Annotated in this window: 430 protein-coding genes and 1 other annotated feature (2 of these 431 only partly in view); of the genes, 200 read left to right on the top strand and 230 right to left on the bottom strand. The window is 59.0% G+C overall.

Features of this window, described 5'->3' with window-relative positions:
• Positions 1-60, top strand: partial view of a porin OmpA gene (gene ompA, locus J0X03_RS15015; protein ID WP_033644244.1) — the final stretch only. The gene continues 1,023 nt to the left of window position 1, outside the view; the window shows 60 of its 1,083 coding nt (coding positions 1,024-1,083); its start codon lies off the left edge, out of view; its stop codon occupies positions 58-60.
• A gap of 101 nt (positions 61-161) precedes the next feature.
• On the opposite strand, the gene matP is transcribed toward ompA, so the two are convergent.
• A complete protein-coding gene (gene matP, locus J0X03_RS15020) occupies positions 162-620 on the bottom strand; it encodes a macrodomain Ter protein MatP (RefSeq protein ID WP_033642591.1) in 459 nt (152 codons plus the stop codon).
• A 210-nt stretch (positions 621-830) separates the two neighbouring features.
• Here matP and J0X03_RS15025 point away from each other — a divergent pair, with 210 nt between their 5' ends.
• From J0X03_RS15025 to fabF, 4 genes are all read left to right on the top strand, one after another.
• On the top strand, positions 831-2,579 hold the full coding sequence (locus tag J0X03_RS15025; protein WP_160880176.1) for an AAA family ATPase: 1,749 nt from the start codon (positions 831-833) through the stop codon (positions 2,577-2,579).
• Between the two features lie 68 nt (positions 2,580-2,647).
• Positions 2,648-3,166 (top strand): bifunctional 3-hydroxydecanoyl-ACP dehydratase/trans-2-decenoyl-ACP isomerase, encoded by a 519-nt coding sequence (gene fabA, locus J0X03_RS15030; protein WP_004928144.1) that lies wholly within the window; start codon positions 2,648-2,650, stop codon positions 3,164-3,166.
• Positions 3,167-3,632: 466 nt separating this feature from the next.
• Positions 3,633-4,160 carry a winged helix-turn-helix transcriptional regulator gene (locus J0X03_RS15035; RefSeq protein WP_033642590.1) on the top strand — a complete coding sequence of 176 codons (528 nt, stop codon included), beginning with the start codon at positions 3,633-3,635 and terminating at the stop codon, positions 4,158-4,160.
• Positions 4,157-5,434, top strand: a complete 1,278-nt coding sequence (gene fabF / locus J0X03_RS15040; protein WP_033650690.1) for a beta-ketoacyl-ACP synthase II — start codon at positions 4,157-4,159, stop codon at positions 5,432-5,434. The genes J0X03_RS15035 and fabF overlap by 4 nt, the downstream gene beginning before the upstream one ends.
• Before the next feature lie 64 nt (positions 5,435-5,498).
• Here fabF and rmf read toward each other — a convergent pair whose 3' ends face one another.
• The 6 genes from rmf to rlmKL all read right to left on the bottom strand — a co-directional run bounded on the left by rmf (position 5,499) and on the right by rlmKL (position 13,556).
• Positions 5,499-5,669, bottom strand: coding sequence for a ribosome modulation factor (gene rmf / locus J0X03_RS15045; protein WP_004928150.1), 171 nt, complete (start codon positions 5,667-5,669; stop codon positions 5,499-5,501).
• A gap of 270 nt (positions 5,670-5,939) precedes the next feature.
• Entirely contained in the window at positions 5,940-6,500 is a 561-nt protein-coding gene (pqiC, locus tag J0X03_RS15050; protein WP_033642588.1) for a membrane integrity-associated transporter subunit PqiC, read from the bottom strand.
• Positions 6,497-8,143 (bottom strand): intermembrane transport protein PqiB, encoded by a 1,647-nt coding sequence (gene pqiB / locus J0X03_RS15055; protein WP_033642587.1) that lies wholly within the window; start codon positions 8,141-8,143, stop codon positions 6,497-6,499. The genes pqiC and pqiB overlap by 4 nt, the downstream gene beginning before the upstream one ends.
• A complete protein-coding gene (gene pqiA, locus J0X03_RS15060; protein WP_369825817.1) occupies positions 8,130-9,443 on the bottom strand; it encodes a membrane integrity-associated transporter subunit PqiA in 1,314 nt (437 codons plus the stop codon). Before pqiA ends, pqiB begins: the two co-directional genes overlap by 14 nt.
• A gap of 76 nt (positions 9,444-9,519) precedes the next feature.
• Positions 9,520-11,424 carry an ABC transporter ATP-binding protein gene (locus J0X03_RS15065; RefSeq protein WP_033642586.1) on the bottom strand — a complete coding sequence of 635 codons (1,905 nt, stop codon included), beginning with the start codon at positions 11,422-11,424 and terminating at the stop codon, positions 9,520-9,522.
• A gap of 5 nt (positions 11,425-11,429) precedes the next feature.
• Positions 11,430-13,556, bottom strand: a complete 2,127-nt coding sequence (rlmKL, locus tag J0X03_RS15070) for a bifunctional 23S rRNA (guanine(2069)-N(7))-methyltransferase RlmK/23S rRNA (guanine(2445)-N(2))-methyltransferase RlmL (protein ID WP_089192583.1) — start codon at positions 13,554-13,556, stop codon at positions 11,430-11,432.
• 103 nt (positions 13,557-13,659) lie between these two features.
• On the opposite strand from rlmKL, the gene J0X03_RS15075 reads away from it, so the two are divergent.
• A complete protein-coding gene (locus tag J0X03_RS15075) occupies positions 13,660-14,763 on the top strand; it encodes a YcbX family protein (protein WP_033642584.1) in 1,104 nt (367 codons plus the stop codon).
• Positions 14,764-14,769: 6 nt separating this feature from the next.
• Here J0X03_RS15075 and J0X03_RS15080 read toward each other — a convergent pair whose 3' ends face one another.
• Positions 14,770-15,318 (bottom strand): cell division protein ZapC, encoded by a 549-nt coding sequence (locus tag J0X03_RS15080; protein ID WP_004928171.1) that lies wholly within the window; start codon positions 15,316-15,318, stop codon positions 14,770-14,772.
• A gap of 176 nt (positions 15,319-15,494) precedes the next feature.
• Entirely contained in the window at positions 15,495-16,505 is a 1,011-nt protein-coding gene (gene pyrD / locus J0X03_RS15085; RefSeq protein ID WP_019454516.1) for a quinone-dependent dihydroorotate dehydrogenase, read from the bottom strand.
• Between the two features lie 258 nt (positions 16,506-16,763).
• Here pyrD and ssuE point away from each other — a divergent pair, with 258 nt between their 5' ends.
• From ssuE to ssuB, 5 genes are read left to right on the top strand one after another with little or no spacing between them, the layout of a single operon-like run.
• Complete coding sequence (ssuE, locus tag J0X03_RS15090) at positions 16,764-17,342, top strand: NADPH-dependent FMN reductase (protein WP_033642583.1); 579 nt, start codon at positions 16,764-16,766, stop codon at positions 17,340-17,342.
• Between the two features lie 24 nt (positions 17,343-17,366).
• Positions 17,367-18,332 carry a sulfonate ABC transporter substrate-binding protein gene (locus J0X03_RS15095; RefSeq protein ID WP_033642582.1) on the top strand — a complete coding sequence of 322 codons (966 nt, stop codon included), beginning with the start codon at positions 17,367-17,369 and terminating at the stop codon, positions 18,330-18,332.
• Positions 18,333-18,351: 19 nt separating this feature from the next.
• Positions 18,352-19,500 carry an FMNH2-dependent alkanesulfonate monooxygenase gene (ssuD, locus tag J0X03_RS15100; RefSeq protein ID WP_016928301.1) on the top strand — a complete coding sequence of 383 codons (1,149 nt, stop codon included), beginning with the start codon at positions 18,352-18,354 and terminating at the stop codon, positions 19,498-19,500.
• 11 nt (positions 19,501-19,511) lie between these two features.
• Entirely contained in the window at positions 19,512-20,306 is a 795-nt protein-coding gene (gene ssuC, locus J0X03_RS15105) for an aliphatic sulfonate ABC transporter permease SsuC (protein WP_160204157.1), read from the top strand.
• Positions 20,303-21,076, top strand: coding sequence for an aliphatic sulfonates ABC transporter ATP-binding protein (gene ssuB, locus J0X03_RS15110; protein WP_160204156.1), 774 nt, complete (start codon positions 20,303-20,305; stop codon positions 21,074-21,076). The genes ssuC and ssuB overlap by 4 nt, the downstream gene beginning before the upstream one ends.
• 52 nt (positions 21,077-21,128) lie before the next feature.
• Here ssuB and pepN read toward each other — a convergent pair whose 3' ends face one another.
• Positions 21,129-23,747, bottom strand: coding sequence for an aminopeptidase N (pepN, locus tag J0X03_RS15115; protein ID WP_046686784.1), 2,619 nt, complete (start codon positions 23,745-23,747; stop codon positions 21,129-21,131).
• A 336-nt stretch (positions 23,748-24,083) separates the two neighbouring features.
• Between pepN and J0X03_RS15120 the strand changes: the two genes are divergently transcribed.
• The 5 genes from J0X03_RS15120 to J0X03_RS15140 all read left to right on the top strand — a co-directional run bounded on the left by J0X03_RS15120 (position 24,084) and on the right by J0X03_RS15140 (position 31,725).
• Complete coding sequence (locus J0X03_RS15120; protein WP_033650680.1) at positions 24,084-25,784, top strand: GGDEF domain-containing protein; 1,701 nt, start codon at positions 24,084-24,086, stop codon at positions 25,782-25,784.
• A 255-nt stretch (positions 25,785-26,039) separates the two neighbouring features.
• Positions 26,040-27,245, top strand: a complete 1,206-nt coding sequence (gene pncB / locus J0X03_RS15125; protein WP_033642577.1) for a nicotinate phosphoribosyltransferase — start codon at positions 26,040-26,042, stop codon at positions 27,243-27,245.
• 217 nt (positions 27,246-27,462) lie between these two features.
• Positions 27,463-28,863: an asparagine--tRNA ligase gene (asnS, locus tag J0X03_RS15130; RefSeq protein ID WP_122016397.1), complete on the top strand. Its 1,401-nt coding sequence runs from the start codon at positions 27,463-27,465 to the stop codon at positions 28,861-28,863.
• Positions 28,864-29,164: 301 nt separating this feature from the next.
• Complete coding sequence (gene ompC, locus J0X03_RS15135; protein WP_046686781.1) at positions 29,165-30,289, top strand: porin OmpC; 1,125 nt, start codon at positions 29,165-29,167, stop codon at positions 30,287-30,289.
• A 245-nt stretch (positions 30,290-30,534) separates the two neighbouring features.
• Positions 30,535-31,725: an amino acid aminotransferase gene (locus J0X03_RS15140; protein WP_033642574.1), complete on the top strand. Its 1,191-nt coding sequence runs from the start codon at positions 30,535-30,537 to the stop codon at positions 31,723-31,725.
• Between the two features lie 74 nt (positions 31,726-31,799).
• Here J0X03_RS15140 and J0X03_RS15145 read toward each other — a convergent pair whose 3' ends face one another.
• The 7 genes from J0X03_RS15145 to cmoM all read right to left on the bottom strand — a co-directional run bounded on the left by J0X03_RS15145 (position 31,800) and on the right by cmoM (position 42,529).
• Positions 31,800-32,447: an MBL fold metallo-hydrolase gene (locus J0X03_RS15145; protein WP_033642573.1), complete on the bottom strand. Its 648-nt coding sequence runs from the start codon at positions 32,445-32,447 to the stop codon at positions 31,800-31,802.
• A 64-nt stretch (positions 32,448-32,511) separates the two neighbouring features.
• Complete coding sequence (mepK, locus tag J0X03_RS15150; RefSeq protein WP_004928217.1) at positions 32,512-33,060, bottom strand: peptidoglycan L,D-endopeptidase MepK; 549 nt, start codon at positions 33,058-33,060, stop codon at positions 32,512-32,514.
• 180 nt (positions 33,061-33,240) lie between these two features.
• Positions 33,241-35,049: a L,D-transpeptidase gene (gene ldtD, locus J0X03_RS15155; protein WP_071991639.1), complete on the bottom strand. Its 1,809-nt coding sequence runs from the start codon at positions 35,047-35,049 to the stop codon at positions 33,241-33,243.
• A 221-nt stretch (positions 35,050-35,270) separates the two neighbouring features.
• On the bottom strand, positions 35,271-39,719 hold the full coding sequence (gene mukB / locus J0X03_RS15160) for a chromosome partition protein MukB (RefSeq protein WP_160204154.1): 4,449 nt from the start codon (positions 39,717-39,719) through the stop codon (positions 35,271-35,273).
• Complete coding sequence (gene mukE, locus J0X03_RS15165; RefSeq protein WP_004928226.1) at positions 39,716-40,444, bottom strand: chromosome partition protein MukE; 729 nt, start codon at positions 40,442-40,444, stop codon at positions 39,716-39,718. The genes mukB and mukE overlap by 4 nt, the downstream gene beginning before the upstream one ends.
• Entirely contained in the window at positions 40,425-41,747 is a 1,323-nt protein-coding gene (mukF, locus tag J0X03_RS15170; protein ID WP_004928228.1) for a chromosome partition protein MukF, read from the bottom strand. The genes mukE and mukF overlap by 20 nt, the downstream gene beginning before the upstream one ends.
• Positions 41,744-42,529 (bottom strand): tRNA uridine 5-oxyacetic acid(34) methyltransferase CmoM, encoded by a 786-nt coding sequence (gene cmoM / locus J0X03_RS15175; protein WP_033642570.1) that lies wholly within the window; start codon positions 42,527-42,529, stop codon positions 41,744-41,746. Before cmoM ends, mukF begins: the two co-directional genes overlap by 4 nt.
• A 152-nt stretch (positions 42,530-42,681) precedes the next feature.
• Here cmoM and elyC point away from each other — a divergent pair, with 152 nt between their 5' ends.
• A complete protein-coding gene (elyC, locus tag J0X03_RS15180; protein WP_042784114.1) occupies positions 42,682-43,455 on the top strand; it encodes an envelope biogenesis factor ElyC in 774 nt (257 codons plus the stop codon).
• Positions 43,456-43,463: 8 nt separating this feature from the next.
• On the opposite strand, the gene J0X03_RS15185 is transcribed toward elyC, so the two are convergent.
• The 6 genes from J0X03_RS15185 to cspE form a co-directional block, all read right to left on the bottom strand.
• Complete coding sequence (locus tag J0X03_RS15185; protein ID WP_160204153.1) at positions 43,464-44,360, bottom strand: YcbJ family phosphotransferase; 897 nt, start codon at positions 44,358-44,360, stop codon at positions 43,464-43,466.
• Positions 44,361-44,511: 151 nt separating this feature from the next.
• Positions 44,512-45,261 (bottom strand): 3-deoxy-manno-octulosonate cytidylyltransferase, encoded by a 750-nt coding sequence (gene kdsB / locus J0X03_RS15190; protein WP_033642567.1) that lies wholly within the window; start codon positions 45,259-45,261, stop codon positions 44,512-44,514.
• The gene (locus tag J0X03_RS15195) at positions 45,258-45,440 is read right to left on the bottom strand and encodes a Trm112 family protein (RefSeq protein WP_004928237.1); all 183 of its coding nucleotides are present in this window, start codon (positions 45,438-45,440) and stop codon (positions 45,258-45,260) included. The genes kdsB and J0X03_RS15195 overlap by 4 nt, the downstream gene beginning before the upstream one ends.
• Positions 45,441-45,737: 297 nt before the next feature.
• A complete protein-coding gene (locus J0X03_RS15200; RefSeq protein WP_160204152.1) occupies positions 45,738-46,964 on the bottom strand; it encodes a winged helix-turn-helix domain-containing protein in 1,227 nt (408 codons plus the stop codon).
• A 113-nt stretch (positions 46,965-47,077) separates the two neighbouring features.
• Positions 47,078-47,299 carry a cold-shock protein gene (locus J0X03_RS15205; RefSeq protein ID WP_004928241.1) on the bottom strand — a complete coding sequence of 74 codons (222 nt, stop codon included), beginning with the start codon at positions 47,297-47,299 and terminating at the stop codon, positions 47,078-47,080.
• 222 nt (positions 47,300-47,521) lie between these two features.
• Complete coding sequence (gene cspE / locus J0X03_RS15210; protein ID WP_004928244.1) at positions 47,522-47,731, bottom strand: transcription antiterminator/RNA stability regulator CspE; 210 nt, start codon at positions 47,729-47,731, stop codon at positions 47,522-47,524.
• 525 nt (positions 47,732-48,256) lie between these two features.
• Between cspE and hglS the strand changes: the two genes are divergently transcribed.
• Complete coding sequence (gene hglS, locus J0X03_RS15215) at positions 48,257-49,663, top strand: 2-oxoadipate dioxygenase/decarboxylase HglS (RefSeq protein WP_033642565.1); 1,407 nt, start codon at positions 48,257-48,259, stop codon at positions 49,661-49,663.
• Positions 49,664-49,665: 2 nt separating this feature from the next.
• Here hglS and lpxK read toward each other — a convergent pair whose 3' ends face one another.
• The 9 genes from lpxK to ansB all read right to left on the bottom strand — a co-directional run bounded on the left by lpxK (position 49,666) and on the right by ansB (position 61,972).
• Positions 49,666-50,646, bottom strand: coding sequence for a tetraacyldisaccharide 4'-kinase (gene lpxK, locus J0X03_RS15220; protein ID WP_160204151.1), 981 nt, complete (start codon positions 50,644-50,646; stop codon positions 49,666-49,668).
• A complete protein-coding gene (gene msbA, locus J0X03_RS15225; RefSeq protein WP_033642563.1) occupies positions 50,646-52,394 on the bottom strand; it encodes a lipid A ABC transporter ATP-binding protein/permease MsbA in 1,749 nt (582 codons plus the stop codon). Before msbA ends, lpxK begins: the two co-directional genes overlap by 1 nt.
• A 35-nt stretch (positions 52,395-52,429) precedes the next feature.
• The gene (locus J0X03_RS15230) at positions 52,430-54,661 is read right to left on the bottom strand and encodes a ComEC family protein (protein WP_408987891.1); all 2,232 of its coding nucleotides are present in this window, start codon (positions 54,659-54,661) and stop codon (positions 52,430-52,432) included.
• A 314-nt stretch (positions 54,662-54,975) separates the two neighbouring features.
• Positions 54,976-55,260, bottom strand: coding sequence for an integration host factor subunit beta (gene ihfB, locus J0X03_RS15235; protein ID WP_004928264.1), 285 nt, complete (start codon positions 55,258-55,260; stop codon positions 54,976-54,978).
• Positions 55,261-55,322: 62 nt separating this feature from the next.
• Positions 55,323-56,996 carry a 30S ribosomal protein S1 gene (gene rpsA / locus J0X03_RS15240; protein WP_004928267.1) on the bottom strand — a complete coding sequence of 558 codons (1,674 nt, stop codon included), beginning with the start codon at positions 56,994-56,996 and terminating at the stop codon, positions 55,323-55,325.
• Positions 56,997-57,180: 184 nt separating this feature from the next.
• Positions 57,181-57,870 carry a (d)CMP kinase gene (gene cmk, locus J0X03_RS15245; RefSeq protein WP_004928270.1) on the bottom strand — a complete coding sequence of 230 codons (690 nt, stop codon included), beginning with the start codon at positions 57,868-57,870 and terminating at the stop codon, positions 57,181-57,183.
• A gap of 266 nt (positions 57,871-58,136) precedes the next feature.
• Positions 58,137-59,423: a 3-phosphoshikimate 1-carboxyvinyltransferase gene (gene aroA, locus J0X03_RS15250; protein ID WP_142109628.1), complete on the bottom strand. Its 1,287-nt coding sequence runs from the start codon at positions 59,421-59,423 to the stop codon at positions 58,137-58,139.
• Between the two features lie 113 nt (positions 59,424-59,536).
• Positions 59,537-60,622: a 3-phosphoserine/phosphohydroxythreonine transaminase gene (gene serC, locus J0X03_RS15255; protein WP_033637853.1), complete on the bottom strand. Its 1,086-nt coding sequence runs from the start codon at positions 60,620-60,622 to the stop codon at positions 59,537-59,539.
• A 303-nt stretch (positions 60,623-60,925) separates the two neighbouring features.
• A complete protein-coding gene (gene ansB / locus J0X03_RS15260) occupies positions 60,926-61,972 on the bottom strand; it encodes an L-asparaginase 2 (RefSeq protein WP_033642560.1) in 1,047 nt (348 codons plus the stop codon).
• 148 nt (positions 61,973-62,120) lie between these two features.
• Here ansB and ycaO point away from each other — a divergent pair, with 148 nt between their 5' ends.
• The 4 genes from ycaO (at position 62,121) to pflA (ending at position 68,563) form a co-directional block, all read left to right on the top strand.
• Positions 62,121-63,884, top strand: a complete 1,764-nt coding sequence (gene ycaO / locus J0X03_RS15265; protein ID WP_033642559.1) for a 30S ribosomal protein S12 methylthiotransferase accessory factor YcaO — start codon at positions 62,121-62,123, stop codon at positions 63,882-63,884.
• A gap of 460 nt (positions 63,885-64,344) precedes the next feature.
• On the top strand, positions 64,345-65,205 hold the full coding sequence (gene focA / locus J0X03_RS15270) for a formate transporter FocA (protein ID WP_019454548.1): 861 nt from the start codon (positions 64,345-64,347) through the stop codon (positions 65,203-65,205).
• A gap of 54 nt (positions 65,206-65,259) precedes the next feature.
• Positions 65,260-67,542: a formate C-acetyltransferase gene (gene pflB / locus J0X03_RS15275; protein ID WP_004928286.1), complete on the top strand. Its 2,283-nt coding sequence runs from the start codon at positions 65,260-65,262 to the stop codon at positions 67,540-67,542.
• 280 nt (positions 67,543-67,822) lie between these two features.
• Positions 67,823-68,563 (top strand): pyruvate formate lyase 1-activating protein, encoded by a 741-nt coding sequence (gene pflA / locus J0X03_RS15280; RefSeq protein WP_031299859.1) that lies wholly within the window; start codon positions 67,823-67,825, stop codon positions 68,561-68,563.
• A 51-nt stretch (positions 68,564-68,614) separates the two neighbouring features.
• On the opposite strand, the gene J0X03_RS15285 is transcribed toward pflA, so the two are convergent.
• Positions 68,615-69,766 carry an MFS transporter gene (locus tag J0X03_RS15285; RefSeq protein WP_160204150.1) on the bottom strand — a complete coding sequence of 384 codons (1,152 nt, stop codon included), beginning with the start codon at positions 69,764-69,766 and terminating at the stop codon, positions 68,615-68,617.
• Positions 69,767-69,929: 163 nt separating this feature from the next.
• Between J0X03_RS15285 and J0X03_RS15290 the strand changes: the two genes are divergently transcribed.
• The gene (locus J0X03_RS15290; RefSeq protein WP_160204149.1) at positions 69,930-70,295 is read left to right on the top strand and encodes a DUF1801 domain-containing protein; all 366 of its coding nucleotides are present in this window, start codon (positions 69,930-69,932) and stop codon (positions 70,293-70,295) included.
• 53 nt (positions 70,296-70,348) lie between these two features.
• Here the strand turns inward: J0X03_RS15290 and serS are convergent, their stop codons facing one another.
• From serS to lrp, 5 genes are all read right to left on the bottom strand, one after another.
• Positions 70,349-71,641 (bottom strand): serine--tRNA ligase, encoded by a 1,293-nt coding sequence (serS, locus tag J0X03_RS15295; protein WP_160204148.1) that lies wholly within the window; start codon positions 71,639-71,641, stop codon positions 70,349-70,351.
• A 109-nt stretch (positions 71,642-71,750) separates the two neighbouring features.
• The gene (locus tag J0X03_RS15300; RefSeq protein WP_046897122.1) at positions 71,751-73,037 is read right to left on the bottom strand and encodes a replication-associated recombination protein A; all 1,287 of its coding nucleotides are present in this window, start codon (positions 73,035-73,037) and stop codon (positions 71,751-71,753) included.
• 67 nt (positions 73,038-73,104) lie between these two features.
• Positions 73,105-73,716, bottom strand: a complete 612-nt coding sequence (gene lolA / locus J0X03_RS15305; protein WP_033642555.1) for an outer membrane lipoprotein periplasmic chaperone LolA — start codon at positions 73,714-73,716, stop codon at positions 73,105-73,107.
• Positions 73,717-73,914: 198 nt separating this feature from the next.
• Complete coding sequence (locus J0X03_RS15310; protein WP_160204147.1) at positions 73,915-77,535, bottom strand: DNA translocase FtsK 4TM domain-containing protein; 3,621 nt, start codon at positions 77,533-77,535, stop codon at positions 73,915-73,917.
• Between the two features lie 120 nt (positions 77,536-77,655).
• Entirely contained in the window at positions 77,656-78,150 is a 495-nt protein-coding gene (lrp, locus tag J0X03_RS15315; RefSeq protein WP_004928318.1) for a leucine-responsive transcriptional regulator Lrp, read from the bottom strand.
• Positions 78,151-78,205: 55 nt separating this feature from the next.
• Here lrp and J0X03_RS15320 point away from each other — a divergent pair, with 55 nt between their 5' ends.
• From J0X03_RS15320 to infA, 6 genes are all read left to right on the top strand, one after another.
• Positions 78,206-78,646 (top strand): hypothetical protein, encoded by a 441-nt coding sequence (locus tag J0X03_RS15320; RefSeq protein ID WP_129993320.1) that lies wholly within the window; start codon positions 78,206-78,208, stop codon positions 78,644-78,646.
• A gap of 158 nt (positions 78,647-78,804) precedes the next feature.
• Positions 78,805-79,776: a thioredoxin-disulfide reductase gene (gene trxB / locus J0X03_RS15325; protein ID WP_019454557.1), complete on the top strand. Its 972-nt coding sequence runs from the start codon at positions 78,805-78,807 to the stop codon at positions 79,774-79,776.
• A 240-nt stretch (positions 79,777-80,016) separates the two neighbouring features.
• Positions 80,017-81,783 (top strand): heme ABC transporter permease/ATP-binding protein CydD, encoded by a 1,767-nt coding sequence (gene cydD / locus J0X03_RS15330; RefSeq protein ID WP_089196844.1) that lies wholly within the window; start codon positions 80,017-80,019, stop codon positions 81,781-81,783.
• 2 nt (positions 81,784-81,785) lie between these two features.
• Entirely contained in the window at positions 81,786-83,525 is a 1,740-nt protein-coding gene (gene cydC, locus J0X03_RS15335) for a heme ABC transporter ATP-binding protein/permease CydC (RefSeq protein ID WP_160204146.1), read from the top strand.
• A gap of 29 nt (positions 83,526-83,554) precedes the next feature.
• The gene (aat, locus tag J0X03_RS15340; RefSeq protein WP_033642550.1) at positions 83,555-84,280 is read left to right on the top strand and encodes a leucyl/phenylalanyl-tRNA--protein transferase; all 726 of its coding nucleotides are present in this window, start codon (positions 83,555-83,557) and stop codon (positions 84,278-84,280) included.
• A 105-nt stretch (positions 84,281-84,385) separates the two neighbouring features.
• Positions 84,386-84,604, top strand: coding sequence for a translation initiation factor IF-1 (infA, locus tag J0X03_RS15345; protein ID WP_002211347.1), 219 nt, complete (start codon positions 84,386-84,388; stop codon positions 84,602-84,604).
• Between the two features lie 205 nt (positions 84,605-84,809).
• Here infA and clpA read toward each other — a convergent pair whose 3' ends face one another.
• Entirely contained in the window at positions 84,810-87,089 is a 2,280-nt protein-coding gene (gene clpA / locus J0X03_RS15350) for an ATP-dependent Clp protease ATP-binding subunit ClpA (RefSeq protein ID WP_025302261.1), read from the bottom strand.
• 27 nt (positions 87,090-87,116) lie between these two features.
• Complete coding sequence (gene clpS / locus J0X03_RS15355; protein WP_004928347.1) at positions 87,117-87,437, bottom strand: ATP-dependent Clp protease adapter ClpS; 321 nt, start codon at positions 87,435-87,437, stop codon at positions 87,117-87,119.
• 355 nt (positions 87,438-87,792) lie between these two features.
• On the opposite strand from clpS, the gene cspD reads away from it, so the two are divergent.
• Positions 87,793-88,014, top strand: coding sequence for a cold shock-like protein CspD (cspD, locus tag J0X03_RS15360; RefSeq protein WP_004928349.1), 222 nt, complete (start codon positions 87,793-87,795; stop codon positions 88,012-88,014).
• Between the two features lie 87 nt (positions 88,015-88,101).
• Here cspD and macB read toward each other — a convergent pair whose 3' ends face one another.
• A complete protein-coding gene (macB, locus tag J0X03_RS15365) occupies positions 88,102-90,048 on the bottom strand; it encodes a macrolide ABC transporter ATP-binding protein/permease MacB (protein WP_046686766.1) in 1,947 nt (648 codons plus the stop codon).
• Complete coding sequence (macA, locus tag J0X03_RS15370) at positions 90,048-91,163, bottom strand: macrolide transporter subunit MacA (RefSeq protein WP_033642548.1); 1,116 nt, start codon at positions 91,161-91,163, stop codon at positions 90,048-90,050. Before macA ends, macB begins: the two co-directional genes overlap by 1 nt.
• A 194-nt stretch (positions 91,164-91,357) precedes the next feature.
• On the opposite strand from macA, the gene J0X03_RS15375 reads away from it, so the two are divergent.
• Entirely contained in the window at positions 91,358-92,311 is a 954-nt protein-coding gene (locus tag J0X03_RS15375) for a VirK/YbjX family protein (RefSeq protein ID WP_033642547.1), read from the top strand.
• A gap of 14 nt (positions 92,312-92,325) precedes the next feature.
• Here the strand turns inward: J0X03_RS15375 and J0X03_RS15380 are convergent, their stop codons facing one another.
• Positions 92,326-93,984, bottom strand: a complete 1,659-nt coding sequence (locus J0X03_RS15380) for an ATP-dependent endonuclease (protein WP_033650660.1) — start codon at positions 93,982-93,984, stop codon at positions 92,326-92,328.
• Between the two features lie 187 nt (positions 93,985-94,171).
• Between J0X03_RS15380 and J0X03_RS15385 the strand changes: the two genes are divergently transcribed.
• From J0X03_RS15385 to ltaE, 5 genes are all read left to right on the top strand, one after another.
• Positions 94,172-95,068, top strand: coding sequence for a LysO family transporter (locus J0X03_RS15385; protein WP_033642544.1), 897 nt, complete (start codon positions 94,172-94,174; stop codon positions 95,066-95,068).
• Between the two features lie 181 nt (positions 95,069-95,249).
• Complete coding sequence (gene hcp, locus J0X03_RS15390; RefSeq protein WP_160204145.1) at positions 95,250-96,899, top strand: hydroxylamine reductase; 1,650 nt, start codon at positions 95,250-95,252, stop codon at positions 96,897-96,899.
• A 56-nt stretch (positions 96,900-96,955) separates the two neighbouring features.
• Positions 96,956-97,957 carry an NADH oxidoreductase gene (hcr, locus tag J0X03_RS15395; RefSeq protein WP_122016384.1) on the top strand — a complete coding sequence of 334 codons (1,002 nt, stop codon included), beginning with the start codon at positions 96,956-96,958 and terminating at the stop codon, positions 97,955-97,957.
• Positions 97,958-98,156: 199 nt separating this feature from the next.
• Positions 98,157-99,878: a ubiquinone-dependent pyruvate dehydrogenase gene (gene poxB / locus J0X03_RS15400; protein WP_046686762.1), complete on the top strand. Its 1,722-nt coding sequence runs from the start codon at positions 98,157-98,159 to the stop codon at positions 99,876-99,878.
• A gap of 75 nt (positions 99,879-99,953) precedes the next feature.
• Positions 99,954-100,970 carry a low-specificity L-threonine aldolase gene (gene ltaE / locus J0X03_RS15405; RefSeq protein ID WP_160204144.1) on the top strand — a complete coding sequence of 339 codons (1,017 nt, stop codon included), beginning with the start codon at positions 99,954-99,956 and terminating at the stop codon, positions 100,968-100,970.
• A 29-nt stretch (positions 100,971-100,999) separates the two neighbouring features.
• On the opposite strand, the gene J0X03_RS15410 is transcribed toward ltaE, so the two are convergent.
• On the bottom strand, positions 101,000-101,347 hold the full coding sequence (locus J0X03_RS15410; protein WP_033642539.1) for a DUF1294 domain-containing protein: 348 nt from the start codon (positions 101,345-101,347) through the stop codon (positions 101,000-101,002).
• A 150-nt stretch (positions 101,348-101,497) separates the two neighbouring features.
• Between J0X03_RS15410 and J0X03_RS15415 the strand changes: the two genes are divergently transcribed.
• The gene (locus J0X03_RS15415; RefSeq protein ID WP_160204143.1) at positions 101,498-102,937 is read left to right on the top strand and encodes a DUF2867 domain-containing protein; all 1,440 of its coding nucleotides are present in this window, start codon (positions 101,498-101,500) and stop codon (positions 102,935-102,937) included.
• Positions 102,938-103,095: 158 nt separating this feature from the next.
• Positions 103,096-104,106, top strand: coding sequence for an NAD-dependent epimerase/dehydratase family protein (locus J0X03_RS15420; protein ID WP_004928393.1), 1,011 nt, complete (start codon positions 103,096-103,098; stop codon positions 104,104-104,106).
• On the opposite strand, the gene J0X03_RS15425 is transcribed toward J0X03_RS15420, so the two are convergent.
• Entirely contained in the window at positions 104,107-104,943 is an 837-nt protein-coding gene (locus J0X03_RS15425) for an N-acetylmuramoyl-L-alanine amidase (RefSeq protein WP_033642537.1), read from the bottom strand. It lies immediately after the preceding gene.
• Between the two features lie 187 nt (positions 104,944-105,130).
• Between J0X03_RS15425 and J0X03_RS15430 the strand changes: the two genes are divergently transcribed.
• Positions 105,131-106,678: a DUF3300 domain-containing protein gene (locus J0X03_RS15430; RefSeq protein WP_046686758.1), complete on the top strand. Its 1,548-nt coding sequence runs from the start codon at positions 105,131-105,133 to the stop codon at positions 106,676-106,678.
• Positions 106,679-106,731: 53 nt separating this feature from the next.
• Here the strand turns inward: J0X03_RS15430 and J0X03_RS15435 are convergent, their stop codons facing one another.
• Positions 106,732-107,055 carry a heavy metal-binding domain-containing protein gene (locus tag J0X03_RS15435; protein WP_004928400.1) on the bottom strand — a complete coding sequence of 108 codons (324 nt, stop codon included), beginning with the start codon at positions 107,053-107,055 and terminating at the stop codon, positions 106,732-106,734.
• Between the two features lie 159 nt (positions 107,056-107,214).
• Between J0X03_RS15435 and J0X03_RS15440 the strand changes: the two genes are divergently transcribed.
• The 8 genes from J0X03_RS15440 to J0X03_RS15475 all read left to right on the top strand — a co-directional run bounded on the left by J0X03_RS15440 (position 107,215) and on the right by J0X03_RS15475 (position 112,468).
• On the top strand, positions 107,215-107,757 hold the full coding sequence (locus J0X03_RS15440) for a lipoprotein (protein WP_033642535.1): 543 nt from the start codon (positions 107,215-107,217) through the stop codon (positions 107,755-107,757).
• 264 nt (positions 107,758-108,021) lie between these two features.
• Positions 108,022-108,750: an arginine ABC transporter ATP-binding protein ArtP gene (gene artP / locus J0X03_RS15445; RefSeq protein ID WP_089192582.1), complete on the top strand. Its 729-nt coding sequence runs from the start codon at positions 108,022-108,024 to the stop codon at positions 108,748-108,750.
• Positions 108,751-108,782: 32 nt separating this feature from the next.
• On the top strand, positions 108,783-109,514 hold the full coding sequence (gene artJ, locus J0X03_RS15450; protein WP_033642533.1) for an arginine ABC transporter substrate-binding protein: 732 nt from the start codon (positions 108,783-108,785) through the stop codon (positions 109,512-109,514).
• Between the two features lie 9 nt (positions 109,515-109,523).
• Entirely contained in the window at positions 109,524-110,240 is a 717-nt protein-coding gene (gene artQ, locus J0X03_RS15455; RefSeq protein WP_025159684.1) for an arginine ABC transporter permease ArtQ, read from the top strand.
• Positions 110,240-110,908, top strand: a complete 669-nt coding sequence (artM, locus tag J0X03_RS15460) for an arginine ABC transporter permease ArtM (protein WP_099783622.1) — start codon at positions 110,240-110,242, stop codon at positions 110,906-110,908. The genes artQ and artM overlap by 1 nt, the downstream gene beginning before the upstream one ends.
• A 198-nt stretch (positions 110,909-111,106) precedes the next feature.
• Entirely contained in the window at positions 111,107-111,841 is a 735-nt protein-coding gene (gene artJ, locus J0X03_RS15465) for an arginine ABC transporter substrate-binding protein (protein WP_015377297.1), read from the top strand.
• Between the two features lie 101 nt (positions 111,842-111,942).
• Entirely contained in the window at positions 111,943-112,194 is a 252-nt protein-coding gene (locus J0X03_RS15470; RefSeq protein ID WP_004928423.1) for a type II toxin-antitoxin system Phd/YefM family antitoxin, read from the top strand.
• Positions 112,184-112,468, top strand: a complete 285-nt coding sequence (locus tag J0X03_RS15475; RefSeq protein ID WP_033633469.1) for a type II toxin-antitoxin system RelE family toxin — start codon at positions 112,184-112,186, stop codon at positions 112,466-112,468. The genes J0X03_RS15470 and J0X03_RS15475 overlap by 11 nt, the downstream gene beginning before the upstream one ends.
• On the opposite strand, the gene rlmC is transcribed toward J0X03_RS15475, so the two are convergent.
• The 9 genes from rlmC to J0X03_RS15520 form a co-directional block, all read right to left on the bottom strand.
• A complete protein-coding gene (gene rlmC / locus J0X03_RS15480; RefSeq protein WP_160204142.1) occupies positions 112,465-113,592 on the bottom strand; it encodes a 23S rRNA (uracil(747)-C(5))-methyltransferase RlmC in 1,128 nt (375 codons plus the stop codon). The two genes, J0X03_RS15475 and rlmC, sit on opposite strands and share 4 nt — an antisense overlap.
• Before the next feature lie 68 nt (positions 113,593-113,660).
• A complete protein-coding gene (locus J0X03_RS15485) occupies positions 113,661-114,140 on the bottom strand; it encodes a YbjO family protein (protein WP_047024958.1) in 480 nt (159 codons plus the stop codon).
• A gap of 161 nt (positions 114,141-114,301) precedes the next feature.
• Positions 114,302-115,147 (bottom strand): putrescine ABC transporter permease PotI, encoded by an 846-nt coding sequence (gene potI, locus J0X03_RS15490; protein ID WP_042784088.1) that lies wholly within the window; start codon positions 115,145-115,147, stop codon positions 114,302-114,304.
• Positions 115,144-116,106: a putrescine ABC transporter permease PotH gene (gene potH, locus J0X03_RS15495; RefSeq protein WP_042784087.1), complete on the bottom strand. Its 963-nt coding sequence runs from the start codon at positions 116,104-116,106 to the stop codon at positions 115,144-115,146. The genes potI and potH overlap by 4 nt, the downstream gene beginning before the upstream one ends.
• Positions 116,107-116,130: 24 nt before the next feature.
• Complete coding sequence (potG, locus tag J0X03_RS15500; RefSeq protein ID WP_160204141.1) at positions 116,131-117,264, bottom strand: putrescine ABC transporter ATP-binding subunit PotG; 1,134 nt, start codon at positions 117,262-117,264, stop codon at positions 116,131-116,133.
• Between the two features lie 120 nt (positions 117,265-117,384).
• Positions 117,385-118,494, bottom strand: a complete 1,110-nt coding sequence (potF, locus tag J0X03_RS15505; protein ID WP_033650647.1) for a spermidine/putrescine ABC transporter substrate-binding protein PotF — start codon at positions 118,492-118,494, stop codon at positions 117,385-117,387.
• A 406-nt stretch (positions 118,495-118,900) separates the two neighbouring features.
• A complete protein-coding gene (locus J0X03_RS15510) occupies positions 118,901-119,380 on the bottom strand; it encodes a type III secretion system chaperone family protein (protein ID WP_047572081.1) in 480 nt (159 codons plus the stop codon).
• Between the two features lie 136 nt (positions 119,381-119,516).
• Entirely contained in the window at positions 119,517-120,419 is a 903-nt protein-coding gene (rimK, locus tag J0X03_RS15515; RefSeq protein ID WP_033642523.1) for a 30S ribosomal protein S6--L-glutamate ligase, read from the bottom strand.
• A gap of 56 nt (positions 120,420-120,475) precedes the next feature.
• The gene (locus J0X03_RS15520) at positions 120,476-120,790 is read right to left on the bottom strand and encodes a YbjC family protein (RefSeq protein ID WP_042784084.1); all 315 of its coding nucleotides are present in this window, start codon (positions 120,788-120,790) and stop codon (positions 120,476-120,478) included.
• Between the two features lie 230 nt (positions 120,791-121,020).
• On the opposite strand from J0X03_RS15520, the gene J0X03_RS15525 reads away from it, so the two are divergent.
• Positions 121,021-121,284: a GrxA family glutaredoxin gene (locus J0X03_RS15525; RefSeq protein ID WP_004938676.1), complete on the top strand. Its 264-nt coding sequence runs from the start codon at positions 121,021-121,023 to the stop codon at positions 121,282-121,284.
• 40 nt (positions 121,285-121,324) lie between these two features.
• Here the strand turns inward: J0X03_RS15525 and J0X03_RS15530 are convergent, their stop codons facing one another.
• Complete coding sequence (locus J0X03_RS15530) at positions 121,325-121,714, bottom strand: inner membrane protein YbjM (RefSeq protein WP_033642521.1); 390 nt, start codon at positions 121,712-121,714, stop codon at positions 121,325-121,327.
• A 294-nt stretch (positions 121,715-122,008) separates the two neighbouring features.
• On the opposite strand from J0X03_RS15530, the gene J0X03_RS15535 reads away from it, so the two are divergent.
• Complete coding sequence (locus tag J0X03_RS15535; protein WP_004938680.1) at positions 122,009-123,697, top strand: aspartate:alanine antiporter; 1,689 nt, start codon at positions 122,009-122,011, stop codon at positions 123,695-123,697.
• A gap of 477 nt (positions 123,698-124,174) precedes the next feature.
• Here J0X03_RS15535 and J0X03_RS15540 read toward each other — a convergent pair whose 3' ends face one another.
• The 5 genes from J0X03_RS15540 to eco form a co-directional block, all read right to left on the bottom strand.
• Positions 124,175-124,918: an ankyrin repeat domain-containing protein gene (locus J0X03_RS15540; protein WP_096242099.1), complete on the bottom strand. Its 744-nt coding sequence runs from the start codon at positions 124,916-124,918 to the stop codon at positions 124,175-124,177.
• Between the two features lie 88 nt (positions 124,919-125,006).
• Positions 125,007-125,780: an ankyrin repeat domain-containing protein gene (locus J0X03_RS15545; protein WP_033642517.1), complete on the bottom strand. Its 774-nt coding sequence runs from the start codon at positions 125,778-125,780 to the stop codon at positions 125,007-125,009.
• Positions 125,781-125,868: 88 nt separating this feature from the next.
• Positions 125,869-126,642, bottom strand: a complete 774-nt coding sequence (locus J0X03_RS15550; RefSeq protein WP_046686750.1) for an ankyrin repeat domain-containing protein — start codon at positions 126,640-126,642, stop codon at positions 125,869-125,871.
• On the bottom strand, positions 126,639-128,120 hold the full coding sequence (locus tag J0X03_RS15555; RefSeq protein ID WP_089196838.1) for a Tle-like phospholipase domain-containing protein: 1,482 nt from the start codon (positions 128,118-128,120) through the stop codon (positions 126,639-126,641). The genes J0X03_RS15550 and J0X03_RS15555 overlap by 4 nt, the downstream gene beginning before the upstream one ends.
• Positions 128,121-128,535: 415 nt before the next feature.
• Entirely contained in the window at positions 128,536-129,048 is a 513-nt protein-coding gene (gene eco, locus J0X03_RS15560) for a serine protease inhibitor ecotin (protein ID WP_033642514.1), read from the bottom strand.
• A gap of 291 nt (positions 129,049-129,339) precedes the next feature.
• Here eco and J0X03_RS15565 point away from each other — a divergent pair, with 291 nt between their 5' ends.
• Both J0X03_RS15565 and ybjG read left to right on the top strand, forming a co-directional pair.
• The gene (locus J0X03_RS15565) at positions 129,340-130,074 is read left to right on the top strand and encodes a phosphatase PAP2 family protein (protein WP_033642513.1); all 735 of its coding nucleotides are present in this window, start codon (positions 129,340-129,342) and stop codon (positions 130,072-130,074) included.
• A 5-nt stretch (positions 130,075-130,079) separates the two neighbouring features.
• Positions 130,080-130,685, top strand: coding sequence for an undecaprenyl-diphosphate phosphatase (gene ybjG, locus J0X03_RS15570; protein WP_033642512.1), 606 nt, complete (start codon positions 130,080-130,082; stop codon positions 130,683-130,685).
• Positions 130,686-130,724: 39 nt separating this feature from the next.
• On the opposite strand, the gene J0X03_RS15575 is transcribed toward ybjG, so the two are convergent.
• Positions 130,725-131,558, bottom strand: coding sequence for an aldose epimerase family protein (locus tag J0X03_RS15575; protein ID WP_160204140.1), 834 nt, complete (start codon positions 131,556-131,558; stop codon positions 130,725-130,727).
• 217 nt (positions 131,559-131,775) lie between these two features.
• Here J0X03_RS15575 and deoC point away from each other — a divergent pair, with 217 nt between their 5' ends.
• From deoC to J0X03_RS15595, 4 genes are all read left to right on the top strand, one after another.
• Entirely contained in the window at positions 131,776-132,456 is a 681-nt protein-coding gene (deoC, locus tag J0X03_RS15580; RefSeq protein WP_033642510.1) for a deoxyribose-phosphate aldolase, read from the top strand.
• A gap of 153 nt (positions 132,457-132,609) precedes the next feature.
• Positions 132,610-133,374 carry a DNA-binding transcriptional repressor DeoR gene (gene deoR, locus J0X03_RS15585; protein WP_033642509.1) on the top strand — a complete coding sequence of 255 codons (765 nt, stop codon included), beginning with the start codon at positions 132,610-132,612 and terminating at the stop codon, positions 133,372-133,374.
• Between the two features lie 981 nt (positions 133,375-134,355).
• Positions 134,356-135,654, top strand: a complete 1,299-nt coding sequence (locus tag J0X03_RS15590) for an HAAAP family serine/threonine permease (RefSeq protein WP_033650641.1) — start codon at positions 134,356-134,358, stop codon at positions 135,652-135,654.
• A 93-nt stretch (positions 135,655-135,747) separates the two neighbouring features.
• Complete coding sequence (locus tag J0X03_RS15595) at positions 135,748-137,115, top strand: L-serine ammonia-lyase (protein ID WP_033642507.1); 1,368 nt, start codon at positions 135,748-135,750, stop codon at positions 137,113-137,115.
• A 54-nt stretch (positions 137,116-137,169) separates the two neighbouring features.
• Here J0X03_RS15595 and J0X03_RS15600 read toward each other — a convergent pair whose 3' ends face one another.
• The 9 genes from J0X03_RS15600 to J0X03_RS15640 form a co-directional block, all read right to left on the bottom strand.
• The gene (locus J0X03_RS15600) at positions 137,170-137,835 is read right to left on the bottom strand and encodes a response regulator transcription factor (RefSeq protein ID WP_033642506.1); all 666 of its coding nucleotides are present in this window, start codon (positions 137,833-137,835) and stop codon (positions 137,170-137,172) included.
• Positions 137,832-139,220: an FKBP-type peptidyl-prolyl cis-trans isomerase N-terminal domain-containing protein gene (locus tag J0X03_RS15605; protein ID WP_033642505.1), complete on the bottom strand. Its 1,389-nt coding sequence runs from the start codon at positions 139,218-139,220 to the stop codon at positions 137,832-137,834. Before J0X03_RS15605 ends, J0X03_RS15600 begins: the two co-directional genes overlap by 4 nt.
• Positions 139,217-139,639 carry a hypothetical protein gene (locus J0X03_RS15610; protein ID WP_046686746.1) on the bottom strand — a complete coding sequence of 141 codons (423 nt, stop codon included), beginning with the start codon at positions 139,637-139,639 and terminating at the stop codon, positions 139,217-139,219. The genes J0X03_RS15605 and J0X03_RS15610 overlap by 4 nt, the downstream gene beginning before the upstream one ends.
• A 24-nt stretch (positions 139,640-139,663) precedes the next feature.
• Positions 139,664-140,218: a fimbrial protein gene (locus J0X03_RS15615; RefSeq protein WP_160204139.1), complete on the bottom strand. Its 555-nt coding sequence runs from the start codon at positions 140,216-140,218 to the stop codon at positions 139,664-139,666.
• Positions 140,219-140,268: 50 nt separating this feature from the next.
• Positions 140,269-140,907 (bottom strand): fimbrial protein, encoded by a 639-nt coding sequence (locus J0X03_RS15620; protein ID WP_053088499.1) that lies wholly within the window; start codon positions 140,905-140,907, stop codon positions 140,269-140,271.
• 74 nt (positions 140,908-140,981) lie between these two features.
• Entirely contained in the window at positions 140,982-141,746 is a 765-nt protein-coding gene (locus J0X03_RS15625; RefSeq protein WP_103681969.1) for a fimbria/pilus periplasmic chaperone, read from the bottom strand.
• A gap of 79 nt (positions 141,747-141,825) precedes the next feature.
• Positions 141,826-144,360: an outer membrane usher protein gene (locus J0X03_RS15630; protein ID WP_080376437.1), complete on the bottom strand. Its 2,535-nt coding sequence runs from the start codon at positions 144,358-144,360 to the stop codon at positions 141,826-141,828.
• 47 nt (positions 144,361-144,407) lie between these two features.
• Complete coding sequence (locus tag J0X03_RS15635; RefSeq protein ID WP_033642500.1) at positions 144,408-144,944, bottom strand: fimbrial protein; 537 nt, start codon at positions 144,942-144,944, stop codon at positions 144,408-144,410.
• Positions 144,945-145,022: 78 nt separating this feature from the next.
• Positions 145,023-145,544, bottom strand: a complete 522-nt coding sequence (locus J0X03_RS15640) for a fimbrial protein (protein WP_025302212.1) — start codon at positions 145,542-145,544, stop codon at positions 145,023-145,025.
• 663 nt (positions 145,545-146,207) lie between these two features.
• Between J0X03_RS15640 and J0X03_RS15645 the strand changes: the two genes are divergently transcribed.
• The 3 genes from J0X03_RS15645 to J0X03_RS15655 all read left to right on the top strand — a co-directional run bounded on the left by J0X03_RS15645 (position 146,208) and on the right by J0X03_RS15655 (position 148,102).
• Complete coding sequence (locus J0X03_RS15645; protein WP_046686743.1) at positions 146,208-146,540, top strand: hypothetical protein; 333 nt, start codon at positions 146,208-146,210, stop codon at positions 146,538-146,540.
• Between the two features lie 232 nt (positions 146,541-146,772).
• Complete coding sequence (locus tag J0X03_RS15650; RefSeq protein WP_033633691.1) at positions 146,773-147,591, top strand: fimbrial protein; 819 nt, start codon at positions 146,773-146,775, stop codon at positions 147,589-147,591.
• Between the two features lie 19 nt (positions 147,592-147,610).
• A complete protein-coding gene (locus tag J0X03_RS15655; RefSeq protein WP_226772988.1) occupies positions 147,611-148,102 on the top strand; it encodes a fimbrial protein in 492 nt (163 codons plus the stop codon).
• A gap of 102 nt (positions 148,103-148,204) precedes the next feature.
• Here the strand turns inward: J0X03_RS15655 and J0X03_RS15660 are convergent, their stop codons facing one another.
• Positions 148,205-149,410, bottom strand: coding sequence for a serine hydrolase (locus J0X03_RS15660; RefSeq protein WP_033633487.1), 1,206 nt, complete (start codon positions 149,408-149,410; stop codon positions 148,205-148,207).
• Between the two features lie 466 nt (positions 149,411-149,876).
• Between J0X03_RS15660 and J0X03_RS15665 the strand changes: the two genes are divergently transcribed.
• Positions 149,877-151,244, top strand: a complete 1,368-nt coding sequence (locus J0X03_RS15665) for a pyridoxal-phosphate dependent enzyme (RefSeq protein ID WP_033642499.1) — start codon at positions 149,877-149,879, stop codon at positions 151,242-151,244.
• A 12-nt stretch (positions 151,245-151,256) separates the two neighbouring features.
• Positions 151,257-152,402 carry a trans-sulfuration enzyme family protein gene (locus J0X03_RS15670; protein WP_033642498.1) on the top strand — a complete coding sequence of 382 codons (1,146 nt, stop codon included), beginning with the start codon at positions 151,257-151,259 and terminating at the stop codon, positions 152,400-152,402.
• Positions 152,403-152,461: 59 nt separating this feature from the next.
• Here the strand turns inward: J0X03_RS15670 and J0X03_RS15675 are convergent, their stop codons facing one another.
• Together J0X03_RS15675 and J0X03_RS15680 are read right to left on the bottom strand one after the other, a co-directional pair.
• A complete protein-coding gene (locus J0X03_RS15675) occupies positions 152,462-153,484 on the bottom strand; it encodes an isopenicillin N synthase family dioxygenase (RefSeq protein WP_033644235.1) in 1,023 nt (340 codons plus the stop codon).
• A complete protein-coding gene (locus J0X03_RS15680; protein WP_142002179.1) occupies positions 153,429-153,665 on the bottom strand; it encodes a hypothetical protein in 237 nt (78 codons plus the stop codon). Before J0X03_RS15680 ends, J0X03_RS15675 begins: the two co-directional genes overlap by 56 nt.
• Before the next feature lie 107 nt (positions 153,666-153,772).
• Between J0X03_RS15680 and J0X03_RS15685 the strand changes: the two genes are divergently transcribed.
• Both J0X03_RS15685 and J0X03_RS15690 read left to right on the top strand, forming a co-directional pair.
• Positions 153,773-154,429 (top strand): HAD family hydrolase, encoded by a 657-nt coding sequence (locus tag J0X03_RS15685; protein WP_033642497.1) that lies wholly within the window; start codon positions 153,773-153,775, stop codon positions 154,427-154,429.
• Between the two features lie 91 nt (positions 154,430-154,520).
• Positions 154,521-155,141 carry a glutathione S-transferase family protein gene (locus J0X03_RS15690; protein WP_160204138.1) on the top strand — a complete coding sequence of 207 codons (621 nt, stop codon included), beginning with the start codon at positions 154,521-154,523 and terminating at the stop codon, positions 155,139-155,141.
• A gap of 13 nt (positions 155,142-155,154) precedes the next feature.
• Here the strand turns inward: J0X03_RS15690 and J0X03_RS15695 are convergent, their stop codons facing one another.
• Positions 155,155-156,255: a PQQ-dependent sugar dehydrogenase gene (locus J0X03_RS15695; protein ID WP_033642495.1), complete on the bottom strand. Its 1,101-nt coding sequence runs from the start codon at positions 156,253-156,255 to the stop codon at positions 155,155-155,157.
• Positions 156,256-156,386: 131 nt separating this feature from the next.
• On the opposite strand from J0X03_RS15695, the gene J0X03_RS15700 reads away from it, so the two are divergent.
• Both J0X03_RS15700 and J0X03_RS15705 read left to right on the top strand, forming a co-directional pair.
• The gene (locus tag J0X03_RS15700; protein WP_149543027.1) at positions 156,387-156,806 is read left to right on the top strand and encodes a GNAT family N-acetyltransferase; all 420 of its coding nucleotides are present in this window, start codon (positions 156,387-156,389) and stop codon (positions 156,804-156,806) included.
• An 11-nt stretch (positions 156,807-156,817) separates the two neighbouring features.
• Entirely contained in the window at positions 156,818-157,801 is a 984-nt protein-coding gene (locus J0X03_RS15705; RefSeq protein WP_033642493.1) for a magnesium and cobalt transport protein CorA, read from the top strand.
• 74 nt (positions 157,802-157,875) lie between these two features.
• On the opposite strand, the gene J0X03_RS15710 is transcribed toward J0X03_RS15705, so the two are convergent.
• The 4 genes from J0X03_RS15710 to speB all read right to left on the bottom strand — a co-directional run bounded on the left by J0X03_RS15710 (position 157,876) and on the right by speB (position 162,523).
• A complete protein-coding gene (locus tag J0X03_RS15710; protein ID WP_160204137.1) occupies positions 157,876-158,688 on the bottom strand; it encodes a nitrilase-related carbon-nitrogen hydrolase in 813 nt (270 codons plus the stop codon).
• Positions 158,685-160,112: a purine-cytosine permease family protein gene (locus J0X03_RS15715; RefSeq protein WP_206975661.1), complete on the bottom strand. Its 1,428-nt coding sequence runs from the start codon at positions 160,110-160,112 to the stop codon at positions 158,685-158,687. The genes J0X03_RS15710 and J0X03_RS15715 overlap by 4 nt, the downstream gene beginning before the upstream one ends.
• A 16-nt stretch (positions 160,113-160,128) precedes the next feature.
• Positions 160,129-161,514, bottom strand: coding sequence for a sodium:solute symporter family protein (locus J0X03_RS15720; protein ID WP_069100902.1), 1,386 nt, complete (start codon positions 161,512-161,514; stop codon positions 160,129-160,131).
• 76 nt (positions 161,515-161,590) lie between these two features.
• Complete coding sequence (speB, locus tag J0X03_RS15725) at positions 161,591-162,523, bottom strand: agmatinase (RefSeq protein WP_033642489.1); 933 nt, start codon at positions 162,521-162,523, stop codon at positions 161,591-161,593.
• Between the two features lie 250 nt (positions 162,524-162,773).
• Here speB and J0X03_RS15730 point away from each other — a divergent pair, with 250 nt between their 5' ends.
• Positions 162,774-163,688 carry a LysR family transcriptional regulator gene (locus J0X03_RS15730; protein ID WP_046686735.1) on the top strand — a complete coding sequence of 305 codons (915 nt, stop codon included), beginning with the start codon at positions 162,774-162,776 and terminating at the stop codon, positions 163,686-163,688.
• A gap of 6 nt (positions 163,689-163,694) precedes the next feature.
• Here the strand turns inward: J0X03_RS15730 and J0X03_RS15735 are convergent, their stop codons facing one another.
• A complete protein-coding gene (locus J0X03_RS15735) occupies positions 163,695-164,519 on the bottom strand; it encodes an SDR family oxidoreductase (protein WP_033642487.1) in 825 nt (274 codons plus the stop codon).
• A 229-nt stretch (positions 164,520-164,748) separates the two neighbouring features.
• Between J0X03_RS15735 and hisL the strand changes: the two genes are divergently transcribed.
• The 9 genes from hisL to hisIE all read left to right on the top strand — a co-directional run bounded on the left by hisL (position 164,749) and on the right by hisIE (position 172,035).
• Complete coding sequence (gene hisL / locus J0X03_RS15740; protein WP_100396937.1) at positions 164,749-164,796, top strand: his operon leader peptide; 48 nt, start codon at positions 164,749-164,751, stop codon at positions 164,794-164,796.
• Positions 164,772-164,898: a sequence feature (His leader region), on the top strand. Its footprint overlaps the gene before it by 25 nt.
• Positions 164,899-164,969: 71 nt before the next feature.
• Positions 164,970-165,869: an ATP phosphoribosyltransferase gene (hisG, locus tag J0X03_RS15745; protein ID WP_015377256.1), complete on the top strand. Its 900-nt coding sequence runs from the start codon at positions 164,970-164,972 to the stop codon at positions 165,867-165,869.
• Between the two features lie 4 nt (positions 165,870-165,873).
• A complete protein-coding gene (gene hisD, locus J0X03_RS15750; protein ID WP_033642486.1) occupies positions 165,874-167,181 on the top strand; it encodes a histidinol dehydrogenase in 1,308 nt (435 codons plus the stop codon).
• Complete coding sequence (gene hisC / locus J0X03_RS15755) at positions 167,178-168,266, top strand: histidinol-phosphate transaminase (protein ID WP_038881088.1); 1,089 nt, start codon at positions 167,178-167,180, stop codon at positions 168,264-168,266. The genes hisD and hisC overlap by 4 nt, the downstream gene beginning before the upstream one ends.
• The gene (hisB, locus tag J0X03_RS15760; protein ID WP_015377254.1) at positions 168,263-169,330 is read left to right on the top strand and encodes a bifunctional histidinol-phosphatase/imidazoleglycerol-phosphate dehydratase HisB; all 1,068 of its coding nucleotides are present in this window, start codon (positions 168,263-168,265) and stop codon (positions 169,328-169,330) included. Before hisC ends, hisB begins: the two co-directional genes overlap by 4 nt.
• Positions 169,330-169,920 (top strand): imidazole glycerol phosphate synthase subunit HisH, encoded by a 591-nt coding sequence (gene hisH / locus J0X03_RS15765; protein ID WP_021504315.1) that lies wholly within the window; start codon positions 169,330-169,332, stop codon positions 169,918-169,920. The genes hisB and hisH overlap by 1 nt, the downstream gene beginning before the upstream one ends.
• A gap of 5 nt (positions 169,921-169,925) precedes the next feature.
• Positions 169,926-170,663 (top strand): 1-(5-phosphoribosyl)-5-[(5-phosphoribosylamino)methylideneamino]imidazole-4-carboxamide isomerase, encoded by a 738-nt coding sequence (gene hisA, locus J0X03_RS15770; RefSeq protein WP_096242089.1) that lies wholly within the window; start codon positions 169,926-169,928, stop codon positions 170,661-170,663.
• The gene (gene hisF, locus J0X03_RS15775) at positions 170,645-171,421 is read left to right on the top strand and encodes an imidazole glycerol phosphate synthase subunit HisF (protein ID WP_033642483.1); all 777 of its coding nucleotides are present in this window, start codon (positions 170,645-170,647) and stop codon (positions 171,419-171,421) included. Before hisA ends, hisF begins: the two co-directional genes overlap by 19 nt.
• A complete protein-coding gene (hisIE, locus tag J0X03_RS15780; protein ID WP_015377251.1) occupies positions 171,415-172,035 on the top strand; it encodes a bifunctional phosphoribosyl-AMP cyclohydrolase/phosphoribosyl-ATP diphosphatase HisIE in 621 nt (206 codons plus the stop codon). Before hisF ends, hisIE begins: the two co-directional genes overlap by 7 nt.
• A 74-nt stretch (positions 172,036-172,109) precedes the next feature.
• Here the strand turns inward: hisIE and gndA are convergent, their stop codons facing one another.
• Entirely contained in the window at positions 172,110-173,516 is a 1,407-nt protein-coding gene (gene gndA, locus J0X03_RS15785; RefSeq protein WP_004938815.1) for an NADP-dependent phosphogluconate dehydrogenase, read from the bottom strand.
• A gap of 1,027 nt (positions 173,517-174,543) precedes the next feature.
• Here gndA and J0X03_RS15790 point away from each other — a divergent pair.
• From J0X03_RS15790 to J0X03_RS15820, 7 genes are all read left to right on the top strand, one after another.
• On the top strand, positions 174,544-175,371 hold the full coding sequence (locus J0X03_RS15790; protein ID WP_033642482.1) for an ABC transporter permease: 828 nt from the start codon (positions 174,544-174,546) through the stop codon (positions 175,369-175,371).
• Entirely contained in the window at positions 175,361-176,695 is a 1,335-nt protein-coding gene (locus J0X03_RS15795) for an ABC transporter ATP-binding protein (protein ID WP_033642481.1), read from the top strand. The genes J0X03_RS15790 and J0X03_RS15795 overlap by 11 nt, the downstream gene beginning before the upstream one ends.
• Entirely contained in the window at positions 176,688-179,453 is a 2,766-nt protein-coding gene (locus tag J0X03_RS15800; RefSeq protein ID WP_069100905.1) for a glycosyltransferase family 4 protein, read from the top strand. The genes J0X03_RS15795 and J0X03_RS15800 overlap by 8 nt, the downstream gene beginning before the upstream one ends.
• Positions 179,443-180,495 carry a glycosyltransferase family 4 protein gene (locus J0X03_RS15805; protein ID WP_149543333.1) on the top strand — a complete coding sequence of 351 codons (1,053 nt, stop codon included), beginning with the start codon at positions 179,443-179,445 and terminating at the stop codon, positions 180,493-180,495. Before J0X03_RS15800 ends, J0X03_RS15805 begins: the two co-directional genes overlap by 11 nt.
• 69 nt (positions 180,496-180,564) lie before the next feature.
• Positions 180,565-181,677: a non-hydrolyzing UDP-N-acetylglucosamine 2-epimerase gene (gene wecB / locus J0X03_RS15810; protein ID WP_033642479.1), complete on the top strand. Its 1,113-nt coding sequence runs from the start codon at positions 180,565-180,567 to the stop codon at positions 181,675-181,677.
• Complete coding sequence (locus J0X03_RS15815) at positions 181,674-182,759, top strand: glycosyltransferase family protein (protein ID WP_089194484.1); 1,086 nt, start codon at positions 181,674-181,676, stop codon at positions 182,757-182,759. Before wecB ends, J0X03_RS15815 begins: the two co-directional genes overlap by 4 nt.
• Positions 182,740-183,564: a glycosyltransferase gene (locus J0X03_RS15820; protein ID WP_160204135.1), complete on the top strand. Its 825-nt coding sequence runs from the start codon at positions 182,740-182,742 to the stop codon at positions 183,562-183,564. Before J0X03_RS15815 ends, J0X03_RS15820 begins: the two co-directional genes overlap by 20 nt.
• 88 nt (positions 183,565-183,652) lie before the next feature.
• On the opposite strand, the gene rfbD is transcribed toward J0X03_RS15820, so the two are convergent.
• The 24 genes from rfbD to galU form a co-directional block, all read right to left on the bottom strand.
• Entirely contained in the window at positions 183,653-184,531 is an 879-nt protein-coding gene (gene rfbD, locus J0X03_RS15825) for a dTDP-4-dehydrorhamnose reductase (RefSeq protein WP_033642477.1), read from the bottom strand.
• On the bottom strand, positions 184,531-185,064 hold the full coding sequence (gene rfbC, locus J0X03_RS15830) for a dTDP-4-dehydrorhamnose 3,5-epimerase (protein WP_033642476.1): 534 nt from the start codon (positions 185,062-185,064) through the stop codon (positions 184,531-184,533). Before rfbC ends, rfbD begins: the two co-directional genes overlap by 1 nt.
• Before the next feature lie 662 nt (positions 185,065-185,726).
• Positions 185,727-186,740: a UDP-glucose 4-epimerase GalE gene (gene galE, locus J0X03_RS15835; protein ID WP_033642475.1), complete on the bottom strand. Its 1,014-nt coding sequence runs from the start codon at positions 186,738-186,740 to the stop codon at positions 185,727-185,729.
• 190 nt (positions 186,741-186,930) lie between these two features.
• On the bottom strand, positions 186,931-188,304 hold the full coding sequence (gene cpsG, locus J0X03_RS15840) for a phosphomannomutase CpsG (protein ID WP_046686726.1): 1,374 nt from the start codon (positions 188,302-188,304) through the stop codon (positions 186,931-186,933).
• 14 nt (positions 188,305-188,318) lie between these two features.
• On the bottom strand, positions 188,319-189,743 hold the full coding sequence (locus J0X03_RS15845; protein ID WP_046686725.1) for a mannose-1-phosphate guanylyltransferase/mannose-6-phosphate isomerase: 1,425 nt from the start codon (positions 189,741-189,743) through the stop codon (positions 188,319-188,321).
• 274 nt (positions 189,744-190,017) lie between these two features.
• Positions 190,018-191,394, bottom strand: a complete 1,377-nt coding sequence (locus tag J0X03_RS15850; RefSeq protein WP_046686724.1) for a TolC family outer membrane protein — start codon at positions 191,392-191,394, stop codon at positions 190,018-190,020.
• Between the two features lie 2 nt (positions 191,395-191,396).
• Complete coding sequence (locus J0X03_RS15855; protein ID WP_033642471.1) at positions 191,397-192,728, bottom strand: HlyD family type I secretion periplasmic adaptor subunit; 1,332 nt, start codon at positions 192,726-192,728, stop codon at positions 191,397-191,399.
• A gap of 54 nt (positions 192,729-192,782) precedes the next feature.
• Positions 192,783-194,549 (bottom strand): type I secretion system permease/ATPase, encoded by a 1,767-nt coding sequence (locus J0X03_RS15860; protein WP_033642470.1) that lies wholly within the window; start codon positions 194,547-194,549, stop codon positions 192,783-192,785.
• A 380-nt stretch (positions 194,550-194,929) separates the two neighbouring features.
• On the bottom strand, positions 194,930-197,935 hold the full coding sequence (locus J0X03_RS15865; protein ID WP_047575273.1) for a DUF4214 domain-containing protein: 3,006 nt from the start codon (positions 197,933-197,935) through the stop codon (positions 194,930-194,932).
• 288 nt (positions 197,936-198,223) lie between these two features.
• Positions 198,224-199,312 (bottom strand): acyltransferase family protein, encoded by a 1,089-nt coding sequence (locus J0X03_RS15870; RefSeq protein ID WP_226772986.1) that lies wholly within the window; start codon positions 199,310-199,312, stop codon positions 198,224-198,226.
• Positions 199,313-199,355: 43 nt separating this feature from the next.
• Positions 199,356-201,341 (bottom strand): right-handed parallel beta-helix repeat-containing protein, encoded by a 1,986-nt coding sequence (locus J0X03_RS15875; protein WP_080301884.1) that lies wholly within the window; start codon positions 201,339-201,341, stop codon positions 199,356-199,358.
• Between the two features lie 21 nt (positions 201,342-201,362).
• Positions 201,363-202,793, bottom strand: coding sequence for an undecaprenyl-phosphate galactose phosphotransferase WbaP (wbaP, locus tag J0X03_RS15880; protein WP_047572113.1), 1,431 nt, complete (start codon positions 202,791-202,793; stop codon positions 201,363-201,365).
• Between the two features lie 85 nt (positions 202,794-202,878).
• Complete coding sequence (locus J0X03_RS15885) at positions 202,879-204,045, bottom strand: glycosyltransferase family 4 protein (RefSeq protein WP_047575279.1); 1,167 nt, start codon at positions 204,043-204,045, stop codon at positions 202,879-202,881.
• A 28-nt stretch (positions 204,046-204,073) separates the two neighbouring features.
• Positions 204,074-205,048, bottom strand: coding sequence for a glycosyltransferase family protein (locus J0X03_RS15890; protein WP_069100907.1), 975 nt, complete (start codon positions 205,046-205,048; stop codon positions 204,074-204,076).
• A gap of 18 nt (positions 205,049-205,066) precedes the next feature.
• Positions 205,067-205,873 carry a polysaccharide pyruvyl transferase family protein gene (locus J0X03_RS15895; RefSeq protein WP_103101096.1) on the bottom strand — a complete coding sequence of 269 codons (807 nt, stop codon included), beginning with the start codon at positions 205,871-205,873 and terminating at the stop codon, positions 205,067-205,069.
• Entirely contained in the window at positions 205,845-207,146 is a 1,302-nt protein-coding gene (locus tag J0X03_RS15900; RefSeq protein WP_069100908.1) for an oligosaccharide flippase family protein, read from the bottom strand. The genes J0X03_RS15895 and J0X03_RS15900 overlap by 29 nt, the downstream gene beginning before the upstream one ends.
• An 18-nt stretch (positions 207,147-207,164) precedes the next feature.
• Entirely contained in the window at positions 207,165-208,217 is a 1,053-nt protein-coding gene (locus J0X03_RS15905; RefSeq protein ID WP_072022479.1) for a glycosyltransferase family 4 protein, read from the bottom strand.
• 69 nt (positions 208,218-208,286) lie between these two features.
• On the bottom strand, positions 208,287-209,699 hold the full coding sequence (locus J0X03_RS15910; protein ID WP_047572118.1) for a hypothetical protein: 1,413 nt from the start codon (positions 209,697-209,699) through the stop codon (positions 208,287-208,289).
• A gap of 55 nt (positions 209,700-209,754) precedes the next feature.
• Positions 209,755-210,915 (bottom strand): glycosyltransferase family 4 protein, encoded by a 1,161-nt coding sequence (locus tag J0X03_RS15915; protein ID WP_226772984.1) that lies wholly within the window; start codon positions 210,913-210,915, stop codon positions 209,755-209,757.
• Between the two features lie 121 nt (positions 210,916-211,036).
• On the bottom strand, positions 211,037-213,202 hold the full coding sequence (gene wzc, locus J0X03_RS15920; protein WP_047572122.1) for a tyrosine-protein kinase Wzc: 2,166 nt from the start codon (positions 213,200-213,202) through the stop codon (positions 211,037-211,039).
• A gap of 12 nt (positions 213,203-213,214) precedes the next feature.
• Positions 213,215-213,649: an arsenate reductase/protein-tyrosine-phosphatase family protein gene (locus tag J0X03_RS15925; protein WP_072022480.1), complete on the bottom strand. Its 435-nt coding sequence runs from the start codon at positions 213,647-213,649 to the stop codon at positions 213,215-213,217.
• A gap of 10 nt (positions 213,650-213,659) precedes the next feature.
• Positions 213,660-214,796, bottom strand: a complete 1,137-nt coding sequence (locus tag J0X03_RS15930; RefSeq protein WP_072022481.1) for a polysaccharide export protein — start codon at positions 214,794-214,796, stop codon at positions 213,660-213,662.
• Positions 214,797-215,071: 275 nt separating this feature from the next.
• Complete coding sequence (locus J0X03_RS15935) at positions 215,072-215,965, bottom strand: sugar phosphate nucleotidyltransferase (protein WP_047572124.1); 894 nt, start codon at positions 215,963-215,965, stop codon at positions 215,072-215,074.
• Positions 215,966-216,020: 55 nt separating this feature from the next.
• Positions 216,021-216,917 carry a UTP--glucose-1-phosphate uridylyltransferase GalU gene (gene galU, locus J0X03_RS15940; protein ID WP_047575284.1) on the bottom strand — a complete coding sequence of 299 codons (897 nt, stop codon included), beginning with the start codon at positions 216,915-216,917 and terminating at the stop codon, positions 216,021-216,023.
• A gap of 609 nt (positions 216,918-217,526) precedes the next feature.
• Between galU and J0X03_RS15945 the strand changes: the two genes are divergently transcribed.
• The gene (locus tag J0X03_RS15945) at positions 217,527-219,110 is read left to right on the top strand and encodes a TerC family protein (RefSeq protein ID WP_046686711.1); all 1,584 of its coding nucleotides are present in this window, start codon (positions 217,527-217,529) and stop codon (positions 219,108-219,110) included.
• Positions 219,111-219,141: 31 nt separating this feature from the next.
• On the opposite strand, the gene dcuC is transcribed toward J0X03_RS15945, so the two are convergent.
• The 5 genes from dcuC to udk form a co-directional block, all read right to left on the bottom strand.
• A complete protein-coding gene (gene dcuC, locus J0X03_RS15950; RefSeq protein ID WP_033642456.1) occupies positions 219,142-220,494 on the bottom strand; it encodes an anaerobic C4-dicarboxylate transporter DcuC in 1,353 nt (450 codons plus the stop codon).
• 218 nt (positions 220,495-220,712) lie between these two features.
• Positions 220,713-221,819: an acyltransferase family protein gene (locus J0X03_RS15955; RefSeq protein WP_047572126.1), complete on the bottom strand. Its 1,107-nt coding sequence runs from the start codon at positions 221,817-221,819 to the stop codon at positions 220,713-220,715.
• Positions 221,820-222,182: 363 nt separating this feature from the next.
• The gene (asmA, locus tag J0X03_RS15960; RefSeq protein ID WP_046686709.1) at positions 222,183-224,015 is read right to left on the bottom strand and encodes an outer membrane assembly protein AsmA; all 1,833 of its coding nucleotides are present in this window, start codon (positions 224,013-224,015) and stop codon (positions 222,183-222,185) included.
• 44 nt (positions 224,016-224,059) lie between these two features.
• A complete protein-coding gene (dcd, locus tag J0X03_RS15965; protein WP_019454407.1) occupies positions 224,060-224,641 on the bottom strand; it encodes a dCTP deaminase in 582 nt (193 codons plus the stop codon).
• Positions 224,642-224,766: 125 nt separating this feature from the next.
• Positions 224,767-225,408 (bottom strand): uridine kinase, encoded by a 642-nt coding sequence (gene udk, locus J0X03_RS15970; RefSeq protein ID WP_033642454.1) that lies wholly within the window; start codon positions 225,406-225,408, stop codon positions 224,767-224,769.
• A gap of 232 nt (positions 225,409-225,640) precedes the next feature.
• On the opposite strand from udk, the gene J0X03_RS15975 reads away from it, so the two are divergent.
• The gene (locus J0X03_RS15975; RefSeq protein WP_033642453.1) at positions 225,641-226,270 is read left to right on the top strand and encodes a phosphatase PAP2 family protein; all 630 of its coding nucleotides are present in this window, start codon (positions 225,641-225,643) and stop codon (positions 226,268-226,270) included.
• 44 nt (positions 226,271-226,314) lie between these two features.
• On the opposite strand, the gene apbC is transcribed toward J0X03_RS15975, so the two are convergent.
• Positions 226,315-227,427, bottom strand: coding sequence for an iron-sulfur cluster carrier protein ApbC (apbC, locus tag J0X03_RS15980; RefSeq protein WP_069100909.1), 1,113 nt, complete (start codon positions 227,425-227,427; stop codon positions 226,315-226,317).
• Positions 227,428-227,586: 159 nt separating this feature from the next.
• Between apbC and metG the strand changes: the two genes are divergently transcribed.
• From metG to sanA, 8 genes are all read left to right on the top strand, one after another.
• Complete coding sequence (gene metG, locus J0X03_RS15985; RefSeq protein WP_033650601.1) at positions 227,587-229,614, top strand: methionine--tRNA ligase; 2,028 nt, start codon at positions 227,587-227,589, stop codon at positions 229,612-229,614.
• 224 nt (positions 229,615-229,838) lie between these two features.
• Positions 229,839-230,906 (top strand): sugar ABC transporter substrate-binding protein, encoded by a 1,068-nt coding sequence (locus J0X03_RS15990; protein ID WP_160204134.1) that lies wholly within the window; start codon positions 229,839-229,841, stop codon positions 230,904-230,906.
• A 131-nt stretch (positions 230,907-231,037) separates the two neighbouring features.
• Positions 231,038-232,252, top strand: coding sequence for an MFS transporter (locus J0X03_RS15995; protein WP_103681960.1), 1,215 nt, complete (start codon positions 231,038-231,040; stop codon positions 232,250-232,252).
• A 138-nt stretch (positions 232,253-232,390) separates the two neighbouring features.
• Positions 232,391-232,798: a CidA/LrgA family protein gene (locus J0X03_RS16000; RefSeq protein ID WP_033642448.1), complete on the top strand. Its 408-nt coding sequence runs from the start codon at positions 232,391-232,393 to the stop codon at positions 232,796-232,798.
• A complete protein-coding gene (locus J0X03_RS16005; protein WP_033642447.1) occupies positions 232,795-233,490 on the top strand; it encodes a CidB/LrgB family autolysis modulator in 696 nt (231 codons plus the stop codon). Before J0X03_RS16000 ends, J0X03_RS16005 begins: the two co-directional genes overlap by 4 nt.
• Positions 233,491-233,627: 137 nt before the next feature.
• Positions 233,628-234,512 (top strand): cytidine deaminase, encoded by an 885-nt coding sequence (gene cdd, locus J0X03_RS16010; protein ID WP_033650596.1) that lies wholly within the window; start codon positions 233,628-233,630, stop codon positions 234,510-234,512.
• A 221-nt stretch (positions 234,513-234,733) separates the two neighbouring features.
• The gene (locus J0X03_RS16015; RefSeq protein ID WP_004938945.1) at positions 234,734-236,431 is read left to right on the top strand and encodes an NAD-dependent malic enzyme; all 1,698 of its coding nucleotides are present in this window, start codon (positions 234,734-234,736) and stop codon (positions 236,429-236,431) included.
• 169 nt (positions 236,432-236,600) lie between these two features.
• On the top strand, positions 236,601-237,344 hold the full coding sequence (gene sanA / locus J0X03_RS16020) for an outer membrane permeability protein SanA (protein WP_004938948.1): 744 nt from the start codon (positions 236,601-236,603) through the stop codon (positions 237,342-237,344).
• 920 nt (positions 237,345-238,264) lie between these two features.
• On the opposite strand, the gene mglC is transcribed toward sanA, so the two are convergent.
• From mglC to J0X03_RS16055, 7 genes are all read right to left on the bottom strand, one after another.
• Positions 238,265-239,275 carry a galactose/methyl galactoside ABC transporter permease MglC gene (mglC, locus tag J0X03_RS16025; RefSeq protein ID WP_033650595.1) on the bottom strand — a complete coding sequence of 337 codons (1,011 nt, stop codon included), beginning with the start codon at positions 239,273-239,275 and terminating at the stop codon, positions 238,265-238,267.
• Positions 239,276-239,286: 11 nt separating this feature from the next.
• Positions 239,287-240,795 (bottom strand): galactose/methyl galactoside ABC transporter ATP-binding protein MglA, encoded by a 1,509-nt coding sequence (gene mglA / locus J0X03_RS16030; RefSeq protein WP_004938959.1) that lies wholly within the window; start codon positions 240,793-240,795, stop codon positions 239,287-239,289.
• 99 nt (positions 240,796-240,894) lie between these two features.
• A complete protein-coding gene (gene mglB / locus J0X03_RS16035; protein ID WP_033650594.1) occupies positions 240,895-241,887 on the bottom strand; it encodes a galactose/glucose ABC transporter substrate-binding protein MglB in 993 nt (330 codons plus the stop codon).
• Positions 241,888-242,152: 265 nt separating this feature from the next.
• On the bottom strand, positions 242,153-243,190 hold the full coding sequence (galS, locus tag J0X03_RS16040; protein ID WP_160204133.1) for an HTH-type transcriptional regulator GalS: 1,038 nt from the start codon (positions 243,188-243,190) through the stop codon (positions 242,153-242,155).
• 127 nt (positions 243,191-243,317) lie between these two features.
• On the bottom strand, positions 243,318-244,490 hold the full coding sequence (gene yeiB / locus J0X03_RS16045; protein ID WP_096242081.1) for a DUF418 domain-containing protein YeiB: 1,173 nt from the start codon (positions 244,488-244,490) through the stop codon (positions 243,318-243,320).
• 79 nt (positions 244,491-244,569) lie between these two features.
• A complete protein-coding gene (gene folE / locus J0X03_RS16050; protein WP_004938969.1) occupies positions 244,570-245,235 on the bottom strand; it encodes a GTP cyclohydrolase I FolE in 666 nt (221 codons plus the stop codon).
• Positions 245,236-245,479: 244 nt separating this feature from the next.
• Complete coding sequence (locus J0X03_RS16055) at positions 245,480-246,637, bottom strand: YbfB/YjiJ family MFS transporter (RefSeq protein WP_033650593.1); 1,158 nt, start codon at positions 246,635-246,637, stop codon at positions 245,480-245,482.
• Between the two features lie 105 nt (positions 246,638-246,742).
• Between J0X03_RS16055 and ptrR the strand changes: the two genes are divergently transcribed.
• From ptrR to fghA, 3 genes are read left to right on the top strand one after another with little or no spacing between them, the layout of a single operon-like run.
• Positions 246,743-247,663 (top strand): putrescine utilization regulator PtrR, encoded by a 921-nt coding sequence (ptrR, locus tag J0X03_RS16060; protein ID WP_160204132.1) that lies wholly within the window; start codon positions 246,743-246,745, stop codon positions 247,661-247,663.
• 30 nt (positions 247,664-247,693) lie between these two features.
• On the top strand, positions 247,694-248,818 hold the full coding sequence (locus tag J0X03_RS16065) for an S-(hydroxymethyl)glutathione dehydrogenase/class III alcohol dehydrogenase (protein ID WP_160880177.1): 1,125 nt from the start codon (positions 247,694-247,696) through the stop codon (positions 248,816-248,818).
• A 14-nt stretch (positions 248,819-248,832) separates the two neighbouring features.
• The gene (gene fghA, locus J0X03_RS16070) at positions 248,833-249,675 is read left to right on the top strand and encodes an S-formylglutathione hydrolase (RefSeq protein WP_015377214.1); all 843 of its coding nucleotides are present in this window, start codon (positions 248,833-248,835) and stop codon (positions 249,673-249,675) included.
• A gap of 142 nt (positions 249,676-249,817) precedes the next feature.
• Here fghA and gsiD read toward each other — a convergent pair whose 3' ends face one another.
• From gsiD to J0X03_RS16100, 6 genes are all read right to left on the bottom strand, one after another.
• A complete protein-coding gene (gene gsiD, locus J0X03_RS16075) occupies positions 249,818-250,726 on the bottom strand; it encodes a glutathione ABC transporter permease GsiD (RefSeq protein ID WP_197806685.1) in 909 nt (302 codons plus the stop codon).
• A 9-nt stretch (positions 250,727-250,735) separates the two neighbouring features.
• Positions 250,736-251,656 (bottom strand): glutathione ABC transporter permease GsiC, encoded by a 921-nt coding sequence (gene gsiC / locus J0X03_RS16080; protein WP_019454429.1) that lies wholly within the window; start codon positions 251,654-251,656, stop codon positions 250,736-250,738.
• Positions 251,657-251,708: 52 nt separating this feature from the next.
• The gene (gene gsiB / locus J0X03_RS16085; RefSeq protein WP_160204131.1) at positions 251,709-253,244 is read right to left on the bottom strand and encodes a glutathione ABC transporter substrate-binding protein GsiB; all 1,536 of its coding nucleotides are present in this window, start codon (positions 253,242-253,244) and stop codon (positions 251,709-251,711) included.
• A gap of 23 nt (positions 253,245-253,267) precedes the next feature.
• Positions 253,268-255,142: a dipeptide ABC transporter ATP-binding protein gene (locus J0X03_RS16090; protein WP_160204130.1), complete on the bottom strand. Its 1,875-nt coding sequence runs from the start codon at positions 255,140-255,142 to the stop codon at positions 253,268-253,270.
• 19 nt (positions 255,143-255,161) lie between these two features.
• Positions 255,162-256,118, bottom strand: coding sequence for an isoaspartyl peptidase/L-asparaginase family protein (locus J0X03_RS16095; protein WP_033642434.1), 957 nt, complete (start codon positions 256,116-256,118; stop codon positions 255,162-255,164).
• A gap of 358 nt (positions 256,119-256,476) precedes the next feature.
• On the bottom strand, positions 256,477-257,013 hold the full coding sequence (locus J0X03_RS16100) for a DUF924 family protein (protein ID WP_033650589.1): 537 nt from the start codon (positions 257,011-257,013) through the stop codon (positions 256,477-256,479).
• A 157-nt stretch (positions 257,014-257,170) separates the two neighbouring features.
• Here J0X03_RS16100 and moeA point away from each other — a divergent pair, with 157 nt between their 5' ends.
• Both moeA and moeB read left to right on the top strand, forming a co-directional pair.
• Entirely contained in the window at positions 257,171-258,409 is a 1,239-nt protein-coding gene (gene moeA / locus J0X03_RS16105; protein ID WP_089194461.1) for a molybdopterin molybdotransferase MoeA, read from the top strand.
• Positions 258,410-258,411: 2 nt separating this feature from the next.
• The gene (gene moeB, locus J0X03_RS16110; RefSeq protein ID WP_033650587.1) at positions 258,412-259,167 is read left to right on the top strand and encodes a molybdopterin-synthase adenylyltransferase MoeB; all 756 of its coding nucleotides are present in this window, start codon (positions 258,412-258,414) and stop codon (positions 259,165-259,167) included.
• 51 nt (positions 259,168-259,218) lie between these two features.
• Here moeB and J0X03_RS16115 read toward each other — a convergent pair whose 3' ends face one another.
• Positions 259,219-260,811: an ABC-F family ATPase gene (locus J0X03_RS16115; RefSeq protein ID WP_033642430.1), complete on the bottom strand. Its 1,593-nt coding sequence runs from the start codon at positions 260,809-260,811 to the stop codon at positions 259,219-259,221.
• A 139-nt stretch (positions 260,812-260,950) separates the two neighbouring features.
• Complete coding sequence (locus J0X03_RS16120) at positions 260,951-261,178, bottom strand: tautomerase family protein (RefSeq protein WP_033650586.1); 228 nt, start codon at positions 261,176-261,178, stop codon at positions 260,951-260,953.
• Between the two features lie 63 nt (positions 261,179-261,241).
• Between J0X03_RS16120 and J0X03_RS16125 the strand changes: the two genes are divergently transcribed.
• The gene (locus J0X03_RS16125) at positions 261,242-261,709 is read left to right on the top strand and encodes a winged helix-turn-helix transcriptional regulator (protein WP_033642428.1); all 468 of its coding nucleotides are present in this window, start codon (positions 261,242-261,244) and stop codon (positions 261,707-261,709) included.
• Between the two features lie 58 nt (positions 261,710-261,767).
• Positions 261,768-262,199 carry a hypothetical protein gene (locus tag J0X03_RS16130; protein ID WP_019454439.1) on the top strand — a complete coding sequence of 144 codons (432 nt, stop codon included), beginning with the start codon at positions 261,768-261,770 and terminating at the stop codon, positions 262,197-262,199.
• Here the strand turns inward: J0X03_RS16130 and cynR are convergent.
• Entirely contained in the window at positions 262,123-263,073 is a 951-nt protein-coding gene (gene cynR / locus J0X03_RS16135; protein ID WP_046686699.1) for a transcriptional regulator CynR, read from the bottom strand. The two genes, J0X03_RS16130 and cynR, sit on opposite strands and share 77 nt — an antisense overlap.
• A 111-nt stretch (positions 263,074-263,184) precedes the next feature.
• On the opposite strand from cynR, the gene J0X03_RS16140 reads away from it, so the two are divergent.
• From J0X03_RS16140 to J0X03_RS16155, 4 genes are all read left to right on the top strand, one after another.
• A complete protein-coding gene (locus tag J0X03_RS16140; RefSeq protein ID WP_033642426.1) occupies positions 263,185-263,838 on the top strand; it encodes a carbonic anhydrase in 654 nt (217 codons plus the stop codon).
• A gap of 19 nt (positions 263,839-263,857) precedes the next feature.
• Complete coding sequence (gene cynS, locus J0X03_RS16145; protein ID WP_160204129.1) at positions 263,858-264,328, top strand: cyanase; 471 nt, start codon at positions 263,858-263,860, stop codon at positions 264,326-264,328.
• 233 nt (positions 264,329-264,561) lie between these two features.
• Entirely contained in the window at positions 264,562-264,819 is a 258-nt protein-coding gene (locus J0X03_RS16150) for a YjhX family toxin (protein ID WP_004939031.1), read from the top strand.
• A 62-nt stretch (positions 264,820-264,881) separates the two neighbouring features.
• The gene (locus J0X03_RS16155; protein WP_089194458.1) at positions 264,882-265,388 is read left to right on the top strand and encodes a GNAT family N-acetyltransferase; all 507 of its coding nucleotides are present in this window, start codon (positions 264,882-264,884) and stop codon (positions 265,386-265,388) included.
• A gap of 32 nt (positions 265,389-265,420) precedes the next feature.
• On the opposite strand, the gene J0X03_RS16160 is transcribed toward J0X03_RS16155, so the two are convergent.
• Both J0X03_RS16160 and J0X03_RS16165 read right to left on the bottom strand, forming a co-directional pair.
• The gene (locus J0X03_RS16160; protein ID WP_033650581.1) at positions 265,421-265,918 is read right to left on the bottom strand and encodes a P-loop nucleotide/nucleoside kinase family protein; all 498 of its coding nucleotides are present in this window, start codon (positions 265,916-265,918) and stop codon (positions 265,421-265,423) included.
• Between the two features lie 170 nt (positions 265,919-266,088).
• Positions 266,089-266,985, bottom strand: coding sequence for a LysR family transcriptional regulator (locus J0X03_RS16165; protein ID WP_103101879.1), 897 nt, complete (start codon positions 266,983-266,985; stop codon positions 266,089-266,091).
• A 132-nt stretch (positions 266,986-267,117) separates the two neighbouring features.
• Between J0X03_RS16165 and J0X03_RS16170 the strand changes: the two genes are divergently transcribed.
• Positions 267,118-267,849, top strand: a complete 732-nt coding sequence (locus tag J0X03_RS16170; protein ID WP_033642419.1) for an isochorismatase family protein — start codon at positions 267,118-267,120, stop codon at positions 267,847-267,849.
• A gap of 35 nt (positions 267,850-267,884) precedes the next feature.
• On the opposite strand, the gene J0X03_RS16175 is transcribed toward J0X03_RS16170, so the two are convergent.
• Positions 267,885-268,232: an antibiotic biosynthesis monooxygenase family protein gene (locus J0X03_RS16175; protein ID WP_033642418.1), complete on the bottom strand. Its 348-nt coding sequence runs from the start codon at positions 268,230-268,232 to the stop codon at positions 267,885-267,887.
• Positions 268,233-268,407: 175 nt separating this feature from the next.
• Between J0X03_RS16175 and J0X03_RS16180 the strand changes: the two genes are divergently transcribed.
• The 5 genes from J0X03_RS16180 to J0X03_RS16200 all read left to right on the top strand — a co-directional run bounded on the left by J0X03_RS16180 (position 268,408) and on the right by J0X03_RS16200 (position 274,137).
• Entirely contained in the window at positions 268,408-269,091 is a 684-nt protein-coding gene (locus tag J0X03_RS16180; RefSeq protein WP_046686694.1) for an ArsR/SmtB family transcription factor, read from the top strand.
• Between the two features lie 74 nt (positions 269,092-269,165).
• Positions 269,166-269,873, top strand: coding sequence for a glutathione S-transferase N-terminal domain-containing protein (locus J0X03_RS16185; RefSeq protein ID WP_033642416.1), 708 nt, complete (start codon positions 269,166-269,168; stop codon positions 269,871-269,873).
• A gap of 131 nt (positions 269,874-270,004) precedes the next feature.
• Positions 270,005-271,432 (top strand): alkaline phosphatase, encoded by a 1,428-nt coding sequence (phoA, locus tag J0X03_RS16190; protein ID WP_046686693.1) that lies wholly within the window; start codon positions 270,005-270,007, stop codon positions 271,430-271,432.
• 460 nt (positions 271,433-271,892) lie between these two features.
• Complete coding sequence (locus tag J0X03_RS16195) at positions 271,893-273,473, top strand: malate:quinone oxidoreductase (protein ID WP_033642414.1); 1,581 nt, start codon at positions 271,893-271,895, stop codon at positions 273,471-273,473.
• Positions 273,474-273,678: 205 nt separating this feature from the next.
• Complete coding sequence (locus J0X03_RS16200) at positions 273,679-274,137, top strand: helix-turn-helix domain-containing protein (protein ID WP_033642413.1); 459 nt, start codon at positions 273,679-273,681, stop codon at positions 274,135-274,137.
• A 74-nt stretch (positions 274,138-274,211) separates the two neighbouring features.
• Here the strand turns inward: J0X03_RS16200 and J0X03_RS16205 are convergent, their stop codons facing one another.
• From J0X03_RS16205 to J0X03_RS16220, 4 genes are all read right to left on the bottom strand, one after another.
• Positions 274,212-275,252, bottom strand: a complete 1,041-nt coding sequence (locus J0X03_RS16205; RefSeq protein ID WP_033642412.1) for a fimbrial protein — start codon at positions 275,250-275,252, stop codon at positions 274,212-274,214.
• Between the two features lie 11 nt (positions 275,253-275,263).
• Positions 275,264-277,879: a fimbria/pilus outer membrane usher protein gene (locus J0X03_RS16210; protein WP_033642411.1), complete on the bottom strand. Its 2,616-nt coding sequence runs from the start codon at positions 277,877-277,879 to the stop codon at positions 275,264-275,266.
• Positions 277,880-277,906: 27 nt separating this feature from the next.
• Complete coding sequence (locus J0X03_RS16215) at positions 277,907-278,590, bottom strand: fimbrial biogenesis chaperone (RefSeq protein ID WP_033642410.1); 684 nt, start codon at positions 278,588-278,590, stop codon at positions 277,907-277,909.
• A gap of 66 nt (positions 278,591-278,656) precedes the next feature.
• Entirely contained in the window at positions 278,657-279,184 is a 528-nt protein-coding gene (locus tag J0X03_RS16220) for a fimbrial protein (RefSeq protein WP_004939088.1), read from the bottom strand.
• Positions 279,185-279,698: 514 nt separating this feature from the next.
• Between J0X03_RS16220 and J0X03_RS16225 the strand changes: the two genes are divergently transcribed.
• The 3 genes from J0X03_RS16225 to J0X03_RS16235 all read left to right on the top strand — a co-directional run bounded on the left by J0X03_RS16225 (position 279,699) and on the right by J0X03_RS16235 (position 282,837).
• Positions 279,699-280,415 (top strand): EAL domain-containing protein, encoded by a 717-nt coding sequence (locus tag J0X03_RS16225; protein WP_016928483.1) that lies wholly within the window; start codon positions 279,699-279,701, stop codon positions 280,413-280,415.
• A gap of 21 nt (positions 280,416-280,436) precedes the next feature.
• A complete protein-coding gene (locus J0X03_RS16230) occupies positions 280,437-281,027 on the top strand; it encodes a LuxR family transcriptional regulator (protein WP_004939094.1) in 591 nt (196 codons plus the stop codon).
• 184 nt (positions 281,028-281,211) lie between these two features.
• Positions 281,212-282,837, top strand: coding sequence for an FMN-binding glutamate synthase family protein (locus tag J0X03_RS16235; RefSeq protein ID WP_060659753.1), 1,626 nt, complete (start codon positions 281,212-281,214; stop codon positions 282,835-282,837).
• Positions 282,838-282,946: 109 nt separating this feature from the next.
• Here the strand turns inward: J0X03_RS16235 and betA are convergent, their stop codons facing one another.
• The 3 genes from betA to betI form a co-directional block, all read right to left on the bottom strand.
• Positions 282,947-284,614, bottom strand: coding sequence for a choline dehydrogenase (gene betA, locus J0X03_RS16240; RefSeq protein WP_160204128.1), 1,668 nt, complete (start codon positions 284,612-284,614; stop codon positions 282,947-282,949).
• A gap of 137 nt (positions 284,615-284,751) precedes the next feature.
• On the bottom strand, positions 284,752-286,224 hold the full coding sequence (betB, locus tag J0X03_RS16245) for a betaine-aldehyde dehydrogenase (protein WP_016928486.1): 1,473 nt from the start codon (positions 286,222-286,224) through the stop codon (positions 284,752-284,754).
• 14 nt (positions 286,225-286,238) lie between these two features.
• Positions 286,239-286,841, bottom strand: a complete 603-nt coding sequence (gene betI, locus J0X03_RS16250; RefSeq protein ID WP_033642409.1) for a transcriptional regulator BetI — start codon at positions 286,839-286,841, stop codon at positions 286,239-286,241.
• A gap of 400 nt (positions 286,842-287,241) precedes the next feature.
• On the opposite strand from betI, the gene J0X03_RS16255 reads away from it, so the two are divergent.
• Positions 287,242-289,281 (top strand): choline transporter, encoded by a 2,040-nt coding sequence (locus J0X03_RS16255; protein ID WP_004939112.1) that lies wholly within the window; start codon positions 287,242-287,244, stop codon positions 289,279-289,281.
• A 44-nt stretch (positions 289,282-289,325) separates the two neighbouring features.
• On the opposite strand, the gene J0X03_RS16260 is transcribed toward J0X03_RS16255, so the two are convergent.
• From J0X03_RS16260 to J0X03_RS16275, 4 genes are all read right to left on the bottom strand, one after another.
• Positions 289,326-289,796, bottom strand: a complete 471-nt coding sequence (locus J0X03_RS16260) for a YkgB family protein (protein ID WP_004939115.1) — start codon at positions 289,794-289,796, stop codon at positions 289,326-289,328.
• Between the two features lie 64 nt (positions 289,797-289,860).
• Positions 289,861-290,151: a pentapeptide MXKDX repeat protein gene (locus tag J0X03_RS16265; RefSeq protein ID WP_015377176.1), complete on the bottom strand. Its 291-nt coding sequence runs from the start codon at positions 290,149-290,151 to the stop codon at positions 289,861-289,863.
• 59 nt (positions 290,152-290,210) lie between these two features.
• Positions 290,211-290,987: a molybdopterin-dependent oxidoreductase gene (locus J0X03_RS16270; RefSeq protein ID WP_046686687.1), complete on the bottom strand. Its 777-nt coding sequence runs from the start codon at positions 290,985-290,987 to the stop codon at positions 290,211-290,213.
• Between the two features lie 10 nt (positions 290,988-290,997).
• Positions 290,998-291,609 carry a cytochrome b/b6 domain-containing protein gene (locus J0X03_RS16275; RefSeq protein ID WP_033650571.1) on the bottom strand — a complete coding sequence of 204 codons (612 nt, stop codon included), beginning with the start codon at positions 291,607-291,609 and terminating at the stop codon, positions 290,998-291,000.
• Between the two features lie 151 nt (positions 291,610-291,760).
• Here J0X03_RS16275 and J0X03_RS16280 point away from each other — a divergent pair, with 151 nt between their 5' ends.
• Together J0X03_RS16280 and J0X03_RS16285 are read left to right on the top strand one after the other, a co-directional pair.
• Positions 291,761-292,474: a response regulator transcription factor gene (locus tag J0X03_RS16280; protein WP_129993291.1), complete on the top strand. Its 714-nt coding sequence runs from the start codon at positions 291,761-291,763 to the stop codon at positions 292,472-292,474.
• Positions 292,475-292,477: 3 nt separating this feature from the next.
• Positions 292,478-293,944, top strand: coding sequence for a sensor histidine kinase (locus J0X03_RS16285; RefSeq protein ID WP_160204127.1), 1,467 nt, complete (start codon positions 292,478-292,480; stop codon positions 293,942-293,944).
• A 13-nt stretch (positions 293,945-293,957) separates the two neighbouring features.
• Here the strand turns inward: J0X03_RS16285 and J0X03_RS16290 are convergent, their stop codons facing one another.
• Complete coding sequence (locus J0X03_RS16290; protein WP_128868846.1) at positions 293,958-295,376, bottom strand: heavy metal sensor histidine kinase; 1,419 nt, start codon at positions 295,374-295,376, stop codon at positions 293,958-293,960.
• Entirely contained in the window at positions 295,373-296,044 is a 672-nt protein-coding gene (locus J0X03_RS16295; RefSeq protein WP_047025026.1) for a heavy metal response regulator transcription factor, read from the bottom strand. The genes J0X03_RS16290 and J0X03_RS16295 overlap by 4 nt, the downstream gene beginning before the upstream one ends.
• A gap of 140 nt (positions 296,045-296,184) precedes the next feature.
• On the opposite strand from J0X03_RS16295, the gene J0X03_RS16300 reads away from it, so the two are divergent.
• The 4 genes from J0X03_RS16300 to J0X03_RS16315 all read left to right on the top strand — a co-directional run bounded on the left by J0X03_RS16300 (position 296,185) and on the right by J0X03_RS16315 (position 298,888).
• On the top strand, positions 296,185-296,811 hold the full coding sequence (locus J0X03_RS16300) for a hypothetical protein (protein WP_160204126.1): 627 nt from the start codon (positions 296,185-296,187) through the stop codon (positions 296,809-296,811).
• Between the two features lie 13 nt (positions 296,812-296,824).
• Complete coding sequence (locus J0X03_RS16305; RefSeq protein WP_147880326.1) at positions 296,825-297,430, top strand: cytochrome b/b6 domain-containing protein; 606 nt, start codon at positions 296,825-296,827, stop codon at positions 297,428-297,430.
• Positions 297,423-298,190: a molybdopterin-dependent oxidoreductase gene (locus J0X03_RS16310; RefSeq protein ID WP_033650565.1), complete on the top strand. Its 768-nt coding sequence runs from the start codon at positions 297,423-297,425 to the stop codon at positions 298,188-298,190. Before J0X03_RS16305 ends, J0X03_RS16310 begins: the two co-directional genes overlap by 8 nt.
• A 122-nt stretch (positions 298,191-298,312) precedes the next feature.
• Positions 298,313-298,888, top strand: a complete 576-nt coding sequence (locus J0X03_RS16315) for a hypothetical protein (protein WP_160204125.1) — start codon at positions 298,313-298,315, stop codon at positions 298,886-298,888.
• Positions 298,889-298,989: 101 nt separating this feature from the next.
• Here J0X03_RS16315 and ygbI read toward each other — a convergent pair whose 3' ends face one another.
• Positions 298,990-299,766, bottom strand: a complete 777-nt coding sequence (gene ygbI / locus J0X03_RS16320) for a DNA-binding transcriptional repressor YgbI (protein WP_033642400.1) — start codon at positions 299,764-299,766, stop codon at positions 298,990-298,992.
• A 283-nt stretch (positions 299,767-300,049) separates the two neighbouring features.
• Here ygbI and ltnD point away from each other — a divergent pair, with 283 nt between their 5' ends.
• The 6 genes from ltnD to J0X03_RS16350 all read left to right on the top strand — a co-directional run bounded on the left by ltnD (position 300,050) and on the right by J0X03_RS16350 (position 305,703).
• Complete coding sequence (ltnD, locus tag J0X03_RS16325) at positions 300,050-300,964, top strand: L-threonate dehydrogenase (protein WP_033642399.1); 915 nt, start codon at positions 300,050-300,052, stop codon at positions 300,962-300,964.
• Positions 300,964-302,223, top strand: coding sequence for a 3-oxo-tetronate kinase (gene otnK / locus J0X03_RS16330; protein WP_160204124.1), 1,260 nt, complete (start codon positions 300,964-300,966; stop codon positions 302,221-302,223). The genes ltnD and otnK overlap by 1 nt, the downstream gene beginning before the upstream one ends.
• Positions 302,220-302,852 carry a 3-oxo-tetronate 4-phosphate decarboxylase gene (gene otnC, locus J0X03_RS16335; RefSeq protein ID WP_089194452.1) on the top strand — a complete coding sequence of 211 codons (633 nt, stop codon included), beginning with the start codon at positions 302,220-302,222 and terminating at the stop codon, positions 302,850-302,852. Before otnK ends, otnC begins: the two co-directional genes overlap by 4 nt.
• A 3-nt stretch (positions 302,853-302,855) precedes the next feature.
• Entirely contained in the window at positions 302,856-303,632 is a 777-nt protein-coding gene (gene otnI / locus J0X03_RS16340; RefSeq protein WP_069101075.1) for a 2-oxo-tetronate isomerase, read from the top strand.
• A 106-nt stretch (positions 303,633-303,738) separates the two neighbouring features.
• Entirely contained in the window at positions 303,739-305,109 is a 1,371-nt protein-coding gene (locus J0X03_RS16345) for a GntP family transporter (RefSeq protein ID WP_033642396.1), read from the top strand.
• 63 nt (positions 305,110-305,172) lie between these two features.
• Complete coding sequence (locus J0X03_RS16350) at positions 305,173-305,703, top strand: GNAT family N-acetyltransferase (RefSeq protein ID WP_033642395.1); 531 nt, start codon at positions 305,173-305,175, stop codon at positions 305,701-305,703.
• A gap of 4 nt (positions 305,704-305,707) precedes the next feature.
• Here the strand turns inward: J0X03_RS16350 and J0X03_RS16355 are convergent, their stop codons facing one another.
• Positions 305,708-306,580: a LysR family transcriptional regulator gene (locus tag J0X03_RS16355; protein ID WP_047572167.1), complete on the bottom strand. Its 873-nt coding sequence runs from the start codon at positions 306,578-306,580 to the stop codon at positions 305,708-305,710.
• Positions 306,581-306,671: 91 nt separating this feature from the next.
• Here J0X03_RS16355 and J0X03_RS16360 point away from each other — a divergent pair, with 91 nt between their 5' ends.
• Positions 306,672-307,655, top strand: coding sequence for a nitrilase family protein (locus J0X03_RS16360; protein ID WP_089196786.1), 984 nt, complete (start codon positions 306,672-306,674; stop codon positions 307,653-307,655).
• Positions 307,656-307,741: 86 nt separating this feature from the next.
• Here the strand turns inward: J0X03_RS16360 and ompX are convergent, their stop codons facing one another.
• On the bottom strand, positions 307,742-308,260 hold the full coding sequence (gene ompX, locus J0X03_RS16365; RefSeq protein ID WP_019454480.1) for an outer membrane protein OmpX: 519 nt from the start codon (positions 308,258-308,260) through the stop codon (positions 307,742-307,744).
• A 400-nt stretch (positions 308,261-308,660) separates the two neighbouring features.
• Between ompX and rhtA the strand changes: the two genes are divergently transcribed.
• Together rhtA and nanQ are read left to right on the top strand one after the other, a co-directional pair.
• The gene (gene rhtA / locus J0X03_RS16370) at positions 308,661-309,548 is read left to right on the top strand and encodes a threonine/homoserine exporter RhtA (RefSeq protein ID WP_033650558.1); all 888 of its coding nucleotides are present in this window, start codon (positions 308,661-308,663) and stop codon (positions 309,546-309,548) included.
• 132 nt (positions 309,549-309,680) lie between these two features.
• A complete protein-coding gene (gene nanQ, locus J0X03_RS16375; protein WP_033642391.1) occupies positions 309,681-310,148 on the top strand; it encodes an N-acetylneuraminate anomerase in 468 nt (155 codons plus the stop codon).
• On the opposite strand, the gene J0X03_RS16380 is transcribed toward nanQ, so the two are convergent.
• The gene (locus J0X03_RS16380) at positions 310,130-310,681 is read right to left on the bottom strand and encodes a shikimate kinase (protein WP_160204123.1); all 552 of its coding nucleotides are present in this window, start codon (positions 310,679-310,681) and stop codon (positions 310,130-310,132) included. The genes nanQ and J0X03_RS16380 overlap by 19 nt on opposite strands.
• Before the next feature lie 357 nt (positions 310,682-311,038).
• On the opposite strand from J0X03_RS16380, the gene dps reads away from it, so the two are divergent.
• From dps to ybiO, 6 genes are all read left to right on the top strand, one after another.
• Complete coding sequence (gene dps / locus J0X03_RS16385) at positions 311,039-311,542, top strand: DNA starvation/stationary phase protection protein Dps (RefSeq protein ID WP_016928514.1); 504 nt, start codon at positions 311,039-311,041, stop codon at positions 311,540-311,542.
• Positions 311,543-311,684: 142 nt separating this feature from the next.
• Positions 311,685-311,951 carry a DksA/TraR family C4-type zinc finger protein gene (locus tag J0X03_RS16390; RefSeq protein WP_033650555.1) on the top strand — a complete coding sequence of 89 codons (267 nt, stop codon included), beginning with the start codon at positions 311,685-311,687 and terminating at the stop codon, positions 311,949-311,951.
• A 339-nt stretch (positions 311,952-312,290) separates the two neighbouring features.
• Positions 312,291-313,034 carry a glutamine ABC transporter substrate-binding protein GlnH gene (glnH, locus tag J0X03_RS16395; RefSeq protein WP_016928516.1) on the top strand — a complete coding sequence of 248 codons (744 nt, stop codon included), beginning with the start codon at positions 312,291-312,293 and terminating at the stop codon, positions 313,032-313,034.
• Positions 313,035-313,137: 103 nt separating this feature from the next.
• Positions 313,138-313,797, top strand: a complete 660-nt coding sequence (gene glnP / locus J0X03_RS16400) for a glutamine ABC transporter permease GlnP (protein ID WP_004939229.1) — start codon at positions 313,138-313,140, stop codon at positions 313,795-313,797.
• Positions 313,794-314,516, top strand: a complete 723-nt coding sequence (gene glnQ / locus J0X03_RS16405) for a glutamine ABC transporter ATP-binding protein GlnQ (protein WP_004939230.1) — start codon at positions 313,794-313,796, stop codon at positions 314,514-314,516. The genes glnP and glnQ overlap by 4 nt, the downstream gene beginning before the upstream one ends.
• Positions 314,517-314,670: 154 nt before the next feature.
• The gene (ybiO, locus tag J0X03_RS16410; protein ID WP_160204122.1) at positions 314,671-316,890 is read left to right on the top strand and encodes a mechanosensitive channel protein; all 2,220 of its coding nucleotides are present in this window, start codon (positions 314,671-314,673) and stop codon (positions 316,888-316,890) included.
• Positions 316,891-316,892: 2 nt separating this feature from the next.
• Here ybiO and J0X03_RS16415 read toward each other — a convergent pair whose 3' ends face one another.
• The 5 genes from J0X03_RS16415 to rlmF form a co-directional block, all read right to left on the bottom strand.
• Complete coding sequence (locus tag J0X03_RS16415; RefSeq protein ID WP_122017036.1) at positions 316,893-317,903, bottom strand: alpha/beta hydrolase family protein; 1,011 nt, start codon at positions 317,901-317,903, stop codon at positions 316,893-316,895.
• Entirely contained in the window at positions 317,891-318,529 is a 639-nt protein-coding gene (locus J0X03_RS16420; protein ID WP_160204121.1) for a GNAT family N-acetyltransferase, read from the bottom strand. Before J0X03_RS16420 ends, J0X03_RS16415 begins: the two co-directional genes overlap by 13 nt.
• A gap of 11 nt (positions 318,530-318,540) precedes the next feature.
• On the bottom strand, positions 318,541-319,110 hold the full coding sequence (locus J0X03_RS16425) for a TetR/AcrR family transcriptional regulator (RefSeq protein ID WP_033642384.1): 570 nt from the start codon (positions 319,108-319,110) through the stop codon (positions 318,541-318,543).
• A gap of 182 nt (positions 319,111-319,292) precedes the next feature.
• The gene (locus tag J0X03_RS16430) at positions 319,293-320,597 is read right to left on the bottom strand and encodes a methyl-accepting chemotaxis protein (RefSeq protein WP_033642383.1); all 1,305 of its coding nucleotides are present in this window, start codon (positions 320,595-320,597) and stop codon (positions 319,293-319,295) included.
• A gap of 295 nt (positions 320,598-320,892) precedes the next feature.
• On the bottom strand, positions 320,893-321,858 hold the full coding sequence (gene rlmF / locus J0X03_RS16435; RefSeq protein ID WP_176588932.1) for a 23S rRNA (adenine(1618)-N(6))-methyltransferase RlmF: 966 nt from the start codon (positions 321,856-321,858) through the stop codon (positions 320,893-320,895).
• Between the two features lie 118 nt (positions 321,859-321,976).
• Here rlmF and J0X03_RS16440 point away from each other — a divergent pair, with 118 nt between their 5' ends.
• Positions 321,977-322,606, top strand: a complete 630-nt coding sequence (locus J0X03_RS16440) for a flavin reductase family protein (protein WP_033642382.1) — start codon at positions 321,977-321,979, stop codon at positions 322,604-322,606.
• 166 nt (positions 322,607-322,772) lie between these two features.
• Entirely contained in the window at positions 322,773-323,033 is a 261-nt protein-coding gene (bhsA, locus tag J0X03_RS16445) for a multiple stress resistance protein BhsA (RefSeq protein WP_015377148.1), read from the top strand.
• 67 nt (positions 323,034-323,100) lie between these two features.
• Here bhsA (J0X03_RS16445) and J0X03_RS16450 read toward each other — a convergent pair whose 3' ends face one another.
• A complete protein-coding gene (locus tag J0X03_RS16450) occupies positions 323,101-323,517 on the bottom strand; it encodes a putative T6SS immunity periplasmic lipoprotein (protein WP_123061493.1) in 417 nt (138 codons plus the stop codon).
• 264 nt (positions 323,518-323,781) lie between these two features.
• On the opposite strand from J0X03_RS16450, the gene J0X03_RS16455 reads away from it, so the two are divergent.
• Positions 323,782-324,417: a carbonic anhydrase gene (locus J0X03_RS16455; protein WP_004939270.1), complete on the top strand. Its 636-nt coding sequence runs from the start codon at positions 323,782-323,784 to the stop codon at positions 324,415-324,417.
• 62 nt (positions 324,418-324,479) lie between these two features.
• Here the strand turns inward: J0X03_RS16455 and J0X03_RS16460 are convergent, their stop codons facing one another.
• The 4 genes from J0X03_RS16460 to J0X03_RS16475 are packed head-to-tail and all read right to left on the bottom strand — an operon-like array spanning position 324,480 to position 329,492.
• Positions 324,480-326,336, bottom strand: coding sequence for a M3 family metallopeptidase (locus tag J0X03_RS16460; protein ID WP_160204120.1), 1,857 nt, complete (start codon positions 326,334-326,336; stop codon positions 324,480-324,482).
• A 46-nt stretch (positions 326,337-326,382) separates the two neighbouring features.
• Positions 326,383-327,342 carry a DNA-binding protein YbiB gene (gene ybiB / locus J0X03_RS16465; protein ID WP_047572182.1) on the bottom strand — a complete coding sequence of 320 codons (960 nt, stop codon included), beginning with the start codon at positions 327,340-327,342 and terminating at the stop codon, positions 326,383-326,385.
• A 38-nt stretch (positions 327,343-327,380) separates the two neighbouring features.
• A complete protein-coding gene (locus tag J0X03_RS16470) occupies positions 327,381-328,010 on the bottom strand; it encodes an FMN-binding negative transcriptional regulator (RefSeq protein ID WP_123061490.1) in 630 nt (209 codons plus the stop codon).
• Positions 328,011-328,067: 57 nt separating this feature from the next.
• Positions 328,068-329,492 (bottom strand): MFS transporter, encoded by a 1,425-nt coding sequence (locus J0X03_RS16475; protein ID WP_123061489.1) that lies wholly within the window; start codon positions 329,490-329,492, stop codon positions 328,068-328,070.
• 99 nt (positions 329,493-329,591) lie between these two features.
• Here J0X03_RS16475 and J0X03_RS16480 point away from each other — a divergent pair, with 99 nt between their 5' ends.
• The gene (locus J0X03_RS16480; RefSeq protein WP_160204119.1) at positions 329,592-330,431 is read left to right on the top strand and encodes a helix-turn-helix transcriptional regulator; all 840 of its coding nucleotides are present in this window, start codon (positions 329,592-329,594) and stop codon (positions 330,429-330,431) included.
• Here the strand turns inward: J0X03_RS16480 and J0X03_RS16485 are convergent.
• The 4 genes from J0X03_RS16485 to prpB form a co-directional block, all read right to left on the bottom strand.
• Positions 330,428-331,057: a LysE family translocator gene (locus J0X03_RS16485; RefSeq protein ID WP_047572190.1), complete on the bottom strand. Its 630-nt coding sequence runs from the start codon at positions 331,055-331,057 to the stop codon at positions 330,428-330,430. The genes J0X03_RS16480 and J0X03_RS16485 overlap by 4 nt on opposite strands.
• A 79-nt stretch (positions 331,058-331,136) precedes the next feature.
• Complete coding sequence (locus J0X03_RS16490) at positions 331,137-332,588, bottom strand: bifunctional 2-methylcitrate dehydratase/aconitate hydratase (RefSeq protein WP_160204706.1); 1,452 nt, start codon at positions 332,586-332,588, stop codon at positions 331,137-331,139.
• A gap of 50 nt (positions 332,589-332,638) precedes the next feature.
• Positions 332,639-333,802, bottom strand: a complete 1,164-nt coding sequence (gene prpC / locus J0X03_RS16495; RefSeq protein WP_160204118.1) for a bifunctional 2-methylcitrate synthase/citrate synthase — start codon at positions 333,800-333,802, stop codon at positions 332,639-332,641.
• Between the two features lie 33 nt (positions 333,803-333,835).
• Positions 333,836-334,726, bottom strand: coding sequence for a methylisocitrate lyase (prpB, locus tag J0X03_RS16500; protein WP_033642375.1), 891 nt, complete (start codon positions 334,724-334,726; stop codon positions 333,836-333,838).
• 244 nt (positions 334,727-334,970) lie between these two features.
• Here prpB and prpR point away from each other — a divergent pair, with 244 nt between their 5' ends.
• Positions 334,971-336,572 (top strand): propionate catabolism operon regulatory protein PrpR, encoded by a 1,602-nt coding sequence (gene prpR / locus J0X03_RS16505; RefSeq protein ID WP_160204117.1) that lies wholly within the window; start codon positions 334,971-334,973, stop codon positions 336,570-336,572.
• A 3-nt stretch (positions 336,573-336,575) separates the two neighbouring features.
• Here the strand turns inward: prpR and J0X03_RS16510 are convergent, their stop codons facing one another.
• On the bottom strand, positions 336,576-337,484 hold the full coding sequence (locus J0X03_RS16510; protein ID WP_160204116.1) for a DMT family transporter: 909 nt from the start codon (positions 337,482-337,484) through the stop codon (positions 336,576-336,578).
• 136 nt (positions 337,485-337,620) lie between these two features.
• Here J0X03_RS16510 and J0X03_RS16515 point away from each other — a divergent pair, with 136 nt between their 5' ends.
• Complete coding sequence (locus J0X03_RS16515; RefSeq protein ID WP_042783967.1) at positions 337,621-338,055, top strand: Lrp/AsnC family transcriptional regulator; 435 nt, start codon at positions 337,621-337,623, stop codon at positions 338,053-338,055.
• On the opposite strand, the gene dinG is transcribed toward J0X03_RS16515, so the two are convergent.
• The 4 genes from dinG to J0X03_RS16535 form a co-directional block, all read right to left on the bottom strand.
• A complete protein-coding gene (gene dinG / locus J0X03_RS16520) occupies positions 338,056-340,254 on the bottom strand; it encodes an ATP-dependent DNA helicase DinG (protein WP_159317800.1) in 2,199 nt (732 codons plus the stop codon).
• Between the two features lie 66 nt (positions 340,255-340,320).
• Positions 340,321-340,713, bottom strand: coding sequence for a tautomerase family protein (locus tag J0X03_RS16525; RefSeq protein WP_160204115.1), 393 nt, complete (start codon positions 340,711-340,713; stop codon positions 340,321-340,323).
• The gene (locus J0X03_RS16530; RefSeq protein ID WP_089194442.1) at positions 340,703-341,035 is read right to left on the bottom strand and encodes a carboxymuconolactone decarboxylase family protein; all 333 of its coding nucleotides are present in this window, start codon (positions 341,033-341,035) and stop codon (positions 340,703-340,705) included. Before J0X03_RS16530 ends, J0X03_RS16525 begins: the two co-directional genes overlap by 11 nt.
• A 124-nt stretch (positions 341,036-341,159) precedes the next feature.
• Positions 341,160-341,816, bottom strand: coding sequence for a glutathione S-transferase family protein (locus J0X03_RS16535; RefSeq protein ID WP_033640943.1), 657 nt, complete (start codon positions 341,814-341,816; stop codon positions 341,160-341,162).
• 241 nt (positions 341,817-342,057) lie between these two features.
• On the opposite strand from J0X03_RS16535, the gene ompC (J0X03_RS16540) reads away from it, so the two are divergent.
• The 3 genes from ompC (J0X03_RS16540) (at position 342,058) to J0X03_RS16550 (ending at position 345,029) form a co-directional block, all read left to right on the top strand.
• Positions 342,058-343,155, top strand: a complete 1,098-nt coding sequence (gene ompC, locus J0X03_RS16540; protein ID WP_004939326.1) for a porin OmpC — start codon at positions 342,058-342,060, stop codon at positions 343,153-343,155.
• Positions 343,156-343,334: 179 nt separating this feature from the next.
• Positions 343,335-344,183, top strand: coding sequence for a GNAT family N-acetyltransferase (locus J0X03_RS16545; protein WP_033650534.1), 849 nt, complete (start codon positions 343,335-343,337; stop codon positions 344,181-344,183).
• Positions 344,184-344,198: 15 nt separating this feature from the next.
• Positions 344,199-345,029 (top strand): 5'-nucleotidase, lipoprotein e(P4) family, encoded by an 831-nt coding sequence (locus tag J0X03_RS16550; RefSeq protein WP_160204114.1) that lies wholly within the window; start codon positions 344,199-344,201, stop codon positions 345,027-345,029.
• 3 nt (positions 345,030-345,032) lie between these two features.
• Here J0X03_RS16550 and J0X03_RS16555 read toward each other — a convergent pair whose 3' ends face one another.
• The 6 genes from J0X03_RS16555 to J0X03_RS16580 form a co-directional block, all read right to left on the bottom strand.
• Positions 345,033-345,551 carry a GNAT family N-acetyltransferase gene (locus J0X03_RS16555; RefSeq protein WP_089194439.1) on the bottom strand — a complete coding sequence of 173 codons (519 nt, stop codon included), beginning with the start codon at positions 345,549-345,551 and terminating at the stop codon, positions 345,033-345,035.
• 2 nt (positions 345,552-345,553) lie between these two features.
• Positions 345,554-346,123 (bottom strand): helix-turn-helix domain-containing protein, encoded by a 570-nt coding sequence (locus tag J0X03_RS16560; RefSeq protein ID WP_033642366.1) that lies wholly within the window; start codon positions 346,121-346,123, stop codon positions 345,554-345,556.
• 69 nt (positions 346,124-346,192) lie between these two features.
• Complete coding sequence (locus tag J0X03_RS16565) at positions 346,193-346,504, bottom strand: AzlD domain-containing protein (RefSeq protein ID WP_123061482.1); 312 nt, start codon at positions 346,502-346,504, stop codon at positions 346,193-346,195.
• Positions 346,501-347,211, bottom strand: coding sequence for an AzlC family ABC transporter permease (locus tag J0X03_RS16570; protein WP_087762164.1), 711 nt, complete (start codon positions 347,209-347,211; stop codon positions 346,501-346,503). Before J0X03_RS16570 ends, J0X03_RS16565 begins: the two co-directional genes overlap by 4 nt.
• Before the next feature lie 71 nt (positions 347,212-347,282).
• The gene (locus tag J0X03_RS16575) at positions 347,283-348,131 is read right to left on the bottom strand and encodes an AraC family transcriptional regulator (protein WP_049200955.1); all 849 of its coding nucleotides are present in this window, start codon (positions 348,129-348,131) and stop codon (positions 347,283-347,285) included.
• Between the two features lie 30 nt (positions 348,132-348,161).
• On the bottom strand, positions 348,162-349,616 hold the full coding sequence (locus J0X03_RS16580) for an MFS transporter (RefSeq protein WP_160204113.1): 1,455 nt from the start codon (positions 349,614-349,616) through the stop codon (positions 348,162-348,164).
• A gap of 103 nt (positions 349,617-349,719) precedes the next feature.
• Between J0X03_RS16580 and J0X03_RS16585 the strand changes: the two genes are divergently transcribed.
• From J0X03_RS16585 to J0X03_RS16600, 4 genes are all read left to right on the top strand, one after another.
• On the top strand, positions 349,720-350,373 hold the full coding sequence (locus tag J0X03_RS16585) for a helix-turn-helix transcriptional regulator (protein ID WP_033642364.1): 654 nt from the start codon (positions 349,720-349,722) through the stop codon (positions 350,371-350,373).
• 177 nt (positions 350,374-350,550) lie between these two features.
• Positions 350,551-351,045: a DUF2878 domain-containing protein gene (locus J0X03_RS16590; protein WP_046896911.1), complete on the top strand. Its 495-nt coding sequence runs from the start codon at positions 350,551-350,553 to the stop codon at positions 351,043-351,045.
• Between the two features lie 108 nt (positions 351,046-351,153).
• Positions 351,154-352,077, top strand: coding sequence for a drug/metabolite exporter YedA (yedA, locus tag J0X03_RS16595; RefSeq protein ID WP_122137158.1), 924 nt, complete (start codon positions 351,154-351,156; stop codon positions 352,075-352,077).
• A gap of 103 nt (positions 352,078-352,180) precedes the next feature.
• A complete protein-coding gene (locus tag J0X03_RS16600) occupies positions 352,181-352,357 on the top strand; it encodes a hypothetical protein (RefSeq protein ID WP_004939348.1) in 177 nt (58 codons plus the stop codon).
• Here J0X03_RS16600 and J0X03_RS16605 read toward each other — a convergent pair.
• A complete protein-coding gene (locus tag J0X03_RS16605) occupies positions 352,345-353,256 on the bottom strand; it encodes a LysR family transcriptional regulator (RefSeq protein WP_033642361.1) in 912 nt (303 codons plus the stop codon). The two genes, J0X03_RS16600 and J0X03_RS16605, sit on opposite strands and share 13 nt — an antisense overlap.
• 98 nt (positions 353,257-353,354) lie before the next feature.
• Here J0X03_RS16605 and J0X03_RS16610 point away from each other — a divergent pair, with 98 nt between their 5' ends.
• The 3 genes from J0X03_RS16610 (at position 353,355) to J0X03_RS16620 (ending at position 354,926) form a co-directional block, all read left to right on the top strand.
• Positions 353,355-353,720 (top strand): toxin-antitoxin system TumE family protein, encoded by a 366-nt coding sequence (locus tag J0X03_RS16610; RefSeq protein ID WP_160204112.1) that lies wholly within the window; start codon positions 353,355-353,357, stop codon positions 353,718-353,720.
• The gene (locus J0X03_RS16615) at positions 353,720-354,100 is read left to right on the top strand and encodes an HVO_A0114 family putative DNA-binding protein (RefSeq protein ID WP_004939357.1); all 381 of its coding nucleotides are present in this window, start codon (positions 353,720-353,722) and stop codon (positions 354,098-354,100) included. The genes J0X03_RS16610 and J0X03_RS16615 overlap by 1 nt, the downstream gene beginning before the upstream one ends.
• A 106-nt stretch (positions 354,101-354,206) precedes the next feature.
• The gene (locus tag J0X03_RS16620; RefSeq protein ID WP_033642360.1) at positions 354,207-354,926 is read left to right on the top strand and encodes an SDR family oxidoreductase; all 720 of its coding nucleotides are present in this window, start codon (positions 354,207-354,209) and stop codon (positions 354,924-354,926) included.
• Positions 354,927-354,932: 6 nt separating this feature from the next.
• On the opposite strand, the gene J0X03_RS16625 is transcribed toward J0X03_RS16620, so the two are convergent.
• The 8 genes from J0X03_RS16625 to J0X03_RS16660 form a co-directional block, all read right to left on the bottom strand.
• The gene (locus tag J0X03_RS16625; protein WP_080273377.1) at positions 354,933-355,694 is read right to left on the bottom strand and encodes a phosphate/phosphite/phosphonate ABC transporter substrate-binding protein; all 762 of its coding nucleotides are present in this window, start codon (positions 355,692-355,694) and stop codon (positions 354,933-354,935) included.
• A gap of 28 nt (positions 355,695-355,722) precedes the next feature.
• Positions 355,723-356,496, bottom strand: a complete 774-nt coding sequence (locus tag J0X03_RS16630; protein WP_046896907.1) for an ABC transporter permease — start codon at positions 356,494-356,496, stop codon at positions 355,723-355,725.
• Positions 356,493-357,428: an ABC transporter ATP-binding protein gene (locus J0X03_RS16635; protein WP_033650524.1), complete on the bottom strand. Its 936-nt coding sequence runs from the start codon at positions 357,426-357,428 to the stop codon at positions 356,493-356,495. Before J0X03_RS16635 ends, J0X03_RS16630 begins: the two co-directional genes overlap by 4 nt.
• Positions 357,425-358,585 (bottom strand): ABC transporter permease, encoded by a 1,161-nt coding sequence (locus J0X03_RS16640; protein ID WP_072628081.1) that lies wholly within the window; start codon positions 358,583-358,585, stop codon positions 357,425-357,427. Before J0X03_RS16640 ends, J0X03_RS16635 begins: the two co-directional genes overlap by 4 nt.
• A gap of 61 nt (positions 358,586-358,646) precedes the next feature.
• On the bottom strand, positions 358,647-359,576 hold the full coding sequence (gene osmF / locus J0X03_RS16645) for a glycine betaine ABC transporter substrate-binding protein OsmF (RefSeq protein WP_160204111.1): 930 nt from the start codon (positions 359,574-359,576) through the stop codon (positions 358,647-358,649).
• Between the two features lie 13 nt (positions 359,577-359,589).
• On the bottom strand, positions 359,590-360,648 hold the full coding sequence (locus J0X03_RS16650) for a fatty acid desaturase (RefSeq protein WP_160204110.1): 1,059 nt from the start codon (positions 360,646-360,648) through the stop codon (positions 359,590-359,592).
• 403 nt (positions 360,649-361,051) lie between these two features.
• The gene (locus J0X03_RS16655) at positions 361,052-361,426 is read right to left on the bottom strand and encodes a cell envelope integrity TolA C-terminal domain-containing protein (RefSeq protein ID WP_047572209.1); all 375 of its coding nucleotides are present in this window, start codon (positions 361,424-361,426) and stop codon (positions 361,052-361,054) included.
• 41 nt (positions 361,427-361,467) lie between these two features.
• Positions 361,468-362,379, bottom strand: a complete 912-nt coding sequence (locus J0X03_RS16660; protein WP_042783950.1) for a LysR substrate-binding domain-containing protein — start codon at positions 362,377-362,379, stop codon at positions 361,468-361,470.
• Between the two features lie 140 nt (positions 362,380-362,519).
• On the opposite strand from J0X03_RS16660, the gene J0X03_RS16665 reads away from it, so the two are divergent.
• The 3 genes from J0X03_RS16665 to J0X03_RS16675 are packed head-to-tail and all read left to right on the top strand — an operon-like array spanning position 362,520 to position 365,651.
• Entirely contained in the window at positions 362,520-363,164 is a 645-nt protein-coding gene (locus J0X03_RS16665) for a hydrolase (RefSeq protein ID WP_160204109.1), read from the top strand.
• 48 nt (positions 363,165-363,212) lie between these two features.
• Entirely contained in the window at positions 363,213-363,758 is a 546-nt protein-coding gene (locus tag J0X03_RS16670; protein ID WP_033652685.1) for an antibiotic biosynthesis monooxygenase, read from the top strand.
• Between the two features lie 21 nt (positions 363,759-363,779).
• Positions 363,780-365,651 carry an amidohydrolase gene (locus tag J0X03_RS16675; RefSeq protein ID WP_033652684.1) on the top strand — a complete coding sequence of 624 codons (1,872 nt, stop codon included), beginning with the start codon at positions 363,780-363,782 and terminating at the stop codon, positions 365,649-365,651.
• A gap of 101 nt (positions 365,652-365,752) precedes the next feature.
• On the opposite strand, the gene J0X03_RS16680 is transcribed toward J0X03_RS16675, so the two are convergent.
• The 3 genes from J0X03_RS16680 to J0X03_RS16690 all read right to left on the bottom strand — a co-directional run bounded on the left by J0X03_RS16680 (position 365,753) and on the right by J0X03_RS16690 (position 367,927).
• Positions 365,753-366,883: a Gfo/Idh/MocA family protein gene (locus tag J0X03_RS16680; RefSeq protein WP_033642347.1), complete on the bottom strand. Its 1,131-nt coding sequence runs from the start codon at positions 366,881-366,883 to the stop codon at positions 365,753-365,755.
• Positions 366,884-367,111: 228 nt separating this feature from the next.
• The gene (locus J0X03_RS16685) at positions 367,112-367,735 is read right to left on the bottom strand and encodes a glutathione S-transferase family protein (protein ID WP_047572213.1); all 624 of its coding nucleotides are present in this window, start codon (positions 367,733-367,735) and stop codon (positions 367,112-367,114) included.
• Between the two features lie 9 nt (positions 367,736-367,744).
• Positions 367,745-367,927 carry a DUF1127 domain-containing protein gene (locus J0X03_RS16690; protein ID WP_071845081.1) on the bottom strand — a complete coding sequence of 61 codons (183 nt, stop codon included), beginning with the start codon at positions 367,925-367,927 and terminating at the stop codon, positions 367,745-367,747.
• A gap of 180 nt (positions 367,928-368,107) precedes the next feature.
• Between J0X03_RS16690 and J0X03_RS16695 the strand changes: the two genes are divergently transcribed.
• From J0X03_RS16695 to J0X03_RS16705, 3 genes are all read left to right on the top strand, one after another.
• Positions 368,108-369,544 (top strand): aminotransferase-like domain-containing protein, encoded by a 1,437-nt coding sequence (locus J0X03_RS16695; protein ID WP_101453379.1) that lies wholly within the window; start codon positions 368,108-368,110, stop codon positions 369,542-369,544.
• Between the two features lie 81 nt (positions 369,545-369,625).
• Complete coding sequence (locus tag J0X03_RS16700) at positions 369,626-370,651, top strand: AraC family transcriptional regulator (protein WP_033642344.1); 1,026 nt, start codon at positions 369,626-369,628, stop codon at positions 370,649-370,651.
• Entirely contained in the window at positions 370,648-371,313 is a 666-nt protein-coding gene (locus tag J0X03_RS16705) for a Rossmann-fold NAD(P)-binding domain-containing protein (RefSeq protein ID WP_046686650.1), read from the top strand. The genes J0X03_RS16700 and J0X03_RS16705 overlap by 4 nt, the downstream gene beginning before the upstream one ends.
• A 10-nt stretch (positions 371,314-371,323) precedes the next feature.
• Here J0X03_RS16705 and J0X03_RS16710 read toward each other — a convergent pair whose 3' ends face one another.
• Positions 371,324-371,746, bottom strand: coding sequence for an NUDIX hydrolase (locus J0X03_RS16710; protein ID WP_033642342.1), 423 nt, complete (start codon positions 371,744-371,746; stop codon positions 371,324-371,326).
• Between the two features lie 107 nt (positions 371,747-371,853).
• Between J0X03_RS16710 and sseA the strand changes: the two genes are divergently transcribed.
• Entirely contained in the window at positions 371,854-372,699 is an 846-nt protein-coding gene (gene sseA, locus J0X03_RS16715) for a 3-mercaptopyruvate sulfurtransferase (protein ID WP_046686649.1), read from the top strand.
• On the opposite strand, the gene J0X03_RS16720 is transcribed toward sseA, so the two are convergent.
• The gene (locus J0X03_RS16720) at positions 372,696-373,565 is read right to left on the bottom strand and encodes a LysR substrate-binding domain-containing protein (protein WP_046686648.1); all 870 of its coding nucleotides are present in this window, start codon (positions 373,563-373,565) and stop codon (positions 372,696-372,698) included. The genes sseA and J0X03_RS16720 overlap by 4 nt on opposite strands.
• 280 nt (positions 373,566-373,845) lie before the next feature.
• On the opposite strand from J0X03_RS16720, the gene J0X03_RS16725 reads away from it, so the two are divergent.
• The 4 genes from J0X03_RS16725 (at position 373,846) to J0X03_RS16740 (ending at position 376,254) form a co-directional block, all read left to right on the top strand.
• A complete protein-coding gene (locus tag J0X03_RS16725; RefSeq protein WP_042783945.1) occupies positions 373,846-375,081 on the top strand; it encodes an FAD-dependent oxidoreductase in 1,236 nt (411 codons plus the stop codon).
• 68 nt (positions 375,082-375,149) lie between these two features.
• Complete coding sequence (locus J0X03_RS16730; protein ID WP_016928576.1) at positions 375,150-375,410, top strand: type II toxin-antitoxin system Phd/YefM family antitoxin; 261 nt, start codon at positions 375,150-375,152, stop codon at positions 375,408-375,410.
• Positions 375,370-375,717 carry a type II toxin-antitoxin system RelE/ParE family toxin gene (locus J0X03_RS16735; protein WP_080273376.1) on the top strand — a complete coding sequence of 116 codons (348 nt, stop codon included), beginning with the start codon at positions 375,370-375,372 and terminating at the stop codon, positions 375,715-375,717. The genes J0X03_RS16730 and J0X03_RS16735 overlap by 41 nt, the downstream gene beginning before the upstream one ends.
• Before the next feature lie 24 nt (positions 375,718-375,741).
• Entirely contained in the window at positions 375,742-376,254 is a 513-nt protein-coding gene (locus J0X03_RS16740; RefSeq protein ID WP_033642337.1) for a GNAT family N-acetyltransferase, read from the top strand.
• A gap of 22 nt (positions 376,255-376,276) precedes the next feature.
• On the opposite strand, the gene J0X03_RS16745 is transcribed toward J0X03_RS16740, so the two are convergent.
• On the bottom strand, positions 376,277-376,789 hold the full coding sequence (locus J0X03_RS16745) for a DUF2165 family protein (RefSeq protein ID WP_033642336.1): 513 nt from the start codon (positions 376,787-376,789) through the stop codon (positions 376,277-376,279).
• A gap of 134 nt (positions 376,790-376,923) precedes the next feature.
• On the opposite strand from J0X03_RS16745, the gene J0X03_RS16750 reads away from it, so the two are divergent.
• A complete protein-coding gene (locus J0X03_RS16750; RefSeq protein WP_004939442.1) occupies positions 376,924-377,187 on the top strand; it encodes a type II toxin-antitoxin system ParD family antitoxin in 264 nt (87 codons plus the stop codon).
• On the top strand, positions 377,172-377,471 hold the full coding sequence (locus J0X03_RS16755; RefSeq protein WP_033642335.1) for a type II toxin-antitoxin system RelE/ParE family toxin: 300 nt from the start codon (positions 377,172-377,174) through the stop codon (positions 377,469-377,471). Before J0X03_RS16750 ends, J0X03_RS16755 begins: the two co-directional genes overlap by 16 nt.
• Positions 377,472-377,478: 7 nt before the next feature.
• Here J0X03_RS16755 and urtE read toward each other — a convergent pair whose 3' ends face one another.
• The 15 genes from urtE to trpS all read right to left on the bottom strand — a co-directional run bounded on the left by urtE (position 377,479) and on the right by trpS (position 397,620).
• The gene (urtE, locus tag J0X03_RS16760; protein WP_033642334.1) at positions 377,479-378,177 is read right to left on the bottom strand and encodes an urea ABC transporter ATP-binding subunit UrtE; all 699 of its coding nucleotides are present in this window, start codon (positions 378,175-378,177) and stop codon (positions 377,479-377,481) included.
• A 12-nt stretch (positions 378,178-378,189) separates the two neighbouring features.
• Complete coding sequence (urtD, locus tag J0X03_RS16765) at positions 378,190-378,996, bottom strand: urea ABC transporter ATP-binding protein UrtD (RefSeq protein WP_015377102.1); 807 nt, start codon at positions 378,994-378,996, stop codon at positions 378,190-378,192.
• On the bottom strand, positions 378,993-380,069 hold the full coding sequence (gene urtC, locus J0X03_RS16770) for an urea ABC transporter permease subunit UrtC (RefSeq protein ID WP_033642333.1): 1,077 nt from the start codon (positions 380,067-380,069) through the stop codon (positions 378,993-378,995). Before urtC ends, urtD begins: the two co-directional genes overlap by 4 nt.
• Positions 380,069-381,649 carry an urea ABC transporter permease subunit UrtB gene (gene urtB, locus J0X03_RS16775; RefSeq protein ID WP_060659784.1) on the bottom strand — a complete coding sequence of 527 codons (1,581 nt, stop codon included), beginning with the start codon at positions 381,647-381,649 and terminating at the stop codon, positions 380,069-380,071. The genes urtC and urtB overlap by 1 nt, the downstream gene beginning before the upstream one ends.
• A gap of 56 nt (positions 381,650-381,705) precedes the next feature.
• Complete coding sequence (gene urtA / locus J0X03_RS16780) at positions 381,706-382,974, bottom strand: urea ABC transporter substrate-binding protein (RefSeq protein WP_025302020.1); 1,269 nt, start codon at positions 382,972-382,974, stop codon at positions 381,706-381,708.
• 35 nt (positions 382,975-383,009) lie between these two features.
• Entirely contained in the window at positions 383,010-383,720 is a 711-nt protein-coding gene (locus tag J0X03_RS16785) for a GntR family transcriptional regulator (RefSeq protein ID WP_033644224.1), read from the bottom strand.
• Positions 383,721-383,734: 14 nt separating this feature from the next.
• The gene (gene uca, locus J0X03_RS16790) at positions 383,735-387,355 is read right to left on the bottom strand and encodes an urea carboxylase (protein WP_160204108.1); all 3,621 of its coding nucleotides are present in this window, start codon (positions 387,353-387,355) and stop codon (positions 383,735-383,737) included.
• Between the two features lie 2 nt (positions 387,356-387,357).
• Positions 387,358-389,187 (bottom strand): allophanate hydrolase, encoded by a 1,830-nt coding sequence (gene atzF, locus J0X03_RS16795; protein WP_160204107.1) that lies wholly within the window; start codon positions 389,185-389,187, stop codon positions 387,358-387,360.
• Between the two features lie 222 nt (positions 389,188-389,409).
• Positions 389,410-391,977 (bottom strand): putative mucin/carbohydrate-binding domain-containing protein, encoded by a 2,568-nt coding sequence (locus tag J0X03_RS16800; protein WP_069100204.1) that lies wholly within the window; start codon positions 391,975-391,977, stop codon positions 389,410-389,412.
• Between the two features lie 176 nt (positions 391,978-392,153).
• A complete protein-coding gene (locus J0X03_RS16805; protein WP_004939471.1) occupies positions 392,154-392,618 on the bottom strand; it encodes a YehS family protein in 465 nt (154 codons plus the stop codon).
• Positions 392,619-392,849: 231 nt separating this feature from the next.
• Positions 392,850-393,749: a phosphonate ABC transporter, permease protein PhnE gene (gene phnE / locus J0X03_RS16810; RefSeq protein ID WP_033642327.1), complete on the bottom strand. Its 900-nt coding sequence runs from the start codon at positions 393,747-393,749 to the stop codon at positions 392,850-392,852.
• Positions 393,746-394,609: a phosphonate ABC transporter, permease protein PhnE gene (gene phnE, locus J0X03_RS16815; RefSeq protein WP_021503954.1), complete on the bottom strand. Its 864-nt coding sequence runs from the start codon at positions 394,607-394,609 to the stop codon at positions 393,746-393,748. The genes phnE (J0X03_RS16810) and phnE (J0X03_RS16815) overlap by 4 nt, the downstream gene beginning before the upstream one ends.
• Positions 394,610-394,687: 78 nt before the next feature.
• On the bottom strand, positions 394,688-395,620 hold the full coding sequence (gene phnD / locus J0X03_RS16820; protein WP_004939482.1) for a phosphonate ABC transporter substrate-binding protein: 933 nt from the start codon (positions 395,618-395,620) through the stop codon (positions 394,688-394,690).
• A 41-nt stretch (positions 395,621-395,661) separates the two neighbouring features.
• On the bottom strand, positions 395,662-396,495 hold the full coding sequence (gene phnC / locus J0X03_RS16825) for a phosphonate ABC transporter ATP-binding protein (RefSeq protein WP_069100206.1): 834 nt from the start codon (positions 396,493-396,495) through the stop codon (positions 395,662-395,664).
• A gap of 117 nt (positions 396,496-396,612) precedes the next feature.
• Positions 396,613-397,620: a tryptophan--tRNA ligase gene (gene trpS, locus J0X03_RS16830; RefSeq protein WP_047572225.1), complete on the bottom strand. Its 1,008-nt coding sequence runs from the start codon at positions 397,618-397,620 to the stop codon at positions 396,613-396,615.
• A 290-nt stretch (positions 397,621-397,910) separates the two neighbouring features.
• On the opposite strand from trpS, the gene J0X03_RS16835 reads away from it, so the two are divergent.
• Complete coding sequence (locus tag J0X03_RS16835; RefSeq protein WP_116287070.1) at positions 397,911-398,786, top strand: NAD(P)-dependent oxidoreductase; 876 nt, start codon at positions 397,911-397,913, stop codon at positions 398,784-398,786.
• Between the two features lie 32 nt (positions 398,787-398,818).
• Here J0X03_RS16835 and J0X03_RS16840 read toward each other — a convergent pair whose 3' ends face one another.
• From J0X03_RS16840 to J0X03_RS16850, 3 genes are all read right to left on the bottom strand, one after another.
• On the bottom strand, positions 398,819-399,346 hold the full coding sequence (locus J0X03_RS16840; RefSeq protein WP_033642321.1) for a cysteine hydrolase family protein: 528 nt from the start codon (positions 399,344-399,346) through the stop codon (positions 398,819-398,821).
• Between the two features lie 34 nt (positions 399,347-399,380).
• Positions 399,381-400,484: a suppressor of fused domain protein gene (locus J0X03_RS16845; protein WP_033652667.1), complete on the bottom strand. Its 1,104-nt coding sequence runs from the start codon at positions 400,482-400,484 to the stop codon at positions 399,381-399,383.
• A 163-nt stretch (positions 400,485-400,647) separates the two neighbouring features.
• On the bottom strand, positions 400,648-401,520 hold the full coding sequence (locus tag J0X03_RS16850) for an oxygenase MpaB family protein (protein WP_046686638.1): 873 nt from the start codon (positions 401,518-401,520) through the stop codon (positions 400,648-400,650).
• Positions 401,521-401,762: 242 nt separating this feature from the next.
• Between J0X03_RS16850 and J0X03_RS16855 the strand changes: the two genes are divergently transcribed.
• The 4 genes from J0X03_RS16855 to J0X03_RS16870 all read left to right on the top strand — a co-directional run bounded on the left by J0X03_RS16855 (position 401,763) and on the right by J0X03_RS16870 (position 404,997).
• Positions 401,763-402,206: an acetyltransferase gene (locus J0X03_RS16855; protein ID WP_033642318.1), complete on the top strand. Its 444-nt coding sequence runs from the start codon at positions 401,763-401,765 to the stop codon at positions 402,204-402,206.
• Positions 402,207-402,472: 266 nt separating this feature from the next.
• The gene (locus J0X03_RS16860) at positions 402,473-403,498 is read left to right on the top strand and encodes a methionine ABC transporter ATP-binding protein (protein ID WP_033642317.1); all 1,026 of its coding nucleotides are present in this window, start codon (positions 402,473-402,475) and stop codon (positions 403,496-403,498) included.
• The gene (locus J0X03_RS16865) at positions 403,491-404,159 is read left to right on the top strand and encodes a methionine ABC transporter permease (RefSeq protein WP_160204106.1); all 669 of its coding nucleotides are present in this window, start codon (positions 403,491-403,493) and stop codon (positions 404,157-404,159) included. The genes J0X03_RS16860 and J0X03_RS16865 overlap by 8 nt, the downstream gene beginning before the upstream one ends.
• A 19-nt stretch (positions 404,160-404,178) precedes the next feature.
• The gene (locus J0X03_RS16870) at positions 404,179-404,997 is read left to right on the top strand and encodes a MetQ/NlpA family ABC transporter substrate-binding protein (RefSeq protein WP_033652662.1); all 819 of its coding nucleotides are present in this window, start codon (positions 404,179-404,181) and stop codon (positions 404,995-404,997) included.
• 737 nt (positions 404,998-405,734) lie between these two features.
• Here the strand turns inward: J0X03_RS16870 and J0X03_RS16875 are convergent.
• Positions 405,735-406,379 carry a TetR/AcrR family transcriptional regulator gene (locus J0X03_RS16875; protein ID WP_033642313.1) on the bottom strand — a complete coding sequence of 215 codons (645 nt, stop codon included), beginning with the start codon at positions 406,377-406,379 and terminating at the stop codon, positions 405,735-405,737.
• 176 nt (positions 406,380-406,555) lie between these two features.
• On the opposite strand from J0X03_RS16875, the gene bhsA (J0X03_RS16880) reads away from it, so the two are divergent.
• The 3 genes from bhsA (J0X03_RS16880) to dapF all read left to right on the top strand — a co-directional run bounded on the left by bhsA (J0X03_RS16880) (position 406,556) and on the right by dapF (position 408,253).
• Positions 406,556-406,813, top strand: coding sequence for a multiple stress resistance protein BhsA (gene bhsA / locus J0X03_RS16880; protein WP_033642312.1), 258 nt, complete (start codon positions 406,556-406,558; stop codon positions 406,811-406,813).
• A 193-nt stretch (positions 406,814-407,006) separates the two neighbouring features.
• A complete protein-coding gene (gene bhsA / locus J0X03_RS16885; protein WP_089196759.1) occupies positions 407,007-407,264 on the top strand; it encodes a multiple stress resistance protein BhsA in 258 nt (85 codons plus the stop codon).
• Positions 407,265-407,377: 113 nt separating this feature from the next.
• On the top strand, positions 407,378-408,253 hold the full coding sequence (dapF, locus tag J0X03_RS16890) for a diaminopimelate epimerase (RefSeq protein WP_160204105.1): 876 nt from the start codon (positions 407,378-407,380) through the stop codon (positions 408,251-408,253).
• On the opposite strand, the gene J0X03_RS16895 is transcribed toward dapF, so the two are convergent.
• Together J0X03_RS16895 and J0X03_RS16900 are read right to left on the bottom strand one after the other, a co-directional pair.
• Complete coding sequence (locus J0X03_RS16895) at positions 408,228-409,526, bottom strand: SLC13 family permease (protein WP_122004577.1); 1,299 nt, start codon at positions 409,524-409,526, stop codon at positions 408,228-408,230. The two genes, dapF and J0X03_RS16895, sit on opposite strands and share 26 nt — an antisense overlap.
• Positions 409,527-409,611: 85 nt before the next feature.
• Positions 409,612-410,517 (bottom strand): bifunctional helix-turn-helix transcriptional regulator/GNAT family N-acetyltransferase, encoded by a 906-nt coding sequence (locus J0X03_RS16900; RefSeq protein WP_102948079.1) that lies wholly within the window; start codon positions 410,515-410,517, stop codon positions 409,612-409,614.
• Between the two features lie 481 nt (positions 410,518-410,998).
• On the opposite strand from J0X03_RS16900, the gene J0X03_RS16905 reads away from it, so the two are divergent.
• From J0X03_RS16905 to J0X03_RS16925, 5 genes are all read left to right on the top strand, one after another.
• A complete protein-coding gene (locus tag J0X03_RS16905; RefSeq protein ID WP_016928605.1) occupies positions 410,999-411,670 on the top strand; it encodes a CsgG/HfaB family protein in 672 nt (223 codons plus the stop codon).
• 18 nt (positions 411,671-411,688) lie between these two features.
• Positions 411,689-412,045 carry a DUF4810 domain-containing protein gene (locus J0X03_RS16910; protein WP_046686634.1) on the top strand — a complete coding sequence of 119 codons (357 nt, stop codon included), beginning with the start codon at positions 411,689-411,691 and terminating at the stop codon, positions 412,043-412,045.
• A complete protein-coding gene (locus J0X03_RS16915) occupies positions 412,042-412,698 on the top strand; it encodes a DUF799 domain-containing protein (protein WP_033642306.1) in 657 nt (218 codons plus the stop codon). The genes J0X03_RS16910 and J0X03_RS16915 overlap by 4 nt, the downstream gene beginning before the upstream one ends.
• A 112-nt stretch (positions 412,699-412,810) precedes the next feature.
• Entirely contained in the window at positions 412,811-414,301 is a 1,491-nt protein-coding gene (gene amyA / locus J0X03_RS16920; RefSeq protein ID WP_033642305.1) for an alpha-amylase, read from the top strand.
• Positions 414,302-414,421: 120 nt separating this feature from the next.
• The gene (locus J0X03_RS16925) at positions 414,422-415,270 is read left to right on the top strand and encodes a PA4780 family RIO1-like protein kinase (protein WP_033642304.1); all 849 of its coding nucleotides are present in this window, start codon (positions 414,422-414,424) and stop codon (positions 415,268-415,270) included.
• Between the two features lie 8 nt (positions 415,271-415,278).
• Here the strand turns inward: J0X03_RS16925 and J0X03_RS16930 are convergent, their stop codons facing one another.
• Entirely contained in the window at positions 415,279-415,497 is a 219-nt protein-coding gene (locus tag J0X03_RS16930) for a DUF7661 family protein (protein ID WP_033642303.1), read from the bottom strand.
• A gap of 69 nt (positions 415,498-415,566) precedes the next feature.
• Between J0X03_RS16930 and J0X03_RS16935 the strand changes: the two genes are divergently transcribed.
• Complete coding sequence (locus J0X03_RS16935; RefSeq protein ID WP_116286897.1) at positions 415,567-416,394, top strand: AraC family transcriptional regulator; 828 nt, start codon at positions 415,567-415,569, stop codon at positions 416,392-416,394.
• Here the strand turns inward: J0X03_RS16935 and J0X03_RS16940 are convergent.
• The 3 genes from J0X03_RS16940 to lsrG form a co-directional block, all read right to left on the bottom strand.
• Positions 416,370-416,963 (bottom strand): LysE family translocator, encoded by a 594-nt coding sequence (locus J0X03_RS16940; protein ID WP_046686632.1) that lies wholly within the window; start codon positions 416,961-416,963, stop codon positions 416,370-416,372. The genes J0X03_RS16935 and J0X03_RS16940 overlap by 25 nt on opposite strands.
• Positions 416,964-417,045: 82 nt before the next feature.
• On the bottom strand, positions 417,046-417,951 hold the full coding sequence (locus tag J0X03_RS16945; RefSeq protein WP_160204104.1) for an EamA family transporter: 906 nt from the start codon (positions 417,949-417,951) through the stop codon (positions 417,046-417,048).
• A gap of 87 nt (positions 417,952-418,038) precedes the next feature.
• Positions 418,039-418,332, bottom strand: coding sequence for a (4S)-4-hydroxy-5-phosphonooxypentane-2,3-dione isomerase (lsrG, locus tag J0X03_RS16950; RefSeq protein WP_033642299.1), 294 nt, complete (start codon positions 418,330-418,332; stop codon positions 418,039-418,041).
• A gap of 193 nt (positions 418,333-418,525) precedes the next feature.
• On the opposite strand from lsrG, the gene lsrK reads away from it, so the two are divergent.
• From lsrK to J0X03_RS16985, 7 genes are all read left to right on the top strand, one after another.
• Positions 418,526-420,091 (top strand): autoinducer-2 kinase, encoded by a 1,566-nt coding sequence (lsrK, locus tag J0X03_RS16955; protein ID WP_042783922.1) that lies wholly within the window; start codon positions 418,526-418,528, stop codon positions 420,089-420,091.
• Positions 420,092-420,310: 219 nt separating this feature from the next.
• Positions 420,311-421,495, top strand: a complete 1,185-nt coding sequence (locus J0X03_RS16960; protein WP_096242041.1) for an MFS transporter — start codon at positions 420,311-420,313, stop codon at positions 421,493-421,495.
• Between the two features lie 59 nt (positions 421,496-421,554).
• Positions 421,555-422,448 (top strand): LysR family transcriptional regulator, encoded by an 894-nt coding sequence (locus J0X03_RS16965; protein ID WP_033652403.1) that lies wholly within the window; start codon positions 421,555-421,557, stop codon positions 422,446-422,448.
• Between the two features lie 56 nt (positions 422,449-422,504).
• A complete protein-coding gene (locus tag J0X03_RS16970; protein ID WP_033652401.1) occupies positions 422,505-422,966 on the top strand; it encodes a GNAT family N-acetyltransferase in 462 nt (153 codons plus the stop codon).
• Positions 422,967-423,020: 54 nt separating this feature from the next.
• Entirely contained in the window at positions 423,021-423,362 is a 342-nt protein-coding gene (gene yajD, locus J0X03_RS16975; RefSeq protein ID WP_004939576.1) for an HNH nuclease YajD, read from the top strand.
• A gap of 271 nt (positions 423,363-423,633) precedes the next feature.
• On the top strand, positions 423,634-424,269 hold the full coding sequence (locus tag J0X03_RS16980; RefSeq protein ID WP_016928620.1) for a division plane positioning ATPase MipZ: 636 nt from the start codon (positions 423,634-423,636) through the stop codon (positions 424,267-424,269).
• Positions 424,266-424,568, top strand: coding sequence for a hypothetical protein (locus J0X03_RS16985; protein ID WP_033642294.1), 303 nt, complete (start codon positions 424,266-424,268; stop codon positions 424,566-424,568). Before J0X03_RS16980 ends, J0X03_RS16985 begins: the two co-directional genes overlap by 4 nt.
• A gap of 38 nt (positions 424,569-424,606) precedes the next feature.
• Here J0X03_RS16985 and J0X03_RS16990 read toward each other — a convergent pair whose 3' ends face one another.
• The 5 genes from J0X03_RS16990 to J0X03_RS17010 form a co-directional block, all read right to left on the bottom strand.
• Positions 424,607-426,850 (bottom strand): xanthine dehydrogenase family protein molybdopterin-binding subunit, encoded by a 2,244-nt coding sequence (locus tag J0X03_RS16990; RefSeq protein ID WP_160204103.1) that lies wholly within the window; start codon positions 426,848-426,850, stop codon positions 424,607-424,609.
• 2 nt (positions 426,851-426,852) lie between these two features.
• Positions 426,853-427,305, bottom strand: a complete 453-nt coding sequence (locus J0X03_RS16995; RefSeq protein ID WP_033642292.1) for a (2Fe-2S)-binding protein — start codon at positions 427,303-427,305, stop codon at positions 426,853-426,855.
• Between the two features lie 16 nt (positions 427,306-427,321).
• Positions 427,322-428,653: a c-type cytochrome gene (locus J0X03_RS17000; RefSeq protein ID WP_160204102.1), complete on the bottom strand. Its 1,332-nt coding sequence runs from the start codon at positions 428,651-428,653 to the stop codon at positions 427,322-427,324.
• On the bottom strand, positions 428,650-429,174 hold the full coding sequence (locus tag J0X03_RS17005; RefSeq protein WP_080273375.1) for a MarR family winged helix-turn-helix transcriptional regulator: 525 nt from the start codon (positions 429,172-429,174) through the stop codon (positions 428,650-428,652). The genes J0X03_RS17000 and J0X03_RS17005 overlap by 4 nt, the downstream gene beginning before the upstream one ends.
• Before the next feature lie 168 nt (positions 429,175-429,342).
• The gene (locus tag J0X03_RS17010; protein ID WP_033642291.1) at positions 429,343-430,098 is read right to left on the bottom strand and encodes a CDP-diacylglycerol diphosphatase; all 756 of its coding nucleotides are present in this window, start codon (positions 430,096-430,098) and stop codon (positions 429,343-429,345) included.
• A gap of 238 nt (positions 430,099-430,336) precedes the next feature.
• Between J0X03_RS17010 and J0X03_RS17015 the strand changes: the two genes are divergently transcribed.
• Positions 430,337-431,137 (top strand): alpha/beta fold hydrolase, encoded by an 801-nt coding sequence (locus tag J0X03_RS17015; RefSeq protein ID WP_080280887.1) that lies wholly within the window; start codon positions 430,337-430,339, stop codon positions 431,135-431,137.
• Between the two features lie 41 nt (positions 431,138-431,178).
• On the opposite strand, the gene J0X03_RS17020 is transcribed toward J0X03_RS17015, so the two are convergent.
• The 3 genes from J0X03_RS17020 to J0X03_RS17030 are packed head-to-tail and all read right to left on the bottom strand — an operon-like array spanning position 431,179 to position 433,253.
• Entirely contained in the window at positions 431,179-431,781 is a 603-nt protein-coding gene (locus J0X03_RS17020) for a helix-turn-helix transcriptional regulator (RefSeq protein WP_160204101.1), read from the bottom strand.
• Entirely contained in the window at positions 431,778-433,079 is a 1,302-nt protein-coding gene (locus tag J0X03_RS17025; protein ID WP_160204100.1) for an O-antigen ligase family protein, read from the bottom strand. The genes J0X03_RS17020 and J0X03_RS17025 overlap by 4 nt, the downstream gene beginning before the upstream one ends.
• 21 nt (positions 433,080-433,100) lie before the next feature.
• On the bottom strand, positions 433,101-433,253 hold the full coding sequence (locus J0X03_RS17030; protein ID WP_154582434.1) for a hypothetical protein: 153 nt from the start codon (positions 433,251-433,253) through the stop codon (positions 433,101-433,103).
• 363 nt (positions 433,254-433,616) lie between these two features.
• Between J0X03_RS17030 and J0X03_RS17035 the strand changes: the two genes are divergently transcribed.
• Together J0X03_RS17035 and J0X03_RS17040 are read left to right on the top strand one after the other, a co-directional pair.
• Entirely contained in the window at positions 433,617-434,420 is an 804-nt protein-coding gene (locus tag J0X03_RS17035) for a winged helix-turn-helix domain-containing protein (protein ID WP_160204099.1), read from the top strand.
• The gene (locus J0X03_RS17040; protein WP_089194415.1) at positions 434,417-434,932 is read left to right on the top strand and encodes a hypothetical protein; all 516 of its coding nucleotides are present in this window, start codon (positions 434,417-434,419) and stop codon (positions 434,930-434,932) included. Before J0X03_RS17035 ends, J0X03_RS17040 begins: the two co-directional genes overlap by 4 nt.
• Before the next feature lie 55 nt (positions 434,933-434,987).
• Here the strand turns inward: J0X03_RS17040 and J0X03_RS17045 are convergent, their stop codons facing one another.
• The 3 genes from J0X03_RS17045 to J0X03_RS17055 all read right to left on the bottom strand — a co-directional run bounded on the left by J0X03_RS17045 (position 434,988) and on the right by J0X03_RS17055 (position 439,317).
• Positions 434,988-435,911 carry a DUF7916 family protein gene (locus J0X03_RS17045; RefSeq protein WP_042783918.1) on the bottom strand — a complete coding sequence of 308 codons (924 nt, stop codon included), beginning with the start codon at positions 435,909-435,911 and terminating at the stop codon, positions 434,988-434,990.
• 75 nt (positions 435,912-435,986) lie between these two features.
• Complete coding sequence (bglX, locus tag J0X03_RS17050) at positions 435,987-438,284, bottom strand: beta-glucosidase BglX (protein WP_069100129.1); 2,298 nt, start codon at positions 438,282-438,284, stop codon at positions 435,987-435,989.
• Between the two features lie 112 nt (positions 438,285-438,396).
• Positions 438,397-439,317, bottom strand: a complete 921-nt coding sequence (locus J0X03_RS17055; RefSeq protein ID WP_101453393.1) for a LysR substrate-binding domain-containing protein — start codon at positions 439,315-439,317, stop codon at positions 438,397-438,399.
• Between the two features lie 118 nt (positions 439,318-439,435).
• Between J0X03_RS17055 and J0X03_RS17060 the strand changes: the two genes are divergently transcribed.
• Both J0X03_RS17060 and J0X03_RS17065 read left to right on the top strand, forming a co-directional pair.
• Positions 439,436-440,590, top strand: coding sequence for a methionine aminotransferase (locus tag J0X03_RS17060; RefSeq protein ID WP_021503974.1), 1,155 nt, complete (start codon positions 439,436-439,438; stop codon positions 440,588-440,590).
• Between the two features lie 34 nt (positions 440,591-440,624).
• Positions 440,625-441,404 carry an ABC transporter substrate-binding protein gene (locus tag J0X03_RS17065; protein ID WP_147837737.1) on the top strand — a complete coding sequence of 260 codons (780 nt, stop codon included), beginning with the start codon at positions 440,625-440,627 and terminating at the stop codon, positions 441,402-441,404.
• A gap of 34 nt (positions 441,405-441,438) precedes the next feature.
• Here J0X03_RS17065 and ddlA read toward each other — a convergent pair whose 3' ends face one another.
• The gene (ddlA, locus tag J0X03_RS17070) at positions 441,439-442,542 is read right to left on the bottom strand and encodes a D-alanine--D-alanine ligase (protein WP_015377061.1); all 1,104 of its coding nucleotides are present in this window, start codon (positions 442,540-442,542) and stop codon (positions 441,439-441,441) included.
• Between the two features lie 168 nt (positions 442,543-442,710).
• Between ddlA and J0X03_RS17075 the strand changes: the two genes are divergently transcribed.
• The 5 genes from J0X03_RS17075 to J0X03_RS17095 all read left to right on the top strand — a co-directional run bounded on the left by J0X03_RS17075 (position 442,711) and on the right by J0X03_RS17095 (position 447,710).
• The gene (locus tag J0X03_RS17075; protein ID WP_006324220.1) at positions 442,711-442,914 is read left to right on the top strand and encodes a ParD-like family protein; all 204 of its coding nucleotides are present in this window, start codon (positions 442,711-442,713) and stop codon (positions 442,912-442,914) included.
• Complete coding sequence (gene map / locus J0X03_RS17080) at positions 442,911-443,705, top strand: type I methionyl aminopeptidase (RefSeq protein WP_033642282.1); 795 nt, start codon at positions 442,911-442,913, stop codon at positions 443,703-443,705. Before J0X03_RS17075 ends, map begins: the two co-directional genes overlap by 4 nt.
• A 126-nt stretch (positions 443,706-443,831) precedes the next feature.
• A complete protein-coding gene (gene dld, locus J0X03_RS17085) occupies positions 443,832-445,538 on the top strand; it encodes a D-lactate dehydrogenase (protein WP_122004567.1) in 1,707 nt (568 codons plus the stop codon).
• A 217-nt stretch (positions 445,539-445,755) separates the two neighbouring features.
• Positions 445,756-446,181: a PAS domain-containing protein gene (locus J0X03_RS17090; protein WP_023447580.1), complete on the top strand. Its 426-nt coding sequence runs from the start codon at positions 445,756-445,758 to the stop codon at positions 446,179-446,181.
• Between the two features lie 5 nt (positions 446,182-446,186).
• A complete protein-coding gene (locus tag J0X03_RS17095) occupies positions 446,187-447,710 on the top strand; it encodes a flavodoxin domain-containing protein (RefSeq protein ID WP_142075163.1) in 1,524 nt (507 codons plus the stop codon).
• Between the two features lie 13 nt (positions 447,711-447,723).
• Here J0X03_RS17095 and J0X03_RS17100 read toward each other — a convergent pair whose 3' ends face one another.
• Genes J0X03_RS17100 through J0X03_RS17110 form a run of 3 tightly spaced genes read right to left on the bottom strand, consistent with a single transcriptional unit; the run spans position 447,724 to position 450,483 of the window.
• Positions 447,724-448,731: a FecCD family ABC transporter permease gene (locus J0X03_RS17100; RefSeq protein ID WP_033652390.1), complete on the bottom strand. Its 1,008-nt coding sequence runs from the start codon at positions 448,729-448,731 to the stop codon at positions 447,724-447,726.
• Positions 448,728-449,684 (bottom strand): ABC transporter substrate-binding protein, encoded by a 957-nt coding sequence (locus J0X03_RS17105; protein WP_047572261.1) that lies wholly within the window; start codon positions 449,682-449,684, stop codon positions 448,728-448,730. Before J0X03_RS17105 ends, J0X03_RS17100 begins: the two co-directional genes overlap by 4 nt.
• A 16-nt stretch (positions 449,685-449,700) precedes the next feature.
• Entirely contained in the window at positions 449,701-450,483 is a 783-nt protein-coding gene (locus J0X03_RS17110; RefSeq protein ID WP_180995579.1) for an ABC transporter ATP-binding protein, read from the bottom strand.
• A gap of 545 nt (positions 450,484-451,028) precedes the next feature.
• Between J0X03_RS17110 and J0X03_RS17115 the strand changes: the two genes are divergently transcribed.
• Positions 451,029-451,880: a DMT family transporter gene (locus J0X03_RS17115; RefSeq protein WP_033642276.1), complete on the top strand. Its 852-nt coding sequence runs from the start codon at positions 451,029-451,031 to the stop codon at positions 451,878-451,880.
• 62 nt (positions 451,881-451,942) lie between these two features.
• On the opposite strand, the gene J0X03_RS17120 is transcribed toward J0X03_RS17115, so the two are convergent.
• Positions 451,943-452,533, bottom strand: coding sequence for a Yip1 family protein (locus tag J0X03_RS17120; RefSeq protein ID WP_019453944.1), 591 nt, complete (start codon positions 452,531-452,533; stop codon positions 451,943-451,945).
• 204 nt (positions 452,534-452,737) lie between these two features.
• On the opposite strand from J0X03_RS17120, the gene J0X03_RS17125 reads away from it, so the two are divergent.
• The 6 genes from J0X03_RS17125 (at position 452,738) to J0X03_RS24370 (ending at position 456,530) form a co-directional block, all read left to right on the top strand.
• Positions 452,738-453,205, top strand: a complete 468-nt coding sequence (locus tag J0X03_RS17125; RefSeq protein WP_033642275.1) for an acyltransferase — start codon at positions 452,738-452,740, stop codon at positions 453,203-453,205.
• Positions 453,205-453,747 carry a GNAT family N-acetyltransferase gene (locus J0X03_RS17130; RefSeq protein WP_033652386.1) on the top strand — a complete coding sequence of 181 codons (543 nt, stop codon included), beginning with the start codon at positions 453,205-453,207 and terminating at the stop codon, positions 453,745-453,747. The genes J0X03_RS17125 and J0X03_RS17130 overlap by 1 nt, the downstream gene beginning before the upstream one ends.
• Before the next feature lie 104 nt (positions 453,748-453,851).
• A complete protein-coding gene (locus J0X03_RS17135; RefSeq protein ID WP_142002097.1) occupies positions 453,852-454,703 on the top strand; it encodes a DUF1460 domain-containing protein in 852 nt (283 codons plus the stop codon).
• A 130-nt stretch (positions 454,704-454,833) separates the two neighbouring features.
• Complete coding sequence (locus J0X03_RS17140) at positions 454,834-455,646, top strand: MetQ/NlpA family lipoprotein (protein ID WP_033642272.1); 813 nt, start codon at positions 454,834-454,836, stop codon at positions 455,644-455,646.
• Positions 455,647-455,854: 208 nt separating this feature from the next.
• On the top strand, positions 455,855-456,343 hold the full coding sequence (locus J0X03_RS17145; protein WP_228287464.1) for a GNAT family N-acetyltransferase: 489 nt from the start codon (positions 455,855-455,857) through the stop codon (positions 456,341-456,343).
• 103 nt (positions 456,344-456,446) lie between these two features.
• Positions 456,447-456,530: a small membrane protein YohP gene (locus tag J0X03_RS24370; protein WP_016928643.1), complete on the top strand. Its 84-nt coding sequence runs from the start codon at positions 456,447-456,449 to the stop codon at positions 456,528-456,530.
• A gap of 42 nt (positions 456,531-456,572) precedes the next feature.
• On the opposite strand, the gene J0X03_RS17150 is transcribed toward J0X03_RS24370, so the two are convergent.
• Together J0X03_RS17150 and J0X03_RS17155 are read right to left on the bottom strand one after the other, a co-directional pair.
• Entirely contained in the window at positions 456,573-457,493 is a 921-nt protein-coding gene (locus J0X03_RS17150) for a DUF808 domain-containing protein (RefSeq protein ID WP_046686615.1), read from the bottom strand.
• A gap of 120 nt (positions 457,494-457,613) precedes the next feature.
• A protein-coding gene (locus tag J0X03_RS17155; RefSeq protein WP_230358652.1) for an alpha/beta fold hydrolase crosses the window boundary here: on the bottom strand, positions 457,614-458,053 show its final stretch. Its footprint extends 490 nt past the window's final position; the window shows 440 of its 930 coding nt (coding positions 491-930); its start codon lies off the right edge, out of view — the gene reads right to left on this strand; the stop codon is at positions 457,614-457,616.

A 458,053-nucleotide genomic window follows, 5' to 3' on the forward strand; every position in this document is an offset into this window, starting at 1 on the left:
CGTCGCGTAGAGATCGAAGTTAAAGGTATCAAAGACGTTGTAACTCAGCCTCAGGGCTAAGTTTACTCGCCTAATAAAAAACCCCGCAATGCGGGGTTTTTTTTCGTCCTGTTTTTGTCAGAGCATTCAAGGCCTGGTGCAACGAAGGCGCTCTGCCCCGTTTATTTAGGTTCTTTGCCGAGAATCGCCTTCAGGTCTTCTTTCAACGACGACATCTGATTCGCATACTTCTCTTTGCGCTCAGCATCTTCGATAAGCTGCACGACGGTTTCCGACAGCGTCACGCCGCGACGACGCGCCAGGGCAGCCAAACGTTGCCAAACCAAAAACTCCAGATCGATAGATTTTTTACGCGTATGCTGGTGTTCTGCGTTAAAATGACGTTTGCGGCGGGCGCGGATCGTTTGTTTCATCCGGTTATCCAGATCCGGATTCATATGAGCGGCAATCCATGCAAGTACCTTTACCGGCTCATTTTCCAGCTTCAGCAGCTCGTTAACCGCTTCCTGAGCAGCGCTGTTTTCAATGTAGCGGGTAATGAGTTCCCCTTCCCGGTGCTTCTTCACCAGGTACTTCCATTTCCAACCGCTCTCCAGATTTTCCAGTTGCTGATATTTCATCTTGAGCTCTTCAGTGACCGCGTAACTTCAAATAAGCATAACAGCTTTACGCCGAATTTCCCCGGCAATTAAGCCGTCTTTTAGACTGTTTTTTGCACAGTCATCGCGCGATGTCAAACTCCCTGATGCCAACTGGCACTCCACATGTATCAAGCTGCCGTTATTCTTGTATAATCGCCCTTTCCCTTTTTAACGATTGCATCTAACACTTTGACCAATAACCGACTTGAATGGCAATCTTTATTGCCGGACGTAACGCCTTATCAGGCGATATTTGATACCGCCGCTCAGTTGGCACCCGTGCCCTTTTCCGCCATTCAGCCTCGGCTGGAAAATGCCCTGACGCTATTTTGTCACCCCCAATCGCCACCGCGATTCATGCTGTTGAAAGCGCAAGAAACGCGAGAATACCTGGAACTGATCGCTAACGCCGTCAAACCACTGCTGCCGCAAAACACGGCATGCCGCGGCAGCCACTACGTCATTCAGGATGGCAAGGTCAGCGTAGAGCCTGCCAGCCATGGCGATGAACCTTTCGCTGCCGGCGGTGCTTGCGTGTTCCAGGAGTGGATTGAACCGGAGCAGCTGTTTGGTTGCGTGCGGATCCACAATGGCGACATCACTCTGCAGCCCGGCCTGGTGCACCAGGCCAACGGCGGTATTCTGATCCTGTCAGCCCGGGCGCTGCTGGCCCAGCCGTTGCTATGGCTGCGGTTGAAGCAAATGATCGGCCAGCGTCAGTTCCATTGGGTTTCGCCTGACGAAACCCGCCCGCTGCCGGTCGCCATTCCGTCGATGCCGCTGGACCTGCGGCTGATTGTGGTCGGCGACCGCCACGGCCTGGCCGATTTCCACGATATCGAGCCAGAACTGAGTGAACAAGCGGTCTATGGCGAATATGAAGACGATCTGCAACTGACTGAAGTTGATGATATGGCGCAGTGGTGCGGCTACGTCAACGGTGTGATCGCCGAGCGGCAGTTACCGATGTTGGCGGCCGATGCCTGGCTGCCGCTGATCGTTCAGGCGGTGCGTTATAGTGGCGATCAGGGCATCCTGCCACTCTCGCCGGTTTGGCTTGGGCAGCAGTTGTCCGAAGCGGCACTATATGCCGAAGAAGACCGCATTACGGCCAAAGCGTTTGAAGCGGCATTGAATGCCCGCGAATGGCGTGAAAGCTATCTCGCCGAGCGTATGCAGGATGAGATCGAACTGGGTCAGATCCTGATCGAGACCGAGGGTGAAGTGGTTGGGCAAATCAACGGCCTGTCAGTCCTGGATTATCCCGGCCACCCACGCAGCTTCGGCGAACCGTCGCGCATCAGTTGCGTTGTGCATCTCGGCGACGGCGAATTTACCGACGTCGAACGCAAGGCCGAGCTGGGCGGCAACCTGCACGCTAAAGGTATGATGATCATGCAAGCGTTCGTGATCGCCGAACTGGACCTGGATCAGCAGCTGCCCTTCTCCGCCTCGATCGTCTTTGAACAATCTTACGGTGAAGTGGACGGCGACAGCGCCTCGCTGGCTGAACTGTGCGCCCTGATCAGCGCCCTGTCACAGCAGCCGATCACACAACAGATCGCCGTCACCGGCTCCGTTGACCAATTCGGCAACGTACAGCCGATAGGGGGCGTTAACGAAAAGGTCGAAGGTTTCTTCGAGGTTTGTTTACGCCGCGGCCTGACGGGCAAACAGGGCGTCATACTGCCCGTGACCAACGTGCGCCACCTGTGCCTGCGTCAGGATGTCGTTGACGCGGTGCGCGAGGGGCAATTCCACCTGTGGGCGGTAGAGAGCGCAGCGGAAGCCTTGCCTTTGCTCACCGGTTGCCTCTACTCTGACGAACAACAGCCGAATTTGTTGGCGGCCATTCAGGAACGGATTGCGCAGGTGAGCCTGCAGGAACGCCGCCGTCCATGGCCGCTACGCTGGCTCAACTGGTTCAACCACGGCTGATCGGACTTGTTCAGCGTACACGTGTTAGCTAACCTGCGTCCTTCATTAAAATAAGGCTTACTGAGAACATGGTAGATAAACGCGATTCCTATACGAAAGAAGACCTCGAAGCATCCGGCCGCGGCGAGCTGTTCGGCGCCGGTGGCCCGCCGTTGCCGGCGGGTAACATGTTGATGATGGACCGCGTGGTCAAAATGACCGAAGACGGCGGGACTCACAACAAAGGTTATGTGGAAGCGGAGCTGGATATTAATCCGGACCTATGGTTCTTCGGTTGCCACTTTATCGGCGATCCGGTCATGCCGGGCTGCCTGGGCCTGGATGCGATGTGGCAGCTGGTCGGTTTCTACCTCGGTTGGCTCGGTGGCGAAGGCAAAGGCCGCGCGCTGGGCGTCGGTGAAGTCAAGTTCACCGGCCAGGTGCTGCCGACCGCGAAAAAGGTAACCTATCGTATTAACTTCAAACGCGTCATCACCCGCAAGCTGATCATGGGCGTCGCCGATGGCGAAGTGCTGGTTGACGGTGAAGTGATCTATACCGCCACCGATCTGAAAGTGGGCCTGTTCAAAGACACCACCGCGTTCTAATCACGCTGACGAGAAGGCGGCCACTGCCTTCTCTCTAACGTTCTTCGCATGCCGTCATGTTCGACGTGATGGCATTTCTTTCTCTTATCCTTTCCCGGCCTTTCAAAGACTCCCGCCCCTCTTTTTAGCCGCCGTTAGCATCATCTTATTATTCAGTTCTCATCAAAGAGGGTTAGGGCCGATAGCAAAGATGCGCTATCGGGCGATATGAAATATCGCATCACGCTGGCATTGACGCTGGGTGCTCCTTATTTCATCGCCCGACACCGAAATGCCTTCCCCCACCGCTCTCTGCCCTATGCTTACCCGAAGCGGCCAAAGCAACAGGCAGCCTGAAAGGCGGCCTCCCTCAATACCCGCATCAGTGCGATAGCGGTTTTTTTGCATCCGGTTATTCTCTTGCCCCTCAAGATCCTCTAACATGACTATTATAGTAACTACAATTATTGTACTTATTGAGGAAGGTATGCAAAAAACCCGCTTTAGCGACGCGCCTTGCCCCGTAGCGCGTGCATTGGATCGCGTGGGGGAATGGTGGAGCATCCTGATCCTTCGCGATGCTTTTCAGGGGCTGTCCCGGTTCGACGAATTCCAACAAAGTCTGGGGATGTCACCCACGCTACTGGCGCGTCGCCTGAAGGATTTGGTGGCCCACGGCATTCTGTATAAAGAACGTTATCAAACGCGGCCGGTGCGCTATCACTACCTGCTTACTGAGCGCGGCAACGATTTTCTCCCGGTGTTGGCGGCGCTCTCACAATGGGGCAACAATCATCTGACCGACGGGGACGTCAGCGCCCTATTGGTCGACGGACGCAACGATCGGCCGATCCAAGTCCAGTTGGTCAATCGTGATACCCAACAGCCGGTGCCGCCGCAGTTCATTACGCTGGCGCCAGGGCCGGCGGCAAGCGACGGCATACATCAACGCGCCGAACTGATGCGGCAGCGGCGCCTCGCCGACTTACCCGAATTTACCAAGGAGCCATCATGAGCAATCGTCGTATCGTCATTACCGGCATGGGCGCCGTTTCACCGCTAGGGTGCGGTGTTGAAGCCATCTGGCAACGTTTGTTAAAAGGAGAATCCGGCATTCGAGCGTTGCCTGACGAGATCGTTGCAGATTTACCGGTAAAGGTCGGAGGACAGGTCCCGGCGCTGGCGCAGGATGCTGAAGCGGGCTTCAACCCCGACGCCTCCGTCGCCCCCAAGGACCAAAAGAAAATGGACCGCTTTATCCTGTTTGCTATGGCGGCGGCGGACGAAGCCATTCGTCAGGCCGGCTGGATAGCCGATACGGACGAAAAACAAGAGCGCACAGCCACCGTCATTGCCTCGGGTATTGGCGGTTTCCCGGCGATTGCCCAGGCGGTGCGCACAACCGACAGCCGCGGCGCCAAGCGGCTGTCGCCGTTCACCATCCCCTCATTCCTGGTCAATCTGGCGGCCGGCCACGTTTCAATCAAACACCACTTCAAAGGGCCGATTGGCGCGCCGGTCACCGCCTGTGCCGCCGGCGTGCAAGCCATTGGCGACGCAGTGCGTATGATCCGCAATGATGAAGCCGATATCGCCGTGTGCGGCGGTACCGAAGCCGCGATAGATACCGTCAGCCTGGGCGGGTTCGCCGCCGCGCGCGCCATGTCCACCGCTCCGGCCGAATTGGCGCAACAGGCCTCTCGGCCCTTCGACAGCGCCCGGGACGGATTTGTCATGGGGGAAGGCGCCGGCATGCTGGTCATTGAAACGCTGGAACACGCACTGGCGCGCGGCGCCACCCCGCTCGCGGAAATCGTCGGCTATGGCACCAGCGCCGACGCCTACCATATGACATCCGGCGCTGAAGACGGCAACGGCGCCTATCGGGCGATGAAAATCGCGTTGAAGCAGGCGAACGTCGTTCCCGAGGAGGTACAGCATTTAAATGCGCACGCGACGTCGACACCCGTAGGGGATTTGGGCGAAATCAACGCCATCAAACACCTGTTTGGCACGGCCGGGACTGTCGCCGTGACCTCAACAAAATCAGCGACGGGGCACCTGCTGGGCGCCGCCGGCGGGCTGGAAACCATCTTTACCGCCTTGGCTCTGCGCGATCAGATAGCCCCTGCCACGCTAAATCTGGATAACCCCGACCCGGCGGCGGCAGGTTTGCATCTGGTCGCGAAACAGGCGGAATCGATGAACATGACCTACGCCTTATCAAACGGCTTCGGCTTTGGCGGCGTGAATGCGAGTATTTTGTTGAAACGCTGGCGGGATGAATAAGCGCCTGAAACAAAAACCTCCGCCAAGGGGCGGAGGTTATTCCTTTTATTTGACAGGGAGCCGCTTAAGCGGTCACAGCCCTGTCTTCCATGGCTTCTCGCCAACCTCCCAGCCATTGAGACCGGGCGTCCACTGATGATTGGTAGGGACAATGTTCCCTGGAACGCCCTAAAATACCTGCCTGATACCCTCTCGAATGCGCCCTTTCCAGACGATCGCGTTTCTGTCTCTTCATGCCTCGTTTCCCTCATTTTGGTCTGGTGGAAAGAAAACAATGGCTGCTTTTTGCGCAGCCACGAGTAATCAATAGCGCTAAAAGAAGAGAAGATCAATGCGCAAAATTCACGCCAATGTCATATTTGTGAGCTACGCCCGAGGAAAATGCTAAGTGGCTGATCTGCAGAGGAAGGAGTTAACCAATTGAAATGAAATAGAAATCCCTGCCAGCGAGAAAAAACGACTTTTCACGCCGACAGGGATTAGACGATTTTAGACCAAATTATGACTAAATGCCGCCCATCTGTGCTGCGATAGCCTGGGCTTCCTGCTGCCACCCCTGCGCCAGCGTGCGCACCAGGGCATCATAGCCGTCTTCACCCTGTTTCAGCTCCAGGTTGAAAGGCCTTTTGATCAAACGCCCCTGGCGGTTCAGCACCCACTCGCCGCGAATGATCGCTTTCCCGTCAAAGCGGCCGTGGAAGCCGCTGATGGTCACGTTCAGCACATCCTGCTCGCTGCTCATCGGCTGCGAAGAGACCACCCACCCCGGCAGCGCGCTGCTGAGGTTGGTGACCAGCGTTTGCTGCAGCTGCTGATCGAGCGGGCTGGCCCACAGGTTGTTCTGGGCTATCACATACTGCACGTCGTTGGTCTGATACACCACGCCGCTCTGCGCCAGATAATCCGCCACGCTCACGTGCTCCAACCACAGCTGGCGCGTGGAGGCGGCGCTGCTGCCGGCCACGGCCGGCGCGCCCAGCGCCGGCAACTGATAGTAAGTCTTCTGTGGCGAACTGCTGCAGGCGCTGAGCAACAGCGCCAGGGCTACCGGGATCCATTTCATCATTTCGTGGCCTTCTTCGGCTGAGGGTCATTGCTGCCGGCGGCTTCAAACACCAGCGCGTTGCTCTTCTCATTTAGGGTGCGTAACACCGGTTGCAGCTCACGCAAGACCTGATCGAGGCGCTGCATGTCGCCCACCATCTTGTTGTAAGCCGGTGAACCAGGCTGGAACCCTTTCATGCTGCGGTTCAGCTCCAGCAGCGTTTTCTGCATGTCCTGCGGCAGCGCCTGCATCTCTTTGCTGGCGATGATGTCGTTCAACGACTTCATGGTCTGCTGCGTCGACTTCATGGTTTTCTGGCTTTCCGCCAGCGTCTTGGTCGCTTCGCTGATCATCGGATTGATCGGCATCGAATTAATCTTATCCAACGTCTGCATCAGCTTCTGCTGGATCTGCGCCAGACCGCCGCTGGTGGTCGGCATCAGCGGATAACCGAACAGCTCGCGCGGCCCTTTCCACGGTTTTTCCTGCGGATAGAAGTCGAGATCGATGTACAGCGAACCGGTCAGCAGGTTGGCGGACTTCATCGAGGCGCGCATGCCGCGGGATTCCGCATCTTTCAAGTGCCCTTCAATATCGAAGTTGCCGCCCAGCTGTTTCTGGAAGCGATCCGGCTCGATGCGGATCAGCACCGGAATGCGGTAGTCGTTATCCAGACGCTGCGCCATGCCGTCTTTATAGAACGGCACCTGCGCCACCGTCCCCAGACGGATGCCGCGGAACTCGACCGGCGCGCCCGGCTGCAGGCCGCGTACCGAATCGGAGAAGAACAGCAGGTAGTCTTTATGCACGGTATACAGCGAATCCTGCGTGCTACGCTGGTTGTCGAACAACCGGTACTCCGCCTTTTCTTTCGCCTGTTCGCCGCGATCCCAGCCGTCCGGCACATCGAAGCTGACGCCGCCGCTGAACAGCGTGGTCAACGAGCCCATCTCCACCCGCATGCCCTGTGCCGACATGTCAAACGCCACGCCGCTGTCTTTCCAGAAGCGCACGTTGGTGGTGACCAACTGATCGTAAGGCGCAGTGATGAACAGCTGATAGCGCATGGCGCGCTCTTTAGGATCGAAGTAGCTGGTTTCCACCGACCCGACGCGATAGCCGCGGAACAGCACCGGATCGCCGGCGTTGAGCTGGCCTGACTTCTCGCTGTCCAGCACGATGCGCAACCCTTTGGCGTCCGGGGAAGCCAGCGGCGGCGCATCGAGAAGCTGATAGTTGTCTTTGCCGTCTTTGCCTTTGTTGCCCGGCTGCAGTTCGATATAGGCGCCGGAGAGCAGCGTGCCCAGCCCGGAGACGCCTTCACGGCCGATCTGCGGCTTCACCACCCAGAAGGCGGAATCCTGGCGCAGCAATTTCTCCATGCCGGAATTGAGACGCGCCTGCACCATCACCTTGCTCAGGTCATCGCTCAACGTGACGGTTTCCACCACGCCGACGTCAACGCTGCGGCTTTTGATTTTGGTTTTACCCGCTTCCAGCCCTTCCGCCGTCGTGGTCACCAGCGTCACCACCGGCCCCTGATGGCTGAAGTGGTAAAACAGGATCCAGGCGCCGATCAGCGCGGTCACGATGGGAATGATCCACACCGGCGACCAGCGTTTGATCTTCTCGACGTCCGCGACGCTATGATTATTTTCCGTCACCTTGCGGCTCCTTGTTTATTGTTTCACTTGCGCGATCCCAGGTCAGCCGGGGATCAAATGTCATGGCGGCGAACATGGTGAGGATCACCACCAGCGCGAACAGCACGGCGCCCGTCGCGGGATAAATGCTCATCAACTGCCCCATTCGCACCAACGCCGACAACACGGCGATCACAAACACGTCGATCATTGACCAACGACCAACGAATTCGACCACTTCATAAATCAGATGCATACGCTCGCTGTCGGCGCGCGGTTTCTTCCTGCCGTTCGCATCCCAGCACAGCCAACCGATCGCCAACATTTTCAGCGACGGCACCATGATACTGGCGATGAAAATCACCATCGCTACCGGATAAGAGCCGTCCCCCCACAGCAGGATCACCCCCGCCATGATGGTGGAATTCATCTTGTTACCCAGCGCCTCGGTCACCATGATGGGCATCAGGTTGGCCGGAATATACAGCATGACAGAGGTCACCAGCAGCGCCAGCGTCCACTGCAGGCTGTGGCGGCGACGCACGTAGCCCTTGGTGTGGCAGCGCGGGCAGCGCACCTGATCGGCCGGCAGGATCGCCGTGCAGCACGCGCAGGAGCGCACGCCCTGGCGCATGCCGGTGCGCCCCACCGTCAGCGGGCGATTAAGCCGCGGCGCCGGTTCGATATCCTGCCACAGCCAGCGCCGATCCACGCACTGGAAAGCGCGCACCTGCAGCAGACAGAACAGGCAGTAAGGCACGAAGCTGCTGCCGATGCCGATGTCGCCGTAGGCCATCAGCTTGACGAAGCTGACCAGCACCCCGGCGAGGAAAATTTCCACCATGCACCAGGTCTTGAACTGGAACAGCACCCGGGCCATCCACTCTTTGAGACCCAGCGGCAAGCGCACCCTGGCGCACAGCAGGATGATCGCCACCATGCAAAACGCCGGGATCAGCTGCACGAACACCATAAACAAGGTGGCCATGCTGGCGTAGTCTTCCGCCACCATGACTTCCGGGATTTGGATCAGCCGGATTTCGTTGCCGAGGCCGGCGACGCGCATGTTGATAAACGGGAAAATGTTGGCCAGCACCAGCATGAACAAGGCGCTGAGCGCGTAACCGATCGGCCGCTTGCGCGGCTCGTCCCAGCGGGCGCTGAGCGTGGTTTTGCAGCGCGGGCATACCGCTTTGCTGCCATAGGCCAGCGGCGGCAGCGCCACCAGCATGTCGCACTGCGGGCACAGCATCAGGTTATCCTGCTGCGCCGCCGAGGGTGCGGAATGACTATGCTGCTGATGATTGTTGTGGGAACACACCATATTCCTCCTAAATAACGTTGCTCACCGGCACGTCGATACCGCCCGCAGCAGCGCGCGGGCGGTATCGCAACGGTCAGCCGTTTTTCATCGCTTCCAGCTCTTCCCAGCGGGCGAAGGCCTGCTCGAGCGCCTGCTCGGCGTTAGCCAACGCCGTCAGCACTTCTTGCGTTTCGCTGTGCGGCCGCGTGAAGAAGTCGGCATCGCTCATCTGCGCCTGCAGCGCTTCGATTTCCGCTTCCAGCTGTTCGAGCCGCTGCGGCAGCTGTTCCAGTTCGCGCAGCAGGTTGTAACTCAGCTTGGCCGTCGCTTTCTTCGGCTGTTCGGCCTTTTTCTCCGCCGCCGGTTTGCTCGCGCTCGGCGCCGCCTGACGAATCGGTTTCGCTGTCGCGCGCTGGTGATGCGCATCGTAGTAACCGCCGACGAAGGCGTTGATCACGCCATTGCCTTCGAAGATCCAGCACTCGGTCACCGAGTTGTCAACGAACTGACGATCGTGACTGACCAGCAACACAGTGCCCTGATAGCCGTCGATCAGCTCTTCCAGCAGCTCCAGCGTTTCGACGTCGAGATCGTTGGTTGGTTCATCGAGGATCAGCAGATTGCTCGGTTTCAGAAACAGCTTAGCCAACAGCAAGCGGTTACGCTCACCGCCCGACAGCGCCTTCACCGGCGTCATCGCGCGTTTCGGGTGGAACAGGAAGTCCTGCAGGTAGCCCAGCACGTGGCGAGGACGGCCGTTGACCATCACTTCCTGCTTGCCTTCCGCCAGGTTGTCCATCACCGTGCGCTCCGGATCGAGATCGGCGCGGTGCTGGTCGAAATAGGCCACTTCCAGCTTGGTGCCGCAGTGCACGCGGCCGCTGTCGGCTTTCAGCTGACCGAGCATCAGTTTCAGCAGCGTGGTTTTGCCGCAGCCGTTCGGCCCCACCAACGCAATCTTGTCGCCGCGCTGCACCTGGGCGGAGAAACCGCGTACCAGCACCTTTTCGCCAACCTGATAATTGACGTCTTCCAGCTCGAATACGATTTTGCCGGAGCGGGTCGCCTCTTCCACCTGCATCTTGGCGGTGCCCATCACTTCACGGCGCTCTGAACGCTCGACGCGCAGCGCCTTCAGCGCGCGCACGCGGCCCTCGTTGCGGGTGCGGCGCGCCTTGATGCCCTGACGGATCCAGACCTCTTCCTGCGCCAGCTTGCGGTCGAACTCGGCGTTTTGCAGCTCTTCCACCCGCAGCGCTTCTTCTTTGCTCTGCAGGTACAGATCGTAGTTACCCGGCCAGGAAACCAGCTTGCCGCGATCCAGATCGACGATGCGCGTCGCCATGTTGCGGATAAACGAACGGTCGTGCGAGATGAAGACGATGCTGCCGTCGAACTCTTTCAGGAAACCTTCCAGCCAGTCGATGGTTTCGATATCCAGGTGGTTGGTCGGTTCGTCGAGCAACAACACGCGCGGCGAGCTCACCAGCGCGCGGCCCAGCGCCGCTTTGCGCAGCCAGCCGCCGGACAGCGAGGAAAGCTCGGCGTCGCCGTTCAGCCCCAGCTGCAGCAGCACTTCGCTGATGCGGCTGTCGAGCTGCCACAGCCCCTGGTGATCGAGGATCTCCATGATTTGCGCCATGCGCGCCAGGTTTTTCTCGCTCGGATCGCTTTCCACCAGGTGAGAGATCGCGTGATAGGCCTTCAGGTGTTCCGCCTGCTCCGCGACGCCTTCCGCCACGAAATCGAACACGCTGCCGCCGATATTGCGCGGCGGATCCTGTTGCAGACGCGCCACGATCAGATCCTGTTCGTAGATCACCCGGCCGTCGTCCAGCGGGATCTCTTTGCCGAGGATTTTCAGCAGCGTGGATTTGCCGGCGCCGTTGCGCCCGACCAGACACACGCGCTCGTTGTCTTCGATATGAATTTCGGTGTTGTCTAACAATGGCGCATCGCTGAAAGAGAGCCAGGCGCCGGACATGCTGATTAACGACATAGTAATTATTTTCCTTCGCCGGCGTGAGTCACCAGCCAGCAGTTGTGGATCTGACGGTTACGGGCAAAATCCTGCGACAGCGTCTTGGCGGTGATCTCTTTCGCCTCCAGGCCCAGCGCACTCAGCCCTGCCATATCCATTTGGAAACCGCGCTTGTTGTTCGAGAACATGATGGTCCCGTTGCGGCGCAGCAACCGTTTCAAATCTTTCATCAGCGCCAGGTGATCGCGCTGCACGTCAAAGGTGTTCTCCATCCGCTTGGAGTTGGAGAACGTCGGCGGATCGATGAAGATCACGTCGAACTGTTCATTGGCATTGCTCAGCCACGACAGGCAGTCGGCCTGGATCAGCCGATGCTGGCGGCCGGTCAGGCCGTTGGCGCGCAGGTTCTTCTCCGCCCATTCCAGGTAGGTGCGCGACATGTCCACCGTGGTGGTGCTGCGCGCGCCGCCCAGCCCGGCATGCACGCTGGCGGTGCCGGTATAGGCGAACAGGTTGAGGAAGTCCTTGCCGCCGCTCATCTCGCCCAGCATACGGCGCGCGATGCGGTGATCGAGGAACAGGCCGGTATCGAGATAGTCGGTCAGGTTGACCCACAGCTTGGCGTTATACTCTTCCACCAGCAAGAACTCGCCCTTCTGCGCCAGTTTCTCGTACTGGTTTTTGCCCTTCTGCCGCTCGCGGGTTTTCAGGATCAGCTGATTCGACGGCAATTCCAGCACCGCCAGCGTCGCGTTGATCACATCGAACAGGCGCTGACGCGCCTTCTGCGCATCGACGGTTTTCGGCGGCGCATACTCCTGCACCACCACCTTGCTGCCGTAACGGTCCACCGCGACGTTGTATTCTGGCAGATCGGCATCGTACAGGCGGTAGCATTCGATGCCTTGTTGCTTCGCCCACTTGTCGAGCTTCTTCAAATTCTTGCGCAGACGGTTGGCGAAATCTTCCGCCACCTGCACGCCGCCAGTAGCATTGCCGGCCGGGCTTGCCGCCAGCTGATAGTTTTTCTGCACGCACTCCAGCGGGCCGTTCTTCGCCTTAAACTGGCGCTCGGCGCGCAGCTGCAGGCAGCTCAACAGCTCCGGCGAGGCGCTGAACAGCGACAGCTGCCAACCGCCGAAGGCGCTTTTCATCACGCGCCCCAGCATGTTGTGCAGCGCGATCAGCGCCGGTTCGCTTTCCAGACGCTCGCCGTACGGCGGGTTGCTGATCACCGTGCCGTGCGGGCCTTCCGGCAGCGGGTTGGTCAAGCGCGCAACGTCGCCGACGTTGAAGGTGATCAGCTCGGCGACGCCGGCGCGGCGGGCGTTGCCGCGCGCCATCTCAATCACCCGACGATCGATATCGGAACCGAAGAAGCGAGAGGTAGTTTCCTGCAGGCCGCGACGCGCGCGCACCTGCGCTTCGGTGGTGACTTCACGCCACAGTTCGGCGTTGTGACCATTCCAGGCGCTGAAGCCCCAGTGTTGACGGTGCAGGCCCGGCGCGCGATCGGCGGCGATCATCGCCGCTTCGATCAACAGCGTGCCGGAGCCGCACATCGGATCGAGCATCGGCGTGCCCGGCTGCCAGCCGGAACGCAACACGATGGCGGCCGCCAGGTTTTCCTTCAACGGCGCCTGGCCGGTGAGATCGCGGTAGCCGCGCTGGTGCAGGCCTTCGCCGCTCAGATCGAGCGCCACGCTGGCCATATCGCGTTGCAGGAAGACGTTAACGCGAATGTCCGGCTGCTGTTTGGCAACCGTCGGGCGTTGGTCGAGCTTACGGGTGAAGCTGTCAACGATGGCGTCTTTCACCTTCAGCGCGCCATACTGGCTGTTGCGGATCTCTTCGTTCACGCCGCTGAAATGCACGGCGAAGGTTTTATCCACGCCAAAAATGCTCGGCCAGTCAATCGCCTGCACGCCGAGGTACAGATCCAGGTCGCTGTGCACGCGGAATTCGTTCAGCGGCAACAAAATGCGCGAAGCCAGGCGGCTCCACAGCAGGCTTTGGTACAGAAGACGATCGTCACCCTGAAAATGTACCCCGCCCTGCACCACTTTGCAGTCGTGAGCGCCAAGCGTTTCCAGCTCGCTTTTTAACAGTTCTTCCAATCCACGCGCCGTGCTGGCAAACAGAGAGTTCATATCGTACTTATCACCAAAAAGAAAATTGTTGCGCATTATAGCTAATCCGCACCGCTTGTCATAAAGTTGCTCCCTTCTATTTAATCATCGCACGGAGATAAGGGTGATCACGCTTTCCAGACTCTACGTCCATCCGGTTAAATCACTGCGCGGCTTGCAGCTTTCCTACGCCCAGGTCGGCAGCAGCGGTCTGGCCTTTGACCGCAACTTTATGATCACCGAACCGGACGGCACCTTTATTACCGCGCGCCAATATCCGCAGATGGTGTTGTTCACGCCGGCGCTGTTGCCGGACGGGCTGTTTCTGACCGCGCCGGACGGTGAAAGCGCCGCCATTCGCTTCAGCGACTTCGCAGCCACGCCGCAGCCGACCGAGGTGTGGGGCAACCATTTCACCGCGCTGATCGCGCCGGATGAGATCAACCGCTGGCTGAGCGGCTACTTCCAGCGCGACGTGCAGCTGCGCTGGCTGGGGCCGGAGCTGACCCGCCGGGTCAAGAAACACCCTGAAATCCCGCTGACGTTTGCCGACGGCTACCCTTATCTGCTGATTAACCAAGCCTCGTTCAACGACCTGCAGCAGCGTTGCCCCGGCAGCATCAAGCTGGAACAGTTCCGCCCCAATCTGGTGGTGAGCGGCGCTACCGCCTGGGCTGAAGACGGCTGGCAGGTGATCCGCGTCGGCGATGTGATGTTCGATCTGGTGAAACCCTGCAGCCGCTGCGTGCTCACCACCGTCAGCACCGAGCGTGGCCGCAAGCACCCGAGCGGCGAACCGCTCAGCACGCTGCAAAAATTCCGCTCCGCCGACAACGGCGACATCGATTTCGGCCAGAATATGATCGCGCGCAACAGCGGCATCATTCGCGTGGGCGATACGGTGGAAGTCTTGTCAACCAAGCCGCCGCGCCCTTATGGCGCAGGTAAAGTGGTGGAGAGCGTGCAGGCGCCGCAGGACAGCGCGCACAGCGTCACGATCGAATATGAAGGAAAGGTATTTACCGGCAATAACCAGCAGATCCTGCTCGAACAACTGGAACAGCAAGGCATTCGCGTGCCTTACTCGTGCCGCGCCGGGATTTGCGGCAGCTGCCGCATTACATTGCTGAGCGGTGAAGTCGCGCCCCTGAAGAAAAGCGCGCTGGGCGACAACGGCACCATCCTGTGCTGCAGCTGCATCCCGAAAACTGATTTGACGTTGGCGTAATCCGCCTTATACCGCCCTGTCGTAAGCCGGGGCGGCGCTTTCATCCTGCGCGCAAGGTTTCAGCCGATCGTGCATCACCTTGATGGCGTCACCCAAGACCATGGTGCGGCCGGCGACCGTCAGCTGATTTTGCGCCAGCAGGCACAGGCTGGCGTTATCCCCGGCCTCGACCACCAGCAGGCGCGCTTCCGCGCCGCTTTCCATCACTTTCACCGCCGCCAGCTCGCCGTTTTTCGGCTGCAACGGGTAGTGCTGCTGCGAGAAATGCCAGCTCTTCGGCATCAGCGGTTTCAGGAAGCGGTAGGCGACCAGCGCATTCAACACCAGCTCGGCGCGCTGTTCATGGCTCAGCTTGACCTGCTTGCACTGTTCTTCATAGGTGAAATAAAGGGCGGCGTCATCCACGCAAAAAGCGCATTCATCGAAGGCGTCCGGCGTTAACATTTTGGCCGGGAAACGTGAACGAAAGATCATACCATTAGCTAAATCCAGCATTAGCCGATCGTGTTCGGCATCAAAATACCAACGCCAATTATCGTCAGGTTTTATCTTCATTTCGTATCCTTCTCGCTGCCCATGCCAACGCCGCACTCACCCTAAAAGGCGATTTTATCACCGATGAAATAGCTTAAACATCGGATAATTCCGCGAACGATATTTAAGCTAACGAACAAAATATAGACGAGCCGGGGGCAGAAATAAACCCCCGGAATAAAATGAGAGGAAAAATATTAGATATGGGTAACGATATCTTTAATCAAACGCGGGCCGTGATAGATAAATCCGGAATAAATTTGCAGCAGGCTCGCGCCGGCCTCCATTTTTTCGCGCGCCGCCGTCAGCGAATCGATGCCGCCTACGCCGATAATCGGCAGACGCCCTTGCAGTTCGGTGGAGAGGCGACGGATCACTTCGGTGCTGCGTGATTGCAACGGACGCCCACTTAACCCGCCCGCTTGTTCGCAGTAATTCAGCCCTTGGATCAATTTTCGATCCAACGTGGTATTGGTGGCGATCACGCCATCGATATTATGCCGCACCAGGCTATCGGCAATTTGGATCAATTCTTCTTCAGAAAGATCCGGCGCGATCTTTACCGCCACCGGCACATATTTGTGATGGCGCGCATGTAATTCCTGCTGCTTATTTTTAATCGCAGCCAAAAGATCGTCCAACGCTTCGCCATACTGTAAGGATCGTAACCCCGGCGTATTCGGTGAAGAGATGTTAATCGCGATATATCCGGCATACGGATAAACTTTATCCATGCAGATCAAATAATCGTCTTTGCCCTGCTCGACCGGCGTGTCTTTATTCTTGCCGATATTGATCCCAAGAATGCCGCCGAAATGGGATTTCTTAACGTTTTCAACCAGATTGTCCACACCATGGTTATTGAACCCCATGCGGTTAATCAGGCCTTCCGCCTCAACCACGCGGAACAAGCGCGGCTTGTCGTTGCCCGGTTGCGGACGCGGCGTCACGGTGCCGACTTCCACATGGCCGAAGCCCATCGCGCCGAACGCATCGATGCATTCGCCGTTTTTATCCAGACCGGCGGCCAATCCCAGCGGGTTTTTAAACGACAGCCCCATGCAGCTGACCGGTTTGGTCGGCACGGACTGACGGACAAGAAACGCTAATGGGGTGCCGGTAATACGGCTGAGCTGACGAAAGGTCACTTCGTGCGCGCGCTCCGGATCGAGCTGGAACAACGCTTTCCTGATGAGGGGGTAGTACATGGACTCTCCTGATTTCCCGGTTGCAAACCGGGGGCGTATTATCCGGTATCCCCCGCCTAATTGGAATTGATTAAAGGCAAAAAAAGCCGTTTTTACGCAATCGTTTTCCCTCTTCATCGCCAAATCGGCGCCAATCCGCTTTTACGCATATCCAAATCAAAAAATGAGATTTAAAAAACGCGCCCGGTTGCTGGTAGGTTTAAAACACTTCCCATTAATTTTCTAATTAAACCTAACTTTTAGTTATAAGGAGTGGCAATGCGCGTTATATCACTGGCCGGTAGCCCACGCATCCCATCACGTTCCGCCGCGCTGCTCTCGCTGAGTCAGAACTGGCTGCGGCAACAAGGGGTGGAGGTGACGGCCTATACCCTGCACGACTTCGATGCCGAAGATCTGCTGTACGCCAACTTCAACAGTCCGGCGATCAAGGCGTTTGCCGACCAGCTGGCGCAGGCCGACGGCCTGCTGATTTCCACACCGGTTTATAAAGCGTCGTTCTCCGGCGCGCTGAAAACCCTGCTGGACCTGCTGCCGGAACGCGCGCTGGACCATAAAGTGGTGCTGCCGCTGGCGACCGGCGGTTCTGTCGGTCACATGCTGGCGGTGGACTATGCGCTGAAACCGGTGCTGGCGGCGCTCAAAGCGCAAGAGGTGCTGCACGGCGTGTTCGCCGACGACAGTCAGATCCAGCTGACCGGCGAAAGCGCCACGCTCACCGACGCCGTGGCCGCCCGGTTGGAAGAAGCGCTCGCCAGTTTCTATCTGGCGCTTGGGCGCCGCAAACCGCCCGCGCTGCGCGTCGCCTCGCCGCTGACGGCGCGTCAAACCGCCTGAAATGCCTGGAAAAGGAGAGCCTGAATGAAACAACGCAACGCTTTGCGACGTTGGCTGAACGCAGCGGCCTTCACCGGCCTGCTGTCGCTGGTCTGGGCCAACGCCGCCGTCGCGCAGGATCCGGCGCAATTTCGCATCGGTTACCAGAAAGGATCGGTGAGTCTGGTGCTGGCGAAAAGCCACCGGCTGCTGGAGGAGCGCTTCCCCGCCACCCGCATCAGTTGGATTGAATTTCCCGCCGGCCCGCAGATGCTGGAAGCCTTGAACGTCGGCAGCATCGATCTGGGCAGCACCGGTGATATTCCGCCGATCTTCGCGCAGGCCGCCGGGGCGGACCTGCTGTATGTCGGCGTTGAGCCTCCCAAACCGAAGGCGGAAGTGATCCTGGTGCCGGAAAACAGCCCGATCAAAACCGTCGCCGATCTGAAAGGCCATAAGGTCGCATTTCAGAAAGGATCCAGCTCACACAACCTGCTGCTGCGATCGCTGCAAAAGGCCGGCCTGAAATTTACGGATATCCAACCCGCCTACCTGACCCCCGCCGATGCGCGCGCCGCATTCCAGCAGGGCAACGTCGATGCCTGGGCTATCTGGGATCCTTATTATTCCGCCGCGCTGCTGCAAGGCGGCGTTCGGGTGCTCGGCGACGGCACCGATCTGAACCAGACCGGTTCCTTCTATCTGGCGGCGCGCCCTTATGTCGAAGCCAATGGCGCCTTTATCAGCCAGGTCCTGACGGTGCTGACCCAGGCCGATGCGCTCACCCGCAGCGACCGGGCGCAAAGCGTGACCTTGCTGGCCAACGCCATGGGGCTGCCGGAACCGGTGATCGCCAGCTATCTGGATCACCGTCCCCCGACCGCCATCACACCGCTCGATGCGCATACGATCGCCGCGCAGCAGCAAACCGCCGACCTGTTTTACGCCAACCGGCTGGTGCCGGTGAAGGTCGACATCTCGCAACGCATCTGGCGCCCAAGCGCGCAATAAATACGGGAGAGCATTGACGATGAGCCTGAACGTTTTCTGGTTTTTACCCACCCACGGCGACGGCCACTATCTTGGCAGCGCACAGGGCGCTCGCAGCGTCGATCACGGTTACTTGCAACAAATCGCCCAAGCGGCGGACCGACTGGGATTCGGCGGCGTGCTGATCCCCACCGGTCGCTCTTGCGAGGACTCCTGGCTGGTGGCCGCCTCGCTGATCCCGGTCACCCAGCGGCTGAAATTTTTGGTCGCGCTGCGGCCGGGTATCATCTCCCCTACGCTGGCGGCGCGTCAGGCGGCGACGCTGGATCGCCTGTCCAACGGCCGCGCCCTGTTCAATCTGGTCACCGGCGGCGATCCGGAAGAGCTGGCGGCGGAGGGGTTGCATCTCAGTCATGAAGAGCGTTACGAAGCCTCGACCGAGTTCACTCATATCTGGCGCAGGGTGCTGGAAGGTGAAACCGTCGATTTCCACGGCAAGCATATTCAGGTGAAAGGCGCCAAACTGCTGTTCCCGCCGGTGCAGCAACCGCGCCCGCCGCTCTATTTCGGCGGATCCTCCGCCGCCGCGCAGGATCTGGCCGCCGAGCAGGTAGAAATGTACCTCACCTGGGGAGAGCCGCCGGCACAGGTCAAAGAGAAGATCGAAGAGGTGCGCGCCAAAGCGGCGGCGAAGGGCCGGCAGGTACGCTTCGGCATCCGTCTGCACGTCATCGTGCGGGAAACCACCGAAGAAGCCTGGCGCGCCGCCGATCGGCTGATCGCTCACCTCGATGAGGAAACCATCGCCAACGCGCAGCAGGCCTTTGCCCGCTTCGACTCCGTCGGCCAACGGCGCATGGCGGCGCTGCACGGCGGCAAGAAGGATAATCTGGAGATCAGCCCGAACCTGTGGGCCGGCATCGGCCTGGTGCGCGGCGGCGCCGGCACCGCGCTGGTGGGCGATGGCCCGACGGTCGCGGCGCGCATGCAGGAATACGCCGATCTGGGCATCGACACCTTTATTCTCTCCGGCTATCCGCATCTGGAAGAGGCCTACCGCGTCGGCGAACTGCTGTTTCCGCACCTCGATCTGGCGCAGGAGGAAACGCCCGCGCGCCTTCAACCGGTGCGCCCGCAGGGCGAAGTGGTGGCCAACATCTATGTTCCGCAAAAAGTGTCGCAGAGCTGAGGAGCGCCCCGATGGCAAAGAACGCGCAACGCATCCTGTACCGGCTGGCCCCTTGGGCGCTGCCGCTGGCGCTGGTGATCATCTGGCAAGTCGCCGTCGAAACCGGCTGGCTGTCCAACCGCATTTTGCCGGCGCCGAGTGCGGTGCTGGCCGCCTTCTGGCGCCTGAGCCAAAGCGGCGAACTGTGGCAGCACCTGAGCATCAGCAGCCAGCGTGCGTTGTTAGGCTTTGGCATCGGCGGCAGCATCGGACTGATTCTCGGCTTTATTACCGGGCTGTCGCGCTGGGGTGAACGCCTGTTGGACAGTTCGGTGCAAATGATCCGCAACGTGCCGCACCTGGCGCTAATCCCACTGGTGATCCTGTGGTTCGGCATCGATGAATCCGCCAAGATCTTTCTGGTGGCGCTCGGCACGTTGTTCCCGATTTATCTCAATACCTATCACGGCATCAAAAACATCGATCGCGGCCTGCTGGAGATGGCGCGCAGCTACGGTCTGAGCGGTTTTCGCCTGTTCACGCAGGTAGTGCTGCCGGGCGCGTTGCCGTCGATTATGGTCGGCGTGCGTTTCGCCCTCGGGTTCATGTGGTTGACGCTGATCGTCGCCGAAACCATCTCGGCCAACTCCGGCATCGGTTATCTGGCGATGAACGCGCGTGAATTTCTGCAAACCGACGTGGTGGTGGTGGCGATCGTGCTGTACGCCCTGCTCGGCAAGCTGGCAGACGTGGGCGCGCAACTGCTGGAACGCGTCTGGCTGCGCTGGCATCCGGCCTATCAACTGAAACAGGGAGAAGCGCTATGACCCTTCCCGCTCGCCTTGTGCAAGGCACGCCGGTGACGCTGGAGTCCATCGGCAAACGTTACGGCAACCGCACCGTGCTGGATAACATTCAGCTACGCATCTCTGCCGGGCAGTTCGTGGCGGTGGTCGGCCGCAGCGGCTGCGGCAAGAGCACCCTGCTGCGTCTGTTGGCCGGCCTGGAACAGGCCAGCAGCGGCGCGCTGCTCAGCGGCAATGCGCCGCTTGCCGCCGCCAAAGAGGATACCCGGCTGATGTTTCAGGATGCGCGCCTGTTGCCGTGGAAAACGGTGATCGACAACGTGGGTCTGGGGCTGCGCGGCCACTGGCGCGACGCGGCGCTGCAGGCGCTGGCCGCGGTCGGTTTGGCGGATCGCGCCCGCGACTGGCCGGCGGCGCTGTCCGGCGGACAAAAGCAGCGGGTCGCCCTGGCACGCGCGTTGATCCACCGCCCCCGCCTGCTGCTGCTGGACGAACCGCTCGGGGCGCTGGATGCCCTGACGCGCATCGAGATGCAAGGGCTGATAGAATCGCTGTGGCAACAGCACGGTTTTACCGTACTGCTGGTGACGCACGACGTCAGCGAAGCCATCGCGCTGGCGGATCGGGTGATCCTGATTGAAGAGGGCCACATCGGACTGGATCTGAGCATCGATCTGCCGCGGCCACGCCGTAAGGGTTCAGCCAGGCTGGCGGAACTGGAAGCTGAAGTGCTGGAGCGGGTGTTATCGCCGCCGGTCACCGCGGCCAGCCCACGCCAGGCGGCGAATTGAACGAAAAAAGGGACGGCGCAGACCGTCCCTTTGGGTATTCACGGTGAGAAGATTAGGCGTCGAGCGCCTTGCTGATCTTCTCGTACAGATCGCCGGACAGGTTTTCCAACCCTTTCAGCTGTTCCAACGCTTTGCGCATCAGCGCCTGGCGACCGGCGTCGTAACGCTTCAGGCGAATCAGCGGTTCGATCAGGCGCGCGGCGATCTGCGGGTTGCGCTGGTTGAGATCGCTGAGGATCTCCACCAGGAATTGATAACCGCTGCCATCCGCCGCATGGAACGCCGCCGGGTTGCCGGAAGCGAAGCCGCCGATCAGCGAGCGGGTGCGGTTCGGGTTGCTCAGGCTGAACGAGCGGTGTTGCAGCAGCGCACGCACCTTGCTCAACACATCCGCCGACGGGCTGCTCCCCTGCAGCACGAACCATTTGTCCATCACCAGGCCATCCTGATGCCAGCGCTCGTCGAACGCCGCCAACAGCGCATCGCGACACGGCAACTGGGCCGCAACCGCAGCGGACAGCGCCGCCAGCGAGTCGGTCATGTTATCCGCCTGGCGATACTGTTCGCTCACCAGTTGGTCCGCCAGCGCCGCATCTTCGCCGAACGCCAGATAACCCAGGCACACATTGCGCAAGGCGCGCTTGGCGATGTCGGCGTGCTCCACGCGGTAGCCGTCGGTCTTGTTGGCGTGATACACCGCCAGCCACTCATCGGCCAACTCCCGCGCCAGGCAGCGAACGATCGCTTCGTGCACCGCGGCGATCGCTTCCGGATCGATGGTGGCGAACAGTTCAGCGATTTCGTTCTCCGACGGCAGCGTCAGGATCTGCGCCGCCAGCGCCGGATCCAGCGTCTCGTTCAGCAACACCGCACGGAACGCGTCGGCCACGTGCAGCGGCAGCGACAACGGCTGCTTCTGCTGGTGCCGCGCCACGTTCAGTTTGATGTAGGTCGCAAGCAGGCTCTGCGCCGCATCCCAACGCGCAAACTCATTGCGCGCGTGCTGCATCAGGAAGGTCAGTTGCTGATCGCTGTACGGATAATCCAGTTTCACCGGCGCAGAGAATTCACGCAGCAGCGACGGCACCGGCTTGTGCGCCACGCCGTCGAACACGAAGGTCTGCTCCGCCTCGGTGACGTTCAGCACGTTGTTGACCGGCAGGCCGCCCTTCTGCAGCGCGATGACGTTGCCTTCGCTGTCATACAGCTCGATATCCAGCGGGATATGCAGCGGCAACTTCTCAGGCTGATCGGCGGTCGGCGGGGTTTTCTGGCTGACATGCAGGCGATATTGCTGAGTTTCCGCATCGTACTCGTCGCGCACCGTCAACAGCGGCGTGCCGGACTGGCTATACCAACGGCGGAAGCGCGACAGATCCACGTTGGACGCGTCCTCCATCGCCTGTACGAAGTCATCGCAGGTGGCGGCGCTGCCGTCGTGGCGTTCGAAATAGAGCTGCATCCCTTTCTGGAAGTTCTCTTCCCCCAGCAGGGTGTGCATCATGCGGATCACTTCAGAACCTTTCTCATACACCGTCAGGGTGTAAAAGTTGTTCATCTCGATGACTTTATCCGGACGAATGGCATGCGCCATCGGGCTGGCGTCTTCGGCGAACTGCGCGCCGCGCATCACGCGCACGTTATCGATACGGTTGACCGAACGCGAGCCCAGATCGGAACTGAACTCTTGATCGCGGAACACCGTCAGCCCCTCTTTCAGGCTGAGCTGGAACCAGTCGCGGCAGGTGACGCGGTTGCCGGTCCAGTTGTGGAAGTATTCGTGGCCAATCACTGCTTCGATGTTCAGGTAATCTTTGTCGGTGGCGGTTTCCGCCTTCGCCAACACGTATTTGGAGTTAAAGATATTTAACCCTTTGTTCTCCATCGCGCCCATATTGAAGAAATCGACCGCCACGATCATATAAATGTCGAGATCGTATTCCAGACCGAAGCGGGTCTCGTCCCACTTCATCGAGTTTTTCAACGAGGTCATCGCCCAGTCGGCGCGATCCAGGTTACCGCGATCGACAAACAGCTCCAGCGCGACCTTACGGCCGGAACGGGTGGTGAAACTGTCGCGCAGCACGTCGAAGTCCCCCGCCACCAATGCGAACAGGTAGCAAGGTTTCGGGAACGGATCCTGCCATTGCACCCAGTGGCGACCATCGGCCAATTCACCCTGGCCAATACGGTTGCCGTTCGACAGCAGGAACGGATAGCGCGCCTTGTCGGCCACGATGCGGGTGGTAAAGCGCGCCAGCACGTCCGGGCGATCCTGGTAATAGGTAATATGATGGAAGCCTTCGGCTTCGCATTGCGTGCACAGCGCATCGCCGGACAGATACAGCCCTTCCAGCGCGGTGTTTTTCGCCGGGTGAATATCGTTGACGATGGTCAGAGTGAATTGTGCCGGCAACGCTTCGACGATCAGCTGGTTATCCTGCTGACGATAGGCGCTCCACGGTTGACCGTCGACCTGAATGCTCACCAGCGTGAGATCTTCACCATCCAGCACCAGCGGTGCGTCGGCTGCGCCCTGACGTTTGATTTTACTGACGGCGGTCACGCGCGTGGTTTCCGCGTCCAGACTGAAGTCCAAATCGATGTCGGTCGTGGTGTAATCGGGCGCGCGATAATCGTGGCGATATTTTGCCTGTGGCTGTTGTGTCATAAAAACCCTTAAACGTCTCAGTGAGTTATAGGTGCCAGGCCGCTCTTCTCCTCCGCGCCGTCGCTGGGGATTTCCCCTGCGGCGCTCGGCGAACCTGATTGTGAATAAACTGTATCACAGCTGGCTGAAAAGCCCAGATCCGCCGGGCAAGCGCGATAAAGAAATCAGAGGCAAATCATAGTTCACCCACCAGATGGCAGCGCGGGTGACCAATGGCTAAATAAAAATCAGCATTTAATGCTAAAAAACCGCCTTCGCGGCGCTCCGGCATTGTTGAGGCGGCACAGGCGGCATGATGGTATAATTGCCGAATCAGGCTCAGGGATGACTCGCACTATGAAAATCAAATACGCTATCTATTTTTTCACCCTGTGCCTGATGACCTCCTTCTCGCTGTTCATCGTCGAGGAACTGCTCGAAGCCCATACCGAGTACCGCGATAACCAGCTCAACCTGTATAAGATCGATCGCGCCAAAGAAATCTCCGAGGCCTTTCAGGCTTCGCTGCAGGCTCACCGTCTCAAACGCTTGAGCCTGATCGATCCGCAAATCACTCGCGCGCAGTGTCTGGCCGCCGATCGGGTGGCGCGTGAGAAAATCGCCCGGATCCGCGAGCATCTGAATGACACGGTCGCCAGGGAGCTGGGTGTGCGGCAAAAAATCGCCGCGCTGTCGATGATCGGCCTGATGGAACAGTTGCTGGATAACGACAACCTGCAGCTTTCGCAGGTCAACAACGCCAACGCCAACCTGTTCAACATCAACAGCGCCTATTACATCTCGCAAACCAGCAAGAGCTATTACCGCTACACCTACGATACCCGAATGGTGGATACCGACTCCTTTATGTTTCTCGAGGCCATTCGCCTCAACAACCGGCTGAATATGTCGCTGACGGAGTTAAGCGATCAGATTATCGACGTCAACGTCAGCCCGCTCGATCGCAAAGACGCCTATCTGAAGTCCATTCAGTTGACCGGCGTCCTGAACGCGCTGAGCACCCGGTTGATCTTCATGAAGCTCAACTACGACGACGTGCAAACCACCAGCATCGTCAATCAGTTGCTCAGCCAGGTGTCTACCGAACGCCTCAAGCAGATTACCGATGGGCTATACACCGCCATCAATACCCAAAAGCCTTATCCCGCCGCGCTGATCTCGCGCTATGTCGACGAGTTGAGCGGGCTTTCTCAGACGCTGTATCAACGCAGCTTCGAGCTGGAAACCGTCGCTTCGCGTCACAAGATTTATGACAGCCAGACCACCATTTACGGCATGATCGCGCTCGCCGGTCTGGGGGTGCTGCTGTTCATTTTGCCGGCGCTGGTGTTCTGCACCAACATCAACCGCTGGTTGACCAAAACCCACAACAATATCGTGCGGCTGTCGCGCGGCGAGATGAATATCGATCGCAACGACGCCTTCTACAGCCGGGAACTGATCGCCATCAGCGACGCCATTCAACAGCTCAGACAATATCAGTTGGACAAGGTCTCGCTGGAAAGCGAGAAACAGCTGCTGATTAAAGAGCTTGAGGCCTCTTCCTTCCTCGATCCGCTCACCAACATTTATAACCGCCGTAAATTCTTCCTCGAATGCCAGCTATTGGGCGACGGTAGCTACCCGCAGGCCTTTTGCCTGATCGATATCGACAACTTCAAACAGCTCAACGACAGCTACGGCCACGATGTCGGTGACCGGGCGCTGGTGGAATTCGGCCATCTGTTGCAACGCGCGTTTCGCGCCAGCGACATCTTCTGCCGCTACGGTGGCGAAGAGTTCGCGGTGCTGCTGGGCAACTGTTCGTTGGACAACGCGCGGGACATCATGGAGCAATTGCGCGCCCGCACCCATCGCCTGACGCTAAATTTGGCCGACGGGCGGCAAGTGCGTTTCACCACCAGCTGCGGCATTGCGCCGGTCAACGCGTTCACTGCGCTGCAGGCGGCGATAAAACAGGCGGACGAAGCGCTCTATTTTTGCAAAAAGAACGGCAAGGATCGGGTCAGCGTGCACACCCAGGCCGGGTTTATCTGATTTGTTGTTTAAAATAATTAACATTATAATTTTTATGACTAATTAGGCTAAGTCATTCACCTTACAGGCATATCTGGCTTTTTTCCCCCGCCGCCGTCGCCAGCCCGCCATAAAGGCACGTTTAATCCTCGACCCGCTTCGGTGATTTATGGTGTGATGCAGCTTCAATAACAGGATAATCCGGGTATACTCCACCCCCACTTTTATGATTATCCGGATTTGGACACGCGCCTGACGAGGATGCTGTAACGCGCTATGACTCAATACGCTTCCCCGATTTTGACATCACTGCTTGATACCGATGCTTACAAGCTTCATATGCAGCAAGCAGTGTTCCATCGCTATCCCGCGATCAGCGTGGCGGCGGAATTCCGCTGCCGCGGCGACGAACTGCTGGGCGAATATGCCGACGAGATCCGCGCGCAGGTCGCCCTGATGAGCCAGCTGGCGCTGACCGACGCCGAATTCGCTTACCTTTCGGGTCTGCCCTTCTTCCGTCAAGATTACCTGAGCTGGCTGCGCACGTTCCGATACGATCCGCAGCAGGTGACCATCGACAACCGCGACGGCAAGCTGCAAATCCGCATCGCCGGGCCGTGGCGTGAAGTGATCATGTGGGAAGTGCCGCTGCTGGCGGTGATCAGCGAAGTGGTGCACCGCCGGCGTTCTCCGCTGGCGACGCCGGAACAGGCGGTAGCCCACCTGCAAACCAAGTTGGCGCAGTTCAAGACGCTGGCGGGCGATTTGGATCTTTCACGCTTCAAGCTGATGGACTTCGGCACCCGTCGCCGTTTCTCCCAGGGCGTACAACAGGCCATCGTCAGCACCTTGCAGGCCGAATTCCCGTACCTGTCGGGCACCAGCAATTACGATCTGGCGCATCAGCTCGGCCTGGCGCCGGTCGGCACGCAGGCGCATGAATGGTTCCAGGCGCATCAGCAGATAAGCCCGGTGCTGGCCAACAGCCAGCGCGCCGCATTGCAGGCCTGGCTGGATGAATACCCCGATCAGCTTGGCATCGCGCTCACCGACTGCATTACCATGGATGCTTTCCTGCGCGACTTCGGCCCGCAGTTCGCCGAGCGTTATCAGGGGCTGCGCCACGATTCGGGCGATCCCGTCGAGTGGGGTGAGAAAGCCATTGCCCACTATCAGAAACTGGGCATCGACCCGATGAGCAAAACGCTGGTGTTCTCGGACAACCTGGATCTGGAAAAAGCGCTGGCGCTCTATCGCCACTTCTATCAGCGCATCAATCTCAGCTTCGGTATCGGCACGCGCCTGACCTGTGATATTCCGGGCGTTAAACCGTTGAATATCGTGATCAAGCTGGTCGAATGCAAAGGCAAACCGGTGGCTAAGCTCTCCGACAGCCCCGGCAAGACCATCTGCCAGGACCAGGCATTCGTGCGGGCCTTGCGCAAGGCCTTCGATCTGCCGCTGGTGAAGAAAGCCAGCTGAACCTTCTCTATATAGAGAGAAAGAAAGCCGGCCCGGTTTACGCGCCGGCTTTTTTGTTTTTATCCCGAACGCCCTCTTTTCAGTCAGCCGCGATAAATGTTGCGACAATCCGATGATTTCTGCTTGTGCTCTGCACCGCGGCAAGTAACATAGCCATTACCCCCATATTCTTGGGTTGTAAGCTATTTCTAAACCAAATTATTAAAGAGAGAAATCTATGAGCGTAGTGCCTGTAGTCGACGTACTGCAAGGTCGTGCTGCGGTTGACAGTGAAGTCACCGTACGCGGCTGGGTACGTACCCGGAGAGATTCAAAAGCTGGTATCTCCTTCCTGGCCGTCTATGACGGTTCCTGCTTTGATCCGTTACAGGCCGTCGTTAATAATTCTCTGCCGAATTATCAGGATGAAGTGCTGCATCTGACCACCGGTTGTTCGGTTGAAGTCACCGGCAAAGTCGTCGCTTCACCGGGCGAAGGCCAGAGCTTCGAACTGCAGGCTACCGCAATCAAAGTGGTCGGCTGGGTCGACGATCCGGACACTTACCCGATGGCGGCCAAGCGCCACAGCATCGAATACCTGCGCGAAGTGGCTCACCTGCGCCCGCGCACCAACCTGATCGGCGCCGTGGCGCGCGTACGTCATACTCTGGCGCAGGCGATCCACCGCTTCTTCCATGAAAATGGGTATTTCTGGGTCTCTACTCCGCTGATCACCGCCTCCGATACCGAAGGCGCCGGCGAGATGTTCCGCGTGTCCACGCTGGATCTGGAAAACCTGCCGCGCACCGACAAAGGCACCGTCGATTTCAGCGAAGACTTCTTCGGTAAGGAAGCCTTCCTCACCGTTTCCGGCCAGCTGAACGGCGAAACCTACGCTTGCGCGCTGTCGAAGGTTTACACCTTCGGCCCAACTTTCCGCGCCGAAAACTCCAACACCAGCCGCCACCTGGCGGAGTTCTGGATGATCGAACCGGAAGTGGCCTTCGCTACGCTGGACGACGTCGCCGGCCTCGCCGAAAGCATGCTGAAGTATGTGTTCCAGGCGGTGCTGGATGAACGTGCCGACGATCTGAAATTCTTCGCCGAGCGCGTGGATAAAGACGCTATCGCTCGTCTGGAGCGCTTCGTGTCTTCCGATTTCGCCCAGGTGGACTACACCGACGCCATTGAGATCCTTCTGGCCTCGGACCAAACCTTCGAAAACCCGGTTTCCTGGGGCATCGATCTCTCTTCCGAGCATGAACGTTACCTGGCGGAGAAACACTTCCAGGCGCCGGTGGTGGTGAAAAACTACCCGAAAGACATCAAAGCGTTCTACATGCGCATGAACGAAGACGGCAAGACCGTCGCGGCCATGGACGTGCTGGCGCCGGGCATCGGCGAAATCATCGGTGGCTCGCAGCGTGAAGAACGCCTCGACGTGCTCGATCAGCGTCTGGAAGAGATGGGGCTGAATAAAGAAGACTACTGGTGGTATCGCGATCTGCGCCGCTACGGCACCGTGCCGCATTCCGGTTTCGGCCTGGGCTTTGAACGTTTAATCGCCTATGTCACCGGCGTGCAAAACGTGCGCGATGTGATTCCATTCCCGCGCACGCCGCGTAACGCAAGCTTCTAATTTATACGATCACACGTTTTTTAAACGATTTCGTTACAAAACAAAGGCCAGCATCGCTGGCCTTTCGCATTTTTTAATATTGACGCACGTCACAAAGTTCCCGAAAAATTACATTTGGTTACACATGTTTTCCTTTTGCAACCTGATTGGGACATTGGTATCATTTTCGTCCTAGATTAACCCGCCTGTGAATGGAACACTGCGTTCAGACACAGGACGACACCAATCTATCAACAATAGTTCCCAAAGAATTATTGGCGGCAGTGGCAAAGGTGTCCGAATAACACCAATGAGGGTAATAATGATGAAGCGCAACATTCTTGCAGTGGTAATCCCGGCTCTGTTGGCTGCTGGTGCAGCAAACGCAGCTGAAATCTACAACAAAGACGGCAACAAGCTGGATCTGTACGGCAAAGTTGACGGTCTGCACTACTTCTCCAAAGACAAAGGTAATGACGGCGATCAGACCTATGTTCGTTTCGGCTTCAAAGGTGAAACCCAGATTACTGACCAACTGACCGGTTACGGCCAGTGGGAATACAACGTTCAGTCCAACCACGCCGAATCTCAGGGCACCGAAGGCACCAAAACCCGTCTGGGCTTCGCCGGTCTGAAATTCGCTGACTACGGCTCCTTCGACTACGGCCGTAACTACGGCGTACTGTACGACGTGGAAGGCTGGACCGATATGCTGCCAGAGTTCGGTGGCGATACTTACACCTACTCCGACAACTTCATGACCGGCCGTACCAATGGTGTTGCGACCTATCGTAACAACAACTTCTTCGGTCTGGTTGACGGTCTGAACTTCGCTCTGCAATACCAGGGCAAAAACCAGAACGACGGCCGTGACGTCAAAAAACAAAACGGCGACGGCTGGGGCATTTCCTCTACTTATGACATCGGCGAAGGCGTAAGCTTCGGCGCTGCATACGCTTCTTCCAACCGTACCGACGACCAGAAACTGCGTTCCAACGAGCGTGGCGACAAGGCTGACGCATGGACCGTGGGCGCGAAATATGACGCCAACAACGTCTACCTGGCGGCAATGTATGCAGAAACCCGTAACATGACTCCGTTCGGTGGCGGTAACTTCACCAACACTTGCGCAGCGACTGAAAACTGCGGCGGCTTCGCTAGCAAAACTCAGAACTTCGAAGTGACTGCTCAGTATCAGTTCGACTTCGGTCTGCGCCCAGAAGTGTCTTACCTGCAGTCTAAGGGTAAAAACCTGAACGTCCCAGGCGTGGGTTCTGACCAAGATCTGGTTAAATATGTTTCTGTTGGTACCACTTACTACTTCAACAAAAACATGTCCACCTATGTTGATTACAAAATCAACCTGCTGGATGACAACGACTTCACCAAAGCAACCGGCATCGCAACTGACGATATCGTAGGCGTTGGTCTGGTATACCAGTTCTAAGTTGTCTCGCTTATCGGCGGTTCACCGTCGACTAAGTTAAAAAAACAGGGCTTCGGCCCTGTTTTTGTTTGTATCAGCCGGTAACTTTTTATCCTGCCGATTCCCCCTTCCCCATCATTTTTTCTGTCGAATCCTTCACGTTCATAAGATCGCGGTGTTTTTATCGCAAACGGTTGGCAAAGCCGATAACTGGCGCTACCCTGATGCTTCTGTCTGCTTAACTCCGAGATTTGGAAGCACCTGACATGTTTGAAAAAATCACCGCCGCACCCGCCGACCCGATCCTGGGCCTGACCGACATTTTCCGCGCCGACGCCCGCCCGAATAAAATCAATTTAGGCATTGGCGTTTATAAAGACGAAACCGGTAAAACCCCGGTGCTGACCAGCGTAAAGAAAGCTGAACAGTATCTGTTGGAAAATGAGACCACCAAAAACTATCTCGGCATTGAGGGCATCCCGGCGTTCGCCAGCTGCACGCAAGAGCTGCTGTTCGGTAAAGAGAGCCCGATCGTCGCCGATCGCCGCGCGCGCACCGCACAGACGCCTGGCGGCACCGGCGGCCTGCGCGTGGCGGCAGACTTTATCGCCAACCAGACCAGCGCCAAACGCATCTGGATCAGCAACCCAAGCTGGCCGAACCACAAGAACGTCTTTAGCGCCGTGGGCCTGGAAGTGCTGGAATACGCCTACTATGACGCCGCCAACCACGCGTTGGATTTTGACGGCCTGCTGAACAGCCTGAAACAGGCGCAGGCCGGCGATGTCGTGCTGTTCCACGGCTGCTGCCATAACCCGACCGGTATCGATCCAACGCCGGAACAGTGGGCGCAGCTGGCTGAACTTTCCGTCGCCAACGGGTGGTTGCCGCTGTTCGACTTCGCTTATCAGGGCTTCGCCAACGGCCTGGAAGAAGATGCGCAGGGCCTGCGTATTTTCGCCGCCAAACATAAAGAACTGATCGTCGCCAGTTCCTATTCGAAAAACTTCGGTCTGTACAATGAGCGCGTCGGCGCTTGCACTATTGTAGCCGCCGATGCCGAAACCGCCGATCGCGCCTTCAGCCAGGTGAAAGCGGCCATTCGCGCCAACTACTCCAACCCGCCGTCACACGGCGCCGCCGTTGTCGCCACCATTCTGGGCAACGATGCGCTGCGCGCGATGTGGGAACAAGAGCTGACCGATATGCGCCAACGCATTCACCGCATGCGTCAGCTATTTGTGAACACCCTGCAGGAGAAAGGCGCGCAGCAGGACTTCAGCTTCATCATCCAGCAGAACGGCATGTTTTCGTTCAGCGGCCTGACCAAAGAGCAGGTGCTGCGTCTGCGTGAAGAGTTTGGCGTTTACGCTGTGAACTCGGGCCGGGTGAACGTGGCGGGCATGACGCCGGACAATATGGCGCCGCTGTGTGAAGCCATCGTCGCCGTGCTCTAAGCGCGTCGGCGAAAGCCACCAGTTTGAAGGGGCGCGCTATGCGCCCCTTAATTATTTCTGCCGGGAAATGATCGTTACCACACCGCCGGCTCTTCGCGCAGGAACGGGTTGGTCTGGCGCTCGTGACCGAAGGTCGACATTGGACCGTGGCCGGGAATAAAGCGCATGTCGTCGCCTAACGGCAACAGCTTGGTGCGAATAGAGGCGATCAGCGCCTGATGGTCACCGCGCGGGAAGTCGCTGCGCCCCACGCCGCCGTTAAACAGCACATCACCCACCAGCGCCAAACGCGCCTGCTCATTGATAAAGACGATGTGGCCCGGTGTGTGCCCAGGACAATGCAACACCTTGAGCTTCATCTCGCCCACCTGCATCTCATCGCCTTCCGACAACCAACGGGTCGGGGTCAGCGGCGCACACTCTTCCAGCCCGAACATCCGGCTCTGCGCCGGCAAACCATCCAGCCAAAAAGCGTCCTCTTTATCCGGGCCGTAAATCGGCACCTGATAATGTTCCGCCAGCTCCGCCGCCGCGCCGACGTGATCCAAATGGCCGTGCGTCAGCAAAATCTGCGTGATTGTCACACCCTGCTTCGCCACTTCCGCTTTGATTTTTTCCGCTTCGCCGCCGGGATCGACCAACGCCGCCTGCTGCGTGTTTTCACACCAGATCAGGCTGCAATTCTGGCTAAAAGCGGTAACGGGAATAAGATGGTATTTCATAAGGCTCCAACGACAATAACGCCGCCTCCGCAAGGAGCGGCGTTATTCACTGAGGGCACCGCGATTACCAGCTCCGAACCGGGCCGGTATCGATGTGCACGAAGTTGCTACGTGGGTAATATCCTACACCACCAGCGCGCATTTTTAACGCCGCTTTACGGATATTACTCAATTGGATACCTTCAATATGGAAATCCATCGCCTGGCCCTTGGTATGGTAGCTGTGCTTGGCCACACCACGGCTGTGCGCGCGCAATTCGTTGTTGGTATCTACGGAACGGTAACCGGAGATCAGCTGCACCGGCTTGCTGGTACCCAGCAGCCCCTGCAGGCGATAGAGGTGATCAAACAAACTGGGATCGATCGATTTAACCTTGTTGGCGCGATAATCGCGGAACAGATGATTTAGCCGAACCAACTCTTCTTTATTGTAGCCTTTGCCGTCAAAGAACTCGGCTTTAATAGATTCACCGGTATTCAGGTTATTCAACACTAAAATACGCGGTCGAGCGGTGGAAAGACTGGCAAACGCCTGCCCAGGGAGCAGCGCTATGCCCATAGCTGCGCCGCCTAGCGCCAGCCATTTACGGCGATGATGATCAATTTTGTCCATGACTCTGTTAAACCCGGCAAGAATGTCAAAATAAATGCACAAAGCAGCGCACTGTCCGAACCATAACCGCCTGCGTATGCTGAGTCAACCCGCGATACGCCTAGGTTTACAGGCCCCCAGGTAAGAGGGCCTGCGGTATAGCCAAACATTCTGACCGTTATTTATTTATAATTACTGCATTTACTGCATTAATTTTTTGGCCTGAGCCAAAATTTGTGCACCCGATCTCACCGTATTATCATAATTGTAAATATCTGTACGGAATTGCGGTTGGCCGTCATCCGAAACCCAGGCGGTCAGATAATACAGTTTTACGGGAATACGCTGGCGAATATTCACATAAGTGGTATTCCCTTCTTTCAGCGTGGAGGAAACGCGGCTATTGTTCCAGCCGGCATCCTGCAGCAGCATATTCGCCAAATCGGAAGCCTTGTTCACCCGCACGCAGCCGGAGCTGAGCGCGCGAATGTCTTTCTGGAACAGGCTGTGGTTCGGGGTATCGTGCAGGTAGATCGCGTCCGAACTCGGCATATTGAACTTGAAACGCCCCAGCGAGTTGGTGGCACCCGGCGCCTGGCGCACGCGATACGGGAAGTTGCGCGCAGAGACCATGCTCCAGTCGATCATCGCCGGGTTGATCACCTCCGCATCGTTGCTCCAGCCCGACAGCACGGTATAGCCGTGTTTCTGGAAATAGTTACCGTCGCGCATCGCCTTCGGCACGATATCCTCACGCACCAGCGTAGTCGGTACGTTCCAAGGCGGGTTGACCACCACGTTGTTCAACGCGCTGCTCATCAGCGGTGTCTTGCGGCTCGGCCGCCCGACGATAACGCGGGAGGACAGCACTTCGTTGCCGTTCTGGTAGTAGGTCAGCGAGTAGTTGGGAATATTCACCATAATGCCGGTGCCGACATGCCCCGGTAAAATTCGCAGACGTTGGATATTCAACGCCAGCAGCGCGGCGCGGGTTTTCGGTGACACGTTGAGCCACTCGCGAGTGCGCACGCCGATCACGCCGTCCGCCGTCAGCCCCTGCCATTTCTGGAAACGTTTGACGCCCTCCACCAGCTCGTTGGTATAGAGGTTGTCGCTCACCACGCTGCCGACCTGCGGCGGCGTCTGTTCAGCGGTCAACTCCGTCACCGGCGCCGCCGACGGACTGACCGTCACACGCCCCTTCTCTTCGTCTACCGTCAGCCCGCCGTCATCAGGCTCATTGCTCTTCGCCGAGACGACCGCCGGCTCCGGCTCGGCCTCCGGCGCCGAAGCGGCCAGCATGCCGGTGCGCGTCAGGATTTCACGCAGCGCAGGAATATCGTTGCTCATTTGTCCTGGGCGCAGGCTCGGGCCGCTGCCCACCTGTGGCCAGGGGCGGTTATCCGCCAACATATCGCGCAGCGCCTGATGCATCTTGGCGTATTGCGGGTGCTGCGGCGCGAGCGAATTCACATAGCTCAGCGTGCGCGCCTGACGCACCGCCAGCTGCCATTGGTTGATCACCGCAGTGGGCGGCAAGCCAAGCTTGTAGGGAATATTGCTGTACAGCCAACTGGTGCCGTTGGCGCCGATAGCGGACACGAACTGCAAATAGCCCAGCATCGCATCGGACAGCACCACATCGCGGCCTACGTCATTGAGCGCCGGATTGGTCAACATCTTCACCCATTGGGTGAACTGCGGCTGCACGCCGGACATCGCCAGCTCGGCCAGCTGCTGTTGAAACTGCTGAACGGCCTCGCGATCCTGCCACATCGGCTGCATATGATTCGCCGCATACAGCGGCGCCAGCGTGGAAAGGTAGTGCAGATCCATGCCGCGCGGCAACGCGGCCAGCAGTTCAGAACGGCTCTGCGCAACGGACATGCCTGCTGATGCCACCGGTAACGCCGTTACGGTGGCCAATGCGGAAAACGACGACACAAGACTACAGGCGATAGCGCCACTCAGCGCCAAACGTCGTAGAGAGTTTCCCTTTTTAAGCAACATCCCTTGCCCCCTGTATGCTCACAAAAAAAACGTCAAAAAACTGCATATAGCTTCAGTATACAAACAGAAAGGCCGTTTCGCCCTGCGGACGTCGAATTACTGTTTATCTGATTAAACTAACCGCTTTTCAACGGATAAAAAAGCAGGACTATCATCCACGCGCACAAAAAAATAGCCACCCTGCGGCGGCTATTTTCAGATTTTTAGGGCGTTTTTCTGCGTTACGGCGTTTCGACCGGCGCAGTGCCCAGCGCCGGCGGCTCGCTGGCGAAACCGCGCAGCCCCACCACGTGCACATGCTCGTGGTTCTGGAACACCTTACGCACCAGTTTATAGGTGGTGCCCTTCTCAGGACTGATGTTTTCCGGCGCCGCGATAATCAGCTGCATCTCCAGACGGTCACATAACTCGAACAGCGTGGCGATCGATTTGGCATCCAGACGCGCCGCTTCATCGAGGAACAGCAAGCGACATGGCGAGATGTCTTTACCGCGCAGGCGGCGGGATTCTTCTTCCCAGCTCTGCACCACCATCACCAGAATTGACATCCCGGTACCGATGGCTTCACCGGTAGACAAGGCGCCGCTTTCCGCACGCAGCCAGCCGTCGGAGCCACGGTACACTTCCACTTCCATCTCCAGGTAGTTGCGGTAGTCCAGCAACTCCTCACCGATCGTCTGCGGCGTGCGCTGCCCCATATCGATCTGCGGATTCAGACGCTGATACAGCTTGGCCAACGCTTCGGAGAAGGTCAGGCGGTTGCTGTTGAACAGATCCTGATGCTGTTCCTGTTGCTCGGAGAGCACGTCCAGCAGGGTGGCGTGCGCTTCGCGCACGTTGACGTTCAGACGGACGCTCTTCACCTGGCCGAAAGCAACGGCCTGCAACCCCTGGTTCAGCATGCGAATGCGGTTCTGCTCGCGCTGAATGGTTTTGCGAATGATGTTGGCCACGCTTTTCGAACTGATCGCCAGCTTCTGCTCGCGCGCGGTCAGTTCTTCGGTCAGACGGCCCAGCTCAATCTCCATCTGCTCGATGGCCTCGACCGGATCATCGGTACGGATGATGTCCTGGCGGATACGTTCGCGCAGGTGTTGGTACACCGCAATATAGAACTGAATCTTACGCTCCGGCCGCTTCGGATCTTCCGACAGACGCAGCACGTCGCGCAGGTGTTCGTTGTCCGCCACCGCCAGACGCAGCGCGCCGAGCGCCTTATCCGACATCGAGCGCAGCTCGTCGCCATCCATATACGCCAGCTCGCGGCGGTGCAGGCGGCGTTCCACGCCGTTGTCTTTCACCAGACGCATCACCGCGCACCAGCCCGCCTTGGCGGTCACCACCTGCTCGCGCAGCTGATGGTAGTCGCGTTCCAGCTTGCGCAGTTTCTTCTGCAGGCCATCCATTTCGGCTTCGCAGAAGGTCAGCTGTTTCTCCAACTGATTGCGGCGAGCGCGGTTGTTGCTCAGCGCCGCATGCAGCTCGTCGCGGCGCTGACGCGCGCGCGCTTCCGCGTTGGCGTCGGCCTGCACACCGATATCCACCAGCTCCTGGCTCAGCTCTTTCAGCATGTCGCGCTTGGCGTCATACGAGCTTTTCAGCGAGGCCAGCACCTGACTGTATTGGGTGAACTGGGTTTGATATTGACGCAGCTGCTCACGGGCGCGGGCGCGTTCGGCTTCCGCCTGTTCCAGACGCTGGCGCAGCTTGTCGTTGAGATCGTTGTTGGCATTCTGCATGCCGGCGGAGTCGGTATAGCTGAAGTGCGCGCGACGCTGCACCACTTCTGTCAACGCGAACGCCTGCTGTTTGGCCTGACGCTGCACGCTTTGCGCCTGCGCGTAGTCCTGCTGCAGCTGTTCATGCTGCTGCGGATCGCTCTGCAGCACCGACAGCAGCGGCTCCAGTTTGGTCAGCGACACCCCGTGCTGTTGAATGTGGCGCGCGGCGTCCTGCGCTTCTTCCAGCTCTTCACGGATCTCGTCGACGCGGTCCTGCAGCGTTTCATCGTTCAGCACCGACACCAGCGGCATCAGGCGGTTGAGCGCGGAAATGCCCTCTTTGGCCTGATCGTACTGCTGGCGCTGCTGCTGATTCTGCGCTTCGTGATTGTTCAGCGCACGCTCGATCTCGCCGCGACGGGCGTTCAGATTGCGGATCTCCGCTTCCGGGTCAGCGTCGAACGCCACCGCCAGATGGGTGCCGATAAAGCGGCTGAAGGCCTGATGCGAACGCTGGGTTTTCTGCACGTCGAACGACAGCGTGGCATAGCGCTCCGCCAGCGTTTCACGCTCGGCATGCAGCACTTCCAGACGGTTTTCGCGCGCCGCGCGGCCGAACAACGGCACTTCCGGGTAGCGGGAATAACGCCACTGGCGATCGGCGATCTTCACCACCACCGCTTTGTCCTGCTCTTCGACGGCGAATACGCTGTCATCGAACGACTGCGGATCCCCTTCGATCAGGTAAAGATCTTCCGGGCAATCTTCCAGCCCTTCCAGCATCTCGCGCACCAGCGACAGATCCGGCACCACGATGGCGTGGCGCGAAGGGCCGTACAGCGCCGAGAAGTAAGGCGCGTCGTCGATGGTGACGTCATCGTAAATTTCCGACAGCAACACGCCGCCGAAACGTTCGGCCAAGGTGACCAGGCGTTGATCTTCCGCGCCGCCCGGCTGGCTGAGACGTTCGATCTGCGCTTCCACTTCGCGCTTGCGGGCCGCCACTTCGTCGCGCTCGACGGTGGTTTCACGCTCGCGCTCCAGCAGCTGCTGCATGTATTCGGTCACCTGCTGGCTGTTTTCCAGCGGCTCTCCGCTCTGATCGCTGAGCTGGCTCAGGGCGTCCTGCGCCGCCAGCCACACCGGCGCGCGCGCCGTCAGTTCACGGATGCGCTGCTGGATCTGCTCCAGCTCCTGGCGCATCTCCATGCGGCGTTCGCCGGCTTCGCTGACGTTCTGCGACAGCGCTTCCAGGCGCTCTTCCAGCTCCTGCTGCAGCATGTCGAGATCGTCCGGCTGGTACTCCTGACCATGGCGTTTGCAAAATTCTTGCAGCAGGCGCTCGGCGTCCTGCTGCGAGCGCAGGCGCTGTTCCAGTTCGCTCAGGCGCAGTCGCAGCGGCTGAACGCACTCGGCGAGGTGTTGCTGCGAAGGCCAGTCGCGCAGCAATTCGCGCGCACACTGCCAGGCTTCGCTGCGGCTGACCTGGCCGGCGATTTTACCCACCAGCTGATAGGCCTGCTCGAACTGGCCGTGCGCGGCGTCGGCCACGCTCAGCTTCTGCTCCAGCATCAGCAGCGCTTCGGTCGCCTCCTGCTCGCGAGCCTGGAAGGTGTCCAGCCACTGTTCAGCGTTGTCGGCGGTCAGGTCCGGCAGTTGGCACAGCGCGCGCGCGCGCTCCAACGCCTGCAGCGCCTGTTGGTACTGAATGGCGCGGGTCTGCTGCACGTCAAGCGCCTGCTGGTAGTCGGCCAGCTGGCTCTTCAGCTCGTCCACTTCCAGCTCGGCCGCTTCGGCGCGCGCTTCGTTCTCGGCCTGCTGCTCGCTCGCCTCGGCCACCACTTCGTTCTGCTCTTCCAGGCGGTAGGTCAGCTCTTCCAGATCGGCTTCATAGCGTTCGATCTTCTCCTGCTGACGCATCGCCGTCTGCACCAGGTTCAGGTGGTCGCTGGCGGCCTGGTAATCGGTTTCCAGATCGGATTCGGCGCCGCTCTGCTCGCTCAGCTCACGCGCCATTTCCACATGGCGATACTGTTCGGCGGCCAGCTGCTTGCGGCTGCCCAACAGATCGCTGCGCAGCGCCAGCGCCCCGTCCAGGTGGATGCGGCGTTCGTTGGCGTGGCGCATATAGTCCGCCGCCACATAGGAGGTGGCCTCGGAGATCAAATGCTTGAACAGGTCGCGATCCGACTGGGTAACGCGGATCGCTTCCAGCGTCATGCGGTTTTCGCGCAGCGCCGCTTCCATGTCCTGGAACGCCTTGCGCACGCCGCTGTTTTCCGGCAACAGGTAGTCGCGCAGCGAGCGGGTGATGGCGCTGGAGATGCCGCCGTACAGCGACGCTTCAATCAGACGATAGAATTTGCTGCGATCGGCGGACGAACGCAGGCGTTTTGGGATCACGCCCAGATCGAACATCAGCGAGTGGTAATCGGTGATCGAGTTGAACTGCTTGAACTGCACGCCTTCCATCTCTTCCACGCGCTCTTTCAACTCTTGCAGCGACAGCACGCGCGCCTGGCGCTCACCCACGGTCTGGGTCAGCAATTCAGTCGGCTGTACCGCGGTCGGCAGGCCCTGGATGGTGAAAGGTTTGATATCGACCTTGCGATCGCGTCCCGCCACCTGCTGCAGACGCACGCCAACCACCACGCGCTGGTGGCGCGAGTTGACGACGTCGAGGGTGGAGTAACATACGCCGGCGCGCAGCTTGCCGTGCAGGCCCTTGTCGCGCGAACCGCTGGTGGCACCCGCTTCGGTGGTGTTACGGAAGTGCAGCAGCGTCAGATCGGGGATCAGTGCAGTGACGAAGGCCGCCATGGTGGTGGATTTCCCCGCCCCGTTCCCGCCGGACAGCGTGGTCACCAGCTCATCGAGATCAAAGGTGCGGGCAAAGAAGCCGTTCCAGTTAACCAGCGTCAGCGAGCGAAATTTACCGCGTTCAATCATTCCTGTTCATCCTCTGCACCGTCAGGAGCGTTATCAACCTGCTGATCCTCAGCGTCATTCTCATCGTTAAGCGACAGGCTGGTTTCAACCGGCATCGCCTCGCCGTCGCGAATCATGCGCAGCTGCGCTTCACGCGGATCGTCGCCGCTGCGCACGTCGGCGCCGAAGCGGAACACCGCCTCGGTAATGCGGAACTTGCTGCTGTCATTGCCCATGAAATAGACCATGCCGAGGCGGCGCAGGCGGTTCAGCGAGGTGCGCACCTTCTCGTGCAGCTTCTGCCGATCGAGATCCGAACCGGTAGAGCGCTGGTTGACGAACTTGAGCAGCTTGTTCTCATCCGCCAGGCTCAGCAGTTCATCGTACAGCTCCTGATGGCTGAAAATGCCTTCGTGCGCCAGGCGCTCGGGGCTGAGATACAGGTAACACAAGATCTTGCCGACCATCATATCCAGCTCGGACAGCACCGAACGCGGGATCAGCGTGGTGGAGCGCGGGCGCAAATAGAAGAAACCTTCCGGCGCCCGAATCAGCTCGACGCTGTAACGGTTGTAAAACTCTTCCAGCTCATCCTGGAAATCCATTAAAAAGGCGTGGTTGTCCAGCTCATCGATACCGATGTGACGACCCGCGCGCAGTTGGCTGTCCAGCGCCGGGAACAGCGAGTTGGACAACGCTTTGGCCAGCTTGACTGGCATTACTTGTTCAATATTTGTCGATGACATGGGCCTGGACCTTGGCTCCGTAATCATTGATTGCCTGCCATTCCGCCGGCAACCCTGAGAAATCTGCTTCAGCCACACCGAGGCGCACTGCCTGGTCGACCACTAAACGTGCCACGTCGAAATGACGCGCACGCGGATATTGCGCCAGGTAATCGCGCATCACCGCTGCAAGGTTGAGCGGCATCTGCTGTTCCTGGTACACCTTCAACGCCTCTTCGATCATCGCTGCCAGCTGTTCGCGAATCTCGCTGAACTCTTCGAACTCCAGATCCGGCGGCAGTTCCCCGGTCACTTCCTCGCTGCGCAGCGCCAGTTCTTCGTCGCGCATGTCCAGCAGACGATCGGCATTGGCATGAGTCAGCGCCCACGGGTGGTCGAAATAGGTTTGCACCGACTGGCGCAGGCGTTGGGCGAACACGCGGTTTTTATCCATATCGATAGCGGTACGGATAAATTTGTGCACGTGACGATCGTAGCCGATCCACAGGTCGATCGCCTGCTGGCCCCAGCTGATGATGCGATCCAGCTTGCTCTGCAGATCGAACACCAGCTTGTCGACGAAGCCGAGCTCCACGTTGCCGAGGGTTGCGTCCTGGATGCGCAGCAGATTGGCCTGCAGCTTGTCGCCCGCCGCATCCAGCGTATCCTGCAGTTCGCGCAGGGTGCCTGAGGTTTCCGACAGCAGCATTTCGCAGCTGGAGATCGCCGCCCGCCAGTCTTTGCTCAGCAGCGCCGCGATGTCATTTTTCACGCTCTGCTGCTGCTCGTCCATCACGCGTTGCGTCATGTCGATGCTGTCGAAGATTTCCGCCACCGAATATTTCAACGGCGCGAACACGTTGCGGTGCCAATGGAAATCGTCGCCGCCCTCGTCGGCGGCATCGGCGGCGCGTTTGAGTTCCTGCGCCACGATCGACAGCTGCATCGACAGACGCAGCGTGGAGAATTCGCGTTGGCGAATATAGTAATCGGTAATGCCGATACCCAGCGGCGTCAGGCGGTAAATCGCGTTACCGTCCGCCAGTTCGCTGGTAAAGCGGTTCAACAGGCGCTGGCGCACCATGTCGTTGATCGCATTGTTGGCGCGCATCGCCACCGTTTCATGCGTCTGTTCAAAACCCTTGCTGACATGGCGAAATGCATCAACCAGCTCACCTTCGCTCATCTCGCCGTCCAGCCGTTCGCCATTCAGGGTGGCGATAGCGAGCAGAAATGCGAGACGCTCCGTAGGGAGCGAAATAGAGAAATCATTTTTCCGTGCCCAGGCGACCAGTTCGGGTACTGTCTGGGAAAATTCACTCATAGTTCGTCCTTCAGGTTTGGTTTATGCGCCATGACGTGAATATAGCGCCCCAAACTCACGTACGGCTCCTGCCGGCAATAGTGCTGTTCAAGCGCCAGTAACTCTTCAAATTTTTGGGTTTGCAGCTGTCTGCTCTGCAGATAGTCGTGGAACACCCGCACGCCGGTTTTGCCGCTGATGCGCATGCCCAGCTGTTCCAGCCAGCCGTAGACCAATAGCGGATCGTGCGGATATTGCGGCGACAGCGAACGCTTGCGGCGCCGTCTGACCTCGGGATCCACCAATTGGAAGTTACCCAACACCACGTTACGCATCAAGAGACCGTTGGCGTTGAAGAACATCAGCGACAGCGCGCCGCCCGGCGTCAGACAATCGCACAACGCCTGCAGCGCCGCCACGGGTTCAGCGATCCATTCAAGCACTGCATGAAACAATATCAGATCAACCGGCTGTTCCAAATGTTGAGCGATATCCTGCGCAGAACTTTGTACGAATTGCATGTTCTGGCTCACACCTTTCTGCTCCGCCAGCTGCGCGGCGCGCTGGATCATCTCACCAGAAAGATCGCACAACAACACCTGATGTCCTAATTCTGCCAGTTGGCAAGCCATATGGCCTTCACCGCCCCCGGCATCAAGGATGCGCAGCGGCCGCTGCGGCAACTGGGCCAGCAGCCCGGTCAGATCCTGCCAAACCACCGCCTGGCGGATTTTTCCTTTCGTGGTGCCGTAAATATTACGCGCAAATTTTTCAGCAATATCGTCAAAATTACGATCCTGCATGGACAACGGCTCCGCTGATCTCAGTCTTGTCGGCGGCAAAGCGCACGCCCATTCAAACCTGCTATTTTGGCACAGACTGGCTTAGAATGTATCTTCTTGCGGCCTGTTTATGCCTGGATGCCGTTTTTTCACTCAAAAGGATCTGATTTTCGATGCTGTTCAACCTGAAAAAGTTCTTTGGTGCTCTGCTGATGCCGCTGCCGCTGTTGATGCTGCTGATGGGGCTGGCGCTGCTGCTGCTGTGGTTCACCCGCTGGCAAAAAAGCGGTAAGACGATTTTCACGCTGAGCTGGCTGTTTTTACTGCTTTTCAGCCTGCAACCGGTGGCCGACCGCCTGCTGCGGCCGATCGAAGCCGAATACCAGACATATCGCGGCAACGATGCGGTCAGCTACATCGTGGTGTTGGGCGGAGGCTATACCTACAATCCCGACTGGGCACCCAGCTCGAACCTGCTCGGCAACAGTCTGCCGCGCGTGACGGAGGGCGTGCGGCTCTATCTGGCGCACCCTGGCGCCAGGATGGTGTTTACCGGCGCGCCCGGCGGACGCATGCAGAGCAACGCCGCCACGGCAGCGCTGGTAGCGGAAAGCCTGGGCGTGCCGCGCAGCGACATGGTGATCCTGGGGGAACCGCGCGATACCGAGGAAGAAGCCGCTCAGGTAGCCAAGTTGGTCGGCGAACACCCCTTCCTTCTGGTGACTTCCGCCAACCATCTGCCGCGCGCCATGCGTTTCTTCGAGGCTAAGGGCCTGCACCCGATCCCGGCCCCGGCCAACCAATTGGCGATCGACTCGCCGCTGAATATCTGGGATCGCGCCACGCCGTCGTCCATGTTCCTCGGCCATACCGAGCGCGCCTGGTATGAAACGCTGGGCAGTCTGTGGCAGCGGCTGAAAGGCGCGGATAGCGCCGGCGCCGAGTAAGGCCCCGTTCAACCGGCCAGCCAGGGCAGCAGCTGTTGCGACGCATAGTCGAACAGCTGCCGCTCCAGCTTGCCGGTATGGATCAAACGCCCTACCGCTTCCCACACCACGTACAGCCAGCGCCGCGCCAGGAAAGCGTCGGCGACCGGCGCCCGCTGCAGATAGCTGAACAACAGTTGGCTGGGCATGCCCGCTTCACAGAGGCGGAAAAGATCGTATTCGCGCGGCGCCCACAGCACCACACCGGGATTAAGCATCGCCAACAGCTGATCGCTTTTGGGATCTTTCAACATGCTGCGCAGCGACAGGTTACCGTGCACCAGGACGCAGGGATCGTCGAAACCGACGAAGAAATGGGTCAGCGCTTCGCGCGTGCGATACAGCAAACGCCGATCTGCCATGGTCAGCTGCGGGGTAGTGAGATTGACCACCGTCACCCACAGCACTTCGACCCGCTGTTGATACCAGCAAAACCAGTCATTCTCCTGCGTACTGTCAACGGTGCCGACGCTGCCATGGCTGTCGATGCGGTGCCAGGCCAACATCCCGTCAACGATCTGCTCCATTAACATGTTCCAGCGATCCGGCGAACGCGTTGGCGCTTCGGCCGACACGCCGCGCAGACGCTCGATCAGCAGGATTTCCGTATACGGCGCCTGGTGGGTGCATACCACGCCGTACACCGTGGGCAGGCGGATATCCCCGTCGCGCGCCAGCATCGACAGCTTGTACGCCTCCTGCTGGGCGATGCCCTGGCAGATAAAACTTTTCGCCATCAGCGGGATAGCGTTGCCCTGGCGATCGTACAGTGAATACATGTGCGCATAAGGCTGCTCGCTCACCCGCTCCAGCCGGCTGACGGACTCACCCAGCACGATGCTCAGTTCGGCGCGTAACTGCTCCATAAGGCATTCACCTCAGGCTAATAAGGGGGTATGCGTAACATCATCGAACGGTGAGCGGAAAAATTCTTCAACGCAGATCAACAAAACGGGGATCAATAATGGGAGGTATTGCATCGTCGGCGCGTTGCGCGCCGCGCCGACGAAATCAGGCTCAGGGTTGAATGCTGTCGCGCACGCGCTGGAGATCTTCCGGCGTATCGACCCCCACGCTCGGGACCGCTTTCGCGACCGCCACGTGGATTTTTTCACCGTACCACAGCACGCGCAGCTGTTCCAACAGCTCGATCTGCTCCAGCTGGCTCGGCGCCCAGCTGACGTAGCGGCGCACGAAACCGGCGCGGTACGCATAGATGCCGATGTGGCGCAGCAGGCTGTCGCCGATGCTCTCCTTCGATGCGGCGAAACGCTCGCGATCCCAGGGAATGGTGGCGCGCGAGAAGTAGAGCGCGTAGCCCTGCGCGTCCATCACGACCTTCACCGCATTGGGGTTGAATGCCTCTTCGGCGCTGTCGATCGGCACCGCCAACGTCGCCATGCCGGCCTGGCTGCCCGCCAGGTTTTCCGCCACCTGCCGCACGATAACGGGTGGGATCAGCGGCTCATCGCCCTGCACGTTAACGATGATCTGGTCGTCGGCAAAGCCGTAGTGCGCGATCACTTCCGCCAAACGCTCGGTGCCGGAATGGTGATCCGGGCTGGTCATGCACACTTCGCCGCCGGCGGCTTCTACCGCTTTGGCGACTTCAGGGTGATCGGTCGCCACGATGACCCGGCTGGCGCCGGACTCACGGGCGCGTTCCATCACGTGCACCACCATCGGCTTGCCGTGAATATCGGCCAGCGGTTTGCCCGGCAAACGGGTTGAGGCGTAGCGGGCGGGAATAATAGCGATAAAACTCATGCGTGCTTCTCGTCCAGCGACAGCGCACGCGCTTCATTTTCCAACAGCACCGGAATGCCGTCGCGCAGCGGGTAAGCCAACCCGTCCGCTTTGCACACCAGCTCCTGGTTTTCTTTATTGAAATAGAGTTTGCCGTTGCATACCGGGCAGGCAACGATTTCGAGTAAACGGTGGTCCATGCATCCTCCGCAAGGGGATAGGTCATCTGGGAAGGCTGTGAGGATAGCATAACGCCCGGCCTCAGGTTAATCATCGGCGGCGCCAAGCCGCCGATATTTCCTCATGGCGCCCGCGCAATGGCTTGAACTGCGGCGCCACACGGCGTAGAATTTTGTGATTAAAATCACAAAAAAGACCGTAATACGTGATCAAACGTCTGCATAAAATCATCGCTCTGTTCGCTAACTTCAGCCACTGAGCCCCCTTTGTAACGAGCGGCGCTTAACTTCGTTTTACCCCACCGACGGCGTCGCTCGTTATCCCACTTCCCAGCCGGCTCCCCATTCAGCGGCCAACGCCGCCGGAATGTCGCCCAGCGCAACGCGTTGCGCGCCGTGCCAATGAGCCGTGCGCGCGATGGCTTGCCGGATATCCTGCGTTCGCTGTTTGCCGAAGCGCACCTGCGGCTCCGCATGGAAACTGATGATCTCGAAGATGCCCTGGCGTCGGTGAGCCTTGGCATCAATCCGCCCCACCAGGTCGCCTCGATGCAGCACTGGCAACGTGAAGTAACCGTAGCGGCGTTTTTCTTTCGGCGTGTAACACTCCAGCCGATAGTCAAAGTTGAACAGCTCCAGCGCCCGACGACGATCCCACACCACCGGATCAAAAGGCGACAACAGGCTGGTGACCGTCGATTTGAGTTTGCCCTGCTCCGCCAGCGGCAGCAGTTCCGCCAGTGATTCATGCACATAAAACGGCCCTTCCAGCCCCTCGACCCGCACCGGCATAATCTCGCCCTGCTCCTGCAGCGCTGCCAGCAAGGCTTTTGGCGCCACGCGCTTCAGCCGATAGTAGTCCGCCAACCACTCGGCGCGGAAAATGCCCAGATAGCGGCAGGTGCGGCACAGCATCTGCCGGCGCGCCTGTTCCACGGGCAGCGCATGCCGCGCATCGTCCCAGGCCGGCAGCAGCCTTTCGGTCAGATCGTAAACCCGGTGGAAATTGCGACGTTCGGCCACCATCAGCTTGCCGGCGGTAAACAGGATCTCCAGATGCCGTTTCTCTGGTTTCCAGTCCCACCACCCGCTGTTGCCCTTCTTCTCGGCGCTGAAATCCGCGGAGCGCACCGGCCCCTGTTGTTCGATGTGCCACAGCAAGCTGTCCATCGCGGCCTGGTGCTGCTGCACCCAGTCGGCGGAGTATTTCCAGCCCATATCATGCGGCGCCAGCATGCGGTGGCGCAGCAGACCAAAATCTTCGATCGGCAGGAAACAGGCCTCGTGCGCCCAATACTCGAACAGCTTGCGGCCGGCGAGCGCCTGTTCAAGCCACTCCGGCTGATAGGCTCCCAAACGGCTGAACAGCACCAGATACGGGCTGCGAGCAACGACGCTAATGGTATCGATTTGTAACAGCCCCATGCGCTGGATCGCACTCACGACATCATCGGGCCGAGCCTGGCGTTTAAGCGGAGAAAGCAGCCCCTGGGCGGCAAGGTGCAGCGCGCGAGCGGCGGTAAGGGAAAGGGTCGGGGTGGTCATCCTGATATCCGTGGCGAGTAGGCAATGGCCTGATAATAGTGGATATCGCGGGATTTATCTTCGCCAGTGCTTGCGGGTGGCGACACCGGCACTGGCGAGGAAGGAGGATGCGATCAGAACGCGATAACGTCTGCCGCGGACAGCCCATGCGAGCTGCGATAGATCGAGAACTCAACGTTCTGACCTTCGTTCAACGACTTATTTTTGGTGTTGGCGATAGCGTTGCGATTGACATAGATTTCGTCGCTGCCATCTACCGGTGAAATAAAACCATAGCCTTCGGCCTGATTAAACCATTTCACACGGCCCATTTTTAACACAGTATTTTTAAACATAACTTATATCCTTTTACTTGAGCATCCTTGACAACGTCATTTTTTATATTGTCTGGACGCTACCAGCCCATCCTAAAGTTTTTCGTAACAAACCTCTCGTGAGCAAAAAATTAAAAAACCCGCACTAAGGCGGGCTTGTTGAACTTAATATCTTCCGCATGACTCAGCGCTGAGCGTCACCATGGTTGTATTAAGATCTCTTTATACGCGTTCCCTGTCTTCTTACAGAGCAACTACGTTGGCGGCAGCCGGCCCGCGCGGGCTGTCCTGGATGGTGTACTCGACGCGCTGGCCTTCAGCCAGGGTCTTGAAACCGTCGGTCATGATTGCGGAGAAGTGTACGAATACATCTTTGCCGCCATCGTGCTGCTCAATGAAACCAAAACCTTTGCTTTCGTTGAACCACTTAACTTGACCCGTCTTCTTAGACATTACTTTTACCTTTAAATATATTTACAAAATCTGCCATAAGAGGCAATTGCGGCCATTTCAGAAACATTACTTATGGGAGGTACTTAGAAGGTTCGTCTTTGAAGCGGAATCGGATGATAACGTTTTTGGAGGAACTGCTTAACTCTAAACTCGAACATAAATAGGTCTGGATTACAGGCCGACTTGCATTTACTCATAAAAATGGTGAATGCACAAGGGGTTTATTGCATTAAATTCATAAATACGCCGAATTTATTTTTATCCCTCTGAATATGCATGACTTAATTTAACGCTCGCCGCGGCCGAACCATCGCATTCCCCTCCTCACCGGGGCATCATTTGTCCGTCCGTGCGCTGCAAATGAGAGCTAACGCATAAAACTCTAATATGCTTGCCACGTCTATAACAAATCCCAAATCAGATGGCTAAACTTGAGGGGAAAACAAGGCATACGGCTTTTTCGCCAGCACTTTTGCCGCTAAAAACACTATTTTTCAGATTATGCTGAATCAAGGAGCTATGCGCATGACCGCCCAGCAGTTCGTTTCACCTAATGAAATCCGCGCCAGATTCTCTCACGCGATGTCGGACATGTACCAAAAGGAGGTACCGCTGTACGGCGATCTGCTGGAACTGGTGGCGGAAACCAACCGACAGGTTCTGCGCGAAGATGCCGCACTGGCTCATCAACTGCAAATCACCGGCGAGATCGAACGCCTTGCGATGGAGCGCCACGGCGCGATCCGGGTCGGCACGGCGGACGAACTGGCCACCCTGCGCCGTCTGTTCCGGGTGATGGGCATGGCGCCGGTCGGTTACTATGATCTGTCGGTGGCGGGCGTTCCCGTGCACTCGACCGCCTTTCGCGCCGTACACGAAGACGCCCTGCAAATCAGTCCGTTCCGCGTGTTTACCTCCCTGCTGCGCCTGGAACTGATAGAAGATCCCGCGCTGCGTGAGCTGGCTGAGCGCTTGCTGGCGCGCCGCCGCATCTTTACCGATCGCGCGTTGGAACTGATCGCGCTGCAGGAAGCGCAAGGCGGGCTGAATGAGGTGCAGGCGCAAGAATTTGTCGAACAAGCGCTGGAAACCTTCCGCTGGCACAACCAGGCGACGGTCAGCGCCGAAGAATACCGGCAGTTGCACGATCAGCATCGCCTGATCGCCGACGTGGTGGCGTTTAAAGGGCCGCATATCAATCATCTGACACCGCGCACGCTGGATATCGATCGCGTTCAGCAGGCGATGCCCGCCCGCGGCATTACGCCCAAGGCGGTCATCGAGGGCCCGCCGCGTCGCCGTCGCGCGATCCTGCTGCGCCAGACCAGCTTCAAGGCGTTGGAAGAACGCGTCGATTTCGTCGAGCATGACGGCCGCGTCGTCGCCGGTCATCATACCGCGCGCTTCGGCGAGATTGAACAGCGCGGTGTGGCGCTGACGACTAAAGGAAGAGAACTCTACGACCGCCTGCTGAAGGCCACCAACGATGCGCTGCAGGCGCCGCCGAGCGAGAAAAATGCCGAACGCTATTATCAGCTGCTGGAAGAAAACTTCCGGGCGTTTCCGGATGATTACGCCACGCTGCGCGAGCAACAGCTGGCCTGGTTCCGCTATTTCCCTACCGAATGCGGCCTGGCGGCCAAAGAATCACTGGATAAGCACAGCACCCTGGAGCAACTGATCGAGAAAGAACACGTTCGCTTCCAGCCACTGGTATATGAAGATTTTCTGCCGGTCAGCGCGGCGGGGATTTTCCAATCGAATCTGGGGGACAGCCGCCATACACAGTACAATGCGGCGTCAAGCCGGGCAGCGTTTGAACAAGCGTTGGGCAGTGAGGTGATCGACGAGCTGGCGCTGTATCAGCAAACCCAGCAGCGCTCGCTGGAAGCCTGCGCGCAAGCCTTGGGGCTTGTCACGCTGGCATCCTGAGATTACTTAGACAGCAGGGACTCGATATCCTGCAGCAGTTGCTCAGCCTGAGCGGACGGTAGCACCGCATCAACCGGTAGATACCACCAATTGGGCTGGGCAAAGGCGCGACACTTCACCGCGTCCTTCTCCGTCATCAACAGCGTTTTATCTACATTAACCAACGCCGCCAGCTGCGCCTGCTGATATTCCTGATGATCGGCAAACGCCACTTCCTGCACGACTTCAACGTTCAACTTTTCCAACGTCGCGAAGAAACGCGGCGGATGGCCGATACCCGCCATCGCCACCACGCGCGGCAGCTCGGCCACCGGGCGACGTTCACCGCTCAGCAGGTTCACCGCATCACGCGCCTGCAGACGCATGGCAATTTCCCCGGCCTGCGCCACGCCGCCATTGGCGACACGCGCATCGACACTGCCAAGCCGCGCAGCGCGCTCGCGCATCGGCCCGGCCGGCAACCACCAGCCGTTACCGAACCGACGCACACCGTCGATGACCACCAGCTCGAAGTCACGCTGTAAAGCATAGTGCTGCAAGCCGTCGTCGGTGATGATCACATCCAGCGGCTGTTGTTGCAGCAGAGCCTGCACCGCCTCGGTGCGCTTGGGCGCGATCGCCACGGGCGCCCCGGTACGCTGATAAATCAGCACCGGCTCATCACCCGCCTCGCGGGTCGACGTATTCTGACCCAGCACCAGAGGATAGACCGCTGACTTGCCGCCGTAGCCGCGCGACACCACCCCAACACGGTAGCCCCGTTGCTGCAGGTGCTCCACCAGCCAGATCACCATCGGCGTTTTGCCGTTGCCGCCGGCGGTGAGATTACCCACCACCACGACCGGCACCGGCGAACGCCAACTTTTACGCAGGCCGCAGCGGTAACTGAGGCGGATCAGCCAACTGAACAGGCCATACAGCCACGAGAGCGGCAATAGCGCCAGATAAAGCAGCGAACCGCCGGACCAGATGCGCTCAATCATTATTGACCAAACTGCATGCGGTGCAGCTGCGCATAGGCACCCTGCCGCTCAAGCAACTCGGCGTGCTCACCGCGTTCGACGATGCGGCCGTCTTCCACTACCAGGATCTCGTCCGCCTTTTCAATGGTCGACAGACGGTGCGCGATCACCAGTGAAGTTCGGTCTTTCTGCAGTTCGTCCAGCGCGGCCTGAATGGCCCGCTCGGACTCGGTATCAAGCGCAGAGGTCGCCTCATCCAGGATCAGGATCGGGCAGTCACGCAGCAGCGCGCGCGCGATGGCGATGCGCTGGCGTTGGCCGCCGGACAGCATGACGCCGTTTTCACCGATCACCGTATCCAGGCCGTTTTCCATCTTGTTGATGAAGTCCATCGCGTACGCCATTTCGGCCGCTTTCTCGATCTGCTCGCGGCTGTATTCGCTCTCACGCGCATAGGCGATATTGTTGGCGATGGTGTCGTTGAACAGGTGCACGTTTTGCGAAACCAGGGCCACCTGATTACGCAGTGAGGCCAGGGTGTATTCGCGCAGATCGTGGCCATCCATCAGAATTTCGCCTTCCTGGATATCATAGAAACGCGTCAACAGGTTGGCGATGGTCGATTTCCCCGAACCGGAACGGCCCACCAGCGCTACGGTCTTGCCTTCGGCGATGTTCAGGTTGATATCACGCAGCGCCGGCGTTTCCTTGGACGGGTAGTAGAAGGTGACATTGCGGAATTCGATATCGCCTTTCGCGCGCTTCACTTCGCGGGTGCCGGTATCTTTTTCCTGTTCCATATCCAAAATGGAGAACAGCGTCTGGCACGCCGCCATCCCGCGTTGGAACTGGGCATTGACGTTGGTCAGCGACTTCAGCGGACGCATCAGCGCAATCATCGACGAGAACACCACGGTAATGGTACCGGCGGTCAGGGTTTCCATCACGCTTGGGAAGCTGGCGGCAAACAGCACGAACGCCAGCGCCAGCGAAGCGATCAGCTGAATGATCGGATCGGAAATCGAAGACGCGGAAACCAGCTTCATGCCTTGCTGACGCATGCGGTTGCTGACCGAATTAAAGCGCTCGGTTTCCACCTGCTGGCCGCCGAAGATCAGCACTTCTTTATGGCCTTTCAGCATCTGTTCGGCGCTGGTGGTCACCTGCCCCATCGTGTTCTGCATGTTCTTGCTGATGTTGCGGAAACGCTTGGACACCAGGCGAATGGCAATGGAGACGATCGGCGCCAGCACGATCAGGATCACCGACAACTGCCAGCTGTAATAGAACATCATGATGAACAGGCCAATGATCGAAGCCCCTTCGCGCACCACGGTCACCAGCGCGCTGGAAGAGGAGGAAGCCACCTGTTCGGAATCATAGGTAATGCGCGACAACAGGGTCCCGGTGGACTGTTGATCGAAGAAGGCCACCGGCATTCTCATCATGTGGCCAAACAGGCGGCGGCGCATCTGCATCACCACCATGCCGGAAACCCAGGAAATGCAGTAGCTTGAAACAAAGCTGGTTACGCCGCGCATCAACATCAGCGCGATGACGGCCAACGGCATCCACACCAGCACGCTGCTGTCGGTTTTTCCAAACCCATCGTCCAATAGCGGTTTAAGCAGAGACAGCATCAGCGTGTCCCCCGCTGCGTTCATAATCAACGCAATGGCGGCTACAATCAGCCCGGTCTTAAAAGGAGTGATCATCGGCCAGAGTCGACGGAATGTCTGCCAGGTCGAGAGATCTTTATCATTCATCATGCAAATACCAGCATCGGAAGAAATAGCGGCCTATTTTACTCATTATCACCCTCTACGCCAAACCGCTGATGGTACCAACGGGGCATTAATTGTTCGCGAAAGCCTTTAATTTGCCAATCGTTGTCGAAAAAAAGTACCGATAACTGGCCGGAGCGCGTCGTATCGCGCCATATAATGCCATTTGCCCGGTATCTGGCGACCACTTTACGCGCCGGCAAACGCCATTTGTTGTAACGAGATGCTGACGCCAATGCCGCCTGAGGATTGACCGCGCGCAGAAACGGCGGCGTGGAAGAGGTTCGGCTGCCATGATGCCCTACCTGCAACACCGTCGCCGCCAAGCGATCGCGCCGCAATCGGAGCAGCTGCGCCTCCGCCTTTTTTTCCGCATCACCGGTAAGCAGCAGGCTGTGTTTCCCGTCGTCGATACGGATCACGCAAGAGTCGTCATTGCCCGGCTTTTTACGCGTTTTCGGCGGCCACAGCACTTCGAATTGCAACCCTTGCCAGCGCCAGCGCTCACCGGCGACGCAGGGCAAGTGCCCCTCCCCGCGCATCGGGCTGCGTACCGTAGCCCCTGGAAACGCCCGTCGCACCGTCGGCAGGCCACCGGTATGATCGAGATGATCATGGCTGATAATGATCTGTTCCAATTCAATCCCCCGCCAGTTCAACATTGGCAAAATATGCCGTTCGGCGGCGCTGCCGCCCGGCCAACGCTCGCCGGTATCGTACAGTATTCCCTTGCCGTTTCGCTCAATGACCACCGCCAAGCCGTGCCCGACATCGAGCATATCGACTCGCCAGCGGTATCCCGGCTCTTTTTCCCGCCACAGCACACAGCATATCGCTACCGTCGCCAGCCCCGGTGCATAACGCCGCCACCAATGAAAGCGCCAACAGACGACGATGAGCCACCCCGCCGCGCTGGCCAGCAGCGAGGCAGCCCCCAGATCCACCCAACCGCGTTGCAGGTAATGCAGCGGCACAAACACCCAGTGCAGCGTGAAGTCCGCCAGCCACCATAGCCCGTAGCTTAACGAGGGAAAGAAGCCAAATATCACCGCCAGCAAAATCAGCGGCACCGCCACCAATGAGACAATAGGTACCGCCCACAGATTGGCGGGTAGCGAGGTCAGCGTCAGGCCCAGAAACAGCGCGGCCTGCATCGGCACCAGCAGCAGCGTCATGCCGAGCTGAATATGCAGCCAGCGCACCGGCGCCCAATACCAGGCCGACCGGAATCGCTCACCGAGCGGCGCCCATTCAAACCAAAAAATCAGGCAACCTACCGCCAGCACCGATAGCCAGAAACTGTCTGACAATACCGCCAGCGGATCGCACAGCAAAATCAGCCCGATACACCATAGCCACACCTGCCAGGAAGAACAATGAACGCCGCGCAGGCGCAGCAACACCCACAATGTCATGGCCAACACGGTACGCACCGCCGGCGGCTGGGCGCCCACCAACCAGACATAGATCAGCGTCGCCACCCAGCCCGCGACCAGGGGAAAACGATAGCCAATCAGATGGGAGGGAAGAAAAAACTGCAGCGCCCGCAGCGCAGCCCAGAACAAAATGGCGACCATCGCCACATGAAGCCCTGAAATGGCCATTAAGTGCGCAATGCCGGTTTTCAGCATCAGCGTGCGTAAAGGCTGTTCCAGCGCGGTTCGCTCCCCAAACGCCAGCGCCAACAATACCGCCTTGTAACGCAGCTCACCGATGTTGGTTTCCGCATGGCTGATTATGCGCTGACGCAGGCTACAATCGCCATCCAGCAAACGGGCCTGCCTGACCAGGCCCGTCAACGGCTGGCGCTGTGCGATCGCCCAACGTTGGCTGTCGAAGCCCCCTTCATTGAGCTTGCCGTGCACCGGCCGCAAGCGCAGTTTCAATTGCCAACGCTGCCCGGCGCACAGCCGCTGCTGTTCCGGGGCCCATAGTGTGGTAAACATCAATGCAGGCGCCAGCCAATGGCCATCGATCCGCTCGATACGCATTAGCGTCTGCTTGCTGGCGGCCGGATTCAACGCGATGCTGCTTACCTGCACCACCGCCGTCACTTCCGGCCCGCGGCTCAAACGCTCCATTTGCCCTATCAGGCTTCCGGCATTGAAAACCGCCCACGCGAACCCCAACCCCAGGCAGGCCAAATAACGGCAGAATGGCCTGCGCGTACGCAGCAGTAAACAGACAACAAGCAAAAGCGGCCACAGCTGCCATTGCTCAGGCAACTGCGGTAAAACCAATAGCGGCAGGATGCCGCAGATAACGGCGAATATCGCCAGATCCAGCGAAATTTTGATCGCTTTTCTCCCATCGGCTCCGCCATGAGCAAAGACGCGTCACGGCAAGCAAGCAGGATCATTCAGGCGACACGTCGCCGCCAGCGGGCTTTAACGAAGATGCGCTGAACATGGCAGGATAAGAGAGATCTATGCAGGAGCCACATCGTAAATGCGGCGCAGTACGCAACTCGCTAGCATATCGCGGCGAATTGCAGGCAAAAAAAACGGCGCCTTACAGGCACCGTTTTATATTCTTTTCAAGCAACAACGCTATGAGCAGTCAGCGACTAGCCATAGATATTGGCGCGGTCACGCAACTCTTTGCCTGGTTTGAAGTGAGGAACGTACTTGCCGTCCAGCTCAACTTTGTCACCGGTTTTCGGGTTGCGACCTACACGCGGGGCACGGTAGTGAAGAGAAAAACTGCCGAATCCGCGGATCTCAATGCGTTCGCCCTCGGCCAGCGTAGCGGCCATGTGCTCAAGCATCTCTTTCACTGCATCCTCAACGGCCTTCGCCGGAATATGAGATTGCTGGCCAGCAAGTCTTTCAATAAGTTCAGACTTGGTCATAGTACCTCCAAGCTTTGCAGCTAAACTACCGTATCGGGGCGGTCAGAGACCGCCCCCCGTCATTACTCGCCTTTAGCCGCTTTGAAAGCTTCAGCCATTGCGTTAGAGAAGTTGCCTTCTTCCTGTTTGTTGTTAACAGTTGCGATGGCGTCTTTCTCGTCAGCTTCGTCCTTAGCACGTACGGACAGGCTTACAACGCGGTTCTTACGGTCAACGCCGGTGAATTTAGCTTCAACTTCGTCACCTACGTTCAGAACCAGAGTTGCATCTTCAATGCGGTCGCGAGAGGCTTCAGATGCACGCAGGTAACCTTCTACGCCGCCTGCCAATTCAACTGTAGCACCTTTGGCGTCAACTGCAGTGACTTTACCAGTAACAATAGCACCTTTCTTGTTCATAGACAGGTAGTTATTGAACGGGTCTTCAGCCAGTTGCTTCACGCCCAGGGAGATACGCTCGCGCTCTGCGTCAACTTGCAGAACAACCGCAGCGATTTCGTCGCCTTTCTTGTATTCACGTACTGCTTCTTCGCCTGCAACGTTCCAGGAGATGTCAGACAGGTGAACCAGGCCGTCGATGCCGCCGTCCAGGCCGATGAAGATACCGAAGTCAGTGATAGACTTGATTTTACCTTCAACGCGGTCGCCCTTGTTGTGGGTCTCTGCGAACTGCTGCCATGGGTTGGATTTGCACTGCTTCAGGCCCAGGGAGATACGACGACGTTCTTCATCGATGTCCAGAACCATCACTTCCACTACGTCGCCCACGTTAACAACTTTGGACGGATGGATGTTTTTGTTGGTCCAATCCATTTCAGAAACGTGTACCAGACCTTCAACGCCTTCTTCGATTTCCACGAAGCAGCCGTAATCAGTCAGGTTGGTTACACGGCCAGTCAGCTTGGTGCCTTCTGGGTAACGTTTCGCGATAGCAACCCATGGATCTTCGCCCAGCTGTTTCAGGCCCAGGGATACACGAGTACGCTCGCGGTCGAACTTCAGCACTTTAACAGTGATTTCATCGCCAACGTTGACGATTTCGCTTGGATGCTTAACGCGTTTCCAAGCCATGTCAGTGATGTGCAGCAGGCCGTCTACGCCGCCCAGATCAACGAATGCACCGTAGTCAGTGAGGTTCTTAACGATACCTTTAACTTCCATGCCTTCCTGCAGGTTTTCCAGCAGTTGATCGCGCTCAGCGCTGTTCTCGGATTCGATAACCGCACGGCGAGAAACGACAACGTTGTTGCGCTTCTGATCCAGCTTGATGACTTTGAACTCAAGCTCTTTGCCTTCCAGGTGCAGAGTGTCACGTACCGGACGCACGTCAACCAGGGAACCTGGCAGGAACGCGCGGATGCCGTTCAGCTCGACGGTGAAGCCACCCTTCACTTTGCCGTTGATAACACCGGTTACAGTCTCAGCTTCTTCGTAGGCTTTTTCCAGCGTGATCCAAGCTTCGTGACGCTTAGCTTTCTCACGGGACAGCAGGGTTTCACCGAAGCCGTCTTCAACAGCATCCAGAGCAACGTCAACTTCGTCACCAACCTGGATTTCCAGCTCGCCCTGGGCGTTTTTGAATTGCTCAGCCGGGATGGCAGACTCAGATTTCAGACCGGCGTCAACCAGTACGATATCTTTGTCGATAGCAACAACGACGCCACGAACGATGGAACCCGGGCGGGTTTCGATTTCTTTTAAGGATTCTTCAAAGAGTTGAGCGAAAGATTCAGTCATGTTGTTAATCTTCAGGGTTCTTTAGTTTAACGTCCATTTAGCGTCCCGCCGAATGGGGTTGTTTCACATACCCCGCCATTGGCTCCATGCCGACAGGGTTTAAGGTTACAGGGGTAAAATTTTACCCGATATATTGCGATACCGCTATGACAAATATGACAAAAAGCCAATAGCGCCGCCGCGCTTATTGCTGCGGCAACGCCAACACTTTCTGTGCATACGTCAACGCCTGCCGGATCACTTCTTCAATCGACATGCTGGTAGAATCCAGCACGAGGGCGTCAGAAGCGGGCACCAGAGGCGCGATAGGCCGATTACGGTCACGGTCGTCCCGTTCCTTTATCTCGGCTAAAAGACGTTCAAAGTTAACATTAAAGCCCTTTTCCTGCAACTGCAGCATGCGGCGGTGCGCGCGCTCCTCCGAGCTGGCGTCGAGGAAAATCTTGACCGGCGCGTCCGGGAACACCACCGTGCCCATGTCGCGGCCATCGGCAATCAGGCCGGGGGCCTCGCGAAACGCGCGCTGGCGGCGCAGCAGCGCCTCGCGCACGCGCGGAAACGCCGCCGCTTGCGACGCGGTGTTGCCGACGGTTTCGGTGCGGATCTCATTGCTGACGTCCTCACCTTCCAAAATCACTTGCAGCTTGCCGTCCTGGGCAACGAAGCGAACATCGAGATGTGCGGCCAGCGGAACCAGCGCTTCCTCAGAAGTGATATCCACCTGATGATGCAACGCCGCCAGCGCCAGCACGCGATAGATTGCGCCGGAGTCCAGCAAACGCCAACCAAGGGACTCGGCCAACGCTTTACACAGCGTGCCTTTGCCTGCGCCACTTGGTCCATCAACGGTTATCACCGGGGCTGTAGCCGTCATTTCTCTCTCCTTCAGGTAGAAAACCTCACAGAGACACGGTGCGCTTCGGCTCAAGGCCCGCGCGCCGCACTCTCTGTCACCTGCCCAATCAGGGGCAAATACGGTGGCGTATTATACGCTGCCCTACGGCGATCTGTTACCCTGGAACTGTCCGGTTGTTGAAAATAAGCGCACAACCGCGAAAAAGTATAGAAGAAACGCCGGTCGCCAAAGGTTAAAAACGATAAAGGCCCACAAAGGGGCCTTAAAATAAACGATTTGACGGGTTACGCCGGCTGGCTGATGCGCGCCAGCTGTTCGAAATAGTCCGGGAAGGTTTTCGCGGTGCATTTCGGATCGAGAATGGTGACCGGAGTATCCGACAGCGCCACCAGCGAGAAACACATCGCCATACGGTGATCGTTGTAGGTGCCAATCTCGGCAAACTGCAGTTTGGCCGGCGGCACGACGTGAATGTAGTCTTCGCCTTCGTCCACTTCCGCCCCCACTTTACGCAGCTCGGTGGCCATCGCCGCCAGACGGTCGGTCTCCTTCACCCGCCAGTTGTAGATATTGCGAATGGTGGTCGGCCCCTCGGCGAACAGCGCTGCGGTGGCGATGGTCATCGCCGCGTCCGGAATGTGGTTCATGTCCATGTCGATGCCGCGCAGTTCACCGCGGCTGCATTCGATGAAATCGTCGCCCCAGGTAATGCGCGCGCCCATTTTCTCCAGCACGTCGGCAAACTTGGTGTCGCCCTGCACGCTTTTGCGGCCGATGCCGGTCACGCGCACGGTGCCGCCTTTGATAGCCGCCGCCGCCAGGAAGTAAGAGGCGGAAGAAGCATCGCCCTCAACCAGGTAATCGCCCGGCGCGAGATACGTCTGACGCCCCTGGATATGGAATACCCGGTAGTTGTCGTGGCTCACCGATACGCCGAAGGTGCGCATCAGATGCAGCGTGATGTCGATGTACGGCTTGGAAACCAGCTCGCCCTTGATGTGGATCTGCGTATCCTGCGGCGCCAGCGGCGCGGTCATCAGCAACGCGGTCAGGAACTGGCTGGAGACGCTGCCGTCAACGGTGACGTCGCCGCCCTGGAAGCCGCCGCGCAGGCGAATCGGCGGGTAATCGGTCTGCTCGAGGTAATCAATCTGCGCCCCGCCCTGGCGCAACGCGTCCACCAAATGGCCGATCGGGCGCTCTTTCATGCGCGGTTCGCCGGTCAACACCACGTCGCCTTCGCCGAGGCACAGCGCCGCCGCCAATGGGCGCATCGCCGTCCCGGCGTTGCCGAGGAACAGTTCCAGCGGCTGGCCGGCCACCAGCGGCCCGGCCACGCCGGTCACTTCGCACACGGTGCGATCGGCGGAAAGCTGATAGTTCACGCCCAACGTCTGCAGCGCGTTCAGCATATGACGCACGTCGTCGCTGTCCAGCAGGTTGGTCAGCCGGGTCGTTCCTTTCGCCAGCGCCGCCAGCAGCAGAGCGCGGTTAGAAACGCTCTTGGAGCCGGGTAAGTTGACGGTGCCATTGACCAGGGCGACCGGGTGTAACGTCAGGGAATCCACCATGTGAACAAAACTCTCCAATTCTGATAAACGAAACGGCTCCGGAATAATGCCGGAGCCGCTTTAATGCAAAAGGACAACAGCCTGAGCAGCCCGCGTCGGGCGGGCTGACGGAATCAACCGTGACGACGTTCGAAGTCGGCCATGAAGTCGGTCAGCGCCTGCACGCCGGCCAGCGGCATGGCATTGTAAATAGAAGCGCGCATCCCGCCAACTACCCGGTGGCCTTTCAGCGCCTGCAGGCCGATGGCTTCGGCTTCGCTGAGGAACACCTTGTCCAGCGCCGCATCGGCCAGCTGGAACGGCACGTTCATCCAGGAACGGTTGGCGATCGCCACCTGGCTGCGGTAAAAGTCGGATTTATCGATGGTCGCGTACAGCAGTTCGGCCTTGGCCTGATTGCGTTTTTGCATCTCCACCAGGCCACCCTGCTCTTTCAGCCATTTGAACACCAGCCCGGACAGGTACCAGGCGAAGGTTGGCGGGGTGTTGAACATCGAGTCGTTTTCGGCCAGCACGGTGTAGTCGAGGATCGACGGCACTTCTTTGCGCGCCTTACCCAGCAGATCGTCGCGTACGATCACCAGCGTCAGGCCGGCCGGGCCGATATTTTTCTGCGCGCCGGCGTAAATCACGCCGAAACGGCTGACGTCGAGCGGGCGGGACAGGATGGTCGAGGAGTAATCGCCGATCACCACCTTGTCGCCGAAGTCCGGCGTTTCATCGATGGCCACGCCGTCGATGGTCTCATTCGGGCAATAGTGGACATAGGCCGCGTCGTCGCTGAGCTGCCACTCTTTCATCGGCTTGATGCCGCTCAGGCCGTCGATACGGGTTTTCACGTCGATGACGTTCGGGGCGCAATACTTTTCCGCTTCCTTGATGGCGCTGTGCGCCCAATAGCCGCCGTCGATATAGTCGGCGGTGGCCTTGTCGCCCAGCAGGTTCAGCGGCAGCGCGGCGAACTGCGCGCGGGCGCCGCCGTGGCAAAACAGCACTTTATAGTTGGAGGGGACTTTCAGCAGATCGCGCAGATCCTGTTCCGCCTGCTCGGCAACGGCGATGAATTCTTTGCTGCGGTGACTGATCTCCATCACTGACGTGCCCAGCCCGTGCCAGTTGCACAGTTCCTGTTCCGCACGACGCAACACTTCTACCGGCAGCATCGCCGGGCCAGAGCTAAAATTATAAACCTGAGTCATTTCCCCTCACCACATTCACTGTTCGCCGCAGAAAAGCGACCTGTCGAAAAGACGCCCGAAGTTAACGCTCGCGTTAACCAACCCATCGGTTTTATCACTCACGCCCCATGGCTGCAACGCTTATTCGCCCGTCGGCGGCAAACGGCCGCGCCGGGTGATGACAGGCTCTGCGGCCGTCGCGATTGTTTGGACGATAAAACCCTGCGACATGGGGAAATTCAGCGGGTTAACGCGGTGTTTTATGCTGTATTCAGCCAAGATGGCTGCGGGAGCCCCGGTCGGCCCCCGCAGAAGAGAAAGCGATCAGTACTGATTGAACATCTGCTGGATTTGCTTCGCATCTTTGGTTTGCGTCAACGCCAGCTGCAGCAGAATGCGGGCCTTTTGCGGATTCAGCGTGCCGGCGGCCACGAAGCCGTACTTGGCGTCGTCCACTTCCGCATCCTCGGTGGTGGCGCCGGTCGGCACGCGCGAAGAACGCACTACCGCCACGCCGCTGTGCGCCGCCGTCGCCAGGGTGTCGAACACGGTTTTATACAGGTTGCCGTTGCCGACCCCGGCGCTGACGATGCCCTGGTACCCTTCGGCGATCAACGCCTTGACCGGCGCATCGGAGGCGTTGGCGTAGTTGTAAATGATGCCGACCTTCGGCAGTTCGTTCAGCTTGCTGACGTCGAACGGCGTCTCCCGGGTGTGCTTGCGCTGCGGCGAACGCTGATAATCGATCTTGCCGTTGTGGATGTACCCCAGCGGGCCGAAGTTCGGCGACTGGAAGGTCTGCACGGCGGTGGTGCTTGTTTTGGTGACATCTCGTGCGTCCAGCACGCTGTCGTTCATCGCCACCAGCACCCCGCGGTTGGCCGATTGCGGATCCGCCGCCGTCACCACCGCGTTATACAGATTGAACGGGCCGTCGGCGCTCATCGCCGTCGCCGGCCGCATCGCCCCGACCAGCACTACCGGCTTGTCGCACTTCACCGTCAGATCGAGGAAATAGGCCGTCTCTTCCAGCGTATCGGTGCCGTGGGTGATGACGAAGCCGTCGGTTTTGCCGCAGTCGGCGTCAATTTTCTTCGCCAACGTCAGCCAGACCTGATCGTTCATGTCCTGCGAGCCGATGTTAACCACCTGCTCCCCCTGCACGTTGGCGATGTTCTTCAGCGCCGGCACCGCATCGACCAGCGCCTCGACGCCCAGTTTGCCCGCGGTATAGTTGGATTTCGTCGCCGAATCGCCGCCGCCGGCGATGGTGCCGCCGGTCGCCAGCAGGGTGATGTTGGGCAGCGCCAGCGCCGAGGCGCTGACGCCGGTCAACAAAAGGGTTAACACGCTGAGTTTCACTGATTTCATTAGATTTCTCCGTGACAGATAACTCGCTGAATTATGGCCTTTATCCTTAAAAAAACTGTGACTTTGCCGCCGCTTTAGGAATACGTGGAGCTCCAGCGTAAAACCCCGTATCATTGCGCGTTTTTAGTACGCGCAAAAAGTGAAGACAATGACGCAAACTTTTATCCCCGGTAAAGACGCCGCCCTGGAAGATTCCATCGCCCGTTTCCAGCAGAAACTGAGCGATCTCGGTTTCAACATCGAAGAAGCCTCCTGGCTGAACCCGGTGCCGCACGTATGGTCGGTGCACATTCGCGATCGCGATTGTCCGCTGTGCTTCACCAACGGCAAAGGCGCCAGCAAAAAAGCCGCGTTGGCCTCTGCGCTGGGTGAATATTTCGAGCGCCTGTCCACCAACTACTTCTTCGCCGATTTCTATCTGGGCAAGCAGATCGCCGAAGGCGACTTCGTGCACTACCCGAATGAGAAATGGTTCCCGATCCCGGCGGACGATGCGCTGCCGGCCGGCATCCTCGACGAGCGTCTGCATGCCTTCTACGATCCGCAACAAGAGCTGAGCGCCAGCGATCTTGTCGATCTGCAGTCCGGCAATGCCGATCGCGGCATCTGCGCGCTGCCGTTCACCCGTCAGTCCGATCAGCAAACGGTATACATTCCGATGAACATCATCGGCAACCTGTATGTTTCCAACGGCATGTCCGCCGGCAACACCGCCAACGAAGCGCGCGTGCAGGGCCTGTCGGAAGTGTTCGAGCGCTATGTGAAAAACCGCATTATCGCCGAATCCATCAGCCTGCCGGCGATCCCGGACGAGGTGCTGAACCGCTACCCGGGCGTGGTGGAAGCCATCGCCAAGCTGGAGGAGGAAGGTTTCCCAATCCTCTCCTACGACGCCTCGCTGGGCGGCAACTACCCGGTGATCTGCGTGGTGCTGTTCAACCCGACCAACGGCACCTGCTTCGCCTCGTTCGGCGCGCACCCGGACTTCGGCGTGGCGCTGGAGCGCACGGTGACCGAACTGCTTCAGGGCCGCAGCCTGAAAGATCTCGACGTGTTCACCGCGCCGACCTTCGATGACGAAGAAGTGGCGGAACACACCAACCTGGAAACGCACTTCATCGACTCCAGCGGCCTGATCTCTTGGGATCTGTTCAAGCAGGACGCGGACTATCCGTTCGTTGACTGGAACTTCAGCGGCAGCACGCAGGAAGAGTTCGCCACCCTGATGAGCATCTTCGACAAAGAAGACGCGGAAGTGTACATCGCCGACTACGAACACCTGGGCGTCTACGCTTGCCGCATCATCGTGCCGGGCATGTCCGATATCTACCCGGCGGAAGACCTGCTGCTGGCCAACAACAGCATGGGCGCGCACCTGCGCGATACGCTGCTGGCGTTGCCGGGCAGCGAGTGGGAGCCGGAAGAATACCTGGCGCTGATCGAGCAGTTGGACGACGAAGGGCTGGACGATTTCACCCGCGTACGCGAACTGCTGGGCATTGCCAGCGGCAAAGACAACGCCTGGTATACCCTGCGCGTGGGCGAGCTGAAGTCGATGCTGGCGCTGGCGGGCGGCGATCTGGATCAGGCGCTGATTTGGACCGAATGGACGCAGGACTTCAACGCCTCGGTGCTGAGCCCGGCGCGCAGCAACTACTACCGTTGCCTGCAAACGCTGTTGCTGCTGGCGCAGGAGCCTGAGCGCGAAGCGGCGCAATACTATACCGCGTTCGTGAAAATGTACGGCCAGGAAGCGGTGGACGCGGCCTCGGCCGCCATCAGCGGTGAAGAGCGCTTCAACGGGCTGTTCGCCGTCGATGCCGATCTGAAGGCGTTGCCGGCCCATCAGGCGCTGCTGGCGGCCTACGAGAAGCTGCAGGCGGCCAAGCGCCGTCACTGGGCCAAGGCCTAATCGCCATTGGGGGTGCCGCCACTTTTGGGGTACCCTCCCCGGTCAAACGCCGCACTGCGCTGCGGCGTTTTCATTTTGCGGTTTATTTCAACGCATTCTGTTTTATTTTCCCGCAGGAAAATAGGCGGTTAAACGAGCATAAGAATAAATAAACCGGCGATTGTTGCCGGACGGTGAAATAATAATTAACCGATAATTAAACTTTCAGCGACGAACGGCGACAAAACGCCTAAAAATTTAACTTTAACACCCTCGGCACACCGGGTGAATTCAAAAAAAATTGCAAACATTAAAAAATTGTTTTTTGTTTAAATTCAATTAATTAGACATAAAAACCACACTAAAAACATGCCATTTTGGCGCTCTACTTCCCCGCCATATGATCCAAATCAAATTTTCCCCTATACTGCTTTGCTAGTATCTCATTGCGTTGTTTTAACCCTTAAGAGCGAGAGTTAGTTTGAAAACTGACAGCCCATTCGATCTGATTTTACCTGCGGCAACGGCGAAAATCGCTGAAGATGCCGGCGTGTATAAAGCCACCAAACATCCGCTGAAAACGTTTTATTTGGCGATCACCGCCGGTGTCTTCATTTCCATCGCCTTCGTTTTCTACATTACGGCGACCACCGGCACCGCCGGCGTGCCTTTCGGGCTGGCGAAACTGGTCGGCGGCATCTGTTTCTCTCTCGGGTTAATGCTGGTGGTGGTGTCGGGCGCCGACCTGTTCACCTCTACCGTGCTTATCGTCATCGCCAAGGCCAGCGGCCGCATCAGCTGGGGCCAACTGGGCGCCAACTGGCTGAACGTTTATCTCGGCAACCTGGTCGGCGCGCTGTTCTTCGTGGCGCTGATCTGGTTCTCCGGCGAGTATATGGTCGCCAACGGCCAGTGGGGCCTGAATGTTCTGCAAACCGCGGACCACAAGCTGCATCACACCTTTATCGAAGCCGTCTGCCTCGGCATTCTGGCTAACCTGATGGTCTGCCTGGCGGTCTGGATGAGCTACTCCGGCCGTACCCTGACCGACAAGATGCTCGCCATGGTGCTGCCGGTCGGTATGTTTGTCGCCAGCGGCTTCGAACACAGCATCGCCAACATGTTTATGATCCCTATGGGCATCGTGGTCAAACACTTCGCCACGCCGGAGTTCTGGCAAGCCGTAGGGGCGGTACCTGAGCAATTCGCTCATCTGACAGTAAGCAACTTCATCATCGACAACCTGATTCCGGTCACCATTGGTAACATCATCGGCGGCGGTCTGCTGGTTGGGTTGACTTACTGGGTAATTTATCTGCGTGGGGGCCGCGAACAGCACTAAGCTGTGAGTTACCGCGCGCAGAGTTAGAAATCCACAATCAAAGGTAGGTGTACAATGACCGAACTTAACGAGAAATTAGCCAACGCTTGGGAAGGTTTCAGCAAGGGTGACTGGCAGAATGAAGTCAACGTTCGTGACTTCATCCAGAAAAACTACACGCCTTATGAAGGTGACGAATCCTTCCTGGCTGGCGCAACTCAAGCCACCACCACCTTGTGGGACAAGGTTATGGAAGGGATCAAACTGGAAAACCGCACTCATGCGCCGGTTGATTTCGACACCAACGTTGCTTCAACCATCGTTTCTCACGACGCGGGTTACATCGCCAAAGAGCTGGAAACCATCGTGGGTCTGCAGACCGACGCCCCTCTGAAACGCGCGTTGATCCCGTTCGGCGGCATCAAAATGGTCGAAGGTTCGTGCAAAGTGTACGGCCGCGAACTGGATCCGCAGCTGAAAAAAGTGTTCACCGAATACCGTAAAACCCACAACCAGGGCGTATTCGACGTTTACACCAAAGACATCCTGAACTGCCGTAAATCCGGCGTGCTGACCGGTCTGCCAGACGCTTACGGCCGTGGCCGCATCATCGGCGACTACCGCCGCGTGGCGCTGTACGGCATCGACTTCCTGATGGCCGACAAGCTGAACCAGTTCAAATCGCTGCAGGAAAAACTGGAAAACGGCGAAGACCTGGAAATGACCATCCAGCTGCGCGAAGAGATCGCTGAACAGCATCGCGCTCTGGCTCAGATCAAAGAGATGGCCGCCAAATACGGTTACGACATCTCTGGCCCGGCCACCAGCGCCCAAGAAGCGGTGCAGTGGACCTACTTCGGCTACCTGGCCGCGGTGAAATCCCAGAACGGCGCCGCCATGTCCTTCGGCCGCGTGTCCACCTTCCTCGACGTGTTCATCGAACGCGACATCAAGGCGGGCAAACTGACCGAAGAGCAAGCGCAGGAACTGATCGACCACCTGGTGATGAAACTGCGTATGGTGCGCTTCCTGCGTACCCCTGAGTACGATGAACTGTTCTCCGGCGACCCAATCTGGGCGACCGAATCCCTGGCCGGTATGGGCGTCGACGGCCGTACCCTGGTCACCAAAAACAGCTTCCGCTTCCTGAACACCCTGTACACCATGGGGCCGTCGCCGGAGCCGAACATGACCATCCTGTGGTCTGAGAAGCTGCCGCTGAACTTCAAGAAATTCGCGGCGAAAGTGTCCATCGACACCTCTTCCGTACAGTACGAAAACGACGACCTGATGCGTCCTGACTTCAACAACGATGACTACGCCATCGCCTGTTGCGTCAGCCCGATGATCGTCGGTAAGCAAATGCAGTTCTTCGGCGCCCGCGCCAACCTGGCGAAAACCATGCTTTACGCCATCAACGGCGGCGTTGACGAGAAACTGAAAATGCAGGTCGGCCCGAAAGAAGCGCCGATGATGGACGAAGTGCTGGACTATGACAAAGTCATGGCCCGCATGGACCACTTTATGGATTGGCTGGCCAAGCAGTACGTGACCGCGCTGAACATCATTCACTACATGCACGACAAGTACAGCTACGAAGCTGCGCTGATGGCGCTGCATGACCGTGACGTTTATCGCACCATGGCTTGCGGCATCGCCGGTCTGTCCGTTGCGGCCGACTCCCTGTCCGCCATCAAGTACGCGAAAGTCACCACCATTCGCGACGAAGACGGCCTGGCTATCGACTTCAAAGTGGAAGGCGAATATCCGCAGTTCGGTAACAACGACGCCCGTGTCGATGACATCGCCTGCGACCTGGTGGAACGTTTCATGAAGAAAATTCAGAAACTGCGCACCTACCGCAACGCGGTACCGACCCAGTCCGTACTGACCATCACCTCCAACGTGGTGTACGGCAAGAAAACCGGTAACACCCCGGATGGCCGCCGCGCAGGCGCACCGTTCGGTCCAGGTGCCAACCCGATGCACGGTCGCGATCAGAAAGGTGCAGTAGCCTCCCTGACCTCGGTAGCCAAACTGCCGTTTGCCTACGCGAAAGACGGGATCTCCTACACCTTCTCCATCGTGCCTAACGCGCTGGGTAAAGACGACGACGTGCGTAAAGCCAACCTGGCGGGCCTGATGGATGGTTACTTCCACCATGAAGCCTCCATCGAAGGCGGTCAGCATCTGAACGTCAACGTAATGAACCGCGAAATGCTGCTGGATGCGATGGAAAATCCTGAGAAATACCCTCAGCTGACCATCCGCGTTTCCGGTTACGCCGTGCGCTTCAACTCGCTGACCAAAGAGCAACAGCAGGACGTCATTACTCGTACCTTCACTCAAACGATGTAATAACGCCGACCGGGCGGGAAACCGCCCGGTGCCAACGTCGGGGCCGGTTCTGCCGGCCCTTTTCTCCCACCGCTCTCCCCTGACTCTGTGCGAGTCTGTTTTGCCGGACATCTATACTGAATGGATAGCCGGCAAAACAGTTATCCGGCAACTGACCGGCCGACAGGCATCATTACCCCCGGTGGCGGATCCCCCGCCGCTGCATCGCAGATACCTGGCCGGCGGCCACGCGCCTATTTTTAGACTGCGTTTGACAGTCCATATTGGAGAAAACCCCGCAATGTCAGTAACTGGTCGCATCCACTCCTTCGAATCCTGCGGCACCGTCGATGGGCCCGGGATCCGCTTTATCGTCTTCTTCCAGGGCTGCCTGATGCGCTGCCTCTATTGCCATAACCGTGACACCTGGGACACCCACGGCGGTAAAGAAGTGACCGTCGAAGAGCTGATGAAAGACGCGGTGGCCTACCGCCACTTCATGAACGCTTCCGGCGGTGGCGTGACCGCGTCCGGCGGCGAGGCGATCCTGCAGGCTGAATTCGTGCGCGACTGGTTCCGCGCCTGTCATGCCGAAGGCATCAACACCTGCCTGGACACCAATGGCTTCGTGCGCCGCTACGATCCGGTGATCGACGAATTGCTGGACACCACCGATCTGGTGATGCTGGATCTGAAACAGATGAACGACGAGATCCACCAGAACCTGGTCGGCGTCTCCAACCACCGCACGCTGGAATTCGCCCGCTATCTGGCGAAACGCAACCAGCGCACCTGGATCCGTTACGTGGTGGTGCCGGGCTGGTCAGACGACGATAAATCGGCGCACCTGCTGGGCGAGTTCACCAAAGACATGACCAACATCGAGAAAATCGAGCTGCTGCCTTACCACGAGCTGGGCAAGCACAAATGGATAGCGATGGGGGAAGAGTACAAACTGGACGGCGTACATCCGCCGAAGGCCGAGACCATGGATCGCGTCAAAGGCATCCTGGAAAGCTACGGCCACAAAGTGATTTACTGACTGACGCAGCGCCAAAGAAAAAACCGGCTCATGGCCGGTTTTTTTTTATGCTCAGGCGGCGGCGAACGGCGTGTGATGGCGATCCGGCTTCTGCTTTTTCAGCAGCATCAGCAGGTAAACCAACGCCACGGCGGCTATCATCACGAACAGCACGCGGTCGGAATAGTTCTGCATCAGCAGCGCCGTCATCGATGGGCCCAGCAAGCTGCCGATGGTATAACTCATCAGCAGCGCCTGGTTCATCGCCACCAGTTCGTGCGGCATTGCCTTCTCACAGGCCCAGGACATCGCCACCGGATACAGGGTAAAGCCGGCGCAGCCGAGGATGAACAGTGAAGGCGCCATGGCGTAGTTGCCGAGCATCGCCACGCTGGCGAGGATCACCACAAACACCTGAATGCGCAGCACCAGCAGGCGCCCGTAACGATCGGCCAGGCGCCCGACAGGCCATTGGCCGACGATGCCGGAGCTGACCAACAGCGCCATCCAGTAGCCGACGTTAGCGTCGCTCATGCCCTGATGAGAGAGATACAGCGGCATCAGGCCATACAGCGAGCCGAGCACGATGCCGGAGATGATGCAGCCGTTGATGCCCAGGCGCGCGCTGCGGCGTCTCAACATTGTCCATACCGCCGCCTGCTGCGGCTCGTCTTCATGGCGGTTGACCCGCGCAAACAGCATCGGCAGCATGGCGCTGATCACGATCGCGATCACCCACGGCACCACGTGCAGCAATTCGGTCGAGGTCATGCTCAACAGTAACTGGCCGGTCACCGTACCGAGGTAATAGACAATCATATAGGCCGCCAGCAGCTGGCCACGGTTGCTCAAATTGCCGCTGCGCAAAAGCGCGCTCTCCACGATCACCCAGATCCAGGCACACCCGACGCCGGCGAAGAAGCGCCAGCCCAGCCAGCTCCAGAAATCGATCGACAGCACCATGCCGGCGGTCGCGGCGGCGAACAGCAAACAAGAGAGATGATAGCTGCGGGTGAAGCCAACGCGCTGGATCAGTTTGCCCGCTACCAACGTGCCCAACAGGTTACCGCTGAAATAAGAGGAGCTGACCATTCCCACCTGCCAGGTTGACAACTGAGCATGGGTTAACCAAAGAGGCACTAACGTATTCAAAACGGCAATGGATACCGTGAGCAGCAAGAGGCCGCAGAGCAATAAGAGCACTGGGCGGGAGTATGCGGACATAGTGAAATTGTGACCGAACGCGCAATGAGAGTGCGCGCATCATGCCACTGGCGATAAAAAAGTCAATCGCCTCTTATCATTCCACCGCACGATTTGTTTCCAGCTAACCGGCTGAAAAAGCGCTATGCTCAGCGCAGAGCGGATTTAACGATGGGGAAGCAAGATGAGTCAGGCAAATGATGCTGCGGTCGAAACCTTGCTGGCAGACATCGGCAGCACGCACGGCGAGCTGCTGGAGATCGTACAACAGGTGCGCCGGGTCGCTGCGGCGAGCGGCAGTGGCATCACCGAATCGGTCAAATACGGCGGCATCATGTTCTCGCATAGCCAATTTTTCTGCGGCGTTTTCGCCTATCGCCACCACGTCACGGTGGAGTTCGGCCACGGCTACCGGCTGGCAGACAGCCATCATCAGCTCGAAGGCAGCGGCCAGTATCGGCGGCACATCAAACTCCACTCGCCCGGCGAGGTGAAAAGCAAGCATCTGGCAGACTACATTCAACAGGCTTACGCGCTGGCGACAGACTGAATTCTCGACATAAAAAAAGCGCCCGTAGGCGCTTTTTTCTAATGCTTTGCCGTTTAACCGATGTATTCCAGGCCGCCCATATAAGGACGCAGCACTTCTGGCACCTGAATGCGGCCGTCGGCCTGCTGGTAGTTTTCCAGCACCGCCACCAGCGTACGGCCGACCGCCAGGCCGGAACCGTTCAGCGTGTGGACCAGACGCGGCTTCTTGTCGGCCTTGCTGCGGCAGCGAGCCTGCATGCGGCGCGCCTGGAAATCCCACATGTTGGAGCAGGACGAGATCTCGCGGTAGGTATCCTGCGCCGGCAGCCAGACTTCCAGATCGTAGGTTTTGCACGCACCGAAGCCCATGTCGCCGGTGCACAGCAGCACCTTGCGGTAAGGCAGGTTCAACAGCTGCAGCACTTTTTCCGCGTGGCCGGTCAGCTCTTCCAGGGCATCCATCGAATCTTCCGGACGGACTACCTGCACCATCTCGACCTTGTCGAACTGGTGCATGCGGATCAAACCGCGGGTATCGCGGCCGTAAGAACCGGCTTCGGCACGGAAGCATGGCGTGTGCGCGGTCATCTTCAGCGGCAGAGATTCCTCTTCCACGATCTCGTCGCGCACCAGGTTGGTCAGCGGCACTTCCGCCGTTGGGATCAGCGCGTAGTTGCTGCTGTCGGCTTCTTCTTCCAGCGGGCGGGTATGGAACAGGTCTTCGCCGAACTTCGGCAGTTGGCCGGTGCCGTACAGCGTGGCGTGGTTGACCAGGTAAGGCACGTAGGCCTCCAGGTAGCCGTGCTGTTCGGTGTGCAGATCCAGCATGAACTGGGACAGCGCGCGGTGCATGCGGGCGATTTGCCCTTTCATCACCACGAAGCGCGAACCGGTCAGCTTAACCGCGGCGGCAAAATCCAGCCCGCCGGCCATTTCGCCCAGATCGACATGATCGCGCACCGCGAAGTCGTATTGGCGCGGTTCACCCCAGCGGGTGACTTCCAGGTTTTCGCTGTCGTCTTTACCGTCCGGCACGGCGTCGTCCGGCAGGTTAGGCAGCGTCAGGGCATAATCGCGGATCTCGCTCTGCAGCGCATCCAGTTCCGCCTTGGCGGCATCCAGCTTGTCACCCAGCTCGTTCACTTCGCGACGCAGCGGCTCGATGTCTTCCCCACGCGCTTTGGCCGCGCCGATGGATTTCGATCGGGAGTTGCGTTCCGCTTGCAGCGTTTCAGTTTCTACCTGCAGAACTTTGCGGCGTTCTTCCTGCGAACGCAGCAGATCCAGATCGAGTTTAAAGCCTCGGCGAGCCAGTTTGACGGCGACTGCGTCTAGCTCATTACGCAGCAGATTGGGATCGAGCATGCTAATCCTGTGCTTGTTGTTATTGAAAGAAGTGTTGTTGTTCTATGCGGCTGATTTATAGCCGCATAAAAGAAGAGTGATACCCGCTAACCTTACCGCAACGGCCACGCTAGCGGTAGCGTTTTGTCGGGCTATTTTGATCCTGCTCAGCCAGCCATGCCAACTTTTCGCCGATTTTCCCTTCCAGCCCGCGCGAGGTCGGTTGATAGTAGCGCGTGTTGGCCATTTCGGGCGGGAAGTAGTTCTCGCCGGCGGCGTAGGCGTTGGGTTCGTCGTGAGCGTAACGGTATTCCGCCCCCAGCCCCATTTCCTTCATCAGCTTGGTCGGCGCGTTGCGCAAATGCTCCGGCACGTCATAATCGGCCTGCTCTTTGGCGTCGCGCATGGCGGCCTTGAACGCGGTGTAAACCGCGTTGCTTTTCGGCGCGCAGGCCAGGTAAACAATCGCCTGCGCAATGGCGCGCTCGCCCTCCGCCGGCCCCACGCGGGTGAAACAATCCCAGGCGGCGATCGCCACCTGCATGCCGCGCGGATCGGCGTTGCCCACGTCTTCAGAGGCAATCGCCAACAGACGGCGCGCCACATAGAGCGGATCGCCGCCGGCGGTAATGATGCGCGCATACCAGTACAGCGCGGCGTCCGGCGCCGAACCACGCACCGATTTATGCAGCGCGGAAATCAGGTCGTAATAACGGTCGCCCTTGTTGTCGAAGCGCGCGCTGCGCTCGCCCGACACCTCCTTCAGCAGCTCCGGCGTCAGCACCCGCACGCCTTTGGCGTCGAGCTCCGCCATGTCCGCCATCATTTCCAGGCTGTTCAGCGCCCGGCGCGCATCGCCGCCCACCAGCTCCGACAGCAGGCGGCGCGTTTCCGCCGGCAGCTCGACGTTCTGGCCGCCAAAACCGCGCGCCTTGTCGTTCATCGCCTGATCCAGCACCTGGCCGATATCTTCGGCGGTCAGCGCCTTCAACAAATAGACGCGGGCGCGCGACAGCAGCGCTGAGTTCAGTTCGAACGACGGGTTTTCGGTAGTGGCGCCGATAAAGGTGATGGTGCCGTCTTCAATGTGCGGCAGGAAGGCGTCCTGCTGACTTTTGTTGAAGCGGTGCACTTCATCGACGAACAGAATAGTGCGGCGGCCGGCGTCGCGGTTTTGCCGCGCCCGTTCGATCGCCTCGCGGATCTCCTTGATCCCGGAGGTCACGGCGGAGATCCGTTCGACGTCCGCCTGACCATAACGGCCGATCAGCTCTGCCAGCGTCGTCTTCCCTGTGCCCGGCGGCCCCCATAAAATCATCGAGTGCAGCTGCCCGGCCTCGATAGCGCGCGGCAGCGGCTTGCCGGCGGCCAGCAGGTGCTGCTGGCCGATATACTGCGCCAGCGTGGTCGGCCGCATACGCGCGGCCAACGGCTGGAACTCGTTCTGGGAAAAATCGAGCGACAGATTATTACTCACTTGCACCTCACTGGCGCTGGTCGTCCAGCGTCACCCCCTTCGGCGGGGTAAATTTGAATTTGGCCGGATCGGCGGTGACGTTCTGCTGGCTTTTCAGCGTATAAGCGCTGCGCTGGCCGTCCTGCTCCACCGCGGCGAAGCTGCGGATGGTGCCGCTGTTGGTCACGCTGATGGCGAACTGCTTCAGGTTGCCGCTGGCGGATTTCGGCGTCAGCTCGAAATCATCGCCCTTTTGCTTCACGTTGTACTGCTTCCAGTCGCTGGCATTGTTGCGGGTGATCAGCATAAACGGCGTATTGCCGGTGGCGTTCTTCAGCCAGGTCGCCGTCACCTGCTCAACGAACGGGTTATAGAACCACAGGGTTTGGCCATCGGAGACCAGCACGCTCTCATCGGGTGACGTCATGTGCCAGTTGAACAGGTTCGGCCGCTTCACCCACAGCTCACCTTCACCCTGTTGCACCGCGGCGCCGTCGGCGCTGGTCACGGTTTGCGAGAAGCTGGCGTGGAAACTGTTCACCTTCGCCAGGCGACTTTGCAGATCCTGTGCGGCGTCGGCCAGCACGGAGGTAGAAGCGAATCCCGAAAGCAGACAGCAGGCAACTAACAGTTTTTTCATTATTCCAGATACCTTATGAAATGCGTTAACCGCAAGGCGGCGCCGTGCGGGTCAAATCAACCCTTTACCCCGTTACTTTACCCGAAGCCGGCGAACGGCCGGTAGGCCAATGTTCCGAGAAGAAACGGGTTTACGCTTCTTTGCACAAGGGCCGCTTAAGCGGCCCTTTCTTATTGAGTTGCAATGGCTAAACGACCATCAATCGTGCCGCGGCGGCGCCAGCACCTCGCGGTTGCCGTTGTGCCCCTGCTCGCTGACGATGCCCTGCGCTTCCATCTGTTCGATGATGCGCGCGGCGCGGTTATAGCCGATGCGGAACTGGCGCTGTACGCCGGAGATGGAGGCGCGGCGTTTATCCACCACGAAATCCACCGCCTGATCAAACAGCGGGTCCAGCTCTTCGTCACCGTCCATACCGCCGCCGGCACCGCCCTCGCCGTCTTCACCGCCGCTGAGAATGCCCTCTTTATATTGGGGCCGCTCGCGCGCTTTCCAATCCTTGACCACCGCGTGCACTTCCTGATCGCGCACGAATGCGCCATGTACGCGCACCGGGATCGAGGAGTTCGGCGCCAGATAAAGCATATCACCCATGCCCAGCAAGGACTCGGCCCCCCCCTGATCGAGGATGGTGCGAGAGTCTATCTTGCTCGACACGGTAAAGGCGATACGCGTCGGGATGTTGGCCTTGATCAGGCCGGTGATCACATCCACCGACGGACGCTGGGTCGCCAGCACCAGGTGGATACCCGCCGCACGCGCTTTTTGCGCCAGACGGGCGATCAGCTCTTCGACCTTCTTGCCGACCGTCATGATCAGATCGGCGAATTCGTCGACCATCACCACGATGTACGGCTCTTTCTCCAGCACCGGCGGCGTGATGTCCATGCTGTCGGTCGGTTTCCAGAACGGATCCGGGATCGGACGCCCCATCGCTTCGGCCTGATCGACACGTTCGTTGTAGCCGGCCAGGTTACGCACGCCCAGAGCTGACATCAGCTTATAGCGGCGTTCCATTTCGCCCACGCACCAGCGCAGCGCATTGGCGGCGTCTTTCATGTCGGTGACCACGTCGGTCAACAGGTGCGGAATGCCTTCGTAAACCGACAGTTCCAGCATTTTCGGGTCAATCATGATAAAGCGCACTTCTTTCGGCGTGGCCTTATACAGGATGCTCAGGATCATGGCGTTGACCCCGACCGATTTACCGGAGCCGGTGGTACCGGCGACCAGCAAGTGCGGCATTTTGCCCAGATCGGCCACCACCGGCTCGCCGGAGATGTCTTTACCCAATACGATGGACAGCGGCGACGGGTTGTCGCGGAAGGCCGGGCAATCCAGCACCTCGCGCAGGTATACCGTTTGCCGCTTGGCGTTCGGCAGCTCCAGACCGACATAAGGCTTACCGGGGATCACTTCCACCACGCGCACCGCCGAAGTCGACAGCGAGCGCGCCAGATCGCGCGACAGGTTGGAAATGCGCGCCGCTTTAACGCCCGGCGCCAGATCCAGCTCGAAGCGGGTGATGACCGGCCCCGGCAGGATGTCCACCACGTCGGCTTTCACGCGATAATCGGCCAGGCTGGCCTCCACCAGGCGCGCTTTCTGTTCCAGCGCGAAGGAATCGACCGGCTCCACTTCTTTCGGCGCTTCGGTCAGCAGATCCAGCGTCGGCAGAGGCGTGGTCGGTTTCTGCAGCGGCTGATCGTTGCGCATCAGGAACGGGTGAATCAAGCTGTCCATCGCCGGATGCTGCTCGGCCTGAGGTTGCTGAGGCTGCTGCACCTGCGGCTGCTGATGCTGATATTGCTGCTGCGACGGCTGCTGGTATTGTTGAGGCTGCGGGTGCGATTGCTGAGGTTGAGCAGCCGGCGCCGCAGGCTCAAACTGGCCGAACGGCACGTCGTCCTCTTGCTCGCTTTCCAGTTCAATGCGCTCTTCAAGCTGCGGCGACAGCGTGAACATCGGCTCGCTCGGGCCATCGTCCACCAGATCCGCCATTGGCGAGAAGCTGAAAGCATTGCGGGTATCGACCGGGCTGGCGGCCGGCGCCTGCGGAGCAGGCTCTTGCTGGCCATAACGCGCCTGCTGCTGCTCGGCGAATGCCTGACGCAGCGCAGCCTCTTGCCGCGCCGCTTCGTCGTCCTGCTGGTCTTCGCCGTAACGCTGGCTCTGTTGTTCGGCGAACGCTATGCTAAGCTCAGCCTCCTGCTGAGCCTGTTCATCATCCTGCTCCGGCGCGTAGCTTTCGCCGTAGCGCTGGCTTTGCTGCTCGGCGAACGCCTGGCGCAGCGCGGCTTCTTGCAACGCCTCTTCTTCCTGCGGGTTCGCCGCCGTCAGCTGTTGAGGCTCCGCCTCTGTCTGGCGCTGTTCCTGTTCGGCCGCACGCTGCGAAGGCAGCTTGATACCGTAGGAAGCCAGCTCGCGACGGGTCGGGATGCGCACCGGGTTCGGCCGCGGCAGCTCAGGACCGATGCCCTGCTTAACCTGCGGATTGCCGTCGCTGGTCGCCGTGAAGGCCGGCATAAAGGTCGCCGCCGCAACGCCCGCAGCAGCGGCTGCCGCCGTATCCGGCTGCGGTTTGGCGCCGGTGGCGCTGAAACCGCTCGAACTGCCGATGTCAACGCTGTCACGCTGTGCGGCGGTAAAATCAAAGGGAGAACGCGCCGGCGGCTGCGGCGCGGCCGGCTCTTGCCAGTTGCCAAGGCGCGGCTCATCGTCATCCTGATAAGGATCGACAGGACGCGTCGCCTTAGGCGCAGGCGTTTCTTCCGGGATCTCGAAGGAATACAGCGGCGGCGTAGCGTCTTGCGCCGGCGCACTTACCGGGTGCTGATTGACCGAGGCCGGCGCGGCCGGCGCCACCGTTACCGACGGCGCCTGAGCGGCGATCGGCGCAGCAACGGGCTCGTGGATCTCTGCCTTCACCGTCGGTGCAGGCGAAGCCACCGGCGCGCTGGGTGCGGCTACTGCTTCAAGCTCACCATCGTCGGCGCGCAGGCCGCTGAGCAACGGATCGGCGGCGTCTTCCGCCGCCGCTTTGGCGCTTTCGGTAACCGAAGGCGCGGAGAACAGCACGTCGTCATCGGCGGCCGCGGCTCCGACGGCGGTCGCGGCAACCGCTGCGGCGGCACCCTTCCCTGCCTGCTCAGGCTCGTCGTCAACGTAACGCTCGTCATCTTCGAAATAGCGCTCTTCGCGGCGTGAGCGATTGGTCATCACCGTCGCAACGCCCAACACCGCCCCGCCGATCTTCTCGGCGATCACCAGCCAGGACCAGCCGGTAAACAGCGTCAACCCCGCCGCCCATACGCACAGCAGTGCCAGCGTAGCGCCGATGCCGTTGAACCACGGCAACATGGCGTTGCTCAGCAGGCTGCCGATCACGCCGCCGGAGGCGAAGTAATAGAGATCGTCAACGTTCAGCGCCGCCAACCCACAGGAGGTGAGCACTAACGCCAGGGTGCCGATCAGGCGCAGGGAAAGCGCGAAATAGTCGATGTAGTCTCTGTTGCTGCGTTGGCGATAAGCCGCCCAGCACAGGACCAGCATGATCGGCGGTATCGCGTAGGCGAGCACCCCGAAGGTGAAGAACAGCGTATCGGCCAACCAGGCCCCGACACCGCCGCCCAGATTGTGAATCGGCTCATGCCACGCGGTCTGCGACCAGCTTGGGTCAGACGGGTTGAAACTGACCAGCGCAGCCATGAGGTAAACGGCAAAAATCGCTACCACGATAAGCACAGCTTCCAGCAAACGCCGGCCACTGCTGAGTCTTTTCAGGGTAACTTCTTTATCTTCTGTATATTCCTGGCTCAAGAAAGGCTCTCCAGGTTCCTGTTAGCTGACATAGCAACAGCGCCGAGAAACTGCCCCGGCGCCGAAACTGTATGAATAAACAGGAGTGTAACCAATTTAATCAGGTTTTGCACCTGCACCTTACCGTGTTTTGATAACCAGACGGTTACTCTGTTTCACTTCTTCCATCACTACGTAGGTACGGGTGTCGTTAACCCCCGGCAAACGCAGCAAGGTTTCGCCCAGCAATTTGCGGTAAGCCGACATGTCCGGTACACGGGTTTTCAACAGGTAGTCGAAATCGCCGGAAACCAGATGACACTCCTGAATCTCTTCAAGCTTCTGCACTGCCGAGTTGAATTGCTCAAACACATCCGGCGCGCCGCGGTTCAACGTGATCTCCACGAAAACCAGCAGGGACGCATCCAGATAATGCGGGTTCAGCAATGCGGTATAGCCATGAATGAAACCCTGGCGCTCGAGACGGCGCACGCGTTCCAAACATGGTGTCGGGGATAACCCCACGCGCTTCGAAAGCTCGACGTTCGAAATACGCCCATCCTTCTGCAGCTCATTCAGGATGTTGCGGTCGATACGGTCAAGATCTTTACCCGGGCGTTTCTTGTTGTCTGCCATTATTATTGTCTCTCTTATTTTCTTCCGTGCACTTGCCACACCCTAGCCAACGTCAATGTGTAAGGGTTCGTTCCAAGCGAAGACCCGATGCCTGTCATGTGCTTCTTCACTACCATCATTCCACGCCGCGCAGCCTGTCTGTCCAACTCCGCGCAGCGCCGGCAACGATGTTTCGGTCGAGAAAAAATCAGCAAACGCTTGCGCGCCCTGCTCCGCACTCCCGCTGCGTATCGTCGCCTTGCGGCGCAAATACGTACGATTTGCTGGTGTTACGGGGATAATTTCTTCTTCCTATGATGTTTTCGCAAATGCGCAGCGGATTGTCAAAGTAAAAGAAGCAAAATCAGAACAACGTACCGTCATGAAAAGTCTGCATCCCATTTTTGATTATGAATCGCTGGCTGATAAACCCCGGTCGGGAGCGGCGGAAGCCGCAGAGTGCGCCGTTTTTGCACGGTTGGCGATTCGCTGGCCGAATGCGGCTTTGATAAGTTAAATTTCTGCGTTCGACGACCGATTTACCGACAACGGATGCATTAATAGGCGACAACTATCATACAAATCGTTAACAACGTCGCCCGGCGCTTTTTTTACTGCGCCATTTTCCCTACAATCGGCTTCATTGTCCGCCATTGTGGAATAAAGAGGTTATTCATGGGCACGGCTAAACATAGCAAATTACTGATTCTGGGTTCCGGCCCGGCCGGTTACACCGCCGCCGTCTACGCGGCGCGCGCCAACCTGAACCCGGTGCTGATCACCGGTCTGGAACAAGGCGGCCAGCTGACCACCACCACCGAAGTGGAAAACTGGCCCGGCGACGCCGAAGGCCTGACCGGCCCGGCGTTGATGGAGCGCATGCGCGAGCACGCGGAGAAGTTCCAGACTGAAATCGTCTTCGACCACATCAACAGCGTCGATCTGCAGCAGCGTCCGTTCCGCCTGTTCGGCGACAGCGGTGAATACAGCTGCGACGCGCTGATCATCGCGACCGGCGCCTCCGCCCGCTATCTTGGCCTGCCTTCCGAAGACGCGTTCAAGGGCAAAGGCGTTTCCGCCTGCGCAACCTGCGACGGTTTCTTCTACCGCAACCAGAAAGTCGCGGTGGTCGGCGGCGGCAATACCGCCGTTGAAGAAGCGCTGTACCTGTCAAACATCGCCGCCGAGGTTCACCTGATCCACCGTCGCGACAGCTTCCGTTCGGAGAAAATCCTGATCGACCGGCTGATGGAAAAAGTGAAGAGCGGCAACATCGTGCTGCACACCGACCATACGCTGGACGAAGTGCTGGGCGATGAAATGGGCGTGACCGGCGTGCGTATCCGCAGCACCAAAGCGGAGAACGAAACCCGTGAGCTGGAACTGGCCGGCGTGTTCATCGCCATCGGCCACAGCCCGAACACCGGCATCTTCGGCGGTCAGCTGGAGCTGGAAAACGGCTACATCAAGGTGCAGTCCGGCATTCACGGCAATGCGACCCAAACCACTATCCCCGGCGTCTTCGCCGCGGGCGACGTGATGGATCACATCTACCGTCAGGCGATCACCTCCGCCGGCACCGGCTGCATGGCGGCGCTGGACGCAGAGCGTTATCTGGACGGCATCGCCGGCGCAGAAGTCTGCTAAGACGTTTTCATCATCGGCAAAAAGCGGCTCTCGAGCCGCTTTTTTTGTTTCTGGGCTCAGCAATCTCTCTCTCCCATCTGTTATAGCCATATTTGCCCGCTTTATTCTTTTCAGTCTGCCGGGTCACGAGGTAACATGAGGCCTCGCTTGTTTGTCGCCGATTGCGCCAAACACTATTATTTAACAGTACGTTAACCCAGCCCGTAACAAACGGGCGCCGGCGACGCAGACGCATATCTGATGAAAAAAACCAGACAGCAACAGTTAACCCGTTGGCTTAAAACCCAGAGTTCGTTAGCGCAGCGTTGGCTGCGCCTTTCCATGCTGTTGGGGTTGTTCAGCGGCCTGCTGATCGTGGCGCAGGCGTGGCTGCTGGCCAGCCTGCTGCACGCCCTGATCATCGAACATACCCCGCGTGAGCAACTGATCCCTTCGTTTATCTGGCTGGCCATCGCGTTCGCGCTGCGGGCGCTGCTGAGCTGGCTGCGGGAACGGGTCGGTTTTCTGTGTGGGCAGGTGATCCGCCAGCGCATGCGCCGGCAGGTGCTGGATAAGCTGCAGCAGCTCGGGCCGGCCTGGATCCAGGGCAAACCGGCGGGCAGCTGGGCTAGCATCATCGTCGAGCAGATCGAGGATATGCAGGACTATTACTCGCGCTATCTGCCGCAGATGTATCTGGCGGTGTTTATCCCGCTGCTGATCCTGATCGCCGTCTTCCCGATCAACTGGGCCGCCGGTTTGATTCTGTTGGCGACCGCGCCGCTCATCCCGCTGTTTATGGCGCTGGTGGGCATGGGGGCCGCCGACGCCAACCGCCGCAACTTTGTGGCGCTGGCGCGATTGAGCGGTAACTTCCTCGACCGCCTGCGCGGCCTGGACACCCTGCGGCTATTCGACCGCGCGCAGGCCGAAACCGCGCAGATCGCCAAATCCTCCGAAGACTTCCGCAGCCGCACCATGGAAGTGCTGCGCATGGCCTTCCTCTCCTCCGGTGTGCTGGAGTTCTTCGCGTCGATCTCCATCGCCGTAGTGGCGGTGTATTTCGGCTTTTCTTACCTCGGCGAACTCAACTTCGGCAGCTATGGCCTCGGCGTAACGCTGTTTTCCGGTTTTCTGGTGCTGATACTGGCGCCGGAGTTCTTCCAACCGCTGCGCGATCTCGGCACCTTCTATCATGCCAAGGCGCAGGCGGTCGGCGCGGCGGAAGCGCTGGAAACCTTCCTCAGCGCCGAAGGCGAGCAGATGGGCAACGGCACGCGGAAGTTGCCCGCCGATCAACCGCTGACGCTACAGGCGAACGAATTGGAAATTCTGTCGCCGAACGGCGTGTTGCTGGCCGGGCCGCTGAGTTTCACCCTGCAACCGCAGCAGCGCGTGGCGCTAGTCGGGCTGAGCGGCGCCGGCAAAAGTTCGCTGCTCAATCTGCTGCTCGGCTTCCTGCCCTACCGTGGATCGTTGACCGTCAACGGCATCGAACTGCGTGACCTGTCCGCAGAGAACTGGAGGCAGCAGCTGAGCTGGGTCGGGCAAAACCCGCACCTGCCGGCGCAAACCTTGCGCGCCAATATCCTGCTGGGCTGCCCGCAGGCCGACGAAACGCAGCTGCAGCAGGCGGTGGAACACGCCTACGTCAGCGAGCTGTTGCCGTATCTGCCGCAGGGGCTCGACACCGAAGTGGGCGATAACGCCGCCCGCCTGTCGGTCGGCCAGGCGCAGCGCGTGGCGGTCGCCCGAGCGCTGATCGGCCCGCGCCGCTTGCTGCTGCTCGATGAACCGGCCGCCAGCCTCGATGCCCATAGCGAACAACGGGTGATGCAGGCGTTGAATGCCGCTTCGCATCAACAAACCACCCTGCTGGTGACGCATCAGCTGGAAGATACCGAAGACTACGATCAGATTTGGGTGATGGATAACGGGCGTATCGTGCAACAGGGCGATTACGCCACCCTCAGCGCCCAACCGGGCCTGTTCGCCACTCTGATCGCCCACCGCCGCGGGGAGCTTTAATCATGCGCGTGTTGCTGCCGTTTTTGGCGTTGTATCGCCGCCATAGCCTGCTGATTAGCCTGGGCATCATTTTGGCGATCGTCACCCTGCTGGCCAGCATCGGCCTGCTGGCGCTCTCCGGCTGGTTCCTGGCCGCCTCTTCGCTGGCCGGATTGGCGGGCCTGCTAACCTTCAACTACATGCTGCCCGCCGCCGGCGTGCGCGGCGCGGCGATCTTCCGCACCGCCGGGCGCTACGCCGAGCGCGTGGTCAGCCACGACGCCACCTTCCGCGTGCTGTCGCACCTGCGGGTGTTCACCTTCAGCAAGATCCTGCCGCTGACGCCGGGCGGCATCGCCCGTTTCCGCCAGGCCGACCTGCTCAACCGCCTGGTGGCGGACGTGGACACGCTGGATCATCTTTATCTGCGGGTGATCTCGCCGCTGATCAGCGCGGCGGTGGTGATCCTGGTCGTCACTTACGGCCTGAGCTGGCTGGATCCTGCACTCGCCCTGACGCTGGGCGGCATTCTGCTGCTGTTGCTGCTGCTGGTGCCGCCGGTGTTCTATCGCGCCGGCAAACCGATCGGCGGCCAACTCACCGCGCTGCGCGGTCAATACCGCACCGACCTGACCGCCTGGCTGCAGGGGCAGGCGGAACTGGTGGTGTTCGGTGCCGTCAACGACTTCCGCCAGACGCTGAACGCCACCGAACAGCGGTGGCAACGCCGCCAGTGGCAGCAGGCCTCGCTGAGCGGCAAGGCGCAGGCGCTGATGATCCTCGCCAGCGGGCTGACGGTGACGCTGCTGCTGTGGCTGACCGCCGCGGGCATCGGCGGCGATACCCAACCCGGCGCGTTGATCGCGCTGTTTGTCTTCGCCGCGCTGGCGTCGTTCGAAGCGCTGATGCCGGTGGCCGGCGCCTTCCAGCATCTCGGTCAGGTGATCGCCTCCGCCACGCGGGTCAAACAGATCATCGATCGCCAGCCGGAAGTCACCTTCCCTGCCGCCGGCCCGGCCGCGGCCGATCGAGCTCAGCTCAGCCTGCAGCAGTTGAGTTTCACCTACCCCGATCAGCCGCAGCCGGTGCTGCGCGACGTTACGCTCGAGGTGGCAGCAGGCGAACACATCGCCTTGCTCGGCCGCACCGGCTGCGGCAAGTCCACCCTGCTGCAGCTGCTGACCCGCGCCTGGCGCACCGACGGCGGAAAAATTCTGCTCAACGGCGAACCGCTGGAGGATTATGATGAAACCACGCTGCGCCGAATGACCACTGTCGTCAGCCAGCGAGTGCATATCTTCAGCGATACGCTGCGGGAAAACCTGCGGCTGGCCGCACCGAATGCCGACGACGCTCGTCTGAGTGACGTCCTGCAGCAGGTGGGGCTCGGCAAATTGCTGGCCGGCGACGGCGGGCTGAACGCCTGGCTCGGCGAAGGCGGCCGCCAACTGTCCGGCGGCGAACAACGCCGACTGGGTATCGCCCGCGCGCTGCTGCATCCGGCCCCGCTGCTGCTGCTTGACGAACCGACCGAAGGGCTGGACGCCGAAACCGAGCAGCAGATCCTGGCGCTGCTGCGCCGGCATTGTCAGGGCAAAACGCTGATCCTGGTGACGCACCGTTTGTACGGCCTGGAACATCTCGACCGCATTTGCGTGATGGATGACGGCCAAATTGTCGAACAGGGCAATCACGCGGACCTGATGCGCCAGCAGGGCCGCTATGCCCGCTTTCGCAACCGTATCAGCAACCTGGCGCCTTAATCGGCCCGTAGAGGACGCAGAGACCCTGTATGCGCATCGTTAAGCTCTCCCCGCAGTCGCTGGCGTTTCCCTCGCCTGAGGGCGCCCTGCGCGACCCCAACGGCCTGCTGGCGATCGGCGGCGACCTCACGGCGCCGCGGCTGCTGGCGGCCTATGAGCGCGGCATCTTCCCCTGGTATTCGCCGGGAGAGGCCATCCTGTGGTGGTCGCCCGATCCGCGTGCGGTGCTGTTCCCGGCCGAGTTTCATCTTAACCGCAGCCTGAAACGCTTTCTGCGCCACGATCCGTTTCGCATCACGCTCAATCACGACTTCGCCGCGGTGATCGCCGCCTGCGCCCACCGGCCGGATGAAGGCACCTGGATCGGCCCGGAGGTGCAGCGCGCCTATCAGCATCTGCATCGCCTCGGCTACGCGCACTCGGTGGAGGTCTGGCAGGATGATCAACTGGTTGGCGGCATGTACGGCGTGGCGCAGGGCGCGTTGTTCTGCGGCGAATCGATGTTCAGCCGCGTCACCAACGCCTCAAAATGCGCATTGATGGCCTTTTGCCGCCATTTTGCCGCTTATGGCGGGGAATTGATTGACTGCCAGGTGCTGAACGCTCACACTGCCCGCCTTGGCGCGCGTGAAATTCCGCGCCGTCAATTCTTGCAGCAGCTTAGCACCCTTCAACGGCGGCCTTTGGCACCGGCGTGCTGGGCGCCGCAAGTCATATCCCCACAGCCGGTTGAACCGCCCTATCCAGTAAACTAATTGATGGAAACGGTGCAATGTTCACCGACACATCTTTACATAATGGGGGTTTTTCGGCATTATCTTGCCGGTTAAAAACTAAGGTAGTTAGACCTAGAGGATTCGATGGCCAAAGAAGACAATATTGAAATGCAGGGCACCGTTCTTGATACGCTGCCCAACACCATGTTCCGCGTTGAATTGGAAAACGGGCACGTGGTAACCGCACACATCTCCGGTAAAATGCGTAAAAACTATATCCGCATCCTGACGGGCGACAAAGTCACTGTAGAGCTGACCCCGTACGACCTGAGCAAAGGCCGCATTGTCTTCCGTAGCCGTTAATCGGCTCACCGCGCGCCACACGCTGGCGGCATCGAGGATGTAATCCCTCGGGAGCCCTTTCCGTTTACCCCCGCAGCGACGTTAAACAACGGGTTGCAGGTGCGCAGGTAAACTGAGAGGGCTCACTCGTTTCTGTTGTACGGTGAATCTCACCCATAAAAAAAGCGATGCCGAAGCATCGCTTTTTCTTTGCCTGCAGGCAGCCTTAGTGCACCGCGCCCTCGTCCGCCTTGCGCTTGGCGGCGCTGAGGAAGTGGTAAGTCAGCTGTTTCTTGTCCTTGTCCAGCTCGACCTTCACGGAACCGCCGTCCACCAGCGAACCGAACAGCAATTCGTTGGCCAACGGTTTCTTCAGGTTTTCCTGCATGACGCGCGCCATCGGACGAGCGCCCATCGCACGGTCGTAGCCCTTCACCGACAGCCAGTCGCGCGCTTCGTCGCTCACTTCCAGCGAGACGCCCTTCGCATCCAGCTGCGCCTGCAGTTCGACGATAAACTTGTCGACCACCTGCTGGATCACCTCGGTAGACAGATGGTTGAACCAGATGATGTTGTCCAGACGGTTGCGGAATTCCGGCGTAAACACCTTCTTGATCTCTTCCATCGCGTCGGTGCTGTTGTCCTGCTGCACCAGGCCGATCGACTTGCGTTCGGTTTCCCGCACACCGGCGTTGGTGGTCATCACCAGGATCACATTGCGGAAGTCCGCCTTGCGGCCGTTGTTGTCGGTCAGCGTACCGTTGTCCATCACCTGCAGCAGCAGGTTGAACACGTCCGGGTGCGCCTTCTCGATCTCATCGAGCAGCACCACCGCATGCGGATGCTTGATCACCGCATCGGTCAGCAGCCCGCCCTGATCGTAACCGACGTAGCCCGGAGGCGCGCCGATCAGACGGCTGACGGTATGCCGCTCCATGTACTCGGACATGTCGAAACGCAGCAGCTCGATATCCATCGCCTTGGCCAGCTGTACGGTGACCTCGGTTTTCCCGACCCCGGTCGGCCCGGCGAACAGGAAGGAGCCGACCGGCTTGCGCTCGTGGCCCAGACCGGCGCGGCTCATCTTGATCGCTTCCGTCAACGCTTCGATCGCCTGATCCTGGCCGAATACCAGCATCTTCAAGCGATCGCCCAGGTTTCTCAGCACGTCGCGATCGCTGGCCGACACCGTTTTCTCCGGGATGCGAGCGATACGCGCCACCACGGATTCGATATCGGCCACGTTGACGGTTTTCTTGCGCTTGCTGGCCGGCATCAACCGGCTGCGGGCGCCCGCCTCGTCGATCACGTCAATCGCCTTGTCCGGCAGATGGCGATCGTTGATGTATTTCACCGACAGCTCCACCGCGGCGCGGATCGCCTTGGCGGTATAACGCACGTCGTGGTGCGCTTCATACTTGGTCTTCAGGCCGTTGATGATCTGAACGGTCTCTTCCGCCGTCGGTTCGGTGATATCGATCTTCTGGAAACGGCGCGCCAGAGCGCGATCCTTTTCGAAGATGTTGCTGAACTCCTGGTAGGTGGTCGAGCCGATCACCCGGATCTTGCCGCTCGACAGCAGCGGTTTGATCAGGTTGGCGGCATCCACTTGCCCGCCGGAAGCCGCACCGGCGCCGATGATGGTGTGAATTTCATCGATGAACAGGATGCTGTTCTGATCCTGTTCCAGCTGCTTGAGCAGCGCCTTGAAGCGTTTCTCGAAGTCGCCGCGGTATTTGGTGCCGGCCAGCAGCGAACCGATATCCAGCGAATACAGCGTGCAGTCCGCCATCACTTCCGGCACGTCGCCCTGCACGATACGCCAGGCCAGGCCTTCGGCAATGGCAGTCTTGCCCACGCCGGATTCGCCGACCAGCAGCGGGTTGTTTTTACGACGACGGCACAGCACCTGAATCGCGCGCTCCAGCTCACGATCGCGGCCGATCAGCGGATCGATGCCGCCCACACGGGCCAACTGATTGAGGTTGGTGGTGAAGTTTTCCATACGGTCTTCCCCTCCGGACTGCTCTTCGTTCACCGGGTTTTCCGCATTCGGCGCTTGGCCCGGCTCGTCTTTACGCGTGCCATGTGAAATGAAGTTCACCACGTCGAGACGGCTGACGTCGTGCTTGCGCAGCAGATAGGCCGCCTGCGATTCCTGCTCGCTGAAAATAGCCACCAACACGTTGGCGCCGGACACTTCGCTGCGGCCGGAGGATTGCACATGGAAGACAGCGCGCTGCAGCACGCGCTGGAAGCTGAGCGTCGGCTGAGTGTCGCGCTCTTCTTCGCCGGCGGGCAGCGTCGGTGTGGTTTGTTCGATGAAGGCTTCCAGCTCCTGGCGCAACGCGGCCAGATCCACCGTACATGCCTCGAGCGCTTCTCGCGCGGCAGGGTTGCTCAGCAACGCCAGCAACAGGTGCTCCACGGTCATAAACTCGTGTCTGTGCTCACGCGCCCTGGCGAAAGCCATGTTGAGACTGAGTTCCAGTTCTTGATTGAGCATAAGCACCTCCCCAATAGATTGCCTTATTCAGGCTTTTTCCAGCGTACAAAGCAACGGATGCTCGTTCTCCCTTGCGTACCGGTTCACATGGACGACTTTGGTTTCCGCCACCTCGGCGGTAAAAACACCACAGATCGCCTTGCCTTGATAGTGGACCGTGAGCATCAGTTGCGTTGCGCGTTCAATATCATAAGAAAAGAACTTTTGCAGAACGTCAATCACAAATTCCATCGGTGTGTAATCGTCGTTGTTAAGTATAACTTTATACATAGACGGCGGTTTTACCGCATCGATTTGTTTTTCTTCGGCCAAGTGTTCAAAATTTAGCCAGTCGTTGTTATTGCCCATCGCTGCTCATCTTCTCTGCTCTGCCCTCTGATATGGGGGCAGGTTTCGGTTATTCAAAGTGGGGATAGTTACTATTTTATCATCTTCGGCATCGTCCCGCCGCACTGTAACGTGCGCAAAAAAATGGGCCAATTGTGACTGAATCGTGGCAATAGCGTTACCTGCTTCAAACTTTGGTGAACTGCTCCCCGCCGACAAAAGCCGATCCCTTGACGCCCCGATCATTTGCTCTAGAGTGTAAATTCGTGGCTGGTGGTCTTTTAACCACCCCTTGTCCACCCTGCTACCCGCCCACGGCGGGTGCGAATTCAGTTATTCATCTCACTTAAAATAGCGTTGCGAGGGATGTAAAAGCATGGAGACGGGTACTGTTAAATGGTTTAACAACGCCAAAGGCTTTGGCTTCATCTGCCCAGCCGGCGGCGGCGAAGATATTTTCGCGCATTATTCCACCATCAAGATGGATGGTTACAGAACGTTGAAGGCAGGCCAGCAGGTCAGCTTCGACGTGCATCAAGGGCCAAAAGGGAACCATGCCAGTCTTATTGTGCCGGTGGAAAGCGAGGCGCTGTCCTAAACGCCTCCGGCAGCGTCGCGCTGCATTGACCCTGATCGCGATAAAAATGCCAGCCGCCGTGTGACTGGCATTTTTTATGCCTTTTACTTACTCGCGCGCCAGCGCATCGATCGGATTCAGCCGCGCGGCATTGCGCGCCGGCAGATAGCCGAACACCACGCCGATGCCGGTGGAACAGAGGAATGCGCTCAGCAACGCCGCCGGCGGGAAGCTGATTTGCCAGCCCGGCAACACCAGCTGCACCGCCAGGCCGATGGCGAACGACAGCGTAATCCCCAACGCGCCCCCCACCAGGCAGACCAACACCGCCTCGATCAAGAACTGCTGCAACACATCGCCTGAACGGGCGCCCACCGCCATGCGGATGCCGATCTCACGCGTGCGTTCGGTCACCGACACCAGCATGATATTCATCACGCCGATGCCGCCGACCACCAGCGAAATCACCGCCACCAGCGTCAGGAACAGCTGCAGCGTGCGGGTGGTTTTCTCGGCGGTTTGCACCAGGCTGTCCATGTTATAGGTGAAGAAGTCCTTTTTGCCGTGGCGCAGCGTCAACAGGCGCGACAGCTGCTGTTCCGCTTCCTTGCTGTCGTAGCCGTCGCGGATGCGCACGGTGATCGAGTCGAAATAATTGTTGCCCATCAGCCGGTTGGCCATGGTGCTGTAAGGCACCCACACGTTCAGCGTCTTGCTGCTGCCGAACATCGACTGCTTCTCCTTGGCCACGCCAACCACCGTCGCCGGCATGTTGCCTACCAGGATCACCTCGCCCACCACGTTTTTCTGGTGCGGGAACAGCCGCCGTTGGGTATTGGCGTCGATCACCACCGTCTGCGCCTGCGACTGCACCTGCATCGGATCGATGCCGACGCCCTGGGTAAAGCTCATGCCGTACACGCGGAAGAACTGCTCGCTGACGCCGTTGACATTGGCCGCCGCATCGACGTTGCCCAAGCGCAGCCGCATGCTGCTGCTGATGCTCGGCGATAGCGCGCTGATGTACGGCTGTTCGCGCAGCGCATCGAGATCGCCGTATTTCAACGATTGCCGGTAGGTCGGATCGTCGTCGCCGAAGTCCTTGCCGGGGTAGATGTCGACGGTGTTGGTACCGATCGATTTAATATCCGCCAGCACCATCTGCTTGGCGGCGTCGCCGATCACCAGGATCGATACCACCGAGGCGATGCCGATAATGATGCCGAGCATGGTCAGCGCGGTGCGCATCTTGTTGGCCGCCATCGCGCGCCAGGCCATGACCAGCGCTTCGCGAAAGCGGCCGCCCATCTGCCGCCAGGAAGGCGCCGCGGCGGCCAGCGTCAGCGGCTTGGCCTGGGCATCCTCCGACGGCGCCGGACGGGAGTCGGCGATGATTTCGCCGTCGCGGATCTCGATGATCCGTTCAGCCTGACGCGCCACCGCCGGATCGTGAGTCACCAGGATCACCGTGTGGCCCTGGGCGCACAACTGTTTGAGGATCGCCATCACCTCTTCGCCGGAATGGCTGTCGAGCGCGCCGGTCGGCTCATCCGCCAGGATCACCTGCCCGCCGTTCATCAGCGCGCGGGCGATACTGACGCGCTGCTGCTGGCCGCCGGAAAGCTGGCTCGGCCGATAGTTGACGCGCTCCCCCAGCCCCAGACGGCGCAACAGCGCCTCCGCCCGTTCGCGCCGCGCCGCTTTGCCCAGCCCGGCGTACACCGCCGGCACCTCGACGTTATGCGCCGCGCTCAGGTGAGGCAGCAGATGATAACGCTGAAAGATAAAGCCGAAATGCTCGCGCCGCAGCTGCGCCAGCGCATCGTCGCTCAGCGTCGCCACGTCCTGGCCGGCCACCCGATAGACGCCGGCGCTCGGCTTGTCCAGGCAGCCGAGAATGTTCATCAGCGTCGATTTGCCGGAGCCGGAAGCCCCCATGATCGCCACCATTTCACCGGCGTCGATGCTCAGACTGATCCCCTTCAGCACCTCCACCGTCTGCTCGCCGGAACGGTAGCTGCGGCGAATGCCGTTCAGCTGCAACAGCGCCGCCATCAGCCGGCCTCCACGCCGCCGCGGCTGACGATCACCTCATCGCCCGCCTCGAGCCCGCTGAGGATCTGCACATCGATATTGTTGCGCAGGCCGATGGCCACCTCACGCTTCTCTTCCTTGCCCTGTTTCAGCACCGAAACGTGGTAGCGATTGTCGGCGATCTGATCGCCCAGCGCCGCCAGCGGGATCACCAGCGCCTGCTGGACGCCGGCCAGTTGAATGTGCACCTGCGCCGTCATTTGCAAGCGCAGCAGCCTTTCCGGGTTGGGCACTTCGAAACGCGCGTAATAGAAGATGGCGTTGTTGACCTTTTCCGGCGTCGGCTGAATGTCTTTCAGCACGCCGTCGAAGCGCCGGGTCGGATCGCCCAGCACCGTGAACCAGGCCTTCTGACCCGGCTTGAGGTTAATGACGTCGGCCTCCGAGACCTGCGCCTTCACCAGCATGGTGCCGAGATCCGCCAGCGTCAGAATGTTCGGCGCCTGTTGCGCCGCGATCACCGTCTGGCCCTGCAGCGTGGTGATCTGCACCACGTCGCCATCCATCGGCGCTTCGATGCGGGTATAGGCCAAATTGATCTTGGCGGTATCCAGGCTGGCCTGGTTGCGGGCGATCTGCGCATTGATGGTGCCTACCTGCGCCTTCTTCACCGCCAGCTGCGTCGCCGCCTGATCCAGATCCTGACGCGATACCGCCTGCAGTTTGGCCAGCGCCTGGTTGCGCTGCAGCGTAACCGCCGCCAGCTGCTGTTCCGCCTGCGCCTGCAGCAGCTGCGCATGCAGCTCGCGCAGCGTCGCCTCGCCTTCACGGATGCTGTTCTGCGCCTGTTGCGGATCGATAACCCCCAGCAACTGACCTTTTTTCACCTTGTCGCCGATCTCGACATACAGCTTTTCCAACTGCCCGCTGACCTGCGCGCCGACGTCAACCTTGCGCACTGCGTCCAGCTGGCCGGTCGCCAACACGTTCTGCTGCAGATCGCGCTTGGTGACCTTTACCGTTTTGAAATCGGTCGGCGCCGGATGGCGGAAGTGCCAAACGGCCGCCGCGGCAATCGCCGCAATCACCGCCAGTGCGAGTATCCAGCGGCGTTTATGTCCTTTAAACCCTGTCAAAATTGACCTGCCTGTGCTTGTGAATATCGACCGCCCATTGCGGCGGCGGAGCTAAATTAGCACGCACCGTAGGGAATAACTAAACCTTAGCTCAACACAATGTGGAGACACGCTTGGTTACAGTTCGGCATTGAACTCCCGTTTAGTGAAGCCTTGATGAAATAGCGCCATTCAACACAGCCAAGGATTTCATCATGTCACAGCTCAGCTACCCACTCGCCTCCGCCCGGCCGCTTAACGGCTGGCAACTGATGACGGCGCTGATCAATGGCGAAAAGGCACCGAGCAACGCCTGGAAAAAAACCTCGTTTCGCCTGAAGTTTCTCGGCCGTTCGCTGCTCAACTGGCGCACCACCAGCGGCCTGCTCAGCACCCTGGCCAGCAATCCGCTGCTGGAGGAGATCCTGAGCGCGCAGCCGAACCTGCCGTGCAAACTGCATCGTCCCTACCTGGCGGCCAACATGAGCAAGATCGAATGCCTGTTCGCCCTGCGCGATCATTACGATCTCATCGTACAGCGCATGCCGCTGAAGATGCGCCTCGGCCACCTCGGCCCGCACGCCTTCGTGCTGGCCAGCGCGATGGGCAAGAACGAAGCGCCGATCACGCTGGAGCTGGCGGCGATCGACAAACTGAATAAGGAAGGGGAAGCCACGCTGCTGCTGCGCAACGCCAACGGCGTGATGCTGGCGGAGATCACCTTTGCGCTGATGCATTATCAGCAGCAGCCGACGTTGTTCATCGGCGGCCTGCAGGGCGCGAACCATGACGTGCCGCACGCCGAGATCCAGCACACCACCAAAGAGTGTCACGGCCTGTTCCCTAAACGGCTGGTGCTGGAAGGCATCTGCACGCTGGCGCGGCACCTCGGCATCCGCCAGATCGTGGCGGTCGGCAACGCCACCCATATCTATCAAAACTGGCGCTACCAGAGTAAGAAGAAGGACAAGCTGCACGCCGATTACGATCAGTTCTGGCTGTCGATGGGCGCCAAACCGCTCGACAGCGGCTATTTCCTGCTGCCCGAACGCATCGCCCGCAAGCCGATCGAAGAGATCGCCAGCAAGAAGCGCGCCGAGTATCGCCGCCGCTATCAGCTGCTGGACGAGCTGGAACAGGGATTGGCGGCGCACTTCTGCGCCCGATAACGCCGGGCGGGCCGTCAGTCCGCCCGGCCGCGCGCCAGCCAGATCACCCGTGAGAACATTTTCTTCAGCAGCGGCGGCACCGAGTCCGTGCCCCATTCGCCGGCCTGCATCGCGACCTCAATAGCCAGATCCGGCTTCGAAGAGTGGTGGACCGCTTTCAGGATCACCTTGCGCACCGGCATCTGCGCGTTGATCGGCACCGACGCCATTCGGTGATAGACCGGGGCGAACCCTTCGCGGAACATGAAGTGTTCCATGTCCGGCGCCGGCAGCGCGGTCAGCCGATCGCGTTCGTTGTCTTCATGATTGTCCAGCAGGCTGCGCACGGTGTTGGCGTACTTTTTGCCCGCTTCATCGCCGTCCACCAGCGCATGCCACTCGATGCCCATGCGGCGGGCAAAGCGCAGCAGCGGCTTCAGGCCGCACTGAGCGAATTCGATGACCCGCACCCCTTCCGCCTCGAAATGGTAGCCGCACTGGCGCGCCAGTTCGTTCAGCAGCCACACTTCGGTCTCGCCCTCCACCAGCAGCCAGCAGCGGGCGAACAGCGACGACGGCCGGTTGAAACGGATGTGAAACGCGATGCGCCGCCCGTCTTCGGCGCTCAGCCCACGCGGCCCGAGACGGTAGGTCGCGACGCGGCCCGACTCGCGCACCAGCCGGCACACGTGCTCCACCGGCACCAGCGACACCAATTCGCTGGAGTTGGTAGTGGTGATGCGCTGCAGCGGCAGCTGATTGAGCAGCCCCCAGGCCACCGACAGCATGATCGGATGCAGGCGAGTTTCCGGGTCTTCCACCAGCAGCAGCGGCCGGGCGTGCGGATCCAGCTTGACGTCGCCCTTGGCCTGCAGCAGGGTGGAAAACATGCCCAGCAGGATCAGACGCATGCTGCGGCTGTTCGGCTCGGCGACCATGCGGTTGATGCCGTCCAGCGCGCGCCAGGCGTCCTGCTCCGGTTCACCGCCGCGGCGGCGCGGCCGCGCCACCTGCGAGCTCTGCTCGGCAAAGTAGTGCTCGAGCAACTGCTGCATCGCCGCCAGCCCCTGACGCAGCTCGCCGTTGGTCAGCTTCTGCGGATTGCGCACCAGCTCGCGCGTCAGCTGATCCAGCTGCTGCGCCAACGCCTGGGTATCGGGTTTGCGTTCATCGCCGAGGCTGCTGGGGCGCAGGCGGCGAATAAAGCGCGCGTCGCGCAGGCGCAAAACCGGGTGGATGCGGATGATGGCGTGGGCCAGCTGTTCGATATGGTGCAGTTGAAAGGCGTTGCCGTCGGCGTCGAGAAAACCGCGCCAGGTACACACCGTACCGTCATCGGCCAGCTCGCCCTCGCAGCGGTAGTGAATGCGGCTCAGGCCGTCTTCCCCCTTGACCCACAACGGCGTCAGATGGCGGTAGCGCGGCAGGTGCGCGTGGCCGATGTCTTTCTCGCAGAAGGTGAATACCACCTGCAGGTGGCGCTCTTTGGCCGCCTCCTCACCGGGGGGAAAATGGAAGTCGTGCGCTTCAAATCGATACAGTTTCTGCTCCGGCGCCAGCAGCAGCGTCAGCGCATCCAGCAGGCTGGATTTACCCCAGGCGTTTTCGCCGAGCAACAACGTGTTATCGTCCAGCATCAGGGACAGCCGATTAATACCGCGAAAACCTACAATTTCGATACGCTCCAAGAACATCCGCCGCCTCCCGTGCGCGCCGTCGCCTCTTCAATGAGGCGACTTTCACAGAGCATGGTCAAAAAACCCCTTGCAGGTCAAGCGGCCAGCGTCAAATCTGCCGCTTTACTCCGGCCGGGCTTTTGGTTAGCGTGTGCTCCTCGCCGCCGTTCGTCGCGCATCAAAACTCAAGGACACTCGTTGCACCATGTACTCAGGACTGTTGATTATTCTGTTACCGCTGATTGTCGGTTACCTCATTCCCTTACGCCATCGCCCGCTGCTGGTGCTGATCAACCGCCTGCTGAGCTGGATGGTGTATGTGATCCTGTTTTTCATGGGCATCAGCCTGGCGTTTATGGAGAATCTCAGCAGCAATCTGATGCTGATCTTCCAGTACAGCGCAGCGTTCTTCTTCTGCATTCTCTGCGCCAATCTGCTGTTGCTGGCGCTGCTGGAGCGGCGCATGCCGTGGCGCAGCAGCCATAAACAGGAAAAGCTGCCTTCGCGCGTGCATATGGCGCTGGAGTCGCTCAAGCTGTGCGGCGTGGTGCTCGGCGGCTTCCTGCTCGGCCTGACGCAGTGGCAATGGCTGCAGTTCGCCCATAAAGGCAGCGAATATGCGCTGATCTTCCTGCTGTTGCTGGTCGGCATTCAGCTGCGCAACAGCGGCATGACGCTGCGCCAGATCGTGCTCAACCGCCGCGGCACGCTGGTGGCGCTGGCGGTGGTCGTCGCGTCTCTGGCCGGCGGCGCGCTGGCGGCGCAGCTGCTGGGGCTGCCGGTCAAGGCCGGGCTGGCGATGGCCTCTGGCTTCGGCTGGTACTCGCTGTCCGGCATTCTGATCACCGACGCCTACGGCCCGGTGATGGGCAGCGCCGCGTTCTTCAACGATCTGGCACGCGAGCTGGTGGCGATCATGCTGATCCCGACGCTGGTGCGCCGCAGCCGCTCCACCGCCCTCGGCCTGTGCGGCGCCACCTCGATGGACTTCACCCTGCCGGTGCTGCAGCGCAGCGGCGGACTGGACATGGTGCCGCCCGCCATCGTGCACGGCTTCCTGCTGAGCCTGCTGGCGCCGGTGCTGATCGCCCTGTTCTCCTGATCCTTTCCCCTTGGGGGCCACCCGGCCCCCAAAGCGTAATCATTCCCATCCGCACGGCAAAATTGCGCTAAATCAAACTTGCCCGCAGTAGTCGCACAAAAGCCTTTTGCAACCCCGATCGCCGATCTATGCTTTTAAACAAGCATTACAAATGCAACTTTAAAAATAAAAGGAAGCGACTATGTTCTGTGTGCAATGTGAACAAACCATTCGAACCCCGGCAGGCAACGGCTGCGCGTATGCTCAGGGCATGTGCGGCAAAACGGCGGAAACCTCCGATCTGCAGGATCTGCTGGTGGCGGCGCTGCAGGGCCTCTCCGCCTGGGCGCTGCAGGCGCGTTCGCTGGGCATCGTCGACCACGAAATCGACAGCTTCGCCCCGCGCGCCTTCTTCTCCACCCTGACCAACGTCAACTTCGACTCCCAGCGCATCATCGGCTATGCGCGGGAAACCCTGCTGCTGCGCGATTCGCTGGCCGCCCGTTGCCGGCTGCTGGACGCCGGCGTGCGCGTCGATCACCCGATGGCGGCGCTGCAGCTGGCCGGTGACGATATGCCTGCGCTGCTGCAACAGGCGGCGCAGTTTGCCCTCAACAGCGACAAGGCCGAGGTCGGCGACGACGTACACGGTTTGCGCATGCTGTGCCTGTACGGCCTGAAAGGCGCGGCGGCCTATATGGAACACGCGCACGTGCTCGGCCAGTTCGACGAGCAACTCTATGCCGACTACCACGCCTTTATGGCCTGGCTCGGCACCCGACCGCGCGACGTCGACACCCTGCTGAACAACGCCATGGGCATCGGCAAGATGAACTTCAACGTGATGGCGATCCTCGACCGCGGCGAAACCCAAGCCTACGGCGATCCGCAGCCCAGCGCGGTCAACGTGCGCCCGGTGGCGGGAAAAGCCATTCTGATCTCCGGGCACGATCTGAAAGATCTGCGCATGCTGCTCGAGCAAACCGAAGGGCAAAACGTCAACGTCTACACCCACGGCGAAATGCTGCCGGCGCACGGCTATCCGGAACTGAAAAAATTCAAGCATCTGGTGGGCAACTACGGCAGCGGCTGGCAGAACCAGCAGACGGAATTCGCCAAATTCCCCGGCCCGATCGTGATGACCTCCAACTGCATCATCGATCCTAACGTCGGCAACTACGGCGATCGCATCTGGACCCGCAGCATCGTCGGCTGGCCGGGCGTCAACCATCTGGAAGGCGACGACTTCGGCGCCGCGATCCGCCAGGCTCAGGGCATGAACGGCTTCCCTTATACCGAGATTGAGCATCTGATCACCGTCGGCTTCGGCCGCCAGACGCTGCTGAACGCCGCCGATACGGTCATCGACCTGGTGTCGCAGAAAAAACTGCGCCACGTCTTCCTGGTCGGCGGCTGCGACGGCAGCCGCGACGAGCGCAGCTACTTCACCGACTTCGCCCGCAGCGTGCCGCAAGACTGCCTGATCATGACGCTGGCCTGCGGCAAGTACCGTTTCAATAAGCTGGACTTCGGCACGCTGGAAGGGTTGCCGCGCCTGCTGGACGTCGGCCAGTGCAACGACGCCTACTCCGCCATCATGTTGGCGGTCAAGCTGGCGGATACGCTCGGCTGCAGCGTCAACGAGTTGCCGCTCAGCCTGGTGCTGTCGTGGTTTGAACAGAAGGCGATCGTCATTCTGCTGACGCTGCTGTCGTTGGGGGTGAAAAACATCGTCACCGGCCCGACCGCGCCGGGCTTCCTGACCGACAACCTGATGGCGGTCCTCAACGAGAAATTCGGCCTGCGTCCGATCACCACCGTCGAGCAGGATATCAACGCGCTGCTCGCCTGATGCCGTTACGTTATGGGGCCGCCTGCGCCGGCCCCTTTGCTTTTTGAGGTGCCCCGATGACTCAACCCACTCCGCTTTGCCCGAACCGCATGCAGGTGCATTCCATCCGGCGTGAAACCGCCGACGTCTGGACGCTGAACCTGATCTGCGACGTTTTCTATCCCTATCAGGCGGGCCAGTTTGCGCTGGTCAGCATCCGCAACAGCGAGGAGACGCTGCGCGCCTATACGCTCTCCTCCTCGCCTGGCCAGAGCCGCTTTCTCAGCATCAGCGTGCGCTGCCTGCCGGACGGCGCCGGATCGCGCTGGCTGACGCAAGAGGTCAAGCCCGGCAACACGCTGTGGCTGTCCGACGCACAGGGCGAGTTCAGCTGCGAGCGTCACCCGGCCGATCGTTATCTGATGCTGGCCGCCGGCTGCGGCGTGACGCCGATCGTCTCGATGTGCCGCTGGCTGACCGCCAACCGTCCAACCTGCGATATCGCCGTGATCTTTAACGTGCGCACCCCCGCCGACACGATTTTCGCCGATCAGTGGCGCGCGCTGTGCGCCGCCCATCCGCAGCTGCGCCTGACGCTGATGGCCGAGCAGGATCTGCAACCCGGCTACCTCAGCGGCCGTATCGATGAACAGACGCTGCGGCAGGCGGCGCCGGATATCGCCGAACGCACGGTGATGACCTGCGGTCCTGCGCCCTACATGGATCAGGTGGAGCAGCTTTGTCGCCGGCTCGGCGTGCCGGCCGAGCGTTTCCATAAAGAGCAGTTCCACACGCCGACGGCGCAGGCCGATGCCACCGAAGGGCTGACGCTGCGCGCCGCCCGCCCGCTGCGCGAATTCCGCGTGCCGGTCGGCAGCACGCTGCTGGCGGCGATGGAGGCCCATGCCCTGCCGGTCAACGCCGCCTGTCGCGCCGGGGTGTGCGGCTCATGCAAAACCCGCATCCTCGAGGGCGACTACACCACCACCAGCACCATGACGCTGAGCGCGGAAGAAATAGCGCAAGGCTACGTGCTGGCCTGCAGTTGCCAACTGCAGGGTGACGTCACGCTGGCGTGATCCCCTGGCCCCATCACCGCGATGGGGCATTTATCGGCAAGTTCCCCGCGCCCAGCCCGGTTACACTTTTCCCCGTTCTACGCTCTTTACCCTTCCTAACCGCATCTCGTCCACAGCCGGTAAGCTATGCTTGCAGTTGTTCTGCTGCCACTCACCGGATCGAGTACACATCGTTTTTCAAACCATGTTTGGGGGAACCATGAAGCAAACCGTAGCCACACTGATCGCCAAAACGCTGGATCAAGCCGGCGTAAAACGCATTTGGGGCGTGACCGGCGATTCGCTCAACGGCCTTAGCGACAGCCTGCACCGCATGGGCACCATCGAATGGCTGGGCACCCGCCATGAAGAGGTGGCCGCCTTCGCCGCCGGCGCCGAAGCCCAGCTTACCGGCCAGTTGGCGGTGTGCGCCGGTTCCTGCGGCCCCGGCAACCTGCATCTGATCAACGGCCTGTTCGACTGCCACCGCAACCATGTGCCAGTGCTGGCGATCGCCGCACACATCCCTTCCAGCGAAATCGGCAGCGGCTACTTCCAGGAAACCCATCCGCAGGAGCTGTTCCGCGAATGCAGCCACTATTGCGAGCTGGTTTCCAACCCGGAACAGCTGCCGCGCGTGCTGGAGATCGCCATGCGCAAGGCGATCCTCAACCGCGGCGTCTCGGTGGTCGTCTTGCCGGGCGACGTGGCGCTGCGCATGGCGCCGGAAGACGCGACCCTGACCTGGCATACCCCGGCGCTGCCGCTGGTGCAGCCACCGATGAGCGAGTTGAACAAGCTGGCGGAAACGCTGAACAAGGCGAAGAACATCACCCTGATGTGCGGCAGCGGCTGCGCCGGCGCGCACGATGAAGTGGTCAAGCTGGCCGAGCTGCTGCAGGCGCCGGTGGTGCACGCGCTGCGCGGTAAAGAACATATCGAATGGGACAACCCGTACAGCGTCGGCATGACTGGACTGATCGGTTTCTCCTCCGGTTATCACGCGATGATGAACGCCGACACGCTGGTGCTGCTCGGCACCCAGTTCCCCTATCGGGCGTTCTACCCCACCAACGCCAACATCATTCAGATCGACATCAACCCCGGCAGCATCGGCGCGCACTGCCCGGTCAATATGGCGCTGGTGGGCGACATCCACACCACCCTCACCGCCCTGCTGCCGCAGCTGGAGCCGAAGCGCGATCGGGCGTTCCTCGACAAGGCGCTGGAGCATTACCGCAACGCGCGCAAGGATCTCGACGGGCTGGCGACCGCCGGCGACGACCAACCGATCCACCCGCAGTATCTGGCGCAGCAGCTCAGCCACTATGCCAGCGACGAGGCCATCTTCACCTGCGACGTCGGCACGCCGACGGTGTGGGCCGCCCGCTACGTGAAAATGAACGGCAAGCGTCGCCTGCTCGGTTCGTTCAACCACGGTTCGATGGCCAACGCCATGCCGCAGGCGATCGGCGCTCAGGCCACCGCACCGGATAAACAGGTGATCGCCATGTGCGGCGACGGCGGCTTCACCATGCTGATGGGCGATTTCCTGTCGCTGGCGCAGCTCAAGCTGCCGGTGAAAATCGTGGTGTTCAACAACAGCGTGCTGGGATTCGTGGCGATGGAGATGAAGGCCGGCGGCTATCTGACCGACGGCACCGATCTGCATAATCCGGACTTCGCGGCGATCGCCAATGCCGCCGGCATCAAGGGCATCCGCGTGGAAAAAGCCTCCGATCTGGACGGCGCGCTGCAGGAGATGTTGGCGCACCCCGGCCCGGCGCTGCTGGACGTGGTCACCGCCAAGCAAGAACTGGCGATGCCGCCGCAGATCAAGTTCGAACAGGCGAAAGGCTTCAGCCTGTACATGCTGCGCGCCATCATCAACGGCCGCGGCGACGAAGTGGTCGAGCTGGCGAAAACTAACTGGCTGCGCTAAGCAAGCTGCCCCGGTGAAATAAAGGGTATATGATGCCATGTACCCTTTTCCTCTCCCTTATATTCCAGGAACCCTATGCTTATCGATCTACGCAGCGACACCGTCACCCGCCCCAGCGCCGCCATGCGCCAGGCGATGGCTCAGGCAGAGGTCGGCGACGACGTCTACGGCGATGACCCGACGGTCAACGCGCTGGAGGCCGAGGCGGTACGCCTGTCAGGCAAAGAAGCGGCGCTGTTTTTGCCCAGCGGCACCCAGGCCAACCTGGTGGCGCTGCTGAGCCACTGCCAGCGCGGCGACGAGTATCTGGTCGGCCAACAGGCGCACAACTATAAATACGAGGCCGGCGGCGCGGCGGTGCTGGGCAGCATCCAGCCGCAGCCGATCGAGGCTGACGCGGACGGCACGCTGCCGCTGGACAAGCTCGCCGCCGCCATCAAACCCGACGATATCCACTTCGCCCGCACCCGGCTGCTAAGCCTGGAAAACACCATCAGCGGCAGAGTCTTGCCGCAGGCCTACCTGCAGCAGGCGTGGCAATTTACCCGCGAGCGGCAGCTGGCGCTGCATATCGACGGCGCACGCATCTTCAACGCCGCCGTGGCGCTAAACCTGCCGCTGAAAGAGATCGTGCAATACTGCGACACCTTCACCATTTGCCTGTCAAAAGGATTGGGGGCGCCGGTCGGATCGCTGCTGTGCGGCAGCGAGGCCTTCATTCAGCGCGCGCTGCGCTGGCGCAAGATGACCGGCGGGGGGCTGCGTCAGGCCGGCATTCTGGCGGCGGCCGGCCTCTATGCGTTGGAGCATAACGTCGCGCGGCTGCGCGAAGACCATGACAACGCGGTCTGGCTGGAGCAACAGCTGCGGCAGATCGGCGTAGAGATCGCCGAACCCGGGGCGCAGACCAACGTGCTGTACCTGCGCCAAACGCCGGCGCTGGCGGCCAAATTCGGTCCGTGGATGCGCGAACGCGGCGTGCTGATCAGCAGCGGCCCGCTGACGCGCATTCTGACCCACCTCGACGTCAGCCGTCAGGATCTGCAGCGGGTGGTCGAACTGTGGCGGGAGTTTCTTCAGCAGCACGCCTGATCGCTCGGGGCGCAGACCGCGCCCCGCACTCAGAAGATCCAGCGGCCGTAAACCCAGTACCACAGCCCCAGCACCGCCGCCAGATTGAGCGCCACGCTGAGGATGAACCAGGTTTTAAACGGCTGCTTCTGGGTCTTGTGGCGAAACAGCTGCTGCGCCAGCAGCGCGCCCAACCAACCGCCCAGCGCGCCGAACAGCAACAGCGTCGTCTCCGGCACCCGTCGCCATCCTTTGCGCGCCGCCAGCTTATCGCCGCCGTAGATCAGAAACGTCAGCAGGTTGGCCGACAGCAGCCACATCCACACCGGATGCGGCGAGAACAGGCTGGCGATCAGCGCCAGGCCCAGCAGGGCGTAACAAATCACATTGAGTTTCATGGCATTCGGTTTTTCGTGCGATAAGGGGCGCGTAGTGTGAACTCGCGCCGCGGCGGATGCAACCGGCTTATACCCATACAAAAAGTGCATTTAAACCCTGAATTTGGCATCCTGTCGTTCTGCCAATCCTCTACCGCACAAGGCGGCCCGATGACACCCCAACGCGTACTGGTTCTTGGAGCCAGCGGCTATATAGGCCAGAACCTGATCCCGCACCTGATCGAACAGGGGCACCAGATTACCGCCGCCGCGCGGCGCATCGAGTGGCTGCAGGAGCAGAACTGGCCGCAGGTCAACTGCCTGTATGTCGATCTGTACCGCCCGGAAACCCTGAGCGCGGCGCTGTGGGAAATCGATACGCTTTACTATCTGGTGCACGCGATGGGCGACGGCGACGACTTTATCGAGAAGGAACGCCAGGCGGCGGAAAACCTGCGCGACGCGCTACGCAATGCCTGCGTCAAACAGGTGATCTTTCTCGGCGCGCTGCAGCCGAACGACGACAGTTCGCCGCACCTGGCGGCCCGCCGCCTGACCGGCGAGATCCTGCGCCAGAGCGGTGTGCCGGTGACCGAGCTGCGCGCCGGCATCATCGTCGGCCCCGGTTCGGCGGCGTTCGAAGTGATGCGCGACATGGTCTATAACCTGCCGGTGCTGACGCCGCCGCGCTGGGTGCGCTCGAAGTCCTCGCCGGTGGCGCTGGAGAACCTGCTGGTTTACCTTGCCGATCTGCTGGCGCACCCGGCGGAGGAACACCGCATCTTCGACGTCGCCGGGCCTGAATACCTCAGCTATCAGGATATGTTCAAACGCTTTATCGCCATCAGCGGCAAGCGGCGCTGGCTGATCCCGATCCCCTTGCCGACGCGAATGATTTCAGTGTGGTTCATCAGCCTGATCACCTCGGTGCCGACGCCGATCGCGCGCGCGCTGATCCAGGGCCTGAAGCACGATCTGCCCGCCGACGGCAAACCGTTGCAGGCCCTGATCCCGCAACGTCTGCACACCTTCGATCAGGCGGTCACCGCCACGCTGCAGCGCGAACTGGAGGTGGTCGATTCCGCCGACTGGGGCTACGATCCGGCGGCGCGGGCCCGCTGGCGCCCCGGCTACGGCTATTACCCGAAACAGGCGGGATGTTCGCTCGACACCGCCGCTTCCAGCCAGGCGCTGTGGCAAACGGTGCAGCAGTTGGGGGGCGAGGAAGGCTATTTCTACGCCAATATCCTGTGGCGGATCCGCGCCCGCATGGACGACATGATCGGCAACGGCGTGGTCTATGGCCGCCCGGCGCGCGCGTCCCTGGCGCTGGGCGACGAGATCGACGGGTGGAAAGTCATCACGCTGAAGCCGCTGCGGCAGCTGGCGCTGCTGTTCGGCATGAAGGCGCCGGGGCTGGGGCGGCTGAGCTTCACCATTACCGATCGCGGCGATCGCCGCACGCTGGACGTGCGCGCCTGGTGGCATCCGGCCGGCTTCAGCGGGCTGCTGTATTGGTTCGCCATGATGCCCGCGCATCTGTTCATTTTTCGCGGCATGGCGAAGCGCATCGCGACGCTGGCCGAGAACCTGGACCGCCAACAGCGCTGAATGCCGTTCATTTGTCGATCAACCGCACAGTTTGCCGCTGTGCTTCGGGGCTTTCCGATTGCATAGCGCACGAAATCACGGAAGAATGGCATCTTATTTGCTGGGAGCGCCGCAAGCGCCCGCCGGTATTCCGATTTTGGGTGAGAATAGAGTCCGTTATGAAGGTATTGGTCACCGGTGCAACCAGTGGGTTAGGCCGTAACGCCGTTGAATATCTGCGCCGCCAGGGCATCAAAGTGCGCGCCACCGGTCGTAACCAGGCGATGGGTGGCCTGCTGGAAAAAATGGGCGCGGAGTTCATTCATGCCGATCTCACCAACCTGATCTCTTCGCAGGCCAAAGCGATGCTGGCGGACGTCGATGTGCTGTGGCACTGCTCCAGCTTTACCTCACCCTGGGGCACCGAAGAAGCCTTCGAACTGGCCAACGTCCGCGCCACCCGCCGCCTCGGCGAATGGGCGGCGGCCTATGGCGTGGCGCAGTTCATTCACATCTCTTCCCCGGCGATCTATTTCGACTACCACCATCACCGCAACGTAACCGAAGACTTTCGCCCGCAGCGTTACGCCAACGAGTTCGCGCGCAGCAAGGCCGCCGGCGAGCAGGTGATCCAGCAATTGGCGCTGTCCAATCCGCAGACCCATTTCACCATTTTGCGCCCGCAGGGCCTGTTCGGGCCGCACGACAAGGTGATGCTGCCGCGGTTGCTGCAGATGATCAAACGCTACGGCAACCTGCTGCTGCCGCGCGGCGGCGCGGCGATGGTGGACATGACCTATCTGGAGAATGCGGTGCACGCCATGTGGCTGGCGACGCTAAAAGAAGACACGCCGTCCGGCCGCGCCTACAACATCACCAACCAGCAGCCGCGTCCGCTTCGCACCGTGGTGCAGCAGCTGATCGACGATTTGGGCATGAAGTGCCGCATCCGCTCCGTCCCCTATCCGATGCTCGACATGATGGCGCGCGGCATGGAGCGCCTGGGCAGCAAAAGCGAAAAGGAGCCGGTGCTGACCCATTACGGCGTCGCCAAACTCAACTTCGATCTCACGCTCGATACCACCCGCGCGCAGCAAGAGCTGGGCTATCAGCCGATCGTCTCGCTGGAAGAAGGCATCGCGCGCACCGCCCGCTGGCTGAAAGATCACGGCAAACTGCACGGCCTGTAATCAACGCCACGCGCCGTACTTCAACAGCAGCGCATCGATAATCGCCTCACTCTCTGCATCCGGCTCGCCGCGCACATCGCCGGGCCGGAAATGCATCTGAAACGCCGCCAGCACGTTGCGCTGCTGCCGCGCATCCCACGACGGGTCGATCGCGTAGCCGTAACGCGCCAGCTTTTCGAGCAGCGGTGCCAGCGGCACCGGCGCCTGTCTGTCTCGCCCCGCCAGCAGCCGCTGCACGTCTGCCTCGTCCGGCCATGCGCCGATGCCGGCCTGCGCCAGTTGCCGCCAGGGGAACAGCGGGCCGGGATCCTGTTTGCGCTGCGGCGCGATGTCGCTGTGCCCCACCACGTCCTGCGGCTGAATGCCATAGCGTTGGATAATGTCGCGGCTCAGCGGAATCAACACGGCGATCTGTTCCGCCGTGTAGGGCTGCCAGTGGGTGAACAGCATGCTGCGGGTGAAACCCTTGTTGACGATTTCAATGCCGATCGAGGTGTCGTTGAGATTGCTGCGCCCGCGCCAGCCGCTGGTGCCGGCATGCCAGGCGCGCATCGCCTCCGGCACCAACCGGTACACCGTCGGTTTGCCGTGTTCGCGCTGCGGGTGCGCCGGCAACAGGTAGTGTGCGCTGACGTGTTCATCGGTCAGCGTTTTCAGTGATGAATGAAAGTCTTCCGCCGTATAGTGCATCACCAGAAACCGAATGCGCTGATCGGCGCCCTGCGCCTGATGCAAGGTTTCGAGCTGGTAAGCGCCACGATCGACGAGCGTGTCCTGCTGCGGATTTTGGCATCCCGCCAACAGCACGGCGGCGATGATCCCTGGCCAAATTTTCACTTATCCTCCTGATTGACGTCCGTGAAAGATGTAACGCGACGCGATTGATCTGTATCCAATCATCACGCTCATCGAGAAATAATGACAGATAGCGCCGATGTGCAAGCGAGTGTTGCTCCCGGCTGGCGGCCTTTCCCGCCCATGATAGTCTCAAAGTATCATCTGCGCTGAAAGAGCGGAGTCGAACATGTTCACGCCACGCTATCTGTCCTGGTTGCTCTGTGCCGCCATGCTGCCGCTCAGCGGCTGCGATCGGCAAAAAGTCGCCGATGCGATGGGCGGGAGCGCCCCGCCCTCGGCCGCGCCCGTCACGAGTGCCAGCGCGCCGGCCTATACGCCGCTGAGCGCCGATCAACTGTACCAGTTGGTCAGCCCGGTGGCGCTGTTCCCCGACAAGCTGCTGGCGCAGGTGTTGGCCGGCGCGGGCTATCCTGACCAAATCAGCGCCGCGGATGCCTGGCTGGCGCAAAACCGCGGCTTGCAACCGGCGGCGCTCAGCTCAGCGGCCGACGCTCAACCCTGGGATCCCAGCGTGCGCGGCCTGGTGCAATTCCCCGACGTGCTCGATCAAATGGCGAAAAACATCCCCTGGACCACCGCCCTGGGCAGCGCCTACCTAAACGATCCCACCGACGTGATGAACGCCATTCAGGTGATGCGTCAACGGGCGGCCAGCCAAGGCACGCTGAAAAACACCCCGCAGCAGCGCATCGTCGTGGCGCCGACGACGCATTATGTCGAACAGCAGCCCTATCGCCAGCGCGTGGTAGCGGCGCCGGGCGAAACCATCGTCATCGAACCCAGCCAGCCGGATACGGTTTACGTCCCGCATTATGATCCCTGGGTGGCCTACGGCACGCCGATCCCAGCCTATCCGAGCTATCGGTATCAACCTTCGGGCTACAGCGGCGGCGACATGTTGGCGGCCGGCGTGATCAGCTTCGGTGTCGGCATTGCGGTCGCCTCATTGTTCAATCAGCACAACAGCGGCTGGCACAACTGGGATATGCGCTGGGACGATCGACGCCAACCGGTGGTCTACCGCGATGCGCCCTACGTATCGCATTCCACCACCGTGGTGAATCGCGTCACCAACATCAACCAATATAACAACGTGAACACTGTGAATCGCAGCAGCACCAGCACGGTGAACAACTACAATACCGCCGCCGCGCCGGCGCCCCGCGTCACTCAACCGACGCCCATCGGCGCGCCGCAACAGCCGCACGTCGCGCCTGCGGCCCACGCGCCGATGACGTTGCCGAACTTTGCGCATACCCAGCCGGTGGTGCCTCACGTACAGCAGCCGGTAGCGGCCGTCCCGCACGTGCGACAGCCGGTCATCGCGCCTCATGCACAGCAGCCGATGAGCACGCCGACGTTCACGCATGCCGTTCCGACGGCGCCTCACCCGCAGCAGCCGACAGCCGTACATTCAGCGCCGCTACAGACGCATCCGATGCCGGCCGCTGCGCCGGTGCATCCAGCCGTCGCGCGCCCGCAGGTTCTGCAGGCCCCACACGTCGCTCAGCCGGTGATCCGCGAACCGGCAGCGCCGCAGCATCCGGCGGCGATAAGCCCGATGCCGGCGCCGCAACAGCGCATCATGCCGCATGCGGCCCCGGCGCCGCAGCGCCATCAGACGTCCGTTCAGCCGATGCCGCATCGCCAGGAGCCGGTGCCCACGAAGCCGCAGGAACACCGCCCAATCGTCGAGCAGCACAAGGTGGGATAAATCAAGAGGATGTCGCCCCGGCGGAATGGCCGGGGCGAAAAGAAAGCATGGCGTTAGCGGCTCACTTTCACCGCGGTGCCGCTGACGGTCACCATCAGCATGCTGCCGTCTTTACCAACGGTTTCATAATCGATATCAATGCCGACCACCGCGTTGGCGCCCAGCTCTTTCGCCTGGTCTTCCAGCTCTTCGAATGCGATCAGGCGCGCCTTGCGCAGCTCTTTCTCATAAGCGCCCGAGCGGCCGCCGACGATATCGCGTACGCCGGCGAAGAAATCACGAAAAATGTTGGCGCCGAGGATCGCTTCGCCGGTGACGACGCCGCAGTATTCGGTGATGGTAAACCCTTCCAGGGTCGGGGTAGTTGAAAGCTGCATCAGAACTCCTTGTTTGATTAATTCAACGTATCTATGACCAGAAGATTGGCATTATGTTCGCTTAATCAATGGCACGCAGTACGAATGCAAGGCCAAAAAACGCATTTATACTGTAAGCTATCGGTCTTCATGGTAGAGACTTTCACATAAGGTAATAAGATGAAAACAAAAACGATTGCGGCTGTTTTACCCTTAGCGCTGTTGCTGAGTGCCTGTACCACGGTGGAACCGGCATACAAGGATATCGGCACCCGCAGCGGCAGCTGTGTGGAAGGCGGCCCGGATACGGTCGCGCAAAAGTTCTATGACCTGCGCATCCAGCAAGGTTCCAGCCTGCCGGACAGCAACCGCCTGGCGCAGCTGCAGCCTTATCTGAGCAAAGTGCTGTATCAGGATCTGGTCAGCGCCGCTCAAAATCCGGGCAAGCATCAGATAACCGGCGATCTGTTCTCCGGCAACGCGCAAGGGCCAAGCAGCGCGTCCGTCGCCAGCGCCTCGACCATTCCCAACACCGATGCGAAGAACATCCCGCTGCGCGTTGACTTGAGCTACCAGAAAGACGCCAACAGTACCGTGAACTGGCAAGACGAAGTGCTGATGGTGCGCGAAGGCACCTGCTGGGTGGTTGATGATATTCGCTACCTGAATGTTCCAGCACACGCCACCAACGGCAGCGTGCGTCAGGTGCTGGAAAACCGATAACCCGCACTCCCCGGCCGACGCGGACCCGCCGCGTCGGTCGTTCCCGTCTCCCCTTGCGCCGCTCAGATTTCGTCCGATAGAAAAAATTTCGCTACCGATCTCACAGCCTGCGCCACAAATCCCCTCCCTCGGCCTGAGTCGCGGTATCTTGTGCTAATCTTTTACTGTCCCGCCGCACACTCATAAATTTTAACGCACAAAGATTGCATAAGTATTCTGTGGAAGTTAACATTTGCGGCATCAATGTCTATTCAATTCTGGCGCATGAGTATTCAACTTAACGGTATCAATTGCTATTACGGCGCTCACCAGGCGCTGTTTGACATCACGCTGGAATGTCCAGCCGGGGAAACCCTGGTGCTGCTTGGCCCAAGCGGCGCCGGGAAAAGTTCATTGCTGCGGGTGCTGAACCTGCTGGAAATGCCGCGTTCGGGTCAGCTAAAAATCGCCGGCAACCAATTCGATTTCAAGCAGGCGCCGGGCGAAAAAGCCATTCGCGAACTGCGGCAAAATGTCGGCATGGTCTTCCAGCAATACAACCTGTGGCCTCACCTCACCGTGGTCCAGAACCTGATCGAAGCGCCTTGCCGCGTGCTGGGTCTGACCAAGGCTCAGGCGATGGAGCGCGCCGACAAGCTGCTCAAGCGTCTGCGCCTGACCGACTTCGCCGATCGCTTTCCGCTGCACCTTTCCGGCGGCCAGCAGCAGCGCGTAGCGATCGCTCGCGCCCTGATGATGGAGCCGCAGGTGCTGCTGTTCGATGAACCGACCGCAGCGCTGGATCCGGAAATCACCGCTCAGATCGTCAGCATCATTCGCGAACTGGCCGGCACCGGCATCACTCAGGTGATCGTCACCCACGAAGTGGAAGTGGCGCGCAAGACCGCCAGCCGCGTGGTGTACATGGAAAACGGCCATGTGGTGGAGCAAGGCGACAGCAGCCACTTCACGCAGCCGCGGACCACCGAGTTTGCCAACTACTTATCACACTAACAATTAACTTGCTGTAATTTGGGGAGTTTGCGATGAAAAAACTAATAATCGCCGCCGTTCTGGCCGGCATCAGCGTTTCCGCCTCCGCAGCCGAAACCATCCGTTTCGCTACCGAAGCCTCCTATCCTCCATTTGAATTTATTGACGCCGGCAACAAAATTCAGGGTTTTGATGTCGATCTGGCCAACGCGCTGTGCAAAGAGATGCAGGCCGAGTGCACCTTCACCAATCAGGCGTTCGACAGCCTGATCCCAAGCCTGAAGTTCAAGCGTTTCGATGCGGTCATGGCCGGTATGGACATTACACCGGAGCGTGAAAAGCAGGTGCTGTTCACCAAGCCGTACTACGATAACTCGGCGCTGTTCATCGCGCAGAAAGGCAAAATCGCCGACGTGGCGGCGCTGAAAGGCAAGAAAGTCGGCGTGCAAAACGGCACCACTCACCAAAAATACCTGACCGACAAGCACCCGGAAATCACCACCGTGCCTTACGACAGCTACCAAAACGCCATTTTGGATCTGAAGAACGGCCGCGTTGATGCGGTGTTCGGCGATACTGCGGTGGTCAACGAGTGGCTGAAGCAGAATGACGCGCTGGCGACAGTGGGCGCCAAAGTAACGGATAAAGACTACTTCGGCACCGGCCTCGGCATCGCGGTACGCCAGAAAAATACCGATCTGCAGGGCAAGTTCAACGCCGCCCTGGACAAGATCAAGCAGGATGGGACCTATGAAACCATCTACAAAAAATGGTTCCAGCAGTAATACGCCCCGATGAATGAATTACAACCTTTAGCAAGCGCCGCCGGCATGACCGTCGGCCTTGCCGTTTGCGCCCTGATCCTCGGGCTGATTCTGGCGATGCTGTTCGCCGTATGGGAATCGTCCCGCTGGAAAGCCGTCAGCTGGCTCGGCACCGCCTGGGTGACCGTGCTGCGCGGCCTGCCGGAAATCCTGGTGGTGCTGTTTATCTATTTCGGCTCGTCGCAGCTGCTGCTGATGCTCTCCGACGGCTTTACCCTTAACCTCGGTCTGTTTCAGTTGCCGATTCAGCTGGCGATCGACAATTTCGAAGTCAGCCCGTTCCTGTGCGGGGTGATCGCCCTGGCCTTGCTCTATTCCGCCTACGCCTCGCAGACGCTGCGCGGCGCGCTCAAAGCGGTGCCGCAGGGGCAGTGGGAATCCGGCCAGGCGCTGGGTCTCGGCAAAGCGGCGATCTTCTTTCGCCTGATCATGCCGCAGATGTGGCGCCATGCCCTGCCCGGCCTCGGCAATCAGTGGCTGGTGCTGCTGAAAGACACCGCGCTGGTGTCGCTGATCAGCGTGAACGATCTGATGTTGCAAACCAAAAGCATCGCCACCCGCACCCAGGAACCCTTTACCTGGTACGTGATCGCGGCGGCCATCTACCTGCTGGTGACGCTGTTCAGCCAATACGTCATCAAGCGCATTGAACTGCGCGCCACGCGCTTTGAGCGGGGGCCGGTCTGATGATTGAATATTTACCGGAAATCCTCAAAGGGCTGCATACCAGCCTGACCCTGACCGTCGCCGCGCTGCTGGTCGCGCTGCTGCTGTCGCTGCTGCTGACGGTGATCCTGACGCTGAAAACGCCGATCCTGACGCCGCTGGTCAAGATCTACGTGACGCTGTTCACCGGCACACCGCTGCTGGTGCAGATCTTCCTGATCTACTACGGCCCCGGTCAGTTTCCGGCGATCCGCGACTACCCGTGGCTGTGGAACCTGCTGTCGCAGCCCTGGCTGTGCGCGATGATTGCGCTGGCGCTGAACAGCGCGGCGTATACCACGCAGCTGTTCTACGGCGCGGTGCGCGCCATCCCCGCCGGACAATGGCAGTCGTGCGAAGCGCTTGGCATGTCGCGCCGGCAGACGCTGCGCATTCTGCTGCCGTTCGCCTTCAAGCGCGCGCTGTCGTCTTACTCCAACGAAGTGGTGCTGGTGTTCAAAAGCACGTCGCTGGCCTACACCATCACGCTGATGGAAGTGATGGGCTACAGCCAGCTGATGTACGGCCGTACCTACGACGTGATGGTGTTCGGCGCCGCAGGTCTGGTGTATCTGTGCGTCAACGGCCTGCTGACTCTGCTGATGCGGCTGGTGGAGCGCCGCGCGTTGGCGTTTGAGCGCCGCAACTGAAGCCATCCCCTCTCCAGCCCCGCCATTGCGCGGGGCTTTTTTTATCCTCATTGCAATATTTAATCATTTATATTGCATTTTAATTCACTCAGTGGCAGGGTTATCAGCAGGTGTCCTCGCAAAAACCTCTGGCGATTACCAGTAAAAACAAACGATAGCGAAATAATCACTTTCAGGATCCAGACAGGAGCTCTACGCATGAAAAAACTGCTGCTTGCCGCGACGATGTTGGCCGGAATGACCTTTAACGCCACCGCAGCCGAGACTATCCGCTTCGCCGCCTCCGCCACCTATCCGCCGTTCGAATCGCTGGACGCCAACAACCAGATCGTCGGCTTCGATATCGACTTGGCCAACGCGTTGTGCAAACAGATGCAGGCGCAGTGCACTTTCACCAACCAGGCGTTCGACAGCCTGATCGCCGCGCTGAAATTCAAAAAATACGATGCGGTGATTTCCGGTATGGATATCACGCCGGAGCGCAGCAAACAGGTCGCCTTCACCCAACCTTACTATGCCAACTCGGCGATTGTGATCGCGCAAAAAGGCAAGTTCAGCTCGCTGGCTGATCTGAAAGGCAAAAAGCTCGGCATGGAAAACGGCACCACCCACCAGAAATACATGCAGGACAAGCACCCGGAGATTAACACTGTCTCTTACGACAGCTACCAGAACGCTATTCTGGAGCTGAAAAACGGCCGTATCGACGGCGTCTTCGGCGATACCGCCGTAGTGAACGAGTGGCTGAAAACCAACCCGCAGCTGGCGCCGGTCGGCGAACATATCACCGATGCGCAATACTTCGGCACCGGCCTCGGCATCGCGGTGCGTCCGGACAATCAGGCGCTACTGGCCAAGCTGAACGCCGCGCTGGACGCCATCAAGGCCGACGGCACCTACAAGGCCATCAACGACAAATGGTTCCCGCAGTAAGTCCGCATGTGGAGTCGCCATCCTTCGGCGGCTCCATCCGATTGCCACCCCATTCGGTTAGTGCTAAATTTGATACTGAATTTAGCATCAAGGATAACATCATGACGGTTCAACCCATTCTCGCCGACTCCGCAGTCAGCATCAGCGATTTTAAAAAATCGCCCAACGCCGCCCTTAAAGAGGCACAAGGGCAACCGGTCGCCGTCCTGACCAACGGTAAGATTTCGGGATATTACGTCTCTCCGGAAACCTGGGAGGCGATCGCGGAATACCTGGAAGATATCGAACTCGCTGAAATCGTTCGTTCACGGATGAACGGCAAACGCATTAAGGTCAATTTGGATGACTTATAAGCTTGAATTCGAAGAACATGCGCTGAAGGAATTTAAAAAACTGTCCCCGGTGATCCGGGAACAGTTCAAAAAAAAGCTGGCATCGGTGCTGGTTAATCCCCACGTCCCCGCCAACAAACTCGCCGGTTTGCCCGATTGCTACAAAATCAAACTCAGAGCCTCAGGCTTTCGTTTGGTATATCGCGTCATGGAAACGGAGATCGTGGTTCTGGTCCTGTCTGTGGGCAAACGCGAACGTTCAGCGGCTTACACCGCTGCCAAAAAGCGCCTTTAACGCCGCACCAACAGCGTCAACACTTCGTAGTGCGCGGTATGCGGGAACATGTCGAACAACTGCACCCGTTCGATGCGGTATCCCGGCAACATCTCGATATCTTTCGCCATGCTCTCGGCGTTGCAGCTGGAATACAGAATGTAATCCGGCGCCATCCGGCTCAAATAATCGCACAGCGCCTGGCCGATGCCGCGGCGCGGCGGGTTGACCAACACCAACTGCGGCACCTGCCCTTCGGCGGTGGCGAAGCGGGTGGAATCGAGCGCCTGAAAATCGACCTGCAGCATCCCCAATCGCTGCGCCGACTGGCGCGCGCAGGCGATCGCTTCCGCGCTGATTTCGATGCCGGTCAGGCGAGTTTGCGGCTGCGCGCAGTGCAGACCGAAACCGCCGACGCCGCAAAACAGATCCCACATGCTGTCGATACCCAGCGCGCGCACCCAGTCGCGGGCGGTGGCATACAGATCGGCGGCCACCTGCGGGTTGGTTTGGAAGAAGCTTTGCGGGCGGATGAACAGCGGCACCTGATTGAACTGTTCCTCCAGCGCCTGCTGTTCGGTCAGCGCGATCTCGCGCTCCCCTTCCATGATCGCCATATGCACCGGCTGAATATTGGCGGAGATCACCTTGAGCTGCGGCAGCTGTTGCTGCAGCCACGGCAGCGCGGCGCGCAGCTGCGCCAGCTTGGTTTCCGAGCGCAGCACGAAGCGTAGCATCACGCCGCCGTCGAGCGTGCTTTCGGTCAGCAGCAGGTATTTCAGCTCGCCGCGTTTGCGCGCCACGTTATACGGCGTCAGGCCGGCGCGGGCGATGAAGCTTTTCAGCACCGCAAACATCGGCGCAAAGCCGGCGGGATACAGCGGGCAGTCGCTCAGATCGACCGGCGTGCCGTCGCGGTGCAGCATGCCGAGCAGCGGGCGCTCCACGCTGCCGCTGACCACCATCTTGGCTTTATTGCGAAATGCGCTCAGTTCCCCCGCCGCCGGCTGCAGCCACTGCGCGACATCGCGCCCGGCCAGCAGCGATTGCAGGTGATGCTGTTTGTCGGCCAGCTGCTGCGGATAGGGCTTTTCCAGCCACTGACAGGAACGGCAGGTGCCCGCCGTATACAAAGCGCAATGCATGAAGATACCGTGAAGTCCAGGATGACGAATTAAGGGCGCAGAGTTTACCACTCCGCGCGCCTAAAATCTCACTTGCGCGCGGTGAAGAAGCGGCGGCTGGCGGTGGGGACGAACAGCAGCGCCAGGATCACCGCGTCGGGGATCTTTTGCAGGATCAGAACGTGCAGGATTTGGCCGCTGGTTTCCCCTTCCACGGTGAACACCTCGGGGAAGACGCTGCCGATGGTGGCCAGCAGCAGGTAAAGCACCACGATGCACTGACAGGCCACGTAGCCCCAGCGCCCCCAGTTGCGGCCGCGCATCACCGCAAAACCGCAGCTGATTTGCAGGCACAGCAGCATCAGCCCGGCCAGAAAGATAAAGGTGGAATCCCACGCCTGCGCGCTGGTGCTGACAAACTCCTTCGCGCCGTCGACGCCCAGCTCGCCCAGCAGCAGCACCACGCTGATACACTTGATCGCCACCATGGCGGTGCCCGCCACCATCACCGGCACCGGCGCATCCGAAGTCGATCTTATTCCCTGCCCGCTTTTCAGCATGTCTGACATATCCGTGTTCCGCTACGACGCGCCACTGCCCCTACGCCTTTCGCATTGCCGCGTTGTTGGCGGCAGTGTGAAATTCATTGGAGCCATTCAAATGGCGCATGTAAAGTCAGGTAGTTAGTTGCAATACTTATTGATTGCAAAAATAGCAGGTTTGTTACGATTCAGCTACGGGCCGCCCGCTGCAATTCACGCGATCGTTGTTTTTCCGAGCGCGCCATAAACCACCAGGCGATCAGGCCGAGAATGCCCACCACCAGCAGGATCAGGCTGGCCAGCGCGTTAATTTCCGGATTCACCCCCATGCGCACGCTGGAGAACACCAGCATCGGCAACGTGGTGGCGCCCGGGCCGGAGACGAAACTGGCGATCACCAGATCGTCCAGCGACAGGGTAAACGCCAGCATCCAGCCGGAGATCAGCGCCGGCGCAATCATCGGCAAGGTGATGACGAAAAACACCTTCAGCGGCGGCGCCCCCAGGTCCATCGCCGCCTCTTCAATTGAGCGATCCACCTCGCGCAGGCGCGAACTGATCACCACCGCCACATAAGCGGTACAGAAGGTGACATGCGCCAGCCAAATGGTGAACATGCCGCGTTCCGACGGCCAACCGAAGGCGTGCCCCATCGCCACGAACAGCAGCAGCAACGACAGGCCGGTGATCACGTCCGGCATCACCAGCGGCGCGGTCAGCATAAACGCGAAACCGGTCGAACCGCGAAAACGGCCGAAACGCACCATCACCACCGCGGCGATGGCGCCCAGCACCACCGCGGCAGTGGCGGCGGCGGCGGCGATGGTCAGGCTGAGCCCCACCGCGCTAATCATCGCCGAATCGTGGAACAGTTCGCTATACCAGCGCGTGGACCAGCCGGCCCACACCGTCACCAGCTTGGAGCTGTTGAAGGAGTAAATCACCAGCATCAGCATCGGCGCATACAGGAAGGTAAAGCCGACAGTCAGGATGGCGATGCGCCACGGTGAACGCACTACCGGCAAGTTGTTCATGCCTGGCCTCCCATTTCCTTGTTCTGGTGCTTGTGGAACCACAATATTGGCACGATCAGCAACAGCAGCATGATGGTGGCGACCGCCGAGGCCACCGGCCAGTCGCGGTTATTGAAGAACTCCTGCCACAGCACGCGGCCGATCATGATGCTGTCCGGCCCGCCGAGCAGCTCCGGGATCACGAACTCCCCCACCGCCGGAATGAACACCAGCATCGAGCCGGCGATGATGCCGCCGCGCGTCAGCGGCACGATCACGCTGAAAAAGGTTTTCAGCGGCCGGGCGCCCAGATCCAGCGACGCCTCCACCAGCGAGTAATCCAGCCGGATCAGCGCCGTGTAGATCGGCAACACCATAAACGGCAAGTAGGAATAGACGATGCCGATATACACCGCCAGGTTGGTGTGCAGGATCACCAGCGGCTGGTCGATCACCCCTAACCACATCAGAAAGTTGTTCAGCGTGCCGTTGTTTTTCAGAATGCCCATCCAGGCATAGACGCGGATCAGGAACGAGGTCCAGGAAGGCAGGATCACCAGCAACAGCAGGATGTTGCGGGTCGACGCCTTGCTGTGGGCCACCGCCCAGGCCAGCGGATAGCCGATGATCAGGCAACACAACGTCGAAACCGCCGCCACGCGCAGCGACTGCAGATAGGCATCGATATACAGCGGATCGTCGGTGAGCTGCAGGTAGTTGGCGAAGTTGAGCGCGATGTTCAGTTTGCCGTCCACCCAGCTCATCAGCTCGGTGTAGGGCGGCACCGCCATCGCCAACTCCGCCAGGCTGATCTTGAACACGATCAGGAAAGGCAGCATAAACAGCAGCGTCAGCCATAAATACGGCAGCGCGATCACCAGCTTGCGGCCATGGGCCATCAGCAAGCGATGGAACAGCGCCCTGAGGGCGCCGGGCGCTTTGGCCGGCGGTTCCGGCGCGCGTTCAGAAAGCAGGGTCATACGGGTTACTCCTCACCGGATCCACTACACCGTCAACACGACGCAGCTGTCGGTTTCCCAACATAGACGCACTTCATCGCCCCAGGTGGGCATCCCCTTGCGGAAACGATGGCCGTTTTGCAGCTGGGCGCTGATGATCTGCCCGCTATGCAGCTTCACGTGGTAGATAGACAGATCGCCCAGATAGGAAATGTGCGCCACTTCCCCCACCGCGAAGTTGCAGCCGTCTTCCGGCACTTGTTCGCACAGCAGGATCTTTTCCGGCCGCAGCGCGACCTGGATCGGCACGCCGTCCACCACCGAGGCGTCCGGATCCACTTTGATCGCATGACGCAGCCCCGGGCTTTGCAGGATCAGCGCATCGTCGTGACGCTCTTGCAGCACGCAGTCGAAGACGTTGACCGAACCGATAAATTCGGCGCTGAAGCGGCTGTTCGGATGCTCGTAGATCTCTTCCGGCTCGCCGATCTGCACGAACTTGCCGCGGTTCATGATGGCGATGCGCCCCGCCATGGTCATCGCTTCTTCCTGATCGTGCGTCACCATCACGCAGGTCACGCCGACGCGCTCGAGAATGTCGGTCACTTCCAGCTGCATGCGGTCGCGCAACTTCTTGTCCAGCGCGCCCATGGGCTCATCCAGCAGCAGCAGCTTCGGCCGCTTGGCCAGGCTGCGCGCCAGCGCCACCCGCTGCCGTTGGCCGCCGGAAAGCTGGTGCGGTTTGCGCCTGGCGTACTCCTGCATGTGCACCAGCGCCAGCATTTCCGCCACCCGTTCGGCGATCTCCGCCCGCGGCATTTTGTCCTGCTTAAGGCCAAACGCGATGTTCTGCTCCACGGTCATGTGCGGGAACAGCGCGTACGACTGAAACATCATATTGATCGGCCGCTGGTACGGCGGCACATGCGACATATCCTGCCCGTCGAGCACGATCTGCCCTTCCGTCGGCGGTTCAAAACCGGCCAGCATGCGCAGCAAGGTGGACTTGCCGCAGCCGGACGGGCCAAGCAGCGCAAAGATCTCACCCTTATAGATGGTGAGGCTGACGTCTTCGACCGCATTCTGCCCGTCGAAGGTTTTGGTGAGGTTACGGATTTCCAGCAGAGGGGTGAAAACCTTCTGCGACTTGGCTTGAGGACGAGGAATAGCGTCGTTCAATCGGGGTGCTCTCCGGCGTAAAGCGGCACAAAACCACGGCGAGCGCCGTGGCCCAAAACGGCAATGCAGGCGGGGAACACCCGCCTGCCGGTTTACCGACGATGGGGGGCTCCCCCATCATCACTTCCCGCTTTTAACTTTAGTCCATGCGCGGGTAATGACACGGTCCAGCTTCGGCGACTGCACGTTGAGCGTGAACAGCTTGGCGCGCAAATCGGCCGGCGGATAGACGTTCGGGTTATCGCGCACTTCGGCGTTCACCAGCGGCGTGGAATCTTTCACCGCATTGGCGTAGTAAATGTGATTACTGATGTCCGCCATCACGTCCGGCTTGAGCAGGAAGTTCAGGAACTGGTAGGCGGCGTCCTTGCTTTTGGCGTCCGCCGGCATGGCGAACATGTCAAAGTAGGTCAGCGCCCCCTCTTTCGGGATCGCATAGGCCACATTCACGCCGTTCTTCGCCTCTTTGGCGCGGTTGGCCGCCTGCATCACGTCGCCGGACCAGCCGATCGCCACGCAGATGTCACCGTTCGCCAGATCGTTGATGTACTGAGAAGAGTGGAAATAGCGGATGTTCGGCCGCAGCTTCAGCAGCAGATCGTTGGCCGCGCCGGTGTAGTCCGCCGCGTTGGTGCTGTTGGGATCTTTGCCCAGATAATGCAGCACGGTGGCGTAGACCTCGCTCGGCGCATCGAGGAAGGAGACGCCGCAGCTCTTGAGCTTCTCCAGGTTTTCCGGCTTGAAGATCAGATCCCAGCTGTTGACCGGCGCGTCTTTGCCCAGTACCGCCTTCACCTTGTCGACGTTATAGCCGATGCCGGTGGTCACCATCATGTAAGGGATGCCGTATTTGTTGTCTTTGTCGTTATGCGCCACCAGCTTCAGCATCTCGGGATCGAGATTTTTGTAGTTGGGGATCTTGCTCTTGTCGAGCGGCTCGAAAATGCCGGCCTGCGACTGACGCTCGAGGAAGTTGGATGAAGGGACCACCAAATCGTAACCGGTGCTGCCCGCCATCAGTTTGCCTTCCAACACTTCGTTGGAGTCAAAGACGTCGTACACCACTTTGATACCGGTTTCTTTCTGGAATTTGGCCAGGGTATCCGGCGCGATATAGTCGGACCAGTTATACACGTGCAGCGTTTTCTCTTCGGCTGACGCCGTGACGGACGCGGCCATCAACAGACCGGCAACCACACCCGATAACCACTTTTTACGTTGGGTGACCATCCGTAACTTCCTCCAAAACAGGGTAAATCATAGAATTGAACTTGTATCTGCAGCGATACAAAACCTTTCCTGATTGAGCGCAATCGTTGCAACCGCGAAATGAATGGCTATGCATATGATTGCATGCGCATTTTTGCACTGCCCTGCTCGCGTGGTTACAAGGGAAATCGCAAGCCCTTTGCAGAATCAGCAGCATAGCCGCTGCCATCGCAACCCGCCAGCCCCCAGGGTAAAAAACGCCATTTATCGATTTTTTATGCAATTTTTCTCTATGTGATACGGCATTAACGGCGTAAAAGCCGAGAAAGATCGGGCGGCAGAGGCCAAAGTGCAGAATATTTAATTGCGGAGGGGAGTCACGGCAGCATGCCGCCGGAGCGACGGCATGCTTAAGGTACAGCGAGGATCAGTGCAGCATCGGCTGACGCAAGGCGCCAGCGGGGATCTCTTCTTCGTCCCCCATAAACAGCAGATCGTTCGCCCGCGCCTCGAGGATGACCATCGAGACCTGCTCTTCGCCCTGCTGCATGAAGTGGGTGAACTGCTCGTAGGTGATGCCGACCGCCACGCTCAGCGACTGGCAGACGATCAGCTTCGGCAGGTTGTCGTCCTGAATGTCGACAAAGGCCTTGATGGTCAGCGAGCTGGCGTTGATCTGGCTCAGATCCGCCACCAGCGGGATCAGCGCGGTCGGCTTCACCTCGGCCAGCGCGGAGAACAGAATGACGTTGTCCACCAGATCTATCTTGGCGTCGAACACGCCGTCGAAGTTCTGCATGTGCGGCAGGTGCAGCGCCTGGCAGGAATCGCACTCAAAGAAAGAAATGCCCGACTGATCCAGCCAGCGCCGCAACAGCGCCAAATCGGGGACAATGAGTGAATCCATAATAACCAGCCTCACAATATTCAAAACGCGAAAAGGCGCATAGCTTACGGAATATTCACCCGATACGCCACGATCAATGCGGCTTAATTCACTAATTAAGATATTGCTCGGCGGGAAAAGCGCAACGCGCGTACCGTCAGCCGCCCGATTTCAGGCGGAACCCCGGCCGGCCGCGCTGCTCGATGTATTCGATCATCATGCCGGCAATGTCCAGCCCGGTAGTGGTTTCCACCCCTTCCAGCCCCGGTGAGGCGTTGACCTCCATCACCAGCGGGCCGCGCTCGGCGCGCAGGATATCCACCCCGGCGACGTCCAGCCCCAGCGTGTTCGCCGCTTTGACCGCAATCGCCCGCTCCCTGGCGGTGATGGTCACTTTGCGGGCGCTGCCGCCACGGTGCAGGTTGGAACGAAACTCGCCGGGCTTCGCCTGCCGCTCGATGGCGGCCACCACCCGGCCGCCCACCACCAGGCAGCGCACGTCGCGGCCCTGCGCTTCGCGCACGTACTCCTGCACCAGAATATGGGCGTTCAGGCCGCGAAAGGCGTCGATCACGCTTTCCGCCGCCTGGCGAGTTTCCGCCAGCACCACCCCGATGCCCTGCGTGCCTTCCACCAGCTTGACCACCAGCGGCGCGCCGCCGACCAGTTCGATCAGATCGCCGGTATCGTCCGGTGAATGGGCGAAACCGGTGATCGGCAGATCGATACCCTGCCGGGCCAACAGTTGCAGCGAACGCAGCTTGTCGCGGGCGCGGGTAATGGCCACGGATTCGTTGAGCGGGTAGCTGCCAAGCAGCTCGAATTGGCGCAGCACCGCGGTGCCGTAAAAGGTGATGGCGGAACCGATGCGCGGGATCACCGCGTCATAACGCTCCAACTGACGGCCGCGATAGTGAATGGTCGGCGCCGCCGGGTTGATGTTCATATAACAGGAAAGCGGATCGATGATATCGATGCTGTGCCCGCGATCTTCCGCCGCTTCACGCAGCCGCTTGCACGAATAGAGCGATCCGTCGCGAGAAAGAATGGCAATTTTCACTCGTCACCCCAAAAAGGCCAACGCCTGCCCCGCAGGCGGGTTAGCGGCCGCGGCGCTCAGGCGCGCGGATCGCTGTCCTGATGATTTTTCGATACGTCCGTATCTTGCGGCTTGCGGCGATCGTTTTCCGGCGGCAGGCCGCCGCGCATCAGCGGCCCGAACCCCTGCACCACGCGCCATACCAGAAACGCCGCCGCCGGCACCATCAGCGCCACGCCGAGGAAAATCATGCCGACCGCCGCCTGCTGCGACGCCAGCCAGCCCGGCAGCTGCAGGTGCCCGTGAATGCTGAGGTAGGCCAATACCAGCATCACGATGCCCAGCCCTTCCAACACCAGCACTGGGCGCGGTAAGTCACCGAATGAACGCATATTTTTCTTCTCCAGAAGGTCTGCCCCCAGTGTAGTGAATTCCCGTCGACGACGACAGCCCCGGCAGACTAATTGGTTGCATGAATCAGATTAACAGGTAATTCCTGCTTTTTTTTCACCGCCTCAACGGGCATAGTAGGCGCCATCTGACGCAGGTAATGACTTTTTCGGTGACGGGATGTCGTTGCGGTAGCGAACAATTTTTTGAAAATCCAATTAAGGAGCGTTGCATGTTTGCAGTAATCTTCGGGCGTCCTGGCTGTCCTTATTGTGTCCGCGCTAAAGAACTGGCGGAAAAACTGACTGAAGAACGCGACGATTTCAACTTCCGTTACGTTGACATCCACGCGGAAGGCATCACCAAGGCCGATCTGGAAAAAACCGTCGGTAAACCGGTTGAAACCGTGCCGCAGATCTTCCTGGACGAGAAGCACATCGGCGGTTGCACCGATTTCGAAGCTTACGCTAAAGAACACCTGAACCTGTTCCAGTAAGTTTTTGAACGACAAAAAAAGGCGCTTAACGCGCCTTTTTTTATTGCCGCTGCCGCCGATGCAGCTGCTGGAGCGTGTGCAACAGACCGAGGGCGAACAGCATCAGCATCGCGCCGAACACGCACCAGAACACCGCACTGGTGGCATAAGCCAGCTCCTGCCAGAACGAATAGGACGGCGTCAGCCAGAAGTGACGGATCAGCAGGCAGAGCGGCAAGGCATAAAGCGCCCCCAGCAGCGGACACAGCAGCCGCTTGCGGCTCGACAGATAGCTGGCGATCGCGCCGGGGATCACAAACAGCAGCAGGCCGGTTTCCCCGTGGTGCTCATGATCCGTGCTGCCGAACAGGCCGGTTTGCTGGCCGAGAAACACCAGGTTGAACAACAGAAAACAGCTGAGAATGCCCAGCCAATATCGATAACTCGTCATGCGAATTCTCCCCCGCCCAATTACCGCATCAATAGAAATCAGCCCGGCCACCCGTGAGGTGACGCTGAACCGAATTTTTTCCTTGGTCAAAAGAGAGTTAAATGCGCACGGCGGCGCAGGAAATCAGCTTTCTGTGCTGGCTGTCATCGGTCATAGCGTCTAGAATGAACGCCGCCGAACGATGGTTCGCTTCGCTTTCTGCTGGTGGTGATTTATGACGTCGTTTTAAGGCTGAATTTATCTCTTATAGTTATCTATATCAAGCACTTACTGGTAAACAATAAGTTATCCTCCGTGAACATAAACGTCGCTAGTTTGTTAAACGGTAACTACATTCTGTTACTGTTCGTGGTACTCGCGCTGGGGCTGTGCCTCGGTAAACTCCGTCTGGGCTCCGTCCAACTCGGTAATTCCATTGGCGTTTTGGTGGTTTCCCTGTTGCTCGGCCAGCAACACTTCGCCATTAACACCGAGGCGCTGAATCTCGGCTTCATGCTGTTTATTTTCTGCGTCGGGGTGGAAGCCGGGCCTAACTTTTTCTCGATTTTCTTCCGCGACGGCAAAAATTACCTGATGCTGGCGCTGGTGATGGTCGGTTCGGCGATGGTGATCGCCATCGGTCTCGGCAAGCTGTTCCACTGGGACATCGGCCTGACCGCAGGCATGCTGGCCGGCTCGATGACCTCCACGCCGGTGCTGGTGGGGGCCGGCGATACGCTGCGCAACACCATCGTCAACGGCCCGGCGCTGCTGGCGGCGCAGGATCATCTGAGCCTCGGCTATGCCCTCACCTACCTGATCGGTCTGGTCAGCCTGATTTTTGGCGCGCGCTACCTGCCGAAGCTGCAGCACCAGGATCTGTCCACCTCCGCCCAGCAAATCGCTCGTGAACGCGGCCTGGACACCGACAGCCAGCGCAAGGTCTACCTGCCGGTGATCCGCGCCTACCGCGTCGGCCCCGAGCTGGTGGCCTGGGCCGACGGCAAGAACCTGCGCGAGCTGGGCATCTACCGCCAGACCGGCTGCTACATCGAACGCATCCGCCGCAACGGCATTCTGGCCAACCCGGACGGTGACGCGGTGCTGCAGGTGGGCGATGAGATCTCGCTGGTCGGCTACCCGGACGCCCACGCGCGGCTGGATCCGAGCTTCCGCAACGGTAAGGAAGTGTTCGATCGCGATCTGCTCGACATGCGCATCGTGACCGAAGAGATCGTGGTGAAGAACAGCAACGCAGTGAACAAACGCCTGAGCCAGCTGAAGCTGACCGACCACGGCTGCTTCCTCAACCGCGTGATCCGCAGCCAGATCGAAATGCCGATCGACGACAGCATCGTGCTCAACAAAGGCGACGTGCTGCAGGTGAGCGGCGACGCGCGCCGGGTGAAGAGCGTGGCGGAGAAAATTGGCTTTATCTCGATTCACAGCCAGGTGACCGATCTGCTGGCGTTCTGCGCCTTCTTCATCATCGGCCTTTTGATCGGCCAGATCACCATACAGTTCAGCAACTTCTCGTTCGGCATCGGCAACGCCGCCGGCCTGCTGATGTCCGGCATTATGCTCGGCTTCCTGCGCGCCAACCACCCGACCTTCGGCTACATTCCGCAGGGGGCGCTGAACATGGTGAAAGAGTTCGGCCTGATGGTGTTTATGGCGGGCGTAGGCCTGAGCGCCGGCGCCGGCATCGGCCACAGCCTGGGCGCGGTCGGCGGCCAGATGCTGATCGCCGGGCTGATCGTCAGCCTGGTGCCGGTGATTATCTGCTTCCTGTTCGGTGCCTACGTGCTGCGCATGAACCGCGCCCTGCTGTTCGGCGCGATTATGGGCGCCCGCACCTGCGCACCGGCGATGGAGATCATCAGCGATACCGCGCGCAGCAACATCCCGGCGCTGGGTTACGCCGGCACCTACGCCATCGCTAACGTGCTGTTAACGCTGGCGGGTTCACTCATCGTGGTGCTATGGCCGGGCATACTCGGCTGATCGATTAGCGGGAGAGATGGATCGGCGATAAAAATATTTTGATTTTTTTGTCGCCGGCCAGAACTTTCGTTGGGGGCCGCAGTCTGAATTAGTGCCACTGCTTTTCTTTGATGTCCCCATTTTGTGGAGCCCGATAATCCCGCCTTTTAGGTTCAAGATTATCGGGTTTTTTGTTGCCTGAAGCAGCCCGCAACACCTGCTGTCGCGGCCTCGTCGTCAGGCATAAAGCATCCTATCTCTGAGCGTCGCTTACGCCAGCCTCCCTATCAATGTGCAGGTTTCAACATAGAAACGCTGCTTGTGGGTTCGCCACTGTTCAAAGAGATGGCGTCACAAACGGGACTTAACAACAGCACTCTCGTCGCCGTCGGCTGGGTGCTCTTTGGTGGCTCATTCCATCATCTTCCTGTATATCATAACGTCATGTTACTGCACTGGAAGAAGACCAGCATTGTCCCCCATGATAGTCGAGACTATCTAATTCACCTGTTTTATTTTTTCTTTAATTTTAATTAGTTTCTTTATATACGCATTGCTCTTATCTCCTTTAGCTATTTCCGCAGAAATCAGCGAGAGGAAGCTGTCATTAAAATCATCTTTGGCTAATGGATTAGCTCCATGAGCCAACAGAACCTCAATGTGTTCTGGGCAACTGTTATACAGCGCATTAATTAATGGCGTTTTGTTCATAGCCCCTTTGATATTAACATCAACTTGGTATGCAATTAACATCTTTAATGTTTCTGTGTTCGCCGCATCAAAACTTTCAAATATAATGGGTTGATTATGAACCTTATCTCTGGCATTTGGAGAGAGCCCGCCCTCTAACATAGCTTGTATCCATACGCCGTTATTCGCCTTCATAACAAATTCAGCTGGGCTACTCCCCCCCTCAGTTCTTGGCTGCAGTGGATCTGCCCCCACCTTGACCAAATCCGTAATGATATTGAGCCGCTCTGGCGTGTTCTTGTCAAAGATAGCGTTATTTATCGCCCAGAATAACAACGTCATCTCCGCCTTGGCCGGTCGATTTAACGTTTCTTTGCTCACCGTCGATAAAACCTTATCCAGCTTTTTTCTGTCACCCTCGTAGATGATATTGGCGATGTCCAGCTGCGTCCCTTCAAAATAATCTTGTGGCTGTAGATCCCTACCTTGTTCGCATCCCTGCATCATGAGCATCGACAGCAACATGATAATGATAAGAGCCCTGTGCCTCATGCCATCTCCATTTTAAGCGTAACCACGGTTCAACTTTGCTTTTTCACCGTATCAGCATCCCTCTATGCCCTTGAATACTGAGAACGGCTTATTGACTGACAGGGAGAGGTGGCCATTTCCCACCACGCTTAATTAGCTCGTCTTTGATACGCTCAAGAGACGCTTTCGCCTCACTACCGTCCGGGCTTCTATTAATCAGCCGTTGCAGTTGATTGCCCATCGTCCAACCCGAGTTGCCTCTTATATCACTATCGGCGCCTTTTTCTAATAGAAGAATGACGTGGTCATAGGAGTGATAATCTAAAGCATCGATGAGCAGCGTATCACCCAATGAATTTCTTATATTTATATCAGCGCCATGCTCCAACATGACCTCTAATGTCTCTGTATTTTTTGCAAAGATGCTATTGAATATAATGGGTTGATTATGAACCTTATCCTTAGCATTTGGAGAGAGCCCGCCCTCTAACATAGCTTGTATCCATACGCCTTTATTCGCCTTCATAACAAATTCAGCTGGGCTACTCCCCCCCTCAGTTCTTGGCTGCAGTGGATCTGCCCCCACCTTGACCAAATCCGTAATGATCTTGAGCCGCTCTGGCGTGTTCTTGTCAAAGATAGCGTTATTTATCGCCCAGAATAACAACGTCATCTCCGCCTTGGCCGGTCGATTTAACGTTTCTTTGCTCACCGTCGATAAAACCTTATCCAGCTTTTGTCTGTCACCCTCGTAGATGATATTGGCGATGTCCAGCTGCGTCCCTTCAAAATAATCTTGTGGCTGTAGATCCCTACCTTGTTCGCATCCCTGCATCATGAGCATCGACAGCAACATGATAATGATAAGAGCGCTGTGCCTCATGCCATCTCCATTTTAAGCGTAACCACGGTTCAACTTTGCTTTTTCACCGTATCAGCATCCCTCTATGCCCTTGGATACTGAGAACGGCTTATTTACTGACAGGGAGAGGTGGCCATTTCCCACCACGCTTAATTAGCTCGTCTTTGATGCGCTCAAGAGACGCTTTCGCCTCACTGCCGTCCGGACTTCTATTAATCAGCCGTTGCAGTTGATTGCCCATCGTCCAACCCGAGTTGCCCCTTATATCGCTATCGGCGCCTTTTTCTAATAGAAGAATGACGTGGTCATAGGAGTGATAATCTAAAGCATCGATGAGCAGCGTATCACCCAGTGAATTTCTTATATTTATATCAGCGCCATAATCCAACATGACCTCTAATGTCTCTGTGTTCTTCGCAAGAATACTTTTAAATATAATTGGCTTATTGTTGACTTTATCTTTTGCATTAGGAGATAGCCCCCCATCTAACATGGATTTTATCCAGATTCCCTTATCTGCTTTCATAACAAATTCAGCGGGACTACTTCTCCCTTCCGGCCTTGGCTGCAGTGGGTCTGCTCCTGCCTTAACCAGATCTGTAATTATCTTAAGCCGCTCTGGCGTGTTCTTGTCAAAGATAGCGTTATTTATCGCCCAGAATAGCAACGTCATCTCCGCCTTGCCCGGTCGATTTAACGTTTCTTTGCTTACCGTCGGTAAAACCTTATCCAGCTTTTGCCTGTCACCCTCGTAGATGATGTTGGCGATGTCCAGCTGCGTCCCTTCAAAATAATCCTGCGGTTGTAAATCCATACCTTGTTTGCACCCCTGAATGATGAGCATAGACACTAGCATCGTGATAATGAGTATGATTTTTTTCATATTCGTCCCTTGATTGTGGCAATGTCATCGTCTTTCTCATTTTCAATGCATTGTATCGCCTGGTCTATACCGTGCTTATCCAGCAGTGAACCTGTTCCACCGGGAAGCGTGTGCTTTACTCCCACGGCGTCAGGCGCCAACATGGACAACCGCTCTTTCGCCATCACCGCCGGGGGATAAAATTTAAGGTCTTTGGCATCTTCCCACAAATCAACCTCCTGCAGCTTGGTCAACAGCTCCCCTTTTACGCGATACGCCTGAATATTATCGGCGCTGCCTATTATAGAGCCACCGTATTTTTCGACGGTTCCCGCATTCAGACCTGCTGCATTAAACGTCCAAGCCGGTTTGCCGCTGGCTATGGAGGTCGCAGAGGCCATACCGCCTCCTAATGAATGACCCGCAACGTCAATATTTGATACTTTCGAAATTTTATCGCCAATTATAACGGCTTGTTTATAGTATTCAGAATTAAACCCCAACCCCTGAGCGCCGTTATTTGACCAGTCACTCAGGTTTTTAATCCCTGACAAATCGCCGTTCAATAACGCTTTCTGGGCAGCCTTGCTTATTCCCTCCGGGAACTCGGGCGCACGCGATCCGCGGAACACCACCGTCGGGTTCATCGCTTTGCCAAAGACCTTCTCATCAGGCTGATAAACCCGAGCCAGAAAGCCCGGCGTATCCTCATCGTCATAGAGCATATCTTTGCTTAAACCGAGTTTACCCAGCGCCCCATCATTGTTACTGATATCCTTCCAGCCTTCAGGGATGTCTATCGTGTCCTTGAGCGGGTTAGTGGTCTTATAGACATTCTCAGCCAACTTCGCCTTTTCGACCGCGACGTTGTTCTCCGCCAGGCGCTGTGCCGCCATGCGCGCATCCGGGTAAATGCTGCGGTTGCCTCGCCCTATCAGGTACTGGCGTTCTTGCCAGCGTTCTGCCTTGGTCATTGGGCGGATGGCCTGCACCGTGGCGGCAACGGTTGCCACTGCGGTCGCGATGGCTTGTTGCAGAGGGGGATTCCGGGTCGTATTCTGCCTCGCCGGCAGCACCGTCGGTTTTGCCCGGTGGCCATAGCGGCTGACCATTTCTTCATAGCGGGCGATCACGCGCCCGGTAGGATAAAAGGCGGGAAGAGAGCTGCCTGGGTAGCGCTGTAATCGGCCTTCCGCGTCGACGTAAAAGGCATATTTCGTCGGCGTCCAGGTGCCCATTCCCTGATCAATCGCCAGCAAGCCGCCCCGGTTGATCTCATCGAGTACGCTGCGCTTCATAGCCACGTCCTCACGATAACCGGTGACGCCAATCCCGGATTGAGTATTGCGGGTGATCGGATACCGGCTGCTTATCGATATGCCGGCCGCGCCGCCGAACAAATAATGCCGTTCCAGCTCATGCCGCGCTGCTGTCGGGTTAAGTATCCTGGAAAAGCTTTCCGGCGCCGTGTGTTCAGAGGAGAAATGAATCAGTTTCATACGGTGCCTGCCCACTCGCAGGGTTCCGTGGTCGGCACAGGCGCACCATCATCAAGCAACTCGCCAGGTGTGCGGCTGTTACGGGGCTCGTCGAGCGTTAGCGAACGATAACGCATTGGATATCCTTATCTTCTGTGTCATTCCATTAATAGGGCATGCGCAAAATTATCACACTTCAGTAAAGATTTCTTTGCTCTATTTCTATACGCACGCATCCTCTTCCATCCATGCAGCTGCGTGCTTCCTGTGCACTTGTGAAGAGGTATTGACTTGCGTATTTCGTTGCCATGTCGCGCCTAAAAGCCACGTCCGAAAGCAATCAGTCGAGTGTCAAAGATGCGGGAATGATAAGGAGACAGGAAGGAGAAAGGCTCCGCCAACCGGGAATGGCCAGCGGAGCGGCGTCAGGCGGCGGTTATTTCTGCTCAGCCTGGCTTACGGTGTCTTCGGCTTTCCAGATGCGGTATTTCACTTCCGCGTCTTTCGGCGCATACACCACGATCGGCAGGCGGCTGTTGTAGCGCTGCATCGCGGCGTCGCCCAGGTTGGCGGCGATGAATTTCTTGGTCTTGGTATTGTCCGGGCAGGCCATCATGGTCGAGGCCGGTTCAGACAGCTTCTCCAGCACCAGGTAGTCGTAACCCCAGCCGGACAGGGTTTTGGTCTCCAGCGTGCCGCCAATCATATGGCGGTTGCAGTCCACTTCCAACGTCTTGCCGATCAGCAGTTCTACCTTGTAGTTCTCTTCGTGCTCTTGCTTCGGCAGGTAGATCACCTGGCGATTCATGCCCTTCTCGGCTTTCGGGTAAGGCGCGACTTTTTCCAGCGGCTGTTTGCTCATGTCTGCGTCATCGCCAGAGGTCGCCGCCATAGCGCCAGCGGAAACGGCCATCAGCAGGCCGGAAAATACAACGGATGCCTTGTTCATGTTTTATCCCTACACTTTGTCAAATAATCCGACTATAAACTAATACACTACCGCCAAGCCCGCCACAGGTTTAATCTTCTTTACAATAGGCAATCAATAGTGACAATCGCCTGATATAAACCGTTAAGCGGAGCAATTAGCCAGCACACCCTCGGGTTAAGACGAGAAAAACAAGCGATTACCTTCGCACAAGCGGGTGTATCAGATAGGGTTTTCTTGCCGGCGGACTAAGGTTTTCTTAAGACAGAATTATTACAGTGACGTCATTCAATCCTGTCACCGAGCCTGCGCGTGAATCCAGAATCGTCATTAAATCAATCCTCAACGACACCGCAAATTAAGACAACCGCCCTTTACTCCCTGTCGACATCCTTTTACCGTTGGCAGGTTTTTGGCCTGCTGATCAGCGGTCTGGCGTTTCTGTGGCTCTCCCGCAACGAACAGCTGGATTGGGCGATCAGCAACTATTGGTACGATGCCGCCAGCGGGCATTTCCCGTGGCAAAACAATTATTGGCTGGATCTGATCAATCACCGCCTGTTGAAGCAGATAGTGATCGTAGGGGCGGTGCTGACGCTGTTTTGGGGCATCTATCGCCGCAGCGCGCGCCTGATCGTGACCATGCTGCTGATTGGCATCGGCCCGCTGGTGGTGGGCATTCTCAAAGCCACCAGCGCGCACTCCTGCCCGTGGGATCTGATTGAGTACGGCGGCAAAGCGATGTCTTTCCCGCTATTCGGCGCGGTACCGGCGCTGCCGGGCCCCGGCCGCTGTTTCCCCGGCGGGCACGCCTCGAGCGGTTTCGCGGTGATGGCGTTGTTTTTCCTGTTTTATCCGCAGCGTCCGCGCCTCGCCTGGTGGTGTTGGTGCGGCGGCATCGCGCTTGGCATGGTGATGGGCTTTGGTCAGATCATGCGCGGCGCACATTTTCTTACCCATAACCTGTGGGCGGGTTGGTGGGTTTGGTTAAGCCAGTTGGCTATTTATTGGACGGTTAGCGGCTATTGGCGCCGCAAGACGAGGTAACGGTTATGGAACAGTTGAACCATTTTCTTTTCGCCTGGATCAATGCGACTCCGGCGTCTCCTGAATGGATGATCGATTTCGCCACCTTTTTGGCGCGCGATCTGATCATCATCGTGCCGTTGCTGATCGTCGGTCTTTGGCTGTGGGGGCCGCAAAGCCAGCTGGTTTCGCAACGCCAGGTGGTAGCGAAAACCACTATCGCGCTGCTGTTCGCCATGCTTGCCGCTTCCGCTATTGGCGCGCTGCTGCCGCATGAGCGCCCGTTCGTCGCCGGCGTCGGTTATACCTTCCTGCCACACGCGCCGGACAGCTCGTTCCCGAGCGATCACGGCACCGCCATCTTTACCTTCGCGCTGGCGTTCCTGTTCTGGCACCGCGTTTGGTCCGGCGTGCTGCTGATGATCGTCGCCGTCGGCATCGCCTGGTCACGCGTTTACCTCGGCGTGCACTGGCCGCTGGATATGGTCGGCGGTTTCCTGCTCGGCCTGGTGGGCTGCCTGTTCGCCCAACTGGTGTGGAATCTGTTCGGCGATGTCATCGCCGACAGGCTGTCGCGCCTGTATCGTTTCCTGTTCGCCTTCGCCATTCGCCGCGGTTGGGTGAAAGAGTAACTGCACAACATGACAGGGGCGTTACCGCCCCTGCTTATTTCACACCACGCCGGTGGTCACGCAGAACGCCCGCGTTTTTCCCGCTCCCAGCATCACTCCCTCACCCTCTGGCGCATTCGGGCGGCAGTTTGCCGGCTGGATAAAGGAAAGCAACTGCCGGTTGCCCTGAACGGCGATGCGCCGGAGACCATAGTTGAATTGCCCGGTGGCGAAACGCGTTACATAGCGCCGGCCTTGCGGCGCCAGCATAAAGAATTCGGCTCGGTCCACGTAGCGAGACAGATCCTCGGAACACAGCAGTTCCTGCCCGAGCGCCTCCCCCAACAGCGCCGGCGTCGGCAAGTTTTGGCGGAATACCGCGTCGGGAATGCAATCGTAGTTGAGGCGGCACACATAGCGCAGCGGCTGCGGCCGATCGGCCAGATTGGTGACTTTCATCTCAATGGCGAACTGCGCGCTCTGCGCCGCCAAGCGCAGCGCCGGGCCGATGCGCCATCCCTCGCCCAACCGCTCGCCTTCGCCCTGCAACGTCAGCTCGTCGCCCGCCAGCTGCAGCCACACGCGTTGCATCTGGAGCGATGCGTCGTCGTGACTCGGCCAGGCGGGGCAGAACGCGGCGACATCATCGCGCTTTCTTCCAGCGCCCCGCCCGCTGCGGCGGCCCGATTTCAATGAGTAACCGTCAAATTCAGCATCCCAAATCGCCAGGCCCTGATACGGCAAGACCGTCAGTGCCCCGCGCCGATTCGCCAGCGTCAGCATTGGCCCGCGCTCTGCGCAGCGATGGGCGCTCACCGCGAAATCCGCATTGCGGAACAGCGCCTGCCGATGCGCCCCGAACGCGGCAGGAACCAGATCAATGTTGATTTTCATCGTTTTCCCTCGACATTTCGCCCGCGCAGGCCGCGAGCGGCCGCTGAAAATGTTATTTAAATAACAAATAAACCTCCCCTAAGTTATACATATAACAGTGAGATAACTATGATCTCGTCGACATTTTTCAAATCCCGCTAGGTTTACCCGCATTGTAATGTTATTATTTTCACATCCTCTATCAACGCTCTTTTCTCAACTTCATTAAGGAACCGCGATGACCTCCGAAAACATCGATTACGCCCGCTATGTCGACCACACCCTGCTGGCCATGGACGCCACCGAAATGCAGATCGCCAAACTGTGCGAAGAAGCCCAGCAGCACAACTTCTATGCGGTGTGCGTCAACTCCGGCTACGTGCCGTTGGCAGCCCAGCTGCTGCAGGAAAGCACCGTGAAAGTCTGCTCGGTGATCGGTTTCCCGCTGGGCGCCGGCCTGACCGTCGCCAAAGCCTTTGAAGCCAAAGCGGCGATCGCCGCCGGCGCGCAAGAGATCGATATGGTGATCAACGTCGGCTGGCTGAAAAGCGGCCTGCTGGACGAAGTGAAAGCCGACATCGCCGCCGTGCGCGAGGTTTGCGCGGCGATCCCGTTGAAGGTAATATTGGAAACCTGCCTGCTCAGCGATGCGCAGATCGTCCAGGTTTGTGAAATGTGTCGCGAACTCGATGTCGCCTTCGTTAAAACCTCCACCGGCTTCAGCACCGGCGGCGCTCGGGAAGAGCACGTCAAACTGATGCGCGAGACGGTGGGCAGCGAAATGGGCGTGAAAGCTTCCGGCGCCGTGCGCGATCGCGCCACCGCCGAGAAGATGATCAAAGCCGGCGCCACGCGTATCGGCACCAGCTCCGGCGTTGCCATCGTATCCGGCGCGCAGGCGGCGGCTGGCAGCTACTGATCGTCGGCGCGCCTTGACGGGCGCAGCCAATACACTCCGATGCGGGACAATACGGGCGGCCGATGCGGCCCGATATTGCCCCGCATCGTTGTGTTTAGCGCCGGAAACGGCGGCACGCTTTTTTACCTCTACTACCTGTGGGAAGACGGATCTATGGAAACGCGGCGCGAAGAACGTATCAACCGGTTAGTTCAGGCGTTAAAACGCGCTGACAAGATCCACCTGAAAGAAGCCGCCGCGCTGCTGGGGGTCTCGGAGATGACCATTCGCCGCGATCTGAGCGCCGAGCCGGCGGCGGTGGTGCTGCTCGGCGGCTATGTGGTGACCGATCCGCGCAGCAACGGCGTGACCAACTACTTCGTTTCCGATCAAAAAGCCAAACAGGTCATGGAGAAACGGCGCATCGGCCTGCTGGCGGCGCCGTTGATCAATGAAAACGACACGGTGTTTTTCGACTGCGGGACCACCACCCCGACGATCATCGACGCCATTGCCGACGAACTGACCTTCACCGCCGTGTGCCATTCGCTGAACACCTTCCTGGCGCTGCAAGACAAACCGAATTGCAAGGTGATCCTGTGCGGCGGCGAGTTCAAACCGAACAACTACATCTTTTCCAGCGTCGGCGGCCGCAATGAGCTCGATCACATCTGCCCGAACATCGCCTTTATCTCCGCCGCCGGTCTCAGCCTGCGGCACGGCGCCACCTGCTTCAACTTCGACGAGCTGGAGATGAAGCATCGCGCAATGGCGATGGCGCAGCAAAAGATCCTGGTGGCGGATCACAGCAAGTTCGGCAAAATCAAGCCGGCCTGTATCGGCCCGCTGACGCAGTTCGATCGGGTGATCACCGATCGCCAGCCGGACGCCGACTTCATGGCGTTCTTCAACGATAACGCCATCGCTACCCGCTATTGATCCCCCTTCAGCGCCGTCGGAAGCGACGGCGCGCCGCTGAAATCTCTCTTTTCCCACAGCCCGAGATGAACAAATAATGCGCAATCGATACGCATTTTTCGCTTATCCTCACGCAACATCAGGTTAATAAAATGCAACAGGTCACCCGAGTGATTATTTTCTCTCTGGTCAAACCTGCTTTCAGCTGGATGAATTAACGACTATTTATGGCTTTTATATGATAAATCGCGCCAAAGACCGGGATGTTTAAATAAACGGCCGGTTAGGCTATTGCAGCAAATCTCGCCAATACCTGTTAGCTATCTGTTATTTATATGATGAATGGTTACGCATTTTTATCCGCTAACCACGTAAGTAATTTCCCTTCGTTACTAGCGGCGATTTTCAATGAAACCCCTTTAAAAACAAATAAATACAACTCATTTGACTTAAAAATACAATGTGATCTACGTCACTAAAACTGCTTAATCCGGGTTTTTAGCTAGATCCAAAACCACGCATAAAATATATTGCTCGGCTTGCTGCTGAGCACAGCGCTTTATCCGGCTGATTATTGTACAAGCCGCATAATCGCAAAAATTTTTATGAGAGCGTTCTCAGCACAAAATCTTACACAAATGTGCAACAAATGCGCGAAAAATCGATGAAAAAGCAGATAACTGCACACATTACGCATTTGAGAGCAGGATCACGGTTGTTTCTACTGTAAATCGTTATCTTGCCGCCAACAAAAATCGACAGGCAAAGACCTGTCGGCAGCGGTAACGACTTTTATCACCCCGTGGCGGTGAAAAGTCTTTGGTGAATTACCCGGCGCTGTGCCTGTGGTAATGAACACAATAAACAACCAGGGGGACGCCAAAACATCCCCGCAAGCAACACCTGATTCTTACCGCAAGCGTTGCCTGAATAGGACGTTTGACGGTTTAACCTTAAGTTTTGCCTTTTAATTTTAAATTCGTGTTCACTTCGGAGATATTTATGGACACTACACAGACCGGCACAATTGCCTCTGCGGCTTCGGGTTCCAGCACTACCTGGCGTAAAACGGATACCATGTGGATGTTGGGCCTGTACGGCACCGCCATCGGCGCAGGCGTCCTGTTCTTGCCAATCAACGCCGGCATCGGCGGTTTGATTCCTTTGATCATCATGGCCATCATCGCTTTCCCGATGACCTTCTTTGCCCACCGCGGCCTGTGCCGTTTCGTTCTGTCCGGTAAAAATCCCGGTGAAGACATCACCGCCGTGGTAGAAGAGCACTTCGGCATCACCGCCGGTAAACTGATTACTCTGCTGTACTTCTTCGCCATCTACCCGATTCTGTTGGTTTACAGCGTGGCGATCACCAACACCGTCGACAGCTTCATTACCCACCAGTTGGGCATGACGTCGCCGCCGCGCGCCATCCTGTCGCTGATCCTGATCGTCGGCCTGATGACCATCGTGCGCTTCGGTGAGCAGGCCATCGTGAAAACCATGAGCATCCTGGTCTTCCCGTTCGTGGCGGTGCTGATGCTGCTGGCGGTATACCTGATCCCTAACTGGACCGGCGCCATCTTCGAAAACGTGTCGCTGTCCGGCAGCGGTACCGGCATGGGTCACGGCCTGATCATGACCCTGTGGCTGGCAATCCCGGTGATGGTGTTCTCCTTCAACCACTCGCCGATCATCTCCGCCTTCGCCGTCGCCAAACGCGAAGAGTACGGCGCAGACGCCGAGAAGAAATGCTCCCGCATTCTGGCTTATGCACACATCATGATGGTGCTGACCGTGATGTTCTTCGTGTTCAGCTGCGTGCTGAGCCTGACGCCGGAAAACCTGGCGGAAGCCAAGGCGCAGAACATCTCGATTCTGTCTTACCTGGCCAACCACTTTAACAACCCGATGATCGAGTACATCGCGCCGGTTATCGCCTTCGTCGCCATCACCAAATCGTTCCTGGGCCACTACCTGGGCGCCCGTGAAGGCTTCAACGGCCTGGTCGCCAAGTCGATGAAGAGCCGCGGCAAAACCGTCAGCACCGCCAAGTTGAACCGCATGACCGCTATCTTCATGCTGGTGACCACCTGGATCGTCGCCACCCTGAACCCAAGCATCCTGGGCATGATCGAAACCCTGGGTGGCCCAATCATCGCCATGCTGCTGTTCCTGATGCCGATGTACGCCATCCGTAAAGTGCCTGCCATGCGCAAGTACAGCGGCCACATCAGCAACGTGTTCGTGGTTGTGATGGGTCTGATCGCCATCTCTGCCATCGTGTTCAGCCTGCTCGGCTAATCACGCCCGGCCGGCGCCGCTTGCGCGCCGGCCCTCCCGCACTCCCCCATTTCCCGTATTCACCGCCTGAAACCTGAAGAAGGAGGCGAGACCATGGTCAGCGTTTTCGATATTTTCAAAATCGGCATCGGCCCATCCAGCTCCCACACCGTTGGCCCGATGAAGGCCGGCAAACAGTTCGTCGACGAGCTGATCGCGCACCAGCAGTTGCAGGACACCACCCGCGTGGTGGTCGACGTCTACGGTTCGCTGTCATTGACCGGTAAAGGTCACCACACCGACATCGCCATCATCATGGGCCTGGCCGGCAACCTGCCGCACGATGTGGACATCGACAGCATTCCGGGCTTTATTCGCGACGTTGAGCAACGCGGCCGCCTGCCGCTGGCCAACGGCCACCACGAGGTGGATTTCCCGCTGCACGGCGGCATGAACTTCCACAGCGACAACCTGCCGCTGCATGAAAACGGCATGCGCATCCGCGCCTTCGCCGGTGAACGCCTGCTGCACAGCAAAACCTATTACTCGATCGGCGGCGGTTTTATCGTCGACGAAGAGCACTTCGGCCAGTCCGCCGAGGGCGCCACGCCGGTGCCCTATCCATTCAAATCAGCGCACGATCTGCAGCAGCATTGCAAGGAGACCGGGCTGTCCTTGTCCGGCCTGGTGATGCAAAACGAGCTGGCGCTGCGCAGCAAGGCGGATATCGACGCGCATTTCGCCGATGTCTGGCAGGTGATGAGCGCCGGTATCGAGCGCGGCATCAACACCGAAGGGCTGCTGCCCGGCCCGATGAAAGTGCCGCGCCGCGCCGCCGCGCTGCGCCGCATTCTGGTGACCGGAGACAAGAACAATATCGATCCGATGAACGTGGTCGATTGGATCAACATGTTCGCGTTGGCGGTCAACGAAGAGAACGCGGCCGGCGGCCGCGTGGTCACCGCGCCGACCAACGGCGCGTGTGGCATCATCCCTGCGGTGCTGGCCTACTACGACAAGTTCATCCGCCCGGTGAACGCCAACTCCTACACCCGCTATTTCCTGGCGTCCGGCGTGATTGGCGCGCTGTACAAGATGAACGCCTCGATCTCCGGCGCCGAAGTCGGTTGTCAGGGGGAAGTGGGCGTGGCCTGTTCAATGGCGGCGGCCGGGTTGACCGAGCTGCTCGGCGGCAGCCCGGCGCAGGTGTGCATCGCGGCGGAGATCGCCATGGAGCACCATTTGGGGCTGACCTGCGATCCGCTCGCCGGCCAGGTTCAGGTGCCGTGCATCGAACGCAACGCCATTTCCGCCGTTAAGGCGGTCAACGCCGCACGCATGGCGATGCGCCGGACCAGCGAACCGCGGGTTTGTCTGGATAAGGTGATCGAAACCATGTACGAGACCGGCAAAGACATGAACGCCAAATACCGCGAAACCTCACAGGGCGGGCTGGCGATCAAGGTCGTGGCCTGCAACTGATCGCCACGGCGAGGCACTTAAGGCGCCGGCCGGTGTGACTTGGCCGGCGCCGTTTCAATAGCGATCCTTTCCTGCCGCAATGCCGGGCTGAATGCCCGCACGAAGCCCCACAGCCCCGGGACGAGCGCTGTGCCGCAGCCAGCCGTAAAGTTCGGCATTACGCCGGAATCCCATTTTACGCATGACGCTCATCTTGTGATTGCTGACCGTCTTCACGCTAATATCCAGCATCCGGGCGATTTGCGTGACTCCCATCTCCCGCGTCATGCAGCGCATGATCTCTTGTTCGCGCAACGTCAAGCCCCGGTGTTGGCATGCGCAGTTCCTGCCACAGCTCAGTCGGCCCGACCATTTGCTGCGCCGCTCCAGCTCGGCGCTCACCTGATACAGCGCCGAAACCAACGGCATATCGTGGTAGATGACGCCGGCCTCCAGCGAGCAGCGGTTACCGACGGTGCGTTTATGCCGTCCCTCCGGCGTTCGCAACGAGAAATACAGCGTTTTACGCCCCACGGGCTGCGCCTCAGAGAGGTGACAAAAACAGCTTTGCACGCCGGGAGGAAAATAGCAGAACACCAGATCGGCTTCATGAGCCTGCCGCGCATCCACTAACAGCGTGCGCTTGCCGTAAGTGCTGAAGTGCAGCGCCAGAGCCTCTTGCCAACCGGCGCTGAAGTATCGATTCTCATCAAATAACGCGATTTTTATCATCGTGTTCATCCCTGCCCTCCCGCCGTGTCGGCTTCCCGTTTAACCGCCTGGACGCCCTTTGCCGGCGCCTGGCTGTTGTCGATGCGCAATTCATAAACCATGGTGGCGTTGGGCGGCACCTTCGGCGGGTAGCCGGTTTCACCGTAGGCCAGCGCCGGCGGCACGACCATCGTCAACGAGCCGTGGTTGTGCAGATGACTTATCGCCTCCCGGAACAGCGGCGGGTATTCGGACAGCGGTTGCGACAGCACCTTGCCGCTCAGATCCATATCCTGGATCACCGTGCCGTCGGTCAGCTTCTCTTTCACCACAACATCGACCACCGCCGTTGGCGCCAGCGCCCCCTCCCCGGCATAATCCACCCGATACCAGAAGCCCATCGCCGACTGCTTTACGCCCTTTTGTTGACTGAACTGCGTCAGGTAATCGTCATCGCGCCGCCGCTGCTGGTTAACGCGTTTCTCACGCGCGGCCACGGCGGCGGCATCCGCCTGCGCCGTCAACGTATTCAGTTCCTGCGGCGACAGCTGCAAACGTCCCGACACGCTGTCGATAACGCCCGCCAACAGGCTGTCGCGATCCACCGGCACGCCCCAGCTTTGACGCTCCGTCATCAACCCCTGAATATCCCGCCCCAGCGCACTGCCCGCCGCATAGGACAAACGCTTGCGTTCATCCTTCAACTGCTCCGGCGTCATCTCCCATTGCAGCCGCTTACGCAACGCCAGCAGGTCTTCGCGCGCCTGCTGAGTCGCCTTCTGCTCACCGGCCCGCTTCTGCTCGCTTTCTTCCAACGCGGCGCGCAGAGCGTGCAACGCCTCCTGGTGCTCGCGTTGGCGTTGTGCAAGCGTTTGTGCCGATGCCTGCGCGGCAGACTCAAGTTCGGTGACGCGCCGTTCGGCCTGCGCCGCCGTCGCTCTGCTTTTGGCGGTTTCCTGCGTCGCCTGACGCAACAGCGCCTCGGCGCGCTGCACGTCGGGCGAACCGCGCCAGGCGGCGCCCAGCCCGGCGATCCACTGTTGAAGCGTTGACGAGTCCGGCAACGCCGCGACGGGTGGCGCCGCTTTCTCCGCCCGCAGCGCGGCGAGCTCCTGGCGCAGCGCCGTCAGCGCCATTCGCTGGCGCGCCAGCTGTTGATCGCGCGCCAATAATTCCTGGCTCAGCGTAAACGTTTTGGCCGGTGAGGTGGATTGGCTGTTGTCCGACAGGCGCTTCGCCGGCTCACGCTTTTTTTTCCCTGACTCACGGTCGTCCGGCGCCGTTTTTTCGGTCGCCGGACCGATATTCTGCCGTTGATACTGCTCGGCAAACTGCAGCAGCGCCGGCACGCCGTCGTCCGCTTGCGCGACGCCGGCGAACAGCAAAGCGACACAGCCCAGCAGACGCAGCCTCATTTAACCTGCTCCCCGCGATCCGCCAGCCCGGTCAACACCGCCTGATTCACCCCGGCACACAGATAGTTGACCTTGTAGCGATACAGCGCATCCACCGTCTCCTGCGTGTCACCGTTTACCCGGGCGCGCAGGTTGGCGTACTGGGAAGCGCCGCTCATCAGGCTGTCGAACGCCTGTTTGTAGCGCTGATACTGTTTCTCGTTGATCGTGCGCAACGCGCCCAGTTGCTCCTGACACTGCCGCAGTTGCTCGGCCTCACGTTGCTTGCGCAACACCTCTTCTGACGGAGGTTGCGCAGCCTGATTTTGGGTGTTCACGGCAGGCTTGCCCGGCTTTTGGCTTTGGCAAGCGGCGGCGCTCAACGCCAACAGGCACAGCATCCCCATGCGCAGGGCGTGATTGACGTGCTTTCTCATCATTGCGTTTCTTGTCCTTGTAGGCGCTTATTCGTATTCCAACGTGAAGGTGGCCACCGCGCTGAAGGTGCCGCGGCCGATGGACTTCGTCTGGATGGCTTCCGGCTCTCCCTGCACATAGGCTTGCAGCGTGAGTGTGGTGTTGCCGGCGTTCAGACGGAATTTATCGCTGGCGCGATTGAGCGGCAGCGCCTTGCCGCTGCTGTCCTCCAGCCCGATGCCGATCCCCGACGCCAGGCTGCCGCCATCCAACGCCAACAGGCCGGGCAGTTTGGCGTTCTCAGTACCGGTAAACGTAATGGCCACCGTATTGCCCAGGCTGAGATCGCACTCGGTCAGGTGCAACGCGAAGGTTTGGCTGTGGGTGCGGGTGTTCAGGTACAGGTATTTGTCGACGATGGTGCCGAAATCCAGTTGGATGTCCTCATCCCCCGGTTGTATGACACACGGCTCGGCCACCAGCGTACCGTGAAAGCGCATGTTTTCCGCCGCAGCCGCCGGCTGCGCCATCATGCCGGCCGCCATGACCATGCCGGCCCCCAACAGCGCGCTCCGGCGCCGGTTCGTCTCTGTCGCGCACATGACGCCACTCCCTTTGGTTGTGCTTGCGCCGCCCCGGCACAAGCGGCGTATTAGTCGTAATAAAGGCGGAAATCGATCGCCGCACGGTAGGCGCCGGCGCTTAGCGTCGCTGGGGTGCGCACCGGCGTCACCGTATACGTCAGGGTGTTTTGCCCCGGCGTCAGCAAGATCGGTTTGTTACGCGCGCCGAGGCGCACCGGCAGGCCGCTGGCATCCGCCAACTGCAGCCCCAAGCCGGTGACGCCGGCAACCCTGACCAGACCCGGCGCGTCGTCATCCGTCGGCGCGGAAAACGCGACGGACACCGCAGGCTGGCTACCGCTCCAGGCCAGAACCCCGGTCCAGGCGTCGCGGTTGCTCGCCGGCGCCCGCAGGCAGTCTTTCAGCGTCAGCTCGAAGGCGACCGGCGTGCCGCGATCGCCCGGGCGCTGGAAGTGCGCCGTTCCCGTCTCGCCCAGCCATACCTCCTGGCGGGCGGTGGTCATTTCCAGGCTGCAGGCGCTTTCCGTTAACGCGCCGTAGACGTGGAGCGTGCCGTTCGCCCCCTCAACGTCCCAGTTATCCACCGCGCGGGCCGGCGGCATCAGCATCAACATCGTGCCCGCCGTCAGCGGCACCATCAGCGCGGCCAACACCGTCAGGCCAATAGTGCGTCGCTGATGACGTTCATAGGCCTTTCCCAACAGCATGGGGTTCTTTCGTTGCATGATTCGTTCACTCCGCTGTGTTCATGACTTGGTCTTCCCTGCTTGCGCGCGGCGCGTCATTTGGCGACCGGCACGACCTGGCAGGCATTGCCGGCGCAGCGGAAGTTCAACTGCGGCCGACCACCGTAATCGTTGATGTACGCCAGCGACGGGCCGCTGCCGAGGCTCGCGGCTGAGACGTTCAGCGAGGCGCTGGCCTTCGGTGCCACCATCAACGGTTCAAAGCCGGCGGCCCCTTTCCCGCCCTTGCCGGCGCTCGCCTCAACGATCGTCACGTAATACGGGGTCGGGTTGTTCACCACGTACTTGTCGCCCTGCCGGGTCAGCGTCAGCTGCTCCTGCCACGGTGCGGCGTTCTTTTTCGGGGCGAGCGCCGCCGGGCGATAAAACATTTTGATGCGCGTCTGCAACGCTATCTGCAGCGTGTTCGGCTTATTGCTGCGCGGCGGGATCTCGCGCAGGTTGAAGTAATACAGCGTCTCCCTGTCCTGCGGCAGCTGACGCGCCGCCGGCAGCGACTGGATCTTCACCTGGCTCGGTTTGCCCGGCTCCACCCGCTGCACCGGCGGCAGCACGGTGAAAGGGCTTTGGATCTTGTTGCCGCGCTCGTCTTCAATCCACCCCTGGGCCAGATAGGGCAATTGCTTATTCTGATTGCTGATGTTGAGGCTGACCGTTTTCTGGTCGCCGTCGAAAATCACGCGCGTGCGATCCAGCGCGATAGCCGCATGGGCGGGCAGGCCGATCGCGCCGATCGTCAACGCGGCGGCGAGCGAGCTCAAAAGGGAAACGGTCTTTCTGGTCATAGTCAGATTCATCATGTCTTCACGGTTCCAGTCAGCCGAAGGCGGGCGATTCCGCCCCGGCGGTTTAGCGGCGAAGCACGCTCCGCCGGGGGTATCAGTTGGCGTTCTCCGCCGGCTTGTTACCGGTGAGAGGACGGCAAGGCAGCAGCAACGTGTTCATCAGCATTTCGGCCGGCAACGGCGCCGGCAGCTGGATTTCACACTGCGCCGCGCCGTTCCAGTGCACGCTCATGCGCTCGCCGGGGTTGAGGCCGGACAGGTAAACGCTGCCGCCGTCATTGATGATGCCGGTCTCCTGTTTGCGGGCGTTCAGCACCGTGGCGCCAAACGGCGGCTCACTGCCGTCCGCCAGCTTGACGATCGCCATCGCCTTCTCGCCGGCAATCACCTCGAACTTGCGGTAGCCGATGGCGCCCTCGGTCAACGTGGCCTGCACCACGGAACGCGTCGCCTCGACGTTGTCGCCCAGGCTGTTGAGATCGATGCTGGCCTTGTTGCGGTAGTAGCTGTTCACATCCGCCACCACCGCCTTGCCGTAACGGTTGGTCAGCACCGTACTGCCGTAGCCACGCACCGGCACGCCGGCGACGCCTTCGGTATCGAGCAGCAAGCGCGTGCCGCCCGGCGTATTGACGCGATGCAGCACCGCCCCTTCCGCCGCCATCGTCAGGCCGCCCTGCGCGCCAATGCCGACGGCGCTATAGCGGCCGGCCTGGTAGCTGGCGTTGGCGTTGATCTGCGCCATATCGCCCTGATGGCTGTAATACCCGCTGGCGGTCGCCCCACTGCGCGCGGCACCCGCGCTGATCTGATAGTTGTTGTGTTCATCGACCCGGTTGTAGTAACCGACCCGATGGGCGTTCTCTTCGCGATCGAGCGTCATGTTGTAACTGAGCGTCCCGGCGCTGCCCCAGGGCAGCGACAGCGACAGGTACATCCCGTCGTCGTTACGCTCGTTGTAACGGTTGCGATAGGCCGACAGCGATACGCTGACGTTCTTGAAATCGCCGATATCGAAGTAGCGCGATACCATCAGGTTGTAACGATCGTTCGGCGCCCGATCCCAATAGGTTTGGTGGCTGTAGTTGAGATAGGTGCTGAGCCCCAGATCGCGGAACTGTTTGTTGAAGGTGATGGTGTACATCTCCTTGCTCTTGCCGCTGCGTCCCCCTTCGTAACGCGCATCGAGGTAGTCCCCCATGCTCATGAAGTCCTCCTGGGAGAAGCGGTAACCGGCGAAGGTGACCTGGCTGTCGTATTCATCGAAGTTCTTCGAATAGCTCAACCGATACGAACCGCCGGTAAGCGTGCCCTCCTGCGGCAAACGCGCGCGCGACTGCGTGGCGTCGAACGACAGCGCCCCCAGCGCCATCAGATCGCGCCCGATCCCCAGCGACAGCGCGTTGTAATCGCCGCCGGCGATGCCACCGCCGTACAGCGACCAGCCGTTGCTGATGCCCCAGGAGAACTCGCCGGTGCCGAACATCGGCCCGCGCAGGTGATGCCCCCACTCCGACGGTTTGCCCGTCGCCAGCTTGTAACGCACCGTGCCCGGGCGCGTCAGGTAAGGAATGTTGGCGGTGTTCATCTTGAACTCCTGCACACTGCCGTCCTGCTCTTCGACGCGCACGTCCAGCTCGCCGGAAACGGCGTCGTTGATGTCCTGAATGCGGAACGGCCCCGCCGCCACTTGCGTTTCATACAGCACGCGCCCTTGCTGGCTGACCACCACCTTGGCGTTGGTTTTCGCCACGCCGGTCACTTCCGGCGCATAGCCGCGCAGGTTGGGCGGCAACATGCTGTCGTCGGATCGCAGACTGACGCCGGTAAAGCGCAGGCTGTCGAAAATGTCGGAGTTCAGGTAATCCTCCCCCATCGTCAGCCGCGAACGCAGCGCCGGGATCGCCCGATAGGCGTAATAGCGGCTCCAGTCGAACTGTTTGTCAGTCGGCTGAGAAGATCCGGTCTGGTGGTTGAGGTTGGCCTGCCAATCGGCGCGCAGGCGCCAGGCGCCCAGGTTGGCGCCGCCGGTGCCGTTGCCGCTCAGGCTGTAGCTGCTGCCGCCTTTCTGGTGCTTTTGCGTTTGGGCGTTGACGTTATAGTCAAACAGCAGCCCGGGAATACCGTCATCCCAGCGAGAAGGCGGATCCCAGTTTTCCGAGCTGTACTCCAGATAGGCCTGTGGGATGTTGAGATACAGCGCGGAACTGGCGAGATCGCCGCGCGCTTCCATCCCCGCCAGACTGGAGGCGTCAAGGCAGCGGCCGCCGTGTGTCCAGTTAAGCGTGCTTAACAGCTTTTCTTTCAGCCCCAGTTGGTTGACCAATGCCGGTGAAAGACAGGCTTCACTGCCTTTAGGCTCGTTCTCAGGCGCCAAAAACGTCACCGGCTGTTCCGGCAGGTCGTTCTTATTGACGTGCACCACCATGGTATAAACGCCCGGCATGATGTAGCCGCTGCGCGTAAATTGGCTCAGATCGATATTTTTACGATCGTTGATGTCTAATACGTCAGTATTGAATTGAATAACGTCGGCGGCATAGACCAACGCGATCGGATTTCCCAGAGAAAGGGCAACACAGAGCCCCAAAGCTTGAAGACGAAATAACTTCCCTGCCGGTGAAAGCATAATAAAAGTCCTTTCAATAACGAATTAACCGTCAGTACGAGAAAAAATCAAAAATAATCCAGCTTAAAACGCACTGTGGAAAAATACGCTCCCGCCTTCAACGGCTGATGATTCGGCATCAACGTCATGGAATAATTCAGCACTCTATTTCCCGGTATTATTCCTTCCATCGGTAAGGGTTTCCCTGGAATAACCGGCGTGCCGTTGCTGTCTTTTATCTTCAATGCGACGCCGCGCGCCTCGCCCTGTACGCCAAACAGAGCGCCTTCCGCATAACCATCAAACGTGACCTGAAAGAATTTCCAATCAGGTTTGTTTTCCGGCCGTTCCAAAATGCAGTTGACCAATTCAATACTGAAAGGTTTGGTCATCCCCTGGCCGTCACGAATGATCTGCCCGAGAGGAAGAGTGTCCATATCGATCGTCTGATCGCGGCTGCCGGCGGCAATGGCGCAGGCGGTGTCGATAATGGCGCCGTGCATACTGACCTTGCCCCACCCCTGCGCGGCGGAAGTTGCATAGCCGGGCGCAAACGCCAACGACGCCAAAAGAACGGCACCCGCTCGATTCCTTGGTAAAAACATCGCGACATTCCTTTGACAGGGAGATTCACCAGGCATGCGGCGAACCCCATGCCTGGTTGATTAAGCCTTCGGACTCACTTACTGATAAGCCAGGGTGAAATCGGCTACGGCGGTGAAGTCGCCCGGAACGATGGCGGCGGAAGCGCCTTCGCCCTGCAGGTAGGCGGCGAAATGCAGGGTGTTATTGCCGGTGTTCAGAGTCTGCGCGGTAGTCGCTTCACCCAGTTTGATCGGCTGGCCGTTGTAAGAGATGGCTACGCCGGCGCCGCTGGCGGTGCCCGCGATGCCCAGCAGATCCTTATCGGTAGACGATGCTACGCCGCTGAAGGTGGTTTTAACGGTTTTCAGGGTGGTGATGTCGCACTGCTCCAGCTTGATTTCAAACGGACGCGGGTTGGATTTGCCGCCGTTTTTCAACGCCACGTTGGACACCTGGCCCAGATCAACGGTCTGATCGATCGACTCAGGCGCAATAGAGCATGGCGCATCAATAATAGAGCCCGTGAAGGTGACCTTACCGTGTCCCTGATCGGCTGCCTGTGCAAAAGAACTTGCGCCAAATGCAATCACTGCAGCCATCATGATTTTGTTAAGTTTCATAGAACCTATATTCCTTATAAGAAAAAATGCATATTCCAATCAAGAAAAAGAGCAACAGGAAACCTGCTCGCGCTTATATGTGCGCAGCCCTGATTCTTTAGCATCTTGCTAGTTGGTTAACTGCCAAAACCCAAAGGCACCGACAATAAAAAGTCGATAACGGTAAGTCTGCAGCAGCCCACCCATTAATGAATTCGTCCTATAAAAATAAACGAAATCACAACGAGCAGGGGCCAATACTTTCTAATCCGCCCTTCTTGTCCGGCGATGAATATTCTGGCAAATGCCTCTCAGCAAAAAAAGGCTTTTTTTGATCAAGGCGAACATTCGCAATTTATTTCCTAATTAAAGTTAATTTACTGTTATTTTTAGGCTCATAGATCGTAAAAAATACTTTTATAGAGCAATATCCTGTTTTTGCGAGATTCACAAGTAATCAGATCGCAAAGTGGCACTTTGTGAATATAATAAACCAAAATTTTAGGTTTCTGCGTGACGCCCCCCTGCCTGAACATAGGTAAAAACGGGGCGGGCAACGCCTTTTTTTTCAATCCTGATAAATAGATAGGAATTTTCTTTGTTCGCGTTTTACCTCGTTGTTGGTAGACGGCGAATGTTTGTTTTTTCTTAGGAATACGGCAATCGGAATACAGAGGAAGTGCTATGGAAGCGTTATCTCCGAAACAAAAGGAAATACGGCAATTGCAGCACGATCTGCTGCAAACATTATTCGCGCAATCGCCCCGTCAATGTCCCGTCGCCGGGCCGCCGCCACAGCAGCAGTGGCTCTCGACACGGCAACTGGCCAATGCCGTCAACGTCGGTGTTTACCGGGCTCGACGGCTGTTATTGGATCTTGTCGCCCGACAAGAAGTGATTGTGACGGACGGCTCCATCAACAACTCGTTGAGGTGGTATCCCACCGCGTTGTTAGGCGGTGGCGATAACAACGGCATACCCAACAAAGATGCATCTCACTCTCCTTTAACGGAATAAATATGGCCAGCCGGCCTGATTGGCAATATTTCATTGCGGAGTAACGCCGCACACCATTTATATATATCGGGATATTATCGTGAGAAAAACAGCCCTGCTATTTTTACGTTGCTGCCTGGCACTCTCTTTCTTCCTGCTGTTTGGCAACGCCAACGCATTTACTTGCCGCACGTCCGATGGCGGACTTATTCCCCCGGGGGGATCGGCCACGCCGGTTGACGTCCGGGTTCGCATCGGGCCGCAGCTTTCTTATGGCAAAAACGAAATCGTCAACGTCAGCCAGGTCACCTGTAAAAACGACGTCGCGAGCTGGTACGACTATCTCAAAACCGATAGCCCGGCGCTGTCGATGAACGGCGCGATTTTTGGCTCGATCGGCAGCGGCACGACCATCAACGGCAGCGACTATAACTCCCCGGTGCCTGCCGGCATCAGCGTACTCAGCCTCACCGGCTTGCAGACCCAGTCTGTCGCCATCCGGGTCTATATCGTGTTGAACCGTTTCCCAACGCCGGACATCAAGGTGAATAAGGGTGACGTCATCGGCCAAATCAACTTTATTCAGACCAACGATCAACCGGGCTGCCCACAGTGCGGCGTTTATCGCTGGCGCCTGATCGCCGACAACGACGCCTACTTCGTCACCACCAGTTGCACCATCAACAACGGCCAGCAAATTAATGTCGATTTTGGTCAGATCCGCCAGGACTTCCTGACCCAGAGCGCCAACGACGCCCAGATCAAACAGGACAAAGCGCTCAGCTACCAGTGCGACGATCAGAGTGCGACGCAGGATATTCTGATCCGGATGGTCAGCGACGCCAGCGGCTTCTCCAGCGATTTTATCAAGACCACCAACCCGAACGTCGGCGTGGCCATGGTGCACAACGGCGCGGTGGTAAAGCCCAACAATGCCTTCAGAACGCGCATCGTCAACGGTCTGGGCAACGACACCGTCACCTTTGTGCCGGTGAAGAACAATGTCCCTTACACCAGCATCGCCACCGGTCCGCTGTCGGGCTCGGCCACGCTGATCTTCAGCGCACCTTGAGACGGGAGCCAGAATGAACATGACGATAAAAACGGGCTGCGCCCTGCTGTTGGCGCTGGAATTGATTAGCTCGGCCGCTCAGGCCGCCGATCAGGGCACCAAAGTCAACATCACCGCCACCGTGGTGGCGCCTCCGCCTTGCGTGATCAACGACGGGCGCACCATCGATATCGACTTCGGCAAGGTCGGCATCAAACGCATCGACGGCAGCCGCTATATGCAACGCATCGATTACAGCATCAAATGCGAGTTTCTGGATAACAGCCGCCAGTTGAAAATGAAGATCATGGGCAGCGCGGCGGCCTTTGACAACAGCGTGTTGACCAGCAGCGTCACTGGATTGGGCATCAAGCTGTTGGCCAACGGTAAGGCCTTCGCCATCAATACGCCGCTGAACATCGACTACGCCAATCCGCCGACGCTTGATGCAGTGCCGGTGAAAAACAGCGCCGTCACCCTGGCGGAAGGCGACTTCTCCAGCGGCGCCACCATGCTGGTGGACTATTTTTAAAGCGCCGCTTCGGCCGGATACTGAAAATAAAAAAAGCCGCAACGTCTCCGTTGCGGCTTGGTCGAGGATGGTGCGCCCGGGGCGCTCCTTACATCAGGCTATTCAGCCGAAGATCCCGCCGAACCACTGGCTCAGCTTCATCATCACCATATCCCAGATGCGGCTGAAGAAGTTGCCCTCTTTCACCTCTTGCATCACCACCAGCGGGTGCTGTTCGATGGTTTTGCCGTCCAGCTGGAAATCGATGGTGCCGACCACCTGGTTTTTCGCCAGCGGCGCTTCCAGCGTCGGTTGGGTCAGCTTGTAGCTGGCCTTCAGGTTTTTCATCTGCCCTTTCGGAATGGTGACCGAGGCGTCTTTCGCCACGCCGAGCGGCACTTCGCTGACGTCGCCGAACCACACTTTCTGGGTGACGAATGGTTTATCGGCCTTGATCGGCGTCGCGGTTTCATAGAAGCGGAAGCCCCAGGTCAACAGCTTTTCGCTTTCGCTAAAGCGCACGCGATCGCTCGGCGCGCCCAGCACCACCGAGATCAGGCGCATCGGGCCGTCGGTGGCGGACGCCACCAGGTTGTGACCGGCGCCGCTGGTGTAGCCGGTCTTGATGCCGTCAACGTTCAGGTTGCTGCTCCACAGCAGACGGTTGCGGTTAATCTGGCGGATCTTGTTGAAGGTGAACTCTTTCTCTTTATGCAGCGCGTATTCGTCCGGCACGTCGCGGATCAGCGCCTGACTCAACAGCGCCATGTCGCGCGCGGTGCTGTACTGCCCTTCCGCATCCAGGCCGTGCACCGTCAGGAAGTGGGTATTCTGCAGGCCCAGGGATTTGGCGTAGTTGTTCATCAGGCCGACGAACGAATCCTGGCTGCCCGCCACGTAGTCCGCCAGCGCGATGCTGGCGTCGTTGCCGGACTGGATCACGATGCCCTTATTCAGTTCCAGCACCGGCACCTGATCGCCCGGCTTGATGAACATCAGCGAAGAGCCGCGCAGCGCCGGGTTACCGGGCGCCCAGGCGTCTTTGCCGACGGTGACCATGTCTTCCGGCTTGATCTTGCCGGCCTTGATCGCCTGGCCGATCACGTAGCTGGACATGATCTTGGTCAGGCTGGCGGGATCGAGACGCGTATCGGCATTGCCTTCGGTCAGCACTTTGCCGCTGTTGTAATCCATCAGAATGAAGGCCTTGGCGTCTACCTGCGGCGGCGCCGGCGGCTCGGCCGCGTGTACGGCCGGGGCGGCCAGCAACAGGATGCCTACGCTGAAGGTCAGTTTTTTCAGGGAAGTGGATAAGTTTTTTTTCATCATGACGTCGCCAGAGTGTCCATTCAAAACCATTGAAATAGCGTTAACTTTCAAACATGTTCACGTTTTAAGCCAACCAGCGAGAGTGGCCCGGTGCGCGCGTGCCGGCCGCAACCCCCTGCGGCGCCCGTAGCGGGTAACACAACACACCGAAAATGCCCTTGCTGTGAGTTTATGTGATTTATCTTATTTTTGCAGGGTTTAGCGTGAATTTTCAGCATTTTTACATAACTGTACGCAGGCACGCACTTATCGTTCAAAAAAGCATCGAGACGCGCACTTTGCCCCCATCCACGGCTAAACGGCCAAGCATCTGCACCGCTAAACATCTGCGCTTCCATACGTCTAAAAAAGATTAATATATTCCATAATGGCATATAGAACCGTTATTTGTTCTTTTTAAAGCGCTTATCCTCAGCGCTATCATCCGCACAACGACTTTTATACCGAATAATCCTGGAGATGAGTCATGGCGATCCCCCATTCCGTCATCGAGATGATTGGCAATACCCCGATGTTGGAACTGACCCAGTTTGATACCGGCCCGTGCCGGCTGTTCGTCAAGCTGGAGAACCAAAACCCCGGCGGTTCGATCAAAGACCGCGTGGCGCTGTCGATGATCGAGCAGGCCGAGCGCGACGGCAAACTGCAGCCGGGCGGCACCATCATCGAAGCCACCGCCGGCAATACCGGCCTGGGGTTGGCGCTGGTGGCGGCGCTGAAAGGCTATAAGCTGCTGCTGGTGGTGCCGGACAAGATGAGCCGCGAAAAGATCTTCCACCTGCGCGCGTTGGGGGTAGAGGTGTTGCTGACCCGTTCGGACGTCGGCAAGGGGCACCCGGCTTATTATCAGGATTACGCTAAACGCCTGGCCGGGGAGATCCCCGGCGCCTTTTATATCGATCAGTTCAATAACCCGGCCAACCCGGCGGCCCATACCACCACCACCGCGCCCGAACTGTGGCGGCAGATGGATCATGACGTGGACGCCATCGTGGTCGGCGTCGGTTCCGGCGGCACGCTGGGCGGGTTGAGCCGCTATTTCTCCGAGGTTTCGCCGCAGACGGAATTCGTGCTGGCCGACCCTGCCGGCTCTATCCTGGCGGACTATCTCGACCACGGCCAAATCGGCGAAGCGGGCAGTTGGCTGGTGGAAGGCATCGGCGAAGACTTCGTCCCGCCGCTCAGCGACTTTGACCAGGTGCGCCACGCTTACCGCATCGGCGATGAAGAAGCCTTCACCACCGCGCGCGATCTGCTGCGCAAGGAAGGCGTGCTGGCGGGCTCCTCCACCGGCACCCTGCTGGCCGCCGCTCTGCGTTACTGCCGCGCGCAAACCGAACCCAAGCGGGTCGTGACCTTCGTTTGCGACAGCGGCAACAAATACCTGTCTAAAATGTATAACGACCACTGGATGCTGGAGCAGGGCCTGCTGAGCAAACCGCAGCACGGCGATCTGCGCGATCTGATCGCTTATCGCCACGACGAAGGCGCCGCCGTTTCCGCCGCGCCGGATGACACGCTGGCGATCGTGCACGCCCGCATGCGGCTGTACGACATCTCGCAGCTACCGGTGCTGGAAGGCGATCGGGTGGTCGGATTGATCGATGAGTGGGATCTGCTGAACGCCGTCCAGGCCGACGCCGCCCACTTCAGCCTGCCGGCCGGCAGCGCGATGACCAAGCAGGTCCAGACGCTGCAAAAGGAAGCCGGCTACGAGGAATTACAGGCCACCTTCAACCATGGCCACGTCGCGGTGGTGCTCGACGGCGAGCGCTTCCTCGGCCTGATTACCCGCACAGACGTGCTTAACGCCTGGCGCCAAAAATTACGTTAATAAGGATCCATTATGGCCAAGTTTGATACGTTGACCGTTCACGCCGGTTACACCCCGGACGCGACCGGCGCAGTGATGCCGGCGATTTACGCCACCTCCACCTACGCCCAACCGGCGCCGGGCGAACATACCGGCTACGAATACTCCCGCAGCGCCAACCCAACGCGCACCGCGCTGGAAAGCGCCATCGCCGAACTGGAAGGCGGCAGCCGCGGCTACGCCTTCGCCTCCGGTCTGGCGGCCTGCTCCACGGTGCTGGAGCTGCTCGATAAAGACAGCCACCTGATCGCGGTAGACGACCTGTACGGCGGCACCTATCGCCTGCTGGAAAAAGTGCGCAGCCGCACCGCCGGCCTGCGCGTGACTTACGTGTCGCCGGCGGATCTCGCCGGGCTGGAACAGGCGATCGAGCCGGATACCAAAATGATCTGGGTCGAAACGCCGACCAACCCGCTGCTCAAGCTGGCGGATCTGAGCGCCATCGCCGCGATCGCCAAAAAGCATCAGCTCATCAGCGTGGCGGACAACACCTTCGCCTCGCCGTATCTGCAACGTCCGCTGGATCTGGGCTTTGACGTGGTGGTGCACTCCGCCACCAAATACCTTAACGGCCACTCCGATGTGGTGGCGGGCGTCGCGGCGGTGGGGAATAACCCGGCGCTGGCGGAACAGCTCGGTTTCCTGCAAAACGCGGTCGGCGGCATTCTCGATCCGTTCAGCAGCTTCCTGACGCTGCGCGGCATTCGCACTCTGGCACTGCGCATGCAGCGCCACAGCGACAGCGCGCTGCGCATCGCCCAGTGGCTGGAGAGCCAGCCGCAGGTGGAAAACGTCTATTACCCCGGCCTGCCGAGCCATCCGCAGCATGAGCTGGCGGCGCGCCAGATGACGCGCTTCGGCGGCATGATCTCGGTACGGCTGAAAGGCGACGACGCCTATGCGCGCCGGGTCATCCAGCGTTCGCGCCTGTTCACCCTGGCGGAAAGCCTGGGCGGCGTGGAAAGCCTGATCAGCCAGCCGTTCAGCATGACGCACGCCTCCATTCCGCTGGAACAGCGCCTGGAAACCGGCATCACGCCGCAGCTGGTGCGCCTGTCGGTAGGGATTGAGGATGTGGAAGATCTGATCGCCGATCTGCAGCAGGCGCTGGCGGAATAATCGCCGCATCAGCGCACCATCAGCCCGGCCGACGCGCCGGGCTTTTTTACGCCCGGCGTTCAGACGCCGATGACGTCCTGATAAAAACGGTGCGCCACATCGGGGTGAGAGCGGATGCGCCCTTTCAGGTAATTGTCGCCCACGTCGCGAAACAGCGGGTTGAGCGGATCGCTGGCCGGGCCGCGCGCCTGCGCCGCCAGCTGCGGCGGCAGTTGATACAGCGGCACCACCGCGTCCAGCCGCGCGCCGAGGAAGAAAGCGATCGACAACCTGTCGCGCCCCGCCGGCGGCGTTTCCACCCGGTGCACCGTGGCGCGCAGGTAGCCGTTGGTCGCCAGCTCCAGCAGCTCGCCGATGTTCACCACGAAGGTGTCTTCACGCGGCTGCGCGTCTATCCATTGCCCTTCGCTCACCTCTACCTGCAGCCCTTTTTGCGCGTCCTGCAGCAAAAAGCTGAGAAACCCGGAGTCCTTGTGCGCGCCGACGCCCTGTGCGCTGCCGGTGGCGTCCCGCCCCGGATAGCGGATCAGTTTGATGTGCTCGTTGGGCTTCTCGCCGTACAAACGATCGAACGCCTGCTCCGGCAGCGACAGCGCCAAAGCGAAAGCGCGCAGCAGCCGCAGCGACATGGCGGTCATGGCCTGTTGCCACTGCAGCAGCAGCGGTTTCAGCGTCGGCAGCGCCGCCGGCCACTGGTTTGGCCCCTGCAGGCGCGCCCAGCGCGGCGTGTCATCAGACAGCGTCAGCGCCGGGCGTTCGGCGCCGATATCGAACTGCTCGCGCCAGTCAGGCTGCCCGCGCGTGAGTTCCGCCGCCGCCCGGTTGTAACCGCGAAAGTGCGGCGAATGCACCATCTGCACCGCCAGCTTGTCGGCTTCCGGCAGGGCGAAGAATTGCCGCGCGGCGTGCTGCAGCCGCGCATTCAGCGCGCCGTCCACGCCGTGGCCGCGCAGATAGAAAAAACCGACGTCGCGGGCCGCCGCGCGCAGATCGTCGAGAAAGGCGCGCCGTTGGCGCGCATCACCGTCAAGCTGCGAAAGATCCAGCAGCGGCAGCGTCTTCTGCGTCGTCAGATGCGTCATCATGCGGTTCCTCTTCTTCCCCGATCGCGATCGGGCTGCCATACAGGCGAATAATCAACATTGTCACTCCCCAGCGGGTAGCTGCATTTGCTTCATAGTTATCACCGCGCTCGCCGGAGCGGCCAATATTGTTGCGTTCTAAGTTATGCAAACGTTCAACAAACTGTCGCAAAACCGTCATCAATGTTTCTTATGCTCTGCGCAATTTCGCCGACGCCGCTGGCTGGCGACGTGCGCTATCCGCTATCCTGTAAACGACCTCATACCCTGCCTGCCGGAGAAATACTGATGGATTTAGCCTTATTCGACCTGGATGAAACCCTGATTGACGATGACAGCGCCAGCCTGTGGATCCGCTGGCTGGTCGGCCAGGGGTTCGCGCCGGCGGAGCTGGAACTGCAGGAGCAGCAGCTGATGCAGCTCTATTATCAGGGCAAGCTGTCGATGGAGGACTACATGCAGGCCACGCTGGCGCCGCTGGCCGGCCTGAGCGTGCAAACCGTGGCCGGCTGGGTGCAGCGTTACATCCGCCGCGACATCCTGCCGCGCGTCTATCCCGCCGCCCGCGAACGCCTGCAGTGGCACCGCGAACGCGGCGACTGCATCCTGGTGATCTCCGCCACCGGCGAGCATCTGGTGGCGCCGATCGCCGAACAGCTCGGCGCCGACGATGCGCTGGCGATCGGCGTGGAAATCAGCGATGGCCGCTTCACCGGCAACACCTACGGCACCATGACCTATCAACAGGGCAAGGTGATCCGCCTGCAGCACTGGCTGGCGCAGCACCCGCACCTGAAGTTCGAGCACAGCCACGGCTACAGCGACTCTCTCAATGACAAGGCGATGCTGCAATTCGTCGACAGCGCCACGGTGATCAACCCCGACAGCGAACTGAGCGCGCTGGCGGCGGAGCGCGGCTGGGAAGTGTGCCGCTGGGAACGCTGAGCGGCAGACAAAAAGTGCCCTGCGGTGTGACAAAAAGCGCGTTGTGGCGTAGGTATAGAGGGTCCTTATTATCCGCTAACGGAGTTATCCCATGCTGACCATTTGGGGTCGTGAGAATTCGAACAACGTCAGGAAGGTGCTGTGGTGCGCCGCCGAATTGGGGCTCAACTACACCCACATCAACGCCGGCGGGGCGTTCGGCAAAGTCAACGAAGAGAGTTACCGCGCGTTGAACCCGAACGGCCTGGTGCCGCTGCTGCAGGACGATGACTTCGTGCTGTGGGAGTCCAACACCATCGTGCGCTACCTGGCGGCGAAATTCGGCGACGCGACGTTCTATCCGCAAGATCTGCAGGCGCGCGCCGCCGCCGAGAAATGGATGGACTGGACCACCTCGACGATTGTCCCGGCCTTCACCATCGTCTTTTGGGGCCTGATACGCACCACGCCGGAGCTGCGCGACATGGCGAAAATCGAAACGGCGATCGCCACGCTGGAAAAACACTTCGACGTCATCGAACAGACGCTGGCGCACCAGCCTTACCTCTCCGGCGGCGCGTTCGGTTTCGGCGATATCCCGCTCGGCAGCTTCGCCTACGCCTGGTTCGAAATGCCGATCGCCCGCCGCCCGCGGCCGAACATGGAGCGCTGGTATCAGCAACTGCGCGCACGCCCGGCCTACCAGCGCGGCGTGATGAGCGCACTCACCTGACGCGTGCGGGGCGTTACGACGCCCCGACCTTCAGCAGCTTGCCGTCCCGTTCGTCCGTCAGCAGATACAGGTAGCCATCCGGCCCGCTGCGCACCTCGCGGATGCGTTCGCCGCGATCGCCCAGCAGCCGCTCTTCCGCCACCACCTTGTCCCCCTTCAGCGTCAGGCGAATCAGTGCCTTTTGCGCCAGCGCGCCGATGAACAGCGAGTGCCGCCAGGCGGGGAAGCGCTGCCCATCATAGAACGCCATGCCGCTGAGGCCGGGCGAAACCCGCCAATAGTGGAGCGGTTGTTCGGTGCCGGGCACCCGCTCCCCTTTCGCCTCGGGGATCGGCTGGCCGGAATAGTTGATGCCGTAGGTGGCCAGCGGCCAGCCGTAGTTTTTACCCGGCAGCGGGATGTTGAGCTCATCGCCGCCGCGCGGGCCGTGCTCATGCTCCCAGATTGCGCCGCTCCACGGGTTCAACGCCAGCCCTTGCGGATTGCGATGGCCGTAAGACCAAACCTCCGGGCGTTTACCTGCCTGGCCGACCCAGGGGTTGTCCGGCGGCACGGCGCCCTCGGCGGTCAGCCGCACCAGCTTGCCCTGCAATTTGTCGGTCTCTTGCGCCGTCGGCCGCTGATTGTTTTCGCCCAGCGTGATAAACAGGTAGCCTTGCCGATCAAACGCCAATTTGCCGCCGAAGTGATTGCCGACCGACAGCTTGGGCTGCTGACGGAAGATCACCTTAAAGTTTTCCAGCCGCGCGCCATCGTCGCTCAGGCGGCCATAGCCGACCGCCGTGCCGGCTTTGCCGCCCTCGCCCGGTTCGGCGAAGCTGAGATACACCCGGCGGCTGGCGGCGAAATCGGGCGCCGGCAGCACCTCCAGCAGGCCGCCCTGCCCTTCGGCGTAGACCTGCGGCACACCGGCGATCGGCGGCGACAGCCCTTTATCCTGCTGCCACAGCCGCAGCCGGCCGGGCCGTTCGGTGATAAGCAGGCCTTGTTCCGCCGGCAAGAAGGCCAGCGACCACGGGTGTTCCAGGCCGTCCTGCAGTTGGCTGACCGTCGGCGCGGCGTGCGCCAGGCCGCTGCACAGCAGCAAGCCGGCCAGCAAAGTCAATCGGGGCATGGCGTCCTCCTGAGGATGAAATGACCCGTTTAGTGTAGCCCACTCAGCGGGTGCGGTCGTTTGCATTACATTTCAACAGGTTGCCTTTTGGCTGCAGTGTGCTTAAGTTAACGCATCACCCAGGAGGAATCATGGACATTACCGTTACCGACGCGATCGACGAACAAACCCTCGATGCGATCAGGCAAGGCCTGCGCGCTTACAACCTGCCGCATATCGACGCCCGTCACCGCAAGCCGCTCAGCGTCTATGCGCGCGACGAGGCCGGAGCGGTGATCGGCGGGCTGACCGCCGAAACCTGGGGCAACTGGCTGAGCGTCGAGTGGCTATGGGTGGCGGATACCCAGCGCGGCAGCGGCCTCGGCGGTCGGCTGATGCGCGCCGCCGAGCACGAGGCGCAGGCGCGCGGCTGCCGCTACGCCCGCCTCGACACCTTCAGCTTTCAGGCGCGGCCGTTCTACGAAAAGCTCGGCTATCAGCTGCAAATGACGCTGAAAGAGTATCCGGTAGAACATGAGTGTTATTTACTTACCAAAACGCTGACTGATTAATGGATGGACGGATGGACAGCAAAAGCATGGTGGTGAACTGTGTGGCGTACAAAGCCGGCCAACGGCTGGGCGAAGTGACCATCGACGATATCAGCGAGGTGGTCAAACAGCCCGACACCTTCATCTGGCTGGGATTAAGGCAGCCGGAGCCGGCGTTTATGCGCAAGGTGCAGGAGGAGTTCGGGCTGCACGATTTGGCGATCGAAGACGCGCTGTGCGCGCACCAGCGGCCGAAGCTGGAGACCTACGGCGACTCGCTGTTCATCGTGGTGAAAACCGCGCAGTGGGGCGAGCACGACGAAATCGAATATGGCGAGACCCACTTCTTCGTCGGCAAAAACTTTCTGGTGACGGTGCGCCACGGCGCTTCGCCCAGTTACGCGCCGATCCGCGCCAAGGCGGAAGAGAACCACAAGCAGATGTGCCGCGGACCGGGCTTCGCCCTCTATTCAGTGTTGGACTTCGTGGTGGATAACTACCGCAGCGTGGTGGCGCGCTTCGAGAGCACCATCGAGAACATTGAAGCCAACATGTTTCAGTCAGAGTTCGATCAGGCGGCGATCGAGAACGTCTATACCCTGCGCCGCCATCTGCTGGCGCTGCGCAACGCCGCGCTGCCGATGGATGAAATTTGCAACCAGCTGATCCGCCTGCACGAAGAGGTGATCCCGAAAGAGCTGCGCGCCTACGTGCGCGACGTGCAAGATCACGCCCATCAGGTGGTCAGCAATATCGACGACATGCGCGAAATGCTAACCAACGCCATGCACGTCAACCTGGCGCTGGTGACGGTCAAACAAAACGAAGTGGTGAAACGGCTGGCGGGTTGGGGGGCAATCTTGGCCATCCCGACGGTGGTCTTCAGCCTGTACGGGATGAACTTCGCCGACATGCCGGAACTGAAGTTCCCGTGGGCCTATCACGCCACGCTGGGAGTGACCGCCGTCGGCTGCATTTTCCTGTATCAGAAACTGAAGAAATCGGGCTGGCTGTAAGCGCCAGAACGGCGCTTTTCCCGCCGACGAAAACGATCGCGGGGCGGCTGGGATCACCAGCCGCCCCCGTTGCTTCAATACAGCATCGGACGCCGATCGCGATGCACGTGATTGTGGCGGCCGATGTGCTTGTCATCAGCCGCGCCGATATCCATCGATGCCAGCACCATGCCTTCGCCTGTCAGGCTCTGCGTCAACGGATAGCCGTCGGCGTCGACGATCACCGAACCGCCGATCCACACAACGCCGCGCTCCGTTTCGCAACGATCGCACACCGCGATGAACAGCCGATTGACGGCGGCGTTGGCCTGCGCCTTCACCATCTCCGCCGGCCGTTCGCCCTGCGGACGCGGCGCCAGCGGCCAGTTGACCGGCGCGCACAGCAGCTGAGCACCGGCCAACGCAGGCAAGCGCACCCACTCCGGAAACTCGAGGTCGTAACAGATCATCACCGCCAACCGGCCAAAACGCGTCTCGACGACCGGCGGCGGCCGATCGCCGGCGGTAAAGATCAAACTCTCTTCATGCCACAGGTGCGCTTTGCGATAAATCGCCCTCACCCCCTGCGCATCGATCAACGCCGCGCTGTTGGCCACCTCACCCTCGGGCAGGCGCTCGCAAAAACCGGCGACGATCGCCACATCCAGCTCACTCGCCAGGGCACACCACAGGCTGAGGCTAGGGCCGTCTTCGGCCTCGGCCAACGCCAGCGCCTCCGCCTTGTCGCGCAGCACGTAGCCGCTGTTCACCAACTCCGGCAACACGATGACGTTGGCGCCGCGCTGCGCTGCCCGGCGGATCGCCTGGGCGGACAGCGCCCGATTATGTTCCGCTTCCCCGACCCGCAGCGCCAACTGGCAGCATGCGACGCTGATTTTTTCCTTCACTCCCGTTCTCCTTCCAATAATCCCTCGCAACGCAACGCCACCGGCCGTTCGGCTTCAAGATCGAGCTTTCGGCACATGACGACATAAACGCTCCCGGCCACCAGCAAGCCGATCAGAAAAGCGATATCCGCGCCGCCCAGTAAAACAGCAAAGGGGCCGGTGTAAAAGCCCAACGTCATGAACGGCACCATCGCCAGCATGCCGATCGCGTAGGCCGTCAGACCGGAGTCGCCCCAACGGCCGTAGATCCCCACCGGGTTGAAGATTTCACCTATCGCGTAATGTCCGCCGCGCACCACGTAAAAGTCCATCAGATTCACCGCCGTCCAGGGCACCAGGAAATACAGCATCAGCAGCACGAAGGTATTGAAGCTGGCGAGATAGCTCGCCGGGATAGCCAACGCCACCGCGAACACCGTCAGAGCGACGACGCCGATGCCGGCCATGCGTAATTTCAACGTTGGCGTCACTTTACGGAACGCGTCAATCGCGCTGAGGCTGGTCAGCATCGCGCCATAACAGTTGACCGCCATGATGCCGACCAGCGAGGGCACCGCGATCAGCACGGCCAGCGTGCCAAACCCCGGGTAAACGGCATTACCCACCGCCTGTACGCTGCCGATCGCATCGGGGGCCGGTAGGGCTGAGGCCAGAAATGCGCCCAGCGACATCAGCCAAAGCGCCGATCCGGCCGCCCCCAGATAAGTCCAAAAGATCACGTTGGCAGACGGCGTTTCATGCGGCAAATAGCGCGAGTAGTCGGAGACATACACCGCGTAGCTGATCTGGTAGCCGGCGGCCGCCGACAGCTGAATCAAAAAAGCCGCCCACGAAAAATGCCCGGCGCCGACGACGGCGTCCATCCGCAGCGACAGCACGGCACCGACCGTCAGCACGCCGAACACCGCCATCATCACATAGGTCAGCCAGCGCTGCACCGCATGCAGCATATCGTGGCCGACGATCGCCAACAGCACGGCCACCGCGATCAGCAACGCATACCAAGGCGGACGGTGACCCGGCAATACCGTGTTGATCGCATCGGTCGCGAGAATAACGTTGAACACGTTGAAACCGATGTAAACAAACACCACGGCGGCAAAGGGAACGATGGCGCCACGCAGGCCGAATTGGGCCCGCGACTGGATCATCTGTGGCAGCCCCATGCGCGGCCCCTGATTGGCATGACACGCCATGAAGAACGTGCCGAACCCCACGCCGACGACAATGGCCAGCATTGAATAAAGCGCGCCCAACCCCAACGCCGGGCCGGTGAAACCGACCACCATCGTCGTCAAAACGAAATTACCGGTGAACCAAAACGGCGCCTGATGCCAAACCTTGCCATGCCGCTCGTGACGGGGCACATAGTCTATCGAGCGCACTTCAATTTTTGGGCGTGGCGCCACATTGCGATTGTTCATGTCCCACCTCGTCGTTTCAACGCTCGGTTTGGGTCTGCAGCTGCGGCGCCGGGCGGCTCAGCAAGCTGCCCAGCACGAAGGCGACGCCGCCGCCCAGCAGACCGCCGTAGATCGGGCTGTTGGCGTCGATGCCGTGCCAGATCATCAGCCCCACCACGCACAGGCTGCCGGCCAGCATGCTGGCGATGGCGCCGGCGCTGGTGGCGCGCGGCCAGAAGATAGCCCCCACCAACGGGATCAGCATGCCGCCCACCAACAGGTTGTAAGCCAGCGTTAGCGCCGCCAACACGTCGCGCACCACAAACGCCAGCCCCAGCATGACCGCGCCCATGAAAAGCGTGGTGAAGCGCCCGGCGGCCAGCCCGCCAGAAGGTTTGCGCCGGATGGCCGGCAGCACGTCCTCCAGTGCGATGGTCGAAGAGGCCAGCAGGCAGGCGCTGGCGGTGGACATCAGCGCCGCCAGGGCCGCCGCGGCCACCAGCCCGCTGACGCCGACCGGCAACACCGCCTGCGCGATGGCGGCGAAGGCGCCGTCGGTATTACTGAGCGACGGCAGCACGATCTTGCCGGCCATGCCGATCAGCGCGCCGGTAACGCCATACAGCACGCAATAGACGCCCGCCCCCAGCCCGGCGAAGCGCGCCACATTGGCGCTGCGGGCGGTGAACACCCGCTGCCAGATGTCCTGACCGATCAAAATGCCGAAGAAGTAGATCAGGAAAAATACCAGAATGGTATCCAGCCCGATCGACGACAGCTGGTAGTAACCGGCGGGCAGCAGGCTGGTGAACGCCTCCCAGCCGCCGGCCTTGACGATGCTCATCGGCATCAGCACCAGCATCATGCCGACGGTCATGATGATGAACTGAATGATGTCGGTCAGCGTCAGCGACCACATGCCCCCCAGCGTCGAATACAGTACCACCAGCCCGCCGCCGAGCAGGATAGACGCGCTGAACGACAGGCCGAACATCACCTGCATCACGCTGCCGATGGCGATGATCGAGGTCACCGCCACCATCAGGTCATACGCCAGCATGATCGCGCCGCTGGTGACCCGCGCCGCCGGGTGATACCGCCGCGACAGCACCTGGCTGACGGTATACAGTTTCAGTTTGAGCAGCGGTTTGGCCAGCACCAGACTCAGCACCACAATGCCCAGCCCGAGCGCGCCGCACAGCCAGACGCCGGAGATGCCGTAGGTGTAGCCGAGCTTGACGCTGCCGATGGTCGACGCGCCGCCGAGCACCACCGCCGACAGCGTGCCCAGATACAGCCCCGGCCCCAGGTTGCGCCCGGCCACCAGATACGCCTCTTTGGAGTTGGCGCGGCGAATGCCCATCCACCCCACCGCGCCTATCACCAGAAAGTAAATCACCACAACCAGCAGATCGAGATTCATGGGTACCTCCACTCCGTTGTTATTGTTATCGGGGGCCCGACGCAACCGCTCCGCCGGCAGGGTCAGTACGACGGCCTCAGCGGGCCGGCAGCACGCACAGCATTTCAAACAGCAGATTGGCCGCCAGCAGCGCCGTATTGCCGGAACGATCGTAAGGCGGCGACACCTCCACCACGTCGCCGCCAATCAGGTTCAGCCCACGGCAGCCGCGCACGATCTCCAGCCCTTGCCAAACCGACAGTCCGCCGACCTCCGGCGTGCCGGTGCCCGGCGCGAAGGCCGGATCCAGCCCGTCGATATCGAAACTGAGATAAACCGGCGCATCGCCCATCTGCTCGCGGATCTCCGCCATCAGCGGCGTCAGCGACCGATGCCAGCAAGCTTCGGCCGGCACCACGCGAAAGCCCTGGCGCCGTGACCAATCGAAGTCATCCGCCGCATAGCCGCTGCCGCGCAGACCAATCTGCACCACTTTTTCCGGCGCCAGCAGCCCCTCCTCAAACGCGCGGCGGAAGGTGGTGCCGTGCGCCAGCTGTTCACCAAACATCTCCTCGTTGGTGTCGGAATGCGCATCGACGTGGATCAGCCCGACCGGGCCATGTCGGCGGGCGATGGCGCGCAGCACCGGCAGCGTCAGGGTGTGGTCGCCACCAAGCGTCAACGGCGTGCAGCCGTGCGCCAGGATCTCGCGGTAAGCCGCCTCGATGCGCCGTACGCTGTCCGCCAGGCTGTAGGGGTTAATGGCGACGTCCCCCAGATCGGCCACCTGCAGCCGTTCGAATGGGGCGGAGCCGGTGCCCATGTTGTAGGGGCGGATCATCACCGACTCCTGGCGGATCTGGCGCGGGCCATAGCGGGTGCCGCTGCGATTGGAGGTGCCGATATCCAGAGGAATGCCGACAAAGGCGGCGTCCAGACCACGCGCCTGATCGGCGGCGGGCAGGCGCATCATGGTGGGGAGACCGGCAAAGCGCGGCATGTCGTTGCCGCTTTGGGGTTGGTTCAGCATGGCGTTTCCTTGTCTTGGGCTTGCGATAAATTGAAACATTTAAGCAACATTCGCAGACTACCCCGTTGACCGCACCGGCTACCATTCCCGCTTTTGCATGTAAACATCGAAAAACACGATGTAACTAACCCATTGAAGCGTTGATTTTTATTTCAATCTCATGCCATAAGAAAGGCCATATCTTCAGCGCCGCGCCTATTTCTTCGATGTTAAAAATGGGTTAAGCGGCCGACGTTCTGCGGAGGGGGCGATGCTCACTAACCTAAGCGATATCGATCTGAAGCTGTTGCGGGTGTTCGTCGCGGTGGCGGAAGCCCAGGGCGTCAGCGCCGCACAGGAAACGCTGCTGATGAACCAATCCACCATCAGCACCCATCTGGCCTCGCTGGAAACGCGACTGGGTTTTCGCCTGTGCCAGCGCGGGCGCTCCGGCTTCCGGCTGACGCCAAAAGGGGAACGCATGCTGATCGCCTGCCGCTCCTTGTTCAACGCCGCCCGCGACTTCACCCGGGTCAGCCAGTCGCTGAACGGCCTGCTGACCGGCGATCTGCAAATTGGTTTGGTGGATAACCTGGTTTCACTGCCGGGCAACCCGTTCAGTCAGGCCATCAAGCACTTTCAGCGGCGCCACCAGGACGTGCAATTGCAGTGCCGCATCTGTTCACCGAACGAGATTGAACAAGGGCTGCTGCACCGGCAGCTCGATCTGGGCATCGGCTACTTTGGCCAGCAGTTGGAGGCGTTGCGTTATCAACCGTGGCTGGAGGAGACGCAGGCGATCTATTGCAGTGAGGATCACCCGCTGTTCGCGGTGGAAGAACCCGAGCGCGAGCAGATTGAAAACGCGCGCTGGGTCAAACGCGGCTACCTGCTGGCGCACCAGCTGTGCCCGATCGCCCCGCCGCATCTGGCCGCGGTGGCCCACCACATGGAGAGCGTCGCCCATCTGGTGCTGAGCGGCACCTGTCTCGGTTATCTGCCCACCCACTATGCGGCGCGCTGGGTGGAGCAAGGGCTGCTGCGGCAGTTGGGCGGCGCAGCACTCTCTTACCGCGCCACGCTCAGCCTGGTCAGCCGCCCCGTCCAACCCGACGAGGCGTTGAACGCGCTGTTGGAGGATTTGGCGCGCGCCGGCGAAAAAAAGCCCCGCATGTGCGGGGCCTGACGGACGTTAACTGACCGGCATGCGCGCCGGATCGGGATACTGGTATTCAAAACCCAGCTCGTTGCAGATGCGGTTGCCGTCCACCAGCCGCTCATCCTGTTCCGCTTCGTCGGCAAACTGCGGCGGCTCCAGGTGCAACTGCTCGGCCAGGGCCGGATAGAAATCGCGCTTGGCCGGATGACGCGGCGCGCACAGGTTGTACACGTGGCCGCCCTTGGGCAGCTTGAGCAGCAGTTGGATGGCGGCGATGACGTCGTCCTGATGCACCAGATTCACCCCCTGCGAGCCCCCCTTCACATCGAGTTTTCCCGCCAGGAAGCGGCCTGGGTGGCGATCGGCGCCCACCAGCCCCGCCAGGCGCAGAATGTCCACCGAGGTATTCGGCAGCTCGTGCAGCCAGCGCTCCAGCTCGGCCAATACCCGGCCGGACGGCGAGACCGGCCGCAGCGGCGACTCTTCGCGCAGCGTGCCGGCGGTTTCGCCATACACCGAGGTGGAACTGGTGAAGATCACCCGCGGCACGCCGAAAGCCATTGCGCTGTCCACCAGCATGCGCACCGCATTGAAATAATTCTCGCTGCCTTCGACGGTGCGGCGCGCGGGCAGCGTGACCACCAGCGCATCCACGCGCAGCAACGACGCCAGATCGTCCGGATCGCAGATCAATTCCGGCGTCAGCTCCAACTGATAACATTCGATGCCGCTCATCCGCGCGGCCTCGACGCCGTCCGGCGTGGTTTTGCTGCCGACCACGTCGTACCCGCGGCCCATCAGCGACAACGCCAGCGGCATGCCCAACCAACCCAGACCAATAATGGCTACCTTTTTCATCCTCTTCCTCTCCTGAAGATCGCAGCGCCCTGCCCCTAAGGCTACGCCACTGCGCGCGGCGATACAATCTGACCGGCTTAAGGTTAGGTAAAGCCGTGTGTGGCTAATAACTCAACCTGTTTCAATAAATTAAATTTATGACGATAAAAAAGAGTTGCACGGCGGACAGCGGATAGTTTAGCTTAATTGCCATACGGTTTTTTACCGACTTTTGCTGAGAGAAAACACCATGACACGCGTTCAGTTCAACCACCATCATCACCATCACCCTGACTAGTCTTTCAGGCGATGTGTGCTGGAAGACGGTTTGTTAATCTTCCAGTGGCGCGCAGAACGCAAGAGAGAGCCCTCGGAAGATTTCTTCCGAGGGTTTTTTTTTGGCTCCGGACAGACAGAAAAGAATAGTTTTTACAATAAATTCATAAAATTACAGATTAAACAGAGGTTACCATGCTGGACAAGACACGTTTACGGATCGCAATGCAGAAGTCGGGCCGCCTGAGCGATGAATCCCAGGAATTGCTGGCGCGCTGCGGCATCAAGATTAACCTGCAGCAGCAGCGTCTGATCGCCTTCGCCGAAAACATGCCGATCGATATCCTGCGCGTGCGCGACGACGACATTCCGGGTCTGGTGATGGACGGCGTGGTCGATCTCGGCATCATCGGCGAGAACGTGCTGGAAGAAGAGCTGCTCAGCCGCCGCGCCCAGGGTGAAGACCCGCGCTACTTCACCCTGCGCCGCCTCGATTTCGGCGGCTGCCGCCTGTCGCTGGCCACCCCGCTCGACGCCGAATACGCCGGCCCACAAAGCCTGCAGGACGCCCGCATCGCCACCTCTTACCCGCACCTGCTGAAGCAATACCTCGACAAACAGGGCGTGCGCTTCAAATCTTGCCTGCTGAACGGCTCGGTGGAAGTGGCGCCGCGCGCCGGCCTGGCCGACGCCATCTGCGATCTGGTCTCTACCGGCGCCACGCTGGAGGCCAACGGCCTGCGCGAAGTGGAGGTGATCTACCGCTCCAAAGCTTGCCTGATCCAGCGCGACGGCGAAATGCCTGAAGCCAAACAGCAGCTGATTGACCGCCTGATGACCCGCATTCAGGGCGTGATCCAGGCGCGCGAATCCAAATACATCATGCTGCACGCGCCGAGCGAGAAGCTGGACGAGATCGTCGCGCTGCTGCCGGGCGCCGAACGCCCGACCATTCTGCCGCTGGCCGGCGCGCAGAACCGCGTGGCGATGCACATGGTCAGCAGCGAAACCCTGTTCTGGGAAACCATGGAAAAACTGAAAGCGCTCGGCGCCAGCTCGATTCTGGTGCTGCCGATTGAAAAGATGATGGAGTAACGCCATGTCGACCTTCAACACGCCGATCGATTGGGCGACGTGCAGCGCCGAACGCCAGGCCGAGCTGCTGATGCGTCCGGCGATCGCCGCTTCCGACAGCATCACCCGCACGGTGAACGAGATCCTCGACAACGTGAAGGCCAACGGCGATCGGGCGTTGCGCGACTACAGCGCCCGTTTCGACAAAGCGGAAGTCTCGGCGCTGCGCGTCAGCGCCGAGCAGATCGCCGCCGCCGCCGCGCGGTTGGGCGACGACATCAAACAGGCGATGGCGGTGGCCGTCGCCAACGTGGAAACCTTCCACAACGCGCAGCGACTGCCGCCGGTGGACGTCGAAACGCAACCGGGCGTGCGCTGCCAGCAGGTGACCCGCCCAATCGACTCGGTGGGACTGTATATTCCCGGCGGATCGGCGCCGCTGTTCTCCACCGTGCTGATGCTGGCGACGCCGGCGCGCATCGCCGGCTGCCGCCGGGTAGTGCTGTGCTCGCCGCCGCCGATCGCCGATGAGATCCTGTATGCGGCGCAGCTGTGCGGCGTGCAGGAAGTGTTTCAGGTCGGGGGCGCGCAGGCGATCGCCGCCCTGGCGTTCGGCACCGAAAGCGTGCCGCGCGTGGCGAAGATCTTCGGGCCGGGCAACGCCTTCGTGACCGAAGCCAAGCGGCAGGTCAGCCAGCGCCTTGACGGCGCGGCCATCGACATGCCGGCCGGTCCTTCAGAAGTGCTGGTGATCGCCGACGCCGGCGCCACCCCGGCATTTGTCGCTTCCGATCTGCTGTCGCAGGCCGAGCACGGCCCGGATTCGCAGGTGATCCTGCTGACGCCGGACGCGGCGATGGCGCAGGCGGTGGCCGACGCGGTGGAAAGCCAGCTGGCCGAGCTGCCGCGCGCCGACACCGCCCGCCAGGCGCTGGCGAGCAGCCGCCTGATCGTGGCGCGCGATCTGCCGGAGTGCGTGGCCATCAGCAACCGTTACGGCCCGGAGCACCTGATCATTCAGACCCGCAATGCGCGCGATCTGGTGGACGGCATCACCAGCGCCGGTTCGGTGTTCCTCGGCGACTGGTCGCCGGAGTCCGCCGGCGATTACGCCTCCGGCACCAACCACGTGCTGCCGACCTACGGCTACACCGCCACCTGCTCAAGCCTCGGGCTGGCCGATTTCCAAAAACGCATGACGGTGCAGGAGCTGACGCCGCAGGGCTTCAGCAACCTGGCCGCCACCATCGAGACGCTGGCTGCCGCCGAGCAGCTGATCGCCCACAAGAACGCCGTGACCCTGCGCGTCGCCGCCCTGAAGGAGCAAGCATGAGCATCGAAAAACTGGCGCGCGCCAACGTTCGCGAGCTGACCCCTTATCAATCGGCGCGCCGCCTCGGCGGCAAGGGCGACGTATGGCTGAACGCCAACGAATACCCGATCGCCCCGGAATTCCAGCTGACCGCGCAAACCTTCAACCGCTATCCGGAGTGCCAGCCGGCGCAGGTGATCGAACGCTACGCCGCCTATGCCGGGGTCAAGAAAGAGCAGGTGCTGGTCAGCCGCGGCGCCGATGAAGGCATCGAGCTGCTGATCCGCGCCTTCTGCGAGCCGGGCAAAGACGCCATTCTGTTCTGCCCGCCGACCTACGGCATGTACGCCGTCAGCGCCGAAACCTTTGGCGTGGAGCGCCGCACCGTGGCCGCCAAAGAGGACTGGCAGTTGGATCTGCCAGCCATCGCGGACAGCCTGGACAACGTGAAACTGATCTACGTCTGCAGCCCGAACAACCCGACCGGTAACCTGATTGACCCGGACTCTCTGCGCAGCCTGCTGGAGATGGCCAAAGGCAGAGCGATCGTCGCGGTGGACGAAGCCTATATCGAGTTTTGCCCGCAGGCCTCGGTGGCCGGGTGGCTGAGCGACTATCCACACCTGGCTATTCTGCGCACGCTGTCGAAGGCCTTTGCGCTGGCCGGCCTGCGCTGCGGCTTTACGCTCGCCAACGAAGATCTGATCGCCCTGCTGCTGAAGGTGATCGCGCCTTACCCGCTCTCGACACCGGTGGCGGATATCGCCGCGCAGGCGCTGAGCGAAGAAGGTATCCGCACCATGCGCCAGCGCGTCACCGACATCGCCGCTACCCGCAGCTGGCTGCAGCAACAGCTGGAGAAATGCGCCTGCGTCGAGCAGGTTTTCGCCAGCGACAGCAATTACCTGCTGGCCCGCTTCACCGCCTCAAGTAATGTGTTTAAAAGCTTGTGGGATCAGGGCATTATCTTACGAGACCAAAACAAACAGCCCGGGTTGTCCGGCTGCCTGCGCATCACCATAGGCACCCGCGACGAATGTCAACGCGTGGTGGACGCCTTGTCCACCCTACCCGGTGCCAACCAGACTCGCCAGGAGCCAATGTGAGCCAAAAAATCCTCTTTATCGATCGTGACGGCACGCTGATCGCCGAGCCACCGGAAGATTTCCAGGTTGACCGCCTGGACAAGCTGGCGCTCGAGCCAGACGTGATCCCTTCCCTGCTGGCGCTGCAACAGGCGGGGTATCAGCTGGTGATGATCACCAATCAGGATGGGCTCGGCACCGCCAGTTTCCCGCAGGAAACCTTCGATCCGCCGCACAACCTGATGATGCAGATCCTCAGCTCGCAGGGCATTCAGTTCGCCGACGTGTTGATCTGCCCGCACCTGCCGGCGGACAACTGCGACTGCCGCAAGCCGAAGACCGCGCTGGTGAAGGGTTATCTCGAACCCGGCGTGCTCGATACCGCCCACAGCTACGTGATCGGCGATCGGCCGACCGACGTGCAGCTGGCAGAAAACATGGGCATTCAGGGGCTGCGCTACCAGCGCGGCGTGCTGGGCTGGAAAGAGATCGTGCGCCAGCTGACCCTGCGCGACCGCCATGCGCGGGTTAACCGCGTGACCAAAGAGACGCAGATCGATGTCAACGTCTGGCTGGATCGCGAAGGCGGCAGCAAAATCAAAACCGGCGTCGGCTTCTTCGACCACATGCTGGATCAGATCGCCACCCACGGCGGCTTCCGCATGGAGATCGACGTCAAAGGCGACCTGTATATCGACGATCACCACACCGTAGAGGACACCGGCCTGGCGCTGGGCGAAGCGTTGAACAAGGCGCTGGGCGACAAGCGCGGCATTGCCCGCTTCGGCTTCGTGCTGCCGATGGACGAGTGTCTGGCGCGCTGCGCGCTGGATATCTCCGGCCGCCCGCACCTGGAGTACAAGGCCGAGTTCAACTATCAGCGCGTCGGCGATCTCAGCACCGAAATGGTCGAGCACTTCTTCCGCTCGCTCTCCTACACCATGGGTTGCACGCTGCACCTGAAGACCAAAGGCAAAAACGACCACCACCGGGTCGAAAGCCTGTTCAAAGTGTTTGGCCGCACGCTGCGCCAGGCGATCCGCGTCGAGGGCAATACCCTGCCGAGCTCGAAAGGAGTGCTGTGATGAACGTGGTGATTTTGGATACCGGCTGCGCCAACCTGGCCTCCGTCACCTATGCGGTGCGGCGCCTGGGCTATCAGCCGGAAGTGAGCCGCGATCCGGAGATCGTGCTGCGCGCCGACAAGCTGTTCCTGCCGGGCGTCGGCACCGCGCAGGCGGCGATGGATCAGCTGCGCGAACGCGATCTGATCGAACTGATCAGGGCCTGCACTCAGCCGGTGCTGGGCATCTGCCTCGGCATGCAGCTGCTGGCGGCCAGCAGCGAAGAGAACGGCGGCATAACGACGCTCGGCCTCATCGATACGCCGGTAAAGCAGATGACCGACTTCGGCCTGCCGCTGCCGCATATGGGTTGGAACCAGGTATCCGCGCAGGCGGGCCACCATCTGTTCCGCGGCATCGATGACGGCGCCTACTTCTATTTCGTTCACAGCTATGCGATGCCGATATGCCCCAGCACCATCGCTCAGGCGAACTACGGCGAGCCCTTCACCGCCGCCGTGCAAAAAGACAACTTCTTCGGCGTACAGTTTCATCCAGAACGATCTGGAGCGGCCGGCGCGCAACTGTTGAAAAACTTTCTGGAGATGTAGGCAGCATGATTATTCCGGCTTTGGATTTGATCGACGGCAACGTGGTGCGTTTGCATCAGGGCGATTACGGCCAACAGCGCGACTACGGCAACGATCCGCTGCTGCGCCTGCAGGACTATCAACAACAGGGCGCCCAGGTGCTGCACCTGGTCGATCTGACCGGCGCCAAAGATCCGGCCGCGCGCCAGATCCCGCTGCTGCGCAAGCTGCTGGCGGGGGTTAACGTGCCGGTGCAGGTCGGCGGCGGCATCCGCAACGAGCAAGACGTCAGCGCCCTGCTGGAGGCCGGCGCCACGCGCGTGGTGATCGGCTCCACCGCGGTGAAACAGCCGCAGCTGGTGCAAAGCTGGTTCGAACGCTATGGCGCCGACGCGCTGGTACTGGCGTTGGATGTGCGCATCGACGCGCAGGGCGTGAAGCGAGTGGCCATCAGCGGCTGGCAGGAGGATTCCGACGCCACGCTTGAACAGGTGGTAGAGCAGTTCCTGCCCTACGGGCTGAAACACGTGCTGTGCACCGACATTTCGCGCGACGGCACGCTGGCCGGTTCCAACGTGGCACTGTATCAGGCGATCAGCCGCCGCTATCCGCAAGTGGCCTTCCAGGCCTCAGGCGGCATCGGCAATATGGACGACATCGCCCAGTTGCGCGGCAGCGGCGTTGCCGGCGTGATCGTCGGGCGCGCCCTGCTGGAAGGTAAATTTAGCGTTGAGGAGGCGATTGCATGCTGGCAAAACGGATAATCCCGTGTCTGGATGTTAAAGACGGGCAAGTGGTGAAAGGCGTGCAGTTCCGCAACCACGAAATCATCGGCGACATCGTGCCGCTGGCGCAGCGCTATGCGCAAGAAGGCGCGGACGAGCTGGTGTTTTACGATATCACCGCATCGAGCGACGGCCGGGTGGTGGACAAAAGCTGGGTGTCGCGCGTGGCGGAGGTGATTGATATTCCGTTCTGCGTCGCCGGCGGCATTAAAAGCGCCGAGGACGCCAGCCAGATCCTGTCTTTCGGCGCCGACAAAATCTCCATCAACTCACCGGCGCTGGCCGATCCCGATCTGATTAGCCGCCTGGCGGATCGCTTTGGCGTGCAGTGCATCGTGGTGGGCATCGATACCTGGTTCGACAGTGAAACCGGCAAGTATCACGTCAATCAATATACCGGCGACGAGAGCCGCACCCGCGTCACCCAGTGGGAAACCCTCGACTGGGTGCAGGAAGTGCAGCGCCGCGGCGCCGGTGAGATCGTGCTGAACATGATGAACCAGGACGGCGTGCGCAACGGTTACGATCTGCAGCAGCTGCGTCGGGTGCGCGAGGTCTGCAAAGTGCCGCTGATCGCCTCCGGCGGCGCGGGCACGATGGAGCACTTCCTGGAAGCGTTCCGCGATGCGGACGTCGACGGCGCGCTGGCGGCATCGGTGTTCCACAAACAAATCATCAATATCGGCGAACTGAAAAGGTTCCTGGTCGAACAAGGCGTGGAGATTCGCGTGTGCTGACAGAACAACAGAGAAACCAGCTGGACTGGGAGAAAACCGACGGCCTGATGCCGGCCATCGTGCAACACGCCGTTTCCGGCGAAGTGCTGATGCTGGGTTACATGACGCCGGAAGCGCTGGCGACCACCGAGCAGAGCGGCAATGTCACCTTCTTTTCGCGCACCAAGCAGCGCCTGTGGACCAAAGGCGAAAGTTCCGGCCACTTCCTCAAGGTGGTCAGCATCACGCCGGACTGCGATAACGACACGCTGCTGGTATTGGCCAACCCGATCGGCCCGACCTGCCACCTGGGCAACAGCAGCTGCTTCCATCCGGCCGCCAGCGACTGGACGTTCCTCTATCAGCTGGAACAGCTGTTGGCGGAGCGCAAGCATGCCAGCCCGGACAGCTCATACACCGCCAGCCTGTACGCCAGCGGCACCAAACGCATCGCGCAGAAGGTCGGGGAAGAAGGCGTGGAAACCGCGCTGGCCGCCACGGTCAACGATCGCGAAGAGCTGACCAACGAGGCCTCGGATCTGATCTATCACTTGCTGGTGCTGCTGCAGGACCAGGATTTGGATCTGAGCGCGGTGATCGGCCGGCTGCGCGAGCGGCATCAGAAAAAAGCGTGACATTAAATCACGCGCAATAAAAAAGCCGCCGGGCGTTAACCTCGGCGGCTTTTTTTATCGCTCAACGAGTGGGCTTATTCCATCCATTCGGTATGGAACACGCCTTCCTTGTCGATGCGTTTGTAGGTGTGCGCACCGAAATAGTCGCGCTGCGCCTGGATCAGGTTAGCCGGCAGCACCGCTGAACGGTAGCTGTCATAGTAAGCGATCGCGGCGGAGAAGGTTGGCGTAGGGATACCGTTCTGCACGGCATAGGCCACCACGTCGCGCAGCGCCTGCTGGTACTCGTCGGCGATTTGCTTGAAGTATGGCGCCAGCAGCAGGTTGGCGATATCGGCATCCGCTGCGTAAGCGTCGGTGATCTTCTGCAGGAACTGGGCACGGATGATACAGCCGGCGCGGAAGATCTTGGCGATTTCGCCGTAGTGCAGATCCCAGTTGTTTTCTTTGGACGCGGCTTTCAGCTGAGAGAAGCCCTGCGCGTAGGATACGATCTTGCCCAAATACAGCGCGCGACGCACTTTCTCGATGAACTCGGCTTTGTCGCCGGTGAACGGTGCCACTTTCGGCCCGGTCAGCACTTTAGACGCGGCAACGCGCTGATCTTTCAGCGAGGACAGGTAGCGTGCGAACACCGATTCGGTGATCAGCGACAGCGGTTCGCCCAGATCCAGCGAGCTCTGGCTGGTCCACTTGCCGGTGCCTTTGTTGGCGGCTTCGTCCAGGATCACATCGACCAGGTATTTACCCTCTTCGTCTTTCTTGGTGAAGATGTCTTTGGTGATGTCGATCAGGTAGCTGTTCAGCTCACCCTTGTTCCACTCGGCGAAGGTTTCGGCCAGCTGCTCGTTGCTCAGGTTCAGCGCCTGCTTCAGCAGAGAATAGGCTTCGGCAATCAGCTGCATGTCGCCGTATTCGATGCCGTTGTGCACCATCTTCACATAGTGGCCGGCACCGTCAGCGCCGATATAAGTCACGCAAGGCTCGCCTTCCGCAACCGCAGCGATTTTCTCCAGGATCGGCGCCACCAGCTCGTAAGCTTCTTTCTGGCCGCCAGGCATGATGGAAGGCCCTTTCAGCGCGCCCTCTTCACCGCCGGAAACGCCGGTGCCGATGAAATTGAAGCCCTGGTCGGACAGTTCGCGGTTACGACGGATGGTGTCCTGATAGTAGGTGTTGCCGCCATCGATCAGGATATCGCCCTTGTCCAGGTGCGGAGTCAGCGAGGCAATGGTTTTATCCGTCGCTTCGCCCGCTTTCACCATCAGCAGGATGCGGCGCGGTTTTTCCAGCGATTCGACAAACTCTTCAACGGTGTAATACGGCGCCAGGTTTTTGCCCGGGTTCTCAGCGATCACTTCGTCAGTCTTGTCGCCAGAACGGTTGAAAATGGAAACGGTGTAACCACGGCTCTCGATGTTCAGCGCGAGGTTGCGGCCCATTACCGCCATGCCGACAACGCCGATTTGTTGCTTGGACATTTAGGAACTCCTGTCTGAGATAATTACTACATTGTAATCATATAGTTATACAACATAGTAGGGATGCATTGCTTTATTGTACATGATTATTCCTAAGCATGTACCTATCGCAGCCATAACAATCTTTACAAAATCACGCACAGTTGGCAGTTCTGTATACGCCCTGAGCTCATTGCTACATTACCGGTAACATTGCAGAAAAGAAAAGGTTCGGATGTGCGGTCTGCCGCATCATGTCAACGGTTAAAAATCAACCAGAATATGTGGACCAAGATGAGGATACCGCATCGCCGAACCTGCTCCACACCCTCGAAAGAAACCATCCAATGACGCGCCACGCTTGCATTTTGGCCTGTAATCCTACAATTCCTAGCAATTGCACATATCTCATTTGAATATGTCACCACTGGTTACTAGGAACAGACTGAAACCCTGAAAATCCAGAGGCATTACAAGTGATTTGGTGGTAGGATAATAAAGGTTTTCTAGCCTATTTTTGCTGAAAATAGTTTCAGCATATAAATGAAAACTGACAACCCCACCCTCTATTGGTTCTCGCTTACCAAGGGCGGTAGCGTGCTTTTTTAGGCTGAAAACGCTTATGCAGAGCAATGTCCAGCCTAAAAATCAGGCAATCTGTATGCAGGGAATTCAGTGTTCACTTCTGTTTCATCGAGAAATGCGGTGTTTTTTTGCCGAAGTGAACGCATCGAAAAACAGAAGAAAACCTTATATATCACTAATGTGTTCCCCGGCATTACAGTAAGATAGAAACACGCTGGACAATAGCCCGCGGTAATACCATGCAGGTTGCGCGGGAATGAAACAGATTCTGTTTACGATGTGAAAATCTCCGAGAGAAAATGTTGGCGTATTTTCCATGGAGTGCTTACGGAAACGTGTGTTTAGCCCTATAGCTATTTTCACACCCTCCGTCATATCAATAACGCATCCGTTCTACATGATTATATTGCGAAGAAAGTTAAACCATGACGTCAAAAAAGTTAATCAATAGCCTAGGTGTTAAATGAATATTTTCTCTATTCTTGTTAAGACTTTTTATCGGTGTCTTCATACACTTGCCACCAATAAGAATCTTGTTATTTCACTTTCTAAACGGGAAATCGGCAGTAAATACAAAGGGTCATTTATCGGGCTTCTTTGGTCGTTTATTAACCCAGTATTGATGATGGTGATTTATACCTTCGTTTTCAGCGTTGTATTCAAAATTCGCTGGAGTGCTGGAGTCGATTCCAAAGGAGAATTTGCGTTAGCATTATTCATCGGTTTGATTTTCTTCGGGCTTTTTTCTGAATGCATTAACCGCGCTCCCTATTTGATCGTCAGTAACGTCAACTACGTCAAAAAGGTTGTCTTCCCGGTTGAAACACTCCCCATTGTTTCACTCTGCACAGCTTTATTCCAAATGGTGATTAACTTCGTCGTTTGGTTGCTGTTCTATGTCGCTATCGTAGGGATCCCTACGTGGCACATTCTATGGCTACCCGTCATCATCGCACCGTTCCTTATGATGGTTCTGGGCGTATCCTGGTTCCTTTCTTCGCTTGGCGTTTACTTGAAAGATATCGCTCAGGTTATTGGCGTGCTTACCATGATTCTGATGTATCTTTCGCCGATCTTCTATCCGATCTCCATGTTGCCTGACGCATATCACATCTTCATGCAACTCAGTCCATTGACTTATGTCATTGAGCAAGCGAGGGATTGCATGATGCTGGGCAAAAATATCGCCTGGGGGAGCTGGGGCATTTACACCCTCATCTCTTTCGTCATCATGCTGTTAGGTTATGGTTGGTTTATGTTCACGCGTAAAGGGTTTGCTGATGTCATCTGAATTCGCAATTTCAGTCAAAAATATTTCGAAACGCTTTGAAATGTATGCAAATCCTAAGCATCGTTTGTACCAAATGCTTTCTTTAGGCCGCCGTACATTCTTCAAAGAGTTCTGGGCGCTAAACGGCGTTTCTTTTGACGTTAAGCGCGGTGAAACGCTTGGCATTTTGGGCCGTAATGGCGAAGGCAAAAGTACCCTGCTGCAAATTATTGCCGGCACCTTGACAGCCACCTCGGGCAGCGTTGAGGTCAATGGCAAACTGGCTGCGCTGCTGGAACTCGGCGCTGGCTTCAATCCTGAGTTTACCGGCCGTGAAAACGTTTATCTGAGCGGCATCATTCTTGGTATGACGCACAGTGAAATGGAACAGAAATTCCCTGAGATCGAAGCCTTTGCCGACATAGGCGAACATATCGATCAGCCGGTCAAAACCTACTCCAGCGGGATGTATGTGCGTTTGGCCTTCGCCGTTCAGGCTTGCATTAAGCCCGAAGTGCTCATCGTAGACGAAGCGCTGTCGGTCGGTGATGAGAAATTCCAACGCAAATGCTTCGATTATATCGAATCGCTGCGCGCGCAAGGGTGTTCAATCATCCTGGTGACGCATTCCACGTCGACCGTGGAGAAGTTTTGCCAGCGAGCCATTTTGTTGCGAAAAGGCCGGGTAGAAGCCATTGGCAGTGCCAAAGAAATCATCGACCAATACCATGCCCTGCTGTACTCAGATGAAAAAACTTACCTGCGCTATCTGAACAACATTGCTAAAAACACCAATCAGTCCATCAACGCGCCCCAGAAAGAAAGCCAGGACGGCGTCGCCGCCCATGAGGCCTCCATCGCGGAACAAGCCGAGATACAAGCTGAAAGCGAACTGACCAGCGGTGCCCTCATTGAAAGTTGGATCATCAAAGATGCCCACGATCAGCCTTGCGATCTATTCCGCGTAGGTGAAAAAGCCATCATCAGCTTCGATATCAGCGTATTTGGGCCGATAGAAGAGCTGCAAGCCGGCTTGGTCATTAAGACCGTTGAAGGTATTACGGTATTTGGCACCAGCACCTTATACCATAAGAAGAATATGCATAACGCCAAAGGCGGAGATGTTCTTAGGGCAACGTTTGAACTTGACCTGGCACTGTGCGAAGGCAGCTATTTTATTTCACTCGCTATCGCCAACGCCATCAGCCACGCCGATATGTCCTATCTTGATAAGAAAACCGACGTGATCGTCCTTAAGGTTATAGAGCCTCGCACGACAATGTCAGGTATTGCCGCATTGCCTGTTTCTTTATCACTCGAAAAGTGGTCAGGAGAGCATGAATAAATCAATACTTATCATAACTCAGTATTACTCAATCGGTGGGTTGGAAACCTATATCAACACTCAGGTAAAGGATCTGGTCGCCCACGGTTACCAGGTTCATCTTATGTACGCCGTTGTCGCAGACCCGTCATTACTCCCTGACGGGCTGAGCTCGTGCCATGAAAATATTCATTTAAGCAACGGCTCTATCGAACAACTCGTTCAAGGCGTAGACCTGATACGACAGGTTATCAAAGAAAAAGGCATCGATGTCATTCATGTGCATCCTTTTGACTGCATTTTCCCTGCCGTTATCGCCGCAGACTGCGAAAAAATACCGTCGCTATTAACATTGCACGGCCCTCTGTCGCTGCAGCATTTTACTCGGAATATTTATAATCAGACGTTGGCCATTTATTTTCTCAAAACGCTACATACCATATTTTGCGTTTCGCAGGAAACGGCGGATCAATTGGCGGAGATCATAGACCACCCCTCGGTGATGATCGTTCCTAACCTGATAGACACCGCCCAAACGCATCCCGCTATCACGGATGAGACTGTTGAGAAAAGATGGCTTATCGCCAGCAGGCTGGATGAGGATAAATCCGCAGGGATTATGAAGTTCATTGACTTCGCCAGCCGCTGCCAAATGATTCATGGTATTGATATTTACGGTACCGGTAGTGATGAAGACACTATAAAAACCTACGTTAGCGATAATAACTTCAACGAATGGGTTGGTTTCAAAGGCGTTGTCAGTGACATCCCTTCCGTCATGCCGCAATACGCGGGGTTTGCCGGCATGGGCCGCGGAGTACTGGAAGCCGGCATTAGCCAGCTTCCGGTGTGTCTGGTTGGCTACGACGGCATTAAAGGCATTCTGGACGATGAAACCTTTAAACATGCCGCTTACTGTAATTTCTCAGGCAGAAATCTGGCCAATGCCGAAGAAGATGTGCTTCAAGAGCAATTTGCCGCCGCTCGTCCCCTGCCCCCAGACTTGCTTATTGAATACCAGAGCGATGGCCGTTGGAGCCAAATCCTCGAGAATATGGTTCTCCCGGACAAAGAGCGATACGACAACGGTGATTCGCTGCAACTCTACCAGCAGCTGTGTAAGGCACCATCATCACAGGAAAACGAAAGTTTTTTGATCGCGAATGCCTTTACTGTCGCTATATTTAAAACGCTAGCAAACCAACTGATCGCCAACAGTATCAAGATCAACGCTCATGATGATAGCGTGAAAGAGACCGTCAAAATGGAAGATAAAGCGAGCCAGGCTCCCCTGGACACCCCTGTTAATGCTAATGCAGCAAGTTCAGGGAATGATGTCATCGCCAAGTTAGCTGCGTTGGAAGAACAGAATCTCTCTTTGCAGAATGACGTTAAATCGTTAGTACAACTCCTGACATCGGTAGCGGCAAAACAAGAAGACTATTTCAGAACTTTGCCTCACGCGGTTGCACCGAGTGCAGGGCAAAAACTTCGATATTTGGTTCAGGTTGCCGTTCAATCACTGACCAGAGCGGACAAACGCTATGAACTGGCCAAAACTCTTTATTGGAGACTGCCTGAGTCTGTCAGGCTAAAACTACAGACCCAGCGGCACCGTTACGTTCAAAAACACTTCGAGCACGCTTGCAATAGCGCGATGACGGATACCTCTGCCCCTGAAGACATTCCAGACTGGGTCGCAGCGGTAAACCAATCAGAGAAAGTCGTCTTCATTCCATGCAGCTTCGAATTCGATGAGCTGGTGAACCAACGGCCAATCAACGCGGCAAAATATTTCTCGGAAAAAGGCTATCAGGTTATCTTTATCGCCTGGCAATGGACGCCACAGGAAACGTTGTCGAAAGGTTGTTCGCAAGTCTGGAACAATGTCTATCAGGTTCCGCTGTATGATTTTGTGAAATACACCCGTCAGTGTCATCTGCATGACAAAACCGCGTTCTTTGTCATCACGATGCCGGCGAAAGTCTTCCTCACTCCGCTCTATGAGTTTAGAGCGCAAGGCTGCAACATCATCTATGACATTATGGATGAATGGGAATGCTTCCATAAGGTCGGACAAGCTCCTTGGTACCAGAAAGAGATTGAAGAAACCCTCATTCTACAAAGCGATTACGTCTGTGGCGTTGCTCCATCACTGCGTGACAAATTTGCTTATCTTCGCAGTGATATTGAAGTAGTCGGTAATGGCTATTCCGAGAAGGTCTTGGGCGATACACGTAATATAGCGAAAGACAACGGCAACAAAGTGGGCTATTTCGGCCATCTAACGGACTCGTGGTTCGACTGGGATATCGTATTTAAATTAGCTGAACAATTCCCACAATATCACTTCGAGATCATTGGTTACGGTGAGCCTGAGTGGGTGGTCAATAAAGCGAAAAATATTGCTAACATCACACTGGTGGGCAAAGTAATGCCAAAAGACCTTCATCAATATGTCAAAGAATGGTCGATCGGCCTAATTCCATTCAAAAGTGGCGAGCTGGCTCAAGCGGTAGATCCGATCAAAATTTATGAGTACCTCTATTTTGGCTTACCAACTCTAGTGACCGGCATTGAGCATATTAAACGCTATCCGATGACCTATTTCTCTGACGGCAGCGACGTTGTCGATCTGTTTGAGAAAACAATCAATAGCGAGCGCCACTCTGACGAGTTGGAAACCTTCTTGCAAGAAACCACTTGGGCAGCCCGATTCGAAGAAATGGAGTTGAACACCCTGAAAAGAAAAGGAATTAGGGAGTTATATGCTTCGTAAAATAGCATTTATCTATCCTTGGGCGACGCATGGCGGTGTTGAGAAAGTCATGCTCACCCGTGCCCGTTTATTAAACGATATAGGCACCTATCAGATTGACCTTCTTTTTACTCATGATTCCGGTGCGGCGAAGGCGATCACCGCCGCACTCTCGGACTGTAAAAATGTCGATGTCAAAATCATCAACTTCGATTATTTATTAACGCAAAATTACAGCCTCATTTTTTGCATTGATTTCCCTGCGGCTCTGACATTTTGCCATACGCACAAATTGAAATACTTTGCGGAATGCCATACAGCCTATAAAGAAAACAGGGCTTACTTGAATAAAATTCCGGACAGTTGTTCGGCAATATTGTGCCCATCCGCGTTCTTTATGAAGCAGCTAGAGCCTGAATTGCACAAAAGTGCCTGTCCATTGTTATTGCTGCGTAATTTCGTTCCTTGGGATCATGTCTCTCAAGAACCGCATGCGATTCCCTCTCTGCCAACATGGTCGAGAAGACCTATTCTCTTCCTGGGACGGATGGACAAGCTAAAGAACCTGACTGAATTACTGGACGCATTCGTTATTTTAAAAGAACGACACGCGGAAAAATACATGCTAGTTCTGTGCGGCCCGCAGTCTTCTGAAATCAACACCAACGCCGAGCTGGAGAGCAGAAATCTAGTAGGCGACACCGTATGCTTGCCGCCAGTTCCATTCTTGAATGTGGACAAGCTGCTGTTGGCGATCTCTCAAGCCAACGGGATTTTTGTGTCGCCATCAACCGGAGAATCATTTGGCTTATCGGCTTCAGAAGCGATTTGTGCAGACGTCCCCGTTGTTTTGTCCAATATCGAAGCACATAACTATTTAGTTGCCACGCGTGAAAATGAGTTTACTTACTCGTTGCATGATGCTCGCCAATTGTCAGAAAAAATAGCCTCTATATCTGACAATTATGCGCAATCTAAAGCATCACTTGCCGCTCTGAAAGAAAAATTTTCCGCCCATGCCTTTATGACCGATTGGGACGAATTGCTACGCAGAACCGAATAGCTATTCGATTACCACCTCCCCATACCGATTTTTATCGTCAGTATGGGGATATTAATTATTGAGACAACCATGTTAAAGAAAATTATGTGCGTTGTGGGTACTCGTCCGGAAGCGATAAAAATGGCGCCGGTGATCAAGGCACTTCATGCCTCCGGTGAATTCGACGTTTGCGTATTGGCGACGGCCCAACACCGAGACCTGTTGGATCAGGCTTTCCAACTTTTCGAAATTGAAGCCGATTATGATCTTAATGTCATGACACCTGGGCAAACATTGCCAGAGTTGACCGCGCGCCTGATGACCAGCATCGACCGAACTCTCGAAGAGGCAGCACCGGATTTGGTTATCGCACAAGGCGATACGACGACCGTCTTCGTGACGTCACTGGCCTGTTTCTACAAGAAAGTGCCTTTCGCTCATCTCGAGGCGGGGCTGCGTACACACGACCTCTATTCACCTTTTCCTGAAGAAGCAAACCGTATTCTTGCCGGACATTTAGCACGCTTGCATTTTGCTCCGACTGAAGTATCTAAAAGCAACCTCTTGCGCGAAGGCATTCCTGCAGAGCATATTCACGTTACGGGAAACACCGTGATTGATGCCTTGCTGACGACCGCACAAAAGACGTTTGATATCGGCGTCGATATTCCCCAAGACGCCCGGATGCTTCTTATCACTTCTCATCGCAGAGAGAACTTCGGCCAACCTATTGTCAATATCTGCAACGCAGCTCTTGAACTTATTGAAAAGTATAGTGATATCTATATTCTTTTCCCCGTTCACCCCAACCCAAACGTGCGCGAAGTCACGGATCGTCTGTTAAAAGACCACGAAAGAATTAAGCTGGTCAGCCCATTTGACTATGGCCCTTTCGTTGCCGCCATGAAGAATGCCTACCTGATTCTTTCCGACTCTGGCGGCGTGCAAGAAGAAGCTCCGGCCTTGGGCAAACCCGTCTTGGTCTTACGTCGTGATACCGAGCGCCCAGAAGCCGTCTCGGAAGGCGTGGTGAAATTAATCGGAACGGAACAAGCGGACATCGTAAGAGAAGCGTCTTTGCTGCTTGATAGCCCTCAGGCCTATCAAGAAATGGCAAAAGGAAGCTCTCCTTACGGTGATGGTGAGTCCAGCCAGCGTATCGTCCGTATCGTCCGCAATTTCTTTACTGAACAATGCCAATGAAAATCGTCTATCTTTCAGCTGTTCCCTGGTTGAGCATAAGTCAGCGCCCTCATTTTTTCGCCAAATATGCGCTGACCCATGCCACCCAGGAACTTTTGTGGATTGAGCCTTATCCTAGTCGTTTTCCCACCCTCGCCGATCTGACCCCCGGCCGCCATGCCCCTGAACCTGCAGGATTGGATTTGATAGAGGGTCTGCAACTGGCTCGGTTGGGTTTTGTAGCCCCCGTGGAGCCGATACCTGCGTTGTTTAAGCTGCTCAACCAAGGGAAAATAAAGAAAATCATTGACGATATAAAGAATTTTATATCTGAAGATACCACTCTGGTTATCGGCAAACCCTGTCTGCTGGCCAACATGCTTATCAAGCAATTTAAATGGCGGCAAGTGTGGTATGACGCCATGGATGATTTCCCTTCGTTTTATTCTGGCCTATCAAAGAAAAACACGGCTAATCTTGAAAAAGAAATCGCCCGACAAGTTGACCGCATATTCTGTTCAAGTCATGCCTTAATTGAGAAATTTTCGTCTATCGCCCCCAGCAAAACTGAGTTGGTGTTGAATGCGTGTTCAGATGACATGCAAAAAATTCATATCCCGAAAGCATCGCATGAAAAAATCACATTTGGCTATATCGGCACAATCGCAAGCTGGTTTGACTGGAAGTGGGTGTTCGAGTTGGCCACTAAAAATCCGGAAGCAATCATAAACCTCGTAGGGCCTAGAAAAACCGGAATTCCGGAAAGCTTACCTCAAAATATCATCCTGGAACCCCCTATCCCACACCCCCAGGTAATGAAAAAGATATCCACATTTGATTATGTGATTATTCCATTTTTGCAGAACGACATTACTAAATATGTCGATCCTGTTAAGTTCTACGAATACAGGTTGGCAGGAAAAGCCATCCTATCGACTCCATTTGGCGAGATGCTATGGCATCACAAAGAAGAAGCCTACAATTCTGACACAACGCTAGGCATTACTATACCTGACAACACGCTAGTTTTTCCTTCACCTAAAAAACCAAACGACATCCCAAGATGGAGTGGACGATTCTCTCATGTCTTTACCGGCTATTGAAGATGAAAAATTTCTTACAATCTCATTAGTAATTTTCAAACCGAATCTTGTAGATTTAAGAAAAACCCTTGCCGCACTTGTTGAGACAAACGTTTTTAAAGCACGCGACTGTTATTTATTGGTTGTTGATAACTCGCCAACTACTGATCCTGCAGTCACTTCGCTAATTAAAGAGTTCCTTGACGTTATTCCCGGAAATTACATATCACGACCAGACAATCCTGGCTTTGGAGTGTCACACAATTTAAGCTTAGCTATTAAGTCAAAATACACCCTTATTTTAAACCCCGATTTAGAGATGGATAAAAATGCATTAGAGAATGCATTCTCCTTCATGGATGTTCACCCTGAATGTGGCTTAATTACGCCGTATGCAACCTGGGGGAGCGGGGAAACACAATATTTGTGTAAGCGATACCCTTCTGTATTTGTATATTTATTGCGTTTCTTTGCCTCGGTTAAAGGAAAGCGTTTTTTCAAAAGTTATCTTCGACGCTATGAAATGGCTGATACGCTAACGCCTCACGATGTTTATTTCGATCCGCCTATCGTGAGTGGCTGCTTTATGTTTTTCCGCTACAGCGTACTGAAAGAATTATCCGGATTCAATCCTAAATTCTTTCTTTATTTCGAAGATTTCGATCTCAGCATCCGTACGGCAAAAATTACCAGAATAGCCTATGTCCCTGATGTCAAAGTCGTGCATTACGGTGGCCATGCGGCGCGAAAAGGCTGGGCGCATATTAAGCTATTTTCACGCTCAATGATTACTTTCTTTAATATTCACGGCTGGAAAATTTGGTAACTCCATAGCGAATAAGCTATGCGCCAATTACTGTCGGGTGAGCATGAAAATAACAAAATACATCATGCTCACCCACACGGTGCCGACATTACTCTTGTAAGTAACCCATTTTTCTCAATCGAGAAATCACGTATTCCAGGGCTGACTGCCAATTGGAAGCAGGTATACCTATCTCATTGATTTTATTGCAACTCAAGGTTGAATATTTAGGACGTTTAGCCAAAGTCACATATTGTTCTGATGTTATTTTACTGACCTTTGGCATGCGAGAAATCGCCCCCATCTCCGCAGCAACTTTAAATATGTGCTCCGCAAACTCACTCCAGCAGACCTCTTCATCCCCGCAGAAGTGATAAATCCCTCCCTGAACCTCACAAAGCAACATTTTTATCATCGCGTCTGCGATGTCCCCCGCATATGTCGGGCAACCGCGTTGATCGGCTACGATATCAAGAGATTCACGTTGCCGAGCAAGCCTCAGCATGGTTTTAACGAAATTTTCGCCATATTCACTGAAAACCCAAGAAGTGCGAAGAATTATCGCATCTTGCATTTCTGATACGATGGCCAATTCGCCATCACGCTTGGTTTTCCCGTAAATGCACAGTGGGCGGGTACCAGCCAACTCATTGTAGGGAAGCTTGCCCAGGCCATCAAAAACATAATCTGTAGAAATATGAAGCAGTCGGCAATCCATTGCCTTTGCAACCAAGGCCAAATTGGCTGGGCCCACAACGTTGGCTAACAACGCAGCCTCGCAATCTTGTTCCGCTTTATCAACGGCGGTATAGGCTGCAGCATTTATGATCGCCGTCGGTTTAAACTCCTGGACGACGGCCTTAACCTGCTCCAATTTGGAAATGTCCATCGTATTGCGGTCGGCCGCTAAAATAACCCAATCGGCGGGTACCCGATCGATAAAACAGCGCCCGACCTGCCCTTTAGCCCCGGTTAAAAGAACTCTCATTAAATCAGTTCTCTGAGAAATTTGCCGTTCTTGTCCTTTTCCGACAAAACAGGGTGCCGAACAGGCCAGGCCACGCCGACATCGGGATCATTCCACATCAGGCACCGTTCATGTTCTGGCGAATAGTAATCCGTGCACTTATATTCAAAATCCGCGATCTCAGAGAGCACGACAAAACCGTGGGCCAAACCTGGCGGGATCCAAAGCTGAGTTTTGTTCTCTTCCGATAGCACAATGCCTTCCCACTTGCCAAATGTGGGTGAGTCTGGGCGAATATCTACAGCAACATCATAAACTTCGCCTCGCACCACACGAACCAACTTGCCTTGCGGCTTGATATCTTGATAGTGCAGTCCGCGCAAAACCCCCCGAGAAGAGCGTGAATAATTGTCTTGGACGAAGTCCAAATCAATATCCAGCATGTCTTGAAAGCGACGCTTCTCGAACGTTTCCATAAAAAAACCGCGAGTATCACTAAATACCGTTGGTTGAATGACTTTGACTCCATCGATTTTAGTATCGATAACCTGCATTCTGCGTACCTCATAAGACGCGAGAATTTGTGCTCAAAAATTCTCGCAAAATACAGTCACTTACAACATCTTAGCTTTATTGGCGCGATGGCGAAAAACGTAAACAAAGCCTAATCCTCCTTATCGCCACCTGTTAACAACATGAGAACAGAGGCAAACAAGGGAGCCAGGAAGCATCATTTTGAGGTAAACGATTGATAAAATCCGTGACCAACCACAGCGTCTTCCTCTCAACGGCTTGATACTCACTACCATTAGCGCAAAACTTCAGTGTACCTTACTGATGCAAAGTAAGAGAAATGGTGGAGTTTATCGCTTCACAAGCCTGATAGGCTAACATACTCGCTGCTCTTGTCTCTCTCAACAGATCTTCAACAAGGCATTTCCAGGAGGGAACATCTCATATTCACACACCAGATACCGTGACCATCAATACCCTGCGGTTTTATGCCATAACGACATATCGTCCCAACAAAGTATCTTCAATGGCACCAGTATAATCTGATAGCGCGGATTTTTCATAAGGAAGTACTGATTATTATCAGATAAAGCCCATAAAAACGAGGGTGATCAGCCCTCGTCGATAGGTAGTCTCACACTCTTGGCTTTCGATTGTCTTGCAGCTGGCCTAACGCCTCTCTGAGCGCCGGTAACAGATATGCTTAACGGTAGCCCTGCGGGTTTTTCTTCTGCCAATTCCAGGTGTCACGCATCATGTCATCGAGACCCCGGTTAACTTTCCACCCCAACTCTTGGTAAGCCAGATCGGCATTCGCCCAAAACGCGGGTAGATCGCCTTCGCGACGTGGCAAAATTTGATAGGGGATCGTTACGCCTGACGCTTTCTCAAACGCCTGAACCATCGCCAGTACAGAATGCCCTACGCCAGCCCCCAGGTTGTAGGCCTTAAACCCATTGATCTTCGGCAGATGATCCATCGCTTTCAGATGGCCTTCGGCCAGATCCATGACATGAATGTAGTCACGCTCACCCGTACCGTCTTTCGTCGGATAATCCCCACCGAAAATCCCCAGTTTATCTAACTTACCGATCGCTACCTGCGAGATGTAAGGCAGCAGGTTATTGGGAATACCGTTCGGATCTTCGCCGATCAAGCCCGATTCATGGGCTCCAACCGGGTTAAAGTAGCGTAAAGCAATAATCGAAAATTGCGGCTCAGCCTTAGCAAAATCCTGCAGAATCTGCTCCACCATCAGCTTAGACGTGCCATAAGGGCTGGTCGTGCCACCGATTGGCGTAGTCTCGACGTAGGGCACCGGCGAGTTGGCACCATAAACGGTGGCGGACGAACTGAAGATAAACGCATGAACGCGGGCACGGCGCATAGCGTCCAGCAACACCAGTGTTCCGGTGACGTTATTCTGGTAGTATTCCAGCGGCTTACGCGTAGATTCCCCTACCGCCTTAAGACCAGCGAAGTGAATGACGGCCGTAATCGGGTGCGCTTCAAAGATCCGATGCAGGCATTCCTCATCCTGGACATCGCCTTGATAGAACACCGCCGCTTTCCCCGTCAGCTTTTCCACACGGTGCAACGATTCCGCAGACGAGTTCGACAGATTGTCCAACACCACCACATCTTCGCCTCGTTCCAACAGAGATAAAACGGTGTGAGAACCAATGTAACCCGTGCCGCCGGTGACTAAAATTGTCATTCCAACCCCTTATACTCCGGATGTACCGAAAAATATCTCTTCGTTCTGTAAGAAAGCCTCTTACCAAGCCGCCTAAACAGGCTTGCATCGCCTCCCCTAAAGACATCATACCGCTCTCTGAATACGGCATGAAGCGAGAGCGGTAAAACCGCTCTCGTCACTGACTTATCACAACCCTTCAAAACAAACATTACGCTCCTGCGGCCAGCAGCGCCAAAATTTCGTCAGTTTTCTCTTGCATCAGCGCAACATCGGCACGCGATTCGACATTAAGACGCACCACCGGTTCCGTATTAGAAGAACGCAGATTGAAACGCCAGCCTGCGAACGCCATGCTGATGCCATCGGTGTAGTCCACCTCATCGGCATGCGGTAAATAGTGTTGTTTAACGCTTTCAATGGACATGGCAGGCTGAGCCAGCTTGATATTGATCTCACCGGAAGACGGGTAGGCGGCAATGCGATCCTGTACCAGTTGTCCCAGCGTTTGTCCCTTCACACTGACCAGCTCAGCGACCAGCAGCCATGGGATCATGCCACTGTCACAATAAGCAAAATCACGGAAATAGTGGTGAGCGCTCATCTCTCCACCATAAATGGCGTCTTCCGCACGCATGCGTTCTTTAATGAAAGCATGGCCGGTTTTCGACATCACAGGTACGCCCCCGGCATCGGTGACCACATCGACGGTGTTCCAACTCAGGCGTGGATCGTGGATGATCTTCGCGCCCGGCTGTTTCTGCAAGAAGGCCTCCGCCAGCAAGCCGACGATATAATAGCCCTCAATGAAATCGCCTTTTTCATCGAACAGGAAGCAGCGATCGAAATCGCCGTCGAACGCAATGCCCATATCAGCGCCATGCTCACGCACCGCATCGGCGGTATCCGCACGACACTCAGGCAGCAATGGGTTGGGAATACCGTTAGGGAAAGAGCCGTCCGGCTGGTGATGCACCTTGATAAACTCCAGCGGCACACCCCGCGCCTTCAATTGCGCCTCAATAGCATCGATCACATGCCCTGCCGCACCGTTGCCCGAGTTGATCACTAGCTTCAATGGCTTGAAGTTGTTCACGTCGACGTAGGACAGAATGTGCTCTACATAAGCCCCTAATACGTCCTGGCGAACATAGCTACCGCGCGTTGCAGCCGGCGCCTGAAACTGATTTTTCTCCGCCAGTTCTTGGATCGCTCGTAATCCGGTATCGCCGCTAATTGGGCGGGATCCTTCACGCACCAACTTCATGCCGTTGTAATCAATAGGGTTATGGCTGGCGGTCACTTCCACGCCACCATCCGTTTTCAAATAAGTCGTGGCAAAATAGATTTCTTCGGTGCCGGTTAAGCCGATGTCGATAACATCGGTACCCGCATCCTGCAAGCCTTTCGCCAACGCCAGCTTCAGGCTTTCACTGGTTAACCGCACATCGCTTCCCAACACGATATTTCTGGGCTTCAAAAACTCGCCGTAGGCGCGTCCAATACGATACGCGATGTCCTCATTCAGCTCTTCACCCAGTTTTCCCCGAATGTCATAAGCTTTAAAACACGTTAACTTTTGCATTGCCAAACCCTTTCTTAAACTCTGCCATAGCGATCTTGCAAACGTTCAATATCATCTTCTTCCAGATAGTGTCCCGACCTGACTTCGATCATTTCCAAATCGATTTTTCCCGGATTCTCCAACGTATGAACACTACCCGCGGGGATAAAGGTGGACTGGTTTTCCGACAAGAAGAACGTTTTATCATCAACGCTAACTTTCGCTGTCCCACTCACAACTACCCAATGTTCAGCACGATGGAGATGTCTCTGCACGGAAAGTCCTTCCCCCGGCCGTACAATGATTTTCTTCACCTGGAAGTGCGTACCGCTGTCAATGTCACAAATCTTGCCCCAAGGACGGTAGGCGGTGGAGTGCTGGCGAAAATGATGGAGATTGCGCTTTTTAAGCTCATCGACCACTTTCTTAACATCCTGCACTTTGTCTTTGTGAGCAATCAGCAGCGCATCATTGGTATTAACCACGATAAGGTTTTCCAATCCAATGGTCGCGACCAACGCAGATTCAGACGAAATGTAGTTGTCACTGGAGTCGATCGAGATAACCTCACCCACGTTGACATTGCCCAACGGGTCTTTTTCTGACACTTCCCACAATGAGGACCAAGAGCCGACGTCGCTCCATCCCGCATCAATAGGGATCACAACAGCATCATGTGTCTTTTCCATCACCGCATAATCGATGGAATCACTTGGGCAATGTTTGAAGATATCTTGTTCAACCCGGATAAAATTCATGTCGCGTTGACTTTTAGATACAGACTGCTGGGTTGTGCTGAAGATGTCGGGACTGAACTGCTGCAATTCCTGCAAGAACTTGGCCGTCTTAAACATGAACATACCGCTGTTCCAGCTGTAATCACCACTGGCAAGGTATTCGATCGCTTTCTCTAAACGTGGTTTTTCCACGAATGAATCAACCTTAAAGCAATCATTGGATAGGTGACTGCCGCGTTTTATGTAACCGTATCCGGTTTCCGGATGCTCTGGAATGATGCCAAACGTGACCAGTTGATTGTTGTCGGCAAAAGACATTGCCGTCTGGATCGCCGCATGGAAATTCTCTACTTTCGTGATCAGATGGTCTGCAGCCAGCACCAAAAGCATGCTGCCCTCGTCTTTTTCAGCAGCAAGATGAGCAGCCAGCGCCACTGCCGGCGCGGTATTACGCCCCACGGGCTCTAAAATAATATTGGTCGCTAATTGCCCAATCCCTCGTAATTGCTCTGCAACCAAAAAGCGATGTTCCTCGTTACAGATGACCAAAGGAGCGGCAACTTCGATACCGGTCAGACCCGACAAGCGCTGTAACGTCTGTTGCAGCAAGCTCACGCCGCTGTCATCAATAGATAAGAACTGTTTAGGAAACGATTCTCGCGACATCGGCCACAAGCGACTCCCAGTACCGCCGGCCATAACCACAGGAATTAGTTTGGACATTATCTACCCTTTACTCAGTCATCATTCTTATAAGGACGACGCCACGTATCAGCAGCATCATACTAAATACCGTACAATTATTAACCAATTGTTACACTTTGCGAAAAGCATGTATCCCTCTAACCTACCGTTCCTTAACAGAAAGTTATGTATAGAAATTAGTCAGGCAAGCATAAATATCGAAGGAACCACCAGCCGATAACATAACGTATTAACGCAAAAAAGAGCAGCATAGTGCTGCTCTTTCAGATTAATGCTCATAGTGAATATGTTGTTATCGACTGCGGGTAAAATACTGCGCCACGCGCAGTACATCTTTCTCGTCTAACGTGCCGGAGTCACTCAATAGGGTGATCCAGGATTTGATATAAGTGTATTTAGCAGAGGCCAAATCGCGCTGTGCGCTATAGAGCTGCTGTTCGGCATTGAGCACATCGACGTTGACACGTTGCCCAGCCAGCACGCTTTGCCGGGTCGCCGTCACCTGGGTCGTCGCCGATTGAACCGCCAGTTCATAGGCCGCCACTTTAGCGCTGCTGCTAATACACAAATTGTACTGTTTGCGCAGATCGTTGAGCGTGGTGCCCGTTTGCGCATCCATTTCATACATCGCTTGCCCGTAACGCGCCGCTGCCTGGCGGGTCGATGCCGAAACACCGCCACCGGAATAAATAGGCATGCTGACCTGCACGCCAATGCTGTCAGTACGGTATTTCTGGTTAACCGTGTTGTCGCTGCTGGAGTCGTTTTCCGAATGCGAAGCATACAGCTGAACCTGTGGCATAAAGCCAGCCCGGTTCCTTTCGACATCATACTTAGCAGCATCCACGCCATGACGCGAGGCGGCCAATACAGGGTTGTTCTCCAACGCGATCTTTTGCCACTCTTCGAACTTGGACGGGATTAACGGCGCCACTTTGAATTTACCCGGCCGCAAGACCTGCAATTCATCCAGTTGGTTCAGCGGCATGCCGATAATTACTTCCAATTCACGCTGTGCGGCATCCAGTGCATCGCGCGCTTCTATCACCTGTGCTTCAGCCAGGCTATAGCGCGCCTGAGTTTCGGATACGTCGGTAATGGTACCTTCACCGGCGCTCATCAGGCGATCGTTCAAAGTCAGCTGTTCCTTGTAAGCCGCCTTTTGCGCTTCGGCCAACGCGATTTGATCCTTGGAATAAGCCACTTCGACATAGGCGTTAATCACCCTCACCGCCAAATCCAGCAACTTACCGCGATAGCGCTCGTCCGACATCATGGTCTGCGCCACGCCGGCTTTGTACCTGGCGTAAGCTTCATAATCGAACAGCGGCTGCGTCAGCGTGATCGAACTGGAATAGCTGCGATATTGCTGCCGCCGGGTAACCTCCGAAACATTGCCGAAAAAGTCGCTTTGCGGGTACTTCTGAGTTTGCCAGTTGCGCGGCGAATTCTGGTAGTTCAGCGATACCTTCGGCAGCAGCCCTGCCCTGCCGATATTTTCGTTTTCATCTCCCGCTTCTTTCTCTTTTATAGCCGCCCGAAAGGTCGGGTCCTTTTCTAATGCCAGCGAATATGCGTCTAAAATCCCTATCGAATAAACCGGCGCAGACATCGCAAACAAAAGGGTGCCGATAACCAGACCGGCAGCCTGTCGTTTTGAATGAATCAAAATTATTCCTCGGTTAATGAAGTATGAGCGCGATCCAAAATAGGTTTAAACAGATAGCTCAACAGCGAGCGCGACCCCGTTTTCACGAACACCTCCACCGGCATCCCCGGCTTGATGTCCTCGCCACTGAGCATTTTCATGCCCTCCGGCGAGACCGTGACCTGCATCTGGTAGTAAGGTTCGCCATTGGCTTTGTCGACCAGGCGGTCGGCGGAAACCAAGGTGACGGTTCCCGGAATTTTCGGGGTTTTGTTTTGGTTGAAGGCGGTAAACATCAGATCCACCGGCAACCCGTTGTACACCTTATCGATCAGGTCGACTTTGAGGCGAGAATCCACCACCAAAGTCGCCTGGCTGGGCACAACGTCCATCAGGTGGTCACCCGCTCCCACGACGCCCCCCTGAGTGAAGATATTCAATCCAACCACGGTGCCGTCCACCGGTGAGGTGATGGCGGTGTTGCCCAGATCGAAATCGGCCATTTGCAGCTTGTTGCGGAATTCGCTGGCGTCCATTTGAGTTTGCGCCAGCTGCGTTCTGACTTCGCGCTGGTAGTCGGCGAAACGCTGATCGATGCGTTGCTGTGATTCCAGCAACTGCTTTTGCAATTGGCCAATCCGCCCCACCGTTTCATCAATGCTGCTATTTACCTCGGCAAACTGGCGCTGCACTTCCAGGTAACGGTTACGCGGTAGGTAACCGTCCGCCGCCAACTGCTTCATGCTGTTCATCTGCTCACGCAGGCTGGAAAGCTGGATCTGTTTGTTACCGCGCGAATCCTGCAGTCCTTTTAATTGGAAACGGATTCCGTCCATTGACTGCTTATAGCCGTCGATTTCACTTTGCAGCGCTTGGCGGCGGGAGGCGAACAGCTGCGTTTGCAATGCAATGATTTCTGCCACGCGAGGTTTATCTTTCACCGCGTCCAAAATGGGTGAGAAAGTCACTATGCTCAACCCATCGCGTTCTGCCAGCAAGCGCCCTTCTGTCGCCAGCGTGGTGTAGTACTGATCCCGCAGCGAATCAACCTGAGCTTGAGCCTGCACCTGGCTGAGCTGCACCAGCACCTCACCGGCTTTCACTTTGTCGCCATCTCTGACCGCAATATTCTTAATGATGCCGCTGGCCGGGGCCTGCACCGTTTTGCGGTTGCCGGAAACGGTTACCGATCCCGGCGACGCCACCCCTTTATCCAACGGCGCAAAGGCCGCCCAGGCTAAAAACCCGAACAGACCGATCCCGACCACCAGCCACCCCATACGGGTAAACCGCCGTTCATCTTGTGGGATCTCTTCAGTATACGAGTCTTGCGGCTCGCCAATATGCGTAGACATACCAACTCCTTTGACTGTCGGCGACGCAAAAGCGCCGCCGGGCAAGTTCACGGCTTAATTAATTTGAGTTTTAGGGATTTCGCCTTCATCCGGCTCGGAGTTCACCGCACGCACCGCCTGCGGAGGCACCTGCGCTTTTTGCGCATTCGCCAACGCCTGCAGCACCTGCTGCGTTGGGCCGAATGCATTGACGTTCCCGTTAACCAACAGCAACAGCTTGCTGGTCATCGACAGCAGATTGGTGCGGTGAGTGATCAGGACCACCGTCTTATTACGCTGTTTAAGGAACATGATGGCCTGGTTCAACGCTTTCTCGCCGGCATCATCCAGGTTGGAGTTAGGCTCATCCAACACTACCAACGCGGGATCGCCATACAATGCCCGCGCCAAGCCGATACGTTGCTTCTGCCCGCCGGACAACCCTGCACCACCGTTGCCGATCACCGAATCGTAACCGTTAGGGAAACGCAGGATCAGTTCATGCACACCAGCCAGCTTGGCAGCCTCAATCACTTTCTCTGAATCGATGTCGTTAAAGCGAGCGATGTTCTCGGCGATAGTGCCGGCGAACAACTCGATGTCCTGCGGCAGATAGCCGATATAGGGCCCCAGTTCGTCTTTGTTCCACTGGTAGATGTCGGCATTATCCAACCGCACTATCCCTTCGCTCACAGGCCAAATACCGACCAGTAAGCGCGCCAATGTTGATTTGCCCGACGCACTCGGACCGATAATCCCCAGCACATCGCCGGGTTGAATGGCAAAACTTACGTTATGCAGCACCGCATCCCCTTTCGATCCCGGAGGCGTGGCGGTCACGCCTTCTACGGAGAGCACACCTTCCGGACGCGGCAGCGACATGCCGGTACCACGCTGCGGATGCGTTTCCAGCAGCTTGACCAAGCGGCCATAAGAAAGTTTGGCCGCGCTATAGCTTTTCCAAACGTTAATGACCTGCTCGATCGGCGCCAACGTTCGCCCCATCAATATAGAACCGGCGATCATCATGCCGGGCGTGATGTGCCCATCAATCGCCAACCATCCCCCCAGGCCCAACACTAAGGACTGCAGCGACATACGCACGAACTTGGTGATTGACGTGACCCGCGATGCGCGTTCGCTGGCGATGCGTTGGCTGTTCAAGAACCGCTGGTGCAGACCGAACCACCGGCGTTTCAGGTTAGGCAACATCCCCAAAGCCTCGATCACTTCGGCATTTCGCAGATTGGTGCTGGCCAAATTACCTGACATGATCGACAGCTTGCTGGCTTCTCCCAGCGGCTTTTTCGAAACCACTTCATTGATTACCGCCAATGCGATCAGCAACAGCGCACCGACCAGGGCGAAAAGGCCCAACCAAGGGTTAAAGAGGAATATCACCAACAGATAGATCGGAAACCACGGCGCATCAAAGAAGGCGAACAGCGCGCTACCGGTGAGGAATTGGCGCAGATTGGTCAAATCGCTCAGCATCTGACCGGCGTCAGACGAACCGTTTTTCAGATTCGCTTCGTAGGCCGCGGTATAGACTCGCGTGTTGAGACGCATATCCAGCTGGCTGCCGATGCGGATCACCACCATGCTGCGCACGTATTCCAACAGCGACATCATGCCGAACATGCCCAGCATGATCAGCGTCAGCATTAACAGCGTGATTTCATTGCGCGAAGGCAGCACCCGGTCGTAAACCTGGAGCATATAAATGGAAGGAACCAGCATTAACAGGTTAATAAACGCAGTAAATATACCAACGGTCCAGAAGACTTTGCTGCGTGTACGTATAACATCCGCAATTTCGTTGCGCGGGATAAATTGATTCACGTTCTGCCCTTACATCATGTGCACTGTCAGTCCAATCCGCATTGACCCCCTCCCTAAAGAAATTCCTAAAAAAAGAATTATCCCGAGAAGGCTCACCTCAAAGAAATGCCCGAGACTGCAGATACTTTCGTTAACTATAGGTAGAGAAAGTGAAAACCGGCAAGGTGGGCCATAAAAAAAAAGCCGATCAACGCGCCTGACAAAAGCCAAATAAAACAATGCGATATGAGAAAATAAAAGCAAGAAGGGAAGATAACGAAATGGAATAACTTAGAGAGAATGACGCCGCTCACAAAATTAAACATGCGGGGGATTACGCCCCCGCATTATTTAACCCCAAATAGTTCCATGTGGAATTATTTGTTCTTGCAGCTTTACCCTTAGGCGTAGTGCAGAGTATCCACCAATTGCTGGTGGTTCTGGCCAGTCAGGTATACGACGGTATCGTTAAGATCCAGCGCGTGGTTATCATTGTTGTCGATAATCACATAGGAGCTGGCGGTATTGCCGCCACCGCTGAATACAACGGATGCCACACCCACTTTCGACGTCAGCGAGTTGTTGCCATCCAGACCGAGAATACCGCCCAGAAGGCCGATAACGCCATTGGTCAAACCGCCCACCAGGGTCCCCAACAGCGCATCCAGCGTATCTGCTGAGCGCGTGCCGTAGTCCGCGACCGCCGTGCCGCTGGCGTCATTGGAGATAGTCAGGCCGCCATGGTTAACATCGACAATCTTGTCTTTGAGGCTGCTAAAGTCTTTGATGGTCACACCGGCCTGCGTATTACTCGCTTTGATGTCGTAGATGTTCGCACCCGCACCGCCGGTCAGCGTGGTGTTGCCAATCACGCCCAAAGTGTCGGCAGCGCTTGAGCCTTCTACGGTCAGTTGATAACCGTTCAGACCCAACGCCGTCAGCACAGGCGCAAGCAGGTTGGTAGTGACGACGCTCAGCGGCAGAATGTTCAGCAGTTGAATGATAATGCCGTCACCGGTGCCGCCATGGCTGGAGTCGAGATTCAGACCAGCGGTGTTAGTGGATGCATTGATATCACGCACGTTGCTAAAACCGCTGCCCAGCGTCAGATCCAGCGCGTGATCACCGGTCACGTTGATGGTCTGAACCTGCGCATTGGTGCCGGCCAACGACAAGATATTGTCAAAACTACCGGTCCCGCCCGAAGCCACGTTCACCGTACTCAATGCAGTACCACCAATCAGGCTGCTGCTGCTGTTCAGGCTGATGGCGCCGGCATTCACGTTGGCAGAACTCACCGCATCAAAGTTGATGTTGAAGTGGTCGGTGGCGTTTTGGACGAAGGTAAAGTTCAGCGTACTGGCGGAGGTCGCGTCACCTTTCACTTCCAGCTGTGCGGCGTTACCGCCGGCAGCGTTGATGACGTTGACGTTAGCCAGGCCGGAGATCACGAAGCCTTGCGTCCCCAGGTTGGTCGCCGCTGCGTTCTGGGTGACTGTGCCGCCCGTAGTGCCTTCTACCGTAGACGTGCCGTTGGTCAGGCCAAAGTCGAAGGTGTTGGTTGGCGTAGTGACGCTGGTGGTGGTCGGTGAACCAATCAGCGGTGTCGTAATCAGCGTACCGACAGACTTACCGATATAGCCGGTCAGATCAATCTGCTCAAAGTTCGAGAAGTTGTTGGCGTTGCTGCTCACTGTGCTGGTGCGAACGCCCAGGGCGTTCTGGTTAGTCACTACGGTTTTGGTGATAAAGTTGGCGGAGATGGAGTCGGTACCTGCGCCGCCATCAGCCTTAACCGTGTTCGCGACAGTGTTCGCCCCACCGGAAACACCGTTGCCCGCCCAGTGCAGGCTGTCGTTACCGGCGCCGAGGTTAAACTTCGCCGTGCCGGTCGCGATGTTTGCCGTCGAAGTAACGACCACGTTGTCTGCGCCGGAGCTGGCATTCAGGATCACGTTGCCGTTGTTGACGGTGACAGCAACCCCTGGGTTGACACCGTTGTCAGACAGGTTAACCGTTGCCGCGCTGGTGCCGTTGATGGTCAGGTTGGCCAAGTGATCGGCGAACTTCAGGTTGACCAGGCTGGCGGCATTGGCGTTCAATTGGACATTCGTCAGTACAGCTGTTTCGGCGTTGCTAATTTGGTGTGAAGCCCCGGTATTTACTGTTCCCGTAGCGTTACCGCCCGCAGCCGTTGCGGTCAGCGAAGCTGCCGTTTTGTACAGCAGACTGGTACCGATATCAAATTCGAACCCATGCTGTTGAGTTACAGTTGTGGCATCAGTAGCAGTCGAAGTACGAAGATCATTAATTATTGCCTGTGTAATCAATGACTTGGAAGAAAGCCCACTATAAAGTGCAAGTTGTGCCGCCGTGGCAGCTGCGCCATGAACGGCAGTATAGACATGCTGGATAAAATCATCGCCAGATAGCTGCGCACCTTTACGCTGGAATTCTGCAGATCCTAAAAGACTGGTAATGAGACTTTCAAAAGACTTGCCAGCTTCAAGTTTTTTACTGTAAGGATCCAAGCCCGCGGCATCAATTGCACGATCAGGAACGGCGAGATAGATAGAGGCCACTTGCTCTTGATAAACAAGCGCCGCCAACTCGCCAGGTGCATAAACCTTGCTTGCTCCATTAAAATGCGTCTGAGCGAGAGCGTCGGATGGTGATACCGTCCCCCTCAGAGAGGCGATGACTTCCAAAGCAACTTGGGCACGCGACGTCCCCCCCGTGAGTTCACTGAGGTAAGTGTTAAGTTCACTTTGCGTAGGCGCACGCTCATAACCTTGCACGAACAGTCTGGTTACAAAGTCAGTATTGCTCACACCTGATAAGTAAGCTCGTCCCTTGATTGCATCCGTAGCCGCATCTAACAGCGTTTTTGTTCCAGCACTTATCGCACTGCCCCAAGTATTAACAATATCTGGTGTAATACCTGCACCTAATACATAATACAGAGCCTGAATATCGGCGGCACCACTTCCTGAGGAAGCTGCGGCGCTTGCAGACGGATAAAGTATGGTATCAATAGTATTCGTGAAGGAGTCTTGTGCAGCTAACTGTGTCGAATCAAAACCACTGTAATCCAACACCCCATTGACAATCTTGGAAAGAATCTGGCCAACCGTTCCGCCACCAAGCAATTCCGTCAAAACGGCCCCTGATGGAGCTTGCCCATAAACGTTGGTGTAAACGCTCTGCACAATTTCCGAGGTAGTCTTTCCAGCATATAAGGCTTGCCCTTGAGCTGAAGACAGTAATGTTTGTACATAACCATCCGAAGTAACCACTGCTCTTTCTAACTGTCCCCCGATAGAGTCATAAGCAGAGATTGTTGATTTTGTTCCCAATACTGCATAAAGAAGAGCTGCTGCTTCTTGTTGATACGCTAAACCAGCCATTATAGTTCCCCTTGCAATGCTAAATGCAAACTGTTTAGAGAAGCCGAAAGATAAGAAGAAACGAAAGACAAAATTGAACCTAAAAGAAAACATAAAGGTTCACGATTTGAGTTAAGTTCACCAATCAAAGCTTGTCAAGAACAAGGGGGTCATTAAAAAAACAACTATAAATCAACCAGTTAAAAAATAAATTAAATAACTAAGATTATTATTATCATGCAATTATTTTAGCAAAAAAAAACCCAGGGAGCCCTGGGTTTCGAGTTACAAGAAATAAATAAAGAAACGCTAGCTGCTAACTATATGATTTTTCATCTTTCTGCCGAAAGCGACAGCAGGTTCTTCTACGAACTTATAAATCACATGAGAAATTGGAATTGTTACAATTACCCCGATGATAGCCCAGAAGAGCTTCCAATTTGAATCGAGTGTATCGGAAAAATATTCAAACAAAACAAGAATTGAAGGATGAATCAAATAAACAGAGTAACTTATTGTCCCCAAAAAAACAAAGAAACGATTTTGCAATCTCACTTTCGTTGTAAAAATGAAAAAGAGCACGACACTCAACAGATAAGTGATGATATAGCGAATACCATTACCAAATAAACCACCATATGCAAAACTACATATTACTGGAATCATAAATACATAAACAAAAATATACCTTCCACATAACTTCTTCGCGTAATAATCACCATGAAGAATATATGCGCGCCACATCCCACCAAACATCATTAACGATAAAGCAAGTGGCAGAGCAACAGGAAGAGAAATTCCACTAAAATAGCGAACCCCACCTAAGAACAAAGCAAAACCGAGCATTACCAGAGAAAGATAAAAATTTGTCCTGAGATTATTCAATATTCCCATCACAAAAAGAAATACGCATAACGCATAGAAAACCAACTCAATAAATAATGTCCAATAAACACCAACGATATCTCTAACCCCAAAAGCAGATTGAAACATAGTGATATTAGACAATATTTGAAGAATAGGATATGACGCGCCACAAAAATAGCTGACGACTAAAAAAATAAAAAGCGATACCCAGTAGGCCGGATAAAGACGAAAAAAACGAGAGATGAGAAAGGCTTTCACACCACCATTCTTTTCTTTAAAACTAAAAGGGATAATAAACCCACTAATAATGAAAAAAAGTACGACACCAATCTTTCCAATATCAATAAAGTCATGAAATATGACCGAAGAACTCAAATATAAAGGAACAATAAAATGTGCTATAACGACACCAATAGCAGCTAAGCCACGTATGGAATCCACATACTCCAATCGCCCAGGGACCCCGGAACTAGCTTTCTGCTGAGGTAGGTCTCTGTTCATATCATCCGCCAAAATAAAATTTCGTTCCATACAAATTACAAACTCAAGAATGGATTAGGTAATAGCCTGCAAATCAGTAACCGCTATTAATGGTCAAAATAAAGGCAGTATTGATAGATGCGGTTTCCTTCCCAACATTTACAATATTGATAATAGCCTGACCTGCCTTCTGAACGATAGCTGAATAAATCACACCTGGTACACCGAGTGCGGGAGTAACAGAGACAACAAGAAACCCCTCCTTTATCCGATCATCTCGCACCGTCAGCTCGCCTGAGGAACCTACAGCGACTGAAACCTTATATACTTCTGTCTTTACAACAAGATCGAGGAATTTATCAATCTGCCACTCTCCTGGATTCCCTTCCTTAGTGCATACCCATTCACAAGGCATACCCGGATAAACATTTTTATTAATCGCTCTATCACCTCGTTTAAACTTTCCTTTTTTTGGGAGACCAAAGTACGTGGTTTTATACCCCAAAGATTCATGATCGCAAGAAAGGTAACTTAATGAAGTCGGGTTTAATTTGAAAACAATAGCAGAGTCATTATTTATTATATTGTCCTTGAAAAGAACCGTGTCCGTAAGATTGACCTCCGAGTAAAAAACAGCAAAACCTGAGGCGGTACTTATTCTGTTTCCGGAAAATATACTGCCAGACACATCACCCAGCATAATATGCCCCATGTTTTTTTCAGAAACTACATTTCCTGAGAAAGTCGTCCCACCCCCTATTTTCAACACAGCAGAATCCTTGCCTGATTTCGACTTCAAACTATCAGAAAAAAAATTACCTTCAATGACGCAATCTCTTGCGCTCAGAAGGGTTCTGCACCGAGAGACTCGATTGTTTGATATCGTTGCATGATTAGCTGAAATGCCAGGGAAATCGGCTTTTTCAGACAATGCGCAATCAGATACAAAGTTTTGAGAGATAATAGTATTCTCTACATCAACACCATTTTGTGAACTAAATGAAATCCCCGCCTGCTGGGTATATTGAACAGAATTTCCTGAAATCAGAGTTTTATTGCTAGAATGCCTCTGAGGGTTATTATAAACTGCATTATCTATAACAATGCCAAATCTTTGCACTGCCGTAATATTATTATCCACAACCTTCAGGTTTTCTATATTTGTAAAAGAAATACCGTAAGAGGTATTCTCGACTGTATTCCCTTGCACTAACAAATTATGGAAATAAGTTGAAGACCCCTTTACCTCGTCATTTAATGTTATCCCACCGCCATTGGTTCCTTTAAGCCCATAACGATCGGCACCGCCATGAACGCGGTTATATATAACTTTACCATCTCTAGAATCCCGGCTGCCGGTTTTCAAAAGAATACCGTCACCATTGTGGTTATAAATATGGTTATCAAATATCATCCACCGAGAGCTAGAACGTACTACTATCCCCTCTTCTCCTAAATCATGCAAAGTGCAGTGCATGACTCTGAAAGAATGGCTGCTAGTGATGGCAATTGCATCTGTTCTAAAACTTATATCCAAATTAGACAATGAGAACCCAGTACAGCGCTCGATCAAAACACCACTCGCAGACTTACTCCATAACTTCTCCACCTTTGAGGAACTTAAGATTACATCTCTGATAGAAAAATTACGCCGCTCTACAGCACGAAAAAAGTACTCCGTATCGGAGTCTGAATCCAAGTAAATTAATCCATGGCCGAAAATATGGCAATTAGAAGGAAGTTCAAATGATGCACGAGAAAGTCGGTATTCTTTTTCAATATTAATATTGACAATGTTGTTTTCTGAAAGCTCATGGGCCTTAGAAAACATTAAAGAAAAGGCAGTATAGTAATCAGATACCACACCACTTGACTCAGTATTCGCTTTGTCAGCTTGTTTAGGAAGAAACATTTCTGGACTTAAAGTAACTTGTCCCTCGATAGTTTTAACCCCTCCCATTACAGAGTCTCTGACAAACTCAACTTGATTTGCTTTTGGTAATGGTTCTGCACTAGCTTTAAATGAATAAAGTCCAGCAGCACCTACCAAAAACTTGCCAACAAGCTCTCGTCTATTCATACTTCCCCCTCAGTCATCGCTTCAATACGCGCCGTCTCTTTTCAACACCACGCCTATAGTTTTAAAAAGAATTGCGATATCATTCCAAAGCGCCCAGTTTTTTACATACCAGGCATCAAAGTAGACACGCGTATCATAGTCTATATCATTTCGACCACTGACCTGCCACAAGCCGGTCATACCAGGCTTAGCCATCAAATAGTAATCAACATCACCGGCATAGCGACAAAGTTCCTCTTCAACAACGGGCCTAGGTCCCACCAGGCTCATCTCACCAATGAGAACATTCCAAAGTTGAGGTAATTCATCCAAACTCGTTTTCCGAATGAATGAACCAATCTTTGTTATTCTCGGATCATTTTTCAGTTTAAAGTCAGTTGCCCACTCTTTACGAGCATCCTCGTTCGTCCTCAATATCTCTTCCAATACCTCTTTAGAATTTAGAACCATAGACCTAAATTTCAAACATTTGAATTTCTTTCCATTATGACCAACACGCTCATGACCATAAATAGGACTACCGCCATCGCGAGAAATTTTATATGCCAAAATTAAAAGAACAGGAGAAAGAAGAATTAATATAGCTAATGAGCCAAATATATCGAAAGTGCGCTTAATCAATCTCGATGATCTTTTTGCCAAATTATTACTGACACGCAGAATCATGACTTCATGGCTGAAGATAAATGACATATCTGTACCATAAAGAGGAACACCACGCAGTGTCGGTATTACAGAAATAGAACGGCAATTATGCTTGGCAAGCTCTTTTAACCAATAATCTCTTTCTGCATGCTGTTCGAACTCAAGGGCAATGATAAATTGTGTATTATCCGTATCTATTCTTTCCCAAAGTTGCTTCTGTGTCGCAATTACAGGAACCCCAAGAAAAGTATCATCACAAGGCTCACTAGTACATACAAATGCAGACACCTGGAATCCTAAGACCTCTTCGCTTTGCAGTGCGACAAATGCTTCTTTAGCATTTCGACCAGTGCCTATAATAACGGTATCTTTTTTCCAGATACCAAATTTGTTAAGAAGCCGCTTTGTAAATGCTCTGCTTAAAGGCAGAAGAGTTATGATCATCACCCAAGAAAAAAGCCAAATATATCTGGAAAAATCCCATTTCGAAAATGCTACAAGGGCCAAGTCAAGGACAGAGAAAATGATCAATGTTCTAATCACTTCTTTAAGTTCAAACCAAAATGGTTTCCGATACGTATAATGCCGCAACCGCGTCCAAAACCATAAGACACAGAGCAATGACAGTATAAATTGAGCTAACGCCCTTGTGGCAAATTCAGTTTGTGGTAGGAATTGCTCAATCCCTCCAAAAATAAAATAAATCACAATGCAAGAGAGATAAAATGACGCATTGAAAATAATAAGATCAGATATAGCTAAAGCGAACTTTGAAACAAAGCCACTTACATTTTTTTTAGTACCCATTGAATCATCTCGTCTGATACAGTTTAATTCAAAATAAACAGCATTGAATTCACCAGAAATAATAGAAGCAGAAACATTAAAGTAATTAATATTGTATGCGTTTTTTCTCTGAGAAGTCTTGCCATTTATTCGAAACGTACGCATCGATCTCTTTTCTAAACCTTGCAGTAGAAAATTTCTCAGCATGAGTTCGACAATCTAATGGACTGATTGATTCACTTATTACATCAAATTTTTCAATCGCTACAATCAGTGAGTCAACGGATTGTTGTGGGAAATGAATACCTGTCGCAGAAGATTCGCCATAGGGTCGCACAGTTTCGAGGGATCCCCCTTTACCAAAAGCGATCACGGGTGTACCGCAAGCTTGTGCTTCAACAGGAGTAATTCCAAAATCTTCTTCAGCAGCAAAAACAAAAGCTTTCGCTTTTGCCATCAAATTTTTCATAGCCTCATCGCTTTGATAGCCTAATATCTCAATATTTGTATTTTTTCCGGCGACTTTTTTTATTTTCTCCATTTCGGAACCATCACCAATAACAACTAACTTTTTTGTTGGCATATGAGCAAATGCTTCGACGACTAAATCAACCTTTTTATATGGTACCAAACGGGATGCCGTAACATAGTAATCATCTTTATTATCGACCAGTTCATAGCGCTGAACATCTACCGGAGGATAAATGACATCAGCATCACGTCCATAAACCTTTTTTATTCTCCGTGCGATAAACTGTGAATTGGCGACGAAATGATCTACTCCATTTACAGTTCTGTAATCCCACATACGCATTTTATGTAAGATATATTTCGCAAGACTGCCTTTAAAACCACGATTCAACCCTGACTCTTTCAAATATTGATGTTGCAGATCCCATGCATATCTTATCGGAGAATGTACATAGCTTATGTGAAGCTGGTCAGGTCCGGTCAGCACTCCCTTCGCGACAGCATGGCTACTTGAAAGGATAACGTCATGGTGACTAACATCTAATTGTTCAACAGCAAGAGGCATCAGGGGAAGATAGTTTTGATATTTAGATCTTGCCTTTGGCATTTTTTGAATAAAACTAGTCTTAGCACGCTTGTTTTTAAACGCATCCATTCTGGTTTTATCAGATAAAAAATCGATAATAGAATACAGTTCTGCTTCAGGATAGAGCTCAAGAAACTCTTTTATCACCTTCTCGGCACCAGCAAAAGTCACTAACCAATCAGCTACAATTCCAACGCTTATTTTATCATTTAGCATTATTTCCTCGCGTAACATATAGCCTTAGTCAATCAAAAATTTTATTTTTCAATGCATTGCAGATGGTTTCATCGCTAAAGTTCATACTAATGACTTCATTTAATTTCCCATCGAAGTGAACTCTTGGTTTCAGCGCACTAAGCCCCTCACCCAATGATGCGATATCTTTAAAACAAACGATAACATCGTGACCTAATTCCTTTTCTGCCCATAAAAGAAAATCGCTTTCAACGCTTATAACTCTTACACCAGCACTGAGTGAATAGAAAAAACTCCCGCTGACAATCATGTCACTATCAGCATGGGCGATAATAAGTCCCTGGGAATTATTAATGAGCAAATGAGCCTCATTATCACTTAGGAAGCCAGCACGAATATCAATGTTATCTCCGGCTATTCCAGTTAAATAACTTAAGTACTCAGTGTCATCGCAACTTCCAGCAATCGTTAGTTTAACATTTTTGGGCACAGCAGCGATAAGCTGATCCAGCTTCTTATATTTCGTGATTCTTCCAAAAAAAACATAAGAAAGTAATGGTGGTTCAACAGCCACGACCGGAATAACGGATTGATACAAAGGATGAGGGATATAACGTTTATTATCCTGACTAGCCACCGGAGAGTGCATGATAACTGAATCATATAAAGACTCCAGAAAATCTGTATACTGTCTGGCACGTTTAATATCAGACTCAACTGCAGCATGCGGATAAAAATTATGCCTCACATAAACAACCCTCCTCGAAACAAGTTTAAATAGCCACGTTTTGAGGTAACACTTAGTGAGACAATAGAAGCTAATTCTTCCCTTTTTATTAATTAACCCAGACTCGAGCCAATTAACAAAAGCATAATCAAACTTTCTAAATTTAAACTTTGCAAGACTCAGCAATAGCTCTTTTGATGTATGCCCTTCGATACTGCCAAATTTAGACAGGAGGATTTTAAATCTGTTACTGTATTCATTGACGCCATTATTTTTAGGGTAATATAAAATTCTCATATAATCACATATACCCAATCATGATTCAGTCACATCCCAAAGGTCATATGGAAACGCTTGGAAGAGCTTTGGCACAAGGCTATTCATATCTATAGGTTCTGCGTGTTTAAGCTTGAATGCTTCATCAACACTTTTGGCCACTGGATAGTAATCCCGTCCAGTTCCTTGATAGTAGTCATCGTATTTAAACATTGATTCACCACTTTCACCATCGAGGAAAATAGCAGGTATTCCGTATGCTTCTGCAATGATAACGCCATGTAAAGAACTAGAGATGACGAATGAACTATTTACAATTCTACGAGTGAAGTTTAACGCCCCCTGCCTTGGCGAGCATAACATATGTCTATATTTTTCGTATTTCCCCATATCTTCATTCATGTGAGGAATGACAAGAACCTCTCTCTGTAAACGTGCATCTTCTAAAATTTTCTTGCTAAAAATGCTAGGTAATAAAAGCGCAGGGTCTCCATAAACCTCAGGTACATCGATCCCTTTGTCTTGCAGAACTTTACGCGTCTTGGGTCCACGAACTGCACGAACATCCAAGCGAGAAAAATTTAACTTATCTAGAGGTATTTTTCCATTAACACCGGTCCCCCAAACGCAATCGCCCTGGTTGGCAAAATGCATGACGGAACCAATTGATAAGAGTTTATTAGATGAACTTTTCTTATCCATAATTTCTTTATCTTGGAGGATAAGCATTTGCTCAACAATTACCTTAGCCAAATGATCGCCGGCATTAGGAATACCATCTTTTGGTTCCCACCAAAAAACACGCTTGCGCATTTTATCATTTTTTGAAAAACTTAAATTTAACATATGAATACAATTCCAGATATGTGTGGTATGAGAACAATAAAATCAATGCACGAGCTTTTATTTCTGCATTTCGTCTAGTCGCTGGGAGCAGCCATTCGACAAAGTAACCAACAAAAAGGTAGCTGAGGAAAACTGATATCGACGCGCCAAACGCACCCAAGGTGGGGATAAGCGCAGCATTAAGAATTAAGCTTAATGCCAAGCCAAATAGATTTCTTACAATAGCAAAGCGTTCCAACTTGAAGACGCTATAATACAAACCACTGAGATTAACAATCACCAGAACCGGGAGTGCCAGCATTAACATAGAAAAAACGGCTATTGACTCTTTAAACGCATCGCCTAGCAAAAACGGGATCAGAATGGGCGAAATTATAGCAAGAAAGACACTCATAGGGATGCTAATCAACATACCATAGAGATATAGCTTCTCTAAATAACTCTCTTTATCAATCTCTTTATTTTTACTGATGTAAGGCAGAAACACACCAGCCAGCAACGATGGAATTGATAATAGCTGCTCAACCAGTTTATAAGCGCCCGCGTAAATACCAACACTTGCCGTCCCGGCCATAATAGATAACATAAACTGATCAGTCCTCATGTTTAATTGGACTACGACTACCGACATCCAAAAAAATAAAGAACGACTAAAAAGATGCTTTCTTATTATTCCACGTGATGCCGCGCTGCGTACCTTTGTAATCTTCATTTTATGCTTTTTAGTCAAAAAAACACAAATGATGTTTATTAAAAGATTACTAAATGCATAAGTAAAAAGAAGGTAAATAAAATTGCCCGGCCCGCTAAAACAGATTGCAATCCGGAGCAAAGCCAAAGCAAGAGACACAGTAAGTCTAACTTTAACTAAGATCTGATTTTTTAAATTAGCTTCAAAATGATAAGTGAATATTTCAAATGGAGATGCGATAAAAGCAATTAGCAAACCATAAAAAATCACATCATAGTTGTTATAGTATAAGAATATTGCAGCAAAAGAGAGAAAAAAAAGGGAGCTGGCAATTTTTATGTAAAATGCCTGAGAGAATATCAGCGCTTCTCGTGCAGGATCTTTGAGCGAGGAATACACTCGCCTAATACCAAACTCTGAAACCGTTACAGCCAGAGCATAATATAGCTGAAAGATAGCAAGTCTACCAAAGTCCTCCACTCCCAAATACCGGATAATAACCACATTGGAAATGAGCAAAATGAGCGTAGTAGAGAACTTCTCAAAGATTAAATAAATGAGATTGGATAATAACTTTCCCATTATACTTACTGTGCCTTGTTAAGAGTTAAGAGAATTAATAAGTTGATTCAGTTTATTAGCTGATATGTCCCAAGAAAACCGCTTTACGTTGTCAGAACCTTTATTTATCAAACTCTCTCTCAATGCTTGGTCTTGTACAATTCTATCGAGAGCTTGAACAAATGTTGCCTCATCCCAAGGATCAAAGAAAAGTGCACTATCCTGCAATACTTCAGGCATGGAGGCTTGGTTCGATGAAACTACCGGACAAGCACAAGCTTGCGCTTCTAAAGGAGGTATACCAAACCCCTCGTAAAATGATGGAAATATAAAAGCCAAGGCTGAATTATAAAGCGCAACTAACTCGTCATCTGAAACCCGCCCCAAAAGTTCGATTCGACCAGATTTTAACAAGTCAGATGATAAGTTTGAGGTAGCAAAACTACTGTTAGTTCCACCGATTATTTTCAACTTAACATTCGAGTTTTCTGATATCTTCTCAAATGCACTAATTAATCCATGGAAATTTTTGTGATAATTATTTGACGATACCGCCATGAAAAAAGACTGTTCATCAAATGCACTTGTTTTTTTAAAGACCTCACTAGAAGCATTGTAAATAACGTGAATATCTTTTTCCGGGTAATGGTAAAAGTTCGAAATTTCTTTTTTAGAGAAATCACTTACCGTAATGAGTGCTGAACTAGTTTTCAAAACCCTGGGTATAATTATATCGTACAGTAGTCTGAATTTCAGGGAGTAGCTTTTGGGGTATTTTTTATAAGTTATATCATGCAATGTCGATATTTTATTATTATAGCGAACAGGTGATGTATTGCCTAAGTTCACCAACAATGGATTATCGTTGGATTTTAGAAAACCAGGTAGTTCAATTTGCTCCCAGTAATGTCCAGTATGGTTACCAACTACTTTAACATTTAACTGTTCAGCGACATCCTTTCTTTTTATATTATCAGGCGAAACAAAAACCAGATCGTTGCGAATCTTACTCAGCGAGATAGAGATAGACTCTGCAAAACGCTGCACACCTGTTAAATCTTGCGTTAGAAATCTAGCATTAATATAAATCATAAAAAACCTCTCACAAGCCACTCATTTCTAACATCCTACTAATCCTATTGGATGTTACTAAAAGAATCATTAAAAAATATACTTTCGTGATTCTTCATCTCTTGCTGACTGTTTTATAGCAGTAACAAATATCAGAAGTTTCGCTATCGTCAGAATAACAAATGGTCCCGACTGGAAGAAACCAACTGATACTGTCATCATCCAAATTAAATTAAAGAATATTGCGTTATAGAGAGGATTGAAAGGTAGTCTTATATTAATTAATGTTATTTTGCACAAACCATACGCCAAGAAGGCAAGAACAATAATCGTTCCAAGCGGCCCTACAGTTTTAATGAACGATACCACAGGGGTTTGTATATTCCTTTTATAATTCGCCAAACTACTCTCTTTTAAGATGGCCTTCACCTCTCCATCATCATCAGTTTCAGTCGGAGAATAGAACTGACCACCATGACCAATACCGATAATAGAAGCGGGGAAGTGACTTCCTGTATATTCCCAATAGTCCGTTATCTGACCCGATCGGGTGTTCATTGATTTACTTGTCGATAACATTGCTATTGTTGATGCTAAGAGGACGATAGATATAGCCGCAAACATAATTTTAAAGACAGCAACTCGCCCCTTCATCGCATTTACAAACGTGTCATAGAAGAAGAATAAGGCTGCCAGCATAAAAATGTACTTATATATATTTGCATACATTAAAAAACCAATACCGATAATTGCTATATATATATATATTCTTTTTAGTGGTCTGGTAAAAATAAACGAAACGGTTAGCAGTGCATACATCGTTAAGAAATTATACACATCGTCTTGGTCGATAATACTTACGTTGATACCATAACGAGACCAAACATAGTCTTTATATATCAGTGTCGATATAAATCCTGAGATCACGTTGATCAAATCAAGAATTAAGAACAAAGAAAATAACTTATAAAACCCCAGTCGCTTAAAATCACCAACAGCATTCTGAAATAAATAAGCAACAACAAAGAAATAGATGATCCCTCTGAAATATAATAGTTGATCAGTAAGCTGCCCTTTACCACCACCATAGCTATGAAGCAAGAATGCCAATGTTGAGATAGTAACGATGACTACGCCTTGGACAAGTATAAACTTAATAAAAAATGAAGTATCAATGTCCAATCGGAAGGTCAATGCGTTTCTTTGTAGTGCTTTTTTCAGCACAATCAGCATCAATGTTAGCAAAAAAATAATATCTAATGGTGCCAGAGGGCCGATCACCTTGAAGTGAAAGATGAATGTTCGAGCGATCGCCATGTTGTAGTCATGAATCGGCTTCACCATCATATTATATGATGAGTATGAACATGCAACATAAAATATCAGCAATAGCAAAAATGATTTGCTAATTTTTTCACTCTTTTTGAAGTAAAAGAGAATTAGCATCGCAATAGCTATAAAGATAAAAAAGACTATTGAGTCAATAAAAATCAACCCTGCCATATACTTCTCCAAATAACTTATACATCTTTATTATAGAATTAAATTATCAGCATTTTTACTTCTGATAGATATTAAAATAAGCCTGTGCGATCCTACGTTTATTAAAAATAGACTTTTCCGACTCACTAAAATCTCTCGGTTTTAGGCAAAAGATATTATTAATATTTGCCTTATCAAGGTCGTGTATATTAGGCAACATTCTTTCCAACTCACTTATCCCACCAACTAAGTTAGTGAGTACAATCTTTCCCGACATTGCACATTCTACGACAGCGCGTCCAAATGGTTCTTGCCATTTTATCGGAAGAACCACAAAGTCGACTTGCTCCAAAAACGTTGTTACAGGGACAAATCCGAGAACATTAATATTGGCTTGTTTCGCTCTGCCCTCAAGCTTTCTTCCAGAGTTATCTGAATTAAAGCGACCTGCTGCAATGAATTTGACTTCATCCTTTCCGCTAAACTCTTCCGCAATGTCACAGAATTTATTAAATCCTTTGTCTTCAGTTAACCGCCCTATAAATCCTACCACAACATTTTTTTCTGGCTGAGATCGATAGCATAAATCAACTTCAACTGAATTATAAATCGTTTCCTTTATTGCATTTTTAAAAAAACCATTTTGCGAATGAAAATCCCGAATGTAATCGCTAATGCCAACAAAGCTATCAATGTTCTTGCTCTGAAATCTTTTTAAAAATGACCATGCTTTAACATTCATCGAGCTGGCTTTAATATTGCTTTCTTTCACATATAGTGTTGAACCAGGATGAAAAAGATAGTAGTCACGTGCCGTGTGTACTAATTTTATTTTCCTTTTTTTTATCTCATTCCAGATAGAAACCGAGAAGCCACTTAAATTGTTCGTGTGAACAACCTCAGGGGAAAAATTAATAAGCTCATTCCGAAATAGTTTCGCCATGCCAATATTATAATTATCAATCAAATGCCAAATTAGCTTTCTTACTTTGTTTTGATTTTGATTGCTACCATATGGCCAATAAATGTTTTTTAATGGTAGATAAACCACTTTCACACCATTAATGATAGCTTCCTTTCTATTTTCCTCTTGATGTATGCATATTACTCGAACTTCATTACCCATCATCACAAGCTCTTCAGCTAAAAGCTGAACTGAAACTTCTGCGCCGCCGATTTTATACGGAGAATAAAGTGTGTTAACAATCATTATCTTCATGCGTACTATTTCGCTCATGCTTGATGCGTAATTTGAAAGGATTTGCACTATCTTTTTTTATTGACTGTCCATGCGGTAAAAAGTCAGTAAAAAAAAACAGTTGAAGTCTCAAGGCCGCATGGCCTTGAGACTTATAGAGTTATGCTTTTTCTGACGACTTATATTCGTATTGATAATAGCCATAACCACCGTAATAGCTACTGGCCCTTTTCTCTACGGCGTTTAATATAATACCTTTAATATCAATCCCGTTTTGGTCGAAACGTCTAATACTCACTTCAATTTCTTTCACAGTATTCATACCAAAGCGCGCGATCATCAACGCAGTCCCTGCATGACGTCCAACAATTGCTGCATCAGTTACTGCAAGAATAGGAGGTGTATCAACCAGAACCATATCGTAATTATCTGACGCCCATTTAAGGAATTCCCCCAAACGCTCGGACATCAACAATTCTGACGGATTCGGCGGGATCTGACCGCGTGGAATAAAGTCAAGCCCACTGATTTCCGTTTTACGAACAGCATTCTCGATAGTCGTTTGTTGTGACAATATATCTGAAAGCCCGTTCTTCCAAGTAGTATTCAGCAAACTGTGTGAATAGCCTTTTCGCATATCCGCATCAATAATGAGCACTCGCTGCCCTGCTTGGGCGATTACCGCAGCCAAGTTAGTGCTAACGAACGTTTTACCGATGTTTGGGCTAGCACCAGAGATCATCAACACATTGTTCTTTGACTCCAACATTGCGAAATGTAGGCTGGTTCTAAGACTTCTGATCGCTTCAATCGCAAGATCAGCCGGATTTCCTACCGCAAGCAGTGCTTCTGAACGAGTGTTACTTTTGATGCGTTTAGTCAGCAAGCTCTCCCTATCTTTTTTCTGTTGCCATTCAGAGAGAGGAACACTTGCATAGACATTGATTCCTTCTTGTTCCAGTTGATCTGGAGTTTCAATGCCTCTGTGCAGCATCGCCTTCATTAACACGATACCAACAGACAACAAACCGCCAATAAAGGTGGCCAAAATTACTATAAGTGTTTTTTTCGGTTTAACCGGCTTCGGTTGAGTTACTGCGGGGTCTACAATTCGTACATTGCCTACAGTACTAGCCTTAGTAATGCTTAGCTCCTGCTGCTTATTAAGCAACTGCATGAATATCTCTTGGCCAGCCTGGACATCCCGGGTCAGGCGAAGAATATCTTGCTGTGTTTTTGGCATTGCACTGACACGTTTATTTAACTTATCACGCTCTTTTTGAAGAGTCGCTCTCTTCTCCATTAATGCTTTATACGCAGGGTGTTCCTTTGTATACAACTTGGATATTTCCGCCTCTTTGAACGTCAACTCATTCAATTGAGACTCAACAGAAACTATCGTGTCCAATACAGATTTTGCCTCTAGAGATAAATCTACAGAGTCATTCATCTGACGATATTGATTTAATTTATCCTCAGCTGTATCAAGAGCACCTCGCACATCAGGCAATTGCTCTTTTAAGAAATCCAAGCTTTTCGCGGCTTCTTCAGATTTTCGTTCCACATTCTGAAGTAGGTAGTTTCGGGCAATACTATCAAGCGTTTTTCTTACAGCGACCGGATCCTCACCAATCAAGCTCAACTCCAAGACGCCTGTATCTTTTCCTTTATCTGCAACAGAAAAAGAATCCAATAAGCTATTTATTGCCACTAAAATTGGTTGCTTGACGATTTTGAATTTAGTGCCCGGAGCAGCGATCAAGTCACTGACAAGAAGCGATACTGAGCCTCTGCTTGCTTGCTGCCCAACTGTTCCTTTAAGAACTTCGGTTCCGTCAAGGCTGAGTGAATAGTGCTTATCATCAATTACTTCCAGTTCAAACGGCACACTCAACATGTCTTCTGATATATTAAAACGAGACAAAGCAATTTGAGCAGGTGCGTGTCCCATTAATCTTGCCCATCCGCGGCCAAAGATTGGAAAATACTGTTGTTCTACAACAGTTTCCAGACCAAGATCGGAAACCGTTTTGCCTAGAACCATTCGCGATTGGATAAGTTCTATTTCAGTTGACGAACCAGGCTGACTATTGGGAATCATTTGTGATAAATCGTTGAGTAACGAATTACCCGCATTTTGTTCAACCTGTACTAAAGCATCAGATTGATAGTTCGGTGTCGCAAATAAGGAATATACTATTCCTATAACAGCAAACAGTGTGGTTACACCGATAATTAACCATCTATGATCTAGTAACGTACCAAACAATCGCCCCAAGTCGATTTCTTCGCTGCTACTGTTCGTGTTGTTTGTTTTTTCAGTCATTTTAATCTCTAATTAACGATTTAATGCCTGTGCCCATTTTTGGGCAGACTCATTGAGTAGGCTATAAACGAATTCAAAAGCTTCATTGCTTTTACCGTAAGGGTCTGGCACTTCTCTTTGCCCAGCCCAATGACCAAACAACATGGTCTTTCCTCTGACCTCTGGCGATATTCGGCAAACAGCATCAATGTGTTTTTTCTCCATCACTAATAACAGAGAATATTCTCGGCACATCTCTTTAGTAATTTGCTGAGCGATATGCCCATCGAGCGAAAGGCCATTCAATTCTGCAATATGGATAGCCGAGCTATCTGCTGCTTTGCCTACCATAGCACCTAGACCCGCAGAACTGATTTTCTTTTCTGGCAAATATTGTTTCAATAGACGCTCACCTGTGGGTGAGCGGCATATATTCCCAACGCATATGACTAGTATCGAATCAAACATTATCTGTTCCCTACGGCCAATTACGGACTCGCAAAGCACCTTCAGTAAGATCATTGAAGCTCGAAATGGTTGGAGCCAACTGACCAATGAGGCGGTTCCAGCGTGCGATTGGAGCAACTGTCACATAAACAATATCATATGGCTGAAGGGGGAATTCAGATCCCATAACCATTGCTGTCGCGTCCGCCATATTTAATTGATAAATATTCGCTAATTTGTTGCCTTCCGTACCATGTAGTGGACGTATGACAAATACGCCAGTCGCGTCGGATCCTGTAGGATTTAGCCCTGCTGCGTTGCCTAATGCCTCGGTCAAAGTCATCCCACTGCGATCCATCTTAAGCGTGGCTGGTTCTCTCACTTCCCCCATGACAAATACTTTGAGATTATCATTGCGCGGAATGTAGAGAATATCACCAGGATATAAGAGATGGTTTTGCGTCAGATCTCCATTTTGCATGAGTCTCTGCAGTGAGATTCGATGTTCTTTGTTGTTATGGGTCAGAACAACATTTCGCCAATCAGCATTTTCCGTAAGCCCACCAGCAGCATTGATAGCATCTAGAACGGTCAGAGGCACGTTAGTTATCGCTTGCTGACCCGATTTTGATACTTCACCTGTTACATAAGCCTTTTGGGAACGAAAAGCGGCTATATTTACGTCAACTTGAGGACTTTCGATGTACTGTGCGAGTCGATTTGCAATTTCGGAACGAACTTGACTGGCCGTCTTGCCGACAACCCGCACTTTACCAATGTATGGGTAGAAAATGGTGCCATCCGATTGGACCCAGTTACCCGTATCACTTGCGCTGCGATATTGGCCAGCAGGTGTTGTCAGTTCAGGGTGATCCCATACGGTTACATTCAGTACATCGCCAACACCAATCCGATACTCGTAGGATCTCAGCGATGAATCAAGTAATGCATTGGACTGTGCTACAGCACTGACAGGACGCAACTTTTGCAGCAACTTGGGAGTAACCGGATAGATATTAACCATCTCATTGATATTAAAATCACTATCTTCTTGTTTTACCGTCTCTTTTCCCATCGTACTCAGATGCTGACCAGGAAAAACTGTGCAGCCACTGACCAAGCTTATCGATATCAACGCGGATATCATTTTTAAGTTTCTTTTTGCCATCGAATTATCATCACTTTCAAAGTAAAACGGTTGCCATGCTAAGTCTTAGCCAACGAATCGCTCCATATGGCACTCAGCAGAGATGTATCGACCAATAACTCAAACGAATGAAAAAGATGAGCCCATTGAGCTAACATTGAAACGGGATCTGCTAAGATAAAATGCCCTGCAGACATTATTGCACAACTGTGCGGCAAAAAAGAGAGCACGGCCAAGATACATGCCACATGCCCCCTCATTTTCATCTTTTCCCAAAATCCAAACGTTCGATAAATTTAAAATGCCAACCTCTTCGCCCACTCGCGAAATGCCTCACCCTGCGTTGGGTGGCGCAGACCATGCGTAACGAAAGCGCGTAAATAGCCCATTTTCTCGCCGCAGTTGAACGACTCTCCCACTAAGACTGACGCCTCTACCGCCTGGTGCTTAAGCAATTCCGCGATCGCATCAGTCAACTGGATGCGCCCCCAAGCTCCAGGTTCGATTTTTTCCAGAATCGGCCAAATATCGGCGGAAAGCACATAGCGCCCAACAGCTGAGTAGTTTGATTTCAATTGCACATCGCTGCCTGGCTTTTCAATGATGGCAGTGATGCGCGAGGATTCGCCAGGCCGCAACTTATTGTTCTGGCACTCAACTACGGAGTAATCACGCAGAACATGCTCATCCACGGGTTGTATCAGAACCTGACTCAACCCCGTCTTCTCAAAACGAGAGATGAGATGCGGCAGATTCTCTTTTTTCAGATCGGCTTTCGCATCATCCAGCAGCACATCCGGCAGCAGCACGACGAAAGGTGAGTCACCGATTAACGGCTTAGCACAAAGCACCGCGTGCCCCAGTCCTTTAGGCTGCCCTTGCCGAATATGCATCAACGTTACACCTTTCGGCGTTATCGACTGCACCTCATCCAGCAGTTGCCGCTTCACGCGAGCCTCCAGCATCGCCTCCAACTCGAATGAGGTATCGAAATGGTTTTCAATCGCGTTCTTGGAAGAATGCGTCACCAGGATGATCTCTTTAATCCCAGCCGCTACGCATTCATTGACAATGTATTGAATCAAAGGCTTATCAACGATAGGCAACATCTCTTTCGGAATAGCTTTGGTCGCCGGCAGCATGCGCATACCCAATCCGGCAACAGGAATAACCGCTTTCAGCTTCGTCATAGTAGCCCTCCCATTCAATCTAGTGATCGCTTTCAGCCGCAGTGGCGACAGCCTGTTACTTTTCCAACGTCTGCTTCAACCAGCGGCTGAAATTTTCACCTTCTGAACTGTGACGCAGACCATACTGCACAAACGCCTTCATATAGCCAAGCTTGTCACCGCAATCATGAGACTTGCCGCTCATATGGAACGCTTCCACCGTTTGCTCATTCATCAACATCGCGATTGCATCGGTCAGTTGAATCTCATTCCCTGCGCCAGGAGGGGTTTTCTCCAACAATGGCCAGATAGCGGCGGCAAGCACATATCGCCCGACGACAGCCAGATTGGAAGGCGCATCCTCACAAGCCGGCTTCTCTACCACCGCCGTCATCGGCGCGCTTTCACCCGCAGCAATCATCGCGCCGGAGCAATCTACTACACCGTATTTGGACACATCTTGTTCCGGCACCGGTTCAACCATGATTTGGCTGTAGCCCGTATCATCAAAACGTTGGATCATTTTAGCTAGATTTTCTTTACGTAAATTCGCTGTAGAATCATCCAGTAAAACATCCGGCAACAGCACAACGAAAGGAGAATCCCCCACGATTGGCTTGGCGCATAGTATCGCATGACCCAAGCCTTTCGCCTGCCCCTGACGTACCTGCATCACAGTGACATCGGGCGGACAGATGCTTTGTATTTCGCTTAGAAGCTGACGTTTCACGCGAGCTTCGAGCACTGCTTCCAGCTCGAAAGAAGTGTCAAAATGATTTTCAATCGCGTTTTTCGACGAATGCGTGACCAATACGATATCTTTAATCCCCGCCGCTACACATTCAGCAACAATGTACTGGATTAGGGGCTTATCGACCACGGGCAACATTTCTTTAGGGATAGCCTTGGTGGCGGGCAACATACGGGTCCCCAAGCCCGCTACCGGGATCACTGCCTTGAGTCTTGTTTGCATTTTCATTCCAATCCATCGTAGCGCTGCATTCATCTGCGCAGCGTGAATAAGGGGATTTAATCAGGCACGCTACCGCCCTTGGCTTGCAGCTACCAAAGTACTGTTAACGACGTGTCCACCCACGTCATCGCATGAGACAAGTAATTTTTATGCAACACGGCACTCATTCTTCGTTTGAACTGCAATGCTGTTCACAAAAAAATAAAAAAATCGATGCCTTTATAACCAAAAAATACTAGTTACTGCCGTTATATGACTAAGATTCTTATACTAATGTCTAAGTGATACAAGCCTTAGATTCCCCCAGTCAGCCGTTTTCAGAATAAGACTACTCATGCCACATCCCGATAAGAATCATAGCTTAAGAAAATTTTTTTAATGTTTTGATTTAAATAAATTTAATAAGGCGTTTCTTTTATGAGCACACGTCATCACGGTAAATATTTACTCCCCGCCCTTACCTCCTTTGGCCACGAGGTGATGGCCGATGTTTGTAGCCATTCCCCTGCTCTCATCCACGTCCTCTCGATTAGAGTTGAATTTTGCCGCCTCAGCGCCCATCATTCCCGTGCGGCATAAGCCGTAGAACTTACAGGTGAAATTGGGCGTATGGAATGGATCGCTGATCCAACAATTTGGGCCGGCCTGGCCACATTGGTCGTGCTGGAAATCGTTCTGGGTATAGACAACCTTGTCTTCATCGCCATTCTGGCGGATAAACTACCAAAACAACAAAGAGATAAGGCTCGTGTCGTCGGTCTGTTGCTGGCGCTGGTGATGCGTCTGGCGTTGCTCGCCTCCATCTCGTGGCTGGCGACGCTGACCAAACCGATGTTCATCGTCGCAGAACACCCCTTCAGCGGCCGCGATCTGATCATGCTGGTAGGCGGGATATTCCTGCTGTTCAAAGCCACCATGGAGCTGAACGAGCGGCTGGAGGGCAAGGATGAAGAACAGCATGGCACACGCAAAGGCGCGCGCTTCTGGCCGGTGGTGGCGCAGATCGTGGTGCTGGATGCCGTCTTCTCGCTCGACTCGGTGATCACCGCGGTCGGCATGGTCGACCACCTGGCGGTGATGATGATCGCGGTCTGTATCGCCATCGGCCTGATGCTGCTGGCCAGCAAACCGCTGACGCGCTTCGTCAACGCTCACCCGACTATCGTCATTCTGTGCCTGAGCTTCCTGCTGATGATCGGTTTCAGCCTGGTGGCGGAAGGCTTCGGCTACCACATTCCGAAAGGCTATCTCTACGCGGCGATCGGCTTCTCGGTGATGATCGAAGCATTGAACCAACTGGCGCAGTTCAACCGCCGTCGTTTCCTGTCGAAGGTGCGGCCGCTGCGCGAGCGTACCGCCGAGGCGGTGCTGCGCATGCTGAGCGGCAAACATGAAGAAGCCGAGGTCGACAGTCATTCCGCCAATCTGCTGGCCGACAGCGACAGCGAAAACGGCGAGATCTTCAATCAGCAAGAGCGGCGCATGATCGAACGCGTGCTGGGTATGGCGCAGCGCACGGTCAGCAGCATCATGACCTCGCGTCACGACGTCGAATACCTTGAGCTGAACGATCCGCAGGAGAAGCTGACGCAATTGCTGGAGCGCAATCAACACACGCGCATCGTGGTGGTAGAAAGCAGCGCCAGCGATGAGCCGTTGGGCGTTATCCACACTATCGACGTCCTCAAACAGCAGCTGGCGCAGGCGCCGCTGGATCTGCGCGCGCTGATACGCCAACCGTTGATCTTCCCGGAACAGCTCACGCTGTTGAGCGCCCTTGAGCAATTCCGCCAGGCACAGACGCACTTTGCCTTTGTGGTCGATGAGTTCGGTTCCGTCGAAGGCATCGTCACCCTGACGGACGTGATGGAAACCATCGCCGGCAACTTACCGGAGGCCGGCGAAGAGGTGGATGCACGCCACGACATTCAGCAAAACGAGGACGGCAGCTGGATCGCCAACGGCTATATGCCGCTGGAAGATCTGGTGTTGTACCTGCCGATGCCGCTGGAAGAAAAGCGCGAATACCACACGCTGGCGGGGCTGCTGATGGAACACAGCCAGCGCGTGCCGCAAGAAGGCGAACAAATCACGATCGGTGACTACCTGTTCGAGCCGTTGGAGGTCAACAGCCACCGTATCCTGAAAGTGAAAATCACCCCGCCTCCCCCACCGGAGGACTACGAGGTTTAACATTGAGGCCGGGTATTGCCCGGCCTTGGTTTTACTGGGGAACCAGCAACTCCGTCGCCACGATCACCACCACCAGCCCGACAATCACCGGCACCGAAGTGCGCTTCACCACGTCGAACGGTGAGATTTTCGCCATGCCGGAGACCGCCACCACCACGCCGGAGACCGGCGACAGCGTGCGGCCGAGGTTAGACGCCTGCAGCATCGGGATCACCAGATAAGCCGGGTTAACGCCCATTTGCGCCGCCAGTTTCGGGATCAGTTCGACAAACGCATAGAACGGCGCATTGCCGGAGCCGGTGGTCATGGCCGCCAGCATGGTGATCACCACCAGCACCAACATCATGATCAAACCGCCGGTGCCGAACGACTGCGCCAGCCCGATCAACCCGCTGATAAAGCCGACGGTGCTCAACCCTTGCGCGAAGACCCCGGCGGCCACCAACAGCATGACCACGCTGGCGAATGCGTCCGCCATGCCGCGATAGGCTACCTCCAGGCCGCTGAACACCTGTTTCGCGCTGAAACTGCGCACGAACTCAATCAATGCCGCCAACAGTATGCAACCCACCAACACGGTAATGATGTGCAGCTCCGGTCCCCATTTGCCGTCGAAAATCAGCACGCCGAGGATCGGTGTAAACGGCAATATCGCGTAAAATCCCGGCGCATGGGTTTTGATTTCGCTGACGTCCATGATGTGATGCTGTTCATTGCTCTTTCTGTCGAGATAACGCTGCCAGAAAAAATGCGCCACAGCCATGCAGACAATGGCGGCAATCGAGATAGGCAGCGTGGTTTTGAACGCGAAGTCCACCAGCGGCATCTCCGCCGCTTTGGCCGCCAGCACCACATCGCCGGACGTCGGCGCCAGAATAATCGCCGCCGGCGAAGCGCAAATGGCAGCCGCCGCGCCGCGGCTGATGCCCACGTTCACCATCAACGGGAACAGCGTCGCCATCAGCAGCACGCCGAGGCCAGTGGCGGAAGAGACCGCCAGCGACATCAGGCAAGCGACAAAATACGCCGCCACCATCAGCAGATAAGGCGAATTGATCATCTGCAACGGGCGTGAGGCCAGCTTGACCACCACGTCGTTGGCGCCGATATGCGTCATGTAGGCGGCAAAGCCGCACAGCATCATGATCATCATGCCGAGATCGCCGCCGCGGCTCATCAGCAAAATCTTGACGTATTCGATCATGTCGGTCGCGCGCCAGCCGGTTGAGGCGGCGCCGGACGGCAACAGCGTTTTCCCCATCAGGGCGCTGATGCCGAGCAGCAGCAGCCCTCCCACCAACAAGACGCCGGTAGCGGAATATCCCTTGATAATGTAACGGCCCACGCCCGCCGCGACTGCGGCGCCAATAAGGAGCTCTATCATGTTTCCTCAATCTGTTTTTTCATCATGTTGTAGAAGTCTGCCATGAACGCAGAATTTGTGATTGACTCTGCCTAAACATCGCACGAAAGGACATGACATTCATCAAGCTACGGTAGGAAATGACTCAAGGGGACAAAAAATTGTAGCGTTCACTATCTTGCCCGATGGGCAAGATAGTTTTTTTCTGCACGCAGACAACCTTATCCAGAAATGCGATGTTATGTCAGCGCGGAGGAGATCTGACGCTCTTTGCTTGCTGTCAGGCGTTTACCTAAAGCAATAAAAGGTTTTTCAATGATTGTATATGTCATGTATGACAGAACGACTGAAATGATTACGGTTGCACCTGGAACAACGACGTAGCTCAGCCAACCTTCGATCCCGAGTTGCTTTGCCTCATAAAGGACTAAATACAAAACAATCATATGAATCATATATACAGAGTAAGAGATCCGGCCCAAGAACAGAATGGGTTTACTATCAAGAACTCGAGTAAATATGGAGGCAGAGAAATACTGCTGTTTAGAAATCGCCACGTTAAAGGCAACAAGCCAAATAACGACTGGAATCGCATCTTTTTTTAACATCAACATCGCGATAATCGATGCAGTGACAAAAATGGCACGGCTTTTCCCTTTAGATAAACCGGGTTGGATATCCCGATAATAAAAGAATGAGATAAAACCGATGCAGAAGGCCAACAAGTTATTACCCAAATAGCCACCAGACAATATAAAGCCACCGGCAATCAAGATGACAAATATAGCGACCAATGCAACCAGATTCTTCTTCTCTTGCATGCCATTTATCAAAATAAAAAGCAATGGTGCGATAAGGTAAAATTGCCACTCAACCGAGACGCTCCAGGCTTGCCCGATGATAGTGTATGGCGCATCCTGTAAGACAGAACCGGGAATCAGCCCCTGAAGCAGCGAGTAGTGGGCAAGGCTATGCCATACGGGTTGCTGCAGAAACGCATCAATGAGTTCAAGGCGATGCGCCGTTGAAGGGGATACAGGAGAGCTGATTAGGACGCTTTGGGAAAAATTGATTAATAAGATAGAGGCCGTCAACGCAAAAATATATACGGGGAATATTCTAAAGAAGCGCTGAGCTAAATAAACGCCGTAGCTTTGCCTTTTATTATTAATCATAAAAAAGATAACAAAGCCACTTAGAATAATAAAAACATCCACGGCGTATGAATTTAGTATGGCCGGAGGCATTTTGCGTGAAATGAGAGGCAAAGCAGCCAACGCATGCCCCAATACAACCCACAAGGCCATGCAGCCTCGCAACCCCTCCAGTTCTTTAATATAGCGCATATAACCTACACAAATGAGAGTTGATAATATTCAATATTATATCGACATAAATAAATTAACAATAACACCATTAAAAATAAGAATTAGCCTAGTTACCAGCACCCATTCATCAAGAGAAACTTCCCCTGAGGAATCGTCGCCAGCCAGTAGCAATGGAAATCTACTGCATCATTATTAAGGTTTAACATCAAACAGCCTAATAGATTAAAAATATCGCTAGGCTTTGATGCCTACTGCTGGTAAGCAAACTGAGGTATTCAGTGGACAGGGCCCTTACGGTTATAACCTCAAGGACCCTTACCACCACCCCGAAAAATAATTTAGGCTTACAATAAAGAAGATAAAAGCCCATTATCGGTTATATTACAGCTTGTCGAGCAGCTTCTTCAGATCCTGACCTTCGCGCGAATCCTTGTTCTTTTCAGCCCATTTGTTCAGCGCATCTTTAGCCCGATCCTGCAGCGTTTTACGCAACACCTGATCGACCTGCAGTTGATAGTTGAGCTGTTGCCACGGCCCATAGACCCGCAGCGGGATCGGCGTTTTTTGCAGTTGCTCGATCAGCTCGCCGCGCCCTTGCCATCCGCCGGTGACGCGCACGTTAAGCGCCATATCGCACTGTTTGCCCGGCATATCGATGCTGCCGGCGCCGGTCAGCGCCAGCAAAGGAGAATCCGCCGTCAGACCGCTGAGCTTGATCGTGCCCTGATTCAGACTGGCCTGCGCCGAGACGTTTTTGACCTCGGTATAACGCTGATAGCTGTCTTGCCCGCGCACGCTGTTATCGTTGCGCGCCACAGCCTGCTGGATCAGCTGCTGAATGTTCAGGCCATGCAGCTGCGCATCCTGCATCGCCAGCTGCGCCGTACCGCGCCAGCGGCGCTCAAATGACTGTGAAGAGAGGCGATCGCCGGTCAAATCCCCTTTCATGCTGAATTTGCCGGTCAACATCTGCGGCATGTCGAAGGCTTTGAGCACCGTGCCCAGTTCAACCTGGTTCAGCGCCGGCTGCACGCTGATCACCGGTTTATTGCCGCGCGCGTCCAGCGAGCCCGGCAAGGAGAAATCACCGCCGGCCAATTGTCCGGCGAGTTTATGCAGCGTCAGCAGTCCGCGTTGGTTGTCCGCCACGACGGCCAACTGAGTGACGTTCATACCGCGATAGGTCAACTGCGCGGCCTGCAGATTCAACTGCGCATTGAAATCGCGCAGCGCCTCTAAATTCTGCTGCCGATCGTCAACCTGGCTGGCGATCACCGGCGCGGAAGTCACGGCGGGTTGTTCGGCGGTATTGGTGCTGGATTGCCAGCCGGAGAGCGCATCGAGATCGAGGTTAGCCGAATTGAGGTTCACCACATAGCCGGGCACCGCCCCCAGCGTGGCGCTGATATCGCCGGTCAATTGGCTGTTATTGGCACTGACGCTCAGCTGGCTGACGGCAATCTGCGCCGGCGTCTGCTGATAGACCACCTGCGCATTGCCCTCTCCCTGAATACCGCCGTTCGGAATATCCGCACCCGCCAGTTGATAATTGAACTGGGTGACTTTGGCGCCAATCTGGCGAGGGAACTGCTGCAAGTCGACATCGGCCGCCATGCTGAAGGTCAGGTCGCGCTGATCGCGATTGACCCGGCTGGAAAGTTCCAGCTGCGCCTGTCGCGTCTGCGTTTGTTGCAGGGTGAGATTGATATCCCGGACATTAATTTGCTCATTGTCGGCGCGCTGCCAAATCAGCAGACTGTCCACGACCCGCAGATTATCGATATCGAACTTCCAGGCCGCATCTGCCGCGTCTGTGCCAGTGCCGGCCGGCGCGATCGGGGCATCCATCTGCGAATGCTCTTCGCTATCGGGCGTGAGGAGAATGACGGCGTTTTTCAGCATCACCTGTTTCACAAACAGCTGATGCGATAGCAGAGGCAACAGTTTGACATCGAGGCGCATATTTTCCGCGCTCACTACCGGCGCTTTCGCGCCCGGCGCGGTCAGCGTCATGCGCCCGGCCAAAATGCTGAGCTGCGGCCAGATATGCCAGCGCAGGTCGCCTTCGAGCGTCAGCTGATAGCCGCTCTTCTGCTCGACCTTTTTGACCATGTAACCGCGAAAATCATTCGGATTGACCAGCAGTACCAGCGCGGACATCCCCGCCACCACAACCACCAGTAAAATCGCCAATGTCGTCAGTAATCTTCTCATGCCACCCTCTTGTCAGCGCCACACCGACGGTGCATCCCGCGCCGTTAGTCCTTGTCGATTCGACTGGCTACTGCGCCCTGCTGATCGCGATATTTTGCGTCCTGCCGGCTGTTGTATGGCCGGGCCGCCGGGCCGGACAACGGTTCAAAGCTCAAGGCCCCGATCAGCATGCCCGGCCGCAGCGCCAGCGGCAGCTTGCCGGAGTTGTAAAATTCCAGCACGATGCGTCCGTGCCAGCCCGGATCGATACGGTGCGCAGTGACGTGCACCATCAACCCGAGGCGCGCCAGAGAAGAACGGCCATCGAGCCACCCCACCAGATCGTCCGGCAGCGTCACGGATTCGAACGTCACCGCCAGGGCCAGCTCGCCGGGATGAAGGAAAAACGCCTCGCCTTCCGGCAGGACAATCTCGTCGCTCATCACGCGATCCAACGCAGCGCTGACTTCGTCTTTCGGCCCGCTGAGATCGATAAAAGGCGCGGTATGGCCGCTGAATACGCGGAACTGGTTGCCCAAACGGACATCTACTGTGGCCCCGTTGATGCGTTCGAGCGGCGGACGTGGGGAAATCACCAGTTTCTCGCTATCCAGCCAGGCTTCTATATCGCGGTCGCACAGTCTCATGTCTCTCTTCTCCATCAAAACGCGTAACTAAACAAAAATTGCCACACAACGGGCGAAAGGTCTACGCCGGGGTGCAAATAGTTGGCCGCCGGCCGGAAATACACATTTCCGGCCATTAAGCGGCATTATTCAAAGAATTGGCTGATTTTGGCTTTCAGAATATCGATCGCGATGCGGTTTTTGCCGCCGCGCGGGACGATGATATCGGCGTATTGTTTGGAAGGTTCGATAAACTGCAGGAACATCGGGCGCACGGTCTTCTGGTATTGCGCCATCACCGAATCCATCGAGCGGCCGCGCTCGTTGACATCGCGCTTCATGCGGCGCATCAGGCAGATATCCAGCGGCGTGTCGACGAAGATCGAGAAATTCATCTCCTGGCGCAAGCGGATATCCGTCAGCAGCAAGATCCCTTCCAGAATAATGACTTTTTTAGGTTTCAGGTGGACGGTTTCTTTCTTGCGCGTGTGCTCGGTGTAGCTGTACAGCGGCAGTTCGATCGCTTTGCCGGCCTTCAGCATCTGCAAATGCTGGAACAGCAGGTTGTGATCCATGGCGCTCGGGTGGTCATAGTTGGTTTTGACCCGTTCTTCCATGGTCAGGTGACTCTGGTCTTTATAGTAACTGTCTTCTGGAATAACGCCGATGTGCTCATCGCCGACCTGCTCGCGGAGTTCGCGGTACAACGTGCTGGCAATAAGGCTTTTTCCGGAGGCAGATGCGCCAGCTATACCAATAATGACGCACTGATGCGGATTGTCAGTCATAAAATTAAAGACCTGATTTCGTAATGTGAAGGGAGGGAACTAAAACGCGACAATTATAGGGAGTCGTCGGGGTTTGCGCCACTGTATATTGCGCGACGGCGGGCGAATTCAGGCTATCGCGCCGTACCGGCGATATGACATTTTAAGAATCTCACGGCTAGGGCAATGCCCCGCAACAGGTTACACTCCTGCGCTGACTTAGGGACCCCGTAGTCTTTCATCGGAGAGTGATGTGCTGGATTGGTATTTTTTGACTTTTTTCGGCGACAGTATGCTGCTGCTGCCCTGCGCGCTGATTCTGTTTTTGTTGCTGATCGTGTTTCCCGCCACTCGCGCGGCAGGCTGGCAATGGGCGCTGATCTTCGGTTTCACCGGCGGGCTGGTCTGCCTGTCCAAGTTGGCCTTTATGGGCTGGGGCATTGGTAGCGCAAGTTATGACTTCACCGGATTCAGCGGCCATTCGGCCCTCGCCGCGAGCATCTGGCCGCCGCTGCTTTGGGCTTTAACCGGTCGATTTTCCCATCCAGTGCGCAGCATCGCGTTGTTGACCGGGTGGATATTGCCTTTCACCATCGGCGTGTCGCGCCTGGAAATCCGCGTGCATTCGGTATCCGAGGTCATCAGCGGGCTGATTTTAGGCTACCTGGCCAGCGCACTGTTTTTATGGCTGCAGCGAGGGAAAGCGCGACCACAGCTTGCCTGGTCGCATTTGGCCATTGCGCTGGCCTTGCCGTTGGCGCTGATGGGGCAGCGGCAGCCGGCCCCCACCCAGGGATTGCTGGAACATATCGCCAAAACGCTGGCGCAGATCGAACGCCCTTATATCCGTGCCGACCTGCACAAGCCTACCCGTACCCCATAAAAAAACCCGGCGTTAAGCCGGGTTCTTTCACTGCCGCAAACAGATTACAGCGCGCGGAACGCAATCTCCGTCGGGATCGCTTCACCCTGCCAATACATCTGCGCGGCCACGCGGCCGGCGAGCTGGCGATACCTCTCGGCGAATTCGCTCTCCGGGCGGCTGATCACCGTCGGCGTACCGCGATCCAGATCTTCACGCAGCGAGATATGCAGCGGCATCTGCCCCAGCAGACGGCTGTTATATTTCTGCACCAGCTTCTCGGCGCCGCCGGTGCCGAAGATCGGCTCATGGTGGCCGCAGTTGCTGCAGATATGCACACTCATGTTCTCGACAATGCCCAGTACCGGCACATGCACTTTCTCGAACATTACGATGCCTTTGGCGGCATCCAGCAAGGCGATATCCTGCGGTGTGGTGACCACCAGCGCGCCGGTCACCGGAATGTTCTGCGACAGCGTCAGTTGGATGTCACCGGTGCCCGGCGGCATGTCCAGCACCAGGTAATCCAGATCCGGCCACAGCGTATCCTGTAGCAGCTGCATCAACGCCTTGCTGGCCATCGGGCCGCGCCACACCATGGCGTTGTCGTCGGTCACCAGATAACCGATGGAGTTGGTCGCCAGCCCGTGCGCCATGATCGGCGCCATGTGCTGCCCGTCCGGCGAGGTCGGCCGCTCATGTTCGGTGCCCAGCATATTGGGGATCGACGGGCCGTAAATGTCGGCGTCCAGAATGCCGACCTTGGCCCCTTCGGCGGCCAGCGCCAGCGCCAGGTTGACGGCGGTGCTGGATTTCCCCACTCCGCCTTTGCCGGAGCTGACGGCGATGATGTTGCGCACGCCTTTGATCCCGGCCTGCGCGTTGGCGCGCTTCAGCGTCGTGATATCGTGTTTCAGCTTCCAATCGATGGCGCCGGCGCCGGTCACGCGCAGCAGTTCGGGGCCGACGCTCGCCTGCAGCGCTTCAAAACCGCTCTGCCAGGCAAAGGGCATCGTCAGTTCGATATGCAGTACATCGTCCAGCAACGCGCAGTGATGGATAGCCTTCAATGCGGTCAGGTTGTTTTTCAACGTCGGGTGTTCAAAGGCGGCCAGTACACCGGTCACCAGGGCGCGCAGAACTTCGGGGTTGGTCTGCTCAGGGGATTTTGCGTTCATCCCGGCTCCTTGATTTTGAATGGGTAGCTTCCGGCTAAGCATACCAGAACTGCGCGGCGGCTGGCGCGTATAACCTGTAAGAAACCGCCCTAGCAGCGAAGGGCGCGATCGGTTAACATCGAAGGCCCTTTTATTCATTACAGAAAGCAAGTTCTCACTATGGCTCAAGTCGCGAAAAAATTATTGGTGACGTGCGCGCTACCGTACGCAAATGGTTCCATCCATCTCGGCCACATGCTCGAGCACATCCAGGCGGATATCTGGGTGCGTTACCAACGAATGCGCGGCCACGAAGTGCATTTCATCTGCGCGGACGACGCGCACGGCACGCCGATCATGCTGAAAGCGCAGCAACTGGGCGTTAAACCGGAAGAAATGATCGCGGAGATGAGCCAGGAGCACCAACAGGATTTCGCCGGCTTTGGCATCAGCTATGACAACTATCATTCGACCCATAGCGATGAAAACCGTGAGCTGTCCACCCTGATTTACAGCCGCTTGAAAGAAAACGGGTTTATCAAGAACCGCACCATTTCTCAGCTGTACGATCCGGAGAAAGGCATGTTCCTGCCGGATCGTTTCGTGAAAGGCACCTGCCCGAAATGCAAATCGCCGGATCAGTACGGCGACAACTGCGAAGTGTGCGGCGCCACCTACAGCCCGACGGAACTGATCGATCCGAAGTCCGTAGTTTCCGGCGCGACGCCGGTGATGCGCGACTCCGAGCACTTCTTCTTCGACCTGCCGGCCTTCAGCGAAATGCTGCAGGCGTGGACGCGCTCCGGCGCGCTGCAGGAGCAGGTGGCTAACAAGATGCAGGAGTGGTTCGAATCCGGCCTGCAGCAGTGGGACATCTCCCGCGATGCGCCTTACTTCGGCTTCGAAATCCCGGATGCGCCTGGCAAATACTTCTACGTCTGGCTGGACGCGCCGATCGGCTACATGGGCTCCTTCAAGAACCTGTGCGACAAGCGCGGCGATCTGGACTTCGACGAGTTCTGGCGCAAAGACTCCACCACCGAGCTGTACCACTTTATCGGCAAGGACATCGTCTACTTCCACAGCCTGTTCTGGCCGGCGATGCTGGAAGGCAGCCAGTTCCGCAAACCGAGCAACCTGTTCGTGCACGGTTACGTGACGGTGAACGGCGCCAAGATGTCCAAGTCGCGCGGCACCTTCATCAAGGCCGGCACCTACCTGCAGCACCTCGACGCCGATTGCCTGCGCTATTACTACGCCGCCAAGCTCTCTTCACGCATTGACGACATCGATCTCAATCTGGAAGACTTCGTGCAGCGCGTCAACGCCGACATCGTCAACAAGGTGGTGAACCTGGCTTCGCGCAACGCCGGCTTTATCAACAAGCGCTTCGGCGGCAAGCTGGCCGACACCCTGGCCGATCCGGCGCTGTACCAGACCTTCGTCGACGCGGCCCAGAGCATCGCCGAAGCCTACGCCGCCCGCGAGTTCAGCCGCGCCATCCGCGAAATCATGGCGCTGGCCGATCTGGCCAACCGCTATGTGGATGAGCAGGCGCCGTGGGTGGTGGCGAAGGAAGAAGGCCGCGACGCCGATCTGCAGGCCATCTGCTCGATGGGCATCAACCTGTTCCGCGTGCTGATGACTTACCTTAAGCCGGTGTTGCCTTCGCTGACCGAACGCGCCGAAGCGTTCCTCAACGCCGAGCTGAGCTGGGACGCGATCCCGCAGCCGCTGCTGGGCCATCAGGTGAACGCATTCAAAGCGCTGTTCAACCGCATCGATCTGGACAAGGTCAACGCGATGGTCAGCGCCTCGAAAGAAGACATGGCCGCCGCCAAGCCGGTGACCGGTCCGCTGGCTGACGATCCAATCCAGGAAACCATCACCTTCGACGACTTCGCCAAGGTCGACATGCGTATCGCCCTGATCAAGAGTGCCGACTTTGTCGAGGGCTCCGACAAGCTGCTGAAGCTGCAGCTGGATCTGGGCGGCGAATCGCGCCAAATCTTCTCCGGCATTCGCTCCGCTTACCCGGATCCGAAAGCGCTGGAAGGCCGTCTGACCATCATGGTCGCCAACCTGGCGCCGCGTAAAATGCGCTTCGGCGTGTCAGAAGGCATGGTGATGGCGGCGGGCCCAGGCGGGAAAGAGATCTTCCTGCTGAGCCCGGACAGCGGCGCGCAGCCTGGCATGCAGGTCAAGTAATCGCGCAGATGCGCGGCGTAGGGAGGGTCGAGCTTGCTCGGCCCTTTTTTATTGCCCCAACCCCCACGTTATAAGCATGAAGAAAAAGTCATAACCGCCCTGATTCCCCTGCCCGCCGCATCCGGCTATGATGCTCCGAAACCCAAAATAGACGTCCAGACAGAAAGACTGCTATAACAGACCTTCACCGGGATCGTTTCCCTGCTTTTTTGGAGCCTATAATAATGAAAAACCTCAAGACTTCGCTGCTCGCCCTCAGTCTGTTGTCCGCCCTGCCGCTGCAGGCGGCGGAAAACGCCACCGTACCCGCCGCCATCGCTCAGCATCAGGGGCCGGTGCGCATCGCGGTGATCCGCAACCTCGGATCCGACGACAACACCACGCAATTTTTGGCGGGCGCCATTCAGGAAGGGCGCAAGCTGGGCTTTAAGGTGGATACCTTCCTCAGCAATGGCGACGACGCGCGCTTCCAGGACTTCGTCAATCAGGCTATCAGCCAGAAATATGACGGCATCATTCTCTCGCAGGGGCGAGCCCCCTATTCCACCGACCTGGTCAAGCGCATCGCGGCGGCCGGCATCGCCGTCGCGGCTTTCGATACCGACGTCAGCGGCAGCGTTCCCGGCGTCACCGTCTCGCAGCAGGACGACGCTTCACTGGCCAATGCCTCCTTCGGCCAACTGGTGAAGGATTTCAACGGCCAGGCCAATATTGTCAAGCTGTGGGTGGCCGGCTTCCCGCCGATGGAGCGCCGTCAGGCCGCTTATCAGCAGTTGCTGAAACAGCATCCGGGCATTCATGAGCTGGAATCGATCGGCGCGGTCTCATCCGACGTGCAGGGCGATACCGCCAACAAGGTGGGCGCGGTGCTGGCGAAATACCCGAAAGGCAAGATCGACGCCATCTGGGGCACCTGGGACGCCTTTACCCAAGGGGCTTACAAGGCGTTGAAAGAGAACGGCCGCACCGAAATCAAGCTGTACAGCATCGATATCTCCAATCAGGATTTACAGCTGATGCGCAAGGCCGGCAGCCCGTGGCAGGTCAGCGTGGCGGTGGATCCGAAGCTGATCGGCGCGGTCAACCTGCGCCTGGTGGCCAACAAGATCGCCGGGGAAAGCACGCCGGACAACTATCAGTTCAAAGCGGCGGTCATTCCGCAGGCGCTGCTGCTGGCGCAACCGGGGCCGGTCAACGTCGCCGGCCTGGCGAAGATCATCCCCGGCTGGGGCAGCAGCAGCGATTTCGTTCAGCCGTGGTTCGCCACGCTGCAGGCCGAACACGGTAAATAATGCTGTTTTTCACGAGGCTGCCGACGCAGCCTCTGTTTTTCAGATAAATATCGGCAGCCCCCTTCCGTCCCCGCCAAAATGCGCTATGTTATCTGCATCGCCCAATAACTGTATGCATAAACAGGTTTCAAATGAAGGGATTCCCCTCGCTGATCAACGTACTGCTGGCCAGTTCGCTGGTGTTGACCATCGGCCGCGGCGTCACGCTGCCGTTCATCACCATCTACCTCACCGAGCACTTCCAGCTGTTGCCGAAAAGCGTGGGCGTGATCCTGGGCGTCAGCTTCACCCTCGGCATCATCGCCAGCCTGTACGGCGGCTATCTGGTGGACAAATTCAGCAAAAACCGCCTGATCCTGCTGTCGATTGTATTGTTTGCGCTGAGCTTTTTCGCCATTCCCTGGATCCCGCGCCCCGGCGGCGTGATCGTGGTGCTGGCGATCCTGCATACCTGTTATTCGGTGCTAAGCATCACCATTAAGGCCTGTTTCGCCGACGGGTTGCCGGTCGAGCAGCGCATAAAGGCTTTTTCCATCAACTACACGCTGGTCAACGTCGGCTGGGCGATCGGTTCTGCGCTCGGCGTCCTGGTGGCCGGGCTTAGCCCGTTGCTGCCGTTTTATCTGTCGGGCGGATTGGCGCTGGCGACGGTGGCGGCACTGAGCCTGCGCTTGCGCGGTGGTGAACAGCGCCCGGCACCCAGCGCCGCCGCACCGGCCGCGCTGGCCAACTTCCGTCAAACGCTGGCCATCTTGCGATGCGATCGGCGGCTGATCTACTTCACCCTCGGCAGCACCCTGGGCGCCGTGGTGTTCGGTCAGTTCACCGGCTATCTGTCGCAGTATCTGATCACCGTCTCCAGCGCCGAGTTCGCCTACAAAATCATCGGGCTGGTGATGATCGTCAACGCCGGTATCGTCATCGCCCTGCAATACCTGCTCAGCCGCGGCATGCGCCAGGAAAACATGCTGCGCTGGCTGGCGCTGGGCACGCTGTTTTTCATCGTCGGGCTGCTCGGTTTCATGGCGGCCGGCCAGGCGGTCTGGCTATGGCTGGCGGCGATGGCGGTGTTTACCCTCGGCGAAATCATCGTTATCCCGGTGGAATACATGTTTATCGACTTTATCGCGCCGCCGCACCTGAAAGGCAGCTACTATGGGGTACAAAACCTCAGCGCGCTGGGCGGCGCCATCAACCCGGTGCTGTGCGGGGTGCTGCTCAGCTATGCCGCGCCGCCGTTGATGTTCGTGATGCTGATCGCCGCCGCCCTGCTCAGCCTGCTGTTTTTCTTCCTCGGCCACCGGCTGGCAGAACACGCGGCGGCGGCGGCCGAAGACGTACGCTGATCCCGCAGGCAGCGGCCAATACGGGCTGTCAACCCGCCGCTCGGGCATAGCACCCATAGCGAGAATTCATGGTGCGATCTGTGGCATGGCTCACAGTTTAATTGTATGATGAATACATCAGTTAAACGGGAAAAGACAATGGCCAACGTGCTCACACTGTGCTGGAAATACCTCAGGGCCCTGCTCCTCATCTACCTGTGTCTGTTCGTCGGCAACGCAGTGGCGGCGCTGCTGCCGTTCGCCATTCCCGGCAGCATCATCGGCATGCTCTTGCTATTCGCGCTGCTCTCCACCCAGATCCTGCCGGCCAAATGGGTTAAACCCGGCTGTCATTTGCTGATCCGCTACATGGTGCTGCTGTTCGTGCCGATCGGCGTCGGCGTGATGAAATATTACGACCAGATCGTCGCGCATCTGGGCCCGCTGGTCATTTCTTGCCTGATCAGCACGCTGATGGTGCTGGTGGTGGTCGGCTATACCTCACACTATTTTCACCGCGAGCGCCGCATTGCTGGCAAGCCCGACGACACGGAGGGCAACTCATGATCCACGAAATCTGGTGGTCGCTGCCGCTGACGCTGGCGGTCTATTTCGCCGCGCGCTGGCTGGCGCGCAAGTTGAACATGCCGCTGCTCAATCCGCTGCTGGTTTCCATGGCGGTGATCATCCCGCTGCTGCTGCTCAGCGGCATTTCCTATGAGCGCTACTTCCAGGGCAGCAGGATCCTCAACGATCTGTTGCAGCCGGCGGTCGTCGCGCTGGCCTTCCCGCTGTATGAGCAGTTGCACCAAATCCGCGCGCGCTGGAAGTCAATTATCACGGTGTGCTTCATCGGCAGCCTGACCGCCATGATCAGCGGTGGCGCCATCGCCCTGTGGTTGGGCGCCACGCCGGAAATCGCCGCCTCTATCTTGCCGAAATCGGTCACTACGCCGATCGCGATGGCCGTCGCGGACTCGCTCGGCGGCATTCCGGCGATCAGCGCGGTTTGCGTTATTTTCGTCGGCATCCTCGGCGCCGTGTTCGGCCACACGCTGTTCAACCTGTTGAAAATCACGACGCCCTCGGCGCGTGGCCTGGCGATGGGCACGGCTTCCCACGCGCTGGGCACCGCGCGCTGCGCGGAGATGGACTATCAGGAGGGCGCCTTCGGCTCGCTGGCGCTGGTGATCTGCGGCATCATCACCTCGCTGCTGGCGCCATTTGTGTTTCCGGTGCTGTTGCATCTGTTCGGTTGATCAGGGTGAAACTTGCGATATATCTCGCATTTACGCCTTTTATTGCATTGATTTCATCATTTAAGAGATATTGATCACACTTTAATGTCTCTGGCCTGCCTAGAATGTGATCCCGTTAACCTGTAGAGAGACCTTCCATGCATCCGCGTTTTCACACCGCTTTCAGCGCACTGCCCGCGACACTGCAATCCGCCCTGCAGCCCTATCTGGACGCGTCCGACTTTCCGGCGATGTTCACGGCCGAGCAAGCGGCGGCGATCCGCTCAGGTTGCGGGTTGGACGATGACGCGCTGGCATTCGCGCTGCTGCCGCTGGCGGCGGCCTGCTCGTTAACCCCGATATCGCATTTCCACGTCGGCGCCATCGCGCGCGGGCAAAGCGGCAATCTCTATTTCGGCGCCAATATGGAATTCAGCGGCGCGCCGCTGCAGCAATCCGTGCATGCGGAACAAAGCGCAGTGACTCACGCCTGGCTGCGCGGCGAAAAAGCGCTGGCCTCGATCACCGTCAACTATACGCCGTGCGGCCACTGCCGCCAGTTTATGAATGAGCTGAACAGCGGCGGCGCGCTGCAAATCCGTTTGCCTGGCCGCGCGCCGGCCACGCTGGCGGACTATCTGCCGGACGCCTTCGGCCCGAAAGATCTGGATGTCGCTTCACTGCTGATGGACGAGGTCAATCACGGGCATCAACTGCCGCTGAACGATGCGCTGACGCAAGCGGCGCTGGCGGCGGCCAACCGGAGCCACGCGCCGTACAGCAACGCCCACAGCGGCGTGGCGCTGGAAACGGCAGACGGCAGCCTCTACGCCGGCCGCTATGCGGAAAACGCCGCTTTTAACCCGAGTCTGCCGCCGCTGCAGGCCGCGCTGATCCTGCTGAACCTCTCCGGCGGCGACTGCCGGGCTATCCGTCGCGCCGTCCTGGCCGAACCGCAGGACGCGAGCATCAGCCAATGGGACGCCACCCGCGTCACCCTGGCGGCGCTGGGTTGCCAAAACGTCAGCCGCGCCGCCTTCTAAGCGCACGACGGCGGGGCCATCCGGTTCCGCCGTTAACAGCACCGCCCGCCAAATACAATGCCCCGACGCCGCCAGAGACACTTTCTTTAGTTAAAAAATCATTTGATTGTCGATAATTACGCCAACCTGGTTCATCATCGGGCAACAAATGCTGTACATCTTCTCTTTATCTTTTAGGATCGTCGGCAATACAGTTATCTGATACGTGAAGAGTAAAACTGATGGAACTAGAATACGAAAGCAAACGCCCGCTCTACATCCCTTACGCCGGCCCGATTCTGCTGGAATTTCCGCTGCTGAACAAAGGCAGCGCTTTCACCGAGGAAGAACGTAGCCACTTCAACCTGCACGGCCTGCTGCCGGAAGCGGTGGAGACCATCGAAGAACAGGTGGAACGCGCCTACCGTCAGTATCAGGATTTCAAGAACGATAACGATAAGCACATCTACCTGCGCAACATCCAGGACACCAACGAAACCCTGTTCTATCGCCTGCTGGACTCGCACCTGAGCGAGATGATGCCAATCATCTACACCCCGACCGTCGGCGAGGCCTGTGAGCACTTCTCCGATATCTACCGCCGCGCGCGCGGGCTGTTCATCTCCTACCCGAACCGCGATCGCATCGATGACATGCTGCAAAACGCCACCAAGCAGAACGTCAAGGTGATCGTGGTGACCGACGGCGAACGCATTCTCGGCCTGGGCGACCAGGGCATCGGCGGCATGGGCATTCCCATCGGCAAGCTGTCGCTGTATACCGCCTGCGGCGGCATCAGCCCGGCCTATACCCTGCCGGTGGTGCTGGACGTCGGCACCAACAACCCGCAGCGCCTCAACGATCCGCTGTACATGGGCTGGCGCCATCCGCGCATCTCCGGCGAGGAATACCACGCCTTCGTCGAAGAGTTTATTCAGGCGGTCAAACGCCGCTGGCCGAACGTGCTGCTGCAGTTCGAAGACTTCGCGCAGAACAACGCCACCCCGCTGCTGAACCGCTACCGCGACGAGATCTGCTGCTTTAACGACGACATCCAGGGCACCGCCGCGGTCACCCTCGGCAGCCTGATCGCCGCCAGCCGCGCCGCCGGCAGCCAGCTGCGCGATCAGACCGTCACCTTCCTCGGCGCCGGTTCCGCCGGCTGCGGCATCGCCGAACAGATCATCGCGCAGATGAAGTCCGAGGGGTTGAGCGAAGACGAAGCGCGCGCCCGCGTATTCATGGTTGACCGTTTCGGCCTGCTGACCGACAAACTGCCGAACCTGCTCGACTTCCAGAGCAAGCTGGTGCAGAAGAGCGACAACCTGGCCGGTTGGGAAACCGCCAGCGACGCCATCTCGCTGCTGGACGTGGTGCGCAACGCCAAGCCGACCATTCTGATCGGCGTTTCCGGCCAGCCAGGGCTGTTTACCGAAGAGCTGATCCGCGAGATGCACAAGCACTGCGAACGCCCTATCGTGATGCCACTGTCCAACCCAACCTCGCGCGTGGAAGCCCGTCCGGAAGACATCATCAACTGGACCGACGGCGCCGCCCTGGTCGCGACCGGCAGCCCGTTTGCGCCGGTAAGCTACAAAGAGCAGCTGTACCCGATCGCCCAGTGCAACAACTCCTACATCTTCCCGGGCATCGGTTTGGGCGTGCTGGCCTCCGGCGCCACCCGCGTCACCGACGCCATGCTGATGGCCGCCAGCCGCGCGCTGGCGGATTGTTCGCCGCTGGCGACCGACGGCCACGGCGCGCTGCTGCCGAATATCGACGATATTCAGGGCGTATCCAAGTGCATCGCCATGGAAGTGGGCAAAGCCGCCCAGCTGCAGGGTGTGGCGATCGTCACCTCCGAAGACGCACTGTCGAAAGCCATCGAGCACAACTTCTGGCGGCCGCAGTACCGCAGCTATAAGCGCACCTCGTTCTGATTGACGCGCTGAAATGACCCAGCCCGGCTTCGCCGGGCTTTTTTGTGCGGCAAAACCGCCGAAAAATGCGGCGACGCGCGTGCTTCAGGCGGTTCGCGTCTTGCGTCGGTCGGTCAGGTAAAGTAGCCTTGATCCATCTTTTTCAGCCCGGCGCGCGTAAGGCAACAACATGTGGAAACGCCTGATAATCAGCCTGTTCATCATCATTGCGGTGTTGATGGGCTCGGCTATTGCGCTCGATCGCTGGATCAGCTGGAAAACCGCGCCTTACGTCTACGACGAACTGCAGGAATTACCGCATCGCCAGGTCGGCGTAGTGCTCGGCACCGCCAAGTATTATCGCACCGGCGTGATCAACCAGTACTACCGTTACCGCATTCAGGGAGCGATCAACGCCTATAACAGCGGCAAGGTGAAATACCTGCTGCTGAGCGGCGACAATGCCCAGCAAAGCTATAACGAACCGATGACCATGCGCCGCGATCTGATCGCCGCCGGCGTGGCGCCGAGCGATATCGTGCTGGATTACGCCGGCTTCCGCACCCTGGATTCCATCGTGCGCACCCGCAAGGTGTTCGACACCAACGATTTCATCATCATCACCCAGCGCTTCCACTGCGAGCGCGCGCTGTTTATCGCCCTGCACATGGGCATTCAGGCGCAGTGTTACGCGGTGCCGTCGCCGAAGGACATGATGACGGTGCGCGCCCGCGAGATCTTCGCCCGTCTGGGCGCGCTGACCGATCTGTACATCCTCAAGCGCGAGCCGCGCTTCCTCGGCCCGCTGATCCCGATCTCCGCCATGCACACCGTGCCGGAAGACGCCCAGGGTTATCCCGCCGTCTCGCCGGAGCAGTTGGTGGAACTGGAGCACAAGCTGAAAGAAGAGAAGCAGAAAGCCAAACAGCCCTGACGCAGCAAACGCCCAAAAAAAGCCGGAAAAATAGGCCTAATGCCGATCACTTAAGCCTGACTGGTATTTTTTATCCAGTCTCTTTACGTGACGTGCAGGATGAATTGCCGTAAATCCCCCGAATTTCTCTGTTACTACAATGAACGGCAATTGGAGGGGCCGAAGGCGCGGCCCCTCCACCCACGCCTTCGCTTAACACCGTCTGTCCGCTGTGCGGAAATTACTCGGCCCACCCTGGGCCTCGCCCCTTCGGGGCCGCTGCAAGCAGCGTTCAAATCTGCTCCCGGCAGATTTGTCCTCGCCGCGTCTGCATTGTCGGGTGGGTCGGCTGCGACAAACGTCCCTGTTAGTCTCGCCTCAACCGGCCTTCCCTGGCCGGTTGCCCCTGACAACGCCGTCTTGCTCGGCAGCCGGTGATGCGCGTCAAAGGTCAACACCCGAGCTGGCAGCTACCGGGCAACCCGTACTTTATGAGGTTATCGCAGAGAAGAGGAATCGGAGATGAGCACGGTATTGGACGCCCTTGAAGACGCCGAACGCAGGCATAGCGCATTAGGAGAAACCGCCATGGACGGCGGTTTCAGGTGAGACAGGCAGGGACGCCTGTCGCAACCGGCCTCAATGCGCTATGGCGGAGAGAGGACAAATCTGCCTGGAGCAGATTTGAACGCTGCTTGCAGCGGCCCCGAAGGGGCGAAGCCCAGGGATGGGCTGAGTAACGTTGGCAAAGCCAACCGTCTGATAGGGCAAAGGCGCGGGTTGCCAGGGGCCGCGCCTTCGGCCCCTGGCTCGGTCGAGGTGCTGGAGCCTCATGATGCACCTCTCATTTATCGACCGAAAACGACTCGAGTACTTCAAAAAAACGCTAACTGACCAGCATTAGGCAATAGGCCGGCCTTGTCGTCTCTGCTGCGGTAGATCTACTTCTTCTTGGCGTATTTCAACGAGTCCAGCGCCACAGCGAAGATAATGATGCTGCCCTTGATGATGTACTGCCAGTACGGGTTGATGCCGATATAGGTCAGGCCGTAGTTGATGACGGTAAAGATGATCACCCCGGTCACCACGCCCCACACCGTACCCACCCCGCCGGCAAACGAGACCCCCCCCACCACGCAGGCGGCGATGGCGTCCAGCTCATACATAAAGCCGAGGTTGTTGGTGGCGCTGCCGATGCGCCCCGCTTCCAGCAAGCCGCCGAAGGCATAGAACACGCCGGACAGCGCATAGATCATGATCAGGTTCAGCGGCACATTGACGCCGGACACTTTGGCCGCTTCCGGGTTGCCGCCGATGGCGAAGATGTTCTTGCCGAAGCGGGTCTTGGTCCACAGGATCCAGACAAATATGATGGCAATCAGCGCATAGAAGGTGATGTACGACAGCTTGAAGTCGCCGAAGCGCAAGAAGCCTTGGGCAAAGGTGGAGAACTTCGGATCGAAGCCCGCGACCGGCGACGCGCCGACCGAATCGTAATACAGCGAGTTGATGCCGTAGACGATGATCATGGTGCCCAACGTGGTGATGAACGGCGTCACGTTGAGGTAGGCGATAATCAGGCCGTTAACCAGGCCGATCACCGCGCCGACCGCACACACCAGCAGGATGACCACGGGAATCGACCAGGTTTCCATGTGCGGGAACACTTTGTTGACGTTATCCATCGACTGCAGCAGCGTGGCCGCCACCACCGCCGCCAGCCCCACCTGCCGCCCGGCGGACAGGTCGGTGCCCTGGGTCACGATCAGCCCCGCCACGCCCAGCGCGATGATGATGCGCACCGAAGACTGCGTCAGGATATTGCTCAGGTTCATCAGGCTGAGGAAAGTGGGGTCCTGAATGATGATGATGCCCAACAGCACCAGCAACACCACGTAAATGCCGCCTTCCTTGAAATAGGTAAATAAGGTTTTTTTATTTAGCGCGTTCATAATTCGAATCCTTAAAGGTGCAGGGAGGCAAGACGTAAGATTTCATTTTGCGAGGTCTGTTTGGTGTTAACGATGCCCGCAACCTGGCCGTTGCTCATCACCAAAATGCGGTCGGTGATCCCCAAAAGCTCCGGCATTTCGGACGAGACGATAATGATCCCCTTGCCCTTCTTCGCCAGCTCGGTCATCAGCTGATAGATCTCGAACTTGGCGCCCACGTCGATGCCGCGCGTCGGTTCATCCAGCATCAGGATCTCCGGCTGCGTCAGCAGCCAACGGCCGATGATCACCTTTTGCTGATTGCCGCCGGACAGCGAGCCGATATGGGTGTGATGCCCCGGCGTTTTCACCCGCATGGCGTCGATCACCCACTGGGTGTCGCTCTTCATCCGCGCGTTGTCCAGCAGGCCGAGCTTGTTTTTATAATTGCGGATGTTGGAGATCAGCGAGTTGAAACCCACGTCGAGGTAGGCGTAAATCCCGGTGGATCGGCGCTCTTCGGTCACCAGCGCGAAACCGTGGTTAATCGCTTCGTTGGCGCTGTGGTTGTCGATCGCCTTGCCGTGCAGCTTGATAGTGCCCGCCACCTTCTCGCGAATGCCGAACAGCGTCTCGACGATGTCGGTGCGCTTGGCGCCCACCAGCCCGGCGATGCCGAGGATCTCGCCCTGGTGCAGATCGAAGGACACATCGCGGATCGAAGGCTGGCGCAGCGACGTCAGGTTCTTCACCTCGAGGATCACCTCACCCGGCGTGTTCTGCCTGTCGGGGAAACGCTGGCTCAGCGAGCGGCCGACCATCATGGCGATGATCTTGTCCATATCCAGCCCTTCCAGCGGCTGGGTGGCGATCCACTGGCCGTCGCGCAGCACCGTTATCTCGTCGCACAGCTGGAAGATCTCTTCCATCTTGTGCGAGATATAGACGATGCCGCAGCCGCGCTCTTTCAGCTTGCGGATGATGGTGAACAGGTGATTGACCTCTTTCTCCGTCAACGAAGAGGTCGGTTCGTCCATGATGACGATCTTGGCGTCATAGGAAAACGCTTTGGCGATCTCGATCATCTGCATCTGCGACACCGACAGGTTGCCCACCTTTTCGCGCGGGTTGATGTCGATATCCAGCTCGTCGAAGATCGCCTGAGTGTCTTTGAACATCTTGTCCTGATCGACGAACAGGCCTTTGGTCGGGTAGCGTCCCAGCCACATGTTGTCCATCACGGTGCGCTGCAGCACCAGGTTCAGCTCCTGATGCACCATGGAAACGCCGTGCTCCAGCGCTTCCTTCGAGCTCTTGAAGTCGATTTCCCGGCCCTGAAATACAATGCTGCCGCTGTCTTTTTTGTAAATGCCGAACAGGCATTTCAACAACGTCGATTTCCCCGCGCCGTTCTCCCCCATCAGGGCGTGAATGGAGTGCGGACGGACGCGTAAATTGACATTGTCCAAGGCTTTGACGCCGGGAAATGACTTACAAATATCCGTCATTTCCAGCAAAAATTCGCGTGAGCTATCGGCCATAAATACACCTGGCTTAACGATCTTGCAGTCGTAAACATCCCCGCCGGCGGTATCCCTGGTGTTGGCGCCGCAGGCGGGGTCTTAGCGGGATCTCAATTCTTATTTAATGAACTGAGACAGGTTGTCTTTATCTACGCCGACGTAAGGGATACGCACGACTTTATTTTCGATTTTATATTGGGTGCCTTCGGTGGCCGGTTTGCCCGCCGCCAGGTTTTTCGCCAGCTCGAAGGTGGCCTTCGCCTGATTGTCGGCGTCATTCAGCACCGTGCCCGCCATCGCGCCGGATTTCACCAGCGCCAGCGCTTCAGGCAGCGCATCCACGCCGAACACCGGAATACTGGTCTTGTTGTGCGCTTTCAGCGCTTCCACCGCGCCCATCGCCATGGCGTCGTTGTTGGCGATCACCACTTCGATCTTGTTGGCGTTCGGGCCGGAGAGCCAGGCGTCCATCTTGTCTTTCGCCTGCGCGGTATCCCACATCGCGGTATCCAACTGCAGCTGTTGGGTCTTGATGCCTTTCTCGTTCAGCGTTTTCACCACGTAGGTGGTGCGCGCTTCGGCATCCGGGTGGCCCGGCTCGCCCTTCAGCAGCACGAATTGGATCTGGCCGTCTTTGTTCAGATCCCAGGCCGGATTGGCTTTCCAGTGTTTGGCGATCAGTTCGCCCTGGATCACGCCGGACTCTTTGGAATCGGTGCCGACGTAATACGCCTTGTCATAGCTGTCCAGCGCTTTGCGGGAAGGTTCTTTGTTGTAGAACACCACCGGGATATCGTTTGCGCGCGCCTTATCGATAACCACCGGCGCCGCGGCCGGGTCGACCAGGTTGATCGCCAGCGCTTTCACGCCCTTGGCCAGCAGCACGTCGATCTGATCGTTCTGTTTGGACTGGTCGTTCTGCGAGTCATTCATCAACAGGGTAACGTCCGGTGAAGCCTTGGCGTCTTTCTCGATCGCTTTGCGCACCACTGACATGAAGTTGTCGTCGTATTTGTAAATCGTGACGCCAATACGGGTATCAGCATGGGCTGCGGCGCCAAACATCATGGCAGCGGCCATGGCGGCCAGGGTGAAAACCTTCTTATTCATTGTCAATCTCCGGTTCTGTGTAGGGTATTACTCGTCTTTGAGCCAATGGTCACCGGCAGTGCGCGCACCCCAGGCCAGGCGATTTCCACTCAACACCTGTCGTCCGTGGATCTTGTTATTTCCGAGAAATGCTGTGTCAGCGCGAGATAAACGGTTACAGCGGCAAGGGCCTTTGCGCCTGAAAACGCCTAGAGCATAGACGGCGTGATGTTAATATTCTGTGAATTTTCTCACAGATTGAAAACGGTTACACAAGATTAAATCGTCAGAGAGTGACCGTCGCCTCACTTTGCCAGGGGGCGACAGAATGGCGCCGCACCAGCGTCGGCATGAACAGATGGCTCGCCTGCGGCTCCGCCAGGCCTGCTGCGCCCTGTAATGCCAGCTCGGTCGCCAACGTGGCCATCGAAACGATCGGGTAACGCACCGTGGTAAGTTTAGGGCTGGTGTAGCGCGCGATGGGAATGTCGTCGAAGCCGATCAGCGAAAAATGCTGCGGCACCGTGATACCGTTTTCTTTCAGCACCGCCATGGCGCCGGCGGCCATGGCGTCGTTGTAGGCAAACACCGCGCTCAGCTGTAAGTTGCGCCCCAGCAGCTCGACCATCGCCGCCTCGCCGCCCTGCAGATCCGGCGAACCGTACGCGCGCCAGCTGTCGGGCTTCGCCAGCCCGGCGTCGGCCATCGCCTGCGCATAGCCTTGCTGACGCAGCGGCCCGTCTTCGATCGGGTGATTGGAGCCCAGATAACCGATGCGCCGATGGCCCTGCGAGAGCAGAAGACGCATCGCCATGTCAGCGCCACTGACGTTGTCCAGCCCAACGCAGCGCGGCTCATAGCCGGGGATAATCCGATTGATCAGCACCATGCCCGGCACCTGCTCCAGAAAGCCGATCAGTTCGGCGTCGCTCAAGGCTTTGGCGTGAACAATCAGGGCGTTACAGCGCTGACGGATCAGCACTTCGATCGCATGGCGCTCTTTGTCCGCCTGATGATAACTGTTGCCGATCAGCAGATACTTGTGGTGTTTCTGCGCCACCGTGTCTACCGCTTTCACCAGCGCGCCGAAGAACGGATCGGACACGTCCATCACCACCACGCCCAGCGTATCGCTGCTTTGGGTCGCCAGCGCCTGTGCATTGGCGTTGGGGCGGTAGCCCAGTTCCGCCACCGCCTGCAGCACCTGTTCGCGCGTCTCTTTGCTGGTCAGCGCGCTGTGATTGAGCACGCGAGACACGGTCGCCACGGAGACGCCGGCGCGTTTCGCCACGTCGCGAATAGTGATCGGATGAACTGGAGGCATGCGGGATCCTGAAATCGGGGTAGTGGCCGGTGGCGCTATCCTACCCCGATTGACCCGCAGCTCTGCGTGAATTACGTCACAGGAAAGAAAACGTTTACATACATTTTTTTAACCTGCCGATGGGCGCTCACTTCAGCGCTTTGGATTCCGTTTCACCGGCGGCCATCTGCGTCAATTTGCGCCACAGCCATTCCATCGGCCCCTGTTCGAAGTAACGCAGCCACAGTGCGGAAAAGACCAGGTTGACCCACCAGACCAGCGGCACGAACGCCAACAGCTGCAGCCGGTCGAACTGCTCATAGAGGCCAAAGCGATAAAACAGCGTAGTGCAGATCAGCGTTTGCAACAGGTAGTTGCTCAGCGCCATGCGCCCCACCTGGCTCAGCCAGTGGGCGATGCGCAGACGCGACAGCGCGGGCCAGAAACCGTAACACAGCGCCAGGTAACCCAGCGCCTGCAGCGGCGCGCCCAGCTCGCGCGGCACCTGCAGCAGGAAACCGCTCCAGCGATACTCCCAATGCACCTGCCATTGCAGCGCCACCGCCAGCAGTTGGATCAGCACGGACAGCGGCAACAGCCACGCCGCCTGCCGCAGGTAATAGCCGGAGGAATAGCTGCCGCGCAGCCAGCCGCTGCGCATTAGCCCGGCGCCGAACAGCATCAGCCCCGCCAGCTCCCAGCCATACTGCGCGCCGATGGCCAGCAGGCTGGACGAGAGCAGATCGGCGCGGCTGCGCCAGGCTTCGAAACCGCCCTGCAGCTTCCAGAACTTCTCGTACTGCAATTCCGCCACGCCCGGCTGCCAGAAGCTGCCCGGTTCACCGTGCGAGACAAAACCGAGCAGCAGCAGCACCGCCACGCCGATCAGGTAGAGCACCACGCCGGTTTTCAGCAGCTGGAATGTGTCTTTGGCTTCGCGGATCATGCGCCAGCACACTAAGCCGATTAGCCCGTAAGCCAGCAGAATGTCGCCGTCCCACAGGAAGATGGCGTGCGCGAGGCCGAACAGCACCAGCCATGACAGCCGCGCGCGGATCCAGCTTTTGCCGCGCCGCAGCAGCATTTGCAGCCCGGCGCCGAACAGCAGCGCGAACATCGCCAGGAACTTGGCCTGGGCGAAAAGATCCAGCAGCGCCCAGGTCCAGGCGTCGCGCGATGACGGCATCCCCAGATAGGCCGGATTGAGGTAGGCGGCCTTCGGCAAGCCGAAGGCGCTGATGTTCAGCAATAAGATGCCGAGGATGGCGATGCCGCGCACGCAGTCCAGCGTAGCGATACGCGGCAGAGGATGACTGTTCATTTTTTATCGCTGTCTTCCGCTCATGAAAAAGGCGCCCGCAGGCGCCTGTTGTCGTTTTGCGAGTCGCCCCGCAACGCCATCACCCCTGGTGATGGCGCACCGCGCGCAGGAACTCCTGGCGGGTATTTTGGCTGGACTTGAACAGCCCCCCCAACGAGGTGGTGGTGGTGGCGCTGGTCGCGTCGCGAATGCCGCGCGCTTTGACACAATAATGGACTGCATCGATCGATACCGCCACGTTATTGGTGCCGAGCAGGGTCTGCAGCGCAACCAGGATCTGCTGGGTCAGGCGCTCTTGCACCTGCGGACGCTGGGAGAAGAACTGCACAATGCGGTTGATCTTCGACAGACCGATCACCGAGTCTTTCGGGATATAGGCCACGGTGGCCTTGCCGTCGATGGTGACGAAGTGGTGTTCACAGGTGCTGGTCAGCGTGATATCGCGCACCGTCACCATCTCATCCACCTTCATTTTGTTCTCAATGACGGTGATTTTCGGGAAGTTGGCGTAGTCCAGACCGGAGAAGATCTCGTCGACATACATTTTGGCGATGCGATGCGGCGTTTCCGCCAGGCTGTCGTCAGACAGATCGAGATTCAGCAGCTGCATGATTTCGGTCATGTGCTCTTTGATGCGACGCTTGCGCGTTTCGCGATCCAGCACTTCCCCGCGCAGCGGTGTCTCCAGACCACGCTCTTCCAGTGCCGCATGCACCAGCGCGGCTTCTTTACTTAATGATGTCATGTATTTGTTCTCCTGCGGACGGAACCCGCCGGCGGCCTGATAGGGCGTGCGGCCGGCGAATTGCTTGCTCTCGTGACGGCAGAGTTTTCGTGGTGGATAACGTGAACCCGGTCAAGATTTTGCCCCCACTGTAGATGAGAGCGCGGCGATTATCCAGTGATAGTGCTTCATCCAGAGGTGAAATCTTCGCATTTAGCACAATCAGGCCGACTGCGGGTCTCCACGCTTTTTGTATGGATTTTAATCACCGAGTCGCCGTTTTTTGCGCCAACCGCCGCGCCGGGGTATTCACCGCCAGCCCTCCGGCCACCAACAGCGCTATCACCGCCACATACAGCGCCGGTTCCAACCGATGGGTCAAGGCGGTCGACAGCGCCGACAGCATCGGCCCAACCAGCTGGCCGATCGCATAACCGGTGGTCAGCAATCCGGCCATGTAACGCGCATGGCGCGGCGCCAGTTCACGGCCGTGCTGAAGGGCGAGCTGCACCACACAGAGGAAACCGCCGCCGGTCAGCAACGCCCCGAGCGCCAGGCCGGCCACGCCCGGCACCACTTCGGCGCTCAGTACGCCGAGCGCCTGTACCCACAGCGTGATCGCCAACCGGGTTTGGGTAGTCAGCCGATGGCGGGTCACAATGCCGATAACGATCCCCAGCACCGCCGCGCCGCCGAACACCGGCCAGACGAACTGTGCGAACAGGCTGTCGGGAAAACGCGCCGCCGCCATCTGCGACAAGAAGGTCGCCGGCAGGATATAGCCGAAGCCGGCCAGGCTGTAGCTCCACACCAGACGCTTGAGCGCCGGCGTCAGCAACAGCGGCTCCGGGGCCACGTCCGGGCGATGCAGCTCGCCGCTGCGCGGCAGAAAGGCGCTAATCCCCCCGACCAGCACCAGCGCCAGCCCGCCATACACCAGCCAGGCCTGCGCCGCCGTCAGCCCCAGCGCGTTGATGCCCACCGCCAGCATGCCGCTGAGGAAGATGCCGGCGCCCGGCCCGGCGAACACCGCCGCGCTCAGCGCCGGCCGGCCGTAGTGCGCCAACCGCTCGTTGGTCCAGGCCGCCACCAGCACCATCGCCCAGCCGCTGGCCCAGCCGATGACGAAGCGCAGCGCGCCGTGGGTCCATTCATCCTGCGCCAACGCCGACAGCAGCGTCAGCGCCATCGCACCCCATACGCCCAGCCACAGGCGCCGCTCGACGTGGCGCGTGGCGCGCATCGCGTCGTAGGCGCCGCACAGGTATCCCAAATAGTTGATCGCCGCCACCAGCCCAGCGCCGGTCAGGCTGAACTGGTGGTCAGCGATCATCAGCGGCACCTGAGGGGTGAAAGCGAAGCGGCCAATGCCCATCGCCACGATCAGCGCGGCAAACCCGCTCAAGGCAATACGTAAAGCCATACCGGTATCCAAAAGGTTAAAAGAAAGTTGCCAGTATCATGCCGCAGTATTAAACTCACAAAAACTGAATAATAGTTATCAAGTTCATCACGAAACGAGAATATTATGGATCTGACTCAGCTTCGCATGTTCTGCTGCGTAGCGGAAACCGGCTCGGTCGCCCGCGCCGCCGAGCAGCTGCACCGCGTGCCGTCGAATCTGACCACCCGGCTGCGCCAGCTCGAGCAGGAGCTGGGCGCCGATCTGTTTATCCGCGAAAAACAGCGCCTGCGCCTGTCGCCGATGGGCCATAACTTTCTGTGCTACGCCAATCGCATCCTGGCGCTGAGCGACGAGGCGATGAGCATCACCCATGCCGGCGAACCGGCGGGCAACTTTGCTCTCGGCTCGATGGAGAGCACCGCCGCCACCCGCCTGCCCTCGCTGCTGGCAGCTTACCACCAGCGTTTCTCGCAGGTGTCTCTGTCGCTGACTACCGGCACCTCCGGCGAAATCGCCGATCGGGTGCGCGCCGGCACGCTGGCGGCAGCGCTGGTCGACGGCCCGCTGCCCTATGACGAGCTAAACGGCTGCATCGCCTATCCTGAACATATGGTGGTGATCTCCTGTCTCGATCACGCGCCGATCCACAGCGCCAAAGACGCCAACGGCGAAACGCTGTTCGCCTTTCGCGCCAGCTGTTCCTACCGCCTGCGGCTGGAGGCCTGGTTCAAGCGCGAAGGCGCGCGGCCGGGGCAGATCATGGAGATCCAGTCCTATCACGCCATGCTGGCCTGCGTCGCCAGCGGCGCCGGGCTGGCGATGATCCCGCATTCGGTGCTCAGCCTGCTGCCGGGCCATGAGCGGGTTCGGGTTCACACCCTGCCGCCGGACGTGGCCGACACCGCCACCTGGCTGCTGTGGCGCCGCGACGCGTTCGGGCCGAACGTGCGCGCGCTGAAAGAATTGATTATTGAACAGACGGAAACCGCCGCTGTTGATGAAAGCACCCCCAACGATTTATCAGACGTTGTCGATATCGCCTGATTTAAAAAGAAAACCACTGAGGAGACTATGATGGAGATGATCAAAACCCGCGCCGCCGTTGCCTGGGGCCCGAACCAGCCGCTGAAGATCGAAGAAGTCGAGCTGATGCCACCGCAAAAAGGCGAAGTGCTGGTGCGGATCGTCGCCACCGGCGTTTGTCACACCGACGCCTACACCCTGTCCGGCAAAGATCCGGAAGGCGTGTTCCCGGCGATCCTCGGCCACGAGGGCGGCGGCGTGGTGGAAGCGGTCGGTGAAGGCGTCACCAGCGTGGCGGTCGGCGATCACGTGATCCCGCTCTACACCCCGGAGTGCGGCGAGTGCAAATTCTGTAAATCCGGCAAGACCAACCTGTGCCAGGCGATCCGCTCCACTCAGGGCAAAGGCCTGATGCCGGACGGCACCACCCGCTTCTTCAAGGACGGCAAGCCGATCTTCCACTACATGGGCACCTCCACCTTCTCCGAATACACCGTGGTGCCGGAAATTTCACTGGCGAAAATCAACAAGGAAGCGCCGCTGGAGGAAGTGTGCCTGCTGGGCTGCGGCGTCACTACCGGCATGGGCGCGGTGATGAACACCGCCAAAGTGCAACCGGGCGACACCGTGGCGATCTTCGGCCTGGGCGGCATCGGCCTGTCGGCGATCATCGGCGCGCAGATGGCCGGCGCGGGCCGCATCATCGGCATCGACATCAACACCAGCAAGTTCGATCTGGCGCGCAAGCTGGGCGCTACCGATCTGATCAACCCGAAAGACTATGACAAACCGATTCAGGAGGTGATCGTCGAGCTGACCGACGGCGGCGTCGACTTCTCCTTCGAGTGCATCGGCAACGTCAACGTGATGCGTTCCGCGCTGGAATGCTGCCACAAGGGCTGGGGGGAATCGGTGATCATCGGCGTCGCAGGCGCCGGCGAAGAGATCTCGACCCGGCCGTTCCAGCTGGTCACCGGCCGCGTCTGGCGCGGCTCGGCATTCGGCGGCGTCAAGGGCCGTTCGCAGCTGCCGGGCATCGTCGAGCGCTATCTGGACGGCGAATTCGCGCTGAACGACTTTATCACCCACACCATGGGGCTGGAGCAGATCAACGAAGCGTTCGATTTGATGCACGAAGGCAAATCGATCCGTTCCGTCATCCACTTCGACAAATAAGCCAGGAGGCAGAGATGACGTTGTCATTGGAACTTCTCGAAGAGCACCGCATGTTCGGCGGCTGGCAACAGCGTTATCGCCACGCGGCGCAGAGCCTGAATTGCAACATGACATTCAGCATCTACCTGCCGCCGCCGCGCGATGACAACCCGCCGCCGGTGCTGTACTGGCTGTCGGGGCTGACCTGCAACGACGAGAACTTCACGTTGAAAGCCGGCGCGCAGCGCATCGCCGCCGAGCTGGGCCTGGTGCTGGTGATGCCGGACACCAGCCCGCGCGGCGACGAGGTGCCGAACGACGAAGGCTACGACCTGGGCCAGGGCGCCGGGTTCTACCTGAACGCCACCCAGGCGCCGTGGGATCGTCACTTCCGCATGTACGACTACATCAGCGCCGAATTGCCGGCGCTGATCGAACAGCACTTCAGCGTCAGCGATCGTCAGTCGATCTTCGGCCACTCGATGGGCGGCCACGGCGCGCTGATGATGGCGTTTCGCAACCCGCAGCGCTTCCGCTCGGTATCGGCCTTCGCGCCGATCGTCAACCCGTGCCAGGTGCCGTGGGGCCGCAAGGCGTTCACCGCTTATCTGGGCAGCGACGAGAGCCAGTGGCTGCAGTACGACAGCTGCCATCTGCTGGCCAGCGGCGCGGAGAAAATGCCGGTTCTTATCGATCAGGGCGACGACGACCAGTTCCTGGCCGACCAGCTGCAGCCGGCGCGGTTGGCCGAACTGGCGCGCCAGCGCGACTGGCCGCTGACGCTGCGCATTCAGCCGGGGTACGATCACAGCTACTTCACCATCGCCACCTTCGTGGAAGATCACCTGCGTTTCCACGCCGAGCACCTGTTCCGCTGATAAAAAAATCCGGGCGGTTTAACCGCCCGGATTTCTTCAAAAACCAGCAATCATCTCCGTGCTAACAATACAGCTTATTGAACGGATAATGGCACTGAGACGTCATTTGAGCCCGTTCAAATATGCGCCATACGTTAAACCATCACCCCTTCAATTTCGGATCCAATGCGTCGCGCAATCCGTCGCCCAACAGGTTGAACGCCAGCACGGTGATGAATATCGCCAGGCTGGGGAAGATCGCCACGTGCGGCGCGATCACCATATCGGCGCGCGCTTCGTTGAGCATCGCCCCCCACTCCGGCGTCGGCGGCTGGGCGCCCAGCCCCAAAAACGACAGGCTGGCGGCGGTGATGATCGAGGTACCGATGCGCAGGGTGAAATAGACCACGATCGAAGACAGGGTGCCCGGCAGGATGTGCCGCAGGATGATGGTCCAGTCCGAGGCGCCGATGCTGCGCGCCGACTCGATATAGGTCAGGTGCTTCAGCACCAGCGTATTGCCGCGCACCAGGCGGGCGAAGGCCGGAATGCTGAAGATCGCCACCGCGACGATCACGTTGGCCATGCCGCTGCCCATGATCGCCACCACGCCGATCGCCAGCAAAATACCGGGAAACGCGAACAGCACGTCGCAGACGCGCATGGTGAGGCGATCCCACCAGCCCTCATAGTAGCCGGCCAGCAGCCCCAGCAGGGTGCCGATCGCCCCACCCGCCAGCACCGAGAACACCCCGGCCGCCAGCGAAATACGCGTGCCCATCAGGATGCGGCTGAAGATATCGCGCCCGAGGGAATCTACGCCCAGCCAATGCATCAGCGAAGGCCCCTCATTCAGCCGGTCGTAATCGAAATAGTTTTCCGCATCGAACGGCGCCAGATAAGGCGCCAGCAGCGCCGCCGCAATCAGCAGCAGCACCAACAGGCCGGCGACCAGCGCCGCCTGCTGGCGGCGAAAACGCCGCCAAAATTCGCCCCACGGCGTGCGTACCGCGTTAGGGTCGATAAGCGGCATCGCCTTCAATGCGGCGCTGCGCCGCCAATGCTTAATCATGCCGCGTCCTCATTGGTAACGAATCGCCGGGTTGATCGCCGCGTACAGCATATCCACCAGCAGGTTGATCAGGATGAACTCCAGCGAGAACAACAGCACCTCGGCCTGGATCACCGGGTAATCGCGCATCTCCACCGAGTCCACCAGCAAGCGCCCCAGCCCCGGCCAGTTGAACACCTTCTCCACCACGATCGAACCGCCGAGCAGGAAACCGAACTGCAGCCCCATCATGGTCACCACCGGGATCATCGCGTTGCGCAGGCCGTGCTTCATCACCACCACGCTTTCCCGCACGCCCTTGGCGCGCGCGGTGCGCATGTAGTCTTCCTGCAACACCTCGACGAACGAAGCGCGGGTGAAGCGCGCCATCACCGCCGCCACCGCCGCCCCCAGGGTTACCGAAGGCAGAATGTAGTGCCGCCAGCTGTCGGCGCCCACCGTCGGCAGCCACCCCAGCTCGACCGAGAACACCTGCATCAGCAGCATGCCGAGCGCAAAAGCCGGGAACGAGATCCCCGATACCGCCAGCGTCATGCCGAGGCGATCCGGCCAACGGTTACGCCACACCGCCGACACCACGCCGATCGCCAGACCGAACGCCACCGCCCACAGCATGCTGGCCACGGTCAGCCAGAAGGTCGGCATAAAGCGCGAGGCGATCTCTTCGCTCACCGGGCGCTTGGACACCATCGAGATGCCGAAGTCGCCCCGCAGCGCGTTGACGAAAAAGTGCGCGAACTGCTGCGGCAGCGGCTTATCCAGCCCCAAATCCTTTCGCACCAGCTGCACCACCGCCTCGTCGGCCTCCGGCCCCGCCGCCAGCCGCGCCGGATCGCCCGGCAGCAGGTGGACGAACAGGAACACCAGCACCGCCACGATCAGCAGCGTCGGGATCAGGCCCAGCAGTCGTTTCAGAAAATAATTGAGCATCTCATTCCTTCCCCCGCCCGCCGCCGTCGGGCCGCAGGCGGGGATGGGCGCCTTATTTCAGATCGGCGTTATCAAAGTTGAACGAGGTATCCGGCATCACGTAGAAACCGCTCAGCTGTTTGCTGTTGGCCGACAACAGACGTTCGGTCGCCAGGAAGATCCAGGGCGCGTCGGCCCAGATGCGATCCTGCGCGTCCTGATACAATTTCTGCTTCTCGGCGCGATCGGTGGTCGCCAGCGCGTCGGTCAGATCCTTGTCCACCTGCGGGTTACTGTAGAACGCGGTGTTGAACTGCTTCGGCGGCGCCGCCTGGGTGGAGAACAGCGGCGACAGCGCCCAGTCCGCTTCCCCGGTCGAGGCCGACCAGCCGGTGTAGAACAGCCGCACGCCGGTGTCTTTCACCCCGACGCTCTCCACCTGCGCCGCGCGCTGCCCGGCGTCCATCGCCGTCACCGTCACTTTCACCCCCACCTGCGCCAGCTGCTGCTGGGTGAACTGCAGCACTTTCTGCGCGGTGCTGTGGTTGTGGGACGACCACAGCGTGGTAGTAAAACCGTTCGGGTAACCGGCCTCTTTCAGCAGCTCACGCGCCTTGGCCGGATCGTACGACCACGGCTTGTAGCGGGCGGCGAAGTCGATCGCCGGCGGCACCGGCCCTTCCGCCGGCACCGCATAACCGGCGAACGCCACCTTGATCAGCGCGTCCTTGTTAATCGCGTAGTTCAGCGCCTGGCGCACCTTCGGGTTGTCGAACGGCTTTTGAGTGACGTTCATGCTGATGTAACGCTGCAGGATCGACGGGGCAGCCACCACGTCCAGCTTGGCGTTGCCCTCCAACACCTTGGCCTGCTCGTAAGGGATCGGGAAGGCGAAGGTCGCCTCGCCGGTCTGCAGCATCGCCGCGCGGGTGTTGTTATCCACCACCGGGCGCCAGGTGATGCTGTCGAGCTTCGGCAGCCCCGGCTGCCAGTAGCCGTCGAACTTCTTCACCTTGACGAAATCGGTCTGGTTCCAGGTCACGAACTGATACGGCCCGGTGCCGACCGGATGGAAACCGATCTCCTTGCCGTATTGCTTCAGCGCCGCCGGGGAGATGATCGCCGCCGCCGGGTGCGCCAGATTGTTGACGAACGCCGAGAACGGCGCCTTCAGCACGATCTTCACCGTATTGGCGTCCACCGCCTCGGTTTTGTCGATCATCTTGAACAGGTTGTAGCGCTTGAGGTGGCTGTCCGGGTTGCTGGCACGATCGAGGTTGATCTTCACCGCTTCAGCGTTGAACGCGGTGCCGTCGTGGAATTTGATGCCCTGACGCAGTTTGACGGTATAGGTCAAGCCGTCTTTGCTGACCTCATAGCTGTCCGCCAGCACGTTCACCAGCTTCATGTCCTTGTCGAAGCCGAACAGCCCCTGATAGAAAGACTTGGCCACCGCCTGCGACAGCGTGTCGTTGGCGTCGTAAGGATCGAGGGTGGTGAAGTTGGAGGCCACGGCGATCACCGCGTCCTTCGCCGCCCAGACCGGGCCGGTTCCCGCCGCCAGCAGTACGGCGGCCAACAGCGCATTGCGTTTGAATGTGTGCTTCATGTCGCTTGTCTCTCCAGAGGTCTTTAAAAAGCACCGGCGATCGGGTGGCGGGCGACAAAGTGCCCGGCGCCAACCTGCACCAGCGGTGCGGTAACGGGTTCATCGCCCAGCGCGCGCACTGGGCTGGGGATCTCATCAGCCGGCAGCGGCTGCCGTTTGTGGGCGTGAGCGGGATCGGCCACCGGCACCGCCGCCATCAGCTTGCGGGTATAGGGGTGCTGCGGGTTGTCGAACACCGCCTGCCGCGGGCCGATCTCGACAATTTGCCCGAGGTACATCACCGCTACCCGGTGGCTGATGCGCTCCACCACCGCCATGTCGTGTGAAATAAACAGAAAAGCGATGCCGAACTCGCGCTGCAGATCGAGCAGCAGATTGACGATCTGCGCCTGAATCGACACGTCCAGCGCCGAGACCGCCTCGTCGGCGATCACCACTTTCGGGTTCAGCGCCAGCGCGCGCGCGATGCAGAGGCGTTGGCGCTGGCCGCCGGAAAATTCGTGCGGATAGCGGCGCGCATGCTCCGGCTGCAGACCGACGCGTTCCAGTAGCCAGGCCACCCGCCTTTCCGCCTCACGGCCGCGCATCACGTTGTGCACCAGCAGCGGCTCCATGATGGAGAAACCGACCGTCAGGCGCGGATCGAGCGAGGCGTAAGGATCTTGAAAGATGAACTGAATATCGCGCCGCAGGTGCTGCAGCGCCGGCCCCTTCAACCGATCGATTCGCCGCCCGGCGAAGGTGATGGTGCCGCTCTGGCTGTCCACCAGCTTCAGCAAAGAGCGCCCGGTGGTGGACTTGCCGCAGCCGGACTCGCCCACCAGCCCCAGCGTCTCGCCGGGGTAAAGATCGAAGCTGACGTTTTCCACCGCGTGCACCCGGCGAGTGACCCGATTGAACAGCCCGCCGCGCAGATCAAAACGCGTGACCAGATGCTCCACCCGCAGGATCGGCGCAGCGTCTGGCGGCACGGTATCCTGCGGCGCGGCATCCCCCTCGCCATCCGGCAGCGGAAACTTCGCCGGCAGCGGCCGATCGGCCATTGCCCCCAGCTTCGGCACCGCCGCCAGCAGCGCCCGGGTATAGGCCTGTTGCGGCGCGGCGAACAGCTCGCGCACCCGATTTTGTTCCACCTGCTCACCGCGGCGCATCACCAGCACCCGATCGGCGATCTCCGCCACCACGCCCATGTCGTGAGTGATGAAGATCACCCCCATCTGCATCTCCTGTTGCAGCACGCGGATCAGCTGCAGGATCTGCGCCTGAATGGTGACGTCGAGGGCGGTGGTGGGTTCATCGGCGATCAGCAACGCCGGCTTGCAGGAGAGCGCCATGGCGATCATCACCCGCTGACGCATGCCGCCGGAAAGCTGATGCGGGTAGCGCCCCAGCACCTCTTTAGCCTCCGGAATGCGCACCAGATCGAGCATGCGCAGCGCCTCCTGGCGCGCGCTGCGGTGGTCCATGCCCTGATGCAAACGCAGCGATTCGGCGATCTGCTCGCCGACCGGAAATACCGGGTTGAGCGAGGTCATCGGCTCCTGGAAGATCATCGCCATGTCGGCGCCGCGCACCGTGCGCAGCGTGTGCTGCGAGGCGCGCGCCAAATCGAGCAGCGCGCCGTCGCGCCGGCGCAGCGTCATGGCGCCGCTGACGATACGCCCGCCGCCCTGCTCCACCAGCCGCATCAGCCCCAGCGAAGTGACCGATTTGCCGGAGCCGGACTCGCCGACGATCGCCAGCGTCTCGCCGCGATCGAGATCGAACGACAGGTTGCGCACCGCGTCTACGGTGCCGTCCGCTTGAGGAAAGCTGATGCTCAGATCGCGCACCGTCAGCACCCGCTGCGGCGGCAATGACAGCCCGTCGCCGGCGGGCCGGAATGAAACGTCGGTCATACACCCTCCCGGTGAACGCTTAGCGATAAATCCCGACGGACGGCGCATCGCCGACATAGCCAAAACCGCGGTACATCCCCTCGCTGTTGAACGGCAGCGCGATATTGCCGTGGCGATCGACGGCGATCATGCCGCCGCTGCCGCCCAGCGCCGGCAGCTTCTCCATCACCACCCGATCGCTGGCCTCTTGCAGGCTGAGCCCGCCGTATTCGATCAGGGCGGAGACGTCATAGGCCGCCACGCCGCGCATGAAGATTTCGCCGGTGCCGGTGCTGGAGACCGCCACGGTGGCGTTGTTGGCATAGCAACCGGCGCCGATGATCGGCGTGTCGCCTACCCGCCCGGCCTGCTTGTTGGTCATGCCGCCGGTGGAAGTGGCGGCGGCGAGGTTGCCCAGCGCATCCAGCGCCACCGCACCGACGGTGCCGAATTTGCGATCGGGATCGAGCGGCTCGCCGGCCTGCACCGCGCCGTCGTGATCGAGCAATACCCGCCCCTGCTCCGCCTGGGCGCGGTGCAGCTGATCAAAACGTTCTTGGGTAAAGAAGAAGTCGGGAGTAACCATTTCCAGGCCGTGGGCGGCGGCAAACTTCTCGGCGCCTTCGGCGGCAAACAGCACGTGTTCGCTGTTTTCCAGCACCGCGCGCGCCGCCAGCACCGGGTTGCGGACACGGCTGACGCCGGCGACGGCGCCGGCATCGCAGGTGCGGCCGTCCATCACGCAGGCGTCCAGCTCGTGGGTGCCCTGATGGGTGAACACCGATCCTTTACCGGCGTTGAACAGCGGGCACTCTTCGAGCAGCCGCACCGCTTCGGTCACCGCGTCCAGCGCGCTGCCGCCCTGTGCCAATATCGCCTGACCGGCGGCCACGATCTCGGACAGCGCCTGAATATACTGCCGTTCCTTTTCCGCACTCAGCGCCGCCCGGGTAATTGCGCCCGCGCCGCCATGAATGGCAATCACTGGTTTGCTCATTTGCCTGACACCCTGTGTTAATCCCGCCGTAGCACAGCGAATAAGCTGAGCGCGGTATCATTATTATTCAGTCTTTTTTCGATGCTATTTAGCCCGACTGTGGAAGTACAGCATAACGTCCATGCCCCACTTTTAGCGTAGCGCGCTTAGACCGTTTCGCACCTTGAAATAGCTTATTGGAATAAAAACAGCAGGTTATAAAAAGCAGCAAACCGCTGAGAGTGCGGCTGGGATTATTGGTAATTTCGCGAGAGGAAATAGCGGCATGGGGTCATGAAATAAACGTTCACGCTGAATAATCATTATTTCGACGCCCGGCCTGCCGTTTTTTTCCCGGCCGGGCGAAGATACTCCGCGATTAAAAACCGGAACCGGGTTGCTGTAAAAAGGCCTCTTCTTCCGGCGTGCTGATGCGCCCCAATATCGCATTGCGATGCGGGTAACGGCCGAAACGATCGATGATCGCCTTATGACGCAGTTCGAATTCCAGCTGATCGCCGTTATTGAGCTCGGTATACAACACCAGCGCCTGTTGGTGAATCAGCGGCGATTCCGAATGCATGAACGGCAGATAAAGGAAGCCGCGCTGCTCGCGGCTCAGCCGTTCGCACTCGCCGCTGCGGATCGCCTCCTGCGCCAGAATCAACGCCATGCCGTCGCAGGCGAACGACTGCGGCGTGCCGCGGAACAGGTTGCGGCTGAACTGATCGAGCACGATCACCTCCGCCAGCCGCCCTTCGATGGTGTCGCGCCAGTGAGCCAGCTCTCCCGCCGCCGCCGCCCGCCAGATTTCGCCGAAGCGGCTGTGCAGCAGACGATCGAAATCATCGTCCTTTTTGAACCACATCACCGGTTCGATCTCGTCGAACCAGAACTCGATAACCTGTTTATGCATCATGATCCTCCTCTGTTTTACGCAGTTTATACCCGATCGCCCCAGCGCCGCAGTGCGAAAGATGGCGGGCATAACCCGTTCTCCCCCCCGGCGTTCTCTGCCATAATACCCGCACTTTGTCGCTATCATTGCGCACCCTGATTACGGAGTTCCCCTTATGGATCATTGCCATACTTCCGATCTCATCTCCCTGGAGCAAGCGCTGGAAAAAATGCTCGGGCAGATCGCCCCGCTGCAACAGACCGAATCCGTCGCCCTGACCGCCGCCGCCGGCCGCATCACCGCCGCGCCGGTGGTCTCGCCCCTCGACGTGCCGCCGTTCGCCAACTCGGCGATGGACGGCTATGCGGTGCGCCTCGCCGATCTGGCGGCCAATGCGCCGCTGCCGGTCGCCGGGAAAGCCTTCGCCGGCGCGCCGTTCGACGGTGAATGGCCGGCCAACAGCTGCGTGCGCATCATGACCGGCGCGCCGATCCCGGCCGGGGCGGACGCCGTGATCATGCAAGAGCAGGCCGAAGTGAGCGACCAGGGCGTGCGTTTTACCGCCCCGGTAGAAGCCGGCCAGAATATCCGTTTGGCGGGTGAAGACATTCGCCAAGGCGCCAGCGTGTTGCCGGCCGGCGTGAAGCTGGGCGCCGCGCAGCTGCCGCTGCTGGCCTCGCTCGGGGTCGCCGAAGTGCAGGTGATGCGTAAGCTGAAGGTGGCGGTGTTCTCCACCGGCGACGAACTGCAGCCGGTCGGCCAGCCGCTGCAGGCGGGCCAGATCTATGACACCAACCGCTTCGCGGTGCGCCTGATGCTGGAGCAGCTGGGCTGCGACGTGCTCGATCTCGGCATTATCCGCGACGATCGCGATGCGCTGCGCGCCGCCTTCGAACAAGCGGACAGCCAGGCCGACGTAGTGATCAGCAGCGGCGGCGTCTCGGTCGGCGAAGCCGACTACACCAAACAGATGCTCGACGAGCTGGGCCAGGTCAGCTTCTGGAAGCTGGCGATCAAACCCGGCAAACCGTTCGCCTTCGGCAAACTGGGCCACGCCTGGTTCTGCGGCCTGCCGGGCAACCCGGTTTCCGCCGCCCTGACCTTCTACCAACTGGTGCAACCGCTGCTGGCGAAGCTGGCCGGCCACAGCGACTGGCGCCTGCCGCCGCGCTTGCGCGCGCGGGCGCTGACGCCGCTGAAGAAATCGCCGGGCCGCCTCGATTTTCAGCGCGGCGTGTTCAGCAGCAACGCCGCGGGCGAACTGGAGGTGAGCACCACCGGCCACCAGGGCTCGCACGTCTTCAGCTCCTACAGCCAGGGCAACTGTTTCATCGTGCTGGAGCGCGAACGCGGTTCGGTGGCGGCGGGTGAAACGGTGGAGATTGAGCCTTTCAACGCCCTGCTGAGGAGCTGAACATGTTGCCGGAATTGACCGACGCCGAAGCGCTGCGCTACAACCGCCAGATCGTGCTGCGCGGCTTTGACTTCGACGGCCAGGAGAAGCTGAAGGCCGCCCGCGTGCTGATCGCCGGGCTGGGCGGGCTGGGCTGCGCCGCCGCGCCTTATCTGGCGGCAGCCGGGGTCGGCCATCTGGTGCTGGTGGATTTCGACACCGTCTCGCTCTCCAATCTGCAGCGCCAGATCCTGCACCGCGACGATCGCATCGGCCAGAGCAAAGTCGCCTCCGCCAGGCAGGAACTGAGCGCCATCAATCCGCATATCCGCATCGACGCCATCGACGGTCGTCTGGAAGACGATGCGGTTGCAGCAGAGATCGCCGCCTGCGATCTGGTGCTGGACTGCACCGATAATGTGGCGGCGCGCGACGCGCTGAACCGCCTGTGCCACGCGCAGCAGAGGCCGCTGGTTTCCGGCGCGGCGATCCGCATGGAGGGCCAGCTCAGCGTGTTCACCTATCAGCCGGGCGAGCCCTGCTACCGCTGCCTGAGCCGGTTGTTCGGCGACAGCGCCCTCACCTGCGTCGAAGCGGGCGTGATGGCGCCGCTGGTCGGCACTATCGGCACCCTGCAGGCGATGGAAGCCATCAAGCTGTTGGCCGACTATGGTCAACCGCTGCGCGGCAAGCTGTTGATGTTCGATGCAATGAGCATGCAGTTCCGCGAGATGAAACTGCCGAAGGATCCGCACTGCGAGGTGTGCGGCGGGGCATGACGGATAAAAAAAGGGCGGGATAATTCCCGCCCTGATGCGTTACCGCAAGGGTTACACGATGCCCTGGCTGCGCAGATAGTCTTCGTAGTTGCCGGTAAAGTCGATCACCTTGTTCGGGGTGATTTCCAGAATCCGGGTCGCCAGCGAGCTGACGAACTCACGGTCGTGGGAGACGAAGATCAGCGTGCCTTCGTACATCTCCAGCGCCATGTTCAGCGATTCGATGGATTCCATATCCAGGTGGTTGGTCGGTTCGTCCATCACCAGAATATTCGGGCGCTGCATCATCAGCTTGCCGAACAGCATGCGGCCTTTTTCACCACCGGACAGCACCTTCACTTTCTTCTTGATGTCGTCCTGGCTGAACAGCAAACGGCCCAGCACGCTGCGCACCGCCTGCTCGTCGTCTTTTTCCTGCTTCCACTGGCTCATCCAGTCGAACACGGTCAGGGTGTCGTCGAACTCGTATTCGTGATCCTGCGCGTAGTAACCGATACGGGCGTTTTCCGACCATTTCACGGTGCCGCTGTCCGGCTGTGCGTCGCCCACCAGCGTTTTCAGCAGGGTGGTTTTACCGATGCCGTTGGCGCCCAGCACCGCGACCTTCTCGCCCACTTCCACCATCAGGTTCAGCTTGCTGAACAACGGGCCTTCATCGAAGCCCTTGGTGAGCGCTTCCACTTCCAGCGCATTACGGAACAGCTTCTTGTCCTGCTCGAAGCGGATGAACGGGTTCTGGCGGCTGGAGGCTTTCACCTCTTCCAGCTGGATCTTGTCGATCTGGCGAGCGCGCGAGGTGGCCTGCTTGGATTTGGAGGCGTTGGCGCTGAAGCGGCTGACGAACGATTGCAGCTCATTGATCTGCGCCTTCTTCTTGGCGTTGTCCGCCAGCAGACGCTCGCGCGCCTGGGTGGCGGCGGTCATGTATTCGTCGTAGTTGCCCGGGTAAACGCGCAGTTCGCCGTAGTCCAGATCCGCCATGTGGGTGCAGACCATGTTCAGGAAGTGACGGTCGTGCGAGATGATGATCATGGTGCTGTTGCGCTCGTTGAGCACGTTTTCCAGCCAGCGAATGGTGTCGATGTCCAGGTTGTTGGTCGGTTCGTCGAGCAGCAGGATTTCCGGATCGGAGAACAGCGCCTGCGCCAGCAACACGCGCAGCTTCCAGCCCGGCGCGATTTCGCTCATCGGGCCATAGTGCTGCTCAACCGGAATACCCACGCCGAGCAACAGTTCGCCGGCGCGCGCTTCGGCGCTGTAGCCGTCCATTTCGCCGTAGGCCACTTCCAGATCGGCCACTTTATAGCCGTCTTCTTCGCTCATCTCCGCCAATGCGTAGATGCGGTCGCGCTCTTCCTTCACCGCCCACAGTTCGGTGTGGCCCATGATCACGGTATCCAGCACGCTGTACTGCTCAAAGGCGAACTGATCCTGACGCAGTTTACCCAGGCGCTCGTTCGGATCGAGGAACACGTTGCCGCCGCTCGGCGCCAGATCGCCGCCGAGGATTTTCATAAAGGTGGACTTGCCGCAGCCGTTGGCGCCGATCAGGCCGTAACGGTTGCCGCCGCCGAATTTGACAGAGATGTTTTCAAACAACGGCTTACTGCCGAACTGCATGGTGATGTTGTTAGTGCTTAACACAGCGCTCGCTCTTTATACATAGGGAATGTGATTTGGCGCGCATTATGCCACAACGGGGTGCAGAGATCGCGGGAAGTTTCGGTGACATTTTGAGCGGCGCCTACGGCATCCGATCCTTTTCGCAGGCGGCATAGCTGAATTAACGCGGCGGGAACTTCGCGGCAATCATCGCCGCCGTCGGCTGCACGCCGCCCAGGCTCCATTGTTCGGGCGCATGTTCATCGATTCGGACCCAAACCGACTGCCTGAACGCCGGATCGCCTCGCCCTTCTATCTCTACCAGCAGTTCGGTAATGCGGGACAGCAACTCGCTTTTTTGCCGTTCATCCAGCATGCCTTTCACCGTTTGCACATTAACAAATGGCATTATACTCTCCTTGAATATAGATAAGTCTAAAAACAAGACTTAGATTAGCGAAGGAAAATGCCCATGTCAAAATCTCCCGATCTCCCTACCGTTTCTCTTGCCCTGTGCGGGCTGGCGCAGGCCGCGGATCTGCTTGGCGATCGCTGGACGTTACTGATCCTGCGCGAGTCATTCTACGGCGTCCGCCGTTTTGAAGAGCTGCGCGAGAATATCGGTGCTTCACGCCAGGCGTTGAGCAACCGTCTGAATGCCATGGTAGAACAAGAACTGTTGGCCAAACGCGCTTACCGGGAGCCGGGCGAGCGCGAACGACATGAATATGTCTTGACGGACAAGGGGCGCAGCCTGGGGCCTATCCTGGTTGCGCTGATGGCATGGGGCCACCGGCATATTCTGCATGACAGCCCCCACGTTCAACTGGTGGATAAACGCAGCGGGCTGCCGGTGCAGCTGGCATTTATCGATGCGCAGGCGCACGTAGTGCCTGAAGACGCGCTGCAAATGTCGGCCGTTGAGCTCCCCCCGGCCTGACTTACCCATTCTGGTCTACGCTTGATACCAGACTGATTTAGGACAAGGATGCTGAACCATGCCACACCTCTATAACACCGCGCTGCTGATCGGCGCCGCGCTGAGCGCCATCGCCGCCCTGCTGCATATTTGGGTGATCGCCGCCGGGCCGCGCGGCTATCGACTGTGCGGCGCCGGCGATCGCTTCATTAAGGCGGCGGAAGCGGGTAAAAAGTTCCCGGCCGTCGTCACCGCCGGCATCGCGCTGGTGCTGTTTATTTGGGCGCTTTACGCGCTGTCCGGCGCGGGCCTGATCGCGCCGCTGCCGCTGCTACGGCCCGCGCTGTTTATTATCACCTTTATCTACCTGCTACGCGGCGTCGCCGGCCCTTTCGCCCTGCGCGATACCGGCCGCAGCCAACGCTTCATCGTCGTCAGCTCGCTGATTTGCCTCGGCTTCGGGCTGGTGCATCTGCTGGGGATGACGCAGCGCTGGAGTGCGTTGGCGTAACGCCCTGTTCCTGCAAGACGGCGATAAACGCCTGCGCGGCGGCGCTGCGGTAAGCGCCTTGGCGCTGCAGCAATACCGCCTGACGGGCCGGCATGGCGTTGGCCAGCGCCACCTTTTTCAACTGCCGGTTCTCGCGCGCAATCGCGGCCGGCAACAGCGTGGCGAGCTGCCCGCGCCGCACGATCTCGACGATGGCGCCCAGCGCATTGGCCTCCACCGCCACCTGCGGCCGAAACCCCAACTGCGTGCAGTAGCGATCGATAAACTGCCGCGTGGCGAAGTCGCCACTCAACAAGGCCAGCGGCAGATGTCGCCACTCCGCCAGCGTCAGCGGCTGGCGCCGCGCCGCCAGGGGATGTTCAGCGCCGACCATCAGCTCCAGCGTCTCGCTGAACAACACCGAGGCTTCCACCTCCACCGACTGCGCCATCTCAAAGGCAATCCCCAGATCCAGCCGATCCTGCGCCAGCAGCGCCTCGATCCGTTCTTGCGCCATCTCCTCAATGCTCAGCGTAATCCCCGGGTAGCGGCGATAGAACGCATCGATCGTCGGCCCCACCAGATAGGCGGTGAACGTCGGGGTCATCGCCAGCCGCAAATGGCCGCGCGCCAGCGTCGCCACGTCATGGATCGCCCGCGCGCCGGCGTCCAGATCCTGCAGCGCCAGGCGAGCATAGCGCATCCAGGCCTCACCGGCGTCGGTCAGCTGCACCCTTCTGCCGCTGCGATCGAACAGCGGCGCTCCCAGCGCATCCTCCAACTGTTTGATCTGTTGGGAGAGCGTCGGTTGCGAGACGTGCAGCGCTTCGGCGGCGCGGGTGAAATTGCCCTGTTCGGCAACGGCCAGAAAATATCGGATATGTCGCAGCAGCATAGCGCCCCAGCTATTAGTAAAACCTATAGCCAGCATTATAAATGGGTCTTAGACCCTATAGCCAGAAGCGTTCATCATGCCGTCATCGCTTACCCCCCAGGGAGAAAGACAATGAAAGAGGTGATTGAAGGCTTCCTGAAGTTCCAGCGCGAAGCCTTTGTTGAACGCACGGCGCTGTTTCAGCGGCTGGCGACCCGCCAAAACCCGCGCACGCTGTTTATCTCGTGTTCCGACAGCCGCCTGGTGCCGGAGCTGGTCACCCAGCGCGAGCCGGGCGATCTGTTCGTTATCCGCAACGCCGGTAACATCGTGCCGTCTTTCGGCCCCGAACCCGGCGGGGTGACCGCCTCGGTCGAGTACGCCGTCGCCGCGCTGGGCGTGGAAGATATCGTGATCTGCGGCCATTCCGACTGCGGCGCGATGACCGCCATCGCCACCTGCCAGTGTCTGGATCACCTGCCGACGGTCGCCGGCTGGCTGCGTTACGCCGATTCCGCCAAGGCGGTCAATCAGGCTTATCCGCACGCCTGCGACGAAGCGCGGGTCGCGTCGATGGTGCGCGAGAACGTCATCGCCCAGCTCAACAACATCAAAACGCATCCTTCCGTCGCGCTGGCGCTGGATCAGGGCCGCCTGGCGTTGCACGGCTGGGTCTATGACATCGCCAGCGGCGCTATCGAGGCGCTGGACGGTGAAACCCGCCGCTTCGTGCCGCTCGCCACCCATCCCGAGGTGACCGCCACGCCGGCGATCGCCCGTTTTTAAGCCCACAAAAGGAGCCAACATGACACACTCTCTGCACAACGCCGCCCCGCGCGAAGCGCTCACCGACACCATCATGGCCGCCAAGATCCGCCATAACCTGACGTTCGAAGCGCTGGCCGAGGGCACCTGTCTCAGTCTGGCGTTCGTCACCGCCGCCCTGCTGGGGCAGCATGCGCTGCCGGAACCGGCGGCGCGCACGGTGGCGGCCAAGTTGGGGCTGGATGAAGAAGCGGTGCAGCTGCTGCAAACCATCCCGCTGCGCGGCAGCATTCCCGGCGGCGTGCCGACCGACCCGACCATTTATCGTTTCTATGAAATGCTGCAGGTCTACGGCTCCACGCTGAAAGCGCTGGTGCACGAGCAGTTTGGCGACGGCATTATCAGCGCCATCAACTTCAAGCTGGATATCAAGAAGGTGCCCGATCCGGAGGGCGGCGAACGCGCGGTGATCACCCTGGACGGCAAATACCTGCCGACCAAGCCTTTCTGATTGGCCTTGCGCCGGCGGCCCGCGTCGCCGGCAAATTGACAGCCAACCGGCCATTGGCTACATTAACTGCGCTGAAACGCCGCCCTGGCGTTTTTCACTGCCCGAGGCCTGTATGTTGGAGATTGTAACCACCCGATAGTCGCTTCCTTGCCGCATGGCGAGGGACTCTGACGTATCCGACGCGCGTTTGCGCGGGGATGCGCGTATCTGGGGTTATTACAGGATCTCCCAACATGAACATTTCCAAAGCGGAACAACGCGTGCTGCACGTGTTGGCCAAAGGCGGCTATATCGCCTTCACCCGCAACGACGCCGGTCGCGTCACCCACGTTGAATGCTATACCCGCGAAGGGCTCGGCCTGGCCGACTGCTCGCTGGCCGTTTTCACCAAGCTCAAAACCAAACGCCTGATCCTCTCTCGCCAGGGGCGCCCTTATCGCGTCACCTTCGCCGGGCTCAAGGCCGTGCGGGCGCAGCTGGATAACCGTTAATCATCGATACCGGCCGGGCAGGCAGCCCGGTCGGCACAGCCTTATTTAATCAGGATACAACCATGAACATCACGTTACGCCACGAAACGCCGGCCGACGTCGGCGCCATCGCCACCCTCACCGCCGCCGCATTCTTGCATGCCGAGCACAGCAGCCACACCGAGCAGTTTATCGTCAATGCGCTGCGCGCGGCGGGAGCCCTCACCCTGTCGCTGGTCGCCGAACGCAATGGCACACCGATCGGGCACGCGTCCGTCTCGCCGGTCGCACTCAGCAACGGCGCCGCCGGGTGGTACGGGCTGGCGCCGGTGTCGGTGCTGCCGGCCTGTCAGAACCTGGGGATCGGCAGCCGGCTGATCCGCCAGTTGCTGGCCGAGCTGCAGGAACGCGGCGCCGCAGGCTGCGTGGTGCTGGGCGATCCGAACTATTACGGCCGCTTCGGCTTCCAGGCGCAGTGCGCGCTGACCCTGCCGGGCGTGCCGCAAGACTACTTCCGCGCCGTCGCCTTCCAGGGCGCGCTGCCGTGCGCGGAGGTCACCTTCCACAACGCGTTTAACGCCGAAGCCTAACCCTGTTGCCGGCGCCGTCATGGCGCCGGTTTTCAGTCCCGTTCGCCATAACGCAAGACGGTCATCCCTTCCTCTTCCGCCGGGGGAACAAAATACTGCGCCAGATGCTCAAACTCCGCCTCACTCAGTGTAAACGGGTGCTCGCCGCGCGCATTTCTCAGCGTTATCCGGTTCAGGCACTGCGCATGGCTGACGTCGAGAAAGTGCAGGCAGTGCACGACGCCGGCCTCCTCCGCCAAGGCTTTGGCCCAGCGCCGCCTGTCCGGCGTATTCATCGGGAAATCGAGCGCCACGGACCAACCGCCGCGCAGCAGCTGAACGAGGTGCCCGCCCAGCGCCCGCCGCAACCGATCGGAACAGCGCGCGTAGTCTTGCAGGCTGGCCATCTCCTGTTCATACAGCGTCGCCAGCCACGCATCTTCACTCAGCAACAGCGTTTGCGGCTGCTGGGCCAAACGCTGCGCCAACGTCGATTTGCCTGCGCCGGCCTTGCCGCACATCAGGTGTAAAACTGCAGGGTAGGTTTTCATGCCGTTCTCCGGTCGTTGCCGGAAGAGGATAAAAAAACCCGCCTTGCCGGCGGGTTTTTTATTGGCGACACACGCGCTATCCCACCACACGAAGCATGGTGATAATAATTTGCGCGAATGGGCGATAGGATCTTTTCATAACTAAGGAATATGACAACCGTGCGCCGTTGTCAATTCGCCGTCATCAATCCCTGTTCTCGCACAAACTCGGTGAATAAACTCACTTTCTGCTGCACATGCCGGCGCGTCGGGTAAACCGCGAAGACCTGATGCGCTTCGGCAATCTGTTCAGGGAACAGCCGCACCAGCCTACCGGCGGCGATTTCGGGATCCGCCACGAACGACGGCAGCGAACCGATGCCCAGTCCCGCCACCAGCATGTCCCGCAGCATCAGGCTGTTGTTGGCGATCAATCGGGGAGTGAACGTCACGCTCAGGCTCTCCTCGCCGGCGGTGAACTGCCACTGCCCCGGCCTTTCCGCCAGGGAATAGGCCAGACAGCTGTGACACGGCAAGTCATTCGGCGTTTGCGGCACGCCGTGCTGCGCCAAATAGCCGGGTGCGGCGCAAATTCGCTGGTGCACTTCACCCAGTGCCCGGGCACTGAGGGAAGAATCCGGCAGCCGTCGGCGAATGCGCAAGGAAATGTCGAAACCGGCCGCCACCACGTCCAATACCCTGTCGTCCAGCGTCAGCTCCACCTGCAGCTGCGGGTAGCGTTGCATAAACGGCGGCAGCAGCGGCGACAGCACCGTCAGGCCGAACGAGAGCGGCGCATTGACCCGCAGCGTGCCGGAGACCTGCTGCGCACTGGCTGCAACCGTCTGCTCCAGCGCGTCAAACTCGCCAAGCAACCGACAGGCTTCCTGGTAATAGAGCTGCCCGGCTTCGGTCAGGCTCATGCTGCGGGTGGTGCGCACCAGCAACAATGTCCCCAACCGGTTCTCCAACTGCTTAATCTGCTTGCTCAACGCCGCCGGCGTGATCGCCAAATCCTCCGCCGCCTTATAAAAACTGTTGCGCTCAACCACGCGGCGAAAGGCGCGCATCGTCAGTAACACGTCCACATTATGTCCTATTGGTTAATTATAAATTCAATAAAACACAGATTATTAACCTCAACAACCTCAGTAGACTTTATTCAACCGCTTCCCTGAGTGGGAAGTGAATTTAATCTACTGATAATCATGGAGTTAATAATGAAAAAGACCCTGTTCGCCCTGATGCTCGGCCTGAGCGCCGCCGCCGCCCCCGTCGCCGCGTTGGCGCAATCCCCCGCCGCCGACAGCCGCCAGGCGGGTTATGTGCAGCCGCTGACGGCCGAGAACAGTCTGCTGCTGCTGGTCGATCTGCAGGACATGTTCGGCATGACCATTTCCTCTATCGACCAAACCAACCTGGTGAATAACGCCACCGGTATCGCCAAGGCCGCCAAGGTGTTCAACGTGCCGACCATTCTGGCCTCGGCCAACGCCAAAAGCTTCGCCGGGCCGGTATTCCAGCAGGTGACGCAGGCACGTCCGGATCTGCAGGTGTACGATCGCACCGCCATCAACGTCTGGCAGGATCGGCGCGTAGTGGATCTGATTAAACAATCCGGCCGCAAGAAAATCATCATCGGCGGATTGTGGACCGCCAGCTGCGTGATGCTGCCGGCGCTGTCCGCCCTGGGCGAGGGATATGAGGTTTATATTCTGTCGGACGTCACCGGCGACATTACGCCAGACAGCCAAAACAACGCCATGCAGCGCCTGATACAGGCGGGCGCCACGCCCATCAACTGGGTGGCGTTGATGCTGGAATGGCAGCAGGACTGGAGCCGCAAAGCCACGGCGGGAGGCGTATTGCAGATCGCCCGCGACCACGGCGCTGCCTGGGGGATGGGCGCCAGCTACGCCGGGGCGATGAAGGTGGGCAGCGAAGCGAAATAACGGACGAAGAAAGCCCGCCGGCGGCGGGCTTTTTCTCAGGTGCGGTGATAGCCACGGCTATCCTGCGGCGCCTGATCGCGTCTCTCCAACCCGTAGTCCCGCACCACCTCCGCCACCCGCAGCCGATACTGCGCCAGCACCTCGCCACGGCCGCGCGCCTGCGCCGCCCGGTGCTGCTCGAGATTGCGCCACTGCTGCACCGCTGCCTCGTCGCGCCAGAAGGAGAGCGACAGCAGGCGCGCAGGATCGGCCAGGCTTTGAAAGCGCTCGATGGAAATGAATCCGTCGATCTGCGCCAGCAGCGGCTTCAGCGCCGCCGCCAACTCCAGGTAGGTATCGCGCTGCCCATCGGCGGCCTGCAGTTCAAAAATCACGGCGATCATTATCTTCTCCTCTCAACGGTAAAATTACGGTACGCGCGCAGGGTAAGAATGGCGCCACTGCACCGGTTTCAACGCCCGCTCATCAATATCCAGCGAATACGGCCGCACAGCACCAAAGTGCGATGACCACAGGCTAGCAATGGACGCACAGCCATACTTCGTCTAACCTCGAAGTATGTATAACATCGAGATAGAAGATCGTTTAGCGGCGCTGAGCGCCGCCATCGCCGACCGCACCCGGGCGCGCATGCTGTGCCTGTTGATGGACGGGCGCGCCTACACCGCCACCGAGCTCAGCGCGGCGGTCGAGGTCGCCCCGTCCACCGCCAGCGCACATCTGGCGAAGCTGCTGGAGCAGCAGTTGATTGCCTGTGTCAAACAGGGGCGCTATCGCTATTTCCGACTGGCCGGGCAACCGGTGGCCGCAGCGCTGGAAGGCCTGATGGCGCTGGCGGGCGTGCCGCGCCCGTCGCTGAAAAGCCGCACGCCCACCTCGCTGCAATATGCTCGCACCTGCTACGACCATATGGCGGGCGAGGTGGCGGTGAAGCTGCACGATCGGCTGCATGCGCTGAACTGGCTGACCGGCGAGGCAGACTACCGGTTAAGCGACATCGGTCAGGCCGCGCTGGCGCGGCTGGGCGTCGATTGCTCCCCCGCGCCCACCCGCCGCCGCTTCGCCTGCGGCTGCCTGGATTGGAGCGAACGCCGATCTCACCTCGGCGGCGCGCTGGGCGCCGCGCTGTTAGCCGCCTTTATCCAACGCGGCTGGATCCTTCGCCGGCTCGACAGCCGCGAGCTGCAGCTGACCCCCGCCGGTAAAAAAGCGCTGGCCGCACATTTTGACCTCACGGTGTAACCCGGCGACAGGGTAGTTTTACTGCAATACTCTAGGGGTACGCTTAAGCGACCCCGCCAACCCGAGGAGTTTCCATGCTCGATTCCACCCAATTCCCGATCGTCAAACGCTGGCCGGCTCAGCATCCAGAACGGCTGCAGCTCTACTCTCTGCCGACGCCGAACGGCGTCAAAGTCTCCATCATGCTGGAGGAGATCGGCCTGCCTTATGAAGCGCACCTGATCGACATCGGCAACAACGAAACCTGGACGCCGGAATTCCTGGCGCTGAACCCGAACGGCAAGATCCCGGCGATCATCGATCCCGATGGCCCCGGCGGCCGGCCGCTGCCGCTGTTCGAATCCGGCGCCATTCTGCTCTACCTGGCGGAAAAGAGCGGCCGTTTCCTGCCGCAGGACCCGGCGCAGCGTTACGAAACCATTCAATGGGTGTTCTTCCAGATGGCCGCCGTCGGCCCGATGTTCGGCCAGCTCGGTTTCTTCCATAAATTCGCCGGGCGCGAATATGAAGACAAGCGGCCGCTGGAGCGCTACAAAAACGAATCGAAACGCCTGCTCGGCGTGCTGGAAACGCGACTTGAAGGCCGCGACTGGATCATGGGCGCGGAGTACACCATCGCCGATATCTCGCTGCTGGGTTGGGTGCGCAACCTGATCGGCTTCTATGAGGCGCGCGAACTGGTGGAGTTCGACAGTTTCCCTCGCGTCGCGCAGTGGCTGGAGCGCGGTCTGGCGCGCCCGGCGGTGCAGCGTGGGCTCGCTATCCCGGCGCGCGCGGCCTGAGCGTCAAACGGGATGGCCGCCGGGCCGTCCCGCCTTCCGCTGTCATAAAATTGTCATCCCTCTGCTCTACTCTCCTTTCGTAACAATTTGATGTTATTTACATTGTTGTATTACGACAAGGAGCTTACCCCATGCAACCTGCTGTATCCCTGATCGCCGGCGCCGTACTGTCCGCCCTGCTCTGTTCCTCCGCCATCGCGGCGGAAACCTCGGCCAATGCCGATGGCCTGACCGATCGCGCCGCGCGCGGCAACCTCGTCGAACCGGGCGGCGCCCGCCGTCTGGCCGGCGATCAGACCACCGCGCTGAAGGCATCGCTGTCGGACAAAACGGCGAAAAACGTGATCCTGCTGATCGGCGACGGCATGGGGGATTCCGAGATCACCGCCGCGCGCAACTACGCCGAAGGCGCAGGCGGTTACTTCAAGGGCATCGACGCCCTGCCGCTGACCGGACAATACACCCATTACTCGCTGGACAGGAAAACCCACAAGCCGGACTACGTGACCGACTCCGCCGCCTCCGCCACCGCCTGGGCCACCGGGGTGAAAACCTATAACGGCGCGCTCGGCGTGGACGTGAACGGCAAGGATCAACCGACGCTGCTGGAGATCGCCAAGGCGGCCGGCAAGGCCACCGGCAACGTCTCCACCGCCGAGTTGCAAGACGCCACGCCGGCGGCGCTGGTCTCGCACGTCATCTCACGCAAGTGCTATGGCCCGGAGGAAACCAGCGAGAAATGCGCCGCTAACGCGCTGGAAAATGGCGGCCGTGGCTCCATCACCGAACAACTGCTGAAAACCCGCGCCGACGTCACGCTGGGCGGCGGCGCGAAATCGTTCAACCAGCTGGCAAAAAGCGGCGAATGGCAAGGAAAATCGCTGAAGGACCAGGCGGCGGCGCAGGGTTATCAGTGGGTGAGCAACGCCGACGAACTGCAGGCCGTTACCCTCGCCAACCAGCAAAAACCGCTGCTGGGGCTGTTCGCCGACGGCAATATGCCGGTGCGTTGGCTGGGGCCGAAAGCCAGCTACCATGGCAACCTCGACAAACCGGCAGTGACCTGCGAAAACAACCCGGCGCGCACCGCCGCCACGCCAACGCTGGCGGCGATGACCGAAAAAGCGATCGCGCTGTTGAAAGACAACCCGAACGGCTTCTTCCTGCAGGTAGAGGGCGCGTCGATCGATAAACAGGATCACGCCGCCAACCCGTGCGGGCAGATTGGCGAAACCGTCGATCTGGACGAAGCGGTACAAAAAGCGCTGGCCTTCGCCCGCGCCGACGGCAACACGCTGGTGATCGTCACCGCCGACCACGCGCACGCCAGCCAGATCGTCTCCGCCGACGCCAAAGCGCCGGGCCTGACCCAAAAGCTGACCACCAAGGACGGCGCGCCGATGACCCTCAGCTACGGCAACTCTGAAGAGGAATCTCAGGGACACACCGGCACCCAGCTGCGCGTCGCGGCCTACGGCCCGCACGCCGCCAACGTAGTGGGCCTGACCGATCAGACCGATCTGTTCTTCACCATGCGCGATGCGATGGGTATCAAGTAACCGACCCCTGAACGATGGCCGCCCGCCACGGCGGCCATTTATTATTGGTTACCGCTAGGTATTTGCAATTTAACCGCAATTATTGTGTGATAACGAAATAACGTCTAATTACGCGGCAATTAACCCATGAAAATAACGCGGTTATACGGCCTTTCTTCCCTCTCTGTTTATTCCTGCGACAGCAACCGGCCGTTTTTTGCTTATATTCATTTTTTTTAGTTACAAAAGTAGTTTTTAACATTCTCGCAAACAATAATACCCCGCCAGTAACGTGAACCGATCAATTTGCATCCGGACGGCCTGCAATAGTTCACTTTTCGTTAAATACCCTATTAACAAAAAGGCATTATTGCTGCCTATCGGCTTTCGCCGGGCGGTCGGCTTCATTATTTCCAGGGTAACTCCCGCTAAATTCTTTCACCTGCAATGAGTAGAATTTACACACAAGAGATTTAATTCAATGAGAAAATTACTCGTCCTGATTTTCAGTCTCAGCCTGTTTGGCGTTACGCAACAGGCGGCGGCTGAAGAGAAGAATAAAACCGTCGACGTGGTTCTGATCGGCGGCGGCATCATGAGCGCCACCTTGGGTACCTATCTGCATGAGCTGGAGCCGACCTGGACCATCGACATGTACGAGCGCATGAACGGCGTAGCGGAAGAGAGTTCCAACGGCTGGAACAACGCCGGTACCGGGCACTCCGCCTTCAGCGAAATGAACTACACGCCGGAAAAAGCCGATGGCACCATCGACATCAGCAAGGCGGTGAAGGTCAACGAGTCTTTCGAAATCTCTCGCCAGTTCTGGTCTTATCAGGTGAAAAACAATGTCCTGAAAGATCCGAAATCTTTCATTAACAGCGTGCCGCACATGAGCTTCGTGTGGGGCGACGACAACGTCAACTTCCTGCGTAAACGCTATGCGGCGCTGCAGCACAGCACCCTGTTCCGCGGCATGGAATACTCCGAAGATCCTGCGCAGATCAAGCAGTGGGCGCCACTGGTGATGAACGGCCGTGATCCGGCGCAGAAAATCGCCGCGACCCGCATGCCGCTGGGTACCGACGTCAACTTCGGCGTGATCACCCACCAGCTGGTTGACGCGCTGAGCGCCAGCGACAAGTTCAAGCTGAACCTGAGCCACGAAGTGCGCGACATCAAGCGCAACGCCGACCAGACCTGGAGCGTGACCGTTGCCGATCTGAACCGCGACGGCAAAGAAACCACCGTTAACGCCAAGTTCGTGTTCATCGGCGCAGGCGGCGCGTCCCTGACCCTGCTGCAGAAATCCGGCATCCCAGAAGCCGACGGCTACGGCGGCTTCCCGGTCGGCGGCCAGTTCCTGGTCACCACCAACCCGGAGATCGCCAACCAGCACCTGGCCAAAGTGTATGGCCTGGCCAGCGTAGGTTCACCGCCGATGTCCGTGCCTCACCTGGATACCCGCATGCTGGACGGCAAGCGCGTGCTGTTGTTCGGGCCGTTCGCCACCTTCTCCAGCAAGTTCCTGAAGAACGGTTCACTGTTCGATCTGATGCACTCGCTGAGCACCTCGAACCTGATGCCGATGACCCACGTCGGTCTGGATAACTTCGATCTGGTGAAATACCTGGTCGGCCAGCTGATGATGAACGACGACGACCGCTTCGCCGCGCTGAAAGAGTACTTCCCGGACGCCAAGCAGGAAGACTGGAAGCTGTGGACTGCAGGCCAACGCGTGCAGATCATCAAGAAAGATGCGGATAAAGGCGGCGTGCTGCAGTTCGGCACCGAAGTCGTCAGTTCTGAAGACGGCAGCATCGCCGCTCTGCTGGGCGCTTCGCCGGGTGCTTCTACCGCTGCGCCGATCATGCTGCATCTGATGGAAACCGTGTTCAAAGACAAAGTGGCGACGCCGGAATGGCAGAGCAAGCTGAAAGAGATCATCCCGTCTTACGGCCACAAGCTGAACGGCGATATCGAGATGACCAACAAGATCCGCGGTTACACCAGCAGCGTGCTGGGTCTGAACTACATTGAAGTGAAACCGGAAACTAACTGATTCCCCGTGGTTTCCTGCTGACAAGGCCGCTTTATGCGGCCTTTTTTCTATACCCCTGCCGCTCAAAGAGCATTTTTGGCCACCTATTTACCCCCGGTTTACCCTTGCGTAACGGCGTAGTCACGCCTATTATCAAAGTATATTCTTGGATAATTAAGCTAAGTCACTGTGACCTGAATGTCGTTTTTGCGGGAGAACTAAAACCATGGATCGCGTCAATATCATTCACGATTTACTAGACTGGATTGAAACTCATCTGGACCAACCGCTGCTGCTGGATAACGTCGCCGCCAAGTCAGGCTACTCCAAATGGCACCTGCAGCGCATGTTCCGCAGCACCACCGGCCACGCGCTCGGCAGCTATATCCGCGAGCGGCGCCTGTCGCAGGCGGCGCAGGCGCTGCGCTCCACCCCACGCCCGATCCTGGATATCGCCCTGCAATACCACTTCGATTCTCAGCCGTCGTTCTCGCGCGCCTTCAAGAAACAGTTCGGCAAGACCCCGGCGGTCTATCGCCGCACCACCCGCTGGGACGTCGCAGAGTGGCCGGCGCAGCCGGCGCAGACGCAGACTGAGCAACACCGCGACGCCCCCGCCTTACCGCACTGGTTTGCCGGCAAACTGCCGGAAGGCGTATGCACCAGCTGGATGGGGCTGCGTTAATCCTCATGGTAAAGGCACAAAAAAGGGTTCAGTTCGCGAGAACTGAACCCTTTCTTTATTGACGAGACACCGAATTATTTGAAGGTGACGTCAATATTCGCCGATGCGCTGAACGGCCCCACTTTCGGGTTGGTGCTCAACCATTTCAGGCTGGCCATAAAGTTCTTTTCAACGATGGTGCCGTTGACCAGGCCCAGATCGACCGGACTGTTCATCATGATCGGCGTATTCGGCGTCGCCGCCTGCGAGATTAAAATCCCGAAACCGCTGTCGCTGGTCGGCAGGATCACGCTGTTATCCTGCAGTGGATAGGTGGTGCTGAAGCTGGCCTGCAGCGTCTCCCCCTGGCAGTCCTGTCCGGTCGTCGGATCGGACATATTGGCGGCAACCGAGAATGGTACCTGTTTCTCGATTTTACCCACCACCGCATTCTGACGCGGGATAGTGCCGAAATTCACCGTCGAGCCGTTGTTGGCCACCACTGTGATTTTCGGGTTGCAGGAAATAAACTGAATGTTGCCCAGCCCGGAAATGTAGGCGTTAAAGTTACTGTTCGGCGTGCCGTTCAAGCCGCCGACGCCATCAACCTGAAATACCGAGTACGAGTTGTTGTCGTTGATCTTGCCGCCGGCCGGCGGCGCCTTGCCGGTTGCTTTAATGTAGATGGCGTAAGACACGGTTACCGTCAGCGATCTGGCCGGAGACAAACAACGGCTGCCCGAACGGCGACATTCCGTGCCGGGACCGACGTCCTGACGTGCGCCTTTAGTCGGTTTGACATCAATCCCCTGATAAGTGACACCCACTTCGATCGAATTATGGATCTGACTCATCCGGGACTGCGGATCCCAGTACAGGTAGGCGTTCTCCCCTTTCGGGTTGTTCCAGTCATCCGTACATTGGAAGGTCGAAGTAAAAGTCTGCGAACGCCACAGCAACGCGCCCGGCGCGGTGTTGGCGGTCGACACCTTGATGGCTTTATCCAGCACGATATCCTGGCGAATGCTGCCGTTCTGCTTACAAGACAGCGCATAGCTGCTCTGAGAAAACGCGCCCAGCGTGACCAGCAGCCCAGCCGCCAACCCGAGATTCTTGTGCTTTAACAAAGAAGACATATCCTTTCCTTTTACGGTTTTCCGCAGGTCAGCGAAAGTTCCTGATAACCCATCAGCTGTTCGGTCGCCGCTTTCAATTCCGGCACCACCAGTGAGCAGCTTTCGCCCGCGTCGTTGCCCCATTTCACCAGCAGGCGATCCCCTGCGGAAGCCCCTGAAATATAAATATCGCCGTTGGTACCGACAGTACCGTTGTTCTTGCCGTCCGCACTGAAGACGTTGGCGCCAATCGGCGGTACGCTGCCGTCGGCCATCTTGCTGTGCACCAACAGGCTTTGGCCCGTGTGCGTTTCAAACTTCACGCGGGTGATTGCGCCGTAAGTCGGCACCACGTCTCGCGCCGCCATCGGGATATCCAGGCCGTTGCCGATATCTTCGGTGCGCAGCGCCACGCGGTTATGACGGTATGGCGACGCCGAGGTCATTACCGCGTAACCGAAGCGGTCGATGGCGACGCCCGGTTGGTTTTCGATGCGAACGCCTTTGGCGTCTTTGGCTTCCACCAGCACAAAGGTGTTCTGCAGCGGCTGGGTCAACGTCACGCCGCCGGAGTGTGCGACGATGCCGCCCGCCACGCCCAACGAAGATTGTTGATAATCTTTGCTGTAGCTGTAACCGGCATTGATGTTCCCCATGCTGCCCTGGTAACCGACGTTGGCCGAGCTGGTTTGGCCCGAATAACGATCATGGCCGCTTTGCACCGCATAGTTCAAGCGGTTGTCATCCAGCGCGGTACCGCTCAGGCCGGCGCTGTAGGTATTGCCGCTCTGCTTGCTGTGGCCGGCGTTGAAGCTGGCGGTCATATCCGACGAATCCTTGCTGAAGAAGCTGAACGGAATCGATACGGTCAGGTTGACGCTGCGATCTTTATAGCCGTAGTTGCTGCGGCTGTCCTGATAGAAGACGCCATAGCTGATATTTTTATAGCTGCTGTTGAAACCGGTCTGAACGGTGCGATCTTCGCCGGACCCGCCCCAGTAAGACTGGTTGCTGAGGTTGGCGTACAGCGTCGAATTACCGGCGATGCGCTGGTTGACAGACAGCTCAACGCGCTGGCGTTTGTTGTTGAACCGGCTGGTATAATAACTGCGACGGCGCGACTCCGCCCAGTCCGGCACGCCCAGGTTGCGATCGTTTTGATCGTAGTAATCGTTACGGTAATAGCCGTTCTCATAGCGTTCGCGCTCGGCAACCGCATCGGAGAAATCATAATAGCCGGAGGTCGAGTAACGGTAACCGGCAATGCGGAATTCCGTCCCCCAATCGTTGAGCGACTTGGAATACAGGAAACGGAAACTTTCCCCTTGCTTGTCATCGCCGTTCACCAGGTTGGTGTCGGAATAGGACATATCAAAGGAAACGGCCCCCCAGTTCCCCAGGTTTTTACCCAGGCCCACAACCGCTGAACGGTAGTTTTCCGCCACCAGCACGCCGCCGTAAGGCGTGATGTCATACGACATGCCGTGCGACAAGGTACCTTGTACAAACTTGGGCTGATAGCGGCTGGTGCCGTCGTGGTATTTACCGGCGGTCAGCTGATAGTTCCAAATCCCTTCGCGCAGCATGTTCGGCACCGAGGAGAATGGCACGACGAATGAGGTTCTCGAACCGTTGGCTTCGATGACCGTCACATCCAGGTTACCGCTCAAGGTGCTTGGGAAAATGTCCGTCAGCGCAAACGGCCCTGGCGGCACGTTGGTACTGTAAATGGTATAGCCGTTCTGACGCACTTCAACGCGCGCGTTGGTCGTCGCCACACCGCGCACCACCGGCGCATAGCCGCGCTGGCTTTCCGGCAGCATGTCGTCGGCGCTGGACATCTGCACACCGCGGAACTGAATGCTGTCGAAAACATTGTTATTGGTGTTGGTCTGGCCGATCACCAGACGGCTGCGCAGAGAAACGATGTCCGTTTCCGCCCAGCTGGAAATGTTCTTCCAATGCGTACCGGCGCCCGACTGTTGGTTCAACGTCGAGTTGTTGCGCAGGCGCCAATCGCCGATATTGAGGCCGTTGTTGAGACTCAAAAAGTAATAGTCTGAGGTCTTGTCGTTCTGATTATTACCGTAGCGGTTATGGGTACCGCTAAAGTTATAGTTTACAAAGCCGGCGTTGATGCCACGATCGTAAACTTTCGGTGAAATGGCGCCTTGCGGACGCGGGATCAGAAACACCTGCGGCACTTCCAGATCCATACGCTGTACGGCGGCGTCATAGTTCAGCTTGGCGCCGGAGATCTGCTGCGGCAATGCGTAGCATTGCTCGGCACCTGCGGTGGTCAGATCGCCAGGCAGCTTTACGCCGTAATCCTGATAGTCCGCCGCCGTCAGGCACGGGGCGACAGGAGAGTCCTTGGATTCTTTCTTGAACTCGATTTCACGGTGATCGATACGCTGCCCGTTGAGATAGATATCAAACGGATATTTACCCGGCAGAATATCATCCCCGCTGGCCAACGACGCCACCTGGGCGATATTGTCATCGCCATGGATGAAGGAAGTGTTGAACTGCTCCTCCGCCATGGCCATATGTGAGAATGAAAAAGGCACAGCAGAAAAATAAATTACACCATTAATCAGCTTCACCAAACGTTTTGGCGCGAGGGTTGTTATTCTTTTGTGTGCCATTTCTTTCATTCCTTGAAGTGCTTCAAATCAATTCAGTGCGACGTTTTTAATCTCGGTGTGACCGCCATAGTCGTTGATATAGGTAAACGACATATTGCTGGCTGATTGCGCCCCCTGAGGCAGGGAAATACGCAGACTGTCGTGTGGCTTGACCATGTCGGCGTTCACTTTCCAGCTTTTACCGCCGCTCTTGAGGTTCAATACGCCCAGCGTGACGAACAGCGGGCCATCGTTGGTCACGACCAAGTTGCCGCCCTGGCGCGTCCATTTCAGCGCTTCTGCCTGCTGCTGCAGGTTGGTTTTCAACGAATCCGGGCGGTAGAACAGCTTGATACGGGTACGGATCGCCACCTGCAGCACGTTATCTTGCTTAGGCGTTGGCGGAATTTCCTGTACGTTAACCCAGAGCAGAGATTCTCTGTCCTGCGGCAAACCGCTGCCGGAATAAATAAAACGCAAAATGGCGTCTTTCTTGGCAGCCAGCTTCAAAATGGGTGGTGTCACCACGATCGGCAAATTCTTAGGCATCTGGCTTGCGTCGCCAGTATCCAGCCAGGTTTGCACCATGTAGGTATCGTCGCTGTCATTGCTGATTGAGAGCGATGCGGATTTACTTGCACTGTTATAGATGACACGCGTCGCATCAACCTGAATGCCGGCAAAGGCATTAACAGAGAATGCGAATAAAATACCAGTCAGAATTTTTTTCATCGGAATGTCTCAACTCTCAAAATTTAGCCATCCTTGGCCAATAACTCTATCTATCCTGCCAGCGAATTATTTGTATTCGATGGTGAAGGTAGCGTTAGAGTTTGCCTGACCGGCAGTTACCAGATCCTGGAAGGATTTGTAACGAGCGCGCAGGTTGAAAGTCGCAGCGCCTGGGTTATCGCCATCAGCAGCAACAGTTACGGTAGCTGGGGTAGCCACTTCCTGAGAGATTGGCAGAGTAGAACCGTTGTTATCCAGAATTTCAACGCCAACGCCAGTTGCGCCGCCAGTTACAGCCAACAGCTCTGGGTGGCCAGCTGGAGTGTTACCGTCGAAACGCAGGGTGTAGTTACCCGCTTCACATTTCTCCAGGCTAATATCGAAAGCTTTAGCACCGCTGGTAGAACCGGCAGTTGGGAAAGCGGTGGTAGGATATTTACCCAGGTAAACTTCTTTATTCTGGTCTTTATCAACAACTTTACAGGTGGACTGTACAATTTCACCGGTGAATTTAACGTTGCCGTTTGCCGCCATTGCGTTGGAAGCAGTTGCAGACAATACCAGGGCAGCCAAAGGCAATAATACTTTTTTCATTTCCAGCTCCATAGAACAATAAAATAATCGATTCAGTGGCGGGCTTATATATATATTGCCGCCACTGAGCATACACTCAGCGATAGCACTCCCTTGCTGAAAAGGAGCGTTGCCTCGATGAACTCATTGCCGGACGAAATATAGACTAAGCATATTCTTAATGTTAAATCGTTTAAAACATTCATAAGGCCCCTCTTGATAGGAATAAACTATCGGCGGATACCTATCGATCGATGTTGACGATTCATATGAATAGGAATAATCTGTGTTTGGGAAAGCTGCAGAGTTCAACATTTTGCGTTAAGGCCTGAAAATCAGAATATTATCCCGAATATTTACATTTAGTAACAGATTGCGACGTTTGGACTTTGGCACGAATTCCGCGTTAAATGGTCTGTCGACACGTTTCGGCCATCCTGACGCTTTAAATAAGAAATTTACCAAAAAATACGGAGTAACTTTCTTTTTAATCATTTAAAATCAACAAGTTAAATATCAATCCAAGGATTGGGAAATGAGCGGTTCTTTCAGAGAGAAAAATAACGGCATTAATTATGTTTTCCAGCCAATGTTCGCGAAATCGGGACAATTGCTGGCCGTTGAATGCCTGTCTCGCTTTACGTTTAATAGCGAATATGCCCATTTTTCTCCTGAACAGTTCTTTCGCCATGCCGACAGCGCTACCCGGATTGAGATTTTGATGGATCAGATAAATCTGATCGATAAATACAAACACTGGTTTCATGAAAACCAAGTGATAGCCACTTTGAATGTTGACGATTATTCCCTGCAATCGCTGGCGAATACTCACTTTGCCGAAAGAATTAATGCCCTGCGCTGTATTCATTTTGAGATCAGCGAGAATTCAACCCGGCTGGTGAAAGATCGCGTGCACGGCGATCCGTCATTGAATAGTTATTCATTTTGGCTCGATGATTTTGGTTCTGGCTATGCGGGTTTTTCCGCGTTGTACAACAGCCAGTTCCGCTTCGTTAAGCTCGATCGTTTTCTGCTTTGGGACTTTATGAAAAAGTCCGGCGGCGAGGGCTTGATGCGCGCGTTACTGCGCTTCTTTTACCTTAATCATTACAAGGTAATTATCGAAGGAGTTGAAACTCCCGAACACAAGAAATGGCTGGATGAAATGCCATATTACGCACTGCAGGGAAAGCTGTGGAAGGAATCCAGCATCAAGGATTTGAACTCGCTTCTTACAGCTGAATACTTTTAACTCGGTATTGGTGTTTGCCCTATGTCTAAAAACAACGTTCTTGTGATTAGTGAGTGTAAGTACAGCTATGTTGGCCTGTCGGTGCTGTTGAAGAAACACTACGGCGCGTACGATATCCGCCTGTTTTCCGATTTCATGCACGGCGGCGCCAAAGCGGAAAAGATCACCAAGCACGATATCGCGCTGATTTTCACCTCGCAAAACCTGGAGCAGAGCGTCAACGTGATCGAAAGCCTGGTGTCCCTGCACCAGCAGTACAACAGCAAAACGCGCCTGTTGGTGTTCTATGACGACGAGCGCGTGGTGAAACTGCTGTCGATCCTGGGGATTTCCGTCGAGTTGGTCTCCACCCGCATTCCGCTTTATTCGCTGCAGGAAAAAATCCAGCGGCTGCTGGAAAGCAAAGAGCCGGGCGGTATCCGGGTGCAGAAAACCCGCGAGCTCAGCCCGGCGGAAAGCGACGTGATCTTCAATCTGCTGCGCGGCGACAGCCTGCTGCATATCGCGGAAAAACGCGGCACGCACCCGAAAACCATCTTCTCGCAGAAATACAGCGCGATGAAAAAGCTGCGGCTGCGCAGCATGAGCACCATCTTCGTCGCCGGCAAATAACACGCCCTGGTTTGTTGCGCGGTACGCCGCGCGGCAACCCGCCCCCTCGCCGAGTTAAATTAATGTAACAACCGGCGACAAAGCAGCAACAGACACACAACATCCTCTCCTGTTGGCTACGATTTGCACACGGATTATCCGTGAGTCATGTCGTGTGGATTAAAAATAAACATCAGGAGATGTTATGAAGTCGTCCTTATTCAGCCGCTATACCTGCTTTGTGCTGAGCATCTTGCTCACCCTGGTTTTCTTGATCATGATGCACAACCATCCGTGGTTCTGGCTGCCGGCCCTGGCCTGCGGTTGCCTGATGGTGCTGGGTATCTACGATCTCACGCAGCAGCGCCACGCCATTTGCCGCAACTACCCGATCATCGGCCGCCTGCGCTTCTTCTTCGAGTTCATCCGCCCGGAACTGCGCCAGTATTTCCTCGAGCAGGATAATGAAGAAATCCCGTTCTCCCGCACCCAGCGCACGCTGGTGTATCGCCGGGCGAAAAACGAGATGGGCGACAAGCCGTTCGGCACCCTGCTGGACGTGTACCAAACCGGTTATGAATGCATCGGCCACTCGATGCGGCCGGTGGAAGCCGCCGATCCCACCAGTTTTCGCATCACCATCGGCGGCGCCGACTGCCGCCAGCCCTACTCCGCGTCAATCTTCAACATTTCGGCGATGAGCTTCGGCGCGCTCTCCGCCAACGCCATTCGCGCACTCAACCTCGGCGCGGCCAAAGGCAATTTCTACCACGACACCGGTGAGGGCAGCATCAGCCGCTATCACCGCGAAAACAACGGCGATCTGGTGTGGGAGCTGGGCAGCGGCTATTTCGGCTGCCGCACCGCCGACGGCCATTTCGATCCGCGCCGCTTTGCCGAACAGGCGCAAAGCCCGCAGGTGAAAATGATTGAAATCAAGCTCAGCCAGGGCGCCAAACCGGGCCACGGCGGCATTCTGCCGGCGAAAAAAGTGGATGCGGAAATCGCCGCCACCCGCGGCGTGCCGGAAGGCGTGGATTGCATCTCGCCGGCCTCGCACAGCGCCTTTACCACCCCGCTGGAAATGATGCAGTTCATCCAGCAGCTGCGCGAGCTGTCAGGCGGCAAACCGGTCGGTTTCAAGCTGTGCATCGGCCACCCGTGGGAGTTCGTCGCCATCGTCAAGGCGATGCTGCACACCCGCATTCTGCCGGACTTCATCGTGGTGGACGGCAAGGAAGGCGGCACCGGCGCCGCCCCGCTCGAACTCTCCAACTATATGGGCATGCCGCTGCGCGAAGGGCTGCTGTTCGTGCATAACACGCTGGTGGGCTGCGGCCTGCGCGACCAAATCAAGATTGGCGCCAGCGGCAAGATCATCAGCGCCTTTGACATCGCCAGCGTGCTGGTGCTCGGCGCCGACTGGGTGAATTCGGCGCGCGGCTTTATGTTCGCCGTCGGCTGCATCCAGTCGCAAAGCTGCCACACCAACCACTGCCCGACCGGCGTCGCGACGCAAGATCCGCTGCGTCAGAAGGCGTTGGTGGTGCCGAACAAGGCGGAGCGCGTCTATCACTTCCATCAAAATACGGTGAAAGCGCTGGCGGACATGCTGGCGGCGGCCGGCGTCAGCCGCCCGGAGCAGTTGACCTCACACCATATGCTGCGCCGCATCACGCCGACCGAGATCAAGGTGTACGCCGATATCTATTACTACCTGGAGCCGGGCGCGCTGCTGCAGCCGGATATCAAAAGCGAGTTCTACGCTCGCATGTGGCGCATGGCGACGCCCAACAGTTTCGATCAGGCAATCTCGCTGCCGGCGGCATGATGGGATAAGGAATAAAAAGAGAGTTGCCCCCTCGCCTTGGGGAAGAGCATATGGAGAGGGGTTGCTTGCTACGGCGGCCCTCCCCCTCAACGGCGAGAGGGCGTGTCGGTTACTGCTTGCGCACCGGCGCATCGCCGGCGACGTAGTAGTCGGCGGTACTGCGCGGCAACGGCGCGCGCTGGCGAATGCGGTCGGCGATCTTTTCGGCGATCATGATGGTGGTGGCGTTCAGGTTGCCGGTAATGATCAGCGGCATAATCGACGCATCCACCACCCGCAATCCTTCCATGCCGTGCACCCGGCCCTGGCCGTCGACCACCGCCATCTCGTCTTCGCCCATCTTGCACGAGCAGGACGGGTGGAAGGCGGTTTCGGCGTGCTCGCGCACGAAGGCGTCCAGCTGCTCGTCGGTCTGCACCTCCGGCCCTGGGCTAATCTCGCGGCCGCGGTATTCGTCCAAGGCCGGCTGCGCCATGATTTCGCGCGTGATGCGGATAGCGTCGCGGAACTCCTGCCAATCCTGTTCGGTCGCCATGTAGTTGAACAGAATGCTCGGGTGCTGGCGCGGATCCTTCGACTTCACCTGCACCCGGCCGCGGCTCGGCGAACGCATCGAACCGACGTGGGCCTGGAAGCCATGCTCTTTCACCGCGTTGCTGCCGTTATAGTTAATCGCCACCGGCAGGAAGTGATACTGAATGTTCGGCCAGGCAAACTCTGCACGGCTGCGGATGAAACCGCCGGCCTCGAACTGGTTGCTGGCGCCGACGCCGGTGCCGTTGAACAGCCATTCCGCGCCGATTTTCGGCTGATTGAACCATTGCAACGCCGGGTACAGCGACACCGGTTTCTTACAGGCGTACTGCAGATACATCTCCAGGTGGTCCTGCAGGTTCTCTCCGACGCCCGGCAGATCGTGCACCACGTTGATGTCCAGACTTTTCAGCAGCGCCGCCGGGCCGACGCCCGAACGCTGCAGAATTTGCGGCGAGGCGATGGCGCCGGCGCACAGCAGCACTTCGCGGCGCGCTTTGGCATGGGTCAGTTGATTGCTGTCGCCCTGCAGATAGTTAACGCCCACTGCGCGCTTGCCGTCGAACACGATGTGGTCGGTCAGCGCATGGGTAACGATCTTCAGGTTCGGCCGTGAACGGGCCTGATCCAGATAACCGCGGGCGGTGCTGGCGCGGCGCCCTTTCGGCGTCACGGTGCGGTCCATCGGGCCGAACCCTTCCTGCTGATAGCCGTTCAGATCGTCGGTGCGCGGATAGCCCGCCTGCACGCCGGCTTCCACCATGGCGTGGAACAGTTCGTTGTTACCGACCTTCGGCGTGGTGACGCTCACCGGGCCATCGCCGCCGTGGTAATCGTTCGGGCCAATATCGCGCGTTTCCGCCTTGCGGAAATACGGCAGGCAGTCCAGATAGGTCCAGTCTTCCAGACCCGGCGCCTTGGCCCAGTTGTCGAAGTCCATCGCGTTGCCGCGAATGTAACACATGCCGTTGATCAGGGATGAACCGCCCAGCCCTTTGCCGCGGCCGCATTCCATCCGGCGGTTGTTCATGTGCGGCTCAGGATCGGTTTCATACGCCCAGTTATAGCGGCGGCCCTGCAGCGGAAACGCCAGCGCGGCCGGCATCTGGGTACGGAAATCCATCCGGTAATCCGGGCCGCCGGCTTCCAGCAGCAGGACGCTGACGTCGGCGTCCTCGGTCAATCGGGTGGCTAACACGTTGCCGGCTGAACCGGCACCGATAATGATGTAGTCAAATTCCATTCATTATCTCCTTACTTTATAGAGGCCTGGTCAGGCAAAGACGCGAAGCGCGGCTCGGCAACAGGCTGTGTATTTGGGCGCTCTAGAGATTGTCGGCCGCAGCCAACGCGGCTGCGGCTCGAAAGACGACGGGAAGATCAGAATACCGAGGCGTATTCGCCCAGCTCGACCTGCACCGATTTGATCTGGGTGTAGTGTTCCAGCGTCGTCAGGCCGTTCTCGCGGCCGACGCCGGACTGCTTGTAGCCGCCGACCGGCATTTCCGCCGCCGACTCGCCCCAGGTGTTGATCCAGCAAATGCCGGCTTCCAACTGGTGGATCACGCGGTGCGCGCGGGCCAGATCGTGGGTCACCACGCCCGCGGCCAGGCCGAAGGTGGTGTCGTTGGCGCGGCGCACCACTTCCTCTTCGCTCTGGTAGCTGAGGATGCTCATCACCGGCCCGAAGATCTCCTCGCGCACGATTTCCATATCGTCGCGGCAGTCGCTGAACACCGTCGGCGCCACATAAGCGCCCTTGCCGAATTCGCCGTGGGTGACGCGTTCGCCGCCGCACAGCAGGCGCGCGCCGCTGTTTTTGCCGCTCTCGATAAAGCGCAGCACCGATTCCATGTGCGCAAAGCTGACCAGCGGCCCGAAGTTGGTCTGCGGATCGGTCGGGTCACCGAGGCGAATGCGCTTCACGCGCTCGAGGATTTTCGCCTCAAACTGCGCCTGCAGCGCCGCCGGCACGAAGACGCGGGTGCCGTTGGTGCACACCTGGCCGGAACTGTAGAAGTTGGCCATCATGGCGATATCGGCGGCGCGATCCAGATCGGCGTCGTCGAAGATAATCAGCGGCGATTTGCCGCCCAACTCCATGGTGACTTCCTTCAGCGTCGAACCCGACGCGTTGGCCATCACCTTCTTGCCGGTTTTCACCCCGCCGGTGAAAGAGACTTTGGCGATGCCCGGATGGTCGGTCAGGTACTGCCCCACTTCCGCCCCGCTGCCGGTCACCACGTTGAACACGCCGTCCGGCAGGCCGGCTTCGGTGTAGATTTCCGCCAGCTTCAACGCCGTCAATGACGTGACTTCACTCGGCTTGAAGATCATCGCATTGCCCGCCGCCAGGGCCGGCGCGGACTTCCACAGCGCGATTTGAATCGGGTAGTTCCAGGCGCCGATGCCGGCCACCACGCCCAGCGGCTCGCGGCGGGTGTAGACGAACGAGGTATCGCGCAGCGGGATCTGCTCGCCTTCAATGGCCGGGATCAGGCCGGCGTAGTACTCCAGCACGTCAGCGCCGGTGACGATATCCACCGCGGTGGTTTCCGACATCGCTTTGCCGGTATCCAGCGTTTCCAGCGCCGCCAGCTCATCGTTGCGCTCGCGCAGAATATCCACCGCGCGACGCAGGATGCGCGAACGCGCCATCGCCGTCATCGCCGCCCACACCTTCTGCCCGCTGGCCGCGCTGGCCACCGCACGATCGACGTCTTCAGCGCCGGCGGACTGGACTTCAGCCAGAACTTCGCCGTTCGCCGGGTTAATGGCGTTGAAGGTTTTTCCAGCGGTGCTGTCTACATAGGCGCCATGAATATAGAGCTTCTGCAAGCCAAAACGGGACATAGGATCTCCTTGAGTTATCCTCCGGGCGGCGTTTGCCCCCGGAGTTGGAACGTGATGTATTCGGTCGTGAGCGCCAGCGCCTGCGCCTGATTGAACGCGGAACCGCGCAGCGCGCTGCGCAGCCACAGCCCATCGATCAGCGCCGCCAGCCCCTTGGCCGCCAACCGCGCCTGCGGCTGCGGCATAACGCGGCGAAACTCGGCGCACAGGTTGGAATAGAGCCGACGGCCGTTCACCTGTTGCAAGCGGTTGAGCTGCGGCTGGTACAGACTGCTGGCCCAAAAGGCCAGCCAGGTCTTCATCGCCGCGCTGTTAATCTGGCTGTCGTCGAAGTTGCCGGCGACGATCGCCTGCAGCCGCGCCGCCGGGCTGTTGTCGGTCAGCGCCTGCAGCCGCAGCTTCACCGCCTCGCCCAGATGGCTGATCAGATAGCGCATCGTGGCTTCCAGCAGGCCGTTCTTATCCTTGAAATAATGGCTGATGATGCCGTTGGAAACGCCGGCCCGCCGCGCGATCTGCGCGATGGTGGCGTCATGCATTCCCACTTCGTTTACCGCGGCGAGCGTGGCATCAATCAACTGCTGCCTTCTGATTGGCTGCATTCCTACCTTTGGCATATTTCGACTCTCACAAAACCGACTTCGGCCTTATCTCAGCGGGCAAATTTCACTGCCGTTTCGCCCGTGATTCAGGTCATCATGAGGACTATTAAACTTTTTTTTGATTGAACGTTCAATAAAAATTGCATATATTTTATTGCCGCCTGGTTAAAAAAATGTATTTTCTGGTTGTGGAACTGGCTGATTTTTGTGAGGTAATTAACGAATCTGACCAAAATCAGTGGCTGTAAGCGGTTCCCGCCGCGAAGCGCTCCGGTGCTTCATAAGCAGGCGAAAGCGGCATCGTTCAGGCCATTCCCATGGGGATGGCCGCCGCCTTCATTCGCCCGTTTTCCGGCGGCGCCAACGCGCCCCGAAATGCGGAGCGGCACGATTTTACTCAGTTCAGAGGATGACGATGACAACACGCGAAACCTCCTCCAAACCGCAGCAGGACCGCCTCAACCCTGTGGTTTTCTTCACCTCGGCGGGGCTGATCCTGGCCTTCTCGCTGATGACCATCTTTTTCACCGACTTCTCCGGGCAGTGGATCACCCGCACGCTGAATTGGGTGTCGACCACCTTCGGTTGGTACTACCTGCTGGCGGCGACGCTGTACATCGTGTTCGTGGTGTTTATCGCCGCCTCGCGCTTCGGTTCTATCAAGCTCGGGCCGGAACAGTCCAAACCGGAGTTCAGCCTGATGAGTTGGGCGGCGATGCTGTTCGCCGCCGGCATCGGCATCGACCTGATGTTCTTCTCGGTCGCCGAGCCGGTGACCCAGTACATGATGCCGCCGGAAGGCGACGCGCAAACGCTGGAGGCCGCGCGCCAGGCGATGGTCTGGACGCTGTTCCACTACGGCCTGACCGGCTGGTCGATGTATGCGCTGATGGGCATCGCCCTCGGCTACTTCAGCTATCGCTACAATCTGCCGCTGACCATTCGCTCGGCGCTGTACCCGATCTTCGGTAAACGCATCAACGGCCCGATCGGCCATAGCGTGGACATCGCCGCGGTGCTCGGCACCATCTTCGGCATCGCCACCACGCTGGGCATTGGCGTGGTGCAGCTCAACTACGGCCTCAAGGTGCTGTTCGAGATCCCGGAAAACCTGACGGTGCAGGGCTCGCTGATCCTGCTGTCGGTGATCATGGCCACCATCTCGGTCACCTCGGGGGTCAACAAGGGCATCCGCATCCTGTCCGAGCTGAACGTGCTGCTGGCGCTGGGTCTGATCCTGTTCGTGCTGTTCTTCGGCGACACCGAGTTCCTGCTCAACGCGCTGGTGCTTAACGTCGGCGATTACGTCAACCGCTTTATGGGCATGACGCTCAACAGCTTCGCGTTCGATCGGCCGGTGGAGTGGATGAACAACTGGACGCTGTTCTTCTGGGCCTGGTGGGTGGCGTGGTCGCCGTTCGTCGGCCTATTCCTGGCGCGCATCTCGCGCGGGCGCACCATTCGCCAGTTCGTGGTCGGCACGCTGATCATTCCGTTCGTGTTCACCCTGCTGTGGCTGTCTATCTTCGGCAACAGCGCGCTGTATCAGATCATTCACGGCAACGCCGAGTTCGCGCAGGAAGTGATGCAGTTCCCGGAGCGCGGCTTCTACAGCCTGCTGGCGCAATACCCCGGCTTCACCTTCAGCGCCTCGGTGGCCACCATCACCGGCCTGCTGTTCTACGTCACCTCGGCGGACTCCGGCTCGCTGGTGCTGGGTAACTTCACCTCGCGCCTGGCCGATATCAATAATGATGCGCCGAACTGGCTGCGGATTTTCTGGTCGGTGGCCATCGGCCTGCTGACCATCGGCATGCTGATGACCGACGGCGTGCCGGCGCTGCAGAAAACCACGGTGATCATGGGCCTGCCGTTCAGCTTCGTGATCTTCTTCGTGATGGCCGGGCTGTACAAATCGCTGCGGGTGGAGGACTACCGCAAGGCCAGCGCGCTCAGCACCCTGGCGCCGGTGCCGGTCTCCAGCCACGACGTGCTCAACTGGAAACAGCGTCTGTCGCGGGTGATGAACTACCCGGGCACGCAGTACACGCAGAAAATGTTGGATAAGGTTTGCCGTCCGGCGATGCAGGACGTGGCGCGCGAGCTGGAGTTGCGCGGCGCGAAAGTGGAGTTCAGCGAAGTGCCGCCGACCGAAGACGAACGCCTGAACCACCTGGAGCTGCTGGTGCACCTGGGCGAGGAACAGAACTTTATCTATCAGATCTGGCCGATGCGCTACTCGGTGCCGGGCTTCACCTACCGTGCCCGCTCCGGCAAGTCGCACTACTACCGGCTGGAAACCTTCCTGATGGAAGGCACCCAGGGCAACGACCTGATGGACTACAGCAAGGAACAGGTGATTGGCGATATTCTCGACCAGTACGAGAAGCACCTGAACTTCCTGCACATTCATCGCGAAGCGCCGGGGGGCACCCTGACCTTCCCGGATATGTGACGGCCGAGAAATATCCAGAGGGCGTAGCCAGGCTACGCCCTTTTTTATGCCTGCTCGGCCGGCAAATCGGCCTTCAGCAGCACCAGGGAGCCGGCCAGCAACACCAGATCCTTGATTAAAAAGCTGGTGGCCCCGGCCATGGCGGGAAAACCGCCGGCGGAGGGCTCCCAGGCGCCCGGCGTGGAAAAGATCAGCGTCAGCGTGGTCAGGTAGGTCACCGTCGATCCGATCGCCCCCAGCAAACCCAGACGCCGCGACCAGAATCCCGCCAGCAGCAGTAAACCGAAGCTCCATTCGGCGACGCCCAATGCATAACTGGCGCCGCGAATGCCGAACGCCTGATGCATCCAGCTCAGCAGCGGGCTGTTGCCGATCAGCGGCACCAGCCCCTGCGCCTCATAATCAAACCATTTGGCGTAGCCGAAGGCGGCGAAGATCACCACCAGCGCCGCGCGCATAAAGATAACGTCCCCGTTCGAGCGCCGAAAGCGCCGCAGCCATGTCGCCAACATCATCCTCTCTCCTTATGTTGCCCGCAGCCGCCGCGGTTTGCCGCTTGCGGCCGCGGGATGAGGCGGCTTAGTGCCCCATCGCATCCTTTTTCATCTCGTCTTTCTTCATGCCGTCTTTGGCCATACTGTCTTTCGCCATGCCATCCTTTTTCATGGCGTCTTTGCCCATTTTGTCTTTCTTCATGCAGTCCTTGCCCATGCACTCTTTCTTCATCCCATCTTTCGCCATGCCGTCGTGCGACATCTGGCTCATGCCGTCCTTTTTCATCGCGTCTTTACTCATGCCGTCCGCGGCGTTGGCGCCGGCCACGCCCAGCATCAGCGCGCTGCACATCATCATTGCGAATAACTTTTTCATGGTATTTCCTTCCGTCATGTCAAAGGCACCGGAGTGCCGGAGAATGGCCGGCGGCCGCCTCAGCTGCCGCCAAACCAGTTGTAACCCTGGTCTTCCCAGTAACCGCCCGGGAAGCGGTTGGTGACCTCGATCACCTGAATGTGCTTCGGATTCTTGTAGCCCAGCTTGGTCGGCATGCGCAGCTTCATCGGATAGCCGTACTTGCGCGGCAAGGTCTGGCCATCGTAGGTCAGCGCGATAATCGTCTGCGGATGCAGCGCGGTGGCCATGTCGATACTGGTGTAATAGTCGTCGGCGCATTTAAAGCTGACGTAGCGGGCGCTCAGATCCGCGCCGATTACCTTAAGAAAGTTGGCGAACGGCACGCCGCCCCACTTGCCGATGGCGCTCCAACCCTCGACGCAAATATGACGCGTCACCTGGCTAACCTGCGCCATCCGATGCAGCTGCGGCAGGCTCCAGGCGCGCTTGTCCTGCACCAACCCCGCCACTTCCAGCCGATAGTCGTCGCCGTTGATGTCGGGCGCGTCCTCCTCGGCGTAAAAGGCGTTGAACGGGAATGGCCGGGTGATCATCGACTCCGGGTAGACCGGCGCCAGGCGATCGCCGTTGAACAGCCAGCCCTGCACCCGATCGTTGAGGCGCGAAATGCGGCTCAGCGCCTGCTCGACGTTGGCGTTGCCGCTGAGATCGCAGCCGGTAAGCATCGCGATACCGCCCAGCGTCAGGCCGTTGCGCAGAAAGCGGCGGCGGGACGACGCGGTCAACAAGCGCTGCGCTTCTTTGACGATCGCCTGCCCTTCAACGATCGTCATGATCTGTTTATCCTTTTTCATCGTGAACTCCTTAACGTCCGCGCAGCATGGCCAGCAGCGTGCGGGGCACCAGCGCCACCATCACCAAATGGATCGCGACGAAGGCCACCAGCGCCGACATGGCGAAAAAGTGGATATAGCGCGCCGCCTCATAGCCGCCGAGCAGCGTGCGCAGCAGCGGAAACTGCACCGATTTCCACAGCACTAGCCCGGACAGCGCGCTCAGCACGCCGAGGAGCATCACCGACAGATAGGCCACGCGCTGCACCATGTTGTAGTGGCGCAGGTCGGCGTGCTGCAGCCTGCCGCGCAGCGCCGCGCCGACATCGGCGAGAAACTGCTTCGGGCTGAGCGGCCAATATTTGCGTTTGAAGCGCCCGCTGGCGAGGTTCAGCAGCAGGTAACACAGTCCGTTGACGCCAAACAGCCACATGCCGGCGAAGTGCCACTGCAGCGCGCCGCCCAGCCAGCCGCCGAGCGTCAGCTCGTTGAAAAAGCTGAAGTTGAACAGCGGCGAAGCGTTGTAGATGCGCCAACCGCTGGTCACCATGATCAGCATCGCCAGCGCATTCAGCCAATGCGTTAACCGCAGCCACAGCGGATGTACGGTCTGTCGTTGTTCCGGGGTGAGGGTGAGGCTCATAACGATTCCTGCCAGCTAACGATGCGATGAACCGAGTATTCCCCGGATTTGTTCCCCAAGACCTCACGTAAAGTTAAATAAAATGTGATAACTCCGCCGGTGGCGGTTGTGTAGACTTCAGAGAGAATCGGGCTAATCAGCGGTAATGAGAATGGACAAGCCAAAACGAATTTTGATCGTCGAGGACGACGGCGACATCGCCGAGCTGCTGCAGCTGCATCTGCGTGACGAGGGTTACGCCATCAGCCACGCCGCCGACGGCAATCAGGGCATGGCGATGCTGGAACAGGGCGGCTGGGACGCCTTGATCCTCGATCTGATGCTGCCGGGCGTGGACGGATTGGAGATTTGCCGCCGGGCGCGCACCATGACGCGCTACACGCCGCTCATCATCACCAGCGCGCGCTCCAGCGAGGTGCACCGCGTGCTGGGGCTGGAGCTGGGCGCCGACGACTATCTGGCCAAACCCTTTTCCATGCTGGAGCTGGTGGCGCGGGTCAAGGCGCTGTTTCGCCGCCAGGAAGCGATGAGCCGCAACCTGCGCATGGACGCCGGCGCGCTCAGCTTCAACGATCTGACCATCGATCCCATCGCCCGCGAAGTGCGCCTGCACCAACAGCCGATCGAGCTGACGCCGCGCGAATTCGACCTGCTGTACTTTTTCGCCCGCCACCCGGGCCAGGTGTTCTCGCGCCTCAGCCTGTTGAATCAGGTCTGGGGCTATCAGCACGAGGGGTATGAGCACACCGTCAACACCCATATCAACCGGCTGCGCATCAAGATCGAGCGCAACCCGGCGGAACCCGAGCGCATCCTCACGGTGTGGGGCATGGGCTATAAATTCGCGGCCGCGCCGCAAGAGTGAGCCATGAAAAACCTTACGTTAGCGCAACGCCTCACGATTATCTTCGCGCTGCTGATCGTCATCGGCTGCGCCTTTTCCGGCTGGATGCAGGTGCGCAGCAATACCCAGTACAGCCAGGCGGTGATACAGCGCCTGTCCGGCAACCTGGCGCAGCATATCGCCGACAGCAATCCGCTGCTGGGGGTGAACGGGCCGGATCCACAGGCGGTGCATACCCTGTTCGATCAGCTGATGGCAGTGAACCCCAGCGTTGAGGTTTATCTGCTCGACAAACAGGGCGCAATCATCGGCAACGCCGCGCCGGCCGGGCATCTGAAGCGGCAGCGGGTCGCGCTGGCGCCGCTGCAGGCGCTGCTCGATGGCGCGCAGATGCCGGTGTACGGCGACGATCCGCGCAGCGCGGACGGGCGCAAGGTGTTCAGCGTTGCGCCGCTGAAGGTCGACGGCAGGGTCGAGGGCTATCTGTATGTGGTCTTGCTCGGTGAAGAGTACACGGCGCTGGCCAGCAACGCCCAGTTCAACTCGGCGGCCAGGATGGCGCTGTGGACCTCCGGGGTGATGGTGCTGTTCAGCCTGCTGGCCGGCGGTTTCGCGTTCTACTGGGTCACTCGCCCCATCCGGCGCCTGACCCGTCAGGTCAATGCGCTGGACAGCGGCGGCATTGAGGCCGTGCAGGCCTACGCGGCGCTACCGGCGGTGCCGGCCGGGCGCGACGAGGTCAGCCAGCTGCAACAGGCCTTCCACCGCATGGCGCAGCGCCTCGCCGAACAGTGGCAAACGCTGGCGCAGCAGGATCGGCTGCGGCGCGAATTCATCGCCAACGTCTCGCACGATCTGCGCACCCCGCTCACCTCGCTGCACGGCTATCTGGAAACGCTGTCGGTCAAGGCCGCCACCCTGAGCGACGCCGATCGGCGGCGCTATCTGGAGATCGCGCTGGCGCAGAGCCGCAAGGTGGGCAAGCTGGCGCAGGAGCTGTTCGAGTTGGCGCGGCTGGAATATGGCGTGGTGAAACCGCAGAAAGAACCCTTCTCCCTCAGCGAGCTGCTGCAGGACGTGTTCCAGAAGTTCGAGCTGGCGGCGGAGGCGCGCAACCAGCGGCTGCACGCCGACATCGCCCCCGGCGTGCCGCCGGTGTTCGCCGATCTCAGCATGATTGAGCGGGTGCTGACCAACCTGTTGGACAACGCCATTCGCCATACGCCACCCGGCGGCGACATCGGCGTGCGGCTGTGGCGGCAGGAAGACCAGGTGATGGTGCAGGTCAGCGACAGCGGCCCCGGCATTCCGCAGACGCTGCGCGCCGATCTGTTCGTGCGGCCGTCTATCCTGAGCGGCGCCCGACGCCCCGCCGGTGGGCTGGGGTTAATGATCGTGCGGCGCATTCTGCAACTGCACGACAGCGACATTCAGCTGATAGAACAACCACAAAGCGGCGCCTGCTTCCGCTTTGCCATTCCGCCGCGTTAATCCGGCATATCGGTTATTGCGCTAGCGGGAACCGCAGGCTGAAAATGAGGCTGGCGACAGGCGCGCGCTCGATACATTCGGCGCGCACCTCACCGCCGTGCAGCGTCATGATGGCGCGCACGATGGACAGCCCGAGGCCGCTGGCGTGGCTGCCGGCGCTGCGCGCGGGATCGGCGCGGTAGAAACGATCGAACAGCTTTTCCAGATGCGCCGGCGCGATCGGCGGCCCCTGATTGATGACCTGCACCCACCAGGCATCGGCACGCCGTTCAGCCCGCAACACGATCAGGCTGTTTTCATCAGCATAACGTACCGCGTTGGCCACCAGGTTGCTCAGCGCCCGCTGGAACAACATCGCGTCCGCCTTCAGCGCGCCTTCCCCTTCGCAGCTCAGCGCGATGCCGCGTTCTTCCGCCAGCCCTTCGAAGTAATCCGCCACCCGCCGCAGCTCGGTCGCCACCTCCAGACGACTGTAGTTCAGCGCGGACTGCGCCTCACCGGCGCGCGCCAGAAACAGGATGTTTTCCACCATGCGCGAAATACGCTCCAGCTCGTCCATATTGTTCGACAATAGGGTTTCGTACTCCTCCACGCTGCGGGGTTGATACAGCGCCACCTGACACTGGCCCATCAACGCGCCCACCGGCGTGCGGATCTCATGGGCCAGATCGGCGGAAAACTGCGTCAGCCGCTGATAGCCTTCATTCAACCGATCGAGCATCGCATTGAACGACCGGGTCAGCTGCTGCAACTCCTTCGGCGCTCCCTGTTCGCTGAGGCGAGTGGACAATGTATTGGGCGCGATCTCGGACGCCTGCGCCGCCATGCGCCATAGCGGCTTCAATCCCCGGCGCATGACCCCATAGCCCAGCAGCGCAATCAGCAGGAAAGCCACAATGACCGCCGCGACAATGCGCCACAGGTAACGCGCCAGCATCTTCTGCTCGTTGACCATGACGTGCGCAGCGGAGATCTGCAGCAAACTGCCGTCTTCCAGACGCACCATCGCCGATGCCGCGCGCAGCGGCACCCCCTGCGCCGTCTCCCCGCCGCGCACGGCGGCCAGCGTCTGAGCCTGTTCGGGCGGCGTCGGCGCGATCGGCGGCAGGGCCACCCTGGCCGGATTCACATTGATGAGCGGTTTTTGCCCCGGAATTTGGAAAATCAACACATCCTGTTCATTGCCCAGCATATTTTCGAACAGGCCGTTATTGGCGGTCAGGCGCGCCAAAGGAAAGCGCTGCCCCAGTAAATGGCGGAAATACTCTACGCGCCCGGTCACCTGCAGATCGCTGCGGAGCGTCATTTCCTGGCGCATCGCGCCGAACAGATACCAGCCTGCCCCGCTCACCACGCAGGCGGCCACCAGCGCGAACAGCGTGGCGGTGCGCAGCGTCAGCGACACCGGCCGACGTGAAGCTCGGGCGTTCACGAGCGCGGCTCGCAAACATAGCCGATGCCGCGCACGCTGTGGATCAGCTTGACGTCGAACGGCCGGTCGATTTTGGCGCGCAGGCGTTTGATCGCCACGTCAACCACATTGGTGTCGCTGTCGAAATTCATGTCCCACACCTGAGAGGCGATCTGCGTGCGCGACAGCACTTCGCCTTCGCGCCGCACCAGTAGATGCAACAGCATGAATTCTTTATTGGTCAACGGGATCACCTGATCCTGGCGCACCGCCCGGCGGCGCAACACGTCCAACTGCAGATCGGCGATAGCGTAATGATCGGCTTCGCGCGCCGGCCCGCGGCGCAGCAAGGTGCGCAAACGCAGCACCAGCTCGGTAAAGGAAAACGGTTTGATAAGATAGTCGTCCGCGCCCAGCTCCAGACCGTGGATGCGATCCTGCACGCCATCGCGGGCGGTGAGAAACAGGATCGGCACGTCGCTTTTCTTGCGCAATACCTCGATGATCTGCCAGCCATCCAGCCCCGGCAGCATGACATCGAGCACGATCGCATCGTAGTCCTGCTCCAACGCGCGAAACAGCCCGTCGGTGCCGTTGCGCGCCAAATCGACGCTGTAGCCCGCTTCCCCCAGCCCTTTCTTCAGGTAATCCCCTGTGCCGATATCGTCTTCAACTACCAGTATTCGCATGCTCGCCACCTCGTTACGTCTGCAAAAATACTAGCAGCTTCGGCGGACAAACTTGATGACATTAATGTCATCAAACGGCCATGGCGCTGACCCAGTAGGTCAACCATGCTTAACCGGCAAACTCATTTCAGGAGAACGTTATGATTACCCGTCATCGTATAGCCGGTTTACTGTTGTCCACGTTACTGCTTTCCAGCGGATTGGCCGCCGCCGCCCAAACGCCGGGCAAGGTGATTGCGCCGCTGCGCGGCACCATCACGCAGGTTACCGACGGTAATCTGCAGCTGACCGACCGCAAGGGCGAGACACTCAGCGTCAAGCTGAACGATCAAACTAAAGTGCTCAGCGTTTCCAAAGCCACGCTGGACGATATCAAACCGGACAGCTTTATCGGCACCGCCGCCGTGCCGCAGCCGGACGGCACGCTCAAGGCACTGGAAGTGCACGTGTTCGCCGCCAGCCTGCGCGGCACCGGCGAAGGGCATTCGGCCTGGGAATCCGCCGACGGCAAAGTGGATACCATGACCAACGGCACCGTCGGCAAACTGGTGAAATCCAACGGCCGCACCCTGACCGTCACTTACGGTAACCAGCAGAAAACCGTCGTCGTGCCGGAAGACGTGCCGATCGTGACGCTGGATCCGGGCGATCTGAGCCTGCTGAAACCGGGCGTGCACATCGTGCTGTTCTCCGCCGCCGACGATAAGGGCCAGCGCGTCGCCACGCGTATTTCCGCCGGCAAAGACGGCACCGTGCCGCCGATGTAACCGGAGGAATGCCATGAAGACCAACGCGTCGCCGCCGGTGCATCGCTGGCCGGTTCGAATCACTCATTGGATCAACCTGTTCGCCATGGTGTGCATGTTCATGAGCGGTTGGGAAATCTACAACGCCTCGCCGCTGTTCGATTTCCGCTTTCCGCCGCAGATGACGCTCGGCGGTTGGCTGGGCGGCGCGATTGGTTGGCATTTGGCGGTGATGTGGCTATTGGCGCTCAACGCCGTCTGCTATCTGCTGTGGAGCCTGTTCAGCGGCCATTTTCGCCGCGATCTGTTGCCGCTTCGCGCCGACGCGCTGCGGCAGGATATCTGGCTGGCGATGACGCTGCGCCTGCGCCACCGGCATGGCCGCTATAACGCCATTCAGAAACTGATGTACCTCGGCGTACTGGCGCTCGGCCTATTACTGGTGCTGTCCGGCCTGGCGATTTGGAAACCGGTTCAGCTGCAGGGATTGGTCGCGCTGTTTGGCGGCTTCGACTTCGCGCGCTACGTGCATTTCTTCGCCATGGCCGGCATCGGCCTGTTTGTGGTGATCCACGTCTTTATGGTGGTTGTCGTGCCCAAAACCCTGTGGGCGATGATAACGGGTGGCAAACATGAATGAGAAAAAACAGCGGGCAACCGCGCCGACGCTGGAACCGGACCAAAAAAAGCAGCTGGTCAATCTGCAGCGCCGGCTGATGTTGCGCTCCGGGCTGACGCTGGGCGGCATCGCCATGCTGACCGGGTGTAATCTGCAAGACGGCGATCGGGTGGATAAGGTGCTGTGGGCCATGTCGCGCTGGAACGACCGGGTGCAGGCCTGGCTGTTCAGCGGCCAGCGGTTGGCGCAAACTTACCGGCCGGACCAGATCACTCACCCTTTCCCCTTTAACGCATTTTACCCGGAATACAACGTCCCCGAGATCGATCTCGCCGGCTACCGGCTTGAGGTCGCGGGGAAAGTGGAGAAAAAAGCGCCCTGGACGCTGGAACAGCTGCAGCGGCTGCCGCAGCAAAGTCAGATCACGCGTCTGATCTGCATTGAGGGCTGGAGCGCCATTGGTCAATGGGGCGGCGTGCCGCTGCGCACCTTTCTGCAGCACGTCGGCGCGGATCTGAATGCCGGTTACGTCGGCTTCAAATGCGCCGATCGCTACTACGCCAGCCTCGACATGGCCACCGCGCTGCACCCGCAGACCATCCTGGCGTTGGATTTCGGCGGCAAGGCGCTGCCGGCGGACTACGGCTACCCGCTGCGGCTACGCGTGCCGACCAAGCTGGGGTTCAAAAACGCCAAACATATCGCCGCCATCTTCGTCAGCGACGTCAATCCGGGCGGCTATTGGGAGGATCAGGGCTACAACTGGTTCAGCGGCATTTAGTTTTGCGCGGCGCTGCGCACAACCTTCATCGGCGGCTGGAGGATCGTCTCCGCCGCGGTTAATAATCTGTTCGTCACAAAGGGGATAACTATAGGAAAAATAATAGTAAAAAGGATTTTATCATGGATATTGATGTGAGGGAGATCAATGCACGGCCTGTCACGGAGTATAGGTATCGAATAACGGTTTATAAAAAAGCCAGCAGCGTTGCTGCGTATTACCTTGATTTTAAAAAAGCGACGTTAAGGATGCGTCAATGGCTTATTGGGGCTTATCCTGCCTCGGAAGTATTGGACAATGCTTACGTCATGGAACTGTACGATGTAAGAGCATTGGAAAATCGCGCCGAAGTAACGAGATCCTTATTTGATACCTATACCAGGATGGCTTACACCCGGTATGAACGAGAACAACTCTTCATTAATGACATCGGCCTGGCGATCGTCACTTTTGTGACGCAATACCAAGCAAGATTAGTTTTCAGCGTACCGCTCAGGCCAGCGTTAGCCAGAATTTATGACTCGCTCTTGAAAAAACACGCGCATCGCGTACATTATTTGTACAACCAAGCGCTTATTGAGGACGGATTATATGTCATCGAAATCCCGCCTGTTAACGGCAGAATCCCACCCAACCCCTATGAGCATGAAGGAACGGCACCAAAAAGAGATGCAAGCCTTCCACGAAGAATGGGCTGAACAAAGGCGCCGCGAATGGCGTGAACGCGGCGGCGTTGAAGCCAGTGAACCGCCCGCACGTAGCATCGATACCGAACTTTCATCCTGATTCCGGTTCGTTCTTATTCTTCTTCTTCTTTTTCCGCCGTCAGCAATGCAATCCCCGCTTGCTCAATGGCCTCCCGCGCGGCGGCGGGCAACCCCTCATCGGTAATGATGGCGTCAAAGGCGGCGATCGGCAGCGCCAGATAGGTGGCGACTTTGCCGTATTTGGACGTATCGCTGAGCAGAATGCGGCGGCGGCTGGCCTCGACGATGGCCTTCTTCACCATCACCTTATCTTCGTTCGGCGTCGACAGGCCGCGCATGCTCCACGAAGAGGCGGAGATGAACGCCAGATCGATAAACAGACCGCGCAGCGCCTGCGCCGCCGCCTCGCCGACGCAGGAGCGGTTTTCCCGGCACACGGTGCCGCCGGTGTGGATGATTCGGCACTGGCTATGCTCTATCAGAAACCCGGCGATGACAAAGTCGTTGGTCACCACCGTCAAATCGTCACGTTCTCCGATCTGTTTCGCCAGCGCCAGCGTGGTGGTGCCAGCATCCAGATAGATACAGCTATTGGCGGGAATTTGCCGCGCCGCCAGCCGACCGATGGCGATTTTCTGCCGGCCGAACATCCCCTCTTTGGTCTGGTGAGAAGGTTCGCTCGCCACCCGTTCCGGCGCCTGCACACCGCCCGAGACCGACTGCACCGCCCCCTGCTCTTCCAGCTTTTGCACGTCACGGCGGATCGTCATATGCGACACCCCCAGCCGTTCGGTCAGCTCGGCGATACTGACGACGCCGCGTTCGGATACCAGCGCAAGAATTTGTTGATGGCGTTCTACAGGTATCACGGTTCCCTCTCGTTGCTGCGGTGATAATAATTGTGATTTTACGTCAATTTTCGTTCGCCGATAGCCCTTATTTCTCGCAGCGTGACGGCCAGCGCAGTTAGGCCAGCCAAACATAAACTTATTTAAAAACATAATAGTAATGTTGATTTAGGCCAGAAATCGCACGAAAAATCCGTTTCACGCATTGTTAATTATTGTGATAACGATCGCGGATAATCGACCGACAAGCGCTTACATTTAACACAACAAAACAAATTATCACTAAAATTAACAGGAGTGCAGTATGACACACCCAGGGAATTATGCCGTTTGCGTCATCGGGCTGGGGGCGATGGGCATGGGCGCCGCGCGTTCATGCCTCCGCGCCGGATTGACCACCTACGGCGCCGATCTCAATCCGCAGGCGCTGGCGGCGCTGCAACAGGCCGGCGCGAAACAAACGGCCCCCAGCGCGCGCGACTTCGCCGCCGAGCTGGACGCCGTGTTGCTGCTGGTGGTAAACGCCGCGCAGGTGAAGCAAATCCTGTTCGGCGAGCAAGGCCTGGCGCCGCAGCTCAAGCCGGGCACGGCGGTGATGGTGTCTTCGACCATTTCCGCCGATGACGCCAAACAGATCGAGCAACGGCTGCTGGACTACGGCCTGGCGATGCTGGACGCGCCGGTTTCCGGCGGGGCGGCCAAGGCGGAAGAAGGCCAAATGACGGTGATGGCCGCTGGCGCCGACGCCACCTTCGCGCGCCTGCAACCCGTGCTGGACGCCATCGCCGGCAAGGTTTACCGCATCGGCGAAACCATCGGCCTGGGCGCGACGGTAAAAATCATCCACCAGCTGTTGGCCGGGGTGCACATCGCCGCCGGGGCGGAAGCCATGGCGCTGGCCGCTCGCGCCAACATCCCGCTGGACGTCATGTATGACGTCGTCACCCACGCCGCCGGCAACTCCTGGATGTTCGAAAATCGCATGCGCCACGTGGTCGACGGCGACTATACGCCCAAATCGGCGGTGGATATCTTCGTCAAGGATCTGGGGCTGGTGGCGGATACCGCCAAGGCGCTGCATTTCCCGCTGCCGCTGGCCTCCACCGCCTTCACCATGTTTACCGCCGCCAGCAACGCCGGCTACGGTAAAGAAGATGACAGCGCGGTAATCAAAATCTTTGCCGGCATCGATCTGCCGCAGAAAAAGGAGACGCTCTGATGCAGCTCGGCGTAATCGCGGATGATTTTACCGGCGCGACCGACATCGCCAGCTTTCTGGTGCAAAACGGCCTGCCGACGGTGCAGTTGAACGGCGTGCCGCAGGACGAAACGCCGGTCGACGCTCAGGCGGTCGTCATCAGCCTGAGATCGCGCTCCTGCCCGGCAGAGCAGGCGATCGAACAGGCATTGCAAGCGCTGGCCTGGCTGCAAAAACAGGGCTGCCGCCAGTTCTACTTCAAATACTGCTCCACCTTCGACAGCACCGCACAGGGCAATATCGGCCCGGTGACCGACGCCCTGCTCGCCGCGCTGGGGGAAAATTTCACGGTTGTTTCCCCGGCGCTGCCGGTAAACGGCCGCACGGTCTATCAGGGCTACCTGTTCGTCGGGGAACAGCTGCTGTCTGAGTCCGGCATGCGTCATCACCCGGTCACGCCGATGACCGACAGCAACCTGCTTCGCCTGATGGAATCCCAGGCCGCCGGACGCTGTGGGCTGGTGATGGCGGCGGAAATGGATCGCGGCGCCGAGGCAGTCAGCGAGAAGCTGCAGCAATTGGCGCAGGAAGGCGTGCGCTACGCGGTGCTGGACACGCTCAACGAACGGCATCTGCTTACCCAGGGCGAAGCGTTGAAAACGATGAAGCTGGTGACCGGCGGTTCGGGCCTGGCGATCGGCCTGGCGCGGCAATGGGCGCAGAACGGCGAACGTTCGGCAGAGGCGGCCGGCGCGCCGCAGGGGGAAAAGGCGGCGGTGCTGTCTGGCTCCTGCTCCGTCATGACTAACCGGCAGGTGGCGCACTATCGCGAACGCGCGGCGGCGCAGGCCATCGATATCGACCGTTGCTTCGATCCCCAGACGCGCGCCGCCTACGCCGTCGAGTTGGCGCACTGGGCGCAGCGCCATGCCGGAGAAACGCTTGCCCCGCTGATCTACGCCACTGCATCGCCGGAGTCGCTGCAGCAAACGCAACAACGGCATGGCGCCGCCGCCAGCGAGGCGGTGGAAGCCTTGTTCGCCGAGCTGGTGGTGCAACTGCGCCAGTTGGGATTCAGCCGCTTTATCGTCGCCGGCGGCGAAACCTCCGGCGTGGTGACGCAGGCGCTGGGCATTCGCGGCTTCCATATCGGCCCCAGCATTTCCCCCGGCGTTCCCTGGGTGCGCGCCAGCGATCGGGCCATTTCCCTGGCGCTGAAATCGGGTAATTTTGGCGATGAAGCCTTCTTCGCGCGCGCGCAAACGGAGTTCCCGGTATGAGCATGACGATTGAACAGCAGGCGCGTGAAGAGATGGTGCGCCTGGGTGCCTCGTTTTTCCAACGCGGCTACGCCACCGGCTCCGCCGGCAACCTCTCGCTGATGCTGCCGGACGGCGCGCTGCTGGCAACGCCGACCGGCTCCTGTCTCGGCGAGTTGCAGGCCGATCGCCTGTCTAAAGTGAGCCTGAACGGCGACTGGCTCTCCGGCGACAAACCGTCGAAAGAGATCAGCTTTCATCGGGCGCTCTATCTGAACAACCCGGAATGCAAAGCGGTCGTGCACTTGCATTGCACCTACCTCACGGCGCTCTCTTGCCTGCAGGGGCTGGACGCCGACAACGCCATCAAACCGTTCACCCCCTATGTGGTGATGCGCGTCGGCAAGGTGCCGGTGGTGCCTTACTACCGGCCCGGCGACGAAAGGCTGGCGCAGGATCTGGCCCGCCTGGCGCCGACCCACCGCGCCTTTTTGCTGGCCAACCACGGGCCGGTGGTGACGGGTAAAGACCTGCGAGCGGCGGCGGACAATACCGAAGAGATGGAAGATGCGGCGCGGCTGATCTTCACCCTCGGCGATCGTCCGATCCGCTATTTGACCGCTGATGAAATTGCCGAATTACGGAGCTGAACCATGCCTAAATTTGCCGCCAATTTGTCGATGATGTTTACCGAGGTGCCGTTCCTCGATCGCTTTGCCGCCGCTGCCGCACAGGGCTTCAGCGCGGTGGAATTCCTGTTCCCTTACGAGCATCCCGCCGATCTGTTGGCCGAGAAACTGCGCGAACACGGCCTGCAACAGGTGCTGTTCAACACCGCGCCCGGCGATGCCGCCGCCGGCGAATGGGGGCTGGCGGCGCTGCCGGGCCGCGAACGGGATGCGCGCGCCGATATCGATCGCGCGCTGGCCTACGCCATCGCCCTTTCCTGCCCCTGCGTGCACCTGATGGCCGGCGTGGTGCCCGCGAGCGCGGATCGGCGGCGTTATCTCGACACCTTTATCGCCAATGCGCGCTATGCCGCCGACGCTTTTGCGCCGCACGGCGTCAAGGTGCTGATCGAGGCGCTCAGCCCGCCGGTCAAGCCCGACTACCTGTTCGCCAGTCAGCATCAGGCGGCGGAAGCGGTGGCGGCGATCGAAAGACCGAACGTGTTCATCCAGTTCGATTTTTTCCACGCGCAGTTGGTGGACGGCAATATCAGCGGGCTGCTGGAGACGCTGGCCGGGCGCTACGCGCATATCCAGATAGCCTCGGTGCCGGATCGTCATGAGCCCGACGAAGGCGAACTGAATTACCCGTGGCTGTTCGACAAGCTGGATGCGCTCGGCTATCAGGGCTGGATCGGTTGCGAATACCGCCCGCGCGGCGACACCGCCGCCGGGCTCGGCTGGCTGAAGCCTTACCGCTAAAGCCGCACGCCGACACCAGGAAATCGATTTTATAACAATGAAACGCACCCGTATCGCCACGCGGCGATCGCGGTGCCCAACGCTTACCCAACGAAAGGCTTTTTTCATGTCTACCTCTCTGCTGTTGCTGATTGCCGTACTCGGCGTGGTGCTGCTGTTATTGATGGTGATTAAGGCGAAGGTGCAACCCTTTGTCGCGCTGTTGGTGGTCAGTTTGCTGGTGGCGCTGGCCAGCGGCATTCCGACCGGCGAAGTGATGAAAGTGATGACCGCCGGAATGGGCGGCGTGCTCGGCTCGGTGACCATCATCATCGGTCTGGGGGCGATGCTCGGCCGCATGATCGAACAATCGGGCGGCGCCGAGTCGCTGGCGCAGCGTTTCAGCCAGGGTCTGGGGCCGAAACATACCGTCGCGGCGCTGACCCTCGCCGCGTTTATTCTCGGCATTCCGGTGTTCTTCGACGTCGGCTTTATCATTCTGGCGCCGATTATCTATGGCTTCGCCAAGGTCGCCAAAGTGTCGCCGCTCAAGTTCGGCCTGCCGATGGCCGGCGTGATGTTGACGGTACACGTCGCGCTGCCGCCGCACCCCGGCCCGGTCGCCGCCGCCGGCTTGCTCAACGCCGACATCGGCTGGCTAACCATTATCGGCCTCGCGATCTGTATTCCGGTCGGCGTTATCGGCTATTTCGCCGCCAACTACCTCAACCGCAAAACCTATCCGTTATCGATAGAGGTGCTGGAACAGCTGCAGCTGGCGGCGCCGGAGCCGCGTCCGGAAGATCACGCGCCGCTCAGCGATCGCATCAACCCGCCCGGCGCCGGCCTGGTGGCGGCGCTGATCGTCATCCCGATCGCCATCATCATGCTCGGCACCGTCTCCGCCACCCTGCTGCCGGCCGGCTCGGCGCTGCGCGACGCGCTGTCGCTGCTGGGCTCGCCGGCGGTGGCGCTGATGATCGCCCTGCTGTTGGCCTTCTATTTCCTGGCGCTGCGCCGCGGCTGGAGCCTGCAACACGCCGGCGACGTGATGGGGGCCGCGCTGCCGACCGCCGCGGTGGTGATCCTGGTAACCGGCGCGGGCGGCGTGTTCGGCAAGGTGCTGGTGGAGTCCGGCGTCGGCAAGGCGCTGGCGGAAGTGCTGACGGCCATCGGCCTGCCGCTGGTGCCCGCCGCGTTTATCATTTCGCTGGCGCTGCGCGCCTCGCAGGGTTCCGCCACCGTGGCGATCCTGACCACCGGCGGCCTGTTGTCGGAAGCGGTCAGCGGCTTGAATCAGCTGCAGCTGGTGCTGGTAACCCTGGCGACCTGTTTCGGCGGGCTCGGGCTTTCGCACGTCAACGACTCCGGTTTTTGGATCGTCACGCGCTATCTGGGGCTGTCGGTGGCCGATGGCCTGAAGACCTGGACGGTGTTGACCACCCTGCTCGGCCTGAGCGGCTTCCTGTTCACCTGGCTGTTGTGGCTGGCGGCGTGATTTCTCTGGCATACTGAACGCCGTTGTTTTTCATCGCCTTTCATCCTGTGCAGGAGCAGCAACATGACCGTAATCAACACCGCGCCCACGCTTATCACCGAACGCCTGCGGCTGGACGCGCACACGCTGGACGACTTCGACTCGCTGGCCGCGCTGTGGGCCGACCCGCTGGTGGTGCGCTATATCGGCGGCACCCCACGCGACCGGGAAGACTCCTGGGGGCGCCTGATGCGCTACGTTGGCCACTGGGCGCTGTTGGGATACGGGTATTGGGCGGTGCGTGACAAGCAGAGCGGCGAGTACCTCGGCAGCATCGGCTTCTCTAACTTCCTGCGCGACATCACCCCGGCGCTCGATGCGCCGGAGATGGGCTGGACGCTGGTGAGTTCAGCGCACGGCAAAGGCTATGCCACCGAGGCGCTGCGGGCGGCGCTGGCCTGGGGGAAAACGCACCTGCCGGGGGAAAAAACCGTCTGCATCATCTCGCCTGAAAACCAGGCTTCGCTGGCGTTGGCGAAAAAGGTCGGCTTCAGCGAAAGCCACCGCAGCGAGTACCATCAAAACCCGATCGTGGTGATGCACTGCCTGCTTTGAATGCCTAAGCGCGTTGCACCGCCAACGCCGTCTGAATGAAGTTGTCCCGCAGCGCGTCGGTGCGCTGCGGATCCCAGGCGATACCGACCTGCCACTCCGTCTCCTCGCCGCTCAGCGGTAAAATGTCGATGCCGGCCGGCGCGATATGTGTGATGCTGTGCGGCAGCAGCGCGACGCCGACGCCGGCGGCGACCAACGCCAACAGCGTCTGGATGTCGCCGGCCTGCTGCACCACGTTCGGCGTCAGGCGGTGAGCGGCGATAAACCGCAGCGACTGATCGCTCAGCCCGCGCCCGCGTTTAGGGGTCAATTGCAACAGCGGCAGCTGATTGAAACGCGTCATCAGCTCGTCGGCGCGCAGCGCCAGCGCGCCCGGCGCGGCCAGCACCAACCGATCACTCAACAACGCGACGCCGCACAGCGGCGTATTGACCGGCAAGCGCACGAACCCCGCCTGCAACTCTCCCTGCAGCAACAGCTGATACTGCCGCTCCGACGGCAGATCTTCGAGGCCAATCGCCACCTCGGGAAACCGTTGGCGAAAGGCGGCCACCAGCTGCGGCGCCAGATGAAAACTGGACAGGCCAAACCCCAGCGCCAGCCGCCCCGCTTCCCCGAGCGCCACCCGCCGCGCGCGCCGCTGAAACTGCTGATACTGCTCCACTAGCGCCTGCGCCTCCGGGTAAAGCCGCCGCCCGCCGGCAGTGAGCACCGCCCCTTGTCGGCCGCGCTCGAACAGCCGAACGTCAAGCTGGGCTTCCAGCGCCTGAATTTGCTTGCTCAGCGCCGGTTGGCTGATGCACAGCAGGCTCGCCGCCTGCCGATAGTTGCCCTGCTCCGCCAGCGCCACCAGGGCGCGCAGTTGTTTTATATCCATTCCATTAGGTTATCAAATAAGGAATTTAATTGATTATACAGTAATCAATTCGCCTGCTGTAATCAATGCAGACCCCAACCGGAGAGATCCCATGACCACCTCATTACGCGCCGCCACGGTGCAATTCCAGCATCATGCCAATGACAAGAATTACAACCTGTCGACCATGGAACGCTTTATCGCGGAAGCGGCCGAACAACAGATACAACTGCTGGCATTCCCGGAAATGTGCGTCACCGGCTATTGGCACGTGCGCCATCTGTCCGACGCCGAAGTGCGGGCGCTGGCGGAGCCGATCGTGAGCAGCCCTTCGCTGGCGCGCATTCGCCCGCTGGCTGAGCGTTACAACATGGCGATTGGCGTCGGGCTGATCGAGCTGGGCGATGACGGCCGGTGTTACAACGCCTATGCCGTTTGTCTGCCGGACGGCGAACTGCATGTGCACCGCAAACTGCACGCCTTCGAGCACCCGGCTATCGCCAGCGGCGACCGCTATACGGTGTTCGATACCCCCTGGGGCGTACGCGTGGGCGTATTGATCTGCTGGGACAATAATCTGGTGGAGAATGTGCGCGCAACGGCGCTGCTGGGCGCGGACGTGCTGATCGCCCCGCACCAGACCGGCGGCACCCATTCGCGCAGCCCGCACGGCATGAAGCCGATCCCGCAGGCGCTGTGGCAGCGGCGCGTGGAAGATCCGCAGGCGATAGAAGCCGCCTTTCGCGGCGAACACGGCCGCGGCTGGCTGATGCGCTGGCTGCCGTCGCGCGCTCACGACAACGGGCTGTTCTTGCTGTTCAGCAACGGCGTGGGCCGAGATGACGATGAAATACGCACCGGCAACGCGATGATCCTCGATCCTTACGGCCGGATCGTGGCGGAGACCTGGGCGGCGGAAGACCGGATGGTCAGCGCCGAGCTCGATCTGACGCTAATCCCGCTCAGCACCGGTCGCCGCTGGATCTACGGGCGGCGCCCCGAGCTGTACGGGTTGTTGACCGAGCCGCAAGGCTACGAGCGCGATGCCCGCAGCGCGCGCTTTTCGACGCAGCCGACGGGGCGCGGCGGTGAATGACAGATAAAAAAAATCCGCCCGGAGGCGGATTTTTTATGGGTGCGGCAAACAAGGCCGCAGGTTCATGCCCGCAGGCACGAACACACTTAGAAGCGGTAGCCTACGCCAACGTTCCAGGTGCCAACGTCAACGCTGCGAATGCGGTTCTGCTCGTAACCGACATCCAGGGCAACGTTCTCGATTGGGTTGAACTGCAGACCGGCGCCGTAGGTGAAGCCGTAGTCAGCGGTGTCGTGACGAGAAGTGCCGTTCTGAGCGTTGGTAGTGAATTTACCGTAACCCAGGCCAACCAGACCGTAGATGCTCGCCCAGTCATTGATGCGGTATGCTGGACCGGCAGAGATAGAGTTGTACTGAGCTTTGTTATAGAAACCGTCCTGAGAACCGTCCTTTTCCAGGTGGGTAAAGGAACCGATTACGCCCAGTGGGTTGTTGTCGAACTCGTAACGGTATTTCAGGTTGAAACCGTCGGCTTTGTTAGCAACGCCTTGGAAATCACCCTGCGCATAGCCAGCGGATACGGTGCTCTGACCAGCGAATGCGGTACCTGCGCTAACTGCTAATACGCAAGCTGCTACTGCGGAAAGACATGCAATTTTTTTCATAACCACCTCAAACGCGTTTTATTATTAAGTACATCCATTTGTTCATGCTTTGAAAATATAACAAAAATTAGCGTGAAACTCTGCCTTGAAATGAGTGTCTAATGCTTTATATCGTGTAACAGAAGATTTCAAGAACAGTGTATCTTCTTCTTTTCGCTCTATTTTCGGCCGTATTCTACGACTTTCTGTGACAAAAATCACCTATTTAATATCCAGATAATTCTTAAGAAAAAGCGCACTTTTTGACCAAATCCGCCACATCTCATCCGAGGATCGGCGGATTTCACCGCGATGCGCGCTTTTCTCAGACAGATTTTCGCCATTTCATTTACACTGCTCGCATCCCCGTTTCGACCGTTTTCTCAAGGCTGAGGAACGGCGCATAAAAGGCCCGTTAAGGATGTCGTTATCTACTGCCGGCAGAGCGCCCTCCGCGCTGCTGCCCATTTGTCTGTTAATCATCGCCATGGTGTCGATCCAGAGCGGCGCTTCGTTGGCCAAAAGCCTGTTCCCGATCGTGGGTGCGGAAGGCATCACGACGCTGCGTCTTTTCATTGGCACCCTGATTCTGTTCATCATCTTCCGCCCGTGGCGCATGCGCATCGCCGCCGGCAGCCGCTTGCCGCTGTTGATTTACGGCCTGTCGCTCGGCGCGATGAACTACCTGTTCTACCTGTCGTTGCGCACCGTGCCGCTCGGCATCGCCGTGGCGCTGGAGTTTACCGGCCCGTTGGCGGTGGCCATGTTCTCGTCGCGGCGGCCGATTGACTTCCTTTGGGTGGCGTTGGCGATCGCCGGGCTGTGGTTCCTGCTGCCGCTTGGCCACGGCGTAGGCGGAATCGACCCGTTCGGTGCCGCCTGCGCGCTCGGCGCCGGCGCCTGCTGGGCGGTCTATATCATCTTCGGCCAGAAGGCCGGCGGCGATCACGGCCCCGGCACGGTGGCGCTCGGCTCGCTGATCGCCGCGTTGGTGTTCTGCCCGATCGGCGCCTGGCAAACCGGCAGCGTGCTGTTCAACGTTGAGATTCTGCCGATAGCGCTGGCGGTGGCGATCCTCTCCACCGCGCTGCCTTATTCGCTGGAGATCATCGCGCTGCCCAAAATTCCGGCGCGCACCTTCGGCACCTTGATGAGCCTGGAACCGGCGATGGCGGCGTTATCCGGCATGCTGTTCCTCGGCGAACACCTGAGCGGCGTGCAATGGCTGGCGCTGGCGGCGATCATCGCCGCCTCCATGGGCTCCGCCCTCACCATTCGCCCCAAACCTCGCCTCGAAAGCCTTTCCTGATGACCCGACTCGCCTGCAGACCGCAACGTCGGAATGCAGGCGGGTTAACTGTTTTCCTCGTGACAAGTCGGCATACTTCCCCTTAGCCTGTATCGCAGGCTCTTTGGACTTTCGCTCACATGGAGAATAACAGTGATTCACAACAGCCTGTTCAACCCACGCTTCGGCCGCGGACTCGCGCCGGCGCTGGTTTCAACCCTGACCGAATTGCGCCGATGCGACCTGCCAGAACTGGCGCTGGGGCATCACCCGATCGACGGCGACAACATCTTTATGGACGTGATGACGCTGACCACCGCGCCGGCGGCGGAAAAGCGCGCCGAAATGCATCAGGAATACATTGCGCTGCATCTGCTGATCAGCGGTGAAGAGCGCATCGAATACGGTCTGGCGGGCAACGGACATCGCGAACAACCCCACGCGGAAAATAGCGATCTGCTGCTGCTGGACATCAAACGCCACCCGCAAACACTGCACATGACGCACGGCATGTTCGCCCTCTTTTTCCAGATGGAGCCGCACAAGACCGGCTGCGTGTGGCAGCGGCCACAGCAAATCAAGAAAGCGGTGGTGAGGATCCATCACCGTCTGCTGCTGTGAACCTTCGGCAGCGCCCGTAGAAAATCGGCGGCCTGGCGGGGAGAACGCAGGCGCACGAAACGGCGTCCGGCGTCGGGACGAGCCATCTCCGCCAGGTATTTTCGCCGGTTCTTCGAGTAAGTGCGGATCGTCCAGAGCACGATCGACTCGCGGCTGAAGAAAGAACGGCGGAAGCTTTCCCGATTGCCGGTGCCCGGCCACAGCTCGCTTTTGCCGGCCGCGCGTCGGCACGCGCGGCGCACGGCCTGCCACAGCGTGCGGCCGAAACCGTAGTCCAGCCACAGAATATAATCGACCTCGCGCCACTTGATCGGCTGCGTGCGGCTGTAATTGCCGTCCAGCACCCAGCCATCCCCCGCTTCGGCCAGCATCTGTTCAAGCCGCGCCAGGAACGCGTCATCGGGCGTTCCCTGCCATTCGGGCCGCCAATACAGCCTGTCCATCTCGATATAGGGCACGCCAAGCCGTTCCGCCAGTTGACGCGCCAGGGTGCTTTTACCGCTGCCGCTGGTGCCGACGACGTTAATTTTCATTATTCGCCTATAAAGAGAGAGGATAATTGCCCTACTGTAGCGGCACCAATTACCGCTATCAATATGAATGGATGAGAAATTAACACCACGATAACAAAGCGGATATTTAGCCGAAGCCCGCAGGCGAAAAAATAAAATAACCAGGGTAAATTTTCACAGCCATAAACAATAAATCAGAGAATGATAAATAATTATATTTTTCATGGTGTTGTATTAAGTAAAAATTCAACAAGACCCATTATTCGTAGGCTAACCCTATTTGTGCAATAGCCATTTTCGTCCGGCAAAAATAAACAGCCCTGCTATAATTAATCCCGTAACGAAATAGGACAACGACTAATCAAGAGGATATCTGATATGAGTACCGCTAAACTGGTGAAAACGAAATCTTCTGATCTGCTGTATACCCGTAACGATCTGGACGAAAAAATCAAACTGGCCGCCATCAAGGCGCTGAACCATCAGGTCGTGCAATTCATCGATCTTTCGTTGATCACCAAACAGGCGCACTGGAACATGCGTGGCGCGAACTTTATCGCGGTTCATGAAATGCTGGACGGCTTCCGCACCGCCATCATCGAGCACCAGGACACCTTCGCCGAGCGCGTGGTGCAGCTGGGCGGCGTGGCGCTGGGCACCGTACAGGTGGTGAACGATCGCACGCCGCTGAAAAGCTATCCGACCAATATCCACAGCGTGCAAGAACACCTGAAAGCGCTGGCCGATCGCTACGGCGCGGTGGCGAATGACATCCGTAAGGCCATTACCGAAGTGGAAGACGAAGACACCGCCGACATGTTCACCGCCGCCTCGCGCGATCTGGACAAGTTCCTGTGGTTCATCGAATCCAACATCGAATAACGCCGCAGCGCGTTGCAGACCGCCCGTCGTGCCGGGCAGAACAGGCTGGGCTTCGCCCGGCCTGTTTTCTTTTGCGCGGCCGTTGAATTGTGCAAAAAACGGCCCATATTAAACGGTAGGTTTCCCTTGTCAGGAGGTCATGATGGCCAGCGGCTGGGCGGCGGACGGCGCCGTACAAGATCAAATTGATTCTACCGTCGACGATGCGGTGCAGCGCGCGCGTGATGCACTCGGGCATGGCGAGAGCGAACGCTATTGCCAGGAATGCGGAGAACCGATCCCCGAGGCGCGCCGCAAGGCGCTGAAGGGGGTGCGTTTTTGTGTCGCCTGCCAGGCCGAACAAGACAAAAAACACGCGGCCAGCAGCCTGTACAACCGGCGCGGCAGCAAAGACAGCCAGTTGCGCTAGCATTATCTGCTCCCCTTTTTCCCCCTCTCGCAGTCACGCTTGCACCGTCAATGGATCATGAAAGTTAGAGTTAGTTATCAATATTGAAGCAAAAACGTTAAAGAACGGTTGTTTCACAGCCAAAATTTGGTTAATGATAGCCCCGTGCACCAAGATAATTCTTACGCACCATTTCGGTGCCTCATTGTGGTGCATAACCATAACTATTCGCCGTCACGGCACAACATCACGCAGTAACTCTTTGTTTTTATATTAGTTGAAAACATGGCACGATTTTTTCATGGCACCAACTGCAATATAAAAAATGGGTAATCCGCAACCTGTACAGGAATTCCTCTCATGAAGTCGATTTTTAAAGTCTCCCTGGCCGCACTCTCCCTGGCCTTTGCCGTAAGTTCCCACGCAGCAGACAAACTGGTGGTCGCCACCGACACCGCTTTCGTTCCTTTTGAGTTCAAGCAAGGCGACAAATACGTCGGCTTCGACATCGACCTGTGGGCCGCCGTCGCCAAAGAGCTGAAGCTGGACTACACCCTGAAACCGATGGACTTCGGCGGCATCATTCCGGCGCTGCAGACCAAAAACGTCGATCTGGCGCTGGCCGGCATCACCATCACCGATGAGCGCAAGAAAGCCATCGACTTCTCAGACGGTTACTACAAAAGCGGCCTGCTGGTCATGGTCAATGCCGACAACAACAGCGTGAAAGGCATCGACGATCTGAACGGTAAAGTGGTGGCGGTGAAGAGCGGCACCGGCTCGGTGGATTACGCCAAGCAGCACATCAAAACCAAGGATCTGCGTCAGTTCCCGAACATTGACAACGCCTATATGGAACTGGGCACCAAGCGCGCCGACGCGGTGCTGCACGACACGCCAAACATCTTATACTTCATCAAGACGGCCGGCGCCGGCAAGTTCAAAACCGTCGGCGATTCGCTGGAAGCACAGCAGTATGGTATCGCCTTCCCTAAAGGCAGCGATGCGCTGCGCGAGAAGGTGAACGGCGCGCTGAAAACCCTGCGCGAGAACGGCACCTATAACGAAATCTACAAGAAGTGGTTCGGCACCGAACCTAAGTAAGCGGTGAACTTGGCACGCTATTAACTTAAGCACAGGGGGTCGCTTAACCCCCTGCGCTTCGTTGTATCTGATACCCACGTTTGGGATCACCGGGAGAAATATCATGCAGTTCGACTGGAGCGCCATCTGGCCCGCCATTCCTATCTTGTTAGAGGGCGCCAAAATGACCCTGTGGATTTCGGTCCTCGGTCTGATTGGCGGCCTGATCATCGGCCTCGTCGCCGGCTTTGCCCGCACCTACGGCGGATGGATCGCCAACCACATCGCGTTGGTGTTTATCGAAGTGATCCGCGGCACGCCGATCGTGGTGCAGGTGATGTTCATCTACTTCGCCCTGCCGATGGCGTTCACCGATTTGCGCATCGATCCGTTCACCGCGGCGGTGGTGACCATCATGATCAACTCCGGCGCCTACATCGCGGAAATCACCCGCGGCGCGGTGCTGTCTATCCATAACGGTTTCCGCGAAGCCGGGCTGGCGCTCGGCCTGTCGCGCCGCGAAACCATCCGCTACGTCATTATGCCGCTGGCGCTGCGCCGCATGCTGCCGCCGCTGGGCAACCAGTGGATCATCAGCATCAAAGATACCTCGCTGTTCATCGTGATCGGCGTGGCGGAGCTGACCCGTCAGGGTCAGGAAATTATTGCCGGTAACTTCCGCGCGCTGGAAATCTGGAGCGCCGTGGCGGTTATCTACCTGATTATTACTCTGGTGCTGAGCTTCGTGCTGCGTCGTCTGGAAAGAAGGATGAAAATCCTGTGATTGAATTTAAAAACGTCTCCAAGCATTTTGGCCAAACCCAGGTGCTGCACAACATCGATTTGAAGATCGACAAAGGCGAAGTGGTGGTGATCATCGGACCGTCCGGCTCCGGCAAGTCCACCCTGCTGCGCTGCATCAACAAGCTGGAAGAAGTGACCAGCGGCGATCTGATCGTCGATGGCCTGAAAGCCAACGATCCGAAAGTAGACGATCGGTTGATCCGCCAGGAAGCCGGCATGGTATTCCAGCAGTTCTACCTGTTCCCGCACCTGACGGCGCTGGAAAACGTCGCCTTCGGCCCGATCCGCGTGCGCGGCGCGAAGAAGTCCGATGCGGAAAAGCTGGCGCGCGAGCTGCTGGCCAAGGTCGGTCTGGCGGAGCGCGCCCACCACTACCCGTCCGAACTGTCGGGCGGCCAGCAGCAGCGCGTGGCGATCGCGCGCGCGCTGGCGGTGAAGCCGAAAATGATGCTGTTCGACGAGCCGACCTCCGCGCTCGATCCGGAGCTGCGCCACGAAGTACTTAAGGTGATGCAAGACCTGGCCGAGGAAGGCATGACGATGGTTATCGTCACCCACGAAGTCGGCTTTGCCGAAAAAGTGGCGTCGCGCCTGATCTTTATCGACAAGGGCCGGATTGCCGAAGACGGCAACCCGCACGATCTGATCAACCATCCGCCGAGCCCGCGTCTGCAGGAATTCCTGCAGCACGTTTCCTGATCCTGGCGATTTAACGGCGGGCGCGCCACGCGCCCGCCGCTTTCATTCCGCACGCTCTCCCACGCCCCATCGCGTTTCCTTTCCTACTATATTGATTGTTTTTCATCGTATTGCTCTGACATCCGCCGATCACAGAACGCCAAAGAGAGGAACCATGCCGCCAAACGCAGACTCCCGACGAGGTTCTCATCTGCGAGAACACCTGCTTTTCCTGCTGCTGCTGTTGACCCTGAGCGTCTTCGCACCACCGGCGCTGGCGCAAAATGCGCCGCCTGCGCCCGCCGACAAGAGCGAGCAGCAGAAAGCCGCCTACGCCGCGCTGGCCGATCTGCTGCAAGACGACCAAGCGCGCGCGGAACTCATCGACCACCTGAAACAGACCGCCGGCGACGCTACGGCCGCCGCGCCGACAACGCCGGAGGAATCGACGCCCGTTACGCTGAGCGACAGCCTGAACTCGCTGGCGCAGGAAGGCATCGGCACCTTTAACCAGAAGCTCGGCGCGCTGCAAAAGCTGATAGATTCCGGCCCGAAGCGCGTTTTCAATCCCGCCGGCTTTTTCCGCGCGCTGGGCTACTTTCTGCTGACGGTGGCGGTCACCTTTGCGCTGTTCCACCTGATCCGCCGGCTGATCGCGCCGCTGTACAAGCGCATGGGCAGTTGGGGGCACAACGCCAGGCTGCAGCGCGGCCCGTGGTATAAGCGCCCCGCCGCCATTCTCGGCGCTTTCGCCATCGATCTGCTGGTGCTGCTGCTGGCGCTGGCGGCAGGCAACCTGTTTGCCCGCCACGTCCACGCCGACAGCGCCACCATTCTGCGGCTGCAGACCCTGTTTCTCAGCGCCTTCGCGGTGATTGAATTTTTCAAGGCGGTGCTGCGGCTGATTTTCGCCCCCAGCTTCGACTATCTACGCCCGTTCCCCTTCAGCGATCGGAGCGCACGCTATTGGAACACCCGCCTCGCCTGGCTCAGCGGCCTGATCGGCTATGGCCTGATGGTGGTGGTGCCGGTGGTGGCGGTGCAGATCAGCTATTCGGCCGCCGCCGCCGTCAACCTGGTGGTAATGCTGGCGCTGACGCTATACGCCATTTGGCTGATCCTGCACAACCGCAAACCGATACAGCAACAGATCAACCTGCTGGCCGAACGGTCGATGGCATTTTTCAGCGTGATCCTGCGCGGGCTGGGGCATGTCTGGCACCTGCTGGCGATCGCCTATTTTCTGGTGCTGTTCGTGCTGTCCCAGTTCGACATCGGCAACAGCCTGCGCTTTATGATGAGCGCCACGGTAAAAAGCCTGCTGGTGGTCGGCGTCGGCGCCCTGCTGTCCGGCATGCTGACCCGCTGGATTTTCCGCCGCATTTCGCTGCCGACCGACGTCAATTTGCGCTATCCGATGCTCGAGCGGCGCATCAACTCTTACATCCCCAACGGGTTGAAGATACTGCGGGTGATGGTGGTGCTGGCAGTGACGCTGTTTCTGCTTGATGCGTGGCATCTGATCAACCTGTATCAATGGGCGGGCAGCGAAAATGGCCAGCGGACGCTCGGCGGGCTGGTGCATATTCTGCTGATCCTGTTGATCGCCGTGTTTAGCTGGACGCTGATGGCCAGCATCATCGAGCACCGCCTGGCGCTGGAGCTGAGCAACGGCGTGCGGCCGAGCGCGCGCGAACGCACGCTGCTGACGCTGTTTCGCAACGTGTTGGCTATCGTTATCAGCACCATCACCGTGATGATCGTGCTGTCGCAGGTCGGACTGAACATCGCGCCGCTGCTGGCGGGCGCCGGCGCGCTGGGGCTGGCCATCAGCTTCGGTGCCCAGACGCTGGTGAAAGACGTGATCACCGGCGTGTTCATCCAGTTCGAAAACGGCATGAACACCGGCGAATACGTCACCGTCAGCGGCATCACCGGCACCGTGGAGCGCATGACCATCCGCTCGATCGGCCTGCGCGACGACTACGGCGTCTATCACATCGTGCCGTACTCTTCGATCACCACGCTGGCCAACTATGCGCGTGAGTTCGGGGTATACCGCGCCAATTACACCGTCAGCCGCGACGAGGACATCGATCGGGTCAATGCGGTGCTGCATCAGGCCATCGAGGCGCTGAAGCAGGATGAACAGGTGAAGCATTTCCTGATTGGCGAGCCGGTCTTCAACGGCGTGGTGGCGCTGGGCGATCGCTCGTTCACCACCCGCGTGACGGTGCGCACGCAGGCGCTGAAACAGTGGGTGGTGCAATACGCCCTCGACCGGCTGGTGAAAATCCATTTCGATCGGGCCGGCATCGGCATGCCGCAGCAGGCGATGCAGATTTCCCGCGCGCCGCAGCCGCATGACGAGCAGGCGCCGCCCGCGGCGATCTGAGGTTAGCGCCCGCGCCCGCAGGGCTGAGCGGCCAGGAAGGCCGCCACGTCCTGCCGGTAGGCGTCGTATTGCACCGAGCGCGGGGCAAACAGGCCCACCACGTTGATCAGCCACGGATGGCGCGCGAACAGCGGCTTGACCATCACATGATCGGCCTCGTCGATGCGCGTCACCGTCAGCAGCGAGGCCGGGATCGTTTGCCGATACACGCGCTCGGTTTCGTCCGCGTCCACGTTGACGTCGCGCCCGCCCAGGATCAGGTGCACCGGCGTGGCGAAATGCCGCAATCCCACCGTCGCGTCGCTGGCCATGTTGGCGCGAATAAAGCGCCAGCGGTCGGCGCTCAATGCAGCGGCGGCGCCAGACTCACGGCGGTACTGTTCGTAACCGTCCGGCTGTTCGAGCAGCGTTTGGATGTGGCGCCAGTGCGCCTCGCGCGCGGCGATCGACGCTTCATCGTCCCCTGCCGCCGCCATCGCCGCCCGGGTGTTGTAGCGCCCCTGCCGCAGCCAGTTGATCGCCGGCGCCACCGCCAGCGTAAACGCGATGCCGGGGCGCAAACGCGCCACCTCCGGCATTACCCACCCCGCCTGGCTGGTGCCCCACAGCCCCACGCAGCGCGCATCGAAGCGCCCGTCCCGCCGGGCCCAGTCGATGATATCGGCGGTTTCCCGCGCGCGATCCGCCATGGTCTGATGCAGCCAGTTGCCGCCGGAGCCGCCCACGCCCGGCTTATCGAAGGATAAAACCGCATAGCCCTGCTGCGCCATCGTCTCCCAAATGCCGTAATAGCCTTCGTCGCGGCTGGCGTTGGCCGGTCCATCGCCGTGCACGAACACCACGACGCCGGGCTTCACCGGCGCATGCTTCGGCAGCACCAGCGTGCCGGTCAGCCGATTGCCACCGGCGGTCACCACGACCGGTTCGGTGACAAAGCGAAAGTCGTTGACGTAAATCACCCAGCCGAGCACCGGCAGGAGCAGCGCCACGAGACACAGCCCTATTCTGCGCACGTCGCCTCCCCGCTGCGTTTCTCCATCAACACCCAATCGGCCTGGCCGAACAGCAAGCCCAGCGAGGCGTAATGTTCTTCGCGCCGCACCTGAAAACCGCAGCGCTGATACAGACGCTGCGCATCGACGTTGCGCCGGCTGACGTGCAGGCTCAGGCGCCGGCCTGCGCCTTGTTCGGCGGCGTAGTCGTTCATCCACTGCAGCAGTCGCCTGCCCACGCCTTTGCCGCGCTGACTCTCGGCCACCGCCAGGTAGGAAAGATACAGCTCATCGGCCGCCGGGGTGTGCTGCAACACCGCAATTTGCAGATACATACGCCAAACGTTCAGCCAGCCATAGCGGCGACACAGCCGCCAAATCGGCAAGGCGTGCGGACGCAGCCCGGCGCGGTTCTCGCCATCGATGGCATTCAGGGCAAAGGCCGCCACCACCTGTTCATCCTGTTTCACCACGAAGCTGCGCTCCCGGCTGCCGCTTTGCTTCCAACTCCACAGCCGATAGAACAGACGCCACTGAAGGCGGGCGCTCAGACGGCGCGCGCGCTGGAATTTGTCGCAGAACGCGGCGTAGATCAACGCCGCCGTTTGCAGGCGGTCAGCGTTGCGATAAGGCTCAATGTGCAACATATCAACCTCGACTAGGGTTGGCGGTAGAGCAGCTGTTCCAACAGCCGCACCGGCGTGATCGCCTCCGGCGAAGGCGACGCGAAGATCGCCTGCCGCCAGGCCTGGCTTTCGATCACGTCCAGCACCAGCTGCGCGAGCGGCAAGGGCGCTATCGCCGGCGCGATCTCGCCGATTTGCTGAGCCTCGGCGATCGTCGTCGCCAGCGCCTCAATCAACTGCCGCTGGTTGGCGCTGAACGGCTCGGCCAATGCCGGGTTACGCGCCACTTCAGCCACAATCTCCGCCGACAGTTGCACATTGTCCGGTTCGGCGACAAAAGCGTGATAGGCGGTGAAAAAGGCCGACAGCGCCTGTTTCGGCCGCTTTTTCTCGGCCCGCAATGCGGCGGCGAACTCGGCGAATACGCCGTTTTCCAGCAGCGCGATCTCGCCGATCAGCGCCTCCTTGCCGGAAAAATGGTTATAGAGGTTGCCCACGCTGACGCCCGCCGCCTGGGCGATATCCCGCATGCTGGTCTGGTGAAATCCCTTATGGGTAAAGCTGTGCAGCGCAGCGTCGACAATCTTTTCTCGGTTTCCCATCGGCAGCTCCCGAAACGGTGAAGGGGCGCTGGGCGCCGTAAATTGACACAAATAAATGAACGAACATTCGTTCACATTTAAGGATAGCATAGGCCGGTAAAATTGAACCGCGGCTCAACGGCGCAGAGATCGGTGGGAAGAGACAAACGCCGCCCCGCTTTCAGGGGCGGCGCCCGGCAAACTCAGTGCAGCGCGTCGCCCTGCTTCACCGACGTAAACGCCTGCATCAGTTTCACGACGTCATGCATGCCGATGTTGACCTGATTGATCACTTCTCCGGCGTCATGGGTCAATGCCACACCGCCGCCGGCCTGTTCCACGCAGGTCGCCATGCCGGCGATCGCCGCCGCCACGCCTTGCTGGATAGACTTGGTCATGCGTTCGATCTCGGTCGCCGCCTTGCGCGACTGTTCCGCCAGCGTGCGCACCTCGTTGGCCACCACCGCAAAACCGCGCCCGTGCTCACCGGCGTGGGCGGCTTCGATGGAGGCGTTAATCGCCAGCAGATTGGTTTGCGAGGCAATTTTACGAATGGCTTCGACGATGGTGCCGATCTGCTGAGAGCACTTGCCAAGCTCGGTGACCACGTCCGACGTTTCGCGCGCCGCCGCTTCGACCTGCTGCATGCCCTTCACCGCCTGCTGCACGATGACCGCGCCCTGCGCCGCCTGCCGGTCGGTATCGAGCGACAGATGATGCGCGTTGCGCACCATCTCTTCTTCATGCTGCTGCTGTTGCATCAGCCGGGTGATGTCCTGGGCGATCTTCACCACTTTCACCACCTGGCCGTCGTTGTCGAGGATCGGGTTATAGCTGGCCTCCAGCCAGACCCGTTCGCCGCGCCGGTTGACGCGCTCAAAACGCCCGGTGATGAACTCGCCGCGCGCCAGGCGCTGCCAATGCCGCCGATAGTCGTCGGAAGCGGCGAACGCCGGTGGGCACAGCACCGCATGCGACTGCCCGCACGCTTCTTCCAGCCGATAGCCCATCAGCGCCAGCATATTGTCGTTGGCGCTGACAATGTCGCCCTGCGGCGTGAAAGAAATCATCGCCATCGAGCGATTCAGCGCCGCCAGCAGGCTGCGGTGTTCCTGCGCCTGGGTCACTCGCTCGGTCACTTCGCTGGCGATCTTGACGATTTCCACCACCTTACCCTGTTTATTCAGCACCGGCGCATAGGTGCCCTGCAGCCACACCGCCTCGCCGTTTTTCGCGATGCGCTTTATCGTGTCCGTGATGGGTTGCCCTTTATTCAGCGTCTCCCAATGTTCGCGATATAACGGGCTGGCGACATAGTTCGGATCGCAGAAAATACGATGATGCCGGCCTATCACATCATCGCGTTGAAATCCGAGCGTGCTGAGAAAGAGATCGTTGGCGCGCAATACCGTACCGTCGGGCGAGAATACAATCATGGGAACGGCGTGTTCTATCGCGCTCAGCTCGGCGCCTTTGTGGGTAGTTAACTGACTGAATTGTAACAGCATAGGGTGTAGTCCTTGTGGCAGATGATCGCGCTTTTCTTATTTTGTCTGGCCACATGCCGCGCCCACACGCAGACGTGCCATCGCGGAAGGAGCGGGCAGCGCCGATCCTTCTGGTTATTGCTCTTAACCGGATTAAATTTATTTATTCAGTAAAGTAATTATTCGAATTTAAATAAACCAACAACCTAAGATTTTTATTATGAATAACTGTATTGAGAATAACGTAAGTGATGAAAATTGAAAGGTAAAATGCGGATTTTTGTCGGCGCCGGCAGGATAACCGGCGCCGGGAAGATTAACGCCAGCGTTCAGCTACCCAGGCGGCCTGTTGCTCGGCGTCATGGAAGGTCCAGGCGACGAAGCGGCTGATCTTCTGCCCTTGCGCCATCTCGATGGTGCGCACCTCGGCCGCCCCCGCCACTTTCAGCGCATGGTAGATGGCCGGCAACGTGGTGTTTTTCGAGATAAGCGAGGTGAACCACAGGCAGTTATTGGCCTTGCTGACGCTCTCTTCCACCATCTTGCGCACAAAGGCTTCTTCGCCGCCTTCGCACCACAGCTCGTTGTTCTTGCCGCCGAAGTTTTGCACCGGCTTGTCGGCCACTTCCCCTTTGCCCAATTTATGCAGCTTGCGGCGGGTGCTGGCGCGCGCTTCCTGCTCGGACGCGTGGAACGGCGGGTTGCACAGGGTCGCGTCGAATTTCTCGGCCGCGCCGATGATGCCGCTAAAAATCAGCTCAGGCTGTTTTTGCAGCCGCAGACGCACGCTGTTGCGCAGCGTCGGGTTCATTTCGACGATCATTTTGGCTGCGTTCAGCGACACCGGATCGATTTCGGAGCCGGTGAAACGCCAGCCGTATTCGCGCAGGCCGACGATCGGGTAAATGCAGTTGGCGCCGACGCCGACGTCGAGGATCGCCACGCCCTTGCCGCGCGGGACCTCGCCGCCGTTGCTGGTCGCCAGCAGATCCGCCAGGTGGTGCAGATAGTCGGCGCGGCCGGGGATCGGCGGGCACAGGTAATCAGCCGGAATATCCCAGTGTTCGATGCCGTAAAAGTGTTGCAGCAACGCACGGTTGAGCATTTTCACCGCCGCCGGATCGGCGAAATCCACCGAGACATCGCCCCAGGCGTTCGGTTTTACGAACGGCGCCAGCGCCGGGCAGCTGGCGATCAGCGCCGGGAAGTCGTAGCGCGAACGATGACGGTTGCGCGGATGCAGGCCGCTTTTCTGCTGCGGGAAGGTTTTCTTTTTTTCCACCGTGACGGGCTCTCTTGAAGGTATTTCCGGCGCGTAAGATAACACATCCGGCCCGGAATGGCGCAGCGGCGGGAAACCCGGCACAATGAAAGCTTCATCGATTGCCACAGGGGCCCCCATGAGCCGTGAATCTCGTTATTATTATGAACCCGCCGCCGGCCACGGCCTGCCGCACGATCCGCTGAACGCCATCGTCGGCCCGCGCCCCATCGGCTGGATCTCTTCCCGCAGCGCCGCCGGCTTGCGTAATCTGGCGCCCTACAGCTTTTTCAACTGCTTCAACTACCGCCCGCCCATCATCGGTTTCGCCAGCACCGGCTGGAAAGACAGCGTGGCGAATATCGTGGAAACCGGCGAGTTCGTCTGGAACCTGGCGACACGCCCGTTGGCGGAAGCGATGAACAACAGTTCCATCAACCTGCCGCGCGGTGAGGACGAATTCGCCTTCGCCGGCGTCACGCCGCTGCCCGGGCGCCGGGTCAAAGCCGAGCGCGTGGCCGAAAGCCCGGTGAACTTCGAATGCCGCCTGACCCAATGCATTCAGTTGCAAACCGCCGCCGGGGAACAGGTGGAGACCTGGCTGGTGTTGGGCGAAGTGGTGGCGGTGCATCTCGATCCGGCGCTGCTGGATGAACACGGCGTTTACCAGACCGCCGCCGCCGAACCGATCCTGCGCGCCGGCGGCCCGAGCGCCTACTACGGCATTTCCGAGCAGCACCGTTTCGATCTGACGCGCCCGACGCGCTGATCGTCTCCCCCGTTTATACAGAAGATGAACGGGGGAATTAACAATCAAAAAATCTGAATAAAACCGTCAACACTCTCCGATTTCATCACGTCTTCTCCTGCGCAATAATCTTCCCATCGAAAGGTACTCCCTTTCTCCCTAATCCGCTTTGACAGGAATGACGAACATGAAAACCATCAAAACTTTTGCTGCTGCTATCGCTCTGGCTACCGTTTCTTTCACCACTTTCGCCGCTGAACACGTCAGCGCGCAGGATGCCGCCCAATTCGAAAAAGCCGGCGTGATCGTCGCCAGCGGCGCAACAGACCTGAGCAGCCTGAAATCCCAGTTGGCCGCCAAAGCCGATGCGGCGGGCGCCAAGGCTTTCACCATCACCTCCACCAGCGGCAATAACCTGATGCACGCCACCGCGGTTATCTACAAATAATCGCCGCCCAGACGTCAAAAAGCCCGCCGGCTATCCCCCCGGCGGGCTTTTTTTATGTTCAAGTACATTAGCGCTGAATGGGTAAGACAGTGAGTTTTTTGCCGTCCGCTTTGTCAGCAACCAATGTAAATTCAGTCCAATATTTGCGCGGTGCCTCATTTGACGCATTGCCGACCGTCGCAATCTCAACCGAATAGCTATGCCCAATCTTGAACCCGTCGAAAGCCTCCGTCAGGCATTCGCCAGGCATGACCGCTATCGGCTGCTGGCCCGGCGCAACCGACGTGGACCATTCCGCCTTCCCTCCGGCCCCCGGTTGATAAATTCCGATGCCCACCAGCTCGCGTTTTCCGTCAATATCGTCCGGCACACTAATGCATACGCGATTGTTTTTAACGCTAACGTTTGCCGGATAGAACCAGGGACGTTCCTGCACACAGCCGCTCAGCAATGCCAGCACCAATAAAAAAGTCAGTTTTTTCATTTCATTGCCTTTGGGTTACGCGGCTCTTGGATGAACAACCGTAACACGGTTTCATAGCGAGTTTTAAATAGATACGACAGCTATTTTCCTATCGTCCGCTTCGTCAGCCCCCACGCGTAAACGAGCCGGAAAATTCTGTCGCCAACAGGCAGAAACCCTGTATTCAATGGGGTTTGCACACACATTTTTTTACCTGCCCATAGCTGGACTAACGGGAGAGGATGATTATCATGTTACGCAGACTACAGATGCAGAGAGCGTTGTATGCAACATATCATTGAAGGTTTCCTCAGTTTCCAGAAAGAGATTTTCCCGCAGCGCAAGGAACTGTTCCGCAGCCTTGCCTCCAGCCAAAATCCCAAAGCGCTGTTTATCTCATGCTCTGACAGCCGTTTAGTGCCCGAGCTGGTCACACAGCAAGAACCTGGGCAGCTTTTCGTTATCCGTAACGCCGGCAACATCGTCCCTTCCTTCGGCCCGGAGCCGGGCGGCGTCTCTGCCACCATCGAGTATGCAGTGGTGGCGTTGGGGGTTACCGATATCGTGATTTGTGGCCACTCGAACTGCGGCGCCATGAAAGCGATAGCCTCCTGCCAGTGCCTCGATCCCATGCCTGCCGTGGCCCACTGGCTGCACTATGCCGATGCGGCAAAAGCGGTGGTCGAGAAGAAAACGTGGAATAGCGAAACAGACAAAGTTAACGCTATGGTCGAAGAGAACGTTATTGCTCAGCTAAATAATATCAAAACCCACCCTTCTGTGGCGGTGGGTCTGCGCAACAGCGGGCTGCGCCTGCACGGCTGGGTGTACGACATCGAAAGCGGCGAAATTCGCACGCTGGATAGAAACACCAAGAGCTTCGTGTCTTTGGCCGATAATCCCGACGTCTATTTCGAATAAAATAGCGTCCGGTTTAGCCATTAAATAAAATCCACGCCGCGGCGTGGATTTTATTATCCGCCTTAAGCCAAGCGCGCCTCTATCGCCGCAGCGAAGTCGCGGCACATCCGTTCGTCACCCTCAGCGTTGTCCGCCAATACCGTCTCGCCATCCACCACCCGGATGTGCGCCTGCAAATCGAAATCTGCCGGCGGCTGCGGGCGCTTGGCCGCGGCGGCCATCGTCTGCTGCGCCTCATGCCACGCCTGCGCCACCGTCTGGTTGCAGGCCTGCGCCAGAGAGTCCGGATTAAACCCTTCGCCGGTCAGGCTGCGCAGCGTGTCGTCATGGCTGACGCTGTTGCCCGGCAACCAGTAGTGTTGCGCCAGATCCGGGCCGATGGCCGGGTTGTCCGTCAGGTAACCGTCGCGCTGCAGGAAGAAGTGACGGGTTTGCTCCACCGCCATCATCGCCAGCAGATAACCCTGATAGGAACAGGCGGACTCCAGCGACAGCAGGTGCGGGATCGCCAGCGTCGGGCGCGGGCTGCCGCTGATGCCGAGGATCTTTTGCTCGACCTCGCGCGCCAGTGCGGTGATGGCTTCCGGCGTGCGTTGCTCGTCATCCCACTGGTACAGCGCCCACTCGAAGTACGGCACCAGCAGGATGTGGCGCTCGTTGAACGCGCGCATCGGCTGGCGCGCCGCGATGCCGGCTTCGATCAGCGCATCGGGCACCGCTTCGCCGGCGGCGTTTTTCGCATAGCGTTTCAGCCAGTCGGCGTCGTCCAGCAGGCTGTCGCAGAACATCGACTGGGTTTCGGCATAGGCCATCGAGGTCGGCGGGAACTCCTGCGAGAAGCACGGCGCATTCTGGCGGATGTTGGCGAAGTGCGCCGCGTGGCCGCCCTCGTGGAACAGGGTGTTGAGCCCGGAAGCGCCGCTGCCCACCTGCCCCGGCTGCGCCAGGCTGGTGAAGTTGATGCGCGCCGGCACCCATTCCCCCTGACGTACAAACGGCGGCACCGGGCCGTGCATAAAGCCGTTCTCATACTTGCCTTTGCGCACCAGCAGATCGAGATTCATCTCGGCGCCGCCAAAACCGATGTGCAGACGTTTGAAGCTGTCGACCCAGCGTTCCAGCGAACGAGAAAACGGGAAGTAAGGATCCAGTTGACGGGTGACGTCGCCGGCGCTGGCGAAGCGTACGTTCCACGGCTCCAGCGCCTGGTCGCCCTTGTCGGCCGCCAGCTGCCGCAGGCTGCGCGCGTTGGCCGCGCGGGTTTCCCGCTCGAAGCGATCCAGAATGGCGAACAGCTGCTCCGGCGTCATGCGCTCGGTTTTGTTCACCTTGTAGTCGAAATAGTTGCGATAACCCATCTGGCGCGCAAAGCGGTTGCGCAGGCCAATCAGCTCCGGCAGGCCGTTATGCAGCAGCCATTGCTCCAGATCGCGCAGCGCCTGCTGCGAGCTGCGGCGGTAGTCTTCGTTCGGGTTGGTCGCCTGGTTGGTCAACAGCTCGCCGAGCGAGGCCGCCACCCGCCGCCCGTCGGCGTTCAGGTGCGTGACCTGATAGCCCTTGCGGCGCGAGTAGAGATCGGACTCGGCGTGGATGATTTGATCCAACAGCGCCTGCGCCTGCGAGTCTTCAATGGCGTTGCAGTCGAAAAAGCGCAGCCAACCTTGCAGGCCATGGATCAGCGCATCGCGCTGCGCCTCCTGCGGCAACGCTTCCAGCCCGGCAAGCAGACTGCGGATCTCGGCCAGCCGGCGAGGTTCGGCGACGAAGCGCTTATAGGCGCTTTCCGCGGTGGAAAAGCGCGCCGAGACGTCTTCATCGCCGGTGCCCATGTAGTTTTGCCAGAACAGCTCTTCTTTGGCGCGGTGAACATCGAGGTAATCCTGGTTCAATTGATTGAAGTAATCGAGAGCCTGTTGCATAACCGTCCTTCTCAGCCGATGAGGAAATATCCCAGTATAGTCGCGCTTAGGCCTGACGCAGGCGCTGCAGCCCCTGCTCCAGCGTCTCGCTCTCGCCGGCGGCCACCAGGCAACAGGCGACCTGCCGCTGGATGGCCTGCGGGATCGCCACCTCGCCCGCCAGACAGCGTTCAGTCCAGCGCGCGGTGGTTTCAGCGTCTTTCGCCGCCGGCAATGCCGGTGTTTCATCCGGCAAGGTGCGCTCCAGCAGCACCTGCTGTTCGCCGCCGACGATGTGGTGAATTTGCGGGCAGCGCAGCGGGTTGGCGTAGGCCTCGCCTTCCGTGCCGTGCATCAGCAACCCGCGGGCGCCGATCTGGCGGAAAAACGACGCCACCCGGCCAACATACTCCGGATGTGAGACGCTGGCGAGGCGCAACGCATCCTGTTCGCCAAACGGCGTCGCCAGCTTGGCCAGCGTATGGGCGCTGTTGCGCACCCCCATGCGCCAACGCAATCCGAGCTGCCGCGCCAACGGCGCCGACAGCGTGGAAACCGGCATGAATACCGCCTCGCCGTTATCGAGACGCCGCTGGGCGTGAGCGGCCTGTTCCGACCACGGCAGCCCCAGAGCGCGGAAAATCTCGGCGCTGGTCACGCGGGTGCTGTCGTCCAGGACGCCGTGCACCACCACCGGCAGGCCCACTTTCGCCAGCAGCAGCGCCAGCAGCGGCGTCAGGTTGGCCTGCTTGCGCGCGCCGTTGTAGCTCGGCAGCACTACCGGCAGCGGGCGCCCTTGCGGCGCCTGCAGCGACAATACCTGCTGCTGCATCGCCTGGTAGAACCCCAGCATCTCCTCTTCGGCTTCGCCCTTGATGCGCAGCGCGATCAGAATGCCGCCCAGCTCCAGCTCGGGGACCTCTCCAGCCAGCATCGCCTGATACAGCTCAAAGGCGGTCTGCCGATCCAGATCGCGCGCATGATTTTTGCCGCGGCCTATTTCTTTGATAATTTTGGTGTAATCCATCCGAAGGTTCCCTCAGCTCACTCTTCGGTTAGCATACCCTATCCGCGCCGCCGCTCAACCTCCTCAGCCAGCCGCCGCTGCGCGTCATCGCCCTCGCGCAGCCCGGCGATCACCCCGCCGGCGTCGTCGGCGCTGCGGTTTTGGCTCATCTTCCATTTGCCTTCGCGCCGGGTGACGGCGATCTCGATACCGACGATGCCTTTAAGCTGCGCGGCGATGTAGTTGGCCGGCGCATCATCGAGCCGCCAGGGCGCCGGGCGGCGCCCTTCCTGCTGCGCGGTCAGATCGATCAGTTGGCGGCGCAGCCAGGCCGGATCGTCCATCACCGTCGGTACGCCATACAGCTGCACCATGCTGTAATTCCAGGTCGGCACCACCTTGCCGGTCTGGCGCTTGCTCGGGTACCAGCCGGGCGACACATAACCTTCCACGCCCTGAAAAATTACCAGGCATTCCGCCGCGTGCTGCAGCCGCCGCCAGTGCGCGTTGGCGCGCGACAGGTGCGCCCGCAGCCGCAGCTGCCCCTGCTCGACATCAGCCACAAACGGCAGCGGGTCGGCCGTCAATCCGTGCTCGCCGTGGCTGACCAACAGCCCCAGCGGGTGGGCGCGGATCAACGCCAGTTGGGCATCCAGATCGTCTTCGCGAAATGCGGCGGGTTGAAACATCAGTGCGGCTCCTTATCGCTCTCTCATGATGACAACAGTAAAGCACCCGCCGGCGGCCTACTTAAGATCCGCTTTCTGGCTATTTCGAGTGATCCGCTTTAACAACAGCAGGGCCACGCCCATCGCCAACAGATTAAATACCATGGCGCCGGCAAAGGCCTGGGCATAGCGCTCCACCTCGCCGCCGCTCGCCAACAGCGGCACAAAACCGACGCCGCTGACCACGATGCCCAACGCGCCTCCCACCTGCTGCACGGTGGCGACCAGACCCGCCGCCATCCCCGCCTGCCGCTCCTGCGCCAAACCCAGCACCAGATTCAGCAGCGGCGTCATGCTCAGCGCCTGACCGAACCCCAGCACCACCAACCCCGGCAGCAACCGCAGCGGATGCGCCAGCGCCTCACCCCACAGCGCCTGCGCCATCAATAGCGCCAACCCGGCGGCGTAAATCGCCACGCCCACGCTCAGCACGCCGTTGCCCCACCGCTGCGCCAGCCGGGGCGCCAGCATCGACGCCAACATAAAGGCCGCGCTGGCCGGGGCGAACAGGCTGCCCGCCTGAAAAGGCGTCAGCCCCGCCCCCGCCTGCAGCAGCAGCGCGAAACACAAGAAAAACGAGGAAGCGGTGGCATAAATCGCCAGCACCACCGCCATACCCGGCGCGAAACCCGCCTGGCGGAACAGCGCCGGATCGAGCACCGCATCGTCACCGCGCTGCGCCAGACGCCGCTCCCAACGCAGGAAGCCCCACAGCGTCAGCATCGCCAACGCCAACATCGGCGCTATCCACCACGGCCAGCCGCGCGCCGGCCCCTCCAGCAGCGGCAGCAGCAACAGCGACAGGCCGGTCGCCGCCAGCCACAGGCCAACGCCGTCCAGCCGCTGCGCCTGCGCCACCCGCGATTCGGGAATGCACCGCACCGCCCACAGCGCCAGTGCGCCGATCGGCAAATTGATCAAAAAGATCATGCGCCAGCCGCTGCCGAACAGGTTGGCCTCGATGATAAATCCGCCGAGGATCTGGCCGAAGATCGCCGCCAATCCCAACGTCATGCCCAGCCAGGCGAAGGCGCGCCGTCGCTGTTGCGGCGCGTACAGCACCCGCATCAAGGCGTAAATTTGCGGGAACAACAGCGCCGCCGTCGCCCCCTGCAGAATACGCGCGGCGATCAGCAGGCCGAGCGATCCCGCCAGCCCGCACAGCAGAGAGCTCAACGTGAATCCCAGCATGCCGAGGCTGAACAAGCGCCGACGCCCGAAGCGATCGCCCAGGCGCCCACCGGCGATCAACAGTACCCCAAACGCCAGCTCGTAACCGGCGACGATCAAACCAACACCGGCAAAATCGGCGGCGAACTGCCGCTGGATCACCGGCGCCGCCACGTTGACCACAAACAGATCGAACACCGTGACGAAGCCGCCCAACAGCAGTACCGGCAGGCCGGGCAGCCCTCGCCGCTCACCAGATAATGAATGTTCCATACCACCTCCAGAGATTATGATGGCCGCAGTATGGAACAAGGTTTAAACTGTTACTATATAGCCACTTATACTATTACTAACAGCAACAGGACGGCCGATATGCCCCCACGCACCCTCGAACGCACCCGCCACGAACTGGGGGATTTTCTGCGGCAAAAGCGAGAACAGCTGTCGCCAGAGGCGGTCGGCTTGCCGAGCGGCAGCCGCCGCCGCACGCCGGGATTGCGGCGCGAGGAAGTGGCGGCGCTGGCCGGCGTCGGCCTCACCTGGTACACCTGGCTGGAGCAAGGCAGGGAAATCAATGCGTCGGTGACGTTTTTGGAAAATCTGGCGCGGGTGCTGCAGCTCGACGCCGCCGGCCGCTACCACCTGTTCTTATTGGCGCATCAGCGCCCGCCGGTGCCGGTTGGGCATCAGTGGTGCCAGGTTTCGCCGTTGGTGCGGCGTCTGCTGGACGATTTGGCGCTGCGTCCGGCCTACGTCATGAACCTGAGTTGGGACATCATCGCCTGGAATCCGGCGGCACAGCGGCTGTTCGCCATCGGCGATCGCCCGGAGCAAGAGCGCAACATGTTGTGGATGCTGTTTGCCGATCCGCAGCTCAATGAGCGCCTGCTGGAGTGGCAGGCGCAGGCGCCGCAAATCCTGGCCAGCTTCCGCCGCGACTACGCCCGCGCGCCGGAGGATGAGGTAATGCGCCAACGGGTGCAGGCGCTGGAGCGGGTGTCGCCGCCGTTCCGCCGGCTCTGGCGGCAGCATGACATTCACGGACGCTGTCAGGGGCGGCGCAGCTTCGTCGTCCCGGAGATCGGCCCGGTCACCTTTGACCATGCCTCTTTCATCGTCGACGAAGAGAACCATCTGCGGCTGGTGATGTACAGCGCGCTGCCGGACGAACCGGCCAGCGCGGCGTTTGAAGCGCTGCTGCGCGAGGATTAACGACGGCTGTCGAAAATGAGTTTGCAGGCCAGCCCGGCGAACACGCCGCTCAGCAGGTAGTTCGGCCAGCGGGCGCTGAAGCGGCGACTGGCGAAACGGCTTTTCATGCCGCTGACCGCCAGGATCACCCCGCCGTTAATCAGCAAGCCGACCAGATTCAGCACCGTCGCCAGCGCCAGCATCTGCACCACCACCGAGCCGGCGCGCGGATCGATAAACTGCGGGAACAGCGCCAGCACGAACAGCGCCATCTTCGGGTTGAGGATGTTGGTCAGCAGCCCCTGTCGGAAAATGCGCGCCGTCGGCACCGCCTGCAACCCGGCGGAAGCCTGCAGACTGCTGCCGGATCGCAGCGTTTTCCACGCCAGATAGAGCAGATAAGCCGCGCCCAACATTCTCACCGCGTCGTAAGCCAGCGGCACCGCGACGAACAGTTGCGACAACCCCAGCGCCGCCGCCAGCGCGTGGCAGTAAGTGCCGAGTTGAATGCCCGCCAGCGAAGCGAAACCGGCCCGCCGCCCCTGGCTGACGCTGCGCGAAGCGATCAGCAGCATATCCGGGCCGGGGGTCAGCGCCAGCGCCACGCAGGCACCGGAAAACAACAACAGCGTTGCGGCATCAATCATGAATCACCTGATAAGAAGACGGACGGGGATGGAGCGTCCATCATAGCGACGCCGACGTGGCTTGTCAGCGCCGCTCGCGTCAGATCACCCACAAATCGAGATACTCGTTGACCGGCATCTGCGCCAGCCGCTGCCGGTCCAGCGACACCTCAAGAATGCGCTGCTGCTGCAGGGCCGGGAACTGGCGCGCCAGGTTGGTTTTGAACTTCTCGATCAGCAGCGGGATGCCCTCTTCGCGCCGCCGCGCATGGCCGATAGGATACTCCACGGCCACCTCATCCAGACGGCTGCCGTCGGCGAACTCCACCGTCAGCGCATTGGCTATCGAGCGTTTTTCCGGATCGTGATAATCGTGGGTGAAGGCGGGATCTTCGTGGCAATGGATCTTGCCGCGCAATGCGTCGATGCGCGGATCTTCGGCCACCCGGTCCTCGTAATCCGCCGCCGTCAGCCGGCCGAACAGCAGCGGGATCGCCACCATATACTGAATGCAGTGATCGCGATCCGCCGGATTATCCAGCGGCCCCTGCTTGTCGATAATGCGCAGGCAGGCCTCGTGGGTGCGGATGCTCACTGCGGCGATGTCGGCGGCGGTTTTGCCGGCGGCCTGCATCTGGCGGTGCAGCGTCATGGCCGCCTCCACGGCGGTCTGGGCATGGAACTCCGCCGGGAACGAAATTTTAAACAGCACGTTCTCCATCACATACGCGCCGTACGGCCGCTGGAAGCGGAAAGGTTTGCCGTTGAACGAGACGTCGTAGAATCCCCAGGTCGGCGCCGTGAGCGCCGAGGGATAGCCCATCTCACCGGTGGCGGCCATCAGCGCCAGCCGCACCGCGCGGGCGGTCGCATCCCCCGCCGCCCAGGATTTGCGGGTGCCGGCGTTCGGCGCGTGGCGGTAGGTGCGCAGCGACTGCCCGTCCACCCACGCCAGCGACACCGCGTTCAGGATCGCCTCGCGGCTCAGGCCGAGCAGCTGCGCCACCACCGCGGTGGACGCCACCTTCACCAGCAGCACGTGATCCAACCCTACCCGGTTGAAGGCGTTTTCCAGCGCCAGGCAGCCCTGGATCTCATGCGCCTTGATCATGGCGATCAGCACCTGCCGCATGGTCAGCGGCGCTTTGCCCGCCGCCACCGCCTGGCGAGAGAGCCAATCGGCCACCGCCAGGATCCCGCCCAGGTTGTCCGACGGGTGGCCCCACTCCGCCGCCAGCCAGGTGTCGTTAAAGTCGAGCCAGCGGATCATGGTGCCGATATTGAACGCCGCCTGCACCGGATCCAGCTGGAAACGGGTGCCGGGCACCCGGCTGCCGTTCAGCACCTCGGCGCCCGGCACCACCGGCCCCATCAGTTTCTTGCAGGCCGGGTAGCTCAGCGCCTCCAGCCCGCAGCCGAGGGTATCGAGCAGGCAATAATGGGCGGTGCGGTACGCCGCCGGGGTATCGACGGCCTCTTTCATCACATAATCGACGATATCGACCATTTCGCGATCGAATGGCGGACGGCGGGTATTGGCAGACTCAAGCATCATGATTCCCAAAGGCTCCAGAGTGAAAACGACACGATAACGACCGGCGCTCAGCGCTGATCCAGCGGTACGAAGGCTCGCGCTTCCGGCCCGGTATAGTTGGCGGACGGGCGAATAATTTTGTTGTCCTGCCGTTGCTCGATGATGTGCGCCGACCAGCCGCTGACGCGCGCCATGACGAACAGCGGCGTGAACATTTCGGTGGGCACCCCCAGTTGGTGGTAAGACACCGCCGAGAACCAGTCGAGGTTGGGGAACATGTTTTTGGTGTCGCGCATTACGCTTTCCAGCCGGTCGGCGATGTCATACAGCTTCATCGCACCCGTTTCCTGCGACAGGCGCAGCGCGATCTCTTTGATCACCTGATGGCGCGGATCGGAGACGGTATACACCGGGTGCCCGAAGCCGATCACCACCTCTTTGTTGTCGATGCGGCGGCGAATGTCGGCTTCCGCTTCGTCCGGCGTTTCATAGCGTTGCTGGATCTCCAGCGACACCTCGTTGGCGCCGCCGTGCTTCGGCCCGCGCAGCGCGCCAATGGCGCCGACGATCGCCGAATAGACATCGGATCCGGTGCCGGCGATCACCCGGCCGGCGAAGGTCGAGGCGTTGAACTCATGCTCGGCGTACAGGATCAATGACGCGTGCATCGCCTGCTCCCAGCTGGCGGAAGGTGCTGCGCCGTGCAGCAGGTGCAGGAAGTGGCCGCCGATGGAATCGTCGTCGGTCTCCGGCTGAATGCGCTCGCCGTTGTGGCTGTAGTGATACCAATACAGCAGCATCGATCCCAACGACGCCAGCAGCCGGTCGGCGATGTCGCGCGCGCCGGCCGCGCCGTGCTGCTCTTTTTCCGGCAGCGTGCAGCCGAGGGCCGAAACGCCGGTGCGCATCACGTCCATCGGGTGAGATGCCGCCGGCAGCGCCTCCAGCACCGTGCGTACGCTGGCGGGCAGGCCGCGCAGCGCTTTGAGCCGCTGCTTGTAGGCATGAAGTTCGTCGCGGTTGGGCAACTTGCCGTGGATCAGCAGATGGGCGACCTCTTCAAACTCGCAGTGGCGCGCGAGGTCGAGAATGTCGTAACCGCGGTAGTGCAGATCGTTGCCGCTGCGCCCTACGGAACACAGCGCGGTATTCCCGGCGGGCACGCCGGATAACGCCACGGATTTTTTCGGCTTAACGCCAGTCGGGCTTTGCGGGGGGATCGCTTGGCTCATACTGTCCTCATTTGGCTTCTGCGTGAATGGCGCTTATTCGTCGCGTTGGCGAGCGAACAGAGCGTCGAGTTTCTCTTCGAACAAATAGTAGTTGATGCTTTCATACAGCTCGTTGCGGGTCTGCATGGTGTCGATGACGTTTTTCTGCGTGCCCTCCTCGCGCAGGGCGCGGTACACCCGCTCCGCCGCCCGATTCATCGCCCGGAAGGCCGACAGCGGATACAGCGCCATATCCACCTGGGCGCTGCGCAGCTCCTCGGTAGTGAACAGCGGCGTCGCGCCGAATTCGGTGATGTTGGCGAGGATCGGCACCTGCGTCGCTTCGGCGAAGCGGCGGTACATGCCCAGCTCGGTAATCGCTTCCGGGAACAGCATGTCGGCCCCGGCCGCCACGTAAGCCTGAGCGCGCTCGATGGCCGCCTCCAGCCCCTCCACCGCCAGCGCATCGGTGCGCGCCATGATCACGAAGTCCGGATCGCTGCGCGCATCTACCGCCGCCTTGATGCGATCCACCATCTCTTCGGTGGAGACGATGGCCTTATTGGGCCGATGGCCGCAGCGCTTGGCGCCGACCTGATCTTCGATATGCAGCGCCGCCGCCCCGGCCTTGCTCACCGAGCGCACCGTGCGGGCGACGTTGAACGCCGATGCGCCGAAACCGCTGTCGACATCCACCAGCAGCGGCAGCGGGCAGACATCGGTGATGCGGCGAATATCGGTCAACACATCGTCCAGCGTCGAAATACCCAGGTCCGGCAGCCCCAGCGAACCGGCCGCCACGCCGCCGCCGGAAAGATAGATGGCCTGGAATCCGGCTCGCTGGGCCAGCAGGGCATGGTTGGCGTTGATCGCGCCGGCGATTTGCAGGGGTTTTTCTTTACTCAGGGCCTGACGAAAGGCGAGCCCGGGTGAGCGCAGCGTCATGACGTTCTCTCCGATTAGCTAGATGGAACAGACAGAGCAAGAGGCGGGCCAGGTTGCACTTTGGCGAGGAAAAAATTAAAAGCGATAAAAATAAGTGAGTTATAAAATTCGCATCGCCATTGGGCAGACCAAGCGATAAAAAACGTTTCAGTTAACGTTTCAATCTCGGTTTCAGTCGGCATATTTGAAACATGACTGAAACAAGGCTACACCTAATGCAGCCACTTTCATTCGGTAACCCACCATGAGCGATCACATCACGCCGCCCCGCACGCCGGACAAACCGGTGATCTGGACCGTCTCCATCACCCGCCTGTTCGATCTGTTCCGGGACATCAGCCTCGAGTTCGACCACCTGGCGACCATCACCCCGATCCGTCTCGGCTTCGAGGAGGCGGTGCAGCATATCCGCTCTCGCCTGGCTAGCGAGCCTTGCGACGCCATCATCGCCGCCGGCTCCAACGGCGCCTACCTGAAAAGCCGCCTGTCGGTGCCGGTCATTTTGGTCAAGCCTGGCGGCTTCGACCTGCTGCAGGCGTTGAGCAAGGCGCGCAGAACCGCCGATCGGATCGGTGTCATCACCTATAAAACGCCCCTGCCCGCGCTGATGGAGTTCCAGCAAACCTTCGATCTGCCGCTGGAGCAGCGCAGTTACGTCACCGAAGAGGACGCGCGCGGCCAGATCGCCGAGCTGAAAGCCGCCGGTATTCAGGCCGTGGTCGGCGCCGGCCTCATCAGCGATCTGGCGGAAGAAGCCGGGCTCACCGCCATTTTTCTCTATTCCGCCGCCACCCTGCGCGCCGCCTTCAGCGATGCGCTGGACGTAACGCGCCTGATGCTGGGCGGCGGCAAACGCGGCGGCGATTACGCCGCACGCGATACCCTGCAGCCGCGCTATGGGCTGGGCGATTTGCAGGGCGACTCCCCGCAGATGGAGCAGACCCGGCGCACCATCATGCTGTACGCCCGCTCGCCGGCGGCGGTGTTGATTGAAGGCGAAACCGGCACTGGCAAAGAGCTGGCGGCGCAGGCGATCCACCGCGAATACTTTTCCCGGCGCGGCGCGCCGTCCAGGGGCGCGACGCCGCCGTTCGTCGCCATCAACTGCGGCGCCATCGCCGAATCGCTGCTGGAGGCGGAGCTGTTCGGCTATGAGGAAGGCGCCTTCACCGGTTCACGGCGCGGCGGCCGACGCGGGCTGCTGGAAACCGCCAACGGCGGCACCCTGTTTCTGGATGAGATCGGCGAAATGCCGCTGCACCTGCAAACCCGGCTGCTGCGGGCGCTGGAAGAAAAAACCATCACTCGGGTCGGTGGGCAACAGCCGGTAAAGGTCGACTTTCGCGTCATCAGCGCCACCCACACCCGCCTGGAGCAGGCGATTCAACAGGGCGATTTTCGCGCCGATCTGTTTTACCGCCTGAGCGCCCTGCGGCTGCAGCTGCCGCCACTGCGGGCGCGCGGCGACGATATCGCAATGCTGGCGGAACACTTTCTGAAACAGTCGCTGGCGGCGCTCGACGTGCCGCTGACAGAGCCGCTGCGCGCCACCCTGGCCGGGTGTTACGCCGCGCTGGGTCATTACGCCTGGCCCGGCAACCTGCGCGAGCTGCGCAACATGATGGAGCGGGTGGCGCTGATGCTGAGCACCGGCGTCGCACCGAGCGGCGAGACGCTGCGCTGGCTGCTGCCGGAGCTGGCGGCGGTCTCGCCGCCCGAGACGCAGGCGGCGCCCGTCTCCGCCCACGAAGCCCTGGCGCGGTGTGGAGGCGACCACGCCGCCGCCGCCCGGTTGCTCGGGATCAGCCGCACCACTTTATGGCGCCGGCTGAAAAAACCGAACTGAGCATCAGCCGGCGCGCCGGCCGTCCGAGGCCGGCAGCAGTCGCGCTCGCCGATCGCCCAGCAGGTTCATACCCGCCGCCGCCAGCAGGATGATCGCCGTCCCCAGCAGTTGCCATGCCAACAGCCGGTGGCCAAACGCCAGGCGATCCACCAGCATGGCGGCGATCGGGTAGATGAACGACAGCGAGCCAATCAGGTGGGTCGGCAGCTTCTGCAACGCGCCGTACATCAGCACGTACATCAGGCCGGTATGCAACACGCCGAGCGTCGCCAGCATCCCCCACTGCCCCACGCTGGCCGACGCATGAAAATCCACCAGCGGCAGCAGCATCACCGCCCCCACCGTTACCTGGATCAGCGCAATAAGATGGGGCGGCGTGCCCTTCAGCCGCTTGGCCGCCAGCGCCATCAGGGCGTAGAAAAACGCCGCGCCGAGCGCCAGCGCGATGCCCGCCAGATAATGGCTCTGCTCCCCCGCCTGCCGCGGCTGCGCCAGCACCACCAGCATCATGCCGCCGAACGCCAAGCCCAGCCACAGCAGCTTGCGGGCGGTCAGCCGTTCCCCCAGAAACAGCGCCCCCAGCCCCACCAGCATAAACGGCTGGGTGTTGTACACCGCGGTGGCGATGGAGATAGAGGCATAGGAATAGGCGGCGAACAGCAGCAGCCAGTTGATCACCAGCGCGACGCCGCCGGCGATCGCCAGCAGCAGCGTGGCGCGCGTCAGCGCATCGCGGCGCAGCTGGCCCAGCGCGCCGCATACTGCCAGCAGCACCAGCGCCCCCACCGCGCAGCGCCAAAACACCACGTTGATAACCGGCTGGCCGGACATCAGCACAAACCAGCCGATGGAGCCGGAAATCAGCATCGCCGCCGCCATCTCCAGCGAGCCGCGTTTTATCTCTGCATTCATTCTGCGTTCCTCAAAGCTTGCCCAGAGACATAGCTTGCGGCTTCGCAGGGCGGCTTTCCATAGCATAAAAAAGGCAGATATGCTTAACTGCCTTTTTCTCGCAGCTACAATAAAGAAAATACCTAACGGAGGCGTTATGGATGATATCGATCGCCAAATCCTGACCATTCTGGCGGAAGATGCGCGCGCATCGTTGAAGACGCTGAGCGCGCAGGTGGGCCTGTCGTCGCCGAGCACGTCGGAAAGACTGCGGCGGCTGGAGGAAAGCGGCGTGATCCAGGGCTATACCCTGAACGTCAATCTGCAGGCGGTGGGTTACGCCTTTCAGTCGCTGGTGCGCATCAAGCCGCTGCCGGGCATGCTGAAGAAGGTCGAACAGCTGATTCAGGCGATCCCGGAAGTGGTCGAATGCGATAAGGTGACCGGCGAAGACTGCTTTATCGTGCGGCTGGTGGCGCACTCGATGGAACAGCTCGACCACACCCTCGATCGGCTGGCCGAGCACGCGCAGAGCAACACCTCGATCGTGAAAACCACGCCGGTCAAGCGCCGCCTGCCGCCGCTGCTCTGATCAACGCCGCCGTTTGCGGGCGAACGGGTTGCCGCGCTTCTTCTCTTTTTTAGCCGCGTCGGCGGCGGATTTCAGCGCCGCCAGATGCGCCTTGTCGGCCTCCGGCACCGCGCGCTGCTCAATCGGGAACACCGGCAACGACGCCAACAGCCGCGAACCGTAGTTTTTGGTCAACAGCCGGCGATCGTAGATCACGATCTCGCCGTAACATTGGTTGCTGCGGATCAGGCGGCCGACCTGCTGGATCAGGTTGAACGAGGCGCTCGGCAGGCTCTGCACTTCGAACGGATAACGCTTCAGCGATTTCAGCCACTCGCCTTCGGTGATGATCACCGGGCTGTCGATCGGCGGGAACGCGATTTTGTGAATATGCACCTGGGTCAGCAGTTCGCCTTTCAGATCCAGCCCTTCGGCGAACGATTGCAGCCCCACCAGCACGCTGGCGACGCCCTTCTCCACCCGCTTGCGGTGCTCTTCCACCAGCCGGTAGCGCGGCTGGTCGCCCTGCACCAGCAGCATCAGCCGCAGATCGGTCACGTAGCTGAGGAAAGTCTGCATCGCCCGGTGGCTGCTGAACAGGATCAGCATGCCTTTGTGCTTGCCGCTCGCCTGCTCGGCGCGGAAAAACCGCGCCATTTCCTCAAGGTGCTCCGCCTCATTGGCGAGCGCCGGTTCGTAGCGCATCTGCGGAATGACAATCTTGCCCTGTTCGACATGATTGAACGGCGATGAGAGCGTTTCGAAGCGATCGCCGGCCTTCTCGCTCAACCCGCTCATCTCTTGCAAACGCGCGAAGCTGTTCAGTGAACGCAGCGTGGCCGAGGTGACCACCACGTGCGGCACCTTGCGCCACAGCAGCTTTTCCAGCTGATCGCTGACGCGAATGCCGACGCAGTGCAGGTAGAGATGGGTAACGTTATCGCGCAGCTCGCGCGTGACCCATTTGGAGATCGGCGCGTTGGACGACTTGTCGAGCGCCGCCAGCCGCCACAGCTTGCTCATCGCTTCCAGATAGCCCAGCGTGCGGCTCATCTGAATGATCGAGCGGTGCAGGCGCACGATGTCATGCTTGCCGGTCTGCTCGGTGAGATCGTTAAGCACGAACTCCGCCAGCCCGCGCAGCGCATCGGTCAGTTTGAACAGCCGCGCGCAACTCTCCACCATCTCCGCCGGCAGCTCGCCCATTTCAAAACGGTGCTCGGCTGCCACGCTGTCGCCGGGCAGATAGGCGCTGACCTGATGCTCGAAGATCTGCACCAGCTCGCGCAGCTCCTCGCAATGGTTTTTCAGCCGTTCGCTGTTGGCCAGCCCCGGCGGATTCTTCGGCCGGTACTGCGTCATGCACTGTTCGACCTGGCGCACGATCATGTCCAACTGCAGGTTGGTCGACAGCGCGGTGATTTCCCCGTCGATCTCCAGCGCATCGCGCGCCACCTCCGGCAAATGGTGGCCTTCGTCCAGCACCAGCAGCAATTCTTTCGGGTTCGGCAGCACCGATTCCGTCTCCAGCGCCGCCATCACCAGCGCGTGGTTGGCCACCACCACGTCGGCGCTCTCGATCTCTTTGCGGGCGATATAAAACGGGCATTCGCGAATGTAGTGACAGTTGCGCCCCAGGCAGTTGGCCTTGTCGGTGCTCAGCTTGGCCCACAGCGGATCGTCGATGCTCTGCTGATAGTGATCGCGCAGCCCGTCCCACTCAAAGCGGGCCAGCGCCTTGGTCAGTTTCTGACACAGCGCCTGCTCTTCACCGCTGGACGGCGCCAGCTCGTCGTCGAGAAACAGCGTCAGATCGCCCTGTTGGCTAACGTCGGTGCTCATCGCCGCCAGGTTGCGCGGGCAGACGTAACGCCCGCGGCCAAAGGCGCCGGTAAATTTCAGATCGGGAATAATCTTCTTCAGCAGCGGCAAATCCTTGCTGTAGATCTGATCCTGCAGCGCCACGTTGGCGGTGCTGACCACCAGCGGTTTGCTCTCCGCCCGCCCGACGGCGATGCCCGGTATCAGGTAAGACAGCGTTTTGCCGACGCCGGTCGGCGCCTCGATCGCCAGATGGCGCGGGTAGTCGCCGGCCAGCGTCTTCGCCACCTCGGCGATCATCTGACGCTGGGGCGCGCGGGAAATGAAATCCGGTATTTGCTGCTGCAGGGCTTTGTACCACTGGCCAATCTGATCTTTAACTGCGGAGGAGAGCGCCATTCAACTCTTATCTAAACGAAATGATGGCGCTATTGTCCCACAGACCGCCGGCGGCGTCAGCCCGAGTTACGCCTGCGGATCGATCATCGAGGCGCGACCACCGCCGAACGACCACTCGTCCAACTGGGTGGTGGCGATCACCACCATCACATCCTCGGGGTTCAGCCGCAGGTTCTCCGCCAGCAGCGTCGCCAACCGCCGGTAAAAACGCCGCTTGGTGTCGCTGTCGCGCGGCCGCCCGGCGGTGATGTAAAACAGCACGAAATCCGCGCTGCGCGGCCCGCCGAGATAGTCGCGATCGTAGATAAGCTCACCGGAGCGGTATTGATCGATCACCTGAAACCTGTCCGTCGGCGGCACCTCGAAGGCCTCCACCAGCGCCTGATGCAGGCTGTCGGACAAGGTTTGCAGGTAGTCGGCGGATTTGCCCTGGTGCAGGGCGATGCGGCTAAACGGCATGGGGCGCCTCCGGTTCCAGCTCGCGCAAGCGCGCCACGGCCGACGCCGCCGCGGGCCAGCCGGCGTAAAACGCCAAGTGGGTGATGAGCTCCGCCAATTGCGGGCGATCGACGCCGTTGCGCTGCGCCAGCTGCAGATGAAACGGCAGTTGCTCCAGGCGGTTGAGCGCCACCAGCGCGGCGACGGTGATCAAGCTGCGCTCGCGCGGGCTCAGCTCTGGCCGCTGCCAGACATCGTCAAACAAGACGCTGTCGCTGAGCTGCGCCAGCTTGGGGGCGATATCGCCGAACGCCTGTTGTCCGGCCCGGGATTCTGATTGCATCACACTCTCCTGTCAGTTGCGGATAGCCTTACGCTACCCGCCAGCGAGGCGAGTGAAAATCGGGATTTTCGGCAGTCTCGGTTCAGAAAAACGGGAGGGTTCCCCGCCGGGGGGCGGGGCGATGTCACGGTTCCAGCGGGGCAACGCCGTCGAAATGGGCGCTCAGCAGCGCATTCAGCTCCGGCCGCTGTTCCACCCGTTCGGCAATGGCGTACAGTCGCGGGCAGTGTTGCCGGAACCACGCGCGGCCCGGCCGCCAGTTGCACATTACCGCCAGGTACAGATCCAGCGCGCTGAAGCTCTTGCCGAGAAACCACGGGCCAGACGCTCCTGCGGCGGCGTTCAACTGCCGCAATAAACGCTCGCGATAATCCATTACCGCGTTTTTCAGCTGTTCCGCCCCTGCCGCCTGCGGCTGCCAGCGCTGCGGATGGTCGGCATAGGTGAAGGTGGGGTAAATCTCCGCGTTGATGAACAGCAGCCAGCGCAGAAAACGCGGCAACAGCGGCGAACCGCCGGGCGGCGCCAGTTCGGCATGCGGTGCGCGATCGTGCAGCAGCAGGATAATCGCCGCGCTCTCCGTCATCACTTCGTCATTGGGCAGCACTAAGGTGGGCACCTGACCCAGCGGGTTCAGCGCCAGCAGGCGATCGCGCTCCGGGCCGTCCTGCGTGTAATCCACCTCCTCATAGCCCCAGGGGAAAGCGGTCAACGCCAACGCGGCGGCCACGATGGTCGAGCCGCAGCCCTGCGTACCGAACAAAGTATAAGTATCGTGCATGATTCCTCCCGCAGCGGAACAAGGTATCGGTAACTGTAGACCAGCCGCCGACCATCGGCTGAAGAAAAAATTCACCCTTTGCGCGACTTTTTTAATCGTTCGACATGAAAATGAATTTTTTGTCATAAATAGATCACATTACTACGGTAAAAATTCTCCGCCGCCAACAATCAGGCGGCACAGTAAAACAGCAATGCAACTGATGATAAGCGTCTTTCAATCGAATAAAGCAGGGTAACCCATGAAACGTAATCTTCTGGCCGTTATTATTCCGGCACTTTTACTTGCGCAAGCGGCACAGGCAGCAGAAATCTACAATAAAGACGGCAACAAACTCGATTTTTACGGTCGTGTGAAAGCCCTGCATTATTTCTCTGATGATGCCGGCAACGATGGTGATAAAACCTACGTCCGTATCGGCTTTAAAGGCGCGACTCAGATTAACGATATGCTGACCGGCTATGGCCAGTGGGAATATCAGATCGCCGCCAACCATTCTGAATCCGACGGCACCAAAGACACCAAAACGCGTCTGGGCTTCGCCGGTCTGAAATATAAGGATCTCGGCTCCTTCGACTACGGTCGCAACTACGGCATCATTTACGACGTTGGCGCCTGGACGGATATGATCCCTGAATTCGGCGATGATGCTTATATCAAGACCGACAACTTTATGAACGGCCGTACCAATGGCGTCGCCACCTACCGTAATAACAACTTCTTCGGTCTGGTTGACGGCCTAAAATTTGCCGTGCAGTACCAGGGCAAAAACGAAAACGACGGCCGCTCCGCCAGCAAGGCGAACGGCGACGGCTGGGGTCTCTCCTCCAGCTATGAAATCATCGACGGCCTGAGCGTGGGCGCCGCCTATGCCTCTTCCAACCGCACCGCCACGCAAAAGGCGGGCACCTTCGGTAAAGGCGACAAGGCCGATATCTGGGCAGGCGGTCTGAAATACGACAACAACAATGTCTACCTGGCCGCGACTTATTCGCAGAGCCGCAACATCGCGCCTATTTCCGGCACCGCCACCATCAATAACAATTCGACTTCCGTCAGTGGCTTCGCCAATAAAGCGGAAGGGATTGAACTGGTTGCGCAATATCAGTTCGACTTCGGTCTGCGCCCATCGCTGGGTTACGTTCAGCAGAAAGGCAAAGATATTGAAGGCATCGGCGACGTCGATCTGGTGAAATATTTCGACGTAGCGGCGACCTATTACTTCAACAAAAACATGTCAACTTATGTCGAATATAAAATCAACCAGCTTGATGACGACAACAAACTGGGTCTGAAAAACGACGACGTCGTTGTTGTCGCCCTGACCTACCAGTTCTGATGTGATGAATGAATAACCACCACTGCAAACTTTAGCGTCACTTGATACCCAGAGTTTTATTTCGCCGGGCGGCTGCGTCCGGCTTTTTTGTTTTTATTTTCCCCGCCGGCGAATGCCCCCGCTTGCCTTGCCAAACAAACGGGTCTACATGTATAGCTTTCCCCCGAGCGGAATCAGCCATGCATAACGACGGTCGGTTTAACTATCACAACGCCGTGCGCTACAGCAGCGACGAACTGGCGAACATCCTCAACCACTGTTTTGAAAACTACATCGTGCGTTTCGTCCTCGACGGGCCGACCTTCGCCGCCCGCTTCGGCGCCGAAGATCTCAGCCTGAACGACAGCCTGATCGTCACCCATCGCAATGAACCGGTGGCGGTGGCGCTGATCGCCCGCCGCGGCCGGCACAGCCGGATCGCGGCCTTTTCCGTGCGCCCCGAGATGCGCGGGCAGGGGCTGGGTAAGGCGCTGATGCAGCGGGTAGTAGCGGATGCCCGTCAGCGCGGCGATCATCGGCTGTCGCTGGAAGTGATCGAAGGCAACGAAGCCGCGCTGGCGCTGTACCACCGCGCCGGGCTGCGCATCGTGCGCACCCTGACCGGCCATCAGGCGCCGGCGGCGGTGCCGCCAGGCAAGGCGGTGCTGCAGGCGGTCGATCCGCTGACCGTCAGCCATCGCCTGACGGCGGAAGGCGCCACCGACCTGCCCTGGCTGATCGCCCCCGAATCGCTGTTCAAACTGCCGGGCAAACCGCGCGCTTATACCCTCGAACGCCAAGCCTATGCCGTGGTGATGCCCGGCGCCGAGCACTGCTGGCTGCGCCTGATCTACGTGCCGCCGCAGCATCGCGGCCAGGGGCATGCCCGCGCCTTGCTGGCCGCTCTGCAAGCGCAGTTCGCCCCTTTGCCGCTGACCGCCAACGTTTTTGTGCCCGAGGTGGCCGCCCCCTTCTTTACGCATCTTGGCTGGCGGCAGGATCCCCTGCGTCAGTTCGAGATGGATATGCTGCTGGACAGTCCACAATAAAAAAGAGAGATAACAATGGCAGGAAAACAGGTACGCACACTCACCCTCGGCGCGGCGATGGGCGTCACGCTGCTGGCCTTGACCGGTTGCGCGCAGCCGCCGCACGCCGACGCGCAGGCCCAGCAGCGGTTGGCGGATCAATCGGTGCTGGCGGTCAACTGGTTCCAACAGTCCGGCGAATACCAGGCGCTGGCGCATCAGGCGTTCAACAGCGCGCAGCGCGCCTTCGATCAGGCCAGGGCCGCGCCAGGCCGTAAAAAGGCGGTGGTGGTCGATCTGGATGAAACCATGCTGGATAACAGCGCCTACTCCGGCTGGCAGGCGCAGCAGGGCAGACCGTACGACGGCGCCACCTGGGCCAAATGGACGCAGGCCGAACAGGCCGGTGCGGTACCGGGCGCGGTGTCGTTCGCCCGCTACGTTAACACCCATCAGGGGACGATGTTCTACGTGTCGAACCGCAAGCAGAGCGAATACGCCGCCACGGTGGCCAACATGCAGAAGCTCGGTTTCACCGGCATGTCGGAAAAGACCGTACTGCTCAGCACCGACACCTCCAATAAGCAGGCGCGCTTCGACGCCATCAAACAAGCCGGCTATGACATCGTGGTGTACGCAGGCGACAACCTGAACGACTTCGGCGCCGCGACTTACCATAAGGACAATGCGCAGCGCCGGGCGTTCGTCAGCGAGAACCAGGGCAAGTTCGGCACCGAATTCATCGTGCTGCCCAACCCGCTGTACGGCGACTGGGAAAGCGGCCTGGCTCGCGACTACAACAAGCTGACGCCGCAACAGAAGCTGCAGGTGCGCCAGCAGGCGATCAAGGCCTGGCGCGGGCGCTAACCCTCACAGCAGTTTGTACATATAGCAGGTGGCCTCCAACGCCCCGCCGTCGCTGGCGCGGGCGTATTGCGGGATGTCGCCCGCCGCCTCGAACCCCAATTGACGGTACAGCCCCTGCGCCGCGCTGCCGCTCAGGGTATCCAGCACCAACAGGCTGCGGCGATGACGCGCCGCCAGCGCCTGCACTTCCTGCATCAACAGCCGGGCGACGCCCTGCCGCCGCGCCTGCGGGTGCACCATCAGCTTGACCACTTCCGCCCGGTGGCGGCCGTTGTCCGGCATCGCCAACAGCAGCTGCACGGTGCCGACCGGCCGGCCGTTCGCGAGCGCCACCAGCATCGCACGCTCTCTCCGCGCGATGGCCGGCAGCACCCCCTGCCAAAACGCCTGCGCCTGCGTCAGCGTAAAGGGCATGACAAAACCGATGCTGGCGCCGTGCGCCACGCTGGCGTGCAGCATTTCGGCCAATTCGGCAATGGCGCTTTGCGCCGCGCCGGCGTCCCACTGTTGCAATTCAATCATGGCTATGGCCTGCAAATAACGAGGGTGTAATGGGCCGGCTCATCGCCGGGGACATGGAAACGGGAGGCGCCGAACAGGCGGTAGCGCAGGCAGTCGCCGGATGATAACCGGAAAACGCGCCCTTCCAGCGTCAACTCCAGCTGCCCGGACAGCAGCCAGAGATGGTGCTCCAGCGCCGGAATCGACGGCAGGTCGTAATCGATCTGCGCGCCGGCATCAAGCCGGGCTTCGATAAATTCAGCCTTATACAACGCAGCGGGGGGAGAAACAGAGCGACGGTGAAAACCGCTGGCGCGATCGACCCACACCGGTTGCTGCTGCGGCCGCAACAGCTCCGGCGGCTCGTCTTCGATCTCGCTCAGCAGGCGCGACATGGTCAACCCATAGGCGGCGCACAGCCGGTTCAGCAACGACGCCGTCGGGCTGGTCTCGGCGCGCTCCACCCGCGAGAGCGTCGCCCGGCTAAGGCCAGTGCGCTGCGCCAGCTCCTCCAGCGACCACGCCCGTTGCTGGCGCAAATCCGCCAGCCGCTGCGCCAACCTCAGGTCGGCATTGTCCAGACCGTTATCCATCGTTCACACTCCGCTTGAAAATCCCATATAAGAGAAATAATCTCAAATTAGAGATATGGCAAGCGAATTTTAAAAAATGCCGCGCAGCGCGATAAATATCAGCAGGCTCAGCAACACCACCGCCAGCATGTTGCGCAGAAAGAACGCCAATATCACCGCAAACACCGCCCCCCACAGGTAAGGGTTATCCGGCGCGGCGCGCAGCTGGTCGCCGCTGAAGGCGATAATCGGCCCGCAAATGGCCGTCAGCACCGCCGGCACGGAAAAGCTCAGCAGGGTTTTGACGCGCGGCGATAACCGCAGTGGCAATCCCGGCGCCAAAAAGCCGTAGCGGTTGAAGAACACCACCAGCCCCATCAAGACTATCGTCAGCCAGATCATCGGCGCCCCCCGCTGCACAGCAGCCCGACCAGCATCGCCGCCACGGTGGCGATCACCAGTGCGCCCGGCGTCTGGAAATAGTGCAACACAATGGAAAGCAGCAGCGCGGTCAGCACGCAGGCCAACACCGGCAGGCTGCGCACCAGCGGCACCACGATGGCGATAAAGGTGGCGGCGATGGAAAAATCCAGCCCATAACCGTCCAGATCCCCGGCGCTGCCGGCGGCTACGATGCCGAGCAGCGTGGAGAGAAACCAGCACAGGTAAAAGGTCAGCCCGGCGCCCAGCGCATACCAGCGGTCGAAACGCGCCGGCGCCTGTTCGCCGGTCAGCGCAAACAGTTCATCGGTGAGCAAGAATCCCAGGGCCAGCCGCCAGCGTAACGGCAGCGGCGCAATGCGCTCCCGCAGCCGCAGCGCATAGAGAAAATGCTGGGCGGTGACGAAAAAGGTCGACAGCAGGATCGCCAGCAGCCCGGCGCCGCCCTTGATCATGCCCATCGCCACCAGCTGCGCCGCCCCGGCGAACACGATAGCCGACATGCCCAGCCCTTGCGCCGGCGTCAGGCCGCTTTGCAGGGCCATCGAGCCCGCCAGTACGCCCCACGGTACCACCGCCAGGCACAGCGGCAAGATCGCCACCCCACCCTGCAGCGCGGGGCGCAGGCGGGCAGACGGCGGCGTGATGAGGGGGATTGAATCAGTCATGGGCTTCTCCTTCGGTTGAAGAAGCCAGCTTACGGCGCAGGCGCACACGGGTATTGCACCCGATTGCCCGGTTATTTCAGCGATTTGACGTAGTCGCCCGGCGTGATGCCCATCGACTTGCGAAAATGGCGGTGGAAATGGCTTTGATCGTGAAAACCGCAGCTCAGCGCGCTGTCCAGCACGCTGCTGCCGGCCTTCAGCATGCCGCGCGCTTTACGCAGCCGCGCCTGAATTTGATAGGCGTGCGGCGGCAGACCGGTGGCCTGCTGAAACTGCCGCAGCAGGTAATAAGGGCTGAGCGCCACTCGCTCCGCCAGCTCCAGCAGCGAAATGTCCGCCTCGGGGAAATCGTCGAGAAAGGCTTTCACCCGCGCCACCTGGCTTTGCGCCCGGCTCTGCGGCGTGGGATCGATGCGGCTTTTGCCGTGCCGCAGCATCAGCCAGGTCAGCGCCGAGAACACCATGGTCTCTTTCATCAGCCGGTTCTCATCGCTGCGCAGCAGGCTGAACGCCATCCGCAGCTGGCCGGCCAGGCCGACGTCGTGCACCACCGGGTTGGGGAAATAAGGCGTCGCGCCGGCGCCGGTTTTCAGATCGCGCGACAAAAACGCCAGCAGCTCCGGCGTCGGGTACATCGCCTGATACGACCATCCCTCTTCGGTGGCGGAGCTGCCGGTGTGGATGTCGTCGGCGTTGACCAGAATGATGCTGCCCAGCGGCGCCACGTGTTCGCCACCGGTGCGGTAGAAACGCTGGGCGCCGTCGTCGATGACGCCCACGCAGAAGCCTTCATGGCTGTGTCGCGAGAAGGTTTGGCGGCGGTAGGTGGCCTGCAGCACTTCCAGCCCGCCGAGATCGTCGACGTGCATGAAATGGGCCTGTTCCCGGGATGCTTTGCGCGCTGCGCCTTCCACCTTCATCTTGCCTACCTCCGCTGAATGAGCGCCATTCTAGCATTCGCGCGAGGGCGGGGTTTGTACAAAATTGCCCGTCTCGGCGCCCGGCGGCGCGATCGCCGCGCAGCGCCAGGCGCTGAACACCGCCAGCAGCGGCGCCAGCGCGAACGCCAGGAACAGCCAACGCGCCGCCGATGCCGCGCCCGCCGCGCCGCCCGGATCGTTCAGCCCCGCCAGGTTGGCGATCATCCCCGCCAGCGCCGCGCCGAATGCGGTGGCGAACAGCTGCACCGTGGTGATCGAGGCGCCGGCGATGTCTTTGTCCGCTTCAGGCGCCACCTGCAAAATGCGCGTCAGCAGATGCGGCCAGCCGAAGCCGATGCCGAATCCCACCAGCGACAACGCGATGACGATCGGGGTCAGCGCCTGCCAGTGACCGCCGGAGGGCGTCGGCATCAGGATCGCCAGCGCCAGCAGGCCCACCAGCACGAACAGCGGCCCGCTGACGATCGCCCGGCGAATGCCCGCCCCGCGCCAGCCGGAACTGAGGATTTCGGACAACGTCCAGCCGGCGGCCATGGTCGCGGCGATATAGCCGGAGATCAGCGGCGACTGGCCGTGCAGCAACTGCAGGAAATAGGGCACGAAGATTTCGCTGGTCATGCCGATCACCAGCAACGACACCGTAATATAGAGCGCCGCCAACGATGAGCCGCGCCGCAGCGCACCGTGCGGCAACAGGCGCGCGCGCGAGCGCGCCTCGCGCTTCATCAGCCAGGCCATCAGCGCCAGCGAAAGCGCGATGCCCGCCAGGTTGATCCAGACGCTGTGCGCCAGGCTGCCGGCGGACACCACCAGCACCGCCACGGTCAGCAACAGCAGCTGCGCGGTCGGCAGCGGCGCGCCCGCCTGCTGCGCCTGGCCCTTGGGCAGGATCAGGAAGGTAAACGCGGCGTACAGCGCCATGATCGGCAGCAGAATGCCGAAGGCCCAACGCCAGGCGTGCAACTCGGCGAAAATGCCACCTACCGCCGGGCCGACCAGCGTGGCGATGCCCCACATCGCCGAGATAAGCGCCATGGCGCGCGGCCACAATCGCTGCTCGAACACCAGATTGATCATCGCGTAGGAGAGCGCAAAGATCAGCCCGCCGCCGAACCCCTGCACCGTGCGGCCGACCAGCATCACCGGCATGCTCGGCGCCAGCGCGCACAGCCCCGCTCCGGCGATGAAAAACAGCGAAGCGACCAGATAGGCGTTGCGCGCGCCGTAGCCGCTGAGCAAGCGGGCCGACAGCGCGGAGCCGAGGATCGACGCCACCACGAACAGCGTGGTGTTCCAGGCATAGAGATCCAGACCGCCGATATCCTGCACCACCGAGGGCAGAATGGTGGTGGCGACCAGAATATTGATGGCATGCAGCGCCACGCCAAGCGAGAGCGCGATCGCACTGGCCGCATTTTTGCCGGAGAAAAGGTCGCTCCAGCGGCTATCGTCATGGGTTATCACGGTTGTTGTCCTGTTTTCAGAGGAATGGCATTGAGTTGGTCATGAGATTGCGTTAAATTTAACAAGAGTTATCTTGGAATAAGTTAGGGCGAGGCGGAGAAATATGTCAAGAATAAACTTGGAAAATGGCGGCAGCACCGCACAATCGGTCAGTGACCGTTTGCTGACGCTATTGAAGACCCGCGGCCCGCAGCAAGCCTCAGACGCAGGAAAAGTGCTCGGCACCACCGGTGAAGCGGCCCGCCAGCAGTTCGTCAAGCTGGCGAAAGAGGGGCTGGTCGAAGCGATCGCGGAAACGCGCGGCGTGGGCCGCCCGGTGCAGCTGTGGCATTTGACTGCCGCCGGTAACGCACGCTTTCCGGACACCCATGCGGATCTGACGGTGCAGCTGCTGCGCACCGTGCGTGACAAGCTGGGTGAACAGGCGATCGACCTGCTGATCGAGACCCGTGAGCAGGAAAACCGCATCAACTACAAGCAGGCGATGATCGGCGCCACCGATCTGCGCGAACGCGTGGCGCGTCTCACCGAGATCCGCTGCCGCGAAGGGTATATGGCCGAATGGCGTCAGGAGGAAGACGGCGCCTATCTGCTGGTGGAAAACCACTGCCCGATCTGCGCCGCCGCCACCGTCTGCCAAGGCTTCTGCCGCGCTGAGCTGAGCATCTTCACCGAAGTGCTGCAGGCGCAGGTTGAGCGCGCCGAACACATTCTGGCCGGCTCTCGCCGCTGCGCTTACCGGATTTCTCTCTTGTAACACCGGTTTTTGCCCGCGTTTTCAACCGGTACAGATTATTCTGCTTGTGCACCCCGCACCTTCCCTTCTAAGGTTGAATTATCGAATATTCAGGCAAACAACGGGCCCCGCGCCCGTTCTGACACCTCCGTCGGCGCGCTGCGCACGGCGGCAGAGTAACCCCACGGGAGTTGAACGATGAAGAAGCCGCATGCCGGATTCTGGCTGGCGACGCTGGGGCTGGGCGTCTGCTGGCTGCTGGCGCTGCTGACTCGCGATCGGCTCAACGGCATACTGCTGGCCGGTGCGGCGCTGGCGCTGATCTTTACCCCCGCCGCCCGCCGCAAGGGCGCCGCCCTGGCCGCCTTGGGCGGCATCGGCATGGATGGTCTGTGGAGCTACAGCGGCGTGCTGCATTACAGCGGGCAACACGGCCTGCCGCTCTGGACCATCGCGCTGTGGATCGGCTTCGGCTGCTGGTGGTATTGGCTGTTGGACGTGGTCAGAGCGGCGCCCTGGCCGCTGGCGGTATTGGGCGCCGCCCTCGGCCCCTTCGCCTACGCCGTGTCCTGGAAACTGGACGCCCTGCTGCCCGGCGTGCCGCCGGAGTTCATGCTGCTGCTGCTGGCCATCGGCTGGTCGATTTATCTGCCGGCCGTCAGTTGGCTGCAGTGGAAACAGCAAGGCCATTGAACGGCTTTCGGCCGCCGGAAAAATAATGCCGCAGGCCATTGCTTATCGGTTGCCCGATCGGGTTTACTGAGCGTTCTAATAATAATCATTCCCGCAAAATACAATCCTATGCTTAGCCAACAAAGCCGTAGCGTCCTGCCGTTGATCGGGGCGTTGTTCACGTTATATATCGTTTGGGGTTCCACCTATTTCGTCATTCGTCTGGGCGTCGAACAGTGGCCGCCGCTGATGATGGCCGGGATTCGCTTTCTGATAGCCGGCATCGTACTGTTCAGTTTCCTGGCCTGGCGCGGCCACGCGCTGCCGACGCCGAAGCAATGGCTGGCCGCCGGCGCCATCGGCATTCTGCTGCTGGCGGTGGGCAACGGCCTGGTGACGGTGGCGGAACACCAACACGTGCCGTCCGGCATCGCGGCGGTGATGGTAGCGACGGTGCCGCTGTTCACCCTCTGCTTCAGCCTGCTGTGGGGCATGCGCAACACCAAGCTGGAATGGGCCGGCATCGCGCTCGGGTTGGTGGGCATCGTGCTGCTTAATACCGGCAACAACCTGGTGGGCAATCCGACCGGCGCGCTGCTGATTTTGCTGGCGTCGGCCAGCTGGGCCTTCGGATCGGTGTTGGGATCGCGCATCTCGCTGCCGGCCGGGCCGATGGCCGGCGCGGCGGAGATGCTGGTCGCCGGCGTGGTGTTATTGGCAGCCAGCCAGCTGAGCGGCGAGCGCCTCGTTCAGATGCCGAGCACCGGCGGCTTTCTGGCGCTGGGCTATCTGATCGTCTTCGGTTCGATGCTGGCGATCAGCGCCTATATGTTCTTATTGAAGAACGTGCGCCCGGCGGTCGCCACCAGCTATGCCTACGTCAACCCGGTGGTGGCGGTGCTGCTCGGCATCAGTTTTGCCGGTGAATCGCTGGCGCCGCGCGAGTGGCTGGCGCTGGTGATCATCGTGGCGGCGGTGGTGCTGGTGACGCTGGGAAAATACCTGTTCGCCCGCCCGGCCAATGTACAGGCCATCGACTGCGAACGGCGGTGATCACAAAGGGCGGTCTGCGGGCCGCCGTTAAAAACGATTCTTGTTTCACCCGGCGAAGGGGCTATAATTCCCGCTGTTCCAAGCAACCTGCGAAATTATTCCTATGCTGAAAAAAGCGTTCGTCATCGTCATCGCCCTGTGCGCCTTCGGTTCTCTGGGCGGCGTATTCCTCGCCGGGCTGAACATCTACACCCGTTCCACCACCCCGCACGAAGAAAGCGCGCCTGCCGGGGATACCGCCGCCACGCCGGCGCAAACCGAAACCCTTCAGGCCAAGTGATCGTCCATCCAACGTTGGCAGCGCTGCTGTAAAAAGCGCTGCAGCTGCCTGACGCGTTCCGACACCTGCGAACGATGCGGGCAGACCAGATTGATCGGCACCGCGTCGCTGCGCCATTCCGGCAACAGTTGCACCAGCCGCCCGGCGTGAATGTCGGCCGCCACGTCGATCGCCGACTTGCGCACCACGCCGTGCCCCGCCAGCGCCCAGCGCCGCGCCACCTCGCCGTCATCGGTAAAATAGCTGCCGTTCAGCGGCACTTCGACCCCCTCCTCACCGCGCCACAGCCGCCATTCCACCTGCCGTTTGCCGCTGGGCTGATACACCAGAATGCTGTGCCGAACCAGATCGGCCGGCGTTTGCGGCGCGCCGTGACGCCGCAGGTAATCCGGGCTGGCGCAGATCAACCGCCGATGCTGCGGCAAGATCGGCAGCGCCACCAGCGAAGAGTCGGCCAGCGGCCCGAAGCGCAACGCCACGTCTACCGGTTCGCGGAACAGGTCGGCCTGCCGATCGTTGATCAGAAGCTGCAGTTGAATATGCGGATGCTGCAGGCGGAACTCATCCAGCCAGCAGAGCAGCAAATTGCGGCCAAAATCCGACGGCGCGGAAATCTGCAGCACCCCGGACAGCCCCTGATGCTTCTCGCGGATCGCCTGCTCTCCTTCGGCTAACGCGCCCAGCGCCAGGCGCGCGCTGTCGAGATAGCGAGCCCCCTCCTCCGTTAACCTCAGGCTGCGGGTGGAGCGCACCAGCAGCCGCGCGCCCAACTGCTGCTCCAGCCTTTTCACCGCAATGCTGGCCGCCGCCGGCGTCATGTCCAGCGCGCGCGCCGCGGCGGAAAAACTGCCGCCGTCCACCGTGCGGACAAACACCTCGAGATCGACAAATGAGGTCATGTATTTCCCTTCTTAGAGAGCCGGATTCACGGCGTATCGGATTGACGATAAAACGCCCAACAGTTATGATTAGATCATAATAAATGGAGCTTTGATCAATGGATGAACACAACGGACTGGACTACATCCTTAGCCTGCATGGCACGCGGGTCAATCGTGAGGATGGCTATTGGTGGAAAATCGAGGCTTGGACGGTGACCCAAACGGCCTTTATCCCTCACGGCATCCGTTACAATTTGACCTTGCATGATAACCACAATACCCGGGTTTTTGGCATAGACAACGCGCATGCCATTAAAACCTCCCGCAAAGGTAAATTTTCGGGCCGCGTCGTTTACGATCACCAACATGACTCCCCGACGGACAAAGGCTCACCCTACGAGTTTCATTCCGCCTATCAGTTGGTGGAAGATTTTTTTACCCGGATAGACGAAGTCATACGCAAGAGAGAAAACCGAGGTTGATGATGAAAGCACTGATTGGCGTGATGCCTGAAGAACTGATTCGCAAGCGCACACTGGCGATCGCAAAAGGGGAATACCAGCCACAGGAACGTGAGCCCAAAGTGTGGTTTACGTCAATGATTGCGCTGGCCCAGGTGCTCAGCAACGAGAATATTGCCCTGCTGCGTCTGATCGACACTGCCCGCCCCGAGACCATCAGCCAGTTGGCCGAACTGTCGGGGCGCCAGGTCAGCAATCTGTCCACCACGCTGAAAACGCTGAGCGGGCACGGCCTGGTGGCACTGGAAAAACAGGGGCGTTCAGTGAAACCCCGAGCGCTGTTTACCGATTTCGAAATCATCGTGGATCAGAAGCTAAACGCCCGCTTTAGCGCCGCATGATCTTTAAAAAATATTAATAAGAGTTTGTCAGCAAGGCCGATTGTTAGGTGATTTTCAATCAGGAAAGATAGATCCCGTTGAAACTTACCTAAAAAGAGGCCTTAACATGACAATTCCTGACTCCCCCCTGAAACGACAAAAGCTGGTGATCCTGGGCGGCACCAGCGGCATTGGCGCCGCGGTGGCCTACGCGGCGGCGGCGCGCGGCGCTGAAGTGGTGCTGGCTTCGCGCCGCCTTCCCCACGCCGGGGAGAAAAACGACGCGCTGCATCTGATGCAGGCCGATCTGACCGATGAAGCGTCGCTGCATGCGCTGTTTGCCGCCGTCGGCGCTTTCGACCATCTGGTGATCACCGCCGGGCCGCTGGTGCAGGCGAAACCGCTGGCGGAGACTGCTTTTGAGCAGGCGCAGGCCGACTTCAACGTCAAATTCTGGGGCAGCTTGCGCGCGGTGCAGGCCGCGCTGCCGACGCTGGCGCCGCAGGGCTCCATCACCCTGACCTCCGGCCAGCTGTCGCGCAAATACCTCGGCGGTCAGTTGATCAAAACCGGCATCAATGCCGCGCTGGAAGCGGTCGGTAAACAGCTGGCGAAGGAACTGGCGCCGCGGCGGGTGAACGTGGTCAGCCCCGGCATCACCGCCACCGAAGCCTACGACGGCATGAGCGCCGCGCAGCGTCAGGCGCTGTTCGAACGCGTGAGCGACAGCCTGCCGGTCGGCCGGATCGGCCAGGCGGCCGACGTCGCGGCGGGTTACCTGCTGGCGATGGAGAACGGTTTCGTCACCGGCAGCGTGATCGACATCGACGGCGGCGGCCTGCTGTAACGGCGGCTAGAGCGCCGTTACGCCCTGTGCGGCGGCCTGTTGCTCCAGCACGGTGATAATCTGGTAAGCCGAGCGCGGCACCAGGCTGAAATCGCCGATCAGCAGACGGTCGCTGACCGCCTCATCCAGCATCGCTCGGGCGCCGGCGCGCAGGATGTCCACCTGTTCCGGCGGCGTGCCCGCTGCGGTGATCAGCGGCAAACCCGGCACCGCCGCCGTGCGGCCAATGATTTTCAGCCCCTCCAGCGCCTGCGGCTGCGCGCGGCGCAGCAGTTCCATGCTGATGGAATCGATGGCGGCGATATCCGCCTGCCCGCTGCGGATCAGTTTCAGCGACTGATAATGCGCCCCGGAGGCAATAGCCGCACCGAAGAATTTCCCGTCCTGCGCCAGCGGCGCGATTAGCGCGCGCAAGCCGTTGTAGCCGGACTGGGAATCGGTGCTGTTATACGCCACCGTCCGGCCGCGAAAATCCGCCAGCCGTTCGCCGGAGTCGCCTGCACGCACCACCAGCCAGCTGCGGTAATTTGGCCCGTCGCACCCTTCCACCCGATAATGATAGGTTCCGATCAGCTGCACCTGCGGCAGGCTGCTGACCAACGGATAACCACAGGTTTGGCTGAGCAAGAGATCCTCGCGCCGCCAATGCTGCGCCAAATCGTCCGGCCAACTGAGCCGTTCCGGCGCCGCCGGCAGCCCCAGCCGCAGCAGCTTGCCGCGCAAGACCTGCCAGAAAGCGTCGGCCTGCTCCCGGCCAACGCCGTACATCGGTAGAGACACCTGCATCATTTCCCCCTTACCCCGCCGGAGTGGCCGCCAGCGTCTGCTGACGCCAGGCGGTGAGATAACGCACCCAACGTTCGAACAGCATATCGGTGATAATAGCCAACAACGCCACAACCGCCGCGCCCTGGATCACATAGGCGGTGTTAAACCCGGTTAGGCCGATGATGATCGGCGAACCGAGCGTTTTGGTACCGACGGTGGAAGCGATGGCCGCCGTGCCGATGTTGATGATCACCGACGTGCGGATCCCGGCGACAATCACCGGCGCCGCCAGCGGCAGTTCAACCCGCCACAGTATTTGCCAGGCGCTCATCCCCACGCCGCGGGCGATCTCGCGCGTGGCGGGCGGCACCGATTCGATGCCCGCCAGCGTGCCCTGCAGGATCGGCAGCAAGCCGTACAGCACCAGCGCGATGATCGCCGGCTGCTCGCTGAAGCCCATCACCGGCACCGCCACCGCCAACACCGCCACCGGCGGGAAGGTCTGCCCCACCGCCACCACCGTTTCCAGCAGCGAACGAAACTCCCGGCCGCCGCGTCGGGTCACGGCGACGCCCGCCGCCACGCCGAGAGCCACCGCAATCAGGCTGGAGATCGCCACCAGCGACAGGTGCGCCCCCACCAGCGCGATAAAGCTGTCCTGCTGATAAATGGGCCGGTCCAGATCGGGGAACCAGGCGGCAAACAGACCGCGCAGATGATCCATACCGAACACCAGCGCCAACAGCAGCGCCAGCGTCCAGGGCAGCGGATCGCGCAGCAGGCGCCAGAGACGCCCGCTCATGACAGCGCCTGCCCGGCGATCAGATCGTGGAAGTGCAGAACCCCCAACGCTTCGCCCCGTTCATCCACCACCGGCAGGCAGTCGCTGCCGCGCGCCACGAACACCGACAGCGCCTCGCGCAGGCTCATGGCAGCGGCGATCGGTTCGCCCCCGGCGACACCGGGCCGCACCCGCTCCGCCACCGTCCCCAGCGACAGCAGCTTGATGCCGCGATCGCTGCGCCCGAAGAAGTCACGCACGAAGTCGTTGGCCGGGGCGGTCAACAGCGTCAGCGGCGTGCCCTGTTGCACCACCCGCCCCTGATCGAGCAGCACCAGACGATCCGCCAGGCTCAACGCCTCGTCGATGTCGTGCGTCACCAGCACAATGGTACGGCCCGAGATCTGATGAATGCGGGCGATCTCCGCCTGCAGCGCCGCGCGGGTGACCGGATCCAACGCGCCGAACGGTTCGTCCATCAACAACACCTCGGGATCGGCGGCGAGCGCGCGCGCCACTCCGACCCGCTGCTGCTGCCCGCCGGAAAGCTGGTGCGGGTAGCGGCGACGAAACAGCTCCGGTTCCAGGTGCAGCAGCTCCAGCAACTCGGTAACCCGATCGCGAATGCGCGCGCGCGGCCATTTCAGCAGCTGCGGCACGGTGGCGATGTTCTCCTCCACCGTCCAATGTGGAAACAGGCCGATCGATTGGATCGCATAACCCATGCGCCGCCGCAGATCCTGCGGTTTAAACGACTGGATCTCTTCGCCGGCAAAGAGAATCTTGCCCCGATCGTGTTCGATCAGGCGGTTGATCATTTTTAATGTCGTGGACTTGCCGGAACCTGAGGTGCCGATCAACACGGTGAATTCGCCCTCGGCGATGTGCAGCGTGAGATCGTCCACCGCCGGCTTGCCCTGAAAAATTTTGCTGACTTGCTCAAAGTGAATCATCGGCGCGATACGTCCAGGATTGAAACCCAAAATTTAAACAGCGAATCGACGATGACCGCCATCATGACCACCGGGATCACCCCCAGCAGAACCAGATCCAGCGCGCTGCTGAGCAGCCCCTGAAACACGATGGCGCCAAAGCCGCCAGCGCCGATCAGCGCCGCCACCACCGCCATGCCGACGGTTTGCACCGCCAGGATGCGCACGCCGGTCAGGAACAGCGGCAACGCCAACGGCAGTTGCACGCGCAGGAAGATCTGCCCGCGCGTCAGCCCCATGCCGGTGGCGGATTCAATCACCCCGGCCGGCACGCTCTGCAGCCCCGCCACCACGCTGCGCACCAGCGGCAACAGCGCGTACAGCACCAGCGCCACGATCGCCGGCGCCATGCCGATGCCGCTGACGCCGTGTTCCGCCAGCCAGGGCACCGCCGCCGCCAGCCCCGCCAGCGGCGCGATCAGCAGGCCGAACAGCGCGATGGAAGGCACGGTCTGGATAATGTTCAGCGCGGAAAAGATCGGCCTCTGCCAGCGCTCGGAGCGAAAACACAGCACCCCGAGCGGCACGCCGATCGCCAGCGCCGGCGCCATCGTCGCCAGCAGAATGGTCAGGTGCTGCAGCAGCGCGGCGTCAAACACCTCCTGGCGATTGTGGTACTCCTTCAGCAGCGACAGCTGATCGAGCTGATGGCCGAACAGCAGCAGCGCCGGCGGCACCAGCACCAGCGCGTTGCCGAGCATTCGCCGCAGGTGCGACGCGGTGAGGCGCGTCATGGCGTCGGCGGCGATCAGCAGGCTCAGCGCCATCGTCAGCCAGGCACCGCTGCCCCAAGAGGTGCGCGCCAGGCGCGATCCCTCCTGCGCCAGGCGTTCGGCGGCCTGTCCGCCGATCCAAAAGACCAGCGTCAGCACCCCGCAGGCGGCCAGCGCCGTCAACAGCGCACGCCCCCGCGTCGGCGGCAACAGGCTGAGGATCGCCAACGCCGCCAGCGGCAACAGCAGCCACAGCGCCGGGCCGTGCAGCAGGGAGAATAAGGACAGGCTTTTACCCGACAGCAGACGATTGGGGGCATAACTGAGGAACGGCAGGCCGAAGGCGGCCAGCAGCAACAGCACGAACAGCGTTAACAACACGCGATGTTTTACGGCAATAGTCAAAGAAACTCTCCGGCGCCATCGGTTTTCCCCCTCTCCCGTAGCAAGAGGGGGCACCTCGGCGTTATCCCTTAACAAATCCTTTCTCTTTCAGGTAAGCGGCCGCCACCTGTTTGGCGTCCTGGCCTTCCACTGCGATCTGCGCGTTGAGCTTTTGCAGCGTCGGCCCGTCCAGCGAGGCGAACACCGGTTTCAGCAGTTCAGGCAGATTGGCGTGCGCTTTCAGCGCCGCTTCGCGCACGATCGGCGCCGGCGCGTAGATGGGTTGTACGCCTTTCGGGTCCGCCAGCGTTTGCAACCCCAGCGCCGCCACCGGGCCATCGGTGCCGTAGGCCATCGCCGCGTTGACGCCGGAGGTCTGCTCCGCCGCCGCCTTGATGGTCACCGCCGTGTCGCCGCCGGCCAATGACAGCAGCTGATCCTGATTCAGCTTGAAACCGTAGGCGTTCTGGAACGCCGGCAGCGCATCCGGCCGCCCGATAAACTCCGCCGAGGCCGCCAGCTTGAACTTGCCCCCGCCGTTGATCCACTTGCCGAGATCCGCCAGCGTTTTGAGATGGTTGGCGTCCGCCACGTCCTGCCGAATGGCGATAGTCCAGGTATTGTTGGCTGGCGCCGCGTCCAACCAGACGATTTTGTTTTTGTCGTAGTCGAGCTGCTTCACCTTCTCGAAGCCAGCCTGGGCGTTCTTCCATGCCGGATCTTTCTCATCGGAGAAGAAAAACGCGCCGTTGCCGGTGTACTCCGGGTAAATGTCGATCTCACCGGAGGTAATGGCGCCGCGCAGTACCTTGGTAGTGCCGAGCTGCAGTTTGTTGGTGGTTTTGATGCCGTTGGCTTCCAGCACCTGCACGATGAGGTTGCCGAGCAGCGAACCTTCGGTATCGATCTTGGAGCCGACGCGTACCGAGTCGGCCGCCTGCGCCAGGCCGCCGGTGGCCAGCAGAGCCAGCGCGATGGCAAAGGAACGTCCGCGTGATAAGGTGATTGCCATACTTTTCCTCTGGTTATATGTTTTCCGGCTCATGGGCCAGTTCGGTTGGAAAATCCTGAGAAACGCGCTTCCAGCGCGCAATAAAGTTTTTCTTCGGCCGGGCACCGCGTTCCTCCCGCCGTTCGCCGGCGCTCAGCGGATGCACGCAGACGTCGATCGGCGTCAGCGCGTAATCGCGCAGCCACTCGCCGTAGCCTTGCGCGACAAATCCCTGGCTGCGGCGCTGATACGCTTCGCGTTCCGCCAGATAGACTTCGCGCAAACCATACCAGGGCAGGCCGGGCAGATCGTGATGCACTAAATGGTAGTTCAGATTGAGAAACAACAGCCGCCACGGCCAGCCCGCCTCATTAATAATAGAACGTGCCTGCGGTGCGTCCACGGCGCGATGCTCAAAAAACGATCTCACCTTGGTCAGCGCCAGCGCCGGGTAGCTGATGGCCAACAGATAAAACGCCGTACCGATACCCTGCATCTGCAGCCAGTGCAGCAGCACCGCCAACAGCGACAGGTGCACCAACCACCTCGCCCAGGCGCGCCACTCCCCTCCGGCGAGCGCTTTCACCGCCCCGGCCAGGGTCGCGGCGATATCCAGCGCCGGGCCGAGGAGCACCCGGCCGATCAGCGTATTGCGCACGGCGGCCAGCAGCGGCAACAGGCGGGGATAACGCCGCCACTGCGCGGCGCTGAAGTAGTAGCTTTCGGGATCTTCGTGCGGATCGGTCAGGTGTTCATTGCGATGGTGGCGCAGATGCGAATCGCGATACAGCCCGTAGGGATACCACACCGCCAGCGGCAACAGGCCGAACAGCTGATTGACGCGCGGCCGGCGCGTCGGATGGCCGTGGATCAGCTCATGCTGCAGCGACATATACCCGGTGGTCAGCAGGATCAGCAGCGGCGTGCCAAGCCACGGGCCCAGCGCCTGCCAATAATGCGCCACGCCAAACCAGCCGCCGTACACCGCCGCCATGATCCCCCAGGTGGGCAGTTCTAGCCGCCAGTGCCAACGCTGATAAAGCCGCCGGATCCGGTCGCGTTGTTCGGGGTGCAAATAGTGGGCGTGGGGCATGCTGCGGCTCGCGGTTGGGGATTTTCCCCCAGTATCCGTGAGCCGCAGTGACGTTCAAAATAACGAAAATGGCAAAGCTAAGTGAAAATTCAGCGGGTTGCGTACGCGTCAAAGCGAAAAAACGGGCCGCGCAGGCGGTGATATCAGTCAGTTAAACCTGACTGGCATTTTTTATCCCATCTTTGTGTGTTTTGTGTAGCCTGAATTGCCGTAAATGTCCCGCATTTATTTGCGGCCAATATGAACGGCAATTGGAGGGGCCGAAGGCGCGGCCCCTGGCTCGGTCGAGGCGCAGGAGCCTCATGATGCACCTCTCATTTATCGACCGAAAACATCACGAGTACTTCAAAAAACGCTAACTGACAAGCATTAGCCGCGCAGGCAGCCCGTCGGTCACATCCCTTCAGGGAACGAAATCGAGCACCACGGCGTTGAACAACGCGTATTCAGTGGCGCTGGCCATCGGCGGAAACTGCGCGCGCTGCACCGCCGCGTTGGCCGCCGCGCACAGGGGCGCATCGCCTCTTACGATCTTGCTGCTCGCCAGTTTCCCGTCCGGCCGCAGACGGATGCTGATGGTGCAGCGTTGGCCGCGCGCATGCTCCGGCAAACGCAGCTCGCGGCTCACCGCGTTATGCACCCGCACCGGATAGCTGAGCGGCGCCGCAACCGGCGCCTCGGTCTGCGGCGACGGCAAGGGGGTGCCGGCCTGACGCCCGGCGCCCGCGCCGCAGCCGCTCAACAGTAACAGCGCCAACAGGCTTAGTGTCTTTTTCATTCCCTATGTCCTTATTGGGGATTAATCTTTATCGAGCGCCCTTACTGCGCCGCTGGGTAAGCCTCACCGTCATCTGCGTAACGCTGCAGCCGCTCGCGCCACCACTTGGCCGCCAGGCCGCTGGCGCTTTCCCGCCAGCCGAAGTAGGCGATGTCGCTGCAACGTTCCGATTCGACGCGTTTCGCCACCAGTTCGCCGCTGTTCAGGTAAGGTTCCGCCAAGGCGCGCGGCAGATAGCCGCAGCCCAGCCCGGCCAACTGCGCCTGCAGTTTGGCGTCGAAGCCGAAGACCGTCAGCGTGTCTTGCTCTTCCAGCAGGTTCAGGCTCTGCGGCGCGTTGACGCGCGAGGTATCGCGCACCACCACCGCCCGGTGCTGACGGATCTCATCCTTCGGCAACGGTTCCGGCAGCGCGGCCAGCGGATGCTGCGGCGCGACGGCGAACACGTAATCCAGCTGCCCCAGGCGGCTGAACGCATAGCCCACCCGCGACGGCGGCTCGCAGATGGCGCCGATAATAATGTCGGCGCAGCCGTAAACCAGCGACTCCCAGGAGCCGGCCAGCACCTCGTGGCTGAAGCGCAGCCGGGTATGGTGATGCTGCCGGTAGAACTCTTCTATCAGCGGCAACAGGCGGGCAAACGGGAAGGAGGCGTCGATCCCGAGCGTGATCTCGCTTTCCCAGCCGTTTTCGACATAGCGCGCCTGCTGTTCCAGATCCTGCGCCGCGCGCAGCAGCACCCGCCCTTTTTCCAGCATCAGCTTGCCGGTATCGGTGAACTTCGCCCGATGGCCGGAGCGATCGAGCAGGGTGATGTCGAGATCGTTCTCGAGCTTTTGCACCATATAGCTCAGTGCCGAAGGGGTTTTAAACAGTGCGGCGGCCGCGGCGGCGAAAGATCCGTGCCGGTCCAGCGCATCCAAAATCAGCAGCGCTTCCAGGTTTAATCTCATGTTTTCTCCCGTGTATAAAAAAACTCAACAAGTCGGCAAAAATTCTGCGGTATCTTTGAAATCGCCCTCTGCCTACCATGGGTTTTATCGGCGTTACACTCATCAGATGTTCAACCGAAATATCACTGGGAAGGTAAATTATGTCCAAGTTTCAACTGCTTGATAAAGACAACTCCGTACTGATTTTTATCGATCATCAACCGCAAATGGCCTTCGGCGTGGCTAATATTGATCGTCAGCAACTGAAAAACAACGTTGTTGGTTTGGCGAAGGCAGGCAAGATTTTCAACGTTCCTACCCTTTTCACCTCGGTCGAAACCGAAAGCTTCAGCGGCTATATCTGGCCGGAGCTGCTGGCGGTACACCCTGAAATCACCCCGATTGAACGCACCTCGATGAACTCCTGGGAAGACGCGGCCTTCGTCAAAGCCGTGGAAGCCACCGGCCGCAAAAAGCTGGTGATCTCCGCGCTGTGGACCGAAGTGTGCCTGACCTTCCCGGCGCTGATGGCGCTGGAAGCCGGCTATGAAGTGTATGTGGTGACCGACACCTCCGGCGGCACCTCCGTCGATGCGCACGAGCGCTCGATCGATCGCATGGTGCAGGCCGGCGCCGTACCGGTGACCTGGCAGCAGGTGCTGCTGGAGTACCAACGCGACTGGGCGCGCAAAGACACCTACGACGCGGTGATGGCGCTGGTGCGCGAACACAGCGGCGCGTACGGCATGGGCGTCGACTACGCTTACACCATGGTGCACCACGCACCGGCCCGCACGGTGAAATAATTCCCCCTGCCCCGGCCCCGCGCCGGGGTATTTTCAGGAGTCGGTTTTATGGCCCATCCGCAGCATGTCACGCTGGTGATCACCCACCGTTTGGCGCCGGGGAACGAGCAGGCCTATGAGGCCTGGCTGAACCGCATCATGCCGGACGCCGCGGGCTTCACCGGCCATCTGGGCGTCAACGTCATCCGCCCATCCGACAGCGAACAGGCCTATACGGTGCTGGTCCGCTTCGACAATGTCGATAATCTCTACCGCTGGCTCAACTCGCCGCTGCGCAAGCAATACATCGAAGAAGTCACTCCGCTGTTGCTGGAGAATGACCATATCGAGATCCGCCCCGGCGCGGAGTTCTGGTTTACCCCGCCCAACCCCGGCGTGCGCCAACCGCCCCAGTGGAAGCAGTTCATCATCACCCTGCTGGTGATCTTCCCTTCCACCAATCTGGTGCCCTGGTTTTGGGGGCTGGCGCTGCCGCAGTTGAACGGCACGCTGCTCGGCCATTTTCTCAATGACGCCACCGTGGTCGCCCTGGTGGTGTACCTGTGGATGCCCATCGTGACTCGCGTTTTTCATCAATGGCTGATCCGCCGCTAGGCGGTTCGCCGGGAGAATGTTATGAACCACCACGCTTCATTGATCCTCACCAACGGCAAATTTCACACCGTTGACCGCCAAAACCTCACTGCGCAGGCGGTCGCCATTCGCGACGGCAAGTTTCTGGCGGTCGGCAGCGAAGCCGAAGTCATGCAACACGCCGGGCCGGAAACCCAGGTGATCGATCTGCACGGCCACACCGCCATTCCGGGCCTGAACGACTCGCACCTGCACCTGATCCGCGGCGGCCTGAACTACAACCTGGAGCTGCGCTGGGAAGGCGTGCCTTCGCTGGCCGACGCGCTGCGCATGTTGAAAGAGCAGGCGCTGCGCACGCCGAGCCCGCAATGGGTGCGGGTGGTCGGCGGCTGGACCGAGTTCCAGTTTGCCGAACGCCGCATGCCGACGCTGGACGAAATCAACCAGGCGGCGCCGGACACGCCGGTATTTATTCTGCATTTATACGATCGCGCGCTGCTCAACCGCGCGGCGCTGAAGGTAGTCGGCTACACCAAAGACACGCCGAACCCGCCGGGCGGCGAGATCCAGCGCGACGCCAACGGCAACCCGACCGGCATGCTGATCGCCAAACCCAACGCCATGATCCTGTACGCCACGCTGGCGAAAGGGCCGAAGCTGCCGCTGGAACAGCAGGTCAACTCCACCCGCCAGTTTATGCGTGAGCTGAACCGCCTCGGCCTCACCAGCGCCATCGACGCCGGCGGCGGTTTCCAGAACTACCCGGAGGATTATCAGGTGATCGCCGAGCTGCACGAGAAAAAGCAGCTGACCATCCGCATCGCCTATAACCTGTTCACCCAGCGGCCGAAGCAGGAACTGGAAGACTTCGAGCTGTGGACCGACATGCTCAAGCCGGGCCAGGGCACCGACTTCTATCGCCACAACGGCGCCGGCGAGATGCTGGTGTTTTCCGCCGCCGACTTCGAAGACTTCCTGCAGCCGCGCCCGGATCTGCCGCCGGGCACCGAAGACGAGCTGGAGCGGGTGGTGCGCCATCTGGTTGAGCACCGCTGGCCGTTCCGCCTGCACGCCACCTATGACGAATCCATCAGCCGCATGCTGGACGTGTTCGAGAAGGTGAACCGCGATATTCCGTTCAACGGCCTGCACTGGCTGTTCGACCACGCCGAAACCATTACCGAACGCAATATCGAGCGCGTCAAGGCGCTGGGCGGCGGCATTGCGGTCCAGCACCGCATGGCGTTCCAGGGGGAATATTTCGCCGACCGCTACGGCATCGAAGCCACCAAACATACGCCGCCGGTAGCGAAAATGTTGGCGGCCGAGCTGCCGGTCGGGCTGGGCACCGACGCCACCCGCGTCGCCAGCTACAACCCGTGGACGGCGCTGTACTGGCTGGTCTCCGGCCGCACCGTCGGCGGCATGGCGATGTACGACGACAGCGCCCGGCTGGATCGCGAAACGGCGCTGATGCTGTGGACCCAGGGCAGCGCCTGGTTCTCCACCGAACAGGGCAAGAAAGGCCAGATCAAGGTCGGCCAACTGGCGGATTTGGCGGTGCTGTCGCAGGACTACTTCAGCGTGCCGGAAGAGCAGATCAAAGGCATCGAGTCGGTAATGACGGTGGTGGACGGCAAGGTGGTCTACGCCGCCGGCAGCTTCTCGCCGCTGGCGCCGCCGCCGCTGCCGGTGCTGCCGGAGTGGTCGCCGGTCACCCAGGTGCCGGGCCATTACCGCTCCGCGCCGCCGTCGGCGGCGGCCCGCGTCGGGGTAGTGAGCCAGGCGCACCAATGCTGCGGCCCGTGCGGCGTGCACGCGCACCAGCATGACATCGCGCGCCGCTCCAGCATCCCGGTGTCGGACGAGAATGCCTTCTGGGGCGCGTTCGGCTGTTCGTGTTTCTCGTTCTAAGTTATCAAGCCAGTAACTTATTATAAAATTAATTTAATAAGCTATTAAGCTAACAACATAATAAATTAATGGCGCTGTCCGCGGAGAGCGCCATTTCCTTTTCAATCGCGGTTGATCTCCAGCCAGCGCCGCTGCTCGGCGGAGGCGGCTATCGCGTCCAGCACGCACGACACCTTCCAGCCCTCTTCAAAGTCCGGCCACATGCGATCGCCCGCGGCGATGCCGTTGACCAGATCGCGGATCTCCACCGTCTTCTGATCGTTAAAACCAATGCCGTGCCCAGCGCTGATGCAAAACGCCGCATAGTCCGGGTGCTTCGGCCCCACCAGCAACGTCTTGAACCCCTGCCGCTCCGCCGGTTCATCGTGCCGATACAGCTTCAGTTCGGCCATCCGTTCCTGGGTATAACTCAGCGTGCCTTTGGTGCCGGTAACCACATAGGTCAGCCCCATCTTGCGCCCGCAGGCGATGCGCGACGTTTCGATAGTGCCCATCGCCCCGCCGGCGAAACGCAGCAGCGCACTGGCCTGATCTTCGTTTTCCACCGGATGCATACGCGACGGGTCTTGCGGATCCGGCCGCTGTTTGATCACGGTCTGCATATCGCCAGAGACCGCCACGATATCGCCCACCAGGTAGTGCGCCATATTGACGATGTGCGCCGCCAGATCCCCCAACGCGCCCAGCCCGGCGCTGGCGCGGCGGCAGTGCCAGTCGATCGGCGTGCGCGGGTCGGCCAGGTAATCCTCATTGTGGGTGCCGTAAAAATGCACCACCTCGCCGATTTCGCCGTTGGCGATGATCTCGCGCGCCAGCTGGCTGGTGGGGTTTTTCATGTAGTTGAAACCCACCAGCGTTTTCACCCCCTTGGCGCGGGCGGCCTGCACCATCTCCGCCGCGTCGGCGGCGTCCAGCGCCAGCGGTTTTTCCGAATACACGTGCTTGCCGTGGCGGATCGCCGCCAGCGCCATCTCTTTGTGCAAGAAGTTGGGGGCGCAGATGTCCACCACGTCGATCGCCGGATCGGCCACCAGCTGCCGCCAGTCGCCGGTCGAACGCGCAAAGCCGAACTCGGCCGCGCGTTGCGCCGCCAGCTCGGGCGTCACCTCCGCCAACATCTCCAGCACCAGATCCCCTTTAAGGGGAAAGACCGTGGGGGCCTGCGCATAAGCGATAGCGTGACAACGCCCGATATAGCCGGTGCCGATTAATCCAACGCGTACCTGTTTCATCATCCTCTCCCGTGACCGAAATCTTGCCTGAAACCCGGCGCCCTGAGTGAAACGCGCCAGCTGATAACGGTTTTATATGGAATATAAATTTCAATAACAAGCGCACGAAAAAAGAAAGTTCGGATTCGTGATGTCGTTCATGAAACGTTGACAGGATGATGCAAAAAGGAAAATCCGAACGCGGCGTTGCCGTATCCGGATAAGGTAAAATGAATCATTTATTTCATATTACGGTAAACCGTTGGCACCGTGCTGAACGTAGCCAGGGCGTTGCAGCAGGCGCTGCTGATAGGCCGCCAGCCCCGCATACTCCGGCCGCTCGAACGGCGTCATCAGCCAGCGGTTGAGCGACAGCCCCAGCACTACGTCCGCCAGCGTGAAGGCAGCGCCGGCGGCGTAAGGGCCGTGCTGCGCCAAATGCGCATCCAGCAAGCCCATCAGCCGATTCCACTCGCGCTCGGCGGCGGCCAGGCTGGCGGCATCCTGGTAATCCGCATGCCCGCGCACGCGCGACATGAACACATAGCGCCAGGCGCCGTTCAGATCGGTGGCCTGCCAGTCCATCCACATCTCCACCGCCGCGCGCGCGCCGGGTTCCTGCGGCAGCAGATCGCGGCGCCCTTCCCGCCCCGCCAGATAGCGGCAAATGGTGTTCGATTCCCACAGCACCCGTGCGCCGTCGATCAGCACCGGCACCAGGCCGTTGGGATTGAGCGCCAAAAACTCGGGTTCCTGCGTGGAGCGAAAGCCGCTGCCCCAGTCTTCCCGTTCCAGCGTCAGCCCCAGCTCATGGCTGGTCCACAGCACCTTGCGCACGTTGATCGATGAGGCTTTGCCCAATAATTTCAGCATCCGCTTTCCTTATTCTCTCCAGAACGGTTTATACCCTTCCCGCCAGGCATCCGCCCGCGTCAGGCCGATATCCGCCAGTTGCCTGTCGTTCAGCAGCAGTAACTCTCTGCGCGTTCTGCGACGCAACAAATACCAACGCCAGCGTGACCAGCCTCCCCGTCGCCACGTCGTCATGCCATCAAACAGAGCCATCTTATTATTCCCCCTGATGTTTTCGCCTTGTTGTGATGATGCGCGCCGGGCAAAAAACAATACAGATGCACGTTAGCGTTATTTTTTTCATACAGCTGCATACCAAAATGCGCTGAATGGTTTACTTTTGAGGCATCTGTACCGGTTTTTCGGTTACTTTTCCTGATGAGGGATATCTGTATGACACGCTACGCCACGCTGGCCGCCATTCTCAGCCAACGCATTCAGCAAGGGCTGTATCCGGTCGGCCACCGCTTGCCTTCGGTGCGCGCGCTGAGCCTGGAACACGGCGTCAGCATCAGCACGGTGCAACAAGCCTACCGCCTGCTGGAAGAACAGCGCCTGGTGGAAGCGCGACCGAAATCGGGCTACTTCGTGCATGCGCAGCGCACGCAGGCCGAGCTGCCCGCCATGACGGCGCCGACGCAGCGGCCGGTGGACATTTCGCAATGGGAACAGGTGCTGGAACTGGTGCGCACCCGGCCGCGCGAGGGCCTGATCCAACTGGGGCGCGGCATGCCGGACATCGCCGAGCCGACGATGAAACCGCTGATCGTCGCCCTGCGCAACGCCGCCCGTCACGGCGACTTGCGCAGCCTGTATTACGACAGCATCCAGGGCGTGACCGCGCTGCGCGAACAGATCGCTCGCCTGCTGCTGGATTCCGGCTGCCAAATCGGCGCCGATCAGTTGCTGATCACCACCGGCTGTCAGGAAGCGATCTCCGCCGGGCTGCGCGCCGTTTGCCAACCCGGCGACATCGTGGCGGTCGATTCCCCCTGTTTCCACGGCACCATGCAAACGCTGAAGGGATTGGGCATCAAAGCGCTGGAAATCCCCACCGATCCGCTGACCGGCGTGAGCCTGGCGGCACTGGAGATGGCGCTGGAACAGTGGCCGGTCAAGGCCGTCCTGCTGACGCCCAACTGCAACAACCCACTGGGCTACATCATGCCCGACGCCCATAAACAGCGGCTGCTGACGCTGGCGCAGCGCCACGACGCGGCGATCATCGAGGATGACGTTTACGGCGACATCGCCTATCACTACCCGCGGCCGCGCACCATCAAATCGTTCGACGAAGATGGCCGCGTGCTGCTGTGCAGCTCGTTTTCCAAAACGCTGGCGCCGGGGCTGCGCGTGGGCTGGATCGCGCCCGGCCGTTATCTGGAGCGGGTGCTGCACATGAAGTTCATCGGCTCCGGCGCCACCGCCACGCAGCCGCAGCTGGCGATCGCCGACTTCATCCGCGGCGGGCACTATCTGAAGCACCTGCGGCGCATGCGCGCCCGCTACCAGCAAAACCGCGACCGCATGACCGATCTGATCCTGAAATACTTCCCGGCCGGCACCCGCGTCAGCCGGCCGCGCGGCGGTTTTATGCTGTGGATCGAACTGGACGAGGCGTTCGACACCCTGCGGCTGAACCGCCATCTTGAACAGCAAGGCGTGCAAATCGCCGTCGGCAGCATTTTTTCCGCCGCCGGCAAGTACCGCAACTGTCTGCGCATCAACTATGCGCCGACGCTGACGACGGAGATCGAACAGGCGGTACAACGGGTCGGCGCCACCATCCAGGCGCTGATGCCGAGCGACAGTTTGGCGCAATCGGATTAAATCTTGACGCGATCGGATTATCGGCGCACGGACAGGCTGTTTTAGAGTAATGCCTTCTCTTACCACTGGCAGGCAACAACCATGAGCAGCGATCAAATTCCGGTTTCCAACGCGTTGGCGGTGCGCCTCGCGGCGCAAGGCGTCGATCTCGAACGGGTCGGTCAGTTAGCCGGCTTGCCCGCCGGGCTGCTCAGCGAGCGGCGCGTAAAAGTGCGGTTGACCACCCACCAGTTCTTCGCCGTCTGGCGCGCCCTCGCCCAACTGAGCGACGATCCCGCCTTTGGTCTGCGGTTGGGCGGCGACGTCGCGCCGGAACATTACGATATCGCGTCGGTCGCCGCACTGCACTCCGCCACGATGGGCGAGGCCCTGCGTAAAGTCGCGCGCTACAAACGGTTGGTGTGCCCGGAAGAACTGATGCTGGAGGAAGATGGCGACAGCGTTCGGCTGCATACGCGTTGGACGATGATTGAGGACCATACGCCGGAATTGCTGATAGACACCATGTTCGCCTCTATCACCACCCTGTGCCGCCGTGGCACCGGTTTACCGCTGCAGCCCAAGGCGCTTGAAGTGACCCGCCGTCGCGATCCCCACTCACCGCTGCTGCGCCACTTCGGCTGCCCGGTGAGATTCGACGCGCCGCTGGACGTGCTGGTATTTGACCGTGCGCTGATGCAGCAGCCGCTCATCACCCACGACCAGGACATGCTGGCGCTGCTGCTGCCGGAGCTGGAAGCCGAGTTGGCCGAAGCGCGCGCCGAGCAAGACTTGCCCACACAGGTGATGACGATCCTCGGCCGCAGCATGCGCGGCCAGCGCCCCAGCGTCAACAGCGTGGCCGCGGAGCTCTATCTCAGCCCACGCACGCTGCAGCGCCGTCTGCAACGGCACGGCTACAGCTACCAGCAGTTGTTGGACAAAACCCGCCACCGCACCGCCTGCCGCTTGTTGGCGGAGACCGATCTTGAGCCAGGGGAAATCGCCTTTGTGCTGGGATTCGAAGAGCTGAATTCGTTCAGCCGCGCCTTTATTCAGTGGGAAGCGCTGACGCCCAGCCGCTGGCGCATGCAGCGCACCGCCGGCCAGTGGGAGAACAGAGCATGAAAGTGATTATCTTCGGCGCCAGCGGCATGGTGGGCCAGGGCGCGTTGCGGGAATGCCTGCGCGATCCGCGCGTCAGCGAGGTGCTCAGCATCGGCCGTCGTCCGGTGGCGCAGAGCCACGCCAAGCTGCGCCAGCTCTCCCTGCCCGATCTGCGTGATCTGTCGGCGCTGGAGCCGCAGCTCGCCGGCTATGACGCCTGTTTCTTCTGCCTGGGGATTTCGTCCGCCGGCCTGAGCGAAGCCGAATATCGCGCGGTGACTTACGATCTGACGCTGGCCGCCGCCCGCCCGCTGGCGAGGCTGAATCCGACGATGGTCTTCCTCTACGTTTCCGGCGTCGGCACCGACAGCAGCGAACGCGGCCGCAGCATGTGGGCCAGGGTCAAGGGCGCCACCGAAAACGCGCTGCTGGCGCTGCCGTTCCACGCGGTGATGTTCCGCCCCGGCGCCATTGTGCCGCTGCACGGCATTCGCTCCAAAGTCCGCACATACGATCTGATTTATCGGCTGTTCAAGCCGCTGTGGCTCGGCGCATTGCGACTGTTTCCCGCGCAGGTGAGCAGCACCGAACGAATCGGGCTGGCGATGCTGGCGGTGGCGCGCCGGGAAACGGCCTTGCGCATCCTGGAGCCGCCGCAGATCAATCAACTGGCGACGCGCTGAAATACCGTCATCAACCGCGCCGCCGCCAATACTCCGCCACCCGGCGGCGCAGATGCTCGATGCCCTGCGGATGCTCAATAAACTGCGCCACCGGCATCATCCGCCAGCGCTGGCCTTCGTCGCCGAAGCGAATGGCGGCGATCTGCGCCGGGGCGATCTCGCCGGCCATAAACCAGGTCGGCGGGGAGCCGGGCAAAATGCCGGCGTAGCGCCGGCGCCAGACAACCTGGTGTTCGGCGATCGCCACGCCGAACTCTTCCCGCGTTTCCCGCTGCACACACTGCAGCGGCGTTTCGCCGTTTTCCCGCCCGCCGCCGGGCAGATCCCACTGACCGGGCCACGGAATGCCCGGCTTGTCGTCCCGTTGGTAAACCAGCAAGAGACCGTCGCACAGCAGCGCGATCTTGGCTCCGCCAAACGCCTCGTCCGTCATGATTTCTCCGCTCCCGGCCCCATCGCCTTTGACTGAACATCATACTTCATCCCCGCGCGGCCTGGTGTATAGTGAAAATCCGTTTTCACAACAGGCGAACAATGACGATGAACTCTCCGTTTCTGGTGACTCCCCAATGGCTTGCGCAACATATCAACGATGAAAATCTGGTGGTGATCGACGTTCGGATGTCGCCGGTCGGGCTGACGCCGAAAAAAGACATGCTTGCCGAGTTCGAACGCGGCCATATCCCCGGCGCGGTCTATTTTGATATCGACGACGTGGCGGACAAAAACACTGCGCTGCCGCACATGTTGCCGACGGCGGTGGAATTCGCCGCGGCGGCGGGCCAATTGGGCATCAGCGAGCGCGATACCCTGGTGATTTACGACGAGGGCAACCAGTTCTCCGCACCGCGCGGCTGGTGGACTTTCCGCAATTTCGGCGCCGAGCGCGTTTATGTGCTGGATGAAGGGCTGAACGGCTGGACCGCGCTGGGGCAAGCGTTGGAAACCGGCCCGGCGCAGCCTGCCCCGCAGACGTTTAACGCCCGGTTCAACGCCGACGCGGTGGTGGATATGCGGCAAGTGGAGCAAGCGTTAGGCACGCCGGTGCAAATTCTCGACGCGCGCGCCGCGCCGCGCTTTTATGCCGAAGCGCCAGAGCCGCGCCCCGGGCTGCATCGCGGCCATATTCCCGGCAGCATCAACATTCCGTACGGCGAGCTGCTGGAAAACGGCCGCTTCAAATCATTGGAGGCGCTGCGCCAAACCTTCAGCGACAAGGGGGTGGACATCAACGGCCCAATCATCACCAGCTGCGGCTCCGGCGTGACGGCGGCGGTGCTGGCGTTTGGCCTGCTGTCGCTCGGCGCGCCGCAGGTCAAGCTGTATGACGGCGCCTGGAGCGAATGGGGCCAGCTGAGTGGCAAGCAGCCTATCGCCCAAGATTAAGTTTCGATCCGCTCGACCACGATCTGCGCCAGCCGCTGCACGGCGGCCGAAGGCTGATCCTCGGCGCGGTGCAGCACCACGCCGAGTTGGCCGAGAGCGGGCAGCAGATCGGGGGCCAGCGGCGACAGGCCGGGCGGCAAGCCCGCCGCCGTGCGCACCGTAACGCCCAACCCGGCGCTCACCGCCGCCCACACGCCGTTCAGGCTGCGGCTGCTAAAGGCGATGCGCCAGGGTATGCCGGCGCGATCCAGCGCCTGCGTCGCCGCGCTGCGCATCAGACAGGGTGCGTCGAACATCACCAACGGCAGCGGCTCATCCCCTTCTCGCCAGGGCGTCAGCGCGAAGCCGGGCGACGCGATCCAGTGCAACTGCCGCTGCCCCAGCGCCTGATGAAACGGCGTGCTCAGACCGCCATCCCACGCCAGCGACAGATCCAGCTGGCCTTTCAGCACCCAGTCGATCAGCTCGGCATTACGCGCGATGCGCGCCTCGATCCTCACCTTTGGATTGGCGCGCGCGAAGCTGCCCAACACCTGCGGCAGAAACGTCTCGCCGAAATCCTCCTGCAGCCCCAACCGCACCGTGCCCTGCAGATCCAGCCCACGCACCGCGGCGGCGGCTTCGTCATTAAGCTCCAGCAGACGGCGCGCGTAGCCAAGCAGAGTTTCCCCCGTCTCGGTCATCACCATGCCGCGCCCGGCCTTGCGCAGGATCGGCGCGCCAACCTGCTGTTCCAGTTTTTTCAGGTGGGCGCTGACCGCCGACGTCGAACGCCCCAGCCGTTCAGCCGCCTTGGCGAAGCTGCCCAGCTCGACGCCGGTGACGAAGCTGCGCAAATCCTCGAGATCGAACGTTATCCGCCCCATGCTGACCATCCTGATTTTCTGAACCATCAATCAAAATAATACCGATTTTACTGATAAAGATGGCGTGTCACGCGCTCCGGGTCAATGTCTTTCCGGAGAATCCTTATACTCGCGATGCAATACCGTTTTACCCTGCCCGCCGGTTCCGCCCCTCTGTCCGCTCCCTTTGACCACACTGCGCCGCGGGTTGACAGCTCAATGTGATATTGATAATCATTATCAATATTGCATATTCATTTGCGGCTCGCGGGATGCGGGCCGTTCTCCGGGGTCAACCGTCATGTCGTCATCACCAATCACACCTTACGCCACCACCTGCTGCATCGTGGGAGGCGGCCCCGCCGGGCTGATGCTCGGCTATCTACTGGCGCGGGCGGGGATCGACGTGACGGTGCTGGAGAAGCACGCCGATTTCCTGCGCGATTTTCGCGGTGACACCATTCACCCGTCGACGCTGGAAGTCATGCATCAACTGGGCCTGCTCGACGAACTGCTGACGCTGCCGCATCAGCGCGCGGAATCTCTGCACGCCGAAGTCGCCGGACGCGACATCAAGCTGGCGGATTTCACCCGCCTGCCGACGCGCTGCAAATTTATCGCCTTTATGCCGCAGTGGGAGTTCCTCAACTTTTTGGCCCAGCAGGCCGCCGCCTTCCCCAACTTCAGGCTGCTGACCTCAACGCAGGTTCACCAGCTGCTGTACGACCGCGGCCAGGTGTGCGGCGTGCTGGCCGACACGCCGGAAGGCCCGATCCGCGTGCGCAGCCAGTTGGTGGTCGGCACCGACGGCCGCAACTCGGTGGTGCGCGAACAGGCGGCGCTCAGCAGCCGATCCTTCGGCGCGCCGCGCGACGTATTGTGGATGAAGCTCAGCAAGCAGCCGGGCGATCCGGCCTGGTCGATGGGCCACACCGGGCCGAAACAGAACTTCATCATGATCGATCGCGGCGACTACTGGCAGTGCGGTTACTCGATCGACAAAGGCAGCTTCGATGCGATCCGCCACAGCGGGCTGGAGAAATTTTTACTGCACCTCGCTGAGGTGGCGCCGTTCCAGGACGATCGCCTGCAGGAGATCGTCGAGTGGGATCAGGTCAAACTGCTGAGCATTCGCATCGATCGTCTGGATCGCTGGGCCAAACCGGGAGTGCTGTGCATCGGCGACGCCGCGCACGCCATGTCGCCGATCGGCGGCGTGGGCGTCAACCTGGCGATTCAGGACGCGGTGGCCGCCGCCAACGCCCTGATCCCGCCGCTGCGCCAGCATCGTCTGCAGCTGAAGCATCTGCTGAGCGTGCAGCGCCGGCGCGAACTCCCCACTCGCGCCATCCAGTTTTTGCAGATCAAAATGAGCCAGCGCAAGCCGGGCGAACGCCGCGCGGCGGGCGGCTCGCGCTTGATCGCCCGCGTCGGCAACAGCCGCTGGCTGCCGCGCCTGTTCGGCCGCATCATCGGCCTGGGTTTTCGCCGTGAAACACCGCGGCATCTGTCCAACGAAACCTGCCCGCCGGAATAGCATTGGTGATTTTTTCATCGCGCCGTATAATGGTTAAATCGAACGATTTAATTAACTGGAGCGATTAAATGTACGCACTCACCGCGAACGAGGCCAAAACCCAATTCGGCGATTTGCTGCTCAAGGCGCAGCGTGAACCGGTGCAAATCAATCGCAACGGCAAACCGGTCGCCGTCGTCATGTCTGTAGAAGATTACCAGGCGCTGGAAGATCTCAAATTAAGCGCACTGCAGCAAAAAATCGCGCAGGCTACCGCCGAGGAAGACGCCGGTAAGGCGGTAGACGGCGATGCCTTCTTCAACCGTCTGCTCACCGATGAAACAGACTGAGATACCCGCGTTTCGCCTCACCCCGCAGGCCCAACAAGATCTGCTGGCTATTCGTCATTTCACCATCGAGCACTGGGGCCAAGCGCAATCTCGCCGCTATCTTGAGCAGTTGAGAGAGGTCATGCATCATTTGGCAGATATGCCGGAAGCGGGTAAAGCTCACTTCCACGATCTGGGCGAAGAGATACGCAGTTTTCCTTACGCCAGCCATAGGATCTACTACCGCAACCGCCCTGCCGGCATCACCGTTCTCGCCATTCTGCATCAGGCGATGGTGCCTCACCGCCATCTGGAACAACGGCTGTAATTTTTCTTACTCAAAGGGGCACTGATGTTCACCGTTCGTCAGGCATTGCTGGAAGATTTAACGCAAGTGCGCGATATCGGCATCCGCACCTACCGCGCCCACTTCGGTGAGCTGTGGCGCTACCCGCACGAGCTGGAGGCCTTTCTGGCGGAGGATTTTTCCGTCTCCGCGCTGGAACGGACGCTGCGCGATCCCGACGTGTGCTGGCTGTTGGCCCATGAGGATGACGCCCTCGTCGGCTATGCGCGGGTGAACTTCGACAGCCTGCTGGCACCAACCGAGCACATCGGCGCAGAGCTGCAGAAAATCTATTTTCTGCCGGGCCATGCCGGCAACGGCTATGGCCAGCGCCTGTACGAACAGGTGCAGCAGCGGGCTATCGACCGTCGGCAAAAAACGCTGTGGCTGGAAGTGCTGCAACGCAACACCCGCGCCCAACGTTTTTATCAGCGTCAAGGATTGAGCATTTGTGGCGAGACCTGCTACACCAGCGCCCAGGGCTCGATAGGCATTTGGTATATGAGCAAGGCGCTGTAACCGCGCCCCGCTCCGCCGTCGTTTAGCGCGGCTCCCGCTGCAGCATCAGGAACAGCAAGGCAAACGCATTGGGCGCCAGGTAGATCAGCGCCCCCAGCTGCACCGCCAGCGGATCCTTCTTGGCCTGCCAGGCCATAAACCAGTCGCCGGCGACCACCATAAAGCCGACGCCCCACACCGTTATCGCGCAAAGCGCCCCCAGCATCGCCCAGGCTTTGCCCTTGGCGAAGGCGGCGTAAGGGCCTTTCAATCGCCCGATCATCAGCGCCACGCCCGCCGCCGCGAATAGGCCGGCCAGCGTTTCCAGCGCGGTGATGACCGCCAACCCCAACATGCAGGCCCAGTCGGCGCTGATCGCGCGCCACATCAGCCCCGGCGTTTGATAAGTATCCTGCATGGCGAGCAGTGGCCCCACCGCATTGCGCGCGGTGCCGGCGAAATCCGCCGTATTGTTCAACAGACTGAACAGCCCCCACAGGGCCGGAAACAGGGACAGGACGATGCAACCGAGGCGTGACACAGTGATTTCGTTCATGGTTATCCTTAATGAATAAACGGGTGGCTCCCGTCCTCATGACGGGAGCGCTATTGAGATCCTGATAGTTTGACGTGCACAATGTAAGAACTAATCTTACAATGACGCAGCATAGCCGAAAGTGAGGAGGAACAATGGGCAGAACACTAACGGTAGATCTGGGTGACGAACTGCGTAGCTTCGTCGAAGACCTGGTGGCCAGCGGCGATTACCGAACGCCCAGCGAAGTCATCCGCGAATCCGTGCGCACTTTGCGCGAACGTACCGCCGCCTCAAAACTGGAAGAGCTTAGGCGCTTGATCGCCGAAGGAGAGAACAGCGGCGAAGCCGTCGAATGGGATCGTGATGTGTTCATGGAAAGAATACGGAGCAAAGCAAAAGGATGCGCAGGAGAGTAACCGTTCGTCCAAAAGCGTTGGACGATATGGAAGAGATCTATTTTTACGGGTTGGCGCACTTTGGCTTGCAGGTGGCCGAAGATTATCTGCGCCGCCTGCATCAGGCTTTCGATAACCTTAGCCACCACCAACTCGGCAAAAACATCGATGCAATCGGCCCCGGCCTATGGGTATTGCCCGTCGCCAACCACCTGATTTATTCTCGACAGCACAGGCGGGAGGTGAATATCATCAGAGTGCTGCATCATTCCCGCGATCCGCTCAGCCAATCCTTTTTCAGCTGACCCAACGTTAAATCGCGACCAGCCCGCGGACGCCGTCCTGTTCCATAGCGCTGCCGGCGCCGCGCTGCACGATGCTGCCGCGCGACATCACCAGATAGCTGTCCGCCAGGTCGGCGGCGAAGTCATAGAACTGCTCCACCAGCAGGATCGCCATATCGCCCCGCGCCGCCAGCTGTTTGATCACCGCGCCGATCTCCTTGATCACCGAAGGTTGGATCCCTTCCGTCGGTTCGTCGAGGATCAACAGCTGCGGTCGGCAGGCCAGCGCCCGGCCGATCGCCAGCTGCTGTTGCTGCCCGCCGGAAAGATCGCCGCCGCGCCGATCCTTCATTTGCCGCAGCACCGGAAACAGTTCATAGATCGGATCCGGCACCGCGCGCGCGTCGGCGCCGGAAAAACGCGCCAGCCCCATCAGCAGATTTTCCTCCACCGTCAGGCGCGGAAAAATCTCCCGCCCCTGCGGCACATAGGCGATGCCCGCCTGCACCCGCTGATGCGGCTTTTTACCGGTGATGGTTTCGCCCCGCCAACGGACGCTGCCGCTGCGCGCCGGGATCAGCCCCATCAGGCATTTCAGCAGCGTGGTCTTGCCCACGCCATTGCGCCCCAGCAGGCAGGTCACCTCGCCGATGCGCGCCTCGAACGACAGGCCGCGCAGAATGTGGCTGCCGCCGTAATACTGATTCAATTCCTCTACCTGCAGCATGATTACGCCTCCTCAGCGCCCCAGATATACCTCAATCACCCGTTCATCGGCCTGCACCTGCGCCAGCGATCCTTCCGCCAGCACCTGTCCCTGATGCAGCACCGTCACGCGATCGGCAATGGTTTCCACAAACCCCATGTCGTGCTCCACCACCATCAGCGAATGCTTGCCCGCCAGCTCGCGGAACAGTTCGGCGGTGTAGTCGGTTTCAGCGTCGGTCATGCCGGCCGCCGGCTCGTCGAGCAACAGCAGGTGCGGTTCCTGCACCAGCAGCATGCCGATCTCGAGAAACTGTTTCTGCCCGTGGGACAGCAGCCCGGCGGGCCGGTGGCGCTCGTGCCCCAGCCGCAGGGTCTTCAGCATCTCGTCGATGCGGTCTCGCTGTTCGCTGCTTAAACGGGCGCGCAGGCAGGCCCATACCGACTTGCGGGTTTTCTGCGCGATCTCCAGATTTTCGAACACCGTCAGCGCCTCGAACACCGTCGGTTTTTGAAACTTGCGGCCGATGCCGGCATGGGCGATCTGCATCGGCGCCAGCCGGGTCAGATCGACGGTCTGGTCGTAAAACACCCTGCCGCTGTCCGGCCGGGTTTTGCCGGTGATCACATCCATCAGCGTGGTCTTGCCGGCGCCGTTGGGGCCGATCACGCAGCGCAGTTCGCCGACGCCAATGCGCAGCGACAGATCGGTCAGCGCGCGAAAACCGTCGAAGCTGACGTTGACGTTGTCGAGCTGCAACACCGGATCGGTTTGCTGCCGGTATTTGTCCGCCGGCAGCGGATGGGTAAACAGTTCGTCGGTCACTTGCATCGCCTTCATGAGCTTTTCCTCCGGCGCAGCAGGCCAATCACCCCTTTGGGCAGAAACAACGTGACGACGATAAACATCAGGCCGAGGAAAAACTGCCAGTATTCGGGAATGGCCATGGTGAACCAGCTCTTGGCGCCGTTGACGATGCCGGCGCCGAGCAGCGGCCCCACCAGGGTGCCTCGCCCGCCGAGGGCGACCCAAATGGCGGCCTCGATCGAGTTGGTCGGCGACATTTCGCCGGGGTTGATGATGCCGACCTGCGGCACATAGAGCGCGCCGGCCAGCCCGCACAGCACCGCCGACAGCGTCCAGACGAACAGCTTGAAGCCCTTCGGATCGTAGCCGCAGAAGGTCAGGCGGTTTTCCGCATCGCGCACCGCGGTCAGCACCCGGCCGAACTTGCTGCGCGCCAGCGCAAAGCCGATGGCCAGGCTGGCGGCCAGCAGCAGCACCGTCGCCAGGAACAGCGCCACCCGCGTGCCGGCGGCGGTGATGGGAAAGCCGAGCAGCGTGGTGAAACCGGTAAAGCCGTTATTGCCGCCGAAACCGGTCTCGTTGCGAAAGAACAGCAGCATGCCGGCATAGGTCAGCGCCTGGGTCATGATCGAGAAGTACACCCCTTTGATTTTCGAGCGAAAGGCGAAGTAGCCGAACAGGAAAGCCAACAGGCCCGGCACCAGCACGATCAGGCACAGCGCCCAGGCGAAATGCTGGGTGCCGCTCCAGAACCACGGCAGCTCGTTCCAGGAGAGGAACGCCATAAACGCCGGCAGCCCGTCTCCCGCCGCCTGCCGCATCAGGTACATGCCCATGGCGTAGCCGCCGAGCGCGAAGAACAGCCCGTGGCCGAGCGACAGCAGCCCGGCATAGCCCCACACCAGATCGAGCGCCACCGCCACCACCGCGTAGCACAGGATCTTGCCCGCCAGCGTCAGGGTATAGGTGGACACCGCCAGCGGATGACCCGCCGGCAACAACGTCATGAACGGCATGACCAGCAGCGCCAGCAACGCCAGCCCGCCGATGCTCAACGCCAGCCGGGGCGCTTTCTGCACGCCGGTTACGGTCAATGGTTGGCTCATCAGTCAATCACCCTGCCCTTAAGGGCGAACAGCCCCTGCGGACGCTTTTGAATAAACAGAACGATCAGCACCAGGATCAGGATCTTGCCCAACACGGCGCCGATCTGCGGCTCGAGGATCTTGTTGACGATGCCGAGGCCGAAGGCCGCCGCCACCGTCCCCGCCAGCTGGCCGACGCCGCCGAGCACCACCACCAGGAACGAATCGATGATGTAACCTTGCCCCAGCTCCGGCCCGACGTTGCCCAACTGCGACAGCGCCACCCCGCCAAGTCCGGCGATGCCGGATCCCAACCCGAAGGCCAGCATGTCCACCCGCCCGGTGGGCACGCCGCAGCAGGCCGCCATCGCGCGGTTTTGCGTCACCGCGCGCACGTTCATGCCGAGCCGGGTTTTGTTCAGCAGCAGCCAGGTCAACGCCAGCACCAGCAGCACGAACGCGATCACCGCGATGCGGTTCCACGGCAACACCAGGTTCGGCAACAGCTGCACGCCGCCCGACAGCCACGCCGGGTTGGCGACCTCGACGTTCTGCGCGCCGAACAGCACCCGCACCAGTTGGATCAGCACCAGGCTGATGCCCCAGGTGGCCAGCAGGGTTTCCAGCGGTCGGCCGTACAGGTGGCGGATCACCGTGCGCTCCAGCAGCATACCGATCCCGGCGGTGATGGCGAACGCCACCGGCAGCGCCGCCAGCGGGTAGAGCGCCAGCCACTGCGGCGCAAATTGCTGAAACAACCCCTGCACCAGATAGGCGGAATAGGCGCCGAGCATCAGCATTTCGCCGTGCGCCATATTGATGACGCCGAGCAGGCCGTAGGTGATCGCCAGGCCAAGCGCCGCCAGCAGCAGGATCGAACCGAGCGACAGGCCGCTGAACGCCTGGCCGAGCAGATCGCCGATCATCAGGCGGTGCTGCACGCGCTGCAGGCTGCGCTGCGCCTCGGCGCGCACCGCGGCGTCCGGCTCATTGGCCGCGTCGGTCAAGGCTTGCAGCCGCGCGCGGGTTTCCGGCTCGCCCGATTCCCCCAGCAGCCGCACCGCATTGAAGCGCACCTGCGGGCTGGCGTCGGCCAATTGCAGGTTCGCCAGCGCAATGCTCAGCGCGTCGCGTACCTGCGGGTCTTTCTCCTGCGCCAGCCGCCGGGTCAACAGCGGCAACTGCTCGCCCTGCGCCTCGCGCTGCAGCGCGGTCGCCGCCTGCAGCCGCACCGCCGCGTCCGCGCTAACCAACCGCTGCGCCGACAACGCGTTGGCGATCAGAATGCGCAGCCGGTTGTTCAGCCACACCTTCTTCGGCTCGCCAACCGGGGCCGCCTCACCTTCAAGCGGCAGATAGCGGTCGCCCTGGCGGATAAAGGCGCGTTTCGCCCCGTCGATCACCACGGTTTCCTGCTGCAGCCCCTGCAGCAACGGCAGGCGCGCGGCGTCCGGCTCGGCCGCCCACGCCTGCAGCAGTTTAGCCTGCTGCGCGCGAGTGGCCGCCGCGAACTCATCGGCCGGCCCGGCCTGCGCCAGCAGGGGCCAGGCGCACAACAGCCACAGCCCGGCGCGCAGAGAGGATAAAAACGGAGATTGCATCAGCTGCCTCTTCTGTTGGGCCGGCGCGCGTCGAGCCGCGCCGGCGCTGAGTGACGTTACTTGCCGCCTTTCACCGGGTAATCCGGTTTTTTGTCGTTGCCGGCGATATACGGACTCCACGGCTGCGCGCGCACCGGCGCTTCGGTCTGCCACACCACGTTGAACTGGCCGTTGCCCTCGATCTCGCCGATCATCACCGGCTTGTGCAGGTGGTGATTGGTCTTGTCCATAGTCAGCGTGAAGCCCGACGGCGCGGCGAAGGTTTGCCCGGCCATCGCCGCGCGCACCTTATCGACGTCGGTGGTGCCGGCCTTTTCCACTGCCTGCGCCCACATGTGGAGGCCGACGTAGGTGGCCTCCATCGGATCGTTGGTGACCGCAGTGGCGTAATTCGGCAGATTGTGCGCCTTGGCGTAGGCTTTCCACTGGCTGACAAACTGTTTGTTGGTCGGGTTATCCAGCGATTCGAAGTAGTTCCAGGCCGCCAGGTTGCCCACCAGCGGCTTGGTGTCGATGCCGCGCAGCTCTTCCTCGCCGACCGAGAAGGCGATCACCGGCACGTCGGTGGCCTTGACGCCCTGGTTGGCGAGTTCTTTGTAGAACGGCACGTTGGAATCGCCGTTGATGGTGGAGATCACCGCGGTGTTGCCGCCGGCGGCGAACTTCTTGATGTTGGCGACGATGGTCTGGTAATCGCTGTAGCCGAACGGCGTATAGACCTCTTCGATATCCTTGTCCTGCACGCCTTTGCTGTGCAGGAAGGCGCGCAGGATCTTGTTGGTGGTGCGCGGATAGACGTAATCGGTGCCCAACAGGAAGAAGCGCTTGGCGCCGCCGCCGTCCTCGCTCAGCAGGTATTCCACCGCCGGGATCGCCTGCTGGTTCGGCGCCGCGCCGGTGTAGAACACGTTCGGCGACATCTCTTCGCCTTCGTATTGCACCGGATAGAACAGCAGGCCGTTCAGCTCCTCAAACACCGGCAGCACCGACTTGCGCGACACCGAAGTCCAGCAGCCAAACACCGCCGCCACCTTGTCCTGGCTCAGCAGCTGGCGCGCCTTTTCGGCGAACAGCGGCCAGTTGGAGGCCGGATCCACCACCACCGGCTCCAGCTTTTTGCCGAGCACCCCACCTTTGGCGTTGATCTCGTCGATGGTCATCAGCGCCACATCCTTCAGCGGCGTCTCGGAAATCGCCATGGTGCCGGAGAGCGAACTCAGAATGCCGACCTTGATGGTGTCGGCGGCCTGCGCGCTCCAGGCCAGGCCCAGGCCGACAGCGGCGGCGGACAGCGCAAAAGCTTTGATAAAACGACGACGTTGCATAGTTCAAACTCCTGATGTGTATGAAATCAAAATCGTTACGCCGAGCGCGCAGGCTGCTGAGCCCGCGCCTGGTGCAACATGTGCAGCGTTATTTTTCGCACTTCTGCCTTGCTGACGGCGATGTGCTCGCCGAGCAGCGTTTGCGCCGCCCCGCTTTGCCGCTGCAGGATCGCCTGCAAAATGGCGGCGTGCTCGCGGTAGGTGGCGTCCACCCGCGCCTGCTGGGTGAAATCCAGCCGGCGAATGATGCGGATCTTTTCGGTCAGTTCGCGGTGAATGCGCGCCATTTCGCCGTTGCCCGCCGCGGCCACCAACGCCTGATGAAACTGCTCATCGTGCTGCGACACCGCCTTGCCGTCCGCCAGGCGCGGCGCTTCGGTCCAAAAACGGCTCAGCGCCGCCAGCGCGTCCGGCGTTTCCCCGGCCGGGCGTTCGCACAGCCGTTTCACCGCCTCTTGCTCCAGCACGATGCGCAGGTCGTACAGCTCTTCGAAGTAGGCGAAGTCGAACGGCCGCACCTGCCAACCGCTGCGAAACAACACCTCGACATAGCCTTCGCGCTCCAGCCGAAACAGCGCCTGACGCACCGGCGTGCGGCTGGCCGCCATGCGCTGCGCCACGTCGCTTTCGCTAAAGCGATCGCCCGGCAGCAGGCGAAACTCGAAGATGTCGGCCTTGAGCTGCAGATAAATGCGCTCCGCCAACCCTTCCGGGCGCGCCTTGTGCTCTCCGTTGGTGATTTGCATCATCGCTCCTCCGTTCAGACCGCCTTTTCCAGCCACAGCAGGGCGTCGCCCGGCCCGACCGGCCGCCCCTGCCGGCAGCTGATGCGTTTAACGATCCCGGCGCGCGGCGCGGTGACCGCCAGCTCCATTTTCATCGCCTCGACCACGATCAGCGGCTGCCCGGCCGCCACCACCTGCCCCGGTTCCACCAGGATCTTCCACACGCTGCCGTTCAGATCGGCGCTGACCAGATCGCCGTCGATGGCGTCTTCTTCCTCCGGCGGCAACAGCTGCGCCTCGGCCTCGTCGTCATCGCTGCGCCAGCGCGCCACTTCGGCGCTGAACGCCTGCTGCTGGCGATGCTGGAAGTCGGCGATCGCCTCGGCGTTGTCGGCCAGGAAACGGGTGTAGGCGGCGAAGTCGAACTCGCTCTCTTCGATGCGCACCTGCATGCGCCCTTCACGGAACGCTTCGCGCTGCTCGTCCAGCTCTCGCTCGCTGACCGGGTAGAAGCGCACCTGATCGAAGAAGCGCAGCAGCCAGGGCTCACCGGCGGTGAACTGCGGGTTTTTGAGAAACTTGTTCCAGATCGGCAGCGTGCGCCCCACCAGCTGGTAACCGCCCGGCGAGTCCATGCCGTAGATGCACATGTACATGCCGCCGATGCCGACCGTCCCTTCGGCGGTGTGGGTGCGCGCCGGGTTGTATTTGGAGCTCAGCAGGCGATGGCGCGGATCGAGCGGCACCGCGCAGGGCGCGCCGAGGTAGACGTCGCCCAGCCCGAGGATCAGGTAGCTGGCGTCGAACAGAATGTCGCGCACCTGCTCGCGTCGGCTCAGGCCATTGATGCGCTGAATGAAATCGACGTTGTTCGGCAGCCAGGGCGCCGAGGCGCGCACCGTCTGTTGATAGCGATCCACCGCCCCCAGCGTGGCCGAATCCTCAAACGCCATCGGCAGCCACACGGTGCGCGTCGGCACCTTCAGGCGGCTGACGTCCCCCAGCGCCCGTTCGCGCGCCAGCAGGCGCTGCAGCAGGTCGGCCTGGCTAATCTGCCGGCTGTCGTAGCGGATCTGCAGCGAACGCACGCCCGGCGCCAGCTCCGCCACGCCCGGTATCGCCCCCTCACGCAGCGACTGCATCAGCAGATGAATGCGCAGCCGCAGCGCCAGATCGAGCACATTGTCGCCGTACTCCATCAGGATGTAGCCGTCCCCCGCCTGGCGATACGCCACCGCCGGGCGCCCTTCCGCCGCCGGCAGCGCCGCCAGCACCGCGGCGGAAACGGTCTCCGCCGGGGCCAGATCCGGCGGCGGCAGGGTGATGGCCTTCACCGCCGCCAGCGCTTCGATGCTGCCGAGCTGCGCCTGCTCCAGCGACTGCGCCTGCCGGAAGCCGATCGGATGGAAACGGATGCGGTCGCCCGGCTTCACCTGCCCCACTTTCCACAGTTCAGCCTTGGCGATGGTCACCGGGCAAACGAAGCCGCCGAGGCTGGGCCCGTCGCGGGTCAGGATCACCGGGAAGTCGCCGGTGAAGTTGATGGCGCCGATGGCGTACTCGCAGTCGTGCACGTTGGAAGGATGCAAACCGGCCTCGCCGCCGTCCTCCCGCGCCCACTCGGGCTTCGGCCCCGACAGGCGCACCCCGAGGCGGTTGGAGTTGTAATGCACCTGCCAGTCGGTGGCGAAAAAGGCCTCTATCGATTCAGCGGTGAAAAAGTCCGGCGCGCCGTGCGGCCCGTACAGCACGCCGATGTGCCACTGGTCGCCGTAGTGCGGGATCAGGCTGTCGTCCATCGCCTGCGGCGCGGCGATCGGCGCCGGCGTGGTGCTGGCCGCCAGCGCCGGTTGGGCGATCGCCAACATGTCCGCCACGCGCAAGGTGCGCCCGGCGTGGCCGCCGAACTGGCCCAGCGCGAAGGTGGAGCGGCTGCCGAGATACACCGGCACGTCAAAGCCGTTGCGTACCGCCAGATAGGTGCGGCAGCCGTGCGTGGCGCGCCCCAGCGTCAGCACCTGCCCGGCCCGCACCGCGATCGGCCGCCAGTAAGCGACCGCTTCGCCGTCCAAATCGGCCGGGCAGCTGGCACCCGTCAGCGCGATGGTGGCGTCGCAGTGAAAGCGCAACGTCGGCCCCTGCAGGGTAAACTCGAGCCCGGCGGCCGCCGGGTGGTTGCCGACGATGCGGTTGGCCAGCCGGAACGCGAAGTCGTCCATCGGGCCGGACGGCGGCACGCCGATGTCCCAATAGCCGAGGCGGCCGGGATAATCCTGCACGCTGCTGTAGGTGCCGGGTTGCAGCACTTCGAGGCAGTGCGGCTGGAAACGCACATCGTCCAGCAGACGCGTCCAAACGTCGCCGCGCTGAAATTGCGGCGTGGCGATCACCTGCCGCAGATAATCGAGGTTGGTGGCGATGCCGTGCAAACGGGTCGCCGCCAGCGCCACGCGCAGTTTTTCCAGCGCCTGCGCCCGATCCGCGCCGTGCACGATCAGCTTGGCGATCATCGGGTCGTAAAACGCCGAGACTTCGCTGCCGGTCGCCACCCAACCGTCGAGGCGCACGTCGGTGGGGAAATGCACCTCGGTCAGCACACCGGGGCTGGGCTGGAAGTTTTTCAGCGGATCTTCGGCGTAGAGGCGCACTTCGATCGCCACACCCTGCGGCGTGCGTTGCAGCGCCGCCCAATCCAGCGCGTCGCCCGCCGCCACCTGCAGCATGCCTTCGATCAGATCCAGGCCGGTGACCATTTCGGTGATCGGGTGCTCGACCTGTAAGCGGGTGTTCACTTCCAGGAAGTAAAACTCGTCGCGCGCGGCGTCATAGATAAACTCTACGGTGCCAGCGCTGCGGTAATTCACCGACTCGCCCAGCGCCACCGCCGCCCGATGCAGCGCCTGGCGTGTCGCCGCCGGCAGGTGCGGCGCCGGGGTTTCCTCCACCACCTTTTGGTTGCGGCGCTGCAGCGAGCAGTCGCGTTCGCCGAGCGCCGCCACCCGCCCCTGGCCGTCGCCGAAAATCTGCACCTCGACGTGGCGCGCCCGATCGACGAAGCGTTCGATAAAGGCGCCGGCGTCGCGGAAGAACTGCTCTCCCAGCCGTTTGACGCTGTCGTACGCGTCGCGCAGCGCCGCCTCGTCGTCACAGCGCGTCAGGCCGATGCCGCCACCGCCGGCGGTGCTTTTCAGCATCACCGGGTAGCCGATGCGCGCGGCGGCGGTAACCGCCTGCTCAACGCTCTCCAGCAAGCCGGTGCCCGGCGTCATCGGCACCCCGGCCAACGCTGCCAGCTCGCGCGCCCGGTGCTTGAGGCCGAACTCGCGCATCTGCGCCGCCGTCGGGCCGATAAAGGCGATGCCCGCCGCCTCGCAGGCGTCGGCAAACTCGGCGCTCTCGGACAAAAAGCCGTAGCCGGGGTAGATCGCCTGCGCGCCGGTGGCGGCGGCGGCGGCGAGGATCTTGTCGATGCGCAGGTAGCTGTCGGCGGCCTTGTCGCCGCCGAGCGCCACCGCCCTGTCGGCCTCGGTGACGTGCGGCGCATTGCGATCGGCGTCGGAGTGGACCGCCACGCTGGTGACACCCAGGCGTTTCAGGGTGCGAATGGCGCGGCAGGCGATTTCGCCGCGGTTAGCGATCAGTACGGTAGTAAACATGTTCATGCCCCCTTAACGCTGGCGAGATAGTCGCGCCAGCCGCCAAACTCAGTGATATCCGTGGCGTCTTCCAGCGCCCAGGCTTCGCAGATAAACCCCTTCACCCGCCGGCCGTCCGCCAGCAGCAGCGTGCCGATGCCCAATGGCGCCGGGATTTCCGCCACAAACTCGCCGAAACGGGCCAGCGGAATGTCCCACAGCTCAACGCGGATCGCCGCCCCCTGCGCCGCGCGCGCCAGCCCCGGCTTCGGCGGCTCGGTATCGGCCAGCGCATACAGGCGATAGCAGGGGGCGGTAGCGGTTTGCTCCACCTGCACCGCGTCGCGCTGTGTCAGCTGGACGTTGAGCGGCATGCCGCTAAGGTGAGCGCCCACTACCGCCAGACGCACGTGCCCTGTGGACGGCGCAGGCACAGGCTGCGGCGGCAATGCCCGACCGATAGCGCCGAGCGGCAAGGCGCTTTGCCGTTGCCAGCGCACGCCAAACGCCGCCAGCGCCCGGTCATGCCAGGCGGGCGCAATCAGGGTGATGCCCGCCGGCAGACCGTCTTCGCGCAGCGGCCCCGGCAGCGCCAGCGCGCTCAGATCGGCCAGGTTGGTGAAATTGGTGTAAGTGCCGAATTGCGAATTGAACAGCACCGGCTCCTGCGCCATCTCCGCCAGGGTGCGGATAGTGGGCGCGGTCGGCACCACCAGCGCGTCGAACGGCGCCAGCCGCTGGGCGATTTGCCGCGCCAGCTCGGCGCGCAGGTATTCCGCCTTGTAGGCGTCGCAGGCGCTGTAGCCGAGGCCGTTGCCGACGATGCCGCGCACCACCGGATCGATGGCCTGCGGGCTCGCTTCCAGCACCTGCTCAATGGCCACCGTGCGCTCCGCCACCCAGGGGCCGTAATACAGCTGTTCCGCCAGAGTGCGAAACGGCGCGAAATCGAGGGGTTCCAGCGTGGCGCCGCCCGCCTGCAGCTGCGCCAGCGCTCGGTGAAACGCCCGCTCGGCCTGAACATCGCCGAAAAACTCCAGCTGGGCGGGAACGGCGAAACGCGGCGCGGCGGGGATATCCGCCGGCGCGGTATGCGGATCGGGGCGGGAATACGGGTCTGCCGCGTCAAAGCCGCTCGCCAGTTCCGCCACCAGCGCGGCATCGGCCACCGTCAGCGCGAAGACCGACACCGTATCGTTCAACCGGCAGGCCGGCACCACGCCGCGGTTGGACAACCGCCCCTTGGTCGGCTTCAGCCCGACGATGTTGTTGAACCCGGCGGGCACGCGCCCCGAACCGGCGGTGTCGGTGCCGAGCGCGAACGGCACCAGGCCGCGCGCCACCACCGAGGCGGAGCCGGAGCTGGAACCGCCGCTGACGTAGCGGCTGTCGAAGCTGTTGACCACTGCGCCATACGGTGAGCGAGTGCCTACCAACCCGGTAGCGAACTGGTCGAGGTTGGTTTTACCAAGGGCAATCGCCCCGGCGGCGCGCAGGTGGGCGACCACGGTGGCGTCCGCCGCGGCCTGATAGGTGAACGCCGGGCAGGCGGCGCTGGTCGGCCAGCCGCCAACGTCGATATTGTCTTTGATGGCGAAGGGCACGCCGAACAGCGGCAGGCGGCTGAGATCGCCGGCGACCGCCTCGAGCCTCTGTGCCAGCTGCCGGTACTGCTGCTCGCGCTGCGCCGGCGTGGCGAGATACAGCCAGGCGTTATCGTCTGGGTTCAGCCCGGCGACCAGCGTTTCGATCGTCGCACTGACGCAGGCAAGGCGTTCGCCCGCCGGGCGGGTTTGGTAATGGTGTTGCCATTCACTGAGGGTAAAACCGCACGCTACAACAGGTTCGCTCATCGACTGAATTCCATCTGGTACACAAGATGGGATTCAACAGAGCAACCGGCGTGCCAATTTTTAATCTCATGATTTCAATAAATTATAATTAAAACTTATGACAGCAGCGGCAAACAGGCTGCACCAGCGGCGCGCAGCGGGAGAACAAAAAGAGTGCAATGGCGGGATGACGCAGAGGAAAAATCGGGGCGACGCACACGCCGCCCCGCAGGCCGATGGGGATCAGTCGTTGATGCGTTTCAAACCGACCGGCGTAATGCAGTAGGTCTGTTGCTTGCCCTTCTCCGCCAGCCGCAAGTGCTGCATTTCGTTGACGATCGCCAGGCGGTTGTCCGGCTCTTCATGCCGCAGATGAATCACTTCACCGCCGTAACCCGACAGCGGCAACACCCAGGTTTTGGCCGGTTGATTCTGGCTGCCGATGACGTCGTAGCTGAGCAAGACATTGCCGTCCGCATCCGTCACGCTGAGGAAGGCGTAGCTGTCGGCAAAGTAGTGGTGAGCAATCCCCGCCGCCAGCGTGACGGTAACGGTTTTCTTCACCAGATCGATGGCGCCGGTCAGGAACTGGCGATCGCCAATCCCTTTGCACGCCACGGTAAACGCATTGCCGACGTTGGCGCCCGGCGGCGTATTGTCGGCCGGCAGGCAATCCCGATAGGTCGCCAACAGTGACTCGCGCTGCGGCTCGGCAAAGGCGCCGATCGCCAGATAAATATCGTCCTTGAACGACGACGATGGCGCATAGTAAGCCGGCAACAGGCGACGCAAACGCTGCGCCGCCTGTTCCAGGCGCGCCAGCAGCGCCTGCTCGGGATCGCCGGGCAACGCCGGGTTTTTCAGCCCGCTGGTTTCGATGCGCAGTACGTTGGTTTTGTTTTTGTTATCGATGACGTCGGCCGCCGCCGGATTCAAACGCACCCGGCTCGGCTCCACATGGTAAATCTCGATGTCATCGCCCTCGGCAAACGGCAGCTCGTCATGACTTAACGTAGCCTGAGTGCCCTGAATCTCCTTGCTGAAGCGCACCGCGCCCTGCCGATCGCGCAACGTCACCCGGGCATAGGTTTCACCGGGGAAGTAGGCGTGCGGCGTGGTGCTGGTCACGTCAACCACCACCGCCCCTTTGGCGCGATCGACGACCACGGTGGCGAAGACCGCATCGCTCAGGCCCAACAGGTTGATCTCCTGCGAAACGATCGGCGAAGCGGCTTTGCGCTCGAAGCGAAGCGTCACCGCGTTTTTCCCCTGCTTCACCGTCAGGTAACCCGCCGTCGGCCGATATTTACGATCTTTGCCGGTCGGCAACCGCAAGGTATACACGCCGATCGGCAGCGCAGTCAGCGCCAGGGTCGGCGTGTCGATACGGACTTTGTGGGCATAGCGCGCCCCTTCCATCAGGATCAGGTCTTCACCGTAGATCTGCGCAAAGTCATCGATATCCAGACTCAGGGTGACGTCGCCTTTCAGCCCGCTGGCCTTGAGCTGGCAGGAATCGACCAGCCGCAGCGAGGAATCCAGTTTCAGCTGCGCCTGCACCGCCGGCAGACTCTGCGCGTCCACCAGTTGATACAGCGGATACACCGCCTTGGCGTGGCTGAACGCGTTGCGATCGCGCTGCGCTTGGGTGATCACGCCGCCGGTCAGCTCGACGAACGGCGTCACGTCGATCTGCTCACCGGCCGCGGCAAAGCTTGCCGACAGCAGATCCAGCAAGGCATGTTCCGACGGCACGAAGCCCGGCGTGTTGCAGCTTTGACGATATTGCTGATTAAAGTGCGTGAAGGCGTTCTTGCCTGCCTTGTCGACCATCAGCATCGCGAAGAACAGCTTGGAGCGCAGATCCCACTGGTTGAGCGGCGTGCCCTGAGCGATCAAATCGATGATTTTCTTCTCGACGCCGGCCGCGTTGCCGTAGTTATACAGCCACCCCTCCTGGTATTTGCGTTCCCCCAGCATCACGTCCTGATAGCAAGCGGCATAAATATTGTTCCACATCTCACCGGTGGAGAAATATTTGTCGCCCATAAAGTGCCCCTGATAGCCGTGCGCGATCTCATGCAGGCTGCCCCAGTTGCTGTCTTTCGGCGTCAGCCAGAAGCTGCTGACCGAGTTGCTGGTTTCCGCCGTCCAGCGGCCGCCGTAATACGCGGCGCCGGCGCCGTGCTTATCGGCCTTCATAAAGTAGCGGTTGCGAATATTGCGATCGGATTCGTGTTCAGCCTCGAACGAGACACCGGTCAGCGCATTGTAGAAAGTGAAAATGCGATCGTAGTAGGCGATCAGCCCGTCGATGTTTTTCGCGTCGCCCAGCGACTTCAGCGTCGGTTTACTGATTTTCGGCACCAGCAACACTGCGTATTCCGCATCGACCAGGGCAAACTCGGCGTCCCGATCGTCCCAGCGGGCAAAGAATGCGGCTTCGTTTTCGCCACGGCGATAAACCGGCAGCGCTTTCGCCGTGTCCGGGTACTCGAACTCCAGCGCCGGCTCGCCCTGCCCATACGGCGTATCGATGAACGGCACCGAGACGGCATTGACCTGGGCCTCGACCCAGCTCGCGCCGACGCTGAATTCCGCCTCCGTTTTGCTGTCGTCATTCAGCAAACGCAGCGTGAGCTTGCCGGTAAACGCCGCGTTGGTCTGGCGCACTCGCAGCACCTGCCCGGCGGCGAGAATGACGCCCAGGTGCTGGCGATCGTGATCGATGCCTTTGCTCATGCCTGCCGCATCCAGCCAGACCGGCCGGGTCAACGTGTAAAGTGATTGGGTTTTCGTGATGGTTGGCATCCTGCTTTCCTCATGGTTTGGGTGATTGAATTGACCATGAAAAAGTAACCGGATGGGCGGCACGCCCTCCATCGATGGCGGGTGGCTGAGGGCCAGTACAACAAAGGTAGGAGGGAGGAGACAATAAAAAAGGCGCAACCTTGCGATTGCGCCTGATGTTCGGTGAACGCTGCGCGTTACTCGCCGCGAACGCGCTGCGCCAACCCTTTGAGGAAGTAGCGCAGCATCTGATCGCCGCACGGGCGGTAGTTCTTGGTGCCCTCTTTGCGGAACAGCGCGCTCAGCTCCGGCTTGGAGATGCGGAAGTCCACCGCGGTGAAAATCTGGTGCATGTCGGTGTCTTTCAGCTCGAACGCCACGCGCAGCTTTTTCAGCACCAGGTTATTGGTGATCGGCAGTTCAACCGCCGGCGCCGGGAACTTGTCGTCCTTGCCGCGCTTGAAGAACACCAGGCCGTTAAGGAAGTGCGCCATCACTTCGTCAGGGCACTTCTCGTAGCCCGGCTCGCCTTCTTTGATCACGTAAGCGTCCATCGCCGACACCGCCACCTCGAAATCGTCCAGTTTGATAATCTCGACCATTTTGGCGTTGTTAATGCTCAGCATATAGCGCACGCTGCGCAGCACGTCGTTGTTCATCATGGGATTGCATTGCCTTTACTTGTCTAACGGGGACGTGCGCATTGTAAAAAAATGCCCCATACCCAAAATAATTGGAGTTGCATCGCGGCGGCAAATTTGTAAGCCCCCGGAGCATAGTTAACTATGTGACCGGGGCGCGCAAATGCAGCCAACAAAGAGGCAGCTCCAAGTATGACGGGTATGGCCGCACACCTTGAATGTGCGGCAGTATAGGGATCGGCAAGGGGTTTCTCAATCGATTTGGCTTTTTTGCTGATACAGCGGGATATCTTCGCCGATGATGTACTTGTTGCGCAGCATCGACGAGACCTTGTCCATGATCATCACCACCACCACCAGGATCAGCGTGATGAACATCACTACGTCCCAGTTCCACAGCCGCATATTCTCCGCATACACCAGGCCGATGCCGCCGGCGCCGACGAAGCCCAGCACCGCCGCTGAGCGGGTGTTGGACTCGATCTGGTACAGGCTGAGCGCCAGGAAGGTGGGGAACGACTGGGTGAAGATGCCGTAACGGTGCTTCTGCAACCCGTTGGCGCCCACCGCCGTCAGGCCGCGGCTGGGGGACTTGTCCACCGCCTCATGGCCTTCGGCGTACAGTTTACCCAGCAGCCCGACGTCCTGCATCACGATAGCCAACACCCCGGCGAGCGGCCCCATGCCGACGGCGCGCACGAAGATCAGCCCCCAGATCGCCATGTCGATGCCGCGCAGCACGTCCAGTAAGCGGCGCACCAGCACCGAAATTGGCCGCAGCAGCGGCGTCGACATCACGTTGCGCGCGGCGAAGAACGACAGCGGCAGCGCGATCAGCGACGCGGTGATGGTGCCGGCGAACACGATGGCGATGGTGATGCCGATCTGCTGGAAGTAGTACATGAACGGCCAGTTGGCGAAGTCATGCCAGACGAACATGCGCAGGAAATAGCGCCCCAGCTGCTGGCAGCCGTTGATAAACTGCGGCCAGCTAATGCCGAAGACCAGGAAGAAGAACACGTAGTACAGCACGATCGCCAAGGCGATCAGGCCGACGGTGCGCAGGTAGCGCCCCTGCTGCGCGAAGATCGCCGGATGCTGCTGTTTCAACTGGCGCAGCGTTTCCGCCGATGCCGGAGTGCCCGCTGTCATTTTGCCCCCTCCACCACGCGCTTGCGCAGCTCGCCCGACACGTAGTCGAGCACGGAAACCACCACGATGATCAGCAGCAGCGTCATGCTGACCTGATCGTAACGGTCGAGTTTAATGTTGGTCATCAGCTCCTGGCCGATGCCGCCCGCCCCCACCAGCCCCAAAATGGTCGACTGGCGGAAGTTAATCTCCAGCCGCATGAAGCTGTAGGAGAGAAACACCGGCTTCACCTGCGGCCACAGGCCGAAGCGCATGCGCTGCAGCGGCGTGGCGCCGCAGGCCGCCAGCCCGCGCACCGGTTTGTTGGAGGCGGTTTCGATCGATTCGTAGAACAGCTTGGTCAGGCTGCCGATGGTGTGCAGCGCCAGCGCCAGGAAGCCGGGAATGGCGCCGATGCCGAACGCCATTACGAACATCACCGCCCACGCCAGCTCCGGCATGGTGCGCAAGAACGCCACCAGCGTGCGGATCGCGAGCCGCACCGAGGCCGGAGTATAGGTATTGCCGGCCGCCAGAAATGCCAGCACGGTCGCCACCAGCACCGAGAAAATGGTCGCCGCCAGCGCCAGCTGCAGGGTCTCCCAGATCAGCGGCAGCTGAATGTTCAGGCGATAGCCCCAGTAGGCCAGCGAGCCTTCGGTACGCCCATCGGCGAACAGCAGGTGCCAGTGCAGCGTCGGCACGGTTTCGGCCAGGTAGTCGAAGAAGTGCGGAATAGACACCCAGACGGTGTGCAGGTTGAACTCGGCGAGGTTGCCGGCGCCCAGGTACAGCACCACCAGCCCGAGCGACCACAGCAGCGCTTCGCGCTTTTGCTTGCTGCGGATCCGTTGGTAATAGTGTGCGAAATCGGTATTCAAAACAGGTCTTCCATCGTTATGGAACAAGGGGTTCAGCATGCTGAACCCCTTCATTCGGGCGGCCGAGGCAGCCGGGAATCAACGGTCGCCTTTGGTCAGCTCGCGCTTCATATCGATGATGGTCTGGTATTCCGCCAGGGTGGTGTCGCCGATGTGCTGTTTGCCGCCCATCGCTTTGATAAAGCACGCGTGATCGTCTTTATCCAGCTTCTTGATGGCGGTGACCACTTTGGCCTTGAAGTCGGCCGGCAGCGAGTTGCTCACCAGGATCGGGCCGTTCGGGATCAGCGGCGACTGCCAGATGATGCGGATCTGCTTCATCAGGTCCGGGTGATCCATGCGGATCATGCGGGTGAACGCGCCGCTGGTGTAGCCGGTGTTGTAGTCGCCGATCATCGACGCCCAGGTCACCGCGCCTTCGAACTGGCCGTTCAGCACGCCGAGGATGTCCTGCTCGTGGCCGCCGGAGAAGGTGACGCTGGAGAAGGTGTTGTTGTATTTGTTGTCGACCGTGCCGCCGAACAGCTTTTTAAACGCCTGGTTCGGGATCAGGAAGCCGGAGGTGGAATCCGGATCGGCGAAGCCGATGGCCTTGCCCTTCAGGTCTTCCAGTTTCTGGTACGGGCTGCCGGCCTTCACCACCACCACCGAGTGGTAGCCGCGCGACTGGTCGACGTCGTCAACCGCGATGCCGACGATGTCCACCGCTTTCGGATCCTTGATGTAAACCGAAGCGAACGACGACGGCGACATGCTGAGCACCAGGTCAATCTTGCCGCCCAGCAGGCCCTGGATCACGCCGGAATAGTCGGACGAGTTGCGCAGCTTGGTATCGACGTTCAACTCTTTATCCAGGAACTGCTTCACGCACTGGTTATCGCCGATCTGCTGGGTGGCGTTCTGGCCGCCGAGAATGCCCAGGTTCAGCTCTTTCGGCGCATCCGCTGCGGCAGCATTAAATACCATCATCGCGCCGGCCATCAGGGTGGTCAGACTCAATACTTTTTTCATTAGGTGTGCCTTGTGTGTAAAGGGTAAAGGTCAAAAGTGCTTCAATGGATCTGATTGGCTTCCTCGCCATACAGCTGGTGCAGGATCCGTTCGTTCAGTTGCGAAGGATGCCCGTCAAACACGATCTTCCCGTGGGCGATGCCGATCACCCGCGAGCAATACTCTTTCACCAGTTCGACCGAGTGCAGGTTCACCATCACCGCGATGCCGTCTTCGCTGATTTTCTGCAGCGCGTCCATGATGCGGCGGGTGTTTTTCGGATCGAGCGACGCCACCGGCTCATCGGCCAGCAGGATTTGCGGGTTTTGCATCAGCGCGCGGCAGATGGCGACGCGCTGCATCTGGCCGCCGGAGAGGTGCTCGGCGCGCTGCAGCGCGTGCGGCAGCATGTTGAGCCACTGCAACAGCTCGATGGCGCGAGCGCGGTCGGCGTCATCGAACAGTTTGAAGAAGGATTTCAGGGTGGAGGTGTGGCTCAGGCGCCCCAGCAGCACGTTGGTCATCACGTCCAGCCGCGGCACCAGGCAGAAGTCCTGGAAGATCATGCCGCAGCGCGCGCGCCATTGGCGCATCTGGCGGCCGGCAAGCTGGGCGATATCCTGCGCCACGCCATCGTCTTCGAAGTGCAGCATCTCGCCGCAGCTGGAAGGAATGGTGCCGTTGAGGGTATGCAGCAGCGTGGACTTGCCTGCGCCGGAGCGGCCGATCACCGCCACGAATTCACCGGCGTGCAGATCGAAATTGATGTCATCCAGCACGCGCTGCTGCGCTTTGTAAGCTTTGCCGAGCCCCTTGACCGATAACACTTTGCGGGATGCGGCGACGTGCTGCCCTGGAAAGTCGTGCTGCGCCAATTTTAACAGTGCCTGAGCCATATGATTTCTCTGGTTTCAGTGGCTAATCATTATGGGCACCTATTAACGGATAAGTTTATGACAGTGGGATGATGGTTTTATGGCCGGGGCGTGACGCGTGCCGCCCCGGCGTACGCATCATTCCAGGCTAAAGAAGTCCAGCCCCAGCGCCGCCTTGACCTGCTGCAGCGTCTGCTGGCTGACCTGATGCGCGCGGCGGGTGCCGTGCTGCAGGATGCGCGTCAGCTCGCCTTTATCGGCGATGAACTCGGCGCGGCGGGTGCGGATCGGCTCAAGCAGGCTCTGCAGGCAATCCTCCAGCAGCCGTTTGATTTTCACGTCCCCCAACCCGCCGCGCCGATAGTGCGCCTTCAGATCCGCCACCAGCGCGGCGTCTTCGCAGAAGGCGTCCAGGTAGGTGAACACCATGTTGCCCTCCACCCGGCCGGGATCGCTGACGTTGAGATGGCCGGGGTCGGTGAACATACTCATCACCGCCTTATGCACCTCGTCGGCGCCGGCGCCAAGCTGGATGGCGTTGCCGCGCGATTTCGACATCTTGCCCTGCCCGTCCAGCCCCGGCAGACGCCCGACGTTGCTCAACAGCGGCTGGCACTCCGTTAATATCGGTTGGCCGACGATGTGGTTGAAACGCCGCACGATCTCATTGGTTTGCTCCAGCATCGGCAGCTGATCCTCGCCGACCGGCACGTGGGTGGCGCCAAAGGCGGTGATGTCCGCCGCCTGGCTGACCGGATAGATCAGAAAACCGGCCGGCAGGCTGCGGGCGAAATCCTTCTCGGCGATTTCGTTTTTCACCGTCGGGTTGCGTTCCAGCCGCGCCACGCTGACCAGATTAAGGTAGTACATCGTCAACTCGGCCAACGCCGGCAGCGCCGACTGCAGGCAGATCGTGGTCTTATGCGGATCGATGCCGACCGCCAGATAGTCGGCCACGACGTTGAGCACGTTGGCGCTGATTTTTTGCGGGTTGTTGCCGTTGTCGGTCAGGCCCTGCAGATCCGCCACCATCACCGTTTGGTTATGCTGGTGCTGCAGTTCGACGCGTTGGCGCAGCGAGCCGACGAAGTGACCTAAATGCAGTGGGCCGGTGGCGCGATCGCCGGTAAGAATGGTGTAGCTCATGACAGTGCTCCTGAAGGTCTGTAGACCGCCGGATCAACGCCACAAAAAATAATGCCGCCAAACCGGCGGCATTAAAAAGAGATGTGAATACTCGTGCCGCCTCAGAAGAGGCGCCACCATGACTGATTGTGGGTGGAGTGCATCGATATATTCATGCCATCAAGGTATACCCGCAGCGGCAGCGCGTCAATAGCCCGCCGCCGGCGCGTAAGACGGCGTTACACTCCGGCATTTGCGTTCCTGGCCCGGCGCGCTAGGGTAAAACCTTCAACCTGAAAAAGGAGCGCATGATGAAGATCGGATTTGCCGGACTGGGTAGGATGGGCAGCGCCATGGCGGCCAACCTGTTGCAGGCGGGCTTCACCTTAACGGTATGGAACCGCTCGCCGCAGGCGGCGCAGCCGCTGGTGAGTGCCGGCGCGCAGCAGGCCGAACGGCCGGAGCAGCTGGCCGATGCCGACGTGCTGATCACCATGCTGGCCGACGATGCCGCCACGCAACAGGTGGTGGTTGACAGCGGGTTGCTGCAACGGATGAAACCGGGCGCGCTGCATATCAACATGGCAACCATCTCGGTCGAACTCGCCCAGCGTTTGACGGCGCTGCATGCGGAACACGGCATCGGCTATCTCGCCGCGCCGGTGCTGGGACGGGTCGACGTGGCCGCCGCCGGCAAGCTGAATATTCTGGCGGCCGGCGATAGCGAGCTACTGAAGCAAGCGCAGCCGCTGTTCGATGCCCTCGGCCAGAAAACCTGGCACTTCGGCGCCGACCCGGCGCAGGCCAACGTGGTCAAAATCGCCACCAACTTTACCCTGGCCAGCGCCATTGAAGCGATGGCGGAAGGCAGCGCGCTGGTGCGCAACTACGGCGTTTCCGGCGCCGACTACCTGCAGATGCTGAGCGGTACCGTCTTCGCCGCCCCGGCCTATCAGGGCTATGGCGCGCTGATCGCCGCCGAGAAGTATTCACCCGCCGGATTCCGCTTGGCGCTGGGGCTGAAGGACGTCGGGCTGGCGCTGGCCGCCGGCGCCGACAGCCATACGCCGATGCCGTTCGCCGGGGTGCTGAAAGACAATTTCCTCGACGCGATGGCGCAGGGGGATGCGGATCTGGACTGGGCGGCGCTGGCCAAGGTAGCGGCGCGACGAGCGGGCCTGAAATAACGAACGGGGGCGTTGGCCCCCGTTTTCCGTACTCAGAACACGATGTCCGCCGCGGGCACGGCGCGGATCGGCACGCCGAAGCTGTCGATATTCGACAACGTCTCGTTATGGTGGGTACGGATCAGCAAACCATCGGCATAGGATTTGTCGTGGCAGGTATGCGCATCCGCCGCCAACGTCACCGGATAACCGTGCGCCGCCGCGCTGCGCACCGTGGTATCGATGCAAAACGGCGTGGAGTAGCCGCAAACCACCAACTGCGATACGCCGTTGGCGATCAGTAACGCGCCGAGCGAAGTGCGCAGGAACGAGTCCGGCGTGGTTTTATCCACCCGATGGTCGCCCGGCGCCACCTTCAGCGCCGCGAGCACTTGCCAGGCGGCGCTGCCGTGCGGCAGTTCGTCGTCCGGCGTATGGTGCTGAATCACGATCACCGGCACACCCGCCTGGCGGGCGCGCTCGCTCAGTTGGTTGATGCGCGCAACGGTGCCCGCGGCATCCGCCGGCGGCGGCGTAAACAACCCTTCCTGCACATCGATAATCAACAGCGCGCTGGTCATGGCGGCTCCCGAAGAGAAGACAAGACAAGTCGCGTCAGCACACCGGCTGGCGCGGGCGGAAAATATGGTCGACGCCCTGCTCGCGCAGCCTGTGCACCAGATCGTGCCCGCCGTTCGGCGTGGCGTGCGCCAGCTGGCGCTCGGCGGTAAACACCGGGCTGGCCCAGAACAGGTTCACCGGGTCGCCATACTGCTGAGGCAACGTCAGGTGCGCGTGATGCGGGTAGAAGGACGACGATAAAATATAGCCTTCATAGCCCAACGGCGCCACGTCGGACTCCAGCGTATGCCCTTCGCCGATCCAGGTCAGCCGCGCCCAAGGGGCGTGAGCGAAACCGGCCAGCGCGCTGGCCATCTGCACCGCGTTGTCTTCGGTCATGTATTGGCTGTCGATGGCGATCGCCATCTCCATGCGGCGATAGCGCGAAGCCTCATCGTTGAACAGGATCTCCACCCACGGCATCGGCCGAATGCTGACGCCCATGGTGAGGAAGTAATAGATGCCGTCGCGCTCGTGCTGAGTGATGGCCATCGGCGGCCACTTGCCCTGATCGATGGCGTAGTATTTTACCGAAGGGCCGAAATGCTGCTCATAGCGCGCCTGAAAATCGCGCTGCATCTTCGGCCACGGATTGCCCTCTTCACGCTGCCAGCTGCGCCAAAACTGGCGGGTGCTTTCCGCCTGCGCATATTGCGTGTTGGTCGAGGCCGAACCGAGCGGATAGGCCAACGGGCTCTCCTTGATGCAGCTGGCCGAATAGCACACCGAATGGTCGATATACAGGCTCCAGCCGGGGATCACCGCCAGCAGTTGGCCGTAATACCACAGGGCCGCGCCGTCGTCGCTTTCGCTCCACACCACCATCAGCCCTTCCGGGTTCAGCGGCGCTTCCCCTTCCAGGTTGCGGCAAAATTCCGCCGCCAGCATCGGCGGTTGCCCCTGCTCCAGCGCGGCGCGATCTTCCTGCAACGGCGCGGCGGCCAGATTGCGCAGCCAGCAGGCGCGCACCTGATAGCGATCGCTGTAGGCTTCGGCGGGATAGATGTAAAAATAGGCTGCCCTGCTCCCTTGCTGAACCACCGCGACCAGCGTCTGGTTCTCATTGCTGACTTCAGCAAGTACGTATGACTCGTTCATATCACCTCAATAGGGTCAGGGCGCGGCAGAATCGGCTGCGCGCAAAAAATGGAATGTGGCTTTGCCCTCAAGTGTAAAACGCATTACTGGCCGGATCACCCGTAAAAGTCTCAAAAACGGCCGTAAACGAAGATAAACAAAGGTTAATTATAGCGGCTGCGGCTCATGACGCCTGAGTGATGCGCCGCACCGCGCGCTGATAGGAACCGTTGCGCATCGACGCGCCCAGCACTTTGCCGAGGCCTGCAGCCCCCGTTCGCACCAGCCGCCGCCGCAACGCGCCCGGATGAAAGCCGAACTGCCGCTGCGCCCAATCGGGCAACAGATCGATGCCCGCCTGCATCACCACCCCGCCGAGCGGGCGCGCCAACGCGCTCGGCGCCGGCGCCTTCAGCAGAATGCGCGCCACCTCTTGGGTGCGTTCGTCACAGACCAGCTGCGGCCGCATCGCCTGCAGATAGTCGTCTACTTCCGCGCAGGACTGAGGGATAGCGGTCGCCCCCAGCGCGGCGGCCACGCGCGCCGCTTCGCGATAGTATTGATCCTGCAAATCGCGCGAAAGATGCGGGTTGCGGTAGCGCAGGTGGCTGGCCAGAAAACGGCTGCTCTCCGCCACGTGCACCCAGGTCAGCAGCGCCGGATCGCTGGCGGCATAGGGCGTGCCGTCGCTGCCGACGCCGGTCACCCGCAGGTGGATGGCTTTGACTTTGGCGATCAGCCGCTCCGCCTCGGCGGTCGGGCCGAAGGTGGTGACCGACACGAACTGGCTGGTGCGGCGCAGGCGGCCAATCATATCGTCGCGGAAGTTGGAGTGATCCCATACGCCGGCCAGCGCCAACGGGTGCAGCATTTGCAACAGCAAGGCGCTGACGCCGCCGCACAGCATCGGGGTGAAATCGCGGTGTACCTGCCAGATGACCGACTGCGGGCCGAACAGCCCCGGATCGCCGGGCGGATTCTCAAAATCGACGCCGCCGAGCGCCAACCCGGTCAGGCTGAGCACCTGTTTTTCTATCGCTGCGCGTACCGCTTCCATCCTGCCGCCCTCTTGCTCATTCAGCGGCCAGTGTATCACGCGGCGAGCGCCTCATTGCGCCCTGCGGCGGTTGAAAGCTTTAACTTACTGAATTACAGTTGTTATACCGCTTGCAACCAGGCGGGCCTATTCGATCCACTGCAGAGGCGCTTTGCAGGGCGTTAACCCACGTTAATTCGGCACTAACCCCACAAAACCTCTATCTAGTTTCTTTTCCTTCAACTTAGATAGCAGAGAGTTCGATGATTACCATCAGAGCACGCGCGGCGGAAGACAACGCGCAATTGGCAGATATCTGGCTGCGTTCGGTGCGCGCCACTCACCACTTTTTAACCGAAGACAACATCGCACAGCTGTTCCCGCTGGTGCTGAACGACTACCTGCCGGCGGTCAACGTTTGGGTGGCCGAAGAGCAGCCGGGGCATCCCTGCGGCTTTATCGGTCTGAACGGCAACAAGGTGGAGATGCTGTTTATCGATGCCGATCAGCGCGGCAAAGGCGTGGGCAAAGCGCTGCTGACCCACGCGGAAACGCTGCACGATGAGCTGCAGCTGGACGTGAACGAGCAAAATCCGCAGGCCAGCGGCTTCTACCGCCACTACGGTTTTGTCATCACCGGCCGCTCACCGCTCGACGGCCAGGGCAACCCGTTCCCGCTGCTGCACATGAAGCTGGAAAAACGCTAGTCCGCCCCCGCCGGCCGCCCTGCGGCCGGTTTTCTCCCCCTTCTCTCGCCCGCCGCCTAATATATCAAATCAGAATAAGTAATAGATTTTACATTCTTCCTGTCACTATCAACCCTCGGTAGGATTGCCCGGTATTCACCCGCAACAGAGGTTCCGTCCGTCACTTCCCGCCGGGTTGTGCCCCGCCGAAAAGCCGAACGATCCTTGTCCGGCGCGACGCGCCCCGGACGGAATGCTGTGATGTATCAATAAGGATCCGCTTCGCTATGATCGTTCTTTCGAACGTTTGCAAAACTTTTGACAGCGCACAGGGCCGCGTCGTGGCGGTTGACGACGTCAGCCTGGCGATAGAAGCCGGGCAAATTTACGGCATCATCGGCTACAGCGGCGCCGGCAAAAGCACGCTGATCCGCCTGCTCAATGGCCTGGAAAAGCCCACCAGCGGCCGCATTGACGTGGGCGGATTCGATATCGCCCGCGCCAAAGGCAGCCACCTGCGCCAGGCGCGGCTGAAAATCAGCATGGTGTTCCAACACTTCAACCTGCTGTGGTCGCGCACCGTCAGCCAAAACATCGCTTTTTCCATGCAGATAGCCGGCGTCCCCAAGGCGCAGATTGCCCCGCGCGTGGCGGAACTGATCGCGCTGGTTGGCCTGCAGGGGCGCGAAAACGCCTACCCGTCGCAGCTCAGCGGCGGCCAGAAACAGCGCGTCGGTATCGCCCGCGCGCTGGCCAATAACCCGAGCGTGCTGCTGTGCGACGAGGCCACCTCGGCGCTCGATCCGCAAACCACCGACGCCATTCTCGACCTGCTGCTGGCCATCAATCGCCAGCTGAAATTGACCATCGTGCTGATCACCCACGAAATGCACGTGGTGCGCAAAATCTGCCACCGCGTGGCGGTAATGGAAAACGGCCGCATCGTCGAAGAGGGGCCGGTGCTCGAGGTGTTCACCCGGCCACAGCAGCCGATCACTCGGCAGTTCGTCAAACAGGTGTCGCAGTATGCGGACACGGCTGAGAGCTTCAACCCGCAGCTCACCGCCCACCTGCCGGGGGCGATCTTCAAGCTGACCTTCGTCGGCGAACAAACTCATCAGGCAGTGATCGCCGAGGTGATTCGGCGCTACCCGCTCACCGTCAACATTCTGCACGGCAAGATCAGCCACACCCTCAACGGTTCGTTCGGCGAACTGTACATCCACGCCGAAGGCAACGAACAACACGTCGCCGACATGCTCAGCCTGCTGAACGAAAGAGACATCGCCGTCGAGGTTATCCAACATGATTGAATCCCTGTTCCCCCACCTGCGTCTGGACCAACTGTGGGACGCCACCAGGGAAACGCTGTACATGACCGGCATCGCCGGTTTGGCCACGCTGGTGCTGGGCATCGTGCTCGGCGTGCTGCTGTTTTTAACCTCGAAGGGGCAGTTGCTGCAAAACCGCACGGTCTACACCCTGATCTCCGTGCTGGTCAACGTCTTCCGCTCCATTCCGTTCATCATTCTGATCGTGCTGCTGATCCCGTTCACCAAGTCGCTGATCGGCACCATTCTCGGCGCGGACGCCGCCCTGCCGGCGCTGATCGTCGGCGCCGCGCCGTTCTACGCCCGGCTGGTGGAGATCGCGCTGCGCGAGGTCGACAAAGGGGTAATCGAAGCGGCGCGCTCGATGGGCGCCAAAAACCGCACCCTGATTTTCCGCGTCTTGCTGCCGGAGAGCTCGCCGGCGCTGGTTTCCGGCATCACCGTTACCCTGATCGCGCTGGTGAGCTACACCGCGATGGCCGGGGTGATCGGCGCCGGCGGCCTGGGCAACCTGGCCTATCTGGAAGGCTTCCAACGCAACCACAGTGACGTTACGCTGGTGGCGACGCTGACGATCCTGCTGATCGTTTTCGTCATTCAGTTCATTGGCGACACCCTGACAAGAACGCTCGATAAACGTTAATTAACCAAGGAAAACGATGATGAAAAAGCACCTACTGATGTTGGCTTTCGCCTCTGTCGCCACCCTCGCCTCTTACGGCGCCGCCGCGGCAACCAAGCTGGTGGTTGGCGCCTCCAACGTGCCGCACGCCGAGATCCTCGAACAGGCCAAACCGATACTGGCGAAGGAAGGCATCGATCTGCAGATCAAGCGCTTCCAGGACTACATCCTGCCGAACACCGCGCTGGCCAGCCACGACATCGACGCCAACTACTTCCAGCACGTGCCTTACCTGAACTCGGTGCTGAAAGACCACGCCGACGACAAGAGCTACGACTTCGTCAGCGCCGGCGCGATCCATATTGAGCCTATCGGCATCTACTCGAAGAAGTACAAGAGCCTGAAAGATCTGCCGGAAAACGGCAAAATCATCATGCGCGACGCGGTGGCGGAAGAAGGCCGCATTCTGTCAATCTTTGAACGGGAAGGCGTGATCAAGCTGAAGCCAGGGGTGAGCAAGGTGGATGCACGCATCGCCGACGTGGTGGAAAACCCGAAACACCTGAAGTTCCAGGCTAACGTTGAAGGCGCGCTGCTGCCGCAGATGTACAACAACAACGAAGGTGACGCCGTGGTGATCAACGCCAACTACGCCATCGACGCCGGGCTGAATCCGACCAAGGATCCGATCGCGGTCGAAAGCGGCGAAAACAACCCGTACGCCAACATCATCACCGTGCACAAAGCCGACGTGAACAAGCCGGAGATCGTGGCGCTGGTGAAAGTGCTGCACTCCAAGCCGATTCAAGACTTTATCCGCGAGAAATACCAGGGCGCGGTGATCCCGGTCAACCAGTGACGCTGTATACGGCCCGGTAAAAACCGTAATGCTGGTCAGTTAGCGTTTTTATGCAGGCGTTCGTGAAATTTTCGGTCGATAAAAGTGAGATGCCCCATGTGGCTCCCACACCTCGACCGAGCCAGGGGCCGAAGGCGCGGCCCCTGGCAACCCGCGCCTTTGCCCTGTCAGACGGTTGGCTTTGCCAACTCCCCTCCCTCCGCCATACCGCATTGAGGCCGGTTGCGACAGGCGTCCCTGCCTGTCTCACCTGAAACCGCCGTCCATGGCGGTTTCGCCTAATGCGCTACGTCTGCGTTCGGCGTCTTCAAGGGCGCCCAACACCGCGCTCATCTCCAACTTCTCTACCACAACCTCATAAGCGACAGATTTCCCGGTAGCTGCCAGCTCAGGTGTTGACCTTGGGCGCGCATCACCGGCTGCCGAGCAAGACGGCGTTGTCAGGGGCAACCGGCCAGGGAAGGCCGGTTGAGGCGAGACTAACAGGGACGTTTGTCGCAGCCGACCCGCCCGACAATGCAGGCGCGGCGAGGGTATCCGCATAGCGGACAGACGGTGTTAAGCAAAGGCGCGGGTGGAGGGGCCGCGCCATCGGCCCCTCCAATTGCCGTTCATGTTGGCCATAGAGAAATGCAGGACATTTACGGCAATTCCCCTGCACAGAACGCCCAGAAGCTGGATAAAAAATGCCACTCAGGATTAACTGATCAGCATTGCGGTAAAAACCGGGCCTGTTTCTACACCTTATTGCCAATCTGGCTGAGCCGCGGCCACACCAGCATCAGCGCCTCCAGCAACCGCAACAGATCGTCCCGGCTTGCCCCTTCTCGCGCCTGCACCGACATGCCTTCAATGGTGCAAATCACGTATTTCGCCAGCAGCGCGGTATCGGTTTTCGCCAGCAGCTCGCCCTGTTGCACCTTGCGATCGAAGCAGGCCTTCAGCGCCGCTTCCTGCGCATGATGCTTTTTGCGCAGCATCTGGGCGACGTCGTCGGAAGCGGACGACAGCGCAGCGGAGGCGCACACCATAAAGCAGCCGGAGGGGGTATCGGGATCGGTGAAGACCTGAACCGAAGAACGCACGTAAGCCTCGACGATCTCGGCCACCGGCACATCCTGTTCCAACAGCTGGTTGGTGCAGGTGGTGTATTTTTGCAGATAGCGCTCCACCGCCGCGCGGAACATCCCCTCTTTGTTGCCGAATTCCGCATACAGCGTCGGCGCCTTGGCGCCGGTCACTTCCACCAGATCGGCCAGCGAGGTGGCTTCATACCCGTGCCGCCAGAACAGATCGAGTGCGCTTTCCAACGCCCGGTCGCGATCAAATTGTTTGGGTCTGCCACGGCTTTTCTTGCCGCAGACCGCTTCATTGATGCTCATCGTTCCTCTCCTATCCCGCTCCACAGCAGGCTTAGCACAAATAACTTAACGATCATTATAAAAAAATATTGCGCCCTCGTCGAGAACCGATTAGCATTTAGTTATCGATCGTTAATAAAAATTAGCGAACCGGATTAAAACCCTCTATTGACCGTTATCGAAAAGGAATTAACATCATGAAAAGCTTAAAACTAACCTTAGCCGCCCTCACTCTGGCCAGCGTTTCCTTCGGCAGCTTCGCCGCCGATTTGGTCACTAGCCAACCGGCCGACCAGCAAAAAGTGGGCGTCATCACCGTCAGCGGCGCATCCGATTTGACCTCGCTGGAAAACAGCCTGGCCGCCAAAGCCGATCAGGCCGGCGCCAAATCCTTCCGCATCACCAGCGCCGGCGGCAACAACCAGCTGCATGGCACTGCAGAAATCTATCAATAACAAAGCATTAAGCCTGTGGACTGCATATCCTTATTGCTCACAACGCCAGGGCGTAAAAAAAATTAATTAACGAGCATTAAAAAAATACTTGCAATCCGTCAAACCGGCATCTAACATTAAATTATCGATCGTTAATTAATTTAACGACCTTACAAAACAAACATCGTAAAGAACACTGATAGGAAATAAGACCATGAAAAACCTGAAAATGACCATCGCAGCCATCGCACTGGCTTCCACCTCCTTCGGCAGCTTCGCCGCTGAACTGGTGAACGCGCAACCCGCCGACCTGCAAAAAGCCGGCGTCGTTACCGTCAGCGGCGCGTCCGACCTGAGCAGCCTGGAAAACAAACTGGCGGCCAAAGCCGACGCGGCGGGTGCCAAATCCTTCCAGATCATCGCCACTACCGGTGACAACAAACTGCACGGCACCGCGATCATCTACAATTAATGGCCGGATCGGCAATCGTGCAAAAGGGCGGCTCAGGCCGCCTTTTGTTTGCTTTAACGCCAACGTTCTGTTGTAAGCTGTAGCGACCTCTTCCCGCTGAGCCGAGCAACGCCATGACTCCCCTGCTGTTTCACAAATATCACGGTCTGGGCAACGACTACCTGGTATGCCACCGTTCGGTCGCCGATCGCCTGAGCCAGGAACAAATCCGCCTGCTGTGCCACCCGCATTACGGCATCGGTTCCGACGGCCTGCTGATCGACAGCGGCGACGCCGTCAATCCCACCCTGCGCATCATCAACCCGGACGGCTCCGAAGCGGAGAAAAGCGGCAACGGCTTGCGTATCTATGCGCGGTATCTGTTCGACAGCAAGCGCGTGGCGCATCAGCCGTTTCTGGTGCACACCGCCGGCGGCGACGTGCGTTGCCAGGTGGCGGAAGACGCGCATCAGATAACCGTGGAGATGGGGCGCGCCAATTTCAGCCCGGCGGCGCTGCCGGCCTTGATCGATCTGCCGGAGGCGCTGAACTATCCGCTGCCCCTGAAGGAGGAGACGTTAAGCGTTTCGCTGGTGTCGATGGGCAACCCGCACTGCGTGGTGCCGGTGGAAAAACTGGATCTGGCGCAGGTGCATCGGCTCGGACCGCAGATTGAGCGCCATCCGCTGCTCCCGAAACGCACCAATGTACAACTGGTGGAAGTGGTCGATCGCCAGACGCTGCGCATCGGCATCTGGGAGCGCGGCGCCGGCTTTACCCTCGCCTCCGGCAGCAGCAGCTGCGCCGCCGCCAGCGTGATGCGCAAGTTGGGACGAGTCGGCGATCGGGTTAGTGTGCGGATGCCAGGCGGCGAACTGCAGATCGCCTTCAGCGGCGATTTTCAGGTCAGCATGCGCGGACCGGTGCATAAAATCGCCACCCTGACGCTGGACGAAGACTGCTTTGCCGGCGGCGCGGGGCTGTTTACGGGATCCACCCCAGCAGCCTGAACCACAGATAGTCCAACGGCACCAGCAGTGCGAAGCTGAGCGCGGCCAACAGCAGGCAGAGCTTTAGCCCTTCGCGCGCCGGCACTTTGCCCATCCCCATCGCCACCACGATCGGCGAGGCCTGATACGGCAACAGCGGCGTGGCGTAACCGATCACCTGGGTCATCAGCACCGTCAGCAGCGGCAAGCCGCTGCCTGCGGACAACGCCTGCGCCAGCGGGGTAAACAGCGCCGGCACGCCGTTGGCGGTCACCACGAAATTCAACAGCGCGGTGATCCCCACCAGCGAACCGAATGCGGTAAACGGCTTGCCGTGCAGATCCGGCATCATCGCCAGCAGCGCGCCGCCCAACCGATCGCCGAGCCCCGAGTGGCTGACCAATGCGGTCAGCCCCAGGATCCCCGCCACGTAAATACAGGTGCGCACGTTGACCCCGGCGGCGAACTGCTCGCCGTTGAGAAAACCGATGCGCGGCAACAGGCAGAAGCAGGCCGCCGCCAACCCTATCCAGGCCGGGGCGATGCCGTGCCAGCTGTCGGTCATCCACAGCAGTACCGTAATGCCCAACAGCGCGATCAGCCGCCACTCGGCGGCACTGAGCGGCGTTTGCCCCGCCTCGGTCGCCACCGGCTGCGGCCGGGCACGGAACAGGCCGCAGATGCACAGCGTCAGCAGCGCGCCTTTGGCCAACCCGAGCACCGGAGCGTGCAACAGCAGATAAGAGAGATAAGCGAAGTGGCTGCCGTAGGCGCTTTCCGCCGCACCGCTCATCACCAGGTTAGGCACGTTGGCCGGCAGGATGCTGGCGGAAAGCTGGAAGGTGCCGAACCCCACCGCCAGCGCCAAACCAATGCGGCCGCGCGAGCCTTCCGCCAGGCCGGCGCGCTCGGCCAACGCCATGACGATCGGCATCAGCAGCGTAATGCGCCCCATATTAGAGGGCATGACAAACGCCAACGCGTAGCTTATCGCCACCACGCCGCCCACCAGGCGCGGCCAGGAACCGGCCAGATGCGGCAAGAGTCGGTTGGCCAGGCGATCCGCCAAGCCGGTGCTGCGGATGGCGGTGCCCAACACGAAACCGCTGAGCACCAGCCAGAATGCGGAAGACGCGAAACCGGAAAAGGTCACCGCGGCGGGTGCCAGCTGCAATACCATCACCGCCGCAAAGAACAGCAACGCGACCAAATACTCCGGCAAACGGGCGCTGGCCCATAGCGCGATGACCACCAGCGTGACCAGCGCAGACAGCGCCATGGGATCCCCCAACATAATTCTCCTCCCTGATAAAACGTTGTGATTGTTATCAAACGGTTAACAGGGTGACACAAGGCGCGGGCGTTAACCTTGAAACCGCTCACATATCGTCGTTCTGCAGATTTTTCAGCATGCACACATTGCAGCCGTGGTGGCCGGTATTGCCGCGCCGTTCCGTCAGCAGCGTGAAACCCAGCGCGTAATACAACCCGATCGCCTCTTTCAATTGTTCGGTGGTTTCCAGATAGCAATAGCGATACCCTGCCGCCCGGGCCGCCTTCAGCGCCTGCACCACCATATAGCGCGCCATGCCCAACCCGCGCGCGCCGGGTTTGAAGAACAGTTTCTGCAGCTCGCAATAGCCGGGCTCTTCGCCGGCCAGCGGCGCCATGCCGACGCCCCCCACCACCTGCCCGTCCCGCTCCAGCACCCAGTAGCGGCCGCCGTTGTCGCGATACAGGCCGGTCAGCCGATCGAGATCGGGATCGTGCAGGCTGACGCCTTCCATCTTGTCCATGCCGTACTCGCGAAACACCTCGCGAACGATCGCCGCCATCGCCGCATCGTCGCGCGCGGCGATCGGCCGCACCCGCAGGTTGGCGTCGCGCTGTTTGCGCGCGCTGCGCAGCGCCGCAGTCATCTTTTTCATCGCCGCAGTGGTGCTCGCCAGCTCATCGTCGTCCAACTGCGCCAGCGCCGCCTGCATAAAGCCGTCGGCGTCGCTCTCGATGCCGGCCAGCGCCTTGCCGCCCTGTTTACTCAGCCGATGCAGGTTGTGCCGCTTGTCATCCGGATGATCCACCGTTTCTATCACGCCGGCGGCCACCAGGCTGCGCAGCGCCCGGCTGGCGCTGGCCTTGTCGATGCACAGCCGGGCCGCCAGCTCGGTGACGCCCAGCGGCTGCTCGCTGACTTCGATCATCAGATGGATCTGCAGCGGCGAAAAGCGCGAGCCGTTGCTCTGCTTGTTCAACATGCCGAATTCTCTGACCAAATTGCGCGCCAATGCTCTGAAATCCCTGATGTTCACAATTGATATCCCCAATTAGCTACCGATAAAAAATGAGACTTAGTTGATAGTGTTACCTAATTCTCACTACCTTAACGGATCATCAAACCGCCATGAACCCCGGTATAACAGAGGAGCTGATGCAAAACGTTACATTACCCAATACAGTAAACTGATTAATTAAAAAAAATCAGAATAAAAATTCATTAATTTAATATTGATAAAACAATAAACCAGTTAAAAAACATACAATCATGAAAAAATCTGCGGATAAGAGAAAAAATCGATATCAATCCATTGCATTACAATAGGTTACAACAATGTTAATAGCGGCATTAATGCCGATATCTTGTTGTAATTTGTTACATATTCATGGCAGGATCGCGGCGCTTCCATAACAGCGACAACGCTCGTTATGGAAACATCGGGCGCGGGTTGCTCCCGCGCCGTTTTATGCTCATGGAGAGATCGCATGCCAATGAAAAAATCACTCGCCGTCTGTTCCGTCGCCCTTTCCGTCACTTTGCTGGCGGGCTGCGCGACCGAATCCTCCCGCTCTTTGGAAGTGCCGAAAGTGGCTTCCTACAACACCACTTATCAGGGCCCACGCAGCCCTATCGCCGTCGGTAAATTCGACAACCGCTCCAGCTACATGAATGGCATCTTCTCCGATGGTGTCGATCGGCTGGGCAATCAGTCCAAGACTATCCTGATCACGCATTTGCAGCAGACTGGCCGTTTCAACGTGCTGGATCGCGCCAACATGGAAGAGTTGAAAACTGAAGCCGGCATTAAAGGGAAAGCACAAACGCTGAAAGGCGCCAACTATGTGATTACCGGCGATGTCACCGAATTCGGCCGCAAAGAAGTCGGCGATCATCAGCTGTGGGGCATTTTGGGCCGTGGTAAATCACAGGTCGCTTACGCCAAAGTCAATCTGAACGTCGTGAACGTACAGACTTCAGAAGTCGTCTATTCCTCTCAGGGCGCCGGTGAATACGAACTGTCCAATCGCGAAATCATCGGTTTCGGGGGCACCGCCAGCTACGACTCCACCCTTAACGGCAAGGTGCTGGATCTGGCCGTGCGTGAAGCCGTCAATAACCTGGTTACCGGTATCGAAAACGGCGCATGGCGCCCTGCTAACTAACGGACTAGAAGCAGAAAGATGATAACTAAAAAAATGGGCGGGGCGCTGTTTGCAGCGACCCTGTTGGCCGGCTGCGCCGCGCCGAAAACGCTTTACAATTGGGATGGCTACCAAACTTCTCTTTATCAATACTACCAGCAGGATGGGCAAAGCCCTGAGCAGCAGATCGCTACGCTGAAAGAGATCGTCGAGAAATCCCGCGCCAAGGATAAAGCCGTACCGCCGGGGCTGCATGCGCAACTGGGGCTGCTGTACAGCAAAACCGGCAACGACGGACAAGCCATGAGTGAATTCAACACGGAAAAAGCGCTGTTCCCGGAATCGGCATCGTTTATGAATTTCCTGATGGCCAAGGATAAGGGGAGCTTTAAATGAAGCGTGTACTCACTTTCCTCAGCGTTACCGCCATCCTGTTGCTGAGCGGCTGTGCTAAGCAAACGCCTTATGACTATGCGGCATTCCATGAGAGCAAGCCGAAGTCGATCCTGGTCTTGCCGCCGGTTAATCAGTCGCCGGATGTCAAAGCCAGCCACAGCGTGCTCGCCAGTGCAACCTTACCGCTGGCCGAGGCCGGTTACTATGTGCTGCCGGTCGCTGTAGTGGAGGAAACCTTCCTGCAAAACGGTCTAACCAACGCCAACGACATCCGCGCCGTCAGTCCGAAAAAACTGCACCAGATTTTCGGCGCCGACACCGTGCTGTACCTGGATGTCACGCAATACGGTACCAGCTACATGGTGATCAGCAGCGAAACTCGCGTTACCGTAGCCGCTCGCCTGGTTGACCTGCGCAACGGCAAACAGCTGTGGGCCGGCACCGCCACCGCATCCAGCAACGAAGGCAACAACAATTCAGGTGGCCTGCTGGGCATGGTGATCAGCGCCGCGATTTCACAAATCGCGGATACCATCAGCGACAAAGGGTTCGACATTGGTGCCATCGCCAACACTCGCCTCCTGTCGGCAACAGGTCAGAACGGCGCCATTCTTTATGGCCCGCGCTCACCTCATTACGCCAGCCAGCGTTAAGCAGTCTCTCGGGCGGCCTTCTCGGGCCGCCTATGCCAAACTTGTCCCTTTTGCCAAAAGTAGCCCATGCTTTAACTGCTCCTTTCCTTCTGGCTAACCGGGACGCTGGCTCATGACGAAAAAAACCACCCTGCTGCAATTCTTCCACTGGTACTACCCCGACGGCGGCAAACTGTGGCAGGAGGCCGCCGAACGCGCCCCGCACCTCGCCGAACTGGGCATTACCGATCTGTGGCTGCCGCCCGCCTACAAAGGCGCTTCCGGCGGTTACTCCGTCGGTTACGACACCTACGATCTGTTCGATCTGGGCGAGTTTGACCAGAAAGGCAGCGTGGCCACCAAATACGGCGACAAGGCGGCGCTCGAACACGCCGCCACTGCGCTGCGCGAACACGGCGTGGGGGTGCTCTACGACGTGGTGTTCAACCACAAGCTCGGCGCGGACGAGAAAGAACGGGTGCACGTGTTCAAGGTGGACGCCAACAACCGCAACGACATTGACGACCAGGGCTTCGACGCGCTGGCCTATACCCGCTTTACCTTCCCCGGCCGCCAGGGCGCGCATTCCGAGTTTATCTGGGATTACAAATGCTTCAGCGGCGTCGATTACGTTGAGCAGCCGGACGATAAAGGGGTGTTTAAAATCGCCAACGACTACGGCGACGACGGCTGGAACGATCAGGTCGACGACGAGAAAGGCAACTACGACTACCTGATGGGCGCCGACGTGGAGTTCCGCAATACCGCCGTGACAGAGGAGCTCAAATACTGGGCGCGCTGGCTGCTGGACACGCTGCCGTGCGACGGCTTCCGCCTCGACGCCGCCAAACACATTCCCGCCTGGTTCTTCAAAGAGTGGGCGGATCACGTGCGCGACAGCGCGCAGCGCGATCTGTTTATCGTCGCCGAATACTGGTCGCACGATCTCAGCGCGCTGCAACAATACATCGAGTTGGTGGACGGCAAAGTGATGCTGTTCGACGTGGCGCTGCACCTGAAGTTTCATCAGGCGTCAAAACAGGGCGACGGCTTCGACATGGCGCAGATCTTCACCGATACCCTGACCGCCGCCGATCCGGCCCACGCGGTGACGCTGGTCGCCAACCACGATACCCAGCCGCTGCAATCGCTGGAGGCGCCGGTGGAACCCTGGTTCAAACCGCTGGCCTACGCGCTGATCCTGCTGCGCGAACAGGGCGTGCCCTGCGTGTTTTACCCCGACCTTTATGGCGCCAGTTACCGCGATAAAGGGCGTGACGGCGGCGAGTACCAGATTGACATGCCGGCGATCCCGGAGCTGGAGAAGCTGATTGCCGCTCGCCAGCGCTTCGCCAACGGCCCGCAAACCGACTACTTCGACGACAGCCACTGCGTGGCCTTCAGCCGCGCCGGCACCGCCGACGCCCCCGGCTGCGTGGTGGTGTTGACCAACGGCGGCGAAAGCGGCAAGACGGTCGCGCTCGGCGCCGATCTGGCGCGCACCGCCTGGCGCGATTTCCTCGGTAACCGCCAGGAGGAAATCACCACCGACGACCAGGGCAGCGCCCATTTCCCGGTCAACGCCGGCAGCGTCAGCGTCTGGGTGCCGACAGGCAGCCTGTGAACGCCCGCCGCCGCGCAATGATGCCGCGGCGGCAAAACTAATGTTTGCCTTTCGGGTCTAACTTACGCTATCAACTGCGCAAGCCATTCACACCGGAGCCTAAATAGGGTACAAGGCTGCATGAAAATTCCAAAACGACTCCAGCCGCTGGTGGATGACGGATTAATCGACGAAGTCATCCGCCGTTTGAAAAGCGGCAAAGAAGCCGACGTGTTTATCGTGCGCTGCGGCGATGAGATCCGCTGCGCCAAAGTGTACAAAGAAGCCGAGAAGCGCAACTTCAAGCAGGCCGTGCACTATCAGGAAGGGCGCAAGGTGCGCAACAGCCGCGACGCGCGCGCCATGAGCAAAGGCTCCAAATTCGGCCGTCAGCAACAGGAAGAAGCCTGGCAGAACACCGAAGTGGACGCGCTGTATCTGCTGGCCAGGGCCGGGGTGCGGGTGCCGCAGCCGGACATCTGCCTGGACGGCGTGCTGCTGATGGAGCTGATCACCGACGAGGAAGGCCTGGTGGCGCCGCGTCTGAGCGATGTCATCCTGACGCCGGAACAGGCGCGCGCCGATCATGCTCTGATGATGAACTACGCGGTGCGCATGCTGTGCGCCGGCTTGGTGCACGGCGATCTGTCGGAATTCAACGTGCTGATGGATAAAGACGGGCCGGTGATCATCGATCTGCCGCAGGTGGTGGACGCCGCCGCCAACAACCACGCCAAAAGCATGTTCGAGCGCGATATCGACAATCTGGCGGAATATTACGGCCAATTTGCGCCGGAGCTGCGCGACAGCCAATATGCCAAAGAGATCTGGGCGCTGTATCAGGAAGGCACGCTGACGCCGGACAGCGTCCTCAGCGGCCGATTCAGCGAAATCCAAAAGCGCGCCGACGTCGGCTCGGTGCTGGAAGAGATCCAGGCCGCCAGCGAGGAACATCAGCGCCGCCTCATGGCGCGCAACGCGGAAGAGTAACGCCCGCGCTACTCGACGCGAAACACGTCCGGCCGCTGCGGGGTCGCGGCTTCGTGATAGATATCCCCCAGATAGCCGGCGATCTCCTCTTCGCGCAGATCCGCCGGCAACACGATATCGTAGCTGGGGGCATATTTGCGCTCTGGCAGCGTCACGCGGAACAGCCGCCATTCGTCCCCGATACGCTTCACGCCTACCAGGCGGCCGAACACGTTAAAAATCATCATCCGCCATTCCCCTTTTCGTCGCTTTCAGGCTATAACACTGTGATGCCGCCGCAGTGAAAAGGAAAGCGCATGAGTGAAAAAACGCCCCAGTTCTGGCGCGACCCGCAGTTGCCTTTTGTCGAAGCGCGCGCCATCAATGATGGCCGCAAAGTGTGCTACAGCCTGCACAGCCACGAATTCTTTTCCATCGGCGCCATCACCGGCGGCGTCAGCACCTATGTCAACGGCGAGCGGCGCATGCAGGTCGGCGCCGGCGATGTGGTTGTCATCAATCCGCAGCAGGCGCATGCCTGCAACCCGATCGCCGACCGCCGTTGGTCATACATCATGTTCTATCTCGATCTCGCCTGGCTCGGCGCGCTGCAGCAGGAAATGATGGGCGGCGACGGCGACCGCTTTGTCCCCTTCAGCCGGCCGCTCAGCCGCGATCCGGCGCTGTTCAACGGGCTGAACCAACTGTACGCGCTGCTGACGAACGCGCAGTGCGGCGCGCTGGAAAAACAGATCGCCCTGGTGGAGTATTTCAGCGCCCTGCAGCTCGCGCTGGGCAGCGGCCGCCATCCGGAGACGCCGCCGCACCCCCGACTGGAAGCGGCGGCGGCGTTTATCGACGCGCACTGCACTCAGTCGCTGACGCTGGAAGACATTTGCCACGCCGCCGCGCTCTCGCCCTCCTACCTGATCCGCGCCTTCCGCCAGCGCTACGGCATGACGCCGCACGCCTATCTGGTCAATCGCCGCGTGCAGCACGGCCATCGGCTATTGAAAAGCGGCCTGCCGATCGCCGCGGCCGCCAGCGAAAGCGGCTTTGCCGATCAGGCGCACTTCCAGCGCACCTTCAAACAGTTGCTGGCCGCGACGCCCGGCCAGTATCAAAAACCCTCCGCCAACAGATAGCAGGCGCTGGCCGCCAGCAACGCCGCCATCGCGCGATTGAAACGCTGTACGTTGCGCGCCTGCCTGAGCAGGCCGCGCAACATCGCGCCAACGTAAGCCCAGCAGGCCACCGAAGCATAGCAAATCACGAAGTAGAGCCCGGCGAACTGCCACAGCAACCGGATGTCACCGTCGCCGACAAACGCCCCGAGACTGGCCACCGACGCCAGCCACGCCTTGGGGTTCAGCCATTGCATCAGCGCGCCGTACCAACAGGAAGGCGCCTGCGCCTCGCCGTTGCCCAGCCTGCCGTCGTCAAACGCCAGCCGGTAGGCCATAAACAGCAGGAAGGCCACGCCGGCCCATTGGATCAAGCGGGTCAACGCCGGCCACAGGATCAGCAGTTGGTGCATGCCCAAACCCAGCAGCACCAGCAACAGGGTAAACCCCAGCGTGGCGCCGACCACGTGACGCTGGGTCGCGCCAAAGCCGAACTGCGCCCCGGCGCTCAATGCGACGATGTTGACCGGGCCGGGCGTGATGGAGGCCGCCAGCGCAAATGCGGCCATGGAAAGGTAGATATTATTCATGAGGGCACCTGAGGAAAAATTCACAGGCGCCAGAATGCCGGGCCGCGCCGACAACGTATTGAACAGAATTGCCCTGTTAGGTTTAGCGCACCGCGACGGCCCGTCGGCGCGGCAACCCGAAGGTATTGACCGCCATGCCGGCCAGCACCAGCAACGCGCCGCCGAACTGCGCCGGCGACAGCGCTTCGTCCAGCAGCAGCCAGGCGGCGAACAGCCCGACCAGCGGCACCAGCAGCGTCAGCGGCGCGACGCGCCAGGTTTCGTAGCGCCCCAGCAGGCTGCCCCACACCGAATAACCGAACAGCGTGGCGGCGAACGCCAGATAGGCAACCGCCAGCCAGGTGCCGACCTGCACATGGCTCAGGCTGGCCAGCACCGCCTGCGGGCCGTCGAACAGCCAGCTGCAAATCAGGAACGGCAGTACAGGGATCGGCGCGCTCCACACCACCAGCGACAAAATATTGCGCTGCGGGAAACCGGCCAGGATCTTCTTGTTGGTCAGGTTGCCCAGCGCCCAGGAGAACGCCGCCGCCAGGGTCAGCAACAGGCCCGCCAGGGGGACCGCGCCGCTGCCCGGCTTATGCAGGCTGGCCTGCGCCAGCGCCAGCATGCCGCCGCTGGCGATGGCGATGCCGACTAAATGATTGACGCGCAGCTTTTCGCCCATCAGCACGACACCCAACAGCAGGGTGAAGAACACCTGCGCCTGCAACACCAGCGAGGCCAGCCCCGCCGGCATGCCCACCTTGATGGCGACAAACAGAAAGGCAAACTGCGCGAAACTCATGGTCATGCCGTAGAGCAACAGCCATTTCCACGGGATGGTCGGGCGCGGGATAAAGAAGATCGCCGGCAACGCCACCAGTAAAAAACGCATCCCGGCCAACAGGAACGGCGGCATCCCCTGCAGGCCGAACTTGATTACCACGAAATTCACGCCCCAGATCACCACCACCAACAGCGCCAACAGCCGATCGCGCAATGTCATCCTCGCCCCGCTTATCCCATTGAAAATTCACTTTGCCTTGCAGGTTACAACCAAACCGGGCGCATGGACACCGGCAAACGCCGGCGTTTATTCCGGCATCAGGCCGATGAAGGTGGTTTTCTTGCGCGGGCCGGTCATCAGCGCTTCCAGCTTCTCCACGCACTGCAGATAGTGTGGGGTCTGCTTGTGCGCCGCTACCGCCTGCTCGTCGCGATAGGCTTCGTAGATGTAAAACCGCGTCGGAATATGCTCATCCTGCAGCACGTCGAAACGCAGGTTGCCCGGCTCTTCGATCGCCCCCAGATGATTGGCGCGGAAAACGTCGATAAATTCGTCGATCTTGTCCTGTTTAACGTTGATCTCTACCAATGTGACGTGCATGACAGCTCCTTGTTTAAACGGCGCGCCGCAGCATGGCGCTTTCCAACCATAGGTTTATTCCCGTCGATTGCCCTGCCGCAACGGCAATTTTGCCGCCTGGCTCACAAATCGCACCGGCGATGCCCACCCCGCCCCCGGCGAGGGAAGACGGCGGCATCTATAGTTACTATTCCTCCCCCTGAGAGCATAGGCTATGGATAACTACTTGATGGCGCTGGACGCAGGAACAGGCAGCATTCGCGCGGTGATCTTCGATCTGGCGGGCAATCAGATCGCGCACGGCCAGGCCGAGTGGCAACACCTCGCGGTGCCGGGCGTACCCGGCTCGATGGAATTCGATCTCAACCGCAACTGGCAGTTGGCCTGCCAGTGCATCCGCCAGGCGTTGCAGCGCGCGGGGCTGAGCGCGCAGGCGATCCGTGCGGTAGCCTGCTGCTCGATGCGTGAAGGCATCGTTCTGTACGATCGCAACGGCGTGCCGATCTGGGCCTGCGCCAATGTCGATGCGCGCGCCAGCCATGAAGTCAGCGAACTGAAAGAGTTGCACAACCACGGCTTCGAACGTGAGGTCTACCAGTACTCCGGCCAGACGCTGGCGCTGAGCGCCATGCCGCGCCTGCTGTGGCTGGCGCACCACCGACCGGACATCTATCGCCAGGCGGCGACGCTGACCATGATCAGCGACTGGCTGGCCTACATGCTGAGCGGCGAGCTGGCGGTCGATCCTTCCAACGCCGGCACTACCGGCATGCTGGATCTGACCAGCCGCGACTGGCGGCCGGCGCTGCTCGATATGGCCGGGCTGCGCGCCGATATTCTGTCGCCGGTGAAAGAGACCGGCGTCGTGCTGGGGCGCGTCACCGAACAGGCGGCGCAGGAGAGCGGGCTGCTGCGCGGCACCCCGGTGGTGATGGGCGGCGGCGACGTGCAGCTCGGCAGCCTGGGGCTCGGCATCGTGCGCGCCGGGCAGACGGCGGTGCTCGGCGGCACCTTCTGGCAGCAAATCGTCAACCTGCCGGAACCGGCCATCGATCCGGAAATGAACATCCGCATTAACCCTCATGTCATTCCCGGCATGGCGCAGGCGGAATCCATCAGCTTCTTTACCGGCCTGACCATGCGCTGGTTCCGCGACGCTTTCTGCGCCGAAGAGAAACTGCTGGCGGAGCGACTGGGGATCGACGCTTACAGCCTGCTGGAAGAGATGGCGGCCAGGGTGCCGCCGGGCGCCTACGGCGTGATGCCGATCTTTTCCGACGCCATGCATTTCAAAACCTGGTATCACGCGGCGCCGTCATTCATCAACATGTCTATCGATCCTGAACGCTGCAACAAACAGACGTTGTTCCGCGCGCTGGAGGAGAATGCCGCCATCGTCTCAGCCTGTAATCTGGAGCAGATCGCCGCCTTCTCCGGCGTGCAGGCCCGCTCGCTGGTGTTCGCCGGCGGCGGTGCGAAGGGCAAACTGTGGAGCCAGATCCTCAGCGACGTCACCGGCCTGACGGTGCGGGTGCCGGTGGTGAAAGAAGCCACCGCGCTGGGCTGCGCGATCGCCGCCGGGGTCGGCGCCGGGCTTTACGCGTCGCTGGCCGAAACCGGCGAGCAGCTGGTGCGCTGGGAGCGCGAGCATCAGCCGGATCTCACCAACCATGCGCGGTATCAGGAACAGAAAGAAAACTGGCGGCGGGTCTACGCCGATCAGCTGACGCTGGTGGATAGCGGCCTGACCACCTCATTGTGGAAAGCGCCGGGGCTCTAGCGCCGCGCGCGGCCCGGTCATAACCTTATACCGTTTTATTCCTTTCCCCTCGGCGCGGCGCAAGCCGCGTTTTAACTCGCTGCCGTCATTGTTCCCCCTCAGAAACAGTGTAACCACCGCAGATGGATTTATCTGCGCCTTCAGCCTGCCGTAGATTGTGACTTTGATCACGCCGCGCCCCGAGCGCGGCCTGCGCATTCACCTGAGAAGAGCGGCATTATGCTGAATAATAAAGATAACCCTGCATCATCCCCGTGGCCGGCGATCTTCTCGCTGACGGTCGCCTGTTTTGTCATGGTCACCACCGAGTTTTTGCCGATCGGCCTGCTGACCAACATCGCCCCTTCGCTCGGCGTCAGCACCGGCACCGCCGGGCTGATGGTGACCATGCCCGGCATCGTGGCGGCGGTGGCCGCGCCGGTATTGAGTCTGGCTTCCGGCCGGCTGGACAGACGCCTGCTGATGCTGGGGCTGTCGTTGCTGCTGATGGTGTCCAACCTGGTGGCGGCGCTGGCCATCAACTTCCCGATGATGCTGCTGGGCCGCGTGCTGCTGGGCATCTGCGTCGGCGGCTTCTGGTCGTTCGCCGCCAACTACGGCCGCCATCTGGTGCCGGAAGCCAGCCAGGGCCGCGCCACTGCGCTGATCCTCAGCGGCATCTCGGTCGGCGCGGTATGCGGCGTGCCGGCCGGGGCGCTGATCGGCGATCTGTTCGGCTGGCGCGCCGCCTTCTTCGGCGGTGCGGCGCTGGCAGTCGGCGTACTGTTGGCGCAGCTGCGTTTGCTCACGTCGGTACCGCCTTCCCGACCGGTCACGCCGCGCGATCTGGTGCTGCCGCTGCGCCTGCCGATGGCGCGCATCGGCCTGATCGCCATCGTGCTGTTGTTCATCGGCCACTTCGCCGCCTATACCTATCTGCGGCCCCTGCTGCAGCAGGTGTTCGTGCTCAGCCCATCGGCGATCTCGCTGCAGCTGTTGGCCTATGGCGCCATCGGTCTGCTGGGCACCTTTCTCGGCGAGCGTCTGGCGGAACACAGCCTGCGCGCCACCTTCATACTGATCGCCGCCATGCTGGCGGGCATTTTGATCGTTTCGCCGCTGCTCAGCGGCCTCGCCGGCGCCACGCTGATGGTGCTGGTATGGGGGCTGGCCTTTGGCGCCGTGCCGGTCTGCGCCACCAACTGGATGTTCGCCGCCGTGCCGCAGGCGCCGGAGGCCGGTCAGGCGCTGTTGGTGTGCGTTATCCAGATCGCGCTGGCCTCCGGCGCACTGCTGGGCGGCGAGGTGGTGGACTGGCAGGGCGTCAGCAGCGCCATGCTGTTCGGCGGCGCGCTGATCCTCTCCGCCACGTTGGTATTCGGCCTCAGCTTGCGCTCCGGCACGATTGGCGCTAAACAGTGTTAATCATTATCTATCTGCAGAAACATGCCCCGGCCACCGCCGGGGCATGGCGTTGAGAACCTATGGACCATCATTTGCTCGCTATCCGGGTATTTAACCGCGTCGTGGAAACCGGCGGCTTTACCCGCGCCGCCGATTCGCTGGGCATGCCGAAAGCGACGGTCACCAAGCTGATCCAAAATCTGGAGGATCACCTGCAGACCAAACTGTTCCAGCGCACCACCCGCAGCGTGTCGGTCACCCGCGAGGGCGAATGCTATTACCAGAATACGGTGAAATGGCTGGCGGATTTGGAGCAGATGGAGGGCTGTCTGACCGAGTCGCAGAATTCTCCGCAGGGCGTGCTGCGCATCGATACCGGCAGCGGCACCGCCCGCCAACTGCTGTTGCCGGCGCTGCCCGGCTTTTTGGAACGCTACCCGCAAATCCAGATCGATCTCAGCATCGGCGATCGCGTTATCGATTTGATCAGCGACAGCGCTGACTGCGTGATCCGCAGCGGTCCGTTGGCCGATTCCAGCCTGATCGCCCGGCGTCTGTTCGATCTGGACTGGGTCAGCTGCGCCACCCCGGCCTATCTGGCGCGCCACGGCACCCCGCGCCATCCGTGCGATCTGGAACAGGGTTTTCCGATGGTGCACTACCGCCATCCGGTCAACGACCGCATCCATCCGCAACGCTATGTCGAGCGCGGCAAAGAGATCGCCATCCAACAGCGCTACCCGGTCAGCATCAATGAAGGCAACGCGCTGCTGGCGGCGAGCCTGGCCGGCTTGGGCATCATCCAGATCTATCGGTTTATGGCGCAGCCGCACCTCGAGCGCGGCGAACTGGTCAGCCTGCTGCACGACTGGCAGCCGCCGCCGGAGCAGATGTACGTGGTCTACCCGTCCAATCGCCACCTCAGCGGCAAGCTGCGGGCGTTCATCGACTGGGCGGTGGAGACGTTTCATTAACCGGACGCTTAGGCAGGAGCGGCTTTTTTCCCGACTTTAAAAAAAATAGGCACATCATGCATATCGAACCGCTGCTCGCCCATCGCCGGCGCATTGAGGAACTGGCCGCGTTGCTGCACCAGGAATGGGGCGCCTTTGCGCAGTGGAGCAGCCGCGATACCATCAGCCGGCGGCTGGCTGAACGCTGCGCACCCGAGAGCCAAGGCGTCGTGTTGCTGGCGCTGTCGCCACAGCAACAGATCGTCGGCACCGCCAGTTTGACGCTATATGAATTGACAGATAAACCGGAGCGCCAATACTGGCTGAGCGAAGTCTTTACCCACCCGCAGCACCGCGGCCAAGGCATTGCCCGCAACCTGATCGCGCGCTGCATCGAGCACGGCCGAATCCAGGGCATCAGCGAACTGTATCTGTATACGCCCGACCAGCAGACGCTGTATCAGAAACTCGGCTGGCGCCCTCTGGAGCAACGCCAGGTCGCCGGTGAAACCGTCACGGTGATGAGCCGCACGTTGTAGCCGCACGCACTGTGGTATTATTGGCCGCATAGTGATTCACGACGGACGACCACCATGGCCTATATCCCCAAAAACTATGCGAAGCTGGAAACCGGCTACCGCGAAAAAGCGCTGAAACTGTTCCCCTGGGTATGCGGGCGCTGCTCGCGCGAATTCGTTTATTCCAACCTGCGCGAGCTGACGGTGCACCACATCGATCACGATCACAGCAACAACCCGGAAGACGGCAGCAACTGGGAAATGTTGTGTCTGTATTGCCACGACCACGAACACTCGAAATACACCGAGGCCGATCAATACGGTTCGACGGTGGTGGCCGGTGAAGATGCGCAAAAAGATATCGGCGTCGCCACCCACAACCCGTTCGCCAACCTGAAGGCGATGATGAAGAAGTAACGCCATCGACAGCTTAATGAGCCACTAACTTATTAAGCTGTTAAATTAACAAAAGACTCTTCCGTTCCGCCACTTCCCAGAGAATTCCTACTTACCCATCCGGTCCATTCACCGCAAAATAAGCTGCGCAGTTAACAACATACTGGCTTGGCAAGCCGCCGCAGTTGGTGCATATTGTTCGCGAGTTGTTCTTGTTAACCTGTTTAATTATCAACCTAATAAGCACATTAACTTAATAAGTTACCCGCTTAATAACTTGAGAGATGGCAGCATGATTGTTCTGATTGGCTCGCAAAAAGGCGGCGTCGGCAAATCGACGAAAGCAGTGAATATCGCCGGGTATCTGATTCTTAAGCAAGGCAAGACGGCGATCATCGTCGATGCCGACGACCAGAAATCGATCATGACCTGGTACAACGACCGTCAGAATGTCGAGGGGCTGCCGCACATTCCGGTGGTGGCCGCGTCGGGTAAAATCAAGGAAACGCTGCTGGAGCTCGATCGCCATTACGACTACGTGATCGTCGATACCGCCGGCCGCGACAGCGCCGAACTGCGCTCCGGCCTGCTGGCCGCCGATCTGTTCCTCTCGCCGCTGCGCCCTTCGCAGATGGATCTCGACACCATCGGCTATCTGTCGGAGATGTTCTCCACCGCGCAGGAATACAACGAGAAGGTCAAAGGCTACATCGTATTGAACATGTGCCCGACCAATATCTTCATTAATGAAGCCAACGAAGCGGCGCAGGTGCTGAGTGAATACCCGGAGTTCACCCTGGTGAGCAATCGCCTGTGCGACCGCAAGATTTACCGCGACGCCTGGGGTGAAGCCATCACCGTGCACGAAGCGAACAATGAAAAGGCGCAGACCGAAATTGAATGCCTGGTGAAAGAGGTGATCCTGTGAAGAAACGCACCCCCACCCACCGCATGTCGGAAGACGAATTCATCAACAGCGCCACCTCGCATACGTTGCCGGTTGCGGCTCCCGCGCCGGAAGCCAAGCCGGCCGGCCGCAAGCGTACTTATAAGGCGATTTCCGTCAGCCTGACGGACAACCACATTGAGGCTATCGATGAAGTGATCGTGCAGGCGGCGCGCAACGGCATCGTGCGTATCACCCGCTCCGACATCATCAAACTGGCGATCGACGGATTGGCGGAGAAAAGCGAAGCGCAACTGCTGGCGCTGCTGAAAAAGCTCTGACCGCACGGCAGCCGCCGGCTGATCGAGCCGGCGGGCCGTTACACCGACGAGAACTCGCGTGGGAACGGCATAGTACGATAGGTTTTGCCGGTGGCCTTATGCAGCGCGCTGGCCATCGCCGGGGCGACCACCGCAGTCGACACTTCCCCGCATCCCTGCGGCGCTCGCGCGCTGTCGAGTATCACGACCTCCACCTTGGGCATTTCGGCGATCGCGAGCAGCGGATAGCGATCGAAATTCCCTTCCACCACGCCGCCCCGTTCAAAATGCAGCTCGCTGTGCAGACAGGTGGTCAGCGCAAAGCCGATGCCGCCCTCTACGTTGGCACGCACCAGGTTCGGGTTTATCACCTTGCCACAGTCAATCGCACATACCGCGCGCAGCACCCGCAGTCGCCCCTCCTGAATGGCGATCTCAACCACCAAACCGACGTAGGTGGTGAAAGCATTATTGCGGCCGACCCAAATATTGCACGCCATACCGCGAGAAACGCCCGACGGCGGTTCATGCTGCCAACCGGCCGCCGTGGCGGTGGCGTCCAGGACGCGCAACGCTTCCGGGCTGTCCTGCAACAGATGCCGCCGATACGAATACTCGTCCCGGTTGGACTTATGGCTGAGTTCGCTGATAAAGCTTTCCAAAAAGAACAGACTGGCGACGCTGCCGACACCGCGAAGATAGCTCAGGGAGATCGGCTGTTCGACGATGCCGGCCTCCACCTTCAGATGAGGGATGCGATACGGCGTGCTGTAAACGCACTCCACCATACTTTCATCCCATCCCCCGGCCTCGTTGACCGTTTCGCGCCGCATTTGCCAGAAGAGCGACTGCCCGGCATAGCGCGCCCACAGCGCCTGCGGGTAGCCGTTTTCATCCAACAGCGCCCGATAATGGCTGATGCAGGCCGGACGATAGTATTCATGCCGCATGTCGATCTCGCGCGGATAGACCACTTTGACCGGTTTCCCCACCGCCCGGGAGGCGGCGGTAGCATGCATCACGGCATCCGGCAGATATTTGCGCCCAAAGCTCCCCCCCAGATAGGTCGTATTCACCACCACATCCGTCGGCTTCAGCCCGAACATTTTCGCCAGAACGTTGCGCACCATGTCCTGCCCCTGGAAAGGGCCCCAGGTTTCGATACGGCCCTCGCCGTAATGGCTGGTGGCATTGCAAGGCTCCAGGGTGGCGTGCGCCACATAAGGTGCGCTGTAACGCGCCTCATGCAAGCGCGAACCTGATTCAGCGCCACGAATCAACGCCGACGCCTCGCCGCGATCGACCGCCGGCACCAGCGTATCGCCATCCAGCATCGTCAGATTCTCCGCCGCAATCACGCTGCCGGTCAGCGCTTTTCCTGCGCCCGGCAGCCAGTCGACCTCCAGCAAATCCGCCGCTTTTTTGGCCTGCCAGTAGCTCGCCGCCACCACGATCACCGTATTGAGCGACATATCGTGATCCAATCCAACCATGTTGTTCATCGACCACTGTCGGGTCAGCACCAGATCCACCACGCCCGGCATGGCCCGAATCTGCCGTTCATTACGTACGGCGACCAGCTTTCCGCTGAGATCGGGCACCATCCAGGGGACGCCGATCAACATCTCCGGCAAGTCGATATCGATACCGTAAATCGCACTGCCGTCCACTTTCTCCGGCGTATCGACCCGCAACAGCGGCTTGCCAATGAAACTCTCTTGCTCTTGTGCCTCACTCTTTAAAGCAGGCTGCGGATCCAACGGCAGTTCGGCGGCATAGCGCACCAAATCGCCATAGGCGACCTTGCGCTTCCCGCCTTTCTCAAGCACCCAGCCTTTCTCCGTGCGGCACTGCGATGGTGAAAGCGCGAAATGTTTTGCGCCGGCCCGCAGAAAGAAATCTCTCGCCTGTGCGCCGGCCAGCCGGGCACGCTGATAAAATTTGGTCATGGAGGTTGAGGCGGCGACAAACTGCGCGAAAGCCTCGCCCCCGGCAACCTGACGGTAAGCGTCACGGCCGGTGACGAATTTCACCGTCACCTGCGCCCAATCGGCATCCATCTCCGCCGCCACCACTTCGGCCAGGCCGGTGTAAATCCCCTGCCCAACCTCACATTGCGACACGCCGATGACGATGCGCCCATCGCGGTCGATCCAGATCCAATCGTTCAATTCATGCTGACTGTCCGGTGGCGCCACGTCTTGTGAAACCACGGCCGCCAGGCTGCGCGTCGATATCGGCAGCAACATGGCGGCCACTGCCAACGCGCTGCCTTTTATCAAGGTTCTGCGGGTGATCGCCATACTCAGGGTTCTCCCTTGTCGGCGGCGCGGTGCACCGCCGCACGGATCCGGTGGTAAGTGGCGCAGCGGCACAGATTGGTCAGGCCCGTATCTATCTGCCGATCGTCCGGCCTCGGGTGTTCCGCCAGCAGCGCGCTGACCGCCATGATCATGCCTGATTGGCAGTAGCCGCACTGCGGCACGTCCTCCGCAATCCAGGCCTGCTGCACCGGATGACGGCGATCGATGGACAGCCCTTCGATGGTGGTCACCTGCCGATCGCGCACCAATTGCAGCGGATAACAGCATGAACGCACAGCCTTACCGTCGACATGTACCGTACAAGCGCCACAGGCGCCGATACCGCAGCCGAACTTGGTGCCGGTTAATTTAAAATGTTCTCGGATCACCCACAGCAGCGGCGTATCCGGCTCGCCGTTAAATTCGACCGCCTGGCCGTTCAGATTGAACTTCATGCCATCCTCTCTTGGATCAGTGCTTCACCCGACGTTTCACCCACGCCCCAATGACGATCAATACCAGCAATACGCCGCCCCAGAACACATAAGGCAATGACGTAATCAACAGCGGTTTTTCACCGCCCGCCCGCTGCAGAGCCACTTGCTCCAGCGTTATCCTGACCGCCGGATTGCCGAATTGCTGCAATACGTAATTGCCCAATTCAGCCAGTTGCCGGTCATCCAGACTATCGGCGAACCCCGGCATCCAGGTCTGCAGCGTCTCCCCCTGACGCTGCACGCCATACAGCATCACCATGATCAGGTTATTGGCCCGTTCGCTGCCTACGGTGGTGTTGTGCGTCAAAGAAGGGAAATGGCCGTCATAAGCCCCCTCGCCGCCCAGACGATGGCAGCTGGCGCAGGAAACGGCATACAGCGCCTGTCCGGCGGCACGGCCTTTACCGCCCCCCTGATATTGATAGGCCGCTTTCGTTCCTTGTACGGTGACGATCGGCGGCGTTTGTTTAAGCCAATCGGCGATGGCGCCGAGGTCGTCGTCACTCAGGAAACGCAGGCTATGCTCCACCGCCTCCGCCATGCCGCCGGCAGCCTGAGCTTTGTCATTGCGGCCGGTACGCAGATACTGCACCAATTCTTTCTGGCTCCAGCCGCCGATGCCGCTCACGGGATCCGAGGTGATATTCGGTGCGATCCAACCGCCGGCTTCTCCTCCTGCCAGATAGCGATCGCCGCGTTCCGCCATCATCCCGTTACGTGGGCTGTGACACGCCGAGCAATGCCCCAACACATCCACCAGATAGCGGCCACGCGCCTTCCTCTCGTCTGCATCGACGGGCGTCTTTTTCAGAAACAGCCAGTTCCAGCCGTGGATCGCATAACGCCAGGAAAAAGGGAACGTCAGTTGGGTCTCAGGCACCGCACGATCGACCGGTGCGACACCGGCCATAAAATAGCGATACAGCGCGTGCAGATCGTCATCACTCAGCCCCCGATAAGCGGTATAAGGCATGGCGGGATATAAGGGTTGGCCGTCCCGCCGAATGCCCTGCGTTAACGCGCGGCGAAACTCTTGTTCACTGTAGTCGCCAATGCCGGTTCCTTTGGCGGGCGTGATATTGCTGGCGATGATGTCGCCCATCGGCGACGCGATGGCATAACCGCCGACATAGGGGGCGTCCTGTTGATTGCTGCCGCGGTGACAAGCCGCGCAATCTGCGGCGGTAGCCAGATATTTTCCCCGTGCGATGACCTGTTGGTCATTCTGGCTGGCGAAGACCGAGCAGGAGAAGATCCCCAACGCGATAACGCACAGCTGTTGTGCTCTCCGCCAGCGGCCGTTCACGCTTCACCTTCCGGCTTCATCGCCCCCGCTCGCTCCTCCGCCAGAAGAGCAAACTCGTCCGGCAACAGATTTTCCTGTTCGAGCATCGCTATCGCGTTATGCTTGATGCCAAACAATACGCGGTAAAAAGCCTCCAGATCGTTGGCCGAAATGCCGTTGAGCAGTTTTTGCCGCGCTTGCTGGCTGGAATGATCCAACTGCGCCAGCATCTCCTGCCCGGCCTCGGTCATTCTCACCCCTTTGGCGCGCTTATCTTCGGACAGAGCATCGCGAGCGATAAGCCGATTTTTTTCCAGAAACAGCAGCGCGCGCGACATCGTCGAGACTTCGGCGTTCAAATGCTGCGAAACGTCTTTCAACGTGCAGCCATCCCCCAGATCGGCAATCGCACTCAGCGCCAGCCAATGCGGGCGCGTCAGATTGGTCATTTTCACCGACTGGTCCATCGCCGTGCGCCACAGGCGATTGGTCACATCCAGATGGATGCCCAGTGCAGCAGGAAGTTTGCGTGGTTGTGACATGTCGGGTTACTCTCGATTATTTATTTGCTTGTGCAAACAAATAGTAGATCAAACATGAGAACAGGATCAAGCAGATGAGGGAGAATAAAATAAAAGCGAGTTAATACATTTGGTTAGTTTGTATCGCACGGCGTACGCTCCCCAACGACGGGGAGCGATAAGAAAAACTCAGTTCCCCGCGACCTCGCACCGGTAGTCCTGAATTTCACCGGCCGACCCCAGGTTGAGATCGGTCAATTTCAAACGGTTTGCCAACAGCAGCATCTCGCCCTGCGGGCTGACCGCCAGCGCCAGGCCGTAATTGCCGATGCTGTCGCCCTGTTCGACCACGTAGTTTTGCAACAAGCGGAAAGGATCTTCCTGGGTTAAATCGGTGCCCGCCAATTTTCTGGCCAGATATTGATGGCCGACCAATTTCACCGCCAGCGGCCGCCACTGTTGATCTAATTGCTCAGCCTGTTCCCCCAGCGCGTTATAGACATCCTGGCGCAAGCAGGCAACGTGAATATGCAACTGATTTTGAGAGCGGCCATATTTCGAATTGACCGCCAGAGAAACCCATGCGTCTTTTAACGGTTTACCCAGCTCGCTGGATATATGTTCGCGGTTATTCCAGGCCTGGGCGAAATAAGGCGGCGTTCGATCCGCTTGCAATATCGGGCTCTCGATGCCGCTGACCTTTTCGGTCGGCATCACCAGATCGTGGTAAGGGCCCTTGCTGTCCTTAAACAGCACATATCCTTCGGTTAAATCCACCTTTAAGCAGGGCGCAGGATCGTGGTTCTGCTGCTGATTGGGCACGCACTGTTGGCTGACTATCTGCCACAGCGCATTCGGATTGCCACGCCCGAAGAACCACCACAGCACCGCCGCCAGCAGCAAAATGACAAGCAAAATAATTAATAGTCTGAAAAGTCTTTTCATCGCGACTCCCTGTTTATCTATTCCATACCGAAAGGAGCGCCAGCTTAAACCAAGGCTCCGGCATCGACCAGAATATTATCCTTAATGTCACCTTTTATTGACGTCTTGTTAGCAATGGATAATTAAAAATAAGCCTCCACCTGAGTAATTTAAGGTAAATTAATACCGTGGGTTGAATATGAGTGTGATATAAGCAGCCGGGACTCTTTTTATATAAGGAACCGATAAGATGCCAACGATGGGCAAATCCCTGCATTATCTCGACGTAGGTTCAGGCTTTCCATTGCTGCTGGGCCACAGCTATCTGTTCGATCTGAATATGTGGGCGCCGCAGTTCGAAGCGCTGGCTAAACGCTACCGCCTGATCGTACCGGATCTCTGGGGCCACGGCGATTCACCGGCGCTGCCACCCGGGCGAAACAGCCTGTCGGATATCGCCGCCGATCATTTGGCGCTGATGGATCATTTGGATATTGAAGAGTTCGGCATCGTCGGCTTGTCCGTCGGCGGCATGTGGGGCGCCGAACTGGCGGCGCTGGCGCCGGAGCGGGTGAAAGTGCTGGCGCTGCTGGACAGCTACCTGGGCGACGAAACTCCAGAGGCACGGCAGCGCTATATGGGCATGCTGGCCGCCGTGGAACAGGCCGGCGCCATCACGCCGCCGCTGCTGGAATATATCGCCGCGCAGTTCTATTCCGACGAAGTGCCCGCTGCGCTGTCGCAGCCGTTGCTGGCCCATCTGCAAAGCCTGCCCGCCGAGCGCCTGCGCGAAAGCATCGTGCCGCTGGGCCGGATGATCTTCGGCCGCCCCGACAAGCTGGCGCTGCTGGAACACATCACCGCCGCCAGCATCGTCATCACCGGCGCGCAGGATAAGCCGCGCCCACCGGCGGAAGGCCAGCGCATGGCGGATCTTCTCGGCTGCCGACATGTGCTGATCCCCAACGCCGGGCATATCAGCAACAAGGAAAATCCGGCGGCGGTCAATGAAACGCTGCTGGCGTTTCTGGCCGAAAGCACCACGCCGCTGTTTTGGTAAGTCGCTCCGGGCCGCCAGGCCCGGACCTGCCATGCCATCGCTCAGACGACGTGGCTATCGCCATTTTCCTGACCGAATCCCCCCAGACGCAACCAGCGGTAAAGCTCCGCATCGCGCTGAAAATGCATCTTTCTCATCACCGCCCGTTTATGCGTGCTCACCGTCTTGATGCTGACCCGAAGCCGACGGGCAATGGCGGTCGGCGTCATTTCCCAACTCAGGTAACGCATCACTTGTTTTTCCTGCGGCGTCAATGGCAACGGCTGGCACCAGGCGCAACAAGAAAAACCGCAGGCGCCGCCGGTTCGGCCTTTTATCACCCGCGCTACCGTGTGCAACAGCTTTGCGACGCCTTCATTGCGGTACACCCTGCCCGCTTCCCTCAGGCACCCCGAAATGGCGCGAATGCGGGCTTCTCTGAGATCGTAAACGGCGAGATAAAGGGCGTGAGGAGCATGGGGAGGATGGCAAAAACGCGCCATGTCGCCTTTGGCGATCGCCTGGAACACAAGGTCGGCATTCATCGGATCGCTGCAGCGCGCCTCGATGCCACGTTCACTAAAATAGTCGCTCAACGCCCGATACGCCCCGGCGACAAAAAAGCGGTCGATATCCAGGAAGGCGATATTGATGACCGTGTTCACGCCGTTTCCCTCCGCGCGAAAACAAACCGGCAAAACCGGCCGGCATTGAGCCTGCTGCGCCCATCCAACGTAACGAGCAGCAGCGTCAAAACCGCCCATTGGATGAGCGACAGCCCGAACGGGTAGGAAAACTGCGCGCACAGCAGCAAGGGAATGCCGCTCGTCGCCAACGCGGCCTCTTCCCCGGCGGCCGGGCTGTGCAAGCGGGCGGCGATGCGCTCCCGTCGCCATGTTTGGCGCACCAGCGCCGCCACGCCCGCCAGCAGGCACAGCATGCCCGCCAACGCAACGACGCCGCCTTCTATCCACCACAGCAGGAGCTCATTATAGGGTTGCCGCGCTGCGCCTGCCCGCGCCACCGCGGGCAGCGCATGGGCCTGTAAATGCTCAAAGCCATGCTCGAATCGGCCATAGCCCCATCCTAACCAGGGCCGCTCTACCACCAGCGCCAGCGAATCAAGCAGCGTATCGCAGCACGGCGCGGCGTTCGACAAACGAACGCCGGCGTTCAATTCATCCGCCAATATCGCCAGGCAGAATCCCAATGCCGTCATCAGCAGCGCGAGCACGCAATGCAGCGGGTATCTGCGCACAAACATCAGGGTCAACAGCGCGGCACCCAATAGCACGCTGAGACAAACGGTCTGCGATGCCCCCCAGCCCAGCGCGGCGGATAAACCGATCAAGAGCGGCAGCAAGAGTAAAATACGCCATCGCTCGTTATCTCGGCGCAACATGCGGAACCGAGGCAACACCGTCAGACCCCATCCCGCCAATAATCCGCTCGCCAATAAACTGCTCGCGGCATCCGGCCAACGCCCCCCGCTGCCGGCATAGCCCGCCGCCGCCTCGGCCGGGGAGGAAAAAAGCCAAATGCCTCCCACGGCTGCGGCTAATACCAGCGTATAGATAAACGCAATACGCACGTGTTGCATGACCCGATATTGCAATAGGATAAAGTAAATAATCCAACTGCCAAACAGGCAGGCCATTCGCCCGACGGTAAGCACGCCCCACTCGGCACGAGAATAAAAAAGGGGCAGCAGCAATATCACCGCGCCCAGCGCAAAGAAAAAACACGCGGGGGTCATCCCCCACGCTTTTCGCAAAAAAAGGAGCGCGCCGCCGACGCCCAATAAAGCAAACAGCACAACCCCAATCACAAGAGAATATGGAAACGTCAGCGAGAAATAGTTCATATCATAGTGATAAATATAGCCACCCAACAAAATCAATACGCTGACATAGACCATCACCATGAACTTTAAACATGGAATAGACATAATAATTTCATCCAAAAATATCTATCTGAAAAACCATCAGAAAAGGCTAAGCCATTTTTCAATTGCAATAAAAGAAATGCCTGTCAGCAACACCAGCCCGGTAATTATCGCCATCACAATCCCGACAGATTGAATAGCTTCAAAAAGCTTTCGCCTGTAGCGTAAAAGCGTCCAGTTTCTTTTAAACATACCTTTTCCTCTTGGCCATTCAGGCTTCAAGCAAAGAAAGCCCGCAATTTAAACGTGGATTACCGGCAAAATCCTGTCGCATTTCCCAGCGAGTTCCATAGTATCGCCGCAGCCAAAATCAAGATATATGTATTAAATTTAACCATAAAAACAGTTTTTAATTCCTAAAGATAATAAAAATAAGGAATTAAAAACCAAAACAAAGAAAACCTAATATTATAAAACTGGCGCCCCCCGTACGTTTGAACTTTCGCCAAAAATTTCACAACATGAAAAAATCGCCATCATCTTGACGGGTGAAAAATAATAGATAACTCTGTCCTCGCTAAATTTCGCCGTCGCTATAAGGGCAAGCAGCACATTATGGAATACGTCATTAATCAGATGATTATTTTCTCACCTGCCGAACGCGCATTGTTCATCATCAATGAACGGGAATCTTTTATGCCGTTATCTAACCCTGCCACCCGCTTGTTGTTAGAGTTGGTTACCCATCATAAAGAGATGCTCACCCGCAGGCATTTGATGCAGCGGGTCTGGGAAGATAATGGCTTTGTGGGTTCAAACAATAATCTGAATGGTTGCATCAGTGAGATAAGAAAAGCGTTTGAGTCGCTGGTGCTGGATCCGCAAATCATTATTACCATCCCCAAACTGGGGTTCATTCTTGAAGCGGAAATTACCTCATGCGAAAACATGCGCTCACCGGACAACCAAAAAGCGGTTATTCCCACCCTGTTGACCCGGGCCAGCGTGCTGTTAAAACGGCGTGGGAATATCTGCCAGGCAAATAAAGCGCCCCTTGCCGCAGCATTGATGATGATTGCGTGCTTTAGCCTCGTCTGCGCTTTATTGTGGTTCAACCGGCCGGTTCACGCGTTCAAAAACGCCAGGGTCGATTTTTTTTATCGCCATGAGCAGTGCAACGTGTTTACGTTGGAAACCGCCGCGCTGAACGACCGGCGTGAAACGCAAGCGCAAATTGCCGCTGCCTTGAAAGCTGAAGCGACCGACTGCGGCACAACGCCCGCCGATCTGTTCTACACCAAAATCGCCAACCCCAACCTTCCTTTTCAGATCACCTTCATCGCCATCTGCAATCTGGCGCAACCCGGTCAATATGGCCGGTGCCGCACGATCAAAAACACTGACGGTATGACGCCATGAATAAAAAAACACGCTTTATCGTCGGCTTGTTATTGCTGATGGCGCCCCTGGCAAGCCAGGTCGTCCAGCTGTCGCACCATCCTAAAACCTTACTGCGTTGCGAAGCGGAGATCACCGCGCGCAACCGCTATGGCCCAGCCATGGAGCCCGCCGCGGTTTTAAAAGCAAAGATGTATTTTTTCCTCTACCACAACGGCACTGGCTTTATCAGGCTCAATGGCTTTATCGAGCGACAAGAAAAGACCTATGTGCTGAACCGCGAACTTCACTATGTGTATGACACCCCCGGCGATGAGGCGGCTGAAGAGGATGGCGGCGGCGATGGGTACACGCTACGATTCGCCGCCGACCGTAAACATGCCGGAGATACGGTTCCCGCCCCCCTTTGGGCGACCTTTTTGCAGTCGGAAGATCCCCGAATCTCCTACCATGTCGCCATCGAACACGTACTCGGCAACCTGTATGTGGTCAGTACGCTTCAAAGCCCGACCTTTGTCTGCCGGCGTTATTAGGCTATGCGTTGCGAGTGTTGCCTATCGGAAGAAAAGCCCGCAAGCGGCAGCCATTTCAGCGGTTAATTGAACGCGCCATGCGGCTGTAGGTGTGGCGCACGCCGCGAATCGCCACGCTGTAGGCGAAGATGTTTTCCGGCAGCGCCAGCCCCAAATAGCCGGTATCGCCGATATGGTGCAGATCCGCGCCGGCCATTTTGCTCATCAGCGCAATCTGCCGCACGGTCTGCACGTCGGCCCCCTCTTGCGAGGTGCCGATCGCTGTCATCGCCAGCGCCCCCTGCCGCTGGGCAAAGGCGATCAGCGCCGCCACTTTCTCCTGCGACATGCCGGGAATGGTACCCGGCGCTGGCAACAGCACGATATCCGCACCGTTCTCCACGAACAGCGCGATGTCCTGCTCGCCGATCAGCTGGCTGCCGCTTTCGCGCACAATGCCGGCACCGTGCATCTTGCCGGTCACCAGCACCATCTCGTCGCCCACTTCATCGCGTATCGCTTTCAGCGCGGCGGCGATCGCCTGATTGCTGACGCCGTTGTTCGGATTGCCGGTCAGCACCAGCATGCGCGCGCCGAGCTGATACAGCTTGCGCGCATTCTCGGCGGTGGCGGCGCGGCCCGCCGTCATCTGCCAAAAGTCGTTATGTTCGCTGGCGAAAGCCGGATCGACGGCCTCCAGGTTCACCCCGATCACCCGCCCGGTCAGGCGCTGCAGCGTGCGCAGCGCCTCCTGCGGCGGCACGTCGGCGGGCAGGCCCGCGATATGCGGACGATCGACGTCGAACAGGTTCAACAGCAGCAGGTCGGCGCCCTGGCTGGCCGCCAGTTCGGCGTTGGTGACGTTATTGAGCAGCGGCTGAGTGACCGCGATGGTTTCGCTGACCAAGATGCGCCCTTCGCTGGCGCGGATGGCGTAGAGCAGATCGGCTTTGCCGATATCGGCCAGATCGCTGGCGCTGCAGTCCAGATAGCGTTTCATGAGGCAAGCTCCGGTGACGTTAGCGGAAAGGGATGGATGCCCCCTCTCCCACCGCAGTGAAAGAGGGGGAAAAGGTTACTTCAGCGTAAAGCTTTGCGTCTGCACGTTGTCGGAATCCAGGCCGACGAACACGTTAAATTTGCCCGGCTCCGCCCCCCACTTCAGGCTGGCGTTGTAGAACTTCAGATCGTCTTCGCTAATCGGCAGCTCAACCTGCTGCGACTGACCGGCCTTCAGCGTCACTTTCTTGAAGTTGCGCAGCTCTTTCACCGGGCGGCTGACCGACGCGGTGACGTCCTGCAGATACAGCTGCACCACCGTGGCGCCGTCGTACTTGCCGGTATTCTTCAGCGTGACGCTGGCGGTTAACTTGCCGTTGCGCGCCATCGTCGGGCTGGATAACTTCAGATCCGACAGGCTGAAGGTGGTGTAGCTCAAGCCGTAACCAAACGGATACAGCGGGCCGTTCGGCGAATCGAAGTAGCGCGAGGTGTACTTGCCCGGGTTCTCCTTGCCGAACGGCCGGCCAGTGTTCAGGTGGTTGTAGTACATCGGGATCTGGCCGACCGAGCGCGGGAAGGTCATCGGCAGCTTGCCCGACGGGTTGTAATCGCCGAACAGCACGTCCGCCACCGCGTTGCCGCCCTCGGTGCCGCTGTACCAGGTTTCCAGCATCGCGTCCGCCTGCTCGCTCTCCCAGCTCAATGCCAGCGGGCGGCCGTTCATCAGCACCAGCACCAGCGGCTTGCCGGTGGCTTTCAGCGCGGCGATCAGATCGCGTTGGCTCTGCGGGATCGTGATGTCGGCGCGGCTGGAGGCCTCGTGCGCCATGCCCTGCGATTCCCCCACCACCGCCACCACCACGTCGGCCTTGTTCGCCGCCTGTACCGCTTCGTCGATCATCTGCTGCGGCGAACGGGTATCGAACGCCACCGCCGGCTCATACTCGTTAAGATAATCGATGATGCCTTTATCCTGCGTAACGTTGGCGCCCTTGGCGTACAGAATGCGCGCCTTGTCGCCCACCGCCCGCTCCAGCCCCTCGCGCAGGGTGACCGACTGCTTGACCACCCCGGCGGCTGACCAACTGCCCATCACGTCGCGCTGGCTGTCGGCCATCGGCCCGACCAGCGCGATGGTCGCCTGCTTGCTCAGCGGCAGCGTCTGCTTATCGTTCTTCAGCAGCACCATCGTCTTGCGCGCCACCACCCGCGCTTCGGCGCGGTGCAGACGGCTTTCGGCGTTGGTGTCCTGCGGATCCGAACCCGCCGGGCCCAGATGCACGTAAGGATTGGTGAACAGCCCCATGTCGTATTTGGTGTTCAGCACGTCGCGGCAGGCGCGGTCGATATCGCTTTCAGACACCAGTCCGTCCTTCACCAGACCCGGCAGGTATTTGTCGTAGAACTCGTCGCTCATGCTCATGTCGACGCCGGAGGTGATCGCCAGGCGCACCGCGTCGCGCGCGTCGGCGGCCACGCCGTGCTTAATCAGTTCCTTAATCGCGCCGTGGTCGCTGATGGTGATGCCTTTAAAGCCCCACTGCTCGCGCAGCAGATCTTTCAGCAGCCACGGGTTGGCGGTGGCCGGCACGCCGTTCACCGAGTTGAGCGACACCATCACTCCACCGCTGCCGGCGTCCACCGCCGCTTTGTAAGGCGGCAGATAGTCCTGATGCATGCGCAGCGGGCTCATGTCGACGGTGTTGTAATCGCGGCCGCCTTCGACGGCGCCGTACAATGCAAAGTGCTTGACGCTGGCCATCACCGAACCGGGTTTGGCCGGATCGCCGTTCTGGAAACCGTCGACCATCACCTTGGCGATTTTCGAGACCAGCCAAGTGTCTTCGCCGAAGCCTTCGGAGACCCGGCCCCAGCGCGGATCGCGGGTGATATCGACCATCGGCGCGAAGGTCATGTTCAGGCCGTCATCGCTGGCCTCTTGCGCCGCGACCCGGGCGCTGAGCGCGATGGCTTCCAGATCGAAGCTGGCCGCCAGCCCCAGGCTGATCGGGAACACGGTGCGCTGGCCGTGCACCACGTCATAGGCAAAGAACAACGGGATTTTCAGGCGGCTGAGCTGCATCGCCTGATCTTGCATCACCCGGATATCCGGCCGGGTGACGGTATTGAAGATGGCGCCGATCTGCCCTTTGCGGATCCCCTCGCGGATCGCTTCTTTCGGGTTATCCGGCCCGACGCTGATCAGCCGCAGCTGGCCAATCTTCTCTTCCAGCGTCATCTGCTTCATCAAATTGGACACGAAGGCGTCGCGCTGCTGGGCGTGAATGCCCTGCGTTATCGGCGTTTCCTGCGCAAAAACCGGGCTGAGGGCCAGACCGGACAACATACTCACCACACAAAGCCATTTCATCTTGTTTTATCTCAGGCGTGTTTCCGCCGCCAACGCCGCGGAGTTTAATCGGAGTGAAGAAACAGTTTGCCACACTCTGTTTCATCGCCAAGGGAATTCGCATCGGTAATGTTTACAAAGCATTACAGGTTATCGGCAGGTAATTCTGCAGCCGGGTGCGGCTGTCGGCAGCCTCCGCCGCCAGAAAATCGACCAGCGCGGTTAACGTCGGCGGCGCTACCGTGCGTTCAGGATAGACCAAATAATAGGCCGCGCCGCTGCTGACGCAGAGCGGGAACGGCGTTACGATGCGCTGCGCCTGAATATCCTCCTCCAGCAGGCACAGATCGCCGATGGCGATGCCGAATCCCTGCAGCGCGGCGCTCATCGCCAGATCGAGGGTATCGAAATGCTGGGCCTTGCCGGACGGCAACGCATCGGCGCCCGCCGCCTTCAGCCAGCGCAGCCAGTCGCGCCGATCGCGTGTCGGGTGCAACAGGGTTTTGTCCGTCAAATCCGTCAACCGGGCTGCCGGCGGCAGGAACGTCGGCGTGCAGACCGGCGTGAGGATTTCGTCGAACAGCAAGTGCGCGGTCAGCTTTTTACCCGGCGGCCGGCCGAATACCACCGCGGCGTCAAACTGCTCGGTACTGAAATCCAGGCCGTGCGACACCGAGGCGGTCAGCTCGATATGCATGTCCGGCCGTTCATTTTGCAGGCGAATGATGCGCGGCAGCACCCAGCGCATGGCGCAGGTCGGACATTTGATGCGCAGCGCCCCTGGCGGGGCGGCGGCCCGCGTCAGGGCTTCATCCAACTGCCCCAGCGCCTGCTGTACCGGCGCCAGCAGCTGCGCGCCCTGCGGCGTCAGCGCCAAACCGCGCGCCTGACGGCTGAACAGCGGATAGCCCAGACGCTGTTCCAGCCCGAGAATTTGCCGGCTGACCGCCCCCTGCGTCAGGTGCAGCTGCCGGGCGGCATGGGTAAAGTTGAGGCGTTGCGCCACCACCACAAAGGTTTTCAATACGTCGAGCGACGGCAGGGATATCGGCATAGCGTGCCTCGATTAGGTATGATCGTAGTGCATGACAAGTATGACAAACTTTCCCTTGTCCGCCTACGCCGCCTGATGCTTAATCGCTCAACACTTCCCTGTTTGCCTGGAGCCCATCATGCAGAGCGCCTGCTCATCCCGCTCGAAGCTGCCGGACGTCGGCACCACCATTTTCACCGTCATTGGCCAACTCAGCGCCGAACATCAGGCCCTCAACCTGTCGCAGGGCGCGCCCAACTTCGCCGGTGACCCGCAGCTGATCGAGGCAACGGCGCAAGCCATGCGCGCAGGTCATAACCAATACGCGCCGATGAGCGGCGTGGCGGCGTTACGTGCTGCTCTGGCGGAAAAAGCTGAACGATTGTATGGCGCGCGCTATGACGCCGACGAAGAAATCACGGTGATCGCCAGCGCCAGCGAAGGGCTGTACTCGGCGATCAGCGCGCTGGTGCATCCCGGCGACGAGGTGATCTATTTCGAACCGGCGTTCGACAGCTATGCGCCGATCGTGCGCCTGCAGGGCGCCACGCCGGTGGCGATCAAACTGTCGCTGCAGGACTTTCGCGTCGACTGGGACGAAGTGGCCGCCGCCATCAACGGCAAAACGCGCATGATCATCGTCAACACGCCGCACAACCCGACCGGCGCAGTGTTCGACGCGCAGGATATCGACCGCCTGACCGCCCTGACCCGCGACACCGACATCGTGATCCTGTCCGACGAGGTCTACGAGCATGTGGTGTTCGACGGCGATATTCACCACAGCATGGCGCGCTACCCGCAGTTGGCGGAACGCAGCGTGATCGTGTCGTCGTTCGGTAAAACCTACCACGTCACCGGCTGGCGCGTCGGTTACTGCCTGGCGCCGGCGGCGTTGATGGACGAGATCCGCAAGGTGCACCAGTTCATGGTGTTCTCCGCCGATACGCCAATGCAGCACGCCTTCGCCGCCGCGCTCGCCAACCCGCAGAGCTACCTGGGGCTGGCGGCGTTTTACCAACAAAAGCGCGATCTGCTGGCCAGCGCCCTGCAGGATTCGCGCTTTGAGCTGCTGCCCAGCCGCGGCAGCTTCTTCATGCTGGCCCGCTTTAGCGGCTTCAGTCACGAAAGCGACAATGATTTCGCCGTGCGCTTGATCCGCGAAGCGAAGGTGGCGACGATCCCGCTGTCGGCGTTCTACAGCGACGGCACCGATACCGGCCTTATTCGGCTGAGTTTTTCCAAAGATAACGAGACCCTGCTGGAAGGCGCGCGCCGCCTGAGCCAGGTGTAATTCTTTGTCCGACCATGGGAAAGGGGCACTGCCTATGAAAGCTTTGAAAACGCTGTTCGCCGCCGGATGCCTGCTGGCCGCCGGCTCTTCTCTGGCGGCGGAAAACAGCCTGCGCTTCGGTCTGGAAGCGCTGTATCCGCCGTTCGAATCCAAATCCGCCAGCGGCAAACTGGAAGGGTTCGACATTGAACTGGGCGACGCGGTGTGCGCCGCCGCGCAGTTGCAATGCAGCTGGGTGGAAACCTCGTTCGACAGCTTGATCCCGGCGCTGCAGGCGCGCAAGTTCGACGCCATCAACTCGGCGATGAACGTGACCGAACAGCGGCGCCAGGCGATCGCCTTTACCGACGCCATCTATCAGGTGCCGAACCGCCTGATCGCCAAGGCCGACAGCGGCCTGCTGCCGGACGCCAAAGCGCTGGCGGGCAAACACGTGGGCGTGCTGCAAGGCTCGATTCAGGAGATTTACGCCAAAACCCATTGGGCGCCGGCGGGCGTGGATGTGGTGTCTTACCAGGATCAGAATCAGGTGTATCTCGATCTGGCGGCCGGTCGGCTCGACGCCACGCTGGTGATGGCGCCCTCGGGGCAAAGCGGCTTCCTGTCACAGCCGGACGGCAAAGGCTTCGCCTTCGTCGGCGAGGCGGTGCGCGACGACAAGATCCTCGGTGAAGGCATCGCCTTCGGCCTGCGTAAAGGGGATGAGGCGCTGAAGAAGAAACTGGATGCCGCCATCGCCAAAGTGAAACAACAAGGCACGGTGACGGCGCTGTCGAAGAAGTATTTCGGCGATATCGACGTGACGTTGAAGTGATGGACGGGGGCGGCACCGCCGCCCCCTGCCGCGTTTAGCGATCGAACACCGAACTGTTCAGCGCGCGATCCTGCTGGTGGCGCTCCAGCGCCAATTCGATCAGGCGCGTGATCAGCGCCTGGTAGCTGACGCCGCTGGCGGCCCACAGCTTGGGATACATGCTGATGTTGGTGAAGCCCGGCAGCGTGTTGATCTCGTTGATCACCACCTGGTTATCCGGCGTCAGGAACACATCCACCCGCGCCAACCCGAAGCACTCCAGCGCGCGGAACGCCTTCAGCGCCACCTCACGGATGTGGTCGCTCACTTCCGGCGCGATCGCCGCCGGCACCACCACCTGAGCGCCCTGCTCATTGATGTATTTGGTGTCGTAGGAGTAGAAAGCGTCGCTCAGCACGATCTCGCCGCACACGCTGGCCTGCGGATCGTCGTTCCCCAGCACCGCGCACTCGATCTCGCGGCCGACGATCGCCGACTCCACCAGCACTTTGTGATCGAAGCTGAAGGCCAGTGCCACCGCCGCGTCAAACTCGGCGCGGTTCTCCACCTTGCTGACCCCGACCGACGAGCCCTGGTTGGCCGGCTTGACGAACAGCGGCAGGCCGAGGCGCTCGCTCAGTTGCTCAAACGTGAACCCGGCGCGGTTGGCGCGCGTCAGGGTGACGAACGGCGCCACCGCCAGCCCGGCGTCGCGCAGCAGGCGTTTGGTCACGTCTTTATCCATGCTGACCGCCGAGCCGAGCACGCCGGCGCCGACGAACGGCATATTGGCCATGCGCAGCAGCCCCTGCAGCGAGCCGTCTTCCCCCAGCGTGCCGTGCACGATCGGGAAGATGACGTCGAGCTGGCCCAGCGCGCCGGCGCTGCCCGCTTCAATCAGCTGCTGTTTTTCCTGGCCCGGGATCAACGCCACGTTCTTGTTCGAGCGGTTCAGCGCGATCAGCGCCGGGTTCTCGGCGTTGAGCAGGTAGTTGGAGGCGTCGTTGATGTGCCACTGCCCCTGTTTGTCGATCCCCAGCAGCGTGACGTCAAACTTCTCTTTGTCGATTGCATCCACAATGTTTTTGGCCGACTGCAGCGACACCTCATGCTCCGCCGATTTACCGCCAAAAATCACCCCAACACGTAGTTTAGTCACGCCTTAAATCCTTCTGAAAAATCATGGCAAAAAAGTCGTTCATCACAATAAACGCATTGCCTGGCGGCGGCAATCGTTGTTACCAGAATCTTCTTACGCCACAGAATGCCACATCGCGACCATCCAAAACGTATACACTTCGTATATCGTTCATTTATGGAGACGCCGATGGGCATCGTAAAAATTTCGGACGCGCTGCATGACGATCTGCGCCTCGCCAGCCTGACCATGACGCGTTCGATCAACGCGCAGGCCGAGTACTGGATCAAGATCGGCATGCTGGCGGAGTTCCATCCGGAACTGACCTACCCGCAACTGGTAAAAAAAATGATGAAAGATAATGCGCTGACGCTGAAGGAGATTGTCGGGTGAAACAGATTGTGATTAAAACGCCGGAAGAGATTGCCAAAATGCGCCATTCCGGCGCTCTGCTGGCTAAAGTGTTTGCTATGCTCGATGAGGTCATCGTCGAAGGCATCTCCACCATGGAGATTAACGACCGCGCCGAGGCGTTTATCGTCGAAGAACTGAAGTCGCGCCCGGCCAGCAAGGGGCAGTATGATTTCCCCTATGTGCTCAACACCTCCGTAGACGACGTGGTGTGCCACGGGGTGCCGTCGGCCAGCAAAATCCTGCGTTCCGGCATGATTGTCAACGTGGACATCACGCTGGAAAACGGCGGCTACATCGCCGACTCCAGCAAGATGTACTGCATCGGCCAGGTGACGCCGCTGGCTAAACGGTTGGTGAACAACGTCTATGAATCGATGTGGCAGGGCATTCGCGCGGTGAAACCGGGCGCGACCCTGGGGGATATCGGCCACGCCATCCAGCGCCACGCCGAGCAGGCCGGCTACAGCATCGTGCGGGAGTATTGCGGCCACGGCATCGGCCGCGACATGCACGAAGAGCCGGCGGTGCTGCACTACGGCCAACCCGGCAGCGGCATGGCGCTGCAGGAAGGCATGGTGTTCACCATCGAGCCGATGATCAATCAGGGTGACCGCCGCATCAAGCAGAAGAAAGACGGCTGGACGGTGGTGACGCGCGACAAAAAACTGTCGGCGCAGTGGGAACACACCGTAGCGGTCACCGCCGACGGCGTGGAAATCCTGACGCTGCGCGACGAAGAGCGTCGGGCCGGTTACGCCGAACGCTACTAAATCCGCAAGCCATTAGCTTAATAAGCTAATTGCTTGATAATTTATTTAATTGATAGCCTCTTAGCTGACTGCGCGGCACTCCGGCGCCGCGGTTAAAGCGACGGGGATGACAGGGAGACAGGCAGCATGCAGTCAGGCAATCAGGCGTTTCTCAACCAGCTTAAGGACATCGTCGGCGGCCCGCAGTTGTTGACCGGCGATCGCAACACCGAACGGTATCGCAAAGGGTTCCGCTCCGGCGAAGGCCAGGCGCTGGCGGTGGTGTTTCCCACTAGCCTGCTGCAGCTGTGGCGCATTCTGCAGGCCTGCGTGGCCGCCGATAAAATCGTCATCATGCAGGCCGCCAACACCGGCCTGACCGAGGGCTCAACCCCCAGCGGCAACGACTATGATCGCGATATCGTCATCGTCAGCACCCTGCGCCTCGACCATATTCAGGTGCTGGACAACGGCAAGCAGGTGGTCGGCTTCCCCGGCAGCACCCTGCACCACCTCGAGAAATTGCTCAAGCCCTACGGCCGTGAACCGCATTCGGTGATCGGCTCTTCCTGCATCGGCGCCTCGGTTATCGGCGGCGTGTGCAACAACTCCGGCGGCTCGCTGGTGAAACGCGGCCCGGCCTATACCGAAATGGCGCTGTACGCCCAGTTAGGGGAAGACGGCCAGCTGCGCCTGGTGAACCATCTGGGCATCCGGCTTGGCGACACGCCGGAAGAGATCCTCACCCGGCTGGAAAAAGGCGACTATCGCCCGAGCGACGTCGAATACGGCGAGCTGCGCGCCTCGGATAACGAGTACGCCAGCCGGGTGCGCGACGTCGACGCCGACACCCCTTCCCGCTTCAACGCCGACAAACGCCGCCTGTACGAAGCCTCCGGCTGCGCCGGCAAACTGGCGGTGTTCGCGGTGCGGCTCGACACCTTCGAGAAAGAGGGCAAAGAGCAGGTGTTCTATATCGGCACCAACGACACCGCGGTGCTGACCGAACTGCGCCGCCACATGCTGAGCAAATTCGAAAACCTGCCGGTGGCCGGTGAATACATGCACCGCGATATCTTCGACATCGCCGAGGTGTACGGCAAAGACACCTTCATGATGATCGACAAGCTCGGCACCGATCAGATGCCGCGCTTCTTCACCCTGAAGGGCCGAATGGACGCCAGCCTCAACAAGCTGCCGCTGCTGCCGCACAACCTGACCGATCGGCTGATGCAGGGCCTGAGCCATCTGGCGCCGAGCCACCTGCCGAAACGCATGAAGGAATACCGCGAACGTTTCGAACACCATCTGCTGCTGAAGATGGCCGGCCCCGGCGTGGAAGAGGCCCAGCGCTACCTGACCGACTATTTCGCCCAGGCCGAAGGTGCCTTCTTCGCCTGCACGCCTGACGAGGGCAAAAAGGCTTTCCTGCACCGCTTCGCCGCCGCCGGCGCCGCCGTGCGCTACCACGCGGTGCACGCCGACAAGGTGGAGGATATTCTGGCGCTGGACATCGCCCTGCGCCGCAACGACACCGACTGGTTCGAAACGCTGCCGCCGGAAATCGACAGTCAGTTGGTGCATAAGCTGTATTACGGCCACTTTATGTGCCACGTCTTCCACCAGGACTACGTGGTGAAAAAAGGCGTGGACAGCCATGCACTGAAAGAAAAGATGCTCGAGATCCTCAACCGGCGCGGCGCCGAGTACCCGGCGGAGCATAACGTCGGCCACCTGTACCACGCCAAACCGGATCTGCAAGCGTTCTACCGCACCGCCGATCCGACCAACAGCTTCAACCCCGGCATCGGCAAAACCAGCAAACGCAAAGGCTGGGCCGAAGCCCCCCGCTAAACGCCGCACGATTGGCCCGCCGCCCACCCGGCGCGGGCCTCACCGCCCCTGCCCGCCTCGTCGAGATCTTTGCGCCCATAAAGATGCATTATTATTGCAACTTATAAAATTCCCGATTACCATTCATCGCAAATGAGAATTAATTACAAAGCTGTCGTGACGGATACATGACATCCGCCGTGGCATTCACCGCGAACTTAATGAGAAGGAACCTACCATGAGTCAGACCCTCGATTCCGCCCAGCTGTTGGCCGCGCTCGATAAAGTGATGGTGATCTCCACCACCGATCTGCAGGGCACTATCACCTACGTCAACGATCTGTTTTGCCAGCTGACCGGTTTTTCCCGGGAAGAGCTGGTGGGCCAGCCCCACAGCATCGTGCGTCACCCTTCCGTGCCGAAAGCGGTTTATAAAGCGATGTGGGACACCATCAAGGCGGGCGGCATCTGGACCGGCATCATCCCGAACGTCGGCAAGGGCGGCGTCTTGTACGTGGTCGACACCACGGTGCAGCCGCTGTATGACGCCCAGGGCAATATCGAGGCCTATATCAGCATCCGCCGCGTGATCAACGATCTGATGACCGACTTCGAATCGGTGGAATTCGCCAAAGAACAGTTCGACAACCACTACGACAAGTAACCGCCATGGCCGACTTTATCGAACGCATCCTGATTGGTTACGGTTCGGAGTCGGGCAACGCCCGGGCGCTGGCGATGCGCCTGGGTGAACAAAGCAGCCTGCAACCCTACCGCCCCGTCGTGAAAGAACTCAACGCCATCCAGCCCGCCGATGTGGGCGAGCGTGATGCCCTGCTGATCGTCTCGAGCTCATTTGGCGACGGCGAACCGCCCGCCAACGCCGAACGTTTCCCCGACGCGCTGGCGCAATGGCCGGATCGCCACCGGTTGCGCTACGCCATCTTCGGTCTCGGCGACACCGCTTACCCGCATTTCTGCGGGTTTACCCAGGCGCTGGATGCGCGCCTGACGCAATACGGCTCCCGTGCCATCATCAATCGCGTTGACGCCGACGTTAACGTCGAACGGTTCTTCACCACCTGGCTAACGACGCTGGATAAGGTGCTGGCCGGCGATGCCCAGGCGGGCCGCGATTTGCATCTGCGCGTGACCGCCTACGGTGAAGACCATGCGTTCAACGCCGCCCTCCTCGAACGGCGGCCGCTTAGCGCACGCACGCCGCAAGCCTGGCATCTGCGGCTGAATATCGCCGGCAGCGGCATCGTTTACCGGGCAGGGGATACCGTCTATCTGTTGCCGGAGAACGACGAAGGATTATTGATCCGGCTGGCAGAGTGGCTCGGCAGGCCGGAGGCCATCGACGCACTGCGGCGCCGGGAGCTGCGCCAGATCAGCAAAACGACGCTGCGCGAACTGGCGCAGTTGGCCGACAGCGAAGAGCTCAAAAGCCTGCTCAAGATCCGTCAGCGCAAATCCCTGGAGAGTTATCTATACGGCGCCGATCTGCTGGACGTGCTGCACGATTTTTGCCCGCCGCACGCGATCACGCTGGAGAACCTGTTGGCGCTGCTGCCCATTTGCCTGCCGCGCGCCTACTCCATCGCTTCGGCAACGCGGGAAGAGAGCCTCGATCTGTGCGTGCGCGACGTGCGTTATGAACGCGGCGGCCGCACGCGGCGCGGCACGGCGACCGGCTGGCTGCTCAAGCACCCCGGCCCTTTCCGCCTCTTCTGCCGCGCCAACCCCGGCTTTTACCTGCCGCGCGACACCGCCTTGCCGGTGCTGCTTATCGGTACCGGTACCGGCATCGCACCGTTGATTGGCTTACTGCGCGAAATGGCCGCCCAGGGCGAACGGCGTGAAACCGTCCTGATCTTCGGTGAGAAAAGGCGCGATGAAGACTTCCTGTATGGCGAGGAGTTGGTCACGCTGAACGCGACGGGCGTACTCACACGGCTCATCACGGCCTTCTCGCGCGACGCCGCCGACAAGTATTACGTGCAACACGCCATCGACGATCACGCCGATGCCGTCAGCGGCCTGCTGCAACGGGGCGCGCATGTCTACCTGTGCGGCAATCGCCAGTATCTGGAACATGCCGTGGCGACGGCGCTGGAGCAAGCCTGCGGGGCGGAAAACCTGTGGCAGACGCTGATTGAGCAGCAGCGCCTGCACCTGGAACTCTATTGAGACAGGGCGGCGTTCACCGCTCCGCGCGCAACAGCAAGGAGACGATGAACGCGCCCCCCAGCCCCGCCGTAATGATGCCGATGGGCAGCTCCTGATTGGGGATCAGGCTGCGGCTGAGCATGTCGCCGCCGGTCAGCAGCATCGCCCCCAGCAGGCCGCACATCGGCACGGACAAGCGGTGGCGCACACCTACCAGGCGCCGGGCCAGATAAGGCACCATCAGCCCGACAAAACCGATCACGCCCGTCAGCGAAACGAGAAACGCCGTAGACAATGCGCAGCACAGAAAGGTCTCGGTGCGCAGGCGCGCCACGTTGACTCCCATCGAATGGGCGGTTTGCTCGCCCGCCAGCAGCGCGTCCAGCGCCCGCCAACGCAGCGCCGTAAATCCGGCCAGCAGCGCGAAACTCACCAGCGGAATGAACAGATTATCCCAACGCGCCAACCCCAAGCCGCCCAGCGACCAGAACAACACTGAACCGGCCGCCCGCTGATCGCCGGAAAAGACCAGATAGCTGGTGAGCGCGCTGAACAAAAATGAGACCGCCAGGCCGCAGACGATAAGCTGCTCGGCGCGCCTGACCCGGCTGACGCGAAACAGGATCATCACCGCCAACGCGGACAGAATGCCGCCGACGAAAGCGGACAGCGGCAACGTCAGCGCGCCCAGCGCATCGCCGAAGCGCGTGATGACCAGCACCGCGCCGGCGGCGGCGCCGGAGGAGAGCCCAAACAAAAAAGGATCGGCCAGCTCATTGCGGGTGGTGGTCTGCAGCAGCGCGCCGGTCATCGCCAGCCCGGCGCCGGTCAACGCCGCCAACAAGGCCCGAGGCACGCGCAGTTGCACGACGATAGTGTCCAGCATGCCGGAAAGCGGCGCCGAACCTATCCCTAACGCCGCCAACGCCTGCCGCCATGACAGCGCGACGCTGCCCAATTGCAGGCTCCAGACCATTAATCCGCACAACGTCAACAGCGCCAGCGGCGCGAGCACCATAAACCGCCGTGTCGGCGAGTTCATTCAGCCTCCGGCGCGTACAGCGCCCGCGCCAACTTTTCCACCGCGCCGATGTTGGCTGGCCCCGGCGTCAGCTCCGCATACTGCAGTTTCAGATAACGATGGTGCCGTACCGCAGGCGTCAACTTCATCAACGGATGAGACTCGAGGAAACGCCGCAGCGCCTCGGCGCCTGACCCGGTCTGATAATCCAGCAGAATGATGAAGTCGGGTTCCGCCGCCGCCACCGCCTCCCAAGATGCCGTCGTCCAGCTCGCCGCCAAACCGTCCATCACGTTGCGGCCGCCCGCCGCTTCGACAATCGCCGTCGGCATGGCGTATTTACCGCTGGTAAAAGGCTTCTCTTCTCCCGAGTCATACACGAACACCTTGAGCGGCGCCTGCCCCGCCGGTCTGGCGGGCAGCGCGGCTAACCGGCGGCGCCAGCCCTCAACCAGCTCGGCGGCCTCTCGCTGCTTGCCGAAAATCTTGCCGAGCTTCAGCTCATCGTCATACAGCAGGTTCATATCGGCCTTCTGCGGCCGGCCGCCGGCCTGTACGCAGCTCTCGCTCAGCACCAGCGTTTTGATGCCGAACGGCGCGAGCGTCTCCGGCGTGACGTCGCCGCCGATCTTCATGCCGTAATTCCAGCCGGCGAAGAAAAAGTCCGGCTGCGCCGCCAGCAACGTTTCCAGAGCGGGATACTTCGGCGCCAGTTCGGGAATGGCGCCCATCGCCGCCTTGAAATCAGGCGTCAATTTGTACCAGCCGGTGATGCCGGTCAGCCCGACGATCCGATCCTGCAGATGAAGCGCAAAGGCCATCTCGGCCATATTGATGTCGTTGATGACGGCGCGCTGCGGCGCCTGATTGAAGGTGATCGGCTTCCCGCAGCTTTCTACGGTGACGGGAAATTTTTCAGCCGCTGCCGCTCCGCCGGCCAACAGCAGGAGCAAGGGGAATACGCGTATGTTCATGTTTCTCTCTGGTTTATCAAGCGCAATGGGGAACTTCAAAAATACGCAGCGTTTTCCCGCTGACGGGATGCGCCACGCTGAAACTGTGCATGCCGAACACCGGCAGAATTACCGGGGTTTGCAACACCGCCGCGGGCGAGCCGCAGGCCACCTGGCGGCTTTCGTTGAGCACCAGGATCCGATCGGCGAACGCCTCCGCCACGGGCAGGTCATGCAGCACCGCAATCACGGCGATGGCTTTATGTTTTACTAACGACAGCAGCGCCGAACGCCCGGGAGGATCGAGGTGATTGGTCGGCTCATCCAACAACAACAGGTCGGGAGTCTGCGCCAACGCCCGGGCCAACGCAGCGCGCTGACGCTGGCCGCCCGAGAGCCGCCCCAACGGATGGTGCCTGAGCGGCGCCAGGCCGGTTTCCCCGATGATCTCGTCAACGATGCGTTTTCCCGCCGCGGGCCGTTCGCCATGCGGCAAACGCCCTAACGCCACATAGTCCTCCAGCGACAGCCGCAAATCCGGCAGATCGTTTTGCGCCAGAAAGGCGATGCTTCTGGCGCGTTCCGCCGCCGACAAGCCGGACAAAGCGCGCCCTCGCCAGTAAATCTCGCCGCTGTCCGGCCGCGTTTCGCCGATCAGCGTGCGCAACAGGCTGGATTTGCCGCTGCCGTTAGGGCCGATCACCGCCAGCTTCTCACCGGCGCGCAGCGTGAAATGGATGTTGTAGAGTATCGAGGCCCCGCCGTGGCCGGTCAGGCTAACCCCATCAACATGGAGGATGTCGTGAGCTGAATTCATCATGCGTTAATTGTTATATTATAACATATCAATATTTTTATCACGAATGCGCGCCCTCTGCAAAAACGAATCGTAAAGTCTCTCGCCGCACGCATGACGGGAAACGGCGGCGGGGAGCCTACCCCCTTGCGCCTCGCGCTGGCGTTAAAACTGCGTTTTTGCAGCAACATAGCACACCTTCAATTTAATGATAATGATTTTCATTATCGTTTAAGCCTCTGTGATTTTCGGTTGCGCGCCCCGCTGAACTTGGCTATGTTTGAAGCGATTGGTTTCATTCACGGTTTTCAGGAACTCACATGACCTACCTGGCGCACAGCACAGATCCGACAAACGCGACCGTTCCGGCCGTCGTTTTGCTGTGTGCTTCCTCCGCTCCACCCGCCGTTTTCTCTGTCGTTTCCGCGGTTGCCGCTTACCCGCCACGCCTTGTGGTCGTGCGCTAAGCCACACCGACTTTTACCTCCGGCTTATGTTGATTTATTGCGTTCAGGCGTAGACCGCCGCGCGCGCCGGAGCCTGTAATTTTCACGACAGGTGAAATTGATATGCGATTACCTTCTCTCTGGGCCAATGCCGGCCTGGCTACGCTGTTCGTCCTGCTTTGGAGCAGCGGCGCGATCTTCTCCCGTTGGGGGTTGGAGCACGCCTCCGCCTTCGCTTTTCTGTTCTTCCGCTGCGCCATCGCGCTGGCGGTGCTGTTGGCCATCGGCCTGTGGCAGCGCCAGTGCCTGCCCGCCGCCGGCACCCGTCGGCGCGTCGCGTTGATCGGCGTGCTGATGATCGGCAGCTATCAGATCTGCTATCTGCTGGCCCTCGAACGGGGCATTACCCCCGGCGTGCTGGCCACGCTGCTTGGCGTACAGCCGATCCTGACCCAGTTCATTACCGAACGGCGCTGCGCCGGGCTGCGCGCGCTCGGGTTGGCGCTGGCGTTGGCGGGGCTGACGCTGGTGGTGTACCAAAGCCTGATGGTGGCCCATTTCTCGCTGAGCGGCATGCTGTTCGCCTTTATCGCCTTGGGCTGCATGACCGCCGGCACCCTGCTGCAAAAGGGCATGACGCAGCCGCCGCTGGCGGTGTTGCCGCTGCAGTATGCCGTCGGGCTGTTGATGTGTGCGTTGGCGCTGCCGTTTGAGCCGCTGCGGGTCGAATGGCGGCCTGAGTTCGTGCTGCCGCTGCTGTGGATGGCGGTGGTGATCTCGGTGCTGGCGACGTTCTTGCTGTATCGGCTGATCCAGCGCGGCAACCTGGTGCAGGTGACCAGCCTGTTCTACCTGATCCCGGCGGTCACCGCCCTGCTAGATTATCTGCTGCTCGGCCACGCGCTGGCCGCGCTGAGCCTGCTGGGCATGGCGGGCATCGTGCTCGGCGTGATGCTGGTTTTCCGCCGCGCCTAGCCTAAAAACAAAAGCCCCCGCGCCGTTCCACCGGCGCGGGGGCGATAACAACAACCGTTAACTCAGAACAACCAGGAACCGTACCCCCACAGCAGCACCGTCACCCCAAGCAGCAGCTCGAGCAACAGAATGCCGATGGCGAAGGTCGAGCTGGAGAAGATGAACCCTTCCTTACTGTCGATATTCAGGAAGTGCGGGATCCCCAGATTCAGCAGATAGCCCGAATAGCACAGGCCGATAATGCCGACAAACAGACACAGCCAGACGACCGGATAAAGCGCCACTACCCCGCTGAGGAACATCGGGGTCGCCACGTAGCCGGCGAACACCATGCAGCGGTGCAGGCTTGGGCGCGATTCATAACGCCGCGCCATCCAGTGAATGACTTTCCCCATGGCCGCTACGCCTGCCAGCATCAGCAGGTAGAACGCCACGGCGGTATAAAACGCGGTAAACATGTCGAGCCTGATGGCATGTCCCTCGCCGGAGAGCCAGCCCAACTGGGTGGTGCCGATAAAGGCGCAGACCACCGGGATTGCTGCCAAGAGCAACACGTGATGGGTGTATAGGTGCGAGACGCTTTCATTCTCGCTTTTGATCTGTTCGAACTCGGCGCTGGGATGCGCCAGAAGTCCCCAAACATGACTGACCATGAGACACCTCCTATCTCGCCGTAGGCCGCGATCGGCGAACGAATTTCACACCTCTGACGGACAGCTACCCGTGCGAGGATTGCGGCCACGGGGCTCTCTCCCCTGTACTAATTATAGTCTTTTGGCGAAAAAACGTGCGGAAAGCGAAAGGCGCGGCGCTTTGTCTTATACTCCCCCCATTAAACCCAGGCTGTGAGGAAGGTTATGTCATCCGCTATCATCACCCGCCAGGCGGGGATCGTCGACGTCGACGCCGGGCGCAACGTCACCGTGGTAGAACCCTGCAATCTTTACGGCTGCCGGCTCGGCGACGATGTCTTCGTCGGCCCGTTCGTCGAGATCCAGCGCCACGTCAGCATCGGCGCGCGCAGTAAAATTCAGTCGCACAGCTTTATCTGCGAATACGTTACCCTCGGCGAAGCGTGCTTTGTCGGCCACGGCGTCACCTTCGCCAACGATCTGTTCAAAGACGGCGCGCCCAACGCCGATCCGGCCAGCTGGGGGCGCACCTGCATCGGCGATCGGGTGTCCATCGGTTCCGGCGCCACGATCCTGGCGGTGACGATCTGTAGCGACGCGGTGATCGGCGCCGGGGCGGTCGTGACCCGCGACATCACCCGCAAGGGGATCTACGCCGGCAACCCGGCGCGTCTGCTGCGGGAGCTGCCGTAATGAACCCGGCCATCCGCATCGCGGCCATTGAGACGTTGCCCGACGATTATCTGGCCCGCGGCGATTTCAGCTTCACCATCGCCTGTTACGCCCTGCCGCAGTTCGACAGCCCGGTGGACAGCTGGCCAACCCGCCCGGTGGCGCCGTTTCGCAAACGCTATCCCCTGGCGCCGTTCGCCAACGAAGACAGCGTGACCTTCCTGGCTTATCGCCAGAACGACGCCGTTGGCCACATCACGCTGAGCAAAAACTGGAACGGCTACACCCTGATCGACGAGATCGCCGTCAGCGCTGACGCGCGCCGCCAAGGCATCGCCGGGGCGCTGCTGGACTGCGCCAAACAGTGGGCGCGGCAGCAGGAAACCTCAGGTATGATGCTCGAAACGCAGAACAACAACCTGGCGGCCTGCCGCTGCTACCAGCACTATGGGTTTATCCTCGGCGGCATCGATCGCTTGCTGTACCGCGCCGAACCGGAGATCGCCGATCACGAAATCGCGCTGTTCTGGTATTTGCCGTTCAATAGCGAAATCGGTTACTGATTTATCGATTGCCATTGAGGTTATGTTTACTTTTTAACCCCTACCATCGGATGAGAACTGTTATCACTTACTCTGATAAACCAGCGACACCCATGGAGGGCCGTATGAACAAGAACAAGGCTGTTTTACTGATGTTAGCTATCGCCATGAGCGGATGCGCCGATCGCCCCACCGCCGTCCCCCCCGCAACGCCGCCGACCGACGCCGCCGTTTCGCCGCCGAACCTGCAACCGCAGATGGATGACAGCACCCGCAGCAAGCTGCGTGAGATCCTCGCACTGCGCGCCGGTTGGCCCGCCGCGCAGCCGCATGGCCGCACCGTCGATTTGATTTCGCGCGAATTCCTCGGCACGCCCTATCTCGCCAACCGCCTGATCGGTTCGCAGAACACGCCCGAGCAGTTGGTGATCGACTTCCGCGGGCTGGATTGCTTCACCTACATCGATTATGTCGAAGCGCTCAGCACCGCCCGCAGCGAAGCCGAGTTCGTTCAGCGCCTGGTGGACATCCGCTATGTCGACGGCAAAATCGCCTTCCCGCAGCGCAAACACTTCTTCACCGACTGGGCGCAGCGGCCGAAAAAAGTGGCCGAAGACATCACCGCCCAGCTCAGCCCGCACGCCGTCAGCCTCGTGAAAAACCTCAATCAGAAAGCCGACGGCGGCAGCTACCTGCCCGGCTTGCCCGTCGTGCAGCGCAGCGTGACCTACATTCCCAGCGACCGCGTCGACGACAAGGTGCTGGCCCAGCTGCGCACCGGCGACTACATCGGCATTTACACCAACCTCGCCGGGCTGGACGTGACCCATACCGGCATCTTCGTCATGACCGACAACGGCCCGGTGCTGCGCAACGCCTCATCGCGCAAGGCCAACATGCAGGTCGTCGATTCACCCTTTATGGATTACGTGATGGCCACGCCGGGCATCGTGGTGCTGCGTTCGCTCAGCCGATAATCCCCCATCGCATAACGGCTATAAGCTATAGCCGTTTATGCTGAACGAGCGTTTGACTTCATCGGCGGTTCAGGCTTAGCTGTAAGAACAAAAACCAACTGATTTTATTGTTCTTTTCAGGGAGAGTTCGATGACCTTACGCTGGCGTATCACCCCTCTGGCGGCGGCCTTCGCCGCCGTCTTGGCGCTTCAGGGCTGCGATCAAAAAACCGACCAAAACCATATCAAAGTCGGCGTCATCAACGGCGCGGAACAGGACGTGGCGGAAGTCGCCAGGCAGGTGGCGAAAGAGAAATACGGGCTGGACGTCGAGCTGGTCGGTTTCAGCGGTTCGCTGCTGCCGAACGACGCCACCGACAAAGGCGAACTGGACGCCAATGTGTTCCAGCACCGCCCGTTCCTCGAACAGCAAAACAAAGATCACGGCTATAAGCTGGTGGCGGTCGGCAATACCTTCGTCTTCCCGATGGCCGGCTACTCCAAAAAGATAAAATCGCTGAAAGAGCTGCCGGACGGGGCGGTGATCGCCATTCCGCTCGATCCGACCAACCTGGGACGCGCCCTGCTGCTGCTGGAAAAAACCGGGCTGATTAGCCTGAAGCCTGGCAAAGGGTTGCTGCCTACCGCGCTGGATATCAGCGCCAACCCACATCATTACCAGATCATGGAGCTGGAAGGCGCGCAGTTGCCGCATGTGCTGGACGATCCGAAGGTCACCGTCGCCGTCATCAGCACCACCTACATCAACCAAACCGGCCTGTCGCCGACCAAAGACGGCATCTTCATCGAAGATAAAGACTCGCCGTACACCAACATCATCGTCACGCGCGAAGACAACAAGGACGCGCCGAACGTGCAGAACTTCATCAAGGCCTATGAGTCGGACGAAGTCGCCAAGGCCGCCGAGAAAATCTTCAACGGCGGCGCGGTGAAAGGCTGGTAATACCAGGCGCAGCGCCACAGGGGCTCTCCCCAAAGAGCCCCTTCCCGCTCATCATCGCCTTTTCTTATCCCACCATAAGAAAACCCGATTTATCCCGGCGGCAAGCGGCGCGCATAATGGCGTTTATCCGCTGATTTTCAAGGTAAACAGACACGTGACAACGCTCTCCGCCCCCGCACTCAGCCTTCTTGACGCCACACCGGACGATATGGCCGCCGTGCTGCGTATTTACACCCAGCACGTGCTGTACGGCGCGGCCTCATTTGAAGAGCAGCCGCCGACGCTGGCGGAAATGCAGCTGCGCCTGAGCAAGGTGCGGGAGGCCGGCCTGCCCTGGCTGGTGGCGAAAAGCGCAGGCGTCATTGTGGGTTACTGTTATGCCACGCCTTATCGCCCCCGGCCGGCTTACCGCTTTACCGTGGAAGACTCGGTGTACATCGCCGAAGGGCAACAGGGTAAAGGCATCGGCAGCGCGCTTCTGAGCGCCTTGATCGTCCGCTGCGAACAAGGCCCCTGGCGCCAGATGCTGGCGATCGTCGGCGATTCCGCCGCCAACCGCAGCTCATTGGCCTTGCATCAGTCACTCGGCTTCACCAGTGCAGGGACGTTAAAAGCGGTGGGGTTCAAGCTGGGGGAATGGCGCGACACGCAGATTATGCAGCGCGCGCTGGGCGCGGGCGACAAGCGCCGCCCGTGAAGGCATGACGACGCACGATAGAGAGATAGCGTCTATAGTGAAGAATGATTTCATTAAGTTAGCGCCAATCGCGCCCCACCTTTAACCGGTAAGGAAGAAGCCAATGAAAATTATTCTGTGGATTGTCGCCATCATCTTCATCGTGGGTTTGTTGACGATTACCGGCGTTCTCAAACTGATCTTTTAATTCGTCTGATACGTCCCGCCCCTCCCGGGGCGAGACTTTTCATCAAGCCTTGAAACGCGCGCGCACGGCGCCCAGCGCCGACACCACCGCCAGCACGACACCGCCGGCCACCAGCCCGAACGCCACGTTCAACAGCGCCGGGATCACCCCCTGCAAAAGATGGCCAAACGTCGGCACCACAGTGGTGTACGAGGCCCAGTCTTCGAACAGATGATGCACCGGCGGCAAACCGTGGGTCAGAATACCGCCACCGACCATAAACATGGCGACAGTGCCGACGATCGACAGCGTTTTCATCAAATAAGGCGCGGCGCGCACGATGCCGCCGCCGAGGGAGCGCGCCACCGCGCTGCGTTTGCGGCTCAGATACAGCCCCAGATCGTCCAGGCGGACGATGCCGGCGACAATGCCGTACACACCGAGCGTCATCACGACGGCGATGCCGCACAAGACGATCACCTGCTGGCTGAAGGTGGCGCCGGCGACCGTGCCCAAGGTGATGGCGATAATCTCGGCGGACAGCACAAAATCGGTGCGTATCGCCCCCTTCACCTTGCGTTTTTCATAGGCCGCGGCGTCCTCATTGGCGCCGGGCCCGTCCGATGCCTCCTCCTGCGCCGCCTTGCCGGGGCTCAGGCTGTGGAACACCTTTTCGAACCCTTCGTAACACAGGTAGGCGCCGCCCACCATCAGCAGCGGCGTAATCGCCCAGGGCGCGAAGGCGCTGATCAGCAGCGCCAACGGCACCAGGATCGCCTTGTTGATCAGCGAGCCTTTGGCGACGCTCCACACCACCGGCAGCTCGCGGTCGGCTTTAACGCCGGTGACCTGCTGCGCGTTGAGCGCCAGATCGTCCCCCAGCACCCCGGCGGTTTTTTTCGCCGCCATCTTGCTCATTAAAGAGACATCGTCCAGCAATGAGGCGATGTCGTCGATGAGAGTGAGTAAGCTACTTCCTGCCAAAATGATTCATCCTTTTACATTCACATTTATTATTTGTTTAGCATAGCGGTTAAGCGCCATGCAGGGATATAGGATGAGAGAGGAAAACGCCAGGCCAGCAATGGCCGCCCCGCGCCGACGTTAAGCCCCCTCCCCCGCCGGCCCCTCATCGGATCCGGTAGCGGCCGCACGCGAGATATGTTGAAGGACAAGGCGATGGGCATCAAATACGCACGATAAATGCGTGCTGCCTTCAAGCAAACCAAAGGCGGTTTGGGCGTTGCCATGCTGTTCGACGAAGCGCTGCATCGCTTGCGCATTGAACAACTCATCCTGCGCTGCCGCCAGCAGCAAGGTCGGTAATCGCAGCGCCGCCAGTTGCCTGGCCGGGGCGCGAGGCGTCAACGCGTTAGCCATATTGACGCTGTATTGGCAGACAAAATCGGGGGCGGCGGCCAGCACAGCCGGGGGAAAATTCAGGCTGACCGCCCGAACGTGCCCAAACCAGCGCCCGCCGCTGAGCGCATTGGCGACAAACGGCCATTGTCGCACCTGCGCAAAACGGGCCGTCGCCGCCAGAT

It is taken from the genome of Serratia ureilytica, from assembly GCF_017309605.1.
GTDB classification, from domain to species: Bacteria; Pseudomonadota; Gammaproteobacteria; order Enterobacterales; family Enterobacteriaceae; genus Serratia; species Serratia ureilytica.

What these genes read in the sequence shown, in the direction of transcription:
- J0X03_RS15385 (WP_033642544.1), top strand. Translation starts at nt 94,172, where the DNA reads ATGTACTCAGGACTGTTGATTATTCTGTTACCGCTGATTGTCGGTTAC.
- J0X03_RS16510 (WP_160204116.1), bottom strand. Translation starts at nt 337,484, where the DNA reads ATGAATGCAGAGATAAAACGCGGCTCGCTGGAGATGGCGGCGGCGATG.
- J0X03_RS15675 (WP_033644235.1), bottom strand. Translation starts at nt 153,484, where the DNA reads ATGACGCATCTGACGACGCAGAAGACGCTGCCGCTGCTGGATCTTTCG.
- J0X03_RS16895 (WP_122004577.1), bottom strand. Translation starts at nt 409,526, where the DNA reads ATGTTGGGGGATCCCATGGCGCTGTCTGCGCTGGTCACGCTGGTGGTC.
- pflB (WP_004928286.1), top strand. Translation starts at nt 65,260, where the DNA reads ATGACCGAACTTAACGAGAAATTAGCCAACGCTTGGGAAGGTTTCAGC.
- bhsA (WP_089196759.1), top strand. Translation starts at nt 407,007, where the DNA reads ATGAAAAACCTGAAAATGACCATCGCAGCCATCGCACTGGCTTCCACC.
- J0X03_RS16560 (WP_033642366.1), bottom strand. Translation starts at nt 346,123, where the DNA reads ATGGATAACGGTCTGGACAATGCCGACCTGAGGTTGGCGCAGCGGCTG.
- J0X03_RS17065 (WP_147837737.1), top strand. Translation starts at nt 440,625, where the DNA reads ATGAAAGCTTTGAAAACGCTGTTCGCCGCCGGATGCCTGCTGGCCGCC.
- J0X03_RS15035 (WP_033642590.1), top strand. Translation starts at nt 3,633, where the DNA reads ATGCAAAAAACCCGCTTTAGCGACGCGCCTTGCCCCGTAGCGCGTGCA.
- deoC (WP_033642510.1), top strand. Translation starts at nt 131,776, where the DNA reads ATGACCTCCGAAAACATCGATTACGCCCGCTATGTCGACCACACCCTG.
- J0X03_RS16555 (WP_089194439.1), bottom strand. Translation starts at nt 345,551, where the DNA reads ATGATTGAATTGCAACAGTGGGACGCCGGCGCGGCGCAAAGCGCCATT.
- J0X03_RS16255 (WP_004939112.1), top strand. Translation starts at nt 287,242, where the DNA reads ATGACAACACGCGAAACCTCCTCCAAACCGCAGCAGGACCGCCTCAAC.
- cdd (WP_033650596.1), top strand. Translation starts at nt 233,628, where the DNA reads ATGCATCCGCGTTTTCACACCGCTTTCAGCGCACTGCCCGCGACACTG.
- elyC (WP_042784114.1), top strand. Translation starts at nt 42,682, where the DNA reads ATGCTGTTCAACCTGAAAAAGTTCTTTGGTGCTCTGCTGATGCCGCTG.
- J0X03_RS15795 (WP_033642481.1), top strand. Translation starts at nt 175,361, where the DNA reads ATGTCATCTGAATTCGCAATTTCAGTCAAAAATATTTCGAAACGCTTT.
- J0X03_RS16220 (WP_004939088.1), bottom strand. Translation starts at nt 279,184, where the DNA reads ATGAAAAAAGTATTATTGCCTTTGGCTGCCCTGGTATTGTCTGCAACT.
- J0X03_RS16870 (WP_033652662.1), top strand. Translation starts at nt 404,179, where the DNA reads ATGAAAAAGCACCTACTGATGTTGGCTTTCGCCTCTGTCGCCACCCTC.
- J0X03_RS15720 (WP_069100902.1), bottom strand. Translation starts at nt 161,514, where the DNA reads ATGAATCTCGATCTGCTGGTTGTGGTGATTTACTTTCTGGTGATAGGC.
- J0X03_RS16940 (WP_046686632.1), bottom strand. Translation starts at nt 416,963, where the DNA reads ATGAATAATATCTACCTTTCCATGGCCGCATTTGCGCTGGCGGCCTCC.
- J0X03_RS16730 (WP_016928576.1), top strand. Translation starts at nt 375,150, where the DNA reads ATGTACGCACTCACCGCGAACGAGGCCAAAACCCAATTCGGCGATTTG.
- J0X03_RS16665 (WP_160204109.1), top strand. Translation starts at nt 362,520, where the DNA reads ATGTCCAAGTTTCAACTGCTTGATAAAGACAACTCCGTACTGATTTTT.
- ssuD (WP_016928301.1), top strand. Translation starts at nt 18,352, where the DNA reads ATGAGCCTGAACGTTTTCTGGTTTTTACCCACCCACGGCGACGGCCAC.
- ltaE (WP_160204144.1), top strand. Translation starts at nt 99,954, where the DNA reads ATGCTTATCGATCTACGCAGCGACACCGTCACCCGCCCCAGCGCCGCC.
- mukE (WP_004928226.1), bottom strand. Translation starts at nt 40,444, where the DNA reads ATGTCATCGACAAATATTGAACAAGTAATGCCAGTCAAGCTGGCCAAA.
- J0X03_RS16675 (WP_033652684.1), top strand. Translation starts at nt 363,780, where the DNA reads ATGAACCACCACGCTTCATTGATCCTCACCAACGGCAAATTTCACACC.
- J0X03_RS16865 (WP_160204106.1), top strand. Translation starts at nt 403,491, where the DNA reads ATGATTGAATCCCTGTTCCCCCACCTGCGTCTGGACCAACTGTGGGAC.
- J0X03_RS15735 (WP_033642487.1), bottom strand. Translation starts at nt 164,519, where the DNA reads ATGAAAAAGGTAGCCATTATTGGTCTGGGTTGGTTGGGCATGCCGCTG.
- rlmC (WP_160204142.1), bottom strand. Translation starts at nt 113,592, where the DNA reads ATGCATTGCGCTTTGTATACGGCGGGCACCTGCCGTTCCTGTCAGTGG.
- wbaP (WP_047572113.1), bottom strand. Translation starts at nt 202,793, where the DNA reads ATGGGTACTAAAAAAAATGTAAGTGGCTTTGTTTCAAAGTTCGCTTTA.
- J0X03_RS15640 (WP_025302212.1), bottom strand. Translation starts at nt 145,544, where the DNA reads ATGAAACTTAACAAAATCATGATGGCTGCAGTGATTGCATTTGGCGCA.
- J0X03_RS16905 (WP_016928605.1), top strand. Translation starts at nt 410,999, where the DNA reads ATGAAAAAATCACTCGCCGTCTGTTCCGTCGCCCTTTCCGTCACTTTG.
- J0X03_RS17010 (WP_033642291.1), bottom strand. Translation starts at nt 430,098, where the DNA reads ATGAAAAGACTTTTCAGACTATTAATTATTTTGCTTGTCATTTTGCTG.
- deoR (WP_033642509.1), top strand. Translation starts at nt 132,610, where the DNA reads ATGGAAACGCGGCGCGAAGAACGTATCAACCGGTTAGTTCAGGCGTTA.
- J0X03_RS15645 (WP_046686743.1), top strand. Translation starts at nt 146,208, where the DNA reads ATGGAAGCGTTATCTCCGAAACAAAAGGAAATACGGCAATTGCAGCAC.
- betI (WP_033642409.1), bottom strand. Translation starts at nt 286,841, where the DNA reads ATGCCAAAGGTAGGAATGCAGCCAATCAGAAGGCAGCAGTTGATTGAT.
- J0X03_RS16635 (WP_033650524.1), bottom strand. Translation starts at nt 357,428, where the DNA reads ATGATTCACTTTGAGCAAGTCAGCAAAATTTTTCAGGGCAAGCCGGCG.
- J0X03_RS15415 (WP_160204143.1), top strand. Translation starts at nt 101,498, where the DNA reads ATGACACCCCAACGCGTACTGGTTCTTGGAGCCAGCGGCTATATAGGC.
- J0X03_RS15715 (WP_206975661.1), bottom strand. Translation starts at nt 160,112, where the DNA reads ATGAACAATCGCAATGTGGCGCCACGCCCAAAAATTGAAGTGCGCTCG.
- J0X03_RS15855 (WP_033642471.1), bottom strand. Translation starts at nt 192,728, where the DNA reads ATGTCTACGCATATTGGCGAGCCGCAAGACTCGTATACTGAAGAGATC.
- J0X03_RS15905 (WP_072022479.1), bottom strand. Translation starts at nt 208,217, where the DNA reads ATGATTTATATTAATGCTAGATTTCTAACGCAAGATTTAACAGGTGTG.
- aroA (WP_142109628.1), bottom strand. Translation starts at nt 59,423, where the DNA reads ATGGTGGATTCCCTGACGTTACACCCGGTCGCCCTGGTCAATGGCACC.
- betA (WP_160204128.1), bottom strand. Translation starts at nt 284,614, where the DNA reads ATGGAATTTGACTACATCATTATCGGTGCCGGTTCAGCCGGCAACGTG.
- fghA (WP_015377214.1), top strand. Translation starts at nt 248,833, where the DNA reads ATGACGTTGTCATTGGAACTTCTCGAAGAGCACCGCATGTTCGGCGGC.
- J0X03_RS15915 (WP_226772984.1), bottom strand. Translation starts at nt 210,915, where the DNA reads ATGAGCGAAATAGTACGCATGAAGATAATGATTGTTAACACACTTTAT.
- J0X03_RS16280 (WP_129993291.1), top strand. Translation starts at nt 291,761, where the DNA reads ATGGACAAGCCAAAACGAATTTTGATCGTCGAGGACGACGGCGACATC.
- pflA (WP_031299859.1), top strand. Translation starts at nt 67,823, where the DNA reads ATGTCAGTAACTGGTCGCATCCACTCCTTCGAATCCTGCGGCACCGTC.
- apbC (WP_069100909.1), bottom strand. Translation starts at nt 227,427, where the DNA reads ATGAACGCAAAATCCCCTGAGCAGACCAACCCCGAAGTTCTGCGCGCC.
- J0X03_RS15625 (WP_103681969.1), bottom strand. Translation starts at nt 141,746, where the DNA reads ATGATGAATCTGACTATGACCAGAAAGACCGTTTCCCTTTTGAGCTCG.
- galE (WP_033642475.1), bottom strand. Translation starts at nt 186,740, where the DNA reads ATGACAATTTTAGTCACCGGCGGCACGGGTTACATTGGTTCTCACACC.
- moeA (WP_089194461.1), top strand. Translation starts at nt 257,171, where the DNA reads ATGGATCATTGCCATACTTCCGATCTCATCTCCCTGGAGCAAGCGCTG.
- J0X03_RS16225 (WP_016928483.1), top strand. Translation starts at nt 279,699, where the DNA reads ATGAGCGGTTCTTTCAGAGAGAAAAATAACGGCATTAATTATGTTTTC.
- J0X03_RS17030 (WP_154582434.1), bottom strand. Translation starts at nt 433,253, where the DNA reads ATGTTTAAAAGAAACTGGACGCTTTTACGCTACAGGCGAAAGCTTTTT.
- J0X03_RS15435 (WP_004928400.1), bottom strand. Translation starts at nt 107,055, where the DNA reads ATGCAGCTTTCAACTACCCCGACCCTGGAAGGGTTTACCATCACCGAA.
- J0X03_RS16005 (WP_033642447.1), top strand. Translation starts at nt 232,795, where the DNA reads ATGATCCACGAAATCTGGTGGTCGCTGCCGCTGACGCTGGCGGTCTAT.
- J0X03_RS16650 (WP_160204110.1), bottom strand. Translation starts at nt 360,648, where the DNA reads ATGCCCCACGCCCACTATTTGCACCCCGAACAACGCGACCGGATCCGG.
- J0X03_RS15205 (WP_004928241.1), bottom strand. Translation starts at nt 47,299, where the DNA reads ATGTTTAAAAATACTGTGTTAAAAATGGGCCGTGTGAAATGGTTTAAT.
- J0X03_RS16525 (WP_160204115.1), bottom strand. Translation starts at nt 340,713, where the DNA reads ATGCCGTTTAGCCGCATCGCCCTGCACCAGGGCAAATCCGCCGACTAC.
- hisC (WP_038881088.1), top strand. Translation starts at nt 167,178, where the DNA reads ATGAGCATCGAAAAACTGGCGCGCGCCAACGTTCGCGAGCTGACCCCT.
- infA (WP_002211347.1), top strand. Translation starts at nt 84,386, where the DNA reads ATGGCCAAAGAAGACAATATTGAAATGCAGGGCACCGTTCTTGATACG.
- sseA (WP_046686649.1), top strand. Translation starts at nt 371,854, where the DNA reads ATGAACTCTCCGTTTCTGGTGACTCCCCAATGGCTTGCGCAACATATC.
- J0X03_RS17130 (WP_033652386.1), top strand. Translation starts at nt 453,205, where the DNA reads ATGAACCCGGCCATCCGCATCGCGGCCATTGAGACGTTGCCCGACGAT.
- J0X03_RS16655 (WP_047572209.1), bottom strand. Translation starts at nt 361,426, where the DNA reads ATGAAAAAGACACTAAGCCTGTTGGCGCTGTTACTGTTGAGCGGCTGC.
- yeiB (WP_096242081.1), bottom strand. Translation starts at nt 244,490, where the DNA reads ATGAACAGTCATCCTCTGCCGCGTATCGCTACGCTGGACTGCGTGCGC.
- aat (WP_033642550.1), top strand. Translation starts at nt 83,555, where the DNA reads ATGCGCATCGTTAAGCTCTCCCCGCAGTCGCTGGCGTTTCCCTCGCCT.
- J0X03_RS16585 (WP_033642364.1), top strand. Translation starts at nt 349,720, where the DNA reads ATGTCAAGAATAAACTTGGAAAATGGCGGCAGCACCGCACAATCGGTC.
- dld (WP_122004567.1), top strand. Translation starts at nt 443,832, where the DNA reads ATGCAGTCAGGCAATCAGGCGTTTCTCAACCAGCTTAAGGACATCGTC.
- hisD (WP_033642486.1), top strand. Translation starts at nt 165,874, where the DNA reads ATGTCGACCTTCAACACGCCGATCGATTGGGCGACGTGCAGCGCCGAA.
- J0X03_RS16160 (WP_033650581.1), bottom strand. Translation starts at nt 265,918, where the DNA reads ATGAAAACCTACCCTGCAGTTTTACACCTGATGTGCGGCAAGGCCGGC.
- artM (WP_099783622.1), top strand. Translation starts at nt 110,240, where the DNA reads ATGATTGAATATTTACCGGAAATCCTCAAAGGGCTGCATACCAGCCTG.
- J0X03_RS16440 (WP_033642382.1), top strand. Translation starts at nt 321,977, where the DNA reads ATGAGCCGTGAATCTCGTTATTATTATGAACCCGCCGCCGGCCACGGC.
- J0X03_RS16875 (WP_033642313.1), bottom strand. Translation starts at nt 406,379, where the DNA reads ATGAGCATCAATGAAGCGGTCTGCGGCAAGAAAAGCCGTGGCAGACCC.
- J0X03_RS16480 (WP_160204119.1), top strand. Translation starts at nt 329,592, where the DNA reads ATGCCCCCACGCACCCTCGAACGCACCCGCCACGAACTGGGGGATTTT.
- J0X03_RS16455 (WP_004939270.1), top strand. Translation starts at nt 323,782, where the DNA reads ATGCAACATATCATTGAAGGTTTCCTCAGTTTCCAGAAAGAGATTTTC.
- J0X03_RS15145 (WP_033642573.1), bottom strand. Translation starts at nt 32,447, where the DNA reads ATGAAATACCATCTTATTCCCGTTACCGCTTTTAGCCAGAATTGCAGC.
- J0X03_RS15440 (WP_033642535.1), top strand. Translation starts at nt 107,215, where the DNA reads ATGAAAACAAAAACGATTGCGGCTGTTTTACCCTTAGCGCTGTTGCTG.
- ycaO (WP_033642559.1), top strand. Translation starts at nt 62,121, where the DNA reads ATGACGCAAACTTTTATCCCCGGTAAAGACGCCGCCCTGGAAGATTCC.
- J0X03_RS16835 (WP_116287070.1), top strand. Translation starts at nt 397,911, where the DNA reads ATGAAGATCGGATTTGCCGGACTGGGTAGGATGGGCAGCGCCATGGCG.
- J0X03_RS16620 (WP_033642360.1), top strand. Translation starts at nt 354,207, where the DNA reads ATGACAATTCCTGACTCCCCCCTGAAACGACAAAAGCTGGTGATCCTG.
- ssuB (WP_160204156.1), top strand. Translation starts at nt 20,303, where the DNA reads ATGACCCTTCCCGCTCGCCTTGTGCAAGGCACGCCGGTGACGCTGGAG.
- J0X03_RS17120 (WP_019453944.1), bottom strand. Translation starts at nt 452,533, where the DNA reads ATGGTCAGTCATGTTTGGGGACTTCTGGCGCATCCCAGCGCCGAGTTC.
- rfbC (WP_033642476.1), bottom strand. Translation starts at nt 185,064, where the DNA reads ATGCAGGTTATCGATACTAAAATCGATGGAGTCAAAGTCATTCAACCA.
- J0X03_RS16265 (WP_015377176.1), bottom strand. Translation starts at nt 290,151, where the DNA reads ATGAAAAAGTTATTCGCAATGATGATGTGCAGCGCGCTGATGCTGGGC.
- urtA (WP_025302020.1), bottom strand. Translation starts at nt 382,974, where the DNA reads ATGCAACGTCGTCGTTTTATCAAAGCTTTTGCGCTGTCCGCCGCCGCT.
- J0X03_RS16300 (WP_160204126.1), top strand. Translation starts at nt 296,185, where the DNA reads ATGATTACCCGTCATCGTATAGCCGGTTTACTGTTGTCCACGTTACTG.
- J0X03_RS16515 (WP_042783967.1), top strand. Translation starts at nt 337,621, where the DNA reads ATGGATGATATCGATCGCCAAATCCTGACCATTCTGGCGGAAGATGCG.
- J0X03_RS16535 (WP_033640943.1), bottom strand. Translation starts at nt 341,816, where the DNA reads ATGCACGATACTTATACTTTGTTCGGTACGCAGGGCTGCGGCTCGACC.
- J0X03_RS15575 (WP_160204140.1), bottom strand. Translation starts at nt 131,558, where the DNA reads ATGAAAATCAACATTGATCTGGTTCCTGCCGCGTTCGGGGCGCATCGG.
- J0X03_RS15630 (WP_080376437.1), bottom strand. Translation starts at nt 144,360, where the DNA reads ATGCTTTCACCGGCAGGGAAGTTATTTCGTCTTCAAGCTTTGGGGCTC.
- J0X03_RS16090 (WP_160204130.1), bottom strand. Translation starts at nt 255,142, where the DNA reads ATGACCGACGTTTCATTCCGGCCCGCCGGCGACGGGCTGTCATTGCCG.
- J0X03_RS16945 (WP_160204104.1), bottom strand. Translation starts at nt 417,951, where the DNA reads ATGACATTGCGCGATCGGCTGTTGGCGCTGTTGGTGGTGGTGATCTGG.
- ybiO (WP_160204122.1), top strand. Translation starts at nt 314,671, where the DNA reads ATGCCGCCAAACGCAGACTCCCGACGAGGTTCTCATCTGCGAGAACAC.
- J0X03_RS16660 (WP_042783950.1), bottom strand. Translation starts at nt 362,379, where the DNA reads ATGAGATTAAACCTGGAAGCGCTGCTGATTTTGGATGCGCTGGACCGG.
- J0X03_RS16015 (WP_004938945.1), top strand. Translation starts at nt 234,734, where the DNA reads ATGGAACTAGAATACGAAAGCAAACGCCCGCTCTACATCCCTTACGCC.
- J0X03_RS16990 (WP_160204103.1), bottom strand. Translation starts at nt 426,850, where the DNA reads ATGGCGATCACCCGCAGAACCTTGATAAAAGGCAGCGCGTTGGCAGTG.
- J0X03_RS16860 (WP_033642317.1), top strand. Translation starts at nt 402,473, where the DNA reads ATGATCGTTCTTTCGAACGTTTGCAAAACTTTTGACAGCGCACAGGGC.
- prpB (WP_033642375.1), bottom strand. Translation starts at nt 334,726, where the DNA reads ATGACGCTGCGCTCACCCGGGCTCGCCTTTCGTCAGGCCCTGAGTAAA.
- wecB (WP_033642479.1), top strand. Translation starts at nt 180,565, where the DNA reads ATGTTAAAGAAAATTATGTGCGTTGTGGGTACTCGTCCGGAAGCGATA.
- lpxK (WP_160204151.1), bottom strand. Translation starts at nt 50,646, where the DNA reads ATGATTGAGCGCATCTGGTCCGGCGGTTCGCTGCTTTATCTGGCGCTA.
- J0X03_RS15510 (WP_047572081.1), bottom strand. Translation starts at nt 119,380, where the DNA reads ATGGATTCACTCATTGTCCCCGATTTGGCGCTGTTGCGGCGCTGGCTG.
- J0X03_RS16175 (WP_033642418.1), bottom strand. Translation starts at nt 268,232, where the DNA reads ATGATCGCCGTGATTTTTGAACTGCAGGCCGCCGATGGGCAGCGCGAT.
- lrp (WP_004928318.1), bottom strand. Translation starts at nt 78,150, where the DNA reads ATGGCAGACAACAAGAAACGCCCGGGTAAAGATCTTGACCGTATCGAC.
- ihfB (WP_004928264.1), bottom strand. Translation starts at nt 55,260, where the DNA reads ATGACCAAGTCTGAACTTATTGAAAGACTTGCTGGCCAGCAATCTCAT.
- J0X03_RS15420 (WP_004928393.1), top strand. Translation starts at nt 103,096, where the DNA reads ATGAAGGTATTGGTCACCGGTGCAACCAGTGGGTTAGGCCGTAACGCC.
- prpC (WP_160204118.1), bottom strand. Translation starts at nt 333,802, where the DNA reads ATGAGCCAAGCGATCCCCCCGCAAAGCCCGACTGGCGTTAAGCCGAAA.
- prpR (WP_160204117.1), top strand. Translation starts at nt 334,971, where the DNA reads ATGAGCGATCACATCACGCCGCCCCGCACGCCGGACAAACCGGTGATC.
- J0X03_RS15525 (WP_004938676.1), top strand. Translation starts at nt 121,021, where the DNA reads ATGTTTGCAGTAATCTTCGGGCGTCCTGGCTGTCCTTATTGTGTCCGC.
- folE (WP_004938969.1), bottom strand. Translation starts at nt 245,235, where the DNA reads ATGACATCATTAAGTAAAGAAGCCGCGCTGGTGCATGCGGCACTGGAA.
- J0X03_RS16230 (WP_004939094.1), top strand. Translation starts at nt 280,437, where the DNA reads ATGTCTAAAAACAACGTTCTTGTGATTAGTGAGTGTAAGTACAGCTAT.
- galS (WP_160204133.1), bottom strand. Translation starts at nt 243,190, where the DNA reads ATGCCTCCAGTTCATCCGATCACTATTCGCGACGTGGCGAAACGCGCC.
- J0X03_RS15120 (WP_033650680.1), top strand. Translation starts at nt 24,084, where the DNA reads ATGAAAATCAAATACGCTATCTATTTTTTCACCCTGTGCCTGATGACC.
- J0X03_RS16970 (WP_033652401.1), top strand. Translation starts at nt 422,505, where the DNA reads ATGCATATCGAACCGCTGCTCGCCCATCGCCGGCGCATTGAGGAACTG.
- J0X03_RS16095 (WP_033642434.1), bottom strand. Translation starts at nt 256,118, where the DNA reads ATGAGCAAACCAGTGATTGCCATTCATGGCGGCGCGGGCGCAATTACC.
- gsiD (WP_197806685.1), bottom strand. Translation starts at nt 250,726, where the DNA reads ATGATTAAGCATTGGCGGCGCAGCGCCGCATTGAAGGCGATGCCGCTT.
- J0X03_RS16260 (WP_004939115.1), bottom strand. Translation starts at nt 289,796, where the DNA reads ATGATGTTGGCGACATGGCTGCGGCGCTTTCGGCGCTCGAACGGGGAC.
- J0X03_RS15375 (WP_033642547.1), top strand. Translation starts at nt 91,358, where the DNA reads ATGTCACAGCTCAGCTACCCACTCGCCTCCGCCCGGCCGCTTAACGGC.
- J0X03_RS16350 (WP_033642395.1), top strand. Translation starts at nt 305,173, where the DNA reads ATGACCGTAATCAACACCGCGCCCACGCTTATCACCGAACGCCTGCGG.
- J0X03_RS16610 (WP_160204112.1), top strand. Translation starts at nt 353,355, where the DNA reads ATGGATGAACACAACGGACTGGACTACATCCTTAGCCTGCATGGCACG.
- J0X03_RS16355 (WP_047572167.1), bottom strand. Translation starts at nt 306,580, where the DNA reads ATGGATATAAAACAACTGCGCGCCCTGGTGGCGCTGGCGGAGCAGGGC.
- pncB (WP_033642577.1), top strand. Translation starts at nt 26,040, where the DNA reads ATGACTCAATACGCTTCCCCGATTTTGACATCACTGCTTGATACCGAT.
- phoA (WP_046686693.1), top strand. Translation starts at nt 270,005, where the DNA reads ATGCAACCTGCTGTATCCCTGATCGCCGGCGCCGTACTGTCCGCCCTG.
- ptrR (WP_160204132.1), top strand. Translation starts at nt 246,743, where the DNA reads ATGGATCTGACTCAGCTTCGCATGTTCTGCTGCGTAGCGGAAACCGGC.
- bglX (WP_069100129.1), bottom strand. Translation starts at nt 438,284, where the DNA reads ATGAAATGGCTTTGTGTGGTGAGTATGTTGTCCGGTCTGGCCCTCAGC.
- artP (WP_089192582.1), top strand. Translation starts at nt 108,022, where the DNA reads ATGAGTATTCAACTTAACGGTATCAATTGCTATTACGGCGCTCACCAG.
- mglC (WP_033650595.1), bottom strand. Translation starts at nt 239,275, where the DNA reads ATGAACGCGCTAAATAAAAAAACCTTATTTACCTATTTCAAGGAAGGC.
- hcp (WP_160204145.1), top strand. Translation starts at nt 95,250, where the DNA reads ATGTTCTGTGTGCAATGTGAACAAACCATTCGAACCCCGGCAGGCAAC.
- J0X03_RS16680 (WP_033642347.1), bottom strand. Translation starts at nt 366,883, where the DNA reads ATGAAACAGGTACGCGTTGGATTAATCGGCACCGGCTATATCGGGCGT.
- uca (WP_160204108.1), bottom strand. Translation starts at nt 387,355, where the DNA reads ATGTTTACTACCGTACTGATCGCTAACCGCGGCGAAATCGCCTGCCGC.
- dps (WP_016928514.1), top strand. Translation starts at nt 311,039, where the DNA reads ATGAGTACCGCTAAACTGGTGAAAACGAAATCTTCTGATCTGCTGTAT.
- asmA (WP_046686709.1), bottom strand. Translation starts at nt 224,015, where the DNA reads ATGAGAAGATTACTGACGACATTGGCGATTTTACTGGTGGTTGTGGTG.
- J0X03_RS16345 (WP_033642396.1), top strand. Translation starts at nt 303,739, where the DNA reads ATGTCTACCTCTCTGCTGTTGCTGATTGCCGTACTCGGCGTGGTGCTG.
- J0X03_RS24370 (WP_016928643.1), top strand. Translation starts at nt 456,447, where the DNA reads ATGAAAATTATTCTGTGGATTGTCGCCATCATCTTCATCGTGGGTTTG.
- J0X03_RS16055 (WP_033650593.1), bottom strand. Translation starts at nt 246,637, where the DNA reads ATGGCTTTACGTATTGCCTTGAGCGGGTTTGCCGCGCTGATCGTGGCG.
- J0X03_RS16305 (WP_147880326.1), top strand. Translation starts at nt 296,825, where the DNA reads ATGAAGACCAACGCGTCGCCGCCGGTGCATCGCTGGCCGGTTCGAATC.
- J0X03_RS15875 (WP_080301884.1), bottom strand. Translation starts at nt 201,341, where the DNA reads ATGAATAGACGAGAGCTTGTTGGCAAGTTTTTGGTAGGTGCTGCTGGA.
- J0X03_RS16960 (WP_096242041.1), top strand. Translation starts at nt 420,311, where the DNA reads ATGCTGAATAATAAAGATAACCCTGCATCATCCCCGTGGCCGGCGATC.
- J0X03_RS15660 (WP_033633487.1), bottom strand. Translation starts at nt 149,410, where the DNA reads ATGATGAAAAAAAACTTATCCACTTCCCTGAAAAAACTGACCTTCAGC.
- ompC (WP_046686781.1), top strand. Translation starts at nt 29,165, where the DNA reads ATGATGAAGCGCAACATTCTTGCAGTGGTAATCCCGGCTCTGTTGGCT.
- cspE (WP_004928244.1), bottom strand. Translation starts at nt 47,731, where the DNA reads ATGTCTAAGAAGACGGGTCAAGTTAAGTGGTTCAACGAAAGCAAAGGT.
- J0X03_RS15200 (WP_160204152.1), bottom strand. Translation starts at nt 46,964, where the DNA reads ATGACCACCCCGACCCTTTCCCTTACCGCCGCTCGCGCGCTGCACCTT.
- J0X03_RS15545 (WP_033642517.1), bottom strand. Translation starts at nt 125,780, where the DNA reads ATGAGGCACAGCGCTCTTATCATTATCATGTTGCTGTCGATGCTCATG.
- urtE (WP_033642334.1), bottom strand. Translation starts at nt 378,177, where the DNA reads ATGCTGCAGGTAGAGGAATTGAATCAGTATTACGGCGGCAGCCACATT.
- J0X03_RS16100 (WP_033650589.1), bottom strand. Translation starts at nt 257,013, where the DNA reads ATGCATAAACAGGTTATCGAGTTCTGGTTCGACGAGATCGAACCGGTG.
- J0X03_RS16845 (WP_033652667.1), bottom strand. Translation starts at nt 400,484, where the DNA reads ATGAACGAGTCATACGTACTTGCTGAAGTCAGCAATGAGAACCAGACG.
- kdsB (WP_033642567.1), bottom strand. Translation starts at nt 45,261, where the DNA reads ATGAGTTTTATCGCTATTATTCCCGCCCGCTACGCCTCAACCCGTTTG.
- serC (WP_033637853.1), bottom strand. Translation starts at nt 60,622, where the DNA reads ATGACTCAGGTTTATAATTTTAGCTCTGGCCCGGCGATGCTGCCGGTA.
- J0X03_RS16430 (WP_033642383.1), bottom strand. Translation starts at nt 320,597, where the DNA reads ATGCTGTTACAATTCAGTCAGTTAACTACCCACAAAGGCGCCGAGCTG.
- galU (WP_047575284.1), bottom strand. Translation starts at nt 216,917, where the DNA reads ATGCAAACAAGACTCAAGGCAGTGATCCCGGTAGCGGGCTTGGGGACC.
- artJ (WP_015377297.1), top strand. Translation starts at nt 111,107, where the DNA reads ATGAAAAAACTGCTGCTTGCCGCGACGATGTTGGCCGGAATGACCTTT.
- J0X03_RS16450 (WP_123061493.1), bottom strand. Translation starts at nt 323,517, where the DNA reads ATGAAAAAACTGACTTTTTTATTGGTGCTGGCATTGCTGAGCGGCTGT.
- J0X03_RS15910 (WP_047572118.1), bottom strand. Translation starts at nt 209,699, where the DNA reads ATGGCAGGGTTGATTTTTATTGACTCAATAGTCTTTTTTATCTTTATA.
- phnE (WP_033642327.1), bottom strand. Translation starts at nt 393,749, where the DNA reads ATGACAGCGGGCACTCCGGCATCGGCGGAAACGCTGCGCCAGTTGAAA.
- J0X03_RS16120 (WP_033650586.1), bottom strand. Translation starts at nt 261,178, where the DNA reads ATGCCATTTGTTAATGTGCAAACGGTGAAAGGCATGCTGGATGAACGG.
- J0X03_RS16690 (WP_071845081.1), bottom strand. Translation starts at nt 367,927, where the DNA reads ATGGCTCTGTTTGATGGCATGACGACGTGGCGACGGGGAGGCTGGTCA.
- dcuC (WP_033642456.1), bottom strand. Translation starts at nt 220,494, where the DNA reads ATGATAGAGCTCCTTATTGGCGCCGCAGTCGCGGCGGGCGTGGGCCGT.
- J0X03_RS16380 (WP_160204123.1), bottom strand. Translation starts at nt 310,681, where the DNA reads ATGAAAATTAACGTCGTCGGCACCAGCGGCAGCGGTAAAAGCACCCTG.
- cpsG (WP_046686726.1), bottom strand. Translation starts at nt 188,304, where the DNA reads ATGCAAAAGTTAACGTGTTTTAAAGCTTATGACATTCGGGGAAAACTG.
- ansB (WP_033642560.1), bottom strand. Translation starts at nt 61,972, where the DNA reads ATGAAATCAGTGAAACTCAGCGTGTTAACCCTTTTGTTGACCGGCGTC.
- mukF (WP_004928228.1), bottom strand. Translation starts at nt 41,747, where the DNA reads ATGAGTGAATTTTCCCAGACAGTACCCGAACTGGTCGCCTGGGCACGG.
- J0X03_RS15990 (WP_160204134.1), top strand. Translation starts at nt 229,839, where the DNA reads ATGAAAAACCTCAAGACTTCGCTGCTCGCCCTCAGTCTGTTGTCCGCC.
- otnC (WP_089194452.1), top strand. Translation starts at nt 302,220, where the DNA reads ATGAGCATGACGATTGAACAGCAGGCGCGTGAAGAGATGGTGCGCCTG.
- mglB (WP_033650594.1), bottom strand. Translation starts at nt 241,887, where the DNA reads ATGAATAAGAAGGTTTTCACCCTGGCCGCCATGGCCGCTGCCATGATG.
- hisG (WP_015377256.1), top strand. Translation starts at nt 164,970, where the DNA reads ATGCTGGACAAGACACGTTTACGGATCGCAATGCAGAAGTCGGGCCGC.
- trxB (WP_019454557.1), top strand. Translation starts at nt 78,805, where the DNA reads ATGGGCACGGCTAAACATAGCAAATTACTGATTCTGGGTTCCGGCCCG.
- J0X03_RS15530 (WP_033642521.1), bottom strand. Translation starts at nt 121,714, where the DNA reads ATGACGAGTTATCGATATTGGCTGGGCATTCTCAGCTGTTTTCTGTTG.
- J0X03_RS15690 (WP_160204138.1), top strand. Translation starts at nt 154,521, where the DNA reads ATGCTGACCATTTGGGGTCGTGAGAATTCGAACAACGTCAGGAAGGTG.
- J0X03_RS16200 (WP_033642413.1), top strand. Translation starts at nt 273,679, where the DNA reads ATGGATCGCGTCAATATCATTCACGATTTACTAGACTGGATTGAAACT.
- gndA (WP_004938815.1), bottom strand. Translation starts at nt 173,516, where the DNA reads ATGTCCAAGCAACAAATCGGCGTTGTCGGCATGGCGGTAATGGGCCGC.
- ompX (WP_019454480.1), bottom strand. Translation starts at nt 308,260, where the DNA reads ATGAAAAAAATTGCATGTCTTTCCGCAGTAGCAGCTTGCGTATTAGCA.
- fabF (WP_033650690.1), top strand. Translation starts at nt 4,157, where the DNA reads ATGAGCAATCGTCGTATCGTCATTACCGGCATGGGCGCCGTTTCACCG.
- J0X03_RS16925 (WP_033642304.1), top strand. Translation starts at nt 414,422, where the DNA reads ATGAAAATTCCAAAACGACTCCAGCCGCTGGTGGATGACGGATTAATC.
- J0X03_RS16855 (WP_033642318.1), top strand. Translation starts at nt 401,763, where the DNA reads ATGATTACCATCAGAGCACGCGCGGCGGAAGACAACGCGCAATTGGCA.
- glnH (WP_016928516.1), top strand. Translation starts at nt 312,291, where the DNA reads ATGAAGTCGATTTTTAAAGTCTCCCTGGCCGCACTCTCCCTGGCCTTT.
- J0X03_RS16140 (WP_033642426.1), top strand. Translation starts at nt 263,185, where the DNA reads ATGAAAGAGGTGATTGAAGGCTTCCTGAAGTTCCAGCGCGAAGCCTTT.
- J0X03_RS15805 (WP_149543333.1), top strand. Translation starts at nt 179,443, where the DNA reads ATGCTTCGTAAAATAGCATTTATCTATCCTTGGGCGACGCATGGCGGT.
- yedA (WP_122137158.1), top strand. Translation starts at nt 351,154, where the DNA reads ATGCTTAGCCAACAAAGCCGTAGCGTCCTGCCGTTGATCGGGGCGTTG.
- J0X03_RS16270 (WP_046686687.1), bottom strand. Translation starts at nt 290,987, where the DNA reads ATGAAAAAGGATAAACAGATCATGACGATCGTTGAAGGGCAGGCGATC.
- matP (WP_033642591.1), bottom strand. Translation starts at nt 620, where the DNA reads ATGAAATATCAGCAACTGGAAAATCTGGAGAGCGGTTGGAAATGGAAG.
- hglS (WP_033642565.1), top strand. Translation starts at nt 48,257, where the DNA reads ATGACCGCCCAGCAGTTCGTTTCACCTAATGAAATCCGCGCCAGATTC.
- phnC (WP_069100206.1), bottom strand. Translation starts at nt 396,495, where the DNA reads ATGGCTCAGGCACTGTTAAAATTGGCGCAGCACGACTTTCCAGGGCAG.
- J0X03_RS17105 (WP_047572261.1), bottom strand. Translation starts at nt 449,684, where the DNA reads ATGAACATACGCGTATTCCCCTTGCTCCTGCTGTTGGCCGGCGGAGCG.
- J0X03_RS17055 (WP_101453393.1), bottom strand. Translation starts at nt 439,317, where the DNA reads ATGCCGATATCCCTGCCGTCGCTCGACGTATTGAAAACCTTTGTGGTG.
- J0X03_RS15800 (WP_069100905.1), top strand. Translation starts at nt 176,688, where the DNA reads ATGAATAAATCAATACTTATCATAACTCAGTATTACTCAATCGGTGGG.
- J0X03_RS15635 (WP_033642500.1), bottom strand. Translation starts at nt 144,944, where the DNA reads ATGTTTTTACCAAGGAATCGAGCGGGTGCCGTTCTTTTGGCGTCGTTG.
- J0X03_RS15790 (WP_033642482.1), top strand. Translation starts at nt 174,544, where the DNA reads ATGAATATTTTCTCTATTCTTGTTAAGACTTTTTATCGGTGTCTTCAT.
- ybjG (WP_033642512.1), top strand. Translation starts at nt 130,080, where the DNA reads ATGGAACAGTTGAACCATTTTCTTTTCGCCTGGATCAATGCGACTCCG.
- mukB (WP_160204154.1), bottom strand. Translation starts at nt 39,719, where the DNA reads ATGATTGAACGCGGTAAATTTCGCTCGCTGACGCTGGTTAACTGGAAC.
- J0X03_RS15095 (WP_033642582.1), top strand. Translation starts at nt 17,367, where the DNA reads ATGAAACAACGCAACGCTTTGCGACGTTGGCTGAACGCAGCGGCCTTC.
- J0X03_RS17100 (WP_033652390.1), bottom strand. Translation starts at nt 448,731, where the DNA reads ATGAACTCGCCGACACGGCGGTTTATGGTGCTCGCGCCGCTGGCGCTG.
- J0X03_RS17060 (WP_021503974.1), top strand. Translation starts at nt 439,436, where the DNA reads ATGCAGAGCGCCTGCTCATCCCGCTCGAAGCTGCCGGACGTCGGCACC.
- J0X03_RS17095 (WP_142075163.1), top strand. Translation starts at nt 446,187, where the DNA reads ATGGCCGACTTTATCGAACGCATCCTGATTGGTTACGGTTCGGAGTCG.
- J0X03_RS16215 (WP_033642410.1), bottom strand. Translation starts at nt 278,590, where the DNA reads ATGAAAAAAATTCTGACTGGTATTTTATTCGCATTCTCTGTTAATGCC.
- asnS (WP_122016397.1), top strand. Translation starts at nt 27,463, where the DNA reads ATGAGCGTAGTGCCTGTAGTCGACGTACTGCAAGGTCGTGCTGCGGTT.
- J0X03_RS16590 (WP_046896911.1), top strand. Translation starts at nt 350,551, where the DNA reads ATGAAGAAGCCGCATGCCGGATTCTGGCTGGCGACGCTGGGGCTGGGC.
- J0X03_RS17140 (WP_033642272.1), top strand. Translation starts at nt 454,834, where the DNA reads ATGACCTTACGCTGGCGTATCACCCCTCTGGCGGCGGCCTTCGCCGCC.
- J0X03_RS16565 (WP_123061482.1), bottom strand. Translation starts at nt 346,504, where the DNA reads ATGATCTGGCTGACGATAGTCTTGATGGGGCTGGTGGTGTTCTTCAAC.
- J0X03_RS16935 (WP_116286897.1), top strand. Translation starts at nt 415,567, where the DNA reads ATGAGTGAAAAAACGCCCCAGTTCTGGCGCGACCCGCAGTTGCCTTTT.
- J0X03_RS15680 (WP_142002179.1), bottom strand. Translation starts at nt 153,665, where the DNA reads ATGACGGTTTTGCGACAGTTTGTTGAACGTTTGCATAACTTAGAACGC.
- J0X03_RS16910 (WP_046686634.1), top strand. Translation starts at nt 411,689, where the DNA reads ATGATAACTAAAAAAATGGGCGGGGCGCTGTTTGCAGCGACCCTGTTG.
- J0X03_RS16980 (WP_016928620.1), top strand. Translation starts at nt 423,634, where the DNA reads ATGATTGTTCTGATTGGCTCGCAAAAAGGCGGCGTCGGCAAATCGACG.
- J0X03_RS17040 (WP_089194415.1), top strand. Translation starts at nt 434,417, where the DNA reads ATGAATAAAAAAACACGCTTTATCGTCGGCTTGTTATTGCTGATGGCG.
- pqiC (WP_033642588.1), bottom strand. Translation starts at nt 6,500, where the DNA reads ATGATGAAATGGATCCCGGTAGCCCTGGCGCTGTTGCTCAGCGCCTGC.
- J0X03_RS15300 (WP_046897122.1), bottom strand. Translation starts at nt 73,037, where the DNA reads ATGCGGCCGACCACGCTGGCGCAGTATATCGGCCAGCAGCACCTGCTG.
- J0X03_RS16310 (WP_033650565.1), top strand. Translation starts at nt 297,423, where the DNA reads ATGAATGAGAAAAAACAGCGGGCAACCGCGCCGACGCTGGAACCGGAC.
- metG (WP_033650601.1), top strand. Translation starts at nt 227,587, where the DNA reads ATGGCTCAAGTCGCGAAAAAATTATTGGTGACGTGCGCGCTACCGTAC.
- J0X03_RS16170 (WP_033642419.1), top strand. Translation starts at nt 267,118, where the DNA reads ATGAAAAAGACCCTGTTCGCCCTGATGCTCGGCCTGAGCGCCGCCGCC.
- J0X03_RS15730 (WP_046686735.1), top strand. Translation starts at nt 162,774, where the DNA reads ATGCTCACTAACCTAAGCGATATCGATCTGAAGCTGTTGCGGGTGTTC.
- J0X03_RS15670 (WP_033642498.1), top strand. Translation starts at nt 151,257, where the DNA reads ATGGCCAAGTTTGATACGTTGACCGTTCACGCCGGTTACACCCCGGAC.
- J0X03_RS15290 (WP_160204149.1), top strand. Translation starts at nt 69,930, where the DNA reads ATGAGTCAGGCAAATGATGCTGCGGTCGAAACCTTGCTGGCAGACATC.
- J0X03_RS17015 (WP_080280887.1), top strand. Translation starts at nt 430,337, where the DNA reads ATGGGCAAATCCCTGCATTATCTCGACGTAGGTTCAGGCTTTCCATTG.
- J0X03_RS15900 (WP_069100908.1), bottom strand. Translation starts at nt 207,146, where the DNA reads ATGGGAAAGTTATTATCCAATCTCATTTATTTAATCTTTGAGAAGTTC.
- J0X03_RS15520 (WP_042784084.1), bottom strand. Translation starts at nt 120,790, where the DNA reads ATGCGTTCATTCGGTGACTTACCGCGCCCAGTGCTGGTGTTGGAAGGG.
- J0X03_RS15600 (WP_033642506.1), bottom strand. Translation starts at nt 137,835, where the DNA reads ATGAACACGATGATAAAAATCGCGTTATTTGATGAGAATCGATACTTC.
- J0X03_RS17090 (WP_023447580.1), top strand. Translation starts at nt 445,756, where the DNA reads ATGAGTCAGACCCTCGATTCCGCCCAGCTGTTGGCCGCGCTCGATAAA.
- J0X03_RS16670 (WP_033652685.1), top strand. Translation starts at nt 363,213, where the DNA reads ATGGCCCATCCGCAGCATGTCACGCTGGTGATCACCCACCGTTTGGCG.
- dapF (WP_160204105.1), top strand. Translation starts at nt 407,378, where the DNA reads ATGACTCCCCTGCTGTTTCACAAATATCACGGTCTGGGCAACGACTAC.
- serS (WP_160204148.1), bottom strand. Translation starts at nt 71,641, where the DNA reads ATGCTCGATCCCAATCTGCTGCGTAATGAGCTAGACGCAGTCGCCGTC.
- J0X03_RS16285 (WP_160204127.1), top strand. Translation starts at nt 292,478, where the DNA reads ATGAAAAACCTTACGTTAGCGCAACGCCTCACGATTATCTTCGCGCTG.
- glnP (WP_004939229.1), top strand. Translation starts at nt 313,138, where the DNA reads ATGCAGTTCGACTGGAGCGCCATCTGGCCCGCCATTCCTATCTTGTTA.
- J0X03_RS17135 (WP_142002097.1), top strand. Translation starts at nt 453,852, where the DNA reads ATGAACAAGAACAAGGCTGTTTTACTGATGTTAGCTATCGCCATGAGC.
- cmoM (WP_033642570.1), bottom strand. Translation starts at nt 42,529, where the DNA reads ATGCAGGATCGTAATTTTGACGATATTGCTGAAAAATTTGCGCGTAAT.
- hisA (WP_096242089.1), top strand. Translation starts at nt 169,926, where the DNA reads ATGATTATTCCGGCTTTGGATTTGATCGACGGCAACGTGGTGCGTTTG.
- ompC (WP_004939326.1), top strand. Translation starts at nt 342,058, where the DNA reads ATGAAACGTAATCTTCTGGCCGTTATTATTCCGGCACTTTTACTTGCG.
- hisH (WP_021504315.1), top strand. Translation starts at nt 169,330, where the DNA reads ATGAACGTGGTGATTTTGGATACCGGCTGCGCCAACCTGGCCTCCGTC.
- J0X03_RS15555 (WP_089196838.1), bottom strand. Translation starts at nt 128,120, where the DNA reads ATGAAACTGATTCATTTCTCCTCTGAACACACGGCGCCGGAAAGCTTT.
- J0X03_RS15590 (WP_033650641.1), top strand. Translation starts at nt 134,356, where the DNA reads ATGGACACTACACAGACCGGCACAATTGCCTCTGCGGCTTCGGGTTCC.
- J0X03_RS16930 (WP_033642303.1), bottom strand. Translation starts at nt 415,497, where the DNA reads ATGATGATTTTTAACGTGTTCGGCCGCCTGGTAGGCGTGAAGCGTATC.
- J0X03_RS16570 (WP_087762164.1), bottom strand. Translation starts at nt 347,211, where the DNA reads ATGACTGATTCAATCCCCCTCATCACGCCGCCGTCTGCCCGCCTGCGC.
- urtB (WP_060659784.1), bottom strand. Translation starts at nt 381,649, where the DNA reads ATGCAATCTCCGTTTTTATCCTCTCTGCGCGCCGGGCTGTGGCTGTTG.
- cydC (WP_160204146.1), top strand. Translation starts at nt 81,786, where the DNA reads ATGCGCGTGTTGCTGCCGTTTTTGGCGTTGTATCGCCGCCATAGCCTG.
- J0X03_RS16685 (WP_047572213.1), bottom strand. Translation starts at nt 367,735, where the DNA reads ATGCTGAAATTATTGGGCAAAGCCTCATCGATCAACGTGCGCAAGGTG.
- J0X03_RS16995 (WP_033642292.1), bottom strand. Translation starts at nt 427,305, where the DNA reads ATGAAGTTCAATCTGAACGGCCAGGCGGTCGAATTTAACGGCGAGCCG.
- J0X03_RS15470 (WP_004928423.1), top strand. Translation starts at nt 111,943, where the DNA reads ATGACGGTTCAACCCATTCTCGCCGACTCCGCAGTCAGCATCAGCGAT.
- J0X03_RS15485 (WP_047024958.1), bottom strand. Translation starts at nt 114,140, where the DNA reads ATGTCAGACATGCTGAAAAGCGGGCAGGGAATAAGATCGACTTCGGAT.
- J0X03_RS16625 (WP_080273377.1), bottom strand. Translation starts at nt 355,694, where the DNA reads ATGTACGGCGTTGGCCGGGAGCAGGCCGACGCTTTCTGGCAGGTCTTG.
- J0X03_RS17110 (WP_180995579.1), bottom strand. Translation starts at nt 450,483, where the DNA reads ATGATGAATTCAGCTCACGACATCCTCCATGTTGATGGGGTTAGCCTG.
- yajD (WP_004939576.1), top strand. Translation starts at nt 423,021, where the DNA reads ATGGCCTATATCCCCAAAAACTATGCGAAGCTGGAAACCGGCTACCGC.
- J0X03_RS15815 (WP_089194484.1), top strand. Translation starts at nt 181,674, where the DNA reads ATGAAAATCGTCTATCTTTCAGCTGTTCCCTGGTTGAGCATAAGTCAG.
- J0X03_RS16605 (WP_033642361.1), bottom strand. Translation starts at nt 353,256, where the DNA reads ATGACCTCATTTGTCGATCTCGAGGTGTTTGTCCGCACGGTGGACGGC.
- J0X03_RS17125 (WP_033642275.1), top strand. Translation starts at nt 452,738, where the DNA reads ATGTCATCCGCTATCATCACCCGCCAGGCGGGGATCGTCGACGTCGAC.
- moeB (WP_033650587.1), top strand. Translation starts at nt 258,412, where the DNA reads ATGTTGCCGGAATTGACCGACGCCGAAGCGCTGCGCTACAACCGCCAG.
- J0X03_RS17045 (WP_042783918.1), bottom strand. Translation starts at nt 435,911, where the DNA reads ATGAAACGCTATCTGGACTGCAGCGCCAGCGATCTGGCCGATATCGGC.
- J0X03_RS15935 (WP_047572124.1), bottom strand. Translation starts at nt 215,965, where the DNA reads ATGACGAAGCTGAAAGCGGTTATTCCTGTTGCCGGATTGGGTATGCGC.
- clpA (WP_025302261.1), bottom strand. Translation starts at nt 87,089, where the DNA reads ATGCTCAATCAAGAACTGGAACTCAGTCTCAACATGGCTTTCGCCAGG.
- mepK (WP_004928217.1), bottom strand. Translation starts at nt 33,060, where the DNA reads ATGGACAAAATTGATCATCATCGCCGTAAATGGCTGGCGCTAGGCGGC.
- betB (WP_016928486.1), bottom strand. Translation starts at nt 286,224, where the DNA reads ATGTCCCGTTTTGGCTTGCAGAAGCTCTATATTCATGGCGCCTATGTA.
- ltnD (WP_033642399.1), top strand. Translation starts at nt 300,050, where the DNA reads ATGACACACCCAGGGAATTATGCCGTTTGCGTCATCGGGCTGGGGGCG.
- J0X03_RS16695 (WP_101453379.1), top strand. Translation starts at nt 368,108, where the DNA reads ATGACACGCTACGCCACGCTGGCCGCCATTCTCAGCCAACGCATTCAG.
- J0X03_RS15955 (WP_047572126.1), bottom strand. Translation starts at nt 221,819, where the DNA reads ATGCGCTATATTAAAGAACTGGAGGGGTTGCGAGGCTGCATGGCCTTG.
- J0X03_RS16720 (WP_046686648.1), bottom strand. Translation starts at nt 373,565, where the DNA reads ATGGGGCGGATAACGTTCGATCTCGAGGATTTGCGCAGCTTCGTCACC.
- J0X03_RS15285 (WP_160204150.1), bottom strand. Translation starts at nt 69,766, where the DNA reads ATGTCCGCATACTCCCGCCCAGTGCTCTTATTGCTCTGCGGCCTCTTG.
- J0X03_RS15655 (WP_226772988.1), top strand. Translation starts at nt 147,611, where the DNA reads ATGACGATAAAAACGGGCTGCGCCCTGCTGTTGGCGCTGGAATTGATT.
- J0X03_RS15620 (WP_053088499.1), bottom strand. Translation starts at nt 140,907, where the DNA reads ATGCTGTTGGGAAAGGCCTATGAACGTCATCAGCGACGCACTATTGGC.
- cynR (WP_046686699.1), bottom strand. Translation starts at nt 263,073, where the DNA reads ATGCTGCTGCGACATATCCGATATTTTCTGGCCGTTGCCGAACAGGGC.
- potH (WP_042784087.1), bottom strand. Translation starts at nt 116,106, where the DNA reads ATGACCCTGCTTTCTGAACGCGCGCCGGAACCGCCGGCCAAAGCGCCC.
- artJ (WP_033642533.1), top strand. Translation starts at nt 108,783, where the DNA reads ATGAAAAAACTAATAATCGCCGCCGTTCTGGCCGGCATCAGCGTTTCC.
- rhtA (WP_033650558.1), top strand. Translation starts at nt 308,661, where the DNA reads ATGTCGTTATCTACTGCCGGCAGAGCGCCCTCCGCGCTGCTGCCCATT.
- J0X03_RS15540 (WP_096242099.1), bottom strand. Translation starts at nt 124,918, where the DNA reads ATGAGGCACAGGGCTCTTATCATTATCATGTTGCTGTCGATGCTCATG.
- sanA (WP_004938948.1), top strand. Translation starts at nt 236,601, where the DNA reads ATGTGGAAACGCCTGATAATCAGCCTGTTCATCATCATTGCGGTGTTG.
- J0X03_RS16185 (WP_033642416.1), top strand. Translation starts at nt 269,166, where the DNA reads ATGCTCGATTCCACCCAATTCCCGATCGTCAAACGCTGGCCGGCTCAG.
- J0X03_RS16125 (WP_033642428.1), top strand. Translation starts at nt 261,242, where the DNA reads ATGTCAAAATCTCCCGATCTCCCTACCGTTTCTCTTGCCCTGTGCGGG.
- J0X03_RS16155 (WP_089194458.1), top strand. Translation starts at nt 264,882, where the DNA reads ATGAACATCACGTTACGCCACGAAACGCCGGCCGACGTCGGCGCCATC.
- macB (WP_046686766.1), bottom strand. Translation starts at nt 90,048, where the DNA reads ATGGCGGCGCTGTTGCAGCTGAACGGCATTCGCCGCAGCTACCGTTCC.
- J0X03_RS15705 (WP_033642493.1), top strand. Translation starts at nt 156,818, where the DNA reads ATGGACAGCAAAAGCATGGTGGTGAACTGTGTGGCGTACAAAGCCGGC.
- gsiC (WP_019454429.1), bottom strand. Translation starts at nt 251,656, where the DNA reads ATGCTCAATTATTTTCTGAAACGACTGCTGGGCCTGATCCCGACGCTG.
- bhsA (WP_015377148.1), top strand. Translation starts at nt 322,773, where the DNA reads ATGAAAACCATCAAAACTTTTGCTGCTGCTATCGCTCTGGCTACCGTT.
- J0X03_RS16235 (WP_060659753.1), top strand. Translation starts at nt 281,212, where the DNA reads ATGAAGTCGTCCTTATTCAGCCGCTATACCTGCTTTGTGCTGAGCATC.
- J0X03_RS16745 (WP_033642336.1), bottom strand. Translation starts at nt 376,789, where the DNA reads ATGAACGAAATCACTGTGTCACGCCTCGGTTGCATCGTCCTGTCCCTG.
- J0X03_RS15665 (WP_033642499.1), top strand. Translation starts at nt 149,877, where the DNA reads ATGGCGATCCCCCATTCCGTCATCGAGATGATTGGCAATACCCCGATG.
- J0X03_RS16725 (WP_042783945.1), top strand. Translation starts at nt 373,846, where the DNA reads ATGTCGTCATCACCAATCACACCTTACGCCACCACCTGCTGCATCGTG.
- artQ (WP_025159684.1), top strand. Translation starts at nt 109,524, where the DNA reads ATGAATGAATTACAACCTTTAGCAAGCGCCGCCGGCATGACCGTCGGC.
- J0X03_RS15430 (WP_046686758.1), top strand. Translation starts at nt 105,131, where the DNA reads ATGTTCACGCCACGCTATCTGTCCTGGTTGCTCTGTGCCGCCATGCTG.
- J0X03_RS16205 (WP_033642412.1), bottom strand. Translation starts at nt 275,252, where the DNA reads ATGTCTTCTTTGTTAAAGCACAAGAATCTCGGGTTGGCGGCTGGGCTG.
- J0X03_RS15605 (WP_033642505.1), bottom strand. Translation starts at nt 139,220, where the DNA reads ATGAGGCTGCGTCTGCTGGGCTGTGTCGCTTTGCTGTTCGCCGGCGTC.
- J0X03_RS16755 (WP_033642335.1), top strand. Translation starts at nt 377,172, where the DNA reads ATGCGCAGGAGAGTAACCGTTCGTCCAAAAGCGTTGGACGATATGGAA.
- J0X03_RS15870 (WP_226772986.1), bottom strand. Translation starts at nt 199,312, where the DNA reads ATGGAACGAAATTTTATTTTGGCGGATGATATGAACAGAGACCTACCT.
- J0X03_RS15695 (WP_033642495.1), bottom strand. Translation starts at nt 156,255, where the DNA reads ATGCCCCGATTGACTTTGCTGGCCGGCTTGCTGCTGTGCAGCGGCCTG.
- otnI (WP_069101075.1), top strand. Translation starts at nt 302,856, where the DNA reads ATGCCTAAATTTGCCGCCAATTTGTCGATGATGTTTACCGAGGTGCCG.
- bhsA (WP_033642312.1), top strand. Translation starts at nt 406,556, where the DNA reads ATGAAAAGCTTAAAACTAACCTTAGCCGCCCTCACTCTGGCCAGCGTT.
- J0X03_RS16915 (WP_033642306.1), top strand. Translation starts at nt 412,042, where the DNA reads ATGAAGCGTGTACTCACTTTCCTCAGCGTTACCGCCATCCTGTTGCTG.
- J0X03_RS17115 (WP_033642276.1), top strand. Translation starts at nt 451,029, where the DNA reads ATGCGATTACCTTCTCTCTGGGCCAATGCCGGCCTGGCTACGCTGTTC.
- J0X03_RS15080 (WP_004928171.1), bottom strand. Translation starts at nt 15,318, where the DNA reads ATGAAGATAAAACCTGACGATAATTGGCGTTGGTATTTTGATGCCGAA.
- J0X03_RS16065 (WP_160880177.1), top strand. Translation starts at nt 247,694, where the DNA reads ATGGAGATGATCAAAACCCGCGCCGCCGTTGCCTGGGGCCCGAACCAG.
- cydD (WP_089196844.1), top strand. Translation starts at nt 80,017, where the DNA reads ATGAAAAAAACCAGACAGCAACAGTTAACCCGTTGGCTTAAAACCCAG.
- J0X03_RS16000 (WP_033642448.1), top strand. Translation starts at nt 232,391, where the DNA reads ATGGCCAACGTGCTCACACTGTGCTGGAAATACCTCAGGGCCCTGCTC.
- potI (WP_042784088.1), bottom strand. Translation starts at nt 115,147, where the DNA reads ATGAACAACTTGCCGGTAGTGCGTTCACCGTGGCGCATCGCCATCCTG.
- J0X03_RS16550 (WP_160204114.1), top strand. Translation starts at nt 344,199, where the DNA reads ATGGCAGGAAAACAGGTACGCACACTCACCCTCGGCGCGGCGATGGGC.
- J0X03_RS17145 (WP_228287464.1), top strand. Translation starts at nt 455,855, where the DNA reads ATGGCCGCCGTGCTGCGTATTTACACCCAGCACGTGCTGTACGGCGCG.
- J0X03_RS16965 (WP_033652403.1), top strand. Translation starts at nt 421,555, where the DNA reads ATGGACCATCATTTGCTCGCTATCCGGGTATTTAACCGCGTCGTGGAA.
- J0X03_RS16630 (WP_046896907.1), bottom strand. Translation starts at nt 356,496, where the DNA reads ATGAGCGGGCGTCTCTGGCGCCTGCTGCGCGATCCGCTGCCCTGGACG.
- J0X03_RS16315 (WP_160204125.1), top strand. Translation starts at nt 298,313, where the DNA reads ATGGATATTGATGTGAGGGAGATCAATGCACGGCCTGTCACGGAGTAT.
- J0X03_RS15185 (WP_160204153.1), bottom strand. Translation starts at nt 44,360, where the DNA reads ATGGAGCAGTTACGCGCCGAACTGAGCATCGTGCTGGGTGAGTCCGTC.
- J0X03_RS16850 (WP_046686638.1), bottom strand. Translation starts at nt 401,520, where the DNA reads ATGGAAGCGGTACGCGCAGCGATAGAAAAACAGGTGCTCAGCCTGACC.
- J0X03_RS17005 (WP_080273375.1), bottom strand. Translation starts at nt 429,174, where the DNA reads ATGTCACAACCACGCAAACTTCCTGCTGCACTGGGCATCCATCTGGAT.
- J0X03_RS16575 (WP_049200955.1), bottom strand. Translation starts at nt 348,131, where the DNA reads ATGAAGGTGGAAGGCGCAGCGCGCAAAGCATCCCGGGAACAGGCCCAT.
- gsiB (WP_160204131.1), bottom strand. Translation starts at nt 253,244, where the DNA reads ATGAAGCACACATTCAAACGCAATGCGCTGTTGGCCGCCGTACTGCTG.
- cmk (WP_004928270.1), bottom strand. Translation starts at nt 57,870, where the DNA reads ATGACGGCTACAGCCCCGGTGATAACCGTTGATGGACCAAGTGGCGCA.
- J0X03_RS16805 (WP_004939471.1), bottom strand. Translation starts at nt 392,618, where the DNA reads ATGATGAACAACGACGTGCTGCGCAGCGTGCGCTATATGCTGAGCATT.
- J0X03_RS16710 (WP_033642342.1), bottom strand. Translation starts at nt 371,746, where the DNA reads ATGACGGACGAGGCGTTTGGCGGAGCCAAGATCGCGCTGCTGTGCGAC.
- amyA (WP_033642305.1), top strand. Translation starts at nt 412,811, where the DNA reads ATGACGAAAAAAACCACCCTGCTGCAATTCTTCCACTGGTACTACCCC.
- J0X03_RS16475 (WP_123061489.1), bottom strand. Translation starts at nt 329,492, where the DNA reads ATGGAACATTCATTATCTGGTGAGCGGCGAGGGCTGCCCGGCCTGCCG.
- J0X03_RS15550 (WP_046686750.1), bottom strand. Translation starts at nt 126,642, where the DNA reads ATGAAAAAAATCATACTCATTATCACGATGCTAGTGTCTATGCTCATC.
- J0X03_RS16390 (WP_033650555.1), top strand. Translation starts at nt 311,685, where the DNA reads ATGGCCAGCGGCTGGGCGGCGGACGGCGCCGTACAAGATCAAATTGAT.
- J0X03_RS15930 (WP_072022481.1), bottom strand. Translation starts at nt 214,796, where the DNA reads ATGGCAAAAAGAAACTTAAAAATGATATCCGCGTTGATATCGATAAGC.
- J0X03_RS15895 (WP_103101096.1), bottom strand. Translation starts at nt 205,873, where the DNA reads ATGTTAAATTTAAGTTTTTCAAAAAATGATAAAATGCGCAAGCGTGTT.
- clpS (WP_004928347.1), bottom strand. Translation starts at nt 87,437, where the DNA reads ATGGGCAATAACAACGACTGGCTAAATTTTGAACACTTGGCCGAAGAA.
- J0X03_RS15195 (WP_004928237.1), bottom strand. Translation starts at nt 45,440, where the DNA reads ATGGACCACCGTTTACTCGAAATCGTTGCCTGCCCGGTATGCAACGGC.
- dinG (WP_159317800.1), bottom strand. Translation starts at nt 340,254, where the DNA reads ATGGCGCTCTCCTCCGCAGTTAAAGATCAGATTGGCCAGTGGTACAAA.
- J0X03_RS16490 (WP_160204706.1), bottom strand. Translation starts at nt 332,588, where the DNA reads ATGCTTGAGTCTGCCAATACCCGCCGTCCGCCATTCGATCGCGAAATG.
- J0X03_RS15945 (WP_046686711.1), top strand. Translation starts at nt 217,527, where the DNA reads ATGGAATGGATCGCTGATCCAACAATTTGGGCCGGCCTGGCCACATTG.
- J0X03_RS15890 (WP_069100907.1), bottom strand. Translation starts at nt 205,048, where the DNA reads ATGAGAATTTTATATTACCCTAAAAATAATGGCGTCAATGAATACAGT.
- lsrK (WP_042783922.1), top strand. Translation starts at nt 418,526, where the DNA reads ATGGATAACTACTTGATGGCGCTGGACGCAGGAACAGGCAGCATTCGC.
- cspD (WP_004928349.1), top strand. Translation starts at nt 87,793, where the DNA reads ATGGAGACGGGTACTGTTAAATGGTTTAACAACGCCAAAGGCTTTGGC.
- osmF (WP_160204111.1), bottom strand. Translation starts at nt 359,576, where the DNA reads ATGGCAATCACCTTATCACGCGGACGTTCCTTTGCCATCGCGCTGGCT.
- fabA (WP_004928144.1), top strand. Translation starts at nt 2,648, where the DNA reads ATGGTAGATAAACGCGATTCCTATACGAAAGAAGACCTCGAAGCATCC.
- J0X03_RS15995 (WP_103681960.1), top strand. Translation starts at nt 231,038, where the DNA reads ATGAAGGGATTCCCCTCGCTGATCAACGTACTGCTGGCCAGTTCGCTG.
- J0X03_RS16530 (WP_089194442.1), bottom strand. Translation starts at nt 341,035, where the DNA reads ATGCAATCAGAATCCCGGGCCGGACAACAGGCGTTCGGCGATATCGCC.
- rmf (WP_004928150.1), bottom strand. Translation starts at nt 5,669, where the DNA reads ATGAAGAGACAGAAACGCGATCGTCTGGAAAGGGCGCATTCGAGAGGG.
- J0X03_RS16615 (WP_004939357.1), top strand. Translation starts at nt 353,720, where the DNA reads ATGATGAAAGCACTGATTGGCGTGATGCCTGAAGAACTGATTCGCAAG.
- J0X03_RS15475 (WP_033633469.1), top strand. Translation starts at nt 112,184, where the DNA reads ATGACTTATAAGCTTGAATTCGAAGAACATGCGCTGAAGGAATTTAAA.
- J0X03_RS16425 (WP_033642384.1), bottom strand. Translation starts at nt 319,110, where the DNA reads ATGGGAAACCGAGAAAAGATTGTCGACGCTGCGCTGCACAGCTTTACC.
- lolA (WP_033642555.1), bottom strand. Translation starts at nt 73,716, where the DNA reads ATGAAAAAACTGTTAGTTGCCTGCTGTCTGCTTTCGGGATTCGCTTCT.
- potF (WP_033650647.1), bottom strand. Translation starts at nt 118,494, where the DNA reads ATGGTCACCCAACGTAAAAAGTGGTTATCGGGTGTGGTTGCCGGTCTG.
- otnK (WP_160204124.1), top strand. Translation starts at nt 300,964, where the DNA reads ATGCAGCTCGGCGTAATCGCGGATGATTTTACCGGCGCGACCGACATC.
- J0X03_RS16195 (WP_033642414.1), top strand. Translation starts at nt 271,893, where the DNA reads ATGAGAAAATTACTCGTCCTGATTTTCAGTCTCAGCCTGTTTGGCGTT.
- poxB (WP_046686762.1), top strand. Translation starts at nt 98,157, where the DNA reads ATGAAGCAAACCGTAGCCACACTGATCGCCAAAACGCTGGATCAAGCC.
- J0X03_RS15380 (WP_033650660.1), bottom strand. Translation starts at nt 93,984, where the DNA reads ATGTTCTTGGAGCGTATCGAAATTGTAGGTTTTCGCGGTATTAATCGG.
- J0X03_RS16275 (WP_033650571.1), bottom strand. Translation starts at nt 291,609, where the DNA reads ATGAGCCTCACCCTCACCCCGGAACAACGACAGACCGTACATCCGCTG.
- J0X03_RS15610 (WP_046686746.1), bottom strand. Translation starts at nt 139,639, where the DNA reads ATGATGAGAAAGCACGTCAATCACGCCCTGCGCATGGGGATGCTGTGC.
- J0X03_RS17035 (WP_160204099.1), top strand. Translation starts at nt 433,617, where the DNA reads ATGGAATACGTCATTAATCAGATGATTATTTTCTCACCTGCCGAACGC.
- msbA (WP_033642563.1), bottom strand. Translation starts at nt 52,394, where the DNA reads ATGATGAATGATAAAGATCTCTCGACCTGGCAGACATTCCGTCGACTC.
- J0X03_RS15140 (WP_033642574.1), top strand. Translation starts at nt 30,535, where the DNA reads ATGTTTGAAAAAATCACCGCCGCACCCGCCGACCCGATCCTGGGCCTG.
- phnD (WP_004939482.1), bottom strand. Translation starts at nt 395,620, where the DNA reads ATGAAAAAAGTATTGAGTCTGACCACCCTGATGGCCGGCGCGATGATG.
- udk (WP_033642454.1), bottom strand. Translation starts at nt 225,408, where the DNA reads ATGACTGACAATCCGCATCAGTGCGTCATTATTGGTATAGCTGGCGCA.
- J0X03_RS15615 (WP_160204139.1), bottom strand. Translation starts at nt 140,218, where the DNA reads ATGTGCGCGACAGAGACGAACCGGCGCCGGAGCGCGCTGTTGGGGGCC.
- wzc (WP_047572122.1), bottom strand. Translation starts at nt 213,202, where the DNA reads ATGACTGAAAAAACAAACAACACGAACAGTAGCAGCGAAGAAATCGAC.
- J0X03_RS16420 (WP_160204121.1), bottom strand. Translation starts at nt 318,529, where the DNA reads ATGTTGCACATTGAGCCTTATCGCAACGCTGACCGCCTGCAAACGGCG.
- J0X03_RS15845 (WP_046686725.1), bottom strand. Translation starts at nt 189,743, where the DNA reads ATGTCCAAACTAATTCCTGTGGTTATGGCCGGCGGTACTGGGAGTCGC.
- J0X03_RS16735 (WP_080273376.1), top strand. Translation starts at nt 375,370, where the DNA reads ATGCCTTCTTCAACCGTCTGCTCACCGATGAAACAGACTGAGATACCC.
- J0X03_RS15320 (WP_129993320.1), top strand. Translation starts at nt 78,206, where the DNA reads ATGTGTAAGGGTTCGTTCCAAGCGAAGACCCGATGCCTGTCATGTGCT.
- J0X03_RS16740 (WP_033642337.1), top strand. Translation starts at nt 375,742, where the DNA reads ATGTTCACCGTTCGTCAGGCATTGCTGGAAGATTTAACGCAAGTGCGC.
- J0X03_RS15595 (WP_033642507.1), top strand. Translation starts at nt 135,748, where the DNA reads ATGGTCAGCGTTTTCGATATTTTCAAAATCGGCATCGGCCCATCCAGC.
- J0X03_RS16750 (WP_004939442.1), top strand. Translation starts at nt 376,924, where the DNA reads ATGGGCAGAACACTAACGGTAGATCTGGGTGACGAACTGCGTAGCTTC.
- J0X03_RS15700 (WP_149543027.1), top strand. Translation starts at nt 156,387, where the DNA reads ATGGACATTACCGTTACCGACGCGATCGACGAACAAACCCTCGATGCG.
- eco (WP_033642514.1), bottom strand. Translation starts at nt 129,048, where the DNA reads ATGAACAAGGCATCCGTTGTATTTTCCGGCCTGCTGATGGCCGTTTCC.
- J0X03_RS15865 (WP_047575273.1), bottom strand. Translation starts at nt 197,935, where the DNA reads ATGGCTGGTTTAGCGTATCAACAAGAAGCAGCAGCTCTTCTTTATGCA.
- rlmKL (WP_089192583.1), bottom strand. Translation starts at nt 13,556, where the DNA reads ATGAACTCTCTGTTTGCCAGCACGGCGCGTGGATTGGAAGAACTGTTA.
- J0X03_RS16295 (WP_047025026.1), bottom strand. Translation starts at nt 296,044, where the DNA reads ATGCGAATACTGGTAGTTGAAGACGATATCGGCACAGGGGATTACCTG.
- ssuC (WP_160204157.1), top strand. Translation starts at nt 19,512, where the DNA reads ATGGCAAAGAACGCGCAACGCATCCTGTACCGGCTGGCCCCTTGGGCG.
- J0X03_RS16470 (WP_123061490.1), bottom strand. Translation starts at nt 328,010, where the DNA reads ATGTTTCAACCCGCCGCATTTCGCGAAGACGATCTGGATGCCCAACTG.
- atzF (WP_160204107.1), bottom strand. Translation starts at nt 389,187, where the DNA reads ATGAGCGAACCTGTTGTAGCGTGCGGTTTTACCCTCAGTGAATGGCAA.
- pepN (WP_046686784.1), bottom strand. Translation starts at nt 23,747, where the DNA reads ATGACACAACAGCCACAGGCAAAATATCGCCACGATTATCGCGCGCCC.
- J0X03_RS16840 (WP_033642321.1), bottom strand. Translation starts at nt 399,346, where the DNA reads ATGACCAGCGCGCTGTTGATTATCGATGTGCAGGAAGGGTTGTTTACG.
- J0X03_RS15410 (WP_033642539.1), bottom strand. Translation starts at nt 101,347, where the DNA reads ATGAAACTCAATGTGATTTGTTACGCCCTGCTGGGCCTGGCGCTGATC.
- ssuE (WP_033642583.1), top strand. Translation starts at nt 16,764, where the DNA reads ATGCGCGTTATATCACTGGCCGGTAGCCCACGCATCCCATCACGTTCC.
- cynS (WP_160204129.1), top strand. Translation starts at nt 263,858, where the DNA reads ATGACACACTCTCTGCACAACGCCGCCCCGCGCGAAGCGCTCACCGAC.
- hcr (WP_122016384.1), top strand. Translation starts at nt 96,956, where the DNA reads ATGACTCAACCCACTCCGCTTTGCCCGAACCGCATGCAGGTGCATTCC.
- ldtD (WP_071991639.1), bottom strand. Translation starts at nt 35,049, where the DNA reads ATGTTGCTTAAAAAGGGAAACTCTCTACGACGTTTGGCGCTGAGTGGC.
- J0X03_RS16150 (WP_004939031.1), top strand. Translation starts at nt 264,562, where the DNA reads ATGAACATTTCCAAAGCGGAACAACGCGTGCTGCACGTGTTGGCCAAA.
- J0X03_RS16360 (WP_089196786.1), top strand. Translation starts at nt 306,672, where the DNA reads ATGACCACCTCATTACGCGCCGCCACGGTGCAATTCCAGCATCATGCC.
- pyrD (WP_019454516.1), bottom strand. Translation starts at nt 16,505, where the DNA reads ATGTACTACCCCCTCATCAGGAAAGCGTTGTTCCAGCTCGATCCGGAG.
- rpsA (WP_004928267.1), bottom strand. Translation starts at nt 56,996, where the DNA reads ATGACTGAATCTTTCGCTCAACTCTTTGAAGAATCCTTAAAAGAAATC.
- J0X03_RS15925 (WP_072022480.1), bottom strand. Translation starts at nt 213,649, where the DNA reads ATGTTTGATTCGATACTAGTCATATGCGTTGGGAATATATGCCGCTCA.
- J0X03_RS16460 (WP_160204120.1), bottom strand. Translation starts at nt 326,336, where the DNA reads ATGCAACAGGCTCTCGATTACTTCAATCAATTGAACCAGGATTACCTC.
- J0X03_RS16545 (WP_033650534.1), top strand. Translation starts at nt 343,335, where the DNA reads ATGCATAACGACGGTCGGTTTAACTATCACAACGCCGTGCGCTACAGC.
- J0X03_RS16600 (WP_004939348.1), top strand. Translation starts at nt 352,181, where the DNA reads ATGCTGAAAAAAGCGTTCGTCATCGTCATCGCCCTGTGCGCCTTCGGT.
- J0X03_RS16785 (WP_033644224.1), bottom strand. Translation starts at nt 383,720, where the DNA reads ATGCAAATCACCAACGGAGAGCACAAGGCGCGCCCGGAAGGGTTGGCG.
- mglA (WP_004938959.1), bottom strand. Translation starts at nt 240,795, where the DNA reads ATGGCCGATAGCTCACGCGAATTTTTGCTGGAAATGACGGATATTTGT.
- J0X03_RS16485 (WP_047572190.1), bottom strand. Translation starts at nt 331,057, where the DNA reads ATGATTGATGCCGCAACGCTGTTGTTGTTTTCCGGTGCCTGCGTGGCG.
- J0X03_RS15885 (WP_047575279.1), bottom strand. Translation starts at nt 204,045, where the DNA reads ATGCTAAATGATAAAATAAGCGTTGGAATTGTAGCTGATTGGTTAGTG.
- speB (WP_033642489.1), bottom strand. Translation starts at nt 162,523, where the DNA reads ATGCTGAACCAACCCCAAAGCGGCAACGACATGCCGCGCTTTGCCGGT.
- J0X03_RS16210 (WP_033642411.1), bottom strand. Translation starts at nt 277,879, where the DNA reads ATGGCACACAAAAGAATAACAACCCTCGCGCCAAAACGTTTGGTGAAG.
- J0X03_RS17075 (WP_006324220.1), top strand. Translation starts at nt 442,711, where the DNA reads ATGGGCATCGTAAAAATTTCGGACGCGCTGCATGACGATCTGCGCCTC.
- J0X03_RS16130 (WP_019454439.1), top strand. Translation starts at nt 261,768, where the DNA reads ATGCCACACCTCTATAACACCGCGCTGCTGATCGGCGCCGCGCTGAGC.
- J0X03_RS16800 (WP_069100204.1), bottom strand. Translation starts at nt 391,977, where the DNA reads ATGCCAACCATCACGAAAACCCAATCACTTTACACGTTGACCCGGCCG.
- J0X03_RS16180 (WP_046686694.1), top strand. Translation starts at nt 268,408, where the DNA reads ATGTATAACATCGAGATAGAAGATCGTTTAGCGGCGCTGAGCGCCGCC.
- J0X03_RS15065 (WP_033642586.1), bottom strand. Translation starts at nt 11,424, where the DNA reads ATGTCGTTAATCAGCATGTCCGGCGCCTGGCTCTCTTTCAGCGATGCG.
- J0X03_RS15820 (WP_160204135.1), top strand. Translation starts at nt 182,740, where the DNA reads ATGTCTTTACCGGCTATTGAAGATGAAAAATTTCTTACAATCTCATTA.
- J0X03_RS15685 (WP_033642497.1), top strand. Translation starts at nt 153,773, where the DNA reads ATGGATTTAGCCTTATTCGACCTGGATGAAACCCTGATTGACGATGAC.
- urtC (WP_033642333.1), bottom strand. Translation starts at nt 380,069, where the DNA reads ATGAGCCAACCATTGACCGTAACCGGCGTGCAGAAAGCGCCCCGGCTG.
- ybiB (WP_047572182.1), bottom strand. Translation starts at nt 327,342, where the DNA reads ATGGATTACACCAAAATTATCAAAGAAATAGGCCGCGGCAAAAATCAT.
- lsrG (WP_033642299.1), bottom strand. Translation starts at nt 418,332, where the DNA reads ATGCACGTCACATTGGTAGAGATCAACGTTAAACAGGACAAGATCGAC.
- rfbD (WP_033642477.1), bottom strand. Translation starts at nt 184,531, where the DNA reads ATGAGAGTTCTTTTAACCGGGGCTAAAGGGCAGGTCGGGCGCTGTTTT.
- urtD (WP_015377102.1), bottom strand. Translation starts at nt 378,996, where the DNA reads ATGAAGGCGATGCAAGTGACCGACGAACTGTTTACCCATCCGCTGCCG.
- trpS (WP_047572225.1), bottom strand. Translation starts at nt 397,620, where the DNA reads ATGAGCTACACCATTCTTACCGGCGATCGCGCCACCGGCCCACTGCAT.
- J0X03_RS16700 (WP_033642344.1), top strand. Translation starts at nt 369,626, where the DNA reads ATGAGCAGCGATCAAATTCCGGTTTCCAACGCGTTGGCGGTGCGCCTC.
- J0X03_RS16705 (WP_046686650.1), top strand. Translation starts at nt 370,648, where the DNA reads ATGAAAGTGATTATCTTCGGCGCCAGCGGCATGGTGGGCCAGGGCGCG.
- hisF (WP_033642483.1), top strand. Translation starts at nt 170,645, where the DNA reads ATGCTGGCAAAACGGATAATCCCGTGTCTGGATGTTAAAGACGGGCAA.
- dcd (WP_019454407.1), bottom strand. Translation starts at nt 224,641, where the DNA reads ATGAGACTGTGCGACCGCGATATAGAAGCCTGGCTGGATAGCGAGAAA.